Here is a 449,048-nt window from a genome sequence, read left to right as displayed (position 1 = left end):
GGCCTCCTGCGGGTGCGCAGCGACGATCCCCTCGACGTCGCAGCCGCGCGGGGCGGTCGCGATGAGCTCGCGGGTCAGCTCTTCGGTGTAGCGGCCGATGCCGCCGGGCACCGGTGCCAGGATCTGGTCGACCACGACGCGGAGGGTCAGCATGGCGAACTCCTCAGGACGCTCGACGGGATGGGCGAATCGACAGTATCAGCCCGCCGACCGCCAACCTGGGGGTTGCTGTGGCGCGGCGCTACCCGGTCGCGAGCCGGTCGAACGCACGGCCGAGGGCCGGCCCGAGAGTGCGCGCGTAGGTGGCCGTCAGGTGGTGCGTATCGCGGTAGACGACCACGCCGCCGATCGCCGTGAGACACGTGTCGCCGGGGCAGACCCGGTCGGTCAGATCGATGGCCTCGGCCCCGTCGGTCGACTCGACGGAGGCCAGCATGGCGTCCGGCGCGAGATACGCGTCCGCCTTCTTCAGAGAGCAGGAACCCGGGTCGGCCGCGTGCGTCTCGAGGCACGCCTGCGCGTCGGCCGGAGCCCGTGAGGTGTCGGCGATCGCGATCACCCGGGTTCCTCGGCTCAGCAGCGGCTGCCACGCCTCCGAGTAACCGCGGACCTCGGCCGCCGCCGCGGCAGCGGAATCGGGCACGTGCTGCGAGTGCGAGACGAACACGATGTCGAAGGGCTCGTCGTCGGCGAGCGTCGCCGCGAGCGTCGTGTTCCAGGTCGTGCACGCCGCGACGTAGTTCGGGTTCGGGTTCGACTCCGTGATGGTCGTGAACGGGCAGCCCGAGTGCAGGTAGGTGGTCAGCGACCAGCCGCGCGTCGCGCCGGCCGCGCGGATCGTCGGCTCCCAGCTCGCGGCGTGCGAGTCGCCGACGAGGGCGACCCGGACGGACCCGGAGCCCGAGGTGCATGCCACGACGGAGGTCGACGACTCGGGCGGCAGGCAGCGGCGTCCCTGCTCGTAGGCCGGCGGGAGGTCGTCGGCGGCCAGCGCCGGGTCGGGGCTGAGCGTCGCCGGGGGTGCACCGCACGATGCCCCGGGGTCGAGGGCCGCCGCTCCGAAGCAGGGCTTCCCGGCGCCCGCTTGCGCCTGCGCGGCTTCGACGGCATCCGTCGCCTGCCGCTGCAGCGCGGCGCCGCCGACGGCCACGGGGACGGCCACGACGGCGACGGCGACCGCGAGGGCGGCGAAGGTGCGCCGGGGTCGCGCAGTGGTCAGGAACCGCGCGCGGCGCGCCGGGTTCTCGACGAACCGGGCGCTCAGCCAGGCGAGGCCCAGCACTCCGACGAGGCAGATGAGCTTGAGCGGCCAGGTGAGGCCGTCGCCCAGCCGGAACCCCAGCACGACGAGGGCCGGCCAGTGCCAGAGGTACACCGAGTACGAGAGGTCGCCGAGCACGAGGACGGGTCGGCGAGCGAGGAGCGCGGACGGCGACCAGGGGGCGGAGCCAGCGGCGATGACGAGGAGCGTGCCGGCCACGGGCAGGGCGGCGGCGACGCCGGGGAACGGCGTCGCTCCGTCGATCAGCACGAGGGACGCCGCGAGGAGGGCCGCGCCCGCCCAGGCGGCGACGGTGCGGAGGGGGACGGCGGGGGCCGGAGTTCCTGGGACCGGTGGTTCGGCAGCTCGTGCTGCCGACACGGCGAGGAGGCCTCCGGCGGCGAACTCCCACGCCCGGGTCGTCGTTGCGAAGTAGGCGAGGCCGGGGGAGCTGCGGGTCAGGACGACCGAGCAGGCGAAGGACGCGACCGCGACGGCTCCGAGCACAACGCCTGTGCGCCACACGACGCGGTGCTCGCGGCCCGCCGCCCGCCGGCCCCGCCCCGCCCACACGGCGACGACCAGGAGGAGCGCCGGCCAGACGAGGTAGAACTGCTCTTCGACCGAGAGCGACCAGAAGTGCTGCACGGGGGAGGCCGCGTTCGAGCTGGCGAGGTAGTCGATCGAGTCGCCGGCGAGAACCCAGTTCTGCACGTAGAGCGCCGACCCGACGATCTCGCGGAACGTCTGCTGCCAGTAGGCGCGCGGCACTAGGGCGATCGTCGCCAGGGCCGTGACCGCGAGCACGAGCAGGGACGCCGGCAGGAGGCGCCGCGCCCGCCGCGCCCAGAACGACGCGAGCCGGACGTGACCGGTCGACGCGAGCTCACGAAGCAGATGCGACGTGATCAGGAAGCCCGAGATCACGAAGAACACGTCGACGCCGACGAAGCCGCCGGGAAGGCGCGCAGGCCAGAAGTGGTACATGACCACCGCCGCCACGGCGAACGCGCGGAGCACCTGGATCTCGGGCCGGAAGGCCGCCCGAGGGTGCTGCCGTGCGTCGACCACGGTCGTCAGGAGGCGAAGACGCCTTCGGCCGACGCCTGCGCCAGGGCCTCCTGCCAGGGCCGCATCGGCGTGAGGCCGGCGGCGGCCCAGGCGTCGTGGCCGAGCACGCTGAAGGCGGGGCGAGCGGCCGGGCGCACGAAGGCGGCGCTGTCGGTGGGCAGCACGCGCTCCGGATCGAGTCCGGCCTCGGAGAAGACGGCGCGGGCGAAGTCGAACCACGACGCGCGGCCCGAGTTGGTGCCGTGGTAGACCCCGGCCGGAGCATCGGCGTCGACCAGCGCGACCAGCTGAGCGGCCAGATCGGCCGTCCAGGTGGGCTGGCCGACCTGGTCGTCGACCACGGAGACCGTGTCGCGGCCGGCGGCGAGCTTCAGCATCGTGGCGGCGAAGTTCGGGCCGTGCTGGCCGTAGAGCCAGGCGGTCCGCACGATGTAGGTGCCCTCGGGGTTCGCGGCCAGGGCCGCGGTCTCGCCGACGGCCTTGGTGCGGCCGTAGGCGTTCAGCGGGTCGAGCGGGGTGTACTCGTCGTACGGCTCGGTCGCCGTGCCGTCGAACACGTAGTCGGTCGAGATGGTCACCAGCTTCGCGCCGTGCTCGGCGGTCGCCTCGGCGAGCAGCCGCACGCCGACGCCGTTGACCGCGAGAGCCTCGTACTCGTGCTCCTCCGCGTCGTCGACCTTGGTGTAGGCGGCGGCGTTGAAGACGACGTCATGGCCCTCGACAGCCGCGAAGACGGCGTCGCGGTCGGTCACGTCGAGGTCGGAGCGGCCGAGCACGGTCACGTCGCGGCCGAAGAGGGCCTCGACGAGATCGGTGCCGAGCATGCCTCGGGCGCCCGTGACGAGGTACTTCATCGGTCGAGCACTGAGGGGCCGGGTGCTCACGCGAGCGCCGCGCGCTCTTTGAGGGGCTCCCACCACGAGCGGTTGTCGCGGTACCACTGCACGACGTCTTTCAGGCCCTGCTCGAACGGCACCTGCGGCTCGTAGCCGAGCTCGCGCTGGATCTTCGAGATGTCGACCGAGTAGCGGAGGTCGTGGCCCAGTCTGTCTTGCACGCGGTCGACGTACGACCAGTCCTTGCCGGTGGCGTCGAGCAGCAGCTGCGTGAGCTCCTTGTTCGTCAGCTCGGTGCCGCCGCCGATGTTGTAGATCTCGCCGGCCTCGCCCGAGACGAGCACCATCGCGATGCCGCGCGTGTGGTCGTCGACGTGCAGCCAGTCGCGGATGTTGTCGCCCTCGCCGTAGAGCGGCACGTGCTTGTCGTCGATCAGGTTCGTGACGAAGAGCGGGATGACCTTCTCGGGGAAGTGGTAAGGCCCGTAGTTGTTCGAGCAGCGCGTGATCGACACGTTGAGGCCGTGCGTGCGGTGGTAGCTGCGCGCGAGCAGGTCGCTGCCGGCCTTCGATGCCGAGTAGGGCGAGTTCGGCTCGAGCGGGCGGTCTTCCGCCCACGAGCCCTCGGCGATCGAGCCGTAGACCTCGTCGGTCGACACGTGCACGAAGCGCTTGAGGTCGTTGCGGAGGGCCGCGTCGAGCAGCTGCTGGGTGCCGAGCACGTTGGTCTCGACGAAGATCGAGGCGTCGCGCACCGACCGGTCGACGTGCGACTCGGCGGCGAAGTGGACGACGGCGTCCACGGTCGGGAAGAGCGTGTCGAGCAGGGCGCCGTCGCGGATGTCGCCCTCGACGAAGGTGTAGCGGGGCGAGTCGGCCACGGGGGCGAGGTTCTCGAGGTTGCCCGAGTAGGTCAGTGCGTCGAGGACGACGACCTCGGCGCCCTCCAGGCCGGGGTAGGCGTCTTGCAGAGTGCGCCGGACGAAGTTGGAGCCGATGAAGCCGGCTCCGCCGGTGACGAGGATGCGCATGGTGAATACTTTCGGTTCGCGAGCGTCGATCCGTCCAATGATAGGGGGCAGGAACTGCGCCTTCCCCGAGCGGGGTGGGCCATGATGGCGACATGAAGACGACGACGTTTCCCGACCTGACCGCCCCCGCATCGAACATCATCCTCGGCCTGATGCGCATCACCGAGATGAGCGACGACGACATCCGCGCCCTCGTGGGCGCCGCGCGCGACTCCGGGATCACCTTCTTCGACCACGCCGACGTGTACGGCGGCGCCCCGCACGTCTGCGAGCAGCGTTTCGGCGACGCGATCACCCTGTCGCCGTCCGAGCGCGAGAGCGTCATCATCCAGTCGAAGGTGGGCATCCGCGACGGCTTCTGGGACTTCTCGCGCGAGCACATCGTCGAGTCGGCCGAGCAGTCGCTGACGGCGCTCGGCATCGAGACCCTCGACATCCTCCTGCTGCACCGCCCCGATGCCCTGGTCGAGCCCGACGAGGTCGCAGCCGCGTTCGACGAGCTCAAGGCCGCAGGGAAGGTGTCCGCGTTCGGCGTCTCGAACCACACGCCGATGCAGGTCGAGCTCTTGAAGAAGTCGGTGACGCAGCCCCTCCTCGTGAACCAGGTGCAGCTGAGCATCACGCATGCCAACCTGATTGCGGCCGGCGTCAGCGCCAACATGAACGGCCTCGACCAGTCGATCGACCGCGACAACGGCATCCTCGACTACTCGCGGGTCAACGACATCACCCTGCAGGCGTGGTCGCCCTTCCAGAAGGGCTTCTTCGACGGCGTCTTCCTCGGCGACCGCGAGCACTACGCCGAGCTCAACGACGTCATCGACGAGCTCGCCGCGGCCTACTCGGTCGCGCCCGAGGCGATCGCCGTCGCCTGGATCACGCGTCATCCTGCGAACATGCAGGTCGTGCTCGGCACCACGAACCCGCAGCGCGTCCGCGACTCGGCCGCCGGGAGCGACCTGCCCCTGACGCGTCAGGAGTGGTACCGCCTGTTCACCGCCGCGGGGCACCTCCTGCCCTAGCGGTGCGGTGCGGCGGCTGTGGATAACCGCGTTCAGGAGGCGCGTCGGGGTAGGCTTCCGGGGTGCAGATCCGCGAATTGACGATCCCAGACAGCTACGAGATCACCCCCAAGCAGTTCGGCGACGACCGCGGCGTGTTCCTCGAGTGGTACCGCTTCGACAAGCTCGCCGAGGTGGTCGGTCACCCCATCGACCTCCGGCAGGCCAACACGTCCGTGTCGAAGCGGGGCGTCGTGCGCGGCATCCACTTCGCCGACGTCCCGCTGGGCCAGGCCAAGTACGTGACCGCCACGCACGGTGCCGTGCTCGACTACGTCATCGACATCCGCGTCGGCTCGCCGACATTCGGCAAGTGGGACACCGTGCTCCTCGACGACAAGGACCGCAAGGCGATCTACATCTCCGAGGGCCTCGGCCACTGCTTCGTGGCGCTCACCGACGACGCCACGGTGAGCTACCTCGTGACCGACGTCTTCAACGCGCCTCGCGAGCACGGCATCAACCCGCTCGACGCCGACATCGCCCTGGTCTTCCCCGAGGAGGCCGGTGAGGCCCTGCTCTCGCCGAAAGACACCGACGCGCCGTCGCTTGCCGAGGCGGCGGCTTCCGGGCTCCTGCCGACGTGGGCTGACATGCGCGAGTACTACGCGTCGTTGAACACCGCCTTCACCACCCCGAAGGAGCAGAACCGATGAAGGGCATCATCCTCGCCGGGGGCACCGGCAGCCGGCTCTGGCCGATCACCAAGGGCGTCTCGAAGCAGCTGATGCCCATCTACGACAAGCCCATGGTCTACTACCCCCTCTCGACGCTGATGATGGCGGGCATCCGCGAGGTGCTGGTCATCACGACGCCCGAGTACGACGAGCAGTTCCGGTCGCTTCTCGGCGACGGCTCCAGCCTCGGCATGAGCATCGAGTACGCCGTGCAGCCCTCGCCCGACGGCCTCGCGCAGGCCTTCATCATCGGCGAGGACTTCATCGGCGACGACAGCGTCGCGCTGGTGCTCGGCGACAACATCTTCCACGGTGTCGGCCTCGGCACGAGCCTCACGAAGAACACCGACGTCTCGGGCGCCACGATCTTCGCGTACCACGTCTCCGACCCCACGGCGTACGGCGTGGTCGAGTTCGACGACGACTTCAAGGCCGTCTCGATCGAAGAGAAGCCGACCGCGCCGAAGAGCAACTACGCGGTGCCGGGCCTCTACTTCTACGACAACAAGATCGTGGAGATCGCGAAGACCATCGAGCCGAGCGCGCGTGGCGAGCTCGAGATCTCGACCGTCAACGAGCGCTACCTCGAGGCCGGCGAGCTGCAGGTGCAGGTTCTCGACCGCGGCACCGCCTGGCTCGACACCGGCACGTTCGAGTCGATGATGCAGGCGTCCGAGTACGTCCGCGTCATCGAGGACCGCCAGGGCCACAAGATCGGCTGCATCGAGGAGATCGCCTGGCGCAACGGCTGGATCGACGACGCGGCCCTCACCGCCCTCGCGACTCCGCTCGCCAAGAGCGGCTACGGCGTCTACCTGCAGAATCTCCTGCAGGCCTAGGTTTCAAGGAGACGAATGCTGAACAGACTGAAGAAGATCGCCAAGGATCTTCTGGCGATCCGCTCGATCCGCCGCATCTACGAGAACACCAACCGCGCGTTCCTCGAGACCTTCGGGTCGAGCCGCATCCTGACGCACTTCTTCTTCCTGGTGTCGTTCATCACCTTCAACCGCGAGCAGGCCGCGACCCTCCAGGGGCGTCGCGACTACTACCGCAACAAGAAGCGCGACCGCCTCACCCGCGTCGAGCTGCGCCGCAACGTCCACCGCATCGAGAAGGGCCTCATCATGCGGCCCCGCCGAGACGTGTTCGCTCGCGACTACATCGGCGAGACCATCGAGTTCTACGAGGCTGCGGCCAACCAGTGCAAGCTGTCGCCCGGCACCATGGAGATCGCCGAGATGGACTGGGCGCACAACGTGCTCGAAGAGTACTTCCGCGTCTCCGCCACCGGAAAAGACAAGGCCGTCGACGACGCCCGCGCCTCCTTCGAGGGCACCGACTACGTGCCCTCCACGACCGGCAACGTGCCGCGCCCGAAGCAGCTCTCGTCGAACGTCTCGTACGACGAGCTCGTCGACCTCGCGAACCAGCGCCGCTCGGTCCGGTTCTTCGACGACAAGCCGGTGCCCCGCGACCTCGTCGACAAGGCGCTCCTCGTCGCCCGCCAGGCGCCGACGGCGTGCAACCGCCTGCCCTACGAGTTCCGTGTCTTCGACGACCCGGCCATGGTCAAGAGGGTCTCGAACATCCCGTTCGGCACCGCGGGCTACGCCGACAACATCCAGACGGTCGTGGTCGTCGTCGGAAAGCTCGAGAGCTACTTCAGCCCGCGCGACCGCCACGCGATCTACGTCGACGCGTCGCTCGCGTCCATGTCGTTCATGTTCGGCCTCGAGACGCTCGGCCTCTCGTCGAGCGTCATCAACTGGCCCGACTTCGAGCCGCTCGAGCGCAAGATGCAGAAGACCCTCGGCCTGTCGGGCTCCGACCGCGTGATCATGCTGATCGCCGTGGGCTACGCGCACCCCGAGGGACTCGTCCCGTTCTCGCAGAAGAAAGAACTCGACACGTTCCGCAGCTACAACAACCTCGCGCGGTGACGGCCGACTCCACCGGCGCCGTCGTTCCCGAGATCGATCCGGCCAAGGCGGCCAAGAAGAAGCGGCGCAAGCTCCTCTCGCGGCTTCTGACGGTCGTGGTGGTCGCTGTGGTGGCCGTGCTGTTCGCGCGGTCGCTGTCGAAGAACTGGTCAGCTGTCCAAGCGGCCCACCTGCACCTGAGCTGGCTGCACGTCGCCGCGATCGTGCTCTTCGCCCTGGCGGTCCCGGTGTCGGGCGTGCTCTGGGGGTCCATCCTCAACCGGCTCTCCGACAAGGGCGCCCATGTCGGCCCCCTGCAGTCGATGGCCGTCCACGACCTGTCCTGGCTGCTTAAGTACGTGCCCGGGCAGATCGGCTCGGTGCTGAGCAAGGTCACGTGGGGGCAGCGCAACGGCTTCCCGCGCACGCTGATCCTGATCACGTTCATCTACGAGAACGTCTTCCTCCAGATCGCGTCGATCGTGCCGAGCGCGATCATCCTGATCCTGGCCATCGGGCCGACCCTCGTCGAGAACAACGCGCTCACGGTGGTCGGGGTCGTCGTGGTCCTGGTCCCGCTGATCGCGATCCTGGTGCCGCAGATCTTCCACCGCATCATGTCGATCGCGTCGAAGCGCTTCCTCAAGTCGCCGCTTCCCGAGCAGTATTTCCTGCGCCCCCTCCAGAGCCTCGGGTTCTCGGCGGCCTACATCGCACCGCGGGTCATCAACGGCATCGGGTTCATCCTGTGCGCCGCCAGCGTCACCGCCATCACGCCGGGACAGTGGCTTCCGCTCGCGGCGGCCTACGCCCTCGCCGGCGCCATCGGCATCCTGATCATCTTCGTGCCGTCGGGAATCGGCGTGCGCGAGGCCGTCCTCTACGTCTGCCTCGTCGGCCTGGGCATCGATGGCGGCCAGGCCGTCATCATCTCGGTGCTCAGCCGCCTCCTGTCGACGGTCGCCGACGCCGTCATCGCCCTCCAGTACGGCGCCCTGCGCCTCACGCTCCCGAAAGGCCCATCTGTCTCATGACCTCCACGACCCCTCACGTCACCGTCATCGGCTCCGCGCTCTCGGGCAACAAGGGCGCCGCCGCCATGCTCGAGTCGTCTATCGCGACCCTCGAGCAGCGCCTGCCCGGCGTGCAGTTCACCCTGCTGAGCATGTACCCGCGCGAAGACCGCGAGCAGAACACGTACCCGAACCTCGAGATCGTCGATGCGCGCCCGCGCACGCTCGGCGTCAACATCAACTCGGCCGCCCTCGCCTACCGCCTCCTGCCGCCGCTGCGCGGTCTCATCACGTCCCGCTCGAAGGCCGTCAAGGCCCTCGCCGAGTCGCAGGTGCTCCTCGACCAGGGCGGCATCACGTTCACCGACGGGCGCGAGAAGTTCTTGATCTACAACGTGGCGTCGATCCTGCCCGCCCTGAATGTCGGCACGCCGGTGTTCAAGTGCGCGCAGGCCGTCGGCCCCTTCCGCAACCGCATCAACCGGCTGGTCGCCCGGACGTTCCTGCCCAAGGCGGCGACCGTCGTGACCCGCGGCCGTATCACGCAGAGCTACGCCGACAAGCTGCGCCTGACCAACACCTTCGCCGGCGCCGACTACGCGTTCTCGCTCGAGCTCGACGGCTCGGAAGAGGCGGCCGCCGTCTCCGCGGGCATCGACCTGTCGATCTTCGACGAGGCCGTCGTGGGCCTCAGCCCCAGCGTAGTGCTGCAGAAGAAGGTCGACGCGCGCGAGGGCGACTACGTCGGCCAGATGGTGACGTTCATCGACCAGGTCACCGCGTCGGGCAAGAAGCTGCTGCTCGTGCCGCACTCGGTCCGCACCGGCACCGACGCGACCCACAACAACGACCTCCCGCTCTGCCGCGAGATCTACTCGAAGGTCGCCGACAAGGCGAACGTGGTCTTCATCGACCGCGAGCTGCCCTCGCAGGTGCTGCGCTACCTCATCGGCCGCTGCTCGTTCTTCGTCGCCAGCCGCTTCCACGCCATGGTGTCGTCGCTCGCCATGGCGGTGCCGACGCTCGTCATCGGCTGGGGCCACAAGTACGAGGAGGTGCTCGAGATGTTCGAGCTGCAGGAGTGGGCGTTCGGCCACGACAAGCTGACGCCGACGCACCTCTGGGAGCGCTACGAGGCGCTGCTCGTCTCGCGGGACGACGTCGCCGCGAAGCTGTCCACGCACCTGCCCGAGGTGAAGGCGCGCTCGCTCAAGCAGGCCGACCTCATCGCCGACGTGGTGCGGGCGGGCCTCTAGCCTCGGCGCGCGTCCGGCGGCTGGGAACCCCGTCGCGCAATCCCGGACCCACGATCGCGACATGGCACCACGATTCGAAGTGGTGTCATGTCGCGATCGTGGGCCGGACTGTCGCGATCGTGGGCCACTGGCGCGCCGACTTCTCCGCGCGCCGCGGGATGAGCGCGGACGGCAGGAAGACGACGCCGACGACCGCGACACCGACCCGCACCGCGGCAAGCGGAGCCGCTACGTCATGCCGCCGCCCATGATCGGGACTGGGCGCCACGATGTTCCTTGGCGCGGAGTCCCGATCGTGGTGCGGCGTCACGGCAGACTGGCGCGGAGTCCCGATCGTGGTGCGGCGTCACGGCAGACTGGCGCGGAGTCCCGATCGTGGTGCGGCGTCACGGCAGACTGGCGCGGAGTCCCGATCGTCGTGCGGCGTCACGGCAGACTGGCGCGGAGTCCCGATCGTGGTGCCGCGAGGGCGTTACGAGACGACTGAGGCGCGAACCGGCACGGCGGCCGGGTGCGGCGCGACGACGGACCGCCACAGCACGGCACCGACGCCCGAGATCGAGGCGGCGGCCAGGACGAGCAGCAGCGTCGGAAGCCAGCCGGGCAGGCCGTTCGCGAAGGCGGCTGCTCCGGCGTCGTGCAGGAAGCCGCGGCCGGTCGGAGCGACCTTATGGCCGCGCTCCTGCGCGTAGAGCACGAACGAGATGCAGCTCCCGGCCCACATCACCGCGACGAGCACGGGGACGACCACGGCCACGACGCGCCGCCCGAAGAGCGAGGCCCCGGTGCCGAGCAGCAGCGCGACCGAGAGCGACGACGGCAGGAAGTAGCGCCAGTTGTAGGCGCCATAGCCCACCGAGTGGCTCAGCTGGAGCAGATACGACCCGAGCAGGTGTCCCGCGAACATGATGATGAGCAGGAACTGGGCCGCCCCGAGTTCCGGCACCCTCTTTCTGCGCGCCACGACCGCCGCCACGGTCAGCCCCGCCCCCACGGCGAATACCGCCAGGGAGGCCGCGTCGGCGATGTCGCCGAAGGCCGCGGTGCCGTGTCCGATGAGCCCGCGCGGGATGATCTGGTAGTAGTCGGGGTCGGTCAGCACGTCGACGAGGCCCCGGCGGGTGCGGCCGCTCACCTGGCTCACCTCGGTGGAGCGGTACCAGGCGCCGCTGAGCCCGGCGTTGCGGACGTAGAACCAGCCGAATGCGACTGCGGGGACGCCGCCCAGCACGAGGAGGCGCATGACGGCCGCGCGGGCCGTGAGGAGTGGGCTGCGCCGGTCGGCGTGCACGATGCAGGCCGCGACGAGGGCGACGGCGACAACCCCGACGGTCAGGACGGCCGTCGCCTTCGTGCCCAGCGCCAGCGCGGCGGCGACCGCGAGCAGCACGGTGAATTGCCAGGACGGCCCCGCGACGACCAGCCGCACGGCGATCGCTAGAGCCGCCATCGACAGGGCCGCGACGAGGGTGTCGTTGTACACGTCGCTCGAGTAGCGGAGGTAGGCGAAGGGGGCCCCGGCCAGGGCTGGGAGCGCGATCGCGAGGTGCACCCGATGGCGGCGGCCGACCATCCAGCCGACCCAGGCGGCCGCGAGGAGGCCGCCGAGGCCGAAGAGCGTGTTGGCGCCGCGGATGATGGCCACGGCGACGTGCCAGTGGCTCGACTCGAGCAACGGGCCGACGAGCACGGCCATGACCGCGTAGTAGACGGGCGGGTGCGCTGAGGCGAGCTGGCGGCCGTCGTTGCCCTCGCTCGCGTAGGCGCCCGGTGTCCACTCGTGGCCGAGCGGGCCGGGGAGGTGGCCGTGGAGGACCTGCCAAACGTAGTCGAGGTGCTCGTAGCTGTCCACGGTGCCGGTCCAGGCCAGGGTGGCGCTGGCGAAGCCGGTGATCGCGAGGTAGCCGATCGAGACCAGTGCCACGCCGACGAGGACCGCGCGGTGCTGCCGCCGTCGGTCGCGCGCGGCGCGCGGACGCATCGCGGCGGCGGTCGGAGCGGCTGTGGTCACCGGGCTGCGGTCAGTCGGCCCGGGCTGCGGCCGGAGCGTCGGCGACGGCCTCGTCGGTCGGCAGGGGAGCCTCGCGGTAGCGCCAGAGGACAACTCCGACGCCGAGGATTCCGATCGCGGCGACGGCGAGGAGGGCCGCGGGGGTCCAGCCCGGGAATCCGTTCGCGAATGCGAGCGCGCCGGCGTCCTTCACCAGGCCCTGACCGGTCTTGGGCACGTCGCCGCGCACGAGCGAGTAGGTGACGAACGAGATGCAGTTCGTCACCCAGAGCGCGATGACGAGGGCGGGTGCGGCGATCGCGCCGCTGCGGCGGCCGATCGCGATGACGCCGATGCCGAGCACGAGGCCGATCGAGATCGTCGACGGCAGGAAGTAGCGCCAGTTGTAGGCGCCGTAGCCGATCGAGTGGCTGAGCTGCAGGAGGTACGAGCCGGCGAGGTGGCCGAGCAGCATGATCACGATCAGCACGCGCACGGTGCTCCAGCGGAATGAGCGGCGCACCAGGGCGACGACCGTCACGATCAGGGTCACGGCGAAGGCGGCGAAGAAGATGACCATCGACCACGCCTGCGCCGTCTCGACGAACGCGGCCGGCCCACGGCCGACGAGGCCCTGCGGCACGATCAGGTAGAAGCTCGGGTCGGTGAGGTTGTCCATCAGCGTGCGGTTGGAGCGCTCGCCGATCGCGGTCTGCACGCTCGAGCGGTACCAGTCGCCGGAGCGCAGGTAGTTGGCGACGAAGTACCAGCCGAACGCGGCGATCGGAGCGGCGCCGATCACGGCGAGGTGGCCGATCATGCGGCCGATCGACCGACCGATGCTGCGGCCGGCGGGGTGGACGAGCGCCGCGGCGACGATGGCCACGGCGACGACGCCGAGCGTGAGGACATAGGTCGCCTTCGTGCCGATGGCCAGCGCGCCGACCACGGCCAGGAAGGGAGTGACCCGCCACGACGGCCCGCGCATCAGAGTGCGCGTGGCGAGCGTGAGCGCGATGAGCGAGAGCGCCGTGACGAGCAGGTCGTTGTAGACGTCGGACGAGAAACGCAGGTACGAGAAGGTCGCAGTGGCGACGGCGGGCAGGCCGATCGCCAGGCGGACGCGGAGACGGCCGCCGATCATCCAGCCGAAGAAGGCGGTCGTGACCAGGCCGACGAGGCCGAAGAAGGCGTTCGCGAGGCGGATCATCTCGACCGCGACGTGCCAGTGGCCGTCGACCAGCTGCTGGCCGGCAAGGAGCGACATCAGGAAGTAGTAGAAGGGCGGGTGCGCCGAGGCGTACTGGCGGCCGATCGCACCCTCGCCCGGGTAGTTGCCGGGCGTCCACTGGTGGCCGTTGGGCTGGGGGAGGTGGCCGAGCGTCACCTGGTAGACGTAGTCGAGGTGGTCGTAGCTGTCGCCGGTGCCGATCCACGGGATGGTGATCGTCGCGAAGCCGGTGATCGCGAGGTAGCCGAGGGCGACGAAGGCGACGCCCAGAATAGCGACCCGGCGGTCGTGGCGGAGCAGTCGCAGGGCCAGGCGGCTGGTGGTGGGTCGGGTGTCGGTCAGGTCAGACAACAGCGGGCCGGGCCTCTCTCGGGAGATCGGGGCGCGGTCGTTCGAGTGCGGCGCGCGTCGTGCGGATGATGGTCAGGACGAGGGCGACGGCGACGAGGGCGAGCACGAGGACGATGCCCTCGGGGCCGACGGGGGTCGAGTAGGCCCACGTGTAGAGGCCGTCGTAGTCGACGGCGAGGTACGACTTCTCGAAAGCGCCGCGGTACTCGACCGACAGGCCGTAGAGGGTGAGGGCCGGGGCGCCGATGGTCACGACCCGCGCGGCGAGGCGCCGCATGCGCTCGCTCGTCACGGCCGCCGACCAGGCGATCACGCTCAGGGCGAGCAGCGCGACGATCGCGACGTAGAAGTAGCGGCCCTGGGTGCCGTAGATGCGCGCCGTGCGGTCGAAGATCCGCCAGATGTTGAACAGCAGGAGCGCGAGCGTGACGGTCGGCATGACGGCCAGGGCCAGCGCCGTCCGCCGGTTCACTCCCCGTCGGAACGCGAACGCTATGACGATGCCGACCGCCAGGACGGTGAGCGTATCGGTGACCACGTTCAGCATCGGGTACCGGAGCAGCCCGAACTTGCCCCAGAACGAGGCCGGCACTCCGTTCCAGACGTTGGTGAGGAAGACGCCCGGGTCGGGACCCTTGCCGGGAGGCCAGACGGCTGTCGGGTGCACGTCGGCCAGGCCCGAGGGCTGGAAGTCGTGGTACAGGTACAGGTTGCGGAGCCACCACCAGCCGCCCAGGACGAGGGCGACGGCCAGGGCGACGAAGGCGTGCAGGATCCTGCGTCCCCACCGGTCGACGATCGGAGCCGCGATCAGCATCCCCACTGCGACGAACGGGACGGCGGGCAGGCCCGTGCCCTTGGTGAGAAGCATCACGCCGAGGACGACGCCGATCGCGACGACGTCGCGCCAGCGCTGGGCGCCTGTCAGGTAGCGCGCGACGAGCCAGGTCAGGCCGCCTCCGAGGAGCATCATCGGCGCGTCGTTCGTCACCGAGGCGGCGATCTGCTGCAGCTGCGGAACGGCGAACAGGCCCATGGCGCCGAGGACGGCCAGCTTCGGCGACCGGGTCAGGCGGCGGACCGTGGCCCAGACGAGCAGCGGGAGGGGGAGCACGAGGAGCACGTCGAACAGGCGGAGCGCGGTGACGACGAGGTCCCAGCGCAGGCTCTCGAAGTGGATCGCCTTGAGCACCAGACCGGCCACCGCGTAGTACAGCGGCGGGTGCTGGGTCATCTGGTCGACGACCTTGCTGTAGCCGGGGTTCGCGGTGAGAAGCTCGCCGAACGTCGACCGGTCGGCCGCCGGCAGGGCGATCTCGTCGTTGATCGAGTGGCGCACTCCGGAGAGGTAGTGGGCGGAGCCGGGGGCCGGCCACGTGTGCTCGCCCTGGAGACGGATGGCCGAGTCGACGTGGGCGGGTTCGTCGGGAGCCCCGTACATCGGGGTGAGCACGGCCCACAGCACGAGCACGAGGCCCCAGCAGACGGTGATCACGGCGAGGGTGGAGCGGCGTTCGGCCAGCGTCCCCCCGGCGCGCGCGGCCCCCCTCCGCGCGCTCATGCGGCCGCGGCCGCCGCCCGGGCGAGGGGTGTGACGGCGCAGGTGCGCCAGACGCGGACGAGGGCGAGCACGCCGGCGACGAACAGCAGGACCAGGATCGCGGCGAGGCCGACCCGGCCGACCGGTGTCACGTAGAAGAGGTGCTTCAGACCGGTGGGCGTCACACCCAGGTTGGTCTGCTGATAGAAGGCGCGATACGCCACCGACAGGCCGTACAGTCCGATCGCCACGGAGCCCACGCTGACGATGCGCCCGAAACGGTGGAGCGAGCGGGGTTCGGTGACCAGCGTCCGCCAGGCGATGGCGCTGAGAGCGATGCCGGCGACGATCGCGGGGAACAGGTAGCGGCCCTGCACGCCGTAGATGCCCTGGGTGTGGCCGTAGGTCCCCCACGACTTGGCGACGAGGGAGACGAGGTAGATGCCGGGCATCAGGGCGAGGAGGGTCGAGGTGAGCCAGTTCCTGCGCCGGAATCCGTAGGCCACGATGCCGAAGAGCACGAGCACGGTGAGGATGTCGACGAGGATCGGCGTCATCGGGTAGCGCGCCTTGCCGAACTGGCCCCAGAACGTGCCCGAGAGGCCGTTCCAGAGGATGTTGAAGAAGGCGCCGAAGTTGCGTGTCTGGCCCTCGGGGAACGGCGAGCCGGGGCGCACCGCATCGAGCCCGGACGGCTGGAGCGAGTGGTAGACGAGCAGGTTGCGGAGCCACCACCAGGCGCCGATCAGCGCCGTGACCCCGCCGGTGACGACGACGCGCAGGAGGCGGCGGCCCCAGGTCAGCTCGGTGCGGCCCCCGAGCAGCACGACGAGGGCGGCGAAGGGGATGAGCGGCAGGGCGGTGCCCTTGACCAGGGCGGCGGCCCCGAGCACGACGCCCAGCCAGACGACGGTGCGCCAGCGCAGGTCGCCGGTGAGGATGCGCGAGCCGAGCCAGGCGACGACCGCGCCGGCGAGGATCAGCACGGAGTCGTTCGTGATCGACGAGCCGATGGAGGCCAGCTCGGGCACGGCGAACAGGGCCATCGCCGAGACCAGCGCCATCTTCGGCGACTTCGTCAGGCGGCGGACGGTGGCCCAGATGAGCAGGGGGAGAGGCGCGACCAGGAGGCAGTCCATCAGGCGCAGCGCGATCACGCTGATGTCCCACCGCAGGTCGCCGAAGTGGATGACCTTGAGCAGCACGGCGCCGACCGCGTAGTAGGTCGGCGGGTGCTGCGTCATCTGGTCGACGGTCTTGGTGAGGCCGGGGTGCTGGTCTTGCAGCTCGCTGAACGTCGGGCGGTCGGCGGGCGCGACGCTCGGCGCGGTCTGCTCCATGGCGCGGACGACCTGGGTGACGCGGGCGTCGCCGGGGGCCGGCCAGCCCTCGCCGAGAGCCAGGCGGACGACCGAGTTGTAGTGCGTCGACTCGTCAGGAGCCTGGAACATCGGCGTCAGGGCGGCCCAGAGGGCGAGCAGGAGCGCGAAGGAGGCGGTGATGACCGCGATGGTGAGGCGTTCGGAGCGGGGCGACCTGTCAGTCGCCATAGCGCTGCAGCTTCTGGTAGTCGAGGCTCTCCTCGGCGAGGGTCCGGTTGATCCTCGTCAGATCGGCCACCACGCCTATGACGAGAGAGAGCAGGGCGCTCACTATGAGCAGGAGGCCGAGGAGCAGCGACTGGATGTTCTGGCCGGCGTCGTGCGTCGCGAGGAGCACGAGGTAGCGGATGAACGGGATGAGGCCGCAGACGGCCAGCACGGCGCTGATCCACATGAAGAGGGCGACCGGGCGGTACATGAGGTAGGCGCGGACGATCGCCGAGCCCGACTGGAACATGTGCTGGAAGATGTTGGAGAACAGCCGCGACTCTCGCGTCTTGGCGTTCGTCGTGATCGGGATGCTCGTGATCGCGAGGCGCTTGTAGCCCGCCTGCACGATCGTCTCCATGCAGTAGCTGAACTGCGTGACGATGTTGAGGCGGATCAGCGAGTACTTCGAGTACGCGCGGAAGCCGGAAGCGGCGTCCGGCAGGTCGAGGCCCGCCGCACGGCTGACGACCCAGCTGCCGAGCTGCTGCATCGCCTTCTTGAAGCCCGAGAAGTGCTCGATGGTCCTCGTCTGGCGGTCGCCGACGACGATCTCGGCCTCTTTGCGGAGGATCGGCTGAACCAGCTCGGGGATCATCGACTGCGGGTACTGGTTGTCGCCGTCGGTGTTGACGACGATGTCGGCCCCGTGCAGCAGGGCGTAGTCGACCCCGTCGCGGAAGGAGCGCGCGAGACCCATGTTGCGCGTGTGCGTCACGAAGTGGGTCACCCCGTACGACTTGGCGACCTCGACGGTGCGGTCGGTGCTGCCGTCGTCGATGATGAGGATCTCGATCTCGTCGATGCCGGGGATCTCGGTGGGCATCGACTCGAGGACGGCGGGAAGCGTCGTCTCCTCGTTGAGGCAGGGGATCTGAATGAAGAGTTTCACGCGGGTATGAGTCCTGATTCGGTGCGAGCCGGCGGCGCGGCCTCGATCGCGGGGCCGTGGACGGCCGATCGCTGCGGGGTAAACCTCAAGGAGTTTACATGGGGGTCAGCGACGGATGCGCCTCGCGGCATCCCCGAGCTGGTCGACGATGCGCACGACCTTTCTCGCGCGCTGGGCGGCGAGCTCGGCTCGGACCACCTCGAGCTCGTGCTCGAGGCCCCTGGCGTGCGCATCGAGCTCGGCGATCCGGGCCGACGACGTCTCGTAGGCGTGCTGCGCGCGGTCGCGATCGCGCGCGGCTGCGGCGTCGCGTGCCGTGAGGAGCACGCCCACGGCGCTCGCCCGGCCGGTCCGCTCATCGGAGGCCCCGACGTCGGCCGGGTAGGCGCTCCGATCGACGTCCAGCCCGGCGAGGAACTCGCCGAGGCTCTCGTCGCGGGTGAACGGACCCGTCACGGCCTCGGCCTCGGTGACCATTCGCGCGGCGTAGTAGTAGAAGAGCGAGCCCTCCTGGTAGCGGCGGTAGTCGAGCATCCCGTGGTGGTTCGGGCTGGGCATCAGCGTCGGGTTGGCCTCGTAGGCGCGGCCCGAGATCTCGACCTTGTTGCTCAGCTGCTTCCACGAGCGCCAGGGCAGGTGGACGACCTCGACGGCGAGCTCGGCCGGCGGCTGACCGCCCGAGGCGATGCTGACGAAGTGGTTGCCCTGCACGACCGTGATGTCGGGGGCGCCGACGTGGATGGCGTTGTGCGTCGGCTGGGCGAGCACGCCGCGCTCCTTGAGCTCGTCGTTGGAGCGCTCGTCGCGCCAGACGAGTCGGTCGATGCCAGCGCCCGACTCCGCGATGGAGCCGACCATGTTCACGACGGGCGCGGTGAACGATCCGAGCCCGGTGTCGATGCGCTCGAACACGTCTCGGAGGGTCAGCGAGCGATCGACCGGGCGCAGGAACTCGTCGGCGTCGGCGTTCACGACCCAGTCCGCGGAGTGCTGCGTGTACGCGTCCCTCGCCATCTGCGTCACGATGGTGCCCTGCTGCTTGCGCTGCACCGGGTCGTGGCGGAGGTCGACGAGCCCCCTGTCGGCGTAGCCCTGGAGGATCTCGGCCGTGCCGTCGATCGAGCCGTTGTCGGTGACGATGATCGCGTCGGCCCCCTGGGCGACGTGGTAGTCGACCCACTGGCGGATTATGTCGGCCTCGTCGCGGACCATGGCGGTGACGACCAGTTTCATCGGAGCTCCCTGTATTCGCTCTAGGGCCTGTGCTGGCGTGAAGGCGTGCTGCCTTGACGGCGTGTCGCCGCAGCGCGTGCTGCATGCGCCGCCGGCGCCGGCGGCATGCGAGACGCAGGCTCAGGCGCTGGGGCGTCCGTGCATCCTGGCACGGATTCCGAGCCCGGCCCGGAGGGCCAGCCGGAGTGGCAGGAGATACCAGCCACGGTACTTCGACGCGAGGAAGCGGTATGCGCTCCGGTGGTGGGCTCGTCGCATCATGTCGGACGACTCGCGCGTCGAGTGGGCGCCGACGTGGGTGACGCGCGCGCGGGGCTCGTAGACGTTCGAGAACCCGGCGCGGCCGATGCGGTAGCCGAGGTCGACGTCTTCGAAGTACATGAAGAAGCCCTCGTCGAATCCTCCCAGGCGGTCGAAGAGCGGACGCCGGACCAGCAGGCAGGCGCCGGACAGCCAGCCGGTCGTGCGGCGCGACTCGTGGTCGCCGTCGCTGCGGTAGGAGCGGCTCCACGGGTTCGAGGTCCAGATGTTGGCGAAGAGCGCGTGGCCGAGGCCGGTGCGGAGCGATGGCACGCGCCGGGCCGACGGGTAGAACTCGCCGTCGGTCTCGAGGATTCCGGGGCCGACGGCTCCGATCTCGCCGTCGGCCGTCGCGACCTCGAGGAGCGCGTCGACGACGCCCTCCGACAGGATCACGTCGGGGTTCGAGACGAGCACCCACTCGATGTCGGCGGGCAGCGCCTCGACGGCGCGGTTGACGGCGGAGCCGTAGCCGTCGTTGCTTCCGAGCTCGAGGAAGGTGCCGCCGACGGCCTCGGTCGATCGGCGCGCCTCGTCGGGGTCGCGGGAGTCGTTGTCGGCGACGACGATCGGGCAGGGCGTCCCGGTCGCGCGGGTCGCGGAGGCGAGGAAGTCGTCGAGGTACCGGCCCGAGTTGTAGCTCACGGTGACGATGGCGACGGAGGCGGTGTTCATCGCGCGACTCGCCGAGGGGTGGTCGTCAGATGAGGGTCTGCTCCGTAGGCCCGCACGTGAACCTCGGCGCATGCCTTCCATGTGAACAGTCTGGCACGCTCGGCTCCGGCGGCCGACAGGCTGCGCCGGAGGCCCGGGTCGCCCGCGAGGCGGAGGATGCCCGCCTCGATGCCGTCGCGGGTCGGCTCTGCGTACGCGACGGCTTCGCCGCCGACCTCGGGGATCGCCAGGCGGGGAGCGGTCAGGACGGCCGCGCCCGTCGACATGGCCTCGAGCACTGGGAGGCCGAAGCCCTCGGCGCTGGACGGGTAGACGACGAAGCTGGAGCCGCCGAGGAACGCCGCGAGGTCGTCCAGGTCGAGGTAGCCGACGTAGCGGACCGGCGCGGCGGCCTGGTTGCCTGCGGCGGTGAGGAGGGCCGCCGCGTCTTCGTCCCAGCCGAGGCCCCCGGCGACCAGCAGCGGCGGCACGCCGGGGTCGGCCTGCCGTGCGGCCTCGTGGGCGCGGATGAGCGCACCGACGTTCTTTCGCGGCTCGACGGTCCCGAGGAAGGCGATCCAGCCCTTGGCCGTGTCGAGCGAGAGCCCGCGCGCGAAGCGCGTGACCTCCTCGCGCGTCGGCGCGTGGAACACCTCGGGGTCGACGCCGTGCAGGGCGACCTCGACGCGGCGGGCCCTGCCGGCGAAGCGCTGCATCTCGTCGGCGGTCGCGCGGCTCGGCGTCACGACCACGTCGGCGAGGCGGCGGGCCAGCCGGATCCAGGTCGTGAAGAACACGCGCTTGAGGCGGCCGTGGTCGTCGGGACGGCTGAAGAAGGTCGCGTCGTGGATCGTCACCACTCGGCGCCCCCGGGCCGCGATCGGGAACGTGTAATGGGGGGAGTGGATCGTCGTCGCGCCCAGGCGGGCCGCGAGCCGCGGGAGGCCGGCCTGCTCCCAGGCCAGGCGGACCGGCCGAGCGCTCACGATGCCGGGCACCTCGACGTAGTGGTGCTCCGGCGCCTGCGGACGCAGCCACGCGACGTCCTCGCGCTTCACCGCCACGTGGATTCGCACGCCGGCGTCGGTGAGGCCCGAGAGCAGCCCGGCTAGGTAGCGCGCGACGCCGCCCTTGTTGGGCGGGATGGACGTGGCGTCGAGCAGGACCGGTGCCGTGTCGAGCGAAGGGTCGGGCGGCGTCACCGGATCAGCCGGCGATCTGCCGCATCGACGAACTCACGCGCACGGTGCCCTCGCCGTCGGGGTCGTCGGCCATCACGAATCGCGCGGCCTCGCGCTTGATGGCGATGTGCGGACCCGCGGGCTCGGCGAAGAACGCGTGCAGGAAGAAGGCGCCCCCGCCGAACTGCACGTTCTCGAGGCGGAACTCGACCGTGGCCGTGCCGCGCATCGGCGGCATGGTGATCCCGAGGAACTTGCTCGACGTGCCGTAGACCGGCTGGCCGAGATTGTTCTCGATCTTGAAGCCGGCGTTCCAGCGGTCGAGCGGCGTCTCGTGGCTGTACTCCATCGTGACGATGAGGTTGTCGCCCGGGCGGAAGTCCTCGCCCTCGGCGCGGCCCTCGGCGCGGACGGTGCCCGAGAGCACCTTGCCCGGCGTGATCTCGGCCTTGGCCTCGCCCTGGGCCGTGGCCTCGGCGACGCGGCGGTCTTCGAGGATGTCGCGGAAGTTCTTGACGGCTTCGCGCGCGCTGCCCTCGAACTGCACCTCGCCCTTCGCGAGGACGACGGCGCGGTCGCACAGCTCCTGCACCTGGCCGAGCGAGTGGCTCACCAGGATGATCGTGCGGCCCTGCTCCTGGAACTCGTGGATCTTGTCCATGCACTTGCGCTGGAACGCCTCGTCGCCGACCGCGAGGACCTCGTCGACGAGGAGCACGTCGGGGTCGGTGTGGATGGCGACGGCGAAGGCGAGCCGCACGTACATGCCGGACGAGTAGAACTTCACCTGCGTCTCGATGAAGTCGCCGATGCCGGCGAAGTTCAGGATGTCGTCGAACTTCGCCTCGGTCTCCTCGCGCGACATGCCGAGGATCGCCGAGTTGAGAAAGACGTTCTCGCGACCGGTGAGGTCGGGGTGGAAGCCCGCGCCGAGCTCGAGCAGCGCCGCGAGGCGGCCACGGCGCTTGATCGAGCCGGTCGTCGGCTCGATGATGCCGCCGATCGCCTTGAGCAGCGTCGACTTGCCGGAGCCGTTCGGGCCGAGGAGGCCGATCGTCGAGCCGGCGGGGATCGTCAGGTTGACGTTCTTAAGGGCCCAGAACTCCTCGGAGTTGCGACGGCCGGTGCGGCCGAGCGTGACGATGCGCTCCTTGAGCGAGTTGTCCTTGCGGATCACGAACTTCTTGGAGACGTTCTCGATCGTGACGACGGTGGGGTGGTCGGCCGAGGCCGGGGTGCGCGAGGCCTGGCGGCTCGAAGTGGTGTCGATGCTCATGGGGTGCCTACAGTTCCTGCGCGAAGTTGCCCTGGAGCCGCGAGAAGACGCGGTGGAAGACGTACACGAGCACGAGCCCGATGACGCCCGCGACGCCCATCTTCAGGAGCATGTCGGCCGGGTAGTCGTTCTCGGCGCCGCCGAGCCAGAAGGCGCGGTGGAAGCCGAGCACGGCCAGGGTGATGGGGTTGTCGGTGTAGATGTGGAGGAGCCACTCGCGCGACCCGGTGAGGCGGGTGGCGACCGTCGACCACGCGTAGACGATGGGGGAGGCCCACATGAGCAGCATGAGCACGATCTCGACGAGGTAGCCCATGTCGCGGAGGAAGACGTTGGCAGCCGAGAGCAGGAGGCCGAGGGCGAGGCCGTAGATCAGGATCAGCAGCGCCGACGGGAAGAAGTAGAGCAGGTCGAGGTGCGCCGGGAACTCGCCGAATACGACGGTCGCGATCAGCAGCACGACGAGCTGGATGCCGAAGTTGAACAGCGCTGATCCGACGCTCGCCAGCGGGTAGATCTCGCGCGGGACGTACACCTTCTTGATCAGGCCGGCATTGGCGACGATCGACCCGGTGGAGCCCGCGACGATGTCGCTGAACAGGTTGTAGACCGTCAGGCCGCAGAAGACGTAGACGGCGAAGTTGTCGATGCCGCGAGCGGCGCCGAGGATGTTGCCGAGGATCACGTAGTAGATCGCGAGCTGCGTGATCGGGCGGATCAGGGTCCAGAGGAATCCGAGCGCGGAGTCTTTGTACCGCGACTTGAGGTCGCGGCGGATCAGAAGGTCGAGCAGGCGCCCGTGCGCGATCACGTCGCGGATCGTGCCGAAGAAGCCGGTGAAGGCTCCCGTCGGCTGCCCGGCGACCTCCATCGGCTCGGCCTTGAGCTTCTCGTAGCGGCTGGCCGCCTGGGCAGCCGCCGAGAGGGTCACCTCGGACACCCTCGGGGGGCGGGGCGTGATGGTGGTCATGGGTCGTACCTCATCCTTGGAAAACCTGGAAACTCTACCCCGGCCCCCTGTGCCGGGGAACCGGGAGCGCCTCAGGCGGTCGCAGCTACTTTCCGTACTTGCTGGCCCGGGTCGTGGCGAGCCGGGTCTGGACCTTCGTCCGCAGGCCGCTGATGCCGCCGTCGGTGAGGTAGAAGCGAGCGAGCGCGATGTCGCGGCCGAGGCCGTGGCGCCCGTTGGCGATGCGGTGGAACTTCTCTTCGCTGGTCATCGGCGAGCGGCCCTTGACCGGCCGGACCACGCTGCCTCGCGACGGGGCCGACAGCGGCTCGCCCACGAGGGCGGCGCGGTCGGGCGCGACGTGCGGGTCGCGGCAGAACTCGACGAGGGGCGCGAGGGCGCGCTCCCAGGTGAACTCCTCGCGGATGCGGCTGACGTTCTTGCGCGCCTCGGCGATCGCCGCGTCGTCGTACAGCATCGACTCGAGGGCCGCGGCCAGGGCGTCGACGTCGCGCTCGGGCACGGAGACTCCCATGCCCTCGGAGCCGACGAGGTCGCCGAAGCTGTCGCCGCGCGTCGTGACGATGGGCAGGTTGGCCCACATGTAGTCGAGGATGCGCGTGCGGAACGAGAAGGTCGTCTCGATGTGGTCGTAGTGCGTCGAGACGCCGGCGTCGGCCTCGAGCAGGTAGTTCTGGCGGTCGTCGAGGGCGACCCACTGCTCGTTGAAGAACACGTTCTTGCCGCTCACTCCGAGCTGCGAGGCCAGCTCGCGGGTCTTCGAGACGATCGCCATCTCGGGCACGTCGGGGTTCGGGTGCGCGACGCCGAGGAAGAACAGCTTGACGTTCGGTCGGCGCTCGGCGAGCTGGGCGATGGCGCGGACGAGCGTCATCGTGTCGAACCAGTTGTAGATGCCGCCGCCCCAGATGACGACCTTGTCGTCTTCGCCGATGCCGGGCACGACGCCGCGGATCGCCTTGCGGGTCTTCTGCGGGGGAGTGGAGTCCATGCCGAAGGGCGCGATCGCGATGAGATTCTCGAGGTTCTCGTCGGCCGCGTAGTTCTCGGGGTTGATTCGGCCCAGGCCGGCGAGCTGGCCGAGCCAGAACAGGCGCTGGCGCTCACTGGCGCAGAGGAAGAAGTCGCCGCGGAGGAGCTGCTCGTTGAGCACGTCGGTCGACGACTGCACCTGGTTCTTCCACTGGGCGAGACCCCACTCGCGACCCTGCTCGAGCTGCTCGAGGTGCATCGGGTCGTAGAGGTCGGCGATCATGATCTTGTTCGAGTGCTTGAGCGTCGTGAAGTGGTGCAGCGCGTGGCCCTGGAAGAAGATCACGTCGGCCCACTCCTCGTGGACCTTCATCTCGCGCTCGTTCTGCAGGCGGACGCGCTCGACCTCGAACTTGTCGGACTGCCGGTTCGCGACGTTCCAGGTCAGCAGGCGCACATCGCTGTGCTGCGACAGCGCCTCGGAGATCTTCCACGCGCGCATGGCCGGGCCGGCCATCTTCTCGCCGATCGCGTCGCCGGTGATGACGAGGATGTGGCGGCGCTGGGTGTGCTCGACGATGCCGAACGCGTCGACGATCGAGTGCAGGCCGTCGAGGAAGTAGTTGTCGGCGAACAGCGGCCGGAAGATGTCGCCGAAGAGGCGGAACAGGTCGCCGTCGGTGCGCTGGCGCTGCGACTGGAGCTCGTCGCGCGTCTCCTGCAGCGACGGGAGCTCGGTCACGAACTGGTCGAGGGCGAACAGGCCCGCGACAGTGTCCTTGTTGACCGGGGTGTCGCGCTCGAACTCGTCGGCCGCGCCGGTGAAGCGGCGGATGTCGAACATCTCGGAGTCGAGACCGCTCTTGGCGACGGCGCGGCGCGCGAGCAGCGCCAGGGCGCCGGGCAGGAACTTCGCGAGGCTGTTGTCGTCGAGGTTCTTGAACAGAAGGATCAGGGCGTTGCGCTCGAGCAGGTACATCTCGCGGTACTCGCCGAACGACTTCATCGAGCCGTGGTGCTTGTGGTAGACGACCGACTCGGGGGCGAAGCGCACGCGGTAGCCGAGCAGGTTCAGGCGCCAGCCGAGGTCGACGTCGTCGTAGAACATGAAGAGGCGCTCGTCGAAGCCGCCGACCTCGAGGAAGATCGCCTTGCGGACGAACAGCGCACTGCCGGTGCCGAAGAGGATGTCGCGCGGGGTGTCGTACTCGCCGGTGTCGACCTCGGTGACCTTGTCTTTGTAGCCCATGCCGAACCAGGTGAGGCTGCCCTGGACGAAGTCGATGGCCTTGCCCTCCCAGTCGAGCACCTTCGAGCCGACGGCGGCGACCTTGGGGCTGACGCCGAACTGGCCGAGGGCCGCGCGGATCCAGTCGACGCTGGGCTTGGCGTCGTTGTTGAGGAAGGCGACGAACTCGCCGCGCGCCTTCTGGGCGCCGAGGTTCGAGCCGCCGGTGAAGCCGAGGTTCTCCTTCGAGACGATCAGCGTGACGTTTTTCTGCGCCCCCAGAGCGGCGCGGAGTCGCTCCTCGCTGTCGTCGCCCGACCCGTTCTCGACGATGACGATCTCGAGCTGCGACTCGGGCCAGTCGACCTCGTTGAGGCGCGCGACGCACTCCAGCGTGTCGTCGGTGCCGCGGAAGTTGATGATGACGACGGAGACGACACTCGAAGTGGATACTGACAAGGAGATGCCCCAAACACGTTGACAACAAGACGGATCGGCCCCGAGAGGCGGTCTCACTATAGTCAAGCGCCCCCGTGAGTCGTCCGCCCGCCGCACGGGGCTCGGGCACACTGGGGGGATGCGAGCCTCCATCGTCGTCGTCAACTGGAAGCAGCCGGAGCTCACCCTGCGGGCGCTCGACGCCCTCGCGGCGCAAGAGATCGACGAGCCGTACGAGGTGGTCCTCGTCGAGAACGAGGCGGTGCCGGGTGCCGTCGACGTCTTCCGCGCGGCGCACCCCGATGTCGTGCTCGTCGAGGAGGCCTCCAACTCGGGCTTCGCCGGCGGCGTCACGCGCGGGATCGCCGCCGCCTCGGGTGAGGTCGTCGTGCTGGTCAACAACGACGCCGTGCCCGACCCCGCCTTCCTGCGCGAGGGGCTGGCGGCGCTCGATGCGGGCGGGCCCGAGGTCGCCGCCGTCAGCGCCGCCGTCGTGCTCGAGGGCCTCTTCGTCCGCACCTCCGGCCGCGGCGACGACGTGCTGGTCGGCCTCGACGGCACCGCCTGGAGACGGGCCGGGGCGCAGGAACTGCCCTCCGGCCTCAGCCTCATGAACGGCACCGGCGTCGAGCTCACCCGCGATGGCAACGGCTACGACCGCGACTGGCTCCGCCCCGTGGCCGACGTCTCCGCCGCCGACGGCTCTCCGGACGCCGACCCGTTCGGGTTCAGCGGGGGTGCCGCCTTCATCCGCCGGGCCGCCCTCGCCGAGGTCGGCGGCTTCGACGAGACCCTGTTCATGTATTACGAAGACCTGGATCTTTCGTGGCGCCTGCGGCTCGCCGGATACCGCATCGGCTTCGCCCCGAAGGCTCGGATCGTGCACCTCCACGCCGGCTCGTCGTCGAGCGGCTCGGAGCTGATCCGCCGGCAGAGCATGCGCAACCGGCTGGCCGTCGTGCTGCGCAACGGGAGCCCCGGGATGGTGGGACGGGTCGCGGCGCGCACTCTCGTCCGGATGCTGAAAGACCTGGTCGTGCCGGGGGGCGCCTATCTGCCGCGGGCTTCGTGGGGGCGGATCGCGCGGGAGGTGCCCTCCCTCGTGGCGAGGTCGGTGCGGGGGCGTGAGCGCCCCGAGTTCCTGCGAGCTTCCCGTCGAGAGGTGGAGAGCCGACTGCGCTGAGCCTTGGCGCGAGCTGGACGTTCGTCCCCCGATTCGCCCCCTATCGGGGGACGCCGCGGCCCTGGCGGTTGTGACTGATGTGACTTACGGTGGAGAAGTCAAGTGCTCGGAAGAGCCCCTCGCAGGTCGACGTTCGGGCGTCGAACACTGGGATCACCAGGGGTTCTTCCGGGCCTGACCCATATGCCAGATGCCATTCGGGAGGCACCACCGTGTTCACGTACCCCACCGCCACGCCCATCGGGGCGCCGACGCTCGGGCACCGCCGGTGAGGTCGACGCTCCGCCCCGCGCTCGGCATCGTCGCCGCGCTGACCGTGGCCGCGTCGACCCTCGTCGGGTTCGACGTCGCGCTCGCCGACACTCCGACGCCGACCAGCGCGGCCACCGCGACGGCCGCGCCCGCCGCCACCGCGTCGCCCTCGGCCACGCCGACCGACACCGCCTCGGCGCCGGCGAGCGACTCGCCGTCGGCGGCGCCGTCCGCGTCGGCCTCGGCCGAGCCGACGGATGACGCGTCGGCCACCGCGGACGCCCCGGCCGACTCCTCGCTCGCGGCCGACCCGTCGCTCTCGGTCCAGGACGCCGAGGGCAACCACACCATGGGCTCGACGATCGCCGAGAACGAGCCGAGCGAGCCGAACGCACCGGGCGCGTCGACGTCGCCGACCTCGTCGCTGCGGGTGCAGTCGAAGGCGGTCACCACGTCGTCCGTCTCGGGCGCGTCGAAGACGAGCATCATGGGCCTCGACGTGAGCGCGTACCAGCCGACCGTCAACTTCGCGACGCAGTACAAGAACGGCGCGCGCTTCGCGTACATCAAGGCGACCGAGAACACGACCTACAAGAGCGACACCTTCGCCAAGCAGTACGCCGGCGCGGCCACCGCTGGCCTGCTCCGCGGTGCCTACCACTTCGCCCACCCCGACGCCTCGGCAGCGGCGCAGGCCAGGTACTTCGTCGCCAACGGCGGCGGCTGGTCGGCCGACGGCAAGACGCTCCCGCCCCTGCTCGACATCGAGTACGGCGGCGCGAAGGGCGAGTGCTGGGGCCTCAGCCAGGCGGCGATGGTCTCGTGGATCTCGACCTTCTCGTCGACCATGAAGTCGCTCACGGGCCGCGCGCCCGCGATCTACGCCGGCTACTACTGGTGGAAGGACTGCACCGGCAACAGCAAGGCCTTCGGCGCCAACGCCCTGATGGTTCCGAGCTACGACCGCGACCTCTCGCAGGGCCCCGTCGGCATCGGTGCGAGCTGGTCGGACTGGACCATCTGGCAGTACTCCTCGACCGGCCCGTTCGCCGGCGACTCGGACGTCTTCAACGGCACCATGAACGAGCTCAAGGGCCTGGCGCTCCCGTCGTCCCTGGCCACGCTGCTGTCGTCGCCGAACGGCTATGTCGACTCGGTCACCACGGTGCCCGGCGGCATCCGGGTCCGCGGCTGGGCGATCGACCCCGACACCTACAAGTCGATCAAGGTGCACGTCTACACCGGGTCGAAGGTCACCGTCGTGACCGCGAACAAGTCGCGGCCCGACGTCGCCACGCAGATGCCCAAGTGGGGCGCCGCGCACGGCTACGACGTGACGATCGGCACCGCAAAGGGCTCGTACAAGACCTGCGTCTACGGCATCAACGCCGGCGCGAAGGGCGCCAACGCGCTCCTCACCTCCTGCACCACCGCGAAGTCGCTCGGCACCAACCCGGTCGGCTCGTTCGACAAGGCCGTGGCCACGACGACGACCAGCGTCACTGCCAGCGGCTGGGCCATCGACGGCTCCACCGCCGCCTCGATCAAGGTCGCCGTGTACGTCGACGGCGCGCACAAGACCGCCGTCGCAGCCACCACCCGCACCGATGTGGGCACGACATACGGCGCCTACGGCTCGGCCCACGGCTATTCCGTGACCGTGCCCGCCGCGCAGGGCACGCACAAGGTCTGCGTCTACGGCATCAACGTCGGCACCGGGCCCAACTCGCGCATCGGCTCGTGCAAGACCGTCGTCGTGAACTACAAGCCCGTCGGCGTCGTCGACAGGATCACGCCGTCGAAAGGCGCCGTGACGGTCTCGGGCTGGGCGTACGACCCCGACGTCAAGACCAAGTCGATCCCGGTCGCGGTCTACCTCGACGGCCATGGCGTCCGCACCACGGCGAGCACGTCGCGCGCCGATGTCGCCAAGGCGCATCCCGGCATCGGCACGAAGCACGGCTTCACGAAGAAGCTCTCGGCGTCGAAGGGCTCGCACAAGGTCTGCGTGTACGCGATCGACCCGTCGGGCCACGGCTCCAACCCGACGTTGAAGTGCTCCACCGTCACCGTGCCGTAGTGAGGCCGCCGAACCGCCTGATCGCGCTCGCCGTCGCAGCGAGCGCGGTGGCCGCCCTGCTCACCGGGCAGCTCCTGACCGCGCAGCCCGCGACGGCCGACATCCCGGTGGCCTCGCGGTTCGACGCGGGCAACATCATCAGCGACCAGGTGTTCTTCGACTCCGACGCCATGACGGCGGCGCAGATCCAGAGCTTCCTGACCGGCAAGACCGGCACCTGCGCCAACTCGCGCTGCCTGACCGTGCTGACGGCGACGACCACGTCGCGCGCCGCCGACGCGATGTGCTCGGCCTACAAGGGGGCCCCGAACGAGAAGGTCTCGACGATCATCGCGAAGGTGTCGATCGCCTGCGGCATCAACCCCGAGGTGCTGCTGGTGAGCCTGCAGAAGGAGCAGGGCCTCGTCGGAGCGACGGCGCCCTCGTCGTACGCGATCGAGCGGGCGATGGGCTACGCGTGCCCCGACACGGGCAACGGCTGCGACCCGACCTACGCCGGCATCTACAACCAGATCTACCGGGCAGCCTGGCAGTTCAAGCGCTACGCCAACCCGGCGGGCACCTCGGCGGCCTTCACGACCTACACGCCCGGCAAGACGGTCGCCGTCCGCTACAGCCCGTCGTCGCCGTGCGGCACCAAGCAGGTCAGGATCGCCAACCAGGCGACGGCCAACCTGTACTACTACACGCCGTACACGCCCAACGCGGCCGCCCTCGCGAACCTGTACGGCACCGGCGACAGCTGCTCGGCCTACGGCAACCGCAACTTCTGGACCTACTTCACGAAGTGGTTCGGCTCGCCGACCGCGACCGGCCCCGTCGCCACGACAGCCGGCCACCTCGACTCGGCCGCCGGCGGCCTCGGCACGGTGAGCGTTCGCGGCTGGGCGCTCGACACCTCGACCACCGCCCCCATCAAGGTCGCCCTCTCGTTCGGCACCGCTGCGAAGACCCTCACCGCCGGCGCCACCCGCGCCGACGTGGCATCCGCCTATCCGGGCTCGGGCTCGAAGCACGGCTTCTCGGCCACCCTCGACGCGGATCCCGGCACCTACGACCTGTGCGCCACGGCGATCGGGGCCAACGCCGCCACCAGCCTCATCTCGTGCTCCCCGGTGACTGTCGCCGACCCCTCGCCCTTGGGCTCTGTCGACTCCGTCCGGGCCGCCCCGGGCGGCATCGCCGTGCGCGGCTGGGCCGCCGACCCCGAGATCTCCGGGGCGATCCCTGTCCGAGTGACCATCGACGGCACGGCAGCGAAGACGCTCACCGCGTCGGCCGCCCGACCCGACGTCGCCAAGGCGTTCCCGGCCGTCGGCTCCGACCACGGCTTCTCGGCCACCCTCGCCGCCGCCGCCGGGACGCACACGGTCTGCCTCACTGCCGTGAACACCGGCCGGGGAGCCGACCGGCAGCTCGGCGCCTGCACCACGGTCACCGTGCTGTCGTCCGTCCCGACCGGGCGCCTGGACAGCGTCTCCTTCACGCCGAGGAGCCTGACGGTCAGCGGCTGGGCCGCGGACGGCGACACGATCGACCCGGTCCGAGTCGCCGTCTACGTCGACAAGAAGCGCGTCACCGCCGCCGTCGCCGACCGCACCCGAGCCGACATCGGCCGCGCCTACCCGGCCTACGGGGCGTCGCACGGCTACTCGGTGACTGTCCCGACGACGCAGGGCACCCACTCGGTCTGCGTCTACGCGCTCAACGCCCCCGGCTCGACGGGCAAGAACGCCCTGATCCGGTGCGCCACCGTCACGACCGACAAGAAGCCCGTCGGGCGATTCGACTCCGCCACCGCGGTGAAGGGCGGCATCCGCGTCTCCGGCTGGGCGTTCGACCCCGACGACACCGCGGCGTCGATCCAGGTCGCGGTCTACGTCGACGGCACGTCCCGGCCGCGCCTCACGGCCTCCGGCTCCCGCCCCGACGTCAAGCGCACGCACTCGCTCCCCACCTCCCTCCACGGCTTCGCAGGAACTCTCACGGCCGCCGCCGGCAAGCACTCCGTGTGCGCCTACGCCATCGACACCACCGGCGGCACCAACCCGCGGCTCGGCGTGTGCCGCGCTGTCACCGTCCGCTAGGCGCGGCCCACCCGCATCGGCGGCAGAAGATCCCCGCCGCGGCGGCCATCACCCGCCGCCGATGCGGGTCGGCGGCGTCGGCGCCGGCTACGACGGGGTGAGGTGCCGTCGCCACGAGCGCTTGCGCGCCGAGATCGTGGCGATGGCGACGAACAGCAGCAGAGTGCCCTCGAACAGCGGGTAGCTCTCGGCGGAGGCGGTCACGGCGATGAGCAGCAGGACGAGCGCCGGCCACGTGTAGGCGACGATCGGGTGCGTCGAGGCGGTCAGCCACGAGCGGGTGAACGCGAGGGCGCCGGCGGCGAGCAGCATGACGACGCCGACGAGCCCCACCTGCAGCCAGGTGTCGAAGAAGGCGCCGAGCCCGGTCTCGGATACCCGGCCGGTCGGCCCGGTGAGCAGGAAGAACGGGAACACGTCGGTCGGCCACTGCCCCGCGAAGCCCCAGCCGACGAGGCTGTGGAAGGGGATGAGCTCGCGGATCCTCGTCCACAGGGCCAGCCGCACCTCGAGGTCGCTGGTGGCGCCGAGCGCCGCGATGAGCCGGTGCCGCCCCACGTAGGCCAGCACCACGCCGAGCACCACCAGGAAGGCGAGGATGCCCTGCATCAGGGCGCGCCGCTCGGGCGGGCTCTGCCGGAGGAAGCGCAGCGCGATCGCGGCGACGACGAGCACGAGCACGGCGATCGACGTCACGGGCGAGCTCGCGAAGAACAGGGTGAGCAGCGCCAGGACCCCGGATGCCACGCCGACGCCGAGCGTGATCGAGCGGGTGAACCACTCCACCGCGAAGGTGATGAGCGCCAGAGCGGCGAGGAAGCCGAGGTAGTTGCGAGTTCCGGCGACGCCCTGGATCGGCCCGCCGTTCGCGAGGTTGCCCTGGATGCCGAGGAACGAGATCGGCTGGTCGATCAGGATGCCCGACAGCACCTCGAGCGACAGCGACACGGTCAGCAGGATCCGCAGCGTGTCGCCGGTGGCGCGGATCACCTGCACCAGGTCGCGGCCGAGCGCCAGGTACATGCCGAGGCTGCCGAACGCGAGCGCGTAGAAGACGCCGCCGATCGAGACCCAGGTGTACTGGCTCCAGAAGATGGAGACGACGAAGTAGGCGAACAGCGCGAGCACCGACACCGGCAGGATGCCGTGCCACTCGATCCGGTTGCGCGCCCCGAAGAGCGAGAGCCCCGCCAGAACGACGAGCGTCGCGAGCACGGCGATCGATCCCGGCCAGCCGATCAGCGCGCGGACAGTGTGGATGCCGAGCGCATAGAGCAGGATCGCGACGGTCAGCGCCTGGCTGAACGTGCCGCCGGCCGAGAAGCCGATCCACGCTGACAGGTAGCGGCGCAGCGGGTCGCGGACGGGTGCGGCCTGGCTCATCGAGCGTCGGGGGCGGGAGTCGACCACCAGCGGTAGTTGTCGCGGCGCGTGGCGAAGCAGACGACGACGAGCAGGGCCCAGCCCCACTCGACGTTGAGGCGCGACTCGGCGAGGCCGTGCACGAGCATGATCGACATCAGCAGCATCGGCAGCAGGTCGAGCGTGTTCCACGGGGCGGGGCGGCCCGGGCCGAGCATCCGCCGGTCGGTGGCCCACCACCACGAACGGGCCGTCGTCGTGACGATGACGGCGAGGAAGAGCGCGAGCCCGATCCAGCCGATCTGAAACCACACGTCGAGGTAGGCGTTGTGCGCCTGCAGGTAGACGACCCCGTTGCGCACGGCGAGCCCCTTGAACGGCTCGAGGTACGGCTGCCACCAGCCGGTCCAGCCCCAGCCGACGACCGGCCGCTGGATCGCGAGCTCGTAGACCGACTTCCAGATCGTGCCGCGGCCGGTGAGGTCGGGGCTCTTCTCCAGCACGCGCAGGATCAGCCCCCAGCCGACCGACACGGCCGCCGCGAGCGCTCCCGCCACCAGCGCCGCCAGCACCGCGACCATCCACCGCCGGCCGAGCCGCACCCGGCGCGCCAGCACCGCGAAGCCGAACACGAGCGCGGCGACGGCGAGGCACGCGAACACCGTCGACGAGCGGGTCAGGCCGAGCGCGAGCACCGATGCGGCGATGCCGACCCAGGCCTGGCGCCGCTCGATGGAGCGAGCGTGCCACTGCACGGCCGTGACGGCCAGGGCGAGCAGGGCGTAGATCGCGAGGAGGTTGCTGTTGCCGGGCAGCCCCTGGATCTGGCCGCCGGTGAAGAGGGCGTCGCGGGTCCAGTAGAACGCGGCCGGGTGCGAGCCCGAGCAGTCGACGTAGATCGGGCAGAACGGCTGCCGGACGAAGAGCGCGACGACGAGCTCGAAGAGAAGGGAGAGCACGACGATCGCGCGGAGCGCGCGGCCGAGCGCCTTCACGATGCCCTCCCACGACACGGTGACCGCGACCGCCACGGCGCCAGCGGTCGTCATCAGCTGCGTGCCGATGCCGAGCAGGGACCCCGCCCGGTAGTCGGACCAGATCAGCGACGCGATCATCCACAGCAGCAGCAGGCCGAGCAGGGCGGGGGAGCGGCTGGGACGCGGGGGGTTGCGGACCAGGAGGGCGACCGCCCAGACGACCACGGCCAGGCAGACGACCGCCCACCCGGCCCAGTTGACCGAGTTGCGCAGCGCGTCGCCGAAGAACAGCACGCCGAAGACGACGGTGGCGAAGCCGGTGTGCTCGGCCGAGGGCCCGCGGGGCGCGACGTCGGCGCGCGGCAGGGGCTGGGTGACGGCCATGCGCCTCAGGTTACCGGGTCGGCCCATGGCGCCGACGCCCTGCGAGCCGAGCCGGCTAGACGAAGGCCGCCTGGCCGGTGATGCTGCGCCCGACGATGAGCGTGTTCATCTCGCGGGTGCCCTCGTAGCTGTACAGGGCCTCGGCATCGGCGAAGTAGCGGGCGACGTCGTAGTCGAGCACGATGCCGTTGCCTCCGAGGATCTCGCGCGCGTAGCCGACCGTCTCGCGCATGCGCGACGTCGTGAACGACTTCGCGAGCGAGGCGTGCTCGTCGCGCTGCGTGCCCTCGTCGAGAAGCTGCGAGACGCGCACGACCATGCCGAGCGAGGCCGTGATGTTGCCGAGCGACTTGACGAGCAGGTCTTGCACGAGCTGGTGGCTCGCGATCGTCTTGCCGAACTGGACGCGCTCGGACGCGTACTTCAGGGCGGCCTCGTAGGCGCCGATCGAGTTGCCGACGGCCGCCCAGGCGACCTCGGCGCGAGTGAGGCGCAGGACCTTGGCCGTGTCGCGGAACGAGTTGCCGTTCTGGAGGCGGTTCGACTCGGGCACGCGCACGTTCTCGAGGGTGATGTCGGCGTTCTGCACGATCCTGAGCGCCTGCTTGTTCTCGATCTTCGCCGCGGTGTAGCCCGGCGTCGAGGTCGGGACGACGAAGCCCTTGACCTGGCCGTCTTCGGTGCTCTTGGCCCAGATGACGGTGATGTCGCTGAACGTGGCGTTGCCGATCCAGCGCTTCGAGCCGTTGAGGATCCAGTCGTCGCCGTCACGGGTCGCGACGGTGCGGAGGCCCTGCGCCGAGTCGGAGCCCGAGAGGGGCTCGGTGAGGCCGAACGCGCCGATCAGCTCGCCGCTCGCGAGCCGCGGCAGCCACTCGGCCCGCTGCTCGGGGGAGCCGCAGACGGCGATCGAGCCCATCGTCAGGCCGTTCTGCACGCCGACGAACGTCGCGACGCTCGCATCCACGCGAGCGAGCTCGAGGGCGACCCAGCCGCGGAAGACGGCCGAGTTCTCGAACGGCTTCGTCTCGTCCCACGGCATGCCGAACAGCTTCAGGTCGGTGAGCTTCTGGATGATCTGCGTCGGGAACTCCGCGCGAGCCCAGTAGTCGTTCACCAGCGGCCGCACCTCGGCCTCGAGGTACTGGCGCAGCTCGGCCAGCACAGACTTCTCCTGGTCGCTGAGGAGGCTCTCGTAGCCGTAGAAATCGCTGGCGAGCGGCGCCAGCTGGGTCAGGGTCGTGTCGGACATCCGTGCTCCGTTGCTCTCGTGTCGGCGGCCGGCCCTCGTCGGCCGATCCGGAGGCGACGATAGGCCGATGCAGGACGACTGCCAACGGCCTTGGTAGTTTTGACCAACGCCCAGGTGGGCGCGGTCGCGCCCGTTTGTAGAGGGGGGCCAAGCGATGGCCCACCACCCCGTCTCGATGAGGTCAGACATGTTCCTAGCCATCACCAACGTCCCGCGCGACTACGCGTGGGGCTCGACGACGGCGATCTCCGACCTGCTCGGCCGCAAGCCGACGGGCAAGCCCGAGGCCGAGCTCTGGCTCGGCGCCCACCCCGGGTCGCCGAGCATCGTCGTGAACCCCGCGGTGGTCGACGGCGCTGACACTCTGGCCGACTGGATCGCGGCACAGCCCGAGCGGGCGCTCGGCGCCGGTGGCCGCCACCTGCCCTTCCTGATGAAGATCCTGGCGGCCGCCAAGCCGCTGTCGATTCAGGCCCACCCGACTCCGCAGCAGGCGCGCGAGGGCTTCGACCGAGAGAACCGCGCCGGCGTGCCCCTGATCGCGACGGAGCGCAACTACAAGGACCCGTTTCCGAAGCCCGAGATCATCTACGCGCTCAGCGACGAGTTCGACGCGCTCTGCGGGTTCCGCACCGTCGCCGAGACCCTCGTCGACGTCGACGCCCTCGACGACTCGTCCGGAGCGTTCGAGCCGCTCCGCGCCCACCTCGCCGACTCGCTCGAGGCCACCGTGGCGTGGCTGTTCGAAGGCGACGACGCCCCGGCCCTGATCGAGGCCGTCAGCGCCGCGGCGACGGCGGCCGTCTCGAACGCCGGCGCGCACGCCGCCATCTCGCCCACCGTGGCGACCCTGGCCGACCTCGCAGCCGACTACCCGGGCGACCCCGGCATCGTCGTGGCGCTCCTGCTCAACCGGGTCACGCTGAAGCGCGGCCAGGCGCTCTTCCTGCCCGCGGGCAACATCCACGCCTACCTCGGCGGCCTCGGCGTCGAGCTGATGGCGCCCTCCGACAACGTCCTCCGCGGCGGACTCACGCCCAAGCACGTCGACGTTCCCGAGCTGATGCGCGTGCTCGACTTCGAGCCGCTCCCGGCGCCCTCCCTCGAGCCCGTCGAGGTCGGCCCCGGCGTCGAGCGCTTCGACCCCACCGAGGTCGGCTTCGCCCTGCTGCACGTGACCCCCGGCGACGCCGGAGCGGTCGTGCAGCTCGGCGGCCCCTCGATCGTCTTCGTCACGAGCGGCGAGCTGCACCTCAAGGGCCAGGACGGCAACATCAAGCTCGGCGCGGGCGAGTCGGTGTACGTCACCCCCGACGAGTGGCGGCTCGCCGTCACGGGCACGGGCGAGGCGTTCGTGGCGACGGCGGCGTAGCCGCAGTTCCTGCGCCCGCACCCCTAACGGGGACCTGCGGCGACGTCACCGCCCCGGCACGATGGGGTGGTGACGGGAGTCGATCAGAGGGCTGCGGCGCGGTTCGACTACCGCGAGCTCGATCGGCGACCCACCCGGCGCGAGGTGCGGGAGTTCCGACGGCGCACCAGGCACGTCCGGCCCGATACGGTCGTACCGCTCCGGACGATGATCGCCACGGTGCCGGCCCTCCTCGTGGCGTCCGTCGTCATCGCCTGTGTCGCCGGGCTCGCGCTGGCGCTCGTGGATGTCGCGGTGTTCGGCGACCCCGGCATCCGGTGGGTCGGGCGCAGCCTCGGAGACGCCGTCCTCGGCCTGGCGGGCATCCTGATCGTCGAAGCGCTGTGCGCTGCGCTCATCGTCGCGCTGGTCGGAATGATCCGGCGCGACACCCGGCTCAGCAACCACTGGCGACGGAGGGTCCGCTTCGCGCGGTTCGCCGAGGCGAACGGGGGCGCGCATGCCTTCGGGGCGCCGGTCCCGCGCCTCACCGGCACGCTCGTGCACGAGGGGGCGACCGCCCACACCCGCGACGTGTTCGACTTCGAGCGGGCGCACGGATTCCAGTTCGGCAACATCGTCCTGAGTCCCGAGAGCATCACGATCCGGCGGGAGGGGCGCGCCTGGGGCTTCATCCGCGTGCGGCTCGACCGGAGGGTGCCCCACGTCGTGCTCGAGTCCGTCCGGGCCGGCCGGACCCACCCGCGCCGCTTCGGCCGGGCGGGCTACCAGGCAGGCCAGCGCATCGAGCTCGAGGGAGACTTCGGGCGGTACTTCACCGTCTACGCACCCGACGGATACGGCCCCGACCTGCTGTACGTGCTCACGCCCGACCTCATGGCGCTCCTCGTCGACGAGGCGGCCGGCTTCGACGTCGAGCTCATCGACGATTCGCTGCTCCTGTCGGCGCCGACGGCGTTCCGGGTCGGAGACCGGGCGACGCTGCTCGCCATCGAGGACCTCGTATCGCGCGTCGGCGGCGCGACCCGCCGCCGCACCGAGCGCTACGCGGACACCCGGCCGGGAGCCGTGCCGCGCGTCGTCGTCGCACCGGAGGGCCGTCGGCTGAGGCGGAAGTGGCTGCTCCGGGCCACGCTGCCGGGAGCGCTGCTCGTGCTGCTGATGGTCCGGCACGTGCTCGTCGACGTGCTGCGGCTGGCGGGCTGAGCCGGGCGGGCGGCGCGCGGGCGCGAGCGGTCAGGCGAGCTGGCGCTCTCCGAAGGCCCGCCGGTAGGCCGTGGGCGTCGTCTGCAGCACCCGCGCGAAGTGGTGCCGCAGCACGGCCGCCGAGCCGAAGCCGGTAGCGCCGGCGATCGCCTCGAGGGTGTCGTCGGTGGCCTCCAGCAGGTGCTGGGCGCGCAGCAGCCGCTGCCGGTTGAGCCAGGCGCCGGGCGTGGTGCCGACGTCGGCGCGGAACCGCCGGGCGAAGGTGCGGGGCGACATCAGCGCGCGGCGGGCGAGCTCGTCGACGGTGAGCTCGCGGTCGAGGTTCTCGAGCATCCAGTCCATGACGGCGGCGAGTGAGTCGGAGCAGCGCTCGGCGATCGGCGCGCCGATGAACTGCGCCTGCCCGCCGTCGCGCTGAGCGGGGATCACCATGCGCCGCGCGATCGCGTTGGCGGCGCCGACGCCGAGCTCGCGCCGCACGATGTGCAGGCACGCATCGATGCCCGCCGAGGTGCCGGCGCTCGTGACGATCGACCCCTCGTCGACGTAGAGCACGTCGGGGTCGACGCTGACGAGCGGATAGCGCTCGTGCAGGGTGTCGGCGTGCATCCAGTGGGTGGCGGCCCGGCGGCCGTCGAGCAGGCCGGTCGCCGCGAGCGTGAAGGCGCCGCTGCAGATGCTGAGGATGATCGCGCCTTCGGCGTGCACCCGGCGCAGGAACTCGAGGTACTCCGGCTCCACAGCGTCCACCCCGTGCGCCGGTACGACCACGAGGTCCATTCCGCGCGCCTCGTCGAGCCCGCGCTCGATCACCATCTCGAACCCGAGGCTGGTCTTCACACGACCGGGCCGCGCCGTGACGACGCGGAAGTCGAACGCGGGCCCGCCGGTGTCGCGCCGGTCGATGCCGAACACCTCGCAGGCGACGCCGAACTCGAACGGCGGAAGACCCTCGACGGCGAGGACGGCGACGGAGCGGAGCACGGGGCCTCCAGGGGAACGTGGCGGATGTTCGTCGGGAGTTCACATCCTGCCACACGCATCGAGCGCGGCGGTACCGATAGGTTTGGCCCATGGCTTGGTTGGTTACCGGGGGATCCGGATACATCGGTTCGCATGTCGTTCGAGCGCTCGCGAAGGAGGGGCTGTCGCCCGTCGTCGTCGACGACCTGTCGAGCGGCATCGAGTCGTTCGTGCCGGAGGGCGTCCCGTTCGTCCGGGGCACGATCCTCGACCAGTCGCTGGTCGAGCGCACCATCGACGAGCACGGCGTCACCGGCGTGGTGCACGTGGCCGGCTACAAGTACGCCGGGGTGTCGGTGCAGCGCCCGCTCCACACCTACGAGCAGAACGTGACGGGCACGGCCGTCCTGCTGGCCGCCATGGCGGCCAAGGGCGTCGACCGGATCGTCTTCTCGTCGAGCGCGGCCGTCTACGGCGTGCCGCCGACCGACGTGGTGACCGAGGGCACGCCCAAGTCGCCGGAGTCGCCGTACGGCGAGTCGAAGCTGATCGGCGAGTGGCTGCTGCGCGACCAGGGCGTCGCGACGGGCCTCCGCCACACCAGCCTCCGCTACTTCAACGTCGTCGGCTCGGGCGAGCCCGACCTGTATGACGCGAGCCCGCACAACCTCTTCCCGCTGGTGTTCCAGGCGCTGCTCGAGGGCCGCGCGCCGAAGATCTTCGGCGACGACTACGGCACTCCCGACGGCACCTGCGTGCGCGACTACGTGCACGTGGCCGACCTCGCCGTGTCGCACGCGGCGGCGGCGCGGAGGCTCGATGCCGGCGAGACTCTCGAGGCGGCGTACAACCTCGGCTCGGGCGACGGCTCGAGCGTGAAGCAGATCATGGACGCCATGGCGGAGGGCACGGGCATCGCCTTCACCCCGGAGATCGCGGCGCGCCGTCCGGGCGATCCCGACCGCATCGTGGCCGAGGGCGTGCTCGCCGGGCGCGACCTCGACTGGAAGATGCGGCACACCCTTCTCGAGATGGTGCAGAGCGCGTGGGCGGCGAGGCAGGCGGCGGCCTGAGCCGACGGCGCGGGCAGTTCCTGCGATCGAATCGCGCGCCGCGCCCGGAACAGGCTGTACCCCGTTCGACACGCCCGAGGTTCGCGACTCGCGACACGCCCGGGAGTCAAATCACCCTCATTCGGGGGTCGAGGGTTTTATGATGCTCGACTTGACGTACCCCTAGTTACACGAGTGTAATTACAGGTGTCACCCCAGCGGGGGAGTGGCAGCACGAGGGGAGATGAGCAATGGCCATCCACGACCACAGGGCAGACAGCCAGGGCTCAGACGACCAGGGCTTGCACGACCAGGGCTTGCATGACCAGGGTGCTCGTCTCTCGGCCGTCCCGTCGCTCGAGGCTCAGGCCGACGCCCTCCTCTCAGGTGGTCGCACTACCGGCTCGACGGTTCCCGACAACTGGCACGTCGATCCGGTCTCGCTCGGCGTCCCCGGCGTCCGTCGCACCTCAGTCGTCGACGAAGAGGCCAACCCGCTCGGCTGGCAGGCCGACTCGCTCTGCGCACAGACCGACCCCGAGGCGTTCTTCCCCGAGAAGGGCGGCTCGACGCGCGACGCCAAGAAGATCTGCACGTCGTGCGACGTCAAGGCCCAGTGCCTCGAGTACGCCCTGCAGAACGACGAGCGCTTCGGAATCTGGGGCGGGCTGTCGGAGCGCGAGCGCAGGAAGCTTCGTCGGCGCGCCTAGGTCGTCCGGCACTCGGCTGACCGGGCTGATCCCCACCTATGAATCGCTGCGGCGCGCCCACCGGGTGCGCCGTCCGGCGTTGCGGGGCACCTAGAGTCTCACCGTCATGCAGCCGAGAGTCACAGCGATCCTCGTCGCGCCGAGCGGTGCGGCCTCCCTCGACAGAACCCTCGATGGGCTGTCGCAACAGACGCGACCGCCCGAGGCGCTCGTCGTGGTCGATGCATCGCCCGCTGACTCCGACGCCGGCCGCCTCGCTCTGAGCGGCGCCGCCCAGATGGTCTCCGCGCCGGGCGTCACCTCGATCGGCGCCGCCGTGGCCCACGCCGTCCGCGTGCTCGGTCCGGCTCCCGAGAGCGACGACGAGTGGCTCTGGATCCTCGGCGACGACAACGCTCCCGAGGCCGTGGCGCTCGCCGAGCTGCTCGCCACCGTCGAGGTCGCGCCGTCCGTCGCCGTGGCAGGCCCGAAGCTCATGCGGCAGTCCGAGCCGGGCGTCATCTCGGAGTTCGGCGAGACCGTCACCGTGCTCGGCCGCTCGATGCCGCTCGTCGCGGGCGAGCTCGACCAGGGGCAGCACGACTCGCACGCCGACGTGCTGGGCGTCGCCGCGGGCGGCATGCTCGTGCGCCGGAGCGTCTGGACTGCCCTGGGCGGCTTCGATCCCGGCCTCCCGCACATCGACGCCTCGCTCGACTTCTCGACGCGCGCCCGCCTCGCCGGGCACCGCGTCGTGCTCGTGCCGTCCGCCCGCGTCGAGTCGGCCGGGCCACCGGAGGACTTCGGTCGCGAACCCGGCGGCCACGCCCGACAGGCGCGACTGACCCGCGCCGCTCAGCTGCACCGCCGCCTCGTCTACGCGCCGCTCGCCGCTCTGCCGCTCCACTGGCTGAGCCTGGTGCCGCTGGCCTTCGTCCGCTCGCTCTGGCACCTCCTGGTGAAGAACCCTGGTGCTGCGATCGGGGAGTTCCGCACCGCGTTCGCGACGGCGTTCGGCGGGTCGCACATCACCCGTGCGCGCGCGAACCTCCGGCGCACGAAGACCGCCTCCTGGGGGGCGATCCGGCCGCTCCGGGCAACCGTCACGCAGGTACGCGAGCGACGCGTCAACGAGCGCGACGCGCAGCTCGCCGGCATCGAGGACTCCGCGACGCCCCGCGCCAGCTTCGTCGGCTCGGGCGGCCTCTGGATCACGCTGCTGGCCGCCGTCGTCGGCATCGTCGCCTTCTTCCCCTTCCTGAGCGCGCAGGCGATCACCGGAGGCGGGCTGCTCCCGGTCAGCACCACGGTCGCATCGCTGTGGAACTCGGTCGGCTACGGCTGGCACGAGATCGGCACCGGCTACGTGGGCCCCTCCGACCCGTTCGCCGGGCTCGTGGCGATCCTCGGAACGATCACGTTCTGGGCGCCGTCGTTCGGCATCGTGCTGTTCTACTTCGTCGCGCTGCCCCTCTCGGCACTCGGCGCCTGGTTCGCCGCCCGTCTGATCACGCGCCGCAGCTGGGTGCCGACCATCGCCGCGCTCGTCTACTCGATGTCGCCGCCCGTGCTCTCGGCCATGCAGACCGGCCACCTCGGAGCCCTCGTCGCGCACGCGCTCCTGCCGTTCCTGGTGGTCACGATGGTGGCGTCACACCGCTCGTGGTCGGCGGGCGCGGCGGCGTCGATCCTGTTCGCCCTGATCGCGGCAGGATCCCCCTCTCTGCTGCCCGCCCTCGTCATCGGGTGGCTCGGCGCCATCGCGACCCGCCCCCGCGGCACGCACCGCATGCTCGGGATCCCGCTGCCGGCCCTCGCCCTGTTCGTGCCGCTGGCCATCGCGCAGGTCTCGCGCGGAACCTGGTGGGCGCTCTTCGCCGACCCCGGCGCGCCGTCGCGGGCCGATGCCGCGTCGCCGCTGCAGCTCCTGCTCGGCTCGCCCGAGACCGGCCTCAACGGCTGGACGGCTCTCGTCGCCGGCGCTGGCATCAGCGGTGCGACGATGGCCTTCCTCGTCGCGCTCGCGCTCCTGCCTCTGGGCATCCTCGCCGTCGTCTCGGTCTTCCTGCCCACCCGCGGCCGTGCCATCGCGTGCCTCGCCGTCGCGCTCCTCGGCTACGCCACCGCGGTCGCCGCGACGCACCTCGAGATCACCGGTGTCGGCAGCTCGACGACCGGCGTCCGGGCCGGCAGCGGCCTCAGCCTGTACTTCCTCGGCATGATCGGCGCCGCCGTTGTCAGCCTCGACCGCATCCCGCGGTTCACGCCGCCGCTCGGCTTCCTGTTCGCCGTGCTCGGAGTCGCCGCCTCGGTGCCGGTCCTGATCGCGACGCTCGGCGGCACGGCCCTGATCCATCCCTCGGACGGCAGGATCCTCTCGGCCTACGTGACAGCCGAGGCCGTGGCGAAGCCCGACGTCGGCACGCTCGTGCTCACCCCGCAGCCCGACGGCACGCTCGCCGTGTCGCTCGAGCGCGGACAGGGCGAGACCCTCGACCAGCAGTCGACGCTCGACTCGACGCAGCAGCAGCTCTCGTCGACCAGTCGCGACCTGACCATCCTCGCCGGCAACCTGGTCAGCCGCAGCGGCTACGACCCGGCCCCGGTGCTGAAGGAGCTCGGCGTCGGCTTCGTCCTGCTCGACGACACCAACGAGCAGGATCCAGCCGCCGCACTGAACCAGCGCGCAGCCCAGGTGCTCGGCAGCAACGCCCTGCTGCTGAAGGCCGCCGACACGTCGTCCGGCCAGCTCTGGCGGTACGTGGATGCGACCGAGCGGACGACCCGGCACCCGACCAGCGGGCCGCTGCGCCCGATCGTGCTCGCGTCGTGGGCGCTGATCTTCGGCTCGGCGCTGCTGCTGGCCATCCCGACCGCGCCGCGCCGCCGGCGGGTGCGCCCCGGCGCCCCCGAGGCCGAGCAGCCGGCGACCACCTTCGACGAGGAGCGAGATGAGTAGGCGAACCGCCAAGTCGACCGGACTCCGCCTGGGCCTCGGCGTCGTGGCGCTCGCCGTCGGCGGCGCCGTCGTCGCGGCGGCGGTCCTGGTGCCGCTGCCGACGCTGAGCGAGACCCCCGCCGGGCGCATCGTGACGCCGGTCGCGCTCGACCAGCAGCGGGTGTGCGGAGGGTCGCTCCTGCGTCTCTCGGGCGACTCCGGCGCGTCGGCGACGTCCGTGTCGGCCGTGGGCACCGCGGCGACCGTGACGGCGGCCGGCAGCGGCGACGCCCCGACCACGAAGACGCTCGCGGGCGCCGACGGCACCGGCTCCGACCCTCTGCTCGTCACGGCCGCGTCCGGCGGCTCCACGACGGTGCCCCTGGTCGCCGCCGCTCAGAGCGCGTCGTCCGCGACCTCCGACCTCACCGGCTTCGCGGCCTCGTCGTGCGCCGAGCCCACCAGCTCGACCTGGCTCGTCGGCGGTTCGACGGACACCGGCCGCACGACCCTGATCTCGCTGGTCAATCCCACCGACGTGAACTCCACCGTCGACCTGTCGGTCTTCGGCGAGTCGGGCACGGTCGACGGTCCGGGCCTCACCGGCATCGTCGTCGCCCCCAACAGCCAGAAGGTGGTGCCGCTCTCGGGCTTCGCGACCGGGCTCACCTCCCCCGTCGTCCACGTGACCTCGACCGGCGGCCAGATCGTCGCCGACCTCCAGGTCAGCGTCGTCCGCACCCTGCGGGCCGGCGGCCTCGACACCGTCAGCGCCTCGGCGCCTCCTGCGTCGACCGTGACGGTGCCCGGCATCGTCGTGCGCGGTGGCGACGCCCTCCAGGCCAAGGCGGCCGAGGACGGCTACGGCGACCTCGTCACCGCCCTGCGCGTCTTCGTGCCCGGCGACGCGAACGCCGACCTCTCGATCCAGCTCCGCACGGCCGATGGCACGGGCGCGACCTTCACCGAGACGGCCGAGGCCGGCCAGGTCGACGACATCCCGCTCGACGGTCTGAAGACCGGCACCTACACGGCCACGGTCCAGTCGTCGCAGCCGATCGTGGCCGGAGTCCGCTCGTCGACCATCGGCGCCGGGGGAGTCACCGACCTCTCGTGGGCGGCGGCAGCCCCGGCCATCGACGGCGAGACGCTGTTCACCGTTCCGGCGGGCCCGGCGGCCACGCTGACGCTCGCCAACCCCACCTCGCGGGCCGTGACGACGTCGCTGGCAGTGCGGGGCAAGGCGACCGTGACGGTCTCAGTGCCGGCCGGAGGATCGGTGACCCGCGCCGTGAACGCGCGAGCCGTCGGCTCGATCCGCGACGGAGACGGGCTCCGGGCGTCGATCAGCTTCAACTCGTCGACGCAGATCGCGTCGTACGCGCTCGAGTCGCCGACGGCGGTGTCGCGGCCGGTCACGGTCTACCCCTGATCGGATCGGCTGGTTCCTGCGCTGCCTGCGCCCGCTGCCTGCGATCGCAGCGACAGGCTCAGCGGTCGCGGTAGCGGTCGGGCGCGAGGTCCCAGGGGTCTCTGCCGATCAGCTCGCCGACGGCGCGGAAGACGTAGCCCTCGATCGTCATGCGGTGGTCCCATGCGGCGTCCTGCGTGCCCCGCGGCTCGCGCGGCTTGGCGAGGCGCTCGATCGGCAGGCGGTACAGCACGATGCTTCGGCGGCGGGCATCGACGCGGTAGCGCACGAGGCCGTCGGACCCCTCGCCCGGCAGGCCCGCGACCTCGAAGGTCACGTCGGCGAGGTCGTCGGGCCAGAGCTCCCGGAGGTACTGCGCGGCCGCGCCGACGATGTCGTCGAAGAGGTCGATGCGCGTCTGCAGGAAGGGCAGGTGCGGACCCGCCGCAGATGACCGCAGGCCCCGCCCGTGGCGGTCGCGGAACGTGGAGCGTCCCGTGACGCGGACGCTTCGGGATCGAGCCATTCGCTCATGGTAGTCGCCGCCTTCGTCGCGAGACATCCGTCGGCGAGTGTCGGCGGCGGCAAGTACCCTGGATCTCGATGAACGGGCGACCCTGCAGCAAGGTCACGTGCCAGACCGAGGCCGTGGCCACCCTGACCTACGACTACGCCGACTCCATGGCGGTGGTGGGCCCCTTGTCGGGCACCGTCGAGCCGCACGGCTACGACCTGTGCGCCGTGCACGCCGAGAGATTGTCGGCCCCGCAAGGGTGGCAGGTCGTGCGGCATGTAGTTTTGGGGCATGACATCTGACGCCTCCGTAGACCTCTCCGCCTTCGTGAAGACGTACGACGTGAGAGGGCTCGTCGGCAGCCAGCTCACGCCCGAGATCGTCGAGGCGTTCGGTGCCGCATTCGCCGACGAGATCGGCCCGTCGACGCTCGGCGACGCCGGCATCGTGGTCGGCCACGACATGCGCGACTCGTCGCCCGAGTTCGCCGCCGCCTTCGCCCGCGGCGCCACCGCCCGCGGGGCGAACGTGACCCTGCTCGGCCTCTGCTCGACCGACGAGACGTACTTCGCGTCGGGCTCGATGAACGCCCCCGCCGCCATGTTCACGGCGAGCCACAACCCGGCCACCTACAACGGCATCAAGTTCTCGCGGGCGGGCGCCCAGGGCATCAGCCTCGACACCGGCCTGGCCTCGATCCGCGATCGAGCATCGGCCTACCTGGGCGCGGGAGCGATCGAGCCAGTCGCCGAGCCCGGCTCCGTCACCCCCTTCGACGCCCTCGAGTCGTACGCCGCCTACCTCCGCTCGCTGGTCGACCTGTCGACGATCCGCCCGATCACGATCGTCGTCGACGCCGGCAACGGCATGGGCGGCCTCACCGTCCCGGCCGTGCTCGAGACCGCCGCCGGCCTCCGCGCGCTGCCGATCACGATCGTGCCGCTCTACTTCGAGCTCGACGGGACCTTCCCGAACCATGAGGCGAACCCCCTCGAGCCGAAGAACCTCGTCGACCTGCAGAAGGCCGTCGTCGAGCACGGCGCCGACCTCGGCCTCGCCTTCGACGGCGATGCCGACCGCTGCTTCGTCGTCGACGAGAACGGCGACGCCGTCACCCCGTCGGCCGTCGCAGCCATCGTGGCCGTCCGCGAGATCGCGCGCGTCCGCGCGGCGTCGCCGACCGAGAGCATCAACGTCATCCACAACCTGATCACCTCGCGCGCCGTGCCGGAGGCCATCGAGGCCGCCGGGGCCACGCCCGTGCGCACCCGCGTCGGCCACTCGCTCATTAAAGACGAGATGAAGTCGACCGGCGCCATCTTCGGCGGCGAGCACTCGGCGCACTACTACTTCCGCGACTTCTGGGGCGCCGACAACGGAATGCTGGCGGCGCTGCACGTGCTCGCCGAGTTCGGCGGCGGCGACGCCCCCCTCTCCGAGCTGACGAACCGGTACACGCCCTACGCCGCGTCGGGCGAGATCAACTCGGTCGTCGACGACGTACCCGCGGCCTACGCGCGCATCGTCGATGCCTACACCGGTGTCGGCGACTTCGACGAGCTCGACGGGCTGACCGTCTCAGGCTCGTTCGACGACGGCGAGTTCTGGTGGTTCAACGTGCGCCCGTCGAACACGGAGCCTCTGCTGCGCCTGAACGCCGAGGCGGCGACGCCGGCGAGCATGGAGCGCGTGCGCGACGCAGTGCTGGCGCTCATCCGGGCGTAGGCGCGGTCCGCGTCGCTCCGAAGCCCCCGCCGTCGGCGGGGGCTTCGTCGTCGGGCCCGCGTCTCCGCCGAAATTCAAGGAGATATGTGCGGCGGAGGCCGCCGATCCGTCTCGCATCAACGCCGCGCGCACATTTCTCCTTGAATTTCGGAGGGCGGGCGGTGGCAGGTACCCCCGGGGGGTACCGTTCGACGGTGCGGAGTCGTAGGGTGGCGGTACCCCTAGGGGGTATGGAGGAACGACATGGACAGCACCACGCACGACAGCACCGCTCACGACCACAGCGCGCATGTCGGCTACAGCGGCGACAAGCAGCTCATCATCAAGCGCCTCAAACGCGCCGAGGGGCAGGTCCGCGGCCTGCAGCGAATGGTCGAGGAAGACACCTACTGCATCGACGTCCTGACCCAGGTGTCGGCGGCGACCAGGGCCCTCGAGACCGTCGCGCTCCAGCTGCTCGACGACCACCTCGCCCACTGCGTCGCCGAGGCCGCGCGCCAGGGCGGTGACATCGCCGACCAGAAGGTCAAGGAGGCGTCCGCCGCCATCGCCCGCCTCGTGCGCTCGTGACGCGCGACCCCATCACTTCGGAGGAGACCCGAATGACCACCACCACCACGTACCTCGTCGACGGCATGACCTGCGCCCACTGCGTGCACTCCGTCTCGTCCGAGCTCGGCGCCCTCGACGGCGTCGCCTCGGTCGACGTCGACCTGAAGCCCGGCGCTTCGAGCGCCGTGACCGTGACCAGCGCCGCCCCTCTCCCGGGTGACGACGTCCGCGCCGCCCTCGACGAGGCCGGCTACTCCCTGGCGGCCCGGTCGTGACGCCCGGAGTCGACGGCACCACGCCGAGCACCCCTGACCTCGACCGCCGCCACGTCGACCTGAGCATCGAGGGGATGACCTGCGCCAGCTGCGCGGCTCGCGTCGAGAAGAAGCTCAACCGCATCCCGGGAGCCACCGCATCCGTGAACCTCGCGACCGAGCGCGCCCGCGTCGAGCTCCCGTCCGAGGCGCCAGATGATGTCGCACTCGCCGCTGTCGCCGCCGCCGGCTACGGCGCGCTCGTGCTGCGGGCTCCGTCGCGGCCGACCCGAGACGGCCGGGCGCAGGATCGCGGGGCCACCGCGACCCACGGTGACCGCGGCGCCTCGACGCCCGTCGAGCCCGGCCGCGCCGCGTCCGGCGACCGAGCGCCCGCCGCGCCTGAGCACGCTGCGCCCGAACACACCGCGCCCGAACACACCGCGCCCGAACACGCCGCGTCTGAGCACGCCTCCGGCGAGCACGACCACGGCTCCGCCGACGACCTGCGGCAGCGCGTCGTGGTGTCGGCGATCCTGGCCCTGCCCGTCCTGGTGCTGTCGATGGTCCCGCCGCTCCAGTTCGCCGACTGGCAGTGGCTCGCGTTCGCACTCGCGAGCCCGGTCGCGATCTGGGGCGCCTGGCCGTTCCACTCGATGGCCGTCCGCCAGGCTCGGCACGGCGGCGTCGGAATGGACACCCTCATCTCGCTCGGCGTCACGGCGGCCTACGGCTGGTCGGTCTACGCCCTGTTCTTCGGCGACGCGGGGATGACCGGCATGCACATGGAGCTGCGCCTGTTCGGGCGGTCCGGGTCGGCCAGCGGAGACGTCTACCTCGAGGTCGCCTCGGTCGTGACGGTCTTCCTGCTCGCCGGACGCTACTTCGAGGCCAAGGCGCGTGTCACCAGCGGCCGCGCTCTGCACGCCCTGCTCGACCTCGCCCCGCGCACGGCGACTCTCGTGCGCGATGAAGTCGAGACCACGGTCGACGCCGCGGCCCTGCAGGTCGGCGACGTGGTCGCCGTCCGCCCGGGGGAGAGGATCCCGGTCGACGGCGTGGTCGTCTCAGGAACCTCGGCGGTCGACGTGAGCATGCTCACCGGAGAATCCGTTCCTGTCGAAGTGGCCCCCGGCGCTGTGGTGGCGGGCGGAACCCTCAACGCCGGCGGCCACCTCACGGTCCGCGCCGAGCGCGTCGGCAGCGACACGCAGCTCGCCCGCATCGCGAGCCTCGTCGAGAGCGCCCAGACCGGCAAGGCGCAGGTGCAGCGCCTCGCCGACCGCATCTCAGGAGTCTTCGTCCCCGTCGTCATCGGGCTCTCCCTCCTGACGCTGGTGCTCTGGCTGCTCACCGGCTCCGCGCCGTCCGTCGCCGTGGCCGCGGCGGTCGCGACGATCATCATCGCCTGCCCGTGCGCGCTCGGACTGGCGACTCCGACCGCCCTGCTCGTCGGCACCGGTCTCGGCGCCACGCGCGGCATCCTGATCCGCGGACCCGAGGTCATCGAGCGCGCCGGTGCGGTCGACACCGTCCTGATCGACAAGACCGGGACCCTGACGACGGGACTGATGAGCGTCAGCAACGAGGTCGACCCCGAGGTGCTCGCTCGCGCGGCGGCGGTCGAGCGGTTCTCGGAGCACCCGGTGGCGCGCGCGATCGTGGAGGCCGGCGAGGGCGGGCGGTTCCTGCGTCCACAATCAGGGGAGTTCCGGTCGACGCCGGGCCAGGGAGCCCACGCTCTGGTCGACGGCACCCTCGTGGCGGTCGGCCGGCCCGGCTGGATCGCCGACGCGTGGAGCGTCACACTCGACGCGTCGATTCAGGATGCCGTCGACACCGCCGAGCAGAGCGGCGCGACCGCGGTCGTCGTCGCCTGGGACGGCCTCGCCCGCGGCGTGATCGTGGTGTCGGACACCGTGCGCCCCACCAGCGGCCAGGCGATCGCCGACCTCCGCGCACTCGGCCTGACTCCGGTGCTGGTCACCGGCGACAACGAGGGCGCTGCGCGGCGAGTGGCGCAGGAACTCGGGATCGAGCGCGTCGTCGCCGGGGTCCTGCCCGGCGGAAAGCTCGACACCGTGCGGTCCTTCCAGTCGAAGGGCCACGTGGTGGCCATGGTCGGCGACGGCGTCAACGACTCGGCCGCTCTGGCCGGGGCCGACGTCGGGATCGCGCTCGGGGGCGGCTCGGACGCCGCGATCGAGGCCGGCGACATCACGCTCATGCGCGACGACCCGCGCCTGATCGCGGAGTCGCTCGTCGTCGCGCGCACGACGCTGCGGACGATCAAGGTCAACCTGTTCTGGGCGTTCGCGTACAACGTCGCGGCGCTGCCGATCGCGATGCTCGGCCTGCTCAATCCCGTCGTCTCCGGGCTGGCGATGGCGCTGTCGTCGCTCGTCGTCGTCGGGAACAGCCTGCGGCTGCGGCGCGCTCTCTAGCCGCGCGGCGGCGTCGATGGGCCCGGCCCCCTGGCACCACACCACGATCGGGACTCCACACCACTGCATTGCGTGGTGCCGAGTCCTGATCGTGGTGTTGCAGGCTGGTGGAATGGTGCCGAGTCCTGATCGTGGTGTTGCAGGCTGGCGGAATGGTGCCGAGTCCTGATCGTGGTGTCGCGGGCGGACGGGCAAGGCCGGGATCAGCGCCTCGGAAACCCCGCCGGCAGCCCCGTCAGCGCCGGCGACAGCCGCTCGAGGTTCGCGGCCTCGGCCGCCAGCGCCCGCGACTCGCGCTCGCGGCGCACGGCCGACACGGCCACGACGAACAGCTCGGGCGCGACCTCCGGCAGCGGCGACACGAACGCCGAGGCCTCTGCGGCAAGACCCGACGCGACGCGGATTCGGCTGTCGGGCGTCATCGCGCCGGACTGCTGCAGAAACGACGACATGCGCCGAGCCAGCGAATCAGGAAGCCTCGCCACGTCGGCGAGCCGCGACCACGCCTCGAGCTCGGGCGGGACGGCGTAGACCACGCGCCCGGCCTTCGGAGGCCGCTCGTTGAGGGCGTACGTTCCTGCGAGCAGATCGCCCAGGCGGCGGGACCTCGAATTCAGGAGCCCCACCACGACGGCCACTCCGCCGGTGGTCGCGACGATCTCGAGGATGCCGACGAGGGCGCGGATGAACGCGTGGCGCAGCCCGATGGCGCCACCATCGAGTCGGACGACCCGGGCGCCCACCGCGAGCTTGCCGAGCGACTTGCCCTGCGTGGCCGTCTCGACGACCGTCGGCGCGACGATGAGGGCCAGCACGAGCGACACGATCACGAGCGCCTGGGCGGTCGAGTCGTCGACGAGGCTGTTCTCGGCGGCGAGCGACAGCAGGATCAGGAGTCCGATGAGCCCCAGGAAGTACACGGCGTAGTCGATGGCCACACCCGCCAGCCGCAGCACGAACGACGCCGGTCGCACGTCGAGCCCGACGGCCTCGCCCGTGACCAGCTCGTCGTCGTCGGGCGCGAATGCGTCGAACGCGACGGGGGAGTCCTTGCGGACGCGACGACCAGCCATGCCTAGTATCTAATCAGAATGGATCTCGACGCCTACGCAAGCGCCCACTCCGCCGACTGGGCGGAGCTCGACGCGCTGTCCCGCCGCCGCCGTTTCGAGGGCGACGACGCCGACCGGCTCATCGAGCTGTACCAGTCGGGCGCCGCCCAGCTCTCGGCCATGAAATCGAGCGCAGGAACGTCAGGCACCGCCGACCGCCTCTCGTTGACCCTGAGCCGCTCCCGCCTCCGCTTCACGGGGGCCGGCCGCAACCTCGCCGCCCAGATCCCCGCGTTCTTCGTCGCCCAGCTGCCCGCCGCGCTCTACCGGGTACGCTGGCTGTCGCTCGTGACCGCCGGGGTCACCGTCGTCGTCGCCGTGCTGTTCGCGACCTGGGCCGCGTCGAACCCGGCCGTGCTCGCGACCTTCGGCACACCGGAGTTCCGCAGGCAGTTCGCGACCGGCGATTTCGTGGACTACTACTCCGACAACCCGCCATCGTCGTTCACGGGTCAGGTGTGGACCAACAACGCGTTCATCGCCGCCCAGAGCATCGCGTTCGGCATCACCGGCCTGTTCGTGCCGTACATCCTCCTGACCAATGCGCAGAACGTCGGGCTGACCGCTGGCATCATGGCCGACCAGGGGCGTCTCGACTACTTCTTCCTGTACATCGCCCCGCACGGCCAGCTCGAGCTGTACAGCCTGTTCGTGTCGATGGCCGCCGGGCTCATGATCTTCTGGTCGTGGATCGCGCCCGGCGCCCGGACCCGCGGGCAGGCGCTCGCCGAAGACGGCCGCGCCCTGTTCACCATCGCGATCGGCCTGATGCTGTCGCTGCTGGTCTCCGGCGTGATCGAGGGGTTCGTCACCCGCCAGCCGTGGCCGTGGGCCATCAAGATCGGGATCGGGACCGTCGCGCTCGCGGCCTTCGTCGTCTACCAGTGGGTCGTCGGCGGGCGCGCCCACCGTGCCGGCCAGACCGGCGACCTGGACGAGTTCGAGGCGGGGGCGCGGCGGCTGGTCTCCGGCTGACGTCGGGGCGCCGTCCGTCCCTCCTGCCGTGAGGCGTGCCATCTCGGCGGCGGCGGCGGGCGCGGCGGCGCGGCGCGACGCGCGGCGGCGAGGTGGCCCTGGGCGTCGGGTGGGTCAGGCGCGGGCGACGGCGCCGGCCATCTCGGCGGCGGCGGCGCGGTGCCGATCGGCGCGGTGGGTGCGCGTGAGTTGCCCCGAGTGGGGGTTCTCGGGGATCGAGTCGCCCAGATCGGGGTTTCTCGGCGGCGGCGGCGGCGGCGCGGCGCCCGGCGCGAGGTGGCCCTGGGCGTCGGGTGGGTCAGGCGCGGGCGACGGCGCCGGCCATCTCGGCGGCGCGGCTGCGGCGGCCGCGCCGTGGCGCGGCGGCGGCGGCGGGCGCGGCAGCAGCGGCGCGGCGGCGCGGCGCGGCTAGAGCCGGCCCGCCGCCTTGAGGGCGAGGTAGCGGTCGGCGAGGGCGGGCGGCAGGTCGGCGGGGGTCCCGGTGACGACGTCGGCCCCGAGCTGCCGCAGGGCGGCCGAGACGCGGGCGACGTCGAGCAGCGCGCGCTCGGCGGCGGCGGCCCGGTACACGTCGTCGCGGGTGTCGCGCGCCGTCGTCAGCGCGGTCAGCGCCGGGTCGGTGACGCTCGCGACGACGACCAGGTGCCGACTGGCGAGCTGCGGCACGGCGGCGAGGAGCGAGCGCGCGGCGCCGGGGGTGTCGAGCGTCGTGCAGAGGACCACGAGCGACCGCTGCGTCGTGATCGAGCGGACGAGCGCGGGCACAGCGGCCCAGTCGGTCTCGACGAGCTCGGGGTCGACCGGCGCCATGGCCGAGACCATCTGCGAGAGGAGGTCGGCCCCGCTCGCGCCCTGCACTCTCGCGCGGACGCGGCGGTCGGCGATCGCGAGGTCGACCCGGTCGCCGGCGCGCGTCGCCAGGGCGCCGAGCAGAAGCGCCGCCTCGAAGGCCGTGTCGAGGCGGGGCTCGTCGCCGACGCGGGCGGCGCTGGTGCGCCCGGAGTCGACGACCATCACGACCCGGCGATCGCGCTCGGGCCGCCAGGTGCGCACCATGAGGTCGCTCCGGCGGGCGGTCGCGCGCCAGTCGATGGAGCGCACGTCGTCGCCGCGGACGTACTCGCGCAGGCTGTCGAACTCGGTGCCCTGCCCACGGACCATGACGCTGGTGCGGCCGTCGAGCTCGCGCAGGCGGGCGAGCCGCGACGGCAGGTGCTTGCGCGACGAGAACCGGGGGAGCACGGTCACGGCTCCGGCGAGGGGGTGGGTGGCCTGGCGCCCGGCGAGCCGGAGGGGACCGAGGGTGCGGACGGTTACGGCCGACGCGCGGCGCTCACCCCGCCGGAACGGCGTGAGGCCCGTCGTCAGCACGACTCGGCGCTCGGGGTCGATGCCCGCACGGAAGCGCGACGGCGAGGCGCCGGCCGATGGCTGCCACGCGTCGCGGATGGTTCCGCGGATCCTGCGCCGGTTCTCGTTGAAGACCGAGAGCGTCGACGTGGCGCTCTCGCCGAGGCGGATCGAGCCCGGCAGGTCGCGCGTGAGCCGAACCTTCTTCGGCGACGCCGCCAGCAGCACGTCGACGACGAGCAGCACGACGCAGAGCACGATCCACGCCAGCAGCACCCAGGGGCTGGGCGCGACGAGGATCGGCACGACGCCGAGGGCGACGAGCAGCACGAACCATCCGGTCACGACCATGGCTAGAGCGGCACCCGCACCTGCTGCAGGACGGAGCCGAGGATCGAGTCGGCGTCGACTCCCTCGAGCTCGGCCTCGGGGCGCAGCTGCAGGCGGTGGCGCAGCACGGGCATGGCCATGGCCTGCACGTGGTCGGGGGTGATGTGGTCGAACCCGGTGAGCCACGCCCACGCCTTCGACGCCGCGAGCAGGGCCGTCGATCCGCGCGGGCTGACGCCGATCCGCACCGACGGGCTCTCGCGGGTCGCCCGGGCCAGGTCAACCATGTAGGCGAGCACGTCGGGCCGCACGCCGACCTGGCGGACCGCGGCCTGCGCCGCCAGGATGTCGGCCTCGCCGATCACCGGCGTGACGCCGGCGGCGGTGAGGTCGCGGGGCGAGAAGCCCGCCGCGTGGCGCGCGAGCACCTCGACCTCGGCGTCGCGGGCGGGCAGGCCGAGCGTCAGCTTCATCAAGAACCGGTCGAGCTGCGCCTCGGGCAGCGTGTAGGTGCCCTCGTACTCGACCGGGTTCATCGTCGCCGCGACCAGGAAGGGCACTGGCAGAGGCCGCGAGACCCCGTCGACCGAGACCTGGCGCTCCTCCATGGCCTCGAGCAGCGCCGACTGGGTCTTCGGCGGCGTGCGGTTGATCTCGTCGGCCAGCAGGATGTTCGTGAAGACCGGCCCCTGCCGGAACTCGAACTCGCCGGCCTTCGAGTCGTAGACGAGCGAGCCCGTGATGTCGCCGGGCATGAGGTCGGGCGTGAACTGCACGCGCGACGTCTCCAGGCTGAGGCTGTGGCTGAGAGCGCGCACCAGCAGCGTCTTCGCCACGCCGGGAACGCCCTCGAGCAGCGCGTGGCCCGACGCGAGCAGAGTGACGATGAGGCCCGAGACGGCGCCGTCCTGGCCGACGACGGCCTTGCCTACCTCTTCGCGGACTCGCGCGAACGACTGCTGCAGGTCGGAGTTCGTGGGGGTCGTTGTCATGCCGATGAGTCTTTCCGTCGAAGGGGCGGGGTGCTGGTTCGGATCGGGCGATGCCGGGTCGGGCGCGTCATGGTCTCGCCCCGGGCCGCACGGCTCGCGCGACGGCGGCTTCGAGGTCGCGCAGGCTGTCGCTGAGGGCCATCAGGTGGGCGTCGTCTCCGGGCACGGCATCCACGAGCACGTGGCGCACCTGCTTGGGGTCGACGCGCAGGAACTGGGCCACCCGCCGCACCACCTGGTCGACGTCGGCCCCCCGCCCGAGCCCGACCGCGAGGGCGAGCCGCGACAGGGCGCCGACGCGGATCTGGTCGAGGGCGTGCACCCGGGAGGTGCCGCGCTGGTAGAGCCGCGCCCGGCCCTCGGTCGTCTCCGTCGACCGCACGACGACGGGCAGGTTCTCGACGACGAGGGGCCCGAGTCGGCGGCCGCGCCAGAACGCGCCCGCGATCCCGGCGGCGAAGATCAGTGCGATGCTCGGCGTGACCCAGCCGGGTGTGAGCGAGGCGAGGGTACCGGTGCCTTTCGGCAGATCGTCGACGGAGGGGAGGTACCAGACGAGCGTGGGGGAGTCGCCGAGGAGCGCGAGCGCGAAGGCGGAGTCGTCGAGGTCGGCGACCTTCTCGTTGCTGAGCGCCGAGGTCGTGCCGACGACAGTGACGGTCGAGCCCTCGAACGGCTGCTGGACGAGGCCGTAGCCGCCGCCGCTCGTGGCGGGGAGGCAGCGGTCGGCGTCGGAGCCGGCGGCCACGGTGTAGCGGCTGCCGTCTCCGGTGACACGGCTCGACTGCGCGAGTGCCGGAAGGTCGCAGCTCGGCGCGAGCGTGCCGGTCAGCTCCTTCGTCGACGCGGTGACGCCGGGTGCGACGGCGTCGAGGGCCGTCTGCGCCGGGGCCGCGACGACGAGGTGCGACGAGGCGCTGGCGAGGCGCCGCCACTGGTCGGCGTCGAGGTACCCGTTCGAGTCGTAGGCGAAGATCGTCGTCTTGGCGGGGTCGTCCGCCGCGGCAGCCGCAGTCGACGAGAGCGTCGTCGTCACTGTCACGTCGATGCCCTGACCCCGGAGCACGCTGACCAGCGCCTTGGCGCCGCTCGGCTGCGTGCTGGCTGCGTCGAGGGCGCTGCCGGTCGTGCCGGCGAGACCGCCGACGACGAGCAGGGCGAGGACGGCGACGACGACGGCGGCGCCGAGCCCGAGCAGGATCCGCGTGCGGACGTTGACCGGCACCCGCGGGCCGGGGGCCTCCGTACGGCGCGGCCGGGTCGCGGTGTCGGTCATGCGAGCACGCCGATCGGCCGGGCCGGGCTGGCCGTCTCGAGAGCCCCGTCGAGTTCCCGCACCCGCTCGTACTCGGCTGCGGTGCCGGAGCGCTCGAGGTAGCGGACGCCGTCGAACGAGCCGGACGCGTCGAGGATCCGCCCAGCGAGGTCGGGGAACGCCTCGCCCGCGCTCACGGCGAACGCCTGCGCGGTCGTGCCCGGGCTGGTCGAGACGACGTCGCGCTCGTCGAGCGCCCGGGCCAGCGCGCGGAAGGCCTCGACGACCGCGAGATCGTGGTCGCCGGCCGAGGCAGCGCGGGCGGCCGCGGCTCGGAGGTCGGCGGCCGAGCGGTCGTCGTTCTCGCCGAAGAGCGTCGACGCGGCCGACGCCTTGCGGTTCAGTCGCGGCGCCCCGTACACGCGGAACACCACGAGGAGCACGACGGCGACGATCGCGAGCACGACGAGGATGCCCAGCACCGGCACGCCCTTGACCGAGCCGAACTCGAGCGAGTTGACCCAGTCCCAGAACGACTGGGCGACACGGTCGAGCAGGCCCGGCTTGGCGTTCTGGTACTCGGCCTTGGCGAGCTCCTGTTGGAGGAGCCTGCGGGCCTCGTCGGCACCAGGCGAGAGCGGGGCGCTCACGCGACTCCGGGGGGAGCGGTCGGGGCCCCGGGTGGCCGGTACGGGTCGGGCAGCGGCGTCACGCCGTGCCGGCGCAGCTCCACGTAGCGGACGAGGTCGAGGTCGAGCCCCTCGCGGCGGATCCGGAGGTCGACGTAGATCAGGGCCACGGTCGCCGACTGGATCACGGAGCCGATGGCGCCCACCACCAGCGCGACGAGACCCGACGCGACCTGGATGAGGACGTACGAGACGACGGCGCCGCTGGAGTCGTCGCTGCCGTTCGGGGCGAGGAGCCCGCCCGCCAGGCCGCCGATGAACGACACCGGCGCGCTCGCGACATTCGACGCGACCGAGACGATGACGGCGACGAGCGCGATGATGCCGAACGTCTTCCAGAAGCTGCCGCGGGTGAGTCGCCACGACCGGGCGATCGCTGCGCGGAAGGCCAAGCGCTCGAGCAGCAGCACGCTCGGCACGAGCACCGTCTTGGTGCCCACCCAGACGGCGAGCACGACGATTCCGAGGCTGCCGAAGACGCCGACCAGCACGCCCGCGGTGATGCCGGCGGCCTGGCCGACCCCCACGACCAGCAGCACGACGACGCCCGCCAGAATGCCGATCCCGACGAGCAGAGCGCCGCTGATGGCCGCGGCCCAGCCGATCAGCGCCCAGATCCGGCCCCGGGCCTGGCGCAGGAGCCCGCGAAGACGCATCTTCTCGCCGACGATCTGGTGGCTGGTCTCGAGCACGAGCACGCCCTGCAGGATCGCCTGCACCCCGACCTGGAAGAAGACGGGCACGAGCAGCGCCAGCGCGCCGCCGGCGATGGTGCCGGGAAGGATCGAGTCGCGGTCCTGGGGGAGGGCGCTCTGGTAGCGGCCGACCGCGCCGACCACGATGAGCGCGCCCACGCCGGCGACGATGACGGTGGAGCCGAGAGAGAAGAGCAGGGCGGTGCCGAACGTGGTCAGCGGATTCCGCCGGAACACCCGGAACGCGGCGCCCAGCATGTCGCCGAGCGTGAGCGGCCGCAGCGGCACGAGGCCCGGCTTCGGCGGCGGCGCCCACCCGGGCGGCGGCCCCTGAGGCGGACCCTGCCGTGGATAGGCGGGCGGCATGCCGCCAGGCTGAGGGTAGACGGAAGGCGCGACTCCGGCGGGCGGTGCGGGCTGGCCGTAGCCCGGAGGCGGCGCGGGCGGGGCGGCGGGCGCAGGAACGGGCGGAACCGCCGGCACGCCCCCCGGCCGCGGCGACGCACCACCCGGCGCCGCCCAGGGCGAGCCCTCGTCGGCGTTGCGTGGTGCGTCCGTGCTCATGGATCCCCCGTGGTGCGTGCGTCCGTGCTTTGAACCATGAAACCACAGGCCGCCGACACCGGAGCTGAAGGCTGAGCGCCTCCGATGGCCTTGCCTGTGGCGATCCCAGCGCCGTTCGCTACTGTGGAGCGACCCGCATCGCGCGGCGCTTCTTACCCGTGGAGACCATGACCCCCCGCATCCTGGTGGTTGACGACGACCCAGCCCTGGCCGAGATGATCGGCATCGTGCTCCGTGCCGATGGGTTCGAGGCGTCGTTCTGCGCCGATGGCAGCGGGGCTCTCGAGGCGTTCGCTGAGACGACGCCGGATCTCGTGCTGCTCGACCTGATGCTCCCGGGCATCGACGGCATCGAGGTCTGCCGCCTCCTGCGCGCCGAGAGCGGCGTGCCCATCATCATGCTGACGGCGAAGGGCGACACGAGCGACGTCGTGAGGGGCCTCGAGTCGGGCGCCGACGACTACGTCGTGAAGCCGTTCAACCCGAAGGAGCTCGTCGCACGCATCCGCACGCGGCTTCGCCCCATCGCCGAGCCGTCGAGCGACACCCTCGCCGTCGGCGACCTCACGGTCGACGTCGCAGCGCACGAGGTGCGCCGCGGAGACGCGGTCATCAACCTGACCCCGCTGGAGTTCGAGCTGCTGCTCGCCCTCGCGTCGAAGCCGCAGCAGGTCTTCACGCGCGAGATGCTGCTCGAGCAGGTCTGGGGCTACCACTACAAGGCCGACACCCGCCTGGTGAACGTGCACGTGCAGCGCCTCCGCGCCAAGGTCGAGCACGATCCCGACAACCCGCGGATCGTGAGCACGGTGCGCGGCGTCGGGTACCGCGCCGGCGCCAGTGTCTAGCGCTTCCGTCATGCCGGCTGCGCCGTGGCGGACCTTCTCGGACTGGCGGTCCTGGCCGGGCCGGGTGCTCGGCCTGTGGCGCAAGTCGCTCGAGTTCCGCACCATCCTGATCACGGTGCTGCTGTCGGGGATCGCCGTCACGGTCATCGGCGCCTCCATCTCGATCTCGATCGGCACGAACGTCTACGACCAGCGCCGCACGCAGATCGAGTCGGAGTCGCAGCGGGCGACCCAGCTCGCGCAGAACATCTTCGACACGGCGACCTCGACCGACAGCGGCAACCAGGTCGAGCTCGACGGGCTGCAGAACCAGGCGCAGAGCGCGATCCTCTCGGCGACCTCGAGCCCCGGCGGCACGAGCATCGCCATCCTGCGGACCCCGGGCCAGTCGACGTCGCAGACGATCCAGAACATCGCCAGCCCCGACTTCCCGAGCGCGTCGATCACGAAGGCGCTGCGGAACGCCGTCGCCGAGGACACCGACCGCATCCACCTGCAGCCGGTCTCGCTCACGACGAGCACCGGCCGTCAGCCGGGACTCGCGGTCGGGTCGACCCTGCAGGTGCCGACGGCCGGCCAGTACGAGCTGTACCTGGTCTACGACCTGAGCGACGCGCAGAAGACGCTCGACTTCATGAAGCAGACGCTGGCCATCGGCTCGATCGCGCTGGTGCTGCTGATCGCCGTGATCACCTACGTCGTCGTCCGGATCGTCGTCGGCCCCATCCGCCTCGCCGCCGAGACGAGCCAGAAGATCGCCGCGGGGCAGCTCGAGGAGCGCATCCCGGAGGCCGGCCAGGACGTCATCGCGACCCTCGGCCGGTCGTTCAACGGCATGGCCGACGCCATGCAGCGGCAGATCGAGCAGCTGGCGAACCTGTCGCGCATGCAGCAGCTGTTCGTCTCGGACGTCTCGCACGAGCTGCGCACGCCGCTCACCACCATCCGCCTCGCCGGCGACGTGCTCTACGAGAACCGCGACTCGTTCGACCCGGCCTCGGCGCGCACGGCCGAGCTGCTCCACACCCAGGTCGACCGGTTCGAGCTGCTGCTCGCCGACCTGCTCGAGATCTCGCGGTTCGATGCGGGTGCGGTCGAGCTCGAGACCGAGCCGGTCGCCATCGTGCGGCTCGTGCGCGAGACCGTCGACGAGTTCGTGCCCCTGGCCGAGGGGGCCGGCAGCGTGCTGTCGGTGGATGCCCGGGGCGGGTACTTCGAGGCCGACGTCGACCCCCGCAGACTTCGGCGGATCCTGCGCAATCTCGTCGGAAACGCCATCGAGCACGGCGAGGGCCGGCCGATCGAGATCACCGTCGACAGCGACTCCGACGCCGTGGCGATCGCGGTCGACGACCACGGCGCCGGCATGCTGCCCGAGCACGCCGAGCGCGTCTTCGACCGGTTCTGGCGAGCCGACCCATCTCGCCGCCGCACCATCGGCGGCACCGGACTCGGCCTGTCGATCAGCCGCGAGGACGCCGCGCTGCACGGCGGCCGGCTCGAGGTGCGCTCGGCGGTCGCCGTCGGCACGCGCTTCGTGGTCACGCTGCCGCGGCGCTCCGGTGTGGGCATCGCTGCGGCGGCGCCGATCCCGTTGACGCTCCCGGGCGGGGAGGAGGCCGGATGATGCGGATGGTCCGGGCAGCGCTCGTGGCGGCGGCCTCGGTCGTCGTGCTCGTCGGCTGCGCCACGATCCCGTCGACCGGCGGGGTCGAGACCGGCGACCCGATCAGCAACAAGATCGAGAGCGACATCGAGTACCTGCCGTCGGGGCCGATCGCCGGCAGCGACCAGGAGCGGATCCTTCGCGGCTTCATCGAGGCCGGCACCGGCTCGCAGGGCGACTACAAGGTGGCGCGGCAGTACCTCACGAGCGCCGAGGCGAAGAAGTGGGATCCCCGTGCGGGCGTCGTCGTCCGCCAGGGCTCGGGCACGTTCGCCGCCGGAACAGACGGCGCCGCGACCTACACCGTGCAGAGCGTCGCGTCGGTCGACGCCGAGGGGCACTACGCCGAGGCGCAGCCGTCTGACACGGTCAGCCTGCAGTTCGCCTTCCAGAAGGTCGGGGGCGAGTGGCGAATCAGCCGGGCGCCGTCGGGCATCGTGCTGTCGACGGCGAACTTCGACCTCGTCTTCCGGCCGCACGCCATCTACTTCTACGATCCGACGTTCACCTACCTGGTGCCCGACGAGCGGTGGTTCCTGGCGCGCACGTCGCCGACGACGCACATCGTCGAGGCGCTTCTCGGCGGCCCGTCACCGTGGCTCAACGGAGCCGTCGAGTCGGCGTTCCCGGCCAAGGCCAAGCTCGGTCCGGGGGCCGTGACCGTGTCGTCGGGCACCGCCCGGGTCGACCTGTCGAGCGGGGTGGAGGGCCTCGACGCGAGCGAGCGCTCGCGGATGCGCGCCCAGCTCGTGGCGAGCTTCTCGACGGTCACGACGGTGAGCGCGGTCGAGATCTCGGCCGGCGGCGCGAACCTCTCGATCCCCAACGACACCGGCGGCGCCGCCCTCACCGACCCGCAGGTCGACGCCCGGCCGCTGGTGCTGTCGAAGGGCGCGTTCGGCTGGGCCAGTGCGTCGTCGGTCTCTCCCGTCGCGGGCCTGTCGAAGGCCGTCGTCGCCCTCAAGCCGACGTCGGTCGAGCTCTCGACCGACCAGAAGACGGCCGCGGTCGGCACCGCCGACGGCACGTTCGTCGTGACCGACCAGGGTGTCTCGCGCCGCGTCGACTCGAGGTCGGGCCTCGCCGCGCCCACGCTCGACGGCCAGGGACTCGTCTGGAGCGCGCAGACAGACGACCCGCGCTCGATGATCGCGTACGACGCCGAGGGCGTGGCCCACCCGGTCTCGACCGACCTGCCGAGCGACCAGCAGCTCGTCGGCTTCACGGTGTCGCGCGACGGCACCCGAGTGGCGATCCTGCTCGACAACGCCGGAACGACCCGCCTCCTGGTGGCGTCGATCCAGCGCGACGCCAAGCACATGCCCACCGCGCTCGGCAACCCGCTTGAGCTGACGCCGCCGGCGGGCAGCCCGGTCTCGGTCACGTGGGTCGACGAGCTCACGATCGGCACGCTGTCGACGAGCGGCACCGGATCGTCTCTGGTCTCGGAGCACGATGTCGGCGGCGAGAGCACCGACCTCGGGACCCCGAGCGGCACCGCTGTCAACCTCGTCGGGGGCAACGGCGCCGACGGCGTCCGCGTGCTGACCGCGTCGGGCACCCTGCTCGAGCCGCGCGGCAACGGCTGGGAAGACACGGGCATCAGCGCCGACCTCCTGGCGACGCAGCGCTAGCCGGGCTCTGTCCACAGGCTCTCGTCTGTCCACAGGCAGGCCCTTTCTCGGGGCGCAGGAACTCGGGGCCGGCACCATCGAGACATGCCCCTCCTGCCCCTGCTCCTCGCCCTCTGGGTCCGCGCCGCGCCCTCCCTCCGTGGCGCGCTCGCCCTGGTGGCCCCCGTCGACTGCGCCGGCTGCGGTGCGCCCGACATCGACCTGTGCGGCCGCTGCCGCGCGCGCTTCGCCGCCGCCCTGCCCCGCCTCGACGCCCTGGCCGACGCGACCCCGTGCGCCACCGGGCTCGTCTACGCCGGCTCCGCCCGCGACGCCGTGCTCGCCTTCAAGGACGGCGGGCGCCTCCGCCTGGCCCGGCCTCTGGCTCCGCCGCTCGGTCGCGCGCTGGCCCTTCTCGCGGCCGAGGCACCCGACGACGCGCACCCCCTCGTGGCGCTCGCGGTGCCCCCGTCGCGCTCGGGCCGTCGACGGCGCGGGTACGACCCCGTCGAGCTGCTGCTTCGAGCAGCGGGGGCTGTGCCCGGGCGGCGGGGCCTCGAGTTCCTGCGCCATGGGAACTCCGCTCAGCAGAAGGGACGCGGGCGGGCCGAGCGCCACCGATCGAGGAGGCTCGTCTGCTCGACGCGCTGGGCGGGCCGGAGCGTCGTGATCGTCGACGACGTGATGACGACCGGGGCCACGCTGACCGAGGCCTGCCGGGCCGCCCGGGAGGCCGGGGCTCGTGTCGTCGGGGTGTGCGCGCTGGCAGCCGTGCCCCTGAGCGGGCGATCGTGAGTGGGCGATCGTGACCACGACGTTTCGAGCGGCGGATCGTGAAGGGAGATCATCTGGCGGAATCGACGCGCGGACCCCGAGCGTATTGGTGCCGCCTGCGTGGCAGGTGCGAATTCGAGGAGCGTGCGAAGAATGGGTGAACAGGTCGTGACATCGCGGTGCCGACGTCACTACGGTGGCCCTACGAGGCGTGAAAGCACTACCGCCTACACGAACGGCGGCACGCTGAAGTGGCTGGAGGAACGTCATGGACATTTCCGTAACGGGTCGAAACGTGGGTATCACCGATCGATTCCGCGAGTACGCCACCGAGAAAGCCGAGAAGGTCGGCTCCCTCGCCACCCGAGCACTGGCGCTCGAGATCAAGGTGTCGAGGCACAACGAGAAATCCGGTTCGACGTCGGGAGACGACCGCGTCGAGCTCACCCTGATCGGCCCCGGCCCGCTGGTCCGCGCGGAGTCGAGCGGATCCGACAAGTACGTCGCATTCGACCTGGCCATCGCCCGGCTGCTCGAGCGCGTCCGCCGAGCGAAGGACCGGAGCAAGGTGCATCGCGGCCAGCACCGGCCCACCTCGCTGCACGAGGCCGCCGCCGCCGACTTCAGCCGCGCGGGCATCGTCCCGGCGTCGGCCGAGACGCTGGAGCAGGTGCGCACCGGCGCGATCGCCACCGTCGACGAGGCCGTCGAGCCCGCCGAAGACGAGTACTGCCCCGTCGTGATCCGCGAGAAGACGTTCGCGTCGACGCCCATGACCGTCGACGACGCGCTCTACTACATGGAGCTCGTCGGCCACGACTTCTACCTGTTCACCGACTCGGCCAACGACGGCCGGCCGAGCGTCGTCTACCGGCGCAAGGGCTGGGACTACGGCGTGATCGCGCTCGACGACTCCGCCCCCACGCACCAGGAGACCGAGATGGCCATCCGCGGCGGCCTCGTCGGCTGACGCTCGACCGCTCGACCCGAACCCCTGGGACGCCGCCCGCGTGGCGGCCTCCCAGGGGTTCGGCTATTAGGCTTGCTACCATCACGGGCTGGTAACGCCAAGCGTTCCGCTCATCACCAACCGGGAGTATCCGTGGCCAACGTTCTCGAGAAAGTCCTTCGCGTCGGCGAGGGTCGTACCCTTCGACGCCTGAAGGCCTATGCGAAGGCGGTGAACGACCTCGAAGACGACTTCAAGACGCTCACCGACGAAGAGCTCCACAACGAGACCGCCGAGCTGCGCGAGCGCTACGCTGCCGGCGAGTCGCTCGACGACCTCCTGCCCGAGGCGTTCGCCGCGGTGCGCGAGGCCTCGAGCCGCACCCTGGGCATGCGCCACTTCGACGTCCAGCTCATGGGCGGTGCGGCCCTTCACCTCGGCAACATCGCCGAGATGAAGACCGGTGAGGGCAAGACCCTCGTCGCGACCACCGCCGCCTATCTGAACGCGATCGCCTCGCGCGGCGTCCACGTCATCACGGTCAACGACTTCCTCGCGAGCTACCAGTCCGAGCTCATGGGCCGCGTGTTCCGCGCCCTCGGCATGACGACCGGCTGCATCCTCGCGGGCCAGACCCCGCAGGAGCGCCGCGAGATGTACGCGGCCGACATCACCTACGGCACGAACAACGAGTTCGGCTTCGACTACCTGCGCGACAACATGGCCTGGCAGGCACAGGACATGGTGCAGCGCGGCCACTACTTCGCCATCGTCGACGAGGTCGACTCGATCCTCATCGACGAGGCCCGCACGCCGCTCATCATCTCGGGCCCGTCGTCCGGCGAGGCCAACCGCTGGTTCGCCGAGTTCGCGACGCTCGCCCGGCGCCTTCAGCCCGAGATCGACTACGAGGTCGACGAGAAGAAGCGCACCGTCGGCGTGCTCGAGCCCGGCATCGAGAAGGTCGAGGACTACCTCGGCATCGACAACCTCTACGAGTCGGCCAACACGCCGCTCATCTCGTTCCTCAACAACGCCATCAAGGCCGACGCCCTGTTCAAGCGCGACAAAGACTATGTGGTCATCAACGGCGAGGTGCTGATCGTCGACGAGCACACCGGCCGCATCCTGTCGGGTCGCCGCTACAACGAGGGCATCCACCAGGCGATCGAGGCCAAGGAGGGCGTCGAGGTCAAGGCCGAGAACCAGACTCTCGCGACCGTCACGCTGCAGAACTACTTCCGCCTCTACAAGAAGCTCTCGGGCATGACCGGTACCGCCGAGACCGAGGCCGCCGAGTTCATGTCGACCTACAAGCTCGGTGTCGTCGCCATCCCGACCAACCGCCCGATGCAGCGCCAGGATCAGACCGACCTGGTCTACAAGAACGAGCAGGCCAAGTTCGAGCAGGTCGCCGAAGACATCGCCGAGCGCCATGAGGCCGGCCAGCCCGTGCTCGTCGGCACGACGAGCGTCGAGAAGAGCGAGTACCTCTCGAAGCTGCTCGCGAAGAAGGGCATCAAGCACGAGGTGCTCAACGCGAAGAACCACGCGCGCGAAGCCGCCATCGTCGCTCAGGCCGGTCGCCTCGGGGCCGTCACGGTGGCCACCAACATGGCCGGCCGCGGGACGGACATCATGCTGGGCGGCAACGCCGAGTTCCTGGCGGTTGCCGAGATGAACTCGCGGGGCCTCAGCCCGGTCGAGACTCCCGACGAGTACGAGGCCGCCTGGGACGACGTGTTCGTCGCCCAGAAGGCGTCCGTCGAGGAGGAGGGCGACAAGGTCCGCGAGGCCGGCGGGCTCTATGTGCTCGGCACCGAGCGCCACGAGTCGCGCCGTATCGACAACCAGCTGCGCGGCCGCTCCGGCCGTCAGGGCGACCCGGGCGAGAGCCGCTTCTACCTGTCGCTCACCGACGACCTCATGCGCCTCTTCAACTCGGGTGCCGCCGAGAGTCTCATGGGTCGCGGCAACGTGCCCGACGACCTCGCCATCGAGAACAAGATCGTCGGCCGCGCCATCCGCTCGGCGCAGTCGCAGGTCGAGAGCCGCAACGCCGAGATCCGCAAGAACGTGCTCAAGTACGACGACGTGCTGAACCGCCAGCGCGAGGCGATCTACTCCGACCGCCGCCACATCCTCGAGGGCGACGACCTGAAGGACCGCACCGAGGCGTTCCTCGACGACGTCGTCAACGAGGTCATCGAGACCCACACCGGCGAGGGCAACCCCGACGACTGGAACCTCGACGCCATGTGGACCGAGCTGGGCACGCTCTACCCGGTCTCCATCACCATCGACGAGGTCATCACCGAGGCGGGCTCCAAGGCCAAGGCGACGCGCGAGTTCCTGGCGAAGGAGATCCTCTCAGACGCCAAGGTCGCGTACGAAGGCCGTGAGGAGTCGTTGGGCGACGGTGCCATGCGCGAGCTCGAGCGCAAGGTCGTCCTCTCGGTGATCGACCGCCGCTGGCGTGACCACCTCTATGAAATGGACTACCTGAAAGACGGCATCGGCCTCCGTGCCATGGCCCAGCGCGACCCGCTCGTCGAGTACCAGCGCGAGGGCTTCGCCCTGTTCCAGAACATGATGGGCGCAATTCGCGAGGAGTCCATCGGCTTCCTGTTCAACCTCGAGGTCGAGGTGCAGTCGCAGGTCGGCCACGAGGGTCACGACCACGGTCCGATCATCGCGGCCAAGGGCCTGGGCGAGGGCGAGAACAAGGACGCCGTCCTGAACTTCTCGGCCCCCAACACCGAGGGCGAGGTCGAGGTCCGCGACCAGCGCGGCCGCATCGAGAAGGCCGAGACGGCTCGCGCGCAGCGCCAGCAGCAGCTCGTCGAGGAGAACGCCGACCCCGAGATTGCCGCCGCGCGCGCGACCTCCGGCTCGCCCGAGGCCTCGGGCGGCGACGGCAAGCCCGCCGGTCGCGGCGCCTTCGGGCAGTCGACGACGGACACGCTTCCGCCGGCGAACCGCTCGGAGCGTCGCTCGCAGGCCAAGCGCAAGTAGTCGCAGGGCGACATCGCGTCGCTCGCACGTTCGGCCCCGTCTCCGCGTTCGCGTGGGGCGGGGCCGCTGTGCGTGTGCGCGGCGGGCGGGGCGCCTTGCGTGTCTGCGGCGAGGACGGGGTTGGACCCCGCGATGCGGCGTGCGCGCAACGCCGCGACCTAGGGCGGGTGCCGGAACGCGGGGTGTGCGGGCCCGAGGCGCCGGCCCGTGCCGAGGGGTTCAGCCCGCGGGATCGGCTCGAACCCGTCGGATGAGCGGCGGGGGTCTGCCGTTTCGGCGGGTGCGGGCGCGTGGGCGAAGCCTCCGTCCGGCTGGGCCCGCCAGATTGGCGCGAACCCGCCGGACGGACGGCGGGGGTCTGCCGATTTGGCGGGTGCGGGTGCGTGGGGGAGCGGCCGTGAGGCTGAGCCCGCGGAATCGGCACGAACCCGCCGGACCGGCGGCGCGCCCGCGCCCGCCCTACAGCACGTGCACGGCCGTCGCGCGCCAGCGCCGGTCGAGGCCCTCGAGCCGCAGCGCGACGGCGCGGCTGCGCGCCCGACCGTGGATCACGACGACGGCCTCGACGACCCCGTCGGACGGCTCGTCGAGCCGCACGCTCCCGACACGGAACGCCGGCCGATGCGGTACCTCGCCGCGGGCGCTCCGGGCCCGGGCCGCCAGCACGACTCGCTTGAGCACGTGCGAGTACACGTCGTCGGTCACCCAGCGGGCGATCTGCTCGATCTCGCGCGCGCCGGCCAGGATCTCGACGACGCACCGCGCCAGGTTCTCGGCGAGCGGGGCCGGATCAGGCAACGACTCGCGACGTGTCGGCTGAGGTGCGAAGAACGGGTCGGCGTCGATCGGGGCGGCTGAGGTGCGCCGGGGCGCGGCGGCGGCTTGGGGCATGTCGTTGCTCTCGCTCGTGAACGGTGTGAGCGCCGCTTGCGAGCGGGCATAGCATCAACATATGACATTCGTATGGCGCGACACGCCCGCCTGTCGAAACCTGTGGACAAACAGTTCCGACCGGGAGGCGCGACCGCCGGTCGCAGCAAGCGGGCTCAGCGCGACGGCGGATCGATCTCGCTGACGCTCCCGAAATCGAACCCGTCGAAGACGGCCGCTCGCCGAGCCTCCTCGTACCGGCCGGCGATGTACGCGTCGAGCACGCTGACCTCGATGCGCCAGAAGCCGGGGGAGCCCACCCGGATGGCAGGAAGCTCGCCGGTGCCGACCAGGGCCTCGACGTCGTCCAGGCCCACGCTGAGGATCTCGGCCACGCGCTCGACCGTCAGGAACTGCCTGTAGGGCTGGTCGGCGTGGTCGTCCATGAGTCGATTATCGGTCACGAACGCAGGAACTCGAGTTCCTGCGCCCCTGAATCGGGGTCACCCGGGCCCCTGGTCGGCCCTGTCAGAGGGGCCGGATAGGCTGATCCCGTGTCAACGCTCAGTGAACTCGTTCTCGCCCAGGGCCGCTCCAGTGAGGCGGACGTCGAGTGGCTGCACCTGCTCGTCGGCGACTGGCAGCTGCTCGCCGATCTCGCGTTCGCCGACATGGTGCTGTGGGTGCCGACCGAGAATGACAGCTTCGTGGCGGTCGCGCACGCGCGTCCGTCGAGTTCGGCGACGCTGTTCTACCGCGACTTCGTCGGGCAGGAGGTGCGCCCCGAGTGGCGCTCTCAGGTGCAGCAGGCCTTCGACTCGTCGCAGATCGTCGACTCGGCTGCGCCCGACTGGTACGAGGAGACGCCGACGCGCGTCCGCGCCGTGCCCGTGCTGCGCCGCCTCGGGGCGTCGCGCCCCGACGTGAGCGAGCGCCCCGTCGCCGTCATCACGCGGCACACCAACCTGAGCGAGGCGCGCACCCCCAGTCGCCAGGAGCTCACCTTCAACCAGTGCGCCAACGACCTGTTCGCGATGATCGCGGCGGGCGACTTCCCCGACCTCGGGGCGCCGACGGGTCCGCGTCGCGGGGCTCCCCGGGCATCCGACGGCCTCCTGCGGCTCGACGTCGACGGCGTCGTCGTGTTCGCCAGCCCGAACGGCCTGTCGGCGTTCAACCGCATGGGTTTCCTGGGCGAGCTCGAGGGCGAGTCGCTCGCCGAGGTCACCACGGGCCTGCTCGCCGGCAAGATCGTGATCGACGAGTCGCTGCCTCTGGTCGTCACCGGCCGTGCCCCGTGGCGCACCGACATCGAGGCGCGCGGAGTGACCGTGTCGCTGCGGGCGATCCCGCTCCGTGACCGCGGTGAGCGCGTCGGCGCCGTCGTGCTGTGCCGCGACGTGACCGAGATGCGCCACCAGGAACGCGAGCTCATCACCAAGGACGCCACGATCCGCGAGATCCACCACCGCGTCAAGAACAACCTGCAGACCGTGGCCTCGCTGCTGCGCATCCAGGCACGCCGCACTCACACCGACGTCGCCCGCGACGCCCTCAACCAGGCCATGCGTCGCGTCGCGTCGATCGCGGTCGTGCACGACACGCTGTCAGAGGGGCTCAACCAGAACGTCGACTTCGACACCGTCTTCGACCGGGTGCTGCTGCTCATCGCCGAAGTCGCGTCGAGTCACAACACCACCGTTCGGCCGAAGTTCACCGGCAGCTTCGGTGCGCTGCCGAGCGAGTACGCGACGCCACTGGCCCTCGCTCTCACCGAGCTCGTGACGAACGCCGTCGAGCACGGCCTCGACGGGCGCGACGGCGACGTCGAGATCAACGCCGAGCGCACCGACGGGCAGCTCACGGTCAAGGTGCGCGACAACGGCGTGGGTCTGCCCGAGGGCAAGGTCGGCTCGGGGCTGGGTACGCAGATCGTTCGCACCCTCATCCAGGGCGAGTTGAGCGGCACCATCGACTGGCACACGCTCGTCGGGTCGGGCACCGAGGTCACGATCGACGTGCCGCTGCGCTGGGTCGAGCAGCCGGCGTAGCCCGGCGACGGGCGGCGAGTTCCTGCGCCCGGAGCAGAACGCCGGGTGCAACGACGAAGGGCGCGCCCCCGACCGAAGTCAGGAACGCGCCCCTGCGCGACTATCTGAGGTCAGGAAGCCCGACGAGCGCGAGCAGCGCGGCGCTTGAGAGCGCGGCGCTCGTCTTCGCTGAGCCCGCCCCAGACGCCGGAGTCTTGCGACGTCTCGAGCGCGTACTGGAGGCAGGTCTCGGTGACGGAGCAGCGACCGCACACCGCCTTCGCCTTGTCGATCTGGTCGACGGCGGGCCCGGTGTTCCCGACGGGGAAGAAGAGCTCTGGGTCCGCGGTCAGGCAGGCGGCCTTGTCACGCCAATCCATCTATGGGTACTCCTTTTGTGGTTCAGCAATCACGGCATGCCGAGGGCACGACAATAAAGCCGGGATTCCGGGGGTGAGAAGAAAAAAGATTCTGGGAGGCGCGCACAGCAATGTACGCGTCACATCAACCTCGAATATGCTCCCATACTGGTGTGACCAAATCAAGGGGTTAAGCGGAGGCTCTCAGCGTGACGGAACCAGTCGAAACTCAGCAGACCGACGCTCGTGGACGCCTCGTTCTGCGGCACAGACCGCCTCTTCTGTGGGCGCTGATTGTGCTCTTGACGGCCGAGTTCGTCGCGATGCTGATCGTGACGATCGTCATCGCCTTCGCCAGCGCGACCGGGCAGGCCGACACCCTCGCGGGAGGCATCGCCTTCCTCGTGCTGGCCCTCGTCGCGACCATCTGGCTGGCCTTCATCGTGACGGCCGCATACCGCGGCCACGCGTGGATGCGGGGCGCCGCCATCGTGTTCCAGGTGCTCGTCTTCTCGGTCGGCGTCGGCTGCTTCCGCGGGCTCACGGCGGTGCCCGCGATCGGGCTCGCGCTGGTCGTGCCCGCCGTCGTCATCGTGGCGCTGCTGGTGTCGCCACCCGTCGTGAAGGTGACGTCGACGCGCTAGGCGTCGAGCCCGAGCTTCTTCCGCAGCGACTTCACGTGACCCGTCGCCTTCACGTTGTAGAGCGGGAGCTCGACCGAGCCGTCTTCGCTGACGACGATCGTCGAGCGGATCACGCCGGTGACCGTCTTGCCGTAGAGCGACTTCTCGCCGTAGGCGGCGTACTCCTGGTGGACGGCGAGGTCGGGGTCGCTGAGGAGCGGGAAGTTGAGGCCCTGCTCGCTCCTGAACTTCTGGAGCGCCGGCGCCTCGTCTTTCGACACGCCGAGCACCTGATAGCCGGCCGACTTGAGCGAGTTGATGTTATCGCGGAAGTCGCACGCCTCGGTGGTGCATCCCGGCGTCGACGCGGCGGGGTAGAAGTACACGATCACTTTCTCGCCACGGAAATCGGCCAGGGAGACGGGCTTGCCCGTCTCGTCGGGAAGGGTGAACGAGGGCGCTTCCGCGCCCTTCTCGAGGCGATCCGACATGAGGCTCCTTGGGTTCTCGGACGTGTTCGAACGACGTCAGATCTCATGCTAATGTTGTTCCTCGGCGCCGGAAGCCAGTCTTCCTCAGCCAACGCCCAGCGCAAGCCGGGCAGTGCCCAGTGCAAGCCGGGCAACGCACCTCTAGCTCAATCGGCAGAGCAACTGACTCTTAATCAGTGGGTTCTCGGTTCAAGTCCGAGGGGGTGCACGAGCAATCTGATCCCCGGTGTTCGCGACAGTGTCGCTTCCCGGGGATTGTTCGTCTGTGCCGGTTGGGTCGCCTCCAGCGACGCGCCGCGGAACGGGCGCCGCAGAGAAGACTCCCGCCACCCGAGGAGGTGGCGGGAGTCTTCTCGGATGAGCGCCGACTACTTGTTGTCGCCGTCCTTGGCGTGCTCGGTGGCCAGACGGTCTTCGCTCTTGGCCTGGTCGAACTGACCCTGCTCGGTGAGCTCCTGGTCGTCCGTCTTCTTGCCGACGAACTCCTCGGCCTTTCCGGCGACCTTCTGGGTGACGTCCTTGGCCTTGTCTCCTAGCGACATGGTCGCTCCTTCCATCGATGAGTGCTGTGCGGGGAATTCCTCGCGATGAGGCTCACGGTAGGCGCGTGCGACCGTGTCCACGCCCAGGAAAGCAAAGCGCTCGGCTAATCGACTCCACCTTTGGGAGCCTTCTCGCGTCGGCGTGCCGCGACTGTCATCGCGAGGAGGGCGCCCCCGTCGATGCGCGGATGACGAGTGAGGGTTCGACGAGGCCGGCGTCGTCGGTCCGTTCGTCGTCCAGCACTGCGACCACCGCGCGTGCAACGAGTCGACCGACGTCGCGGCTGTCGTCTTCGATCGTCGTCAATCGGAGGGTCTGCGAGCTGGCGAGGGGCGAGTTGTCGTAGCCGATCAACGAGACGTCCTCGGGCACTCGACGCCCGATGTCGTGAATTGCGGCGAGAGCGCCGAGGGCCATCGTGTCGTTCGCGGCGAAGACGGCCGTGGTGGCGGGCTCGTCGGCGAGAAGCCGCTGCGCCGCCGCGAACCCGTCGGGCTCGTTGGTCCGGCCGCCAGCCACCTGTTCTGGCAGCAGATGGACCCGGTCGCCGTCGTCCGCCACCTCGGCCCGCTCGTCTTCCACGCCGCCGCCAAGGATGTTCGTGTGAACCCGGCGGCCGACATCAACGGCGTGCTCGACAACTCGTTCCGGAAACTGCGGGAGGACGAGCCCCGCACCAACCTCGGCGGCGACGAATGGGCGAACGAGTGGCCGAAGGAGTCCGCGTGGGACTTCGTCGCACTCGGCAAGGGGCATGACACGGCGTATTGGACCGAGTTCCTGCGCGCGCTCCACGAGGTCGACCCCGACATGGCGGTGAACATCGAGCACGAGGATGTCTCGCTCGGGCGGATCGAGGGTATCCAGGTCGCCGCGGCGGTCCTGACCGAGGCTGACGAAGCGCTCGCGGCCTCACTCGCGACGGCCTGACTCGCCACCGTGCCGCACGCGCGGATCTCCGCCTCGAGGCCCGGTCGTACCGGTCGCGCGGGGGAGGTGCGGCGCGTGGCGGCTTCGTAGCGTCGAGGTATGAAGACGAAGAGATCGCGCCGCCGTGTCGCCGCCGCCGCCGTCACGGCGACTGCCGTCGTCGCGGCCGGGCTCGCGAGCGGACTCCTCAAGAACCCCTTCGATCCTGCCGACGCCTCGGCGATCCCCTCGGTCAGGCCCGGATGCAGCGTCACCCAGCTCACGCGCAGCTGGAGCGCCGGAACACTCCACCTGGCCGTCCGAGACGTCGACACCGACCGGTCGCTGGCGGGAATCCGCGCCGACGAGCCGGCCGCCACGGGCAGCACGATGAAGGTGCTCACGATGGCCGCCGCCGTCACGACGCTCGGAGCCGACACGCGCCTGACCACCCGGGTGCTGCAGGGCGCCGACCCCGGCACGGTCATCCTCGTCGGGGGCGGCGACCCGACCCTCTCGCGCCTGCCCAGCGGGCAGTCGTCGGTCTACCCGCAGGCGCCGCACCTCGACGCGCTCGCGGCGGAGACCCTCGCGGCTCGCCAGGCCGATCCGCGGCTCGCCGACGTGCCGATCACGACGCTCGAAGTGGACTCGAGCCTGTTCGGCGGGCCGGCGTGGCTTCCGACCTGGAGCGACTCGGCGCGGACGACCGGCTCGGTGTCCAACATCACGGCGCTCATGGTCGACGGCGACCGGGACGACCCGACGAACGAGTACTCGAAGCGGGGCGACGCCGCCGTGATGCGAGCGGCGGACGCGTTCGCGCCGCTGCTCGGCGGCTCCGTCCGGGTCGATCCTGCGCTGGTCACGGCCCCGGCCGGTGCGACGAAGCTGGCGTCCGTCGAGTCGGCTCCGGTGGCGGAGCTCGCGCGCTACACGCTGACGCACTCCGACGACACTCTGGCCGAGACTCTGGGGCGCCTCGTGGCCGTGACCGCGGGGACGGGATCGACGTTCGACGGCATCCAGGGCGGCACGGGAGGCTCGCTCGACCTGCTGGGCGTCTCGGCCGACGGGCTCCGGCTGGCAGACGCGTCCGGGCTGAGCTCGGACGACGCAGTGACCGCGACGGCCATGACGCGCCTGATGGTGCAGGTCGCCCGGCGCGACCACGGGCTCGGACCCGTGGACGACGGGCTGTCGGTCGCTGGCCGAACGGGAACCCTCGCCGAGAACGGCCGCTTCCAGACGTCGAACCGGGAAGCGGCGGGCAGGATCCGAGGCAAGACCGGCACGCTCGACGACATGTACGGCCTGACCGCGATCGCCGACCCCCGCGCCGGCCACCGCGTCGCCTTCACCATCTGGGCCGAACGAGTGCCCGCGGGAACCGACCCCGCGACCGCGCGCAAGGCCGTCGACGGCCTCGCGACCGCCCTCTACCGCTGCGGGGCGGGTCTGACCCCCTGACACGTGAGTGCACTTCTTGTTCCGCAGGCGTAGAGTCGGGGCATGACGACGACGGAGCAGTACGCTGCTGCGCATGGCATCAGTGCCCGACGCGTGCGAACGCTCGCCAGCCAGGGTGCGATCCCAGCCCACCGGCGCGGCAAGACCTGGGTCATCGACTCAGAAGACCGGCCCGCCCGCCCAGCCGCCCCGCGGTCGATGGGAACCGCGATGCGTGCTCATATGATCCGCGCGCTCAGAGCGCAGAGCCTCGACGGACTCACCGGACCCGATCGCGTTCGCGTGGCGAAGCACCTCGGCCAGCTGCGCCGGGCGGACAACCCCGCCGATCTGCTCCGCGCCTGGTTTCGCGACCAGGTGCCCGCCGGGTTCACCCCCGGAGAAGTCATCGTCCGCCAGGCTCACGAACGGCGAGATGACCGGGTGGTCGCCCTCGTCCGCAAACCCCGCCGGAAGTTCGCCATCACCGGCGACCGGCTCGCGCGCGTTATCGCTGACGAACGAGCGATCCACCAGTGGACCGTCGGAGACCTCGCCGCGCTCGCCGATGTGGAAGCCCGCGACATCATCGATTTGGAGAAGGGAAAGCCCGGCGTCCGCATCGGCTCGACCCGTGCCGCCCTCCGCGCCCTCGGCGTGCAGCCGCTCGCGCTGCCGCCGGTGACCGTTCGGCCGACACCGTGACCCGCCGCCTGTCTGCGTGGCTGGAGGGCGTCTACGCCGGAGAGTTCATCGAGGACGAGCGGGCCGGGAGCATCACGTTCCTCTACGATGACAATGCACCGCAGACTCCCATATCGCTGTCGCTGCCTCGTGACGGGGCCGCGACCAGGAAGGCGGCAGGAAGGTTCCTCGGCAACCTTCTCCCGGACCGCCGAGCCGCCCGCGAATGGATGAAGAGCGTCACCCACGCCGCGTCCACCGGCACGTTCGATCTGCTCGCCGCAGTCGGAGGCGACCTCGCCGGCGGCCTCGTGCTTCTGCCGGGCGACGAGACGCCGGAGGCCGCGATCGGCGACCTCGACCCGGCCGAAGACGATGCGATCGCCTTCCGCATCCGTACCCTCCACCTCGATACCGACCGCTGGTACGACAGCGCAGAGCCGGCCCGGTTCTCCCTCGCCGGCTCGCAGCCGAAGTTCGCCCTCGCCGACATCGACGGCGACTGGTATTGGTCGAACGCCGCGATCCCGTCAACGCACATCGTCAAGCCCGCTGCGAACGTCAACGTCGGTGCGGAAGAGGCCGAAGTCGCAGCGATCGCTCTCGCAGGCCTTGTCGGCATCGCCGCCCCGAGGGCGTCCATCCTCACCATCGCGGGGGAGCAGGCGTACATCGTCGAGCGCTTCGATCGGGTGACCGGCGCTGACTCCATCGCGCGTCGCGTCCACGTCGAAGACATGGCACAGGCCCTCGGCAAGGACACCTCCGAAAAGGACGACGTGACGGCGAGACAGGTCATCGAACTGCTCGCCGCCCATGACGCCGACCTGCGCTCCGGGTACGACTTCGTCCGCCAGATGGCGTTCAACACCGCCATCGGCAATGCCGACGCGCACGCCAAGAACTACTCGGTGCTGCTGCGCCCCGGGAGCATCAGCCTCGCCCCGATCTACGACTCCCTGCCGACACGGCTGTGGCCCTCCTACGACCAGACCCTCGCCATGAGGGTCAGCGGCGCCGACTTCCCGCAGGAGGTCAGCATCGACCACTGGGCGAAACTCGCCCGCACGAGCGGCCTCGATCAGGATCGCGTCGTCGAAGAGGTACGGGTCATCTACCAGGCGGTCGCCGACCGGGCCGACACCGCGTGGGCAGACCTGCCCGACGATCAGCCGGCTCGGATGCGCGACCTCATCCGGGAGCAGACCGGCAAGATCGCCCGCTGAGAGCGGGCCGCTCGCCCCCGACCCGCATCCACCGATCGGTTGACGCCGGGTCTGGCCGATCGGCTGGTCCGGCAGGCGACGGCGTCGGCCAGTGTGGTCTCATGAGCGAAACCGAGCACGTCAGCGTGCGAGACCTGCGCAAGACCTACGGCGCCTTCGACGCCGTCGACGGCATCTCCTTCGACATCGGGCGGGGCGAGACGTTCGCCCTGCTCGGGCCCAACGGCGCCGGCAAGAGCACCACCATCGAGATCCTCGAGGGGTATCGCGACCGCACCTCCGGCGACGTGTCCGTGCTCGGACAGGACCCGGGCCGGGCGGGCCGCGACTGGCGGGCGCGCATCGGCATGGTGCTGCAGTCGAGCGGCGAGAGCGGCAACGTCGGCGTGCGCGAGCTGATCGCGCACTTCGCCACCTTCTACCCGAACCCGCGCGACGTCGACGAGACGATCGCCGCGGTCGGCCTCACCGAGAAGGCGGGAACGCGGATCAGGGCCCTCTCGGGCGGCCAGCGCCGCCGTGTCGACGTGGCCCTCGGCGTGATCGGCCGGCCCGAGCTGCTCTTCCTCGACGAGCCGACGACGGGGTTCGACCCCGAGGCGCGGCACGAGTTCTGGAGCCTCATCCGCCTCCTCAAGCGCGAGGGCACGACCATCCTGCTCACGACGCACTACCTCGACGAGGCGGCGCAGCTCGGCGACCGGGCCGGGGTGGTCGTCGGCGGCAGGCTGGTGGCCCTCGGGCCCGTCGACGAGATCGGGGGGCAGGATTCGCGGATCCCCGTCGTCCGATGGGTCGACGCCGCGGGCCCGCGTGAGCAGCGCACGACCGAGCCGACGGCCCTGGTCGCCGAGCTGCACCGGTCGACGGGCGGCGAGGTCCGGTCGCTCGAGGTCATCCGCCCGAGCCTCGAAGACGTCTACCTCGACCTCGTCGCGAAGCACGACAGCACGGCGACGTCGACGGGAGTGCTCGCGTGAACGCCCTCGCTCTCGGCCTCCGCCGCGCCCGCTTCGAGACGGCCGTCTACTTCCGGCAGGGCGACACCGTCTTCTTCACCTTCCTCTTCCCGGTCGTCATGCTCACGATCTTCTCGGTCGCGTTCAGCTCGGCCGGCAACTTCGGCACGAAGCCGGACGGCTCCGGCGGGATCACCGCGGCGGCGTTCTACCTGCCGGGGATGATCGCCGCGGGGATCCTGCTGTCGGGGGTCCAGAACCTCGCAGTCGACATCGCGGTCGAGCGCGGCGACGGGACGCTCAAGCGCCTGGCCGGGACCCCGCTCCCGGTGCTGTCGTACTTCGTGGGGAAGTTCCTGCAGGTGCTTGCGACCTCGGCCCTGCAGATCGTGCTGCTACTCCTGGTCGCGCGGATCGCCTTCCAGGTGGCTCTGCCTGCGGACGCCTCGAAGTGGCTCACGTTCGTCTGGGTCTACCTGCTCGGCATCACCACGTCGGCGGTGCTCGGCATCGCGCTCTCGCGGGTGCCGCGGACCGGCAAGAGCGCCACCGCGGTGATCGTGCCCATGGTGCTCGTGCTGCAGTTCATCAGCGGCGTCTACCTCTCGTTCAGCCAGCTGCCCTCATGGCTCCAGAGCTTCGCATCGGTGTTCCCGCTCAAGTGGCTGGCGCAGGGGATGCGGAGCGTGTTCCTCCCCTCCACGTTCGAGACGCTCGAGCCCGGGGGATCCTGGGATGCCGCAGGAACTGCCGCCGTGCTCGGCGTCTGGCTCGTGGCCGGCGTCGTGGCCGCCCGCCTCACGTTCCGGTGGATCCGCAAGGACTCGTGACCGCGTCGCGTGAGAGGCTGAGCACCATGACCGGAGCACGGTGGTGGGACCTCTTCTTCGGGGCGACGATGGCCCTGATCGCCTCCATCTGCGTCATCAACCTCGTCGCGGGGGACGCCGACCGGATCGTCGCCGTGATCGTCATCGCGCTGCTGTCGCTCGCCTGGTGCGCGTTCGGCCGCCGCGGCTTCACCCGGCCGACAGCGGCGGCGGCCTTCCTGGCGATCCTCGTCGTGGCATCCGGCGTCATGGTGTTCGTCGACCCGAGCACGGCGTTCGTCCAGGCCATCGCCTGCCCTCTGATCTGGGTGATGGTCGATCGGGTCCGCGTCGCTGTCGCGGTGAACGCGCTGCTGACCGTCGTCATCGCGGTGGCCATGGCGACGGGCCTCGGGTCCGCGCCCGACGACTGGACCCAGGCCGTGCTCATCGAGGGCATCAGCCTCGTCGGCAGCATCGCGCTCGGGGTCTGGATCACCCGGCTCGCCGAGCTCAGCGAGGAGCGCCAGAAGCTTCTCGACGAGCTGACGCTCGCGCAGGTGCGGCTGGCCACGCTCAGCCGCGAGTCGGGTGCCTCCGGCGAGCGGGAGCGCCTCGCCCGGGAGATCCACGACACGATCGCGCAGAGCCTGACGGGCGTCGTGCTTTTGACGCAGCGGCTCAAGCGGGAGCTGGCCGCCGACACGCTCGACGTGGCCGGCGACACCGCGGCCCTCCTCGAGGAGAACGCCCGGGAGGCCCTCACGGAGGCCCGGTCGCTCGTCGCCTCGACCTCGGCGGTCGACCTCGGAGGAGGCGTCGAGCCCGCGCTTCGGCGGCTTGCCGGTCGATTCGAGCGGGAGACCGGGATCCACGTCGACGTCGACGTCGATCGGGTCGAGGGTCTCGACCGCGACGTCGAGGTGGTGCTGCTCCGCTGTGCTCAGGAGGGGCTCGCCAACGTCAGGAAGCACTCGGGGGCGGCGTCGGCCCGTCTCGGGCTGATCCGGGCGGGCGCCGAAGTGCGCCTGACGGTCGGGGACGACGGGGCGGGGTTCGATCCTGCGCGCCCCTCCGACGGCTACGGCCTGGCCGGGATGCGCGCGCGCCTCGACCTCGCCGACGGCCGGCTCGAGGTGCGGAGCGCGCCGGGGAGCGGATCGACTCTCGTGGCCTCGCTGCCGCTCGGGAGCGCCTCGTGATCCGTGTCATCGTCGCCGACGACCATCCGATCGTGCGAAGCGGCATCGTCGCGCTGCTCGCTGCGACCGACGACGTGGATGTCGTCGGAGTGGCGGGTGACGGGCGGGAGGCGGTGGACCTCGCAGCCGCGCTCCAGCCGGACCTGGTGCTGATGGACCTCCGCATGCCGGTGCTCTCCGGCGACCGGGCGACGGCGGAGATCATCGCCCGCGACCCCGCCGTGCGCGTCGTCGTGCTCACGACCTACGAGACCGACGAGCAGATCCTGACCGCCATCGAGGCAGGCGCCGTCGGCTACCTGCTCAAGGCGTCTCCGGAAGACGAGCTGCTGGCCGGCGTCCGCTCGGCCGCGCGGGGAGAGGTCGCGCTGGCGCCCGCGATCGCTGCCATGCTCGTGCGTCGTGTCGCCGCGCCGGCCGGAGCGCAGGCCGCGACGCCGGCGCTCACCGCGCGCGAGCGGCAGGTGCTCGCGCTGGTCGCCTCGGGCCACAGCAACCGGTCCATCGCCGGCGAGCTGTTCGTCAGCGAGGCCACCGTGAAGACGCACCTGATCCACGTCTTCGAGAAGCTCGGAGTGAGCGACCGGACCCGTGCTGTGACGCTGGCGATGGAGCTCGGGCTGCTCTGACGCTCTCTCGAGCAGGTGCGTGACGCCCCGGATCTTGATAGCGTGTGCGTGGCCGTGAACGTTCACGGTCGCTCACTTCAAAGAGGAAGAAGACCGATGACCTCTCCTACGACGGCCCGCTGGGCAGTGCTCGGCGCCGGATCGATCGCGCGCCGCTTCGTCTCGCAGCTCCCCTCGTCGGGCGGCGTGCTGGCCGCGGTCGGCAGCACGGACGAGGGGCGCGCGGCCGGCCTCGCGGCGTTCGCCGTCGAGCAGGGCGCCGGGCCCGGCGGCTCCGGTGGCCCTGACGGCTCCGGCGGCGACGCCGTGCGGACAGGGACCTACGCCGAGATCCTCGCCGACCCGAGCATCGACGCCGTCTACGTGGCCACGGTCCACACCGGTCACGCGCGCCTGGTGCTCGACGCGATCGCGGCCGGCAAGGCGGTGCTCTGCGAGAAGCCCCTCACGCCCAACGCGGGAACGACGATGGTCGTCGCCGACGAGGCCAGGCAGGCCGGGGCGACCCTCGTCGAGGCGTACATGTACCGCTTCCACCCGCAGACCCGCGCCCTCCTCGACCTCGTGCGCGAGGGGGCGATCGGCGAGCTCGTGCACATCGACGCCGCGTTCTCGTTCGCAGTGGCCGTGCGCGAGGGCCGCCTGTTCGACGTCGAGACCGCCGGCGGCGGGATCCTCGACGTGGGCGGGTATCCCGTCTCCATGGCCCGCGCGGTCGTGGGCGCCGCGCGGGGCCGTGCGTTCGCCGAGCCGCTCGCCGTCACAGCCAAGGGCACGCTCGGGCCGACCGGCGTCGACGAGTGGACGGTCGCTCAGCTCGACTTCGGCGACGGCGTCACGGCGACGGTGCGCTGCGGCGTCCGCGTCGACGACGCCAACGCGGTCACGATCACCGGGTCGCTCGGAAGCATCGTGCTCACCGACCCGTGGACGCTCGGCGAGCAGCCCGAGATGACCGTGCGCACGGTCGACGGCGAGACCCGGTCGCTCTCGTTCTCCGGCGCGCAGCCGTACGGGCTGGAAGCCGCCGCCACCATCGCCGCGCTGCGGGACGGCAGCGGCGAGACCCTCGAGAGCGGCCTCGACGACAGCGTCGGCACGGCCCGCGTCCTCGACCAGTGGCGGGAGGCGATCTCGCTCCGCTACCCGTTCGAGCGGGAAGACGTGTCCATCCCTCCCGTCACCGGGGCGCCGCTCGCGGTGTCGCCCGACGCGCCGATGGTCTACGGCGAGATCGACGGCGTCGGCAAGAGGGTGTCGCGGCTGATCATGGGCGTCGACAACCAGGAGAACCTGGCGCACGCGTCGGCGATCTTCGACCACTTCGTCAGCCAGGGCGGCAACACCTTCGACACCGGCTGGCTCTACGGCCACGGCGAGATGGAGGAGCGGCTCGGGCGGTGGATCGCGAACCGCGGGATCCGCGAGGACCTCGTGGTCATCACCAAGGGCGCCCACACGCCCTACTGCGATCCGGAGTCGCTGAGCCGGCAGCTCCTCGAGAGCCTGGAGCGTCAGGGCACCGGGTACGCCGACATCTACATGATGCACAGGGACAACATCGAGGTGCCCGTGGGCGAGTTCGTCGACGTGCTCGACGAGCACCGCGCGGCCGGGCGGATCCACGTCTACGGCGGCTCGAACTGGACGCCGGCTCGCGTGGACGAGGCCAACGCCTACGCCCGGGCCAACGGCCGCGCCGAGTTCTCGGTGCTCTCGAACCACTTCGGGCTCGCCGAGGCATACGACGTCCCGTGGGCCGGGTGCGAGCACGTCACCGATCCGGAGTCGAAGCGGTGGCTCGAAGAGCGCCAGATCCCGCTGCTGCCCTGGTCGTCGCAGGCCCGCGGCTTCTTCACCGGCCGCGCGCGCCCCGACGACCTCACCGACGCCGAGCTCGTCCGCTGCTACTACAGCGACGACAACTTCGAGCGCCTGCGCCGGGCCGAGCAGCTCGGCGCCGAGCACGGAGTGGCGGCGACCGCGATCGCCCTCGCCTTCGTGCTGCACCAGCCGTTCCCGACGTTCCCGCTCTTCGGGCCGCGCACCATCGCCGAGGCGCGCTCGTCGATGCGCGGTCTCGGCGTCGAGCTGACCCCGGAGCAGGTCGCCTGGCTGGACCTCCGGTGACGGGGAAGTAGCGGCCCGCGCATGAGCTCCGTGCCCCCACGGGCCACGATCATCGACGTGGCCGAGCTCGCCGGGGTGTCCCGGCAGACGGTCACCCGCGCCCTGAACGGTCTCGCCGACATCTCGCCGGCGACCCGCGAGCGCGTCGTCGCGGCGGCGCGCAGCCTCAACTACCGTCCCAATCGGGCGGCCCAGGGGCTGGTCCAGGGGCGCCTGACGACGGTCGGCTTCGTGGTCGACGACCTCAGCAACCCGTACTTCGCCGAGCTGGCCTCGGCCCTGTCGAGGCAGGCTGCCGAGCGCGACTGGAGCCTGCTCCTGTGCGACGTGGGGAGCGACCCGGTCAAGGGACGCGCGCAGCTGGCGTCGATGACCCAGAGCGTCGACGCGGTCGTCCTGACCGGATGCCGGAACGACACGATGTCGCTGCTGCCCGACGACGTCCTCAGCGGCACCGGGCTCCGGATGCCGCTGGTCATGCTCGACGGGCCGGCGCACCCGCGCCTGGACGCGCGGGTCGTGCTCGACCTCGCGACGGCCATCGGCCAGGGTGTCGACCACCTGGCGGTGTCGGGGCGCACGCGCATCGCGTTCGTCGACTCGACCGAGGGCTCCGGCGACCGACTCGAGCTGTACCGTCGGCACGTCGCGTCGAGGGGACTCGAGGGGGAGAGCCGGCCCTCCTACGCCGGCGACGAGTCGATGGACGGCGGGCTGCGGGCGGCGCGCGAGATCCTGGCCGCCTGGCCCGACGTCGACGCGCTCGTGGCGTACAACGACATCATGGCGATCGGCGCGTTGAAGGCGCTCGCCGAAGCCGGGCGTGCCGTTCCCGGCGACGTCGCCGTCATCGGCATCGACGGCCTCGCCGTGGGCCGAGCGGTCACGCCCGAGCTCACGACGCTGGCGATCGACACGACCCGCCTGGCGCGCGAGGCTCTGGGCCTCCTGCACGACGCGCTCGGCGACCACACCCATCGCGACGACCCGTCGCACGACATCAGCGTGCCGCTGACGCTCACGCTCCGGGAGTCCGCATGACGAACCGCTCAGCCCGTCTCGCCCCGGCGTCGACCACGACGTCGTGGCGCAACGCCGTCATGGTGCTCTTCGCCCTGGGCGGGATCGCGCTGTCGACCTGGGGTCCCCGACTGCCGAGCATCCGCGACTCTCTCGGCATCGGCGACGGCCTGATCGGGATCGCCCTGGCCGGCGTCACCGTCGGCTCCGTCACGGGGCTGTCGCTCGCGGCGCACGCACTCGCCCGCTTCGGTCCGCGCCGCGCCATCGGCGGGGCCGCGGTGCTCATCGGCGTCGGCATCGCCCTCGTGGGGCTGGGCGCAGGGGTCGCCGCGTCCGTGCCGGCCACGGTGGTCGGCTTCGTGGTCGTCGGGCTGGCGGTCGGCTCCTTCGACGTGCTGATCAACGTTCAGGGTGCCGCCGTCGAGAAGGCCGCCGGCCGGACGCTGATGCCCCTGCTCCACGCCGCCTGGTCGGCGGGGGCCGTGATCGGGTCCGGGATCGGCGCCGGGGCAGCCGCGCTCGGCGTCGGGTTCGCGTGGCAGTTCCTGGCCGAAGCCGCCCTGATCGCCGTCGTCGGCCTCGGGGCGACGGCGTACCTGCGGCTGTCGCCCGCCGAGGAGGGCGAGGCAGCCGAGGTCGGGGGAGTGGACGGCGTGCCGTGGCGGGTGCGTCTGGGGCAGTCTGCCCGTCGGCTGCTCGACCCGCGACTCCTGCTGATCGGCGTCGTCATGCTCGGTGCGGAGCTCGGAGAGGGCACGGCGAACAGCTGGCTGTCGCTCTCCGCCCGCGACGGACACGGGCAGACCGAGACCGTCGCCGCACTGTTCTTCACCGTGTTCGCAATCTCCGAGACGGCGGCGCGCGTGGCGGGAGGGCCCGTCGTGGATCGGATCGGCCGCGTCCGCACGATCCGCCTGACGACGGCGATCGGCGTCGTCGGGTTGGCGGTCTTCATCCTCGGCGGGCCGGTCTGGGTCGTGCTCGTCGGGGTGGTGCTGTGGGGCTTCGGCGTGTCGATGGGCTTCCCGCTCGGCATGTCGGCCGCGGCCGAGAGCGGGCCCAACGCCGCCGCGCGGGTCAGCGCCGTCGCCTCGGTCGGCTACCTCGCCAACCTCGCGGGGCCGCCCGTCATCGGCGGGCTGTCCGAGGCCATCGGCCTGCTCGACTCGTTCTGGCTCGTCGCCGTGCTGCTGGCTGTGGCCTTCGCCGCCGCGGGATCGCTCCGCAGCCGCCGCTGAACCGGATGAAACCTTTTGCCCGCCGCGGACATCACTGACTAGGACCACACTCGACGAAGGGGGATTCCATGAACGACACCACTCATCACAGCAGGCGCAGGATCGCGGCGGCCATGGTCGCGGCAGCCGTCGCGGCCGCGCTCCTCACCGCCTGCTCCACCGGCCCCAGCGCCGCCGGGCCGAGCACCGCGACGCCGACCGCCGAGGCGCCGAGCGCCACCGAGGCTCCGGCCCCGACAGCCGCCCCGACCGAGGCGAGCACGCCGACGCCGACGAGCTCGTTCACCGCCGACGACACGTCCACATGGCCCATCACGTTCACCCGCGTCGGACCACTCACGATCGGCGGAAACCAGAAGGCCGAAGCGACGGTCATGACGGGCCTCGGGTACACCGGGTCCGAGAATCAGGAGCTCGGGCAGGGCGGCACGTGTCCCGCCGACTTCTTCTACGGCAAGGGCACCCCCCAGTTCGCCACCACGTTCGTGCCGGCGAATCCCGACGTCACGACCCTGGTGGCGGTCTCGGGCGACAACTCGCAGCCGATTAGCTCGACGGTCATCGCCGCATCGCCGAAGACGGAGGCCGGCATCGGCATCGGGTCGACGGTCGCGGCACTGAAGGCGGCCTATCCGGGCATCCCGAAGACGGGCGCCTACGGCGACATCACCACGTACTACGGGCTCAGCGGAGAGAACGGCCGCTGGATCGACTTCAGCGTCGGCGAGCGCGACGAGGTGATCGGGATCACCCTCGCCGACAGCGGCATCCCGCCGTCCGAGTACTGCGGCTGATCGAGTACTGCGGCTGATCGAAGGCGGGGTTGATGGGGTGCCACGACCCGAAGCGTGTCACCCCCATCACGATGCGGCACTCCGACCCGAATCGTGTGCCCTGCACCTCATGTCGCAGGTCTTACCCCGACCCAGCCAGGCGGCCCCACCCAGAGGCTGCCTGCCGACATGCGCCAAGTACACGCCTCTTTGAGCGGTTCTCCCCGGAGCCGGGCGAATTGCCAGGTTGATTGAAATCGTGAGACACCGGAAGGCCGGTTTGCGACGTCTTAATTGAATCTGTGAACTAGAAGGCCCGTTTCGACCAATCTTCAGGTATAACTCGGGTACCGGGGATCACGGGGGCGTCGTCGACGCTTACACATGTGCCTCTCCCACTCAGGCAGGGGCCACCATGGCCAGCACGCCCATCTTCCGTCCGCTTCTCGTCGTGGCCACCGGCATCGGTCTCGCTGCGGCCCTCACTCTCGGGGCCGCGTCGACGGCCTCCGCGGCGACCGTCCTCGACGGCCCCGTGAACCTCGGCACCGCGAAGACCTTCGGGGTCCTCGGCGCCAGCACCGTCACCAATACCGGCACGACCCTCGTCAACGGCGACCTGGGCGTCTCGCCCGGCACCGCCATCACCGGATTCGACGGCGGCCCCGGCATCGTCAACGGCACCATCCACACGACCGACGCCGAGGCGACGCAGGCGCAGGCGGACACCACCACGGCCTACAACGTCGCCGCATCCCTGACCCCCACCCGCAAGGGGATCAGCGAGCTGAGCGGCCTGAGCCTCACCCCGGGCGTGTACACGGGCGATGACCTCATCCTCTCCAACAACGGCGCACTCACCCTGGCCGGCAGTGCGAAGTCGGTCTGGGTGTTCCAGGCCGCCTCGACGCTCACGATCGGATCGGCGACCCGCATCACGATCACGGGCGGTGCGACCGCCTGCAACGTGTTCTGGCAGGTCGGGAGCTCGGCGACGATCGGCTCGGCAGCTCAGTTCCAGGGCACGGTCCTGGCCCAGGAGTCGGTGACCGCGACCACGAGAGCCACCATCGTCGGCCGTCTCCTCGCCCGCACCGGTGCGGTGACCCTGGACACGAACACCATCACGGCGCCGACCGGCTGCCCGAACCCGGGTACCACGTCCGAGACCACCGCGCCCACGATCACGTCGGGCGCTCCGACGACCGCGACGGCGGGAACGCCGTACACGTACACGGTGACAGCAACAGGCTCGCCGAAGCCGACGTTCACCTCGACCACGCTGCCCGCCGGCCTCGTCCTCAACGGCACGACGGGCGTCATCTCGGGCACTCCGACGACTCCGGGCAAGACGACCTTTACCGTCACCGCTAGCAACGGCACCACCCCGACCGATTCCGCGACCTACACCGTGACCGTCCGGATCCCAGCGGGTACCGGTGCTGGCACAGGCACAGGCACAGGCACAGGCACAGGCACAGGCACTGGCACAGGCATAGGCACTGGGACTGGGACGGGCACGGGCACGGGCACCGGCACAGGCTCCGGTGCCGAGCTCGCGTACACCGGCACCGACACGATCGGCGCGGGTGCGGCCGCCGGCCTGCTCCTCGTCGGCGGGGCGGTCCTGGTCACGGCCAGCCGTCGCCGTCGCCGCGCCGCTGCCGCACACCGGGCCTAGGGGCGTGTCGAACGACACAGCTTCCGCCCGGTGCCTCGCCGCCCGCGCAGGCCGCACGACGGAGGCGGATGCGAGGGAGTCGACGGGAGTGTGCTTCGATGGCCTCCCGCGGATGTTCATCGGACGATGGCGCATGCTTGCGGACCCCCTACGGAAGGTCCATCGTGAGCAGCATCGTGACATCCCTCGACAGCGAGGGTGACGGCGACAGCCGGCGCGAAGAAGACGGCCCGATGCCGGTGACGCCGATCGCGCTCCTCGAGGCGATGTCCGCCCTCCAGACGGCCGACGCTCACCTCCGCTGGCGCCTCCGTGACCGCCTCCAGCTTCGAGCGAACGAGATCTCGGCGCTCGAGTTCGTGGCTCGGCTCGGTCGTCTCGGCCAACCCGTCCGGGCGCTCGACATCGCCCGGGCTCTCGGCGTCACCAGCGGGGCCAGCACGATCATCGTGTCTCGCATGATGGATCGCGGACTCCTGAGCCGCACCGACAATCCTCGAGACGGGAGAGGGCATCTCCTGTACCTCACACCGGCCGCGAAGGCCGAGTTCTCCGCGGCGCTCGGCGACTCGCGTGACGACGTCCGCGCGCTCCTGGCCGGCCTGTCCCCCCGCGAGTCGAAGCGCATCATCACCCTCCTCTCCGCCATGACGGCCTCGCTCGACCTCGGCGGCATCCTGCCCGCCGCATGACGACGGTCACCCGACCGAGTGCCCGGTCGGACGCGCGGGTGACGGTGGGGCACAGCACTGAGGAGCCACCCGGTACGGTGAGCGCATGACGACCCCTCCCTCCGCCCCTGCCCGTCAGGCCGCGGTCGTGTACAACCCGATCAAGATCGACGTCGAGGCCGTTCGGCAGGCCGTCGCCGTCGCCGAGAAGGAAGCCGGCTGGCCGAGCACGCTCTGGTTCGAGACCTCTGAGGAGGACGCCGGCCAGGGCCCTGCAGCCGAGGCGCTCGCCGCAGGAGCCACGATGATCATCGCGGCCGGAGGAGACGGGACGGTGCGCGCCGTGGCCGAGGGCATGCACGACTCGTCGGCCTCGCTGGCGCTTCTGCCGTCCGGCACCGGCAACCTCCTGGCCCGCAACCTCAAGCTGACCCTCGAAGATCTCGACAACGCCCTCCACACGGCATTCGCCGGCGACGACCGCGCCATCGACCTGGGCCTGATCGACATCCGGCGCGACGACGACAGCGTCACCAAGCACGTCTATGTGGTGATGGCGGGTCTCGGCGTCGACGCGCGGATGCTCGCCAACACCGACGCCGACCTCAAGAAGAGGGTGGGGTGGCTCGCGTACGCCAAGGCCCTCGTCACCACTCTGCGAGAGAAGAACCACCTCGAGTTCCGCTACAGCTTCGACGGCAAGCCCGCCCGCACCATGCGCGCGAACACGATCATCATCGGCAACTGCGGAGCCCTCCCCGCGAACATCCTCCTGCTGCCGGACGCCGCCATCGACGACGGGGTGTTCGACATCCTGCTCTTGCGGCCGGAGAGCTTCCTCGGGTGGCTGCAGATCCTGTACAAGGTGTTCTGGGAGAACGGCGTAGTCCGGCGACTGCCGTTCGCCGACAAGCTCAAGGGCCGGGAAGACGACGCGCTCCGCTACGTCAAGGCCAAGTCGGTCACGGTGAAGCTCCGCGGGCCCGAAGACATCGAGATCGACGGCGACGAGTTCGGCAAGGCGGTCGGCTTCCGGACGACGGTCAAGCCGGGCGGCCTGACGGTGCGCGTGCCGCGCGACTGAAAGCGGCCTCGCGCGGGCGCCAGCGGTGCTCTGCCGCTACGCTTCACAAGCCACACACACGGACGACGAAAGGACTGACCATGAGTATCGGCGGAGGCATCTTCCTGCTCGTCATCGGCGCCATCCTGGCGTTCGCCCTCAACTTCCAGGTCGCGGGCATCGACATCCACCTGATCGGCTACATCCTCATGGCCGCCGGTGCGTTCGGAGTGATCCTCGGCGTCGTCCTGGCGACCCGCCGCCGTCGCGTCGTCTCGACCTCGCGAACGGGCGTCGACTCCGTCTCGGGCGAGCGGGTCACGCGGCGCAGCACGGAGGACGACGGCCCGCTCGTCTGAGCTCCCGCCAGCGTGGCCGGTACGTCTCAGCTCGAAGTCCGGTTGAGCCGCGCCGACTGAACGGACAGCCAGATGGCGAGCCCGTAGACCACGAAGGCCAGAGCGACATGGAAGGGCGTCATCCAGTCCATGCCCAGCCCAGAGATGGCATGACCAGAGAGCCACTGTGCGAGGGTGGCGGCGAACAGCACGACGGCGGCGATCCTGAGTCGACCCGCCGACGCGAGGCGCACTGTCGCGACGATGGCTGCGATGAGCGCGGACACCATTATCGGGTAGGCCATGACGCCGTGGACGTCGACCCAGGTCTGCTTGGTCGACTCGGGGAGTCCGTCCTCGATGAAACTGCCTGCGGTCACCGACTGCGCGAAGATGAACAGCACGGCGACGCCCGTGGCAATGGCGTAGGCGCGGCGAGCTGACGGAGTGGCGGGCGGGCGGGCGGGGACTGGGCGGCTCGAAGAGGTCGACATGCCTTGACCGTAGGTGTGGCCGGACCGTGCAGGGGCCGGTAAAGCACGACCGAATGTTCGAATGCTCACATGGTGGGCTCACGTTGCCCGGGTTCACGGGGGTAGGAAAGCCTACCCAGGCTGGAAGTCCGGCGTGGAGAGGGTCACTCTGAGCGCATGACCGGACTGGATGCGACACAGGGCCCGCCACCTCACGACGGCGAGCAGCACACGGGCAACCTCGCGCAACGGCTGAACTGGCTGCGCGCAGGCGTCCTCGGGGCCAACGACGGCATCGTCTCGGTCGCGGCGATCGTCGTCGGCGTCGCAGGCGCTTCGACCTCGACGGGCGCCATCGCCACGGCCGGAGTCGCGGGACTCGTCGGCGGGGCGATCTCGATGGCGCTGGGGGAGTACGTCTCGGTCAGCAGTCAGCGTGACAGCCAGCAGACTCTCATCGCCAAGGAGCGGGAAGAGCTCCACGCAGACCCGGACGCTGAGCTCGAGGAGCTCACAGCGCTCTACGAAGTCCGAGGGCTGTCACGGGAGACCGCCGAGACGGTCGCGAAGGAGCTCACGGCTAAGGACGCCCTCGCGGCCCACCTCGCCATGGAGCTGAACATCGACGAGGACGACGTCGTCAGCGCCTGGCATGCGGCAGCCGCCTCCGCGCTCGCGTTCACGATCGGGGCCATCCTGCCGCTCGCGGCGATCCTGCTGCCTCCGTCGTCGATCCGCGTGCCCGTGACGTTCGGGGCGGTGCTGATCGCACTCGCGCTCACCGGAGCGGTGGGGGCGCACATCGGTGCAAGCTCGAAGGCCCGTGCCACGATCCGAGTCGTCGTGGGCGGCGCCGTCGCCCTCGCGGCCACATTCGTCATGGGTATGCTCCTGCACACCGGTGGGATCGCCTAGCGGCGTCGAGCGGAGGAGCGGCCGTGGCACGGATCCTGGTCGTCGAGGACGACGTCGAGATGCGCGGGCTGGTGAGCGAGAGCCTCGCGGGGGAGGGGTACGAGGTCACGGCCGTCGGCGACGGAGTGGCAGCCCTGATCGCAGCGAGCACCGCGGAGTTCGATGCGGCGGCCATCGACGTGATGCTGCCCGAGATGACCGGGTTCGAGATCTGCCGACGGCTCCGCGAGGCCGGTCGACGGTTTCCCGTCATCCTCGTCACCGCACGGGATGCCGTGGACGACCGCATCTTCGGGCTCGACGCCGGCGCGGACGACTATCTGACGAAGCCGTTCGCGCTGGCGGAGCTGAACGCTCGGCTGCGCGCTCAGCTGCGAGGGCGGGCAGATGCCCGGATGCTCCGGGAGGCGCCGCTACGGGCAGCACCGCTGCTGAGCGCGGGTACCCTGGAGCTCGATCCGATGGCGCTCCGGGCCCGCATCGGCGGCCGCGTCGTGCCCTTCAGCGTCAAGGAGTTCTCGCTCCTGCGGGTCCTGGTGCAGTCGACCCCCGAGGCCTGCTCGCGGGCTGCGATCCTCGACGAGGTCTGGGGGTCGTCGGAGCACTTCGATCCCACCATCGTCGACCAGTACGTGAGCTACGTGCGCAAGAAGCTGGCGGCGGCGGGAGCGGACGTGTCGATCTCGACGGTCCGCGGCGTCGGCTACCGCCTCGACGCACCGGCCGAGCCGTGAGACGACTCGGCTCGCTGCCGATCCGGGTTCGGATCACCCTCGGCAGCTTCCTCGCCGCCGCCGTTGTCCTGGCGGCGGTGGCCGGGCTGATGGCACACGAGGTCCGAGCGACGACCGCATCCAGCGAGGCGACCCTCGCCAGCAGCGACATCGCCCCCTACGTCGCCGATCTGCAGGCCAATCCGGACGAGACGCCCGACACGCCCTCGACGGGAGTCCTCGTCGCGATCCGCGCCGAGTCCGGCGCCTTCCTGGTCGACTCCCTGCCCGCGGGCCTCAAGCGGAACCTCGACGACCGCGACCTCCACGACTCCCGGTTCGCGCGGGCGCCCCACGGGGAGGAGGACGCTGAGGCTCCCGTCCGGCGCGTGACGAGCGGGACGACGACCTACGTCGTCGTCGAGCGCCATCTCACGACGAGCGAGGGCCGGTTCACCCTGTGGGGCGCTCGGAGCACGTCGTCAGGAGACCTGACCATCGCCGCGCTCGATCGCTCCCTCCTCGCGGGGTTGGTCGTCGCGCTCCTGGCGTTCGCAGCGGCATCGTGGCTGCTGAGCAGCCTGTCGCTGCGGCCGATCCGCCGCCTCATCGAATCCGCCGAGCAGCTGAGCCACGCCGACACCGGTGAGGCGCTCCCCGTCTCACCCGCCGGCGACGAGCTGACCCGGCTCGCCGCCACCCTCAACGTCTTCGTCGCGAGGCTCCGCGCCAGCGCCGACCACGAGCGCCAGATGGTCTCCGACGCCAGCCACGAGCTCCGAACCCCGCTCGCGTCGCTCACGGCGCGGCTGGAGCTCGCGCACCGGTCGAGCGGCGACGCCGAGGCCCTCGAGGCCGAGATCACCGCGGCCCAGGCGAGCGTCGATCGACTGACCACCCTGACCACCACCCTGCTCGAGCTCTCCCGACTCGATCAGTCCGCGGAGCCTGGGCGATCCCAGCCGTCGACGGGGGCGCAGGAACTGGTCGCCGAGCTCCTCGCCTCCGTCGACCGCGCCCGGGTGGCCCCGTCGGCTTCGACCATAACGATCGACTACGACGTCGGCGGGGTCGCCGCCCTGGCTGCGGACTACGCCCTCTCGTCGGAGGCTTTCGGCCGCGTCGCCGACAACCTCGTCGCCAACGCCGTCACGTTCAGCCCCGACGGCGGCGTCGTCACGATCGTCCTGAGTCAGCGAAATGTGCTCGGGAAGGAGGTCCTGCACCTTGCCGTCTCCGACGACGGGCCGGGGGTGCCGGACGACTTCCTCGACGCCGCATTCGACCGCTTCACTCGTGCCGACGACTCCCGCCGTCGCATCCGCGGGGGTACCGGCCTCGGCCTCGCGCTCGTCCGGGGCCTCGTCGAACGAGCCGGGGGTCGCGCCGAGCTCCTGAATCGACCTCACGGGGGAGCCTCGGCCGTCGTGCAGCTGCCGGCCGTCTGAGCTCGCTGCCGGCACGAGCCCAGATGTGAGATCTCGAAGAAAACCGGCCCGACTTCCGGGGTCTGCGCATAGGTCGCGATCCGACTATGGATTCACCGACGGCATCCAGACCGTCCCAAGGAGATCCCATGACGTCGACCGCCACCCGCCAGGCGCCGCCCTCCGCGTTCGCTCGGCCGCCCGCCCAGTCGTTCGTCGCCGACGCCCGCCGACGTCGCCGTGACCGCCGACGTCGCAGCGTCGTCGTCGACCTGCTCACCATCCTCGTCTGGGCGTCCGCGGCGATCGCCGTCGCCCTGTACCTCGCCTCGCCCGGCGCCCATGACATCGCCGGCCCGGCGGGCGTCGTGACCGCCGCGGGGATCGCCGCGGGCCTCGTCGCGACCGACCTGGTCCTCGTGATGATCCTGCTGGCAGCTCGCGTACCCGTCGTCGACCGCTTCTTCGGTCACGACCGTGCCATCGCGGTCCACGGCTCGCTCGGCAAGCCCGTCCTCTACCTCCTCCTCGCGCACGGCCTGCTCCTGACCGTCGGCTACGGCCTGTCGGATCGCATGAACCCGGTCGGCGAGACCCTCTCGCTGTTCACGACGGTGGAGGACATGCCGCTGGCCTACCTGTCGCTCGGCCTGTTCGTCACGGTGGTCGTGACGTCGCTCGTCGCCGTGCGTCGAAAGCTGCCGTACGAGGTCTGGCACGGCATCCACCTGCTCACCTACGCCGCCGTCGCCGTGGCGCTTCCGCACCAGCTGAGCGTCGGCAGCGTCCTGGTCTCGGGCACCTGGCAGCGCGTCTACTGGATCACCCTCTACGTCGTCGTGCTCGCGGCCGTGGTCGTCTACCGGTTCGCGATGCCCTTGATCGCGACCTTCCGACACCGCATCCGCGTCACCGGGGTCGAGCCGATCGCGCCGGGCGTGTACTCCATCCACCTCGCCGGGCGCGACCTCGACCGGCTCGGTGTCGAGGGCGGCCAGTTCGGCATCTGGCGGTTCTGGACCGCCCGCACCTGGTTTCACGCCCACCCCGTCTCGTTCTCGGCGCTGCCCGGTCGCGACACCGCCCGGATCACTGTCCGCGACCTGGGCGCAGGATCACGGCGACTCGGCCGGATCCGCCCCGGCGCGTTCGTCTCGCTCGAGGGTCCCTACGGCCTCTTCACCTCCCGTGCGCGCACCGCCCCGTATCTGTCCCTGGTGGCGTCGGGCATCGGCATCACGCCGGTGCGGGCCCTGCTCGAAGACTCCGACCTCCGCCCAGGAGAGGCCACGATCCTGCTTCGAGGCTCCGACGCCGATCAGCGCTACCTCTGGGACGAGGTCGCAGACCTGGCCGCACGCACCCGCAGCGAGCTGTTCGCGATGATGGGGGCCCGGCCGGCCGGTGCCGCTGCGTGGCAGTCCGCCGACGACTTCCGTCGCGGGGTCACCCTCGTCTCGACCTTCCCGCACCTGCTGGAGTCGGACGTCTACATCTGCGGCCCACAGGCCTGGGCCGACCTCGTCGCCCGCGACGCACGTCTCGCCGGAGTCCCCGAGCACCAGATCCACCAGGAGAGGTTCGCATCATGAGAGCACGCGCACTCGCCGGCGGCGTCATCGCCTCGGCCGCCATCGTCAGCGTCGGCTGGCAGATCGGTGCCCAGCAGCTCGCGGCCACGTCGGCGTCGTCGGCCGGCTCGGCTGCTCCTGGCGCAGGATCCGGCTCGTCGACGCCGTCGACGCCGTCATCGAGCCCGTCGGCGTCGTCCGGCAGCTCGGCCTCCGGGAGCAGCACGTCCGGCGGCACGAGCTCCTCGAAGACGTCGGTCTCGGGCACGTTCGCCGGCACGACGGTCCAGACGCAGTTCGGGCCGATGCAGGTCGAGATCGTCGTCGCGGCGGGAAAGATCACCGACGTCAGGGCGCTGCAGCTGACCGACCAAGGGGGGCGCTCCGTGCAGATCAGCAACTACGCCGCCCCGATCCTGCGGACCGAGGCGCTGAGCGCCCAGTCGGCGAGCATCCAGTCGGTCAGCGGCGCGACGTACACCAGCCAGGGCTACATCACGTCGCTCCAGGCCGCGATCGACAAGGCGGGGCTGTGACCGTCCACGTCTTCGGCACCATGGGCACGGTGGTCAGCCTCCGCGACCCCGACTCTGCGCTCGCGCCGACCGACTACGACGCCGTGGAGGGCGTCTTCCGTCGGTACGACGAGAGATTCAGCCTCTACGACGAGGCGTCCCCCCTGAGCCGGATCGCTCGGGGCGAGCTGGCCCTGGTGGCCGCCGGGCCCGCGGTCCTCGACGCCTACGCCCTCGCGATCGACTGGCGCAACCGGACCGGCGGCGCTTTCACGCCGCATCGTCCAGACGGCGTCATCGACCTGTCGGGCGTCGTCAAGGCGCTGGCGATGGACGAGGCCGGGCTCCTGCTGGACGAGCGCGCCGACGACTGGATGCTCGCCGTGGGCGGCGACGTGCTCGCGCGGGGAGAGCACGAGCAGATGGCCTGGAGCGTGGGAGTGGTCGATCCTGCGGCTCGAGACCGCCTCGCGGGCCTCATCGACCTGACAGGCACCCGACGGGCGGTCGCGACCTCGGGGACCGCCGAGCGGGGCGAGCACATCTGGCGGCGCGGCGCCGAGGAGTTCACGCAGGTCACCGTCGTCGCGGACGACATCGTGACCGCCGATGTCCTGGCCACGGCGATCGCGGCGGGCTCGGCGGCCGACCTCGACGCGCTGACGGCCGCGCACCCGGTCGACGTCATCGCGTTCGATCGCACCGGGTCGGCACGCGCCACTCCCCGGGCTCGGGCCTGGGTGGTGTGAAGCGCGCCCGCGCGTGCCTGGCCGCTTCTGGCGCGGGGAACTAGGCGAAGTCGCCCGCCGCGATCATCTCGGCGAACTTGCGCACGTCGGGGCCCGGCTCGTAGTCGATGAAGCGTGTCTTGAGACGCTCGTTGAGCGACTGGAATGCGGCCTCCCAGCCGTCTCCGTCATAGTCGCGCGCGACGTCGGCTACGGCATCGCGAAGAACGCCATCGGCATCCGCGAGGATCTTGCCGCGAGCTTCGTCGTTCCAGCGGACCGAGTCCAGGTCGGCCATCGCCTACTCCGCCCCGAGCGCCGGATCGTCGGTGCTCTCGGGGTCGACCTTCGTCTCGTCCATCCGGTCGCGCAGGTGGTCTGCCATGGCCCCGGCGCCCTCGTCGCCGTGGTCGTTGTCGACCTGCTCGATCAGCCCGGCGAGCTTCTCGTCGTTCGTCGCGTCATCGCTGCCGTCCATGAGGGGCGTGGTCTGGTCGTCGGTGCTCATAGACGGGACGCTACGCGCCGCCCGGCCGTCGCGCCGGAACTCCCAGCCGCTCGGCCGCGAGCTCCGGCGCCCCGAGTCTCAGACGGCGAGACGCCCGCCGTCGACGGGCAGGATCACGCCGTGGATGTTCGATGCCGCCGCCGAGGCGAGGAAGACGATGCCCGCGGCCACCTCGGCGGGCGTGCTCGGCCGGCCGGCGGGCGTGGTCGCGGCGAGCGCGTCGAGGCTCTCACCCATGACCTCGGTCCCCTCGGTGCGCGTCGGGCCGGGGCTGACGGCGTTGACGCGGACGCCCGAGGCCCCGAACTCGGCCGCCCACGCCTTCGTCAGCAGCTGGAGCGCCGCCTTCGACGAGCCGTAGAGAGACATGCCGCTCATGCCGAACGCGGCCACCATCGTCGTCACGTTGACGATCGCGCCGTGACCTCGCTCGGCCATCCCGGGGGCGAGCGCCCCGACCAGCGCGAAGGGCGCTCGGACGTTGACCGCCATGACGGAGTCGAACGTCTCGGTGTCGACGTCGGCCGTGGCGCCGAAGGGGAAGAGGCCGGCGTTGTTGACGAGGACGTCGACGCGACCGCCCCCGATGCGGAGCGCCTCCGCGGCGAGGTGCGTCACCGCGGCGGCGTCGGCCAGATCGACAGCCACGAAGTCGGCAGCGCCACCGGCTGCGACGATCGCATCGACGGTCGCGGCGCCTCGCTCGGCGCTGCGGCCGGTCACGACGACGTGGGCCCCGCCTGCGCCGAGCTGGAGCGCGACATCGCGGCCGATCCCGCTGGTGCCGCCGGTCACGAGGGCAGTGAGCCCGGAGAAGTCGATGTTCGTCATGAGGAGCCTTTCGATTGGAGTGATTGCTCCAAGAATCAGACCCAAAAAATGGAATGTCAACTCTAAAAGCGGTAGTCTCCGACCATGTCCCTCACGGTCGATGCTCCGCTCGCCTCCGTCGGCGGCCGCCCGCTCACGGCGAAAGGGCGAGCCACTCGGCAGCGCATCGTCGAGACCGCGTCGCGGCTGATGCTCGAGGTCGGCGTCGAGCGCGCGACGATCGACGACATCCAGCGGGTGGCGGGCGTCAACGCATCGCAGCTCTACCACTACTTCGTCGACAAGAACGCGCTGATCCTGGCGGTCATCGATCACCAGACCGAGACGGTGCTCGACATCCATCGCTCTCGCTTGACCCGGGTCGAGAGCTTCGACGGTCTCGTCGCCTGGCGCGACATGATCGTCGACGTGCTCCAGGCGCAGCAGTGCGTCGGCGGCTGCCCCATCGGCAGCCTGGCAAGCGACCTCGTCGAGACGAACCTCGACGCGCGCACCGCCCTCCAGGCGTCGTTCGCCGCCTGGGAGGAGCTGCTCCGCGCAGGGCTGGCGACTATGCGCGACCGGGGCCTCCTCCCGGCCGACCTCGATCTCGACCGAGCGGCGCTCGCTCTGCTGGCCGCGGTCCAGGGCGGACTCCTCCTGAGTCAGACGCGCCGCGACACCATCGCCCTCGAGGCGGCTCTGGATGCTGCCATCGACCACCTGCGGTTGCTCTCGCCGGCCCGGTGACTTCGGCCCGTCGATCAGCTCCCGCCGCGGAGGTTCTACGCAGGGGAGGCACCCGTGGCAAGCCCCCGCCCTCAGTCGCCCCGGCCGCGTAGGCAGGGCAGAGAGCGGCGGCACCTCGCCTCCGGTCGAGAAGGGGTCGACCATGTACTTCCACGCCCAGACCTGGATCAACGAGATCGCCGACGGCGAGCCGGATCCTGCCGCCGCCAATGCACTTCAAGAGGGGCTCGGCGGTCAGTTCGGCGAGATGCGCACGATGATGCAGTACCTCTTCCAGGCCATGAACTTCCGGGGTGCGGCGGCCAAGCCGTATCGCGACCTGATCCAGGGTGTCGGCACGGAGGAGATCAGCCACGTCGAGCTGATCGGCACCACGATCTCTCACCTGCTCGACGGATCGCCCGAGTACACGGGGAAGATCACCGACCCGCTCGACGAGCCGGGTGCCGGCGGCGCGACGCCGCTGAGCATGGCTCTCGACACCGGCAACATCCACCACTACCTCGTCGGCGCGCAGGGCGCCCTGCCGGTGGACTCGGCGGGCAACCCCTGGTCGGGCAGCTACGTCTACAACTCCGGCAACCTCCCCCTCGACCTCCTCTACAACGTGATGCTCGAGTCGACCGGCCGTCTGCAGAAGTGCCGCATCTACGAGATGACCGACAACCCGACGGCCAGAGGGACGCTCGCCTATCTGATCGTCCGCGACCAGGCGCACGAGAACGCCTACGCCAAGGCCCTCGAGACCCTCGGGGTCGACTGGAAGACCCTGCTGCCGATTCCGAAGACGAACGCGGAGCGGTTCCCGGAGGTCAAGAAGCTCGTCGGTCTAGGTCTTCAGAGCAAGCAGTACAGCTTCGATCTCGACGGGAAGTCGGAGGCCGGACGCATCTTCCAGGGCACCTCGCCGTCGAAGGACGGCACGGACCTGACGGCCACGGAGCAGGCCCCGACCGGCGTGCCGTCCGTCATCTCGCCGGAGCGCCTCGAGGAGTTCTCGCCGGGCCTCGACAAGGACCTCCTCGCGCTCATTCAGGAGACCGCCGAGCGCGAGCTCGCCGAGGTCGAGGCGTTCTACGGTCCGGTGAAGTAATCGCGCGTCCTCTCGGGAGGATCGGCGTGCTCGGGGTCGGAGCGATGGGGCTTCCCCTCGCCCGATCCCTGGCGGCCGGCGGTGCCGACGTGCGTGTGCTCGACATCGACGAAGCTCGACGCCACGCGGCCATGGAGCAGGGACTGGCAGTCGCGACGTTGCTCGAGGACCTCGTCCATCACAGCGACACGCTCCTGACCGTCCTGCCCGGATCAGCGGAGGCAGCCTCTCTGATCGACGAGGGCGCGTTCGCAGCGCTCCTCCGTCCCGGCATGCTCTGGATCGAGCTCACGACCGCTGCGCCGGATGTCGTGAGCCGCGAGGCCGAGACATCTCGCAGGCGGGGCGTGGAGTTCGCGGCGGCAGCCCTGCGCGGATCGCCCGCCGACGCGCGCTCGGGTCGTATCGCTTTCTGGGCGGCAGGATCCGCAACCGCCATCGCCCTCGCCACGCCGGTTCTCACGGCGCTCGGCGGATCCTGCGCCGTGACCGTCGTGGGTCACGACCCCGCGCATGCGCTCGTCGTGAAGCTGCTCGGCAACCTGCTGTGGTTCGGGCAGGTCGTGGCCACCACCGAAGTGCTGCTGCTAGGTAGGTCGCTCGGGCTGGAGCCGCAGCGTCTCGTCCCCATCCTCCGCGACGGCCCGGGGGCGAGTGCGTATCTCGCGGAGCACGTCGACCCGCTCCTCGAAGGCGACCACCTCGACTCGTTCCGTGTCGACCGGGTCGTCGAGGAGCTCGAGATCCTCCGCGACAGTGCGTCGGCGGCCGCCACGCCGTTCGAGTTGTCCGCGCTCGTGCTCGCGATCCACGAAGAGGCACGCCGGCGGCTCGGCGCGGGGTTCGGCGAGCTGGCCGCCGCTCGACTCCTCGAAGACGAGTCGGGAGCGACGCTGGCGTCCGGCGGGCGTGCTACGAGTCGATCTCCCGGCGCAGCTCCGTCAGGCGGTCGGCCGCCGTCGACGACGTGATGTCGCCTCGGTCGAGAGCCTCGACGATCCCGAAGACGCGGAGTCGGAACCGCGCGCGCTCCATGAACGAGACCTCGGGGGAGGAGTCGAGCTTCGCGAGGATGTCGAGTCGCGCCGAGATGACATCGGCCTTGAGCGTGGTCTGCACGGGGTAGCCTCCTTGAACGTCAGGACGCTTGCGAGGCTGCCGGGCCGCCTGCAACGGTGCAGTCGGGGCGATCGTTCGTCAGAGAACGAGGCTGACTCGGCAAGGTCAGGGCCGAATACCTGGAGGATACGCCGCCTTCCTGGGGAGGGATCGGGGCAGGGCAGAAGTGCCCCCAGTGCCCGAGCAGGCGGGCTCGGAGGCCGGCCGGGTGACGGACCCAGCAGGATCGGTCACGCGGCGATCAGCAGCAGCACGGCGTCGGCGAGAACGAGAACGGCCGTCGACACGTGGATGCCGAAGGCGGTGGCTCGCGTGCCGCCGTTCCGCAGGACGATCACGGCGTCGGCGACGGGGATCAGCGTGAAGACGAGCATGAAGAGGCCGAGAGCGTGCGTCTGGCCGGTGAGCACGAGCACGAGGCCGAGGATCCCGATGCACGTGTCGCGATCGCCCTTGACGCTGAAGTACGCGGGATCGCCCGCCTGGCGCGCGGCCATCCCCTGGTGAGGCGCGGCTACTGTGGGCGCATGACGAACCCCGGCGCGCCCAGCCCCGTGAACACCGCCGCCGTCGCGGTCCGCCTTCTTCTCGCGGCCGCGTCGGTCGCCGGCGTCATCACGCAGCTGGTGATCGCGGTGAGGAGCGACTTCGGCCTCGTCAACTTCTTCAGCTACTTCACCACGCTCGGCAATCTGTTCGCGAGCGTCGTCTTCGTCGTCGGGGCCGTGCGGATCCTGCGCCCGATTCCGAGCACCCCGACGTGGGAGACCGTGCGCGGAGCCTCGGTCGTCTACATGGCCTTCGTCGGAATCGTCTTCAACACGCTGCTCCGCGACGCCGACCTCGGCGACCTGACGCCGTGGGTCAACGTGGTGCACCACATGCTCATGCCGCTGGTCGTCGTGCTCGACTGGCTGCTGCTGCCGCCGCGGCACCCCGTCGCGCTCCGCACGGCCCTGTCGTGGGTCGCCGTGCCGGTCGTCTACACGGCCTACTCGGTCGTGCGCGGCGCCATCGTCGGCTTCTACTGCTACCCGTTCTTCAACCCGGGCGCGGTCGGCGGCTACGGCGGCGTCGCCCTCTACTGCGTCGTGCTGCTGATCGCGTTCGTCGCTCTCGCCCTCGTGGTGCGGGCGATCGGCAATGCCCTCCACAGGCGCGCCTCGGCGGCGACCGCCACGGCCTAGGGCGAACCGGGTGCAGGAACTGCCCACCCCCGTCGACAGCGCCTCGCCGGGGCAGTATGTTGGCGTCGGCAACATACCCCGCCGACCGATGCCGACTGACGCAGGACCCCATGCACGAACTCGAGCCCACGCTCCCCGACCTCCGCGAAGGCGGCCCGCGTCGCTTCGCCGCGCTCCGCAACCGCGACTCGCGCCCGTACCTCTTCACGTCGGGCCTGTCGATGATGGCCGACAACACCGAGCACGTCATCACGTACTGGGTGCTGTGGCAGACGTTCCACTCGCCGGCGCTGGTGGGGTTCCAGATCATCAGCCACTGGCTGCCGTTCCTGCTGCTGTCGGTGTGGTCGGGCTCGCTCGCCGAGAAGTACGACTGCCGCAGGATCATCCAGGCCGGGCAGGTGCTGTTCATGCTGGTGTCGATCGGCTGGGGCACGCTCTTCGTGACGCACAGCCTGACGGTGTGGGCCGCCTGCATCCTGCTCGTGCTGCACGGCGTCGCCGGAACCCTCTGGGCCCCCGCCGAGCAGCTCCTGCTGCACGACTTCGTCGAGCGGCGTGACCTCCCGAGCGCCGTCCGCATGAACGCGACCTTCCAGAGCGTCGGGCTCCTGCTCGGCCCGGTGGTCGGCTCGGCGCTCCTGCTCTGGCTGGGGCCGATCGGCGGCATCTACGCCAACGTCCTGATCTACCTGCCGATGACGATCCTGATGATCCGGACGAAGTTCACCGGGCATATCCGCGACGCGGCCGACCTCGAGAAGGCCCCGCGGGTCACGCTGCGCGACACTCTGCTCGTGCTGGGGCGGATCCGCTCGAACCACCTGATCATCGCGATGATCGTCATCTCCGGGCTGATGGCCGTCACCATCGGCAACGCGCTGCCCTCGTCGATGCCGGTCTTCGCCGAGCGGCTCGGCGCCGGATCGTCGGGCGACCTCACCTACGGCTCGCTGCTGTTCGCGATGGGCATCGGCGGTGTGGTGGGCGGGTTCCTGCTCGAGGCCACCGGCGTCGCCAAGCCGAACCTCCGCACCGCGGTCGTGGCGACGATCGTCTTCGGCGGGGCCATCGCGGCGTTCGCGCTCACCGGCAGCTTCGTGCTGGCTCTGATCGCCCTCGTCGTGGCCGGCGTCGGCGAGATCGCGTCGATGTCGACGGCGCAGAGCGTCGTGCAGCTGGAGGCCCCGTCCGCCGAGCGCGGCCGCACCCTCGGCGTCTACGGGATGTTCGCGTCGGGCCTCCGCACCGGCGGCGGGGTCACTCTCGGCGTGGCCGGAGCCACCGTCGGGGTCGTGCCCGCGATCGGGATCCTCGCCGGCATCCTCGTCGTCGGCGCCGTCGTGGCCGCCGTCTACGCGGCGCGCCAGCGCCAGCGCCGCGTCCTCCCCACCTGACGCGCCGCCCCCGCCCCCCTCCCGCCCGCCCCCGCCCCCTCCCGCGTCCCCCCTTCACGCCGGTGAGGAGTCGCTGGTTGCTCGGCACGGGCGTCAGCGCCAACAACGAGCGACCCCTCAGCGGCTGATTGCGGCGTCAGAGTCAGGGGTTGGCGAGGGCGCGTGCCACCGAGTCCCACCACGCGACGGAGGCGGCGCGGACGGACTCGATCCGCGCGGCCCAGGCGGCGCGGATGGAGTCGCGGGTCTGCCAGACCTCGACGGCCCGATCGGCGGCGCTGCCGTCGATGACATCGGACGCCCGGACGACGCCGGTCTGGCCGAAGTTGCCGAGGGCCCCGGTGAGCTTGACGGTCGTGTAGTCGTCGACGGCGATGCCGATCGTGGGGACGCCGGCGGCGACCGCGAAGACGGCCGGGTGGTACCGGCTGGAGACGCTGAGGGAGGCTCCGCGGGCGAAGCGGGCGGCGGCTGCGCTGTCGGTGGTCCGCTCGATCCTGCTGGGGCGGGTCATCCGGTCGATGACCCGCCGGTGCGCGAGCGAGTCTCCCCGCTCGTCGCCGCCGCCGAGGGCGCTGAAGTGCGCGAAGAACACGATCTCGAGCCCGGTCTCGTCGGCGATGCGGTCGAGCAGGCGGGCCATCCCGGCGGCGAAGGCGTCCCGGTCGGAGTCGCCGACGTGCGCTGCGAGGGTGACCGAGCAGTACGGAGGTGCCGCGACGGCGTCGTCGCCGTCGGCGGCGACGGCGAGGAAGCTGGCGTCGTCGATGGTCGCCACGACGCCCGGGCCGCTCACGCCCAGGTCGTGGACGAGTGCGAGGGAGGCCCGCTCGCGCAGCCCGACGAGTCGAGCGGAGCCGAGCAGCTCGGCGACGAGCCGCCGGTCGTCTCCGACCAGCTCCGGGCCGATCGTCTGCCCGCTGACGACGAAGGGCTTGGCGAAGACGCGGGCCAGAGCGGCCAGCGTGGCCCGCTCGAAGATGTGCATCGGCCAGATCGACGCCATGTTGCCGCCACCCGAGACGGCGACGGCATCGGCGGAGCGCACGGCGTCGATGACCTCCCACGCCGGGTCGCCGTCCGAGAGCGCCGCGGCGTCGCCGGAGGCCGCCTCGATCACCCGCCGCATCCGCTCCTCCTGCAGGGGGCGGACGTCCGCGCCGCTCGCCGCGAACGACGCCGGGTGGAAGCCGATCGACGGCACCGCCGAGACGCCGTAGCGGCTAGCGGTCTCAGTGGGGTTCGACGAGAGGGAGACGATGTCGGTCGCGCCGCGGCGCCGGAGCTGGCTCGCGAACTCCTCGAACATGGCCTCGTCGCCGATGTGGATCATGTCGTCGAGGATTCCGACGTCGCCGAGAAGGACAATGTGCACGAGCGTCTCCGGAAGGGTTGAGCGAAGGGGGCCGTCCGATGCTACTGACTCGACGAGAGGCGGAATGCATCTCGACGGCCTAGAGTTCCGTCGCAGGCTTCGTCATGAGGCGTGTACCCCTGTACCCCGATCCCTTCGAAAGCCGACGCACCATGGGAATCCAGACCTCGCTCGACGCCGTCCGAGAAGCCGACCGCCTGATCGATGCGATGCGGCTCGCCGACGACCTCGCCTTCGAGGCCGGACGCACCGGCGGCGTCCGCACGATCCGCCTCCTGGCCGACGCGATCGGGGGCGACGACCAGCTCACCGCGATCGCCGCGACCCATGCTCTGGCCGAGGTCGTCGACGAGCAGGCCGACGCCCTCCTGTCCGCCCTCCTGTCGAGCGAGCGGGGATTCCTGCGCGAGCACGCCGCGGGTGCCCTGGGCTCGCGTCTCCCGAGGGCGGACACCATCGGGCGCCTCGTCGGGCTCGTGGTCGGCGGCGGATTCGGCGGCATGGTCGCGCAGCGCACCCTCGAGCAGTGGTCGCCGCAGGTGCCCGACCTCGTGGCCGTCGGCCTCGAAGGGGCGCTCCTGGGCGTCCGCGACGTCGCAGCCCGCTACCGGGTGGTCGAGACGCTCGGACTCGTCCGCGGGGCGGTCGCCACCCGGCCTCTCCTCTCCCTTGCCGAAGACGCCCGCGAGGACGAGCGGGTCCGCGTCGCCGCCGTCGCCGCCCTCGGGCAGCGGCGCGGCGACCGTCGCGCGGCGAGGGCCGTCGAGGGACTCTGCGCCGGCGACGGGTTCCTGGCCCAGGTCGCTCGCATGGCGCTGGTCGACCTCGCCGCCGGCGGAGACGACACCGAGCGGAGCGCCGACGGCACGGGTTCTCCGGCATCGGGCCTCACCGTGGCCCAGCTCTTCCTGCACGCCGACATCGACGCCGACCTCACCCAGGCGGGCAGCGGCGACAACGGCGGCATCGCGACCCTGCTCGTCCGCCTGGGCGACGAGCTGGCGCGGACCGAGTCGGTCGACCGCGTGCTCACCCTCTCCCGCGGATCGGTGGCGGGAGCGATCGAGAGCGTCTCCGAGATCGCGGCCTCCGAGTCGGGCCACCACTACGGCCGGATCCCGCTCCTCAGCGAGCCCGTGGCGTCGGCCGACGCGTGGCCCCTGCGCGTCGCGGCCCGACGGGGGATCCGCCGGATCCTGCGCGCCAGCGGCGGGGTCGACGTGCTGCACCTTCGGATGGCCGACGTGGGCAGCCTGGCGGCGGCCGACGTGGCCCGCGAGCTCGACGTGCCCGTCGTCTTCACGGTCGCGCCCGATCCGCACGCGGTCATCCAGTCGCTCGACCTGTCGGGCTCGGTGACGAGAGAGAACTTCGGCGAGGTCGACGAGCGCGAGCACTACTGGTTCCGAAGCCGGCTGGTGCAGGAACTCGCGGCCGACGCCGCCCACACCGTGCTCTTTCCCCGCCCCTCGCTCGAGCGCGACATGCGGGAGCTCGTCGGCATCGACATCACGGCGCACCCCGAGCGCCACACCGTCGTGCCCGAGGGCATCGACCTGGTCGTCGTCGACCGGGCCGTGGCCGAGGCCCGGGCTCACGCCGACGGCGCCGAGGCCAGCGTGCCCCTGGCCGAGCTCCGCGAGCTCGTCGGGGAGCTCCCCGAGGCGCGCCGCTCGCTGCCGCTGATCGTGAGCGTCGGACGTCTGCACCGGGTCAAGGGGATGGCCACCATCGTGTCGGCCTGGGCCGAGAGCGACCTGCGTGATCGCGCCAACCTCCTCGTGATCGGCGGCAACCTCGAGGCGCCGAGCGGCGACGAGCGCGAGCAGCTCGCGCTGATGGACGCCGTCGTGCCCGCCGACCGACGCCGTGACGCCGGCCTGATCCTGCCCGGGCACCGCCCCAACGACACCGTCGCCCGCTGGGTCGCCGCCGCGCGCTTCGGCCTGCCCGGTCTCAGCTCCGGCCGCGGTGTCTACGTGTGCGGAAGCCTGAAGGAGGAGTTCGGCATCGCGCTGCTCGAGGCGATGGGGTCGGGCCTGCTCGTCGTGGCTCCCGACGGCGGCGGCCCCGCGACCTACGTCGAGCGCGGCGTCACCGGCTTCCTCACCCAGACGTGGGACCAGGCGCAGCTCGGCGCGGCCGTCGACGGCGCACTGCGCGCCAGCGGCTCCGAGCCCTCGGAGGATCGTGCCGCCCGGTCGCGCCGCACCGTCGAGAAGGACTTCACCATCCAGGCGATGGCGGCGGCACTCGGCTCGGTCTACGGGGGCGTCCACGACGACGAGGCCGCCCTGCGCGACTGGAGCTTCGCGGCACGATGACACTGCTGATCATCAGTCCCGACTACGCGTCGCACCTGCTCCCGCTGGCCACCCTCGGCACGGCCTGGCTCGAGCGGGGCGAGCGCGTCGTCGTCGCCACCGGCAGCGCCACGGCGTCGATCGTCGAGTCGTTCGGGTTCGAGCGGGTCGACCTCGCCCTGGCGCGCGGGTCGAACCCCGGGATCATCCGCGCCGAGGACCAGCCTGAGGGCGAGGACGACTCGCTCCGCGGCTTCTTCGACGCCACCCGCGAGGGAATGGTCGAGACGCTCGCCTACCAGGCGGCCGAGCGGCTGACCGACCTCATGTGGCAGCCGGTCGAGACCGCGCGCGCGGTGCTGCGCGTCATCGAGGAGGTGCAGCCCGACCACATCGTCGTCGATCACCTCGCCTACAGCGCCCGACTCGCACTGACCGCGGGCAGGATCCCGTACGCCGACGTCGTTCTCGGCCATCCGAGCGCGCTGCCCGTCGCCGGCGAGGTCTACGGCTACCCGCCGTCGTGGCCGCGGGCTTTCAGCCCGGACGCCGACGCCCTCCGCGAGCTGCGCGACCTGTGCGAGCGGGTCAGCGAGTCGTTCACGGCCGAGTGGAACACGGCGCTCGCCGAGCTCGACCCGCAGGCCCCGCCCAGCGAGTCGGCGTTCTCCGAGCACGGGGAGCTGCTCCTGCTCAACTACCCCGCCGAGCTGCATGACCCGGCGCGCCCGCTTCCGCCCCACGCGTTCCTCGGGTCGTCCGTGCGCGTCGAGCCGCCCGACGCCGAGGTCGAGGAGTGGCTGGCGTCGTCAGACGAGCCGTTCGTGTACGTGAGCTTCGGATCGTTCCTGTCGGTGCGGGCCGACGTGGTCGCGCGCGTCGTCACGGCGTTGAGCTCGCTGGGGCTGCGGGGGGCCGTGGCGCTCGGATCGGCTGACCGGGGCGAGCTCGGGGCAGTTCCTGCGACCTGGCTCGTGAGGGAGTTCTTACCGCAGGTGACCCTGCTCGGAAAGGCGGCCGCGGCCGTGACCCACGGCGGCAACAACAGCGTGACCGAAGCGATGACGGCGGGCGTGCCGCTGCTCGTGCTGCCGTTCTCGACCGACCAGTTCGCCGGTGCAGAGGCCATCGAGCGGGCCGGGTTCGGGGTCGCGCTCGCTCCCAACACGGCGACGGCGGGCGAGCTGGAAGACGCGCTGCGCACAGTGCTCGCACTGCCCGCGGACGGGCTGGTGCGGCTGGCGCAGGATCTGCGTCAGAGCCCGGGGCGGACCCGCGCGTTCGACGCGGTCACGTCGAACACGAAGCGGGCCATGGCCTCGGGGTCGCCCGACACGTCGCGGTAGCGCTGCATGCGGGCCGCGTTCGCGTCGTAGTCGGGACCCTCGCGGACCTCGGCGGTGTGGTGCAGGGCGAAGACGCGGCCGACCTGGCGCCGCGGGGGCTCGCCGAGGAGCGTCTCGTGCGCGATGTACCAGGCGGCGTCCTCGAAGCCCCAGCCGCGGAATCGCTCGTCCTGGCCGCCGTGGCTCCGCCACGTCTCGGGGGTCGTCACGTAGACGCCCGAGCAGGCCCCGCGGACGAGCTCGAAGTCGCAGTCGGCGAGAGGCGTGCCCTCACGGAATGAGGCGGTGCCCTCGCGCCCCAGCCAGCGGTACTCGTCGTAGGGGAGATGGACCACACCCGAGGTCGGGGCGGCCGCGATCGCCTCATGCAGAGGTGCGAGCTCCGGGATCGTGTCGGCGTCGCCGATGACGACGACGTCGCCGTCTGCAACGCCCGCGACACCCAGGTTGCGGCAGCGGGCGAGCACGAAGACGTCGTCGTCGCTGTCGATGGTGACGACCTCGGCGTCGGGCAGGTTCGCCGCGTACCAGGCGCGGACATCGTCGAACGCGGGGAGACGGGAGGGCTGAGGGCGCCAGGGGAGCACGACGGTGACCATCCGCCGAGCCTACCTGCGCGCAGGCGCGCGCCTGCGCCTGTGCCTGCGCGCCCGCCCACCCGCCGGCCGGTGAGGAGTCGCTGGTTGCTCGGCGCGAGCCTCGCCGCCAGCAACCAGCGACCCCTCACCGGCCGGGAAGGGGGGGGGGGGGGGAGGAGGGGCGAGGGAGGAGGGGCGGGGGAGGGAGGGGCGCGCGTGCGACGCCGCGTGACGCGCGGGTCGCTATCGCGGCGGCGGGGGAGGACGATTGTTTCATGGCCGACCGCATCGACGAGCTGGACCCGACGCACGACATCCGTGCCGCCCGCACCAGCATCAAGTGGACCCGCTTCGCCCCCGACGTGCTCCCGCTGTTCGTCGCCGAGATGGACTACGGAATCGCTCCGGCCATCGAGGAGGCGCTGATCGCGCGCGTCCGGTCGTCCGACCTCGGCTACCTCGACGGCCCCGGGCCGCTCGCGCCCGCCTTCGCCCGCTTCGCCGCCGACCGGTGGGGCTGGGCCGTCGCCCCCGAGCGCGTCCACATCGCCACCGACGTCAGCGTCGGCATCGTCGAGACCCTCCGCGTCGCGCTCCCGGAAGGTGGCCGCGTCGCGATCGCGCCTCCCGTCTACCCGCCCTTCTTCGAGCTCGTCGAGGAGGCCCGATGTCAGGTCGAGACCATCCCGCTGCTCGAGAAGTGGGGCGTGTGGAGCCTCGACCTCGCCGGGCTCGAGCAGGCCTTCGCGCAGGGAGTGCGCGTCTTCCTGCTCTGCAACCCGCACAACCCGGTCGGCCTCGTGCACGAGCCCGCGACCCTGAGGGCGCTCGCCGGCCTCGCTGCGAAGTACGACGTGCTCGTGATCAGCGACGAGATCCACGGCCCCCTGACCCACCCCGGCGTCGTCTTCTCGCCGTTCGCGCCGATCGCGGCCTCGGCCGGCGCCCGCTCGGTCGTCGTGACGTCGGCCAGCAAGGGCTGGAACCTCGCCGGCGTGAAGTGCTCCGTCGTCGTCGCCGGTGACGACCGCTCGGCAGCCCTGCTCGACACGTTCAACGACGAGGTGGCCTGCCGCACGAGCATCCTCGGGCTGCACGCCAACATCGCCGCCTTCTCGACGGCGGTCGACTGGCTCGACGAGGCGATCGCCCGCGTCGTAGCCAACGACCGGCTCCTGAACGCCCTGCTCGCCGAGCAGCTGCCGGGCGTCGTCTACCACCGCCCGCGGGCCGGGTACCTGGCGTGGCTCGACTTCCGCGGCCTCGGCCTGGGCGACGACCCCGCCGTGCCCCTCCGTGAGAACGCCTACGTCGCGCTCAACTCGGGTCTCGGATTCGGCGCCGAGGGCCGGGGCTTCGCCCGCCTCAACCTGGCCTGCTCGCCCGACACCCTGCGCGAGGCCGTGGCGCGCATCGCGTCGGCCTACCCGTCGAGCACGCAGGCGGGGCCGGTCTGGCACGTCGCCTGACGGGGCTGCTGCTGCCGCCTGCCCCGCCATCGGCACGCACTGCTTCGGCGGGGGCTGGTCGGATTCGGCGTGTCTCCGGAGACCCGCCCGATCCGACCCGGACCCGCCCACACCGCCGCCTTGACCCACGCCTGCGGCCGCTTCTCACGTCCGGCGCCTGCGGCCGGTTCTAACGACTGGCGCCTGCGGCCGGTTCTAACGACTGGCGCCTGCGGCCGCTTCTAACGCCTCAGCGCCCGACGCGCCAACGCGTTGCCCCCGAACTGGCCGAGCTGCACCAGCACGATGATCGTCGCGACGGTGATGTAGACGACCGGCCAGTTGTAGCGCTGACTGCCGTAGGTGACCGCGAAGTCGCCGAGGCCGCCGCCGCCGATCAGTCCGGCCTGGGCCGACATGTCGACGATGCCGACGAAGATGAAGGTGTAGCCGAGGATGAGCGGGCCGAGCCCCTCGGGGATCAGCACGGTGAAGATGATGCGGATCGGGCCGGCGCCCACGGCCCGGGCCGCCTCGATCACGCCGGGCTCGATGCCGACGAGGCTCTGCTCGACGATGCGCGACACCGCGAAGGCGGCCGCGAGCGACAGCGCGAAGGTGGCCGCGTTCGGGCCGATCGTCGTGCCGACGACCGCCGACGTGAGGGGCGATACAGCGGCGATGAAGATGACGAACGGGATCGGGCGCACGATGTTGACGACGACGTTGAGTACCGTGAAGGTGACCCGGTTGCCGAGCAGGTTGCCCGGCCGCGTCACGTAGAGGCCGATCCCGAGCGCAAGGCCCAGGATCCCGGCGATCAGGATCGAGATGACCACCATGTAGAGCGTCTGCCCGATGGCCGTCACGAACACGTCGATGTTGCTGAGGAAGAAGTCCATCAGCGCTCCTCGTTCCAGTCGATACCGCGGGCGGAAAGCCCGTCGAGGGCGGCGTCGATCGCCGCGTCGTCGCCGGCGAGCTTGTACGTCAGGGCGCCGACGGGCCGCTGCTGCAGCTCGCTGATGCCGCCGAAGATGAGGTCGGCCGTGACGCCGTGCTCCGCGAACGCGGAGGTCACCACCCCGATGAAGCCGGGGATCTCGGCGACCTGCACGGTGGCGATCCGCCCGGGGTGGCTCTGCCGCAGGCGCTCGAGCGTCTCGGGAGAGGGGCGATCCTGCAGGACCGACCGGACGAAGCGCGCCGCGGCCGGCGTGGTCGGCTTCGCGAAGACGTCGTAGACCGGGCCGCTCTCGACGATCCGGCCGCCGTCCATGACGGCCACGCGGTCGGCGATGGCGCGGATGGCGTCCATCTCGTGCGTGATGACGATGATCGTGACGCCGAGGTCGCGGTTGACCCGCTTGAGGAGCGCCAGGACGTCGGCGGTGGTCTCGGGGTCGAGCGCGCTCGTCGCCTCGTCGGCCAGGAGCAGCCGCGGGTTCGTCGCGAGCGCCCGGGCGATGCCGACACGCTGCTTCTGGCCGCCCGAGAGCTGCTCCGGGTAGCTGTGCGCGCGGTCGAGCAGCCCGACGAAGTCGAGAAGCTCGGCGGTGCGGGCGTCGCGCTCCGCCTTGCCGAGGCCGGCGACGCGCAGCGGGTAGGCGACGTTTCCGGCGACGGTGCGCGAGCGGAACAGGTTGAACTGCTGGAAGATCATGCCGATGCCCTGGCGGACCCCACGGCGGTCGCGCTCGGAGAGGGCGGTGAGCTCCTGCGCCCCGATGAACACCCGGCCGGAGGTCGGGAGCTCGAGCGCGTTCACGAGGCGGACCAGCGTCGACTTGCCGGCTCCGGAGTAGCCGATGACGCCGAGGATCTCGCCGGCCTGGACTTCGAGCGAGACGTCGTCGACCGCGGTGCGCCGCCCGGCGGGGGTGTCGTAGACCTTGCTGACGCCCTCGAGCCGGACGAGCGCTTCGCCAGTCACTACTTCGACGCAGCCTTGGCGTCGGACTCGACGGTGGCGAGCTCCTTCTGCAGGTCGGCGGCGCTCGTCTGGCGGAACACGGCCGTGTCGTTGTTGGCCTCCTGCACGCCCTTCTCGACGCTGGCCGTGTGGTAGAGCTTCGCCAGGTTCAGGTAGAGCTCGTTGTCGGCATCCTTCTTGGCGGCGACGAACACGTTGACGTAGGGCGCGGCGCTCGACGACGAGGGGTCGTCTTTGAAGATCGCCTGCTTCGCGGTGAGGCCGGCCTGGGTGGCGAAGTTCTGGTTGACGATCGCCGCGGCGACCGAGCCGCTCTTGAGGGCGCCCGCCGTCTGGTCGGCCGAGAGGGCGGTGACGTCGACGTTGTGGGTCTCGATGTCGGTGACAGTCGAGAAGGCGGTGCCGCCGTCTTTCAGGGTGAGGAGGCCGGCAGCCTGGAGCACGAGCAGGCCGCGCGCCTCGTTGACGGCGTCGTTCGGAACGGCGACCTTGGCGTCGGCGGGCAGGTCGGACGCGTCGGTGTACTTGGTCGAGTAGAGCGGCAGCGGGTAGACGGCGGTGGCGCCGATCGGCTGGAGGTCGTCGCCGGTCGTCACGTTGTAGTTGGCCAGGTACTGGATGTGCTGGAACTCGTTGAGGTCGAGCTGCCCCTGCGAGAGCGCGGGATTCGGCTGCGTGTAGTTCGAGAAGTTCACGAGCTTGATCGTGACGTTGTACTTCTCTTTCGCGAGCTTCGAGTAGGTCTTCCAGTACGGCTCGGACCCGTCGGCGACGCCGATCGACACGGTCTTCGCCTCGCCGGTCGTCGACGACGACGGGCGGTTGACGACGATGATGACGACGACGATCGCGATGACGACGATCGCGGCGATGATGCCGATGATCAGCGGGCGGCGGTTGCGCTCGCGGGCCGGGAGCTGCGGGGGCGAGCCGTTCGGGGTGGTGGGGACGGACATGGCGGGCCTCTTTCCGGTGCGGTGAGAATTCGCCGAGCGTCTCGTGGTGACTCGGCGACGTCTCAGGGTGCCCGGGTTCGACACGGCCTGGCCAATCGGGCTGCAACCCGGCGTAACCTGCGCGAAACATCCGTGCTGGAGCGCAGGAACTGGCCACCCGCCGCCGGCTAGCTGAACAGACCGGGCGTGTTGCGCTCGTACGCCTCGAGCAGCGAGCCGGCGAGTCGGGTCGACGGGACGAGCGGGTGCAGCGCCAGCGCCGTGAAGGCCAGGCGGCGGTCGCGCTCCAGGGCGGCGCGAATCGTCAGCTGCTCGACGCCCTTCATCTGGAGTATCAGGCCGACCTCGGTGGGGCCGGGCGCTGTCGTGGCGAGCGGGTGCGCTCCGGCCGCGTCGACCAGGCACGGCACCTCGATCACCGCGTCGGGCGGCAGGGCCGGCAGGACGGTGCCGTTGCGCACGTTCACGATCATCGTCGCCCGCTCGTCGAAGGCGATGGCCCGCATGACGTCGAGCGCGACCCGCTCGTAGCCGCCTCCTTCGAGGCTCGGGCGCTGCTCGTCGTCGGCGCGCGCCTCCTGCATGTAGGTCGCCTCGCGGTCGAGCCGGGTGCGGTGCCAGGCGTCCAGCGCGACGAGGGGGTCGGCGGCGACGGCCTCGTAGAACCGGTGCTGCTGCTCGTGCAGGTAGTCGCCGCGGGTCGCGGGCTGCGCGGTGATCGCGGCCACAGCGTCGCGATCGTCGTAGTAGTAGTGCAGGTACTCGTTCGGCAGGGAGCCGAGTGTGCGCAGCCAGTCGATGCCGAAGACGCCGGCCTCCTCGAGGCCGCCCAGGAGCGCCCCGTCGGCGAGGGTCTCGGCGACGAGGTCGCGGCCGTCGACCGTCGCGTGGCGCAGCCAGCCCAGGTGGTTGAGGCCCACGTAGTCGAGGTGGACGCGGGCGGGCTCGACGCCGTGGAGCTCGGCGAGGCGACGGCCCAGGCCGCTCGGGGTGTCGCAGATGCCGATGACGCGGTCGCCGAGAACGGTCTGCATCGCCTCGGTGATCATGCCCGCCGGGTTCGTGAAGTTGATGACGTACGCGGTCGGGCACACCGCGGCCACCCGCTCGGCGACGTTCATGGCGACGGGGATGGTGCGGAGCGCGTAGGCGATTCCGCCGGGGCCGGTGGTCTCCTGGCCGAGCACGCCGAGGTCGAGTGCCGCGTGCTCGTCGGCCGCGCGCCCCGCCGTGCCGCCGACCCGGACGGCCGAGAACACGAAGGACGCCCCCGCGAGCGCCTCGTCGAGCACGGTCGTCGGCTCGATCCGGATCGGGTGACCGGCCGGGCGGATCTGCTCGAGCACGTGGACGATGACCGCCAGGCGCTGGGCCGAGGTGTCGTACAGCGAGACGGTGTCGATGGTCGCGTCGTCGCCGACGAGGGCCGAGAAGACGAGCGGCACGCGGAACCCGCCGCCGCCGAGGATCGCGAGCTTCATGGACGCAGGCTACAGGCGGCGGGCGCGATGCTCGTCGAGCTCCTCGACGCTAAGCGCCCGGCGCCGCCGACTTCGGCCCCGCGCGGCGCTCCGCCTCGAGGCGCTCGGCCTCCTCGCCCGAGATGGCCTCCCCGCGCGCGACCATGCCCGAGACGTCTGACAGCGGGATCTCCTTCAGGAACAGCGACAGCACGAACGCGATCGCGACGAGGGGGATCAGGTACCAGAACACCGGGGCGAGCGAGTCGGCGTACGCGGCCACGACGAGGTCGTGGATCGCGGTCGGCAGCTTGTTCAGGGCGGCGGGGTCGAGCGTCGAGGTCGACGACGCCGCGTCGGACGCCGAGGCGCCGGCGCTCGTGAACACGTCGGTGAGCTTCTCGGTCAGTCGGCTCGTGAAGATCGCGCCGAAGACGGCGACGCCCAGGGCCGAGCCGACCTCCCGGAAGTAGTTGTTCGTGCTGGTTGCGGTGCCGACGTCTTTCGCGGGGACCGAGTTCTGCACCACGAGCACGACCACCTGCATGATCGAGCCGAGGCCGGCACCGAAGATGAACAGGAACACGCAGATCAGCCAGATCGGGGTGTCGGCGGTCAGGGTCGTCATCAGGAACATGGCGACGCCGACGAGCACGGTGCCGATGATCGGGAACGCCTTGTAGCGGTTGGTCTTGGCGATGACCTGGCCCGACAGGATCGACATGCCGATGAGGCCGACCATCATGGGCAGCAGGAGCAGGCCCGAAGCCGCGGCCGATGCGCCGGACGCCATCTGCAGGAAGGTCGGAACGAAGGCGAGCGCTGCGAACATGGCGATTCCGAGCACGAAGCCGATGGCCGTCGCGATGACGAAGATGCGGTTCGTGAAGAACGACAGCGGGATGATCGGGTCGTCGGCACGGTTCTCGACGAGCACGAACAGGGTGCCGGCGACGAGCAGGCCCGCGCCGAAGAGCCAGGTCTCGGGAGCACCCCAGCCGTGCTTGGCGTTGCCGCCGAACTCGGTGAAGAAGATGAGGCAGGCGGTCGTGATCGAGAGCAGCGCGACCCCGCCGACGTCGATCCTGCGGGTCGCCTTCTTGTTCGGCAGCGTCAGGGTGAACCAGGCGATGGCGAACGCGGCGATGCCGACGGGGATGTTGATGTAGAAGGCCCAGTGCCAGGTGAGGTGGTCGACGAAGAAGCCGCCGAGCAGGGGTCCGCCGACCGCGGCGAGGCCGAAGATGCCGCCGAGCGGACCGAGGTACTTGCCGCGCTCGGACGCCGGCACGATGTCGGCGATGATCGCCTGCGACAGGATCATCAGGCCGCCGCCGCCCAGGCCCTGGATGGCGCGGAAGACGACGAACATCCAGAAGTCGGTCGAGAAGGCGCAGGCTGCCGATGCGATCGTGAAGATGGCGATGGCGATCAGGAAGAGGTTGCGCCGCCCGAGCACGTCGCCGAACTTGCCGTAGATCGGCATGACGATGGTCGTCGCGAGCAGGTAGGCCGTGGTGATCCAGGCCTGGTTCTCGACGCCGCCGAGCTGGCCGACGATCGTCGGCATGGCCGTCGACACGATCGTCTGGTCGAGGCTCGACAGGAGCATGCCCGCGATGAGCGCGGCGAAGATGATCCAGATGCGGCGCTGCGTGAGCAGCAGCGGCCCGTCGCCGGTCGTGGGAGGGGCGGTCTTCTCGGTCGTCATGCGGTGTGCACCAGGCTTCTCGTGGGGGTGATCGTCGGAGCGGTCGTCGGAGGGGGAGGGGGAGCGAACAGGGCCCGGGCCGACTCGACCCGCGCGTGCAGGAGGTCGGCGAAGGCGACGTCGTCGTCCCCTCGGAGGACGGCCTCGAAGGCGAGGCGCACGAGAGCCTGGAAGGCGACCAGCGCGACCTCGACCTCGACGCGGTCGGGGTGGCCCCGGCGGGCGGTGATGCGGTCGATCAGCAGTTCCTGCTCGGCTCGACCCGACTGGATCATCGCCGTGATCAGCTTCGGCTCGCGCTGCAGGGCGCCGACGAGGTCGTCGAGGTCGGACGCCGTCGGGCCCATCGCGGCGAAGTGCTCGACGGCCAGGTCGGTCAGGTCGTCGACGAGCGGTCGCCGTGAGCTCGCATCACGGTCGCGGGCCTCGAGGAAGGCGCCGAGCAGGTCGTCGTCGAAGCTGTTCTCGACGCCGAGCACCGCGGACTCCTTCGTCGGGAAGTAGTTGAAGAAGGTGCGGCGCGAGATGCCGACGCCGTCGCAGAGCTCCTGGACGGTGAAGCCGCTCAGGCCCGACTCGGCGGTGCGGCGACGCGCCTGCGAGACCAGGGCGGAGCGGACGCGGAGCTGGCGCGCGTCGGGGTCGGAGGTCACCGATGAATGATTGCACTATTTCGCGGAGAGTGCACGTGCCACTCTCTCGAAGGGGCCTCCGGTGCCGAATGCCCGGTCGGCGAACCGCTCGCCGATGCGGCGGTGGGCCTCGGGGCCGGGGTGGAGGCCGTCGGGCAGAGGGAGCTCTGCTGCGTCGGCGGCTGCGAACAGGTCGAGCCCGTCGAGGAAGTGGAGGTCCGGGTCGTCGGAGCGACTCGCGGCGACGGCCTCGAGCTCGCGCCGGATCACCTCGAGCGTCAGGCGCCCGGCGGCGACCTCGGCCGGGTCGCCGGTGGCGATGAAGCGGATCTGGTCTGTTCCGATCGATGCCGGGTCGAAGGCTCCGGGCCCGGGCGTCGACTCGTGGGTGCCGCAGAAGAGAGGCGACACGAGCAGCAGGGGCGTGTCGGGGTGGCCGTCGCGGATCGTGTCCAGGAACCCGTGCACCGCCGGGGCGAACGCCCGCAGGCGCATCACATCGGCGTTCACGACGTTGATGCCGAGCTTCACGCTGATCACGTCGGCCGGGGTGTCGCGCATGACCCGGGCCATGAACGGGTCGACGAGGGCGCTGCCGCCGAAGCCGAGGCTCTGCAGATCGACGCCGGCGCGCCGGGCGGCGATCGCGGGCCAGATCTCGCTGGGGAAGGCGGCGTTCGAGCCGTGGCTGATCGAGCTGCCGTGGTGGAGCCAGACGGGAGAGCGCGTCTCGTCGGGCCGCACGGGCGCATCGGCGGCCACGGTCACGAGCTCGACGGTCTCGTTGTGCGGCAGCCAGAGCTCGACGAGCTTGTCGTCGGCGGGCAGCCCTTCGAAGCGCGCGACGTGCGGCTCGCCCTGGCGGAACCCGCTCTGGCCGGTCGTCAGATCGACCTCGACGGCGTCTCCGCCGGCGATCGTGTCGCGAGCGACGAGCGCGCCGTCGACGAGGAGGTCGACGACCCCGCGCGGGCGGTCGGCGCCCCGGTAGGCGACGCGGGTCGGATGGAGGGTGAGCTCGACGGCGGTGGCTGTGGTCCGGAAGGCCACGCGGACGCCCGACGGCTGCGACTCGACCAGGGTGAGCTGGCCGTCGGCGTGGCGGGTGCGCACCCACTCGGGCAGGCGGTGCAGGCGGAACCCGCGGTCGCTCGGCTCGATGGTGGCGCTGCCGCGGAGAAGAGCGGGTGTGATGTCGACGGGGATCATGAGGCGCCCTCCTCGACGCTCGGGGTCCAGCTGGTGAAGACGACGTCGAGGGCGTCGATGGAGCGGCGCCACGACTCGTCGACGCTCTGGTCGCGGTGATCGAAGGCGCCGGTGCGCTCGAGCGCGACGAACCCGGCGACGGTCGCGCCCGACATGCGGGCGGCGTGCACGATGTCGTCGTCGGCGAGGCGGTAGCCGCGCAGCACGGCGACGGTCTGCCCTGACACGCGGGCTGCGGCCTCGGATCGCACGACCCCCGTGTCGGCGCGCCGCTGCAGCGACTCCCACCGGCCGGGGTGGGCGCGGGCGAAGTCGCGCTGCGCGTCGCCCATCGCGACGAGGGCGTCACGGCGGCTGCGGCCGGCGATCGCGGCGCCGACGGCGTCGGCCAGTTCGGCGAGGGCGAGTTCCTGCACCCCCGACAGGATCGCCTCGCGGTCGCGCACGTGCCCGTAGAGGCTGGCCGTCTGCACGCCGAGCTGACGGGCGACGGCCGAGACGACGATGGCGTCGAATCCGTCGCGGTCGGCCAGGTCGGCGGCCGCGGCGACGATCGTCTGCGGGGTGAGCGGGGTGCGGGGCATGCCGTCACCCTAACACCGTTAGGTTCAGACCTAAAACACTTAGGGCAGCCACTGCCGTCCCGGGCGACCAGGGGCTCCCGCCGGATGCGCCGGAGCGGGCCGGGCGCCGTGCGGCGCCGGAGTCGGCGCCGCGGGGACGCTCAGCGCCGGTCGAGGACCGCGGAGGTGGCGACGTCGCCGCCGGGCGTGACCGTCAGGGTCACGACGTCGACGCGCGGGTGGCGGGTGCGGGGGATCCAGTAGGCGAGCCAGAGCAGCCCGGTCACGGCGGTGAGGGCGGCGTTGACGCAGAATCCCAGCAGGCGGCGGCGCTCGAGCACGACCTCGCCGGCGTCGGAGCGGACGACCGCGTACCCGAGGTCGGTCCAGTGGGTGACCTCGGCGTGGAGCGAGCTGCTGGTCGACGGGCTGAGCATCACCGTCTGGCCCTGGACCTTGGTGAACACGCACGAGCAGCTCGACGCGAGGGGGCAGGCGCTGCGCATCGCGGCGGCCCTCGTGGTGGGCGCGCTGCTGGTCGACGTGGCGCCCGTCGACTCCGACCCTGCTCGAGTCGGGGTCATCGAGAAAAGGGTGCGCGTCATGCAACGATCTTATGCCCGCCCCGTGAGCCACAAGACCGTGCCGAACGTCCAGCACCCGGCTCTCGGCCTGCACTCGGCCCGGCACGGTGGAATGGCCGCATGAGAACCCGAGCCCGAGCCGCTCTGTCCGCCGCCCTCGTCGCAGGAGTCGTCGCCGTCGCCGGCTGCGCGGCTGACGACACGACGTCCGACGACACGACGTCCGAGCGCACGGCGTCCACCGCCCCGACCGACCTGGCCACGGGCGAGGTCGCCCCGGTCGGCGCGCCCGCCGATGTCGCGACCGGCCTCGACGCGCCGTGGTCGGTCGTCCTGCTCGGCGACACGCCGCTCATCAGCGAGCGCGACTCCGGGCGGATCCTCGAGCTCGCCGACGACGGGACCACCCGCTCGATCGGCACCGTGCCGGGCGTGGCCTCGGGCGGCGAGGCCGGCCTGCTGGGCCTGGCCGTCGACGACGGCGAGCGCCTGTACGTCTACTCGACCGCCGACGACGGCAACCGGATCCAGCGCTTCGCCGTGAGCGGGTCGGCCGGCGGCTACGCGCTGGGCTCCGCGACCACGATCCTCGACGGGCTGCCGTCGAACTCGTTCCACGACGGCGGCCGCATCGCGTTCGGGCCCGACGGGATGCTCTACGCGAGTGTCGGAGACGCGGGCGCCAGCGCCGATGCGCAGGACAGGTCGAAGCTCGCCGGCAAGATCCTGCGCATGACCGGCGAGGGCGAGGTTCCGGGCGACAACCCGTTCGCGGGGTCGCTCGTGTACAGCCTCGGACACCGCAACGTGCAGGGTCTCGGCTGGGCGGCCGACGGCACGATGTTCGCGGCGGAGTTCGGCGAGAACACCTGGGATGAGCTGAACGTCATCGAAGCGGGATCGAACTACGGCTGGCCCGAGGTGGAGGGCGCCGGCGGCGAGGCGCAGGGCTTCGTCGACCCCGTGCAGCAGCGGGCGACCGACGACGCGAGCCCGAGCGGCCTGGCGGTCGTCGGCGAGACCGTCTTCGTCGCCAACCTGCGCGGCGAGGTGCTGCGGGGCATCCCGGTCTCCGACCCGGCGACCTCGCACGACTACCTGTCGGGGGAGCTCGGCCGGCTGCGCACGGTGCTGGAGTCGCTCGACGGCGACCTCTGGGTGCTGACGAACAACACCGACGGCCGGGGCTCGCCGCGTGACGACGACGACCGGCTGGTGCGGTTGCGGCTGGCCGCGTGAACCACGGCATCGAGCAGTAGCGCGAGGGCTGCTCCGGCGGCGACGAGCAGGGGGCGGGAGCGGCGGCGCGACGTCATGCCTCCAGCCTGCCGGGCCGGGTCGGGGCTGGAGTCGCCCGGGCGGGGGATCCGCCTCCGTCGGGGGTCTCGTGCTGTGGGCCCCAGCCGGATCGGCTCAGCCCCTCCGAAGGTGCGGCGGGTTGGTGCCGATCCGGCGGGTTCGACACCCACCCCTCGCGGGTACGACGGGTGGGAGCGCGCTCACCCGCGGGTGCGACCCGGCTTGGGGGTCGCGGCCAGGCCTGGTGGAGGACGATCCTGAGAGACACGTTGCGAGCCGTGCGGGACCGGCTCCGAGTCGAGAACACCGAACACCGGGGGTAGTCGTGCCGTTGAAAGCAGCCGAGGCCATGAGGGATTCCTACGCGAACGAGATCGCCCGGGCGGTCCACGCAGGCATTCGTCCCGACCCGTTCGCCGTCGAGGCCTGGGAGCGCTACGACTCGGAGGCGAAGGCCCGCGAGGAGGCCGCTGCGCGCGCCAGCTGACGCCCCGCGGCTAGAGAGGAGCTGGGCCGCTCGTCCGCCTCGCAACCACTGACGACGGGACCCGGTGCAGCCGCCCTGTTCCGTCGAACCCGCCGATCCGCTCCAGAGCGAATGTCGCCGCCATGGCGCCGATGTCGAATGTGCCGTTCCGGACCGACGACAGAGACAGCCGCCCGATGCCGGCGATGTACGTGTCGTCATAGCCCACCACCGACACGTCATCCGGGCATGAGAGTCCGAGGTCCTGCGCGGCCGAGAGAGCGCCGATCGCCGTGAGGTCGTTGTACGCGACGATACCGGTCGGCCGGACGATGGCCTCGAGCACTCGTCTGGCGCTCGCATAGCCGGACTCCTCCATCGCGCCTGCCTCGTCGGCGACGATCATGTCGACGAGACCGGCGTCCGTGATCGCCTCGCGGTACCCCTGCTCGCGCAGTTCGCCGACCAGCTCCGGGCCGCGCAGGTAGGCGATGCGGCGGTGGCCGAGAGCGATCAGATGCTCCGTCGCGAGCCGGGCCCCTGCGACATCGTCGCCCACGACGACGTCCGCGTCGATGCTCGCAGGGTCGTACGTGCCCGCGAGGACGACCGGAGTGCGCGCGGAGAGCGTCGTCAGGCCGGCCTCCTCGCCCGAGGTACCGAGGGCGATGATCGCGTCGACGCGCTGTCGCATGAGAATCTGGATCGACGAGCGACCGACCCGCTGGTTGGTCGCCGAGTCGACGATGAGGGGTGCGACACCGGCAGGCTCGAAGGCTGTGCTGATCCCGTCGAGGAGCTCGACGTACCACGGGTTGCGCAGGTCGTTGATTAGGATCCCGACCGCCCCGGTGCCGTTTCCTGCCAGCGCGCGAGCGAGGCGGTTCGGCTCGTAGCCGAGCTGTGAAACGGCCTGCAGGACAGCCGTCCTGCGTTCGGGGCTGACACCCGGTTCGGAACGGAGGACCATCGAGACGAGCGACTTCGAGACGCCCGCCCGCTGGGCCACATCGCGGATCGTCGGCGCTCGCCGAGACCCCGGTGAGGATCTGTCGACGGTCATTCGTCCAGCGTAGGGGTTGCGATCTGTCGACCGGGCTGTATTCTGGACCGGTCCAGACATGTCAGGACAAAATGACAACAGCCTGGCATAATCGGACTGAGCCTCACGACGAAGTGGACAGCATGCCCCCCAAGATCTCGATGAACGTGACGACGACCTTCCACGGAAACGTCGCGACCGACATCCAGCACGCGAAGGCCGCCGGGTACGCGGGGATCGAGCTGCAGAGTCCGAAGCTCTACCGGTATCTCGATGCCGGCTACGCGGTCGAGACCCTGCCGGAGATGCTGGAGGGCATCGAGGTGACCGGCCTCGGCGCTGTGCTCGACATCGAGCGCCAGGGCTCCGCCCGCGACGAGTACCTCGCCGAGGTCCGTCGCATGTGCGAGATCGCCGTCGTCGTGGGTGCCCCCATCGTCCAGCTGTGCACGGGGCCCGTCGACTGGAACGTCGTGAAGGACTTCCGGGCGGGGCATCTCGCTGCCGAAGACGGCCGCTACCGGGCCACTCTCGGTCTCGGCGAGGTCGACGCCATCCGCCTGGCGGGCTCCAACGTCCGTGACGCCGCCGATATCGCCGCGGGCCTCGGCCTCGAGCTCTACCTCGAGCCGCTCGCCTGGGCGCACCTCAACCGGTGCCGACACGCTCTGCAGCTCATCGACGAGGCCGGCCGCGACAACGTCGGCATCGCCCTGGACACCTGGCACTTCTGGACCACCGGCGACACCCTCGACGAGGTGCGCGCGCTGCCGAAGGAGCTCATCAAGGCGGTCCACCTGTCAGACGGCCTCGACCTCGATCGCGAGAACGACGTCCCCGACCAGAGCCACCACCGCGACGTCGTCATCGGCGGCGGCGCGATCCCGCTGCAGCAGTGGGTCGATGCGGTCAAGTCGACCGGCTACGACGGCTGGTGGGTGTCGGAGATGTTCTCGACGCGCGCCGACGAGCAGGATCCCCAGGCCATCGCATCGGCGATGCGCACCCTCATCGCGACGATGGTCGGCTGATGCAGCGCTTCGCCCTGATCGGGGCAGGCTTCATCGGCGCGGTCCACGCTCGCAGCCTCACAACGAATCCCGCCGTCGACTTCGTGCTCGTGTACGACATCGACGGCGAGCGCTCGGCGGCCCTCGCCGGCAAGCACGGCGCCCGCGCCACCGACGACCTCGCCGAGGTCTTCGACCCGTCCCTCGTCGACGCCGTGTTCATCGCCTCATCGACCGACACCCACGCGCAGCACCTGCGGAGTGCGGCCGACGCCGGACTCGCCGTGATGTGCGAGAAGCCGGTCGGGTCGACCCTGGCCGAGGCGGTCGCGGTGGTGGAGCACGTGGAGGCATCCGGAGTTCCTGCGATGGTCGATTTCAACCGCCGATACGACCGTGACCACGCGGCTCTGAAGCGCGTGGTCGACGAGGGCGGCGTCGGCTCGGTCGAACTCGTCCAGATGAGCTCCCGCGGACCCTCACTGCCGCCGATCGAGTACCTGCGTAGCTCGGGAGGGCAGATGCGCGACCAGACCGTGCACTTCTTCGACCTCTGCCGATGGATTACCGGGGAAGACCCCGTCTCGGTCTCCGTGGCCGGATCTGCGCTCGTCGATCCGGCGATAGCCGAGTTCGGCGACGTCGACACCTCAGTCGCGACCCTGACACTCCCGTCGGGCGCACTCGTGCAGATCGACAGCGTCCGGCGCACCGGCTACGGCTACGACGAGCGCATCGAGGTGATGGGCTCGACGGGGCTCGTCGAGTCGAGGCGCCAGTCGAGCGGCAATGTCGCGGTCTACGGTGGCTCGGGTATCGTGCTCGACGCACTCCACGACGGCTGGTTCGCGCGAGTCGAGCCGACCTATTCAGCCGCGCTCGGCGCATTCGTCGGCGCCCTAGAAGCAGGGCTGCCGGCTCCGGCACCGCTCCGCGACGGGCTCAAGGCCCAGGCGATCGCCGAGGCCGCGACGGCGGCCCTCATGAGTGGAAGGACCGAGACCGTCTCGTACTGACCCTCTGCTCCGTCTCCGCTCACAGAACCGACCTTCACAGAACCGCCCTTCACAGAACCGCCTTTCACCAGAACAAAGGAGTTCCCATGACCTCGACCACCCGCCCCACCGACTCAGCGTCGGGCAGCGCCGCCTCGGCTCTGCCCCCGCTCACGACCGGACCGCACTCGAGGCGCCTCGGCCAGGTCGCCCTGATCGCCACCTTCGGCGGCCTCCTCTTCGGTTACGACACCTCAGTCATCAACGGCGCACTCAGCCCGATGGTCAAGGAGCTCGGCCTCACCAACCTCACCGAGGGCGCTGTGACGTCGGGCCTCCTCTTCGGCGCCGCGATCGGCGCCATCACGGGTGGCCGTCTCTCGGACGCCTGGGGCCGTCGCAAGTCGATCATCCTCATGAGCGTGCTGTTCTTCATCGGCGCCATGGTCTGCGTGGTCGCACCGACGTTCGGCGTGATGCTCGTCGGCCGTGTGATCCTCGGCCTCGCCGTCGGTGCGGCCTCGACGGTCGTCCCCGTCTTCCTCGCCGAGCTCGCGCCGTTCGAGATCCGCGGCTCGCTCGCCGGCCGCAACGAGCTCATGATCGTCTCGGGCCAGCTCGCCGCCTTCATCATCAACGCGATCATCGGCAACATCTGGGGCGAGGGCAACGGCGTCTGGCGCATCATGCTGTCCATCGAGGCGCTGCCCGCCATCGCGCTGTTCATCGGAATGCTGCGCATGCCCGAGTCGCCGCGCTGGCTCGTCAGCAAGGGCCGCGACGAAGAGGCTCTCACGGTCCTGTCGACGCTTCGCACCAAGGAGCGCGCCGTCGCCGAGCTGAAGGAGATCGACGAGGTCACCTCCGAGGAGTCGAAGCGCCAGACCCTGTCGATCGGCGAGATCCTGCGCAACAAGTGGTTCGTCCGCATCATCCTGGTCGGCATCGGCCTGGGTGTCGCCCAGCAGCTCACCGGCATCAACGCGGTCATGTACTACGGCCAGAGCGTGCTCCGCGAGGCCGGCTTCGGCGCTCAGACGGCGCTGATCGTGAACATCGGCCCCGGCATCGTCGCGGTCATCGGCGCCGTCATCGCCCTGCGCATGATGGACCACTTCCCGCGTCGCCTCACGTTCATCATCGGCTTCACCCTGACCACGATCTGCCACCTGCTCATCGGCATCGGCTCGGTCGCCCTGCCCGTCGGCAACGCTGCTCGCCCGTGGGTGCTGCTCGTGCTGATCATCCTGTTCGTCGGATCGATGCAGACCTTCCTGAACGTCGCCGTCTGGGTCACCCTGTCCGAGATCTTCCCGCTCAAGATGCGCGGCTTCGGAATCGGCGTCTCGGTGTTCTGCCTCTGGATCGCCAACGCGTTCCTGGGCCTGTACTTCCCGACGATCATCGCGGCGTTCGGCATCACCGGCACGTTCTTCGGGTTCGCGGTGGTCAACGCCCTCGCACTGCTCTTCGTGTGGCGGGCCGTCCCCGAGACGCGCGGCCGCACCCTCGAGAAGCTCGAAGAGGACGTCTCCACCGGCGCGATCTACATCAAGCCGCTGGTGCGCAACAAGTAACAACCAGGAGACCCCGCGTTCCGGCGCAGGCGCACTGCCGCGGCAGTGCGTCCACGCCGGAACGAGGGGTCTCTCGCGCCTAACGGACGCGGGGTCTCTCGCGTGCCACGACCGCGGGGTCGAGGCGGGCGGCGACGGCGCCGAAGCGCGGCGCGCCGCCTCAGTCGATGAGCGCCGCGCGCCGGCTCAGTCGACGAACGACACCCGGTCGGCGCGGAAGTGATCGAACACGACCTCGATCGGCACGTCGTCGAGGTCGAACACGAGCTGCTCGCGCACCAGCACCGCGGCGCCCTCCTCGGCGCCGAGCAGCTTGCTGGTGCGGGAGTCGGCGACCGTCGCCCCGATCTCGGTCTCGATCTCGCCGAGCTCGGTGCCAAAGTACTCCTCCGTGACGCGCCGCATGTCGCCGCCGTCCATGGGCTCGAAGGTCGAGCGGCCCACCTGGTAGTAGGTGGTGCGCACCCCGATGGGCTCGCCCCGGTACAGGAACAGCAGCTCGTCCATCATGACCGTCGGCTCCAGGACGCGGAGGCGGCGCTGCAGCATGGGCACGTTCGTCACCTCGGCCCGGTCGATGATGCGGAATCCGTAGTCGGCGGCGCGCTCCGGGTCGTCCCCGACGATGTCGTTCATGCGCAGGAGCACCTTGCTGCTCGCGACCGTGGTGCCGCTCCGGGTGTGCCGCTCGAGGATGCCGTCGCGGGCCAGGCTCTGCAGTGCCTCGCGGACGGCGTTGCGCGAAGCGCCGAGCGACTCGACCAGCACCTCTTCGATGAGCTTCTCGTTGAGCGGGTAGACCTCGTCTTTGACGGCGGCGGCCACCATGTCGCGCACGCGCCGCGAAAGCGTGTGGCGGCCCTTCGCGGAGCCGCCGAACGATCGCGGATGCCTGCCGTCGTCGTGCACGCGTCCATTCTGCCGGGCCCCGGGAGGCGGAGGGGACCCCAGTGGGCGGGGTGGGCCGCCGGGCTCCCGCCGGCCTCGACGTGGAGCGGCCCGGCCCCGAGCCGCCGAACCGGCACGAACCCGCCGCCGCGGCGGCGGGTTTCTGCCGGTGCGGCGGGTGCGGCGGGCTGCGGCGGTCGCAGCGGGCGCGGCGGCCCGGCGCCGGGTGCGACGGGGCGAGGGCGGGCGGGAGCCCGGCGCTGGGTGGGCCGTCCTCCGACCCTCAGCCCGCGAAGAAGCCGGTGGCGGCGAGCCCCACCCGTCGCCGGGCCGTCGGCTCGTCGTCGCCGAAGCGGTCGACGCCCCACGCCAGCGCCGTCGCGAGCTCGACGACCTCCTCGGCGGTGACCTCGGCTCGCACAGAGCCGTCGGCCTGCGCCGCCGCGACCAGCGCTGCCGTGCGGTCGTGCAACGGCTGCCAGACGGCGGCGAGCGGAGAGGTCGGCTCGTCGCGCGCGGTCGCCACGCACGACGGGAGCCCTTGCCAGACGCGGAGCTGCCAGGTCATGCGCTTCATCCACTCGGCTAGGGCGTCGCGCGGCGGCATCGACCGGGTGAAATCGTCGGCCTCGGCGAGGGCGGTGTCGACGCTGGTGCCGATCGCGGCGGCGAGCAGGTCGTCGCGCGTGGGGAAGTTGCGGTAGAGGGTGGCGTTGCCGACTCCGGCGCGGAGGGCGATGCCGTCGAGCGAGGCATAGGCGCCGTCGGACTCGAACGTCACGAGCGCAGCGGCGAGGATTGCGTCGCGGTTGCGCCGCGCGTCGGCGCGGAGAGGGCGCGGGTCGGTCTCGGGCATGGCGTTCCGGTCGTCGAGTGCTGAACTTGATTAACTGGGGATAGTCCCCGCATACTGAGTCGGGGACGTTCCCCACTTATCGAAGGAGTCTAGATGAACCAGCCACTCGACGGTCGGGTCGTACTCGTGACGGGCGCCAACGGCGGCCTCGGCCGACACTTCGTCCAGCAGGCGCTCGACCTCGGAGCGGCCCGCGTCTACGCCGCCGCGCGGTCGCCGAAGGAGTGGGGCGACCCCCGCATCGTGCCGCTCGCCCTCGACCTGACGGACGCCGCGAGCGTCGGCGCTGCAGCAGCCACAGCCGCCGACGTCGACCTGCTCGTCAACAACGCCGCAATCGCACCCGTCGGAGACTCCCTCTTGTCGGGCACCGAGGAGCAGCTCCGCGGCATCTTCGACACGAACTTCTTCGGCACCGTCCGCGTCGCGCAGGCGTTCGCGCCAGTGCTCGCCGCGAACGGCGGCGGCGCGCTGCTCAACGTGCTGTCGTCGGCGGCGTGGATCCCGGTGCCGACCGGCTATGCGGCGTCGAAGGCGGCCACGTGGTCGGCGACGAACGCTCTGCGCGTGGAGCTCCGCGGGCAGGGGACCCTCGTCACCGGGCTGCTGGTCGGCATGATCGACACCGAGATGTCACAGCGGTGGGACATCCCGAAGGTCAGCCCCGAGAGCGTCGTGGCCCAGGCCTACGCGGGAGTCGTCGACGGTGCCCTCGAGGTCATCGCCGATGAGCCCACGCGCGAGCTCAAGTCGCAGCTGAACGTGCCGGCCGAGCAGCTCTATCCCGCGTTCGACGAGCTCCTCGCGGGGTTCACGGCCTGACGGCCGCCGCGGCTGGACGGCGCTGAACCGCCTTCCCGCGCGAACCCGCCCAACCGGCACGAACCCGCCGCCGCGGCGGCGGGTTTCTGCCGGTACGGCGGGTGCGGCGGGTGCGACGCCCGGCGCCGGACGCCGGACCTGTACCCCGAGCGCGTCCCCTCAGCGGCATCGCAGGCCCCGGCGGATACCGTCGCCCTCGAGGCGCCTCCCGACCTCGGGCGCCGTGAATCGAGCAGAGGAAACACGCCGCGATGAGCAACAACCACAGCAGCAGCGACCACAGCAGCCCCGACCAGTACAGCTTCGAAGATCCCCGCACCCGCTACCCGAACATCTCGCCCGAGGTGCAGCAGCAGCCGGAGCCGGGCCTCCAGTCGCAGATGACGCCCGTTCCCGACCTCGGCGAGGAGTCCTATCGCGGCACTGGCCGACTGACGGGACGCCGCGCGCTCATCACCGGAGCCGACTCCGGCATCGGCGCCGCGGTCGCCATCGCGTTCGCGCGCGAAGGCGCCGACGTCGCCCTCTCGTACCTGCCGGAGGAGCAGGAGGACGCCCAGCACGTCATCGACCTGATCGAGGCGGCAGGCCGCGTGGCCGTGCCGATTCCGGGCGATATCACCGACGCCGCGTTCTGCAGCGAGCTCGTGCAGCGCGCGGTCGACGGCCTCGGCGGCCTCGACGCCGTCGTGAACGTGGCGGGCAAGCAGGTGTGGAAGGAGACGATCGAGGAGATCTCCGACGAGCAGTTCGACACGACGTTCAAGACGAACGTGTACGCGCCGTTCCGCATAGTCAAGGCGGCGCTCCCGCACCTCCAGCCCGGGTCGACGATCGTGAACACGGCTTCGCTCGAGGCCTACGTGCCCGCGCCCGACCGCCTCGACTACGCCACCACCAAGGGGGCGATCAACAACTTCTCGAAGGGGCTGGCGCAGCAGCTCGTGAAGCGCGGCATCCGAGTCAACGTCGTGGCGCCCGGCCCGACCTGGAGCGTGCTGCAGGTGACCGGGGGAGTCGACCCCGAGACGCTGCCCGAGTTCGGGTCGAGCGAGTCGCCGATGGGGCGGGCCGGGCAGCCTGCCGAGATCGCACCCGCGTACGTCTTCCTGACATCGGGCGAGTCGAGCTTCGTCGCCGGAGAGACCCTGAACGTGAACGGCGGGATGGTGACTCCGTAGTTCCGGCGCTCCCGATTGAAGGCCCCCGGTCAGACGACCGGGGGCCTTCGGCGTGCGCTGTGCGCTGAAGCGCTGCGCCCTAGGGCTTGAGGACGACCTTGATGCAGCCGTCCTCTTTCTTCTTGAACACCTCGTACATCTCGGCGGCGCGGTCGAGCGGCACCGGGTGGGTCACGAGGTCTTCGGTGCCGAGCGGGTCGGATGCGTCTTCGACGAGAGGCATCAGCGTGTCGATCCAGTGGTGCACGTTGCACTGGCCCATGCGGATCGCGATCTGCTTGTCGAAGAGCGACAGGAACGGCGTGGGGTCGGCGGTGCCCCCGTAGACGCCGCTCAGAGACACCGTGCCGCCGCGGCGCACGATCTCGAAGGCCAGGTGCATCGCCGACAGCGAGTCGATGCCGGCCTTCTGGATGAGCGGCTGAGAGATGGCGTCCGGCAGGGCGGCTGCGAACTTCTGAACGAGGCTGACTCCGCCATGGTCGTGCGCCTCCATGCCGACGGCGTCCACGACGGAGTCCGGCCCACGGCCGTCCGTCATCCGCTTGATCTCGTCGGCGACGCCCTTCGTGAGGTCGAGGGTCTCGACCCCGTGCCGCTTCGCCATGTCGCGTCGCTCGGGCACCGGGTCGACCGCGATGACGCGGTAGCCCTTGTGCACGCCGATGCGCGAGGCGAACTGGCCGACCGGGCCGAGGCCGAGCACGACGAGGGTGCCGCCATCGGGCACGTTCGCGTACTCGACGCCCTGCCACGCGGTAGGCAGGATGTCGCTGAGGAAGAGGTAGCGCTCGTCGGGAAGCTCGTCGCCGACGACGATCAGGTTCGCGTCGGCGCGCTTGATGCCCAGGTACTCGGCCTGGCCGCCGGGCACCTGGCCGTAGAGCTTCGTGTAGCCGTAGAGCGTCGCACCGGAGTCGTACTCGGTGACCTGCGTGGTCTCGCACTGCGAGAACAGGCCGCGGTCGCACATGAAGCAGTCTCCGCACGCGATGACGAACGGCACGACGACGCGGTCGCCGACCTTGATGCGCTCGACGCCGGGTCCGACCTCGGTGACGACGCCCATGGTCTCGTGACCGAGCACGTCGCCCTTGTCGAGGTAGGGGTCGAAGACGTCGTAGAGGTGGAGGTCGCTGCCGCAGATCGCCGCTGAGGTGACCTTGATGATCGCATCACCGGGCTCGCGGATCTCGGGATTGGGGACGTCTTCGACGCTGACGTTCGTGATCGACTGGTAGGTGAGTGCCTTCATACGTCCCTCGTACCCCGATCGGTCTCCGGCGTCGATCAGTCGGGGTACAGGGAGTCGTCGTCAGCGGCCGGCCGACGGCTTGGGGTGGCCGGGAATCGAGTCGCCCGAGAGGTTCAGCTCCGATTCGTCGACCTCGATGTCGCCGCCGTCGTCTGGTCCGCCGGTTCCGGGCAGAGCCACGATGTCGTCCGTGTCGATGTCGTCGTCGACGGCTGCGGACTCCTCGACGTCGCTGTCCTGCAGGTCGCGCGTGACCGCCTCGGACCGCGGGCTGTCGACGGTGGGGTCGTCGCTGTCGCGGCGATCGGGCGCGGTCTCGATTCCTGGATTCGGGTCGGTCGCGTCGGTCGGGAGGTCGGAATCGGTTGCTGCTGAGTTGCTCATGTCGTGAGTCCTTGTCGATGCGGGTCGGCCTTGGGGCTTCGGATCCGGGGGAAAGCCGCTGCTTCGCCAGGTCCGTGGTGACAGTCGGTCGTCACCCGCGCGACAGTACGCCGCGCAGTCTGGACGCCGCGCCGTCTCGGAGCCGCACTGTCTCGACGCCGCGCCGTCTCGAAGCCGAGCTGTCTCGAAGCCACGGTCGCGACGGCGTCAGAGGCCGGGGAACGCCTCGGTGAGGTCGCCGAGAACGGCGTCCGCGCCGGCGGCTGCGAGTTCCTGCGCCGTGAAGTGCCCGGTGGCGACGCCGATGCCCAGGGCGCCTGCGGCATGTGCCGACGCGATATCGCGCGGGGTGTCGCCGACGACGAAGACCTCGTCGGGCTCCAGGTCGTGGCCGACGATGAGCGACGCCTTGCGGATCGCGGCGCGGGTCGCCTCGTCGCGATCCGGGGAGTCGGAGCCGTAGCCGCCGAACACGAAGTAGCGGCCGAGGTCGCCGGGCTCCATCTTGGCGCGGGCGGCCCCCTCCATCGCGCCGGAGATGACGCCCAGCACGACGCCCTCGGCCGCCAGGCGGTGGAGCAAATCGTCAGCTCCGGCCTCGACCCGGTAGCCGGGCGACGTGCGGATGTCGGCGGCGAGGTGCCAGAGGTAGCGCGCGTAGAGGCGGGCGAGCTCGTCCGGGGTCGGCTCGCGATGGAGGACGCCCTGGAAGGTCTCGCGACCGACTGCGGGGTCGGTCTCGCCCGACGAGGTGTGCTCGCCGATGTCGGCGGGGACGCCGTGCAGGTCGAGGAACGCGGCCTTCCAGCTGCGACCGCCCGCTCCGCCGGTGTGGACGAGGGTCTCGTCGATGTCGAACAGGACGGCGACAGGCTTCTTCACGAGCGGCCGCCATATTCGTGGGAGGTGAGTTGAGAAGTGATGGTCACTCGCCCGAGTGTGCCCCCGGTCGCCACGCTTTGTCCCCCGTCAGGCAGCCTGGCCTACGGTGTCGTCCATGAGCGACTCCATTGAGAAGGGCGACCGCGTGTCGTGGAACACCCCGCAGGGCCGGACGACCGGCGTCGTCAAGGAACGACGCGTCAAGGACTTCGAGTTCGACGGGCAGAAGTTCACGGCGTCGGACGACGAGCCGACCTACATCGTCGAGTCCGAGAAGTCGTCCGCGGAGGCCGCCCACAAGGGCTCGGCGCTCCGGAAGCTGAAGAGCGACTGACCCGGAAAAACGACCGGCCCCGAAGAGCGACCGGCCCCCAGGGCTCAGGACGCGATCAGGCCGGCGGCGTCGACGAAGAAGTCGGCGTAGCAGACGTCGGGAGCCGTCGGCTCGTCGCGCCTGGTCGGGGTCGCCGCGAAGGCGTCCACCACGAGGGTGCGACGACGCTTCGGGTAGACCTCGATGCGGGCGGGCATCGCCGAGGCGTGCCGCACGTACAGGCTCACTGACCGAGGCCGAGCATGAGGGCGATCGCGGCGGCCGACGTGCCGGCGAGGGCCATGACGCTGCCGGCTGTGCCGATGGTGCTCGTCGTCTTCGCGTGGCGGTGCCCCGGAATGGCCTTGAGCGTCTCCCGGCCCTTGGGGCGGTAGGAGGAGCGTCCGCGCGGCACGAGCCGCGATGAGGCCGTGGTCGCCGAGCGGCCCTGCTTGAGGTCGGTGGTGATGTCCATGCTGGTTGCTCCTCCTCGGGGTGTGTGCCCCGGTCCTTCTTCGGTCGGCCGTGCGGCTCGATGGCATGAATCTAGATCGCCGTGACGGCCTGGAGACCGGCTGAGTCGTTCATCCCCACGGAGCGTGCGCAAATCGGATAGCCGCACTCGGTCCGCGTGCGGAAACGGGACAGCCGGGGTGCAGCCGTGCCCGCGCAGACCTATCGTGAGTGTCACCCGATCAGAAACGGTTCATGGCCTCCTCTCTCTCCCTGACGTCCGTCGTCATCGACACTGACGCCGAGCGCGCGATCCTCCGAGCCGCGGACTCCCTCTTCACCGAGCACAGCATCGACTGGGTGACCCTCGATGCCATCGCCGACAGGGCGGAGTCGTCGGTCGGCGAGATCACGCGCCGCTACGCGACCAAGCGCGAGATCCTCGTCGCCGTCCTCGCCTACAAGCACCAGGGCTGGGTGGCTCGGCTCGAGAAGAACGGCACGCGTGTCGACGACCCCCGCGACGAGATCCTCGAGGTCTTCTCGTACATGGAGGAGTGCTTCGCCGACACCACGTGGCGCGGCTGCTGCTTCGTCAACGCGTACGCCGAGGTCGGCCGCGAAGACGAGGGGATCGCCGCACTGGCCGTGCAGCACTTCGAGGAGGTCGAGCGCCACATGTCGGTGCTCTGCGCTCGCGCGGGGCTGCCCGACTACGTGTCGGACGCCCTCACGATTCTGATCCAGGGCGCTCGCGCCGAGGCCGGGATCCACCACACGGCCAAGCCCGCGCGCTCCGCCCGTCTCGCTGCCGCGATGCTGATGTCGGTCTACCAGAACGGCGAGACGGTCGACGACCGGTTCTGACTCCGACGTATTCCGGATAGGCCAGCCTCGTCGAGGTACCGCCGTGCGACTGTTCTCACGGTGAACAGTTGAGAGAGAATCCGGACCGTCTCGAGGTCGACACGAGCGGCACCGACATCGTCGAAGCCCGCGAGATGCTTGCGAGCGCCTACAACGGCGTCGAGTGGCGAGCCGGAGAGTGCGACGCGCCCTTCTCCTTCCGGTACGCGGCGGCCGGCGATTCGTCGATGACCGTCCGGGCGCTGCGCTTCGAGGGGCACATGGAGGGCGAGATGCCCGCCGGCGACGATTTCGTCGTCACCTCGCTCAGTCGCGGAACGGGTCGATTCGACGACGGGCGTCGCGAGGTCGTGGCCGAGCCGGGTGTCCCGCAGCTGTGGCCGACCGACCCGTTCACCTTCGGCTTCGAGCAGTGGGATCAGCGCCTCGTCCAGGTCAACCGCACCACCGTCGAGACGATCCTCGGCGAGCGGGGCATGTACACCGGCCACCTCGCCTTCGACCACACCGCGCGGCCCACCGACCAGGCGCTCCAGCGCTGGCGGCAGACGGTCTCGCTCATCTCGGCGACCGTGCTCGACCGGCACGCCAGCCCACTTCTCCAGGCCGAGATGGGGCGGATCGCCGCGGTGTCGCTCATCGAGCTGTATCCGCTGACCGCGGCCGAGCTGCCCGCCGAGCTGCTGCTTCCGCGGTACGCCCACGTGCGCCGTGCCGTCGAGTACGCCCACGAGCACGCGCACCTGCCGATCACGACGGCCGACCTCGCCCGCATCGCCAACGTCAGCCTCCGCACTCTGCAGCAGGCCTTCGTCCGCCACTTCGACATGAGCCCCAACAGCTACCTCAGGCAGATCCGCCTCGACCGCATCCACGAGGAGCTCCTCCTGTCGGATCCTTCCACGGCGACCGTCGCCGGCATCGCCCAGAAATGGGGCATGGCCCACGCTGGCCGCTTCGCCGCGGCCTACGCCCAGCGCCACGGCCAGTACCCGAGCGAGACGCTGGCGAGCCACCGCCGCTAGAAGCGGGTGGGCCCGACGGGCTGCAGGTGCAGCAGGATCCTGCGAAGGTGCATCGCGCAGAGCACCCCGGGCCCCATCGACGAGCCGTCGGCCAGCGTGCGGGCGTCCACGATCGTCACCAGCTGACGCACCGAGCGCGCCGCTCGGCCCACCGCCCGGTGCCGCTCGGCCTCGGTCGCGTCGCCCCGGTCGACGGCGTCGGCGACCCCGTGGCACGCCTCGGCGAGGGGCGCGGCGAGCACGGGGTCGAACGTGAGCGCCCCGTGACGGCCCCAGATGGTGTCGGTGAGAGCGCCGGTGATGTCGCGCACGTGGAACAGCACCGTGTCGAGCACCTCGAGCCGCTCTGCCCCGTCGCTCGGGTCGTGCTTCCGCCAGAGCGCCCGCGGGTTGCCCTTGCGGCTCTCGGCCCCGTCGGCCAGGGCCCGACGCACCGACGCCGACGTGGCCGCCAGGCGGTCAGAGCCGCGCGACCACGCCTCGTGCTCGGGCGGCCAGGGCTCCGACAGCGCCTGCCCGACGTCGTGCAGGTGCTCGGCGATCTCGCGCTCGAGCTCGCCGACGCGCGCCTCGGCGGCCCGGCTCGTCACGGCCGGCGCGACTGCGAAGTTGACGGCCAGGCCGATGGCGACCCCCACGCCCATCTGCGCGAGGTAGCCGAGCGAGAAGCTCTCGGCCCGGCTCCCGCCGATGATCAGCACGAACAGGGCGGCCATCGGCACGTACTCGCGTCCGGCGCCGAACCACCCCGTGCCCGAGAGGAGCACGCCGATCCCGACGACGAGCGGGATGCTCCACCAGGTCGGGCCCACCGTCAGCATCGCGACGGCGGCGAGGCCGATCCCGGCGACGAGCCCGAGGAGCGTCTGCAGGCCCGTGCGCGCCGAGCCCATCAGCGTCGGATACATGCTGATCAGGGCGCCGAGGGGCGCGTAGTACGGATAGTCGTCGGTGGTGCCGGGCATGTGCGGGCCGACGGCCCAGGCGATCCCGACGGCGACCGCGGTCTTGGCGGCGAGCAGAAGGCGCGGCCGGGCGGTGGCCGTGCGCCAGGCCGGCGCGAGGGCGGAACGGGACATCCGGACGAGCGTACGGGGTTCCTGCTGGGCGCCGGGCGAGCCGGTCACACCACGAACGTCTCGAACGTGCGGGCGAAGTTCTCGAGGAATCGCTCGTGCAGCTGCGGCGGCTCATCGCCCCGCGGTGTCGTCTGCGATCCGTAGGCGTCGAGCGCGTCCCGTTTCGCGGCCTGCGCCGCCGGCGGGAGCGGCAGCCGCCCCAGACGGTCCCACGGCACATCGGGGTGGGCGGGCGACCCCCAGTGCCACAGCCAGATCGGGTACTCCCAGAGCACGTCGCCCCGGGCATCGGCCAGCTCCGCTGCGACCTCGCCGAGCACGCGGTGGTCGCGGTGGCCGTCGCCGCGCCACGGGGCGACGAGCTGAGCCCGGGGCAGGGGGCGCAGGATCGCGGCGACGTCGGCGAGCACCGCGTCGCGGGCCTCGCGGACCGTGCCGTCGGGGTACCCGAGCGAGTGCGAGCCGACCACTCCCAGCGCGGCCAGGGCGGCGTCGAACTCGGCCGCCCGGACGGCGGCGATCGAGTCGGACGCGTGCGACGCGCGGCCGTCGGTGACCAGCACCACCGTCACCGGCCGACCCGCGGCTGCCGCACCGTGGAGGAGCCCGCCGGCGCCGAGCGTCTCGTCGTCGGGATGCGCGGCGAGCACGACGAGGGGGAGGTCGGCGGGCGGGGTCAGGGGAGGGGCGGCGGTGAGGCGGAGTTCCTGCGCCCAGTCGCTGTTTGCGGTGCCCGGGTCGCTCGAGTCGAAGCTCACCACGACGTCGTCGTCACCATTGCGTCGTCGTCACCACTGCGCCGTCTTCACCATCGCGCCTCGGAGTCGCGGACCGCCCGACCCTCCGAGACGGCATCGCGCTCGCCGTGGTGCTGGCGCAGGTAGAGCTCGAGGTCGGCGACCCGCTTGGCGTGGGCCGGATCGTTGACCAGGGGTGCGGGTCCGAGCGCGTGGCCGACCGATCGCAGCACGGCTTCGGCGGCGTCGGCGATCGTGGTGCGCACGCGCTTGGCCAGCAGGGATGCCGCGGTTCCGGTCGAGCCGGGCCCACCCGTGTCGATCTGCGCTGCGGCGGTGACGAGGGCGGCACGGCCTTCGGCGAGGCGGGCGTCGACCTGGCCGAGGTGCATCAGCAGGATGGCGTCGTCGGCCCGGGCGGGTTCGCGGGCGGCGGCGAGCAGGGTCCGCGCGACGCCGGTGGCCCCGCCGAGCCAGCAGGCGGCGACGCTGATGCCGCCCCATGCGAATCCGGGGCGGTGCAGGTACCAGCCGGGGTCGCCGATGGGCAGAGCGGGCGAGGCGGCGAACGAGACCGGGCCGCTCGGGATCTCCTGGAGGCCGCGCGCCGCCCACGCGGGCTCGACGGTCGTGCGCGGGTCGGCCAGCTCGACGGCGAAGAGCCCGCGGCGGGCGTCGTCGACCCAGGCGGTGACGAGGGCGTGCGAGACGGTCCCGGCGAGGGAGCACCAGGGCTTGGTGCCCGTGAGCGTCCATCCGGTCGGGGTCGATTCGGCCTCCAGCCTCACGCCCGGACCCTCGGCGGCGAACACGCCCCAGGTCGAGCCGTCGCGCACGGCCCGCTCGGCCTGGTGCAGGATCGTGACCGCGTCGAGATGGGGCTCGACGGCACGCGCGAGGGCGACGTCGGCGGCTCCCAGGGTGGCGAGCGCCTCCCACACGTCGAGGGTCGTGCTGCCGGCGGCCGTCGGGAAGACGTCGGGGGTCGTGCCCTCGCCGACGTAGGGTGCGAGTTCGCCGAGGGCGACAGCAGTTCGGAGGGCCTCGTCGACCGTCGCGGGGGAGTCGTCCAGAACCCGTGCGGTCACGGGACCGACGACGTCCCCGAGGGCCACGCGCCTCACAGGGTCTCCGCCAGGTAGCCGGCGTACCCGCCCGGCGTGCGGCCGACTCGGCGGCCCGAGGTGACGACCTGGCAGACGTCGGAGGCCGCGATGACCCACGGACCGCGCCGCAGACGGTCGACGAGCCGGTTGTCCTCGTGCTCGTCGACCGGGTCGAAGCCGCCGGCCGCGAGGTAGGCGGAGGCGCGCAGCCCGAGGTTCGCACCGTGCACGTGTCCGTTGGGCCGCCCCAGCACGTGGGTCTCGAGCCACGCGGCGTTCTGCTCGTCGGTCAGGTCGTCGGGGTCGGGCCGGACGGTGCCGACCATCACGTCGACGCCGCGATCCGCCATCGACACCTGGTCGGCGAGCCATCGCTCGGGGACCACCGAGTCGGCGTCGGTGTTGGCGATCCAGATCGATTCGGGCGCAGGAACGGGCCCCACGCCGCCCAGCAGCACCCGGATTCCGTGCGCGCGCGCCGCTCCCACGCGCCCGGCCGTCGACTCGAGCACGCGGACCCCCTCGAATCCCGCCGCCGTCGCCGCGGTCGCGTCCGTCGAGGCATCCGCCACAACGACCACGTCGACCGCGACGTCGGGGCAGGCGCCCCGGAGAGCCGCGCGGGCGCGGCCGACGGCCTCGAGCGCCCGGCCGATCAGCGCCTCCTCGTCGCGGGCGGGGATCACGACGAGCACCCGTCCGATATAGCCTGTGCCTTCGACCTGGATCCCGTTCGCCGTCGGGTCCGCGGTCACCGGAGCCCCGTCCGGGCCGCGATCGACCGGCCGTCGGGCGAGAGCACGTCGAGCACGAAGTCGTCTTCGGCGTGGTGCGCCAGCAGGTACCAGCCGGGCCGCCGTCGGAACACCGCGTTCACGGTGTCGCCGGGCTGCGCGAAGTCGCCCTCGGGGTGTCGCCAGTGGCAGGCGACGACGGTGCCCTGCGGCGTGAGCGATCCGGCGATCAGGTCGAGCAGGCGGCCCAGGCGGTCCGGTTCGAGGTAGTAGCCGACCTCCGACACGACGACCAGGTCGTGATGGCCTGTCGGAAAGCCGTCGACGGCGTCGCCCTCGAGCACGGCGACGTTGCCGTGGCCGGCCGTGCGGCGGCGTGCCAGGCGCACCGCCTCGGCGGAGAAGTCGACGGCGGTGACCCGATCGCAGCGCTCGGCGAGCTCGGCTGTGAGGACGCCGTTGGAGCAGCCCACCTCGAGTGCGCTGCCGAACCGCTCGCGGGGGAGCGCGGCGAGCAGGATGGCGCGCTTGCGCACCTCGTACCAGCGCGTCGCGACGCCCCACGGGTCGTCGTCACGTGCGTGCGCTTCGTCGAAGTGGCGCTGGACGTTCTCGGCCCTCACGCCGAGACGTTCTGCGAGGCCGAAGCCGGCGTGGGTGCCGAGGCGGTCACGACGGTCCGGACCGCGACGCTGCTCAGCGGCATCGAGTCGAGCGCGCGACGGATGGCGATCGACCGGTCGTGGCTCGTCGCCGACACCGGGACGATCGCGCCGTTGGCCAGCCGGGCCTGCACTTCGACCAGATACATGCATCAATCCTGGCGGGTGGCGCGGCTGAGTGCCAGGGGGTAGCGGGCGCTGGCGGAGTGTGCTCAGTCGAATCGCGGCGTCCAGCACGTGCTCTCGAAATGATTATTGTGCAATGTGCACAGTTAGTTGTATGGTCGGGGTATGGCAATCACATTCGCTACCCGGATCGGACCGGGCTTCGTCACCACGCCGACATTCGAGAGCATGCGCTTCCCGGCCGGCGAAGGCCACGTCAAGGTCGCGCACGACAACACCGGCAAGGGCGACCTCACCGAGGTCGCGACCCTCACCGGCGCCGACGCCAACGACCTCGTGCTCCTGGGCATGTGGGCCGACGCCGCCAAGCAGCGCGCCGCCCGCACCGTCGCCCTCATCCCATACCTGCCCGGTGCCCGCCAAGACCGCGGACTCCCGTTCGGGGCCAACGTCTACGCGACGATCATCAACGGCTTCGGCATCGACCAGATCGTGTGCCTCGACCCGCACTCGCCGGTTATGCCGTCGCTGATCGAGCGGCTCACCATCGTCGACCCGGCGCACCTCGTCCGCCAGCACGTGGTCGGCCGAGCCGACCGCGACACGGCCCCGCAGCGCTACGCCGGCATCATTGCCCCCGACAAGGGCGCGATCGCCCGGGCCACCGAGGTCGCGACGATCTGCCACCTCCCCGTCTTCCGGGCCGAGAAGCACCGCAACCCCGACACCGGCAAGCTCGACGGCTTCACCTGCGAAGAGCTCCCCGAGACCGGGAGGTTCCTCGTGGTCGACGACATCTGCGACGGCGGCGGCACCTTCATGGGCCTCGCCGAGTCGACCGGCCTCCCCAGGGAGCGCCTCGGCCTCTTCGTCAGCCACGGCGTCTTCTCGGGGCGTGCGCCCGCCCTCGCCGACCACTTCGGCGAGATCGTCACCACCGACAGCTACCCCGCCCAGACCGAGATCCCCGGCCTGCGCGTCATCGACCTCCACCCCGCCCTGACAGGAGCAATCCAGTGACTTCCGCACATCCAGCGACCTCTGCGCACACAGCGACCGCCGCACACCCCGTGACCACCATCGCCCCGCGCCTCACCACGGCCAGCCCGATCCAGGCGCTCCTCACGACCGACGGCTACAAGCAGTCGCACCGCCAGCTCTACCCCGCCGGCACCACGCGGATCCTGATCAACTGGACCAACCGCAGCAACCGCCTCCTGCCGGGCTCGAGCCACGCCGTCGTGTTCGGCCTCCAGGCATTCGCACAGGAGTACCTCACCGAGGCGTGGGCTCCCTTCTTCGCCGCTTCCGAAGACGAGGTCGCAGAGCTGTTCGAGCAGGAACTGCGCGACTACTTCGGGCCGAACGCGATCGGCAGCGAGCACGTCCGCGCGCTCCACCGCCTCGGCTACCTGCCGCTCGACATCAAGGCCCTGCCCGAGGGCACCCTCGCCCCCATCGGCGTCGCGACCCTCACGATCGAGAACACCGTCGACGAGTTCTACTGGCTGCCGAACTACATCGAGACCGCCCTGTCGGCCAGCATCTGGCACCCCGGCACAGTCGCGACCATCGCCCTCGAGTACCGCGACCTCATCGAGAAGTGGGCCGCGGCCACCGGGGGCGCCCTGGCCGGAATCGACTTCCAGGCGCACGACTTCTCGATGCGCGGTCAGTCGTCGCTCGGATCGGCCACCGCGTCGGGCGCCGGGCACCTGCTGTCGTTCCTCGGCACCGACTCGATGCCGACGTTCGACTGGATCCGCCGCTACTACCCCGGCGAGAACGGACTGCTCGGGGCGTCGGTCCCGGCGACGGAGCACTCGGTCATGTGCATCCGCGGCGAGCAGGGCGAGCTCGAGACGTTCAACGCGATCCTGGACGAGTTCCCGACCGGCATCGTGTCGGCGGTCAGCGACGGCTACGACCTGTTCAAGGTGCTCACCGACGTGCTGACCGAGCCGGCGCTCAGAGCACGGATCCTGGGACGCGACGGCAAGCTCGTCATCCGCCCCGACTCGGGCGACCCCGTCGACATCGTCACCGGCAGCCTCTTCGGCGACGAGCTCGCGGCCGCGGGCGACCGCGACCGCAGCCCGGAGGAGAAGGGCGTCGTCGAGCTGCTCGACGAGGAGTTCGGCCACACCGTCAACGAGGCCGGCTTCAAGGTCCTCGACAGCCACGTCGGAGTCATCTACGGCGACAGCATCACGATCGACCGCGCGACCCGCATCTTCGAGCGCCTTGCGGCGAAGGGCTACTCGAGCGACAACATCGTGCTCGGCGTCGGGTCGTTCACCTACCAGTACCTCACCCGCGACAACCTCGGCTCGGCCGTCAAGGCCACCTGGGCGCTCGTCGACGGAGAGCCGGTCGACATCCAGAAGGACCCGAAGACCGGCGGCGGCAAGAAGAGCGCCAAGGGCCGCATCGCCCTCCACCGCGACGCGAGCGGCGAGATCGTCCAGACCGACCAGGCGACGCCGGAGCAGGAGGCCGACAGCCTGCTGCAGACGGTGTGGATCGACGGGGCGTTCACGACGCTCCAGTCGTTCGCCGACGTCCGGGCCACGCTGGCCGCCGAGCGCACGGCTCGGGCGGCCCGCGCCGGGGCATGACGATGGGTGCAGCCGCAGGAGGGGCCGGGGTCGGTGCGCCCGGCCCCGGCGGCCGGCCGCGACAGCCGCTGATCGCGGTCGACGTGGTGCCGGCGTTCTTCGACGCGGCGACGGGGCTCCACTTCGGCACGGCCGTGCGCGCGGCGGACCCCGCGAAGGGCCAGCTCGCGCTGCCGGGCGTCCTGCTCGGCGAGGGCGAGCGCCTGCGCGAGGCGGCCCACCGAGCACTGGAGGTCAAAGCGGGGATCGCCGCCGACGCCGTGCGCACGCTCGCGCAGCTCCACACGTTCGACGAGCCCGGCCGGGAGTCGCGCGAGCACTCGGTGAGCGTCGCGTACCTGGCGGTCGTCGCACCCGGGCCGGCCCTGGCGTCGCCCGCCGACTGGAAGCTCGCGAGTGTCCGGAACCTCAACCTGCCGTTCGACCACGAGGCGATCATCGACTTCGCGCGCGAGTGGATGGCCGCCCGGCTCTGGCACGATCACGGCGTGACGCGGGCGCTGACCGGCGACACCTTCACGCTCGCCGGGGCCAGCGACCTCTCGGCGGCGCTCACCGGCTCGGCCCCGCACACGGCCAGCCTGCGGCGGCAGCTGCTCGCGCCGGCGAGCGGCGTGGTCCAGACCGACGAGACGGTGCCGGCGCGGGGCACCCCGTCGCGCGTCTGGGCCTGGCGCTGAGCCGTCGCGGGTGCGGCGGTTCGGGCTCGGATCGGCCCCGCCGGATCGGCCCCGCCGGATCGGCTCGGCCCAGCTGGCTCGGCCCAGCCGGATCGGCTCGGCCCCGCCGGATCGGCTCGGCCCCGCCGCAGTTCGGGCGGGATCCTGCCGAATCAGCGGGTCGGGCGAACGTCGGCGGCGAGCGGCTCCTGCGCCGCCCCCAGCTCGGCCCCGCGCCCGCACAGCGACTGGTCGATCGCGTGGAGGTGGCGCGCGATGCCGATGAGCGAGCGGTGGCGGCGCGATCCGGTGAGGTCGGGGTGGTTCTCGAGCTGGTCGATCACGTCGCCGGCCGGGTGGAACACGATGTCGGCGATCCCGCCGTCGAGGGCACCGCGGAAGGTCTCGATGTCAGCCTGCACCGCCCGCATGGCCCGGTCGAGCGCTTCGCGGAGCCCCGCGGTGTCGGCGGCGCCGAGGGCTCCGTCGGCGCGTCTCATGAGGGCGCGGCCGTGGTACTCGCAGGCGCCGAGGATCACGAGCGTCCGCCGCGACCCCGACCGGTTCGAGACGCCGGCCCAGCCCTGCGTGATCGGCTTGCTCGTCGTCGTCAGCGCCACGTAGGCGTCGCGGAGGGCGCGGGCGTCGTCGGGTGCGGCGGCTGCGGCCCCGGCACGGGGAGTGGGGATCGCGAGCCGCTGCTCGGCGGTCCGGAGCGTCGCAGCCAGCTCGCCGAGGAACACCCGCGTCGCCGACCGCATCGCGTCGCGAGTGCTGTTGGGGAACACCACGTACGAGACCAGGATGCCGATCGCGGCCCCGGCCGCCGTCTCTTCGAGGCGGACCAGCAGGAGGTCGACGCTGAACTCGCCGAGCAGCCCGTACAGGAGCGCAAGCATCGTCGTGATGCCGAAGATCATCCACGCCGACGACACCTGCATGAAGTAGAAGCCGAGGAACAGCGACAGCAGGATCAGGATCAGGGAGACGACGAGGTTGCCGCCGACAAGCCCGGCGATCAGGACGCCGAGGACCACGCCGCCGAGCGTGCCCACCACGCGCTGCCAGCCCTTCGTGAGGATCTCGCCGCGCGTCGAGGTGCCGACGTAGACGACGAACGCCGCGATGACGGCCCAGAACCAGCGCGTCGACGAGAGCGCCGTGCCCGCCGCGATCGACAGTGCCGCCGCCAGGCCCACCTGCACGGCGGTCCGCGCCAGCTGGGGGAGCGCGGAGCGTCCTGTGGGCGGCCCAGCCGGAACCGCCGCGTCGTCGGGCCCGGGCGGGAGATCGCCGGCGGGATCGACGTCGGCCGGGTCGGCGTGGCTCGGCGCCGCGTCGCCGCCGCGCGCGACGATGCCCTGCCACGACGTGAAGCCGAAGCGCACGACGCGCGCGAGGGCCTCGAGCCGGTCGTCGCTGTCGGAGACCCCGCCGGGCGACACGTGCGCGCCGTGACCGCTGACGATCGGCGTCGCCGTCGTGTCGAGCGCGACGGCCGCGTCGGCGTCGGGAGCGGCTTCAGCGGGATGCGGCGGCGCGCTCTCGCGGCTGAGCTCCACGGGCGCGTGGACCGCCCGGCGCAGCTCGCGGAGCCGCCCCGAGAGCTGCTCGCGCTGCTCGTCGGTCATGCTCCCGTCGAGCAGCACGCGCCGCACGATGCTGTGCAGGCGCTCGAGCGTCAGCTGGAAGTCGAAGATGCGCACGCTGAGCTCGTCGTTCGCGAGCCCCTCGACGAGCGGGTGGTCGGCACTCGCCAGGGCCTGCTCGGCTCCGACGGCGGTCGAGCTCGAGGCCGCCAGGCGCGACGTCGCCGTGCGGTGCAGGCGCTCGTCGATGACGCCCTCGCGCACCCCGTCGTCGACGACGTCGAGCACTCGCCCCGCCCGGACTCCCAGCGCGCGGATCAGCCGTCGCAGGTCGCGGTCCGGGTGCTTCGGCCGCAGCAGCCAGCGGAGCGCGATCACGACGATGGCGGCGATGCTCACGGCGACCGCGACGACCGGGATCTCGGCCGGGGTCACGCGCGTGAAGATCGCGATGAAGTACGACATGAACGCGACCATGCCGATCGGCACGCCCCGCTGGCCGATGACGCGGGCGAACACCGCCGCCATCGCCACGGCGACGAACACGATGTCGGCCACCAGCGTGACGTCGTTCGTGAGCGCCGCCAGGGTCACGGCGACCAGCGACGACGGGATCATCAGCAGGATCGACACCGCGCGCGGCTTCGGCCGGGTGTCGCGCACTGCGTTGCAGGCGAGCATCGTCAGGATCAGCCCGGGGATCGCCCCCGCGGCCGACAGCCCGGTCAGCGCCGCGAGCCCGAACAGGATGATCGCGACCACGATGAGGCAGGTGATCGTCGTGCCGGCGTGCCGCAGCCTCGACAGGTCGGGGTCGGACGTCGCGACTAACCGCACCGCCCGGCGCAGCGGACGCGTCACCGCGCGGCGCACCCTCGCCGACGACGACTCGCCGACCGGGATCGCCGTCGTCGCCGTGTCGACTGCCATGCGGACCTCCTGCCCCCAGGCTATTGCTCGACGGCGTCGCGCGCCGTGCCGGACGGCCTCCGGAGCAGGCGGGAGCCCGGCGCCGGGTGCGCCGGCGGTTTGGCCCCCCTGTCACGAGATGGCCCGCGTCGTCGCCCCCGCCCTCGTACGCCGACCGGCACGGCCATCTCGCGGTCTCGGCCGGTGCCGATCACGGTCCGGCGACGGGGCGGGCTCAGCCGTTGCGCCCGACCGGATGAGTCCGGGGCGCGGTCGACGACGAGCGGACCACGAGCGCCGGGATCGTCCGCTCGCGCTCCGAGGCCGGACCTCCCGCCAGGATCCCGACGAGGTCGTCCATCAGCTGACGCCCGAGCGCGTCGAAGTCCTGCCGCATCGTCGTGAGGGGAGGCGTGTAGTGGGCGGCCTCGGGGATGTCGTCGAAGCCGACCAGGGAGATGTCCTCGGGCACGCTGATGCCGGCGTCCTCGAACGCGTGGAGGAGGCCGAGCGCCATCTGATCGTTGGCGACGAACACCGCGGTGACGTCGCGGATGAGGGGGACGACGATCTTCCCCGCCTCGAACCCGCTCTGCGGAGTCCAGGCTCCGCAGACCACGTCGCGTGCGGTGAGGCCGTGGGCGGCGAGCTCGTCCCGCCAGCCGCGCGCGCGCTCGGTCGCGTCGAGGGAGTCCGGCGGTCCGCTGACGTGCAGGATCTCGCGATGGCCGAGCGCCACCAGATGGCCGACGGCGCGTCGAGCACCGTGGTACTGGTCGAGGGAGAGGCTGTGGAAGCCGGAGTGCCCGACCGGGTCGATCGAGACGAGGGGAACCGCGAGGTCGACTCCGGCGATGGCCTCGTAGGCGCTGGTGCGGACGGCGATCAGCACGATCGCCTCGACGTTCTGCCGCATCAGGAGGGCGAAGGCGGCCCGGACGGCCTCGGCGCTGGCGTCCGCGACGGAGGCGAGGGTCACGGCGTAGTTCGCGGCGTCGGCCGCGACGCTGAAGCCGTTGGCGATGCTCGCCGGCCCGAAGTCCGTCGCCCCGGTGTTGATTACGCCGATGGTGCGCGAACGGCGGGTCACGAGGGCCCGGGCGGCGACCGAGGGGGTGTACTGGAGCTCCTCGATGGCCTTCTCGACCTTCTCCCGCGTCTTGTCCGCGACGTTGGGCATGTCGTTCAGGACCCGCGAGACGGTCTGGTACGAGACGCCCGCGAGTCGCGCGACGTCGAGGATCGTCGCTGCTCGGGTGCTGCTGCCCGTGACCATGGCGTGCCCGTTCGATGAGGTGGATGGCGGCGGGGTGGGGGAGGCGCCGTGGCTCATTATCGCGCCAGCCGCTGGGGCGCCGAGCCGAGTCGGGGAGCCGTCGGGTTCTGACGACGGAGGCCCGCGGGAATGATCCCGCGGGCCCCGCCGTCTGCTCGACGCTGCGTGTCGAGTGCTACTTGATCGAGCTGGCCGCGCGACGCTTGTTGAAGACGTCGAAGGCGACAGCCGCGAGCAGGACCAGGCCCTTGATGAGCGACTGGTACTCCGTGCCCACACCCAGGATCGACATTCCGTTGTTCAGGATGCCGATGATGAGACCGCCGACGATCGCCCCGGGGACGGTTCCGATGCCGCCGGTGACGGCGGCGCCGCCGATGAAGACGGCCGCGATGGCGTCGAGCTCGAACCCGGTGCCAGCGCTGGGGCTGGCGAGGTTGAGCTGGCCGGTGAAGACCAGGCCGGCCAGAGCCGAGATGACGCCCATGTTGACGAACAGCAGGAAGGTCACGCGCTTGGTCTTGACGCCCGACAGGGACGCCGCCTGCAGGTTGCCGCCGATGGCGTAGGTGTGGCGGCCGAAGACCGAGTTGCGCATGACGGACGCGTAGATCACGACGAGCGCACCGAGGACCACCAGGACGATGGGCGTGCCGCTGTAGCTCGCGAGAAGGAAGGCCACGTAGACGACGAGCGCCACGGTGAAGGCCATCTTGACGATGAACCACGCGAAGGGCTCGTCCTCGAGCTCGTACTTGCGGCGGACCGCGCGCCCGCGGAACCCGCTGAGCACGATGGCGATAGCGGCCACGGCTCCGATGATCAGGGTCAGCGGCTCGTAGCCCGACGTGCCGAACGCCGGCAGGAATCCGGAGCCGAGGGCGCGGAACTGCGACGGGAACGGCGAGATCTGCTGGTTCTGGAGCGCGATCTGAGCCGCTCCACGGAATGCCAGCATTCCGGCCAGCGTCACGATGAACGCCGGTATCCCGAAGTAGGCCACCCAGAAGCCCTGCCAGGCTCCGACCAGAGCACCCAGGATCAGGCACAGGATGATCGCCACCCACCAGGGGAGGCCCCACTGCGTGATCATCACACCGGACATCGCGCCGATGAAGGCAACCACCGATCCGACCGACAGGTCGATGTGGCCGGCGATGATGATCATGACCATGCCGATGGCCAGGATGAGGATGTAGCTGTTCTGGATGACCAGGTTCGACACGTTGATCGGACGCAGCGTGATGCCGTTCGTCGCGATCTGGAAGAAGATCACGATCACCAGGAGGGCTATGAACAGGCCGATCTGGCGGAGCTGGCCCGCGAGATAGGTCGCTGCGGACCCGAGGGGTCCGGGCTGCTTGCCGGGCACGAGGTCCTGGCGGGGGTTCTTGAGGTCAGATGTCGCGCTCATTGACGGGGGCCTCTCGTTCTTGAGTCATGTATTTGAGCAGGTACTCGGGGGTCGCCTGGTCACGGGGGACGTCCGCCGTGATGCGCCCTTCCGAGAGCGTGTAGATGCGGTCGCAGATGCCGAGGAGCTCGGGCAGCTCGGAGGAGATGACGATGACGCCCTTCCCCTGGTCGGCGAGCGCATTGATGATCGTGTAGATCTCGTACTTCGCACCGACGTCGATGCCGCGGGTCGGCTCGTCGAGGATGAGGACCTCCGGGTCGGAGTACATCCACTTCGACAGGACGACCTTCTGCTGGTTGCCGCCGGAGAGCTTTCCCGTGAGCACCGAGACGTTCGGAGCCTTGATGTTCATGCTCTTGCGGTAGCCCTCGGCGACGGTCGTCTCTTTCGACGCGTCGACGAATCCGAGGTGCTCGAGCTTGCCGAGCGCGGCGCCGGAGACGTTGCGCTTGATGTCGTCGATGAGGTTGAGGCCGTAGCGCTTGCGGTCCTCGGTCGCGTAGGCGAGGCCGTTCTTGATCGCGTTCGAGACGGTGTTGGTCTGAATCGGCACGCCGCGCTTGTAGACGGTTCCGGAGATCCGCGTCCCGTAGCTGTGACCGAAGACGCTCATCGCCAGCTCGGTGCGCCCGGCGCCCATGAGCCCGGCGATGCCCACGATCTCGCCGGCCTTCACGCTGAGATTGGCCTGGTGGACGATCTCGCGGGAGGCGTCGAGGGGGTGGTGGACGGTCCAGTCCTCGATCCGGAGGAGCTCCTCGCCGATCGTGGACTCGTGCTCGGGGTAGCGGCTCTCGAGGTCGCGCCCCACCATCGCCTTGATGATCCGGTCTTCCGACACCTCGTCGGCGTGCATGTCGAGCGTCTCGATGGTCTTGCCGTCGCGGATGATCGTGACCTTGTCGGCGATCGCCTTGATCTCGTTCAGCTTGTGGCTGATGATGATCGACGTGATGCCCTGGCTCTGCAGGCTCTTGATGAGGTCGAGCAGGTGCGCCGAGTCGTCGTCGTTCAGAGCGGCGGTCGGCTCATCCAGGATCAGGATCTTGACCTTCTTGGAGAGGGCCTTGGCGATCTCGACGAGCTGCTGCTTGCCGACCCCGATGTCCACGATCTTGGTGACCGGGTTGTCGCGGAGACCGACCCGGGCGAGCAGCTTCGCGGCCTCGAGGTTGGTGTCGTTCCAGTTGATGAAGCCGCGCTTCGAGCGCTCGTTGCCCAGGAAGATGTTCTCGGCGATCGACAGGAACGGGCTGAGCGCCAGCTCCTGGTGGATGATCACGACGCCGGCCGCCTCGGAGTCGTTGATGTTCTTGAACTCGACCGGCTGGCCGTCGAGAAGGATCTGCCCGTCGAACGTGCTCGCGGGGTAGACGCCGGAGAGCACCTTCATGAGCGTCGACTTGCCGGCGCCGTTCTCGCCGCAGATCGCGTGGACCTGCCCGCGCTCGACTTCCAGCGTGACGTCTTGCAGGGCCTTCACCCCGGGGAACGTCTTGGTGATGTCACGCATCTCGAGGATGGTGTTGGACACAGTGGGTCCTTACTTCCGTGGATGGTCGGGAAAAGGGGGCGGCGGCCCGCTGGGGCCGCCGCCGCGATGGTGCCGGTGCTACTTGAGGTCGGCTGCCGTGTAGTAGCCGCTGTCGATCAGGACCTTCTTGTAGTTGTCCTTGGTGACGACGGTCGGCTGGAACAGGTAGGTCGGGACGACCTTGACCTTGTTGTTGTAGCTCTTCGTGTCGTTGACCTCGGGCTTCTTGCCGTTGAGCAGGTCGTCGGCCATCGTGACGGACTCGGTCGCCAGCTGGCGGGTGTCCTTGTAGATGGTGGAGTACTGCTCACCCGCGATGATCGACTTGACCGACGCCGCTTCGGCGTCCTGTCCGGTGATGGTCGGGAGCGGCTTCGACGAGGTGCCGTAGCCGGCACCCTGGAGAGCGGAGATGATGCCGATCGACATGCCGTCGTAGGGCGAGAGGACGCCGTCGACGTTCTTGCCGGCCGAGTACGACTTGGCGATCAGGTTCTGCATGCGGGCCTTGGCGGTAGCCGGGTCCCACTGCAGCGTCGCGGCCTGCGTGAAGCCGGTCTGTCCCGAGCCCACGACGAGCGTGCCGTCGGCGATGTAGGGCTTGAGGGTCGCCATGGCGCCGTTGAAGAAGAAGGTGGCGTTGTTGTCGTCGGGGCTTCCGGCGAAGAGCTCGATGTTGAGGCCCTTCTTCGATCCCGTCTTCTTGCCGTCGGCGTCGAGGACGCCGAGGCCCGTCAGCAGGCTGGTGGCCTGGTCGACGCCGACCTTGTAGTTGTCGAACGACACGTAGTAGTCGACGTTCTTCGAGCCGGTGAGGAGGCGGTCGTACGAGATGACCTTGATGCCGGCCTTGGCGGCGGCGTCGAGCTGGTCGCTGAGCGACCCGCCGTCGATCGAGGCGACGATGAGGACCTTCGCGCCCTTGGTGATCATGTTGCTGACCTGCTGGGCCTGCGTCGGGATCTTGTTGTCGGCGTACTCGAGGTCGACCTTGTAGCCCTTCTTCTCGAGGTCGCTCTTGACGGCGTTGCCGTCCTTGATCCAGCGCTCCGACACCTTGGTCGGCATCGCGACGCCGACGAGGGCGCCCTTGTTGCTGCCGGCGTCGTCGCTCGAGCCGCCAGCGCGGCCTCCCGAGCAGGCCGCGAGGCTGAAGGCGAGGCCGATGGCTGCTGCGCCGACGAAGAACTTCTTTGTCTTCATGGTGTTCCTTTTTCGTGTGGTGATCGTGAGGTGCAAAGGCTCGGAGCGTCGATGTGGACTCCGATGTCTTCTGGCGTTTCGAGAGTGTGAACGTTCACAATCCGGGGTCAATACTAGGCATCGCTCAGCGAATCGCAAGCTAGGACTGTCTCGTTTCGGTAACGGGCCTTCTCGGCGAGGCGCTGAGGCGGGCTACGCGGGGTGGCGGGCGGCCCGGATGGCTGATCCCAGGGCGTCGAGGAAGACCCGCCAGTCTGCGGCGCTGGTCTTGGAGCTGCGCCGCAGGCTCGTCTCCGAGAAGAAGCTCGGCCGTGACCTCGGGCGCGCTCCGGCCAGGGTCACGTCGAACGCGTCGCCGTTCCGCGAGACCACGAGGCCGTCGACCTCGCGCAGATCGATCTCCTGAAGGGCCGGCCGATCCGGCTTCTGCCGGTAGCGCAGGATCCACCCGTCGAGCTCGGCCACGCCCGTCGTCCCGCGCACGGCGAGGGGCCCCGTCGGTGCCGGCGGCTCGTCGCCGGTGCGCGTCCGCTCGGTCCAGGCGTCGCCGTCCCACCAGCGGAGCCGGCCGGGATCCTCGTCGGGGTACCAGCCCGCGGGCGTCTTCGGAGCGGGACGATCGAGTCCGGACGAATTCGCGCTCATGCCCGGAGAGTCCTCATGCCCGGAGAGTCTAGGGCGGGAGTGCCGGTGGTGCACCCGCTGCGGGCCGGTCGCGGCCCGCCGCGAGGTGGCCCGCGCCGTCGCTGCCGCCCCGGCGTGCCGACCGGCACGGCCATCTCGCGGCGGGGGCGCCCCGCTCGGGCGGGGGCGCCCCGCTCGGGCGGGGCGCCCCGCTCGCGCGGGGCCGAGCGGGCTCAGCCCTCGCCGGCGATCTCCCGGAGCGCGTCGAGGTGCCCCCGCCAGGCCGCGCGGCCGGCACGCGTCAGCGAGAGCGTCGTGCGCGGCGTCTTGCCGACGAACCCCTTGCCGACGGCGAGGAACCCCGCCGCCTCGAGCAGCGACACCTGCTTGCTCAGTGCGGAGTCGGTGATCTCGACGGCGTCGCGCACCTCGCCGAAGCTGAGCTTCTCGGCCCGGTCGAGGGCCGCGACGATCGAGAAGCGCACGGGATTCAGGAGGGGGTCGGCCAGGCGGTGGCGGGGATGCTCGGTCATGGTCATCGCCGGGCCTCGACGGCGGCGCACACGAGCGTCACGAGAAGGACCAGCCCCGATGTCGTGCCGGCCCACGCGACCGATCCGTGCGCGAGGGCGACGGCGGCGATCGCGCCCGCGTAGGCGGTCGACCAGCACGCCATGTAGACGGTCCAGCGCCGGCTCCACGCGAAGGCGCGGCGGCCCTGCGTCGTCACGAGGAAGAACAGCAGCAGCGCGAAGGTCGCGGCGAGCGTCCCGACGTAGACGAGGCCGAACGCACGACCCTCGGTGAGGGTCATGGCGGCTGTGCCGAACGACGTGGTCGAGCCGAGCCCGAGCAGGAAGGCGATGTAGGGCCAGCGCACGGCGTCATGCGTGCGCCGGCTCAGCGAGTCGGCGTGGCTGAGCAGGCGGCGAGCCGCGGCGGGGGTGATGTCGGTTCGGTCGGTCATGGTGTCCCCTTTCGTCGACTCGAGCCTCTCACGGACTTGCCAATCCGGCAATTACTTTCCGTCAGCTTCAGCGAGGTGCGTGCCGAGCGCAGGGCCGCGCGGGAGCGCCCGGCCTGCCACGCCGCAGCCGCGCCCCGGGATCACGGCCGGGACGCGCCGCCCGTCAGCTTCGACAGGAGTTCGAGCAACACGGCGCGCTCCGTCTCGGCGAGGGGCGCGAACAGCTCGGGCAGGACGCGGGCGGTGACGGCGTGCCCGTCGGCGAGCATGCGGCGGCCGACGTCGGTGAGACGGTGCTCGAGGCGACGCCCGACGCCGGGGGAGCGCTCGACCCAGCCGGCCGCGACGAGCCGGGTGCCGAGGGTGCCGAACGCCTGGTCGCTCTGGAACGTCGTCACCGCCAGGTCGTGCGCGGATGCCGCCGGGGCGGCGTCGATGGCGCGGAGGGCGTCCCACTGCACGAGGGTGACGCCGATGGCGCGGAGGGCGGAGTCCATGGCGCGGTGGTCGCGGTCCTGGGCGCGCTTGATGGCGAGTCCGAGGAGATCGAGCTTGACAGGCATGGCGTCAGCGTATCAGGATGTTGATATCAACATGTTTAGAACCAGCATCCGGCGTCAGGAGACCCCATGAGCAGCACCCGCACCGCCCTCGTCCTTCACGGCGGCGGAGGCCCCGCCACGATGACCCCGATCGTCGCCTCCCTCGGCGAGGGGTTCTCCGTCGACGCGCCGGTGCACCCGGGGTGGGAGGGCACGCCGAGCGTCCCGGGAGACACGATCGCCGCACTCGCCGGCCGCTACCTCGCCGAGCTGCGGGATCGCGGCGTGCGCGACGCCGTCGTGGTCGGCTCGTCGATCGGCGGCTGGATCGCGGCCGAGGTCGCCGTGCAGGACGGAGCCGTGCCCGAGGCCGAGCGGGTCGTCGGCCGGCTCGTGCTGATCGACTCGGTGGGCGTCGACGTCGCGGGGGAGCCCGCGCGTGACGTCTCGGGCCTCGACGCCCGCGGGCTCGCCGAGCTCGCCTGGGCCGACCCCGATCGCGGCTACGTCGATCCGGCGACGCGAACGCCCGAGCAGCTCGCCGCGACCCGCGGCAACATGGCCTCGCTGCAGGCGTACTCCGGCGGCCCGGAGATGCGCGACCCGACGCTGCTCATGCGGCTCGGCGGCGTCGCGGCCGACACCCTCGTCCTTTGGGGCGAGGCCGACCGCATCGTCACGCCGGCCTACGGGCGAGCGCTGGCGAGTGCGATCCCCGGCGCCCGGTTCGAGGTCGTCGCAGACGCGGGGCACCTGCCGCACCTGGAGCAGCCGGCCGCGACGCTCGGCCTGGTGCGCGGCTTCGTCGGCTGAGGCCGGGCTCTGCCGGTCTGCGAGATGGCCGTGCCCGTCCGGTGGACCCCGCGAGATGGCCGTGCCCGTCGGCGCGACGCGACGCGGCCGACGACGAGGGCCACCTCGCGGAGGCGGAGTCGGACGCGGACGCGGACGCGGACGCGGAGTCGGAGGCCGAGGCGGAGCCGCGTGCGGGCCGCTCGCGGCCGCCGTCGCTACGGTGAACCCATGACGTCCCAGCCCTCCTCCGTGATCATCGTCGGAGGCGGCGCCTCGGCCGTCTTCGCCACCGTCGCCTTGCGCGAGCGGGCCGTCGCGGACGGCGTGGAGCCGCCCCGCATCACGGTCGTCGGCCGCGAGGAGGTCGTGGGGCGCGGCCTCGCCTACGGGCGCGCCGACGCGCACCACCGGCTGAACAGCCCGGCCGGCAAGATGAGCCTCACGGCGTCCGATGCCGACGGCTTCCTCCGCCACCTCGACGAGACCGGATGGCGCGACGTCGACGGGTCGTCCGCGACTCCGGGCGCGTTCGTGCCCCGGCAGGTCTTCGGCGACTACGTCGTGGCGGCCTTCCGCGCGCTGGTCGACGACCCGGCCTCGGGCGTGGCCTTCGAGCCGGGTGAAGTCGCCGACGTCGACGACTCGGGCACGGGCCCCGTCGTGACGCTCGCCGACGGCACGGCGCTCGCCGCGGACGCCGTCGTGCTCGCACTCGGCAATCCCGCGCCCGGGCGCGTCCCGACCGGTGCAGCCCGTGCGATCGACGACCCGTGGGCCGTCGGGGCGCTCGACGGCATCGACGCCTCCGACCATGTGCTGCTGATCGGCACAGGCCTCACCATGATCGACGTCGCGACCTCGCTGGCTCGGCGCCTGCCGGGCATCCGGATGACCGCGACGAGCCGGCACCTGCTCCTCCCGGCGGTGCACCCGAGCGTCCCGGCCGCTCCCGGCCCGGGCCTCGGCGACGGCCTCTCGACCCTCGGCGGCATGATGTCGGCCTTCTCGGCGCGGCTGCACCGGGCCGAGGCGGAGGGGACCCCGTGGCAGGCCGTCGTCGACGGCATGCGCCCGCAGACCCAGGCGCTGTGGCTGGCGCTCGACCAGGCCGACCGCGAGCGGTTCCTCGCCCACGGGGCGCGGCGCTGGGACGTCCACCGCCACCGCATGGCGCAGGCCGTGTGGGCCGAGCTGTCGGGCCTGCTCGACGCCCAGACCCTGACCATCGCCGCCGACGTCGACACGTCCGGATTCGACGTGGCCGTCAACTGCACCGGCCCCGCCTCCGTCGCATCACGCGGCTGGAGCCCCCTCGTCGACCGCCTGCTCGACCGCGGCCTGGTGGCCGGCGACCCCACCGGCCTCGGCTTCGACGCCGACCCCGACGGTGCCCTGCTCGGCGCCGACGGCCTGGCCGCAGGGAGGCTGTTCGGCATCGGCGCCTCGCTCAAGGGCGCGCTGTGGGAGACCGTGGCGATCGGCGAGGTGCGGCTGATGGCGTCGAAGATCGCCGCGCGGCTGGGAGTTCCTGCGACCGCCGTCGCCTAACGGAACTGCAGGGCAGGAACCAGCGGGAACACGTCGCGCGCGATCCGCTCGAGCTCCTCGTGAAGCGGCGACGACTGGATCAGCAGGAGCGTGAGCCCGGCGTCCTGGTACTCGCGGATGCGCCCGGCGACCTGCTCGGGCGTGCCCACCAGATTCGGACGGAGCCCTCGGGTGCCGACGGAGTACTCGCGCTTCGAGAGCTCGACGTCGAGGTTCGAGTGGGCGCGGAACTCCTCGAACGACGCGTACCCGGGGGAGTCGGGGTCGACCGTCGTGATCCTCTCCAGCTCGAGCTGCGCCTCGGCCTCGGTGTCGCGGACGATGACGTAGGCGGCCATGCCGAACTCGCGGAACGGCTCGCCGTGCAGGCGGAGGCGGCGCTCGTTCATGTCGGCGACCTTGGCGCGCACCTCGTCGACGGTGCCGCCGTGGAGAACGTACGAGTCGGCGAACCCGGCGATGGCCTCGCGGCCGGCGTCGCTCTCGCCGCCGGCGAAGATCGCGGGGAGCGCCTCGGGCTTGGGCGACAGGATGGCGTCGGCCACGCTGTAGAAGTCGCCTGCCCGCGTGAAGCGCTCCTCGGTCCACATCCCGCGGAGGATCTCGACGAACTCCGTCGCCTGGTCGTAGCGGCGGTCATGCGTGGTGAAGACCCCGCCGTACTGCTTCGCCTCCTCCGCCCACCAGGCGGCGACGACGTTGAGGGCGAACCGGGAGGCGGCGTCCGGGCCGAGCCCGGCGATGTCAGTGATCGTCGCGGTCGCCTTCGCGATGACGCCCGGGTAGTGGAAACCGGGCCTCACGGCGGTCATCACCCGGAGCCGCTCGGTGACGGCGAGGATCGCCGTGGACAGCGACCAGGCTTCGAGCGACGGGGCGTCGATGCCCTTGCGGTCGTTGAGGTACAGCTCGGGCACGAGCGTCGTGTGGAAGCCGAGGCGGTCGGCCTGGGTAGAGATCCGCTTGATGTAGTCCCAGGCGGCGGGCATGCCCTCGTCGCCGACGTTGCGGAGGAAGCCGCCGTAGACCGGTGTCCAGTAGCCGAAGTGCACGGTCAGATCGCCTCCGTCGCGAGCGCGTCCGCGGGGATGACGGCGGTGAGCGAGCTGTTGAGATCGGCGATCAGGTCGCGGACGTCCTCGAGGCCGATCGAGAGGCGGATCGTGGCCCGCGAGAATCCGGCCTCCTCGAGCTGCTGCGGCTTCAGGTGGCTGTGCGTCGTGGTCGCCGGCTGGATGACGAGGCTCCGGACGTCGCCGATGTTGGCGACGAGCGAGAAGACCTCGAGCGAGTCGATCACCTGGGCGACCGCGCTCTCGCCCGCAGCGAGGTCGAACGAGAAGACGGCGCCGGCGCCGTCGGGAAGGTACCGCCGGGCGAGCTCGTGGTACGGGCTCGAGGCGAGGCCCGGGTGGTTGACCCTCGACACCGCGGGATGCGCGCTCAGGAACTCTGCGACCGCCAGCGCGCTCTGCGTCTGCCGGGCGACCCGCAGCTCGAGCGTCTCGACCCCCTGCAAGATCTGGAAGCTGTTGAACGGCGACAGCGACGGCCCCAGGTCGTGCACCCACTTCGTCTTCGCGTAGACCAGGAAGGCGCTGCCCTCACGGCCGAAGCGCTCCCACAGCACGACTCCGCCGACCCGCTTGTACGGCCGGGTGAACTGCGGCCACTTCTCGGGCTCGGCGCCGAAGTCGAAGGTGCCGAGGTCGACGATGACGCCCGCGAGAGACGAGCCGTGACCGCCCAGGAACTTCGTGGCCGAGTGCACCACGAAGTCCGCCCCGAACTCCTTCGGCCGCTGCAGCACCGGGGTCGCCAGCGTCGAGTCGATGACGAGAGGCACCCCGGCCTCGTGCGCGATCGCCGCCACCTCGGCCATCGGGAGCACCGTGGCGGTCGGGTTGCCGATCCCCTCGGCGAAGAACGCGCGCGTCGTCGGGCGCACGGCGGCGCGCCAGGCGCCGAGGTCGTCTTGATCGACGAGAGTGACCTCGATGCCGAAGTCGGCGAAGGCGTCGGTGAGGAGGTCGATCGTGCCGCCGTAGAGCTGGGCTGGCGCGACGACGTGCTGCCCGGTGCGGACCAGCGACAGGAGCGTGATGGCGACCGCCGCCTGCCCGGACGCGGTCCCGAGCGCCGCGACGCCGCCCTCGAGGGCGGCGAGCCGACGCTCGAAGACCGACTGCGTCGGGTTGCCGTTGCGGCTGTACAGGTTGCCCGTCTTCTCGAGGGCGAAGATCGCCTGAGCGCTCGCCAGGTCGTCGAACTCGTAGGCCGCCGTCTGGTAGATCGGCGTCGCGACGGTGTTCTGCGCCACCGGCGGCAGAACGCCTCCGTGGATCTGCGTCGTGGCGGTGCGGGGCTTGGGGGACTCGGCTGATGAACTCACCTTTCGAGTCTGCCGAAGAGGCCTGACTCGCGACGTAACACACTGTCGAACGACGTCACGAACTGGTTCGTTCGGCTGATCCGCACGAGCATCGGACCATGCCCACATCAACCACCACCGCCCGAATCGAAGCCCTGCCAGTGGCAGCGGCCCGAGGAACCGCGGTCGTCTTCGGCGGCCGCGGCGAGACCCCCGAGGTCTATCGCCGGCTCGCCGACCGGCTCGCCGCCGACGGCTACCGGGTGGTCGCGTTCGGCGCTGTCGAGCCCGGGACCGTCGAGGCCGCAGGAGCCGAGCTCGACCGCACCGAGGCCGGGCCGCGCATCGTCGTCGCCTCCGACTCGGGCGTGGCCGCCGCTTGGCGTGCCGTGGCCGACGGCGACCTGGTCGTCGACGGTCTCGTCGTCGCCGGAGCGCTGACCGCCTCGGGCTCGCACGACGTCGGGGGCGACGCCGAGATCGCGGAGCGGACCGCATGCCCGGTGCACCGCGGCCGCCTCGGCACCGACGGCGTCCTCGAGAGGGGTGCCCTGGCGAGCCACGGCGCCGCCGACGAGGTGGATGCGGCGCTGGCCGGGCGAGTTCCTGCGCCCGTGCTCGCCTTCCACGGAGAGGTCGACGGCGTGAGCGACATCGATGCGGCCGTGGCGGTCTACCGGGCCCTGCCCGACGTGCGCGCGTTCGGCCTTGAGGGCGGATTGCACGACGTCTTGAACGACCTCTCTCACCGGTCGGTGGCTGCGCAGATCGTGCAGTTCGCCGAGCGGCTGCGCACCCCCGACCACGGACTCAGGAGCATCTGATGACCGATTCGACGAAGCTTCACCTCGGCGTCATCCTCACCGGCGCCGGCGGCCCCGGTCACCCCAAGACGTGGCTCGACGACGATCTGCCGCTCGACTCCAGCGTCGACGTCGACTGGTACATCGAGTACGCGCGTCTGGCCGAGCGGGCGAAGTTCGACCTGGTCTTCATCGTCGACAGCCAGTTCATCACGCCCGACTCGCCGCCCCACTACCTCAACCGACTGGAGCCGCTGACACTGCTCTCGGCGCTCGCCGTCACGACGTCGCACATCGGACTCGTCGGCACCGCGACGACCTCCTACAACGACCCGTACAACCTCGCCCGTCGCTTCGCGTCGCTCGACCTTATCAGCCGAGGTCGTGCCGGATGGAACGTCGTCACCTCGGGCGACGCGGGCACCGCCGGCAACTACGGTCGCGACGAGCACTACGACTACGACACGCGCTACGGGCGGGCGCGGGAGTCCGTCGAGGTGATCCGCGGGCTCTGGGACTCGTACGAAGACGACGCCTTCCCGCGCGACCGAGCCTCGGGCGTCTTCCTCGACCCCTCGAAGCAGCACCGGCTCGACCACCGTGGCGAGCACTTCTCCGTCGTCGGGCCGTTGAACATCGAGCGCAGCCCGCAGGGTCAGCCCGTCGTCTTCCAGGCCGGCGACTCGGAGCAGGGCCGCGATCTGGGCGCGACGATCGGCGAGGGCATCTTCACCCACGCCTCCTCGCTCGAGCAGGCCAGGGCCTTCCGCGACGACATCCGGAGCCGGGCCGTCGAGAAGGGCCGCGACCCCGATTCGGTGAAGATCCTGCCCGGCATCAGCGTCTACCTCGGCGACACCGACGCGGACGCCCGGCGCATCGAGCGCGAGTACCAGGCCATCGAGTACGACTTCGACCGGGCGGTGAAAGAACTGGGTCGGCCGTTCGGCTGGCACGACTTCTCGCAGTACGACGCCGACGCGGCGTTCCCGGACGTCCGCGCCGTCGCCGCGCTCAGCTTCAAGACGCAGGCGGACCGAATCACCGAGACGGCCCTCTCGGAGGGCCTCACGCTGCGTCAGGTCGTCGAGCGCGTCTCGGCGCCCAGGCCCGGGGTGTTCGTCGGATCCTCCGAGACCGTCGCCGATCTGCTCGTCGAGTGGTTCGAGGGCGGCGGCACCGACGGCTACAACCTCCACGTCGACCACCCCTCGCAGTTCCGGCGCTTCGTCGCCGAGGTGGTGCCGCTGCTGCAGGAGCGAGGCGTGTTCCGCCGCGACTACGAGTCGACCACGCTCCGCGGCAACCTCGGCATCCCGGTGCCCCGGAACCGCTACTCCGGAGCTCTCGTCGACGCCTGACCCGCCGCTTCCCGACCTCACCTCGCTTCTCGCTCCTTCACGACCGAACCCCCAGGAGAACACCCGTGACACCACCGATTCTCGACCACGTCGTCGGCCGCAGGACCCTTCTGACGACGGGAGCCGCCTCACTCGCCCTGGTGCTGGCCGGCTGCTCGACGACGTCGACCGGAACCGGCGCGTCGACTGCCGCCGGAGCGGCGACCGGCACGCTCAGCTGGGCCTCGTCGTACGCCCCGTCGAGCTGGGACCCGGTGGTCAACGGCAGCGGGGCGGCGTTCCGCATCACCGCGCTCGCCTACGCGTCGCTCACCAACACCGACGAGGACGGCAAGGCGGCGCCCGGGCTCGCCGAGAGCTGGACCTACAACGACGCGGGCACGAAGGTCACCTTCCACCTGCGTCCGGGACTCACGTTCGCCGACGGGACCGCCCTCGACTCGACCGCAGTGAAGAAGTACATCGAGCGTGCCCAGACGCAGGAGAACTCGTCGCTGGTCGGCGAGGGCATCTCGGTGATCGAGTCGGTGGAGACGCCGAGCGCCACCGACGTCAGGCTGAACCTGAGCCAGCCCGACTTCCAGCTGCCGCTCGTGCTCGCCCAGCGGGTGGGGCAGATCACCAACCCGAGCAGGTCGGCGGCCGAGCTCAACGAGAAGCCCGACGGGGCGGGGCCGTTCACCCCTGTCACGATCGTCGCAGGATCGAAGGCGACGTTCGTCAAGAACCCGGACTACTGGGACGCCGACAACATCCATATCGCGAACGTCACGGTGTCGTTCGGCGCCGACGCGTCCAGCATCGTCTCCGGCCTGCAGAGCGGGGTCTACAACTTCTCCGACCTGACGCCGAGCCAGGTCAAGGCGGCGAAGGCCGCCGATCTCGACGTGGTGCTGCAGCCGGGCTTCAACGCCAACAACCTCAGCGTCAACACGACGATCGCCCCGTTCGACAAGCCGGAGGTGCTTCAGGCGCTCAACTACGCCATCGACCGCGAGGCGATCGTCAAGCAGATCGACTTCGGCTACGGGACGGCTGCCACGGAGCCCTTCCCGAAGGAGTACATCGCCTACGACCCGTCGTCGGCGGCGCGCTACGCGTACGACCCGACGAAGGCCAGGCAGCTGCTCGCCGACGCGGGCTACGCCGACGGCCTCGAGGTCGAGTTCGTCGTCTCGGCCGACACCCCGACGAACGAGCTCATCCAGGCGCAGCTGAAGAAGGTGGGCATCACGGCCGCCCTCAAGGTCGACACGAACTGGGCCACCTCGTTCTTCGCCAAGAAGCTCGCCCTGACCACCTACGGGACGACCGGCCGCGACTCGCCGATCCAGACCCTGCAGGCCCACTTCGGACCAGCAGGCGCGCTCAACTCCGCCGGCACCGAGCCCGGCAGCGCCTTCGACGAGGCCGTCGCCACCGCCCTCGCCACGCCGCTCGACTCGGACGACTACGAGAAGAACATCCAGGCCGCGACCGCGGCCGGTCTCGCCACGACCGGGCTGATCTTCACGGACAGTCTGCCGAACATCCTCGTCAAGACGAAGGCGGTCTCGGACCTCCCGAGGATACCGGCGTACATCACCTGGACCGGCGTCACCATCACCGGACGCTGACGGCATGGCCACCGCAACCGAGATCGAGGTCGGACGCACCCGCGTGGCGCGTCCGACCGAGGCGCGGACGGCCGGGTCGCTCCGCTGGAAGCGGATCGGACTCGCGATCCTGCGCCCCTTCGCCGTATTCGTTCCGGTGTTCCTGCTCGGCACGTTCATCACCTTCCTGCTCGGGACGCTGACGGGGCTCAACCCCGCGTACGTGCAGCTCGGCGAGGCCGCGACACCGGATGCCGTGGCCCGTCTGAACCACCAGTACGGGCTCGACCAGCCCTTCCTGGTTCAGTACTGGACCTGGTTCAGCGCGCTCCTCCACGGCTCGCTCGGATCGAGCTGGATCGACGGGATCTCGATCTCGACCCTCATCGGCCAGCGGATCGTCATCAGCCTGTCGGTCGCCGCGCTCGCCCTCGTGATCGGCATCGTCGTCGGCGCCGCTCTCGGCGGCGTGGCCGCGATCCTGCAGACCACCTGGGTCGACCGCGCCATCACGGGATTCACCTCGCTGATGTCGGTCATGCCGCCGTTCACGGTCGGGATCATCCTCGTGGCGATCTTCGCGGTGCAGCTCAAGGTGCTGCCGTCGGCCGGGTACATCTCGCTCAGCCAGGGGCTCTGGCCCTGGTTCAGTCACGTGATCCTCCCCGCCATCGCCCTCAGCTTCGACATGGTCGCGGGCGTCGCGCGCCAGCTGCGGGCCGGCCTCGTCTCGGCCTACGGCCAGAACTACGTGCTCGGAGCCACCGTGCACGGCCTGAGCCCGAGGCGCATCTTCTTCGTCCACGTGCTGCGCAACGGCGGCGGTCCGGCGCTGGCCCTCGTGGGCCTGAGCCTGCCGAACCTGCTCGGCGGCGCCGTCGTCACGGAGACCGTGTTCGGCCTCGCGGGCTACGGCGTGTTCGCCAGCTCGTCGGCCCTCCACGGCGACGTCCCCGCGGTCCAGGGCGTGCTGGTCGTGTCGATCGTCCTCGTCGTCGCCTTCAACCTGATCGTCAACATCGCGCTCAACCGCATCGAGCCGAGCGCGAAGAGAGGCGTCTGACATGTACTCGCGACTGCGCCGGCTGCCGTCCTTCTGGATCGCGTCCGTGCTCCTGGTGCTCGTCCTCCTGCTCGGGGTCCTCGGCTCGGCCCTCGCGCCGGACGACCCGCTCGCGGGCGGCTCCGCGCTCCTCCAGGCACCCTCGGCGACGCACCTTCTGGGAACCGACTACCTCGGTCGGGACGTCTACAGCCGACTCCTCGCCGGCTCCCGCGTCTCGATCCTCGGAGCCTTCGAGGTCGCCGCCATCGCGCTGGTCGTCGGGACCATCCCCGGCCTGCTGTCCGTCTACCTCGGCCGGGTCTTCGAGTGGCTCACCCTCCGCATCATGGACACGCTGATCGCTCTGCCCTTTCTCGTCTTCGCGGTGGCGCTGACCGCTCTTCTCGGCAACGGCCTCACCCAGGCCATGCTGAGCGTCGGCATCCTGCTGTCGCCCATGTTCTACCGGGTGTCGCGCGCCGCCGCACTCACGGTGTCGAGCTCGCAGTACGTCGAAGCGGCGGTCCTCAGCGGCGGCTCGACGGGGTGGGTCCTGCGCCGCCACATCGGGCCCAAGGTGCTTGCCCCGATCGGCATCGCCTTCGCCAACGCCGCGGGAGTGGGCCTCGTCATCGTCGCCAGCCTGACGTTCCTCGGCATCGGCGTGCAGCCCCCGGCTCCCACCTGGGGAGGCATGCTCGCCTCCGACCTCGGCTACCTGGCCTATCAGCCGTACGCGCCGGCCTACCCGATCGTCCTCATCATGCTCACCGTGTGGGCGCTCAACCTGCTCGCCGACGTGCTCCGCGACACCTCCGGAGAGGCGGGTCGGATCCTGCTGAAGAAGCGCGCGCTCGCCAAGGCCCGGCGCCGTGGGCGCCGACTTCAGCCGCAGCTCGCCGGGAGGGTCGAATGACCGCGGATCGTACCGTCATCGCCGTCAACGGCCTCAGCATCTACAACCACCTGCACGACGACGTCGCCGTCGAGAGCGTCTCGTTCTCGCTGCGACCCGGGCAGGCGCTCGGCATCGTCGGCGAGTCGGGAAGCGGCAAGACCATCACGTGCCGCGCCCTCCTGGGGGTCCTGCCCGAGCTGTTCGAGGTCACGGCCGGACGCATCGAGATCGACGGCCGCGACACGGCGGCGCTCAGCCGCAGGCAGTGGACGGCCCTCCGGGGCACCACCATCTCGGCGGTCTTCCAGGACCCCGCGACCTACCTCAACCCGTCCATCCCGGTCGGGCGGCAGATCGAGGAGATCCTGCGCGTCAAGAAGGGGCTGCCGCGCCGCGAGGCGAGAGCGGCCGCCGTCTCGCTTCTCGAGACGGTGCGGATCCGCGATGCCGAGTACGTCTTCTTCCAGTACCCGTTCGAACTCTCCGGCGGCATGCTGCAGCGTGTCCTGATCGCGGCCGCCGTCGCGTGCGAGCCGGCGGTGCTCATCGCCGACGAGGCGACCACGGCGCTCGACGTGACGGTCCAGGCCGAGATCCTCGACCTGCTCACCGACCTGAAGGACCGCCTCGGCCTGGCCCTCATCGTCGTCTCGCACGACCTGGCCGTCGTCGCGCAGATCTGCGACGACGTTCTCGTGATGCGCTCCGGCGCCGTGGTCGAGCAGGGGCCGACCGAGCGCGTGCTCCACGACCCCGAGCACGAGTACACGCGCCTGCTCCTCGACGAGCACCACCGCTTCGGACTGGAGCGGTTCCTCCGACCGGCAGGAGCCGCCGAATGACCGCCGAGACGATCCTCACCGTCGAGAAGCTGCAGGTCGCGTACGGCCGCGGCGCACGGCAGAAGCAGGTGCTCTTCGACGCGGATCTCAGGATCCGAGCCGGCGAGGTCGTCGGGCTCATCGGCGAGACCGGATCGGGCAAGTCCACCCTCGCTCGCGCGATCCTCGGACTCGTGGAGCCCTCCGACGGCAGCGTCCGGTTCGGCGGTACCGAGCTGACGACCCTGAAGCCGGCTCAGCTGCGGGCGTTTCGGCGGACGGGCCAGGTGCAGTACGTCTTCCAGGACCCGATGCGGAGCCTCGATCCGGAGTTCACGATCGAGCAGTCGATCGCCGAGCCGCTCGTCACCGGGGGAGGGCTGGCCGCCGACGAGATCGCCCGCCGAGTGCGCACGTACCTCGCCAGGGTGCACCTCGACGAGGGGCTCCTGTCACGGCTTCCGGGCCAGGTCTCGGGAGGCCAGCGTCAGCGGGCCGCCATCGCGCGTGCGCTGATCACGGAGCCCCGGCTGCTGATCCTCGACGAGCCCGTGAGCGCGCTCGACTCCGCGAACCGCGTGCAGATCCTCGAGCTGATGCAGGAACTCGCGGGCCCGGCCGTCTCGCTCCTGTTCATCTCGCACGACCTGGGCTCCGTGGCCGGCATCACAGACCGCGTCGTCGTGCTCTACCGCGGGCGCATCGTCGAGGAGGGCTCCACCGACTCGATCATCAACACGCCGCAGCACGCCTACACCCGCCTGCTCGTCGGCTCGGCGCCGACGCTGACCGGCGGAGCGACGTCGAGGGCCGAGCGCGACGAGCTCCGGGCGCGGGTCGAGCCGTAGCCCCGGAGGTCGGCGGCGTGCTCGCGGAGTCCGGGGTGCGCGGGAGCGCCCGGCGGGCTCGTCGCAGCTGCGACCCAGTGCCCTGCCGGGGTTCGGTCGCGTGCGCGCCGGGCCTTCTGGCGCGGGTCTACGCCTCGACGTTCACGAGCGTGATGACCTGCGAGTCGGTCCACCCGTCGATGCCCTCGAAGGCCTCGGCGCGCTCGGGCGAGCCCACGTACGCGGCCTCGATCTGCGCGAACGCGGCGGCGTCGCCGGGAGCGCTGACGGCCCAGACGAACTCGTTGCTCTCGGGGATCGCGTAGGCGAACTCGATGGCGAACCCGGCCTTCTCTCGGACGGGCACGAGCTTGGAGTGCCACCACGGCAGGAACTCCGCCATCACTCCGGCGCGCAGGGCGTAGCGGCGGAGCTGGACGGTGCGGATCTCGACGTCGGTCATGGGGCCAGCGTACCGGCGGGGCTCGCGCGGCGCGGGCGGCCCTCCGCTTCGGCTCGGCCCCGCCGACCCGGGCCCGGCCCCCGCCGTTTCGGCTCGGACCCGCCGACGCGACGGCAGGGCCGAGCCGATTCGGCGGGCCCAGCCGCAGACCTCGCCGGCGCCGAAGAGGGGAACCCTTGGGTTCGGCGCAGTCCCTCCGGTTCGGGCCAGCCCTCCGGTCGCCCGGGGCGGGCGTCCGCGGCGCCGGGATAAGCGGGCCGGCGCGCTAGGGGACGTAGCGGTAGCCCATGCCCTGCTCGGTGACGAGGTAGCGCGGGGCGCCGGGCACGGGCTCGAGCTTCTTGCGGAGCTGCGCCAGGTAGAGGCGGAGGTAGCCGGTGTCGCGGGCGTGCGCGGGGCCCCACACCTGGGTCAGCATCGCCTCGCGCGTGATGAGCCGGCCGGGGTTGGCGAGGAGGAGCTCGAGGAGGCGCCACTCCGTCGGGGTCAGCCGCACAGGACCGCCGGGGCCGGTGACGACGCGCGCGGCCAGGTCGACGGTCACGTCGCCGAGGCGGACGGCGGGCGACTCGGCCGCCGGGGCGGTGCGACGGGTGAGGGCGCGGATGCGGGCGAGCAGCTCGTCCATCGCGAAGGGCTTGGTGACGTAGTCGTCGGCGCCGGCGTCGAGGGCGTCGACCTTGTCGGCGGCTCCGGTGCGGCCCGACACGACGAGGATCGGCACCTGCGACCAGCCGCGCAGGGCCTGCACCACCTGAACCCCGTCGAGGTGGGGCATGCCGAGGTCGAGCATCACGACGTCGGGGTGCTGCGAGATGGCCTGGGCGAGGGCGGCGGCTCCGTCCGCGGCCGTCACGACCTCATAGCCTGCCGCACCCAGGGTGATGCGCAGGGCGCGGACGATCTGCGGGTCGTCGTCGGCCACCAGGATCTTCACGAGGCGGCCCCCTCGGGCGACGCAGGATCAGGCGAAGCCGCCACTGGCGCCCCCGCCACCGAAACCCCCGCCACCGAAACCCCCGCCACCGGCAGCGACACCACCATGGTCAGCCCGCCGCCCGGGGTGTCCTCGGCGTCGAGCGTGCCGCCCATTCCCTCGGTGAAGCCGCGCGACAGAGCGAGGCCGAGCCCGAGACCCGTCGTGTTGTCGGTGTCGCCGAGCCGCTGGAACGGCACGAACACCTCGTCGCGGCGGTCGGCGGCGATCCCGGGGCCGTGGTCGGCGACGCGGAGCTCGACACGCCCGTCGAAGTGGCTGGCCGCGACGCGGACCCGCACGTCGGCGGGGGAGTGCCGCACCGCGTTGTCGAGCAGGTTCACGACGACGCGCTGCAGCAGCACGCCGTCGGCGAGGGCGGCGGGCAGCGCGTCGGCGAGGCCGAGCTCGACCTCGTCGGGCCCGAGGCCGAGCTCGTCGAGCGAGCCGAGGATGACGTCGTCGACGTCGACGGCGGCGAGCGAGACGGCGAGCACGCCGGCCTGCACGCGCGACACGTCGAGGAGGTTCGTGACGAGGGTCGCGAGCGACTCGAGGCTCTCGCTGGCGGTGGCCAGCAGCTCGTCTCGGTCGGCGGGGGTCCACTCGACGCCGGGGGAGCGCAGGCCGGTCACGGCGGCGGTGGCCGCGGCGAGCGGTCGGCGGAGGTCGTGGCCGACGGCCGCGAGCAGCGCTGTGCGCATCTGGTCGGCCTGCGCGAGCGGCTCGACCTCGTCGGCGGCCTGCCGCAGGGCGGAGCGCTCGAGCGCCGCGTCGACCTGGGCGGCGATGACGGCGAGCAGCCGCTGCTCGGCGGCCGCGAGGTCGGGGCCGCGCAGCTCGAGCGTTCCGTGCGTGCCCGTCGGCAGGGTGGTCACCCGGTCGTCGCGGTCGGCCTGGCCCGCCTCGGTGACGACTCGCCCCTCGGCGAGCACGCGCACGCTCGTCAGGCCGAAGACCTCGCGGGTGCGCGACACCAGCGCCGCCAGGGCGTCCTGCCCGCGGAGAACGCTGCCGGCGACGGTCGCCAGCAGCTCCGACTCGGCCAGGGCGCGGGCCGCCGACCGCGACCGGCGTGCGGCCTGGTCGACGACGTACGACACCAGCAGGCCGTTGACCACGTACAGGGCCAGGGCGAGCAGGTGCAGCGGCCGGTCGATCGTGACGCTGTGGATCGGCTGCACGAAGAAGAAGTCGAGGGTGAGCCCCGAGAGGACGGCCGCGATGAGCGCCGGCCAGATTCCGCCGACGAGGGCGACGATCACGACCAGCAGCTGGTAGACGAGCACGTCGCTGGTGAGGGTGTCGTCCGAGCGGACGGCCGTCAGCAGCAGCGTGACGAGCGGGCCGAGCACGAGCGCGAGCACCAGGCCGACGATTCGCCGGCGGAGCGTGAGGGCTCCGCCGGGGCGAGGCAGGGTGAAGCGGCCGCCGGCGCGCGAGTGCGACACGATGTGCACGTCGATGGAGCCCGACTCGCGGATCACCGTCGCCCCGATGCCCGGCCCGGTCAGCAGGGCGGCGAGCCGCGAGCGGCGGCTGACGCCGATGACGAGCTGCGTGGCGTTCATCGACTTGGCGAACGCGACGAGCGAGCGCGGCACGTCGTCGCCGACGACCTGGTGGTAGCTGCCGCCGAGCTTCTCGACGAGCGCGCGCTGGGCGGCGAGGGCGCCGGGGTGGGAGTCGGCGAGGCCGTCCTGTCGGCTGACGTGCACGGCGATCAGGTCGCCGCCGGCCGAGCGGGCCGCGATCCGGGCACCGCGCTTGATGAGCGTCTCGCCCTCGGGGCCGCCGGTCAGGGCGACGACGACGCGCTCGCGGGCCTCCCACGTCGAGTCGATGCCCTTCTCGGCCCGATAGGCCTTGAGCGCCGACTCGACCTCGTCAGCCAGCCACAGCAGCGCCAGCTCGCGGAGCGCGGTCAGGTTGCCCAGGCGGAAGTAGTTCGAGAGCGCGGCGTCGACGCGGGCGGCGGGGTAGACGTTGCCCTCGGCCAGCCGGTCGCGGAGGGCCTGCGGGGCGAGGTCGACGACCTCGATCTGGTCGGCCGACCGGAGGATCGCGTCGGGGATCGTCTCGCGCTGGGGAGCGCCGGTGATCTGCTCGACGACATCGCTCAGCGACTCGATGTGCTGCACGTTGACCGTCGATATCACGTCGACCCCGGCCTCGAGCAGGTCGAGCACGTCTTGCCAGCGCTTCTCGTTGCGGCTGCCGGGCGCGTTGGTGTGGGCGAGCTCGTCGACGAGGGCGATGTCGGGTCGCCGGGCGACGACCCCGTCGGCGTCCATCTCGGTGAGCTCGACGCCCCGGTGCTGCGAGGCCAGCCGCGGCAGCACCTCGAGGCCGCCCACGAGGGCCGCCGTGGCCGCGCGCCCGTGGGTCTCGACGACGGCCACGACGACATCGCGCCCCTCGGCCTTCAGTCGCGCGCCCTCTTCGAGCATCGTGTACGTCTTGCCCACCCCGGGCGCGGCGCCGAGCAGCACGCGGAGCCGCCCTCGAACCATTGCGTCAGTCTTTCGTCAGTGCGGCCAGAGCGACGTTGAGCTCCAGCACGTTTACCGTGGGCTCCCCAAGGTATCCGGCCTCGCGGCCGCTGATCCTCGATTCGACCAGCCTGTGGACAACCGCGTCGGAGAGTCCGGTGGCGGCCGCGACCCGCTTCACCTGGAGCAGCGCGTACGCCGGGCTGATCGCCGGGTCGAGTCCGGAGCCCGACGCGGTGAGCGCGTCGTCGGGGACAGCGGCCGGCGCGACCCCCTCGAAGGCGGCGATCGCCGCGCGACGATCCTTGATCGACGACGCGAGGTCGGCGTTCGACGGCCCCAGGTTGCTGGCGCTCGACGCCGACGCGTCGTACCCGTCGCCGGCGGCGGAGGGCCGCGACTGGAACCACCGGGCCAGCGGCTTGCCGTCCTCGTCGGCGAACGACTGCCCGATGAGCGACGACCCGACGACCGGGCCGCCCGAGCTCACGGTCGACCCGTTCGCCTGGTGCGGCAGCACGAGCTGCCCCACTCCGGTGAGGAGGACCGTGTAGGCGACGCCGAGCACGACGGTGAAGACGAGCATGGCGCGGAGTGCGACCCACCAGGGGCGCGCGGAGGTGCGAACAGACATGAGACGGGTCCTTAGAAACCGGGGAGGAGGGAGACGACGAGGTCGATGAGCTTGATCCCGACGAACGGGGCGACGATGCCGCCGAGCCCGTAGATCAGGAGGTTGCGCGACAGGATCGACGATGCCGACGCCGCGCGGTACTTCACGCCGCGCAGCGCCAGCGGGATCAGCGCGACGATGACGAGCGCGTTGAACACGATCGCCGAGAGGATCGCCGACGCGGGCGAGTGCAGCTGCATGATGTTGAGCAGCCCGAGCCCGGGGAAGATGCCGGCGAACATGGCCGGGATGATGGCGAAGTACTTGGCCACGTCGTTCGCGATCGAGAACGTGGTCAGGGCGCCGCGCGTGATGAGCAGCTGCTTGCCGATCCGGACGATGTCGATGAGCTTGGTCGGATCGGAGTCGAGGTCGACCATGTTGCCGGCCTCCTTCGCCGCCGACGTGCCGGTGTTCATGGCGACGCCGACGTCGGCCTGGGCGAGAGCGGGAGCGTCGTTGGTGCCGTCGCCGGTCATCGCCACGAGGTTGCCGCCCTCCTGCTCCTTCCTGATCAGAGCGAGCTTGTCCTCGGGCGTGGCCTCGGCGAGGAAGTCGTCGACCCCGGCCTCGGCCGCGATGGCTCGGGCCGTCAGCGGGTTGTCGCCGGTGATCATCACCGTGCGGATGCCCATGAGGCGCAGCTCGGCGAAGCGCTCGGCGAGGCCGTCCTTCACGACGTCCTTCAGGTGCACGACGCCGAGGATGCGGGTGGCCCCGTCGACGGAGCGCGTGGCCACGACGAGCGGGGTCCCGCCCGCGTTCGAGACGCCGGTGACCAGCCGGTCGAGGGCGTCGCGCTCGGCGGCGGTCCCCGCGAGGGAGGCGGCGGACTGCTCGCGGGCGGCCGCGACCCAGGCGGCGAGGGCGGTTCCTGCGCCTTTCCTCACGGCGGAGCCGTCGGCGAAGTCGACGCCGCTCATGCGCGTCTGGGCGGTGAACGGCACGACGGCGCCTGCCGGGGCCGACGGCACGGCGAACCCGTTCTCGACGGCGAGGTCGACGATCGAGCGTCCCTCGGGCGTCGGGTCGGCCAGCGACGACGTGGCCGCGGCCTCCGTCAGCTCAGCCTCGGTCGCTGAGCCCAGGGGCAGGAACTCGCTGGCGCGGCGGTTGCCGTAGGTGATGGTGCCCGTCTTGTCGAGCAGCAGCGTCGTCACGTCGCCCGCGGCCTCCACGGCACGCCCCGACATGGCGAGCACGTTCCGCTGCACGAGGCGGTCCATCCCGGCGATGCCGATGGCCGAGAGCAGGGCGCCGATCGTCGTCGGGATCAGGCAGACGAGCAGGGCGATCAGCACCGGGATCGACGCTGCGGCATCGCTGAGCGAGGCGATCGGGTTGAGCGTGAGCACCACGACGACGAACACGATCGAGAGAGACGCGAGCAGGATGTTCAGCGCGATCTCGTTCGGGGTCTTCTGCCGGGCGGCCCCCTCGACCAGCGAGATCATCCGGTCGACGAAGGTCTCGCCGGGCTTCGACGTGATGCGGACGACGATCCTGTCGGACAGCACCCGCGTGCCGCCGGTGACGGCCGAGCGGTCGCCTCCCGACTCGCGGATGACCGGGGCCGACTCGCCCGTGATGGCCGACTCGTCGACGCTGGCAATGCCCCAGACGATGTCGCCGTCGCCGGGGACCAGCTCGCCGGCCACCACGACGACCGTGTCGCCGAGGGTGAGGTCGGCCGACGAGATCTCGTCGGTGGCCGACGTCGACGCGTCCGGGTCGCCCGACGCGTCGTAGTCGAGCACCCGGACGGCGCTCGTCGAGGTCCTGGTCTTGCGGAGCGTCTCGGCCTGCGCCTTGCCGCGGCCCTCCGCCACCGACTCGGCGAGGTTGGCGAAGACGACGGTCAGCCACAGCCACGCCGCGATCGCCCAGGTGAACGAGCCGGGGACGACCGAGCCGCCGGACTCGCCGGGCCCGCCGGTGAACGGCTCGGCGACGGCGAGGACGGTCGTGTACGCGGCGCCGACCTCGACGAGGAACATGACCGGGTTGCGCCACATCAGGCGGGGATCGAGCTTGCGGAGGGCGCCGGGGAGGGCCTCGACGAGCTGGGCGGCGGAGAAGGCGGTCTTCTTCGACGGGGTGGGCGCGAGTTCCTGCGCCCGATCGGGGGTCTCGAGGGTGGTCATGTCAGTTGAGTCCTTCGGCGAGGGGTCCCAGTGCGAGCACGGGGAAGTAGGTGAGGGCGGTCACGACGATCGACACGCCGAGGAGGAGGCCGACGAACTGCGGCCGGTGGGTGGGGAGCGTGCCGGCCGTGGCGGGCACCTTGTCTTGAGCCGCGAACGACGACGCGAGCGCCAGGACGAACGCGATGGGCACGAAGCGGCCGAGCAGCATGACCACGGCGAGCGAGATGTTCATCCAGTCGGTGTTCGCAGTCAGGCCGGTGAACGCCGAGCCGTTGTTGTTGGCGGCGGAGGTGTACGCGTAGAGCACCTCGCTGACCCCGTGCAGGCCCGGGTTGAAGATCGACGTCGAGATGACGCTGTCGCGGACTCCCGGCAGCGCGAAGCTCAGGGCCGTGCCGGCCAGGGCGAGCGTCGGCGTGACCAGGATGTAGAGGGAGGCGAGCGTGATCTGGCGCGGGCCGATCTTCTTGCCGAGGTACTCGGGCGTGCGGCCGACGAGCAGGCCCGCGATGAACACGGTGATGATCGCGAGCACGAGCATGCCGTAGAGGCCCGAGCCGACGCCGCCCGGCGAGATCTCGCCGAACATCATGTCGAGCAGCGCCATCATGCCGCCGAGCGCGGAGTACGAGTCGTGCGCCGAGTTCACCGCGCCGGTCGAGGTGGAGGTCGTCGCGGTCGCGAACAGGGTCGACGACCAGACGCCGAAGCGGGTCTCCTTGCCCTCCATCGCGCCCGTCGCGCCGTGCGTCTCGAAGATGGTCATCGCGGTGAGGGAGGCGGCGAAGATCGTCGCCATGACGGCCGCGATCGCCGTGCCCTGGCGGGTGTCGCCGACCAGGCGGCCGAACAGGCGCGGCATCGAGAACGGGATGATCAGCATCAGGACGATCTCGAACAGGTTGGTGAAGGCGTTCGGGTTCTCGAACGGGTGGGCGGAGTTCGCGTTGAAGAAGCCGCCGCCGTTCGTACCGAGCATCTTGATGGCCTCCTGGGACGCCACCGGTCCGCCCGGGATCACGGCGCTGCCGCCGGTGAGGGTCGTGACGTGCTCGAAGCCGCCGAAGTTCTGGATCACGCCACCCGCGAGGAGCACCACCGCCGCGACGACGGCCATTGGCACCAGCACGCGGGCGAGGCCGCGGGTCAGGTCGACCCAGAAGTTGCCGAGCGTGCCCGAGCGGACCCGCGCGAGGCCCCGGATCAGCGCGACCGCGACGGCCATGCCGACGGCGGCCGACACGAAGTTCTGCACGACCAGCCCGCCGAGCTGCACGGCGTAGCCCATGGTGACGTCGGGGGAGTACGACTGCCAGTTCGTGTTCGTCACGAACGACACCGCCGTGTTGAAGCTGAGCGCGTTCGGGATCGAGCCGAAGCCGAGCGAGTAGGGGAGGAGCGCCTGCAGCTTCTGCAACGCGAACACGAAGGCGATGCCGACGGTCGAGAAGACGAGGATGCCGCGCAGGTAGGCGCCGCTCGACTGCTCGCGCGACGGGTCGACTCCGATAACGCGGTAGAAGCCGCGCTCGAGGCGCCAGTCGCGACGGGCGCTGTAGACCCAGGCGAGGTAGGCGCCCATCGGACGGTGGAGGGCGACCAGAACGACCAGGACGGTCATGATCTGGAGCAGGCCGGCGACGGAGTCGGGCATCGTCATCAGAACCGCTCGGGTTTCACGAGCGCGACGACGAGATAGACGAGGGCGGCGACCCCGAGGGCGGCCGCGATGAGGCTGAAGACGATCACGGATCCGATCAGACACCCGCGGCGGGGCTGCGACGGCGGTCCTAACAGGACCCGTGCGGGCGCTCGCAAGATCCTGACGGTTTCCTAACGCGGGGCCGAGCGTGGCGGGAGCCCCCGGTGGGGCCCGGCGGCGGGTGGCCGCCGATCAGCCCAGCTGGGCCACCGCGGCGCGAAGCCGACCGAGAGCCGTCTGCAGCAGGTCGGCGAGGGGCGGGGCGTCGGCGTCGGCGATCCACTCCGAGAACGCGTCGTGGAAGGCGAGCACGCCGAGCTCGGCCGCGGTGGCCGCGACGGGGTCGACGACTCCGCGGGCGCGGAGGGCGTCGGCCATCGCGGCGGCCATGCCCACCTGCTTGAGGAGGGCCCGGTCGCGCAGCTCGGCGCTGGTCGCGATGACGGCCTCGAGCCGCGGGCCGAGCTCGCGGTTGAACGGGGTCATCGACGCGGCGGCGGTGGCGAGCCCTGAGGCGACGGCCTCGAGGGGCGTCGCCTCGGCGGGGGCTGACGCGATGCCCTCCGCGAAGAGGCGCGACAGGGTGGCCTGGCCTGCGGCGAGCACCTCGCGCTTGTCGGAGAAGTGGCGGAAGAACGTGCTGCGCGTCAACCCTGCCCGGTCGGCGATCTGGGCGACCGTGGTCTCGTCGTAGCCCTGGTCGGTGAAGAGCTCGAGGGCTGCCGTCACAAAGCGCTCGCGTGCGTCTGGTTCCCATCGAGGCATGGGTTCATCCTAGCGATGCGACACGAGTCCCATCACGGTGCTACGGTGATGGGACATCAGTCGCATCATCATCGACCCAGGGAGCATGCAATGCGCGTATTCATCACCGGAGCATCCGGCCACATCGGTTCCGTCGTCACGGAGGAGCTCGTCGCCCACGGCCACGAGGTGCTCGGCCTCGCCCGTTCGGAGTCGTCGGCGCAGAAGGTCGTCGCCGCCGGGGGCACGCCCGTGCTCGGCGGTCTCGGCGACCTCGACGTGCTGACGAACGCGGCCACGGAGGCCGACGGCGCGATCCACCTCGCGTTCAGCAACGACTTCGGCGACCTCGAGGCCAGCATCGCCGAGGAGGGCCTTGCCATGGACGCCATCGGCGCCGGCCTCGTAGGCACGGGCAAGCCGTTCACCATCGTCTCGGGCACGACCTGGGTCGAAGGCCGGCTCGCGACGGAGCACGACCCTCTGCCGCATGACGGCCCCGTCGGCGGCCGCGGCATCAACGTCGACCGCATCCTGGCGCTCTCCGATCGGGGAGTCCGCACGTCGGCCGTCCGCCTGCCGCGCTCCGTCCACGAGCGGTACGCGGCCTACGGGTTCGCGGGCATCCTGATCGGTGCGGCACGCCAGTCGGGGTTCTCGGCGTACGTCGGCGACGGCAGCCAGCGCTGGCCCGCGGTGCACCGCCGCGACGCCGCCTCGCTGTTCCGCCTCGCGCTCGAGACCGCGGAGGCTGGGACCGCGGTGAACGCCGTCAGCTCCGAGGGCGACACCATGCTCGAGATCGCCACGGTCATCGGCGAGCAGCTCGGCGTTCCCGTGCAGCAGGTCCCGGCCGAGAGCTTCGGTCCTCTCGGCATCATCTTCGGCATCGACCAGCCCGCGTCGAGCGCCTGGACGCGCGACACCTTCGGCTGGGCGCCGTCGCACCCCGTGCTGCTCGACGACCTGCGGGCGGGCGACTACCCGGCGTAGCCCGCAGCGAGACGTCCGTCCCCGAGGCCGACTTCCGCGTCATCGCCTCCGCCCTGGGCGCAGCGTCTCCCGACGAGTGAGCGCTCCCTATGACGCGACCTCGTAAATGCGCTGCTGCACCTTCGACGCCAGCGTGCGGAGGGCCGCTGCGTCGTCGGGGGTGAAGCGCCGCGGCTTCGAGTCCATGACGCAGAGGGCGCCGATTCGCTGGCCCGTCGGCGACTCGAGCGGGTAGCCGGCGTAGAAGCGGATGCCCGGCTCCCCGGCGATCATGGAGTACCAGGCGTAGCGGGAGTCCCGGCTGGCGTCCTCCACGGCGAAGTGGCTGCTTCGCCGCACGGTCAGGTCGCACAGCGACTGCCCGCGCGGCACGGTCGCCAGGTCGATGCCGCTGCTGGCCATCGTGCTCTGCGTGTCGCGCCCGACGAGGGTGACGGCGGCGAACTCGGTGCCCAGCGCGCGCCGGGTGTCGGCGGCGAGGCCGTCGAGGACGGGATCGGGGTCGGCGGCCTGCAGCGCGGCCTCGACCTCCTCGAACGCGTGCTGGCGTTCCTGCTCGTCGGCCTCCGAGGTGTCGGCAGCGGCGGGGCGGCTCGGATCGAGGTTCTCGTGGATGCGCTCGGCGATCGAGTCGGCCCAGCGCTCGTAGACGCGGGCCTCGGCCGTCTCGTAGACGTGCCCCTTCGACTCGGGCACGAAGACGATGCCCGACCGCGGGGTGGCCAGGTCTTCGGTGATGGTGTTCATCAGTCCGACGTGGAAGTCGACGATGTCGGCCAGTCGTCTGGGGAAGTGCGGGTTCACGCCGAACTGGGGCACCGCCAGCACGAAGACGAGCGAGGCGCTCGGTGTCCGCTGCCGCACGAAGCCGACGAGGGCCGCGACCGACGCCTCCCACTCGGCGGGCGCCAGAAGTGTGAGCGCCTCGTGGGCGCCGATCGAGAGCAGCACGATGTCGTACCGGGAGAGGTCGACTTCGGCCAATGCGTCGACACAGGCGACGGTGTCCATCTCGTCGTCGACGAGGACGTCGACGTCGGTGGCGCGGCCGGTCCGCTCCGTCAGGCTGCGGGCCAGGAAGCCGGGAAGACCGAGATCGTGAGTCAGGACGCCGCGCCCCGCGGCGGCGCCGTCGCCCACGATCAGGACTCGATCGGGGTTCGTGCCCGGTGCGCGCACGTGCGGCGAGTCATGGGGGAGGACGCGGCGTCGCCAGGAGTGGCGGCTGAAGGCGAGCCAGAGCGCGACGAGGGGGCGCGCGAGGAGTCGGCGGAGGGAGTCGAGCATGCGTGGTCCTGATCCGGTCGGCGCCGCCCTCGGGCGGCGATGCTGCGCACGGCCTGGTGAGGCGCCGGGCGGAGTATCGATGACTTCCGCGACAGTAGCGGCAAATCGTCGGATTCGCACGGAAGAGCCGGTGCACGGCGTAGCCTCGCGCGCATGAGCCCCCTCGTCGTGCAGACCTTCCTCACCCTCGATGGCGTCGCGCAGGGGCCGGGCGGCCCGGACGAGGACACCGAGGGCGGCTTCAGCCATGGCGGCTGGCAGGACGACGCCGACCTGGGAGACGTCGTCACCGACTGGGAGGCCAAGACAGCGGCCCTGCTGCTCGGGCGCAAGACGTACGACATCTGGGCGGGCGCGTGGGGCGTCTGGCCTGAGGACGCCCCCGGGTTCATGGGCGAGTTCACGCGCCGCTACAACCGCGTGCCGAAGTACGTCGCTTCGACGACCCTCACCGAGCTGGGCTGGACCAACTCTCACCTTCTCGGCGCCGACCTGCCCGCCGAGGTGCGCCGGGTCCGCGACGAGACCGACGGAGAGCTGCGTGTGTGGGGCAGCACCCGCCTCATCCGCACCCTGGCCGAGCACGACCTGGTCGACGAGTACCGCCTCGTGACCTACCCCGTCGTGCTGGGCACCGGCAAGCGGCTCTTCTCCGACGGCTTCCCCGTCACCAGGCTGGCCCAGGGCGAGGTGCGCGTGCTGCCCTCGGGCGTGACCGTGACGAGCTACACCCGCCGGCCCTAGCCGACGAGTCCGAGCTCGACCAGGCTCTCGACGGTCTCGACCAGAGTCGCCTCGACGGGCCGCGGGTGGAAGCCCAGCTCGGCCTTGGCGCGCTCGTTGTGGATCACGAGCGGCGGGAGGTCGTCGCCCGGGGCCTCCTCGGTCGGCGCCTTCTCGGCGAGCACCGGGAAGTGCTCGCGGAGCACGGTCGCAACCTCGAGGAACGTCGTCGTCGGGCCGTCGGCCAGGGCGAGGTAGCGGCGGCCCGCAGCGGCCGCGGTCGTCATCGCGGCGATGTGCAGCTGCGACACGTCGCGCACGTCGGCGATCCCGAACAGCTGACGGGGCGTCACGGGCATGTGTCCGCCGATCATCGCCGTGAACACCTGGAGCGACGAGCGGGCGGTGCGGGTGAGGGTGGGTCCGGCGATCCAGGTGGGGTTGACGGTGACCAGCTCAGTTCCTGCACCTTCTGCCTCGATGAAGTCCCAGGCCGCACGCTCGGCCACCGCCTTCGACAGCGGGTACGCCGGGAGCCCGGGGGTCGAGGGGTCGGTCCAGTCGTCTTCGGTGTAGTCGCGGACGCGCTTGGGCGAGTAGCCGACAGCGGCGAACGACGACGTCAGGACGACCCGGGGCACGCCGGCGTCGCGGGCGGCGCGGAGCACCCGCAGGCTGCCGTCGCGCGCTGGGATCACGACCTCGTCGGGCTCGGTCGCGAGGATCATCGGCGAGGCGACGTGGTAGACGCCGTCCATGCCGGTGGCGGCCGCGGCCCAGCCGTCGTCTTCGGTGAGCGTCGCGGTCACGACCTCCAGCCCCGAGTCGTCGGCCCCGCCGCGGCGCACGGCCTCGCGCAGCTCGGGTCCGCTGTCGAGCGAGCGGACCGTGGTGCGGACCTCGACCCCCGCGAGCAGCAGGTCGGCGACGAGCCGGCTGCCGAGGTAGCCCGAGCCGCCGGTCACCAGGACCCGCGTCATCGGAGCGCCCCTTCGAGCTGCGGCAGGATCGCGTCGACGCGGGTCTTGGCCTCGGCCTCGAGCGCGACGTCGCCCTTGTCGCGGGCATCCCACAGGGCCGCCTTCGCGCTCAGGTACTCGAGGTGGATATGCAGGGTCGCGATCTCGCCCTCGATCCGCGTGGCGTGCTTCGTCAAGATGTCGCGCTGCTCGCCGGCCGCGGCATTTCCGAGGGCTCGGTTGGCCTGGTACGTGCGCATCTCGTCGATGCCCATGCCCATGGCGCGCAGGCAGGCGAGAATCTGCAGGTCGTCGACGTCGGTCTCTCGGTAGCGGCGGTGCCCGCTGCGGTCGTCGCGGAGGATCGGGCCGACGAGCCCGACCTCCTCGTAGTAGCGCAGGGTCGGCTCGCTGAGCCTGGTCCGGCGCGATGCGTCCTGAATGGTCATCGTGGTCATGTCGTCACAGAACCACACCTCAAGCGCTTGAGGTCAACTGCTCCGGCCGGGATGATGAGAAGTCGCTCGTTGTCCCGGCCAGCGAGCTGGGCGACAACGAGCGACTCCTCACCGGACCCGACCGCGAACGTGACTGCCGCCGACGCACTACGACCCCGACTCGTTCACGCCGGAGCGGGCCGGACGCGCCCTGCGGGCCGGGGTGGCGGCTCTCGTGAACGAGCTCAACGGCACGGTCGTCTGGGTCGACTGAGGCGGCCGCCAGGAGTTCCTGCGCACCGACCGATACGATCGGCCTCGTGGAGTCCAAGCCCGCGTCCGTCCTCCGAGCCCTTCGTGCCGAGATCATCGCCGGCACGCTGCCCCGGGGCACGCGCCTGAAGGAAGACCAGCTCGCGGAGCGCTTCGGCGTCTCGCGGGTGCCGGTGCGCGAGGCCCTGCGCCAGCTGGAAACAGAGGGCTTCGTCGTCGCCGAGAAGTTCAAGGGCGTCAGCGTCGCCGACTCGTCGCCGGAGGCCGTCGTGGAGCTGATGCAGATCCGCCGCGGTCTCGAGGTGCTCGCGGCTCAGCTCGCCGCCGGGCGTCGCGGCGGCGAGAGCGCCGACCTGCTGCGCGCAGTGGTGAACGAGGAGCGCTCCGACCAGGAGGTCGAGGTGCAGTCGCCGCGGTTCACCTTCCACCGGCTCGTGGCGACTGCGTCCGGCAACGCCCGGCTCGATCAGATGATCGAGCGCCTCGTGCACCAGACATCGTGGGCATTCGAGCGGGTGACGCAGGACGAGGTGGCGTCCAGCGGCGGCGACCATGCGGCCGTCGCCAACGCGATCCTGCGCGGCTCAGTGGTTCAGGCCGGGCTCCTGATGGAGGAGCACCTGCGGCGCGACGAGGCGATCTTCGCTGCCCTCGAGCCTGCATTTCGCGACTGAACGTATACGAAAGGTAGATTTTTTGGGCGTGTCGGGCGCTTAGATCGTTGAATTGTCGGGCCAGCCAGGCGCCCGTAATCAAGCGTTTCTTCCCCGAAACCAGCCGGAAACACGTTTTCGTATACAAAAGAGTGTCCGCACGGTGCAGAATGAATCTGGCGCCGCCACCTCTTTTCCCGCTGGAGTCTCGAATGACTGCTGTAACCCGCTCCACAGCTTCCACCGGCACCACGACCCCTCCCACGAAGTCCGCCACCGGCAACGGCGTCGCCTCCGCCCTCGACTCGATCGGCTTCACCCGCGCCCAGTTCTGGGTGCTCATGCTGATCCTCGCTGGCGAGTTCTTCGACACGCTCGAGCAGAACTCGGTCGGCGCCATGGCCACCAACATCAAGGCGTCGCTCCAGATCGGCGACGTGCAGCTGACCACGATCAACACCGCCACCGTGCTGGGCGGCCTCGTCGGCCGCCTCCTCGCCGGCTTCCTCGCCGACCGGTACGGCCGCCGCTTCTCGCTCGGCCTCAACCTCCTCATCTACACGCTCGGCGGCCTGCTGTCGGCGATCTCGTTCAACTACGACATGCTCCTCGTCAGCCGCTTCATCGTCGGCATCGGCGTCGGCGGCGAGTTCATGATCGGCATCGCGATGCTCTCCGAGATGGTCGCGACCCGCTTCCGGGGCGGGCTCATCGCCACGATCAACGTGGGCGCCGGAGGCATCGGCAACTTCATCTCGTACGGCCTCTTCCTGCTGCTCCTCGGCCCCCTGGCCATCCCGCTGGGTGGCGACGACCACGTGTGGCGCTGGACCTTCGTGATCCTCGCCCTCCCGGCCCTGCTGGTCGTGCTCTACCGCCGCCGTCTGCCCGAGACCCCGCGCTGGCTGCTCTCCAAGGGCCGCATCGACGAGGCGAACCGCTCGCTGGCCATCCTCGCCTCGAACTCGCTCCGCCCCTCGGCCGACGTCAAGCCGCCCCTCACGCTGACCGCCGCCGACCTGCCCCCGGTCGCGCTGCACTCGTCGCCGGCCGCGGTCTTCCACCCGCTCGTGCTCCGACGCACCATCTCGATCGGCATCGCCTCGTGGATGGCCTTCGGCTCGCAGGTCACGCTGAACTTCCTCATGCCGACCCTGCTCGTCGAGCGCGGCTACACCGTCTCGCAGAGCCTCCTGTACACGATGATCATGAACGTGGGCTCGCTCCTCGGCTGCACCGCGGCCGCGCTGCTCGCCAACCGCGTCGGCCGCCGACCCCTGGTCACGACGGCCGGGATCCTCGGCTGCCTCACCGCCCTCGCCTTCGCCGGCTTCGGCAACGCGACCGGCGCGATCCTGGTGCTCGGCGCCCTGTTCCAGTTCTTCACCATGGTGACCAACACCACGCTCGCCGCCTGGACCGCCGAGGTCTACCCGACCGCGATCCGCGCCTCCGGCGCCTCGATCGTCAACGGCATCGGCAACATCGCCGGAGCGGTCATGCCGTTCCTCGCGATCGCCCTCTACGGCCACTTCGCCTTCGCCGGCGTCTTCGGCCTCGCCGCAGTCATGTACGCCATCCTCGTCATCGCCTCGCGCTTCGCCCCGGAGTCCCGCGGCCGCTCGCTCGAAGACGTCAACGAGAACGTGCTCGCTTCCTGACCACCCGGCGGGGCCGGTGACCACCGGCCCCGCCTCCGCCCCACCGCAACCGATTCCCTGGAGGAACACATGGACACCCTGAAGATCACCGCGACCGCCAACGGCCTCAACTACCTGCCCGAGTACGTCGCGGCGCAGGGCGGCATCTTCGCCGCGAACGACCTCCAGGTCACCGCCGTGGCCCGCGACCCGTGGACGGGCGTCCTCGACGACATCGAGTCGGGCGCGGCCGACGTGGCCCTCGGAGGACTCTGGGTCCCGGCCATGTACGCCGGCATGGACCGCAGTTTGTCGGTCGTGGGCCAGCTCAACCACAAGTTCCCGATGACGATCGTGTCGCGCACCGAGACCGCTCCGATCAGCCTCGGCCAGCTCGCCGGCAAGGTCGTCCTGGCACCCGGGGCCGGCGGCAGCGCCCCCTACGAGTTCACCGCGGGCCTGATCCGCGAGGCCGGCTTCGACGTCTCGGCCACCCGCTTCGTCCGCGACCTCTCGACCGCCATGCTGATCGAGCTCTACAAGGGCGGCCTCGGCGACGCGATCATCCTCGACCTGGTCTCGGCCAAGGAGGTCGTCGCCGACGGCTTCGGCACCATCGTCTTCCAGCACCTCGAGGCCGGCGGCATCATGCCGAACAGCGTCTACTACTGCCTCTCCGAGCGCGTCGACGAGCTCGGCGACCGCCTCGGCCGCTTCATGGACGGCATCGCGACCGCCATGGAGAAGATCACCTCGAAGCAAGCCGACGCCGAGATCGACGCGGTCCTGGCCGCCCGCTGGCCCGACAAGGACCACACGCTGCTCCGCTCCGCCGCGACCGAGATGGCCGAGGGCGGCGTCTGGGACTCCGCCGTCATCGACCGCGACGCGTCGGACCGCTGGATGCGCATCCTCGACGAGGGCGGCCTGCTCGCGCACGTGCCCACCCTCGAGGAGCTCCAGGGCGCCGCGGCTCCGGTCGGCGCCGCCTCGTGACGGTCGTCCTCGGTGCGAGCGAGATCGGCTCGCTGATCACCTCGGTCGACGCCGTCGACGCCGTCGAGGCCATCCACCGCGACCTCGGCTCGGGTGCCATGACGCAGCTCGCGCCGGGCGCCCTGACCGGGGCCGACGAGGCCGTCTTCCTTCCGATGGCCTCGCGCTCCGACCGCCTCGGCCTCGTCGCCGTGAAGCTGATGGCCGACATCCCCGCCAACGCCGAGCGCGGCCTGCCGACGCAGCGCTCGACCATCGTCGTGTCGTCGGCGGTCACGGGGGAGTGCGTCGCGATCCTCGACGGCGCCTCCATCACCCGCGTCCGCACGGCCGCGACCTCGGTCGTCGCCACGAGGCACCTGGCCGCACCCGGGGGCCGCACCCTGGGCCTCATCGGCGCGGGCAACCTCGCGATCGAGCACGCCAGGGCGTTTGCCGAGACCATGCCCTTCGAGCGCATCGTCGTCTGGTCGCGGTCGCGGTCCACGGTCGACGCCTTCCTGGAGGGCGTCCGCTTCGACCTCCCCGGCGGCTGCGTCATCGCGTCGAGCCCCCGCGAGGTCGTCGAGCAGGCCGACGTGCTCTGCACGCTGACCCCGTCGATCGACCCCGTCGTCCTGGGCGCCTGGCTGCACGAGGGCCAGCACGTCAACGCGGTCGGCGCCCGGCCCCGTCCGACGCACCGCGAGCTCGACGGCGAGGCCATGGCCCGCGGCACGGTGATCGTCGACAGCCGTGCCACCGCCTTCTCGAAGTCCGGCGACCTGCTCGAGGCGATCGCCGAGGGGGCGCTGTCGGCCGACACGCGATTCAGCGAGCTGGGCGAGGTCATCGCAGGAACTGCGGCCGGCCGCACCGCACCCGACGACATCACGGTCTTCGACTCCGTCGGGCTCGCCGCCCAGGACCTCGCCGTCGCCGCCCGAGTGATCGACCTCGCCGCCGAGCGCGGAGTCGGCCAGGCCGTCGCCCTCGCCCGCGTTCCGGGGGCGGTGCCCGCATGATCCGCATCGCCGTCGTCAACTGCAACACCACCGAGTCGATGACCGAGACGGCCGCCGCGCGCGCCCGCCTGGCGGTCGGGCCCGGCGTCGAGATCGTCGCGGTCACCCCGAGCTGGGGAGTCGCGTCGGCCGAGGGCTGGTACGACAGCTTCATCAGCGCGGCCGCCGTGCTGCAGGCGCTCGAGACGCTGCCCGCCGACATCGACGGCGTGGTCATGGCCGGCTTCGGCGAGCACGGCCGGGAGGGTGCGCGCGAGCTGCTGTCCATACCCGTGGTCGACATCACCGAGGCCGCCGCGCATCTGGCCATGCCGCTCGGCCGCCGTTTCGGCGTCGTCACGACCGTGCGGCGTGCCGTCGGGCAGATCGAGGACAGCCTGACGAACGCCGGCCTCATCGCCAAGTGCGCAGCCATCGAAGACACGGGGCTCGGCGTGCTCGAGCTCGAGGAGGACGCCTTCGCCACAGCCGAGGCGTTCGTCGAGGCCGGTCAGCGCGCTATCGCCAAGGGCGCCGAGGTCATCTGCCTCGGCTGCGCGGGCATGGCCGGTCTCGAGGAGCACGTCCGCGACCGTCTGCCGGTCCCGGTCATCGACGGGGTCGCCGCCGCGGCCGCCATGGTCGAGACCCTCGTTCGGCAGGGACTGACGACGAGCAAGATCGAGTCGTTCGCCGCGCCGCTCGCCAAGGCGAGGAGCTGGCCCGGGGTCTGAGGCCGATCGAGGTTCCAGCGCCGCTCGAGGTTCTAGGCTGAGCGAGTTGGCTCGTGCACAGCAGCCGTGACTAGGCTGATCGAGAAACCTACCACCGTTCGGCAACTCAAAGGACCCTCAATGACGACCCCTTCCGTCCAGCTGTACACCCTGCGCGACGCCGTCGCTGCCGACCTCGACTCGGCACTGGCGCGGGTCCGCGAGATCGGCTTCGAGCTCGTCGAGCCGTACTCCTTCCCCGAGCGCGTCGCCGACTACGAGCGCGCGTTCGCCGCGACCGGCCTCGCCGCGCCGTCCGGCCACGCTCCGGTCATCGACGTCGACGACCCTTCCGTGGTCTTCGACGCCGCGGCCCGCCTCGGCATCGAGACGGTGATCGACCCGTTCATCCCGACCGACCGCTGGCAGACCGCCGACGACGTGGCCCGCCTCTCGGCGCGCGTCAACGAGCTCGCCGAGGCCGCCAAGTCGTTCGGCCTGCGCTTCGGCTACCACAACCACCAGTGGGAGTTCACGAACAAGGTCGACGGCCAGACCGTCTACGAGCTCTTCGTCTCGCAGCTCTCCGACGCGGTCGTCCTCGAGCTCGACACGTTCTGGGCGACCGTCGGCGGCGCCGACACCCCGGCCGTGCTGAAGGCCCTCGGCGACCGAGTCGTCGCCATCCACGTGAAAGACGGCAAGATCTCGGGCGACATCCGCGACGCGCTGCCCAGCAGCGAGTCGGCTCTCGTCGTTCCCGAGGCGCTGAAGGCCGCCTTCGAGAACCAGACGCCCGCCGGCCAGGGCGACGTCGACGTCGCAGGCATCCTCGCGGCGGCCCCGCAGGCCCTCCGCGTCGTCGAGTTCGACGGCTACAGCGGAGACGTCTTCGAGGGAATCGCCTCGTCGCTCGCCTGGCTGAAGCAGAACGACTCCGCCGTCTAGGCGCCCTCAGCCTCTTCATCGGCAACGTGACGCCGCGACTGCCCCGGAACGCCGGGGGAATCGCGGCGTCGTCGTAGGCGCAATGAACTCGTAACACTGCGTACGAATAGGCGCAATACGCCGCGCGTTGACTAGCGTCAGGAGAACGACGCCGGGGTCGTTCGAACAGACAGCTATTCGACTGACAGGACGCGTAATGGGAGCACTGCCCGCGAACACCGCAACCGCCTTCCTCGGCGAGCCCCTCGTCGACTCCCCGGAGGCGGCGCGGCTCGCTCTGTACCCGACGGTCACCGGTCGGGTCGTGCACGGCGAGATGCGCGGCCGCGAGCTCGGGTTCCCGACCGCGAACCTCGACCCGAAGGCCGAGGGCGTGACGCCCGCCGACGGCGTCTACGCCGCCTGGGTCGTCATCGACGGCCGCGTCTTCGGAGGCGCCGTCTCGGTCGGCAACAACCCGACGTTCGAAGGCGTCCCCGAGCGGCAGATCGAGGCGCACATCCTCGACGCCTCGCTCGACCTGTACGACCGTGAGATCTCGGTGCACTTCGTGAGGCGCGTCCGCGGCAACGTCCGCTTCGAGGGGCTCGACGCGCTCGTCGCGCAGATCGCCGCCGACGTCGCCAACATCCGGGGCATCCTCGCCGAGCGCCACCTCCAGGCCCTCTAGCCCCCCTGTCCCTCCTCCCCTCTCTCCCTCCCCAGCCCCCCCCCAGAGCCCGGTGAGGAGTCGCTGGTTGTCGGTGACCCCGCCCGCCCCGAGCAACGAGCGACTCCTCACCGGGCTCGCCGGGCGACTACCCGTTCAGGAACCAGTCGCGCGGGTGCTGATCGGCCGTCAGGTCGCGGCGCGGCGCGGTCGGCGCGGCCCATTCGGCAGCGTTGGCCAGCACCCGGCGGATGTCGGGGTGGTGGTAGACGGGGTACTCCTGATCGCCGGGCGAGAAGTAGAACACCTTCCCGAGACCGCGGCGATACGCGACGCCCGAGCGGAAGACCTCGCCGCCGTCGAACGTCGACAGGAACACCTCCTCGTCGGGCCGGGGGATGTCGAACTGCTCGCCGTACATCTCCTGGCGGTCGATGACGATCGGGTGCGGCACGCCCTGGGCGATGGGGTGGTCGGGCGCGATCGTCCAGACGAGCTCGCGCTCGCCGTCGTTGCGCCACTTGAGCGAGCAGGTCGTGCCCATCAGCCGGGTGAACGGCTTCGAGTAGTGCCCGGAGTGCAGCACCACGAGCCCCATGCCGGCGTGCACGTGGCGCACCACGCGGTCGACGACCTCGTCCGAGACCTGGTCGTGCGCGATGTGCCCCCACCAGAACAGCACGTCGGTGGCGGCGAGGCGCTCCTCGGTGAGGCCGTGCTCGGGCTCCTGCAGGGTCGCCGTCGTGACGTCGGCGTCGGCGCCGAGCAGCTCGCGGAGCCCGTCGGCGACGACCGCGTGGATGCCGTCGGGGTAGTTGCCGAGCACCACCTCGTCGCCGCGTGTCTCGTGGACGTACTCGTTCCACACCACGATCCGGGTCATCGGGCCACCACCTCGGTGCTCTCGACCGGCACTTCGCGACCGGCGGCCGCCGACTCGTACACGGCGTCGACCACCCGCGAGCGGTGCAGCGCGTACTCGCCGTGGTGGCCGGCGTACCGGGGAGCCGCGCCGTCCGCACCCTCGCGGATGGTCGCCAGGAACTCCTCGATCACGCTCTGGTGGTGGCCCGCAGGAACGTGCACGTCGGGCCGCGACACCGTCGGAGCGCCCGCGACGTCCCAGTACAGCGTCACCGTCCCGTCGGTGCTGTAGTCGTCGACGTGCAGCCGCACGCCTCCCTCCGCGCCGAGCAGCTCGACCTCGATGTCTTCGTGGGCCTTCGAGTACGACGCCCACGACGCCTGCAGCTGCAGGCTCGATCCGTCGGCGAAGCGGAGCAGCGCGTTCGCGAAGTCCTCGACGTCGAACGCGTGTCCTCCGCGCGCCGAGACGGGCCCGCCGCGCGTGCTGCCGCCCCGGCCGGCGCGGCCGAGCTCGTTGTAGGCCACGGCCGAGACCGCGGTGACCGTCGGCTCGCCCATCAGGTAGAGCGCGATGTCGAGCACGTGCGACCCGAGGTCGATCAGGGGCCCGCCGCCTGCCGCGGCCTTGCTGGTGAACCACGAGTCGATGCCGGGCACCCCCGACCGCCGCAGCCAGCTGGCCCGCGCGTGGTAGACGCGTCCGATGGGGTTCTCGTCGAGCTCGCGGCGCAGGAACTGCACGTCGGCGCGCCTCCGGTGGTTGTACGCCACCTCCAGCACGCGGTCGGCCGCCCGGGCCGCCGCCACCATCTCGGCGGCGAGGTCGCCCGTCGTGGCCAGCGGCTTCTCGCAGAAGACGTGCTTGCCCGATTCGAGCGCGGCCATGGCGATCGGGTGGTGGAGGTCGTTGGGCACGCCGATCGACACGATGTCGAGGTCGTCGCGCGCCACGAGGTCCTGCCAGTCGGCGTACGTCGCCTCCACGCCGCGGGTCTCGGCGAGCTCGGCCAGGCGGCCGGCCTCCTGCCCGGCGAGGGCGACTACGCGCGCTCCCGGCAGGGCCGTATAGGCGTCGAGGTGGGTGGTGCCCGCGAAGCCGAGCCCCACCACCCCCACTCGGAGCTCCGTCGTGTCGGTCGGGGTGGGCAGCGTCGTCATATCGTCCTCGATTCGGTGTGGCTGTCCGTCAACCCTGCCACGTCGAGGGCCGATGGTCACGAACGGGTAACGGAGGGCACCCGGACCAAACCCTCCCGGGGAGGGTCGCGAATACATGACATCGGGCAAACGCCCAACGAACACCGATCGAGTGTTCACCCCTCATCCATCAAAGGATAAGCAAATGCGTAAGTTCTCCAAAGCAACCGTGGCTCTCAGTGCCGCCGGCCTCCTGATCCTCGGAGGCGTCGGAGCCGGCGCCGCCGCCAACGCGGCCCCCTCCATCCACACCGTCTCGTCGTCGTCGACGAAGATCCCCGCCCCCGTCGCGGCAGTCCCCGAGGTCTTCGGCGGCAACACCTCCGTCGCCCTCGACAGCGACTTCCTCGCCGCCCTGAAGTCTCTCGGACTCACCCCCTCCACCGAGGGCTCCGCCAAGCTCAGCGGCTCCGACATCTCCTTCCCGATCACCGGCGGCTCCGTCGTCTACTGGTCGCCCGACGGCAACTACCGCCCCTACGTCCAGGGCATCCTCGAGCACGACGGATCCGGCCTGAACCTCAAGGCCGGCTCGACCACCGTCACACTCGAGAACTTCACCATCAACCCCGGCAACTCCAAGCTCTACGGCGACGTCCTCGTCAACGGCAAGGTCGCCGTCACCCAGGCCAACATCTTCAGCCTCTGGGGCGGAACCCTCAAGCCCCTCTCGGTCGACGGCAACGTCGGCACCCTCACCGGCACCACCGTCCACATCTCCACCGACGCCGCCAAGCTCCTGAACTCCACGTTCAAGACCGACGCCGTCAAGCCCGGACTCCTCGTCGGCACCGCCACCATCGCCGCCCAGATCGCCGAGTAGCACCCACCATCACTGAAGAGCCCGCCGCCATCGCGGCGGGCTCTTCCGTGTCTCCGACTGCGCCGCGCCCGAGGGTCGACGGCGGGAGGAAGTCTTCACCGGGCTCGCCCGGGGGAGATCAGTCCGGGGATTGGATGCTCCGGACGACCCGATGGGGCCCGTCACGTCGAGAGGCGCGGCGGGCTTCGGTGCGTCCGCCGCCGTACTGGTAGCGGCGCACCCACCCGGAGTCGGGCGCGATCGGCCTACCGTGGAGCATGACCGAAGAGCCGAACCCCCTCGGCGAGTTCCTGCGTGCGCGTCGCGAGCTCGTCACCCCCGAGCAGGCGGGACTCCCCGTCGTCGGCACCCGCCGGGTCGCGGGGCTGCGCCGCGAGGAGGTCGCGATGCTGTCGGGCATCAGCGCGGAGTACTACCTGCGGCTGGAGCAGGGCCGCTACCGAAACCCGTCGCTGCAGGTGCTGGAGTCGATCGCTCGCGTGCTCCTCCTCGACGACGAGAGCTCCGCGTACCTGCTCGCGCTCGGCGCCGAGAAGCCGCGCGTCGCCCGCCGTCGGCCCCAGCGCGAGACGGTGCCCCCGGGTGTCCGGCGGCTGCTCGCGCAGCTCCCGCAGCCCGCGTTCGTCGAGGGACGCTACCTCGACGTGCTCGCCGCGAACCCGATGGCCACGGCGCTGTCGCCTCGCCTGGCCTCAGGGCGCAACCGGCTGCTCGACGTCTTTCTCGACGCCGACGAGCGCGCGCTGTTCGTCGACTGGGAGCCCGCCACCGAGCAGCTGATCGGGCACTTCCGGCAGGCGGCAGGCATGGACACCGACGACCCGAGGTTCGTCGAGCTGGTCGGGACGCTCTCGATCGCGAGCCCGCGCTTCCGGCGGCTCTGGGATCGTCACGACGTCGGCGGGCGGCGGGGTGCGATCCTGCGCCTCGACCATCCCCAGGTCGGCGAGCTCGAGCTCGGCCGCGAGAAGCTGGTCGTCGGCGAGGCCCCGAACCTCACGGTCGCGATCTACCACGCCGAGCCCGGCAGCGAGTCGGCCGAGAAGCTCGCGCTGCTGCAGGCTGTCGCCGTCGCCCCCTGAGCCGCCGACCCCTGAGCCGCGGCCGGTGCCAAGCGCGCACCGCCCGCTGCTCGCGAGATGGCCGTGGCCGTCGGGTCGCGTTGCCGCCCCCGACGCCCACGGCCACCTCGGCGGCGGCATCCGCCGTCGGGTCAGGCGCTGGCGATGCCCAGGACCCGGTGGCCGACGGCGATCTGCTCGCCCGACGTCGACGAGAGCGGCGACGCGAGGAAGGCGATCAGGTCGGCGATCTGCTGCGGGCTCGACTGGCCGGCTCCCGCGCGCGAGACCTCGGCTCGGGGCTCGTCGGCCACGACGCCCGGGTTGACCGTGTTGACGGTGATGCCCGAGCCGGCGAGCTCGTCGGCGAGGTTCTTCGCGACGATGTTCAGCCCCGCGTTGCGGATCGACGCCGTGATGTTGCCGGTGAAGTACGCGTTCTGCCCCGAGACGCCGATGATCCGGCCGAAGCCGCGCTGCCGGAGGTGGGGGATCACCTCGTTCGCGGTGCGCAGGAAGGTCATCGCCTTGCCGTCGAACGCGCTGAGCACCTGCTCCGGGTCGGAGAGCCGCTCCGCGTCGAGCGTCGACGCGCTCGGGGCGGCCGTCACGATCAGGCCGTCGAGGTGGCCGTGCTGGGCCACGGCGGCGTCGACCCCCGCTTTCACGGACGCAGGATCAGCACCGTCGATCGCGATGCCGTCGACGGCGTGGCGCGACGCCGAGATGGCGATGGCCCCCTCGGCGCGGAGCCGGTCGACGATGGCGGAGCCGATGTAGCCGGCGCCGCCGAGAACGAGGTAGACGCGGTCGGAGATCTGAAGGTCCATGGCTCGACGCTACCCCCGGGGCCCGTCGTCACGATTTTGATAACGTTTTCAGGGGCACCCCTTGCGCCGCCCGAGTTCTCTGATAACGTTTTCAAAAATCGACGGACCGGCACCCTCCGCCCCACCTGACGAAGCCGTCGGGCACTGCGGCCGGCGGCTCCGTCGACCCCGTCTCGCTGCCCACCCGGCGGCGATCTCGGCGACCCCGCACCACTAACCCCTCGCTACGAACTCAGGACACTCAATGAAGAAATCGTCCCTCGCGACCGGCCTGGCGCTGGTCGCCTCGGCCGCCCTCCTCCTCACGGGCTGCGCTTCCGGCGGCAGCCTCTCGGGCTCGGGCGGCGACGACTCGGGCAAGGTCGTCTGGAACGACCCGGGCAAAGACCTCTCCGGCGTGACGCTCACCTACGGCGGCGGCGTGGCCGGCGGGCCCATCGACCAGGTCATCAAGGCCTTCGAGAAGAAGACGAACGTGAAGTTCAAGAAGGTCGCCTACCCCGACCCCTACGAGCAGAGCCTGCTGACGAAGGTCGCGACCGGCGACAAGCCCGACCTCGCCAGCTGGCAGCCGACGACGAGCGAGCTGACGGCCCTGCAGGCGCCGACCAACCTGCTCAGTCTCGACGGGGCGCCGTGGCTCGAGAAGATCGACCCGTCGGTCCGCGACATCACCGGCTTCGTCGGCAAGACCCGCTACGCCGCGCTCGTCACCTCGCCGAGCGTCATGGGCATGTACTACAACAAGCAGGTCTTCGAGGACGCCGGCATCACCGACGAGCCCACCACCTGGGACGAGATGCTCGCCGACGCCAAGAAGATCAAGGCGGACGGCGGCACCGCCTTCTACGAGGCCGGCGCTACTCAGTGGCCGACCCAGTGGTGGCCGCAGGCCCAGCTCGGGTCGAAGGCCCCGACCTTCTGGAAGGACGTCAACGAGAACAAGCAGCAGTTCACCTCGCCGACGATGCTCACCGCGATCCAGAACTACAAAGACCTGATCGACCAGGGCTACTTCAACTCCGACATCAAGACGGGCACCTTCGAGAAGCAGGCGACCTCGCTCCTGTCGGGCAAGGTCGGAATGGTGCTGCAGGTGAACTCGTACCTCAACCAGATCCAGACCACTGCGTCGACGTCCGAGATCGACAAGAAGCTCGGCTGGTTCCCGATCTCGGGGGACGGCGCCATCGGCACCAACATCCCCGACAACAGCAACGCGGTCGTGGCCTTCAAGACCGGCGACGCGAAGCGCGAGGCGGCCAGCCGTCAGTTCCTGAACTTCTGGATGACCACCGACTACGCCTCGTTCATCAAGGCCGCCGGCACCCCGTCGATCGAGACGGGCGTCGACAGCCCCGCCGGAGTGCCGAAGATCGCCGACACCATCGCGGCGTCGCTCGGCACGTCGGTCGGCTCCATGCAGTCGCTCGCCATCGCCAACCCCGACCTCTACATCAACCTCGCCAACATGATCCAGGGCACGCAGACCCCGGAGCAGGTCGCCGAGACCACGCAGAAGCAGTTCGCCCAGCTGGCGAAGGCCCAGGGCGCGAAGGGATTCTGATGACATCCGCCACCGAAGCGCCGAACTCCGACGTGCTCCGTCGAGACGCCGGCCCTGCCGAGAGGCCGGGCCGGGCTCCCGGAGGGCCGTCGAAGACCGAACGGCACAACACGAAGAAGCTCCGCTCGCTCGCGCGGGCTCAGGCGAGGTCGTACCCGGCCTGGTTCCTGATCCCGGCGTTCGCGATCCTCGCGGTCTTCTTCTTCGTGCCGACGATCCTCAACTTCGTCTACGCGTTCACCAACTGGTCGGCCTTCCACCCGGGCGTCGCGTTCATCGGCTGGGACAACTTCGTCTCGCTGTTCAGCGACGGCCAGGTGCTGGTGTCCCTGCGGACGACGCTGATCTACGCGCTTCTGGTGGCGGTGTTCCAGAACCTCTTCGGGTTCGTCCTCGCGCTCTTCCTGGAGAAGGACACGCGGCTCAACCGCACGGCCCGCGTGTTCTTCTTCATCCCCGTCCTGATGTCGTCGCTCGCGGTCGGCTACATCTTCCAGGCGATCCTGCAGCCCGACGGCGCCCTCAACGGCTTCCTCGGCCTGTTCGCCGGCCACTCGGTCTCGATCCCCTGGCTCGGCTCGACGACCTGGACCATCGTGGTCGTCGCCCTCGTCCAGTCGTGGAAGTTCATGGGCTTGAGCATGCTGATCTACCTGGCCGGCTTCAAGACGATGTCGGAGGACGTCCTGGAGGCGGCGAAGATCGACGGCGCCTCCTGGCTCCGCACGCTCCGCAGCATCAGGTTTCCGCTGCTCGCCCCGGCCCTCACCTTCAACGTCGCCACGGCGCTGCTCGGCTCCATGAACGGCTTCGACGTCGTCCAGGGCACCACGAAGGGCGGGCCCGCCCAGACCACCGAGGTGCTCAACATCTTCATCTACCGCACGTTCGGCCAGGGCCTCTACGCCCAGGCGACGACCATGAGCCTCATCCTGTTCCTCGTGGTGATCATCATCGCGTTCCCCGTCATCAAGTTCCTGCGCAAGAGGGAGGAAGTCCTGTGACCGCCATCGGAAGAACCGCTCCCGTCCGGACGTCGCGCCGCCACGCCCGCGACTACGTCCGGCCCATCGGGGTCGTCATCGTCACGCTCGTCGTGGTCGGCATCCCGATGTGGATGGTGCTCGTCAACTCGTTCAAGACCACGGGGGAGTCGCAGTCGCCGAACCTGGCCCTGCCGAAGGTCTGGAACATCGCCGAGAACTACGCCCAGGTCTTCACGCAGGGCGACATCGTCGGCGGCTTCCTCGGCAGCCTCCTGGTCACGGTGCCGAGCGTCGTCGGCGTGCTCGTCGTCGGCTCGGCCGCGTCGTGGGTGCTCGCCCGCCGTACCACCCGCGTCATGTCGTTCCTCTACTCGGTCGGCATCTCGGGCATCGTGCTCCCGCCCGCCGTGATCACGATCGTGCTCACGCTCAAGAACCTCGGCCTCGCCGGTACCGTCCTGGGCATGGTCGGCGTCTACATGGGCATGTTCATGGCGACGGTCATCTTCTTCGTGACCGGATTCGTCCGCAGCATCCCGGTCGAGCTGGAAGAGGCCGCCCGCATCGACGGCGCCCGCCCGACCCAGGTCTACCTGCGGATCATCCTGCCGCTGCTCGGCCCGGTCATCGCGACCGCGACGATCCTCGTCACCCTCAGCGTCTGGAACGAGGTCTTCTACGCGTTCTTCGTGCTCGGCGGCGGCTCGACCTCGACCCTCCCGCTCAACCTGTTCCAGGTCGCGTCGCAGACGCAATACACCCAGAACTGGAACCTCATCTTCGCGTACGTGGTGATCATGAGCCTTCCGATGCTCATCGTCTTCATCGTTGCCCAGCGCCGGATCGTCTCCGGCATCACCGCAGGAGCAGTCAAGTGACCCTCGCCCCCGAGCGCACGTCGGGCCGCCTCGACAGCGTGACCATCGAGTTCGGCAACGACGACCTCGAGATCGTCCTGAGGCAGGATCCGGGCGAAGCCCTGCGCGTCCTCCGCCTGGGGCGCCGCGGGTCCGCCGCCGATGCGCCGTCCGGCCAGCCTGCCGTCGAGGTCGTCACCGTCGACTCGGGGCACGCTCCGTCGACGTCGCGGCTGACGCTGGGCGACGTGAGTGCGCGGCTGCGCTACGCCTCCCACGTCGAGGAGGTCGACGAGCGGGGGTGGCGGTCGCTGGTGGTGACCCTCGAGGAGGACGGCCTCGCCGGCGGGCTGTCGGCGTTCCTGCGCCTCTCGCTCCCGTCGACGGGCCTCGCCATCCGCTCGACCGTGCGACTGGAGAATGCCGCGGGCGCAGGAACTCGGGTCGTGCGCTCGGTCGCGAGCCTCGCGCTCCGGATCGGGCTCGGCGACGCCGCGGTCTCGAGCCCCGACGGCCTCCTTCTCGCCAGCGCCGCCAGCGACTGGATCGGCGAGGCGCGCTGGTCGCGGAAGCCGCTCCGCGAGGCGGGTCTCGCCGACCTCCGTCTCGCCGAGCACCGGACCGGCAGCCGCGGCGCGATCGTCGCCGCCTCCGAGGGCACCTGGTCGACCTCGCGGGCACTGCCCACCGGCGTGCTCGAGGCCGTGTCGGGCGGAGCACTTGCCTGGCAGATCGAGCACAACGGCGGCTGGCGCTGGGACATCGGCGAAGACGAGCAGGGCACCTCGCTCGCCCTCTCGGGCCCCACCGACGCCGACCACCAGTGGCTGGGCGTGCTCGCGGCCGGCGAGTCGCTCGAGACCGTCCCCGCGACCGTGGCCGCCGGCGACGACCTCGAGGGCGCCATCGCGGCCCTCACCGACTTCCGGCGTGCGGCCCGGCGCCCGCACCCCGACGACGCGGCGCTCGGCGTGGTCTTCAACGACTACATGAACACGCTCATGGGCGACCCGACGACCGAGAAGCTGCTGCCGCTCATCGACGCGGCCGCCGAGACCGGCGTCGAGTACTTCGTGATCGACTGCGGCTGGTACGACGACGACTCGGGCTGGTGGTACTCGGTGGGCGACTGGCAGCCGTCGACCGTGCGGTTCCCCGGCGGTCTCGACCGCGTCATCGCGCACATCCGCGACCGCGGCATGATCCCGGGACTCTGGTTGGAGCCCGAGGTCGTGGGCGTCACGAGCCGAGCCGCCGACTCGCTGCCGGCCGACGCCTTCCTGCAGCGGCACGGGGTGCGCATCGTCGAGCACGGCCGCTACCACCTGGACTTCCGGCACCCGGCCGTCGTCGCCCACCTCGACGAGGCCGTCGACAGGCTGGTGACCGAGTTCGGCGTCGGCTACTTCAAGCTCGACTACAACATCAACCCGGGCGCCGGCACCGACGTGGCCGCCACGAGTCCCGGGGCGGCCCTGCTCGACCACAACAGGGCGCACCTCGCGTGGCTCGAGTCGGTGCTCGATCGCCACCCCGGGCTCGTGCTCGAGAACTGCGGGTCGGGCGCCATGCGCATGGACCAGGCGATGCTCCAGCGCCTGCAGCTGCAGTCCACGAGCGACCAGCAGGAGCCCGAGACGTACCCGCCCATCGCGGCGGCGGCTCCGCTCATGATGCTCCCGGAGCAGGCCGCCAACTGGGCCTACCCGCAGCCGGGCATGGGCGACGAGGAGCTGGCCTTCACCCTCTGCACCGCCCTTCTCGGGCGCTTCTACCTCTCGGGCCACGTCGACACGATGTCGATCGCGCAGACCACCCTCGTCGCCGAGGCCGTTGCCGCGCACAAGCGCATCCGCGCCGATCTCGCGGTCGGGCACGCGTCGTGGCCGCTCGGCATCGACCAGTGGGACGCCCCCTGGGTCGCACTCGCCATCGGCTCCGCCGACGCGCGCTACCTGACGCTCTGGCGCCGCGCGGGCTCCGTCGCGACGATCGAGGTGCCGCTGCCCGACCTCCGCGGTCGCGAGCTGTTCGTCGACACGGTCTTCCCCGCGCGACTCGACCCGTGGCAGACCGAGTGGGACGCCGCCGCAGGGATCCTGCGCGTGCGCGCCACCGGCGGCGAGGTCGCCGCGCGCACCTTCCGGCTGACGACCGAGCGGCCCGCTGTCACCGTCGTCGTCGACGCGACCCAGACAGGCAGCGACGTCCACGGCGGAGCGGCCGGCATGCTCTACGGCCTCGGCGAGCCCGGCGTGCCGTCGCGCGCGCTCGTCGAGGGAGTGAAGCCGCGCACCATGGCTCAGAAGGCGCCGGGCGGAGCCCAGCACCCCGGCGGCGACGCGGCGGTGCTCGCCGACGGCTACTTCGCCGCCGGCGGCGAGGAGATGGTCGTCTACCTCCAGGACGCCCTCCGCGAGTGGCCGTACGAGCAGCTCGGCATCGACGCCTACGCCGACCTCGTGCGCGACCTCGTCGGCCGGGTGGCCGATCGCCGCCGCTTCACCTGGGTGCCCTTCAACGAGGGCGACTGGATCTGGTACTCCGACTGGTCGGAGGCGGGCCGCGCCCGGTTCCTCGCCGACTGGGCGACCGTCTACCGCGCGATCCGCGAGGTCGATCCCGGCGCACGCATCGCCGGCCCCAACGAGTCGCAGTACTTCCCGGCGCGCGTGACGGACTTCCTGGAGTTCGCCCGCGACGAGGGCGTCCTGCCCGACGTGATGAGCTGGCACGAGCTCTCGCCGTCGTCGCTCGAGCGCTACCCGGCGCACTTCGCCCACTACCGCGCCCTGGAGCGCCGGCTCGGCGTCGGCCCGCTGCCGATCAACATCGACGAGTACGGCAACAAGCGCGACATGTCGAACCCCGGCCAGCTGATCCAGTGGCTGGCGCTGTTCGAGGGCACCGGGGTCGACGCCGACCTGGCCTACTGGACCATGGCGGGCAACCTCGACGACCACGCGGTCGGCACCAACCAGGCCAACGGCGGCTGGTGGCTCCTGCACTGGTACGCCTCGCTCCGAGGCCGCACCGTCGGCGTGACCCTCCCGCACGCCGGCGTCCGCGACAGCGTGAGCGCGCTCGCCGCAGTCGACGCCGACTCGCTCGTGCTCCGCGTGATCGTGGGCGGCACGGCAGACGAGGTCGACCTCGAGCTGCGAGGCGTCGACTGGGCGGGGGAGTCCGCGCGCGTCACCGTCTCGCGCACGACGTGGACGGGCTACGAAGGCGACGCAGGAACTCCTCCGATCATCCTCTCCGCCGAGACGCCGGTGACCTCGGGTCGGGCCTCCGTGCGCCTGCCGGGTGGCGACCCGCAGGCCGCGTACCTCGTCGTCCTGACCCCCGCAGGCCCCGGCGCCGACCCCGATCCCGCGCCGTGGTCGACCGCCGTCGGCGTCGAGTCGGCGCGCATCGTCCAGGCGCCCCTGCGTCGCCACGGCGACGACCCGCAGGAGTACACGGGAGCCGGCCGCTATGCCGTGGCGGGCCTCCCGCACGCGGCGAGCTCGGTCGAGTTTGACGTCGCCGTGCCGGAGGCGGGCGAGTACCTGCTGGGGCTCGTCTACGGCACCGACGCGCGCCCCGGCCTGGTCGAGCTGCTCGTCGACGGCGTCTCGCTCGGCGGCATCGAGCTGCCGGCGACGCTGTCGCGGTTCTACTTCGGCCGGGCCGACGTGCCGGTCGAGCTCGCCGAGGGGTCGCACCGGGTCATGGCCCGCCGTCGCGCCGACGACGAGTCGGGAGCCGGCGATGTGGCGATCGACGGCCTGCGGCTCGCCCGCGCGACGACGGGCGGCACGCAGCGCCACGGGGCGCTCGACGCCTGGCTCGACGAGGGGGCGGAGCTGGTGCACGAGCGCGAGGGCGCCCTCACCGGGCCGGTCGCGGTTCGGGTGGGGCCGAGTTCCTGCGCCCGGTTCTTCGTGGCGGTCGCGCACCGGGGTGCGCACTGGATCTCGGTGGCGACGAGCGCAGGAACTCCCCGCCTCGCCGTCGACGGCAGGTTCGTGCCGCTGGACTCCCACGGCTCGGCCACCGTGGCCCTGCCCCTCGGGCTCTCCGTCGTGACGGTCGGCGCCGCCGATGCCGCCGTGGTGGAGCACGTCGACGTCACGGCGTCGTCGACCCCGCCCGTCGCCGTCTGGGATCTCGGTGCGGGCGCCGAGCACTCCCTGCCGCTCGACGCCTCCGTCTCGCCGGCGGGCGGGGGTCGTGCAGGCGAATACCTGCTCACGATCGAGTTCGCGAACGCCGACCGCGCGACCGGTCACCTCTACAACGCCGACGTGATCACGCGGTTCCTCGAGCTGAGCGCCGGCGACGCCGTGCAGAGGGTGCCGTTCCGGTTCACGTCGTCGTGGGAGAGCCCCCGCGAGATCAGCGTGCCCGTCACCATCGGCGTCGGCGTGACCGAGCTGCGACTCGGCGCCGTCGACGGCGCACCCGGTCCGCGGCTCGTCCGGGCGACCCTCGACGCGTTCACCACCGGGGTCGCGGTCGTCGGATCGTGACGGAGGTCAGCCAGTACAGTGGGCACACCATGTCGCGTGCCACTGCAAAGCCGGCCAGCATCGCCGACGTCGCCCGTGTCGCCGGCGTCTCCGTGCCGACCGTCTCGCGCGTGCTGACCGGCGCGGCGAAGGTGTCGCCCGACAAGCGCGACCGGGTGCTGCTCGCCATCGACGAGCTCGGCTACCGGCCGAACGGCGCCGCGCGCGCCCTCGTCAGCGGCAAGCAGCGGATCATCGCCGTCATGACCAGCGAGACGGCCATCTTCGGCTACTCCGCGACGATCCAGGGGATCGAGACCGCCGCTCGCGCCGAGGGGTACTTCGTCGTGATCTCCGTCGTCGAGAACCCCACGGAAGACGAGGCGCAGAGGGCCGTCGAGCTCGTGCTCGGCCAGCCGCTCGCCGGCATCATCGTGCTCAAGTTCGACCCGGTCGGCGTGCGGGTGCTCGAGGCGCTGCCGCCCGACATCCCGCGGGTCGCGGTGTCGGGAGAAGTGTCTGACGAGGTCTCCCAGGCCTCCATCGAGGAGGTCGCCGCCGGCGAGGAGATCGTGCGGTACCTGCTGTCGCTCGGGCATCCGACCGTGCACCACGTCACCGTGCCGGCCTCGCGCGACGAAGACCACCGCACGACCGGCTGGCGCAACGCGCTCGTGGAGGCCGGGGCCGAGGTACCCGAGATCATTCCGGCGACGTGGGACGCCTCCTCGGGCGTCTGCATCGGCCGCCGCCTCGCCGCCGACGACTCGGTCACCGCGATCTTCTGCGGCAACGACGAGATCGCCATGGGCGTCATCACGGGGCTCAGCGACGCCGGCAGGAACGTGCCCGCAGACGTCAGCGTCGTCGGGTTCGACGATCACCCCCTGGCGCGGATCTGGCGGCCGGGAATCACCACGATCGCCCAGGACTTCCCGGGGCTCGGGCGCCGGGCGTTCGAGCTGCTCCAGGCGCAGCTCGACGGCGATGCCGCGGTCGCGCGGTCGACGTCGCGGCCGCCGCTCGTCGTGCGCGAGAGCGCCGGGCCGCCGCGCGTCCGCTGACGCGCCGCCCGGACGCCGCCGTCGAACCCGCCGGATCGGCACACGCCCGCCGTCGCGACGGCGGGTCTGCGCCGATCCGGCGGGTTCGAGGCAGACCCCGCGAAGCGGCACCCGTGCCGGCGGCAAAGGACCCGCAGCCGCGGCGGGTGCCTACACCGCGCGCCGCGCCGGCAGTGCGAACCGCGTCGACACGCCCCGTGAGTACAGCACCGAGTCGGGCGGCCGCGCCGCGACGCCGGCGAACCCCGTGGCGGCGAGCAGCTCGTCGTCGAGCTCGACGAGGTCGGCCGCCGTCAGGCTCCACGACGCGTGGTGGTTCGGCCAGAACCGGGTGCGGCCGCCGCGCGCGACGTGCATTCCCCAGCGGGCGGTGAGGAAGTCGGCGAGGGGGTCGTCGACGACGGCGCCGGGCCGCGGGCGCACGACGACGCGGGTGCGGGGGCGGGGCACGGGGCCGTCGGCGGCGGGCCAGTTCCTGCGGCTGGAGTAGGCGATGAGCCCGCCGCCGCGCACGATCGACATGTCGGCCCAGGTGTACGGCAGTCCGAGCCCGACGCGGGCCGTGACGACGGGGAGGAGCTTCGACGCCTCGAGGGTGCGGAAGACGACGCTGCGGCGTCCGTCGGGGCCGACGCCGTAGAGCCGCACGTTGGTCTCGGCGAAGCGGCCGAGCCACGGCACCGGCGGAAACGGCCCGAATGCGGAACGCGACAGCTCGAAGGGGATGAGGCCGACCCAGCTGGACCCGTCGAAGACGTCCGGCTCGACGCCGGGTGGCAGGTGCGGCGCCACCAGGGCGGGGTCGACGCGCCAGTGCAGAAAAGCGAGGTCGCCCCAGTGCTGCGAGATGACGGCGCGACCGGGCAGCGCCGGGGCGAGACGGCTGAGGGGTTCGGGGGCGGGCACCGGTCGAGCGTACGCGCCGCACATCCGACCGGGCATTTGCGTTGACGGCACTTATGCATGGTGTGTAATCTTGCAACCCTGCAAAACGTCGCCCGCCTCCCGTGCGCGCACTCACCGCAGCGACTTCCGACACCGCACCCCAGCACGCCCCGAAGGACCCCATGTCGACAGCTACCGCACCGCGCCCGGTGCAGACCACGGACGGCTCCAGCCGCCCGATCATGTCTCACCGCCAGATCCTCCTGGTCATCTACGGCCTCATGGCCGGGATGTTCCTCTCCGCTCTCGACCAGACCGTCGTCGGAACAGCGATCCGCACCATCGGCGACGACCTCCACGGTCTCAACCAGCAGGCCTGGGTCACCACGGCCTACCTGATCGTCTCGACGATCTCGACGCCGATCTACGGCAAGCTGTCGGACATCTTCGGCCGACGCCCGCTCTACATCTTCGGCATCTGCATGTTCATCCTCGGCTCGCTGCTGTCGTCGTTCTCGACGACGATGCTGATGCTCGCCGGGTTCCGCGCTGTCCAGGGCATCGGCGCCGGCGCGCTGATGTCGCTGCCGCTGGCCATCATGGGCGACATCCTCGCGCCGCGCGAGCGCGCCAAGTACCAGGGCTACTTCCTCGCCGTCTTCGGCATCTCGTCCGTCATCGGGCCGTTGATCGGCGGCCTGTTCTCGGGCGCAAACGAGATCCTCTTCATCTCCGGCTGGCGCTGGGTGTTCCTCATCAACGTGCCGATCGGAATCGCCGCGCTCCTCATGGTGATCGCCTTCCTGCACCTCCCGAAGGTCGGCGAGAAGCGCAGCCCGCGCATCGACTGGCTCGGCGCCACGTCGGTGATCCTCACCCTCGCTCCGCTCCTCCTCGTCGCCGAGCAGGGCCGCACCTGGGGCTGGGGCTCCGGCCAGGCGATCGCCTGCTACGTGATCGGCCTCGTAGGCCTGGTCGCCTTCCTCGTCATCGAGACGAAGATGAAAGACGACGCGATCATCCCGCTCAAGCTCTTCCGGTCGAGCACCTTCTCGATGGCCACGCTGCTCGGCTTCCTGGTCGGCTTCGCCATGTTCGGCGCGATGCTGACTATTCCCCTCTACCTCCAGATCGTCACCGGCCTCACGCCCACCGAGTCGGGCTTCGCTACCCTGCCGATGATCGGCGGCCTCATGATCGCCTCGATCGTCTCGGGCCAAATCGTCTCGCGTACCGGCCGCTACCGGATCTTCCCGATCATCGGCACCGCGTTCACCGCCATCGGCTTCGCCGTCCTGACCTTCATGACGATCGATCGACCGCTCTGGTTCCTCATGATCGGCATGTTCTTCATCGGACTCGGTCTCGGCCAGCTGATGCAGACGATCACCCTCGCCTCGCAGAACTCCGTCGCCCCACGCGACATGGGCGTGGCGACCTCGTCGGCCACGTTCTTCCGCCAGATCGGCGGCACGCTGGGCACTGCCGTGCTGCTCTCGGTGCTGTTCTCGCTCCTGCCGACCAACATCGTCCACGCGACCGCCGACAGAGACAACCTCACCGCCGCCCTCGACGCCGCCACGAACCCGACGGTCGCGACCGCGAGCGAGAACGCCGGCGTCATGAAGCAGATCTGGACCCCGATCGTCACTCCGATCCAGAAGCAGATCCAGGCGGGCCTCGACAAGGGCACCGCCGCCGCGAAGCAGGCCGCCGACGACGCCGTCACCCAGCAGGTGACCGCCGCCGTCGAGAAGCAGGTGGCCGCAGGAACGGTCCCCGCCGCCGCCCAGCAGACCGTGATCGACCAGCAGGTCGCCGCCGCGACCCCCGCCGCGGAGGCCGCCGCCCTGAAGGCCGCTGCGACGAAGGCCGACGCCACCGTGCAGAACGGCGCCCTGACGGTCGACTGGTCGAACGCCTCGCAGCGCGAGCACTACGTGGACCAGGTCGTCCCGGCGCTCGTCACGCAGCTCGGCGAGGGCACGTCGTCGAACAGCTCCTCGGCAAGCGAGACCAGCGACACGTCGTACCTCAACGGCGCCGACAAGCGCCTCACCCGCCCGTTCATGACCGGCTTCAACGCCTCGGCCGTGAGTATCTACTGGGTCGGGCTCGGCGTCGTGCTCCTCGCGTTCGTCCTCTCGCTGTTCTTCCGCGTCCCGCCGCTGCGCCAGCACTCGGCGCTGCAGGAGCAGTCGAACTCCGCCGCCGCGGCCGCCTGATCGACCGCATCGTGACGACCAGCACGGCGCCCGCCCCCGAGTGGCTCGCCTCGTCCGACCCGGACGAGGCCGCCTCCCTCCGGGCGCGCAAGAAGCAGCGCACCTGGCAGGCCCTCCACGAGGCCGCGACGACGCTCGTGCTCGAGCGCGGCCTCGCCGGAGTGACAGTCGAGGAGATCTGCGCCGAGGTCGACGTGTCGACCCGCACGTTCTTCAACTACTTTCCGTCGAAGGCCGCCGCCGCTGTCGGGCTCACCCCTCCGGTGGTGCGCGACGACGTGCTGGAGCGGTTCCGGCAGGGGAGGGGCCAGGCCGACCTCATCGGCGACCTGTGCGAGCTCGTCGCCCACACCATCGACCTCCCGGCCGACCGGGTCCGCATGAAGCGGCTCATCGACCAGCACCCCGAGCTCGTGCCGACCGTGCACGCGTGGATGGAGGAGCTTCGCGGGGCGATCGTGTCGGCCGTCGCCGAGCGCACCGGAACGGCCGAGCCCGCCGGAGACCACGTGGCGTACGTCGCCGTGGCGTTCGTCATGAGCGCGTTCATGGTGGCCGTGCACGGCGAACCGGTCGTGTCGCGGACGGCGCTGGCCGCCGCGCTGCGCGGGACCGTCGCCGAGATGGTGGCGCTGGCGGGCGGCTGAGTTCCTGCGCTCCTGCGCTCCCAGAAATGCAAGGAGATTCTCACCCTGGGGGCCGCGGCACGGCGATCGACCCGGGGCCGACGTCACAATCTCCTTGCATTTCTCCGCGGCGTCTGCCGGGAGCGGACGGGCCAGCCGCGCCCGAGGCCGGCGTGGTTGCGTGGGGGCATGAGACGCGTGCTGATCCTCGGCGGCACGGCCTGGCTGGGGCGCGAGATCGCCCGCCGGGCCGTCGACAGCGGCGCGGAGGTGGTGTGCCTCGCGCGCGGCGACTCCGGCGACGTGCCCGTCGGGGCCCGCCTGGTGCGCGCCGACCGCCGGCAGCCGGGCGCCTACGACGCGCTGACCGGCGACTGGGACGCCGTCGTCGAGATCTCGTACGACGCCGAGCTCGTGCGCTCCGCCCTCGAAGCGCTCGCCGCTCGGGCCGCGCACTGGACGCTCGTGTCGACGATCTCGGTCTACGCCCGCGACGACGAGCCCGGCGCCGACGAGTCGGCCCGGCTTCTCGAGCCCGGGCCCGACGGGTACGGCGAGCAGAAGGTCGCCGCAGAACGCGACACGGCGGCCGCGGTGGGAGACCGCCTGCTGATCGCCCGGGCCGGCCTCATCGTCGGCCCCGGCGACCCGACCGACCGCTTCGGCTACTGGCCGGCTCGCCTCAGCCGAGGCGGCGCGGTCGTCGTGCCCGAGACGGACGACCGGTTCGTCCAGGCGATCGACGTCGGCGACCTCGCCTCCTGGATCACAAGCGCAGGAACGCGCCGCCGCACCGGCATCGTCAACGCCGTCGGCGAGCCCGTGCCGTTCGGCACGTACCTCGCCGAGGTCGCCGACGTCGTGGGCTTCGACGGCGCACTCCGCCCCCTCGACGACGCCGCGCTGATCGCCGCCGGAGTCGACTACTGGGCGGGCCCCCGCTCGCTGCCGCTGTGGCTTCCCGCTGACGCGACGGGTTTCGCCCGGCGCTGCAACAGGGAGTTCGTGGCGTCGCGCGGCGTGCTCCGGCCGTTGCGCGAGACGATCGCTCGGACTCTCGTCGACGAGGTCGAGCGCGGTGTCGGCCGGGTGCGGCGGGCGGGGCTGAGCGTCGCTGCGGAGGCCGAGCTGCTGGCGGGCGGCTAGCGGGGCGACGGCACGCGCGCGGGGTGGCGCGATGGGCGCCGGCCCCGGAACACTGCGGTGACGACGAGCACGCCAGCCACGACGACCAGGGCGGCGACCGCCGTCGGCGTCGACTGCGGCGCACCCGAGAGTCGGGCGATGGCGATCCAGACCAGCCCCCACGAGAGCGAGATCGCGGGCGTGAGGCGCCCGTTCCCGACGACCGCCAGCAGGACGCCGACCAGCCCCGCGACGATGACGACGGCGGCCGACCAGGCCTCGGGGGCGATGCCGAGGCCGTCGAAGCCGAGGTCGACGAGCCACGCCGTGACGTTGGCGACCGTCGCGACGCAGACCCAGCCGAGGTAGAGGCCGATCGTGCCGTCGGTGAACACCGCGTCGAGGGGGTTCGTCGAGACGGTCGAGTACGCGATGCGGAACGTGATGCCGAGCACGACGAGAAGCACGACGATGACCGGCACGCTCAGCCACAGCTGGTCGAACTGGATGCTGAGGATCCACGCCGCGTTCAGCAGCAGCGATGCGGCGACCCACCAGCCCAGCCGGCGGTGGCGCTCGGCCGTCGCCTGCGCGGGCACGAACTGCCACACGGCGTAGGCGAGGAGGCCGACGTAGATGATGCCCCAGATCTGGAACGCGCCGGTGCCGGGTGCGACGAGAGTGGCGTCGGCGGCGAGCGCCCCGCCGGCGGCCTCGGCGATCGGCGTGCCGCCGGCCGCGCCGGAGCCGATGAACGACCCGACGATGGCGAGAACGGCGCACACGGCGACGGTGATCTGGCGGATGCGGTCGAGCGTCGTCATGGGGCCATCTTGCCCGGCTCCGCGGCGTTCGGTGCGCGCACTCCTCCCTGTACCCCTCCACAGCGGCGAGTGAGCAGACTGGAGAGCCGACCCAAGGAGTTCCATGCCCGCCAAGATCGCAGTAGTCACCGGAGGAACCGCAGGCCTCGGCCGCGCCATCGTGCGAGAGCTCGCCGAGCGGGGCTGGGACGTCGCGATCCTGGCCCGGGGCGAGGACGGCCTGCAGGGCGCCGCGGCCGACGTGATGCGCGCTGGCCGGCGGGCACTGCCCCTCTCGGTCGATGTGGCCGACAACGACGCCGTCGAGGCCGCGGCCGAGCAGATCGAACGCGATCTGGGCGAGATCGACCTCTGGGTCAACGACGCGATGGCCGGCGTGTTCGGCGAGTTCGTCACCACCGAGCCGCGCGACTTCGAGCGCGCTGTTCAGGTCAACTTCTTCGGCTTCGTCAACGGCACCCGCGCAGCCCTGACGCGCATGAAACCGCGCAACCGCGGCCACATCATCCAGATCGGCTCGGCGCTGGCGCACCGCGGCATCCCGCTCCAGGCGGCCTACTGCGCGTCGAAGCACGCGATCACCGGCTTCACCGAGTCGGTTCTGACCGAGCTGATCCACGACAAGAGCGCCGTGCGCATCTCGCAGGTCGACATGCCGGCGATGAACACCGTCCAGTTCAACTGGGTGAAGTCGCAGCTGCCGCATCACCCGCAGCCGGTGCCCACGATCTTCGAGCCCGAGACGTGCGCCCGCGCCGTCGCCGACGTCGCCGACAGCCCGCGCCGCCGCAGCTGGATCGGCGAGCCGACCGTCATGACCGTGCTGGGCAACCGCTTCGTCGCTCCGTTCCTCGACGTGTACCTGGCGAAGACGGGCTACTCCGGCCAGCAGGCTCCTGATAAGAAGGACCCCATGCTGCCGTCCAACCTCTACGAGCCTGTCGCCGGCGACCACGGGTCGCGCGGCATCTTCAGCGACAAGGCGAAATCGACCAGCCCGCAGATCTGGTACACCCAGCACCGCACCGTGTCGTACGTCGCCGCCATCGGCGCTGCGGCGGCCGGCGTCGGCGCCCTCGTGGCCGGTCTCAAGAAGCGCGCGTGACCGACGACGCGATCGTGGTCGGCGCCGGGCCCAACGGCCTGGCGGCTGCGGTCGTGCTCGCGCGCGCCGGCGTGAAGGTCACCGTCCTCGAGCGGAACGACACGATCGGCGGGGGAGCGCGCACAGCCGAGCTGACCCTGCCCGGGTTCCGGCACGACGTCTGCTCGGCGGTGCACCCGATGGGCGCCGTGTCGGGGTTCTTCCGCCGGTTCGAGCTCGACAAGCGCATCCGGATGATCACGCCGGACGTCAGCTATGCGCACCCCCTCGACGGCGGCCGAGCCGGCATCGCCTATCGCGACCTCGAGCAGACGGTGGCCGGCCTCGGCGTCGACGGCCCCTCGTACCGCCGTCTGCTCGCCGACCTCGTCGACAGGGACGATGCTCTGGCCGAGTTCTCCCTGTCCGCCCTGCTCCAGGTTCCCCGACACCCGGTAACCATCGCCCTGTTCGGACTGTCGATGCTCGATCAAGGCATGCCGTGGTGGAACGAGCGCTGGCGCAGCGACCTGGCACCGTCCATGCTCGCGGGCGTCATGGCGCACGCGATCCGGCCCATGCCCAGCCTCTCGGCGTCGGCGGCAGGCCTCGCGCTGGCTGTGCACGCTCACGCTCGCGGCTGGCCTCTCCCCGAAGGCGGCAGCCAGAGCATCGTCGACGCGATGGCCGCCGACGTCGTCGCCCACGGCGGCACGATCGAGACCGGCGTCGAGGTCGCCTCGCTCGACGAGGTCGGCCACGCCCAGGCGGTCGTGCTCGACGTCAGCGCCCGCTCGCTCGCCGACATCGGCGGCGAACGCCTCCCGGGCTGGTACTCCCGTGCGCTCCGCCGCTTCCGCTACGGCAACGCCGCCTCCAAGGTCGACTTCGCGCTGTCGGAGCCCGTCCCGTGGCTGAACGAGACCGTCCGCCGCTCGCCCACCGTCCACCTCGGCGGAGACCGGGCCGGCGTCGCGCTCTCGGAGCGCCAGGTGGCGCAGGGCCGCCACGCCGACGTGCCGTTCGTCCTGGCCGTCCAACCCGGCACCGTCGACCCGACGCGCGCGCCCGAGGGCAAGGCCGTGCTCTGGACCTACAGCCACGTGCCCCGCGACTCCGACGTCGACCAGACCGAGACGATCACCCGGCAGATCGAGAAGTACGCCCCGGGCTTCCGCGACACGATCCTCGCGTCGGCATCGAAGACGGCGCAGGAACTCGGCAACTACAACCCCAACTACGTCGGCGGCGACATCGCCACCGGCGCACCCAGCGTCCGGCAGCTCATCGCCCGACCGGTCGTCGACGTCGATCCGTGGCGCACGCCCGTCCCCGGCGTCTACCTCGGCTCGTCGTCCGCGCCGCCCGGGCCGAGCGTCCATGGCCTCGGCGGAGCCTACGCGGCGCGGAGCGCTCTCCGCCACGAGTTCGGCATCCACACCCTTCCCGATCTGTCCGTCGGGGCCTGAGAGGAGCACCGTGTCCGTCCGCCACCGCTTCATCGCCGCACCGCCCGAGGCCGTCTTCGAAGTGCTGGCCGACGGCTGGCTCTTCCCGAGCTGGGTCGTCGGGGCCTCGCGGATCCGCGGGGTCGACGACGCCTGGCCCGCCGTGGGCGCCGAGATCCACCACTCCTTCGGCGTGTGGCCGGCCGTCATCGACGACACGACGCACGTGGTCGCGTGGGACGCCCCGCGTCACGCGCACTTCGTCGCTCAGGGCTGGCCGATCGGCGAGGCGACGGTCATCATCGACGCGAAGTCGCGGCCCGGCGGGTGCGTCGTGCGCATGGAGGAGTACGCCTCGAAGGGCCCGGGCCGGCTCGTGCCGGCGCCGCTGATGGCGGCCGCCCTGAACGTCCGGAACGTCGAGGCCCTCCGGCGCCTCGCCTGGCTCGCCGAGGGCCGCGCGGGCGTCTAGACGGGGCAGTTCAGCTGCGACGGACGCGACGCGGTGCCGCGCTGGATGTCGTGCAGGCGAAGCGGAGTGCCGCAGACCGGGCACGACGGATCCGCAGGCGCCCGGTACGGCTCCTCCGGGTGCCCGGCGCCGAGCGAGGCCGGGCCGGCGATCGGGTACAGGAAGCGGTTGAGCCGCCCGATGAGGCCGCGGGAGTGCTCGTACGGGTTCGGTGCCTTCTGCTTGTCCACGAATAGTTAGTGTACGCGCTAATCTAGGTGCATGTCGAAGACCGATCTCGCCGACCCGCTAGCCGACCCGCTCGCCCTCGATCGCCAGGTGTGCTTCGCCCTCGCCGCCACCAGCCGCAGCGTGATCGCGCTCTACCGGCCTGTGCTCGAGCCGCTCGGGCTGACGCACCCGCAGTACCTCGTCATGCTCGCCCTGTGGGAGCGCAGCCCGCTCCGCGTCCGCGACCTGGGCGACGAGCTGTTCCTCGAGCCGGCCACGCTGAGCCCCCTGCTCAAGCGGCTCGAGTCGGCCGGGCTGCTCACGCGCGAGCGCAACCCCGGCGACGAGCGGTCGCTCGATGTCGCACTGACACCCGCCGGGCACGCGCTCCGCGAGAAGGCGCTGGCCGTGCCCGGCCAGATCGTCGAGCGGCTCGGCGTGCCGCTGGCGCAGCTCGAGCGGGTGCGAGACGAGCTGACGGCGCTGCTCGCCGCCACCCGTTGACCGCCGCCTAGGGCGTCGCCTCGTGGTGCGGCGCCCCGTGGGTGCGCCGGTTCTCTTTCATCTCGGCCTCGAAGAGGTGCCGCCTGCCGTCGGCGAGCTCGTCGCGCGCTCGTGCTTCGAACGCCTTGGCGGTGGCGTAGTAGCCGTCGTCGTAGTCCTCGACGATCTGGAAGGTCCAGCGGCCGCGGATGGCGTTGCGGCCGATGACGTCGTGCTCGAGGGCGTCGGCGAGTTCCTGCGCCCCGGCTTCTCTCAGCAGCTCGGCGGCCTCGCCCAGCGCCAGGTCGCCCATGCCGGTCAGGCGGTGGAAGCCGTAGAGGAGGCCGCGGGCGTGCTCGATCACCTCGAGGCCCTCCGAGAGCTTGCCCAGGGCGGTGACCACTTCGTCGCTGACTCCGTCGGGGCGGGTGTGCTGGGGGTCGGGGCCGTCGTGGGAGGGCGCAGGGCCGTCGGAGGAGGGCGCGGGGCCGTCGTGGGTAGTCGCAGTGTCGTCGCTCATGAGTGCAGTGTGCCCGCGGCCCGGGGTGACCGACCGCTCCCTGCGGAAAGCACGGTGCGGATCAGGATCCCGCCGGACGTGCAGCCCGGGTCGCCGTGCCCAGGGGGCGCTCGGGGAGCCCCACCGGCGTCGTGGCGTCGGCGTCGATCGTGACGTCCACGGAGTCGGTCGGCTCGTCGACGACGTACAGGCCGCGTCCCGAGCCGGCGGCTTCGTAGAGCACCTGCAGCCAGGCTGCACTGATCTCGGGCATGCGGCTGCCGGCGAACTTGAAGTGGAGGCCGCTCGCGGGCGTCACCCAGATGGTCGACCGCCCGTCGCCCGACTCGCGGGAGTCCATCCACGAGAACGCGAAGCTCTCGTTCTTGCGGAGCTTGTTGATGATGACTATCTGGAGGTGGGCCAGGGTGCGGTCCTCGATCTGGAGGTCGAGGCGCTCGCTGTTGTAGACCAGGTAGCCCATGGGTGTCTCCTTCGGAGTGTGCGCCCGACCGGACACTCCGAAGGAGCTGTCGAGCGAAGCCCGTGAGACCCCGCTCGTCTCGCACGCCTGATCCATCTAATCGCGCGAGTGAGAATAATCCTCACTCATCGAGATAAACCGGCATAGGGATGGACATAATCGAGCCTGTCTGTTATGCACCTGTCGAACAGTCGCAGGCGCTCACGCGAGTCGAGTCGCACCCGTTCTCCTCCGTCGATCACGTTGGGGGAGTCGGGCAACTAGTGTCGTCTGCATGCGCATCCTGACCGCCGACCACCTCGTCACCATGAACGCCGCCCTCGACGTGATCGTCGGGGGAGCGGTCGCGATCGACGGCGACGCCATCTCCGCGGTCGGCACGATCGACGACGTCGTGGCGGCGCATCCCGGCGCTGCGCGCGACGACCTGGGCGCCGTCGTGCTGATGCCCGGCCTGGTCAACGCGCACCATCACTCGGGCATGCTGCGCGGCACGGCCGAGCACCTGCCGGTGTGGGAGTGGCTGCGGCTGCACATCGACCCGATGCACCGAGTGCTCCGGCCGGAGGAGGCCGAGGCCGCCGCGTGGCTCTGCTACGCCGAGGGCATCCTGTCGGGCACGACGACGGTCGTCGACATGTGGCGCTACCTCGACGGCGCGGCGCGGGCTGCCGAGACGCTCGGCAACCGGCTGGTGACTGTCAACTACACCGGCGCGCACCCCGACTACGACTACTTCGACACGCTCGACGACAACGAGCGCATGCTCCGCGACTGGAGCGGGGCGGCGAACGGCCGCATCGTGCCGTGGGTCGGCCTCGAGCACCCGTTCTACGCCGACGACGCCGGCCGCGAGCGGGTGATCGCGATGGCCCGCCACTACGACACCGGCCTCTACACGCACCTCAGCGAGTCCGAGATCGAGCTGGCCGAGTTCGACGAGCGGTACGGCGCGCGCCCGATCCAGGCTCTCGAGAAGCTCGGCTGGTTCGATGCGCCGCGGGCGTTCTTCGCCCACGCCGTGTGGCTCGACCAGTCCGAGATCGAGGTGCTCGCAGGCCGGGCCGTCGGCATCTCGCACAACCCCGTCAGCAACATGAAGCTCGCGAGCGGCATGGCGCCCGTCGCCGAGTTCCTGGCTGCCGGGATTCCCGTGGGCCTCGGCACCGACGGCGAGAAGGAGAACAACAACCTCGACATGTTCGAGGAGCTCAAGACGGCGTCCCTCCTCGGCAAGCTCCGCACGATGGACGCTGCCGCCATGGACTCGTGGGAGGTCCTCACCATGGCGACGGTCGGCGGTGCGAAGGCACTGGGGCAGGAACTGCGGCTCGGCTCTCTGGAGGTCGGCAAGCAGGCCGACCTCATCGCCGTGCGCTCGGACACGCCCCGCATGACACCGCTGATCGGCGAGGGCCCGTACGCGAACGTGCACCACAACCTCGTGCACGCCGTCCAGGGCTCCGACGTGTCGCTGACCATGGTCGCGGGCGCGGTCGTCGCTCGCGACGGCGTCCTCGTGAACGCCGACCTCGCCGAGCTGATCGCCCGCGTGCGCTCGCTCGTGCCCGGACTCTTCGCCCGGCGCTCGGCGTACCTCGCGTCGGTGGGCGACCCCGACGGGCTCTTCCCCGCCTAGGCGCCCCGCCGTCGGCGGCCCTACTGCGCCGCCACGAACTCCCGCACCTCGGCGACGTAGGCCGCCACGCGCTCGGCGGGCAGCCAGCTCGCCTCGAACGAGTTGATCGCCAGCTGCGCGAGCGTGTCGCGGCCGAGCGCGTACTGCTCGGCGAGGCGCACGTAGTTGTCGGCGACGTAGCCGCCGAAGTACGCGGGGTCGTCGGAGTTCAGCGTCACCCTCGCGCCTCGCGCCAGCAGGTCGACCATCTCGGCTCCCTTCATCGAGGCGGTGACGAACGAGTTCGAGACGGGGCAGCAGGTCAGGCCGATGCCGGAGCCCACCAGGGCCTCGACGAGCGCCGGGTCCTCGACGATGTTGGTGCCGTGGTCGATTCGGTCGACGCGCAGCTCTTCCAGCACCCAGCGGATGCTGTCGATCGAGCCGACCTGGTCGATGTCGCAGTGCATCGTGAGCCGAAGCCCCTCGGCGCGCGCGCGGCTGAAGACGGCCTCGAACCTCGTCGGCGGGTTGTCGCGCTCGTCGGAGTCGAGACCGACGCCGACGATCCAGTCGCGGTAGGGGAGCGCCTCCTCGAGCGTGGCCATCGCGGAGTCGGCCGGCAGGTCACGGAGGAAGCACAGCACGAGCGCGGCGTCGATCCCGAGCTCCGCCTCGGCGCGGACGACGGCCCGCCGCAGGCCCTGGATCACGGTGTCGAAGGCCACGCCGCGGCTGGTGTGCGCCTGCGGATCGAAGAACATCTCGACGTGCCGCACCCCGTTGGCCCGGGCGCGCTCGAGGTAGGCCCAGGCGAGGTCGTCGAAGTCGTCGGCCGTCACCAGGACCGCCATCGCGGGGTAGTAGACGGCGAGGAACGACGTGAGGTCGTCGAACACGTACGTCGCCCGCATCTCGTCGACGGTCTTCTCGGCCAGCTCGATGCCGTTTCGCTCGGCCAGGGCGAACCGCAGCTCGGGCTCGAGAGTCCCTTCGAGGTGCACGTGGAGCTCGGCCTTGGGCAGGCCGTACGCGAAGGCGGCCAGGTCGTCGGAGGTCATGCGCTCAGGCTAGCGACTGCCCGCCACGAGCTCGGCCACCAGCGCCGCGCACGCCTCCGGCGCCTCCGCCACCTGCATGTGCCCAGTCCCGGCCACGACGGCGAGCCAGGCGCCGGCGATGGCGGCGTGGATGCTCAGCGTGTGGGCGCGCTCGATCGAGTCGCGCTCCCCGCAGGCCACGAGCACGGGGCAGGTGATGCGCGCCAGGTCGTCGGGGGTGAGGCTCGGCTCGGAGTACCAGAGGGCGACGGCCTTGTCGACGACCACGGCGAGGTGCCCGACGCCGTCGGGCGAGACGGCGGCGTAGTCGGGAGCGACGGCCTCGACGAGGGCCTCGGCGAGCTCCGCGCGGGAGAGGGTGCTCGGCGCCATGCCCGACGGGTCGAGGTTGCCCGAGAAGGCCGCGACCGACGACACGAGCTCGGGCCGCCGGGTGGCCAGCATCAGGCCGAGCGACGCGCCGTCGCTGTGCCCGACGACGTGCACGGGTCCGCCGATCGGCCCCTCGATCATGGCCACGGCCTCGGCGAGCATCTGCTCGAACCCCAGGGGGCCGTCGGTGTCGGGCGTCCGGCCGTGCGCGCGCCGATCGTAGGCCCAGAGGTCGTGGTCGACGGCCAGTCTGCGCGCCAGCGGTTTGAAGACCCGCGAGTCGGAGAGCCCGCCGTGCAGCAGCAGGACCTTCGGCGACCCGGCCGGGGCCTCCCTCAGCCGGCGGAACCAGACCGGGAGGCCGGCGACGTCGTGCGTGCTGCCGCGCAGGCTCAGCGGATCGGGGCTCAGCTCGTCACGACCTTCGACTCGGCGAGGTAGCCGGCGAGCTCGGTCATGTAGCCCGCCTGGCCGACGTAGTCGAGGCCGGCCGAGAGCCACGGGTAGACCTGGTCGGAGGTGATGGCCGCCGTCTTCGCCAGCGTCGGCTGCGCGGCGAGCTCCTTCTTCTGGTACCCCGACTGGTTGAGCAGGATCACGTCGCCGCCCGCCTTGCCCGCGTTCTCCCACGAGTAGATGCCCCAGTAGTAGCCCTTGGGCGTCGGCTTCACGAAGTCGACGCCGAGGTCGGCGTAGAGATCGAGTGCGGGGTCCTCCGCCGCCTTGACGACGTAGTAGCCGTCGGCGTCGGCGTAGACCGTCGCGACCTTTACCTTCGACTCCTCCGCCGCGGCCTGGAGCTTCGCGCTCGCCGTGTCGAACGCCTTCTTGGCGGTCGCGATCGTTCCGGACTCGGCGCCGAGCGCCGACGACAGCTTCACGATGCTCGAGATGACGTCGGCGCCGTCGCCGCCCATGACGATCGTCACGATGGGCGCGATCGCCTCGACCTGCTTCATCTGCGCGAGGTCAGAGAAGCCGAAGTCGGGCTGAGCCTTGTCGATCGTGCCCTTCGCATCGACCGGGTAGACGTCGGCGACGATGAGGTCGGGCTGGAGCGCCGCGAGCTTCTCGAGGTCGAACGAGCCGTACTCGGTGCCGACCTGCGTGATGCCCTTCGTGTCGAGCTTCTCGTAGCGGGCGTCCTTCGTGATGTCGAACGAGCCGAACGTGCCGACCGGCGTGATGCCGTAGTTCATCAGCGAGACCACCGTCTCGCCCTGGCCGACGATCTTCGTCGGCCGGTGGTCGAGCGTGACGGTCTTGCCGAGGTCGTCGGTGAACGACCACGTCGCGGTCGTGGCCGTGCCGGTGCTGTCTCCCGACGTGGCGGAGCAGCCCGACAGGGCGAGGGCGGCCGCGGCGACGACGGCCAGGGCGGTGGCGATTCTCTTCATTCAGGATTCCTTCGGTGGTGGCAGGGGGTCAGTCGTCTTCGGGGACGACCAGGGGCGTCCCGGTGACGGGGTCGGGGATGACGCGGGCGCGCAGGCCGAACGCGAGCTCGAGCGTGGCCGGCGTGATGACCTCGGCGGGCGGGCCGTCGGCCACGACGCCGCCTCCGTGCAGGACGACGAGGCGGTCGGAGTAGCGCGCCGCCAGCGACAGGTCGTGCAGCACCATGACCACAGTGGAGCCGCTCTCGCGGTTGATGCGGCGGACCAGGCGGAGCACGTCGAGCTGGTGGGTCAGGTCGAGGAAGGTCGTCGGCTCGTCGAGCAGGAGGGTCGCGGCCTCCTGGGCCACGACGAGGGCGATCCAGACGCGCTGGCGCTGTCCTCCCGACAAGGCCGCGACATCGCGGTCGGCGACGTCGGTCAGGCCGGTCGCCTCGAGTGCGCGGTCGACGACGGCCGCGTCGTCGGGCGACCAGGGGCGCGCCCAGGTCTGGTGCGGGTTGCGGCCGCGGAGCACGAGGTCGCGCACGCTCATGCCCGGGGGAGCGCTCGGGCTCTGCGGCAGGAGAGCCAGGCGGCGCGCGACCTCCTTGGTGGCGAGGCGCGCGATCGGCTCGCCCTCGAGCAGCACCTCGCCCGCGGAGGGCTTCAGGATGCGCCCGAGCGCCTTCAGCAGCGTCGACTTGCCGCTGCCGTTCGCGCCGACCAGGGTCGTGACCGAACCCGGCTCGATGCGGAGGTCGAGGCCGGCGAAGACGGTGCGCCCGTCGTAGGCCAGGCGGAGGCCGCGGGCCTCGAGGGCGGGAAGCGTGGTCGTCGTCACGACACGAGCTCCTTTCGGTGGCGGACCAGCAGCCAGATCAGGTACGGAGCACCGACGACCGTGGTGACGAGGCCGACGGGCACCTCGCCCGGGAAGACTGTCCGCCCCGCCAGGTCGGCGGCCAGGACGAGCGCGGTGCCTACCAGGCCGGAGAGGACGATCGGGGGGCGGGAGGTTCCTGCGACCCGGAGAGCGACCTGGGGCACGACGAACGCGACGAAGCCCACGGGGCCGGCAGCCGCCACGGCCGCGGCCGTCAGCACGACGGCGAGGGCGATCACCGTCAGGCGGTGGCGCTGGATCGACAGGCCGACGCCCACCGCCGTCTCGTCGCCGAGCTGCGACAGCCCCAGCGCCGTGCTCGTCGCGATCGACAGCGGCACGGCCACCGAGGCGACCGCCAGCAGGGGCCAGAGGCTCGGCCACGACGCGCCGCTCAGCGAGCCGACGAGCCACACCGTTGCCTGCTGGGCCTCTGAGATCTGGGCGCGGACGAGCAGGTAGCTGGTGATCGCGGTCAGGACGGAGCCGACGCCGATGCCGACCAGGATGAGGCGGTAGCTCTCGACGCCGCCGCGCCAGCCGAGTCCGTAGACCAGTGCCGCCGCGATGAGGGCGCCGAGGGTCGCTGCGACCGGGATGCCGCCGCCCAGCAGGAGGGTGCTCACCGAGTAGGTTCCGCCGCCCAGCACGATCGCCGCGACGGCGCCCGCCGAAGCGCCCGAGGTGACGCCGATCACGTCGGGCGTCGCCAGCGGGTTGCGCGTGAACGTCTGCGTGAGGGCTCCGGCGATCCCGAGCACGAGGCCGACCAGGGCGCCGGTGAGGGCGCGGGGCAGACGCAGCTGCAGCACGATCAGGCGCTGGAGGTCGGTGCCGCCGCCGGTGAGCGCGCGGACAACGTCGACCGGAGTCAGCGCGACGCTGCCGACGCCGATGCTGACGACGAGCAGCACCAGGGCCGCGGCGAGAGCCACGACCGTCACGGCGATCAGGCGAGGCCGCCAGGCGAGGCCGATCGGGCCGACGACGACGCCTGCTCGCGGGTTCCTGTCCGGCCCGCGCACAGCAACGGGCGACGTCGACACGCGCCCGCTCACAGCGCCACCAGCGACCGGCGCCGCGCCACCGCGACGAAGAACGGCCCGCCGAGCACCGCAAGCACGATGCCGACCTGCACCTCGCCCGAACCGCCGATCAGCCGCCCGACCACGTCGGCCCCGAGCACGAGCGCGATGCCGATGAGCATTGACGCGGGGATCAGGTACCGGTGGCTCCCGCCGACGATCGCCCGCGCGAGGTGCGGCACGACGAGTCCGACGAAGCCCACCGGCCCGGCGGCGGCGGTGGCCGCCGCCGTCAGGAGCGTGATCGACGCGAGGCCGGTGATCCGGGCGACGAGCACGTTCTGGCCGAGGCTGCGGGCCATGTCCGAGCCGAGCCCCAGGTTGTCGAGGGCGCGCGAGTTCAGGAACGCCAGCACCAGGCCGGCCAGCGCGAACGGCACAACCGACGAGATCACGCCGGCATCGCGCCCCGACAGCGATCCGACGACCCAGAGGCGGTACGCGTTCAGGGCGTCCTTGTCGGCGAGAACGATGAACGAGGTGAAGGCGTCGAGCAGCGCCGAGACCGCGGCTCCGGCCAGTGCCAGCGGGACGGGGCTGGCCGTGCCGCTGCCGGCGGCCGTGATCGAGAACACGGCGACGCTCGCGACGAGGGCTCCGGCCAGGGCGAACCAGACGTCGAGCCCGGTGTCGGCGACCCCGAACACGAAGACGCCGATGACGACCGCGAGACCTGCGCCGGCCGAGACGCCGAACAGCCCGGGGTCGGCGAGCGGGTTGCGCGTCTGCCCCTGCATGACCGCGCCGGCCACGCCGAGGCAGGCGCCCACGACGATGCCGAGAATCGTCCGGGGGATCCGCACGCCCTGGACGATCGTCGTCGCCTCGTCGTCGCCGGGGTGGAGAAGGGCCTCGAACACGCGCAGGAACTGCACGTGGTTGCTCCCGAACGCCACACTCGCCGCCGCCGTGACTGCGACGGCCACGACCAGGCCGAGCAGAATGCCCACGCGCCTGCCCCCGGGGCCGCGCCGCCGGTCCGCGACTGCGGCGCCGTGCGCGGGCGTGGGGGCAGGCGCGGCGGTCTGGGTCACGAGAGGTTAGCTTAGGCTATCCTCACCTACCGCGCGTCGACGTTGCTCGGCGTCGAGTGTCGCTCAACGAAGAGACTCCAGCACCTGTCGATCGCGGCTGCGCCGGACCACCAGGTGCTGGAGTCTCTAGTGATCGGTTCTACTTCGAGCGGACGCCGAACGGGTCGCTCAGGATCGAGGCGTCGTCGTAGCCCGTGTTCGAGGCGCGGACGCCGACGGTCAGGCGCTTGCCCACGTCGCCCGAGGTCGACTTGTACGTCTTCTTCGTGGCGCCGATGATCGGCGTGCCGTTGCGGTACCAGCGGTACGTCAGCTTCGCCGTCGACGGGGTGAGCGAGTACGCCTTGGCCGTGAGGGTCGAGCCGGCCTTCGACTTGCCCGAGATCTCCGGGTAGAAGTCGATGGTGCCGTTCAGCGGCTTGGCGGTCTCGGCGCTGGTCTGCGTCGCCGGGGTGAACCCGGGGCCGGAGCCCGTGACTCGCACGCTGATCGCGTGGCCGTAGTCGCCGACCGTCACGCGGTGGCGGGCCTTGGTAGCGCCCTTCACGGCCTTGCCGTCGCTCAGCCACTGGTACGAGAGCTTCGCGGTGGCAGTCCAGTCGCCGCCGAGGGCGGTGAGCACCTTGCCGACCGTCGGGGTGCCCGTGATCGTCGGCACGGAGGACTCGACGACGGTCGCGGGATCGCTCGTGGTCGCCTTCGGGTCGTAGATCCAGGTGTCCGTGCCGTCCCATCCGTCCGCGGCGTAGAAGAGCTTCGAGTCGAACTCCTGGAAGACGGCGGAGTCGTAGTCGGTGGTCCCGATCGGGCCGGCGCTCGCCGTGGTCGTCCCGTCGAAGGTGTAGAGCGTCGGCGTCTTGTCGCGCTTCTGGCCGGTGAAGGCCAGGTCGCCGTCGAACGTGCCGACATCGGGCAGGTTGTACGCGCCGGCGAACGAGACGCCGGTCTTCACGAGAGTCGGCGTGGCGGTGCCGTCGAAGCGGTAGATGCCCTCGACCCCCTTGGCCGAGACGCCGCCGTAGTAGAACGCGCCGTCCCACTCGACTCCGGAGTAGCCGAAGGGTGCGGTGCTGATGCGCGTGAGGCTGCTGCCGTCGAGGCGGTAGATGGCCGAGTTCACCGTCGATGAGGTGATCGAGATCGCCATGAAGTACTGCGTGTCGCCGATCGCGATGGGCGCATAGAGCACCTTCTTGCTCTCGAACGGCGTCGTGAAGGTAGTGCCGTCGTACTGGGAGACCGTGGCGGTCGGCAGGTTGAACTCGAAGAAGGAGTCTTCCTCGTCGTCGGCGTTGGTGTACTGGAGCAGCGTCAGCTTCGAGCCCGCGGCTGCGAGACCGACCTCTCCGTCGAACTTCTTCAGCGCGCTGAACGTCGTGCCGTCGTAGCTCCAGAGGGTGGCGCTCGCGTTGTAGTTCTTCGAGTAGGTCGTCACCGTGAAGTAGACGGCGTCGCCGACCTTGACGACCTGCGAGTCGATCTCGTGCGGCGAGCCCGCAACCGGCTTCCAGCCGACGTTCGTCCAGTGCTCGAGGTCGGAGGCGTCGGCGTTGTAGCCCTCGCCCGCTCCGTACAGCTCGTCTCCGAGAACGGCCTGGCCGACGACCGCGTCGCGGTTCGCGTTCGGGTCGACCTCGGCCGCGGGACGCACCCCGGCGGGAGCGGGTGTGACGGCCGACGGCGCGACGGTGCGCGACTGCGAAGCCGACGAGGTGATGCCGGAGTCGCTGAGGGCGCGCGCGACGGCTGAGCGGCTGCCCAGGGTTCCGAGGCCCTTCTCGTGCAGAGCCTCGACGATGCGGCTCGACACAGCGGAGCTCGTGGTGCTCGTGGACGGCGTGGCGGCGGTCGCCGGACCGACGCCGGCGAGCGCGAGCCCGACGGTGCCGGCGAGAGCGGCGGTGATCGTGAGCGCGCGACGGCGCAGACGTGGTGCTGACATGTGGTGTGTTCCCCCGTGCTGTGGTGATGCGAACGATGTGATCACGGCTCGCTTTTTGAGAATCATAGGGGAGCGGGGTGTCGCATCTCGCCAGGCGTCCGACCCCAGTCCGGGGCGGCGGTCAGCGCTTGGAGCCGGTGCCGTCGACGGCGAGCGGCTCGATGGCGGCGAGCTCGTCGTCGGTGAGGTCGGCGCCGTGCAGCGCGTCGAGGCTGTCGTCGAGCTGGGCGACGCTGGAGGCGCCGATCAGCGCCGAGGTCACGGCCTGCTGGCGCAGCACCCAGAGCAGCGACAGCTGGGCGAGCGACTGCCCTCGGGCCTCGGCGATGGCGTTGAGGCCGCGGGCGCGGGTCAGGTAGTCGTCGTCGAAGGCGTCGGAGGTGAACCAGCGCCCCTCGGCGGCGCGCGATCCGGCCGGCGCGATGCCGTCGAGGTAGCGGCCGGTCAGGAGTCCGCCGGAGAGCGGCGAGAAGACGATTGAGCCGATGCCGTTGGCGAGGAGGGTGTCGAAGAGCCCGCCCTCGGGCCTGCGGTCGAACATGTTGTAGCGGGGCTGGTGGATCAGCAGCGGCACGCCCTCGGCTGCGAGCGCATCGACGGCCGCCTGCGTCTGGGCGGGGTCGTAGTTCGAGATCCCGACGTAGAGCGCCTTGCCCTGGCGGACGGCCGTGGCGAGCGCCCCCATGGTCTCCTCGATCGGCGTCGTCGGGTCGGGTCGGTGCGAGTAGAAGATGTCGACGTAGTCGAGGCCGAGGCGGCCGAGCGACTGGTCGAGCGACGACAGCAGGTACTTGCGCGATCCGCCGTCGCCGTAGGGGCCGGGCCACATGTCGTAGCCGGCCTTCGTCGAGATCAGGATCTCGTCGCGGTACGGGCGCAGGTTCGCATGGAAGACGCGGCCGAACTGCTCCTCGGCCGAGCCGTAGGGCGGGCCGTAGTTGTTGGCGAGGTCGAAGTGCGTGACGCCGCGGTCGAACGCCCGCAGCAGGATGTCGCGCTGCGTCTCGAGCGGACGGTCGGAGCCGAAGTTGTTCCAGAGCCCGAGCGAGATCCGGGGCAGGCGCAGACCGCTGCGGCCGATCCGGTCGTAGGGCAGCTTGGCGTAGCGCTCGTCGTCGGCGACGTACGGCGTGAGGGGCGATCGCACTGGTCAGGCTCCTTGTACTGAGAGGGTGTCGCGGACGACGGGTCCGAGGTCGGCCCGCGGCGCGAACGAGGGCAGGAACTCCGGCCCGGCCAGATCGAGGATCACGAGCTCGTTGGCGCCCGCCCGCGTCGCCGGCCCCGGCACGTACAGCGTGTGCTGCGGGCCGACGCTCCAGTATCGACCGAGCGCGAAGCCGTTGACGAACGCCGCGCCCTTGCCGAGGCCCGACGTGTCGAGCTGGAGGTCGGCCGCTTCGTCGAGGTCGAACTCGAACCGGTGCACGCCGGCGGCGGCGGGGTCGGCATCCGCTATCACGGGAAGGTCGCCGAGGTGCGCGACGTCGAGGGCGAGCGCCTTCCACTCGGCGTCGTGGCCGTCGAGCTCGACCGGCCCGATCAGGCCCTTGGGCTCGCCGATCCGCCGCTCGTAGTTGACGCGGCCCTGGTCTTCCACGACGACGGTGAGGACGCGACCGGCCGGGAGTTCCTGCGCCCGATCGCCGCTGGCCCGGTCGAGGACGCCGACGAGGACGCCGTCGACGAACAGGGTGGCGCGGTCGCGCACCTCGCCGACCCGCAGCGTCGTGGCGTTGCCAGGGAGGGCGGTGCGAAGCGCCATCAGGCCGCGGAAGTGACCGATCTCGTCGAAGGTGGCCGGCGTCGTGCCGGTGCCGCGCCAGGAGCCGAGGTGCTCGAGCGCCTCGAGGAGGCCGATGGCGCCGATCGAGCGGACGGCCGGGGTCGGCAGGTCGGACTCGCCGCGGTCGAGGCGTCCGGAGGGGACGTCGGTGTACTTCGCCAGGACCTCGCGGAAGGCGAAGTACTTCGGCGTCGGGTTGCCGGCCTCGTCGAGCGGGGCGTCGTAGTCGTAGCTGGTGACGGTCGGCTCGTAGACGCCCTTGTCGTTCGCGCCGTTCGTGAAGCCGAAGTTCGTGCCGCCGTGGAACATGTACAGGTTGACCGAGGCACCGGTCGCGAGGAGCGCATCGAGGTCGCGCGCCTGCGCTTCGGCCGACGTGACATGGTGCTCGCCGCCCCAGAAGTCGAACCAGCCGTTCCAGTACTCCGACGACATGAGGGGGCCGGTCGGCTGATGGGCGCGGAGGGTCGCGAGGCGCTCAGGGCTGCGCGATCCGAACGAGCCGGTCTTCAGGAGGTCGGGGAGGCTGCCGTTCTCGAGCATCTCGGGCTCTGGCTGGTCGACGGTGGTCAGGGGCACGGTGATCCCGGCGTCGCGGGTGATGTCGACGAGAGCGCGGAGATACTGCCTGTCGGAGCCGTAGGCCCCGTACTCGTTCTCGATCTGCACCAGGATCACGGCGCCGCCGGCGTCGATCTGCCGGGGCGCGACGATGTCGTAGACGCGGCGGAGGTAGCTCTCGACCGCGGCCATGAAGCGCGGCTCGAACCGGCGGATGCCGACCTCGGGGTCGGTGAAGAGCCAGGCGGGGAGTCCGCCGTTGTCGTACTCGGCGCAGATGTAGGGGCCGGGTCGGACGATCGCGTGCATCCCGGCGGCCTGGACGAGGTCGAGGAAGCGCGCGAGGTCGAGGGCGCCGTCGGCCGTCCAGGCGCCGGGGACGGGCTCGTGGTCGTTCCAGGGCACGTACGTCTCGATGGTGTTGAGGCCGAGCAGGCGGGCCTTCTCGATGCGGTCGGCCCAGTGGTCGGGGTGGACGCGGAAGTAGTGGAGGGCGCCGGAGAGGATCCGGTGCGGTGCGCCGTCGAGCAGGAAGTCGGTCGCGCCGAGCGCGAAGCGGCTGCTGGTCATGGTGGGTCTCGTTCCTGGTGTGATCGACAGAACGGGCGCGGCCCTGCGAGGGCGCCGCGCCCGTTCTGCTGAGGAGTGCTGGTGGTGCTGTGCTGCTACTTGGCGGAGACCGTGAAGCCCTGCTCGTTGCCGTACTTCACGAGTGCCGACTGCCAGGCCTTGAGGCCCGTGTTGATGTCGGAGAAGTTCGCGTACGACTGCCCGACGGTGTCGGCGTAGATGCTGTTCGCGTACACCTGGAAGGGCAGGTACTGCCATCCGGAGGCGACCGAGTCGGAGGCGCCCTTCAGCACCTCGTTGATCGGCTGCTTCGAGAAGTAGTCCGGCTTGGTGGCGAGGAAGTCGCTCGACGTGAGCGTGGCGGTCGTCGAGGGGAAGCCGCCCGAGGCCAGGAACGTGTTGACGCTGCCGTCCGACGAGTTCAGCCACTTGACGAAGCCGGCCGCCAGAGCCTGGTTCTTCGACTGCTTCATGACGACCTGTGCGCCACCGCCGTTCTCGGCCGTGACGGCGGTCTTGCCGTCGTAGGTCGGGATCGGAGCCACGGCCCAGTCGCCCGAGCCGCCCTTGGCGCCCGACTCGATGACGCCGGGGAACCAGGCGCCCGAGATCTGCGTGGCGATCTCACCGCCGGCGAGCTGCTTGTACCAGTCGTCGGTGAAGCCGGGAGTCTGAGCGAGGAGCTTGTTCTCGACGAGCTCGTTCCAGGTGTCGGCCCACTTCTTGGTGCCCTCGTCCTGGAGGTTGACGGTCACCTTGGTGCCGTCGACCTTGAACGGACGGCCGCCGGCCTGCCAGATCATGCTCGTCGTGAAGCCAGCGTCGCCGGTGTCGGAGTTGATGTAGGCGCTCGGGTCGGCCTTGTGCAGCTTCTTCGCGGCGGCGATGTACTCGTCCCACGTCTTCGGCACGGCGATGCTGTACTTGTCGAACAGCGTCTTGTTGTAGAACATCGCCATGGGGCCGGAATCCTGCGGGAGGCCGTAGAGCTTGCCGTCGAGGTCGACGGAGCCCCAGGTGCCGGACGTGTACTTGCTCTTCAGGTCGTCGAAGCCGTACTGCGACAGGTCGGTGAGCGAGTCGGCCAGGGCGAACTGCGGAAGCGCGAAGTACTCGACCTGGGCGACGTCGGGCGCGCCCGATCCGGCCTTCACGGCGTTCTGCAGCTTCGTGTACTCGTCGTTGCCGGTTCCGGCGTTGACGAGCTTGACCTTGACCTTCGGGTAGGCCTTCTCGAACGCGGCGACCTGCGCGGCGCCGGACGGCGTCCACGACCAGTAGGTCAGCGTTCCGCCGGCCTTCAGAGCGGCGTCGACCTGGTCGGCGTTTCCGCCGCCTCCGCCGGTGCCGCCCGTGCTGCTGGAGCAGCCGGCGAGGGCTGCGGTGACTGCGACCGTCGTCAGCGCTGCGCCGACGATCGTCCTCAAGCGCTTGTGCATGAGGGTCCTTTCACTTCGTTGTGTGTGTGGTGTTCAGGAGGGTGGTGCGGGAGGAGAGGAAAAGGGGCTACATCTTGACGCCGCCTGCGCCGAGGCCGGACTGCCAGTAGCGCTGCAGGAGCAGGAAGACCACGACGATCGGCACGATGGTGATGAGCGAGCCGGTGACGACGAGGTTGTAGATCGGGTCGGCGGCCACGCCGTTCGCCTGCTGCGACCACTGGTTGAGGCCGACGGTCAGCGGGTACCACTTCGGGTCGCTCAGCATGATGAGCGGCAGGAAGTAGTTGTTCCAGGTGGCGACCACCGAGAACAGCAGGACGGTCACGATGCCCGGGGTGAGCAGTCGGATCGCGATCGTGAAGAAGATGCGGATCTCGCCGGCCCCGTCGATGCGCGCGGCCTCGAGGAGCTCCTCGGGGATGGCGTCGACCGCGTACGTCCAGACCAGGTAGAGGCCGAACGGGCTGATCAGCGACGGCAGGATGATCGCCCATGGGGTGTTGGTGAGGCCCAGGTGCGAGAACAGCAGGAACGTCGGCACGGCCAGTGCAGTCCCGGGGATCGCGATGGACCCGAGCACGACGGCGAAGACGGCGCGGCGCCCGGTGAAGCGGAACTTCGCGAGCCCGTAGCCCGCCAGCGTGGCGAGCAGGGTGGCGCCGCCGGCGCCGACCACGACGTACAGCAGCGTGTTCCGGAACCAGGTCAGGAAGATGCCGCCGTTGTAGGTGAAGACGTCGTGGATGTTCTGGAACAGGTGGAACCCGTCGCCGAACCAGAGGCCGAAGGACGCCAGCAGGGAGTCCTGCGACTTCGTCGAGTTGACGAGCAGGTAGAACAGCGGGACCAGCGAGTAGACCAGGAAGATCACCATGACGGCGGTCAGCCCGAGCGACTTCTTGTCGCGGTAGCCGCTGGGCCCGGGGCGGCGGGCGGCCTTGCGGAGGCTGCGCGATCCTGCGCGCCTCTCTTCGGGGATGACCTCGGGGGTGGTGAGCGCGCTCATCGGTTCTCCTGCCTCGTGCCGCGGACCTGGACGACGTACGCGATCACGGCGGTGATGACGCCCATGACGATCGCGACTGTCGCGGAGTAGTTGAACTGCTGGCCGGCGAACGAGAGGTTGTAGGCGTACATGTTCGGGGTGAAGAAGGTGCCGATGACGTTCGGCGCCAGGGTCTTGAGCAGGTTCGGCTCGTTGAAGAGCTGGAAGCTGCCGATGATCGAGAAGATCGTGGCGATGACGATCGCGCCGCGGAGAGCCGGGAGCTTGATCGAGATGATCGTGCGGAGGCTGCCGGCGCCGTCGAGCGATGCGGCCTCGTAGAGCTCGGTGGGGACGACGCGGAGGGCCGCGAAGAAGATGATCATGTTGTAGCCCAGGAACTCCCAGGTCACGATGTTGCCGATCGACGTCAGGATCCAGGTCGAGGTGAACGGCTTGAGCAGGTCGCTGCCGAGCAGGTCGTTGAACGAGCCGGTCAGGCCGAACTGCGGGCCGTAGATGAAGCCCCAGATCAGGGCCGCCACGACGCCGGGGACGGCGTAGGGCAGGAAGATCGCGATGCGGAAGAAGCCCGCGGCGTGCAGCCTGGCGCTGTCGAGGGCGAGGGCCGCCACCAGGGCGAGGATCAGCATGACCGGCACCTGGATGACCAGGAAGATCAGCACCCGCAGGAAGCTGGACCAGAACTTGCTGTCCTGCAGCAGCTGGATGTAGTTGGCGAGCCCCACGAAGTGGTTGCCGCCGATCAGCTGGTCGCGGAACAGGCTGAGGTACAGCGCGTAGCCGATCGGGACGATCAGCATGGCGACCAGGACCACCATGAACGGCGCCACGAACAGCCAGCCGGTCTGCTTCCCGCGGCGCGTGCGCCCGGAGCGCGTGGCCTGGATTGCTCTCGAACTCATCGAAACTTCCTTGTCTCACTCGCAGATGTTTACGTCAACATCTCGGAGGGGACCGTATCATGTCAACGTCGCCATCGCCACATCGAAAGGGAAGTCGTGATCACTGAGCCCAGCGCGCGCAAGGCTTCCGCCGCCGACGTCGCGCGCGCCGCCGGCGTGTCGATGCAGACCGTCTCGCGCGTGGCGCGGGGTCTCGACAACGTGCAGCCCGCGACGGCGACCCGCGTCCGCGAGGCGATGGCCGAGCTCGGCTACAGCCCCAATCGCGCCGCCCGCGCGCTCCGCTCCGGCCGGTTCCACACGATCGGCGTGATCATGTTCACGCTGTCCTCGTACGGCAACGCGAAGTTTCTCGAGGCGATCGCCGAGGCGGCCTCCGACGCCGGCTACACGATCACCCTCCTGCCCGTCTCGCACCGCACCCAGGGCGACGTCACCGGAGCGTTCGCACGGCTCTCCGAGCAGGCCGTCGACGGGATCGTCATCGTCATCGAGGCCGACCTGCTCTCGGAGAGCAACGTCGAGCTGCCGGCCGACCTCCCCGTCGTCATCATCGACTCCAGCCGCCAGAGCGAGCGGCCGTTCATCGACACCGACCAGGCGCTCGGCGCCCGGCTCGCGACCGAGCACCTGCTCGATCTCGGCCACGAGACGGTGTGGCACGTCGCCGGGCCGAGCGGCTACTACGCGGCCCGCCGCCGCGAGGCCGCCTGGCGCGAGACGCTCGAGGCGCACGGGCGGGTCGTGCCCGAGCCGTTCCGCGGCGACTGGAGCACGGAGTCCGGGTACGCGGCGGGGCGCGAGATCGCGCGCCGAGCCGACATCACCGCCGTGTTCGCCGGCAACGACGGCATGGCGCTCGGACTCCTGAGGGCGGCGCACGAGGCCGGGCGGGCAGTTCCTGCGTCGCTGAGCGTGGTCGGGTTCGACGACATGACCGAGGCCGAGTCGTTCTGGCCGCCGCTCACGACCATCCGGCAGAGCTTCGACAGCGTCGGCCGGAGCGCGATCGCCCTGCTGCTCGGCGAGATCGCCCACGCGGCCCGGCCGGAGGACGTCATCGTGCCGACCGAGCTGGTCGTGCGGGGGAGCACGGCGGAGGCGCCGGAGCGGTGACTGGGGCGGGCGCTGTCGAATCGGGCCCTGCCGGGTACCGGCCACCGGGGTACTGACCCGCCCTCTCAGCCGCACCGCTCCCGGGCATAGCGTCGAGGCATGACAGAGATCCTCACCCTCAACAACGGCGTCACGATGCCCGCACTCGGCCTCGGCGTCTTCCAGAGCGCGCCCGCCGAGACCGTCGACGCGGTCGACGCCGCGCTCCGCGCCGGCTACCGCCACATCGACACCGCCGCCGCCTACCGCAACGAGCGCCAGGTCGGCGAGGGCATTCGCCGGTCGGGCGTGCCCCGCGACGAGGTGTTCATCGAGACGAAGGTCTGGATCAGCCAGTACGGCTACGACGAGACCCTGCACGCCTTCGACATCGCCACGGCGAAGATGGGCGTCAAGCAGATCGACCTGTACATCCTCCACCAGCCGGCGCCGTGGCTGTTCGACAAGACCCTCGAGGCGTACCGTGCGCTCGAGACCCTGCTGGCCGACGGCAGGGTCCGGTCGATCGGCGTCAGCAACTTCACCGGCGAGCACCTCGATCGGCTGATGCAGGATCGCACGGTCGTCCCGGCGGTCAACCAGATCGAGCTGCACCCCTACTTCGCGCAGCACGAGAACGAGGACGCCGACGCCGCGCTCGGCATCGTCACCCAGGCCTGGTCGCCGATCGGCGGCATCACGTTCTACCCGGGCTTCAACCAGGCCGGCAACAAGAACCCGCTGAGCGACCCGGTGCTCACCGGCATCGGCGAGGCGCACGGCAAGTCGGCCGCCCAGGTCATGCTGCGCTGGCACCTCCAGCAGGGCCGCAGCGCCATCCCGAAGTCGGTGAACCCCGGCCGGATCGCCGAGAACTTCGCGGTGTTTGACTTCGAGCTGACGGCCGCCGAGCTCGCCGCGATCGACGCGCTCGACCTCGGCGTGCGCAGCGGGCCCGACCCCGACGCGGTGCGGCCCGACTCGGCGATCTTCGCGATCGACGACGAGTAGGAGGCCCTAGCGCGGCGGCGTCACGTCGACGACCTTCGAGGTGCGCCGCACGACGAAGCCCATCGCCTCGTACAGGCCCTGCGCGGGGTTGCCGGCTGCCACGTGCAGGAACGCGCGATCCCCGTCAGCCCGGACGCCCCGCGCGACCTCGGTGATGAGCCGCCGGGCCAGCCCCCGGCCGCGTGCCTCCGGGTCGGTGCACACGGCGCTGATCTCGACCCACCCGGGCATGCTGAGGCGCCGCCCGGCCATCGCGACGAGCCGGCCGCCGTCGACGACCCCGACGTATCCGCCGAACGCGATCGTGCGCGGCAGGAACGGGCCCGGCCGGGTCAGCGCCGTGAGCCGCAGCATCTCGGGCACGTCGGCGTCGGCGAGGTCGACGATGTCGTCGCCGCGCGTGCCCGACGTGTCGACGTCGTCGTCCGTGAGCTGCACCAGGCCGAGCTCGAGGTGCGTGCTCCACCCGTCGGCCACGACGAACTCGGTCGGCACGAACATCGCGACGGCGTCGTCGGTCGCGATCTCGGCCAGCGACGCCCAGTCGGCGGGGGTCGGCGAGAGCGGCATCGAGCCGAACGGCGCGACGTCGCCGGGGTAGCGCGCGGCCGTGCCCGAGGTGATCGCCATCGGGGCGTGGCGGCCGGTGAGGGCTGAGCGGATGGGGTCGTCGAGAGGGTGCTGCTGCATGGTCCGACAACCGTATCGCGGGGCGGGCGGCGGCCGGGGCGAGGGGCACAGGTGGTACCCGTCAGGACGTTCCTGCGCTCCGTACGGTCGGAGAGACGGCAATCACGACGAAGGAGACACCGATGGACTACCGCTATCTCGGCCGCACGGGAGTGCAGGTCAGCCCCCTGTGCCTGGGCACCATGATGTTCGGCGCCTGGGGCAACAGCGACCACGACGACTCGGTGCGGGTGATCCACCGCGCGCTCGACGCCGGCATCAACTTCGTCGACACCGCCGACGTCTACTCGGCCGGCGAGTCGGAGCAGATCGTCGGCAAGGCGCTGAAGGGGCGCCGCGACGACGTCGTGCTCGCGACCAAGTTCTTCATGCCCATGGGCGAGGGCCCGAACACGAGCGGGGGGTCGCGCCGCTACATCATGACGGCCGTCGAAGACAGTCTGCGCCGCCTCGGAACCGACTACATCGATCTGTATCAGGTGCACCGCCCGAGCCCGGTCATGGACGTCGACGAGACCCTCGGGGCGCTCACCGACCTCGTCTCGGCCGGCAAGATCCGATACATCGGCTCGTCCTCGTACTCGGGGAGCGAGATCGTCGAGGCGCAGGTCGTGTCGCGCGACCGCAACCTCGCGCGCTTCGTGACCGAGCAGCCGCCGTACTCCATTCTCGTGCGCGGCATCGAGGAGGACGTGCTTCCGACGACGCTCCGCTACGGGATGGGGACCCTGGTGTACTCGCCGCTCGGCGGCGGCTGGCTGACCGGCCGCTACCGCAAGGACGGCGGCGACGCGCCCTCGTCGAAGAACCGGCCGCCGATGCGGTTCGACCTCTCGACGCCGGCGAACAAGGCGAAGCTCTCGGCCGTGGAGGAGCTGGCTGTGCTGGCGGCTTCACTGGACATCACGCTGATCGACCTCGCTGTGGCGTTCGTGCTGCGGCACCCCGGGGTGACCTCGGCGATCGTCGGGCCGCGGACGCTCTCGCAGCTGGAGTCGCAGCTCGGCGGAGCGTCGGTCGTGCTCTCCGACGAGACGCTCGACCGGATCGACGCCATCGTGGCGCCCGGCGTGACCATCAACCCGGTCGACAACTCGTACGGGCAGCACTCGTTGGAGGCCATGGCGCGGCGTCGCCCCTAGCGCTGCACCCGGGCGGCGAGCTGCAGTTCACGGCCGAGCCGATGCTGCTGGACTGTGACGACACCAGACGGGGTGTCGACGAGGCCGCACTCGACCTGCCCGCGGGTCTGACGACCGGGTCCGGCACGCTGTCCGTCGGCGAGGCGACGAGCACGATGGGCGCCGTGACGACGCCCGCCGTGGTGGTCGCCGGCTGAGCCGGTGCGGCGTCACCAGACCGATTCTGCGGGACGTCCTCCGCGCTTCCCGCAGTCGCCCGAAAGCGACTACGGACGCCAGCGACTACGGACGCGAGCGGCCCCGCGGCTCGGAGTCGAGCTGCCGCTGGAACGAGCGGAGCAGCGATTGCAGCACGTCGATACGGTAAGCGCTGGCGCCGGTCGCCCGGCCGAGGTCGGCGCGCGGGACCAGGACGAGATGCGGCCGGGTGCCGAGGATGCGCACGCCGTAGTCCATCCGCTGCCCGGACACGGGCTCGCGATCATTGGTCGCCAGCTCGAAGGCCTCGATGTCGGCCCACGGCACGATGAGCACGGGCTTCTCGCGCGAGGGGGCCCACCCCTGCAGTCCGGTCTCGTCGACCGTCCAGATGGAGGGTCGAGGAGACGGCAGATCCTCACTCGTGAACGGGCCCTTGGGCAGCACAGGGACGAACAGCACGGGTGAGGTCGACCTGCGGATCCGCGCGATCAGAGCACGATCCGCCCGCTGCTGGATCCGGGTGCCGACGCCGAGCACGATCCCGCCGATCGCGAGCGCCGGCGGGCCGATGATGTACGTGAACCCTCGCCGGCCCTCGACGGCGCGAGCCAACCACCCGGGGTGCGTCCATTCCGCGATGGTCAGCACGGCGCCGCCCACGACGAGCAGCACCACCGCTATCAGCACTCCGCGCACGCCCGGGAACTGCCCGGCCCTCAGGCGCTTGACCCACGTTTCCCCCGCGTACTCCATGCCCTCACCCTAGGCCGGACTCCAGCAGCCGCGAGTTCGGCGGCGCGGGATACGCAGATGCTGGAGGCGACTGTCAGACGGAGCCGGAGCGAGAGCCGCGGGCAGCGCTGCGGACGGGACCGCGCGCGCCACGACGCGAAGCCGCCACGAGCGCCGCGCCCCCGGCCAGGACGAGGAGGAGCCCGGCGCCGCCGAGCGCCCCCACGGTGGTCGTGTCGGTGCCGGTGGCGGCGAGTTCCTGCGCCTCGTCTGCAACGGCGACACCGGGGTCGCCGGAACCGGCCGGAGCACCGGCACCGGGAGCAGGGTCGGGCGAAGGAACGGGCACGGGAACGGGCGCCGCCGACGCCGGCCACGCTGGCTTCGCCGCGGTGGACAGCCACGAGTCGAAGAACCCGTCGAGGTCGTCCCCCGACACTCTCGAGGCGAGGGCGATGAAGTCGGCGGTCGATACCGTTCCGCCGCGGTTCTCGGCGATCCACTCGCGCAGGATGCGGTCGAACGTCGCTGTGCCGACGAGGGCCCGCAACGCCGCCAGCGTGATGGCGCCGCGGTCATACACCTGGGCGCCGAAGAGCTCCTCGGGGCTGGTCATCCCGGCGGGCGGCACTGTCCAGAGGTCATCGCTCGCGGGAACGGATGCCCAGTGGTCCTCCCACGTCGTCACGGCCGACTCGCCGCCGTGCTTCTCGGCGTACAGCGTCGGCACGTACGTCGCCGGGCCTTCGTTCAGCCAGATGTCGCCCCAGTCCGCGGGTGTCGCCGAGTCGCCGAACCACTGGTGCGTGAGCTCGTGGATCAGCGTCTCCTCGTCGATGCTCCGCTCGAAGAACGGGCGGTCCTGCGTCTCGAGCGCGTAGCCGAGGTCGGTGTCGTCGACGATCACGCCGGTCGCGTCGCCCGGGTAGGGACCGTAGCGCTTTTCTAAGAAGCCGAGGATCTCGGGCAGCTTCGCCCTCAACCGCGCGATCTCGGCCTGGTCGGACGCCGACGTGGTCGGGTCGACGAAGCTCGTCTCGGGGATGGTCCGGCCGCTCGGCAGGGTGATAGTCGAGTCGGAGCGCAGGAACTGCCCCACCGACACCACCGCCAGCTCGGTCGCCATCGGCTGCCCCTCGTGCCACACCCAGGTGGTGGTGCCGTCGCCGTTCGGCGTCGAGGACACGAGCACGCCGTTGCCCACGCCGGCCGCGTCGACCCCGTCGATCTGCGTCGGGACGGTCAGCGTCAGGTCGAGCGTCGCCTTGTCGGACGGCGTGTTGTCGCTCGGCAGCCACGTCATCGTGCCGACCGGCTGGCCGACGGCGGTCGCACCGTCGCGCGTGGGCACCCAGCCCTCGCTCGATCCGTCGGCGTCGGTGTGCGTGACCGGGGTCCCGGAGTACCGGACGACGGTCTCGAACGTGCCCGAGACGGGAGCGGCCGGCGTGATCCGGAGCTTGTAGGAGTCGATGGACGGATCGCTGGTGCGCGTGACGCTCGCGGCTGCGCCGTCCACATCGACACCGGTGATTGTCAGCCCCTCGAAGTCGAGGGAGAACGACGACAGCGGGGCCGGCGCGGTGGCGTCGATCGTGGTGACGGCGGTGATCGAGCCGTCCGGGAGGTACGTGAGATCGATGTCGTAGTGGGTCACGTCGTAGCCGGTGTTGCCGATGCCGGGGAAGAGGGAGTCGCCCGCGGTGTCGCCGCCGGCGACCGGTGCGGCCGCGGCGGCAGCGCTCGCGCCGGCGAAGCCGGTGGCGCCGAGCCCCAGGCTGACGACGAGGACGAGGGAGGCGCCCCGCAGGGCTCGGCGTGTGCTCACTTGGAGAATCCTATGAGGCCGGTGTTTCGCCCCCGTTTCGCGCTCGGCGAGAATGCGCAATCGGCTCGCGAATCGCGAGCAGTGTGCGCACTCTAGCGGTCGTCAGGCGGCGGCGGCGCGGCCGCCGATGAGCACAGCCGCCCGCTCCGCGATCGCCAGGGTCGGCCACTGCGTGTTGCTGGTCGGGATGACCGGGATCACGCTGGCGTCCGCCACCCATAGGCCTGCGAGGCCGTGCACCCGCATCGTCGCCGGATCGACGACCGCCAGCGTGTCGGTGCCCATCCGCGCCGTCCCGCACGAGTGGAAGAACGTGTCGACGCCGTGCCGCACGAACGAGACGATGGCGTCCCGGTCACCCGCCCGGAAGTCGACCAGCGGCCGAGCCCCGAGGGCCCGGAACGGCGTCGTGTCGAGCAACGACAGCACCCCTTCGACGGCTTCGACCAGGCGGTCGAGGTCGGTTCCGTCGCGCAGGAAGTTCGGCTGGATGACCGGCGCGACGTCGTGCGATGCCGACCGCACGCGCACGTGCCCGCGCGACGCCGATCGCATCAGCCCGGGCGACACCGCGAAGATGTCGCCGCTGAGGTCTTGGGCGACTCCGGCCGCGGGCCGGGACTCCTGTACGACGAACGCGTGGAGATCGGGGCCAGTTCCTTGGGCCGAGGCGACCGACGACCGCCAGTTCATCATGCTGCCGCCGCCGTTGTCGCGCATCGGCCCCAGCGGCGCCGATGCGTGGACGTTCATCCCGGAGACGAGCGGGTGGTCCTGGTAGTTCTCGCCGACTCCGGGCAGGTCGTGTACGGGGTCGATTCCGACGGAGCGCAGGAACGTCGCCCCGCCGATCCCCGACCGCTGCATCAGCGCGGGCGTGTCGATCGCCCCCGCCGTCAGCGCGACGCCCTGGTCGGCCCGCGCCACGAGGCGAGTCCCGTGGCCCGAGCCGCCGCCGACCACCACCTCCACCCCGACGCACCGCGCCCTCTCGAGCACCAGCCGCGTCGCCGTCGCCCCGGTCAGCACCGTGAGGTTCGGGCGAGACCGCACCGGGTCGAGGTACCCGCGGACGCTGCTCCACCGCCGCATCGACCCGTCCGGCCGCGTCGTCGCATTGAGGTTGGCGAGCCCGGCCCCGAGGTTCGACGCGCCGTTCGGGTCGTCGACCCGCGGCACGCCCATCTCGGGTGCCCCCTCGATCATGGCGAGCGCGATGGGGTGCGGGTCGCGGGAGGTCTCGATCCGCATCGGGCCGCCGGCTCCGCGGAGCGACGTCGAACCGCCCTCCCAGTCCTCGACCGCCCGGAAGTGCGGCAGCAGAGTCGACCAGTTCCAGTCGGTCGCGCCGACGGCCTCCCACTCGTCGTAGTCGTCGGGGTGCCCGCGGTACCAGAGCATCGCGTTGATGCTGGACGAGCCACCGAGCACGCGACCGCGCGGGATGGCGATCGTGCGGCCCTCGACGAGCGGCGTCGGCTCGTAGGTGTAGCCCCAGTCGTACTCGCCGCCGAGGAGGGGCACCCAGCGGTCGGCGTCGTCGATGGCGGCCACCCCGGCGTCGGTCGGTCCGGCCTCGAGCAGCAGCACGGTCGCGGCCGGGTCGGCGGAGAGCCGGTTGGCGAGCACGCACCCGGCCGCGCCGCCGCCGACGATGACGTAGTCGTAGGCCCGTGCGAGCGCGGCGGCCGGGTCGGCGTCGGGCGGGGCCGAGTGCGGTCCGCTCACTAGTTGTGCTCGCTCGGGCCCATGATGACGATGCCCTCGGTCTCCTCGACGTGGCGGACGAAGATGTACTTGTCTTCCCGGCCGTCGGAGTGCTTGCGCTTGATACCGGGCTCGAGGATGCCGTCGGTCTTGGCGACCAGCAGGTACGGCTCCGTCGCGGCGAGGCCGGCGGCGCAGTGGGCGTCGAACTCGTCCAGGGTGTCGACGGTGAAGGCGTTGGCGATGCCGCAGCCGCGGGCGATCGCCGCGAGGTCGACGCGGCCCGAAGCGGTGTGCGTCTTGGGCCCGCCGATGGACTGGTACTGCTCGTTGTCCCAGACGACGATGAAAAGGTTCGCCGGCTGCTCGTTGGCGACGGTGGCCATGATGCCGAGATTGAACAGCAGGCCGCCGTCGGTGTCGAGCGACACGATGCGGCGGTGCGGCAGCCCGACGGCCAGGCCGAGGGCCTCGCCGGTGACGCAGCCGAGCTGCTGCTGGAACAGGCTGGCGGCACGCATGTGCGGGGCGGCGTTGTACCACTCGTCGACGGCGCCCCCGAGCGAGAGGATCACGAGGGCGTCGTCGAGGCGCCGGCCCAGGGCCTCCATGGCCGCGTAGCGGCTCATGGTGCCGTGCTCGGGCTTCACGAACGGTGTGGCTTCGGTCATCGGACGATCTCCCCGCTCAGCGCGACTGCGGAATGGTAGTAGGCGGTGTGCGACCAGGTCGACGCGTCGACGATGGCCTGCTCGATCTCGTCGGCGTGGCGGATCACCTGGTAGGGCGTGCGGAGCGCGTCGAGGATCGGCTCCATCGTGATGCCGTGAGGGATGGCCCACCAGTTGTTCTCGCCGAGGTCGCCCCGGTAGCTCATGAGCATGACGACGGGGATGCCGGCGCCGAGGCCCATCCGGGCCAGGTGCTCGACGGCGGCGCGCAGGCCCGAGTTCTCCATGATGAGCACGGCGCGCTTGCCCGACAGGAAGACCCCGCCGGCGATCGCCGCGCCCTCGCCCTCGTTGGTCACCTGGATCGTGCGGATGTCGGGATCGGCGTCGAGCGCCGGGTACAGCTCTTTGAAGAGCGAGTCGGGCAGGTAGCAGACCACGCTGATCCCGGCTCGTTTGAGCCCGCGGATCACCGCGTCGACGGCTTCGGCTTGCATGGGGTGCCTTTCTGGCAGGGGGCGAAGGGGCGGTCAGACGGTGCGGAAGCGCGCGCCCGGGTGGGCGGACGGGAGGTGCGGCGTTCCTGCGCCCGTGACCCTCTCGCGGAGGGTGGGCTCCGAGGCCGAGCGGGCCGCCGGCAGCAGGCCGCGATCGCGCAGGATCGGCTGCACGAGATCGATGAAGGCCTCGAACGCCTCGGGCCCGCCGAACGTCGGCTCGAGCATGATGCCGTCGATGCCGGTGCCCTCGACGATGGCCTGGAGCTCGTCGGCCACCTCGGCGGGGTCGCCGGTGATCTGGAAGCCGCGGTTGGCGCGCAGGCGGAAGTCGCCGAGCACGTCGCCGACGGTGGGGACGGGCTGGCCGGGCCGCACGAAGCGGTCGACGAGGGTCTGGCCCTGGTCGGAGGCGATCGCCGTCAGCGGCTCGGACGGGTCGAACGCCGAGAGGTCGACGCCGGTGAAGCCCGCGAAGATCACGGCTGCGTCTTCGACGGCGTAGAGGCCCTCGAGCTCTGTGCGCAGGGCGACGGCCTCGTCGTGCGTCGGCGCGACGGTGATCGTGACGCCGGTGACGACCTTCACGTCGTCGGGGGATCGGCCGTGGGCGACGGCCTGGGCTCGGATGTCGTCGACGTGCTCCCGCGCCTTCGGGATGGACTGCCCCTGGATCAGGACGGCCTCGGCGTTGCGGGCGGCGAAGGCGCGGCCGCGGGCGGAAGTGCCGGCCTGGAACAGCACCGGGGAGCACTGCGGCCCCGGCGGGATCGCGAACACGCCGCTGGATGCGAAGTGCGTGCCGCGGTGCGCGATCGGGTGGAGCTTGGCCGGGTCGACGAACAGGTTGCGCGACGGGTCGCGGACGAGCGCGTCGTCTTCCCAGACGCCTTCCCACAGCTCGAGGCAGACATCGACGAACTCGTCGGCGACGTCGTACCGGGAGTCGTGCGTCCCGCTGTCGGCGACGCCGAACAGGTCGTCGGTGGTGGCTTGCGAGCTGCCGGTGACGACGTTCCAGCCGATGCGGCCGGCGGTGTAGTGATCGAGCGTCGCGAACCGGCGCGCGGTGGCGTATGGCCGCTCGACGGTGGTCGGCGAGGTCAGCACGAAGCCGAGACGGTCGGTCTCGCGGGCGAGCGCCGAGATCAGCAGCATCGGGTCGAAGCCCGGAAACTGGATGCCGTGCGCGGCGACCAGGTCGGGCATGGCGCCGTCGATCGTCGCGTAGCCGTAGGTATCGGCGAAGAACAGGAAGTCGACGTCGGCGGCGTCGAGCATCCGCGCGACCTCGACCCAGTACTCGACGCTGTCGTAGCGGTCGCCCTTGCCGAGCGGGTGCGTCCACGTCGGCATGCCGTTGTTCGGGTTCATCATCTCGAAGACCCCGAGGCTGATCTGCTTCGGCATCAGTAGACCGTGACGACGGTCTTGGTCTCGAGGTAGTTCTCGAGGCCGTTGGCGCCGTTCTCGTAGCCCCAGCCGGACTCCTTGTGGCCGCCCTTCGGCAGCTCGGGGCCGAAGTACGAGTGGCAGTTGATCCACACGGTTCCCGAGTCGATGCCCTCCGAGATCCGGTGCGCGTTCGACAGCCCCTCGGTCCAGACGCTCGCGGCGAGGCCGTACGAGCTGTCGTTCGCCCAGGCGAGCACCTCCTCGGGTTCGTCGAACGGGGTCACCGTGACGACCGGTCCGAAGACCTCCTCGCGCATGATCCGCATGCTCTGCGTCACGCCCGTGAGCACCGTCGGCCGGTAGAACGTGCCGAGGTCGCCCTCCTGCTCTCCGCCCGAGACGACGTCGACGCCGTCGCCCGCGGCCTCGCGCACGAACTGCTCGACGCGGTCGGACTGCGCCCGGCTGACCAGCGGGCCGAGGTCGGTGCCCTCGGCGAGTCCGTGCCCGAGCGTGAGGGTGCGGCTGTGCGCGGCGAGGCGGTCGACGAGCTCCGCGTACACGTCGCGGTGCGCGTAGACGCGGCTGCCGGCGACGCAGACCTGACCGCCGTTGTCGAAGATGCCCGCGGCGACCCCCGGCACGGTGCGGTCGAGGTCGGCGTCGCCCATGACGATGACCGGGCTCTTGCCGCCGAGCTCGAGGGTGAGCCGCTTCAGGTTGCCGCTGGCCGCGGTGACGAGGCGCTTTCCGACGGCGGTCGAGCCGGTGAAGGCGACCTTGTCGACGTCGGGGTGGTCGGCCAGGGCCTGGCCCGCCTCCGGACCGTAGCCGGTGACGACGTTGACGACGCCGTCGGGCACGCCCGCCTCGACCAGCAGCTCGCCGAGGCGGATCGCCGTCAGCGACGTGTTCTCGGCCGGCTTCAGCACGACGGTGCAGCCTGCGGCCAGCGCCGGGGCGACCTTCATCGCGGCCATCAGCAGCGGCGAGTTCCACGGCACGATCGCGGCGACCACTCCGACCGGCTCGCGGGTCGTGTAGGCGAACACCTGCCTGTCGGGGCCCTGCCTGCGCAGCGACGACGGGATCGTGGTGCCCAGGATCTTGGTCGGGTAGCCCGCGTAGTAGCGGAACTGCGCGATCGCCGCGGGGATCTCGCCGAACCGCGCGGTACCCCAGGCCTTGCCCTGGTCGAGGGTCTCGAGCTGCGCCAGCTGGTCGAGGTTCGCCTCGAGCAGGTCGGCGACGCGCCAGAGCAGCGCGCCGCGGTCGGCGGGCGTCATGCCCTTCCACGCGGGCGACGTGAGGGCCGTGCGCGCGGCGGAGACCGCGGCGTCGACGTCGGCCGAGTCGGCGCGGGCGCAGTCGGCGAGGTGCTCGCCGGTCGCGGGATCGTGGCTGGCGAAGGTGTCGCCGGATGCGGCGGCGACCCAGGTGCCGCCGATGAGCAGCCGCTGGGGCGACGCCGCCAGGAAGGCGTCGATGCGGGAGTCGCGCCGCGTCTGCGGGCCGAGGGAGAGGGTCATGAGCCGGTTCCTGTCGAAGACGGGGTGGAGTCGAGGGCGCCGCGGAGCGCTCGCAGCTGGCGGCGGAAGTCGGCGCGGAGGGCGCGCTTGCGCTCCTCGGGCAGCCAGGTGGCCTCGATCGAGTCGAGCACGATGCCGTCGATCACGTCGGGCCCGAAGCCCATGCCGAGGCCGACGTGCTCGAACTCCTCGCGCAGGGTCGTGCGGAAGAAGACCTGGTCGTCGGTGGCGAGCGTCACCCGGAGGCCGGCGCGGATCATCGCGGCGATGGGGTGCTCGGCGTCGAGCGCCCACCCCGACAGGAACTGCGTCGACCGCGGCGTGCAGGTGAACGGGATCCCGCGCTCGCGGGCCTCGGCGACGCGGGCCCCGTCGTCGGCGACGTGGTAGCCGTGGTCGACGCGGTCGAGCCCCAGGGCGTCCCACGACTCGACGACCGAGGCGGCGTTCGACGACGGGAGCTCCCCGACGTGAGCGGTGAGGCGGACCCCGAGTTCCTGCGCCCGCCGGAACGGCTCGGCCCAGTCGAGCGGCGACTCCTGCCCGTCAGCGCGGAGGTCGTCCTGGCCGAGGCCCAGCACCTCGGGCCGGGGGTTGGCCGCCATCGACTCGACGAGGGCCATCGCGACGTCGATCCCCATCGAGCGGTTGATCGCAGGAACGAGCCCGAAGCCGACCCCGAACTCGTCTTCGGCGCGGCGCAGCCCGTCGATCAGCCCGTCGACGACGTCGGTGTAGCCGAGGCCGAGATGGCGGAAGTTGTCGGGGTTCACGAAGTACTCGCGATAGCAGAGGTTGCCGTCGGCGACCGCGTCGGCCACGCCCTCGTAGGCGAGCGTCGCGAAGTCCTCCCGGGTGCGGAACACCTCGTGCGCGGCGTTGAACACCGCCAGGAAGTCGACGATGTCGTCGTAGTCGAACAGCGCCTCGGCGGTGTCGGCCGGCAGCGCGACGCCCCGCTCGGCGGCCCAGCCGAGCAGCCGCTCGGGCCGGATCGTCGAGACGATGTGGCAGTGCAGCTCGATCTTGGGCACGAGGCGGAGGTAGTCGCGGTACTCCATCGACGGGCCTAGCGGCCGACGCGCAGCGCGTGACCGGGGTGGCTCGGCGGCAGGTGCGCGGATCCTGCGGGGAACAGCCTCTCGCGGAGGGTCGTCGCCTGGGCGGGGCCCTCCATCAGGCCGCGCCGCTTCAGCTCGGGCACGACGAGCTCGAAGAACGACGCCGAGTCGCCGGTCGGGCCGGGCTGCACGAGCACGCCGTCGGCGCCGGTGTGCTCCATCAGCGCGACCGTCTGGTCGACGGCCTCCGCGGGCGTGCCGAGGAACGGACGGCTCATCACGCCGTTCACGCGGAACTCCTCGAGGATCTCGCCGACGGTCGGGGCGTCCTCGCCGGTGAAGCGCTCGATGTTGGTGCGGCCCTGCTCGCTGGCCGTCGACTGCAGGGGCTTCGACGGGTCCATCTTCGTGAGGTCGAGGCCGGTGAAGAACGCGTACTGCACGGCGGCATCGGCGGTCGTGACGAACGCGGTCACGGTCTCGCGGAGGGCGAGGGCCTCGTCGTGCGTGGGCGCCACGACGTAGGTGCCGGCGATCAGGAACTTGATGGCGTCGGGCTCCCGGCCGGCCGCCACTGCTCGGGCCCGGATGTCGGCGATCTGCTCGCGGACCGCGTCGGGCTCGGCGGCCAGGAAGACCGCCTCGGCGTAGCGGGCGGCGACGTCGCGGCCCTTCGTCGAGGCGCCGGCCTGGAAGAGCAGCGGCGTGCGCTGGGGCGAAGGCGGCACGGTGAACACGCCGTCCGAGCGGAAGTGCGTGCCGTCGTAGTGGATCTCGTGGACCATCGCAGCGTCGGCGTAGACCCCGGCTGCGCGGTCGACCTTCAGGGCGCCGTCCTCCCACGACCCCTCCCACAGCGTCATCGCGAGCTTCAGGTAGTCCTCCGCGGCCGCGTAGCGGTCGTCGTGCGCCTTCATCGGCTCGCCGAACAGGCGCGCCGACGCGTTCTGGCCGGCGCCGGTCACGACGTTCCAGCCGATGCGGCCGTTCGTCACGTGGTCGAGCGTCGCCATGCGGCGCGCCAGTGCCGGCGGGCGGTCGACGCTCGTCGACATCGTGACGACGAGGCCGAGCTTCTCGGTCGCCGCGGCCATCGCCGACATGACCATCGACGGGTCGCCGCGCGGGAAGAGCAGGGCGTGCTCGACGGCGGTCGGAGACACCTCGCCGTCGATCAGCGGGTAGCCGAAGTCGTCGGCGATGAACAGGAAGTCGACGCCGGCCTCCTCGCTGCGCTTGGCGAGCGTCGTCCAGTAGTCGAGGGTCAGGAAGCCCGGCGTCGTGTTGTCGGGCAGACGCCACGAGCCCGAGAGCCCCATCGTCTGGAACATTCCGAAGGTGAGGGGGGCTGTCATGGCGTCTCCGAGGTCAGTGAACCGATGGGTTCACTCTGCCGCACGGATGTGTCGGCTGTGTTACGCCGGTGATACGGGGAGCGACCCGCGCCGGCGGCAGGAACGGCCCGCCGCGGCGGCGACTTCTGCCGCACGCGCGGGTGGCTACGCCCCAGGGACCAGCAGCCCGTTCTCGTACGCGAAGACGACGATCTGCGCCCGGTCGTGCGCGCCGATCTTGGCCATGATCCGGTGCGCGTGCGTCTTCACGGTGTGGGGCGAGAGGTAGAGGTCGGCGGCGATCTCGGCGTTGGTGCGGCCTCGCGCGATCCGCTCGAGCACGTCCGCCTCGCGCTCGGTCAGGTCGTCGAGCTCGCGCGGCCGAGGCCGCACGGGCGGCTCGGCGGGCACGAGCCACCGGTCGATGAGCGCCTTCGTCGCCTTCGGCGAGAGCAGGGCGTCGCCGTCGTGCACCGTCCGGATCGCGGCGACGAGGGCCTCGGGGTCGGTTCCCTTGCCGACGAAGCCGCTCGCGCCGGCGCGGAGGGCGTCGAGCACGTTCTGGTCGTTCTCGAAGGTGGTGAGCACGATCACGCGGGTGCCGACGAGCGCGGGGTCTCCGCAGATGGTCGAGGTGGCGGCGATGCCGTCGGTGCCGGGCATCCGGATGTCCATCAGGATCACGTCGGGCCGCAGCTCGCGGGCCGTCCGGATCGCCTCCGCGCCGTCGGCCGCCTGCGCCACCACCTCGATGTCGTCCTCCTGCGACACGAGGTCGGCGACGGCCTGGCGGATCAGCGTCTGGTCGTCGGCCAGCATGACGGTGATCGGGCTCACGGGGCGCTCCTTCGAGAGGCGGGGGTCTGCAGCGGCAGCCGCAGCCGGAAGACGAAGCTCCGGCCGATCGTCTCGGCGAGCTCGAGGGTGCCGCCGACGCTGGCCACCCGCTCGCGGACCCCGGCGAGACCGTAGCGGTGCCGGTCGGCGGCGTCGGGCAGCGGTGGGGCATCGGGCGCAGGAGCCGCGCTGCCGTTCTCGACCTCGACCTCGACGGCGCCCTCGCCCCAGTCGAGCCGCAGCACGGCCGTGCCGCCCGCCCCGTGCTTGTGCGCGTTCGTCAGCCCCTCCTGGATGCACCGGTAGGCGACGATGTCGACGGGCTGATCGAGGGCGACACGGGCGCCGGTCTCGACGAGCTCCACGCGGAGTCCGTCGGCGGCGAACACCCGCAGCAGCGCCGGGACCTCCTCGAGGCCGGCGATGGGCGCCTGGCCTCCGCCCTGGGCGTCGCCCTGCCGCAGCACGTACAGCATGTTGCCCATGTCGGCCAGCACGGTGCGCGCGGCGTCGGTCACGGTGTCGAGCGATCGCGCCGATGCGTCGGCGCCCTCGGGGAGGGCACGCCGCGCGGCCGCCGCCTGGAGGTTGATCACGGCGATGTGGTGCGCCACCGCGTCATGCAGGTCGCGCGCCAGGCGGAGTCGCTCCTCGACGACGCGGCGCTGCGCCTCCGCCTCGAGATTCGACTCGGCTCGGCGCGCGCGTTCCTGCACCCCTTCGATGTAGGCCGCCCTCGACCGGGCCGCGTCTCCGGTCATGGCCGCGAGCACCGTCAGGACGACCCAGAGGATCACGACGCGCGAGTCGCGGAAGAAGTGGGGGAGCACGCCGGTCGCGACCTCGCCGGCCACGCTCGACGCGATCACCACGGCGACGGCGGTCGTGATGCGGTCGGTGAGCACGGCGGTGGTGAACACGGTCAGGAGCACGGCGGGCAGGAAGGCGAACGTCGGGCCGCCGGTAGCGATGCCGAGCGCCGCCGACACGATGGCGACCACGGTGGCGGTGCGGCAGAAGCGCTCGCGGAAGACGATGGCCGCGAGGGCGGCCCCGACCATGATCGCCGCGACCGGGTGCGCCGGGATGCCGCTGCCGCCCACGTCGGTCGGCGTGACCGCGAACGCGAGCGTCATCAGGCCGAAGACGACGGTCGTCGGCCAGCCGAGACCGCGCGGTCGGATGTAGCGCGGGGTCGGCGACGCGCGACGGACGACACTCATCGCGGGCTCCTCCCAGCGCCGACGGTCGCAGCGCGGCGCCATCCCATCCTGCCCAACGCGCATGTGCGTCGCATCACCCGCCCGGGTCGCGGCCGTGAGGGTCTCGTACTCCGATCGCAGTACGCGGATCGATTCGCCCGGGGGACGCGCCCGCGGCGCCGGCTGGCGAGAGTGGACGTACCGAATCCGAAGCACCGACCGAAGGGAACGCATCATGGTCACGACCGCAACCGGCGTCGCTCCACAGCAGGGCGACACTCCGACCCGCGAGCCGCAGGGGCCCATCGGCGTCCTGCGGGTCTTCGTGGTCGACGAGGAGGACCCGATCACCCGCCTCCTGTCGATCGCCCTCGGCATGGAGGGGTGGCAGGTCACCCGCTTCCCCGACGGCCTCAGCGTGCTCGAGGCGGCCACGATCGACGCCCCCGACGCGATGCTGCTCGACATGATGCTGCCCGACGTGCTCGGCACCGAGGTGGTGTCGCGGCTGCGGGAGCGCGGCGTCGACACGCCCGTGCTCTTCCTCACCGGCCGGTCGTCGATCGACGACCGGCTCGCCGCCTACGCCGCCGGTGCCGACGACTACATCACCAAGCCGTTCGCGCTCGAGGAGGTCGTCGCCACGCTCGCCGCGCTGTTCCGCAAGCAGGGCAAGCTGCCGACCAGCGTCGTGCGGGGCGACCTCGTGCTCGACACGGCGACGGGCCAGGCCTGGATGGGCGGGCGCCCCCTCCTGCTCGCCCCCCTCGATTTCGCAGTGGTGCAGGAACTCGCGCAGTGGCCGTCGGGCCGGCAGTCGCGGCGCGCCCTCGCCGACCGCCTCACCGACCGGGGGTTCGACTTCGTCGCGCCGAACGCGCTGACGACCATCCCCGCCGTGACGGGGGCCGGCCCCGGCGGCGAGCTCTCGGCCGTCCTCCGCGTGTCGGGCGCCGACCTCGTTCTCGTGGACGTGCTCTGATGGCCGCCGTGAGCACCGCCTCCGCGGCCTCGCAGGTCGTCCAGATCGACGCCGCGGGCGCCGTGTCGCACGGACCGGCCGACCTGCCCGCCGAGACGCTGCCCGACGGGTGGCACTGGGTCGAGATCCCGCTCGACTAGGCAGGGCTGGCGGGGAGGGGAGGGCGCGGCGGGGCGAGGTCAGCCGGCGAGGGCCCCGAGTTCTTCCGCTCGGATCGCGGCCCACACCTCGTCGAGCGAGAGCCCCAGCACGTCGGCCAGCGCGGCGATGGTCGGGAACGACGGCGTCGCCACGCGGCCGGTCTCGATCTTGCGGAGCGTCTCGGGCGACAGCCCGGCGGCGAGGGCGACGTCGAGCATGGAGCGGTCGGCGCGCGCTCGCCGCAGAAGGGCCCCGAGGCGGCGGCCGCGCTCGACATCGGCGGGAGAGAGCGGGAGGCGGACCATGCGCCCAATACTAGTACCGGTATAGTTATTGGAATGATCGAGATCCTCACCCCCTCCGAGCTGGCCAAGGCGCGGGTCACCGGCGCGCTGGTCGGCACGATCCTTCAGACGCTGAAGAGCCGCACGACCGTCGGCACCAACCTGCTCGAGATCGACCGCTGGACCCACGAGATGATCGTCGAGGCCGGCGCCGAGTCGTGCTACGTCGACTACGCGCCGTCGTTCGGGCGCGGTCCGTTCGGCCACTACGTCTGCACCGCGGTGAACGACGCCGTGCTGCACGGCCTGCCGCACGACTACGCGCTCCTCGATGGCGACCTCCTCACCCTCGACCTCGCGGTCCTCACGGACGGAATCGCCGCCGACGCGGCCATCAGCTTCGTGGTCGGGCCGACGCAGCCCGCGTCGAGCCTCGCCCTGATCGAGACGACCGAGCGCGCCCTCGCCGCCGGGATCGCCGCGGCCCGCCCCGGTGCCCGCATCGGCGACCTGTCGTCGGCGATCGGCACCGTGCTCGACGACGCCGGCTACCCGGTCAACGTCGAGTTCGGCGGCCACGGCATCGGCTCGACGATGCACCAGGACCCGCACGTCGCGAACACCGGGCGGCCCGGGCGCGGCTACACGCTGCGGCCGGGCCTCCTGCTGGCGCTCGAGCCGTGGATCATGGCCGACACCGACGTGCTCGTGACCGACCCCGACGGGTGGACGCTCCGCAGCGCGACCGGGTGCCGCACGGCCCACACCGAGCACACGATCGCGATCACCGCCGACGGGGCCGAGATCCTGACGCTGGCGCGGTAGCGCCGAAGGGTGTACTCGCAGGAACTCCCACGCGCCGCCCGTGTGCGCTTGGCTGGGGGCATGAACCGCCGCCTCACCCTCCTCTTCGCCATCGCCGGTGGCGCCGCCGTCGGCAACCTCTACTGGTCGCAGCCCCTCCTCGACTTCATCGCCGACGACCTGAAGACCGACACCTCGTCGGCGGGCCTGCTCGTCACGGCCACCCAGATCGGCTACGCGCTCGGCGTGCTGCTGTTCGTTCCACTCGGCGACGTCGTGAACCGGCGGATCCTCGTGCCGATCGCGCTGCTGTGCGCGACGGCGGCCCTGCTCGCCAGCGCGCTCGCTCCCACGTTCGCCGTGCTGCTCGTCACGCTGGCGCTCGTCGGGCTCACGACGGTGTCGGGGCAGATCCTGGTGCCGCTGGCCGGCGACCTCGCCGACGACTCGAGCCGCGGCCGGGTGGTCGGTGCCGTCGTATCGGGGATCCTGATCGGCATCCTGGTCTCGCGCACCGTCTCGGGGCTCATCGCCGGGGCGGCCGGATGGCGCGCGATCTACGTGGTGGCGGCGGCGCTCGCCCTCGTGCTCGCCGTGCTGCTGTACTTCGCGATCCCGCGCCTCGAGCCGCGCACGGCGATGCGGTACCCGGCCCTGATCGCCTCGGTGTTCTCGATCGTGCGGCGGGAGCGCGCCGTGCGGTGGCACCTCGTGCTCGGCGGCGTCTCGTTCGCCGTCTTCACGATGTTCTGGACGTCGCTGACCTTCTTGCTGAGCGCGCCGCCGTTCTCGTTCGGGGTGACGGCGATCGGGCTGTTCGGCCTCGTCGGGCTCGCCGGAGCCGCCGCCGCCCAGCGCGCCGGACGCCTCAGCGACCGCGGACTCGCGATGCCCACGATCGGCGTGACCTGGGCGCTCGTGCTCGTCTCGTTCGTGGTGGCCGGGCTCGCCGCGGACAGCGTCGTCGGGATCGTCGTCGCGATCGTGGTGCTCGACGTCGCCATCCAGGGGCACAACATCACCGTGCAGTCGCGGATGTTCCTGATCGACCCCGCCGCACGGAGCCGCCTCAACACGGCGTTCGTGACGAACAACTTCATCTGCGGGGCGATCGGCTCGGGGCTGGCGACGCTGCTCTGGGCCCACGGCGGCTGGACGGCGGTCACCCTCGGAGGGGCCGTGCTGTGCGGGGTCGCGCTCACGGTGTGGGCCGTCGGGCGCCGGGGCGGGCTGCTGCTGCGGCACGAGGGGGCGGGCGGAGTTCCTGCGCCCGTGGCCTCGGCCTAGGCCGCGCCGGCGCCACGCCCGCGCAGAGGCGTAAACCACCCGTAACGCGCGCGGACCCGCCCGGAAATACGCCGCCCCCACTCTGAGAACGTCGGGGAGCCCGGCGCGAACGGAGCACCGCCATGACCACGATCGACATCGCCGCCGACACCGCGACCCGTTCCCGGGCGGGGCTGGTGCGGCGGATCGTCGTGGTGGCCGTCTTCCTGACCTGGCTCGGCCCGTTCACCATGGACGCCTACAGCCCCGGCTTCCCATCGATCGCCCGCGAGTTCGGGGTCGGCGACTGGGCCGTGCAGCTCACCCTCACCGCCAGCCTCGCCGGGCTGGTGCTCGGCCAGCTGCTCGGCGCGCCGCTCGCCGACCGGTTCGGCCGGCGGGGTCCGCTCATCGGCAGCCTCGTCGTCTTCCTGATCGCGACGCTCGCCTGCGCGCTCGCCCCGCACATCGCCTTCCTGATCGTCGCGCGGCTGTTCCAGGGCGTCGCCGCGGCGATCGGGGTGTCGACGTCGCGCACGCTCGGCCGCGACGTGCTCGAGCGCAGGCGCCTGGCCCCGTTCTTCTCGCAGCTCGCCGCCATCACGAGCATCGCGCCGGTCGTCGGCCCGCTCGTCGGCTCGGCCCTCATGAACGCCGGCGGATCGTGGCGCTGGATCTTCGCCATGATCGGCGCCCTCGGCTTCGTCGTGCTCGTCGTCGTCGTGCCCGCCCTGCCCGAGACGCACCCCGACCGCATCGACCGGTCGCTCGCGCCCGCCGAGCGCGAGGTGCCCTCCGACGTGTCGACGGGCGGCCACGGGAAGGTCCGCACCCTGCTCGGCCAGCGCGCCGTGCTCGCATCGGCCCTCGCGATCGGCCTGTCGTCGGGCGCCCTGCTGTCGTATCTGGCAGGCACGAGCATCCTGCTTCAGGATCGCTACGGACTCTCGGCCACCCAGTACGCCGTCGTCTTCGCCCTCAACGCCGTGGGCCTCCTGATCGCCGCGCAGGTCAACGCCCGTCTCGTGCGCAGGATCCGCCCCGGCGTCGTCGCCACGGCCGCCGCCGGCGCGCTCGCCGCCGACGGCCTCGCCCTCGTCGTCGCCTTCGCCGCCGCCGCGCCCCTCGGCGTGATCCTCGGGATGCTGGCCGTCGTCGTGATGTGCGCCGGCTTCCTGGGCTCGAACGTCATCGCGATCGGCATGAGCGTCGACCGGCACGCCGGGAGCACGGCGTCGGCGATCCTCGGGGTGGCGCAGTACAGCTTCGGCGCGCTCTCGGCCCCGCTCGTCGGGCTCGGGGCGGCGGCGGTGGTTCCGAGTCAGGCGTGGCTGGTCGCCGGGTACGGTGCCGCCACCGTGGTCGCCGTCGTCGTGGTCGGCGGGCGGGCGTTCCGCGATCGACTGGCACCGTCGGGCCGGTAGGCCCCGTGCAGCGTCACTCACGCCACGCCGCGGCCCAGGGCGGGTGCCGGAACGCGGACTCCATCGGCCCGCCGCCGCATACCGACCGGCGGTAGGCTCGCCCCGTTGCCAAAGGAGGCCGCCATGACTCTCGTTCAGTCCACCGTCGTCACCACCGCGTCGGGCCGGGTCCAGGGCGTCGTGCAGACGCCGCACTCGGTCGCGTTCCTGGGGATCCCGTTCGCGGAGGCCCCCGTCGGCGAGCTGCGGTTCACGGCCCCGCGTCGCCGCGCCGCCTGGGACGGCGTCCGTCCCGCCGTGGAGTACGGCGCCACGGCCCAGCGCGAGCCGTTCGGCCCCTTCGTCACCATCCCCGAGCCGTCGATCCCCGGCGCCGACACGCTGAACGTCAACGTCTTCACGCCCGCACCCGGCGACACCGAGGCGAACCTGCCGGTGTTCGTGTGGATCCACGGCGGCGGCTACTTCGCCGGATCGCCCGCGAGCCCCTGGTACGACGGCCGCTCGTTCAACGGCGACGGCGTCGTCACTGTGTCCGTGTCGTACCGCCTGGGCTTCCAGGGCTTCGGCTGGGTCGACGGCGGCGGGTTCAACCGCGGCCTTCTCGACCAGCTGGCAGCACTGGAGTGGGTGCGAGAGAACATCCGCCAGTTCGGCGGCGACCCGGCCAAGGTCACCATCGGCGGTCAGTCGGCGGGCGGCGGCAGTGTCCTCGCCCTGCTGGCGTCGCCGCTGCGGGGCGACCTGTTCCGCGCCGTCATCTCGCACTCGGGCGCCGCCGGAGACCTCTCCGCCGACGCGGCCGAGCCGATCGCCCGGGCCTACGCCGACTCGCTCGGCATCGCGCCGACCCTCGAGGCGTGGAGCACCATCCCCGAGGAGCGCATCACCGCCACCGAGCGCGACTTCAACCACGTCGGAGACACCGTCCTCGAAGCCGACGCACCGCCGGTCTCGGCGGCCGACCTCGTCGCCGGGCTTGCCGACGGCAGCACCTCGGGTCGCACCGGCCTGGCCTGGGCACCGGTGATCGACGGCGAGGTCCTCGCCGGGCCCATGGACGCGGGACTCGCGCAGAACGCCGCCGTGCCTCTGCTGCTCGGCGCCACCCGCAACGAGTTCTCGGCCCCGGGCGGGCGCGTCGACGTCGCCGACGTACGCCGCGACCTCGAGGCCGCCGGGGTCTCCGACGGGGCGATCCGCGCCTTCGAGGCCGAGGTCGCGCGCGTCGGGTTCGACCGCGCCGAGAGCCAGCTCGTGACATCGGCGCTGTTCCGCACGGCCGTGCCGCGCATCGCCACCGCCCGCCAGACCGCCGACCCCGCCGCGCGCACCTGGGCCTACGACTTCGCCGGCCGCCGCTTCGAGGCCGACCCCAGCGGCCACTGCTCCGACATCCCCTTCGCCTGGGACCTCCTCGACGCCGAGGGCGTGCCCGTCGTGCTCGGCGACACGCCCTCGCAGGCGCTCGCCGACCGCATGCACGCCGACTGGATCGGGTTCATCGCCGACGGCGCCGCGCCGTGGCACCCCGCCACCGCCGACCGCCTGCCGACGCGCAGCTACGTCAACGAGGGGCACGTCGACTCCGACGAGGTGTACGCCTTCGAGCAGGGGCTGTTCGCCGCCGCGCGTCGGGCCTGAGGCCGCCCACGCTCGTCCCCGCCCCGGCCCCGCACCACGATCGGGACTCCGCACCACGACTTCTCGCGGTGCAGAGTCCCGATCGTGGTGCGGCCCCGACCGCCTAGGCGCGCGGGTAGCTCACGTACGCGAACGCCGAGCCGTCGGGCGCCCAGCTGTTGACGTTGATGGTGCCCTGGCCGCCGTTGAACGTCTCGACGACTCGGCCGGCCGCCCAGTCGCCGTCCGTGACGAGCACGAGCCGCACCTCCTTGTCGGCGGGGTGCCCCTCGGTGCCGCCCGGGAACGAGATGTACACCGCGTCCTCGCCGACCGGAGCCACGTGCGGAAACCAGTTGACCCGCTCGTCGAACGTGAGCTGCGTGAGCTCCCTGCCGTCGGGGCGGATCCGCGCGATCTGCGCCTGACCGCGCGAGAACTGTTCGGTGTTCAGGTAGATCCACTCCCCGTCGGGGCTGTACTCGGAGCCGTCGGCGGGCCCCGGGTCGGTGGTGACGGCCCGGTCGCCCGATCCGTCGAGCCCGACCTCGTGCACGCGCACGTCGCCCCAGCCGTCGAGGCTCACGCGCACGTAGGCGAGGGTCTGCCCGTCGGGCGAGACCCCGTGCAAGAAGTGCAGGGCATCCGTGTCGAGGGTGACCCGCCGAGCCGGGCCGCCGGCGAGCGGGGCCTGGTAGATGTGGAAGTCGTTCGCCGACACGAACACCGAGTCGTCGACGGGCGAGAGCACGTGGTCGTTGTTGAGGCCGGGCACCCCGGTGATCTCGATGGGCGCAGGAACGGACGACCCGTCGGCGGGAAGCTCGTACAGGCCGCCCTCCGCGTTCACGATCAGCCGGCCGTCGCGTGTCCAGTTCGGTGCCTCGTACAGGGTGTCGGCGCTCTCGTGCACGAGCCGCGACGTTCCGGCCGCGACATCGAACACCCGGATCTCGCAGCGCTGGCCGGGCAGCAGCCGGCGGGGCTCGAGGGCGGCGGGGTCGATGTCGCCGATCACGGCGTCGTGGCCGACCACCGTGTCGTCATCGGTCACAGTGCGACCGCCGCGACGTCGACGGGCTCGAAGTCGAGCTCCTGGAACGCCGCCACCTCGGTCACCCAGCGCGTCTGCACGAAGTTCTGGTGATCGGGGTGCGAGTCGTAGGCGGCGTAGGCGGCCTGGTCGGCGAACCACATCGTGAAGTGCCAAGTCAGGTCGCTCTTGGCGCTCACCTGGCGGGAGATGCCGAAGTCGGTCACCCCGGCGATGGTCGGCAGGATCGACGCGGCGGTGGCGAGGAAGTCCTTCTCCTCGGCGCTGCCGGCCGGGTGGACGAGGGCGAACGAGACGGTGTGCTGGATCATGACGCGCTTTCTGTAGGGGAGGACGAAGCCGAGGCGAGGTACGCGGCGATGGAGGAGGTGACCAGGTCATGGTCCTCCTCGGAGGTGAGTCCTGAGGCGGTGACGGCGCCGACGACTCCGCTGCCACGCAGCCGGATCGGAAAGGATCCGCCGGTGAGCGCGTAGTCGTACGGATCGAGCCAGCCGAACGCGGCGAGGTCGTCGGCGATCGCTCGCTCGGTGATCAGCGTGCCGAGGCACCACGCGTCGACGAGGTCGAAGGTGTCGAAGACGAGCTCTTCCTCCTGAAGCTGCAGATGATCGGTCATGGGTGCCTTTCGGGTGGTGGGGCGTCTGTCAGAGGACTTCGAAGGGTGGGGGTCATGGAACACTGAGGACCATGCCCAATCCGCTGCCCACGATGCGCGACGTCGCCGACCACGTCGGGGTGTCGCGCCAGCTCGTGTCGCTCGTGCTCCGCGGTGTGCCCGGCCCGAGCGCCGAGTCGCGTGAGCGCATCCTGGCCGCCGCCGACGAGCTCGGCTACCGTCCGAACGCCTCGGCGCGCCTGCTGCGGCAGAGCCGCACGGGCCTGATCGGCGTGCTGTTCCAGATGCGGAACGCCTTCGAGGTGCGCTTCGTCGAGCGCCTGTTCGTGCGCGCCGCCGAGCAGGGCTTCGGCCTCGTGCTCGGCCCGGAGACCGCGGAGCGCGGCACCGAAGACGTGGTCGCCGAGCTGATGAGCCAGCGCGTCGAGGCGCTCGTCGCCTTCAACCCCGACCCGGCGTCGCCGGCGCTGCAGGACGCCGCGGTGCGCGTGCCGGTCGTCTGGCTGGGTGAGAGCGCCCGGCTCGACGGCGTCGACAACGTGCGGGCCGACGAGGAGCGCGGGCTCGAGCTGATCGTGGAGCACCTGGTGTCGCTCGGCCACCGCGACATCGTCTACGCGGGCGGGCTCGGCGGCTTCGTCGGCGAGCAGCGCGCCGCGGCCTACCGGGCGGCGATGGCCGAGGCGGGGCTCTCCGGGCAGGCGGAGGTGCTCCCGGCGGGCTTCGACGAAGAGAGCGGTGCGGCGGCGGCCCGCGAGTTCCTGCGCCGCGAGACTCGGCCGACAGCCCTGGTCTGCTGCAGCGACCACTGCGCTGCGGGAGCGCTGGCGGTCCTGGCTCTGGCCGGCGTGGATGTTCCCGGCGAGGTCTCGGTGACGGGTTTCGACGACAGCTACGTCTCGGCGCTCAGCTACCACGACATGACCAGCCTGCGGCAGGACATCGAGGCGACGGTCGAGGCGACCGTGGCCGCGGTCGTGGCTCGGCTCGAGGCGGACGACGCCGCGGAGGGTCTCGCCGGCCCGGTCCGGACTCCGGCGGCGCTGGTCGTCAGGGGCTCGACGGGGCCGGTCTCAGTCACGCGCCCACTTTAGCGCGTGCCAACGCTCGTGCGGCCGTTCGCATGGTCGATACTTGGCTCGTGCTAAAAACGTTGCTACGGTGTGAGCCGCGGCGCCGTCCTGAGCGCCGGCCCCGTTACCGAGAGGTCTTGCATGCTGCCCTCGTCGTTCCCCGACGCCGACGTCTTCGCCCCGGGTCGAGGTGAGCCGGCCCTTCGCTGGGGGCTGATCGGCCCAGGGTGGATCGCCGGCGAGTTCGTCGGGGCCGTGCACCGCCACACGCCGCAGCGCTTCACCGCCGTCGCCTCGCGGTCGGCTGAGCGGGCCGCCGCATTCGCCGCCGCGCACGGCATCGACGCCCCGCTCGACTCGGCTGAGGCTCTCGTCGCCCGCGACGACGTCGACGTCGTCTACATCGCGTCGCCGCAGAGCGAGCACCTCGCGCAGGGCCTTCTGGCGATCGTGGCGGGCAAGCACGTGCTGATCGAGAAGCCGCTGGCGACGACGGCCGAAGACGCCGCGCAGCTCGCCGACGCCGCCCGTCGCGCCGGCGTGATGCTGATGGAGGCAATGTGGACGCGCTATCTGCCGCAGACCTCGGTGCTGCAGAGGCTCGTCGCCGACGGCGTGCTCGGCGATCTGCGCTCGGTCGCGGCCGACCACGGCCAGGCGATCCCCGTCGACCCGAACCTCCGCCTCTACCGGCCCGAGCTGGGCGGGGGAGCGTTGCTCGATCTCGGCATCTACCCCGTGCAGTTCGCATCGATGCTCCTGGGCATGCCGACGGGCGTCACCGCGGTCGGCGGAATGACGTCGACGGGAGTGGATGCGTACTCGTCGCTCATCCTCACCTACCCGGGCATCGCGCAGGCCACCCTGACGACGTCGATGCTCACCCGCACCCCGACCACCGCGATGGTCGCCGGCTCCGACGCGCGAGTCGAGTTCGACTCGTTCTTCTACACGCCGCAGGCCTTCCGCCTCTCGGGCAACGAGCCGTTCGCGCCCGCCCTCGAGTGGACCGACCCGACGGGCCTCACGCTCTTCGACGCCCTCTCGTACGAGGCGACGGCGCTCGCCCGCTACGTCGGCGAGGGGCGCACCGAGTCGCCGCTGCACACGCTCGACGAGACGGTCGCGATCCTCGCCACGATCGACGACGCGGTGCGCCAGCTCCGAGCCGGGTAATCGTGTCGGCCCGGCGGCGGGATCCGCGGCTCCACGGCACCGGGCATCCGGAGACGTCGGGCGTCGACATCTCGAGCGTGCGCTTCTGGTCGCAGGGCTTCGACGAGCGCGACGCCGCCTTCGAACAGCTGCGCAGCACCGCTCCGGTGTCGTGGCACCCGCCGCTCGAGACGCCGGGCTACCCGCGGTCGAAGCACGGCGAGGCAGGGTTCTGGGCGGTCACGACCGCGGCCGACATCGTGCGCGTCAGCCGCGACCACGAGACCTTCAGCTCGGCGATAGGACAGGTGTCGGTGCGTCCGGCGCCCTTCCGCATCGCCGACAACATGCTCGTGATGGATCCGCCCGACCACTCCGCCTACCGCCGCATCGTGAGCCCGTTCTTCACCCCGCGAGCTGTCGAGGGCCTGCGCGGCCAGATCGACCGGCGGGCCAAGCAGATCGTGGCCCGCGCCGCCGTCCACGACGAGTTCGACTTCGTACGAGAGGTGTCGTCGCAGCTGCCGCTCCTGACGATCGCCGACCTGCTGGGGGTGCCGCCGAGCGAGACGGCGGCGTTCGTGCGGGCCGCCGACACCTACGTCGGATCATCCCTGGCGCAGGAACTCCCTCCCGGCCTCACCCTCGAGCAGTTCTTCCGCCGCGAGGTCGACTACCTTCGTGCCCTGGTCGCCGCCCTGGCCGCCCATCGCCGGGTGAACCCCGCCGACGACCTCCTGACGGCCCTCGTGTCGGCGGAGGTCGACGACCGTCCTCTCTCCGACGACCAGATCCTGTCGACGGCGCTCCTGCTGGTGGTGGCCGGCGACGACACGACGAAGCAGGCCACGTCTCTCGCCGTGATCGCGCTCGACGAGCACCCCGTCGAGCGCGCGTGGCTGCACGCCGACTTCGCGCCGCGGATCGACGGCGCCCTCGACGAGCTGCTGCGCTACGCCTCTCCGGTCATCTCGTTCGCGCGCACGGCGACGCGCGACGTCCGCCTCGGCGGGGGTGGCGACGATCTCGGCCAGGCGGGCGATGCCGAGGCCGGCGGCGTCACCGTCGCTGCCGGCGACAAGGTAGCGCTGTTCTACTGCTCCGGCAACCGCGACGCCACCGTCTTCGGCGATCCGGGGCGCCTCGACCTCGCCCGCGACGCCCGCCAGCACGTCGCGTTCGGCGGAGGGGGCGTGCACTTCTGTCTCGGCAGCGTCGTGGCCCGCGCACAGCTTGCGGCGGTGCTCCGCGAGGTGCACCAGCGGATGCCTGGGCTCAGCGTCGGGCCGGCGACCTACGCGCCGGGCGAGTTCGTGCACGCCGTCGAGGCGCTGCCCGTGCGCGTCCGCTGAGCGCGGCCGTCGGCGGGCCCCGCCCGCCCCGCCCGCCCCGCCCGACCCACCCGCCGACCCGGCGGTGAGGGGTCGCTCGTTGCTCGGGCGGCGGGGGCGCGACGACAACGAGCGACCCCTCACCGGCCGGATTGAGCGCCAGCGCGGAGGCAGGGCGGCGTGCGGTTGGATGAGTGCGTGAGCGACGACGACGAGATGACCTTCACGGCGAGCGGCATGAGCGAAGGTGTCGAGTTGGGTGGGCTGCAGGACCCGACGCGCGTCAGCGTCCACCTGACCGGCTTCACCTACGGGGCCGAGAAGGGCTGGGAGTGGTTCGAAGCCGCGACCGAGCGACACATCGCGGTGGTCCGGGCCTACGCGAGGATTCTTCGGGAGGCCGGCGGCGACGTGACGCAGAAGCGCGTGCAGCTCGCGGCCAACGCGCTGCACCAGTCCATCGGGGCCTTGCCGATCGGTCACACGGCCTACGCCGGAGTCGGCTTCCCGAGCGCGAGCAACGACGAGGTGGACGACGTCGACATCGTCGACATCGAGGCCATGCCGGCGTCGCCGGTCACGGAGGCTCGCGCGCCGCACCCCTACCTGGCGACGGCGGTGTCGGGCACCCGAATGCAGCGGCTGGAACTGGCCGGCGCCGACGACCTTCCCCTCGAGGTCGAGCTCGTCCTCGCGAAAGACCCGGACGAGTCGGTCCGCGACTCCTTCCTGGGGCGGACGCGCAGTCGCACCGCCCTGGAGCTGATGGAGCGCGACGAGCCGAGCGAGGACGTCCGGCGGCAGTTCCCGGATCAGCCGAACGCGAGTGTCGATCTCAAGCTCGACGCCAAGCTCGGCGAGCTGGCGCCGCGGATCATCGACAGCACGGCCGCGGGCGTGGGTGCGCCCGAGTCGGCACGCGCCTTCGCCCTCGCCGAGTGGAACGAGTTCCGCGACGAGGCCGATCAGATGACGCTGCGCGAGGCGTTCGCCAGGGGCGGCTGGGTCGTCTGACGCGTGCCTTGCCGGCGGGGTCGGTGCCGGCGTGGGTGGCGCAGTTCCTGCGCCCGGGGGGTCGCGAGATGGCCCTCGCCGTCGCTTCGCGCCCGCCGACCCGACGCGGAGGGCCATCTCGAGGCCGGACCGGCTGGCGTCAGGAGCCGTCGCGGAAGTCGGACGGCGGCGTCGACGAGTAGGCGATCTCGTCGAACGTCGCCACGCACGTCGGGCCCATCGGCGCCTGCGACATGAAGCCGACCGACACCGGGCCGTCGAAGTCGAGGCGGAAGACGCGGACGAAGTGCCACTGCACGCCGTCGGGCGACGAGTGGAACGCCCACCCCGGGCCGGAACGCGTGACGCGCAGGTAGACGTGGTCGGCGTCGACGAGGGTGGAGTTGCAGTCGTCCGAGTAGAGGTTGGTGACGACGGAGACGACCATCGGCTGCCCCTGCGGAGAGAACTCGAAGCAGAGCTTGGCCCAGTGGTCGGCGTCTCCCCAGATCGCGAGGACGCCTGCGTCGAACGTGGTGCGCGGAGGCTCGACGCGCACGCGGGCGCTGAGCGAGAAGTCCTCGGTCGGGGTGAAGCCGAGGGAGGAGGACGCGTGCTGCTGCGGGCCGCCGAACGCGTCGTTGGTCCAGTCGGTGCCGGCTGCGGCGGTGAGCACGAGCGTGCCCGGGGTCGGCTGCTCGGCGCCGACCGGGGCGCCGCTCCAGTGCAGCGGGGGGAGGGGGGCGATGACGACGGTGTCCATGGCTCCAGCCTAGGGCGCGGGTTCATCGGCGCGCAGGTCTCGCGCCGCGACGGTGAGGGGTCGCTCGTTGCTCGCGTGGTGGGGGCGCGATGACAACTAGCGACTCCTCACCGGCCGGGTCGGGGTTGGGCGGGGGCTGCGCCGGGCGCAGGGGCGCCGGGGGCGAGACGGTGCTGGCCCTGCCGCAGGAGGTCGCGCAGCGCGGGGACCCTACGGAACCAGGCGTAGAGGCTCCAGGCCAGGTTGGCGGCGAAGTAGGCGAACGCGACGCCGAAGACGACGACGTCGGTGCGATCCTGCGCCGGGTCAGCCAGGTGGAACGCGAACTGTGCGGCCCAGAGCGCGAACAGCACGCCCGATGACCAGAGCGCCGACTTCGCCGAGTCGATGCGTCCGGCGATTCCAGACAGGGTGGCGCCGAGCGGCACGTCGGACGGAAGCCGCCCCGACCTGGCCCACCGGTCGATCTGCTCGACCGATTCGCGGCCGCCCGCCCGCCGCCACGAGACCAGGGTCGATATCACGACGACAGCCCCGACGACGACTGCGGCGCCGACCGCGATGGCGGCGGGGTGCGGCCACGACAGGTGAACTCCGTACGCAGCCGCCGACGCCCCGACCAGGACGCCCAGCAGCATCGTCAGGGCGGCAAGCCGCACCCGCGCGTCGAGAAGGAGATCGCGCTTCGGCGTCGGCGGCGGGTTCACCGTCTCAGGCTAGGCGCGCGAGCCCGCGGAGGCCACCTACCGCCGGTCGACGACGGTGAGGCGGAACTCCGACGAGTCGTTCTCGATGGGCGCCGAGGTCCAGGGGTCTTCGAGGTGGCCGTCGTCGTCGTCATCGAAGCCGCAGAGAGCCGTGCCACTCGGAAGGCGCAGGATCGGGCTCTCGGACCCGTCCGCGTGCACGATGCTGATCGCCGTGACGCGTCCGCGCACCTTCGTCGTGGTCCGCGTGATGTGGTGCGACTCGACGAGCTGCGCGATGTCGCCCGCGCCCTGCGACCGGATGCAGTCGAGCTCGACCCTGTCGCCGCGCTCGTACGCGCGGCCGCAGCACTCGTGCTCCCACCCGCCGACCTCGACAACGCGCTCCATCACCCCACCCTAGAGCCCCCGCACCAGGGCGGTGAGGAGTCGCTCGTTGCTCGCCGGCGGCACCTGCGCCGACAACGAGCGACCCCTCAGCGGCCGGATGTGAGGGCTTGCTCGTAGACCGACACCACGGCGGCGATGGGCTGGGCGACGGTTGCGCGCGCCGCCGCCATCGCGGCGCTCGCGTCCGCGAGGAGCGCGGGCGTCGTACGCAGACGCCGCACCACGTCTGCCAGCCCGGCCGCGTCGGGCGTGGGCGCCGGGAACCCGCCGCCGCCGGGCACGACCTCGGCCAGGTCGGGGTCGCAGAAGAGCACCGGCAGCCCGGTCGCGATCGCCTCGAGCATCACCATCGGCTGATTGTCGAAGTCGACGGAGCTGGAGACGAGCAGGTGCGCCGAGCGCATGGCGCTCAGGACCTCGGAGTGGGCGACCGCGCCATGGAGCGTGACCGGCGCGCCCACCGCTGCGCGCGCGACGGCGCTGCGGGCGACTCCATCGCCGTACACGTCGACGACGACTCCGTCAGGAAAGCCGCGCGCCGCCTCGACCATCACCTCAGGACGTTTCTCGGGCGACAGCCGCCCCACCCAGACGATCCTGAGATCCTGACCGGGGGTGAGCGTCCTGACGACCGGCGTGCCGACCTGAGCCAGTACCGACTCCTCGAGCCCGTTCGACAGGACGGTGATCGGCGTCTCGACGCCCTGATCGACGAGCTTCCGGGCGAAGTGCGCCGACGGCACGATGACGTGGGCGGCGGCACGCGACTGCGCGAGCATCAGCTTCCACATGCGCCGAGCGACGGCGGTGGCGGTGTAGGCGGCGTCGCCCGACACGCGGAGTCCGGCGTGACTGACCTGACGGGCGTGGAGGGCGGCGAGCAGCACCGTCGTGACGGCGGGCACCGGCAGGACGTTGGCCGTGTAGACGTCGATGCGGCCGTGCATGGTGTGGACGACGGGGAGGGCGAGTTCCTGCGCCGCCCGAATCGCACCGAGCGCAGCGAACATCTCGCTGTGCGTATGCACGACCTCGATACCGCGCCGCAGGAACTCCTGACGGAGCCTCTCGCGCACCTGACGCGGCGACCACGCGAAGGGGTAGCCGTCGGGGCGGAACACGCGCGACACCGGCAGGCCGACGACCGCGGGCGCGCGCGACGGGGCGACGGGTGCCGCCGAGTCGACCGCTGCAGCCCCCGGCGCGAGCGGGCAGAACACCGTGACCTCGTGTCCGGCCGACGACAGTGCCTCGGCCAGAGCCTTCACGGCGGTCTGAACGCCCCCGAGAGTCGGCGGGTAGTAGTCGGTGACGAGGGCGATCCGCACAGAACGGAGTCTAGGCACAGCCCGCCTAGGATCGTCACATGGGGGAGAGGGTGCTTGTCACCGGCGCGAGCGGATTTCTGGGCGGGCATGTGGTGCAGGAACTCCGGGCGCACGGCTACGACGTCACAGCCGCCGGCCGGCGTGCGCCCGCGCTGCCCGCCGGCGGGCCGACGTTCGTGGGCGACCTCGACGATCTCGCGACGGCATCGATTCCGTGCGACGTCGTCGTGCACTGCGCCGCCCTGTCGTCGCCGTGGGGCCGATGGTCGGAGTTCTTCCACGCCAATGTCGTCGGCACCGAGCGCGTCCTGAGCTTCGCGCAGCGGATGGGTGCTCGCCGCATCGTGCACATCTCGTCGCCCGGGATCTACGCCGCACCGCACGACCTCGTGAACCTGCGCGAGAGCGAGGTCGACGCCCGCCACCCGATGAACCACTACATCCGGTCGAAGCTGCAGGCCGAGGCGCTGCTTCAGGATTCCGTCGCGCGATCAGGCGGACCCGAGGTCGTGATCCTGAGACCGCGCGGCATCATCGGCCCGGGCGACCCGAGCCTGGTGCCGCGACTCCTGAGAGTGCACGAGCGCCTGGGCGTGCCGGTGATGCGCGGCGGACGCGGGCTCATCGACCTGACCGCGGTCGAAAACGTCGCGCTCGCGGTGCGGCTCGCCGCCCAGGCGCCGGGAATCGACGGCGAGGTGTTCAACATCACCAACGGTGATCCGCGCCCGTTCATCGAGCTGCTCGACCAGCTGCTCGGGGGCCTCGGCCTGCCGCAGAAGCACCGGGCGCTGCCTGCGCGGGGCGTGTATGCCCTGGCCGGAATCCTCGAGGCCGTCTGCGGCATGCTCCCGGGGCGTCCTGAACCGCCGGTCACGCGCTACACGGTCACGACGATCGCCCACTCGCAGACGCTCGACATCTCGAAGGCGCGCAAGCTGCTCGGGTATGCGCCGGCGGTGACGCTCGACCAGAGCCTGGCGAGCTATGCCAGCGCAGGAGCCGCCCGTGGGTAGCCTCGAGTACTTCGCGTGCGGCGAGACGACGCACGGCATGCACCAGCTGCTCCGCGGTGCGCCGCGCGAGCGCCGCGTGTTCCCGGCCGGAGCATTCCTCTACACGTCGGGCGACCGCCGCGTGCTCTTCGACACCGGATACGCGCCCGAGCCGTGGCGTGCCGGCCTCGCGGGCTCGATCTACCGGCGGCTGCTCCCGCCGAGCGTACCCGCGGGCGCGACCATCGGCGAGCAGCTCGATCCGTCGACGGTGACGCACGTCGTGCTCTCGCACCTGCATCCCGACCACGTGGGCGGGATTCAGGCATTCCCCGAAGCACATGTGATCCTCACCGAAGGACTCCGCGACACGCTCAGATCATCGCACCACGGGTTGTCAGAGCTGCGTGCGGGCCTGCTGCGCGGACTCCTGCCCTCCTGGCTCGACGAGAGGGTGACGGTGGTCGGGAGTTCCTGCTTCGAGCCCTGGGCGCAGGAACTCCGCGCCGCCGACCTCTTCGGCGACGGGAGCTACCGCCTCGTCGACCTCCCCGGCCACTCGCGTGGCCACGTCGGGGCTCTCGTCGAAGGCAGGGTGCTGCTCGCGGCCGACGCTGCCTGGGGCCGCGAGATGCTCGGCCAGGAGCACCGCATCAAGCCGGTGCCGCGAGCCGTCGCCCACTCCTTCGCCATCCAGACCGCCACCGCCCGGTCGCTGCTCGCCGTCGAGCGCACCGGCATCCGTCTGCTGTTCAGCCACGATCGGCACCCGAGCGGCGTCGACCTGCTGGCGCACGCCTGAGAACGAGATCCGAGGGGATCATGAGGAACTGCACTATCAGCGGGTGGGGGACGTTCCGCCCGACCCAGAGCGTCACGTTCGGCACGCAGACGCGGTATCGGATTCCCGACGACATGTCGCAGCTCGACATGCTCGCGTCGGCGGCGGGGGACGCCATCAGGATGGCCGGCTTCGAGCCCGACGACATCGACTGCGTGATCGCGGCCTGCGCCGCGGGCATCCAGCCGATCCCGTGCACGGCGGCGCTCGTCATGGAGCGTGTCGCGCCGGGCGCCCGCGCCGCGGCGTTCGACGTCAACTCGACCTGCACGAGCTTCATCACGGCTGTCGACATCGCGTCGCGGTACCTGGTGGACGGCGAGTACGAGAGGATCCTGATCGTCTCGGGCGACGTCGGCTCGCGGTTCCTCGACCCGGCGCAGACCGAGAGCTACGAGCTGTTCTCGGACGCCGCCGCGGCTGTCGTGCTGACGCGGTCGGACGACTCGGCCGACGGACCCGGCGTCATCGCGAGCCTCCAGCAGACCTGGCCTGAGCACGCGCACGACACCGAGCTGCGTGGCGGCCTCTCGCTGCACCCGGCTCAGGACTACGCCGACGGCGACCCGGCCGACTACGTCTTCACGATGCACGGACGCCGCGCGCTCATGGGGATGCTGACGGTGCTGCCCGGCTTCTTCGAGCGGTTCTTCGTCAAGGCCGGCCTCGGTCTCGACGACATCGACCTCGTCGTGCCGCACCAGGCCAGCGGCGCTATCGGCCTGGCCATGCGCCGCCTCGGGATGCCCGTCGGCTCGTACGTCGACAATGTGACCGAGTACGGGAACATGGTGTCGGCGTCGGTGCCCTACACGCTCGCGCGGTGCCTCGACGAGGGGCGGCTCGGGCGGGGCGATACGGTGCTGCTGTGCGGGACGGCGGCGGGGTTGACGGCGAACGCGCTGGTGCTGCGGTTGTGACGCGCGTGGGCCTCGCGCCTCGCGCCTCGCGTCCTTAGGTTAGGACTCTGGGGGAGCGCGTCCTTAGGAAAGGACGATCTGGCCCCGCCTTTCCTTGTCAGCGCTGCACAAAGCAGCGCCGATCCTCGCGAACACACAGCCGATCCTTGCCTAAGGCCGCGCCCTCACGGCCGGACGAACAGCAAAAAAGCCCACACGACAGCCGTCCCCGCCCCGACCAACGCAGCCGACACCACGACGGCCGACACCACTGCGAGCACCGACATCGCGCCCGCGAGACCCGCGGCCTGTCGGGCGTCGTCCGGTGGGACGACGTCGGTAGTTCCTGCGCTGAACAGCTCGCGCATGGGGTCGTCGGCGGTCATGGGCGCGGCTGCTTTCTGCGCCAGAAAGGGTGACGGGCCGGCTTGGCCGACGCTGGTCGGATGATCTCGTCGCCGTCGCTCACGAGGGCCACCGCAACGCCGTGCCTGGCGGCGAGCTGGAGGAAGAGCGCGCGGGCGGCGTCGGCCCGGCTCCACGAGAAGCTGGCGGAGACGAGGCTGCGGCCGATTGAGTAGTCGGTGGCGCGGTGCAGGAGGTCTTCGTCAGCGTCGAGCTCGTCGCTGCTCGGCGAGCCGGGGCCGGTGAGGGGCGGGTAGGTCTGGGTGAGCTCGGCCAGGAACGCCTGGAGGGCCGGCGTCGTGACGCTGGCGTCGTCGTACGAGCGCCCGTCGTCCGACTCGGACTCCTGCTCCCACCACGCGCCGAAGGCCGCGTCGGTGGTGGCGTCGGGGTCGAACGCCAGGATGTCGTAGCTCATCGTGCGCCCTCTCTTCCGGTCGTGGCGTGCTGCCTCCACGCTAGGGGACCGAGCCGAGCGCGGAAGTCCCCGTTCGGGTCGGGCGCGGCGGGCCTCAGTCGAACTCGACAGGCCTCGGTGTCGTGGCGTGGTCGAGGAAGTCGGCGATGTCGAGCACTTCCTGCATCTCATCCCGGGCCTGGGCTGTCGCGATGGAGGTGAGCGCGCCGTCGGAGTAGTCGACGACGCTCTCGTGCTCGGCATTCGACAGCGCCGCACGCAGATGCATTGCCGTCGTGTAGTCGAGGCGGACATCGAACGAGCGGTGCGGGTCGACCATGCAGAAATCGCCGAGGCGCAGGATCCGCAGCACCCGTGCAGCCCACCGGGCCCGGCGCTCACTCAGCCGCGAGGCGGAGATCTGCCAGTCGTGCCGACCCCACTCGTCGTCTCGAGCGGCGTTCCATTCACCTGTGATGCGCTCGGTGTCGACAGGCGAGACAGCGTCGCCGGCTGCGAAGGCGGTGACGGCTGCGGTCATCTGAGCGACGAGCTCTCGCGGCACGAGCGGGAGGCTCCACTCCACGCGGCGGTTCTGCTCGAGCACCTCGATGAGGCCGGGGGCGTGCGCACGCTGGATGGTGAGAATGTGAGAAGTGTCGTCGTCGTGATCGAGCATGCCCGTGATCTGGGCGATGACATCGTCCCGCCCCGGTGCCCCGGCACCCCGCCACCGACCGAACTGATGCTTCGGTTCCCGCGGGTGACGCGGATCGTTCGTGCGCACGACCGGGATCTGGAGCGCCGTCCACTCGAGTCCCGCGACCGTGATCGCGATCCGGCTGCCGTCGACGGCTTCGAGCTTCATGCCTCGATGATGGCGCATCGCCGGCTGTCCGCGTGGTTTTCTCACCCCGGCAGCTTGCGCTGCGGCGACCGGATGAGGCGGATCGTGTCCTGATCGGGCAGCCCCGTCCTCTCTCGTGAGTCCGAGATCCTGAGAAGCGGGCGCTTCTCCTAGAGTGGTGCTCCAAGCGGAGGGGCGCACCATGACGACATCGAGACGGCTCGGGGTAGCCGCGACGATCATCCTGATCGTCGGCATCGCCCTCGCTGCCACCGGTCTCATCGCCAACGCCCAGGACGCCGGCGACGGCGCGAACATCGGCGCCGGCCTGCTGGTTGTCGCGGGTGCCGTGCTCGGGGTGGTCGGCCTGCTCGGTCTTCTCGTCCGGCTCGTCCTCCCGCTGCGCCGGCCCGCTTCGCGCTAGGGCGCAGGAACTGCCCCACCGCCGTCCCCTACCCTGAACCCATGCGCCTCCGCCCCGCCCTCCTCGCCCTCGCAGCCGGTGCCCTCCTCGCCCTCGGCCTCACGGCGTGCTCCTCGAGCGCCGTCACGCAGCAGCCGGCCATCGCGAAGACGAAGCAGGTCACGGAGTACCCCGACGGTCGGCGCGGCACCCCCGTCGACTTCACCACCGACCTCGTCTCAGGAACGACGAAGACCGCGGCCGACTACCGGGGCAAGGTGCTCGTCGTGAACTTCTGGTACGCCTCGTGCCCGCCCTGCCGCGCCGAGGCGAAAGACCTTCAGTCCGTCAGTCAGGACACGAAGGCGAAGGCGACCTTCCTGGGCGTCAACGTCCGCGACGAGGTCGACACGATCACGGCCTACGACCGCACGTTCGGCGTCACCTACGACACGACGTCCGACGTCAGCCGCGCGGCCGTCCAGCTCGCCTTCGCCGGAACCCGCGGCCCCAACGCCACGCCCACCACGCTCGTCGTCGATCCGACCGGCCGGGTCAGCGCACGGATCCTCGGTCAGGCCGACCCGTCGACCCTGCGCGCGCTCATCAGGACGGCCGCCGAGTAGTCGTAGCCGACTCGTCATCAGGATCGCCTGCGGCGGCGGACCACTGGGCTCAGCCAAGGCGTTCCACGGATCTAATCTGTGGCACAACGGCGGTACAGTTAGTCATGCCGCCGATCCACTTTTCTCGCTCGTCTGAGAAGCACGGCATTCCTGAGGCCGACCAACGCCACGCGATCGCCAACCCGACAGTCGTCCAACTGGTCGAGCTCGACGTCCTTCTCGTCATCGGTCACCCGCACGGGTAGACCGACCGATTGATTGAGATCCTCGTCCGGGCGCTTCCCTCGGGAGACAAGAACGTGTTCCATGCAATGGAGTTGGGGCCGAAGTTCCGGCCATTCCTAGAGGAGACGCAAGCATGATCGACAAGAACAGCGACGAAGACCGGGCCGACCCAACGATCCCGATCCCGACCTGGGAGAGCCGTCCGGGGCCGGTCACTGGTGACGAAGCCAAGGCGCTAGGACGAATGCTGCTCGACGACGCGGTTCCTGCCGACGACGTCATCACGCGCGCTCGCCGAGGCCCCGCCGCCCTTGGTGGATCGGGCGCTCAATCACCCGTCCTGCGCTTCCGGGTCGCAGAAGAAGAGCAGGCGGAGTTGCAAGAGCTAGCGCGAGTGACGCACCTCAATCAGAGCGCGCTCCTTCGCGAGGGGCTCCGCATGGTGCTCGCTCATTATCGCGACCCAGGCCTGGACTCGGGGAGCCCGGCCGTCCGGCTCGAGGCGACCGTCACGGTGCAGCTGTCGACGGCTGAGGTGAACGCGCTTCGCGCAGTCACGCAACGTGCCGACAATCTCGCCTCGTAAGGAGCAGTCGTAGCCGACTTGTTATCAGGACCGCCTGCCCGGCCACCTAGTCTCGGGGCATGGCGAAGCGACGTTTGCTCAGGCTGGGCGTCGGTCTCGCCGTAGCGGCCGCGGTCGTCGGGCTCCTGGTCTACGCCAACACGCGGCCACAGCAGGTGGCGCGGCTCGAGAGCGGGCAGAGGCAGATGCTGGCGGCGGTTCCCGAAGTTCCTGCGGCCGGAACCCGAGGGAGGACCAACCTCGAGATCCACGTGGTCGAGAAGGGTGGCAGGATCCCGGCCGACCTCGTGCCCGCGACTCTCGAGGCCACCGCGACGACGCCGAGCTCCATGGCGATCGGCGTGCGCTGGAGCTACGGCAACTGCGGCGTGCCGAACCGCGAGACCGACGTCTACCTCGACGAGACCCCCACGGAGGTGGTCGTCGACGTCTGGGACGACGTGCGACACGACCCGAGCATCCGCGCCTGCGGCGGGGTCGGCCTCGAGGGGAGCTGGACGCTCCACCTGAAATCGCCGCTCGGCTCGCGGCTCCTGAGGTATCACGAGGTGGTGCCGCCTCCGGCCTGATCTCCGACCCCGCGTCAGCCTCGCACCGCCGCCACGGCCTCGATCTCGACGAGCTGGTCGTCGTAGCCGAGCACCGTGACGCCGAGCAGCGTGCTGGGCACGTCGTGATCGCCGAAGGTCGTCCTGACGACCTCCCACGCGGTCCTGAGATCGGCGCGATCGGACGACGCGACCAGCACCCGCGTGCTGATGACGTCGTCGATCCCCGCGCCGGCCTCGCGGAGCGCGACGACCATGTTCTCCAGGCACTTCGCTGCCTGCCCGGCGAAGTCGCCGACACTCGCGGTCGAGCCGTCTGCGTTCAGCGGGCACGACCCGGCGAGGAAGACGAGCCGCGCGTCGGCCGGCGCGGTCGCGGCATACGCGTACTGCGCGACGCTCGACAGCTCGGCGGATCGGATCAGAGTGACGATCTTCGGCATGGCGCTCCCTTGCGAGGTCGGTGTGATGGGGGTGCAGTGAGGGGCCGTGCTGGTTGGCTCGCGACTCAGCTCGACCGCAGCGAGCGGATCACGGCGCCGGCGGCCACGCGGACGGCGATGACGACCACACCTGTGCACGCGAGCACCACCGCGACGACGACCGTGGTCCCAGCGAGTGACTGCAGCGGCGCGTAGCCGGCCTCGGTCGCGTGCGGCGTCTGGAACGGGACCGTCACGAGCACGACCGCCGCGACGATCAACGCGGCGCCGAGCCAGCTCAAGGCCCTCAGCGCAGGAACTGGCCCCAGCCCGTCATCAGCCCGAGCCTCGCGCGCTCGTGCCCCCTGCGCCTCGTACCCCTGGATCTGCTCCATCGTCGCTCCCTCCTCCGGTGAGAGTAGCGCCCTCCGTGCCGGGCGGGTGGGAGGCGCTCGGCGACCGAGTGGCCGGAGAGGGCGCCGGCGTGCAGTCCGCGCACGTTCTCAGCGATCCACTTCGGAGGACTGGAAGCCTGAGGGCATGACGGAGGCGAACGAGAACACCGCTCCCATCCACAGCGCGCGATCGCTGGTCGTCGACTGGCTCGACCGGCCGAAGCTTCGAGCGGCGCATCTCGCGGACGAGCTGGAGTTCTCGATCGCCTGGTCGGAGCAGTCCCTTCCGCCGGGCGATCAGGAGCTGCGGGCCTCCGCGGCGGCCGGCGAAGGCGGTCTGTCGTGGCTGGGCGGTCCGGCGCTGGGACTCGCCGCCGAGGAGTGGCCCAGACGCCCTGATGGTATTCCGCTCGCCCACGTGGCCACGGTCAACCTGTGGGCCGTGGACCAGTGCCTCGGCGTCGAGACACAAGCGGACTGGCCGAACGCGATCGGCGGACTCCCCGATCACGGGGTGCTGCAGGTGTTCCACGACCTGACTCAGACGCACGGCACGGACGCCGACGATCGGGATTCAGGAGGGTGGAAGGTGCAGTGGATTCCCGACCCCGATTTCACCGTGCTTGCGAATGGCCCCGCTGACCTCGAACTGCCCAGCGACGCGTGTCAGGCGTTTCACCTCTTCGCAACGTGGTCGATCCCAGCTGAGAGTGCCGCGGCCCGCGAATCGACGAAGGCGTTCACGGCCAACCAGAGGGCCCTGCAGGCATATCAGTGGATGTGGTCATGGCAGCGGACCATGATTCGCGGGAGCAGGCCCCTTCCGATCACTCACCTCTACGGCCACAGTCAGGCGGGCGACCTCGAGGCGGTCGAGGCGATCCTGCCAGCGTGCCTGCCGCTGACCGAGCCTGGTGACCGGTACCGGCTCGTGCTCGACATGGAGAGCTGGACGACCCTCGAGGGCTGGTTCGGTGACGCGTGTCCGCTCGAGGTGTGGATGCGGCAGTCCGATCTCGATGCCCGTGATTTCGACTTCGCCTGGTGCATCGTTGGCGCGGATTGATGTCTGGCTCCCGCTCGCAGCCGGGGCGCATGGATCGGTCCGGTACTGCACCTACGACTTAGTGTCGACATGCCCGATCGGATCGGTGGTGTCCCGGAATGCGGAGCGGGCAGCGGACCAGCTGCTCTTGTCGACTCGCAGAGCCGTCCGAAGGTATGCGGTGCTCATTCGCTGGATGACGGCGACCCGCTGCGGGTTCTCGTCGGTGGTCTCGGCCACTTCGTAGCCGACGATCCCACCGAGGGCGTGCTCAGCGCCGTGGAAGGTGAGGAGGTCGGTGGCGCCGGGGCTGTATGTGTAGGCGTCGGTGAACCAGTCGGGCCCGCGGCTGGACATCCTGGACTGGTCGTGATCGCCGGCGACGACGAGCGTGGGGCCGGTGAGCTCCTGGAACGAGGGTCGCATGAACGGGAAGTTCGCCTGAGCGAACGGATGCAGGTCATCGCCGCCGAGACCGGTTGCTGCGAACAGGATGCCCGCGGTGACGCGGCTGTCGGACATGTCCTCGCCGACTTGGCCGGCGTCGTCGACGATCCGTGCGCCGAGGAGCGACTGCGCTGTCTGCCCGCCCCAGGAGTGTCCGGTGGCGGCGACGCGGCTGCGGTCGATGCGACCGGCAAGCCCGGGGACGGCCGCCTCGAGGGTGTCGAGCTGGTCGAGGGTGCGGGTGAGATCCGCGATCCTCTCTCTCCAGATCGTCGGGAACACCGGGGAGTCGAACCCGAACCCGTTTCGACGCGAGTCGAGGTGGGTGGGCTGGATCACGACGAACCCCTGCGATGCCCAGAACGCTGTGAGCGGTGCGTAGCCATCGAGGTTCCACCCATTGCCGTGCGAGAACACCACCACGGGGAGGTCTGTCCCGGTAGTCGGCGCCGACACGCGCACCTCCAACGGGACCGGTCGTCCGGGGGCAAGCAGCCTGACGGGAGCGACGGAGACTACGGGAGTGCCGGTTCCGATAACGCCGTCCAGCGCTTCGACGAGACTCGAGGTCATGGCTATTCCTCTCTACGGGTGCGCTCTGCGATACTGCTTATCGGAGCGTTGTTCCGCAACATTACGGAACAACGCTCCGAAATACAAGGACGTGCGATCGACGTTGTGAAAGGGGCATATGGCTGAGACTGAGAGCGACCGGTCGCACCCTGCGCAGCCGCAAGTGGGCCGTCCGCGTCGAAGTGAGCAGGCACTTCTCGATGCGGCGGCAGCGGTCTTCGTGATCTCCGGTGTCGACGCGCCGGTGCGGGAGATAGCAGCGAGGGCCGGCGTTGGTGTGGGGACGATCTACCGTCACTTTCCGACGCGTCCGGAACTCGTCGTGGCGGTGTACCGGCACCAGGTCGAGGCGTGTGCCGAGGCCGGTCCACGGCTACTCGCGGAGAGCGCGACGCCTGAGGCGGCCCTGCGGGCATGGGTGGCTCTGTTCGTGGAATTCCTTGTCACGAAACACGGCCTCGCCGATGCACTCCACGGGGACAGCGCCGGATCGGACGCGCTGCATACCTATTTCGTCAGCCGTCTCGTGCCGGTATGCGGTGACCTCCTCGAGGCAGCGCTCACGTCGGTTGACTTAGCTCCCTCGATCGATGCGTACAACGTGCTCAAAGGCATCGGCAACCTCTGCATCGGTGCCGCAAGCGACGCCCAGTACAAGGCCGGCGCCCTCGTGCAGCTACTCATCTCGGGCGTGCTCAGCCCATCTCGTGCCGCGACTGACATCTAAGGGCTGTCGCCCGGGTCGCGCTTATCGACGACTGGATCGAAACGGGGAGCTAGGCAATAGCGACACACGGGCTAGTTCGAGAGTGCGGCGCGCAGCTTCTAGCTATGGCTCCCGTCGACCGGTCGAGAATGGGCATGTCCCGATTTCCGGACGCGCACGAATACGACCATCCCGAGAACGTCGCAACCGAGAAGAGCGGCGAATGCCACGTGCGCGGCGACCCACATGAGTCCACCATGCGGTAGCAACTGCGTAGGGTCGAAGCCACCTCGTGCCTCTGATCTGTCAACGGCCCACTCGTCAGCGTGCGACCAGAGAACGAAGAAGAGCAGGAAGGTCGCGTTCAGGGTGGCTATAGCTGCTCCCAGAGCAATTGCGGTGGCCTTCGACGCTCGCGTCGGAACGGCCGAGGTAGGCGAGGCGATGATCGGCGCAGTCATGGTCACACCGTAAGGGCCAGGCAACCTGGGCGGCGTCCGTCGGGAGAACGAAGAGAGCGGGCTCGCCGTGGCCGACCTCGGGTGGTCTTCATTGGCCCCAGGGTCGCGAATCGCCGGGCCCGGGAGGGTTCATGACGAACGATTCGGCGTCAGCTCGGTCCAGTGTGTAGGGATGGTTGTACCTGCCAAAGGTGCCGTTCTTGTCATAGGGGTCACGGGGCCGGACGATCGACGACCCACGTATGACAGCCAGGAGCACGTCGCGGTGATACGCGTCCAGTACTGGTCCGTCGTGATTTCTCAAGAGCAGCGTCGCCCAGGGCCCATGTCCGGCTCGCAAGCGAATCGCCAACTCGACCCCATCACCCGACATCACCATGACGCCTGCCGCTGTCACGTCAGCAACCCTGCTCGTCTTACCGCGGATCTGCACTTCGGAGGTCTTCTCGTTGGCAGCGAAAGGCCGGTACGTGTAAGCGAATCCGGCCCGCACGAGCAAACTGATCAGGAATCCCAGGAGCATTCCCGCTGGAAGGATGATCCACCACGGTGCATAGGGCGGGAGTGGGCCCGTCCTGGTGACGAAGCCGCACGCGGGCGTAGTGATGATCAGAATGGGCGTCAGCAATTCGAGCCGTTTCGCGTTTGCGGTGCGAAGGGCGTCATCGTCGAAGACGACCCAGTCTTCGGTGTTGACGCCATCGCGTTCCGATTTCATGGTCGGAAGATACCGCCGCAGTAGGAGGACGACTCAATCCTTATCTCGCCGCCGACGAAGAATGAATCTCACGAATAGGGCAATTGCCAAAGCTGGAAGGACAACGATCAGGAAGAATCTGATCGTTTCCAGGACGTACTGGTTGTAGAGATAGTCGCCAGAGACGGACGCCAGCACCATTGCGACTCGCATGCGGCATTCTACCGCCGCCGAGGCTATGACTCCGAGTTACCGTGTCTCGGCACGGCTGCAGACGACTGCGACTCCCTGTCGTCGAGTCGTCACGCTTTCTTGAGCCACTCGACGAACGTGGGACCGACCGTCTCGACGTCACCGGCCGGGAGCAAAGCTCCGTCGCTGATCGCTCTCCACGTCGCACCCGGTAATGCCAGGGGAAGCCGCAGGGATTTGGTCGGCCGGACCCGTCTCACCATCTCACTCAAAGTCATCGACTCCGGGCCCGCGAGGTTGATGACGTCGCCGTGGCGGTGACCCACGGCGACGTCGGCAATGACCTGCGCGACGCCACTCAACGCAACGGGCTGGATGAGCATTCGTGGAACGAGCGCAACGGGCCCCGCGCCCATACGTTCGAGGGTCTGCTGCGCGAATTCAAACCACTGCGTCGTTCGAACAGTTGTGAGGTCCGCGCTCAATTCGTGCGCCAAATGCTCCTGGGCGGCCTTGCCGGCGAGGTACCCGTATCCCTGAACCTCAGGCAGCTCGCAGTTCACGATCGACAAGAGCACGTGCTTAGCACCGACCAGTCGTGTGGCTTCCGAGATGGCGCGCGTGGACTTCGTGAAGAACTCGGTCGCCCTCTTCCGGCTCGTGGTGAACCGTCCGATGGCCTCCACGACGGCATCCGCGCCGTTGAGTCGGGAGGCTGCGTCGTCTCGGAGAACATCGAATCCTGTTGATCGCGACAGCAGCTCGACGGTCGCACCGCGCTCTACCAGTGCCCCCTGAATTGCCCTGCCCGAGATTCCTCCACCGATGACGATCGCTTTCACAGCATGCCTCCACAGTAACCAAAGCTCTACAGACGTAGAGACTCTAAGATTGTAGAGGGTGGGAGACGAGGAGCGATATGACGCGGTTAGACGACATCGGGGACGCCGGGGTGCGCCTGATCGCCCGCGGAGGTATCCGCGCGCTCACGCATCGTGCCGTCGACACAGAGGCAGAACTCCCTCCCGGTTCTACGACCTATTACGCCAAGACCCGCCGCGATCTCACGGCCCTCGTCGTCGACCGGCTCGCCGACTACACGCAGCAGGACCTCGATGGTCTCGTGGTGCCGCCGAGCCTCACGCCGGCGCAAGCGGCCGCAGTGGCCGTCGGCTTCCTCGAGCACCTGTCGTTGCGGGAAGATGCTCAGGCCGCGAGGTTCGCGCTCTTGTTCGAGCTGCGACACGACGATGAAATGCGTGCCGCTCTCACCGAGCAGGCCCCGGTGCGGCAGCTTCTGCTTCAAGCGGCAGAGGGCGTACTGCGAGCGTTGCACGTCCTTGACCCGTCTACTCATGCACGAGATCTCGTCGCCGTCGTCGATGCGCTTCTCATGTACGGCGCGGCGCGAGCAGCGACCTTTGACGCCACACGGATTCTCACTCTCTATCTCTCCGGGCTCCCTCGCCAGGCTCAGGACTTCGAGGGCAGTCGGGTACTTCTTTGACCGACCAAGGTTGGCGTTGGCCCAGAGCGCACACTAGGGGGTCGGCTAACGAGACTCCGAACTATGAGAGGCAAGTAGTACCGGTGTTCCCGGTGTACTGAAGCGCGTCAGAGTCGTCTAGCTTTAGCGGTTGCGGTGGAGCCTTCGAGACCGGTGAGCAGCATCAGGAGGCCTGCCTCGAAGGCTTGTTTGTGTGTTGGGGCAACGGGCTGCTCGACTGCGTCTGGCGAGGCCCCGTCCGCGTCGGGGTCTGCCTGTTGCTCGAGGGCGCTGCCAACAGTGAACCTGCTCGCAGCGAGCATCCCCGTGATTGCATCCTGCTCGGCCACGCCGGCCTCGATGAGGAACGCGAACTTCCGCAGGAGCCGTTCCCGGGAGGCGCCGTCGGGGACGGAGCCAGCGTGGAGGCGTGCCCCGTCGCGATGCGCCAGGAGGGCACCGCGGAAACTCCGGTAGTTCTCCAGGAACCACGACTTCCAGTCGTCGCCGACCTGCGGTAGCGGAAGCTCCTCGTGCCGCTCAAGCGCGGCCGCGGCCATGGCTGCCAGTAATTCCTGCTTGTTCTTGAAGTGCCAATACAGAGACGGCTGCTCCACCCCGAGTCGCCGAGCAACAGCACGGGTACTGACCCCATCCAGGCCCACGTCATCGAGCAGCGCCAACGCTTCCCGGACCACTGCCCCTCTATCGATCTTCGCCATGCTTGACAATCTATCACCGATAGGCGCATGCTTCGGGCACAGCAACTATCACCGATAGATTAATGGGAGCAATGTCATGGTCGCGGAGAAGAAGAAGTCATTGAGGGTCCTCATTGCAGGCGGTGGAGTCGCCGGTCCTGCACTGGCGTTCTGGTTGGCGCGAGCCGGTCATCGGGTCACGGTGGCGGAGCGGTACCCAGCGCTCCGGGCAACAGGAGCGCAGGTCGACCTGCGCGGGCAGGGCATCGAGGCGATCGTCGCGATGGGCCTGTTGGACGAGGTCCGGGCGCATCTCGTCACCGAGCCCGGTGTCGCATTCGTGAACGGAGCCGGACGACAGCTCGGAGCCATCATGGCGAACACCTCCGGTGAGGGAAAGCAGACCTTCACCTCCGAGTTCGAGATCATGCGCGGCGACCTCGTCCGTATCCTCCACGACGCCACGAAAGAGGACGTCGACTATCGCTTCGGGCTGACCGTCGACGGGTTCGACCTGGCACAGGACCAGGTCACCGCCCACTTCTCCAACGGCTCCGAGGAGACCTTCGATCTGCTCGTGGGAGCTGACGGTCAGGGATCCCGAATCCGACGAGCCATCCTTCCTGAGGGAGCGGACGTCTACTGGCGGACCGGTTTGCACATGGCGTATTGGTTCGTGCCTCGAGTCGCCTCCGACAGCGACATGCGAGAGACCTACGCCGCGCCGGGTGGCCGGCAGATCATGCGGCGCAGCCACAACGCGGCCGAGACGCAGGCGTACTTCATCGTCCGCGACTCGTCGGCTCAGGCCTCGGCAATCCACCGCGCTCCGATCGCGGACCAGCAACGGTTCTGGAGTGACCGGTTCCGGAATGCCGGTTGGCAGACGCAGCGGTTCACCGACGGTATGGAAGAGGCACCGTTCTTTTACTCGCAGGAAGTGTTGCAGGTCCGCACCGGCACCTGGTCGAAGGGCCGCGTCGTCCTGCTCGGAGATGCCGCGCACTGCGCCTCGCCTTATAGCGGGATGGGCATCTCGGGCGGGCTTGTCGGGGCGTACGTCCTCGCTGGTGAGATCAACGCCACGCCCGACGACCTGGAGGGCGCCCTACGCCGGTATGACTTGACCCTTCGCCCCTTCGTTGATGAGATCCAGGCCGTGGTGAAACCTCGTCTGCTGGCGTTCGGGTTCCCGCGGCGGAGACTTGCTGTCGCTGCGCTCCAGGCGGCGTTCTCCGTGGCCTGCGCCCTCCGCATCCCCGAACGCGTCGCAGCACGAGCTACGACGGATCGAGGTGGCGCGTGGGCTCTTCCCCACTATGAGCAAGCATCGGCTGAATCATCGGCGCAACGGATTTCTGCAGACCGCGCCCGGTAGCTGATCGGCTACTGAGACGGTTAATTTTCGTCAACCTGCGTGGTTTGGCATTCCAGGTCCTGAAGTCGGACCGGCTGGGGTGTGCCGAGTAGCCGTCGGGTCCAGTCCCCGAGGCCTGCGATGGCGGTCCTGGAGATGGCGGCGTCGGGCATCATGCTGGTGAACCCGTGGAAGGCTCCTGGCCAGACGTGGAGTTCCGCGTCGACCCCGGCAGCCCAGAGGCGGCTGGCGAAGGTGACGTCTTCGTCGCGGAAAACCTCTGCGCTGCCGCAGTCGATGTAGGTTCGCGGCAATCCAGACAAATCCGTGGCGCGGGCTGGTGCGGCGTATGCGGAGACGTTTTCGGTAGCGCGGCGTGATCCGAGGTAGGCGTTCCAGCCGAAGATGGTCATCTGGCGGTCCGCGACCCCGACACCATCCATCTGCATGGTCGACACCGTGTCGTCACGATCGTCAAGCATGGGAGAGACGAGGATCTGGGCCATCAGCTCGGGTCCCTTCCGGTCTCGCGAAAGGAGCGCTGTGCCGGCGGCGAGCCCACCGCCGGCGCTTTGTCCTGCGATCACGATCCGACCCGGATCGATGCCGAGTTTGGGGGCGTTCTCTGCGACCCAGACGAGGCCGGCGTAGCAGTCCTCGACAGGGTAAGGGTCGGGGTGCTCGGGGGCGAGGCGGTAGTCGACGCTGATAAGCACGATGTCGTGGTCGAGCAGCCAGTCGTCGTACGAGTCGAGGTTGCCCAGGTAGTGGCCGAACATCATGCCTCCACCGTGGATGGTATAGACGCCCGTGGTGGTCCCGGCGCGCTCGATGCGGTCGATGATCGCGAGGCTGATGCGACCACCGAGGTGCCCGGGGACGGAGACGGTTCGCCGTTGATATCCGCGGTTCCGCAGGCGTTCGTCGAGGAGGTCCTCGGTGACGTCGAGCTGCCGCATGCGGGGCAGCATCTCGGGCGTAAGCGCGAAGGAGCCGCGAGATTCGAGCGCGGTGAGGAAGGGCGCGAGCTCGGGGTCGAACGGCGGCCGGGCGGTTCGTTCAGACATGGGCACTCCTTTGATGAAGAAGTGACGACTCCAATGAGACGTGTGCGCGGTTCCACTTGCCGGGGCAAAGCAGAGTTTTTTCCCTCTGCAGGAGACTGTAGCGCAACGAAAACCCCAAAAGCGTGCAGAGCATGAATGCTCGGCAGGATCCAGGGGCAACAGGGCGTCACTCGTCCGGTCCCGATCCGCTATCGGACACGTCCCGCGATAGCGATCGTTTCTGGAGGTCGTTGCAGCGCGCTTGGCGAACCGCGAACACTGGGGGCTCTCGATCCGGCGAAACTCTTCGTCAAAACCGAAAGCGTCAGAACGCTAAGGTGACCGTTTCTGACGGTTCTCGGCGTCGCGGAAATCGCCCCGATTTGACGGAGTCGTCTGCAGAGCTTGCTTTCGCTCTGGTCTTGGCGCTGTGGTTGCAGTTACCGCCCCGCCACCGTGCACTTCATCGTGCGGGTTATACGCACATCGCGGACGCCGTCTCGTGTTGAAGCGCAAACCTAGAGGGAGAAGAGTGGTGGTCGTCCGGCTCTCGCGCTCGTATAGTCCTCCGTTTCGCCAACAGTCCGAAGAGCGGACCTAGGTAGATCGGGACGTCAGCGTCGCGGCGCTCGAAAGGCAATCACGGTTCCGGCTGCTGCCAGAACGAGAACAGAAAGTCCGCCAAAGAACAGAACGGCCGCATCGTGGTGCGTCGACTGAAGGAGCCACCCGAGCGCAAGCATGATCACTCCCAGCCCCCCAAGCACCACGGCGGAGGTCAAGAATTGCCCACGAGTCCGGTTCATGACCCGACCATACAGACAGATAACCGGACCTGCGTAGCGTTCCTCAATCCGAGGGGGTCGAACCGGGGCATTGCTGAAATGCATGCGCCAGACTGACGCTTGCTCCGCGAACGCCGTTGCCGACGAACGGCGAGCGTCCGGCTTGCGCGCGCGATTGGTCAACTGATTTGACAGCAGTCCCGGCCGCTCAATGTGGCGCTGGCCCGCCCCGTTCTGGGGTAAATACGTGCACCAAGAAGGCTATGTAATCTCTGGTCGAAGACTTGAAACGCGCGAAGCCGACGAAGGACTGGGGCTGTGACTGCTGCTGATGCGACGGGTGAACCCGAGGTCAGACGTCGAGGCTTCAGCGTGCTTCGATGGCTTGGGGTTACTGGACTCTTTGCCCTGCAATTCATCGTTTTTTACGCAGCCGTCTTCGAGTCGTTCCGTTCAACTTGGCTCTACACGCAGTCCGGTGCGTGCGCAGACGTCGGAACAGGCGCGGACAACTGCGACTGGACCTTCGGAAACGTCACTGTGCCGTTTGCGTTCCTCTTCGGTTTAGCGACGTTCGTCGGTGCGGCCATCTGGGTCGGGACGCGAAAACGGCGAAGCCACCAGCTGCTTTTCGCGGGCCCGGCCGCTGGCATGCTCCTCATGGTCTTGAACGGCATCGTCTGGCACGTCCTCAATCGCGCAATGGCCTTTTAGAGCGCAAGGAGTCCGATCTAAGGCCAGCAAGTGTCCCTTACGGTGTCGCCGTGGGACGGGGCTACGGACTTTAGTCGTCAGGGACTGTCACGATCGCCCCGGCAACTTTGCCGAGGAAACAGCCGTCAAAGGGCCGCTCGACATCTGCACCTACCGAAGGTACCGCCAGCCTACGAGGACATGGCTTTCTCCCGCGGCGACGAGATTTCCCGCAGGGTTGAGTTTGAAGAACGGCCCGTCCACATCGAAGCGGAGGTACAAAGCGAGGGCGCCATGGTCCGCACCGCAGTGAGAGTGGTGAGCAAATTGGCGGCATCGCGCTGAAGGTCCGTCTTTCGCTCCTATCCGAAAGAGGTCTCGAGGATCATCTGATCGTGGCGATTTCGGAGGAGAGCGATGGCATGGAAAGCGATTTGAAGGTGTCGAGTTCGCGGGCGCGAAGCTCGGCCACCTTCCCTCTTGAGACACCTCGCGAGTCACTGCCCGCATTGATCTCCGAGGTGGTCCGCACATCGAGGCGCTTCAAATTCAAGGAAGCGACCACCGCCGGGGCCATTCTCACCGTGGGGTTCACCTGGCGAGTGTGGGCTGGCGTAATCGAGCTCAGCTTCACACCCGGACAAGGAAGTTGAACCCAAGTTGAAGCAGGTTGGAGACCTACCGTCGCTACGACGGTTATCGACTACGGCCAAGGCGCCAAAGATCGCCGGCGGCTCTACAAGGAAATCCTGGCCGTGAGCGAACGCTAGAGATCCCCGTCACGGTATGGGTGACTTACCGGCTCGAGCTCGCCAGAATCGGTGCCACCGAACGCGAAGACGCACATTCGGTTCCACGAGTTGATGCTCCGTGGGGATTCCCATCGCCTGCTGGTTGGCGCGAATCGTCACCCGCTCCGCGGGCGTCGGCCCCGCGTTCTCCGGGTCGTCATGCACATGCTCAATCGGCTCCGAGCGGTGCCTTCGCCACCACTGTCCGCTCGCGTCGCGGAAGATTACCGTCGTCGCCAGCGCGGGCATTCCGGGATAAACGTCGTTCTCCCACGTGAAGTTGACGACGTAGTCAGTCTCTGGGTCGATGGCGCCGACGCTGATGGAGAAGTCGTCCCAGGTGCGGACCGTGCCGCCGTTGACCATCTGCACGCGAGCGGGCCCGATCAACTCCTTACTGCCGTTGTGAATGATGACGGTCGTCTGATTCAGCGGCAGGAGCGCCACCCCGAGCATCTTCTCTTCAGAGTCGGGGTCCGGGTTGTTAATGAGTCCCAGGGCGGCGCAGGCGTTGCCGACGCGTGCTCCGTTCGGGAGTAGAGGGACAGTCGAGCCGGGATTGTGATTCTCGACATGTGTGAACTTCGAGAACACCAGGCGAGCCTGTTCTTCCCTCTTGATGCGTCCGTTCCGGAGGTACGTGCTCGTTGCGACGAGCAACGCCAACAGGCCGCCGAGCGTGGTCAGCCAACCTCTCCAGGCGTCCCATTGAGTGGGTGTCAGAAGCCCAAAGAACCAGTCGACCATGACGCGAGCGTACGGTCTGGCTCCATATGGCGGGGCCAACGACACCGGTCAGGTGGGTCAGATGCGCGCCTCTTGAGGCGGAAAGGGTTCCCATGTGAACGCAGGCACGGCCGCACGGGGGCCGTCCCTCTGGACAGGGTATTGGTCAGGTGGAGCTGCCAGAGCCATAATCAGCAGATGACGCGTGGATCGTGGTTGTTTCTTGCCGCCGTAGGGATAGTCCTGCTCGTGACCGGCGGTTCACTGGCGGGTCACGGTCATGGAATCATTGGAACAGCAATTGTGATGCTCGGAGCGGCAACAACGGGCATCGCCATCGGACGCTACCGCTCGATTAAGTCGCCCCTCAAGTGAGCTAGGCCGCACGTAGATGGTCCGGCTTCCGTCCATGGAATGCGACCGCCTTTGGCATCCCCTCTTGAATGATGAAAAGCTAACGCTATGACGAGCAACGTCGCCAACCTGTCCTTTCGATCAGCCGCCGAGAGTGCACAGAAGGCCATCGACTTGTACGCAAAGCCCATCGGTCTCGGAGCCTTGCACTCGACTGAGCATCAAGGAATTCAGGCCCTCGCCGAGGCAATTCGAGATCTGGCGGATGGCTTAGCCGCGATGACGGCGAGGGATGAGCGCTGAGGGTTCGGCTTACGCGCTGAATTGGTCAGCCGATTCGTCAGCAACCTCTTCCGCCGGAATGAGCCCCTTTGGCAAACCCTTTCGTAGATTAAAGCAATCAAGTTTTTCCGCCTTGCAGGAAGTCAGGAATTGTTCATGAAAGCATTGCCTTGGCTGATGTCGTTGGCTGGACTCGCCATTGTGGTCCTGACCTATATCGACGGCGCTCAGCTCGGCATCTGGGCCGACGAACACATGACCGTTTCCGAAAGCCTGCCAAATCTAGTAGGTCCGTTTGTTGTCGCGGCCATTGGCTTCGTCTTACTAGCCGGCGGTATAGCCGTCGGCCTCACCAGTCGCCGAACGAAGTCCGATCGGTAGGCCTTCTTCGCTGAACACGCCAACTCGCGTGATGAAGGTTGGCCCACGCTCGGCTACTCCGGTTCTGGCCACGGCACGCTGTGTGCGTTGGGGAGGCGCACGCGGAGCGCCTCCAACTCCTCCGAATTGCTGTAGAGAACAACGTCGACGATGAATCCGCCGAAACCACTCCACTCCCTTCCCCACTGCACCAAGAGGGCCTGCCGATCCTGCCGCCCGCGCCCCATCAGCTCCTTCGTCGAGTAAATGGACCGCGCCGTCGGCGATGAATGTTCGGCCGCACGAGAGACATCCAAGGCCGCTGGGACAGGAAAATCCAGCCACCGAATTCGGGCTACGGTGCCCGTGAGGGCTGTTCGAGCTAAGCCCATGGCTTCGGCGTAGCGATCGAGTTCGAAGTCGACCAACGGTTCTCCGGGCAGTGCCCCGTCGAGAAAGCCCTCATTGAGGGCCGAGACCTGCCAATCGACTTCATCGTGGACGGAGATCGACTCGTCATATTCATCGAGCTGTAGGACTCCGACCCACACGGAGCGGGTGAGTTTCAAGGGAAAGGTCACAAGACCGAAGCTAGGGGCTGCCGGCCATGACCGGAAGTGCCGCTGGTCGTTCCCTCGTGAAGGCGGGCCGAGCCGCACGGTATTTCTTTCGCGGCGCTCGGCCAATCTCGCGAACGGTGGAGGTTCCTGAATCGGAGGACCTCGGCACACCCAGGGTCGATTTATAGAGGTGAATTCGCAGATCGAGTCCTAGCCGACTCAAATCCGCCAGGAGGTTCCCCGGGATGAGAACTTCTTGGCCGAGTCGTTGATTGAACGCGCGAAACTCGAAGTCAATGTCGTAGCGCGCAGATAGCGCTGCAAAATCGCGTTCTTTATTGGCGAGCTGAGAGAGGATCCAGCGAAGTGGGCCCCAAAAGTCATCTCCAAATCGGAGGCGTACGTCGTCCCCGTGATTGAACGACGCGCGATCATGAGCCCAGGTTCCACCGCGGTACTTCGAATGCTTCAATCGCTGCGATTGGCCGGCTGGTTCGACGACGCGAACGGCATCGTGATCGGCCGAACCTCCGGCGGAAGTCTGGCTGGTCTCACGCAAGAAGAAGCAGGCCGACGCGCGCTGAGTGGTCTCGGGGTCCGGTGATCCTCGACTTCGATACAGGGCACCAGTCACCTCAGATGCCGCTGGTCAACGGCGCACTGGCCGAGATCACGCTTGCCGACGGCTCGGGCACGATCGCGCAGCACCTGATCCCGTGACCGCAGGGTGGAGCCCGGGGAGTGGCCTCTGGTGCGACGACGTTGACTCCGGCAGGGTTGAACGATGAACCCTCTGCCTCCGCTCGCGCTCGTCGTGATCGCCGGACCTCAAGCGTCGGGCAAGAGCACGCTGGCAGCCGCGCTGAGCCATGAGCTCAGGCAGGCCGGCGAACGCGTCGCCTTGGTCGAACTCGATCAGATAGCGGCGATGGCTCTGCCCACCCTGCCGGACTGGGAGACCGCGCATCGCATCTTCGAGTCCGTCACGGGCCAGTGGCTGCGCTCTTCACTCACGTGCGTCATAGCTGAGGGATCAGGCAGCTATGAAGAAGTCCTCCGAATCATCAACCAAGCGCCGGCTGGTGCCCCCGTCGTCACGGTTGCGCTTACCGCGCCCTTCAGTGTGGCGCTCGAGCGCGCACAGCGAGACCCATCGAGGGGCGTCTCGCGGGAGCGAGTCTTCTTAGAGGGGATCTACCAGCAGTGGCCCGACGAGCTCGCTCGATTCCAGTCGCGCGTGCTCCTGGACACCAACGAACTGGGGCTGCAGCGCAGCGTCGAACTCACCCGGACCGCGATCGCCACCGTCCGACAAGAACACTCCACGACGAATTCACTCCCCAGGTGATCTGAGAGCAGCCGCGTGACCAGAGAGGCGATGGAGGCTCTCCGAGGCACCTGCCGGTCATGTCGCGGAGCCCTGACCAGCCGCGCCAGTGCTCCTGGAGTTCTTCGAACCAGGCGGCGGTCGACGACGGTCATCCCTCCGTCGCCTCGAATGCGTCTTCTGGTCGAGGAATGCGCCGAGATCTTTCCGTAGCTTGGGGGTATGGCGGATGCTCGATCGCGTGCTCGGGTCGGATCAGGCCGAATATTCTCAACTGCCGCGCTGACGTTCACGGCCGTCACGGTCGCCCTGGTGTGCCTGGGTGCGTTCGCTCACGTCGATCTCTTCTTTCACGGCGCAGCGGGCTGGGACGTCGGAGCGCTCTCGCTGGTGATCGCTGAGGTCGCTGCGTCGGCCCGTGCGTTCCTCTGGCTGCGCTCCAGACTCGACCTGTCCGTTCGCCGGGCTCTTGCTTCGGCAGGAATCCTCGTGACTGTCGAATCGGGGGCGACGGGTGTCACCGCCTACATCGGCCACAGAGCGACTTACACCGACGTCGCCGATTCCTGTCATGGAGACCCCGGAGTCATGGCTCGCGAGACAGACACGCTCCTTCGCGCGCGTGGGGTCCTCTACGTGCGGCACGGCATCGTCTTGGTCCGGGCTCCGCAGTCCGAGTACAAGCCACCACTGGGGACCAAGCCGGCGGCCAGCGGCTCCTTCATGTCGGTGTGCAACCCTGACGGTTCCATCACCATCGGGTTTCCCACGTACGGATATGCGACTCCGATCCCCCCGATCACGATCCGCGAGAAGTAGGTCGGGCGGGACGCCCGGGCCAGGAGCCGCACCCGGCTCACCCCACCGGCACCGAGAACAGGTTCACCACGTTCCCGTCCGGGTCGCGGAACAGCGCCGACCGGTTGCCCCACGGCATCGTCGTCGGCTCGAGCACGATGTCGTCGAGGTGGTCGCGCAGGCGCGCGAACTCGGCATCGGCATCGGCCACGCGGAACTCGATGATCACCGACCTGCTCGACGCAGGAACGGGGGCGGCGTCGCCGAGCATCGCGACGGTGGCCGTGCTGCCGATGGCGAGGGTGGCCGTCGGGGTGCGGATCTCGGCGAAGACGGGGGCGGGGCGGGTGGCCGGAGTTCCTGCGACCCTCTCGTAGAAGGCGGTGAGCCGGTCGACGTCGTGCGTGATGATGCGGATGGAGGCGAAGTCCATGGTGGCCTTTCCGGCGGGCCCCGGTGGCCCGACCTGACCAGTCTCGGCGGCGCCGGCGACAGCGCCCTGTCGGTGTTTACGAGGCGCGCCGGGAAAGCGTGCCGTTCACGACCCGGCCGCAGTGATGTGGCCGTACACCGCATCGAGGTCGGCGGCGCTGAACGGACGCCTCGGGGGCTTCTCGCCCGTCGGCTCGGCCGCCGCGATCCGGTCGCCGCGGAACGCCCGCACCCCGTCGCGCAGCCGACACCACCCGACCAGGTACCAGCTGCCCTCGCGCCCCACGTAGCCGAGCGGCTCCACATCGCGCCGCGTGGCGACGCCCGCTCTGTCGCGGTACTCGAGGCGCAGGATCTCGCCGCTCCGAAACGCCTCCACCAGCCCGGCGGGTGCTCCGGTCGGGGCCTCGTCGCGCACGAAGAGCACCCGGGAGGCGAGCTCGCCCGTCACCCCCGTCGTCGTGTCGTCCAAGACGGCGACCACCTTCCGCAGGGCCGAGGCTGCGGGCCCCGAGAACGGGCTCGCGCCCAGCATGCCGAGTGCGACGGTCATCGCCAGGGCCTCGTCGACGGTGAAGCCGAGCGGAGCCAGCGTGTGCGACGCGTCGAGGCAGTAGCCTCCGGTGCGGCCGGGCTCCGCCCAGATCGGCACGCCGGATTGCTGCAGCGCCGACAGATCACGCTCGATCGTGCGGCCGCTCACCTCGAAGCGCTCGGCGAGCCAGCGGGCGCTCCGGGGGCGGGGCGACACGGCGCGCAGCTCTTCGACGAGGGCGTACAGGCGGTCGGTGCGATTCACACGTCGACCCTAGTTCGCCGCGGCCGGGCCGCCGCCGGGCCGCCGCCGGGCCGCCGCCGGGCCGCCGCCGGGCCGCCGCCGGGCCGCCGCCGGGCCGCCGCCGGGCCGCCGCCGGGCCGCCGCCGGGCCGCCCGCGGGGCGCAGAGCCAGCGCGCGGCGGGCGCCCCGCAGGCGCGGAGCTACGCGTCCAGGAAGACCCGCGCCGGCGGGGTCAGCTCTTCGGCGCGCTCCCAGAACGCGTCCGGCAGCTCGGCGGCGGACGACGCGAGCAGCCCGTCCAAGCGCGCAGGCTTGCTGATGCCGACGACCGTCGTGTGCACGAGCGGATCGCGCAGAGACCACTGCAGCGCCGCGGTGCCGAGGTCGGTCTCGTACTCGTCGCACAGGTCGGCCAGGGCGGCGACGGCAGCGAGGGTCTCGGGAGCCGCGGGCCGGTAGCCGTAGTTCGTGTTGCCGGAGCGGGGTGCGGCGAGGATCCCGCCGCCGTAGACGGCCGCGTTGATGATGCCGAGTCCGGCGTCGGCGCAGTGCTGCAGGAGGGCGGCCGCGCTGCGGTCGACGATCGTGTACCGGTTGTGCACGAGGATCGCCTCGAAGACGCCGAGGTCGATGTAGCGTCGCATCTCGCCGCTGGGCCCGCCGGCCAGCCCGATGTGGCCGATCTCGCCCTCGTCGCGCAGGGCCACCAGCGTCTCGACCGCGCCGCCGGGGGCCGACATGAACTCGAAGGCCTGGTTCTCGGGGTCGTGCAGGTGCACGAGCGGCAGTGTGTCGAGGCCGAGCCGCGCCTTGCTCTCGGCGACGGAGGCGCGCACCCGCTCGCCCGAGTAGTCGCCGTCGATCGAGTCGACCTTCGTCACGACCAGGAAGTCGTCGGGCCGCCCGCCGTGCGCCGCCAGCCCCAGGCCGATGCGCGTCTCGCTGTCGCCGCCCGAGTACTGGTTCGACGTGTCGATCGAGCGGATCGGGCTGTCGAGAACGGCCTCGACGAGCTCCACCGCCTGGGCCTCGGGGGTGTCGTAGCCGAACAGCAGCGGCTGGCTGCCGAGAGGGCCTCCGCCGATGGTGACGGCGGTGGTGGTGAGGCCGGTCGAGCCGAGTGTGCGGGTCCAGTCGGGCCTGAGTTCGTGCACGGGGTTCTCCTTCGAAACGTGTCGTGGGGTGAGCTTATCTCGTGCCAACGGGCGGGGGCGCGGATGCAGGAACTGCCCCGCCACCGTCGAGTCGACGGTGGGCGGGGCAGTTCCTGCGCGTGCCCGAAAGGCAGCGACCTAGGGGCGGACCATCACCTTGAGCGCCGTTCGGTCGGCCATCTGCTGGTAGCCCGCGGGCACCTCGTCGACGCCGATCGTGACGTCGAAGACCTTGCCGGGCTCGATCGAGCCGTCGAGCACGAGCGGCAGCAGGGTCGGGATGTAGTGGCGGGCCGGGGCCACGCCGCCCGTCATCGTGAGGTTGCGCATGAACTCGCTGCGCCCGAAGGGGAGCGACTGCTCCTGCGGCACGCCCACGCGGCTGATCACGCCGCCGTCGCGGACGACGGCGATCGCGGTCTCGACGGCGGCGCCGAGGCCGACGGCCTCGAGCACGACCTGCGTGCCGTCGCCGTTCGTGATCTCTTTCACTGCGGCGATGCCGTCGTCGCCGCGCTCGGCGACGACGTGGGTCGCGTCGAACTCGCGACCGAGGTCGGTGCGCGCCGTGTGGCGACCCATCAGGATGATGGTCTCGGCTCCGAGGAGCTTCGCCGACAGGACGGCGCTGAGGCCGACCGCGCCGTCGCCGATCACGGTGACGCTCTGGCCGGGCTGAACGCGGGCCATGACGGCGGCGTGGTACCCCGTCGACATGACGTCCGACAGAGAGAGCAGCGAGGGGATCAGCTTCTCGTCGAATCCGGCCGGCACGACCACGAGGGTGCCGTCGGCGAGCGGCACGCGGACGATCTCGCCCTGCCCGCCGTCGTGCGACGTTCCGCCCCAGGCCTCACCGTGCCTGCAGGAGGTCTCGAGCCCCTCCTGGCAGAAGTCGCAGGTGCCGTCCGAGATGACGAACGGCGCGATGACGAAGTCGCCGACCTTGACGTGCGTGACGTCGTCGCCGACCTGCTCGACGACGCCGACGAACTCGTGACCCATGCGCGAGCCCGTGTCGCTGTCTTTCTTCGACGCGAACGGCCACAGGTCGGAGCCGCAGATGCAGCCGGCCGTGACGCGCACGATCGCGTCGGCGGGGTCGACGAGCGTCGGGTCGTCCACGGTCTCGACGCGGACGTCGCCCGCGCCGTACATCAGAGCCGCCTTCATCAGGCGCCCGCGCCGGTCAGGGTGGCCGTGTCGATGACGAAGCGGTAGCGGACGTCGCTCTTCAGCACGCGCTCCCACGCCTCGTTGATCTGGTCGGCGCCGATCAGCTCGGTCTCGGGGACGATGCCGTGCTCGGCGCAGAAGTCGAGCATCTCCTGGGTCTCGCGGATTCCGCCGATGGACGAGCCTGCGAAGGTGCGGCGGTTGCCGAACAGCGTGAAGACCTGGACGCCGAGCGGCTCGGCCGGAGCGCCGACTGCCACGAGGGCGCCGTCGAGCGTGAGGAGGCTGAGGTAGGCGTTGATGTCGATCGACGCCGACACCGTGTTGATGATGAGGTCGAACTCGTTGGCGAGGTTCTCGAAGGTGGCGGGGTCGCTGGTCGCGTAGTAGTGCGAGGCGCCGAGACGGAGGCCGTCGTCCTGCTTCGAGAGGCTCTGCGAGAGCACGGTGACCTCGGCGCCCATGGCGGCGGCGAGCTTGACGGCCATGTGGCCGAGACCGCCGAGGCCGACGACGGCGACCTTCTTGCCGGGGCCCGCGTTCCAGTGACGGAGCGGCGAGTAGGTGGTGATTCCGGCGCACAGCAGCGGGGCGACGGCGGCGTAGTCGAGCGACTCGGGGACGTTCAGCACGAAGTCCTGGTCGACGACGACGTGGGTGGAGTAGCCGCCCTGGGTGACGTTGCCGTCTTTCGGGTCGATGCCGCCGAAGGTCTGGATGTTGCCCTTGAGGCAGTACTGCTCTTCGCCGGCCAGGCAGTTGGCGCACTCGCGGCACGAGTTGACCATGCAGCCGACGCCGACGCGGTCGCCGACGGAGAACTTGGTGACATTGGCGCCGGCCTCGACGACCTCGCCGACGATCTCGTGGCCCACGACCTGCGGGTAGCTGATGGGACCCCACTCGCCGCGGGCGAAGTGGATGTCGGAGTGGCAGATGCCGGCGTAGGCGATCTTGATCAGGACGTCTTCGGCGCCGACGGGACGACGCTCGATGGTGAGGGGGACAAGGGGCTCGGTGGCGGAGGGGGCTCCGAAAGCATTCACTGTAAGCACGCTTCAAGCGTATCTGCGTCACCTGAGGTCTTAGGGGCACTGCCAGGGCACCCCTCGGAGGGAATACCGCGCACCCCTCGGAGGGAGTGCGCGCCCGTCAGCCCGTGACGCTGATTCCGACCGAGCTGCCCGTCCAGGTGGCAGTCAACGACGACATGGTGAGCGTCATGCCGTTGGCGGCGAACGAGCCCGGAGAGGCACACGTCGACGAGCCGGCGAGGCCGTTCGACGAGTCGGCTCTCGACGTGATCAGGAGGCAGTAGCCGCCCCCGTCGCCTGCTCGCTCGGCCACCCAGACGCGCATGCCCTGCGCGCTCGTCAGGACGAGGCGGGTGGTCGACGCGGTGAAGTCGGTGTCGCTCCCGGCGTCGGGCGGGAAGGGGTACTTGTCGAGCGTCGTCTGGTCGCCCACGAACAGCGAGTCGGCCTGCGCCTGGGCCGTCGACACGTCGCTCGTGGGCGACGCCGCGGGGGAGTTGAGGGTGTCGTCGTTCGTGAGCGTCGAGTCCATGGCGGGGTCCGATGCGCTCGTCGCGGGATCGCCGGCGGCGAGGCGCGACGTCAGAGCCGAGTCGGGTGTCGCCTCGGCGGTGGGGGCTGTCGCCGTGCGGATCCCGAAGCCTGCCGCGCCGCCCACGACGAGCACGCCGGCGAGCAGGGCCGCCGTCGCGACGATGCGCGACCGCGATCGCGGAGTCGGAGCCGACGTCTCGGGTTCTGCGTGGCCGGGATCCTCCATAGCCTCCGTCGACGACTCGGGCGCAGGAACTGGCCCGGCCTTCACCGGCTTCACGCCGAGGGCCCGCAGGGCGTCGGCGCGCTCCGCCGCCGTCGTGCCCTCGCCGAACGCGATGGCCTCGAGTTCGTGCCGCCGTTCGTCCGCGTTGGTCCCCACGCATCGATGCTAACCCCGTGCTCGCGCCCGGTCTGGCTCCCCGCCCAGGATCAGGACTCCGCACCACGACCGGGCTCGGTTCCGAGTCCCGATCGTGGTGCCGCGGGTCACCGTGCGGCGGGGCTACGCCTTCTGGCGGCGTCGCACCACGATCGCGCCGGCACCCGCGACCAGCAGGGCCAGGGCCACCGCCAGCGTGCCGATGACGTCCGTGCCGGTGTACGCCAGGGACGGGTCGGCCGCGGCGACGTCGCCGCGGTTCGCGGCGGTGAGCTGGTCGGGGCTGAGGACGCCCGCGGGATCGGTTCCGCTGTCGCCGCCGCCCGTTCCTGCGCCCGGGGTCGTCGTCGCGGGCTCGCACGGGTAGCTGCCCTCGCGGAACGAGAAGCCGTCGGTGTCGTTGTCGTCGGCATAGAACGTCTCGCGCTCGCCGTCGGTCGTGCACGTGGCGGCCGGAGCGATCGCGAAGCCCTCGTTGGCGAGGGCCGGGTCGGCGTTCGACGGGGCGTCGTAGAGCGAGCTCTGAGTGAACGCACCGGAGTCGTCGATCGAGAACAGTGCCGTCTGGCCCTCGCAGGCGTCGTCGCAGACGACCCAGAGCCGGCCGAGGTCGGCGTCGAACTGCACGTCGGCGACGACCGGGAAGGACGTAGCGATCGTGGCGACGCGGTGGAAGCCGCCGTCGCTGAGGAGCGCGTAGGCGTAGACGCTGGCGGTGCCCTCGACTCCGACGAAGAAGAGGCCGTCGCCGTGGCCCGCGTAGTCGGCGGGCTCGTAGGCGGCGTTCGTCGAACCGTCGACGAAGCCGCTCCCGGTCAGGAACGCGTCGGGGATCCAGGTGACGCCCTCGAGGCCCGAGTTCGCGCCGAGGCCGGGGAAGTCGGCCGCGAGGTTCCACTCCTGCTCGGCGTTCAGGACGGTCGCCGGCGACGTGGCGTCGTACTTCAGGACGGCCGGGCGGCTGACCGACGAGACGTCGTTGTCGCGCTCGGACGAGACGTAGATGCCGCCTTCGGAGGAGTCGTCGGCGACCGTCACGCCCTCGGCGTCGACCGTGCCGGTGCCGTCGGCGTAGTGGAGCACCTTGCCGTCGGCCCAGCCGCCGGTGGTGGCCGGCGCCCAGCCGCCGGAGGCGTCGGACACGATCCTGTAGAGCTTGCCGTTGCCGTTCTCGACGCCCCACAGGGTGCCGTCCTTCGACGTGCCGGAGGGCTCGTAGTCGAGGCCCGAGAGGTCGCCGGTGTACGTGACCTCGGCGTCGAGCGCCGTCTCGTCGGGCCTGCCGGGCCAGGTCTCGGCGACGGCTGTGCCCTCGAAGCGGTTCGCGGCGCCCTTGGTGGCCTCCGAGGTCTGCTCGAAGTCGCCGGTGCCGTCGGGGTTGCGGCCGTAGGTGGTTCCTGCGTGCGACGTCCAGCTGGACGAGTCGACGAGGGTGCTGCCGTCAGCCAGGAACAGCCGCGCGCTGTCGGCGCCGCCGAGGCCGAAGTCGAAGCCGTCAGGCGTCGAGGCGGTCGTCGTGTCGAGCACGGTGAAGCCGCCTGCGGCCACGGTGGTGCCGGCGGGGATCACGTACGAGTGGGTGTCGTCGCTGTCCTTGAACACGTAGCCCGAGATGTCGACGGTCGACGCGCCGATGTTCGTGAGCTCCACCCAGTCGTCGGGCGAGCCGCCGTTCGACTCGACTTCGTTGATGCGGACCGGCGAGGAGCAGTCGTTCGCCTCGCCCTTGGTCGAGACGGTCGTGGTCGTCCAGTCGCCGGTGCCGTCGGGGCAGCGGCCGTAGGTCACCGCGCTGTGGGTGGTCCAGCTGTAGCTGACAGCGAGGGCGCCACCGGTGTCGAACAGGCGGACGGCGTCGTCGGCGCCCAGGCCGAAGTCGAAGCCGTCGTCGGTCGTGGTCTTCTGGTCGATGACGGCGAACGCGCCGGGCTCGACGATCGAGCCCCGGGGCAGCACGTACGAGTGGGTGTCGTCGCTGTCCTTGAAGGTGTAGCCCGAGATGTCGACGGCCTCGGTCGAGGTGTTCGTCACCTCGGCCCAGTCGGTGTCGTCGGCGTTCGACTCGACCTCGTTGAAGGCCAGTCCCGCAGGGGACCCGCCCCCGGGCGTGGGCGTGGCGGTCGGAGTGGGCGTCGGGGTCGGTGTGGGCTCGGGGAACTCGTTGGCGGCGTTCCTGGTCGCCCCGGAGGTCGTCCGGAACGAGCCGTCTGCGGTGCGGCCGTATGTCGTGGTCGCGTGGGCGGTCCAGGTGTACGCGTCGACGAGCGTCGTGCCGTCCGCGTCGTAGAGGCGGACGGAGTCGGCACCGCCGAGGCCGAAGTCGAAGCCCGTCGTCACGCCGGAGCCGCCGAGCTGATCGACCGTGAAGAACGCACCCGGAGCGATCGTCGTGCCGTCGGGAATCACGTACGAGTCGGTGTCGACGTCGTCTCTGACGACCATGCCCGACACGTCCACGGCCGTCGGCGAGAGGTTGGCGAACTCGATCCAGTCGCCCGGGGTCCCGCCCTGCGACTCGATCTCGTTGATGACGATCCCGGAGTCGGGAGCGGCCTGGGCGGTGGTGGTGGCGACGAGGATGCCGGCGAAGGCGAGCGAGCCGGTGAGCGTGATGGCTCCCAGCTTCACGAGGGGCGGGCGCATGCGTGTCCGTTCAGATCGGTGGGCGGGCCCGGCAAGCCTCGCTGACCGGACGAAACGGTTCGTGGCCGGGCGGTGAACGCGAGGTGGGCTTCGCTCGGGGCGTACGGAAAAACCCCCGCTCCGGCGTGGCACGTGAGCCGCGACTGTGCGCGGGTGCCGGAGGCGGGGGTCTCTCGAGATGCGCTACTTGGTGACGCGGATCTTCGCGACGGCGTCATGGCCGGTCTGCACGCCGCTCAGCGTGATCGCCACGTCGCCGAGCTTCACGGGAGCCGTGAGCTTCACCGACACCGAGCCGTCGATCAGGTCGAACGTGCCGAGATCGGCCGAGCCGACCGTGACGCTCACCTGGCGGTCGCCGGCGAACTTCGTGCCGGTGATCGTCACCTTCTCCGAGGGGCGCGGACGCGAGTCGCTCGCCGAGGCGCGGCCCTTGTCGCTGAGCGACGCCGTGTCGGTGTCGAGCTTCAGAGCGCGGGCCATGGTGAAGAAGGTGTCGGTCTGATCGGTCAGGCCGACGACGTTCGCCGCTCCCGGGCCGTAGGCCGCGATGCGAACCTGAGTTCCGGTGTGCTGCTGCGATCCGCCGGCCGCAGCGGTGCCGTAGGCGACCTTCATCGTGGTGCCGTCGACCGTCGTCAGCGCGGTGCTGAGGGTCGCCGGGGGCGTCGAGTCGACGATCTGGCTCGTGTGGGCGTGATCGGCGGTCGCGATGACGAGCGTGTTGCCCTCTTTCTTCGCGAAGGCGAGCGCGGACTGGATGGCCTCATCGAAGTCGATCGTCTCGCCGATCTGGCCGCACGCGTTGGCGGCATGATCCTGCTTGTCGATGGATGCGCCCTCGACCTGCAGGAAGAAGCCCTTGCCGTCCTTCGGCTTGTTCAGGAGCGAGATCGCCTTGCTGGTCAGCGTCTTGAGGCTGAGATCGGAGCCGAGGCGCTCCGGGTTCGGCTGGCAGGTGACGGGGGCGAGGCTGGCTCCGCCGACGGTCGCCGTGCTGGGGGCGAATCGGGTGGGGAAGTTGCCCGGGGTGAAGAGGCCGAGGACGGGGTTCTTCTGGTCGGCCTTCTTGACGGCGGCGAGCTCGGCCCCGGTCGAGACGACGTTGTAGCCGCGCTCCTCGGCCTGGTCGAAGAGGGTCTGGCCCTGGTACTTGCCGGCCTTCGCGGTCTGCGTGAAGCTGGTCGAGCCGCCGCCGAGCGTGAGGTCGGGGCGCGTGCCGATCAGCTGTTCGCTGATCGAGCCGAGGCCGCCGTTGACGAGCGAGTCGTCTCCGCACGAGGTCGAGTCGGGGCCGTAGCAGCTGCGCGCGTCGACGTGGGCGACCTGGACGGCCGGGGTGGCGTCCTGGATCTCGGCGGTGGAGACATCGCCGGTCCGGTAGCCGTTCGCTTTGGCGATCTCGGTGATGGTCGCCTGCGGGGCGCCGTCGATGTCGACGGAGATGGCGCCGTCGTAGGTCTTGGTGCCGGTGGCCCAGCCGCTGCCCGAAGCGGCGGAGTCGGTCACGTAGTCGGGCTTGCCCCTGTCCGGGCCGGAGTTGTAGAGGGAGTAGGTCGTGTACGAGCCGGTCAGCGGCAGCGCGTCGAGGCCGGGGAAGCGACCGGCGGCGCCGTACGCGTAGTTGCGCGCGACGGTGATCTCGGAATCGCCCATGCCGTCGCCGATGAGCAGGATGACGTTCTTCGCCTTGGAGCCCTTGATGGCGGCCTTGACGGCCGCGGTCTGGTCGCCGGCCAGGCGCGTGGCGCCGCCGTTCTGCGACAGAGCGGCCTCAGCGCCGGCGAATGCCGCGCTGGGAAGCAGGACAGCGGCGGCGACGACGCCGGCTACGATCGCGACTCTTCTGTGACGGGTGCTGGCTGTTTTTCGCATTGCAGTCTCCTCGTTGACGCCCCCCGAGCGGGGGACTTCCTCTAGGTTGCCTATGAATCTGCAATGAAATGTGAACGGCCGGTGACCGTTGCGCGAACGGCCCTGGGTGTCGGCGGCTGACGCTACGGTCGGAGCATGCGCACCTTCACCGCAGCCGATCGCCGGGCGCTCCTCGTGCGGCGGCACCACCTCACGGGCGACGCCGCGACTCCCGAGCAGGCGACCCGGTCGGTGCTCGCGCTCCACGCCACCGACCCCGCCTCGGTGTATCTGCAGGTGCTCGCGCGCGCCCGCGACCTGACCATCGCCGACGTCCAGGCCGCCATGTATGACCGCCGCGCGCTCGTCCGCTGGATGGCCATGCGCCGCACGCTCTTCGTCTTCCCCCGCGAGATCGTCCCCGTCGTGCAGGCCGCGGCCAGCACGCCCCTCGCCGTGACGCTCCGCAGGCGCCTCGTGCGCATGCTCGAGCTGAACGGCACCGAGCCGCCGATCACAGGCGATATCGGGGCCTGGGTGTCCGAGGTCGAGCAGGGTGCTCACGCAGGCCTCCTCGCCCGCGGCACGGCCACCGGCGCGCAGCTCAGCACAGACGAGCCGCGGCTCCGCACGGCGATCGTCCCTCGCGTGAAGTCCGACCTCGCTCAGAACGTGACGAGCATCCTGCTGACGCTGATGAGCGCCGAGGGCAGCATCGTCCGCGGCACGGCGGCGGGGGAGTGGACGACCCGCCTGCACCGCTGGGAGCCGCTCGAGCACTGGTGGCCCGACGGGCTGCCGGTCGTCGAGAAGGCCGAGGCGCAGGCGTCGCTCGTCGAGGAGTGGCTGCGCGTGTTCGGACCGGCGCCCGTCTCGGACATCGAGTGGTGGACCGGCTGGACCAAGACCGCCGTGCGAGCCGCCCTCGGGCGCCTGGCGATCGACGAGGTCGACCTTGACGGCGAGCCCGGCGTCGCCCTCGCGGGCGCGGAGTTCGATGTCGAGCCCGCGCCGCCGGCCATCACGCTGCTGCCCGCCCTCGACCCGACGCCGATGGGCTACAAGCAGCGGGGGTGGTTCTTCGGCGTCGACCCCGCCCCGCACTTCGACACCAACGGCAACCTCGGGCCGACCGTGTGGTGGGGTGGGGAGATCGTCGGCGGGTGGGCCGTGGCGGCCGACGGAGAGGTTCGGGTGAAGGTCGTGGCCGATCGGGGCACCGACGTTCCTGCGCTGGCTGCCGCTGCGGGGGCCTCGCTGCAGGAGCGTCTCGGCGGGGCGCTGGTCAAGCCGGTGTTCCGCACCCCGTTCGAACGGGCGCTGACCGCCTAGGCCGTGGCGCTGTCGCCCGCCATGCCGAGGTAGTCGCCGAGGCGCACCAGGAAGTCGTCGGTGGGGCGGTACGCCGGGTCGGCGCTGGCCTTCTCGTACTCGGCCTGCAGCTCGTCGATGACGCCGTCGAGCTCGATGACGGCCAGGGCGTCTTTCTCGCTGTCGTCCAGCCCGACGAAGTAGCCGATGGCTCGGTCGATGTCGGCGGGGCCCTGGTACGTGAAGTCGCTCATGCCTGCACGCTACCCCCGCCCCGCCTCCGAATTTCACGGAGAAACCGGCGTCGGGCGGCGGCCTCAGTGCGATCCGAGGCCGCCGCGATACAAATCTCCTTGAATTTTCAGAGGCGGGGTCAGTCGCGCAGGCGCAGGTTCTGCATCCCGCCGTCGACGGCGATCGAGGTGCCGGTGGTCGACGATGCCGCGGGGCTGACGAGGTACGCGACGGCGGCGGCCACCTCGGCGGCCGAGACCAGCCGGCCGTGCGGCTGTCGCGCCTCGAGGGCGGCGCGCTCGGCGGCCGGGTCGTCGGCCGAGTCGAGCAGGCGCCCGACCCAGGGCGTGTCGGCGGTGCCGGGGTTGACGCAGTTCACGCGGATCCCCTCGCGGAGGTGGTCGGCCGCCATGGCGCGCGTCAGCGCCAGCACGGCTCCCTTCGTCGCCGAGTAGAGCGCCCGCTGGGGGAGCCCCGCGGTGGCCGCGATCGAGCAGGTGTTCACGATCGACGCGGCCCCGGCGGCGCGCAGGTGGGGGAGCGCGGCGCGCGAGACTCGGACGAGCCCGACGACGTTGACGTCGTAGACGCGGTGCCACTCCTCGTCGTCGTTCGTCTCGACCGTGCCCTGAGCGCCGATGCCCGCGTTGTTCACGAGGGTGTCGATGCCGCCGAGCTCGGCCGCGATGGCGTCGATCGCCGCGCGCACGGAGGCGTCGTCGCCGATGTCGGCCTGCACGGCGAAGGCATCGGGGTGGCTCCCGTCGGTGGCGCGGTCGATGACGGCCACTCGGGCGCCGCCGGCGAGCAGAGCGTCGACGATCGCGGCCCCGATACCCGAGGCGCCGCCGGTGACGACGGCGCGGAGGCCGTCCAGCTGCCCGGTCATGCGCGGGCCGCCCGAGAAGACGCAGCCGACGACGCGACGGCGCCTGCGGTCGCGCGCCGGAACGTCGACCTCTGGGCACCCAGCCCCTCGATCGCGAGCTCGACGACGTCGCCCTCGCGGAGGTACGGGTGGTCGGGCAGACCGAGCGCGACGCCCGCCGGGGTGCCCGTGTTGACGAGGTCGCCGGGGCGCAGCACCATGAACTGGCTGAGGTACCAGACGACGTAGGGCACGTCGAAGATGAGGTTGGCGGTCGTGCCGTCCTGGCGCGAGACGCCGTTCACGCTGAGCGTCAGCCGGAGGTTCGACGGGTCGACCTCGTCGGCGGTGACGAGCTCCGGGCCGAGCGGGTTGAACGTCTCGCACGACTTGCCCTTGTCCCACTGTCCGCCGCGCTCGAGCTGGTACTCGCGCTCCGAGACGTCGTGCGACACGACGTAGCCGGCGATGCAGGAACTCGCCTCGTCGGGCGAGGCCAGATACCGCGCCTCGGCCCCGATCACGATGCCGAGCTCGACCTCCCAGTCGGTCTTCGTGCTGGTCGGCGGGATGAGCACGTCGTCGTTCGGACCGACGATCGTCGACGGGTCCTTCATGAAGACGATCGGCTCGTCGGGGATCGCCGCGTTCGTCTCGGCGGCGTGGTCTCGGTAGTTGAGGCCGATGCAGACGATCTTGCCGGGGGCCGCGATCGGCGAGCCGATGCGCTCGGCCGGCGTCGTGGCGGGGAGCGAGCCGAGAGCGTTGCGGACGGCGTCGATCCCACCCGCCGTGAAGAACTCCGGCCCGATGTCTCTCACCCCGAGGGAGTCGAGCACCGACGAGATGTCGAACGTGCCGTCGTCGTTCGCCACGGCGGGTCGCTCCGACCCGAGCGGGCCGGTCCTGAGAAATCGCATTGCGCTCCTAATCGTCGAAATCGGCGCAATTCATCAAGTGTCTGCACCTTTGCACTGCCTAAAGTAGTCCCTCGAGCAGAGAAAATCTCCTCTTGACTCACCAGACATCGGATGTTTAGAGTTACGGCACATCACGGCACCGCATGCCGTGCCCCACCTCGCGGTGCTCGTCACCGCGGTGTGCCCCCACCTCGTCAAAGGAGTCCAGGTGAGCCGCATCACTTCGCTCGAGAGCCGCGACGTCCGCTTCCCGACATCGCGCGACCTCGACGGATCCGACGCCATGAACGCCGACCCCGACTACTCGGCCGCCTACGTCGTCATCCACACCGACGACGCCGACGGCCTCAGCGGCTCCGGCTTCGTCTTCACCATCGGCCGCGGCAACGACGTCGAGGTCGCCGCCTACAAGGCGCTCGCCCCGTTCCTCGTCGGCCGCGACGTCGACGCGCTCCTCGCCGACATGGGCGGGGTCTGGCGCGAGCTCGTCCACGACTCGCAGCTCCGCTGGCTCGGCCCGGAGAAGGGCGTGATGCACATGGCGGTCGGCGCCGTCGTCAACGCCCTCTGGGACTTGAAGGCCAAGCGCGCGGGCCTGCCACTCTGGCAGCTGCTCGCCCGGCTGACCCCCGAGCAGATCGTCGACCTCGTCGACTTCCGCTACCTGTCCGACGCGCTGACCCGCGACGAGGCCCTGGCGATCCTGAACGCCTCGAGAGACGGGCGGCGGGAACGCGAGTCCCTCCTCCTCGAGTCCGGGTACCCCGGGTACACCACGACTCCCGGGTGGCTCGGGTACTCCGACGAGAAGCTCGTCCGCCTCAGCAAGGAGGCCGTCCGCGACGGCTTCACCCAGATCAAGCTGAAGGTCGGTGCGAGCGTCGACGAGGACATCAGACGTCTGGGGCTCGCCCGCGAGGCCGTCGGCCCCGACATCCGCATCGCGATCGACGCGAACCAGCGCTGGGACGTCGACGAGGCCGTCGAGTGGATCGGCGCGCTCGCTCAGTTCGACCTGGCCTGGGTCGAAGAGCCGACCAGCCCCGACGACATCCTCGGCCACGCCGAGATCGCCCGCCGGATCGCCCCCGTGCCGGTGGCCACGGGCGAGCACATCGCCAACCGCGTCGTCTTCAAGCAGCTCCTGCAGGCGAAGGCGCTCTCGTACCTCCAGATCGACGCGACCCGCGTGGCCGGGGTGAACGAGAACGTCGCGATCCTGCTGCTGGCCGCCAAGTTCGGCATCCCGGTCTGCCCGCACGCCGGCGGCGTCGGGCTGTGCGAGGCCGTGCAGCACCTCTCGATGTTCGACTTCGTCGCCGTCTCGGGCTCGCTCGACGACCGCCGGATCGAGTTCGTCGACCACCTGCACGAGCACTTCGCGACGCCGGTCGTGATGCACGACGGCAACTACGTCGCTCCGACGGCTCCCGGCGCGGGCGCCGACATGCTGCCCGAGTCGGCTCAGGCCTACTCGTATCCGCACGGCTCGGTGTGGCTGGAGATCGGCGAGCCGGTCGCCGTCGCCTCCCCCTGAGCCTTCGATGACGCTGACCTCAACTCGGCAACACCCCTGAACTGAACACAGCACCGACACCCTCACAACGAAGTGGAGCCAGTCATGAAACGCCGCCCTCTCCTCGCCGGAGCCGCCATCGCGATGACATTCGCGCTGGCCGCCTGCTCCGGCTCCACATCCGCCGGCGGACAGTCCGCCGACGCCCTCACCTGGGGCATGTGGATCTCCGGCAACGCCGACCAGGCCGCCTGGCAGAAGGTCGCCGACGCGGCCGACGCCGACCAGGACGGCCTCAAGGTCACCATCCAGGGCGCCCCGTTCGCCGACTACTGGACCAAGCTCCAGACGCAGCTGTCGTCGTCGAGCGCACCGTGCATCGTCACGCTGCAGAGCCTCCGCGCCGCCAACTACACCTCGCAGCTCGTCGACCTCGACTCGCTCGTGAAGAAGAACAGCACCGACCTGTCGGAGTTCGACCAGACGGCCCTCACCGGCATGAAGGTCGACGGTAAGCTCTACGCCCTGCCGTACGACACCGGCCCCTTCCTGATGTTCTACAACCGCGACATGTTCAAGGCGGCCGGAGTCGCCGAGCCGAAGCCGGGTTGGACCACCGCCGACTTCGAGGCGGCGGGCGCCGCTCTCAAGGCCAAGGGCAAGACGCTCTTCGCACCGAACGTCGGCGACATCCCGCTCGAGTCGCTGATCCTCGCCTACAACGGCGGCCGCGTCGTCACGAGCGACGGCACCCTCGACCCGACGAACGCCAAGTTCGCGGCCGGCCTCGACTGGATGGCCACCCTCGTGAAGAAGGGCTACTCGACCGAGGCGTCCAGCGACGCGTCCGCCGACGGCAACGCGTTCGTCAACGGCCAGGTCGCCGCGTACACCGACGGCCCGTGGTCGCTGATCACGCAGAAGGAGAAGGCGAAGTTCGACCTCGGCGTCACGACGCTCCCCGTCGGCGACACGACCGAGACGACGTACTCGGCCGGATCCGGCTTCGGCATCTCGAAGGAGTGCAAGTACCCCGACCAGGCCTACAAGGCGATCGTCTCCATGACGAGCGCCAAGGTGCTCGGCGGGCTCGCCGCCGAGGGCCGCGCGTTCCCCGGCCGGACCTCGGTGCAGCAGGACTGGTTCGACAACGCCAAGATCGAGGGCGCCGACGAGACGTTCGCCGTAGCGCTCAAGGGCGCCGTGCCTCTGCCGGGCAACAAGAACAGCGACCAGCTGAGCCAGCTCTTCACGCAGTACGCCATCCAGGCCGTCAACGGCCAGGAGAGCGGCGCGAAGGTGCTGTCGGACATCGCCGGGCAGCTGCCCCAGTAGTGCATCGGGCGGGCCGCACACCGCGGCCCGCCCATCGAGGTCCGCAACTGCGCCCATCGAGGTCCGCAACAGGGAGGCACCCACACCCATGACAACGACATCCGTCGCACCTCCGACCACGCCGGCCATCGCGTCCGTCACGGCCGAGGATCCCCGCGAGACCCCCGGAGCTGCACGGGGGAGGAGATCCTGGTGGGGTCTCGCCTTCGCCAGCCCGCACGTGATCGGCCTCGCGGTCTTCACCCTGGTGCCGATCGTGGCGTCGATGGTGATCAGCCTGAACAACTGGCCGCTCCTCGGCGACAAGCAGTTCATCGGCTTCGACAACTACTCGAAGCTGCTGGGCGACCCGATCTTCCGGACGGCCCTGCTCAACACGCTCCTGTTCACGGTGCTGTACATCCCGCTGAACCTGATCGTGTCGCTCGGCCTCGCTGCGTGGCTGACGCCCAAGATCCGCAACCGCCACGTCTTCCGGGTGCTGTTCTTCATCCCGACCGTGACGCCGATCGTCGCCAACGTCGTCGTCTGGCGCATGCTCTACCAGCCCGGCGGGGCCATCGACGCGTCAGTGCAGACGCTGTTCGGGTTCCACGCGCCGAACTTCCTGGCCAGCACCAGCTGGGCGATGATCGCCGTCGTCATGATGAGCGTCTGGCAGGGCTTCGGCTACAACATGCTGATCTTCTCGGCCGCCCTCGACTCCGTGCCCGAGAACCTCGTCGAAGCGGCCGAGCTCGACGGCGCGGGCGCCTGGCGCACCTTCTGGAGCGTCAAGTTCCCGATGATCTCGCCGTCGGTGTTCTTCGCCACGATGATGACCCTCATCACGTCGTTCCAGGTCTTCATCCAGCCGTTCATCCTGACGAAGGGCGGGCCGGGTTCTTCGACCCTGACACTCGTCCAGTTCATCTACAACCAGGGCTTCCAGTACCAGCAGCTCGGCCTCGCGTCGGCCGGCGCCTGGGTGCTCTTCATCATCATCCTCGGCGTCACCGCCGTGCAGTTCATCGGCCAGAAGAAGTGGGTGCACTATGAGTAGCGGAACGATCGGCCGGGTCCGCCCGGCACCGAAGCGGGTCGTGCATCGCTCGACGCGCGACCGGGTCAGGAGCGGCATCGGGTACGCGATCCTGTGCCTGATCGCCCTGGCCTTCATCTCGCCGCTCATCTACATGGTGGCGACCTCGCTCAAGCCGGCCTCCGAGACGTTCACGACTCCGCCGACCCTGTGGGGCTCCGAGCTGCGCTGGCAGAACTACGTCGAGGCGTTCACCTACCTGCCGTTCGCCCGCTTCCTGATCAACGGGATCCTCGTCGCCGCGGCCGGCACCATCATCAACATGGCCGTCTCGGTGCTGAGCGGCTACGCGTTCTCGCGGCTCCGCTGGCGCGGGCGCAGCACCGTGTTCATCCTGTTCCTCGCCACGCTGATGATCCCGCAGGATGTCCTGGTCATCCCGATGTACGTCATGATGCAGGGCTTCGGGTGGGTCGACACCTTCCAGGCGCTCATCATCCCGTGGGCGTTCACGGCGCTGGGCGCGTTCCTGCTCAGGCAGTTCTTCCTGACCGTGCCGCAGGAGCTCGACGACGCCGCCCGCGTCGACGGTGCCGGCACGATCCGCACGTTCTTCTTCGTGATGCTGCCGCTGGCCCGCCCCACCCTCGCGGTGCTCGCCGTCTTCTCGTTCATCTCGTACTGGAACTCGTTCCTCTGGCCGCTGATCGTCGTCAACGACGTCAACGCGCACGGCACGATCCCGCTCGGCCTCCAGCAGTTCTTCGGCCAGCAGGGCAGCCAGTGGAACCTCGTCATGGCGGCCAGCGTGATCTCGATGATCCCGACCGTCGCCCTCCTGATCGTCCTCCAGCGCCACCTCGTCAAGGGCATCGTCACCAGCGGCCTCGGCGGCCGCTGACCCCCAATTGGAAAGGCTTCGCATGACCACCACGCTCACACCGACCGACACCGACGTCGACACGGCACCCGAGGGCATCGCGCCCTGGTTCGTCCACGACCGCTTCGGCATGTTCGTGCACTGGGGCCTCTACGCCCTGCCCGCCCGCCACGAGTGGGTGATGAACTACGAGAAGATCCCGACCGAGCAGTACGAGAAGTACGCCAAGTACTTCGATCCCGACCTCTACGACCCGCGTGCCTGGGCCCGCGCCGCCAAGGCCGCCGGCATGAAGTACGTGGTCCTGACGACGAAGCACCACGAGGGCTTCTGCCTCTGGGACACCCGTCTCACCGACTACAAGGCCACCAACACCCCGGCCGGCCGCGACCTGGTCCGCGAATTCGTCGACGCCGTCCGCGCCGAGGGCCTCCGCGTCGGCTTCTACCACTCGCTTCTCGACTGGCACCACCCCGACTTCACCATCGACGGCCGCCACCCGCGCCGCGACGACTCGCCCGACGAGATCGCCCGCCTGCAGGAGGGGCGCGACATGGCGAAGTACCGCGAGTACCTCCACGGCCAGGTGCGCGAGCTCCTCACGGACTACGGCCGCATCGACTACCTCTTCTACGACTTCTCGTACGAGGTCGAGCACCACCACCCGGTGTGGGGCGGCAAGGGCAAAGACGACTGGGGATCACAGGAGCTCCTCGCGCTGACGCGCGAGCTCCAGCCCGGCATCGTGGTCAACGACCGCCTGGCGATCCCCGGCGACATCGTCACGCCCGAGCAGTACCAGCCCTCGGAGCCGATGACGGTCGACGGCGTCGAGGTTCCGTGGGAGGCCTGCCAGACGATCAACGGCAGCTGGGGCTACTTCCGCGACAACCACAACCACAAGGCGCCCGAGCTGATGATCCGCATGCTCATCGACGGCGTCTCCAAGAACGGCAACATGCTGCTGAACGTCGGCCCGACCGCTCGCGGCGAGCTCGACGCCGTCGCCACGCACGCGCTCGACGCCTTCGCCGAGTGGATGCGCCGCCATGACCGCTCGATCCACGGCGCCGGCGCCTCGGCCTTCGAGGCCCCGGTCGACGCCCGCTACACGCAGCGCGGCGACCGCCTCTACCTGCACCTCTTCTCCTGGCCGTTCGAGCACATCCACCTGCCCGGCCTCGCCGGCAAGGTCGAGTACGCGCAGCTCCTGAACGACGCATCCGAGCTGAGCTTCCGCGAGATCGACCCGAGCACGCCGGCCCTGACGACCGGCATGGGCGGCCAGCCCGCCGGGACTCTCACCCTGCAGCTGCCGGTCGTCCGGCCCGACGTGGCGATCCCGGTGGTCGAGATCTTCCTCAGGGAGGGCGCCCGGTGACGGAGCGGATCGCCCTCCATACCCGGCTGAAGCCGGGCCGGGAGCCCGACTACGACCGCATCCACGCGGCAATCCCCGACGCGCTCGATCCGAGACTGCGCGCCGCCGGCGTCACGGCCTGGAGCATCTGGCGGAGCGGCCGCGAGCTGTTCCACCTCGTCGAGGTCGACGACTACCGCGCCATGCGGCTCGCACTCGCCGACGACCCCGTCAACGCCGAGTGGCAGGCCCAGATGGCCGAGCTGCTCGAGGTGGAGGACGACTACACGGGCGACGACTCCGGGATCCCGCTGGTCTGGACTCTGCCCGAGACGGTGCCGATCGAGGTCGGCCAGTGACAGCGGTTGCGCCGGCCGTGCTCGGCGTCGGCCGATCGCGGCTCGGCCTCCCACGGCTCGGCTTCGGTGCCGCCGCCCAGGGCAACTTGTTCACCGAGCTCGATCCCGCCGACGCCCGGGCGGCGGTCGACGCAGCCTGGGACGCCGGAGTGCGGCTCTTCGACACGGCGCCGCACTACGGCCTCGGGCTGTCGGAGCGCCGCTTGGGCGCCGCCCTCGCCGGGCGGCCGCGCGACGAGTACTTCCTGTCGACGAAGGTCGGGAGGCTGCTGCGGCCCTCGCCGTCCACCGCGCACCGGCAGGACGACAGGGGCTTCGCCGTCGCCGCCGATGTGGCCCGGGTCTGGGACTCCTCCGACGCCGGGATCCGCACCTCGCTCGCCGAGAGCCTCGAGCGGCTCGGCCACGACCGTGTCGACGCGCTCTACCTCCACGATCCCGAGGAGCACGGGCTCGAGTCGTCGCTTGAGACGGCGCTGCCGGCGATGGCCGCGCTCCGGGCCGAAGGCGTCGTGCGGGCGGTCGGCGTCGGCTCCAAGTCGGTCGATGCCCTCCGGGCGGCCGTCGCGACCGGGCTCGTCGACGTCGTCATGCTCGCCGGCCGGTACACGCTGCTCGAGCAGCCCGCGCTCCGTGATCTCCTGCCGGAGTGCGTTGCCGCCGGCGTCGAGGTGGTGGCCGTGGGCGTCTACAACTCCGGCGCGCTGTCGTCGCCGGTGCCGCGCGGCGACCTGCCCTACGAGTACGGCGAGATGCCCGAGGCCGTTCTCGACCGCCTGCGCACCCTCGCCGAGGTCTGCTGGGGCCACGGGGTCGAGCTGCCCGCGGCGGCCCTGCAGTACCCGCTGCGGCACGAGGCCGTGACAAGCGTCGTGATCGGCGCGCGCACGGCGGAGCAGATCGCCGAGAACGTCGCACGCTTCACGACCGAGGTGCCCGACGCGCTCTGGAGCGACCTGCAGGATCGCGGCCTCATTCCGTGATGATGATCGATGCGCACCTGCACCTGTGGAGCCTCGCCTCGGGCGACTACGCGTGGAACACCCCCGCTCTCGGGCCCGTCCACGCGTCGTTCGGGCCGGACGACGCGTCGGCCGCTCTCGCTTCGGGCGACATGACCGGCGCGGTCCTCGTGCAGGCGGCCGACACCGACCGCGACACGCGGGAGCTGCTGCGGGTGGCACGATCCTCCGCCGCGGCCGACGCCTGGGCGCTGGGAGTGGTGGCCTGGGTTCCGCTGGAGTCGCCGGGCGAGGCAGAGCGGCGGCTCGACGGCTGGAGGCTCCTCGGCGAGCCGATCGTCGGCATTCGCCAGCTGATCCACGACGATCCCCGAGACGACGTGCTCGACCGGGCGCCGGTGCGCGAGACGCTCCGGCTGCTCGCGGCGCACCGGCTGCCCCTCGACGTGCCCGACGCCTGGCCGCGCCTGTGGCCGGCGCTGACACGCCTCGCCGACGCCATGCCGTCGCTTCGGATCGTGGTGGACCACCTGGGCAAGCCGCAGTCGCCTACTGCGGCGTGGCGCGCGGCGGTGGCAGACCTCGCGCGACGGCCGAACGTCTTCGCCAAGATCTCCGGCCTGGGGCAGCACACGCGGGAGGCCGCCGACGTGGCCCTGGAGGCCTTCGGCGCCGACCGCCTGATGTGGGGCGGCGACTGGCCGGTGTCGCTGACGGCCGGGACGTACGCCGACACGGCGGCACGGGGGAGGGCCGTGCTGGCGGCGCTGGCGGCCGACGAGCGCGAGGCGCTCGAGTCGGGCACGGCGTCGCGCGTCTATCACGTCGGCGTGCCCGCCTGACGGCGTCGGGCCGGGCTCGGGCGGTGGCCTCTGACGGTCCGGCCAGTTCCTGCGCCCGGTGGTCGAGGGCGGCCGGACTACTCGAGCGAGCGGCGGAGCCAGTTCTCGACGCCGCTGACGTGCACGGTCACGAGCGCGCGCACGAGGTCGGCGTCGTGGCGGGCCAGGGCGTCGACGATGGCGTGGTGCTCGTCGAGGGTGCGGCTGACGGAGCGCTCTTCGGTGAGGCCGCGCCAGATGCGCGCGCGGACGGTGCGGCTGCTGAGGGCTTCGAGCATGCTCGACAGGTAGGCGTTGCCGGCAGCCTGGATGATCCGGGCGTGGAAGTCGAGGTCGTGCGCCACCAGGTCTTCGACGGTGGTGGTCTCGTCGACCTCGTCGACCAGGGTGCGGAGCTCGTCGATCGCGTCGGCGTCGAGCCTCGTCGCCGCCAGCGCCGCGGCGGCCGGCTCGAGGATGCGCCGCACCTCGAACAGCTCGACGAGGGAGTGGTCCTGGTGCATGTCGACGACGAACGAGACCGCCTCGAGCAGCAGGCCGGGGTCGAGCGTGGTCACGTAGGTGCCGTCGCCGCGGCGGACGTCGAGCACCCGGATGAGCTCGAGCGCCTTGACCGCCTCGCGGAGGGAGCTGCGCGACAGGCCGAGGCTCTCGCTGAGCTCCTTCTCGGGAGGGAGGCGCTGGCCGGGCTTGAGGTCGCCCGCGACGATCATCGCCTGGATCTTCGAGATCGCCTCGTCTGTCACTGCCATGGAGTCACCATACATCCGACCTTTGCTGCGGGGTGGGTGGCGCCGTTCAGCCGTCCGGCCGTGCGGGCCCGTGCCGGTTGCGCGGGGGCTGAGGCGGTGCTGGCGTGTGGCCCCGCCGTTTCGGTTCGTGCCCGCCGAACCTTCGGCGGGTTCGTGCCGGTTCGGCGGGGTGGGCGGCCCGGTTCGGCGGGGCCGAGCCGCTTCGGTGGGGCCGTGCCGGTCTGGGAGGTGCGGCGCCGGTCCAGGGGGCCCGTGCCGATCGGGCGGGAGTGCGCCGGATGCGCGGGGGCTGAGGCGGTGCTGGCGTGTGGCACCGCCGTTTCGGCTCGTACCCGCCGAACCTTCGGCGGGTTCGAGCCGGTTTGGCGGTGTGGCCGGGCCGGTCTGGCGGGGCCGAGCCGTTCCCGCGGGGCCGGGCCGGTCTAGCGGGGGTGTGCCGGGTGCGCGGCGGACGGTGTCGCGGTTACGCGTGGCCCCGCCGTTTCGGCTCGTACCCGCCGATCTTCCGGCGGGTTCGTGCCGATCCGGCGGGGTGGAGCCGTGTGGGCGGGGCGGCACCGATTCGGCGGGTTCGTGCCGATCCGGCGGGGCGCGCGGCCCGGGTCGGCGGGCCCGAGCCGGTCCCGCGGGGCGTGGCCACCCGGCGCTCAGGCAGGGAGGGGGAGTGCCACGACCGCGGGGCCGACCTCGTCGCGCTCCGGCAGCGTCACCTCGCGGGTCGCGCCGTTCACCTCGAGCGTCACGACCGTGCCGGCCGGCGCATCGACGATCGCGTAGGCGGTGGTGCCGTCGGCGGAGGCCGTCCAGCGCGTCCACGGCGACTCCGACGGCGCGGCGACCGACTCGGGCAGCGCGCGCGAGCCGAAGATCGCGTCGCCGTGGGCGGAGTTCCAGGCGCCGAGCTCGGTCAGCACCCGGCGCTGCAGCGGTGTGACCTCACCCGAGGCGGTGAGCCCGATGTTCAGCAGGAGGTTGCCGCCGCGCGAGACGACGTCGACGAAGTACCTGATGGCTCCGGGGCCGTCCAGCGAGTTCGACTCGTCTTCGAGCCGGTTGTGGCCGAACGAGAAGCCGACGCCGCGGTTGTTCTCCCAGGTGCCGTGCTCGGACGAGGCGCCCAGCTCGTACTCCGAGGTGCGGTAGTCCCAGTGCGTCTCGCCCCAGCGGTCGTTGGCCACGCCCTCGGGCCGCGAGGCGTAGAAGCGCCGGAACAGCTCGGCCATGCTCTTCGGCCCGTCGGGCTTCCCGGCGTCGGGCCACTCGATGTCGCCCCAGAGCACCTCGGGGTCGTACTTCTCGATGAGGTCGGCGACGTGGTCGAACGCGTAGTCGGCGTAGTCCTTGCCGACGGGGCGGCTCACCATGATGTCGTCGTCCTTGCCGGTGATGGGCGGCAGGTCGCTGAAATGCCAGTCGAGGCCGCCCGAGTAGTAGACGCCGAACCGGACGCCGGCGCGCTCGGCCGCGTCGTGGAACTCGCCGACCAGGTCGCGCTTAGGCCCGCGGGCCACGGTGTTGCGGCCGTCGGTGCCCGGGGCGTCCCACAGGGTCACGCCGTCGTGGTGCTTGGTCGTCGGCACGAAGTAGCCCGCCCCGGTCTGCTTCACGAGGGCCATGACGGCGTCGGCGTCGAAGTTCTCGGCCTTCCACAGGTCGATGAACTCGTCGTAGTCGGCGCCGCCGAACGCCTCCTGCTGGTGCTGATGGGCCGGGCTGCCCTCGATCCGGACGGTGTTGTAGTACCACTCCGCGTACGGGTTGTGGATGTTCCAGTACTCGGGGTCGATCGTGCCGAGGGCGCCGATCGGCTCAGCCCAGGCCGGGACCGAGTACGGCCCCCAGTGCACGAAGATGCCGAGCTTCGCGTCTTCGAACCAGGCCGGCGTCGGCTTCTCGAAACCGGCGTAGGCGGGCGGGCGGACAGGGTCGGTCTTGAACATCGCCACGGTGCGAGGTCCTTTCGGTGGAGGTCGTACGACCATCCAATCATCCGATGTCTGTACGCGTCAACGGCTCGAAGAATCCCGAAAACGCCGATGGCTGACGAAGACGTCAGACGTCAAGCGCGACGCGCACAGCCTCGACGATCCCCTGATCGGTCACGAAGTGCGTGTCGGCGCCTTCCCCCGAGACTCCGGCCCCGAGCGGGATCCACGCGCCGCCGCGGCGCGGTGCGGCCAGCTTGGCCGACACGTGCACGGCCGTGATTCCCGCGCGCAGGAACTCGGCCACGTCGCCCACCCGCACGCCGCCCCCGGCCATCACCGTCGGCGCGCCCGGCTCCGCCGCCATCCGCCGCAGCACGGCCACGCCGTCGCCCGCCCGGGCCGCGCCTCCGGAGCTCAGGATCCGGTCGATCCCGCGCCCGGCGAGCGAAGCCGCCGCGGCCACCGGGTCGGCGGACTGGTCGATCGCCCGGTGCACCGTGACCTCCACGTCGTCGCGCGCGTGGCGCGCCGCGCGCGCGAGCCGGTTGACCACGTCGAGATCGAGCGCTCCGGCCTCGGTCAGCGCTCCGATCACGACGCCGGCCGCGCCGGACGACACCGCGGCGCGCAGCTCGCGCTCCATCAGCCGCACGTCGTCGTCGCCGAAGACGAAGTCGCCGGGCCGCGACCGGATCAGCACCTGCACCGGCAGCCCGACCTCGACGACGGCCTCGACCAGGCCCTGCGACGGCGTCAGGCCGCCGAGCTCGAGCGCGGAGCAGAGCTCGACGCGGTCGGCGCCGCCGGCGCGGGCCGCACGAGCGCCCGCCGGCGTCGAGACGGCGACCTCCAGGGCGGGTCGGGCGGTCTCTCGTGGAGCCCCGGCGCTCATTCGTCGATCCCGTCGAGCGGCTCGGTCGAGGCGGGGATGAAGCGCGCCGAGAGGTCGGGCTCGCCGCCGTCGGCGTCGAACGGGAACATCGGCCGGCGGATGCGCCGGTGGCCGAGCCGCGCCAGGTCTTGATCGACGCCGCCGGGCGTGAGCGCGAGGATCCAGTCGGCGGCCAGATCGAACAGCTCCGGCTCGAGGTAGCCGATCTTGACGATGACGATGGCAGCGTCGCGAGGCGCCAGGTCGAGGGCGGTGAAGTCGCGCTCGTGGTGGTAGGGCTTTCTCCTGCGGGTCAGGATCGCGAACACCGAGCCGACCCGCACGACGACCTCGGTCTCGGCGTCGCGGTCGCCGTGGCGGATGCTGTGGACGACGCCGGTGAGCGTGACCGGCCCGGCGTGCGCGAAGTCGACCTCGGCACCCGCCGTTACCGTGACGGTGGCTCCCACCCCGGCCTCGACGGCCGTCGCCACGGCCGCGGCGCCCGGCACCGACGCGTAGATCACGACGGGGGAGTCGTCGGAGCGGAACTCGGGTCGCGCGAGCAGCCGGGTCAGGCCCCAGCTCATGTCGCCCGACCCGCCCGCGGTCGGGTTGTCGCCGGAGTCGCTGATGACGAAGGGGCGGGCGGCCGAGGCCAGCGCCCGGTCGAGCGCGCCGTCGAGGGTGTCGGCGGGGGCGACGAAGGCGAAGCGGTCGCGGGCGGCCCAGAACCCGGCGGCGAGTTCCTGCGCCGCCTGGGCCACCGCTGCCTCGTCGGTGCCCGTGACCATCGCGACGGCCCGGTTGCGCGGCTCGTCGGCCCACGCGTAGCCGACCCAGATTGCGGCGTCGAGCACACCCGGGCGCGCCTCGACCTCGGCCACGCGCGCATAGACGGAGGCAGCCGGCTCGAGGCGCGTCGACGTCTTCTCGCCCGGCAGCAGCACCGGGATCGGCACCCAGGCCTTGAACGGGCGCGGTCGTCGTGAGGCGAGATGCTCGATGAGATTGCGGACGGCCCGCTTGCGCGTCTCCTCGGCGTCTTCGTGCGGGGCCAGGCGGTAGCAGGTGATCAGGTCGGTCTGGTGGGCGAGCTCTCGCGAGACGTTGCCGTGGAGGTCCATCGACGTCGAGACGATCGGGCGCGCGCCGATGACGGCCCGGATGCGGCGCAGCAGGTCGGCCTCCACGTCGTCGAGCCCCTCGACGCTCATCGCGCCGTGGATGTCGAAGTAGAGGCCGTCGAGCGGCGGCAGCTCGGCGAGCCGGGCGGTGAGCTCGTCGGCGAGACGCTCGTAGTCGGCGCGCGGCACGGCACCGCCGGGGAGGGCCTTGCCGCGCAGGGCGCCGTACCACTCGGCCGCCTCGCGCAGGGGCTGCCCCGCGGCGAGGAACCCGCACGAGTCGACGACCTCCTGGCCGCGCTGCGCGTGGAAGTCCTCGGCCGTGGTGCGGCCCGGCGAGAACGTCGACGACTCGGTCGCGAGGCCGGCGATGGCGATGACGGGGCGTGAGCTCACGCGTCCGACCCTAGCGGGGGCGCGAGAGGGCTACGCGATCGTGAAGGTCGAGAACGAGTCGGCCGGCAGCAGGGCCTCGAACACCTGGCCGTCGAGGCCGACCTTGTAGGGCAGGGGGTCGCCGAGGTCGTTCTGCACGACGACCACGACGCTGCCGTCGGGGTTCTGGAAGGCCAGCTGGTTCTCGTAGCCCGACCAGCTGAACGCCTCGATGCGCACGGCGCCGGGCTTCACGAACCCGCTGAGGTGCTTCATCAGCCAGTACTCGTGGGTGTACCGGAACGTGCTGGTCGCGGGATCGACGACGACGAGCGAGTTCTGCGCCCAGCCCCAGCGGCTGACGCCGCCCTCGTCGAGCGCGAGGTTCCAGTAAGTGTAGGCGCTTGCGCCGTTGCTCAGGAAGTGCTTCATCAGCGACCAGGTGTGGCGGGCGAAGCGCCAGTCGTTGAGGCCGTCGCCGCACTCCTGCTCGGTCTGGTAGAGGGCGAGCTCCGGATGGGTGCGGTGGATCTCGGCGATGGCGCCCTTGCCCGCCCACTGGAACCCCGCACCCCTGACCCAGCGCGACGCCTCGGGGTCGGCCAGGACATCGGTGAGCAGGTGGGTGGCCGCGCGTTCCTGCGTCCCGAAGAAGACGTCGACCCCGAGCTCGGCCATCGCCGGCCCGAGCACGCGGATGAACCGCGTGAGGCCGTCGGGGGTCCACGTGCAGCTCGGGAACACCTGCGCGGAGTTGAACTCGTTCTGCGGCATCACCATCTCGATCGCGATGCCCTCGGCGGCGTAGGCCGTGACGAACCGGGCGAAGTAGCGGGCGTACGCGTCGAGGTACTCCGGCTCGAGGCGGAACATGTCGGTGCCCTCGGCGCCCACCTGCTCGTCGCCGATGCCGTTCTCGACGCCCGAGCCGGAGAACGGCTTCGCGCCGGCGTAGTGGCCCGTCGACTTCATCCAGGTCGGCGGACTCCACGGCGACGCCCACAGCCGGAGCGCCGGCTGCTCGACCTGGGCGGCCTGGATGAACGGCACGAGCGTCGACCGGTCGTGGTCGATGCTGAAGTCCGCGAGCTCGAGGTCGCCGGGGGTCTCGTCGTACGAGTACCAGTCGGTCGAGAAGTCGTTCGCGCCGATGGGCATGCGGCAGATCGTGAATCCGGCGGAGTCGCTGTCGGCGTCGCCGGAGAACATCTGGCGCAGGATCCCGCCGCGCTCCTCGGGGGTCAGCCGCGCGAGGGCGGTCCACCCCAGCTCGTTGAAGCAGACGCCGAAGCCCTCCATCGTCTGGTCGGTGTGCTCCCGGTTCAGGATCACGTTCGGGAAGTCGGTCATCGCCGTGATCACCATCGGCGTCGATGCCGGGGCCGGCTGGGTCTGCCACGGGAGATCCTGCGTCGTGACGGTCCAGGTGATGTCGGGCATGGGGCTCCTGCGGGTCGTGCTGGCCGCCTGGTGCTGCCCGGGGCCGAGCATTTGCTGTCGTTCGCAACAAACCTACCGGTGTTCGGTGTTCGGCGCGACCGGCACCGCGCCGAGTCTGGTGCGCCTCAGCGGCTGGTACCGTCGTCGCAGATCGCACCATCACACCGGGGGAACCATGAACAACGCACGCCCGCGCGCAGCCGCCGCGCTCCTTCTCGCTGCCGTCGTGACCGGGGGCCTCGTCGGCTGCTCGCCGGTCGCCGCGGTCAAGGCCGTCTCGAAGGGGGCGGAGTGCCAGTCGATCAAGCGGCACGTGCAGGCATCCGAGGTCGAGGTGAAGGCGCACACCGCCGACACGAAGACCGATCCCGCAGCCTACGAGACGGCCATGAAGCACCTCAGCGTCGACATCGCCGATGCGGCGAAGTCGGTCGGCGACGCCGAGGTGAAGTCGTCGGCTCAGGATGTCGCAGAGTCGCTCGATGTGCTGGTGACCGACTACACGACGTTCTCCGACAGCGGGTTCACCGAGGGCGCGGCCCAGGTCGTCGCCGACAGCAAAGACGTCAAGACCGCCGACGCCGCCTTCGAGAAGGTGTGCGGCTACCAGCTCTGACCGGCGGATCGGCCGCTTTCGGGGCCGGGCGTGCGACGATAACCGGGTGCTCGTTCTCGCCTGCGTCGTCGTCGCGCTCGTCATCGCCGTAATGATCCGGCGCTGGTGGGCGATGTCGCGGGCGCCGAAGCCGGCGCGGCAGGAGGCTCCGACGGCGGGGGCGGGAGTTCCTGCGCCCGGAGCCGAGGTCGTTCTCGGCGCGCCCAACGCCACCGACGTGGCGGGCGCCGACGCGGCCTGGTCAGAGGCCAGGAGGCTGCGGGCCGCGTTGCTCGATCAGGAGGTTCCGCCGACGATCTCCGCGTGGGAGATCGTGCCGGAGGCCGGCGAGGTCTTCTTCTACGACCTGAAAGCCGTGCACGAGCGCTTCTACGGGCAGGACGCCGGCTACCAGCCGACAGGGAGCTTCCTGCTCGGCAGCCCCGCGTTCATCCTCGCGGGCCTCGTCGTCACCGGCGCGGTCAACGCCTCGCGCCAGCGCGCCGCCCAGGCTCTGGCTGCGACGCAGTGGCGCGACCGCGAGGGCATCCGGGTGCTCGTCACCAACCACCGTCTGCTCTGCCTGGTGCGGGGGCAGTGGCTGAGCTTCCACTACGGCGCGATGACGGCCGTCTACCCCGAGGTCGCCGAGCGCACTCTGGTCTGCGGTTTCGAGAGCATCCCGCCGCTGCGCCTGTCGGGCATCGACGCGCCGATCCTGGCGGTCATGACGCTGTTCATGACGCACGGCGCCGACGCGCTCGCCCAGCACCCGGCGCTGCGCCCCCTCGACTAGCGGCTGCCCGGCTCGGCGCGACACCACAATCGGGACTCCCCACCGCGACCACACCGCCCGACACCACGATCGGGACTGCGCACCACGAGATTTCGTGGTGCCCAGTCCCGATCGTGGGTTGAAGCGGGGGATCAGGCGCAGGAACCGCACCCACCCCCGCCGGGCCTACTGCGCGGGGTGCGAGCGCTCGAGCTTCGCGCCCTCCACGTCGACGTCGGGCACGATCCGGTCGAGCCACTTCGGGAACCACCAGGCCGTCTTGCCGAGCAGGTGCATCGCGGCCGGGATCAGCAGCATGCGCACCACGAACGCGTCGAGCAGCACGCCGAACGCCAAGCCGAAGCCGATGGGGCGGATGGTCGACGACTCCGAGAAGATGAAGCCCGAGAACACCGAGATCATGATGATCGCGGCTGCCGTGACAACCGCTCGCCCGGCGGAGAGGCCGCGCTGGACGGCGATCTTCGCGGGTGCCCCGTGGGCGTACGCCTCGCGCATGCCGGAGACCAGGAAGAGCTGGTAGTCCATCGCGAGACCGAACAGCACTCCGACCTCGATGACCGGCAGGAAGCTCAGGATCGGGGCGGGGTCGTGCACGCCGAACAGGGCGCTGGCCCAGCCGAACTGGTACACCGCCGTCAGGGCGCCGAAGGTCGCGAGCAGCGACAGCACGAAGCCGGCGGTCGCGGTCAGCGGCACGAGGATCGACCGGAACACCAGGATCAGGATCAGCAGCGACAGCCCGACGACCAGCACGAGGTAGATCGGCAGCGCGTTGGCGAGCTTCTCCGACACGTCGATGTTGGCGCTGGCGTTGCCGGCGACGCCGAGGGTGATGTCTCCGGCGTCCGACGTGAGCGGCGAGAGGTCGCGCAGCGAGTGCACGAGCGTCTCGGTCGACTCGCTCGACGGGCCGCCCTCGGGGACGACCTGGAACGCCACGACGGTTCCGTCTGACGAGGCGCCGATGGGGGCGACGGCCGCCACGTCGGAGTTCGAGGTCAGGGCCTTGCCAATCGTGATCTCCTGCTTCAGGAGGTCGTCGTCGGTCGCCTTGGCGGGCAGGTCGGCCACGACGACGAGCGGGCTGTTCTGCCCCGCGCCGAACTCGCGCTCGAGGGTCTTGTAGGCCTTGTACTGGCTGGAGTCGGTGGCCTCCGACGAGCCGTCGGGCAGCCCGAGGCGCATCTGCATGGCGGGCAGGGCGATGACGCCGAGGATCACGACGCCGAGCACGAGGGTGGCGACGGCGCGCCAGCTCTTCATCGGCGCGTTCGGCACCCGGGTGGAGGCCGTGTTGCCGATGGCGGCACGCTCCTTCTTGCGGAGGATGCGCATGCCGACGAGCGACAGCATCGCCGGAGTGAACGAGATCGCGACGAGGATCGCGACGGCGACCGCGACGGCTCCGACGGTGCCCATCAGGCCGAGGAAGGGGATGCCGGTGACGTTCAGAGCCAGGAGGGCGACGATGACGGTCGAGCCGGCGAAGACGACGGCGTTGCCGGAGGTGCCGTTCGCGAGTCCGATCGACTCGTGGACGTCCATGCCCTGCTTCAGCTGCTTTCGATGCCGGTTCAGGATGAACAGCGAGTAGTCGATGCCGACCGCGAGGCCCAGCATGATGCCGAGGACGGTGGTGACCGAGTTGAACTCGACCAGGCCGGAGAAGGCCATGGCACCGAGAACAGAGGCGGCCAGGCCGACGATGGCGCTGAGCAGGGGCAGCACCGCGCCGATGATGGTCGACAGCATGATCAGCAGGACGATGGCGGCGACGATCACGCCGACGACCTCGCCCGGCCCGACGATGCTCGGCACGCCCTGGGCGATGTCGCTCGTCGGGTAGATGCGGACCCCGTCGATGCCCTTGGCCGATTTGTCGACGATCGCGGTCTTCAGGTCGGGGTCGACCTCGTACGTGCCGGTGGTGAACTGGATGGAGCCGACGGCGCTGGTCCCGTCTTTCGAGACGAAGCGGATGTTCGACGAGAGGTCGAGCAGCTGCGAGTTGAGCTCGAGCGTGGTGCTCTGGGCCTCGAGCTTCTTCTTGCTGGCGTCGAGCTTCGCCTGGTTCGCGTCGATCGTCTTCTGCTGGCCGTCCAGGATCGCCTGCTGGCCGTCGAGCTGGGCCTTGGCGACGGAGTAGCTGCCGCTCGCCTTCGCCGCGGCGACCGCGCCGTCGAGCTGCTTCTGAGCGGCTTCGAGCTGCGGCTCGGCCGCGTCGATCTGGTCCTGCGCGTCGGCGAGCTGCGTCCGCCCGTCGTCGATGGCCGTGCGCCCGTCGACGATCTTCTGCTTGCCGTCCTCGAGCTGCGCCTGCGTCGTGAAGGGGCTCGTCGCCGACTTCACGCCCTTCATGTCGGCGACCTCGCCGAGCCACGACTTGATGTCGGACTTCTCGGCCGAGGTGAAGGCCTTGCCCGATGTCGTCTCGAAGACGATGCTGCCGCTGCCGCCCGAGGCCTTCGGGAACTTGTCCGAGAGCTCGTTCTGCACCTGCTCGGTGGCCGTGCCGGGAATGCTGATCGCCGACGAGATCGTGCCCTTGAACAGCGAGAAGCCGACGCCGGCCAGCGCGATGATCACCACCCAGGCGACGATGACGGTCCAGTGGCGGCGGGCGGAGAAGCGCCCGAGACGGTAGAGGAGTCCGGCCATGCTGCTGATCTCGGCTTTCTGCGTTGATGTGGTGGAGGTGTGCGGGTGGGGTGCGCCGGTGAACCCCGGGTGAGACGTCTAGTGGTGGTAGCCCGTGCGGACCGTGTCGATGAGGCGGCCGAGCAGCTCGCTCCACTGTGCTCGCGTGCCGGCGTCGAGGCGCACGTCGGTCATGACGACCCAGTGCTTGGCGATGACGATGACGCCGCCCATCAGCGAGCTCACGAGCAGCTCGGCGTCGAGCGAGTCGGCGCCCGGGTTGCGGCGGGCCACCTCGGGCAGCAGCCGCTCGGCAGCGCGCGCGAAGGCGGCGTCGCTGAGGGCGCGGCCTCGGGAGTCGATCGGGTCGAGGGGGCCCAGGATCCGCCCGATCGACGCGATGGCCGACGGCAGGTCGGCGGTGCGCAGCATCTGCGCCACCTCGTCGAACATGGCGGAGCGGCTGCCGTCGCCGACCGGGGTGGCCCGGGCGACCGCGAGGAAGTCCTCGATGATGACCTCGAGCGCATCGTCGCAGAGGGTGAGCAGGATCTCGTCGAGCGAGGCGAAGTGGTTGAACACCGTGCGACGGGCGACGTCGGCGCGCTCGGCCAGCTCGTCGACGCTGAACCGCGGGCCGCCCTTCTCGTCGACCAGCTCGCGCGCGGCGCCGAGGATCGCGGCGCGGTGGCGCGCCTTCAGAGCGGCGCGACGGTCGGGTACCTCGGTGATCACGAGATCACACTAGGTGCATCCATGCACTCGGTGCATGCACGCACACGCGATTCGCAGGCATTGGCTTCGAGCAACGCGCTCGTCCATAGCGTTCCCTTACGTTCTCTTGGCGGCTCCTGTGGAGGCTGAGGGCGGGCCGGCAGGGCGCCTTCCTAGCGTGAGCGAGTCCGACAGTCAGGACCCCCGACCACAGGAGCCCGCATGTTCTTCACCTACCTCCGCCGAGAGCTCGGCAACCGCAAGAAGCAGAGCATCATCATCGCGATGGGCATGGCCCTGGCCATCGCGCTCGTCATCATCGTCAACGGCGTCTCGGCCGGGGTGAAGAGCGCGCAGTCGACGGCTCTCTCGTCGGTCTACGGCGTCGGCACCGACATCACCGTGACGAAGACCGCCACGGCCGGGGGCGCGGGAGCGGGTGGCCAGCAGTTCGCCTTCGGCTCCGGCGACTCCGCCAGCGGCTCGTCGAGCAGCAAGACCAAGCTGTCGCAGTCGACCCTGCAGCTCGCGATGGGCACGTCGAGCCTCAAGGAGTCGTCGCTCGCCACGGTCGAGGCCGTCGAGGGAGTGAAGTCGGCCACCGCGACCCTGAGCCTCACGAACAGCTCGTTCTCGGGCTCGATCGGGGCGGCGCCGTCGAGCGGCGGCACGAGCGGCTCCGGCACCACCGGCGAGGCTCCGACCACCGGAAGCGGCACGGACTCGAGCAGCAGCACGAGCACCGGCACGGGCCCCAGCAGCTTCAGCGTCGACTCGTTCACCGTCACCGGCATCTCGACGACCGACACGAGCGTGGGGCCGATGTCGGCGACGGCGCTCGACTCCGGCCGCTACCTGAAGGCCAGCGACGACGGCACGAAGAACGTCGTGCTCGACAGCACCTACGCGACCACCGAGAAGAAGACCGTCGGCGACACCCTCACCATCGGCGGCAAGAAGTTCACCGTCGTCGGGATCGTCTCGTCGTCGTCGTCGAGCTCGGCCACCGCCTCTGACACGTACATCCCGCTCGACACCGCGCAGTCGCTCGCCGACCTCGACGGCAAGGTCACCGACATCTCCGTCTCGGCCGACTCGGCGTCCGACGTCACGAGCATCCAGACCGCCATCGAGAAGGCCCTCCCCAGCGCGACGGTCTCGACCGAGGCCGATCTGGCCTCGAGCATCTCAGGCTCGCTCTCGACCGTCTCGAACCTGGTGTCGAACCTCGGCAAGTGGCTGTCGCTGATCGTCCTGGCCGCCGCCTTCGCCATCGCCGTGCTGTTCACGGTCTCCGGCGTCAGCCGCCGCACCCGCGAGTTCGGCACTCTCAAGGCGATCGGCTGGTCGAACGGCCGGATCGTGCGCCAGGTCGCCGGGGAGTCTGTGGTCAACGGCCTCATCGGCGGGGCCATCGGCGCCGCGGTCGGCATCGCCGGGATCATCATCGTCAACGTCATCGCCCCGACCCTGTCGACCGCCGCCGCGGCGTCGACCTCCGGCCCCGGCGCCGGCGGCCCCGGCGGAGCGTCCACCGCGAGCACGACGACCGACATCGCGCTCCAGATCCCGCTGACGGCGGGCATCATCCTCATCGCGGCAGGCTTGGCCGTGCTCGGCGGACTCCTCGCCGGCGCCTTCGGCGGATGGCGGGCCTCGCGCCTGCGACCGGCCGAGGCGCTGCGGAGCGTCGCGTGAGACGCACGTCGCGCCGGGCCGGGCCCGCTCCGGCCGAGGGCCGCGGGAGCGTCTCGCCCAGCCCGACCACGATGGCCCGCCCCGCCTTCGCACCCCGATTCGCCGCAGCCCGTTGCGCCGCACCCCGTACCGCCGCACCCCGTTGCGCCGCACCCCTTGCCGCCGCACCCCAGGAGACCCCATGACCACGACCATCCCGACCCCGCTCGCCACGACCATCGGCGGCCGCGATGCCGCGTTCACGCTCACCGGCGTGACCAAGACGTACCGGCAGAAGAAGCGCACCGTCGAGGCGCTGCGCGGCGTCGACCTGGTGATCCCGCGCGGGCAGCTCGTCGCCGTGCAGGGCCCGACCGGCGGCGGCAAGTCGACGCTGCTGCAGATGCTGGGCGCGCTCGACCGGCCGACCTCGGGCTCGGTGAAGCTGGGGGCGCAGGAACTCGCGACGGCCTCCGACGGGGCCCTCGCCCGGGCGCGCGCCACCGAGATCGGATTTATCTTCCAGGGGTTCAACCTGATCCCGACGCTGTCGGCGGCCGAGAACGTCGAGACCGCGTTCGCCGACAGCTCCCTGCCGCGAGACGAGCGCCGCAACCGGGTGGCCGCCGCGCTCGAGTCGGTCGGCCTGGCGGAGCGGGCCGAGCACCTGCCGTCGGAGCTCTCCGGCGGCCAGCAGCAGCGTGTCGCGATCGCCCGAGCCCTCGTGAAGGAGCCGCGCGTGCTCCTCGCCGACGAGCCGACGGGAGCCCTCGACGAGGTGACCCGCGACGAGATCATGGCGCTGCTGGAGGGGGTGTGGCGGGAGCGCGGCCTGACGCTGGTGATCGTGACGCACGACTCGGCGGTGGCTCGCCGCGCCGAGCGCCGCCTCTACATCAAGGCCGGCCAGGTCTCCGAGCGCTAGACGCCGGCGGTCGGGCTAGCGAAGCGATGCCCCTTCGGCACGAGGCGGACATCGGCCTTCGATCGCGCGAAACGCGCCCCCCACTCCGTGTGGTAGACGCGGAGATCCTCAGAAGATCTGCCCGACGGGCTCGCGCTTCTCGGCCTGGAAGCGGTCTTCCGCGCGGCCGAGCGCCCAGTACGCCGAGAGCGACAGGTGGGCCCGGTCGAGGCCCCAGCCGTCGGTGAGCACCCGGCGCACCTGCTTGATGGCCGTGCGCTCGCCGTGCACGAACGCCTGCACCACGCCCTCGGGCCGCGCGAGCTCTTCGGCGGCGGCGACGAGCAGGCTGCCGGGGGCGGCGCCAGCGCGGTGCAGCCAGCGGAGCTCGACGCCGGTCGGCGCCGTGAGCGGCAGCTGATCGGCGGCCGACTCGACCTCGAGCAGCGCGACGCCGCGGGCGTCGGTGCTGAGCGCTTCGATGGCCGCGGCGAGGGCGGGCAGCGCGGCGTCGTCGCCGACGAGCAGATGGAAGACCGCGGGGTCGGCCGACGGCGCATAGCCGCCGCCAGGCCCCGACAGCGCGAGCAGGTCGCCCGGCTGGGCCGCGGCGGCCCACGGCCCTGCGAGGCCCTCGTCGCCGTGCACCACGAAGTCGACGGCGATGGTCTTCGCGGCCTCGTCGACCGAGCGGACCGTGTAGGTGCGGCGCACCGGGACGTCCTCCGGCGCGAGGGTCTCGCGCAGCGCGTCGAGGTCGTACGGCGGCACGAGCCCGAGGTACGGCTTCGCCAGCAGCAGCTTGACGTACTTGTCGGTCGCAGCGAGGCGCTCGGGGTCGGCCCCGGCGAGGAACGCGTCGAACGCGTCGCCGCCGAGGTGGACGCGCACTAGGTGGGGCGTGAGCCGCTCCACGCGGTCGACGACGAAGACGGACTGGGGGCGGGCGGGGCGATCTCCGGGCATCCAGCCATTCTGCCCGGGGACGACGCGTCGAACCGCCCCGTTCGGGGGATCCATAGAGTGCACACTCTGCAGATACTGTGAATTCACCAAGACTTTTGTGGTCCAGGGGGACCCCACGATGCAGGAGACGCTGTGACCATCTCGACCGCCCGCCCGCCACTCCGATTCCAGACGCCGCAGGGGTGGCCGCAGCCGCCCGCCGACTGGGTCGTCCGCAACCAGGGCTGGCAGCCGCCCGCGGGCTGGACCCCGCCGACCAGCGGACAGTACCCGCTCGCCCCGGCTCCGCAGGGCTGGCGGTTCTGGGCTCCGAACGGCGCCGCCTGGGACGACTACCGTCAGCCCTTCGCCAAGCACGCGCACCGCGCCATCCTGGTCGGCGGCATCATGCTCGGTGTCGCGATCGCGATCACCCTCGCCGGCATGCTGGGCGAGTTCGGCCGCTCGTACTACCTCCTCTACGGAACCCTGATCTTCGGCGCGATCCGCCTGATCACCGGTCTGGCGGCGCTCCGCAAGGTCGACCCCGCGGCCCGCGCCGCCATCGGCCCCGACTCGATCGAGGTGCGCCGTCAGCTCGACTCCGAGGGCTACCGCGCCTACCTCGACCGGACGGCTCGCGAGCGTGCCGAGACAGGTGCCCCGGCGCAGACGTTCGACGAGTTCGGCTTCGGCCGCGACGCGCAGCCGTGGGACGGAGCCGCAGTTCCTGCGCCCCAGCTGCCCGAGGGTGCGCCGTCGCCGACCATGGCCCTCTGGGCGTCAGCCGCACCCGCCGCCTCCGCCGCCGCGGCGTTCACCGACGCCGACACGGGCCGACGCTCGCGACGCGGCCTCTGGATGGGGCTCGGCGCCGCGGCCGCGATCGTGATCGGCATCGCGATCCCGCTGGCGATTCCGCACGGCTCCACCTCGACGGCTCTCTCGTCGCTGTCGAACTCGAACCCCGCTGCCGACTCGACGGTCTACGTGCCCACCGACGGCTGGACGGTGCTCGACACGAACACCTGCACGACCGGCACCGACTGCCTGAACATCGACGTGCAGCCGGTCGCGAGCTGCCCGGCGGCGACGATCGACTGGGGCTTCGCCGACTCGAAGACCGGCAGCGACAAGGCGACCCGGACGACCCCGGTGGCGCTCGTCGCCGGCCAGACCGCCCACGTGTCGATGCCGATCGGCGACGACATGTCCGGTGCGAAGTACATCTTCCTCGAGGCCGTGCACTGCTAGCGGCGCAGGATCCGCGACGACGCCGATGACGTACACCCCCGACCGCCCGCCGCTCCGCTTCGTGCCCCCGCCCGGCTGGCCGACGCCGACACCCGAGTGGGTCGCCCGCAACCAGGGCTGGCAGCCACCCGCGGGGTGGACGCCGCCGCTGCGGCGTCCCGTGTACGCCGCCCCGCCGGAGTGGCAGTTCTGGGCGCCCGAGCCGACTCATTGGACGCCGTTCCGGGCCACCTTCACCTCGGGAATCACCAGCGCGCTCACGTGGGGCTCGATCATCCTGGCGATCGGCGTGCTCTTCGGGGTGACGGCGATCGCGTCGGGCGACCACAGCTTCCTCGGCATGACGGCGCTGTTCTTCGTCTTCGGCGGCATCCGCCTGGCGACCGGACTCAGCGCGCGGGCGACCGTCGAGCGGCGCGTGCGCGAAGCGATCCGCACGGCGGCGCCCGTGGTGCGCCACGACGTCGACTCGTGGGCGTACCGCGCCTACCTCGATGCCACGGCGGGCGCGCGCGCGCAGACCGGCCGGCCGCCCATGCACTTCGACGAGTTCGGCTTCGCGCGCGACGCCGCCGGATGGGGTGCCGGGGCCGAGTCGGCCATCCTGGCGCCGATGCGCTGGACGGCGCCGGTCGTCACGCCGAAGCCGCCGATGATCCGCAAGAGCCTGCGGATCGCGCTGCTCGTGATGATCGGGCTGATCCTGCTCGTCGCCCTCCCCGGCCTCGTCCAGTCGGCGCTCGGCGGCTGACCCGCTCCCTCGCTAGTAGCGCAGGCCGTGCCCGAATCGGAACAGCGGATCGGCGGTGTCGAACGCGACGTCCTCGCGCGACGCCTCGACGGCGGCCATCGAGCGGGGCAGGTCGAACGGCAGCGCCCCCTGCGGAGACTCGTCGCCGAACAGCACGGCCACGAGGTTCTCGTCCGAGCACCCGTAATCGGCCACCAGCGCGCCGACCTCGCCCGCGAAGGGCGTGAGGATCGCCGGGCGGTCGAGGTAGACGTCGAGCACCGTGGGCACGGTCGCCGCGATCGCGGTGATGCGGTCGATCTCGGCCTGGGCGAAGTCCAGCGACCCGGCGTGGAAGTGCGCCTCGAAGCCCTCGCCCCGGGCCTCGAACGGAGCCTTGACGCGCAGGATCGCGACGTCGGCCTCGGCCGGGTCGTCGACGGCCGTGCCGTGCCCCTCGAGCGCCGTGGCGGGGAGACCGTAGACCTTGGCGCCCGCGGCGAGCGGCAGGAGGCCGTCGTTCACCAGCAGCGTCAGCGACGCGCGCTGCGCCGCCGCACCGGCCGCGACGAACTCGTCGTTGCCGACGACGACGGCGGCGCGCTCCTCGTCGACGAACGGGTTCTCGAAGAGGCCGAGCCGGAACTTCTCGCGCAGCAGGCGCCGCACCGAGACGTCGAGGCGGGCTTCGGCCAGGCGTCCGCTCGTGGCGAGGCCGAGCACCACGTCGGTGCAGAGCTCGCCGCCGAACTGGTCGACGCCCGCCTCGAGCGCCTTGAGCGCCCGCTCCTCGCGGCTGAGGTCTTCGACGCCCCAGGCCCGGGCCGGGTACATCGTGCCCATGATGTCGGCGTCGGTGAGGAGGCCCCAGTCGGTGCAGACCACGCCGTCGAAGCCGTAGCGCTCCCGGAGCAGGCCCGTGATGACCTGCTTGTTGAACGAGAAGCCGACCTCCTCGTACTGGGTGCCGACCGGCATGCCGTAGTAGGGCATGATCTGCGATCCGCCGGCGGCGAAGGCCGCCTCGAACGGCTTGAGGTGCTGCTCGAACATGCCGCCCGGGTAGACCTGTTCGCGGCCGTAGGCGAAATGCGGGTCTTCACCGTCTTTCTGAGGCCCGCCGCCGGGAAAGTGCTTGGTCATCGTCGACACCGACTCGGGCCCGACCGACTCGCCCTGGAAGCCCCGGATGTAGGCGACCACCAGCTCCGAGGTGAGGTCGGCGTCCTCGCCGAAGGTGCCGTTCGCCCGCGACCATCGCGGCTCGGTCGCCAGGTCGATCTGCGGATGCAGGGCGACGCGCAGGCCGACCGCGAGGTACTCCCGGCGCGCCATGTCGGCGAACCGCTCGACCAGCTCGGGGGAGCGGATCGCCGCGAGGCCCAGCGTCTCGGGCCACTGCGAGAACGGGCCCGCCATCATGGCCGTGCCCGGGTTGTCGGTGAACGCGTGCCGCGGGTCGGTCGAGAACGAGATCGGGATTCCCAGCGGAGTCGAGACCGCGAGCCGCTGGGCGACGTTCAGCCACTGGGCGAACTCGCGCCCCGACCCGGGCGCGCCCAGCAGGTTGAAGTGGTTCATCCGCTGGTCGACGACCATCGTCTGAAGCGACGGGAGGCCGAACGCCGGGTTCGCCACCGTCGGGTCGCCGAGCGCCGCCATGCTGTGGAACAGCAGGCCCACCTTGTCGGCTGTGTCGAGCCGACAGAGCAGATCGTCGACGCGCTGGTCGATGTCGAGCGAGGCGTCCTGATACGGGTGGGCGATGGCGGCGTCGGTCATGGGGTGATCAGCTCCGGTCTTGGGCGAAGGCCGCGTCGAACGCCGACGACGGCTGCGGGAACGACAGGCCGCGCACGAACTGCAGCGCCTCGGGGGCGCCGACGAGGCGGTCCATCCCGGCATCCTCCCACTCGACCGAGAGCGGGCCCTCGTAGCCGATGGCGTTGAGCATGCGCACGGCGTCCTCCCACGGCACGTCGCCGCGCCCGGTGGAGATGAAGTCCCAGCCGCGTCGGGGGTCGGCCCAGGGCAGGTGCGACGAGAGACGCCCGTTCCTGCCGTTGAGCCGCTTCTTCGTGTCTTTGCAGTGCACATTGAAGATGTGCTCCTGGAAGTCCCAGAGGAAGCCAACGGCGTCGAGGTCTTGCCAGACCATGTGCGAAGGGTCCCAGTTGATGCCGAACGAGGCGCGGTGGCCGATCGCCTCGAGCGTCTTCTTCGTGGTCCAGTAGTCGTAGGCGATCTCGGACGGGTGCGGCTCGAGGGCGAAGCGGACGCCGACCTCCTCGAAGACGTCGAGGATGGGGTTCCAGCGATCGGCGAAGTCCTGGTAGCCGGCCTCGACGAGCTCGTCGCGCACCGGCGGGAACATGGCGACGTACTTCCAGATCGACGAGCCCGTGAACCCCGTGACCGTCTTCGCGCCCAGGCGGGCGGCCGTGCGGGCGGTGTTCTTCATCTCGGCGGCGGCGCGCTGGCGGACGCCCTCGGGGTCGCCGTCGCCCCAGACCGAGTCGGGGAGCATGTCGCGGTGGCGCTGGTCGATCGGGTCGTCGCACACGGCCTGGCCCTTGAGGTGGTTCGAGATCGCGAAGACCTGGAGGCCGTTCTTCTCGAGGATCGCCTTGCGATCGGCGATGTAGGCGTCGTCGGTGGCGCCGCGGTCGGGGTCGAGGTGGTCGCCCCAGCAGGCGATCTCGAGGCCGTCGTAGCCCCACTCGCCGGCGAGGCGGCAGACCTCCTCGAAGGGCAGGTCGGCCCACTGGCCGGTGAACAGGGTGATCGGTCGCTGGATGCTCATCGGGTCTCTCCGTTCGCGGTGGCGGTGGCTCGGGTGGTCGTCCACGCGCTCCCGGCCTCGCTCGACCGGTCGACGGCGTCGAGGACGCGCTGCACCTGCAGGCCGTCCTCGAATGACGGGGTGGGCTGGGTTCGTGCGTCGATGGAGGTCAGGAGGTCGACGAGCTGGTGCGAGAACGCGTGCTCGTAGCCGATGGTGTGCCCGGTCGGCCACCAGGCGGCGAAGTAGGGGTGCTCGGGCTCGGTGACGAGGATCCTCTTGAAGCCGAGCTCGGTGGCCGGCGCCGTCGCGTCGTAGAACTCCAGCTCGTTCTCGCGCTCGAGGTCGAACGAGAGGGCGCCCAGGCTGCCGGCGATCTCGATGCGGAAGGCGTTCTTGCGGCCCGTCGCGAAGCGCGTCGCCTCGAACGAGCCGATGGCGCCGCCCGAGAGCTTGGCGGTGAAGAGCGCGAGGTCGTCGACGGTGACCTGGCCGCGCTCGGTCGACGCGGCGCCGCCGAGGCTGGTCTGCGCGACGCTCTCGTCGAGCAGCGGTCGCTCGGTGACGAACGTGTGCAGCAGGCCCGAGACGTCGTCGAGCGTCTGCCCCGTGATGAACTGCACGGCGTCGATGGCGTGCGCTCCGATGTCGCCGAGAGCGCCGGAGCCGGCCTTGGCCTTGTCGAGGCGCCAGGTCATCGGGCCGTCCTCGTCGACGAGCCAGTCCTGGAGGTACTGCGCCCGGACCTGCCGGATCGTGCCGAGCCGCCCCTCGGCGACCAGCTGCTTGGCGAAGGTGAGCGCAGGAACTCGGCGGTAGCTGAACCCGACCATCGCGTACACGCCGCGCTCGGCCGCCGCCTTCGCTGCCGCCGCCATCGTCTCGGCCTCCTCGACCGTGTTGGCCAGCGGCTTCTCGCACAGCACGTGCTTGCCGGCCTCGAGCGCGGCCACGGCGATCTCGACGTGGGTCGAGCCGGGGGAGGAGATGTCGATGAGGCCGATGTCGGGGTCGTTCACGACGTCGTGCCAGTCGTTGGCCGTCTTCTCCCAGCCCCACTTCTCGGCCGCGGCGGTGGTCGCCGACGCGTTGCGGCCGACCAGCGTCGACATGACCGGGGTGAGCGGCAGGTCGAAGAAGCGCGGCGCGACGCGGAAGGCCTGCGAGTGCGCGGCTCCCATGAAGCCGTGGCCGACCATGGCGACGTTGATGTGTTCGGGCATTCGGCGACTCCTTTGTCGTGCACTTTGTTTCGGTACGCTACAAACTACCCGGTCGGTGCGCTGACTCGCCAGCGTCTTTCGTATGACGTATTGCGCAACCGGTTGACCACTTCTAGAGTGAGCGCGGGCCACCGCATCCCGGGGATGGCGGTTATGCGACCACGGTCCCGTTTCGAAGGAGAGACATGCTGGAACACGTCCGGCCCCGCGCCCGCGTCATCGTCGACAACGACTTCTCGGGCGACCCCGACGACCTCTGGCAGCTCGCTCACCACGTGCTCTCGCCCTCCGTCGAGATCCCCTTCGTCATCGGCTCGCACCTGGCGCCGAACGACGGCTTCGACTCGAGCGATCACCAGGCCGCCAACGCGGTGACGGTCGCGACCGACCTGCTCGAGCGCGTCGGCCGCGCCGACATCCCCGTGGTCCAGGGCGCCGAGCTGGCGCTGGTCTCGCCGACCGAGCCGCGCGACTCGGCCGCCGCCCGCGCGATCATCGCCGAGGCCCTCCGCGACGACACCGACCTGCCGCTCTACTTCGCGGCCGGCGCCGGAATGACCGACCTCGCCAGCGCGCTGCTGCTCGAGCCGTCGATCGCGGCGAGGATCACGCTGGTCTGGATCGGCGGCAACGAGCACCCGGGCATCGGCACCCCGCCTCCCGGCGCCTCGGCCGTCGAGTACAACCTCAACATCGACGTGCAGGGTGCCCGGACCGTCTTCGCGGCACCCGACCTCGCCATCTGGCAGGTGCCCCGCGACGCGTACCGCCGGGTGCTGATGTCGTTCGCCGAGATCGACGCGCGCGTGCGCCCGCTGGGCCCGCTGGGGGAGTACCTCGCGTCGTCGCTCGACGCCGTGGCCTCGCGGGTGCTGGAGTTCGGCCTCAACATCGGCGAGACGTATGTGCTCGGCGACAGCCCGCTGGTCTTGCTCACCGCTCTTCAGTCGTCGTTCGAGGCCGACCCGTCGTCGAGCGACTACGTGCTCGTGCCGCGCCCGCAGCTCGGCGACGACGGGCAGTACCGGCCGCCGCTCGAGGGTGCCGGCACGATCCGCGTCTACACGCACCTCGACCTCCGCCTCCTGATCGACGACCTCGTCGCGAAGCTCGCCCTCCACTCCCGTAAGGCCCTCTCATGACCGACCGCCTCCAGAACAAGACCGCCCTGGTGACCGGCGCCGCCTCGGGCATCGGCCGGGCGATCGCCGACGCCTTCGCCGCCGAGGGCGCGACCGTGGTCTTCGCCGACCTCGACGGGGCCGCTGCCACCGCGGCCGCGGCGTCGGTGCCCGACGACCGCGGCGTCGCCGTCTCGATGGACATCGCCGACGAGGGGGCCGTCGAGGCCGGCTTCGCGGCTCTCGCCGCGGACGGCATCGTGCCGGACGTCGTCGTCGCCAACGCGGGCGTGCAGCTCTTCGGCCACGACGCCAAGGTCGCCGACGTCTCGCTCGAGACCTGGAACCGCACCGTCGGGATCAACCTCACCGGCACGTTCCTGACCGTCAAGCACGCGGTCCGCTCCATGCTCGCCAACGCCGGCGGCTCCATCATCGCGACCGGCAGCCCGACGGGCGTGAACGGCGAGGGCTCCGAGTTCGCGGCCTACTCGTCGACCAAGGGCGGCATCCACTCGCTCGTGCGCGCGACGGCCATGGCGTACGCCCGCGACGGCATCCGCGTGAACACGGTCGTGCCGGGCTACACCGAGACGCCGCTCGTCTCGGCCATCTCGGGCGATGCCGAGTCGCGCGCCGCCATCACCTCGCGCGTCCCGCTCGGCCGACCCGGCACCCCCGCCGACGTCACCGGCATCATGGTCTACCTCGCCAGCGACGAGTCGTCGTACGCGACCGGCGCGATCTTCACGGTCGACGGCGGGATGACGTCGCTGTAGGCGTCGCGGTCGCGGTCGCCGTCGCTGGCTCCGCCCGCCGGATCGGCAGGCCCCCGTCGGGTCGGTCGGCCGGCCCGCCGAAACGGCACGTCCCCGACGATGCCACGGCGGGAGCGAGCCGATCTGGCGGGGGCGGCCGCCCGATACGGATCCCGCTTCGTGGCGTCCAGCGACCGGAACGACGAAACCCTCCGAATCGGCCTGCACACGTGTCCACGGACAGGCGCGGGGGCCGAATCGGAGGGTCTGCGCCGGTTCGGAGGTTCTGAGCCGTCACCGGCGGCGCTAGACCAGGTACGCCCCCGCCGCCGCGTCGTACTGCTCGCGGATCGCCGGCTGCGCGTCGCCCGGCACGACGACGGCGTCGCCGCCGGCCCACGCAGCAGCCGACCCGGTCACGAGCCGAGCGGCCTGCGCCGCCGCCCCGAGCGCGACGTACTCGCCGGGCGTCGGCACGGTCACGTCGCGCCCGAACACCTGCGCGGCGATGGCCTGCACGGCGGCATTCTGCGCCGCCCCGCCGATGAGCAGCAGGCGCTCCACCGTCACGCCCGACGCGACGACCGCGTCGACGCCGGCCGCGAGCGAGCAGAGCATGCCCTCGATGGCGGCGCGCGCGAGGTGCGCGGGGGTCATCGTGGCGGAGGTCAGCCCTGTCAGCGTCCCGGTGGCGTCGGGCAGGTTGGGGGTGCGCTCGCCCGCGAGGTAGGGCACGAAGACGAGCCCGCCCGTTCCTGCGCCCACGGTCAGGGCAGCCTCGCCGAACGCCTCGTAGTCGAGACCGAGCAACGCGCTCGTCGCATCGAGCACGCGGGCGGCGTTGAGCGTGGTGACGATCGGCAGCCGCTGGTCGGTGGCGTCGGCGAATCCGGCGACTGTTCCCGACTCGTCGGACGTGACGCTGGGCGCCACGCCGAAGACCGTGCCGCTGGTGCCGAGCGAGATCACGACGTCGCCCGCCCCGGCCCCGAGGCCGAGCGCGGCCGAGGCGTTGTCGCCCGCACCCGCCCCGATTCTCAGGCCCGCAGGAACGCGCGCCCCCGCCGGCAGCTCCACCGCGCCGTCGACGGCGCCCATCACCTCGTCGTGCGCGACCACGCGCGGGACGACGACGCCGTCGGCGTCGCCCTCCGCCCCGGCCACGCGCAGCGGGCGCTCGAACGCACGCGCGAACAGCTCGTCGTCGTAGGCGTCGCGGGCCGGGTCGTAGTAGGCGGTGCCGCTGGCGTCGGAGCGATCCGTCGCCAGAGCGTCGAGGTCGGGGCCCAGCGGCGAGTCGTCGGCCGGGCCGTAGCCGCGGAGCCGCCACGACAGCCAGTCGTGGGGGAGCGCCACCGCCGCGACGCGGGCGGCGTTCTCTGGCTCCGCGTCACGGAGCCAGCGCAGCTTCGTCGCGGTGAACGAGGCGACGGGGACGAGCCCGGTGCGCGCCGCGTAGGCGGCGGCACCGAGCTCGTCGGTCAGGTCGCGGGCGGCCTGGGCGCTGCGGGTGTCGTTCCAGAGGAGGGCGTCGCGGACGACGCGCCCCTCCGAGTCCAGCGCCACGAGACCGTGCTGCTGGCCGCCGACCGACAGGGCCGACACGTCGTCGAGCCCGCCCGCCGCGGTGATCGCCTCGCCGAGGGCGCGCCACCACTCCGACGGGTTCACCGAGGTGCCGTCGGGGTGGGAGGCGCGACCCTCGCGGACGATCGCCCCGGTGGCGGCGTCGACGATGACGACCTTACAGCTCTGCGTCGAGGAGTCGACGCCGGCTACGAGTTCTGCCATGGTCTAGCGCGCGCCCATGAGGTGCTCGAGCGCCAGCTGCTGCAGGCGCACGAAGCCGAAGCCCTTGGCGCCGAAGTAGGAGTCGGCGTCGAAGTCCTCGTAGGCGGAGGTGTCGGCCAGGATCTGGTCGTAGGTCTCGCCGTCGTTCAGGGTCGGCGTACGCAGCTCGTCGACCTTCGATGCGGCGAGGGCCGCCTGCACCTCGGGGTCGGCGCGGAACGCCGCGGCGCGCTCCTTGAGCAGCAGGTACATGCGCATGTTGGCTGCGGCCGAGTCCCAGACGCCCGAGATGTCTTCGGTGCGGCTCGGCTTGTAGTCGAAGTGGCGCGGGCCGGTGTAGGCCGGGACGCCGCCCGGGCCGCCGTTCTCGAGCAGGTCGACGAGCGAGAACGCGTTCTGCAGGTCGCCGTGGCCGAAGACGAGGTCCTGGTCGTACTTGATGCCGCGCTGGCCATTGAGGTCGATGTGGAAGAGCTTGCCGCAGTACAGCGCCTGGGCGATGCCGGCGGTGAAGTTCAGGCCCGCCATCTGCTCGTGGCCGACCTCGGGGTTGACGCCGAAGAGCTCGGGCTTCTCGAGGGTGTCGATGAAGGCGATCGCGTGGCCGAGGGTCGGCAGCAGGATGTCGCCGCGAGGTTCGTTCGGCTTGGGCTCGATGGCGAACTTGATGCCGTAGCCCTTGTCCTCGGTGTACTGGGCGAGCATGTTGACGGCCTCGCGGTAGCGCTCGAGAGCAGCCTGCACGTCTTTGGCGGCGTCGTACTCGGCGCCCTCGCGGCCGCCCCACATGACGAAGGTCTCGGCGCCGAGCTCGGCGGCGAGGTCGACGTTGCGCATCACCTTGCGGAGGGCGAAGCGGCGCACCTGGCGGTCGTTCGACGTGAAGCCGCCGTCCTTGAAGACGGGGGCCGAGAACAGGTTCGTCGTGATCATCGGGACCTTCACGCCCGTGGCCGAGAGAGCGCCCTTGAGACGGTCGATCTGGGTCTGGCGCTCGGCGTCGGTCGAGCCGAACGCGAAGAGGTCGTCGTCGTGGAAGGTGAGGCCGTAGGCGCCGAGCTCGTCGAGCTTCTCGACGGCCTCCACGACGTCGAGCGGCGGGCGCGTGGGGCCGCCGAACGGGTCGGACCCGTTGTAGCCGATGGTCCAGAGACCGAAGGAGAACTTGTCGTCGCGCGTGGGCTTCGTTGCCATGAGGGGTCACCGTTCTGAGAGGTAGACGGCACGGGGATTGTTGTGCCAAACACCAAACTAGGTGCGCGCTGGCGTCAGGTCAAGGAGCGCCGCGCCGGAACCTGTCTCGGACGGCCGAGGCGGCCCGGATCCACAGCGGCTTCGCCCGCAGCGCCCGGAGCTCGATCTCACGGCGACGCGCGGCGGCCTCGCGCTCCCGCTCGAGGCGCAGCTCCTCCTGCAGCCGCTCGACGCGCGCCTTCTCGGCGACGGGGTCGGCCAGCACTCCGTCTCTCGCCATCATCAGCGCTATCCACGACGCCACGATCAGCAGCACCTGGCAGACCAGGTTCAGGAAGATGAGCAGACCGACGATGACGGCGAACGACGCGAGGAGCGGATTGGTCGTGCCGCGCCCGAGCAGCGATCCTGCGACCGTCTTCAGCACGCCGAGCGCCAGCGCGCCGAGCAGTGCGCCCTGGAGGAGGCGCCGCCGGGGGATGTGCAGGCCGGCGAGCACGATGAAGAGCCCCATCAGCACGGCCGTGTCGAAGACGAAGACCACGGCGAGGCCGACCAGCCGCAGCAGCAGGGTCGCGGCCGGGTTCGACTGCGAGATGTCGAGCATGCCGAGCAGGAACCGCACCGACGAGGTGCTCACCAGCGACAGCACGCTCGAGGCCAGCACCGCCACGCCGAACAGCAGCCCGATCAGGAGGTCTTTCGCCTTGAGCAGCAGGAAGGGCTCCGTCGGCTGCGGCACGTCGAAGATCGTGCGCACCGATCCGCGCGCCGAGCCGAGGAACCCGATGGCCGTGAACACCAGCACGACGACGGCGATCGCGCCGGTGAGGCTGAACACGCTGGCGTGCAGCAGCGAGGTCGGGTCGATCGCGCCCTTGCCGCCTCCGCCGGGCGACGAGATGAGGCCCGGGACCGACGCGTCGATGATGTCGAACAGGGAGTCCTGCAGCGACGGGCTCTGTGACAGCACGATTCCGGCGACCGCGAAGCCCGACCACAGCGCCGCGAACAGGGCGAACAGCGCCTGGTAGGCCAGGCCGGCGGCGAGCACGAACCCGTTCTTGCCGCCGAACAGCAGCATCACGCGGATCGGGAAGAATGCGAACACGCGGTCGAAGAGGCGGTCGACGGCGTTCTTCTCGGGCGCGGTCGTCATGCTCCGACCGTATCGTGCCTGCCCCGCGCCGGTATCGGCGGGGGCCGCCGCTGCGGGCGGGTCTCTCGTCACTGGGCCGAAGCCGACGGAGACCCGCCTTGTCGATCAGGCGACGCGGGAGCCGACGGCGGCGAGAGCGGAGCGGACCGAGCCCCACGACGTCAGGCGCTCGCGCACGTCGTCGCGCGTCTCGGCGGCGATCGCCTCGGTCAGCGCGCCCTCGAGTACCTCGTCGATCAGGATGCGGCGGCGCTGGTTCTTGGATGCGATCGCGGCCTCCACCATCGCCAGGCTCATGATGTTTCCGTGCACCTCGCCGTCGGGGGCCTCGCCCGTCCGGAGCGCGCGGGTGAAAGCCGTCAGCGAGCCGGCGATCCCGTCGCCGAGCGAGGCAGCGGGCGCAGGAACTCCGAGCCCGCCGTCGACCTCGCTCGTGGGGGAGTCGTCGCCGTTCCACAGCGCCGAGCCGTGCTCGCCGCTGACCCGCCACGATCCGTTCCACGACGTCTCGAACCCGGGGCTGCACCACGAGCCGTCGTACTCGTAGCGGACGCCGCCCTCGAACTCGAACAGCGCGGTCGCCGCCGAGTCGCCGGAGTACCACGACCACGACGGGTTGTACGACTCGCAGTAGACCGAGACCGGCTCGGTGCCGAGGAGGTAGCGCACCGAGTCGAACGGGTGGATGGCCATGTCGAGAAGGAGGACGTCGTCCATCTCCTCGCGGAACCCGCCGAAGTGCGGCGCCTTGTAGAACTCGGTCGTGACGATGCCGACGTCGCCGAGCAGGGCGGCGTGCTGTCTCAGGTCGACGAGCTGGTCGTTGCGGCGCCGCGACTGCGACACCATGAACAGCTCGCCCGAGACCTCCGCCGCGGCCGCCAGCGACAGCGACTGCGCGATCGTCGGCGCCACCGGCTTCTCGCCGAGCACGGGAAGGCCGAGGAAGAGCGCCTGGGTCGTCACCGGGTGGTGGGCCACGGGGACCGTGATGTCGAGGATGGCATCCGGGCGGGTCTGCTCGACGAGTGCCGCGAGGTCGGTGCCGACGGCCAGTTCCTGCGCCCCGGGTGTGCCTGAACCCAGCGCCTGCGCCGAGGCCTTCGCCGCGTCGAGGTTGAGGTCGACGATCCCGACGAGCTCGACGTCGGGATCGGCCGCGACGGTGCCGAGCCAGGCCTGGCCCATGCCGCCCGCGCCGACCTGGATCACCCGGAGCGGACGATCCGACGGCGCCTCGGCGCGGAACCCGGTCATGCGCCGACCGATTCGGCCGGGGCCTCCAGCGGGTGGTCGAACGGACCGGCGTAGTGCTGGCCGTCGAAGTACTCGCCGAGGTCGTAGCGGTTGAGCGTCGGAATGGCGCGCTCGCGCTCGGGACGCGCCCACTCGACGCCGTTCGCGATCACGCGTCGAACGTCTTTGTGGTGGTAGACGGGGAAGTCCTGGTCGCCGGGCGAGAAGAAGAAGATCTTGCCGAGCCCGCGACGGTAGGTCATGCCCGAGCGGAAGACCTCGCCGCCGGTGAACCCCGAGATGAAGACGAGCTCGTCGGGGGTGGGCACGTCGAAGTACTCGCCGTACATCTCCTGTTCGGGGATGACGATCGGGTTCGGCACGCCGCGGGTGATCGGGTGCTGCGGGTTGACGGTCCAGACGAGCTCCTGGTCGTGCTCGCTGCGCCAGCGGAGGGTGCAGGTCGTGCCCATGAGCTTGCCGAAGATCTTCGACCAGTGGCCGGAGTGCAGCACGAGCAGGCCCATGCCGCTCAGGACGTGGCGGTGGACGCGGTCGACGATGAGGTCGTCGACGTCGCCGTGTGCGGCGTGGCCCCACCAGGTGAGCACGTCGGTGTCGGCGAGGAGCTCGTCGGTGAGGCCGTGCTCGGGCATGTCCATGGTGACGACGGTGATCACGGCGTCGGGGAGGTTCTCCTGGATGCCGGCGGCGATCGCGCCGTGCATGCCGTCGGGATAGCGCTCGGCGACGTGGCGCTCGACCTTCTCGTGGACGTTCTCGCCCCAGACGGTGACGCGGAGAGGTGTTGACATGGTGAGCCCTTCTGTACTGGCTTGTCGGTGTGTGGCTTGTCGGTGTTCGGCTGGTCGGCGGAGCTGCGGGTCAGGCGTCGACGGGGTGAGAGAGGTGGAGGCCGGCCGACGCGGAGCCCCAGGCGAGGAGCGCGTCGTGGACGGCGGGGGGAGCGGGGAGGTCGAGGGCGGTCGCGTAGGCGTCGTCGAGCACGTCCGCGATGCGCACGCGGACCCCGGTGTCGGCCGACCTCACGGCGGCCTCGACCATGGCGAGGCTCAGGACATTCGCGTGGACCTCGCTCTCGGGCGTGCGCCCCGTGCGGACGGCGTCGACGAAGTCGGCCAGCGCCCCGGCGACCTCCTCGGGTGCGTCGTCGCGGATCGGCTCCGAGAGACCTGAGCTCGTGACGACGCTCGCTCCGGTGCCGGGCACGGATGCCGAGGGGTCGGCGCGCTCGATGTCGACGCCGCGCTCGCCGTCCCAGGTCGCCGTGCCGTGCGAGCCGCCGGCCCGCCAGACGCCGTTCCAGGAGGTGTCCATGCCGCGGGTCGTCCACGAGCCCGTGTAGCGGTAGCGGGTACCGCCCTCGAACTCGAAGGTCGCGGTCGCGACCGAGTCGCCGTCGAACCAGCTCCACGCCGGGTTGTACGTCTCGCACCACACCGACACCGGGTTCGACCGGAGCAGGTACCGCGCGACGTCGAAGGCGTGGATCGCCATGTCGACGAGGAGCGGGTGCGCCATCGTCTCCCGGAAGCCCGGAAAATGGGCCTCCTTGGCGTACTCGGTGGTGAGCAGGGCCGTCTCGCCGATCTCGTCGATCGCGCCCCGGAAGGCGGCGAGCGCGTTGTAGTAGCGGCGGTTCTGGCTCGTCATGACCAGCCGGCCCGACGCCTCGGCGGCGGCTGCCGTGAGCAGCGCCTCCGCCACCGTGGGAGCGATCGGCTTCTCGCAGAGCACCGGGAGCCCGGCGTCGAGAGCCTCGGTGGTGACCGGCAGGTGGGCCCGGGGCACCGTGACGTTGATCACGGCCTCGGCGCTCGCCGCGGCGGCGACGTCGGCGACGCTCGTCCCGACGACGTCGACGCCGTACTCGCCGGCCGCCGATCGCGCGAGGTCGAGGTCGAGGTCGACGATCCCGACGACACGGGCATCTGCCGAGTGCCGGAGCGCCTCGAGCCAGTTGCGGCCCATGAGGCCCGCGCCCACGAGGACGACCCGGAGCGGGGTGCCGCGATCGACGGCCACCCCTTCCGAGGCCGTGGTCACTTCACGGCCCCGCCGAGCGCGCCGGCCGCGATGTACTTCTGCGCGAAGAGGAGGAGCACCGCGGCAGGCAGCGACGCGAGCACCGAGGTGGCCATGACGGGACCCCAGTCGGTCACGTTCGACCCGATGTAGTTGTAGATGCCGAGGGTGATCGGCCTCACCGCGTCGGTCGACGTCAGCGTCAGCGCGATCAGGAAGTCGCCCCAGGCCCCGAGGAAGGTGAACAGGGCCGCCGTCACGATGGCGTTGCGGCTGATCGGGATGACGATCGACACGAATGCGCGGAAATCGCCCGCGCCGTCGACCAGCGCCGCCTCGACCAGGCTCGGCGGCAGCGATTCCATGAACGCCCGCATCAGCAGGATCGCGAACGGCACCTGCACCGCGCTGTCGGCGAGGATCAGGCCGACGTACGAGTTGAGCAGCCCGACGTCGTTGAACAGCGTGTAGAGCGCGTTCGCCACGACGATCGTCGGCACCATCTGCGTGATCAGGAGGATCAGCAGAAGCGGCCGGGTGCCCCGCATCTTGAACCGCGCCAGGCCGTAGGCCGCCGGGGTCGCGATCGCCAGCGTGACGACGACCGTGCTGAGCGCGATGATCATGCTCGACAGGAAGTTCTGGCCCTGCTGCGAGAACGCGGCCTGATAGCCGGCGAACGTCGGCGAGAACGGGAACCAGGTGGCCGTGGCCGCCCCCGCAGTCGCCTGCAGGCTCGTGTTGACCATCCAGTAGACCGGGAAGACCATGATCGCCAGGATGATGATCCCGACGATGGTCAGCGGGATCGAGCGGGCCTTGCTCTTCGGCTTGCGGGGGTTCGTCGTCGTCGCGGCACGGACTCGCGCCTGCGCACGGGGGAGGCTGACGGTCATTCGTCGACCGCCTTCCGCGAGATGGCCAGGTAGATCATGGCGAACACGAACGACACGACGATGAGGACGTTGCTCACGGCGGCTCCGATTCCGAACTGGAAGTTGATGAACGACTGGTGGTACGCGTTCGTCGCAAGGGTCTGCGTCGAGTTCGCGGGACCGCCGCCGGTGAGGCCGAGGATCAGATCGACCACCTTCAGCGTGTAGACCACCCCGAGGATGATCACGACGCTCACGACCGAGCGGATGCTGGGCCAGGTGATGTGCCAGAAGGCCTTCCACCCGGTTGCGCCGTCGAGCGAGGCCGCCTCGTAGAGCTCGGTCGGGACGGCCTGCAGGCCGCTGTAGAGGATGGTCGTGTTGAACGGGATGCCGAGCCAGATGTTCACGCCGATGACGGCGATCAGAGCGAGGTTCGGGCTGACGAGCCAGGGGACGGCAGGAACTCCGAAGATGCCGAGGAACTGGTTGAGCGCCCCGCTGTCCTGGTCGAGCAGCCACTTCCACACCGCGCTGGACGCGATCAGAGGCAGCAGCCACGGGAGCAGGAGGAGTCCGCGGAGGAAGGCCGACAGCGGGAAGTTGCGCTTGAAGAACAGCGCCAGGCCCAGGCCGATCACGAACTGCATCACGATCGACCCGATGGTGAACAGGCCGGTGTTGATGAGGCTGGTCGTGAAGACCGAGCTGGTGAAGATGCTGACGTAGTTCGCGAAGCCCACCCACGGGGCCTCGCCCGTGAAGAAGGTCTTCGTCGTGTAGTCCTGGAACGACATGATGACGTTCTTCACGACGGGGTACCCGAAGAACACGGCCACGAAGATCGCGGCCGGCGTGACGAACAGCCACCGCGTCGCTCCGCTGAGCATCTGCGCTCGCCGTCGTCCCGGGCGGACCGGCGGCGTCGTGACGACGTCGCGGCCCAATCTCACTTGCGTTGACACGCTCATATCTGCCTTCCCTGTGCTCTGTAAAGGAAGGGGAGCCGGCCCGGCCGGGCCGGCTCCCCGACGACCTACTGGTTCTGCGTCTGCGCCTGCTTGAGCGCGTCTGCGGGGGTCGCCTTTCCGGTCAGGGCCAGCTGGACGGCGGTGTAGATCTTCGTGGCGGCCTTGGGCCAGTCCTCGCCGAGCTCGCCGGTGCGGGCGCGAGCGGTCTTCACCGTGGTGACGAACGAGGCGACCTGCGGGTGGTCCTTCGCCCAGGCGTCGGCCGCGTCGATGTTCGTCGGGACGTTGCCGGTGATGCCGGCGATGGTCGCCTGCATCTTGGCCTCGTTGAGGCAGCCGACGAACTTGCCGGCGAGCTTCATCTTCGCGGAGTCCTTCGTCACGGGGACGGTGAACGCCTCGCCGCCGAGCGGGGCCACCGTGGCGGCGCCGTCCTTCGTCGGGATCGGCACGCTGTCGAAGGAGAGGCCCTTCGCGGCGTTGAGGGCGGGCAGCTGCCAGGGGCCGTTGATCATCATGGCGGCCTTGCCGGCGATGAACTGGTTGTTCACGTCGGCCTGGGCCCAGTTGATCGAGCTCTTCGACATCGAGCCGTCGCTCTGGAGGGCGAGGTCGAACTGCAGGGCCTCGGTGGCCGCGGTGGTGTCGATGTTCTTCTCGTCGCCGCCGTTCGACCAGAAGAAGGGCAGGAACTGCCAGGTGCCCTCGTACGTGTTGATGTTGCTCATCGCGAAGCCGTAGGTCTTGCCCGTGGTCAGCTTCTTCGCTGCCGCACGGAGCTCGTCCCAGGTCTTCGGCGGGGTGACGCCGGCGGCCTTGAGGAGCTTGGTGTTGTAGTAGAGCGCGATCGAGTTGGTGACCGGCTGGAGGCCGTACAGCTTGCCCTTGTAGGTGTTGGCCTTCTCGACGGCCGGCACGAGGCCGTCGGCGCTGAGGCCGTAGTCGTCGAGCGGCGAGAGGGCGCCCGAGGCGGCGATCTGCTGCACGTCGGGGTTGTCGAGCATGAGGACGTCGGGCAGGGTGCGCGACGACGCCTGCTGCAGCACCTTCGCGATCAGGCCGGCGCCGGCGACGTGGTTGATCTTGACCTTGGCGCCGACCGTCTTGGCGCACTGGTTGTAGATGGGGTTGAAGCTCGCCGCGTAGTAGTCCTCGATGGTGAGGGTCTTCGAGTCGGCCGACGACGAGCCGCCGCCTCCGGCCGAGCAGCCGGTCAGGACCAGCGGCACAGTGGCCGCCATGGCGACGGCGCCGATGATAGTTCGACGGAGCCTCGTGGCACGGCGCAGTTCGGGGAATCTAGGCTTCATTGCTTAGCTCTTCTCGTGGTGTGTGCATCTCGTGGGGTGGGGGTGCGGCGGTGATCGCCGCGCTCGGGGGTGCACGAGGCAGGGAGCGCTTCGTTGCGTTCTCGAGTGGCATGAACGTAGCAGTAAAGCGCTTAGCTAGTAAAGCGCTTAACGCAACAAATTCCTCTGGTCGGTTTCCCGCTACAGTGAATCCACCCGATTCAGGCAGGAGGCCCGATGGCGACAATGCAAGATGTCGCGACTCGCGCGGGGGTCTCGATCGCCACGGTCTCGTTCGTCGTCAACGGCACCAAGAACGTCTCGCCATCGACCCGCGACCGCGTCACCTCGGCCATGGCCGAGCTGGGCTTCCGCAACAACGTCGTCGCCCGGGCGCTGGCCAGCCGCCGCACGCGGATCATGGCTCTGCTCTTCCCGTCGGTCGAGCACCGGATGGGCCCGACGGCGACCAGCTTCTTCACCAGCGCCGCGGGTCGCGCCTCCGACCTCGGGTACCACCTCGTGCTCTGGCCGAGCGAGGCGAACGGCGAAGACGTCGACGACCTCATCTCGGGCGGGCTCATCGACGGCGTCATCGTCATGGAGATCAAGATGGAGGATCACCGCATCGACCTCCTCCTCGAGCGCGGTGTCCCGTTCACGGCGATCGGCCGCACCCGGCACCCCGAGGCCCTCTCGTACGTCGACATCGACTTCGAGACGACGATCGAGGACAGCCTCGACTACCTCCAGAGCCTCGGGCACGAGCGGGTCGGCCTGGTGACCGAAGACATGGAGGGCAGCCCGATGGCCGGGTACGCCCCCCACATCCGCACCGAGTCGACATTCCTCGGCTCGGCCGAGCGCCGCGGGATGCACGCGATCGTCGTGCACTGCGGCGAGTCGACGGCCGGAGGCAACGCCGCGGCTCACGACCTCATCGCGGCCGATCCCGAGGTGACGGCGGTGCTCATCATGAAAGACGACTCGACCTTCGGCCTCATGCGCGGCCTCGCCGAGCAGGGGCTGGACGTGCCCGGCGACGTCTCGGTCATGTCGATCGCGTCGTCGACTGCGGCGGGCGCCCTGCACGAGCCGCCTCTCACGACGATGGACTCGCCCGGACGGCAGCTGGGCCGCATCGCTGCCGAGTCGCTCGTGAACCAGCTCGACGGCCCGGCGGCCGAGCCCCTGCACCTGCTGCTGCCGTGCACGCTGCACGTCGCCGGCTCGACGGCCGTCGCGCGCCCCCGCCCTCGCCCCCGCTAGCAGCCCCTCGAGAAGCCCCGATCCGGGCAGACGGCCGGGAGCTCTAGAGGCCCGCGATCAGCGCCTCGATCGGCAGCTGCGCGGCCCCGATCGTCAGGAGGTCCGAGCCGAGCTGCGACCGGCGGATGTCGACGCCGTCCCAGAGCGGATCGAGCGAGTGGGCGGCGACGCCGTCGCGGATCCTGCGCAGGTCGACCGCTGCAAGCGACCCCAGGAACCCGCCCAGCACGATCCGCGACGGGTTGAGCAGGTTGACCGCGGTAGCGAGGGCGACGACGAGGCTGTCGATCTGGCGGTGCACCTCGCTCGTCACGGCCCCCGCTTTCGAGGCGAGCAGGATCCGCTCGAACTCGTCGGGGCTCGCCGTCGGAAGGCCCAGGGCCCTGAGCAGCCCCGCCCGGTGCACCTCCGATTCGAGGGTGCCCTGCTGGCCGGCGCTGTCGAGCGAGCCGCCGCGCCGCACCGACACGTGGCCGATCTCGCCGGCGTGGCCGCTGGCCCCGCGGAGGGGCGCGCCGCCCGAGACGATGCCGCCGCCGATGCCGCTGGCGCCGCCGTTGACGTAGAGGAGGTCGTCCGACCCGCGGCCGGCGCCGAAGATCCACTCGGCCTGGGCGCCGAGGATCGCGTCGTTCGCGGCCTGGACCGGGAGGCCGGTGGCGGCCTGCAGCTGCTCGCCGAACGCCACGTCGCGCCAGCCGAGGTGGGGTGCGATCCGGACGAAGCCGTCGGGCATCCGCACGATGCCGGGCACGGCCGCGCCGAGCCCGACGACGTCGTGGTCACCCGCCAGGTCGGCGCTGATCCGCGCGACGGCCTCGGCGGTGACCGCGACGGCCTCGGCCACCGACGGCCGGTGCGACACCTCGATGCGGTCCTTCCGCAGCACGCGGCCGCCGAGCTGCACGACGCCGACGGTGATGGCGTCGATCTCGGGGTTGACGGTCATCGCGACGGGTCTGTCGCTCGGGCGCACCAGGGGGCTGGGGCGGCCGATCTGCCCGGCGGAGCTCGCGTCGTCCTCGATGGCGAGGCCGCGCTCGGTCAGATCGGCGACGAGCGTGCCGATGGTGGAGCGGTTGAGGCCGGTGAGCCGCGTCAGGTCGCTGCGGGTCGCGGGCGCGACGTGGATGCGGCGCAGGATGCGCGACAGATTGCGCTGTCGTGAGGCGTCGGGTCGGCGAGGGATCGGATCGGCCACGCACCCAGTATGTCGTGCCGCGCAACGAAGGCGCGGCAGAGCGGAGTTCCTGCGCCCGAAGTCGGCTAGTTCTGGTCGTGCAGAGCGATGAACGACGCGACCGTCATGCCGCCCCCGAGCACGACGACGGCCCCAATGAAGATCCAGAAGAATTCGACCACGGTGTCCTCCTCGCGGGCCGCGACGTCGCGACCTCTGGCACCTGACTACACCGCCGGGCACCCGTGTGTCCACCCGTTAGCCTGATCGCATGGCGCACCCCAGGACAGACCGCGGCCTCGACCGGCTCGTGAACTTCTCCGACGCCACGGTCGCGATCGCGATCACCCTGCTGATCCTGCCGCTGGTCGACATCGCGGGGGAGTCCTCGGGGCGCGACCTCGGCGGGCTGCTCGCCGACAACATCGGCGCCGTCGTCAGCTTCGCGATCACGTTCGCCGTCATCGGCCGCTTCTGGTCGGTGCACCACACTGTCTTCGAGTACGCCGTCTCGTACAACCGCCGACTCGTCAACGCGAACCTCGTCTGGCTCGCGTCGATCGTGTTCCTGCCCTTCGCGGCGAACGTCATCAGCCGCTCCAGCGGAGAGCGCGCCAACTCGGCCCTCTACATCGGCACGATGGTGGTCACCAGCGGATCCGCCGCGGTCATCGACTGGCTGCTCACCCGCGAACCCGGCCTCGGCGATCCCGCCACGATCGGCCGCCTCCGGGTGACGCCCGCCGTGATCTCGACGGCCCTGTTCGCGCTCGCGCTCGTGGTGGCCGTCGTGTTCCCCGTCGTGAACCTCTACGCGCTCCTGCTCCTCCTGCTCGGCCGTCCCATCGGGGCGCTCGTCTCGAATCGAAAGAAAGCCTCCGAATGAGCACCGCCACCACTGCCACGACCGCCCTCGTCTTCGTCGCCATGGAAGAGGAGGCGGCACCGTACCTTGCCCACGCCACGTCGGTCGGCGCGCCGGTCGCCATCGGCCGCTCGGTACAGCGCGACCTCACCGTGCCCGGCGGCGGCGCCCTCACCCTGGTGCTGACCGGCATCGGCCTGGTCAACGCCGCAGCCGCCGCCACAGCGGCCATCGTCTCGGTGCACGCGCGCGGTGCCACGGTGCGGGGGGCGGTGTCGGCCGGCTCCGCCGGTGCCCTGTCGCAGGAACTCCGCGTCGGCGACGTCGTGGTCGGCGCCGAGTGCGCGAACCTCGACGCCGATGCCCGCGCCTTCGGCTACGCCCTCGGCCAGACCCCCGGCATGCCCGCCCGCTACGCCGGCGACCCCGCCCTGCTGGCCGCCGCGCTCGACCAGCACGAGGCCGACTGGGCCGTGCACTCCGGCCTCGTCGCCTCGAGCGACCGCTTCATGACGGCCGAGACGCTCGGCACGGTCGCCGTCGACTTCCCGGGGCTGGCCGCCGTCGACATGGAGACGCTCGCCCTGGCGCAGACGTGCTTCGCGTTCGACGTGCCGTTCCTCGCCGTCCGCGGCATCTCGGACTTCGCCGACGAGGACGCCGCCGCCCACAACGACGCCAACGCGACGTCGTCGTCGGCGCGGTCGCTGACCGTGACCCTCCGCGCGCTCGGCCTCTAGCGCCGCCCCGCACTCGTCGTCGAGACTCCAGCGTTGGCCCCTCAATCGCCGCCGTAAGGGTCTAACGCTGGAGTTTCGCGCGGCTCGGGGACGCCGGCGCGCGAAGCGCGCCCTGCGGCGGCGCATGCCGCCGTGGCGAACGCCGGGCACAGCGTCAGGTACCGGCCCCCATCCTCGGATCGTATTGCGCTTGCGCGGCGCAATCATCGCGAAACCGGAGGGGTGGGCCGTCCGAAACACCCGTTGTCCATCCTGGAGTGACCCATCCACGATCGCACGGGAGATTCACGATGTTCCACATGGCCTGGTTCCTCACCACCGGCTTCGGCGCCTACGGCTGGAACGGCCAGTGGTCGGGCAACGTCCCGAAAGACGTCGGCAACCCGCAGCTCTTCGTCGACCTGGCGACCAGCCTCGAGCGCGCCGGCTTCGACTACATGATGCTCGAAGACTCGTCCGTCCTGCCCGACGTCTTCGAGGGCACTCCGCGCCAGGCCCTCGAGACCGGCGTCATCCGCTTCGACCCGATGCCGCTCGTGCCGCTCCTCGCCGGCGCCACCAAGAAGCTCGGCATCGTCGCGACCGCCTCGACGAGCTTCTACCCGCCCTTCCTCGCCGCCCGCCTGATGACGACGCTCGATCACCTGACGCAGGGGCGGGTCGGCATCAACCTGGTGACGTCGAGCCCGCATGCGGCCGCCCAGAACTACGGCTACGACGAGCACTTCGAGCACGATCTCCGCTACCAGATGGCCGACGAGTGGGTCGACGCCGTCACGGCGCTCTGGGACGGCTGGGAGGAGGGCGCGCTCACGTTCGACGAGCAGGCCGGTGTCTTCGCCGACCACACCAAGGTGCACCGCGCCGACTTCGACGGCGAGTTCTACAAGACGCGCGGGCCGCTCAACGTGCCGCCGGGGCCGCAGCGCCACCCGGTCATCTGCCAGGCCGGCGGCAGCCCCGCCGGCATGGAGTTCGGCGCCCGCCACGCCGACACCATCATCGCCCAGGTGCGCACGACGGAGGCCGCCAAGGCGTACCGCGACGACATCTCGGCGCGCATGATCGCGAACGGCCGCGACCCGAGAGACGTGAAGGTGCTGTTCCTGTACCAGCCGGTCCTCGCAGACACCGACGCCGAGGCTCAGGCCAAGGCCGACCGCATGGACGCGGCCGCCGCAGCCAACCTCGACGGAGCCCTCGCCGGCATGTCGTACGTCTCGGGCATCGACTTCTCGAAGTACGACCTCGATGCGCCCATCGAGGACCTCACGGGCAAGAGCAACGGCCACCAGTCGTCGGTCGACGAGTTCGCCCGCACCTCGAAGGGCAAGACACTCCGCGAGACGCTCGCCCTCCGCACCACGGTCGGGACCCGCCATATCGGCTCGCCCGACAGCGTCGCCTCGCAGATGGAGGAGATGATGCAGGAGTGCGGCGGCGACGGCTTCCTGGTCGCCCTGCCGGTCACCCGCAAGAACATCACCGAGGTGTGCGACGGGCTCGCGCCGGCCCTCCGTCGCCGCGGCCTGATCCGCGACTCGTACGACGGTGCCACCTTCCGCGAGAACCTCCTGGCCTTCTGAGTGACATCGTGAGGGGATGACTGCCATCTCCTTCGGGGGCCGAGCGCCCCGAGTTCCTGCGTCCGCCTTCATCGCACCCGGTGCCGTGCTCGTCGGCGGGGCGAGTCTCGGCGAGAACGCGAGCGTGTTCTACGGCGCCGTCGTACGGGCCGACGTCGACGACATCAGCGTCGGCGCCGGCTCGAACCTGCAAGACAACGTGTCGGTCCACTGCGACGCAGGAACTCCCACCGTCATCGGATCGGGCGTCAGCGTGGGGCACGGCGCCGTCGTCCACGGCTGCACCATCGAGGACGACTGCCTCATCGGCATGAACGCCACCGTCCTCAACCGCTCGGTCATCGGCGCGGGGTCGCTCGTCGCGGCCGGCTCCGTCGTGCTCGAGGGGACCGTCGTGCCGCCGCGGTCGCTCGTCGCCGGGGTGCCGGCCAAGGTGCGCCGCCCGCTGAGCGACGACGAGGTCGCCGGCCTGCGCGACAACGCCGCCCGCTATGTCGAGCTGGCGCGGCTGCACGCCGCCGCCCTCGCCTGACGGAAGACCGGGCCCGCTGAAACCACGATCGGGACTGTCCACCACACAATGCCGTGGTGGGCAGTCCCGATCGTGGGTTGCACCGGGTGCGGTGCGATGCAGCTCTACTTGTCGTCGCGGGGCACCTGCTGGTCGGCGTCTCGACCGGTGACGGGGAACGGACCCGTGACGCCCTCGCGGATGGCCGCGATCTGCAGGATCCGGTCGCGCTGCAGGAACCAGCCCAGGATCAGCAGCGGGATGATGATGATCAGCGACGCCACGGTGAAGGTGCCGATCGGCGAGTCGAAGGCCATCAGGACGAGGACCGCGACCAGGAACGCCAGGGTGGCCCACGAGGTGACGGGGGCACCGGGCATGCGGAACGTCGGCGCCTTCGCCTTGCCCTCCTTGACGAACTTCCGGAACCTCATCTGGCACAGGATGATCGTCGCCCACGCTGTGACGATGCCGAGCGCCGAGATGTTGAGCACGATCTCGAACGCCTGGTCGGGCACGACCGCGTTGAGTGCGACGCCGAGGAGGGTGATGCCGGCGGTCAGCAGGATCCCGCCGAACGGGACGCCGCCCTTCGACATGACCGTGGTGAACTTCGGCGCCGAGCCGTTCATGCCCATCGAGTGGAGCACCCGGCCGGTCGAGTACAGGCCGGCGTTGAGGCTCGAGAGGGCCGCCGTCAGGACGACGAAGTTCATGATCGACCCCGCGATCTGACCGACCTGGGGGTTGCCGATGCTCGAGAAGAACGTGACGAACGGACTCTCGCCGGCCTTGTACGCCGTATAGGGGAGCAGGAGGGCGAGGAGCACGAGCGAGCCGACGTAGAAGACGGCGATGCGGATGATGACGGTGTTGATCGCGCGGGGCACGACCTTCTCGGGGTTCTGCGTCTCGCCCGACGCCGTTCCGACGAGCTCGATGGCCGCGTAGGCGAAGACGACGCCCTGCACGATGAGGACGGCCGGGAGCAGACCCTGCGGCAGAATGCCGCCGTTGTCGCGGAGGACCGCCAGCCCCGTGTCGATCGACGACCCGTCGTGCGTCACCGGGAAGGCCGCCGCCAGCCAGATCACGCCGATCACGAGGAAGATCACGAGCGCCGTCACCTTGATGAGCGCGAACCAGAACTCCATCTCGCCGAAGACCTTGACGGCCACGAGGTTGAGGCTGAGCACGACGGCGAGAGCGATGAGGGCGAGGAGCCACTGCGGGGCCGAGGTGAACGCCTTCCAGTACTGCAGGTAGAGCGCAACGGCCGTGGTGTCGACGATCGCGGTCATCGCCCAGTTCAGGAAGTACATCCAGCCGGCCGCGTACGCGAACTTCTCGCCGAAGAACTCCCGAGCGTACGAGATGAACGAGCCCGACGACGGACGGTGGAGCACGAGCTCGCCGAGAGCGCGGAGGATGAAGAACGCGAACAGGCCGCAGATGGCGAAGACGATGGCGAGCGCAGGCCCGGCGGTGGCGAGACGCCCGCCCGCGCCGAGGAACAGGCCCGTTCCGATTGCCCCGCCGATCGCTATCATCTGCAGCTGGCGAGGCTTCAGCCCCTGATGGAATCCCTCTTGCTCGTGCGAGAAGTCCTGTGCGACGAACTCGTCAGCGGGCTTGCCTTCGGGGGCGCTCGGCCCCCCCTTTATGGGGGTACTCATTGCGGCACGGTACTGGCGCATTCACCGGCGGGCCAGTCGGCGTTAAGGAGGACTGCGGGGTACAAACAGCGAAACGACAGCGAAGTCCCAGGGCTCCGCGAGGGCCGCCCGGATAACTTGGGCGTCGTGACACTTGAACGACTAGATTTCGCTCGCCGCCCGGTCCGGGTGACGACTCGCGCACTCACCGACCACCTGGTGCAGGTCTCCAGCGACGACGCCATCCTGGGCTTCGTCCGCAGCGACTGGAACGGCTACTCCGCCCTCCGCGGATCGCACCTCGCGTCGGCGACGCTGCTCGGCACCTACGCGACCCGGGGTCTCGCACAGGAGGCGCTGCGCCAGCGCCCCCGCAGCATCTGAATCGACGCGCTTCCGCCCTGGCAATGAACTGGCCATCCCGAGTTCCTGCGCCCTGAATCGCGCGACAGGCGTCGTTCGCTGACAGGCTTGGACGATGACCTGGTTGCAACCCGTTCTGGCCGTCGCTGCGGCCGTCCTCATCGCCTTCATCGTCTCGGCGGTGGTGTCGCTGATCTTCCGGCTGATCGCCAAGCGGGAGGCGTGGGCGTCACGCCTCGTGATCCGCGTGCGGCGGCCGTTCCGGACGACACTGCTGATCGCGCTCGTCTGGATCGCGTTCTCGTCGTCGATGCAGAACGTGCTGCCGAAGGGATACACGGGCGACTCGCTCGTCGGGCAGGTGTTCCGCTGTGCCCTGATCGTCGCGATGGCGTGGCTCATCGCGTCGCTCGCGATCTACTTCGAAGACCTGGGCCTCGCTCGGTACCGCCTCGACCAGCCCGACAACCGGGTGGCGCGGCGGCTTCGCACGCAGGTGCTGCTGATCCGGCGCCTCACCGTGGCGGCGATCGTGATCATCGCGGCCGGCGCGATCCTGCTGGGGTTCCCGGGTGTGGAGGCCGTCGGCGCGAGCGTGCTGGCCAGCGCCGGGCTCGTCTCGGTCATCGCCGGTCTCGCCGCGCAGTCGACGCTGTCGAACGTGTTCGCCGGGATCCAGCTCGCCTTCAGCGACGCGCTCCGCGTCGACGACGTCGTGATCGTCGAGACGCAGTGGGGTCGCATCGAGGAGATCACCCTCACCTACGTCGTGGTGCACATCTGGGACGACCGGCGCATGGTCTTGCCGTCGACCTACTTCACGACGACGCCGTTCGAGAGCTGGACACGGCGCAACTCGGAGCTGCTCGGCCAGGTCGACTTCGACCTCGACTGGCGCATCGCCCCGGGGGCCATGCGCGAGGAGCTCGACCGGATCCTGGCCGCAACCGACCTGTGGGACAAACGGGTCAAGGTGCTTCAGGTCACCGACGCGGTCGGCGGATTCGTGCACGTGCGCATCCTGGTGTCGGCCGTCGATGCGGCCGTTCTCTTCGACCTCCGCTGCCTGGTGCGCGAGGAGCTCGTCACGTGGATGCACGAGAAGAGCCCCCAGTCGATGCCGCGCACGCGGGTCGAGCAGGTGGCCGCGGAGGTCCCGTCGCGGCGCGCGACGAAGTCGACGGCGGCCGAGGGCGGGCTGTTCACCGGCGAGCACGCCGACACCGAGCGGGCGGCGCTGTTCACGTCGGCCATCCCTATCGTCGAGCGGAGTGCGATCGTCGAGCGGGACGCCCCGGGGAACGACTAGGCGTCGTCGTCGGCGTGGTTCGCCGCGTCGACCACGTTGCCGATGGCGATGGCGGTTGACGCGGCCCAGCTCACCCAGAGGAGCAGGAGGCGCCAATCGCGGGGGCCGCTCGCCGTGGCCTTGAGGGCGCTGAAGCCCGAGAAGGCCGCACTGATGATGGCACCGTTGAAGAGGAACTTGCGCAACTTTGACTCCTAGACGTCGTTGACGTCAAACCTACCCGGACACACCCCGGTAACGACCGCTCGCTACTGTGTCCGGATGCGACCACGAGCCAGGGCTCTTGTCGGACTCGCCGCGGCCGCAGCCGTCGTCGGCGGGTTCGTCTCAGCCGGGAGCCCCGACCAGACCGCCGGTGCCGCGACGGCCTCCACCGCCATGCCCACCGGCCCGGTCGTGTCGAACGGCACGACGTGGACCCCGTCGTACTCCCAGAACTTCACCACGGACGCCGCGCGCGGCCGGGTCGCCGGGTACAAGCTCGCCTTCCTGCTCTGGCCGACCTCCGACGACTGGAGCGACGGCGAGATCGACTGGCCCGACGGCAACCTGGCGGGCGCCATCTACCCGGCCTCCAAGGTCGTGGGCTCGTCGACGAACGCCTTCGACGGTCCCTCGCACGACGTCACCTCCAGGTCGAGACGAACACCGACGGCAAGGCCGTGTCGGCGTCCGCTCAGGGGCACGTCCAGGTCGCCTGGGTCGTCCAATACAGATGACGACCTCTGGGCATGGCACACTGACGCAGTGAAAACTGCCCTCATCGGTGCGGGCCTCGCTGTGATCGGCGCCGTCGCCGCCCTCACCGGTGTGCTCTCGCCCGACGCCCTCCTCGCCCTCCTCGACCGGGTCGCCCCCGTCCTCGGCTTCGTCATCGGCCTCACGATCGTCGCCGACCTCGCAGCCGAAGCCGGCCTGTTCGCCGGCCTCGCCGACGTCGCTGCCCGAGTGGCCGGCGGCCGCGTCTGGGTGCTCTGGCTCCTGGTCGTGCTGCTCGCCGTGCTGTGCACCGTCTTCCTGTCGCTCGACACGACAGCCGTGCTGCTCACGCCGGTCGTGGTCCTCGTGGCCCGGAAGGTCGGCGCCTCTCCGCTGCCGTTCGCCTTCACCACCGTCTGGATCGCGAACTGCGGCTCGCTCCTGCTGCCGGTGTCGAACCTGACCAACCTGCTCGCCGTGCACGCGCTCGGCAACCCCGCCCCGCTCGCATACGCGGCGCTGGTCGCCCCGGCGGCGGCCGTCGGGATCCTGGTGCCGGTCGTCGCCGTGGGCGTGCGCTACCGCCGCGAGCTCGGCGCACGGTTCGAGAGGGTCGCAGGAACTCCGGCTCCCGACCGCGGGCTCTTCGTCATCGCCGCGGTGGTGGTCGTGCTGCTCGTCCCCGCGCTCGTCTCCGGTGTCGCCGTCTGGATCCCCGCGGCGGCGGCCGCCCTCGTGCTCGTGGTGGCCTTCGCCGTGCGGAAGCCCTCCGCCCTGCGCCTCACCCTCGTGCCGTGGGGCACCCTCCTGTTCGCGTCGGGGCTCTTCGTCGTCGTCGCCGCGGCGCAGGCGCTCGGCCTCGCCACCCTGCTCGGCGACATCGTCGGCACCGGCACGTCGTTCCCCGACCTGCTCCGTCTCGCCGGGGGCGCGGCTCTGTCGGCGAACACAGCCAACAACCTGCCGGCCTACCTCGCGCTCGAGCCGGTCGGCGGCAGCGAGCTCCGCCTCGTCGCGATCCTGATCGGCGTGAACCTGGGGTGCATCGTGACGCCGTGGGCGTCCTTGGCGACCCTGCTGTGGCACGGGCGCCTGGTCTCGCTCGGCGTGGAGGTGCCGTGGAAGCGGTTCCTGCTCGCGGGGCTCGGCCTGACGGTCGTGATGCTGCCGCTCTCGGTGCTCGCGCTCGTGCTGCTTTAGGCGCCGGCGACCGCGGTCGCGATCGCTGCCCCGAGGTCGTCGGGTCGAGTGAACTGCGGCCAGTGGCCGGTCGGCAGGTCGACGAACGTGCGGCGGTGGATCCGGCCGAGCTCGGAGACGAACGGCTGGCCGCTCTCGACCCACTCGCGGATCAGGGCGGAGCCGAACTCGCAGGCGATGACCGTGATCGGCACGTCGTAGCGGCGCACGTCGCCGAGCTCGAGCGCGTCGTATGCCGGGCCCCTCGGCTCGGGGACGGCCCGCGCCCGGAACTCGGCGCGCAGCCCCTCGTCCAGGCCGACGAGGTCGGGCTCGTCGAAGGCCGACCACGCCGGCAGCGGGATCTCGCCGCCCACGACGGGCAGGTCGCGGTTCACCGCCGCGCCGTGCCCGATCGGCACGCAGTCCACGTAGACGGCGCGCACCACCGCCTCGGGACGGGCGTCGACGGCGCCGTGCACGGGTGCCGCGCCGCCGGAGTGCGCGACGAGCACCACGGGCCCGTCGGCCGCGTCGACCGCAGCGACCACGGCTGCGACGTGATCGGCCAGCGAGACCTCGGAGCGGTCGGCGTCGACCGACTCGAGCCCGGGCAGGGTCAGGGCGTTCACGCGGTGGCCGGCTGCCGTCAGCGCCGGGGTCACGGCGTCCCACGAGGCGCCGTCGAGCCAGAATCCGGGTACGAGCACGATGTCCATTGCCGCGACCCTACCGCCGGTGCCACGCGCAGGCCCACGATCGGGACTGGGCACCACGGGCTTCAGTGGTGCCCAGTCCCGATCGTGGTGCGGAGCGACGGGGCCGGGGCCGACGGCGCGACGCGGGGCACGGCGAGAGCGGAGCGCGCGAAGTCGACTGTCTCCTGCAGCATGGCGAGGCGGAGTTCCTGCGACCCGGCCTTCTTGGTGTTGACCTCGGCGATGACCGAGCCCGACCAGTCGCGCGAGGCGAGCTCGCGCAGCACGGCCGCCACCGGCTCGACGCCGCGGCCAGGCACGAGGTGCTCGTCGAAGATGCCCCCGTCGTCCGAGGCCCGCGACCCGTCGCACAGGTGCACGTGACGGAGGCGCGAGTCGAGGGCGCGCGCCAGCTCGAGCGAGTCGCGACCCGAGAGCGAGGCGTGCGAGAAGTCGAGGGTCGCGGCGTCGACGTCCATGGTGCTCGGGTCCCAGCCCGGGGCGTAGGCCTTCATCGAGCGGCCCGCGATCTTCCACGGGAACATGTTCTCGACGGCGACCGTGACCTCGTAGGCGGCCGAGACCTCTCGCACGATATCGAGGAACTGCTCGGCATAGCCCTGCTGCCAGCGGAACGGCGGGTGCGCGACGACGGTGCCCGCGCCGACCTCGCGGGCCAGCTCGGCGCTTCGCTCGAGCTTCGTGCGCTGGTCGCGGCCCCAGACGAAGTGCGTGAGCAGCAGCACGGGGGAGTGCACCGACAGGATGGGCTGGCCGTGCTCGCGCGCCAGCTCGATCAGGCGCGGCGCCCGGTGCGTGGCCGGGTCGTTGGTCACCATGATCTCGACTCCGTCGAAGCCGACCTCGGCTGAGATCGCGAAGGCCTGCTCGAGGCCGAGCGGATAGACGCAGGAGGTGCTCATGCCGACCGTGATCATGCGGCTCACGCTAGGCGCCGACTGTGGCCGCCCCGTGAACACGGTGTTAAGAAGTGCGGTATTTCAGGATCGCAGGAGGTGGTGCGTCACAGCCAGTCGCGCTTCTTGAACGACGCGTACAGCACCACCGAGATCGCCACGATCGACACCGACGACAGGGCGAAGCCCCACTCGTGCGAGTAGCCGGGAAACGGCACGTTCTGCCCGAAGAACCCGGTGATCGCCGTCGGCACGGCGATGATTCCAGCCCACGACGTGACCTTCTTCATGACGAGGTTCATCCGGTTGCTCTGGATGCTGAGGTTCGTGTCGAGGATCGTCGACACCAGGTCGCGGAGGCTGTCGGTCTGCTCGATCACCCGCAGCACGTGGTCGTAGACGTCTTGGAAGTACGGCCCCATGTCGGGCGCGAACTGGGTGTCGTCGCGCCGGAGCAGCGTGTTCAGGATCTCGCGCATCGGGTTCACGACGCGCCGCAGCGTGACGAGGCTCTTGCGGAGCGCGAACGAGCGGCGCTGGATCTCCATCGTCTGCTGCTTCAGGTCGAACAGGTTCTCCTCCAAGCCGTCGATCGCGTCGTCGAGGGCGTCGGCGGTGTCGTAGTGCCGGTCGACGATGCGGTCGAGGAGGCCCCAGACGAGAAAGGCGACGCCCTTCTGGGCGAGGTCGCGGTTGTCGTCCCACGTCTTCGTGACGAGCGAGATGTCGAACGACTCGTCGTGGATCGTCACCATCGCGCGCCGAGTGATGAACGCCTTGACCTCGCGGGTGGCCAGGTCGCCCGACTCCGGGTCGAAGTCGACGTCGTACATCACGGCGAACAGGAACTTCTCGTACCGGTCGAGCTTCGGCCGCTGCCCGTGCTCGAGGGCGTCCTCGATGGCGAGCTCGTGCAGGTTCATCTCCTCGCCGACCTTGTCGAGGTCGGCCTGGGTGGGCGAGACGAAGTCGACCCAGATCATGCAGTCGTCGGATTCGAGGTAGTCGCTGACGTCGTCGAGAGCGAAGTCCTCGCCGACGAGCGATCCGTCGCGGTAGGCGCGGGTGCGGTGCATGCTCGCGATTTTAGGCGGCGGCGCCCGGCGACGGATGCGGGGTACGCGTGTGTCCGCCGAGATGCCGACTCGCGTCGCTGAAGTATTACCGAGACATTTCATGTGTATGTTCGTCCAGAAAGGAAACGCGTGAAGAAAGTCAATCGTGTCTCAGTCGCTGCAGGCATCGTGCTCGGGAGCCTCTCGATCGGTCTCGGAGCGACGCCAGTCGTTGCGGCGCCTGCTCCCAGCACCACCACGGCGGTTGTCTCGACCGCAAGCTCCGTCACGCCAATCGGATCCCCGTCGGGCATCGGTGCCGACCTTCGAATCCCGGCAGATACTCCGGAGCCGTCGAAGTCGTCGAGGGGCAGGATCCCGATCGGTCCGATCATCTCGTTCATCAAAAAAGCCGGCGTCGCAATCTGGAAGGCCTGCGTCAAAGCGGCCAAGGCCGGTTGGAGCAAGACGGTGGCTTGGTGGAACAGTCTGGCCTCGTGGGTCCGCTCGGGTATCAAGTTCCTCGCCAACGCTTCTGCGACTGAGATTCTCAGCCGGATCGTCGACTGGGTTCTCACCCACTAACCCGTGCGGCGGGCGAAATCTTCGCATTTCGCCCGCCGCGACCATTCTCGAAGGAGTCCTATGGTGCATCTCGTGTGCAGAGACGTCACTAGGCGGTACGGAAAACGAGACGCTCTCAGCGGTATCTCTTTCGATGTGCGGGCCGGGACCGTGGTGGGACTTGCCGGGCCCAACGGTTCGGGGAAGACCACGCTTTTCCGGCTCCTGTCGGGCCTTGGTCAGCCGTCGAGCGGGACGATCACGATTGATGGTGGATCTCCGGAGCTGACCCGAATTGGCGACTCCGGTACTGGCGTGTTCTTGGGAGTGGACAACCTCCATCCTGGTCGAACGGTCCGAGAGACCCTGCGGTTGGTGGCCTTTCTTTCTGGACAGAGTCGGTCCAGAGCTGATGATCGATTGGAGTGGTCCGGTCTTTCCGCGGTTGGTAGTCGTCTTGTCAAGACTCTGTCTCTCGGGATGAGGGTACGACTGGGGTTGGCACTCGCCACTCTTCGGCCGACAGCGATTCTCCTTCTCGACGAGCCGATGAACGGCCTCGACGCCGAGGCGATCACCTGGGTGAAGTCGGTCATGCGGCAGTTCGCCGAATCCGGCGGGATCGTAGTCGTCTCAAGTCACCTCTTGAACGAGCTCGAAGCGGTGGCGGATCGCGTCTTGATCCTGAGCCGCGGGATGCTTGTGCATGATGTGAGTTGTGGCTCAGCCGTCGAGCACACGCGAACTCTCCTTCGAGTCGACGATGATGCGCGACTCGCTGATGCCCTCTCGGAGACCGGCTGGGCGCATCGATACTCGGCGGGAAGCTGGGCGATCGATGGTCCGCTTGAGGCGGTTGGCCTCTGTGCATTCCGGGCTGGCATCGCCGTACTCGAACTCCGCGACGATCAAGGCGAATCACTCGAGAAGACGTTCGCTGCTGTCGCCTCAGGTGAATATCGACCTCCCCTACGCGGAGGTGCCAAATGAGCCGCCTCATTGCCTTTGAGCTAAGGAAGCTTTTTGACACGCGATCGTCCATCGTCACGATGCTCGTCTGCATCGTCGCTGCCGTAGGGCTCGGCGCTCTCGGGCTGCTTGTCCAAGAAGGGGGAGTCCTCGACCTGAGTCAGACGGCGGCGGCTGCTGTTTTGCCGTTCGCAATTATCGCGCCCGTCCTGTCGGCCATCGCCGCTGCATCAGACTGGCGCACGCAGGCGATACAGCAGACGCTTTTCGTGGAGTCGCGGCGTGATCGCATCTTTCGAGCGAAGATCGCCGCATCCCTCATCGGAGTCCTCGGAATCAGCGGTGTTGCCATCGTGCTAGCCGTTGCTGCGGGACTAACCGTGGGACTCAGCCGCGAACAACCGATGGTCCTCGGTGGGTTCTGGGCGATGGTGTGGGGTGTCGTAGCTCTTGTGGTGCCGGGATGTCTGTTCGGGTTCGCAATCGGCGCGGTTGCGTTGTCTCCACCAGTGGCGGTCGCAGTGGTCCTCTTCGTCGAGCTTGTTTTCGATCTCGCGCTCGCGGTCGTTCCTGACGGCGGCGGCAGGTATTTCGCATCCGCGAGTTTCCCGAACTGGATGGCATCAGGAGCTGATCCCTTGGCCGCGGTGACATCCGCCGCTCTCTGGATTGTTGTCCCTGGTGCCGTCGGGTTCCTTCGATATCTTCGAAAGGAGGCGTCTTGACCAACGAACCACACCCTGTCGTGGAGAAGCGCGTCTACGAGACGCGCTGGTGGCTCTGGTGTGTCGCCGTGGCAACGTTCGTCGGGACGGCAGACGTTCGCCGGAGACTTGATCGAGATTGGGATGGCGTCCTCCTTCTCGAGGCATTCGCCACCCTGGTGGCTCTTGTTGTCACATGCTCCCTGTGGCGAGGCAAAGTCGTTTCCGGATTTCTGGTCATTGCCGTCGGTCTTTGTTTCTACAAAGCCCTTCAGGTGGTCCTCGATCACTGGTGACGGGCAGGATTCAGGGGTGACCTCGCATGTGAAGACCCGGCCCGATGCTCCCGCAGGCTTCTTCCAGGCCGAAGCCCGCGGCCTCCGCTGGCTGGCCGAAGCCCAGGCGGCGGGCGGCGCCCGGGTCGCCGAGGTGATCGCCGTGGCGGCCGGCCGCATCGAGCTGGAGGCCGTCTCCGAGGTCCGCCCTTCGACCGACGCGGCCCGCGCCTTCGGCAGCGCGCTCGCCGTCACCCACGGCGCCGGCGCCGCCGACTTCGGGGCCCCGCCCGACGGCTGGACCGGCCCCACGTTCATCGGCAGCCGCGAGCAGGCGTGTCGCCCCCGCGACTCGTGGGGCGTCTTCTACGCCGAGCAGCGCGTGCGGCCATTCGCCGACATCGCCGTAGCGGCGGGCAGCCTCGCGCCAGACGAGGCGGCCGTCGTCGGGCGCGCCTGCGATGCCATCGCGGCGGGGGAGTTCGACGACGATGCGGCGCCCGCGCGCCTCCACGGGGACCTCTGGAACGGCAACGTGCTCTTCGGCGCCGACGGCGTCGTGCTGATCGACCCGGCGGCGCACGGCGGGCACCCCGAGACCGACCTTGCCATGCTCGCGCTCTTCGGCTGCCCGTACCTCGACGACGTGCTGGCCGCGTACGACGCGGCAGCGCCGCTGCGCCCGGGCTGGGAGGCGCGGGTGCCCCTGCACCAGCTGCACCCGCTTGCGGTGCACGCGGCAGGGCACGGCCGGAGCTACGGCGTCGCCCTGGCCCGTGCGGCGGAGGCGACCCTGCGCCTGCTGGACTGATCTGCCGGGGCCGGCCCCCCCGGGTTCCTGCGCCCGGGCCTCTGAACCGCCCGGTTCGGCGCGCTGGTAGCCTCGGATCCCCGGGGGAATGCGTCCCGGGTCAGCGAGCGGAGCACCTACACCCGATGTCCGAACACCCCGATCACACCCCTCCCGCCACCGAGCACGAGACCTACGGCTTCGTCGTGGTCTCGAACCGCCTGCCGGTCGACCACACCGTCGACGAGAACGGCGACGTCAAGTGGGAGCACTCGCCCGGCGGCCTCGTCACGGCCCTCGAGCCCGTGATGCGCGCGAACGACGGCGCCTGGGTGGGCTGGGCCGGCAAGCCCGACCTCGAGTTCGAGCCGTTCGAGAACGACGGCATCAACGTCGTGCCCGTGCCGCTCAGCGAAGAAGAGGTGCAGCGCTACTACGAGGGCTTCAGCAACGACACGCTCTGGCCGCTGTACCACGACGTCATCTCGGCCCCGACCTACCACCGCGTGTGGTGGGACAGCTACGTGCTGGTGAACCGCCGGTTCGCCCAGCGCGCCGCCGAGGTCGCCGAGCAGGACGGCGTCGTGTGGGTGCAGGACTACCAGATGCAGCTGGTGCCGCAGTTCCTCCGCGAGCTCCGCCCCGACCTGACCATCGGGTTCTTCAACCACATCCCGTTCCCGCCGCTCGGCATCTTCTCGCAGCTGCCGTGGCGCGAGAAGATCCTCGAGGGTCTGCTCGGCGCCGACGTCATCGGGTTCCAGCGCGCCGACGACGCCTCCAACTTCTCGCGCTCGGTGCGCCATCTGCTCGGCTACGCCACGACGCGCCCCTACATCGACGTGCCGGTCGACGACGAGTCGGCCCCGCTGTCGCGCCGCGGTCGCAAGGTGCGCCGCGTCGTCGCGAAGCACTTCCCGATCTCCATCGACTCCGCCGGCTTCGAGGCCTTGGCCCGCAAGCCCGAGATCCAGGCCCGCGCCCGCGAGATCCGCGAGGGGCTCGGCAACCCGAAGACGGTGATCCTCGGCGTCGACCGCCTCGACTACACGAAGGGCATCCGCCACCGCATGAAGGCGTTCGGCGAGCTGCTCTCCGACGGCCGTCTCAGCGTCGAGGACGCGACTCTCGTGCAGGTCGCGTCGCCGAGCCGCGAGCGCGTCGAGGCGTACATGGCCCTGCGCGACGAGATCGAGCTGACGGTCGGCCGCATCAACGGCGACTACGCCACCATGAGCCACACCGCGATCAGCTACCACCACCACGGCTACCCGCGCGAGGAGATGGTCGCGCTCTACCTCGCCGCCGACATCATGCTCGTGACGGCCCTGCGCGACGGCATGAACCTCGTCGCCAAGGAGTACATCGCCGTCCGCTTCGACAGCGACGGCGTGCTCATCCTGAGCGAGTTCGCCGGTGCCGCGGACGAGCTCCGCAGCGCCCTCCTCGTCAACCCGCACGACATCGGCGGCCTCAAGAACACCATCATGCGCGCGATCGAGATGCCGCGCCGCGACCGCGTCACGCGCATGCGCGCCCTGCGCCGACGCGTGCTCGACAACGACGTGGCGAAGTGGTCGGCGTCGTTCCTGGCCGCGCTCTCCGACGTCCGGCCGGGCCACCGAATCGCGGCACCGCCGAAGAAGACCGTCGAGGAGGCGCTGGCCGAGTCGTCGGGATCCGAGCCCGCAGACGACAGCGCAGGAACCCCGGAGACCGCCGCATGACCGCCCCCGCCCCCGTGCCCGGCGCCGCCGAGGCACCCGACGCCGCAGCCGAGACCGCCATGGCCGACGCGCTCGGCCGCCTCGCGACCACCGCCGTGCTGCTCGTCGCGCTCGACTTCGACGGCACCCTTTCGCCGACCGTCGACCAGCCGATGGGCGCGCGCATGCTCCCCGAGGCGCGCGAGGCCCTGCTCCGTCTCGTCGAGCTCCCCGACACCACGGTGGCCCTCGTCTCGGGCCGCGCCATCGCCAGCCTGGCGGAGGTGTCCGAGATGCCCGACGACGTGCTGCTCGTGGGGTCGCACGGTGTCGAGTACCGGATCGACGGCTCGGCCGATGTCGGCCTCACGCCCGAGGAGTCGGCGCTGCGGACCACGATCCACACCGTCCTCGACGAGGTCGCGGCCGGCTACGAGAACGTCATCGTCGAGGAGAAGCCGGCCGGCTTCGCCCTCCACACGCGCAATGCGACCGACGCCGATACCGAGGCGGCCGATGCGGAGGCCGCTCGCCGCATCGAGGCCGAGGCGCCCGGCGCCTTCTCGCGCATCGGCAAGGACGTCCTGGAGTTCGCTGTCCGCAGCGCATCGAAGGGCGACGGGCTGGAACGCCTGCGTGCCATGACCGGTGCGACCGCCGTTCTCTTCGCCGGCGACGACGTGACCGACGAGGACGGCTTCGCCGTGCTCGGCCCTGACGACTTCGGCCTCAAGTGCGGCTCGGGCGCCACCGCGGCGGCCTACCGCGTCGCCGATCCCGCCGCGGTCGCGCACCTGCTGGCTGATCTGGCCGACCTCCGCGCCCACCTCGGCCAGAGCTAGGGCGAGTCGCTCGGGGGCGCACCCTCCGGCGTTGTCGCACCGGCGACATGGCTCCGCCATAGTCGCCGGTGCTCCGCCTTGGAGTGCACGCCTCCGAGCGACTCGCTGGGGTCGGCCGGGGGCGCACCCTCCGGCGTTGTCGCTTCGGCGACATGGCTCCGCCATAGTCGCCGGTGCTCCGCCTTGGAGTGCACGCCTCCGAGCGACTCGCTGGGGTCGGCCGGGGGCGCACCCTTCGGCGTTGTCGCTTCGGCGACATGGCTCCGCCATAGTCGTCGGTGCTCCGCCTTGGAGTGCACGCCTCCGAGCGACTCGCTGGGGTCGGCCGGGGGCGCACCCTTCGGCGTTGTCGCTTCGGCGACATGGCTCCGCCATAGTCGTCGGTGCTCCGCCTTGGAGTGCACGCCTCCGAGCGACTCGCTGGGGTCAGCCGGGGGCGCACCCTCCGGCGTTGTCGCACCGGCGATATGGCTCCGCCATAGTCGTCGGTGCTCCGCCTTGGAGCGCACGCCTCCGAGCGACTCGCTGGAGCTAGCGGTCACCGGCCTCGCGGGCGGCGGCCTCGATCCTCGCCCGGAAGGCCGCCCACTCGTCGGGCGACTTGCCGGGCACGTTCGCGTCGGCCGGGCCGTTGCCGATCGACCCGTCGATCGTCTCGCGCAGGATGTCGGCGTGCCCCGCATGCCGCGCCGTCTCGGACAGCATGTGCACGAGGATCCACTGCAGCGTCACGGCCTTGCGGTCGTCCGGCCACCACGGCACGACGCCGGCCGCATCGAGGGGGAGCGCCTCGACGGTCGCGTCGGCGTGCGCGGCCGAGTAGTGGTGGAACTCCACGACGTCGGCGATCGTCTCACCGGCCGGCGACCACATGTCGTCGTCTTCGGCCGCACCGGGCAGCTCGAACGCCACCCGCCGCTCGGCGGGCCGCCCGAACACCTCGCCCAGGTAGCCGAGCTGCACGCTGGCGGTGTGCTTGACGAGCCCGATCAGGTTCGTGCCCGTCGGCGTCATCGGCCGGTGCGCGTCGTACTCGCCGAGCCCCTCGAGCTTGTGCAGCAGGTCGTCGCGCCGCTGCCTGAGGTAGAGGTGGAGTCGCTCTTTCTCATCCATGCGCCCACCCTGCCCGCCCCCACCGACATTCGGCCGACCGACCGCGACCCGGGCGAACTACCATCGAGCCATGAGCCCCGAGGAGCGCCGAAGCGAACTCGAAGCCCGGGTCTACGGCACCGAGGCGCCCGACCCGCGCGACGTGGCCGAGCTGCGAGCCCTCCTGCATCCGCTCGTGCACGGCAGGCAGGGCCATGAGTCGCAGGAACTGCCCGCCGCAGCCCCCGCCGCCGCCGACGCCACCCCGCCGCCGAGGTCCCGTCCGGCCCGCAGCTGGGTCGCGGTCGCGGGCGTCGCCGTCCTCGTCGCCGGCCTGGCGGGAGCCGGCGTCGCCCAGGCGCTCCACGCCGACCCGCCGGGCGACGCCCCCGGGGCAGCTCCGGCCGCCGTCGCCACCTACGGGCTCAGCGCCGTCGACCCGGGAGCCGCCGTCGCCCAGGGCCTCGGCTCGGAGTACTTCGACCAGAAGCAGGTGGCCGCCGACATCCCGGCGGTCGTCCCGACGCGCGTCGACCCGGCGACCACCCGGCGCGTCCTCGCCCAGTTCACCGACGGTCGCGTGAAGGGCGGCATCTGGGTGGCGCGGGGGATCGACGACTCGTTCTGCCTGATCATGGCGGCGGGCTCGGACCGGGCGGCGAGTTCCTGCACCCCGGAGAAAGACGCCGCGGCGGCGGGCGTGCGCCTCGATCTGGTGGTGTCGGCGACGCGCTCGTACTCGGCCCGGTGGAACATCTCGGCCGGAATCCTGGAGGTGTCGCCGATGGACCTCACGGTCAGCCGGACGGCGCGGCCGACGCCGACCGGGCAGCCGGGGCTCCACCCGTCCGACACGGCCACTCCGACGCCCTAAACTGAGCGGCATGCCTGAGAAATTGAACGAGCACGGCGTCGACTGGAAGCCTCGGAGCAGAGACGTCACCGACGGAGTCGAAGCCACCACCTCGCGAGGAATGCTCCGCGCCGTCGGAATGGGCGACGCCGACTGGGAGAAGCCGCAGATCGGCATCGCCTCGTCGTGGAACGAGATCACCCCCTGCAACCTGTCGCTGAACCGACTCGCCCAGGGCGCCAAAGAGGGCGTCCACTCGGGTGGCGGCTACCCGCTGCAGTTCGGCACCGTCTCGGTGTCCGACGGCATCGCGATGGGCCACGAGGGCATGCACTTCTCGCTCGTCTCGCGCGAGGTCATCGCCGACAGCGTCGAGACCGTCATGATGGCCGAGCGCCTGGACGGCTCCGTGCTGCTCGCCGGCTGCGACAAGTCGCTGCCGGGCATGCTGATGGCCGCCGCGCGCCTCGACCTGGCCAGCGTCTTCCTCTACGCCGGATCGATCGCTCCCGGCTGGGTCAAGCTGTCGGACGGCACCGAGAAGGACGTCACGATCATCGACTCGTTCGAGGCCGTCGGTGCCGCCAAGGCCGGCACGATCTCGGACGAAGACCTGTACGCCATCGAGTGCGCCATCGCCCCGGGCGAGGGCGCCTGCGGCGGCATGTACACCGCCAACACGATGGCCTCGGTCGCCGAGGCGCTCGGCATGAGCCTCCCCGGCTCGGCCTCGCCGCCCTCGGCCGACCGTCGCCGCGACTACTTCGCCCACCGCTCGGGCGAGGCCGTCGTGAACATGCTGAGGCTCGGCATCACTGCGCGCGACATCCTGACCAAGGAGGCGTTCGAGAACGCCATCGCCGTCGCCATGGCCTTCGGCGGCTCGACGAACGTCGTGCTGCACCTGCTCGCCATCGCCTACGAGGCCGAGGTCGACCTGACCATCGACGACTTCAACCGCATCGGCGACAAGGTGCCTCACATCGGCGACCTCAAGCCGTTCGGCAAGTACGTCATGAACGACGTCGACCGACACGGCGGCGTGCCCGTCGTCATGAAGGCCCTGCTCGATGCCGGATTGATCCACGGCGAGTGCCTCACCGTCACCGGCAAGACCGTCGCCGAGAACCTCGCCGACATCAAGCCGAAGCCGCTCGACGGCGAGGTGCTGCGCACGCTCGACAACCCGATCCACCCGACCGGCGGGCTCACCGTCCTCAGCGGCTCGTTCGCACCCGAGGGCGCCGTCGTCAAGACCGCCGGCTTCGACGCGGACGTGTTCGAGGGTCCTGCCCGGGTGTTCGAGCGCGAACGTGCCGCCATGGACGCCCTCACGGAGGGGCGCATCGACAAGGGCGACGTCGTCATCATCCGCTACGAGGGCCCGAAGGGCGGCCCGGGCATGCGCGAGATGCTCGCCATCACGGCGGCCATCAAGGGCGCGGGCCTCGGCAAGGATGTACTACTGTTGACGGACGGACGATTCTCAGGCGGCACAACCGGCCTGTGCATCGGCCACATAGCACCCGAAGCGGTCGACGCAGGTCCGATCGCATTCGTGCGCGATGGTGATCTGATTCGGGTCGATATCGCTGCTCGCTCGCTCGACCTACTCGTCGATCCGGCTGAGCTTGACGCCCGCCGTGACGGCTGGGCACCTCTGCCTCCCGTGTACACGCGCGGAGTCCTGGCCAAGTACGCCCGCCAGGTGAAGTCCGCCGCAGAGGGCGCTGTCACCTACTAGGGCTTTCACCCATTCGCCACCACCCCCAGAGGGAATCGTCACCGATGACTCCAGATGCAAGTCCCCTGCCCACCGCACCCGCCCGCCCACGCCAGGCCAGCCCCGAGATCCTGACGGGTTCCGGTGCCATCCTCCGGTCGCTCGAGAAGCTCGGCGTCACCGACGTCTTCGGCCTTCCCGGCGGCGCGATCATCCCGTTCTACGACGAGCTCATGTCGTCGACGGCGATCCGCCACATCCTGGTCCGCCACGAGCAGGGTGCCGGTCACGCCGCCGAGGGGTACGCCGCCGCCTCCGGGCGGGTCGGCGTCGCCATCGCGACGTCCGGTCCCGGCGCCACGAACCTCGTGACCGCGATCGCCGACGCCTACATGGACTCCGTGCCGCTCCTGGCCATCACCGGCCAGGTGTTCTCGACCCTCATGGGAACCGACGCGTTCCAGGAGGCCGACATCGTGGGCATCACGATGCCGATCACGAAGCATTCGTTCCTCGTGACGAAGCCGGAGGACATCCCGGCGACCCTCGCGGCGGCGTACCAGATCGCCTCGACCGGCCGCCCCGGCCCCGTGCTCGTCGACATCACCAAAGACGCGCAGCAGATGTCCGCGCCCTTCGTCTGGCCCGAGACGGTCGACCTGCCCGGCTACCGTCCGATCACCAAGGCGCACGGGAAGCAGATCACTGCCGCGGCCCAGCTCATCGCCGAGTCGCGCAAGCCGGTCTTCTACGTCGGCGGCGGCGTGATCCGCTCCGGTGCGTCGGCCGAGCTGCTCGAGCTCGTCGAGGCCACGGGGGCACCCGTGGTGACCACGCTGATGGCTCGGGGCGCGTTCCCCGACTCGCACCGGCAGCACCTCGGGATGCCGGGCATGCACGGCACCGTCCCGGCCGTCCTCGGCCTGCAGGAGAGCGATCTCATCATCGCCCTCGGCGCCCGCTTCGACGACCGGGTGACCGGCAAGGCGGAGCTCTTCGCCCCGAACGCCAAAGTCGTGCACGTCGACATCGACCCCGCCGAGATCTCGAAGATCCGCCTGGCGGACGTGCCGATCGTGGGCGACGCGCGAGAGGTCATCATTGACCTCACGGCCGCCTACGCCGACATCACTGGCGGTTCGCAGCCCGACCTGTCGGCGTGGTGGGAGCGTCTGAACGGTCTCCGCGAGCAGTTCCCGCTCGGCTTCACCGAGCCCGACGACGGCCTGCTGTCACCGCAGAAGGTCATCCAGCGCATCGGCCAGCTCTCCGGGCCGGAGGCCGTCTACGCCTCGGGTGTCGGCCAGCACCAGATGTGGTCGGCCCAGTTCATCCAGTACGAGCGTCCTCACGCCTGGCTGAACTCCGGCGGAGCCGGCACCATGGGCTACTCGGTCCCCGCCGCCATGGGCGCCAAGGTCGGCCAGCCCGACCGCGTCGTCTGGGCGATCGACGGAGACGGCTGCTTCCAGATGACCAACCAGGAGCTCGCCACCTGCGTCATCAACGACATCCCGATCAAGGTCGCGATCATCAACAACTCGTCGCTCGGCATGGTGCGTCAGTGGCAGACCCTGTTCTACGAGGGCCGCCACTCGTTCACCGACCTGAACACCGGCCACACCGGCGGCGGCACCGTCACTCGCATGGTCCCCGACTTCGTCAAGCTCGCCGACGCCTACGGCGCCCTGGGCATCCGGGTCACCCGCGAAGACGAGATCGACGCCGCGATCCAGCTGGCCCTCGCGACCAACGACCGCCCCGTCGTCATCGACTTCGTGGTCAGCCGCGACGCGATGGTGTGGCCCATGGTGCCGCAGGGCGTATCGAACTCCGAGATCCAGCACGCTCGCGCCCTCGCCCCCGAGTGGGACGACGAGGCGCCCGGCACGAGCGCGACCGACACCACCCGCGACGGCGACATGACCGGAGAACACGCATGAGCCACGTCCTCTCCCTCCTCGTCGAAGACAAACCCGGTCTGCTGACCCGCGTCGCCGGCCTCTTCGCCCGCCGCGGCTTCAACATCGAGAGCCTCGCCGTCGGCAAGAGCGAGATCCCCGGCCTCAGCCGCATCACCGTCGTCGTCGACGTCGAGGAGCTCCCGCTCGAGCAGGTGACGAAGCAGCTCAACAAGCTGATCAACGTCATCAAGATCGTCGAGCTCGACTACTCGCAGTCGGTCCAGCGCGAGCACATGCTCATCAAGGTCCGCGTCGACAACACGTCCCGGTCGCAGGTGCTCGAGGCCGTCAACCTCTTCCGCGCCAGCGTGGTCGACGTGTCGACCGATGCGCTCGTGATCGAGGTCACGGGCGACACCGGCAAGACGACGGCTCTTCTGAGGGTGCTCGAGCCCTATGGCATCAAGGAGATCTCGCAATCCGGGCTCCTCGCGATCGGCCGCGGTGCCAAGAGCATCACCGACCGCGTCTTCAAGAACTGACCCGCACCACCAACAAGGAGAACCACCACTGTGACTGAAATCTTCTACGACAAAGACGCCGACCTGTCGCTCATCCAGGGCAAGAAGGTCGCCGTCATCGGCTACGGCTCGCAGGGTCACGCCCACGCGCTGAACCTCCGCGACTCCGGAGTCGAGGTCGTCGTCGGCCTCAAGGAGGGCTCCAAGAGCCGCCCGAAGGCCGAGGAGGCCGGCTTCAAGGTGCTCACGCCGGCCGAGGCCGCGAAGTGGGGCGACGTCATCGTGATCCTCGCGCCCGACCAGGTACAGCGCCACGTCTACAAAGACGACATCGCCCCGAACATCGAGGCCGGCAACGCCCTCGTCTTCGGACACGGCTTCAACATCCGCTTCGGCTACATCGAGGCCCCCGAGGGCATCGACGTCGTCCTCGTCGCGCCCAAGGGCCCGGGCCACACCGTGCGCCGCGAGTTCGAGGCCGGCCGAGGCGTCCCCGTCATCGTGGCCGTCGAGGTCGACGCCACGGGCTCGGCGTGGGACCTCGCCTGGTCGTACTCCAAGGGCATCGGCGGCCTCCGCGCCGGCGGCATCAAGACGACCTTCACCGAAGAGACCGAGACCGACCTGTTCGGCGAGCAGGCCGTCCTCTGCGGCGGCACCTCGCAGCTGATCCAGTACGGCTTCGAGACCCTCACCGAGGCGGGCTACCAGCCGCAGATCGCCTACTTCGAGGTGCTCCACGAGCTCAAGCTGATCGTCGACCTCATCTGGGAGGGCGGCCTCGCCAAGCAGCGCTGGTCGGTCTCCGACACCGCCGAGTACGGCGACTACGTCTCCGGCCCGCGCGTCATCTCGCCCGACGTCAAGGAGAACATGAAGGCCGTCCTCGCGGACATCCAGTCGGGTGCCTTCGCCGAGCGCTTCATCAACGACCAGGACGCCGGCGCTCCGGAGTTCCTGGCCCTCCGCAAGAAGGGCGAGGAGCACCCCATCGAGGCCACCGGCCACGAGCTCCGCGCGCTCTTCGCCTGGAAGCAGCAGGACGCCGACTACGTAGACGGCAACGCCGCCCGCTAGCCGTTTCGTGACCTTTTCGACACCGCTTTCGCCCGGAAGCACCGGTCATCTCCGGTATCTTCGGGCGGAAGCGGTGTTGTCGTCCTGCACGGAACGACGTGCGATGATCGAAGGATGGTTGTGATCAAGAAGGCCGTCCATTTCGGCGCCGGAAACATCGGGCGAGGCTTCGTCGGTCAGTACCTCCACGCCTCGGGCTACGAGGTCGTGTTCTGCGATGTGAACTCCGAACTGGTCCGTGAGCTCGAAGCCGCCGAGTCGTACGAGGTCCACGAGGTCGGCGGCGATGGCCGCACCACCTCGGTCGACGGCTTCCGCGCCGTCGACAGCCGACTCGACGAGGCGCGCGCCGTCTACGAGATCTCCACCGCCGACATCGTCACCACCTCCGTCGGCCCGCGCGTCCTCCCATCGCTCGCACCCCTCATCGCCCGCGGCCTGATCGAGCGCGACGCCGACCTGGCTCCGCTCGTCGTCATCGCCTGCGAGACCGCCATCGGCGCGTCCACGACGCTCGCCGCCTCCGTCGCCCGCTCCGTCGAGTCGCTGGGCGGCGTCGCGCCGGTCGCCGCCGACTCCGCCGTCTTCGCCAACTGCGAGATCGACCGCATCGTGCCGGAGCAGACGCCCGGCCTCGACGTGATCATCGAGTCGTTCGCCGAGTGGGCCATCGAGATCGGTCCGTTCGCGGGCCGCGTCGACGCACCCGGCATCGACGGCGTCACCTGGGTCGACGACCTGGCGCCGTTCATCGAGCGCAAGCTCTTCACCGTCAACACCGCGCACGCCGCCGCCGCCTACTACGGCTGGGCCCGGGGGATCGGCAGCGTCCGCGAGGCCCTCGAGGTTCCCGAGATCCACGCCCAGGTGCTCGAGGTTCTGCTCGAGACGAAGGCCCTCCTGATCGAGAAGCACGGATTCGACGCCGCCGAGCAGCAGGTCTACATCGACCGCAACCTCGAGCGCATCTCGAACCCGCACCTCCCCGACACCACCGGCCGCGTCGGCCGCAACCCGCTCAGCAAGCTGAGCCGGCACGAACGCCTCGTCGGACCGGCCGCGCAGCTCGCCGAGCGAGGTCTGGCCTTCGACGGCCTCGTCCGCGTCGTCCGCGCCGCTCTCGACTTCGACGTGCCCGACGACGTCGAGAGTCGCGAGCTGCAGTCTCTGCTGCGCACGAGCGCCGGCTCCGGCGTGAGTCCCGAGCTGCTCGCCGAGACGCTCACGGGAGTGTTTCCCGGCCACCCCCTGTTTCCGTCGCTGGCGGCCGTGGTCGCTGACAAGATCTCGTCGCGGGTCGCCGCGTGAGCCCCGAGAAGAATCCCGTCGACCACGAGCTCGACGACGATGAGGCCCTGAGCTGGGGCGAGTCGGCCGACAGCAGCTACGTCGAGGGCCCGGCCCGCGGGCACCGGGGCGACGAGACCGCCGACGACGCGGACGGCGACGAAGACGAGCTGCCCGAGGGCGTGCTCAGTTCGGGCATGCTCGTCGCCCACGGCGTCTTCGCCGCGATCCTCCTGCTCTACACGGTCGCCTGGCTCTTGGCCGTCACCCGTGCGACGGCACCGGGGCTCGCCGGCGCCTCATTGACCCTGTGGCATCTCGGGCAGTGGCTGGCCGTCTTCGCCCCGGCACTGTGGTTCGCCGCGACTCTCTCCCTGACGCCTGCCTCGTCGGCACGTCGTCGTGTCGTCTGGCTGCTGGTGGGAGTCATCGTGCTGATCCCGTGGCAGTTCGTCTATGGAGGAGCCTCGTGAGCGACCTGGCGTCGGCAGAATCGACGAGCGGTGACGAAGCCGGTGAGAACGGCATCATGTCGGACCGCTCGTCCACCTTCGTCGGATGGATCACGGCGCTGGCTGTCTTCGGCTTGCTCGCGGCGTACTTCACCTGGATCGGGTTGCAGAACGTGATCACCGTTCCTCCCCTCATCAGCAAGAACTATTCCTTCTACAGGGCAAACGGCCTCGACGGACTCGTCAAGCCGCTTCCCTGGGTTCAGCTGATCGTCGCCCTCGTCGCGCCGGCCGTCGCCTATCTGGGCGCGGTGCTCATCGGTCGGCGCCGCTCGTTGGGGCGTCGAATTGTCCTGCTCCTGGCGGCCGCCTGCGCTGCGTCGGCCATCTCGGCGTCGGTCTCGGCGTACGTGACGAGTACCTACCAGCTCTGACCCCGCCACACGATCCGTCCGCAAGGAACGCTTTCGTGCTGTCGAGGATTCGGGCACCGTCGCGCATCGCCAGCGCGGATTTCTGCGCGCGAATGCCAGTGCCGCAAGGACCGCCTTTCGGGTTGTCCTTGCCAGAGGAACGCGGGCCGCGCAATTAGGTCCGGGTCGCCTGGGCATGCTCTGCGGATTCTCAGGTTCGACCCGCGAGGGCAGTTCGTGCGCCCGGAAAGGGCCGAGGGCCTGGCTACTGTGGACGAGTCCCCGCGCACGAACCATCGTTAGGAATCCCGTGGCCAAGCCCATCGTGTTGATCGCCGAAGAACTCTCGCCCGCGACCGTCGACGCCCTCGGGCCCGACTTCGACGTCCGCACCGTCGACGGCACCGACCGCCCCGCCCTCCTCTCCGCCCTGGCAGACGCGAACGCGATCCTGGTGCGCTCGGCCACGAAGGTCGACGCCGAGGCGATCGCCGCGGCTCCCCACCTGCAGGTCATCGCCCGCGCGGGCGTCGGCCTCGACAACGTCGACATCAAGGCCGCGACCAACGCCGGCGTCATGGTCGTGAACGCCCCGACCTCCAACATCATCTCGGCGGCCGAGCTGACCGTCGGCCACATCCTGAGCCTCGCCCGGCACATCCCCGCCGCCCACGCGGCACTCGCGCAGGGTCAGTGGAAGCGCTCGAAGTACACCGGCGTCGAGCTCTTCGAGAAGACCGTCGGCATCATCGGACTCGGCCGAATCGGCGCACTCATCACCGCCCGCCTCCAGGCGTTCGGCATGAACATCGTCGCGTTCGACCCCTACGTCACCCCGGCTCGCGCTCAGCAGCTCGGCGTCACCCTGCTCACGCTCGACGAGCTGCTCGAGCAGAGCGACTTCATCACCATCCACATGCCGAAGACGCCCGAGACCACGGGGATGATCTCGACGGCTCAGCTCGCGAAGATGAAGCCGACCGCCTTCATCGTCAACGTGGCCCGCGGCGGACTCATCGACGAGGAGGCGCTGTTCGAGGCCCTCCGCAGCGACACCATCGCCGGCGCCGGCCTCGACGTGTTCGTCTCCGAGCCGCCCGCGAACACCGACCTCCTCGCCCTCGAGAACGTCGTCGTCACCCCGCACCTCGGCGCGTCGACCGACGAGGCGCAGGAGAAGGCCGGCGTCTCGGTCGCGAAGTCGGTGCGCCTGGCGCTCGGCGGCGAGCTCGTTCCCGATGCCGTGAACGTCGCCGGCGGTGTCATCGACGAGTACGTCCGCCCCGGCATCCCGCTGGTCGAGAAGCTCGGCCAGGTCTTCTCCGGCCTCGCCGACAGCCCGCTCACGTCGATCGACGTCGAGGTGCACGGCGACCTCACCGAGTACGACGTCAGCGTCTACAAGCTCGCGGCGCTCAAGGGCGTGTTCTCGGACGCCGTGCAAGAGACGGTCAGCTACGTCAACGCGCCTCTGCTCGCTGAGCAGCGAGGAGTCACCGTGCGCCTGCTCACCGACGCCGTGTCGGAGGAGTACCGCAACATCATCACCCTGCGCGGCGCCCTCGCCGACGGTCGTCAGATCTCGGTCTCGGGAACGCTGACCGGCACGAAGCAGGTCGAGAAGATCGTCGAGATCAACGGATACGACGTCGAGGTCCCGCTCGCGAAGCACCACATCGTGATGCTCTACACCGACCGCCCCGGCATCGTCGCGGTCTACGGCAAGGAGTTCGGCGAGGCCGGGATCAACATCGCCGGAATGCAGATCGCGCGCACCACGGCGGGCGGCACTGCTCTGTCGGTCCTGACCATCGACTCCCCGGCTCCCGAGGGGCTGCTCGAGAAGGTGCGCCGCGCGATCGACGCCGACGTGCTGCAGGAGATCGACGTCACGCTGTAGGCCTTCTTCCGAGGGGCGCAGGAACTCCTTCGCGCCCCCGCCCCCTCGGTAAGCTTGACGCAGCAGCCCCGAAGCGAGGAGAACGCATGAGCCGCACCGTCCGACTGGCCAGCATCCCGGGCGACGGGATCGGACCCGAGGTGGTTGCCGAGGCCGTCAAGGTGCTTCGCGCGGTCACCGACGGCAGCGACACCGCGTTCGACGTCACCGAGTTCTCACTCGGTGCCGCCCGCTTCAAGGCCACCGGCGAAATCCTCACCGACGCCGACCTCGACGCCATCAGGCAGCACGATGCGATCCTGCTGGGCGCCGTCGGGGGCGACCCGCGCGACCCGGACCTGCGCGGCGGCATCATCGAGCGTGGTCTGCTGCTCAAGCTCCGCTTCGCGCTCGACCACTACGTGAACCTTCGCCCGACGAAGGTCTATCCTGGCGTCCCGTCGCCGCTGTCCAGCCCCGGAGACGTCGACTTCGTCGTCGTCCGCGAGGGCACCGAGGGTCCGTACGTCGGCAACGGCGGCTCGCTGCGCACCGGCACGCCGCACGAGATCGCCAACGAGGTCAGCGTCAACACGGCCTACGGTGTCGAGCGCGTCGTCCGGTACGCCTTCGAGCTCGCGCAGAAGCGCCCCGCACACCGCCTGACGCTGGTGCACAAGACCAACGTGCTCGTCTTCTCGGGCTCTCTCTGGCAGCGCACCGTCGACGCGGTCGCAGCCGAGTACCCCGACGTCGCCGTCGACTACCAGCACGTCGACGCGGCCACGATCCACCTGGTCGCCGACCCTGCTAGATTCGACGTCATCGTCACGGACAACCTCTTCGGCGACATCCTCACCGATCTGGCTGGCGCAATCAGCGGCGGCATCGGCCTGGCAGCCTCGGGCAACATCAACCCCGAGGGCGCCTTCCCCAGCATGTTCGAACCGGTGCACGGCTCCGCTCCCGACATCGCCGGCCAGCAGAAGGCCGACCCCACGGCCGCCATCCTCTCGACGGCTCTTCTCCTCGACCACCTCGGTCTGGCCGAAGAGTCCGCCCGGGTGACGGCGGCCGTCGAGGCCGACATCGCCGGCCGCACCGCTGGGTCCTCCCGAACCACGGCCCAGATCGGCGACGCGATCGCCGCCGCCGTGGCACTCGTCCCCACTTCCCGATAGGCGCGCTCATGACCACGACCCACGACACCTACCCCCTGAACTTCCAGCTGACTCCGTCGCCGGCTGCCCGCGCCGACGCCGAGCGCGAGGCCATGCTCGCCGACCCCGGCTTCGGCAAGTACTTCACCGACCACATGGTCGCCATCGAGTGGACGGCCGACGACGGCTGGCACGACGCCACCGTCAGCCCGTACGGTCCGCTGATGCTCGACCCCTCCGCAGCCGTCCTCCACTACGGGCAGGAGATCTTCGAGGGCATCAAGGCCTACCGCCATGCCGACGGCTCGGTCTGGACGTTCCGGCCCGACGCCAACGGCCGTCGCCTGCAGCGGTCCGCGAAGCGCCTCGCCCTCCCCGAGCTGGCGGTCGACGACTTCGTCGAGTCGCTCAAGCAGCTCGTCCAGGTCGACGAGAAGTGGGTGCCGTCGGCCGACGAGACCAGCCTCTACCTGCGTCCGTTCATGATCGCGACCGAGAGCTTCCTCGGCGTGCGGGCGGCGCACAAGGTCGGCTACTACGTGATCGCGAGCCCGGCCGGCGCGTACTTCACCGGCGGCGTCGCCCCGGTGTCGATCTGGCTGTCGACGAACTTCTCCCGTGCGGGCAAGGGCGGCACCGGCGCGGCGAAGACCGGCGGCAACTACGCCGCATCGCTCCTCCCGCAAGAGGAGGCGTACGCCAACGGCTGCTCGCAGGTGCTGTTCCTCGACTCCGTCGACACGACCTACATCGAAGAGCTCGGCGGCATGAACGTGGTGCTCGTCTACAGAGACGGAACCCTCGTCACCCCCGACTCCGACTCGATCCTCGAGGGCATCACGCGCGACTCGATCCTGCAGCTCGCCGAAGACCGCGGCCACACGGTCGAGCGTCGCCGCGTGTCGCTCGACGAGTGGCGCGACGGCGTCGCCTCGGGCGACATCGTCGAGGTGTTCGCCTGCGGAACCGCCGCGGTGGTCGTGCCGATCGGCGAGCTGAAAGGCGAGGGCGTGTCGATCGTGTCGCCCGTCGCCGGCCCCGACTCGCTCACGCGGTCCCTCCGCGCCGAGCTCACCGACATCCAGTACGGCCGTCGCGAAGACCGCCACGGCTGGCTGACGCGCCTCGACGCGTAGCTTTCGGCCCTGGAACGCCCCGCCGCCTCGTGCGACGGGGCGTTTCGCGTCACGGCGTTGCGCGAGATGGCCCCCGTCGTCGCACCGCTGGAGGCGCGGCGACGACGGGGGCCACCTCGCGAGCCCGGGGGCGCAGGAACTAGAGCTCGAGCGACTCTCCGGGCGCCAGCACGACGACGTCGCCTCCGGCTGCCTCGACGACCGCGCGGATCCGGTCGACGTGCATCCCCAGCCCCGTCTCCGAGAGCGTCTTCTCGTGGATCGGGAAGGCCCGCCCCGGCTTCACGGCGGCCGCGTAGTCCATCGCCTCGCCGATCTTAAGCCACGGGGCGCCGATCGGAGCAGCGAGCACAGGAACGTCGAACGGGGGGACGGTGTACGAGTCGCCGGGGTGGAAGAGCGTGTCGTTGACCAGCACGCCGGTGTTGTCGACGCGGGGGAGGCTCTCGTGGATCACAGCGTGGTCGGTCCCGGCGAAGCGGAGGGTGAACGGGCCGACCTCGACGACGTCGCCGTCGCTGACCGTCTCCACGGCGAACCCCACCTCGCCGAGAGCGTGCGCGACACCTTCGGGGCCGAGGATGCGCGCGCCGGGGTTGGCCTCGAGCAGGCCCTCGATCTGGCCGGGGGTCCAGTGGTCGGGGTGCTGGTGGGTGATGACGATGCCCTCGACGTCGGTCACATCCGTGAGCGGGCGCGTGAATCCGCCCGGATCGATGACGAGCCGCTGCCCGTCCACTTCGACGACAAGGGCTGCGTGCTCGTACTTGGTAACCAACATGACCCCAACGCTACTGCGCACGAGGCTCAAGCTCCCGGCCGACAGCCCCGGAAGGAAAGGGAGCGAAGCGACCCTTCAGCTGTTCTGACAAGCACATCTGTTTTGACAAGCACATCTGTTCTGACAGGCACAGATGCAAAATGCCCTCCCGCAGGGGAGGGCATTTTGCATCGTGACCCCAACCGGATTCGAACCGGTGTTACCGCCGTGAGAGGGCAGCGTACTAGGCCGCTATACGATGGGGCCGTATTTGCAACTCGTCGAGTATGCCATACGGCTCGGCGCGGAAACAAATTGAGCGAAGCTCACTGTGTTGGCGCGCCCGCCGACCCCCTCACAGCCGCGGATCCACCGCCTCCGACTCCATCGCCAGCACCGCGAACACGGCCTCGTGGATCCGCCACAGCGGCTCCCGCGCGACGACCCGGTCCAGCGCCTCCACTCCGAGGGCGTACTCGCGCAGCGCGAGCGATCGCTTGAGCCCGAGCCCGCGGTCTTTGAGACGTCGGAGGTTCTCCGGCCTCGTGTAGTCGGGGCCGTAGATGATCCGCAGGTACTCGCGCCCGCGCACCTTGATGCCGGGCTGCACGAGCCCGTTCTTCGTGCGGCGCAGGCCCTCGGCGGGCTTGACGACCATGCCCTCGCCGCCCGCCTCGGTCAGGTCGACCCACCAGGCGGTGGCGGCGGCGACCGAGTCGTCGGAGCCGAGGTCGACCATCGTGCGACGGGTGCGGCGGAAGAGCACCGGGTCGGCATCGGCCAGCCGGTCGGCGAGGTCGAGGTGCCACTCGTGCGGGCGATCGACGTGGGTGCGACCCTCGGTCGCGAGCACCTGGAACGGCGCGAGCTGCACGCCGTCGAGTCCCGACGACTGCGCGGCGTAGCGGCGGTAGGCGGCGACGTACTTCACGGCGTCGTCCGATCGGAGCCGGGTGCGCTCGGCGAGCTCGCCGACGTCCACCCCGGAGGCGGCTGCCGCCTCGAGTGCGGCGACCGCCGCGGGCAGCGCCGTGGTCGCCGCGGCGCCCACCGACGCGTACTGGTCTCGGATGAGGTCGCCCGCCTTGAACGACCACGGCAGCAGCTCGGCGTCGAGGAGGAGCCAGTCGGTGTCGAGCTCACCCCACAGGCCCGCGCCGTCGACGGCCGTGTCGATCCTGCGCAGGAACTCGGCACCGGTCGCCTCGTCGAAGAACGGTCGCCCGGTGCGGGTGTGCACGACGCCGCGCCACCCGGGCTTCGCTCCGAATCGCGCGGGGTCGCGCGTGAGCAGCACGACGGCGCGGGACCCCATGTGCTTCTCTTCGGCGATGACGCTCTCGACGCCGTCTCGGCGGAAGGCGGCGAAGGCCTCGGCGGGGTGCTCGAGGTAGTCGTCGAGCTTCGAGGTCGCGGGCGGGCTCATGGTCGGCGGCAGGTAGAGCAGGTGGTTCGGGTCGAGGGCGAACCGGCTCATGACCTCAAGGGCGCCGGCGGCGTTCTCCTCGCGGACGCCGATGCGGCCGTGGTGCCTGGTCTCGATGATGTGCCGGCCGAGGACGTCCTGGACGGAGAGCACCCCCGGAGGGCGTTCCTGCGACAGGGCCGCCTGCTCGGGCGTCTGCAGGGGCTTGACCGGCGCGTACCACTCGCGCTCGGCGGGCACCGAGACGATCTCGCGCTCGGGGTAGCGCAACGCCGTCAGGGCGCCGCCGAAGACGCACCCGGTGTCGAGGCACAGCGTGTTGTTGACCCACTCGGCGACCGGGGTCGGCGTGTGGCCGTAGAGCACGACGGCGTCGCCGCGGTAGTCGTCCGCCCACGGGTAGCGGACGGGCAGGCCGAACTCGTCGGTCTCGCCCGTGGTGTCGCCGTAGAGCGCGAACGAGCGGACGCGCCCGGACGCCCGGCCGTGGTACGCCTCGGGGAGTCCCGCGTGGCAGACGACCAGCTTTCCGTCGTCGAGGACGAGGTGCGAGACGAGGTCGTGGCAGAAGCGCTCGACATCGCGGCGGAACTCGGGCGTCTCGCCGGCGAGCTGCGTCAGCGTCTCGGCGAGCCCGTGCGAGGTCTGGACGTTCTTGCCCTGAAGCGCCCGCACCAGCTTGTGCTCGTGGTTGCCGGGGACGGCGAGGGCGTTGCCGGAGGCCACCATGCCCATCGCCAGCCGCAGCACTCCGACCACGTCGGGCCCGCGGTCGACCAGGTCGCCGAGGAAGACCGCGCGCCGCCCCTCGGGGTGGGCGGCGTCGACGGGGCGACCCTGCTCGTCGCGGGTCAGCTCGTAGCCGAGCTCGCCGAGCAGCGACTCGAGCTCGGAGCGGCAGCCGTGCACGTCGCCGATGGAGTCGAACGGGCCGTGCTCGGTGCGCAGGTCGTTCAGGAGCGGCTCGCGGCGGATGGTCGCCTGGTCGATCTCGTCGACGCTCGACAGCACGTGCACGCGCCGGAAGCCCTCCTTGCCGAGGAACTTCAGCGACCGTCGCAGCTGGTCGTGCTGCCGGCGGATGACGGAGGCGGGGAAGTCGCGGTCGGTGCGCTCGGCGTTGCGGGCGACGGCCACGGACTCCGCCACGTCGAGGACGATCGCCACCGGCAGGACGTCGTTCGAGCGGGCGAGCTCGACGAACGACGCCCGGGCGTCCTTCTGGACGTTCGTCGCGTCGACGACGGTGAGGAGGCCGCGACGCAGCCGCTGGCCCGCGACGTGGCGCAGCGCCTCGAACGCGGCGGCCGTGGCCGACTGGTCGTTCTCGTCGTTCGAGACCAGGCCGCGGAACACGTCGCTCGAGAGCGTCTCGAACGGCTCGAAGGCGCGCGCGGCGAAGGTCGACTTGCCGGAGCCGCTCGTGCCGACGAGCACGACCAGCGACATGGCGGGAACAGTGATCTCAGCCATGGTCAGGCCTTCCGGAAGAGCGCGAGCTGGGTGGGGGAGCCGTGAGTCTCGTCGGCGTCGCCGACGGGCCGGTACTCCACGGTGTAGCCGTAGGAGACCGCGACGCGGTCGGCCCAGGCGGCGAACTCGGCGCGCGACCACTCGAAGCGGTGGTCGGGGTGCCGGAACCGGCCGGCCGGCAAGGACGGGTACAGGGCGTTGTAGTCGGAGTTCGGCGTGGTCACGATCACCGCGCCCGGAGCCGCGCTGCCGAAGATCGACGACTCGAGCGCGTCGAGGCGCTCCAGCTCGATGTGCTCGACGACCTCCATCAGGACGATCGCATCGAGATGCGCCAGCCGGTCGTCCTGGTAGGTGACCGACGACTGGAGCAGCCGGATGCGGTCGCGCTGCCGGTCGCTCAGGTCGCGGATGTGCAGGCGGCGCTCGGCGACGTCGAGAGCGCGGTGCGAGACGTCGGTGCCGATGATGTCGGTGAACGCGGAGTCGGCGAGCAGGTGCGTGAGCAGCGCGCCCGGACCGCAGCCCACGTCGGCCACCCGGTGGGCGCCCACGTCTCGGAGCGCGGTCAGGACGGCCTCGGCGCGGTGCACGCGCAGCGGCGTCGCGATCTCGGCGTCGTCGAGCCCCTCGCGCACCGGCGATCCGTCGAGGACCTCCAGCTGCGCCGTCGCGTCGCGGACCAGGCCGCGCTGGTGCGCCAGGTACCGCCGGGTGATGAGCTCCCGCTCGGGGTGCGCCGGCAGCCAGCCCTCGCCTGCGCGGAGCAGCTTGCCGATCTCGTCGTCGCCCACCCAGTAGTGCTTCGAGTCGTCGAGAACCGGGAGCATCACGTAGAGCTGGTGCAGCGCGTCGGCGAGACGGAGGGTGCCCGTCAGCGTCAGGTCGGAGTACCGGGAGTCGCCCCACTCCGGGAACTCCGGGTCGAGCGGAACCGCGGCGTCGACGACGGTCCAGCTGAGCGGCTCGAACAGGCGGCTCGCCAGACCCGGCTCGCCGCGCGACGGCACGGCCGCCAGGGTGATGGTCAGGGGGAGGGGGCTCGCCGCGAGCTCAGGGCGCGCGTCGCAGCGGCCGGTCATCGCCGTGCGGAACACCTGAGCGAGCGCGACGGCGAGCATCGACGATGACGCGTAGGGGCGGTCGTTGACGTAGTGGCCGAGCTCGGAGGAGTCGCCTCCGGAGAAGCGCTTGCTGCGGACCAGGTCGATCGCGTCGACCTCGAGCATGAGCGCCGCAGTGCAGGTCTCGTCGGTCTGCTCCGGGTAGAACACGTGGGCGCGGCCGACTGCGAGATCGAACGACTGCAGGCGGCCGGGGTGCTTGTGGAGGAGGAAGCCGAGATCGGTGGCATCGGGGCCGGTGTACGTAATCGTTGCGAGCACCCGGCTCACCCTACGCGAGGCGCGGGGCACGATCGGGGCCGTCCGCTACCCCAGTCGACGTGCCAGTCCGTCGAGCCCGACGTCGATGACGTGCCCTCCCCAGACCCCCAGCTGCAGCTGCGAGGTGTGCACCCACAGCCTCCGGCCGCTCGACAGGTCGAACGCCACGACGGTCGTCCTCGCTCCGGTAGCCCCGTAGGTGAGGGCGTAGCCGACCGTGTGGCCGGCGGCGACCACGTACGACCCGGCGGGCACGTCGGCGTGGAACCGGACGCGTCCGGTGCCTCCGTCGAGCGCGACCACCTGCGGGTCGTCGTTCGTCGACACCGTGTAGACGTCGTCCGTCCGCTGGCCGACGGCGCTGCCGGCGTAGCTGTACGACTCGGTGTCGCGACTCCAGCGGACCGCGCCCGTGCGGTAGTCGAGGCAGGTCAGCCGATCGCCGCGCAGGTTGGTGACGACGAGGCAGTCGCGGCCGACCGAGAAGCTGCCGCGCAGGTCGAGGTCAGACGACCAGAGCACCCTGCCGGTCTTGTCGACGGCCGAGAAGCCGCCCGCGGCGCTCGTCGTCACGCCGGAGCCGCGGGTACGGGCGGCGAAGACCACGTCGCCCCGCAGCGCGTAGCCGAGCGCCGTGTTCACCGGTCCGCTCCACGGGCGGGGCGTGCCGGTGGCCAGCGGGATCTGCAGTGTCCCCCGGTCGCCCAGCAGCATCCGGTCGTCGAGGGCGATCAGGGTCGCCGTCTCGTTCGCGGTGCCCTGCCACACCACCCTCGACAGCGCACGCGAATCACGGAGCTCGTAGATGTACTCGAGGCCGTCGCCCGTGCGGCGGCCCATGGCCACGACATCGCCGTTCGCCGTGAACCGGTCGTCGCCGCTCCACGACTGCGTGCCGGTCGAGCCGAGCACCTGGCCCGTGGTCGTCGACAGCGTCTCGACGACGGAGGTGGTGTCCGTGCCCGAGCGCACCAGGAGGCGCGTGCCGGAGCCCGTCGTGGAGACCCACGAGATGGCCACGCCCGACCGCGCGTCCACGTCGTTGGCGGTGTCGTGCACCCACCGGACCGCGCCGGTCGCCGTGTCGAGGAGCGCCACGCGCGACTTGTAGCCCGAAGGGACGATGGAGCACGAGGCGTCGTCTGAGAAGCCGGAGTTCCACGCCGAGTCGGCGCGCACCGCGGCGAGGTCCTGGCCGACGTCGACGGCCGTGAACCGGAGGCACTCGGCGGGCGCACCGGGAGCGAGCGTCGAGGCGAGGTCGACGGCCCAGGCGCGCGGGGTCGGCGAGGCGCGGACGTCGTCGACGCGCACGCCCGACCACGGCGAGAGGGTGCCGTACGACGGCTGGACCACGACGCCCACGCCGACGACCGCGGCGATGACGGCGGCCAGAGCGACATAGGAGAGCAGGATCCGCCGCGGCAGCGACGTTCGGGACCACAGACCGGCGATCCGCCCGCGGCGCGGTGCTCGCCGACCCGGGCGGCGCGGGGGCGCCGACGGCGGGGTGGCGAGGCGGGGTGCGGGCAGTTCCTGCGCCCCGGTGCTCGGCTGCGCGGTCGGGAGGGGCGGGGTCCACGGCGAGGCGGGCCCCGGAGGACGCGGCGGAGTCCAGGGGCGGTGGTCGATCTGCGACATGACGACGCTTCCTCGCGCGACGCTGCGCGATCGTGTTGCGGCCGGAATCACCGACCGCCCCGGAGCCTAGTCTTCGCGCCTACGTTCCGAGCACCGTGCCCGGAGGATTCGTCAGCTCTCTCACGATGCCGTCGCTGGAGAGCTCGACCAGCCTCCCGCCCCACATCTCGGTGTCGCCGTCGTCGAGCACGTTCCGCTGCCACAGGATCCGCCCCGACTCGGTATCGAACGCGATCAGGCCGATCGGCGTGCCGCTGAGGCTCGACGACACCAGGTAGCCGGTCGTGCGCGAGACGGCGGCGATCGTCGTCGTCGGCAGGAGGTCGACCGAGAACTTCGGCCTGCCGCTGCCGCCGTCGAGCATCACGAGCTCGGAGTGGTTGCCGAAGCTCCGGAAGACCGCGACGTCGTCGGTCGTCTGCCCGATCATGCCGGTGGGCGAGCCCTGCGAGGCCAGGTCGCGAGTCCAGCGGCTCGCGCCGGTCGCTCGATCGACGCACCGCAGCGACGTGGTTCCGGGCAGGGAGGTCAGCAGGCAGCTGCGGCTGAGCCCCGCGAAGTCGCCGAGGCCGCCGCGCGTCCACAGGCGCCTGCCCTCCGGGCTCCACGCCGTGATCGCGACGCCGCTCGCCAGCGTGTCGCTCGTGAACAGGTCGACGCCGTCCTCCTCGACCGAGCCGAAGCCCACGGTGCCGTCGCCGACCTGGTTCGCCTCGCCGGTGGCGCCGTCGATGCGGACCGACCGGCCGTCGACCTCGGTGAAGAGGCCGCTCCGCAGCAGCACGACCGGGGTCGAGTCGGGCAGGAGATCGGTCCAGACCGGGTCGCCGAGGGTGCGGATGTCCGTGAGGGTCCACAGGCTCGAGCCCTCGCGCGACGTGCTGACGCTGTAGGCGACCAGGCTGCCCTCGACCAGCGGGCCCGAGCCGATGTCGCCGCGCGGCACCTGGATGCTGCTCAGCAGCGTCCCGTCGCCGAGCGAGAGCACCGCGAGAGTGAACCGGCCGTCGGTCGTGAACGCCACGAGCACGCGCCCCACGTCGGCGCGAATCCACGTCTGCTGCACCGTGAACGTCCCGGTCGTCGCCGGGAACTCGCGGCTCAGGTCGTGACGCCATCGCACATCGCCGGTCACGGGGTCGAAGAGGGCGACGGTGGCGTCGACCTGCTGGATCGTCGACACCGAGCAGTTCGCCGTCGATCCGAGCGAGGGCGAGTCGGCCGTGATCATCACGAGCGGGTCGGTGGCCGACGAGGCCCGGAACTCCGCACACCGCGACGGCACGCCGGGCAGCATCGCGCGCGACAGGTTCGTCGTCCACCCGGTGGGCTCGGGGCTCTGGCGCACGTCGGCGATCGCCGCGTCACGCCACGGAGCGAGATCGCCGTACGACGGCGTGAGGGCCGTGCCCACGCCCGTGACCGCCCCGATCACGAGGGCCAGCAGCGCGAAGCCGGCGATCAGCCTCTTGGCGGGCGAGAGCGGCAGCCGTCGTCGACGGCGCCGGGAGGCGACGGGCGCAGGAACTCGGCGCTCGCCGACGGGCGCGACCGGCAGGCCCGCGATCGCCGTCGGCGTGCCGAGCGCGGCGCCGTGCGGTGCGGCGGGGGCGGGGCGCTCGGGGCGCGCCGGGGTCCAGCCCGTCATCCCAGCACCGCCTTCGCTCGGCCCCCTCGTCAGCCGCACTCTATCCGTCCGGGAAGAACGCGGCGCGGGGGCGCGTTGGCTTCCGCGCTGTTGCCCCTGGTTCCCCTCCGGGGAAACACAGCCGTAACACGGCTAGACTCGTCCGATCCGAAGCCAACCGATGGAGGGCACACCCTTGGGTAGAACGCTCGCAGAAAAAGTGTGGGACGACCACGTCGTCGTCAAAGGCGCCGACGGCGCTCCCGACCTTCTCTACATCGACCTCCACCTTGTGCACGAGGTCACGAGCCCCCAGGCGTTCGACGGCCTCCGCCAGGCCGACCGCCCGGTCCGCCGCCTCGACCTCACGATCGCGACCGAGGACCACAACACGCCGACGCTCGCCATCGACCGTCCCATCGCCGACCTGACGAGCCGCACCCAGATCGACACGCTGCGCAGCAACGCCGCCGAGTTCGGCGTCCGCCTGCACTCCCTGGGCGACGCCGAGCAGGGCATCGTGCACGTCGTCGGCCCGCAGCTCGGCCTCACCATGCCGGGTGTCACGGTCGTCTGCGGCGACTCGCACACGTCGACGCACGGCGCCTTCGGCGCCATGGCGTTCGGCATCGGCACCAGCGAGGTCGAGCACGTCCTCGCCACGCAGACGCTGCCGCTCAAGCCGTTCAAGACAATGGCCATCACGGTCGAGGGCGAGCTGCGCCCCGGCGTCACGGCGAAAGACATCATCCTGGCCGTCATCGCCAAGATCGGCACCGGCGGCGGCCAGGGCTACGTGCTCGAGTACCGCGGCAGCGCCATCCGCTCCCTCTCGATGGAGGGGCGCATGACCATCTGCAACATGTCGATCGAGGCCGGCGCCCGCGCCGGCATGGTCGCGCCCGACCAGATCACCTACGACTACCTGCAGGGCCGTCCGCACGCCCCGGAGGGCGACGACTGGCGCGACGCGGTCGCCTACTGGAACACTCTGCCCACCGACGACGACGCCGTGTTCGACGCCGAGGTCTTCCTCGACGCGGGCGAGCTCGAGCCGTTCGTGACGTGGGGCACCAACCCGGGCCAGGGCGTGTCGCTCTCGGAGTCCGTCCCCGATCCTGCCGCCATCAGCGACCCGAACGAGAAGGCCGCCGCGTCGCGCGCCCTCGAGTACATGGACCTCGCCGCCGGCACTCCGATGAAGGAGATCGCCGTCGACGCGGTCTTCATGGGCTCCTGCACCAACAGCCGCATCGAAGACCTGCGGGCCTTCGCGTCGATCGTCCGGGGCCAGAAGAAGGCCGAGGGCGTCCGGGTCATGGTCGTCCCGGGCTCGGCGCGCGTCCGCATCGAAGCCGAGGCCGAGGGCCTCGACAAGGTGTTCACCGACTTCGGCGCCGAGTGGCGCTTCGCCGGCTGCTCGATGTGCCTCGGCATGAACCCCGACCAGCTCGCACCGGGCGAGCGCTGCGCCTCCACGTCGAACCGCAACTTCGAGGGCCGCCAGGGCAAGGGCGGGCGCACGCACCTCGTGTCGCCGCTCGTCGCAGCCGCCACGGCCATCCGCGGCACGCTCTCGAGCCCGTGGGACCTCGCGGCCGACTCGACGACCGCCAACGCCTCCGAGCTGGAAGGGGCCCTGTAATGCACAAGACCACCGTGGTCACGGGCACGCCGGCGCCCCTCAAGCGATCGAACGTCGACACCGACCAGATCATCCCGGCCGTCTTCCTCAAGCGCGTCACCAAGACCGGCTTCGAGGACGCCCTGTTCTACTCGTGGCGCCAGGACCCCGAGTTCGTGATCAACCGCCCCGAGTTCCAGGGCGCAAAGGTGCTCGTCGCCGGGCCCGACTTCGGCACCGGATCGAGCCGCGAGCACGCCGTCTGGGCGCTTCGCGACTTCGGCTTCGAGGTCGTCCTCAGCCCGCGCTTCGCCGACATCTTCCGCGGCAACTCGGGCAAGCAGGGCCTGCTCGCCGCCGTCGTGGCCGAGCCCGAGATCGAGAAGATCTGGGCCATCATCGACGCGGCCGTGGAGGCCGGCGAGCCGGTCCCCGAGATCACTGTCGACCTGGCCGAGCAAACCGCCACGATCGCGGGCTACACGGTTTCGTTCGAGGTCGATGCTTACACTAAGTGGCGTCTCCTCGAGGGGCTGGACGACATCGCCCTGACTCTCCGCGACGAGGCGGCAATCACAGAATTCGAATCACGCCGCGCCACCTGGCGGCCCAAGACATTGCCGGTGAAGTAGTGAACTCCCTTGTTCAGGATGCAGCAGCAGCAGGCGCCCGCGTGGGCCTGAAGTCCGACGAGATCGTCATCCGCGGCGGCAAGCCGCTGATCGGACGCATCGAGGTCCGCGGCGCCAAGAACCTGGCGACGAAGGCCATGGTCGCCTCGCTCCTCGGCGACACGCCCTCGATCCTGAAGGACGTGCCCGACATCAGCGACGTCAACGTCGTCCGCGGGCTCCTCTCGATCCACGGCGTCCGCATCACCGACCCGGCTCGCGGCGAGATGATCCTCGACCCGTCGAACGTCGAGGGCGCGCACTTCGCCGAGATCGACGCGCACGCGGGCTCCTCGCGCATCCCGATCCTGTTCTGCGGCCCGCTCCTGCACCGGCTGGGCGAGGCGTTCATCCCCGACCTCGGCGGCTGCCGCATCGGCGACCGACCGATCGACTTCCACATGGACGCCCTCCGCGCGTTCGGCGCCGTCGTCGACAAGTCGTACAACGGCATCCACCTGACTGCCCCGAACGGCCTCAAGGGCGCCAACATCGAGCTCCCGTACCCGAGCGTCGGCGCGACCGAGCAGGTGCTGCTGACGGCGGTCCTCGCCGAGGGCGTGACGGAGCTGCGCAACGCCGCCATCGAGCCCGAGATCATGGACCTCATCGCGATCCTGCAGAAGATGGGCGCGATCGTGAACGTCGAGCCGAACCGCGTCATCTTCATCGAGGGCCAGAAGTCGCTCCGCGGCTACACCCACCGCGCCATCAACGACCGCAACGAGGCCGCCTCCTGGGCCGCCGCGGCTCTGGCCACCAAGGGCGACATCTTCGTCGAGGGCGCCAAGCAGCAAGACCTCATGACTTTCCTCAACGTCTTCCGCAAGGTCGGCGGCGAGTTCGACGTCCACGAGGACGGCATCCGCTTCTACCACCCGGGTGGCGAGCTCAAGCCCGTCGTCATCGAGACCGACGTGCACCCCGGCTTCATGACGGACTGGCAGCAGCCGCTCGTCGTAGCCCTCACTCAGGCTCACGGCGTCTCCGTCGTCCACGAGACCGTCTACGAGAACCGCTTCCAGTTCACCGAGGCGCTCAACGACATGGGTGCGCAGATCGTCGTTCACAAGGACGGCCTCAAGCACGCCGACCGCCGCGTCGCCCGTCGCGACTTCGAGCAGGCCGCCGTCATCACCGGCCCGACTCCGCTCCACGGTGCCGACATCCGCGTGCCCGACCTGCGCGGCGGCTTCAGCCACCTGATCGCGGCGCTGACCGCGGAGGGCGAGTCGAAGATCACGAACGTCGGCATCATCGCGCGCGGCTACGAGCACTTCGTGGCGAAGCTGCGGAAGCTCGGTGCGGACTTCGACTTCGCGGGGTAGAAGGCCATCGTCGCAATGAACCCCGACGCGCCCCTGCCCCCGCAGAAGCGCAGGCGCGAACCCAACGCCGTCTTCGCCGTGGCAGGACGCATCGCCTACGTGCCGCTGCTGGCCCTCGCGAGCTACCGGCTGAAGAACCCCGAGAAGCTCCCGGCCGACGGCGCTTTCGTGCTCACGCCCAACCACTACAGCAACTTCGACCCGCTCGCCGTGGCGTTCGCCCTGTGGCGGCGGGGGCGGATCACGCGGTTCCTCGCGAAGGAGTCGCTCTTCCGGGTGCCCGTGCTCGGGTGGATCCTGCGCCAGACGAAGATGGTGCCGGTGGATCGCTCCGGGCGCACCCGGGGGTCCGACCCCGTCGCGGCCGGCGTCGCCTCGCTCGCCACGGGGGCCTGCGTGGTCGTCTACCCCGAGGGCTCGCTCACGCGTCAGCCCGACCTCTGGCCGATGCGGGGCAAGGGCGGCGCCGTCCGCATGGCGATCGACGCCGGCGTGCCGCTGATCCCGATGGCCAGCTGGGGCGTGCAGGAGCTCCTGCCGCCGTCGAACAAGCTCCGCCTCTTCCCGCGCAAGCGGTTCACCTTCGTCATCGGCGACCCGGTCGACCTCTCGGCCTACCGGGGGCGCCACCTCGACCAGCACGAGGTCGCCGAGGCCACCGAGCTCGTCATGAGCCGCATCGACGCGCTCGTCGCCGAGCTCCGGGGCGGGCAGCCGCCGGCCGTCCGGTACGACCCCGCGCACCACAACCAATCCGAGATCGGGCGTTTCGACCGTGGCACCTCCTAGCTCCTCCGGCCCTCAGGAGGGCCTCGACCGACTCAGCAAGGGATTCGTGACGACCGAGGCGATCTCGATAGTCCGGGCCGCGTCGATGGAGCGCCGCGTGGCCGTGCTCGGCGCCGGCAGCTGGGGTACGACGTTCGCGAAGGTGCTCGCCGAGGGCGGCGCCGAGGTGCAGATGTGGGCCCGCCGGCCCGAGATCGCCCGCGAGGTCACCGAGACCCACCGCAACAGCGACTACCTGCCCGGCATCAACCTGCCGATCACCCTGACGGCGTCGCCGAGCATCCCCGCGGTGCTCGACCGGGCCGAGCAGATCTACGTGTCGGTGCCCTCGCAGACGCTCCGCCAGAACCTCGCCGAGATCCGCGACCTGATCCCCGCCGGCGTACCGGTCATCAGCCTGATGAAGGGTGTCGAGAAGTCGACGGGCCTGCGAATGAGCGAGGTCATCGTCCAGGCCCTCGGCATCGACCCGTCGCTGGTCGCCGTCGCCTCCGGGCCGAACCTCGCCCTCGAGATCGCCAAGCGCCAGCCGACCGCGGCCGTCATCTCGTCCCAGAGCCTCGAGACCGCGACGCTGGTAGCCGCGACCGCCACGAACCCGTACTTCCGCTCGTTCGTCAACACCGACGTGATCGGCACGGAATTCGGCGGCGTCCTGAAGAATCTCATCGCCGTCGCGATCGGGATCGTCGACGGAGTCGGCTACGGCGAGAACACGAAGGCGTCGATCATCACGCGCGGCCTCGCCGAGATGACCAGCTTCGCCGTCTCGTTCGGCGCCAAGCCGGAGACGCTCGCCGGTCTCGCGGGCCTCGGCGACCTGATCGCCACCTGCCAGTCGCCGCTCTCGCGCAACAACACGGCGGGGCGCCTGCTCGGCCAGGGCTACCGGTACGACGACGTGATCCGCCAGATGAACCAGACGGCCGAGGGCCTCGCGTCGGTCGCCCCCATCCTCGAGCTGGCCCGGTCGCGCGGCGTCGACATGCCCATCGTCCAGCAGGTCGCCGAGGTCCTCGCCGGTACTCTGGACCCGCGCAACATCGCGCCGCACCTCACCGAGACCGACGAGCCGCAGGGCGAGTAGGGCTCGCACCGCATCGTCGAAAGGCGCCCCGTGACCGACACCACTCCTGCCTCCCGTCTTCGCGTGGTCCTCCTGTTCGGCGGGCGCTCCAGCGAGCACTCGATCAGCTGCGCCACAGCGGGCGGAGTGCTCGCGGCGCTCGACCGCGACCGCTACGACGTGATCCCGGTGGGCATCACCCGTGACGGCGCCTTCACGCTCCAACCCGACGACGCGGCGCACTTCGCCCTCGACGCCGAGAAGCTTCCCTCCGTCGAGGCCAACGGCACGCAGGTGCGCTGGCCCGAGTCGTCGGCGACGCGCGAGATGACCGTCGTCGAAGACGGGGTCGAGCGATCGCTGGGCGAGATCGACGTCGTGTTCCCCATCCTGCACGGCCCCTTCGGGGAGGACGGCTCCGTCCAGGGCATGCTCGAGCTGCTCGGCCTGCCCTACGTCGGCGCGGGAATCCTCGCCTCGGCCGTCGGCATGGACAAGCACTTCGCCAAGACGGTGCTCCAGGCCGCCGGCATCGACGTCGCGCCGTGGATCACGGTCCCCGCCCGCGACTGGGCCGACCGTCGCGCGGTCGTCGAGGAGCACGTCGAAGAGCTCGGCTGGCCCGTCTTCGTCAAGCCGGCCCGCGCCGGCTCCAGCGTCGGCGTCTCGAAGGCGACCTCGCTCGCCTCGCTCGCCACCGCCATGGAGATCGCGTTGGCCGAAGACTCGAAGGTGCTCGTCGAGGCGGCCGTCGTCGGCCGCGAGCTCGAGATGGCCGTGCTCGGCGGCCGCGGCGGCGGAGCGCCCCGCACATCCGTCGCGGGCGAGATCGTGCTCGCTGACGACAAGTTCTACGACTTCGAGTCGAAGTACCTCGGCGCCCCCGGGGCCGACCTGGTCTGCCCGGCCGCTCTGTCGGGCGCCGAGTTCGAGCAGTTCTCCGAACTCGCCGCCCGCGCCTTCGACGCCATCGGCGGGGCCGGCCTCGCCCGCGTCGACGCGTTCCTCACCGACGAGGGGTTCATCGTCAACGAGCTGAACACGATGCCGGGCTTCACCCCGATCTCGATGTTCCCGGCGTGCTGGCTGGCCTCCGGCCTCAGCTACCCGGCGCTGCTCGACGAGCTGATCGCCCTCGGCCTCGAGACGATCCGCTAGGGCGAGTTCCTGCGCCTGCCCGTCTGTGCCCGCCCGTCTGCGCCTGCCCGTCTGCGCATGCCCGCCTGTGCCTGCCCGTCTGCGCCTGCCCGCCTGGGCGGGCTACGGGGCGGGGGTCGCGTCGGACGGCGACTGGCACGCCCGGTTCTGCGGCAGCGTGCCGACGGCGCTCGACACGTCGTGCAGGACGTTCGTTGGGGCCTCGACGGCCTTCGTGTCGACGACGACCTGCACGCCGGGGCTGCGGCCGTACGTGGTGAAGACTGCCTTCGACGGGGTGAACTCCGCGAGCCAGTCGACGCCCTCGACCGTGTTGCACGGCAGGTCCGACACGGCTGGCGTCGTGATGCCGCACGTCAGCACGATCGACGTCGGTGAGCCCCACGCGCTCGTGCCCTGCGCGTTCGTCTCGCGGACGGTCTCGGACTCCACCGAGGTCGGCAGGTGCACGACGACGTCGGCGCACGCGACGGTGTCGGCCCGCGCCGCGGGCTGCAGATGCACGCTCGTGACCTGCACGGCGGCACACCCGGCGAGCACGGGCACGGCGGCCAGGGCGGCGGCGAGGGCGAGGGCCGCGCGGCGGCGGCGACGGGGAGGCATCGACGTCCACGCTACCGTGAGTGCATGAGTGAGAGTGCCGCGACCAGCGCGCCCGAGACCGTCGAGAGCCTCGGCGAGGTCGCCACCCTCGGCCGCATCCTGCCGCGCCTGCCGAAGGGCGACCGCACGCTGCTCGGGCCCGGCGACGACGCGGCGGTGGTGGCCGCGGCCGACGGGCGCTTCGTGGTCACGACCGACCTGATGGTGCACGGCCCCGACTTCCGGCTCGCCTGGTCGACGCCCTACGACCTGGGCTGGAAGGCCGCCGCCTCCAACTTCACCGACGTGGCCGCGATGGGGGCGGCTCCGACGGCGCTGGTCGTCGCGCTGGCGGTGCCGGGCGATACCGAGGCGGCCTTCCTCGAGCGGTTCGCCGACGGCCTCGCCGACGGCTGCGCGGTGATGGCGCCGGGCTGCGGCGTGGTCGGCGGCGACATGTCGGTCTCGCGCACGATGACCATCGCCGTCACCGCGTTCGGCGACCTCGACGGGCGTGCTCCGGTGCGGCGCGACGGCGCTCGTCCGGGCGACGTCGTAGCCGTGTCGGGGGTTCTCGGCGACTCGGGGTCGGGCCTCGAGCGGCTCTTCGCCGAGGCGGTCGACGGCGCAGGAACTCCCGATCGCCGAGCCGCCGACGCTCTCCGCCTGAGCGACCCCCGTGTCGCGTGGCACCTCGCGCCGACGCCGCCGGTCGCCGACGGTGTGCTGGCCGCCGTCGCCGGGGCCACCGCCATGCTCGATCTCTCTGACGGACTCGCCCTCGACGCGGGCCGCGTCGCCCGGGCCTCCGGCGTCACGCTCGACCTCGTCGGGTCGGCGCTCGGGCCCGACCCGCTCGCGGCCCTCCGCGGGGGAGAGGACCACTCGCTCCTGGCGACGTTCCCCGCCGACGCCGTCCTGCCCGGCGGCTTCCGCCCGGTGGGCGTCGTGCGCGCGGGGGAGCCCGTCGTGCTCCTCGACGGAGCGCCCCTCGCGGATGCGACGGGGTGGGACCCGTACGCGCGGTGGTCGGGCGGGGTGGGCTGAGTTCCTGCGCCCGATGCTCTCGGGAGGCCGCTAGGCGCGAGCCCACCAGAGCACGGTGTCGCCGTACGACTTCTTGGTCTCGAGGGCGAGGCCGTCCGGCCAGATCGGCTCGCCGCTGCGGGCGCGGCGCTCGACGACGACGAGCGCGTCGGCCTCGAGGGCCGGCACGAGGGCCACGAGGTCGAGGCGGAGGTCGTCGTCGCCGAGCTCGTAGGGCGGGTCGATGAGTACCAGGTCGAACGCCTTCTGCGGGGCGTGCTGCAGGTAGGCGCGCACAGTCTGGGTCGCGACGTCGATCGAGGGAGCCGACCCGCGGGGCGCGCGGCCGGCCACGAGCGTGCCGTTGGCGCGGCAGAGGCGGGCGGCCTGCGGGCCCTTCTCGACGAGGGTGACCGTCGCGGCGCCGCGGGAGGCGGCCTCGAGGCCGAGGGCCCCCGTGCCCGCATAGAGGTCGAGCACGCGGAGGCCGCGGACCTCGTCGCGCGCCTCGAGCGCCGAGAACAGCGCCTCGCGGACGCGGTCGCTGGTGGGCCGGGTGCCGGTCTTCGGGACGCGGAGGGCGGTGGAGCCGGCGAAGCCGCTGATGATGCGAGTCACGGCACCATCATCGCAGGCGGTGTCGGCGGCGCCGGGTAGCGTTGAGCCGTGCCCACCTCTCCGCTCGACACGACGCTGTCCAACGCGCTCGGCGGGCGCACGGCCGGTGCCCTCAAGCGCGCGTTCGGGTACGAGACGGTCGGCGACCTGCTCAGCCACTATCCGCGGCGCTATGCGCGGCGCGGCGAGCTCACCGCCCTCAGCGAGCTGGCCATCGGCGAGAGCGTCACGATCGTGGCCGAGGTGCTCGACGTGCGCGAGCGCACGATGCGCGCGCGACGCGGGTCGATCCTCGAGGTGCGGATCGGCGACGGCCAGGGGATCCTGACCCTGACCTTCTTCAACCAGGCCTGGCGGGCGAAAGACCTGGTCCCGGGCATCCGCGGCATCTTCGCGGGCAAGGTCGGCGACTACCGGGGCAACCGCCAGCTGGCGCATCCCGACTACGAGCTGTTCGAGCAGGGCGACGAGCGGAACGCCGAGGCCGGCGATGCCACGGCGCAGAGATGGGCGAAGCAGCCCATCCCGATCTACCCGGCCAGCGCGTCGGTGGCCTCGTGGCAGGTGCAGAAGTCGATCGAGGTCGCCCTCGACACCCTGCCGCCGCTGCCCGACTCCGTGCCCGAGACGGTGCGTGCCGAGCTGCAGCTGATGCCGCTGCGCGAAGCGCTCGAGAACGTGCACCGGCCCGAGCGCGACCGCGACTGGAAGGCCGCGCGCGAGACGCTGAAGTTCGACGAGGCGTTCGTGCTGCAGGCGGCGCTGCTGCAGCAGCGCGCCGAGCTGAGGGTGTCGGCGGCGGTGGCGCGAGTTCCTGCGCCCGCTGGTCTTCTGGCCCGGTTCGACGAGGCCCTGCCCTTCGACCTGACCGGCGACCAGTCGCTCGTCGGTGCCGAGATCGCACGCGACCTGGCGGCCGACGTGCCGATGAACCGTCTCGTGCAGGGCGAGGTCGGCTCGGGCAAGACGCTGGTCGCCCTGCGCGCGATGCTCGCGGTCGCCGAGTCGGGCGGGCAGTCGGCGCTGCTCGCGCCCACCGAGGTGCTCGCGGCGCAGCACCTCCGATCCATCGTGAAGACGCTCGGTCCTGATCTCGCGGCCACGCTGCGGCCGGTCCTCCTGACCGGGCAGATGCCGGTCGCCGAGCGCCGCAAGGCCACGCTCGCCATCGTGAGCGGACAGGCGCAGATCGTCGTCGGCACGCACGCCCTCATCTCGGACCGCGTCGAGTTCTACGACCTCGGGCTCGTGGTCGTCGACGAGCAGCACCGGTTCGGCGTCGAGCAGCGGGAGGCGCTGCGGCGCAAGGGGCAGACCCCTCCGCATGTGCTCGTGCTGACGGCGACGCCGATCCCGCGCACGGTGGCCATGACGGTGTTCGGCGACCTCGACGTGTCGACCATCGCCGAGCTGCCGAAGGGACGGCAGCCGATCGAGTCGTTCGTCGTGCCGCTCGTCGACCACCCGGGTTGGATCTCGCGGGTGTGGGAGCGGTCGTCCGAGGAGATCGCGCGAGGCCGCCAGGTGTTCGTGGTGTGTCCGGCCATCGACGCCGCGACGCCCGAGGTCGCCGACGAGCTCGCCGAAGACGCGGAGGCCGCCGAGGCGCCGGTGGCCATAGCCAGCGTCGACGGCGTCCTGGCCGCCCTGCGCGACGCGCCCGCTCTCGCCGGCCGGCGCATCGAGCCGCTTCACGGCCGGATGAGCGCCGTCGAGAAAGACGCCATGATGCAGGAGTACGCCGCCGGACGCATCGACGTGCTCGTCGCGACCACCGTGATCGAGGTGGGCGTCGACGTGCCGAACGCCTCGACGATGGTGGTGCTCGATGCCGAGCGGTTCGGCGTCTCGCAGCTCCACCAGCTCCGTGGCCGGGTCGGCCGGGGCGGGCACCCGGGGCTCTGCCTGCTCGTCACGAACGCGGAGGAGGGGACGACCGCGCGAGAGCGGGTCGCCGCCGTGGCCTCCACGACCGACGGCTTCGAGCTCGCCCAGATCGACCTCGACCTGCGGAGGGAGGGCGATGTGCTCGGCAGCCTGCAGTCGGGCGGACGCTCGTCGCTGCGGCTGCTGCGGGTCGCGCACGACGGCGACGTGATCGCGCTGGCTCGCGAGCACGCCGCCGAGGTGGTCGAGGCCGACCCGACGCTCGCCGGGCACCCGGCCCTCGCCGCGGCGCTGGCCCGCCGACTCGACGACGCCAGCCGCGACGCGCTGGCCAAGAACTGACACCCGTGCGCGTCACCGCGAGTTCACCGAGACCGTCAGTGACGCGTCACGGAAGTGTTCAGCCAGGTGTCGCCTTCGACTACTAGGGTGGCCGAATGAGCACGATTGCCGTCGTCCCGGGGTCCTTCGATCCGGTGACGCTCGGGCACCTCGACGTGATCGTCCGGGCCGCGGGCCTGTTCGACGAGCTCCACGTCCTGGTCGTGCACAACCCCGACAAGGCGGCCTTGATCCCCATCGAGAAGCGCGTCGAGCTCATCAGCGATGCGGTCGCTGCCGCAGGCGCGCCCGACACGGTGACGATCACCAGCTGGAGCGAGGGGCTGCTCGTCGACTACTGCGTGCGCGTCGGAGCGAAGGTGCTGGTCAAGGGCATCCGCTCGCAGGTCGACGTCGCCTACGAGACGCCGATGGCGATCATGAACCGCAGCCTCGCCGGCGTCGAGACGGTGTTCCTGCTTCCCGACCCGGCGCACGCGCTCGTGTCGTCGTCGCTCGTGCGTCAGGTGGCCGCGCTGGGCGGCGACATCTCGCCCTACGTCCCCGCCGACGTGGCCGCCTACCTCGCGACCGGGCCCGGCGCGCCCGCCGCAGCCGGCACGACCCCGCCCGAGCTCCCCTCGGCTCCGAACAACGGATCAGCATGACGACGACGACGCAGAACGCCCAGAACCCCTCCCTCTCATCCGGCGGCGAGGCCCCGATGGAGCTCGACGAGGTGCAGTACCTCGCGCGCACCATCCTCGAGGCAGTCGGCACCGTCATCGACGGCAAGGCCGGCGCGATCTCGACCGCCCTGACCGTCATGCTCGCCGAGGGCCACCTCCTGATCGAAGACGTTCCGGGTGTGGGCAAGACCCAGCTCGCACGCGCCCTCGCCAAGGCCGTCGACGCGTCGGTCAGCCGCATCCAGTTCACGCCCGATCTGCTGCCGAGCGACATCACCGGCGTCTCGATCTTCGACCGCCAGGCCAACGCGTTCGAGTTCAAGCCCGGCCCGGTCTTCGCCAACATCGTCATCGGCGACGAGATCAACCGGGCCTCGCCCAAGACGCAGTCCGCCCTCCTCGAGAGCCTCGAGGAGCGCCAGGTGACCGTCGACGGCTTCTCGCACCCGCTGCCCGACCCGTTCCTCGTGGTCGCGACTCAGAACCCGGTCGAGATGGAGGGGACGTACTCGCTCCCCGAGGCCCAGCGCGACCGCTTCATGGCCCGGATCTCGCTCGGCTACCCCGACGCCACCAGCGAGCTGCGCATGCTCAGCCAGCGCGAGACGGCGAGCCCCCTCGACGCGCTCCGGCCCCTCGTCACGCTCGCGCAGCTGCGCCGGATGATCGCCGCCGTGCGCCGCGTGTACGCCGCCCGCACTGTCGAGCGCTACACCGTCGACATCGTGCAGGCCACGCGCGTGCACCCCGACCTCCGCCTCGGGGCGAGCCCGCGTGCCACCCTGCAGCTCATGCGCGCCGCCAAGGCGTGGGCCGCGCTCAACGGCCGCCGCTTCGTCATCCCCGACGACGTCGACGCCCTGAGCGGGCCAGTGCTCGGCCACCGGCTGATCCTCGCCGGCCGCTCCGGCGCCGGCGCGGTGTCGGCCGCCTACGACATCGTCGAGCAGGTGGTGCGCACGACGCCCGTGCCGCTCGACGAGCCCGCCGTCTGAGCGTGCGGCGCGCACTCGCCGAGCGAGCGAGGGGCTGGCCGAGGCCGACCCCGCGCGGCCTCGGCGCGGCCGTCGCGGGCCTGGCAGTAGCCGTCGTCGGCTATCTGCTGAGCTCCATGCCGCTCGTCTTCGCGGGCGTCGCCCTCATCGCCGTGGTCGTCGCCGCTCTGGTCTCCGTCGGGATCACGATGCCCGAGCTCGTCATCGCTCGCCGCTTCTCGCCCGACCGGGCCGTCGCCGGCTGGTCGGTCGTCGAGACGCTGAGCGTGTCGTCGCCGTCGTCGACCGGGCACGTGGCGCTGCGGGTGCGCGAGAGCGTTCCGTGGCGCAGCATGCACGCCGACGAGGCGATGCTGGCCGAGATCGAGCCCGGTCGGGTGGTCCGCCTGACGTTCGAGCACGACGACCTGCCCCGAGGCCGGCACCGCGTCGGTCCTGCCCGCATCGACGTCATCGAGTCGTTCGGCCTTGCTCGGCGCCACGTCGAGATCGTCGGCCGCGGCGAGCTGGTCGTGCTCCCCGAGATCGTCGGCACCGGTGGCGGCCGCGAGTCGGGTGCCCTCGGCGAGGGGGCGCGCCAGCGCCGCGACCACAGCCTCGCCGGCGGGCAGGACGATCCCATCACACGCGAGTACCGCCGCGGCGACCCCATGCGCCGCGTGCACTGGCGCGCGACCGCCCGGCAGGGCGAGCTCATGGTGCGGCAAGAGGAGCAGCACGCGCTTCCCAGCGTCCGCGTCGTCCTGCCCGTCGCCAAGGAGAACTGGCGCGACTGGCATCCGGCCCTCGGCTCGGGCGATCCGGTCAGCGACGGCTTCGAGTGGGCGGTGTCTCTGACGGCATCGCTCGCGCTCGAGTACGGCATGGCCGGCTCGCAGACCCGCGTCGTGTCGCTCGAGGGCAGCACGGTGGGCGTCCACGACCCCTCCACGACGCCGCTCTTCTTGGAGCGCCTCGCCGACATCGCCCTCGACGACCCGGTCGATGACCGCAGCCCGGACGCCGCACCGCGCGAGCCCGTCATCGCCATCGTCTCGAGCCTCACGCCCGGCGACCTGGTGCGCCTCGGCCACGCGCGCGGCCCCGGCGTCGGGGGAGTGGCGATCGTCGTTCATCTCGACGGCGACCCGCTGACGCCCGACGACACCGACCGCGATGCGCCGCGCCACGTGGCCGCGACCCTCCGCCAGACCGGCTGGCGGGTCGTCGAGACCGACTCGGCGGGCGACCGCGAGGCCGTCCTGCATGCACCGGGGGTGCTCGGTGGCTGAGCGCGCGCCCGACCGGTTCGCGCCCGGGAATGCTCGCTGGGGGCTGACCCTCGTGCTCTGGCTGACCCTTCTCACGTCGCTGGCGAGCCTGCACCCGCTCTTCCAGGGCTCCTCCTGGTGGTTCGTCCCGGCAGTGGTGTCGGGCCTCGTCTTCGCCGCGTCGGCTGCCGCCCGCGCGGCCCACTGGCCGTCGGCGGTCGCCTCGCTGGCCGGCCTGGTCGTGGGGCTCGTCGCGTCGACGGTGATCGTCCAGGGCGGCACGGCGATCGCCGGCATCATCCCGACCAGCGACACCGTGGACCGCATCCGGCTGCTCGTTCAGCAGGCGGAGGACGCCATCGTCAGCGACCAGGCGCCCGTGGTCGTCGGCGACGCTCTGCTCGCCGTGATCGTGGTGTCGGTCGCCGCGGCGTCCGTGCTGCTCGACGTGCTAGCGCGGGTGAGCCGCATCCCGGGGCTGACCGGCGTCGTGTTCGCCGTCGTCATCCTCGTCCCGGCGCTGATCCCGAACATCGACCCGGCGTGGGTGTGGGTCGTCGCGACCGTCCTCGGCTACATCGCGATCCTGCTGATCTCGACCGGCCGGAGGCCGTCGAAGGCCAGCTTCGTCACCGGTCTCGCAGGCATCGTGGTCGCGGGCATCGTCACCGCTCTCCTCCCGGCGTCGCTGGCGTCGCCGCTGACCGGCATCGGCACCGGGACAGGCATCTCGACGGGTGTCAACCCGGTCATCAACCTCGGCAAGGACCTCCGGCGCGGCGACCCGGTCACCGTCCTCACCTACAGCACGTCGGCCTCGACTGGGCAGTACCTCAAGCTCGTCGACCTCGTGGACTTCTCGGGCACCCGCTGGAGTCCCTCGGATGTGACGCTCGACTCCGCCGACAGCGTCGACAAGCTCCCGGCTCCCTCCGGCGTCTCGGCGGGCACGACGAGAGACACCGTCGACACCGACGTCTCGGTCACTCTGCTCCGCAGCCCGTATCTGCCGATCCCCGTACCGGCCACCAAGATCAGCGGGATCGGCGACGCCTGGAAGTACGTGAACGAGTCGGGCGTCACCATCCGCAGCGCGACGCAGGGCTCCCAGGGCCTCGACTACTCGGTGACGTCCAAGCCGGTCGACCCGACGACGCAGCAGATCATCGACGCGCTCGGCGAGCAGTCCGCCGACATGTCGAAGTACCTCGACGTCGACGGAGTTCCTGCGTCCATCACCCGCCTGGCGAAGCGCGAGACCTCGGGCGCGGCGAACAAGTTCGATGCCGCCGTCGCCCTGCAGGACTACTTCCGCAACGGCGACTTCACGTACTCCGAAGACACGCCGGTGCGCGAGGGCTACGACGGGTCGGGCCTCGACATGGTCGAGACGTTCCTGCAGCGCAAGAGCGGCTACTGCGTGCACTTCGCCTCGGCGATGGCCGTCATGGCGCGCACCCTCGGCATCCCGTCGCGCATCGCGGTCGGCTTCCTGCCCGGCACGCAGGTCGGCGGCAGCGACGACTGGACCGTCACGAGCAACGATCTGCACACCTGGCCCGAGCTGTACTTCCAAGGCCTCGGCTGGATCCCCTTCGAGCCGACGGTCGGCCAGGGCACGACCGCCAGCTACCTGACGCAGACGGGCACCGACACCAGCCCGTCGGCGTCCGCATCGGCGACGACCGAGCCCAGCGACACCGCCTCGGCCGAGGCCACGCCCACCAGCACGGCCGCGAGCAATGCCGCCACGGCGACCTCGACGAGCTCTGCCGACGCGCAGTCGGCCGGCAGCGGCACGACCGTCGGGGGAGTGCCGCTGACCGTCGGAGCCATCGCGATCGTGATCCTGCTCGGGATGCTGCCGTGGTGGCTGCGGACGTCACGCCGACGCCGCCGCCTCACCCAGAGACCACCCGACTCCGCCCTCGCCGCCTGGCGCGAGATCGTCGACACGGCTCGCGACCTCGGGCTGCCCGTCGATCCGGCGGCGACCCCGCAGCAGACCTCTGCCACCCTCGCGAAGGCCGTCGCGCCTGACGACCTCGCACTGGCGGCGGTCGACGCGGTGCGGCGCGCCGTCGAGGAGGAGCGGTTCGGCTTCGCCGATCAGCGCGCCGGAACTGAGGCGCAGGACGCCGCCCGCGAGGCTATCCGGGGCCTGCACCGCACCAGCGCGCCGCTCGCCCGGGTGCGCGCCACGGTGATTCCCATCAGTCTCTTCGTCGAGGCTCGCCCGAGGACGGCGCGGGGAGCGTAAACTCGATCTTCGTGCCTCATTCCACTTCCTCCCCGTACGACGTCACCGTCTACGACCTCATGCGCAGCCCCGGCTCCATGCGCGAGGCCGATGTCGAGGTGACCGTGCCCTCCAAGCTCGGCGAGGGCGTCATCGCCGTCGCCGAAGGGGCGACGATCGATCTGAGCCTCCGTCTCGAGAGCCTGCACGACGGCATCCTGGTCACCGGGCACGTGTCCGGAGACGCTGACGGCGAGTGCAGCCGGTGCCTGAAACCGATCACCAAGAGTGTCGAGGTCGATTTCGCCGAGCTTTTCGCGTATTCTGACGACGAAGCCTTTGACTATCGGGTTCAAGACGATCACGTGGATCTTGAACCAGTCGTCAGAGACGCAGTGGTCCTGTCACTGCCCTTCCAACCGGTTTGCCGGCCTGATTGCCCAGGTCTCGACCCCGAAACGGGCGAGCGGGTAGAAGACCTGGTCGACTACCAGCCCCGCGAAGTGCTCGACCCCCGGTGGTCAGCTCTCAATCAGCTCGTCGCTGACGCGGACTCCAAGCCCACCGAATAGCGTGCGCCCGGCACAATCCTGTGCCACGGCGAACCACATCCGATCAACACAGATCCGATCCACATAGATCTGACCAACACAGAGAAGAGACAGTCATGGCAGTTCCCAAGAGGAAGCAGTCGCGCGCCAACACGCACGCCCGCCGTTCGCAGTGGAAGGCCACGCCCGCCACTCTCGTGAAGACCATCGAAGGCGGCAAGACCGTCTACAGCCTCCCGCACCGCGCGAAGGTTGTCGAAGACTCCGCCGGCACCGCCCTGTACATGGAGTACAAGGGCCGCAAGGTCGCCGACATCTGAGTTCTTCTCAGACAATTCGAGTCGACTAAGCTTGGCTTCCATGAGTCAGCCCGATCACGCACCAGTGCCTGATCGGGCTGATCTGGTTAACTTCCTCGACGTCGCCGTCACCCCCGAGCTGCTCGAGCTCGCGCTGACCCACCGCTCGTACGCGTACGAACACGGCGGGATCGGCAACAACGAGCGCCTCGAGTTCCTCGGCGACTCGATCCTCGGGCAGGCCGTCACGGTGATGCTGTTCCGCGAGAACCCCCACCTCGACGAGGGCGACCTCGCTAAGCGCCGCGCGAGCCTGGTCTCGACGGTGGCGCTGGCCGAGGTGGCTGCGCACATCGGCCTCGGCCGGTACCTCCTGCTCGGCCGCGGCGAAGAGATGACCGGCGGGCGCGAGAAGCACTCGATCCTTGCCGACACCGTCGAGGCCATCATCGGCGCCACCTACCTCGACGCCGGGGCCGCCGCCGCGACCGGCCTCGTGATGCGCCTCATCGCCCCGCTGCTGGCCGACCCCGACCGCTTCGGCGCCGCGATGGACCCGAAGACGAGCCTGCAAGAGCTCGCCTCCGCCCAGGGTCGCGGCATGCCCAACTACGTGATCACCGACTCCGGCCCCGACCACGACAAGCGGTTCCATGCGATCGTTCGCCTCGGCAAAGACGAGATCGCCGCCGGTACCGGGAGCAGCAAGAAGATGGCCGAGATGGCAGCGGCTCTCGAGGCGTGGACTCAGCTCAGCGTCCCGCCGGTCGCGCCCGACCAGATCTGACCCGCGTGCCCGAGCTCCCCGAGGTCGAGGTCGTCCGTGCCGGCCTCCAGCCCGCCGTCGCGGGTGCGGTCGTCGAGCGCGTCGAGGTGCTCGAGCCGCGCAGCCTGCGCCGCCACGAGGGCCCCGCCGACGACTTCGTCGCACGGCTCGTGGGGGCCGAGCTGCGGGGTGCGGTGCGGCGCGGCAAGTTCCTGTGGCTCCCGTTCGAGTCGGCCGCGGGCGACGACAGCCACGCGCTCGTCGCCCACCTCGGAATGAGCGGGCAGGTCCTGCTCCGCGACCGCTCTGCGCCCGACGACCGGCTGCTGCGGATCCGCCTCGACCTCGATCACCCGTCGCTCGGGCCGCAGCGCCTGGCGTTCGTCGACCAGAGGATCTTCGGCTCCATGGCGCTCGACGAGCTCGTCCCGACCGCCGACGGGCGGGCTTCCGGGTTCGCGGGGGCGTCCCTGCTGGGGTCCTCCGCCTCGGAGTCACCGGCGCAGGAGCCGCCCTGGCTCTCCGTCATCCCGCGCCAGGTGGCCCACATCGCCCGCGACCCCCTCGACCCGGCGTTCGACGAGGCCCTCTTCTTCACGCGGCTCGCCGCCCGCGCCTCGGGGATCAAGCGCGCCCTGCTCGACCAGACCCTGGTCTCCGGCATCGGCAACATCTATGCCGACGAGTCGCTGTGGGCCGCCAAGCTCCACTTCGATCAGCCGGCGTCGTCGCTGTCGCGCGGCAAGGCGAAGCTGCTGCTCGTCGAGATCCGCGCCGTGCTGTTCAAGGCCCTCGCCGAGGGAGGCACGAGCTTCGACGCCCAGTACGTCAACGTCAACGGGCAGTCGGGCTACTTCTCGCACAGCCTCAACGCCTACGGGCAGCAGGGCAAGCCGTGCCCCCGCTGCGGCACCCCCATCCAACGCGTCTCCTTCATGAACCGCGGCAGCCACTTCTGCCCGCGCTGTCAGCGCCGGCGGCACTAGCCCGCGGCGGCGGTAGAGAATCCCCGCCGGAGCTGCAGGTTCCCGCCGCCGCGGCGGGTCAGCAAGCAGGACGAACCGCGCCACGCCGCTACCCTAGGGGGATCGCACGGCGCAGGGCCGCGCGGGCGCCGACCAGAGGGGAGCCCCGGTGTACCTCAAGAGCCTCACCCTCAAGGGCTTCAAGTCGTTCGCCCAGCCGACCACCTTCGCGTTCGAGCCCGGGGTCACCTGCGTCGTGGGGCCGAACGGCTCGGGCAAGAGCAACGTCGTCGATGCCCTCGCCTGGGTGATGGGGGAGCAGGGCGTCAAGACCCTCCGCGGCGGCAAGATGGAGGACGTCATCTTCGCCGGCACCTCCACCCGCGGGCCGTTGGGCCGCGCGCAGGTGATCCTGACCATCGACAACAGCGACGGCGCGCTCCCCATCGACTACACCGAGGTGACGATCAGCCGCACGCTCTTCCGCAACGGCGGCAGCGAGTACGCGATCAACGGCGACAACTGTCGACTGCTCGATGTGCAGGAACTCCTGAGCGACTCCGGCCTGGGTCGCGAGATGCACGTCATCGTCGGGCAGGGCCAGCTCGACGCCGTGCTGCGCGCCACCCCCGAGGAGCGCCGCGGCTTCATCGAGGAGGCCGCCGGCATCCTGAAGCACCGTCGCCGCAAAGAGAAGACGATCCGCAAGCTCGAGGCGATGCAGACCAACCTCACGCGTCTGAGCGACCTCGCCGGCGAGATCCGGCGCCAGCTGAAGCCGTTGGGTCGCCAGGCCGAGATCGCCCGCGAGGCGCAGGGGATCGCCTCGATCGTCCGCGACGCCCGCGCCCGTCTGCTGGCCGACGAGGTCGTCGGCCTCCGCACCGTCCTGACGACGCAGTCGGCGAGCGAGAACGAGCGCAAGAGCGAGCGCATCGTGCTGCAGGAGCAGCTCGACCAGAACAAGATCCGCGAGCAGCGCCTCGAGCAGGCGATGGTGGGCGACGCGGTCGACGAGGCCCGCCGGGTGGCGTTCGGCCTCGAGTCGGTGCAGGAGCGCCTCCGCAGCCTGTCGAGCCTCGCCAACCAGAAGCTGACGATGCTCGCCCAGCAGGCCGACTCTCCGGGTGTGGCCACGACGGTGTCCGCCGGCATGGTCGCCGACGCGCGCGATGAGTCGGAGCACCTGCAGGCGGGTGTCGCGGAGGCCGAGCTCGCCGTGGCGAGGGCCGCGGCGGATGTCGCGACGACGCGGGCCTCGCTCGACTCGCTCGACGACGAGATCGCCGCCCAGAGCGCTCTGGTGTCCGAGCACGACCTCGAGGTCTCTCGCCTCGGTGCGGCCGTCGAGGTCGCGCGCTCGAAGCTGGCCGCCGTGCGCGGCGAGCAGCTCCGCCAGTCGAACGCGCTCGAGGCGTCCGAGGCCCGCCGCGAGACCTCCCGCGCCGAGTTCGCCGCTCTCGAGAAGGAGTCGCCCGAGGCCAGCGGCGACGACGTCGACCATGCCGCGCTCCAGGCCGTAGCCGACGAGCGGGTGTCCACCGCGCAATCCCTGGTCGACGAGCTCCGCGAGGTCCTCCACGGCGCGGAGCGCAAGCGCGACTCCCTCGCCGCCCGCACCAGCGCCCTGTCTCTGGCGCTCGATCAGAACGACGCGTCCAGCGCTCTCGTGGCGGCGGCCCGCCCCGGCGTGACCGGTCTGGTCGCCGAGCACGTGCAGGTCGAGCCCGGCTTCGAGGTCGCCGTGGCCGCGGCCCTCGGGTCGGTCGCCGACGCGGTGCTGGCCGAGACGCTCGACGACGCCGTGGCGGCCGTCCGCCACGTCGCGGACGAAGAGCTGGGCCGGGTCGAGGTCGTCATCGCGACGCCGTCGCGGGAGACCCACGGTCTCCACCTCGACCTGCCGTCCGGCGCGGTCGCCGCCACCTCCGTCGTGGCCGGTCCGGCCGGTATCGCGGCGATCCTGGCGACCACGGTGATCGCCGACGACCTCGCAGTCGCGGCCGCCGTGCTCGCACTCGGCGGCGACGCGCCGTCGACCGTCATCACCCGCGCCGGCGAGGTGCTCACCGACTTCGTGGTCCGCGGCGGGTCGGCAGGAGGACGCTCGCGACTGGAGCTCATCGCCGACCGCGACGCCGCAGCCGAGGCGCTCACCGGCGTGAGCGTGACGATCGAGAAGTCGGCCGCGCAGCTCGACGACGCCCGCCGCGAGCTCGCCGAGGCCCGGACCGCCGCCAAGGAGACCCAGGCGGTCGCTCGCGAGCACGAGAGCCGTCTCGCGGCCCACGGCCAGCGCGCCGGGCGTCTCCGCGCTCGACTCGAGGCGGCCGAGGCCGAGGCCGAGCGTCTCTCGGCGGCGCTTGCGACGTCGGCCGAGGCGGTGCACCAGGCCGAGCGCGTCGTGGCCCAGGCGACGAGCGCGCTCGAGGAGTACGGCTCGAGGCCGCGCCCGATCCTCGACGTCTCGGCGCGCGACGGGGTCCTCGCCGAGGTCGAGAACGCGCGCGGCGTCGAGATCGAGAAGCGGATCCAGCTCGAGACCATCCGCGAGCGTGTCCGTGCCGAGGTGTCACGCGCGAACGAGCTGCAGCGCCAGCTCGAAGAGCAGCGGGCCGCCGCCGAGGAGCACGCCCGCCAGACGGTGGTGCGCCAGCGTCAGATGGCCGCGACGACGGCCGTGCTCGACGCGCTGCCCGCCGTGCTCGACGCCGTCGACCGCTCCGTTGCCGAGGCTCGTCGGGTGCTGGCGCTGCGCGAGGCCGAGCGGTCGGGGCAGAACGACGAGCTCGCGGCCCTACGCCGCGACGAGCGCGCCCTCCGTGACCGCCTCCACACTGTCACCGAGAGCGTGCACGGGCTCGAGATGGAGATCTACGAGAAGAAGCTGCACCTGTCGAGCCTGCTCGAGCGCGCCGGCTCCGAGCTCGGCCTCGTGGAGTCGGTCCTGATCGACGAGTATGGCCCCGAGGTGCCGGTGCCGGGCACGACCGAGGGCGACGAGCCGGTCGCGTACGTCCGCGACGAGCAGAAGAAGCGCCTGGCGGCGGCCGAGCGGACCCTGGCTCAGCTCGGACGCGTCAACCCCTTGGCGCTCGAGGAGTTCGCCGCTCTCGAGCAGCGCCACAAGTTTCTGACGGATCAGCTCACCGACCTCACCTCGACCAGGAAGGACCTCCTGACGATCATCGACGAGATCGACGAGAAGATGCAGGTGATCTTCGGCAGCGCCTTCGACGACACGCGCGAGGCGTTCAACCGGGTGTTCCCGATCCTCTTCCCGGGCGGCAGCGGCTCGATCCACCTCACCGACCCCGAGAACCTCCTCGAGACCGGCATCGAGGTCACGGTCAAGCCCGCCGGCAAGAAGATCGAGCGGCTCTCGCTGCTCTCGGGCGGCGAGCGGTCGCTTGCCGCGGTCGCGCTGCTCATCGCCATCTTCAAGGCGCGCCCGTCGCCGTTCTACATCATGGACGAGGTCGAGGCGGCGCTCGACGACGCCAACCTCGGCCGTCTGCTCACCATCTTCCGCGACCTGCGCGAATCGTCGCAGCTCATCGTGATCACGCACCAGAAGCGCACGATGGAGATTGCCGACGCCCTCTACGGCGTCTCGATGCGCCAGGACGGCGTCTCGGCGGTGATCGGCCAGCGCGTGGTCGATCCTCATGAGCGCGGCGCCGAGGCCGAAGCCCAGACCGCCTAGCCCCGAACCGGGTCAGGGCGCCCAGCCCCGAACTGGGTCAGGCCTGCCCGACGAGCCCCGCGTAGCCTCGGAGGATGCGCGCGAACTGGCCCCCGCCCCTCTGGCTTCAGTCGGAGGTCCCGGCGAAGAAGTGGCTCGGCCGCTGGGGAGGCCTGTGGATCGCCGCGGGCGGCACCGTGTTCTTCCTCTTCCTGATCCTGGTCGGCGGCCTCCTGCTCGAGAACGGCGCCGCGATCACGGTCGGCCTCCTGGTCGGCTCTGTCACCGTCGCGGCCGCGTTCATCTACACGATGGCGTACCGCTTCGTGCCGCGCGACACCATCGGGATGCCGCGCCTGCTGCTCGCCTTCGGCCTCGGCGGCCTCATCGCCGTCGCCCTCGGATCCTCGTTCGACTCGCTCCTGAACAAGGCCACCGGCGGGGGAGCGCACCCCGGCCTCACCGTCCTCTGGCTCGCCGGCATCTCCGAGGAGCTCGCGAAGATCCTCGCCGTCATGGCGGTGTCGTGGAAGCTCCGCGACAAGAGCATGCGCAACGGCCTCTTCCTCGGCGGCGCGGTCGGCCTCGGCTTCGCCGCGCTCGAAGACCTCGCCTACGCCGTGAGCTTCTACCAGAGCCCGCCCGCGCAGCTGCACCTCACCCCGATCCTGGCAGCACTGGTGCTCGTGCCGACCCGCGGCATCCTGACGCCCTTCCTGCACCCGCTCTACACGGCGCTGTTCGCAGCGGCCCTCTTCTCAGCGTCGAAGGGCGGGAGGTTCCGCTTCCGCCCGATCGTGCTGGTCGCCTACCTCGGCGTCTCGCTCGCCCACGGCCTCTGGGACGGCGCCGCCGGCACCCTCCAGGTCGTCACCGGCCCGGCCCAGTACCTCCTGGCGATCGTCGTCGTCCTGCTGGTGTATCCCGGCGTTATCGTCGGCACGGGCCTCGTCTGGATCAAGGTGGCTCGCCGGGCTCGTCACGCGTTCCACCTCCGCGTCGTCTGGTGGCTCGCGCCGCCGCCCTCCGGCGGCTCGCCCCTGCCGCCCGGTCCGCCTCCGGGCCGCCACGCGGGCCCGCCGACCGCTCCGCCGCTTCCGGTATCGGCCCCGTCGGCGGTCCCGGCAGCCTGGGCGCCGCCCGCCCCGCACACGCGCGCGTAGACGCGGAAGCGCCCCCGACTCGTCAGAATCGAGGGCGCAGGAACTCGCCGACCTCTACGCGGCCACCCCGACCGGCTCGCCGTTCACCGTCAGCACGCGCCACTCGCCGTCGGCCCACTCGACCGTGTTCGCCGCGGCGTTGTGGATGTGGCCGACCTCATAGCCGAGGATCGCCGACAGGGTGAACCGGATGATCGTTCCGTGGCACACGACGACGATGTTGCTGTCGTCGCCGTCGAGGGGGAGGCGCGTGTCGCGGATGTCCTCGAGGGCGCCGAGGCCGCGCCGCGCGACCGACTCGCGCGGCTCGATGTCGGGGAAGTCGGCGTTGGGCTCGTCCGGGATCTTCGTCTCGGTGATGGTGCCCTCGCGCGAGGCGTAGTCGCGCTCGATCAGCTCCGGGTAGGCGTCGCCGAGCTCGATGCCGAGGTCGCCGGCGATGATCCGCGCGGTCTCCCGGGCGCGCCCGAGGGGCGATGACACGATGGCGGCCCAGTCGTAGGGGGCCAGGAGCTCGGCCGCGGCGTGCGCCTGGGCGCGACCCGTCTCGTTCAGGGGGATGTCGCTGGAGCCCTGCAGCTGGTCGTTGAGGTTCCAGTCGGTCTGTCCGTGGCGGATCAGTTCGAGGCGCATGTCTTCTTCAGTCTTCTTCTCGTCGATGCGCGCGGAGCGCGCGGGGGACGAGGGCCGGGCCGGCCCTCGACACCATCGCTGGTACTCCAACGCTGGATGCGGGGCCGGCCCTCAGGGTGCGTCGACTAGGACGCAGCGACCTCGTCTTTCTTCTTCGCGTCCGCAGCCGACTTGCGCAGGCTGAGGACGGTAGCGACGAGGATCGTGAGCAGGATGAACCCGAGCGAGAACCAGATGGGGATCTCGGGGGCCCATTCGACGGACCGACCGCCATTGATAAAGGGTACTTCGTTCACGTGCAGAGCGTGCAGGAGGAGCTTCACGCCGATGAAGGCGAGGATCACGCCGAGACCCTGGGCCAGGTAGACGAGCTTCTCGAGCAGGCCCGAGATGAGGAAGTACAGCTGGCGCAGGCCCAGCAGCGAGAACGCGTTCGCGGTGAACACGATGTACGGGTCCTGCGTCAGGCCGAAGATCGCGGGGATCGAGTCGAGCGCGAACAGCACGTCGGTGAGGCCGATCGCGACCATGACCAGGAAGAGCGGGGTGAAGAGGCGCTTTCCGTCCACCTTCGTGGTGAGGCGGTCCTCGACGTAGTCCTTGCTGGTCGGGATGATGCGGCGGAGGGTGCGGATCAGGCGGCTGTCGGCGTCACCGGAGTGGTCTTCCTCGCCGGGCTTGACCTGGCTCCAGGCCAGCCAGAACAGCAGGATGCCGAACAGGTAGAAGACCCACGAGAAGTTCTCGATGATGACGACGCCCAGCGCGATGAACACGCCGCGCGAGAGCAGGGCGATCGCGATGCCGACGAGCAGCACCTTCTGCTGGTAGATCCGCGGGACCGCGAACGCGGTCATGATGATCAGGAAGACGAACAGGTTGTCGACGCTGAGCGCCTTCTCGGTGATCCAGCCGGCGAAGTACTCGCCGCCCGGCTCCCAGCCGGCGAAGATGCCGATGCCGACGCCGAACAGGATCGCGATCGAGATGTAGACGACCGACCAGAACGCCGACTCCTTGATGGTCGGCTCGTGCGGCGTCTTGACGTGACTGTAGAAGTCGAAGACCAGGAGGCCGAGGATGCCGGCGATGGTGATCGCCCAGACGAGGAATGAGGTTTCCACGATGTTCCTTCAGTGTTGGGCCCTGCACGCCGTTTCACCGGTCGCTTTATGGCAGGGCTGTTCACTGAAGGTCTCTAACGCCCCTACACAAGTGCCAGGACCAGCGGTACGGAACCAGGTCTTTCTGGAACGTATTGACGACACCGCTGCGTTGGGAATACTCCCCTTCAATGACGACAACGCTACGCGACGGCGAAAGCCGTTCGCAAGCTCCCGGCTAATGTTGCAGGCATGGCAAATCCCTGGTCCCTCTCCGGTGCCCTCCGCGGCGTCTTCAGTCGCAAGACGATCGACGACACGACGTGGGACGACCTCGAGACCTCCCTCATCGGCGCCGACTTCGGCCCCGACGTCACCGAGCAGATCACCGAGCACCTCCGCGAGCAGGTGGCCCGGTACAACACGACCGACCCCGCCGACCTCCGGCGCATGCTGCGCGAGAACCTCGAGGAGCGCCTGTCGAAGCTCGACTCCACGCTGAAGCTCTCGAACCGCCCGGCGGTGGTGCTGGTGGTCGGCGTCAACGGCGTCGGCAAGACCACCACGATCGGCAAGTTCGCCAAGTTCCTGCGCAATTTCGACCGCACCGTCGTGGTCGGGGCGGCCGACACCTTCCGCGCGGCGGCGGTCGAGCAGCTCGGCACCTGGGCCGAGCGCGCCGGCGTGCAGATCGTGAAGCCCCAGCAGCAGGGGCAGGATCCCGCGTCCGTCGCGTTCCAGACGGTCGAGAAGGCCATGCGCGAGAGCATCGAGATCGTCATCATCGACACGGCCGGTCGCCTCCAGACCAAGGCGGGGCTCATGGACGAGCTCGGCAAGATCAAGCGCGTCGTCGAGAAGCAGACCGAGATCGCCGAGGTGCTGCTCGTGCTCGACGCGACGACCGGGCAGAACGGCCTGGCGCAGGCCGAGGCGTTCATCCAGCACGCCGGCGTGACCGGGCTCGTGCTCACCAAGCTCGACGGCTCGGCGCGCGGCGGGTTCGTGCTGGCGGTGCAGGAGCAGACGGGCATCCCGATCAAGCTCGTCGGGCAGGGGGAGGGGATCAACGACCTGACCGGTTTCACGCCCCACGTGTTCGTCCAGAACCTCATCGGCTGAGTCTGAGTTAAGATCGATCCACAATGGCAACCTTTGGATCACTCTCCGACCGCCTCGCGGAAACCCTCAAGAACCTCCGCGGCAAGGGCAAGCTCAGCCCCGCCGACGTCGACGGGACCGTCCGCGAGATCCGCCGCGCCCTGCTCGACGCCGACGTCGCGCTCGACGTCGTCAAATCGTTCACGGCCGCGATCCGCGAGCGCGCCCTCGGCGACGAGGTCAACAAGGCGCTGAACCCGGCGCAGCAGGTCGTCCAGATCGTCAACGAGGAGCTCGTCGAGATCCTCGGCGGCCAGCAGCGACGCCTCGAGTTCGCGAAGAAGCCGCCGACGGTCATCATGCTCGCCGGCCTCCAGGGCGCGGGCAAGACGACCCTCGCGGGCAAGCTGGCGAAGTGGCTGAAGAAGGAGGGCCACACGCCCGTCCTCGTCGCCTCCGACCTCCAGCGCCCCAACGCCGTCACGCAGCTCCAGGTCGTGGGCGAGCAGGCTGGCGTCCCGGTCTTCGCCCCCGAGCCCGGCAACGGCGTCGGCGACCCGGTCAAGGTCGCGAAGAACGGTGTGAGGTTCGCCGCCGACAAGCTCTACGACGTGGTCATCGTCGACACCGCCGGCCGTCTCGGCGTCGACGCCGACATGATGAAGCAGGCCGCCAACATCCGGAAGGCCGTCGACCCCGACGAGGTGCTGTTCGTCATCGACGCGATGATCGGCCAGGACGCCGTCGTCACGGCGAAGGCGTTCCAGGACGGCGTCGACTTCACCGGCGTCGTGCTGACCAAGCTCGACGGCGACGCGCGCGGCGGTGCCGCGCTCAGCGTCGCCCACGTCACGGGTCGCCCGATCATGTTCGCGTCGACCGGCGAGGGCCTCGACGACTTCGAGCCGTTCCACCCCGACCGCATGGCGTCGCGGATCCTCGACCTCGGTGACATCCTCACCCTCATCGAGCAGGCGCAGGGCGCCTTCGACGAGGCCGAGGCGCTCGAGATGGCGGAGAAGTTCGCCACCGACAGCTTCACGCTCGACGACTTCCTCAAGCAGATGCAGCAGCTGCGCAACATGGGCTCGATCAAGGGCATGCTGAGCATGCTCCCCGGCGCCAAGGGCATGCGGGAGCAGCTCGACAACTTCGACGAGCGCGAGATCGTGCGCACCGAGGCGATCATCCAGTCGATGACCAAGGCCGAGCGGGCCAACTCCAAGCTGCTCAACGGGTCTCGCCGCCTGCGCATCGCCCGCGGTGCCGGATCGACGGTCACCGAGGTGAACCAGCTCGTCAATCGCTTCGAGCAGGCCGCGAAGATGATGAAGACCGTGGCCAAGGGCGGGGTGCCGCAGGTTCCGGGCATGGGCCCGATCCCCGGCGCCGGCTTCGGCGGCGGCCGCAAGCAGGTCGCGAAGAAGAAGGGCTCGAAGGCGGGCAACCCCGCCAAGCGGGCCGCCGAGAACGCCCGACTCGCCAGCGGCGAGAAGGCGGCTCCGGCTGCTCCGACCGGCGGGGGCTTCGGCCTCGGCGGCAAGAAGGGCGACAAGGCCCCGACGCAGGACGAGCTCGCCAGCCTGCAGAAGTTCCTCGGCCGCTAGGCCGGGGCTCCGGGCGGCGCTAGGCGCCCGGCAGGCCGTCGCGGAGCTCGGCGACGAGCGAGGCCACCACCTCGCGCAGGGAGCCGTCGTGCCGGGAGGCGACCTGGAGCTGGCGCTGGTACGACGCGCCGTTCTCGATGATCGCTCGGACGCCGGCGAGTTCCTGCGCGCAGTCGAGCTTCTCGGCCGTCGGCGCCAGTCGCTCCAGCACGTCGAGGGTGTCGTCGGTGACCAGCCGCTCGTCGCCGTCGGCGTTCTGGATGATGATCGCCTCCATGCCGTAGCGGGCCGCGCGCCACTTGTTCTCGCGCACGAACCACGGCTGCAGGCGCGGGAGCTCCTCGCCGCGGTCGAGCCGGGCCGCGAAGTCGTCGACCAGGCACTGGGCCAGGGCTGCCACGGCGCCGACCTCGGCCACCGTCGAGATGCCGTCGAAGACGCGGATCTCGAGGGTCCCCCACTTCGGCGAGGGGCGGAGGTCCCAGCGCAGCTCGGAGTTGTCGTCGATCACGCCGGTGTGCACCAGATCGCCGACCATCGCCTCGTACTCGGCCCAGGTCTCGAACTGCGGCGGGAGGCCCGCCGTCGGCAGTTGCTGGAACATCATCGCCCGGTTCGAGGCGTACCCGGTCGCGTCGCCGGCCCAGAACGGGCTCGACGCCGTCAGCACCTGGAAGTGCGGCAGGTAGGCCAGCAGCGCGTTCATGATCGGCAGCACCTTGCGCTGGTCGGCGATCCCGACGTGCGCGTGCACGCCCCAGATCATCATCTGGCGTCCCCACCAGCGCGTGCGGTCGATGAGGGTCTCGTACCGCTCGCTGTCGGGGGTGATCTGCTGCTGGTACCACTGGCTGTAGGGGTGCGTCCCGGCGCACATCAGGTCGGCGCCGAGGATCGCGGCCCGCTCGCGCACGAGGTCGATGGTGGCCGACAGGTCGGCGAGTGCGTCGGCGACGCGGTGGTGCACGCCGGTGACCACCTCGACCGTGTTCGTCAAGAGCTCCTTGGTGACCCTGTCGCCGTCGGCGTTCAGGTACTCGAGCGACGGCAGGATCGCCGGAGCGTGCGGCGCCAGCTCGCCCGTCGCGGAGTCGACCAGCGCCAGCTCCCACTCGAGGCCCAGCGTCGACAGCTCGCTCGACGCGAACGGGATGGGCTGCGGTCCATTCATGCGCCAATCCTGCCAGCCGGAGCGCGGGCGCGGCGTCGGCAAGTGGGCATCCTCCGAAGTTCACGCCCAAATCTTGCAGGGTGTGTAACGACTTTCGACGACGCGTGCGGTGAGGGCCGCCGGTGACCCTCTGCTGGCGCGTGGAAGGTCTAACGTTGTGGGTTGGGACCGACACTGGGTAGAGGTTCTCTCCAACGACGCGTCCCGACTCACGCAGCAGAAGGAGTACAGCGATGCAGTTGGTCGTGCGCGGAACCACCACACGTCTCGAAGGGGAACTCGAGGTGCCCGTGTCGAAGTACCACGCGCACCGCGCGCTCGTGCTCGCCTCGCTCGCCCCGGGCCGCAGCGTCATCACCGGCGTGTCGACCACCCGCCAGGTCGAGTGGACCGTCGGCACGCTGCGTGCCCTCGGCACGACGATCACGATCACGGGCAACACCTACGTCGTCGAGGGCGGCCCGTACCGGGCCACCGACGTGGTCGACCACGGCTCCAAGGGCGCCGAGGGCCTGCTCAACATGGGCTCCTCGGGCACGACGCTCTACTTCATGGTCGGCCTCGCGTCGCTCGCCGACCAGCCGATGACCCTCACGGGAATGAAGTACTTCCGGCGCCGCCCGATCAAGGCGCTTCTCGACTCGCTCCAGCAGATGGGGGTGCGGCTCGAGGCCGACCAGGACCGCCCGCCGGTCCACGTGGAGCCCGTGCGCCCCCGCGGCGGCGAGGTCTCGATCGCCGGCACGCTGAGCCAGTGGATCTCGGGGCTCCTGCTCCTCGCGCCGTTCGCCGAGGACGACACCGTCATCCACGTCACCGGCGGCACGCTCAACGAGCAGCCCTACGTCGACCTGACCATCCGCATGATGCGGCTCTGGGGCTTGGAGGTCGAGCACGACGACGACTGGCTGACCTTCCGCATCAGGGGCAACCAGACGGCGACGCCGCACGACTACACGATCCCCGCCGACATCGGCTCGGCCGCCTTCGGCATCGCCGCCGCAGCGATCCACCCCTCCGACGTCCTGTTCCGCGGTCTTACCGCGACGACCACGGCCGAGACCGACCACCCCGAGTCGGAGTTCTTGGACATCGCCGCCTCGATGGGCGTGCCGTTCACGATCGACGAGGCCACCGGGTTCGTGCGGATCACCAGCGACGGCTCGCCGCTGAAGGCCATCGACATCGACTGTCAGCCGATCCCCGACCTGCTGCCGATCCTGTCGACGATGGCCACCTTCGCCGACGGCACCTCGACGTTCCGCAACGTGGGTCACATCCGCCTCAAGGAGAGCGACCGCGTCTCGGCCATGCTGCAGCTGAACACGCTGGGCGGCACCGCCGACCAGACGCACGACGAGCTGCGCGTCACTGGGGCGACCAAGCCGCTCGTCGGCGCTCCGCTCTCGTCGTTCAACGACCACCGCGTGCTCATGTCGCTGGCGATCGCAGCGACCCGCGCCGCCGGTCCGTCGACCCTCACCTATCCCCGCGCCTACCGCATCTCGTATCCGACCTTCCTCGAGGCCATGACGTCGATCGGCCTCGACCTCGACATGGGCGACCCGAAGAGCCTCGAGACCAGCGAGAACGTCGATTTCGAGCGCGACAGCCTGACCGAGGAGGCCGCGCTCCAGGAGGCCCCGCTCGAGCTGCAGGGCGTCGACGCCGACCCGCTGGTGCTCAGCGAGAAGGTCCGCCGTCTTGCCGAGACGCACCCGGACGAGGCCGCGGTGATCGAGGTCGGCGGCGTCGCCCCGGTCACGACCACCTGGCGCGAGCTGCAAGACGAGGCCGACAAGGTCTCGCAGCTGCTGATCGAGCTGGGCGTCGAGAAGGGCGAGTCGGTCGCGATGCAGCTGCCGAACTGGAAGGAGTTCGTCGCGATCACGCTGGGCACGGTGCAGATCGGCGCCGTCGCCACGCCGATCATGCCGGTCTTCGGCCCGCGTGAGACCACGATGACCCTGGCCCGCTCCAGGGCCCGCGTCGTCTTCCTGCCGAATCTGTTCCGTCGTCGTCGCCCGGCCATCGAGCTGCTCGAGGTCGTCGACGAGGCCCGCGCTCAGAAGCGCCGCCTGTCGGTCGAGCACGTCGTCGTGATCCGCTCCGAGTTCCGGGGCCACGGCGGCGGGCGCAGCGAGTTCACGCCCATCCCCGCGGCGGCGGCCGCCGCGGTGCAGGCCTCCGAGTGGAACTGGCGCTACTACGACATCGCCCTCGGCGCCGTCACCGCCGACGTCGACCGCATCCGCCAGCTCGCACCGAGCCCCGACGACACCTGCCAGCTCCTGTTCACCTCCGGCACGACCGGCGAGCCGAAGGGCGTGCAGCACCCGCACCGCACTCTGGGCCTCGCGACCGCGATGGAGGTCGCGCACCTCGGGCTGAACGAGAGCGACCGCATCTACATCCCGTCGCCGCTCGCTCACCAGACCGGCTTCCTGTACGGCATGCTGCTCTCCTGGCGCCTCGGAGTCGCGAGCGTCATCCAGCCCGTCTGGGACGCCCAGGTCGCCCTCGACCAGGCCTTCCACGCGTCGAGGGCCTCCTTCGTGCAGTGCGCCACGCCGTTCCTCACCGACCTCGTGGCCGCCGTCGAGGGCGGGGTCGCCCAGCCCGAGAGCCTGCGCATCTTCGTGGCGACCGGCGCCGCAGTGCCTCGCGCCCTCGCCGAGAAGGCCACGACCGTCCTCGAGACGAGCGTGCTCGGCGCCTTCGGAACCTCCGAGACCTGCCTGGGCGCGCTGTCGACGCCGTTCGACGCGCCGGCCGACGCGTGGGGGAGCGACGGCAAGCCGCTGCCCGGCATCCGCCTCCGCATCGTCGACGACGAGGGCGTCGAGCTCCCGACCGGCTCGGAGGGCAACTACGAGCTGCACTCGCCGACGATGTTCGGCGGCTACCTCGACCGCCCCGACCTCACCGACGACGTCTTCACGTCCGACGGCTGGTACCGCACCGGCGATCTCGCGAAGATCGACGACAAGGGCTTCCTCCACATCACCGGCCGCGTGAAAGACGTGATCAACCGCGGTGGCGAGAAGATCCCGGTCGTCGAGATCGAGAATCTGCTGTACCAGCACCCGATGGTGTCCGACGCCGCGATCGTGGCCATGCCCGACCCGCGTCTCGGCGAGCGCGCGTGCGCCTTCGTGGTCCCCGCCAGATCGGGGCAGGAACTCCCGTTCGACACGATGCAGAAGTACCTCGGCGACGCCGGCGTCTCGAAGTACTACTGGCCGGAGCGCCTCGAGTTCATCGACGAGATCCCTCGCAACGCCGTCGGCAAGGTTCAGAAGAACATCCTCCGCGAGCGGGCAGCCGACCTGGTCGCCGCGGAAACGCCCGTCAAGGAGAACAGCTAATGACCATGACCATCACGACGCCTGCCGCCTTCGACGAGGCCGAGTTCCAGGCGATCAAAGCCGACATCACCGCCTGGGTGGAGGGGCCGGGCGAGGACTTCGCCGACGAGATCGAGGCCACCGGCCAGGTGCCGGACCGCCTGCTGCCCGAGCTCCGCGACCGCGGGTACCTCAGCCTCGCGGCGCCGGTCGAGCTGGGCGGACGCGGCATCCCGTTCTCGCGCTACCTCGAGCTGATGGAGATCGTGTCGCGGTCGCACGCGTCGATCCGCATGCTCGTCCACGTCATCAACGGCACCTGGCGCGCCATGGTCCCGTTCGCGACCCCGGAGCAGATGGAGGAGGTCGTCAAGCCCTCGATCGCCGGCACCAAGCTCGTCGCGTTCACGCTGACCGAGGCCACCGCCGGCACCGGCCAGGATCTTCGCACCACGGCCCGCCTCGAGGGCGACACCTGGTACCTCAACGGCGAGAAGCACCTCATCACCTTCGGCGTGAAATGCGACTACTGGCTCATCGCCGCGCGCATCGAGGGGTCGTCCGAGAAAGACGGCTTCGTCGCCTTCCTCATGCCCAACACGGGTCTCGCCGGCGCCGAGGTCATCGACGACTCCGAGACCATGGGCATCCGCGGCACCGACCACGCGATCCTCCGCTTCACCGAGACGCCGGTCCCGGCCGGAGCGCTCCTCGGCGAGCAGGGCGACGGCCTCAAGGTCGCCCTCGGCGGCTTCCTCCTGCCCAGCCGCGTGTCCGTGGCGATGAGCGCAGTCGGCCTCGCCGAGCGCGCCCAGCAGCTCGCCGTCGAGTACGCCGACCGGCGAGAGACGTTCGGCAAGAAGCTGTCGAGCCGCCAGGCGATCCAGTTCTACCTCGCCGAGAACTACGCCGACATCGCCGCCGCCCGCGCCCTCGTCATCGAGGCGGCGAAGGCCTACGAAGACGGCCGTCCCGACGCCGGAGTCCTGTCGAGCGCATCGAAGATGGTCGCGGTCGACATGCTCGCGCGCGTCACCGACAAGGCGCTGCAGGTCCACGGCGGGCAGGGCTACTGGAAGCGCAACAAGATCGAGCGCGTGTACCGCGACGCTCGCGCGCAGCGCTTCGAGGAGGGCACCAACGAGATCCAGAAGCTCATCGTGGGGCGCGCCGTCGTGACCGGCGCCGTCTCGTACTGATCACCATCCCGAGTTCCTACGAAAGGCCGAAGTTGGCTTCCGAAACCCCCACCCGTCCTGTCGCTCTGATCACCGGGGCCTCGCGCGGCATCGGCAAGGTGCTCGCCCTCAAGCTGGCGAGCCGCGGCGTCGACGTCGTCGTGACCTACAAGAAGAACGCCGAGATGGCCGAGGGCACGCTCGCGGAGATCCGCGCGCTCGGTGCCGACGGCATCACGGCGCAGCTGGACGTCGAGCAGCCCGAGTCGATCGAGGCGGTCTTCGAGCTCGTCGAGACGACCTACGGCAAGCTCGACATGTTCATCGCCAGCGCGGCGGCGTCGGCCTTCAAGCCGGTCTCCGAGCTGAAGCTGCACCACCTCGACCGCAACTACGCGACGAACATCCGCTCGTTCGTCCTGGGTGCGCAGGCGGCCGAGGCCCTGATGCCGAACGGCGGCCGCATCGTGGCCATCACGAGCTACGGATCGCTCCGCGCGTTCCCGACCTACGCGTCCCTCGGCGCTGCCAAGGCCGCGGTCGAGGCGTACGTGAAGTTCATGGCGACAGAGTTCGGCCCTCGCGGCATCACGGTCAACGCCGTCAACGGCGGGCTCATCGACACCGACTCGCTCGACTACTTCTACAACTCGGTGCCCGGCATGGCGCCGATCGAGAGCGTGGTCGAGAAGATCCCGCTGCAGCGCAAGGGCACCGCCGACGATGTCGCCGACGCGGTCGACTTCCTGCTCTCCGAGAAGGCCGGCTACATCACGGGCCAGACCCTGTCGGTCGACGGCGGGCTGACCGTGATCGCCCCGCCGTTCTGGGTCGACACGACGAGTCCGCTGCGGGACGCGGTGCTGGGTGCCTCCGACGCCTCCTAGCGCGCAGACGCTCCCGCTGACCATGCGGCCGTGGCGCCTCGGACCGCTCGAGGTGCCGCACCGCGTCGTCATGGGCAGCATGCACACCGGCCTCGAGGTCCGCGACGACGGGGGAGCGGCGCTTGCGCAGTTCTACCGGGAGCGCGTCGAAGGCGGTGCGGGCCTCATCATCACCGGCGGCCTGGCCGTCGATCATGCGGGCCGCGGGGGCGACGACTACGCGATGCTCGGCGACCCGGCCGCCGACGAGCGGCTCCGCACCGCGGTGGCCGCCGTCCACGACGCCGGCGGACTCGTCGCCGCGCAGCTGTTCCACGCCGGCCGCTACGCGCTCACGCATGGCCTCCTCGACGAGTCTGGCCGCCCCCAGCAGGCCGTCGCGCCCTCGGCCGTAGCGTGGCGCGGCGCCCGCGGAGCCGTTCCGCTCGAGCTCGACGAGGCCGGCGTCCTCGCGACCATCGCCTCGTTCGGCCGTGCCGCGTCCTCCGCCGCCGCCGCCGGATTCGACGCCGTCGAGATCATGGCCTCCGAGGGCTACCTGATCAACCAGTTCTGCTCGCCGCTCACCAACCTGCGCGACGACGCGTGGGGCGGAGACTCCCAGCGCCGGCGTCGATTCGCCGTCGAGGTTCTGCGCGCCGTCCGCCAGGCGGGGATCCCCGTCAGCGTCCGCGTCTCAGGCGACGACCTGATGCCCGGCTCGTCGACTCCCGGCGACGTCGACGCCCTGGTCCGCGACCTCGTCGAGTCCGGTGCCGACGCGATCAGCATCGGCGTCGGCTGGCACGAGTCGCGCGTCCCCACCGTCCAGTCCGCCGTGCCGCACGGCGTCTGGGTGCCCTTCGCCCGGCGCATCGCCGGCGTCGTCCGCGCCTCGAGCCGCCCCGACGTAGCCGTCATCGCGAGCAACCGCCTCACCGACCTCCGCGACGCCGAAGACGTCCTCGCCGGCGGGCTCATCGACGCCGTCGCGATGGCCCGCCCGTTCCTGGCCGACCCCGACATCGTCGCCAAGAGCACGGCGGGAGACTTCGCGGCGGTCACGACCTGCATCGGCTGCAACCAGGCCTGCATCGACCGCTCCCTCTTCGGCAGGCCGGTCTCCTGCCTCGTCAACCCGCGCGCCGCCCGCGAGCTCGAGTTCCCGACCGTGCTCTCGGCAGTCCGCCGCAGCGTCGCCGTCGTCGGAGCCGGCCCCGCCGGCCTCGCCGCCGCCGTAGACCTGGCCAAGCGCGGCAATCCGGTCACCGTCTTCGAGGCCCGCGACGCGCTCGGCGGTCAGTTCGACCTCGCCGCGACCATCCCCGGCAAGGAGGACTACGCCGGCCCCGTCCAGGCCTGGCACTCCGCCCTCCTGGCCCTCGGCGCGGCTGTCCACGTCGGACGCCGCGTCACCGCCGCCGATCTTGCGGGCTTCGACCATGTCGTCGTCGCCACCGGCGTCGAGCCGCGCCGCATCGACGTGCCCGGAGTCGACCTGCCGCACGTCCTCACCTACGAGCAGGCGCTCCGCCACGGCGTGCCGGGCGGCACCGTCGCGCTCATCGGCTCCGGAGGCATCGGCGTCGACACAGCCGCCTTCCTCGTCGAGTCCGGCCGCGAGGCCGACCGCGCGGCGTCGTTCGTGGCCGACCACGGCCTACCCCGCGCAGGATCCGCGGAGTCCGACCGCCCGCAGCGCCGCCCCGCGCTCCGCCCGCACCCGCCCCGCCCCGGCGCCGACGTGACCCTCGTGTCGCGCTCCGGCAGATTCGGCAGCGGCATCGGCGTCACCTCCCGCTGGGTCGCCGTCGGCCGCCTCCGCTCCGCCGGCGTGCGCTTCGTCGACCACGTCGACTACCGCGAGATCCGCCCGGGCTTCCTCGACGTCGTCGACGACGCCGGCCGGGTCACCGCCATCCCGGCCGACACGGTGATCGTCTGCGCCGGCCAAGAATCCGTCTCGTCCCTGGCGCAGGAACTCGCGGCGGCCGCCATCGAGCACACCGTCATCGGCGGCGCCCTCGACGCCCGCGCCGTCGACGCCGTCCGGGCGACCTCCGAGGGGCTGTCCGCGTCGCGCGCCATCGCCCCCTGACGCGGGCTCCCCACCCGCCCGCCTGCCCCCCGGGGTTTCCTTTTCGGCCGCTTTCCCTGGGCGTGAATTCACGCGCGGGGAAAGTCTTCCGGAGGGGAACCGACAGGGCCGGGCGATGCGTGTGCGATCGGCGACGGTTCTCCACAGGGGCTTCGGGGGGCTGGATTCGTGTGGACAGCCGTCGGGCAGAGTCACCTCGAGGAAGAATCGACGCATGCCGCTCACTCCTGCGACTCCTGAGGCGCCGCCCGCGCCGTGGCTCGTCGATGCCGCGAACGCATTCGACGTCATGGGGCACCCGGTTCGCCGGTATCTGCTCGCTGTCCTGGCATCGGAGGAGTGCGCGTCGTTGTACCTCGCCGAGAGGGTGCAGCACATTTTCGGATTCGGGTGGCCCGCGGTCAGCAAGCACCTCAAGATCTTGCACGGAGCCGGATTCGTTCGAGTCCGCGACGCCTGGCCGCAGCGCCTCTACCGTCTGGACGACGACGCCATCGGCCGCCTCGAGGCGGCCGTGGCCGGTCTCCGCGCCGCGTGGGCGAGACGAGAGGGCGGAGGCTACACGGGAGCGTTCGAACCGGCGGAGGCGCTGTGGCCACGGCGGCGTGCGAGCCGGAGGCCGGCGGACGCAGCGGACGCGATCGACCGGATCTTGAGGGACGAGGGCATCGATCCCGACACGGGCCAGCGGATGATTGGCTGAATGGGCACCAGTCTGCAACAATGAGAGGTCGAGTCAGCGGCCACCCGACCCTCTAATCAGGTGGCACGCATGACCCCTTAGAGCTTTCGAGCCGAGTGTGCCCCCACGCTCACGGCTAGCAACTCGCCTCAAATCACTGCCACAGGAGAATTGTGTCCGTCAAGATCCGCCTCAAGCGTCTCGGTAAGATTCGCGCCCCGTACTACCGCATCGTCGTCGCCGACTCGCGCACCAAGCGCGACGGCCGCGTGATCGAAGAGATCGGCAAGTACCACCCCACCGAAGAGCCCTCGGTCATCGAGGTCGACTCGGCTCGCGCCCAGTACTGGCTCGGCGTCGGCGCTCAGCCGACCGAGCAGGTCGCCGCCCTCCTGAAGCTGACCGGCGACTGGGGTCAGTTCAAGGGCGACAAGGACGCCGTCTCGACCGTCAAGACCAAGGCCCCCAAGGAGGCCTTCGTCGCCGACGAGAAAAAGAAGCCCGTCCTCAAGCCCAAGACGGAGAAGGTCGCCGAGGCGCCCGCCGCCGAGGCTCCCGCTGCCGACGACGCCGCTGCCGACGAGTCGACCGAGGCGTAGTCAGTGCTCGCACCTGCACTCGAACACCTCGTCCGGGGGATCGTCGATCACCCGGACGAGGTGCAGGTGGTCTCGAAGACCTCGCAGCGCGGCGACGTGCTCGAGGTCCGGGTCCACCCTGAAGACCTCGGACGCGTCATCGGACGCTCCGGGCGCACCGCCAAGGCGCTGCGCACCCTTGTCACGGCGATCGCCGACGGCAAGCGTGTCCGCGTCGATGTCGTCGACACCGATTTCTGATTCGGTGTCCGACAGCTCCACTCCTGGCGACGGCCAGACGCGGCTCCGCGTCGGCCGTCTGACCAAGGCTCACGGCCTCAAAGGCGCTCTCAAGGTCGAGCTCTACACCGACGCTCCCAAGAAGCGATTCGTCCCCGGGGCCGTCTTCGCCCTGCAGGTGCCGAACGATTCACCCTGGCACGGCAAGACCCTCGAGCTCGTTGAACTCCGCTGGTACAACTCGCACCCTGTCGGCTTCTTCGTCGGCGTCGACGACCGCACCGCGGCCGAGACGCTCGTGAAGGCGATCCTCTGGGTCGAGCACGAGGGCGTCGAGGTCAGCGACGAGCCCGATGCGTGGTTCGACCACCAGCTGATCGGCCTCTCCGTCGTCCGCGACGGATCCGAGGTCGGCACCATCGCCCGCGTCGACCACCTCCCGGCCCAGGACCTCCTGGCCGTCGACACACCTTCGGGCGAGGTGCTCGTGCCGTTCGTCTCCGCGATCGTCCCGAGCGTCGATCTCGCGGCGGGCACGGTCACTGTGACGCCTCCGCTCGGCCTGTTCGAAAGCCTCGACGACGACGAGCCTGCCGATGCAGAGGTGCCCGCGACGGCAGTTCCTGCGCCCGCGGCTCGTGACCCGAAGCCTGACGAGACGTCCGAGTAGGCCCTCGGTGCGCATCGACATCGTCTCGATCTTCCCCGAGTTCTTCGGCGTGCTCGACGTCTCGCTGCTCGGTAGGGCCCGGCAGCAGAGGCTCCTCGACGTGCAGGTCCACGATCTGCGCGACCACACTCACGACCGGCATCGCACCGTCGACGACACGCCCTACGGCGGCGGTGCCGGCATGGTGATGAAGCCGGAGCCCTGGGGCGAGGCGCTCGACGCGATCCTCGACGGAACGCCCGAGGGCACCGTGGTGGTCGTGCCGTCGCCGGCGGGCACGCCGTTCACGCAGGCGCAGGCCCGCGAGCTCGCGCTCGCGCCTCGTCTCGTCTTCACGTGCGGGCGCTACGAGGGCATCGACCAGCGCGTCATCGACCACGCGGCGACCAGGCCGGGTGTGACGGTCCGCGAGGTCAGCCTCGGCGACTACGTTCTGAACGGCGGCGAGGTCGCGGCCATGGCAATGATCGAGGCCATCGGGCGACTCGTGCCGGGTGTCGTCGGCAACCCGGAGAGCCTCACGGAGGAGAGCCACGAGGGCGGCCTGCTCGAGTACCCGAGCTACACCAAGCCGGCCGTCTGGCGGGGGCACGAGGTTCCGCTGATCCTGCTCAGCGGGAATCACGGGGCTATCGCGACGTGGCGCCACGAGCAGCAGGTGGAGCGCACGCGCCGGGTGCGGCCCGACCTGCTTCCCGACGCCGAGGCGTGACCTCGGAGCGACGGATTCGCCGGTCGCCTGGCGGCGCCGCCTCCTAGCGGGCAGTCAGCACCAGGGGACCGTCGGCGGTGATGACCACGGTGTGCTCGACGTGCGCCGTGCGCGAGCCGTCGACGCTGCGGAGCGTCCAGCCGTCGGCGTCGGTGTAGATCTCGTCGGTCGACTGCATCAGCCACGGCTCGATCGCGATGACCAGGCCCGGGCGGAGCGGGAAGCCACGGCCGGCTCGACCGTCGTTGGGCACGTGCGGGTCTCCGTGCATCTCGGTCCCGACTCCGTGGCCGCCGAACTGCAGGTTGACCGAGTAACCCGCGGCGTGGGCGACCTCGCCGATCGCGGCGCTGATGTCGCCGAGCCGGCCGCCGGGCTGGGCGGCGGCGACCCCTCGGACCAGCGCCTCCTCGACCGTCGCGATGAGCGCGACATCCTCGGGTGAACCCTCACCGCCCACCACGAGGCTCACGGCGCTGTCCGAGACCCAGCCGTCGACTCTGGCGGCGAAGTCGAGGCTGAGGAGGTCGCCCGTCTGCAGGGCGTAGTCATGGGGGAGCCCGTGCAGCACGGCGTCGTTGACGGAGGTGCAGATGACCTTGCCGAACGGGCTGGCGCCGAACGACGGGTGATAGTCGACATAGCAGCTCTCCGCCCCGGCGTCCCGGATCATGCGGTGCGCGAGAGCGTCGATCTCGAGGAGATTGGCTCCGGGGACAGCTGCCGCCCGGGTGGCCTCCAGAACGGACGCGACGAACCGCCCGGCGGGCCTCATCGCTTCGATTTCTCCCGGGGTGCGTAGATCGATCATGCAGTCATTCTTCACCGTCGGTGCCTAGGCTCCACTGCATGAGGCTTCGCAGAGTGCTGTATCGCGTGTCGTGGATCGCGGCTTTCGCGTTGCCGCTGTGGGTGCTGTTCGGGCGCGGCTTCTTCGGGGCGCCCCTCGGCTTCCAGTTCTTCGCCCAGCTCCTGTTCGTGCCCGTCCTGTTCGTCGGCCAGGCCGTCGCGACGGCTCTGGTCACCCTCCGCGGCACCAATCGCCGCACCCGCTCGGTCTCCTGGAGCGATTCCGGGCTGCTCGCCGTAGCCTGGATCGGTCAGCTCGCCGCCGGTTTCTTCCTCGTCGACTCCGCGGCCGGGCGCACCGCCGCTTCGGCGTTCACCGTCTTCGCCGGCGCCGGGGCGTCGACGCTGTCGAGCGTGCTGGCGGCCGCGGCGATCATGCTCACCGTGGTCGCCCTCGCCGTCCTGATCGCCGTCAGCGTGCGTCGCTCCGTGCGCGCGCTCCGTCAGGGGTTCGTGTCGACCACCGCAGCGCTCGACCCCGACCGCACGGTGACGGTCGGCCCGCACTCCTGAGGCATCGGCGTCCCTGGGGCGGCGGCGACCTCGAGGCCACGGTGTCACCTGGCGCCAGGACCGCGGTCTGTGGCACAATAGGCGTTTGTGCCCGCGCACGACTCTGCCACAGGGGAGTCGGCCATCACGAGGCACGATCTTCCACGAAGCGTTCCCGCACGATCACCGTGCGCCGGGACCCGAAACCGCGGTCGACCTGTGGCGGCCCGAGAGAGCGAACCATCATGAGCCACATCCTCCAGAGTCTGGATGCAGCGTCGCTTCGCAGCGATGTCCCCGACTTCCGTGCCGGCGACACCGTCAAGGTCCACGTGAACATCATCGAGGGCACGCGCTCGCGCGTCCAGGTGTTCCAGGGCGTCGTCATCGGCCGCCAGGGCGACAGCGTCCGCGAGACCTTCACGGTCCGCAAGGTCAGCTTCCAGGTCGGCGTCGAGCGCACCTTCCCCGTGCACTCCCCAGTCATCGACCACATCGAGCTCGTCAGCCGCGGCGCCGTGCGCCGCGCGAAGCTCTATTACCTGCGCGAGCTGCGCGGCAAGAAGGCCAAGATCAAGGAGAAGCGCGACAACTAGTCGTTCAGCGCTTTGCCGAACTTCGAGCTCCCCGTCCAGTACATTTGGGCGGGGAGTTCGGTGATTTATGACAGATAACAGCACGTTCATGCGCAGCCTGCGGCGGGGGCTGCAGATGCAGACCGCCGACGGATCGTCGCCCGTCCGCGGGCGACGCCGTGCTCCCGACGGCGAGGGCGGCGAGACCGTCAGGCGTCCGGGCGGCATGGGCCGCTTCCTTCGCGACATCGTCATCATCTTTCTCGCGGCCCTCCTGATCTCGTTCCTGATCAAGACCTTCCTGGTCCGCTCGTTCTACATCCCGTCGGCGTCCATGGAGAACACGCTCCAGATCAACGACCGCATCATCGTCAACGAGCTCGTCCCGAACGTCGTCCCGCTGAAGCGCGGCGACATCATCGTCTTCAAAGACCCGGGCGGGTGGCTCTCGACGAGCGACCAGGTCTCGTCGACGACCGGCAACCCCGTGGTCGACGGCTTCCAGTGGTTCCTGACCCAGGTCGGCCTCGGCACGCAGGACAGCGACGACCACCTCGTCAAGCGCGTCATCGGCCTGCCCGGCGACAAGGTGGCCTGCTGCAACGACTTCGGTCAGATGACCGTCAACGGCGTGCCCCTCGACGCGCCGTACACGAAGCTCCCCGCCGGCATCTCCCGCGAGTCCGAGAAGGACTTCTCGGTGACCGTCCCCGCCGGCTCGCTCTGGGTCGAGGGCGACAACCGCTACAACTCGGCCGACAGCCGCCTTCAGACGAACACGCCGTCCAAGGGCTTCGTGCCGGAGTCCGACGTCGTCGGCCGCGCCTTCATCATCACGTGGCCCCTCAGCCGCTGGACCTGGCTCGACGACTACCCCGACGTGTTCCGCGGAACGGACTCGAGCACCAAGTGACCCCGGTCGCCGATCCGACGCTCGACTTCGAGCGCGAGCTGCACGACGACGGCGCCGTCTGGGTGCTCGGCTGCGACGAGGTGGGTCGCGGGGCCATCGCCGGTCCGGTCGCCGTCGGCATCAGCGCTGTGCGCATCACCTGCGGGCCGCACCCCGAGGGCCTGCGCGACAGCAAGATGCTCAGCGAGAAGCGCCGGGAGGCGATGGCGCCCCTCGCCGCCCAGTGGTGCGAGGCGTCGGCGGTCGGCCTGGCCGAGGCGGCCGAGGTCGACTCCGTCGGCATCATCGCCGCCCTCGGTCTGGCGGGCAGGCGGGCTCTGGCGCAGCTCCACGGGCTCGGCGTCGGGATCCTCGACTCGGTCGTCGTGCTGGACGGGAGCCACGACTACCTCACGCCGGCGCTCCTGACGCCGCCGCGCATCGTCACTCGCATCAAAGCCGACCGCGACTGCGCGTCCGTCGCCGCCGCGTCGGTGATCGCCAAGGTGCACCGCGACCGGCTCATGATCGGCTACGACGACGTCCACCCGGGCTACTCGTGGACGGCGAACAAGGGCTACGGCTCGGCGGCCCACTACGCCGGTCTCGAGGCGCACGGCCCCTCGCCGCTGCACCGCCTCTCCTGGCTGCATTGACGTAAGATAGCCGCTCGATGGACGACGACGATTTCGACGACTACGACCGCGAGGTCGAGCTTGCCCTCTACCGCGAGTACCGCGACGTCGTGTCGCAGTTCCGCTACGTGATCGAGACCGAGCGACGCTTCTACCTGGCCAACGAGGTCGACCTCGTCCGCCGCGACACCGAGCACGACTTCTACTTCGAGCTCACGATGACCGACGTCTGGGTGTGGGACGTCTACCGGTCCGACCGCTTCGTCAAATCGGTGCGCGTGCTCACCTTCAAAGACGTCAACGTCGAAGAGCTGACCACGCGCGACCTGGAGCTTCCGAAAGAGCTCGCGCTCGACGAGTAGGGCGACCACCTGCGGGGTGTTCTCCACAGGCGGGCCCTGGCCGATGGTCTGTCCACAGATGTGACCGGCGGCCGCGGGGAGTTCCTGCGATTCACGATCCTCGTACGAGGAGGTCGTGATGACAGAAGACAGAACACACAGCAGTCCCGACAGGGGCAGCAGGCTCGAACTGGGCGCTGCCGGCGAGGAGATCGCCGCCGAGTACCTGCGCGAGTGCGGCTACCGGGTGCTGGCGCGCAACTGGCGGTGCCCCGAGGGCGAGATCGACATCGTCGTCGCCGACGACGACTGGGTGGTCGTCGTCGAGGTGAAGACGCGGTCGAGCCATGCGGCTGGGCATCCGTTCGAGTCGGTGACGCCGACGAAGCTGGCGCGGCTGCGACGCCTCGCGGGGGCCTGGGCGCGCGAGAACCCGCGCGAGGGCTCGCGTCTGCGCGTGGACGCGGTGGCAGTGACGGTCGCCGCAGGAACTGCCCCGCCCACCGTCGAGCACCTCGAGAACGTCGCATGAGCGTGGCACGCACCCAGGCCATCGCCCTCCAGGGGCTCCACGGTGCGATCGTCGAGGTCGAGGCCGACATCAGCGACGGCCTGCCGGGGTTCCTGCTGATCGGGCTGCCGGACGCATCGCTCGGCGAGGCCCGCGACCGGGTCCGGGCGGCCGCTGCCAACTCGGGATGCCCGCTGCCGTCGCGCAAGCTGACCGTGAACATGTCGCCCGCGTCGCTCCGCAAGCACGGATCGTCGTTCGACCTGTCGATCGCCGTGGCAGCCCTCGCGGCCGGCGACCTCGTGGGCGCCGCGTCGATCCGGTCGGTGGTCCACATCGGCGAGCTCGGCCTCGACGGACGGCTTCGGCCGGTCGACGGCATCCTGCCGAGCGTGCTCGGCGCCGCCCGGGCCGGGGCGACGACCGTCATGGTGCCGTCCGCGAACGTCGACGAGGCGTCACTGGTGCCCGACGTCCGCGTGGTCGGGGTCGCGAGCCTCCGCGACGCCGCGATCTGGCATGGCGGCGACTTCGAGCCTGAAGCCGTCGAGGCGCTGACCCGGCCCGCGCCCGAGGCCGTCGACGAGGCCGACCTCGACCTGGCCGACGTGATCGGCAACCGGGCGGCCGTCGAGGGCATGATCGTGGCGGCATCGGGCGGCCACCACATGCTCATGGTCGGGCCGCCGGGCGCGGGCAAGACGATGCTCGCGGCACGGCTGCCGGGACTCCTGCCCGACCTCGACATCGATCAGGCCCTCGAGGTCTCGTCGGTACGATCGCTGAGCGGGCTCCCGGTGCAGGCGCTCCTGTCGCGGCGCCCGCCGTTCGAGAGCCCGCACCACTCGTGCTCGGCCGCGGCCCTCGTCGGCGGCGGGCACGCCATCATGCGGCCCGGCGCCGTGACGCGTGCTTCCGGCGGGGTGCTCTTCCTCGACGAGGCGCCGGAGTTCGCGGCCGCCGTGCTCGACGGGCTGCGCCAGCCCCTCGAGAGCGGGTCGATCGTGATCCAACGGACCCACGGCTCGGCCACGTGGCCGGCCCGGTGCCAGCTGGTGCTCGCCGCCAACCCGTGCCCGTGCGGCGAGTACGGGTCGCGCGACGTCGCCTGCTCCTGCTCGCCGTTTCAGCGACGGCGCTACCTCGGCAAGCTGTCGGGGCCGCTCATCGACCGGATCGACATCCAGCTGCGGGTGTCGCGGATCGACTCGGCGCAGTTCCGGCAGGCGACCGAGCCGCTCGGCGGGCAGATCACGACCGCCGAGGCGCGATCACGGGTGGTCGCCGCCCGCGATCGGCAGAGACGCCGGTGGGAGGGCACGCCGTGGCGGCTCAACTCCGAGGTGCCGGGCAGCCGGCTCCGGTCGGGCGACCTGCGCCTCGCGACCGCCGACACCGAGGTGCTCGACCGGGCGCTCGAGGGCGGGGCGCTGACGATGCGCGGCTACGACCGCGTGCTTCGGCTCGCATGGACGGTCGCCGACCTCGATGCCGCCGAGCGGCCGACCCGCGAGCACGTGGGAGCCGCCCTGGCCCTCCGGAGGGCATTGTGAATGCGGCGGAGGGCGCTGTGAGCGCAGCAGAGGGCACTGCAGGTTCGGCGCGGGACACCCTCGGTGCCGGCTTGCTCAGTGCAGGCACGATCAGCGGCATCCTGTCGCCGGGCGATGCGCAAGCCGCTGCCCGGGTGCTCGGTCGCGTCGACGGCTGCGCGGTCGAGCCGACCGCGGCGATATCCGGAGCGATCTGGTCGTGCCTGGCCGAACCGGGCGACGGCGTCGCGGGGCTGTTCCGCACGGTGTTCGGCGCCGAAGGAGCGCTGGCGCTCCTGACGCTCTCGGCCGATCAGATCCGGTCCCGGCTGCGTGACGCTCACGTGGCCGAGGCCGCGAGCGTCGACGTCGACGCGGCGCTGCGACGCTGGGTCGGGCGCTTGACCGAGGCGCGCGTCCGGGCCGCGATCCGAGCGGCGCGCTCGGTCGGGGCGCAGCTGCTCGTGCCGGGCGACGAGTCGTGGCCCGCCGGGTACGCCGATCTCGGCCTGCACGCGCCGGCGGCGCTCTGGGTGCGGGGTGACCCGGCGCGGCTGACCGCGGAGCCCGGGGTGGCCATCGTCGGCTCGCGGGCCTCGTCGGGCTACGGCGAGCAGGTGGCGCTGGAGCTGGGCGACGGGCTGGCCTCGCGCGGCATCGCCGTCCACTCGGGCGGCGCCTACGGGATCGACGGGAGCGCGCATCGCGCTGCCCTCGCCGCCGAGGGGTCGACCGTCGCGGTGATGGCCGGCGGGGTCGACCGCTTCTACCCGGCCGGGCACTCCGAGCTGCTGGCCCGTGTCGTCGACCGCGGAGCCGTGGTGGCGGAGGTGCCGTGCGGCACGAGTCCGTCGCGCTGGCGGTTCCTGCAGCGAAACAGGCTTCTGGCGGCAGGAACGGGCGCCACGGTCGTCGTCGAGGCCGGCGAGCGGTCGGGCGCGTTGAACACGGCGACCCACGCTCGCGGGCTGGGGCGTCCGCTCGGCGCGGTGCCGGGGCCCATCACGTCGCCGTCGTCGGCGGGGTGCCACCGTCTGCTGGGCGAGCCCGAGGTCCGGCTGATCGGGGGAGTGCACGACGTCGTCGGGCTCCTGCGCCCGGCCCTCGACACCGGCGGGGCCGACCACCTGGGCACCGGCGAGGGGCGACCGCACCCCGTCGAGGTGCGGGTGCTCGACGCGCTGAGTCCGCGACGGCCGCGCACCGAGGCCGAAGTGGCCCTGTCGGCGGGTCTCGGCGAGAGCGAGGCCCGCGCCACCCTGGCGGTCCTCGAGCTGACGGGCCGCGCCCGCGAGCGCGATCGGGGGTGGGTCGCCGTCGTGTGAGTCGACGGCGCGCCGGGACCGCCCCGGTGCGCCCGCGGCCGTGGCGCGCCGCGCCGCGCCCGGCCGCCGCCGTGCCTACCCTTGACCGTGCCCGCCACCCTCGTCCGCGACATCGACGCCTTCCTCGCCTGGCTTCGCCACGGCCGCGGGCTGAGCGAGCACACCGTCCGCGCGTACGGCTCCGACCTCGAGTCGCTCCTGGCCTTCGTCCGCGGCCGCGTCGACGGCGAGCCCGAGACGTCCGGGCTCGACCTCGACACGCTCCGCGACTGGCTGTGGCAGTCGACGCAGCAGGGGCTGGCGCGGGCGACGATCTCCCGCCGGTCGGCGTCGGCGCGCGCGTTCACGCGGCGGCTGCACGAGTCGGGTGCGACCCCGACCGATGTCGGAGTGCGGCTTCGCGCTCCCAAGGCCGAGAGCCACCTGCCGCGCGTCCTCACCCGCGAGCAGATGGACGGCATCCTGACCTCGCTGGCGACTCTCGCCGACACCGGAGACCCGGGCGCTGTGCGCGACCTCGCCGTCATCGAGCTGCTGTACGGCGCAGGGCTGCGCGTGGCCGAGCTGGTCGGCACCGACCTCGGCGACATCGACCTCGAACGGCTCACGGTGCGGGTCGTCGGCAAGGGGTCGAAGCAGCGGGTGGTCCCGTTCGGAGTGCCGGCAGCGGCGGCGCTGGGGGAGTACGTCGACCGCGCCCGGCCGAAGCTGGTGGGCGGCGGCGGCGGAGTTCCTGCGCCCTTCTTCGTCGGGAGGTCGGGTCGACGGCTCGGCACGCGGGCGGTCTACTCGCTGGTGGCCCGGCTGCTCGAGCCGCTGCCGGGGTCGGGCCCCGCGGGTCCGCACGCGCTCCGGCACACCGCCGCGACCCACCTGCTCGACGGGGGAGCCGACCTGAGGGCGGTGCAGGAACTCCTCGGCCACGCCAGCCTGGGCACCACGCAGATCTACACGCACGTCTCCACGGAGCGGCTGCGCGAGAGCTACCGGACGGCTCACCCGCGCGCCTGACCGCATGCCCGAGCTTCGCAAGGACAGTCAGCCCGGGCGTCCTCGTGGCGCTCGCAGCTCGAGCCCGAGATCCTTCTTGGGCTTGCGCGTCGCGGCGGATCTCCTTGCGGGGCGCCCGGGCGTCCTCGCCAGAGGACCCGCAGCCACACCGGCCAGCGGCCGCGTCGGCAGCAGCACGGCGCGCGGCACCCCGCCGAAGAAGACCAGCGGCGACACGTACGCCCCGTCGACCCGTGCGCCCACGTGCACGCACGGGATCGCGTCGGCGCAGTGCCCGGCCTCGACCACGCCCACCGGCTGACCTCGTTGCACGGAGTCGCCGCGGGCCACGGTCGCGACGACCGGCTCGAAGCTCGACAGCACGCCGCCCGGATGCTCGATCGACAGCACCGGACGGTCGACGACCACCCCGGCGTAGTGCACGACGCCCGACTCGGGTGCGAGCACGACGGCGCCGATCGCGGCCCCGACGTCGATGCCGCGGTGCCCGGGCGACCAGACCTCGGTCGGCGCCTCGAACCCCGTCAGGACCGGATGGGGCGCAGGAACGGGCCACGACCACGGCGACCCCGCCTCCTCGCGCGCCGCGGCGGCGCCCGGCGCCCCCACGAGCAGCACTCCGGCCAGTAACGCCCCCTCCGGCAGCGCGGCGGCCCGCAGCGCGGCGGCCCGCAGCGCTGCGGCCCGCAGCGCGGCGACGAGCAGCGCCGCAGCACGCGGCACGACGAGGATCGGTCTCACACGCCCAGGATCGCGTGGCGATGCACTCTGCAACGGGCGTAGGGTCGATCTGTGCACAACGACTCGTGCATGCCGCACCTGGGGAGGCGGCGATCATGAGTCGCTGCCTTCCTCACAGAGGGTCGACGACAAAGCATGCCGTCGCCGATGGAAAGTAGAAGAACAGTGTCAGACAAGACGACAGAACCGAAGACCGACGAAGCCAGACGGCTCGACCGGAGGGTCACCGCTCTCGCGGTCGTAGCGGCCATCGGCGGATTCCTGTTCGGATTCGACTCGTCGGTCATCAACGGCGCGGTCAACTCCATCACCAAGGAGTTCGACATCCCCGAGGCCGCCTCGGGCATCACGGTCGCGTCAGCGCTGATCGGCTGCGCGGTCGGCGCCTACCTGGGCGGCCGCTTCGCCGACCGCTGGGGCCGCATCCGCGTCATGCTCATCGCCTCGGGCCTCTTCCTGATCAGCTCGATCTTCGCCGGACTCGCCTTCGCCACGTGGGACTTCATCATCTGGCGCCTGGTCGGCGGTCTCGGCATCGGCATCGCGTCGGTCATCGCGCCGGCATACATCTCGGAGGTCTCGCCCAAGAGCATCCGCGGCCGCCTGGGCTCGTTCCAGCAGCTCGCCATCACGCTCGGCATCTTCGCCGCTCTGCTCTCCGACCAGCTCTTCGCCGTCACCGCCGGCTCAGCCGACGCCATGATCGGCCCGTTCCCCGCCTGGCGCTGGATGTTCCTCGTCGGCGTCGTCCCGTCGGTGGTCTACGGCATTCTCGCACTCCGCCTGCCCGAGTCGCCGCGCTACCTCGCGGGCGAGGGCCGTCGCGACGAGGCGCGCGACGTGCTGAAGCAGATCGTCCCGACCGAGACGATCGAGACGAACCTCCACGACATCGAGGACGCCATCAAGAAGGAGGCCCAGCTCACCAAGAAGTCGAGCGTGCGCGGACCGGTCTTCGGCCTGCAGGGCATCGTCTGGGTCGGCATCATCCTGGCGATCCTGCAGCAGTTCGTCGGCATCAACGTGATCTTCTACTACTCGACCACGCTCTGGCAGGCCGTTGGCTTTAAGGAAGACCAGTCGTTCCTCATCTCGACGATCACCGCCGTGGTCAACGTGGCCGTCACCTTCATCGCGATCGCGCTCGTCGACAAGGTCGGCCGCCGCCCCATGCTCCTGGTCGGATCGATCGGCATGACGGTGAGCCTGGCGTTCATGGCCATCTCGTTCAGCCAGTCCAACGTCGTCGACGGCAACCCGCAGCTGCCCGGCGCCTGGGGCCCTATCGCCCTCGTCGCGGCGAACCTCTTCGTCATCTCGTTCGGCGCCACCTGGGGCCCGCTCATGTGGGTCCTGCTCGGCGAGATGTTCCCGTCGAACATCCGCGCGGCCGCCCTCGGCATCGGCTCCAGCTTCAACTGGATCGCGAACTTCGTCGTGACCGTCGCGTTCCCGGCGCTGGCCGCACTGAGCCTCACGCTCTCGTACGGGATCTTCGCCTTCTTCGCCTTCCTGTCGATCCTCTTCGTGTTCTTCAAGATCAAGGAGACGAAGGGCCGCTCGCTCGAGGAGATGGGCTCCGAGGCGGTGGGTGCTTCCGCCTAGCGAGTGCTATTGTTGGCACGCACTCCGTTCGCGGGGTGACTTCGCATGCCCTAGCGGTCCTCGACCGCGGTGACTCCACCCATTCGGTCCTTGCCACGCAAGGCGGGTACGAGCCCGGGCATCAGGCAGAGGCGACCGACCGGTCGTCCATCCAACCGAGAAGACGTGCGCGTTCGCGTGCGTAGAACAGGAGAACGGCCATGGCCGTCGTCACCATTCGCCAGCTGCTCGACAGCGGCGTCCACTTCGGACACCAGACCCGTCGCTGGAATCCGAAGGTCAAGCGCTTCATCCTCGCCGAGCGCTCCGGCATCCACATCATCGACCTGCAGCAGTCGCTCGGCTACATCGACCAGGCCTACGACTTCGTCAAGGAGACCGTCGCCCACGGCGGCACCATCCTCTTCGTCGGCACCAAGAAGCAGGCTCAGGGCTCGATCTCCGAGCAGGCCATCCGCGTCGGCCAGCCGTTCGTCAACCAGCGCTGGCTCGGCGGCCTCCTCACCAACTTCCAGACCGTCTCCAAGCGACTCGCTCGCATGAAGGAGCTGGAAGAGATCGACTTCGACGACACGACTCAGGGCTTCACCAAGAAAGAGCTCCTGATCAAGAAGCGCGAGCTCGACAAGCTGCACAAGACGCTCGGCGGTATCCGCAACCTCACGAAGACCCCTTCGGCTCTCTGGGTTGTCGACACCAAGAAGGAGCACCTCGCGATCGACGAGGCCAAGAAGCTGGGCATCCCGGTCATTGGCATCCTCGACACGAACTGCGACCCCGACGAGATCCAGTTCCCGATCCCGGGCAACGACGACGCGATCCGCTCCGTCGGCCTGCTGACGCGCATCGTCGCCGACGCCGCCGCGGAGGGCCTCATCCAGCGCCACCAGAAGCCCGAAGAGGGCGCTGCGCCCGTCGAGCCGCTGGCCGAGTGGGAGGCCGAGCTTCTCGCTCAGTCGACCGAGGCTCCCGCTGCTGAGACCCCTGCTGCTGAGACTCCGGCGGCTGAGACCCCCGCGGCCGAGCCCGCCGCTGCCGAGGCGCCCGCCGCCGAGGCCGCTCCCGAGCCGACCGAGGAGAACGACGCCGACGCTCAGGTCGCCGACAAGGCACTGGGCGAGCCCGTCGCCAACCCGGTCGCCGAGGCCGACCCCGAGGTCGCCAACGCCGTTGACGCCGACGCTGCCGCTGTCGACGCCGCCGCCGCCAAGAAGTAACCTCTCCACCTTCTCAGCACGCCTGATTCACGAAAGGGCACATCAATGGCCAACTACTCACTCGCCGACGTCAAGGTCCTCCGCGACCGTCTCGGCGCGGGCATGCTCGACTCCAAGAACGCGCTCGTCGAAGCCGAGGGCGACCTCGAGAAGGCGATCGAGATCCTGCGCGTCAAGGGTCTGAAGGGCGTCGCCAAGCGCGAGGGTCGCACGACCACCGCCGGCCTCGTCACCGCGAAGGTCGGCGCGGACACCGCGACGATCATCGAGCTCGCCAGCGAGACCGACTTCGTCGCGAAGAACGACAAGTTCGTGGCGCTGGCCGAGACCGTCCTCGACACCGTCGCCGCCTCGGGCGCCGACGACGCCGAGACCGGCAACGCCGCGATCGTCTCGGGCGACCAGACGGTCGCCGCGTTCGTCGACCAGGAGGCCGCTCTTCTCGGCGAGAAGGTCGAGCTCCGCACGGTCGCCACGGTCCCGGGCTCCGAGTTCGCCGTCTACCTGCACAAGACCTCGAAAGACCTGCCCCCGCAGGTCGGCGTGGTCGTGGGCTACACCGGCGGCGACGCCGAGACGGCTCGCTCGATCGCTCAGCACATCGCGTTCGCCGACCCGAAGTACCTGAGCCGCGACGAGGTCCCGGCCGAGGAGGTCGCTCGCGAGCGCGCCATCGTCGAGGAGACCGCGAAGAACGAGGGCAAGCCCGAAGCGGCTCTGCCCAAGATCATCGAGGGACGCCTCACGGGCTTCTTCAAAGAAATCGCCCTGCTCGACCAGGCCTACGCGAAGGACAGCAAGCTGTCCGTCGAGAAGGTCCTCGCCGAGGCCGGCATGACCGTCCAGGGCTTCGCCCGGATCAAGGTCGGCGCGTAGCACCACCCGATGGGGCCCGAGACGAGCGATCGTCTCGGGCCCCATCTGCGCGCGCGCAGACGATTCGACGCACGGCGACGGGCGCTTCGTTCCTGCGCCCGCCCGCACTCTGATTTCTGGCTACGCTGACATGAGCCATCACCGAGGGAGAACACGATGAAGACACCGAAGACCGCCCGCCGCCGAGTTCTCCTGAAGCTGTCGGGCGAAGCGTTCGGGGGCGGATCCCTGGGTGTCAACCCCGACGTCGTCAGCGCGCTGGCCAACGAGATCGCCGAGGCCTCGGCCGACGTCGAGGTCGCGATCGTGGTCGGCGGCGGCAACTTCTTCCGCGGCGCGGAGCTCAGCCAGCGCGGCATGGACCGAGGCCGCGCCGACTACATGGGCATGCTGGGCACCGTCATGAACGCCCTCGCCCTGCAGGACTTCCTCGAGCAGACCGGCGCCTCCACCCGCGTGCAGTCGGCCATCGCGATGACCCAGGTCGCCGAGCCGTACATTCCGCGCCGCGCCGGCCGCCACCTCGAGAAGGGCCGCATCGTCATCTTCGGCGCCGGCGCGGGCCTGCCCTACTTCTCGACCGACACGGTCTCCGCGCAGCGGGCGCTCGAGATCGGTGCCACCGAGGTGCTCGTCGCGAAGAACGGCGTCGACGGCGTCTACTCGGCCGACCCGCGCACCGATCCGACGGCCACGAAGTACGACACCCTCACCTACCAGGACGCCCTCGTGAAGGGCCTCAAGGTCGTCGACTCGACCGCCTTCAGCCTCTGCATGGACAACGGCATGCCCATGCGCGTGTTCGGCATGGAGGGCGACAACAACGTGGCCCGCGCCATCCGCGGCGAGGCCATCGGCACCCTCGTCAGCAACTGAGTGGCGACGGGGCGCGAACTCCCGACCGGCGGCGGGGCGCAGGTCGAGCATCGGCCCCCCGAGTAAGCTGACGACGAACTAAGGAGCAATGTGGCGATCGCAGATGTACTGACCGAGACCAAAGACAAGATGGGCAAGGCCGTCGAGGTCGCGAAAGACGACTTCAACACGGTGCGCACGGGCCGTATCAACCCGGCGCTGTTCCAGAAGATCCCGGTCGACTACTACGGCACCCCGACCCCGCTCGCGCAGCTGGCGTCGCTTCAGGCGCCCGAGGCGCGCACGCTGATCGTGACGCCCTACGACAAGACGGCGCTCAAAGAGATCGAGAAGGCCATCGCGACCTTCCCCAATCTCGGTGCCAGCCCGACGAACGACGGCACGATCGTGCGCGTGACGATCCCCGAGCTGACGCAGGACCGCCGCAAGGAGTTTGTCAAGATCGTCAAGACCAAGGGCGAAGACGCCAAGGTCGCGATCCGCAACATCCGCCGCAAGGCGAAAGACGACCTCGACTCGCAGCCCGAGGTCGGCGAAGACGAGATCTCGCGCGCCGAGAAGGAGCTCGAGTCGATCACGAAGGGCTTCGTCGACCAGATCGACGACGCACTGAAGAAAAAAGAGGCGGAGCTCCTCGAGGTCTGATGGGAACCGTTCCTGACGATCCGGAGCGCGGCACCACTCCGACCAGACCCGACGTCGACGCGCGGGCCCACTCGGCGCGCCACGAGATCGAAGACCAGCTCCGCGCCCAGCGTGCACGCCTCGAGGCCAGCAACGCGAAGCTGACCGAGCGCACCGGCCGCAACCTGCCGGCGGCGATCGGCATCGGCGTCGGCCTCGGGGGCTCCGTGCTGGTCAGCCTGATCCTCGTCAAGGCCCTGTTCATGGTCGTCGCGGCCGTGCTGATCCTTTTCATGGTGATCGAGCTGACCAACGCGGTGCGAGTCGCGGGGCGCAACGTGCCTCGCGTTCCCAGCGTCCTGACGGCGCTGGCCGTGGTCCCAGCCGCCTACTACTGGCGCGCCGAGGGCCAGTGGCTCGTGCTGCTGGGCGGAATCCTCTTCATCTCGCTGTGGCGCCTGGCCGAGATCGCTGTGCCCTCGCGAAAGGCCACGGGCGCCGACCTGGTCCGAGACCTCGGCACGGGCGCGTTCGTGCAGATCTACACGACCTTCCTCGGCTCGTTCCTGGTACTCCTCACGGCCCAGGACGGCGGTCAGTGGTGGGCGCTCGGCACGCTGATCATCGTGATCTCGGTCGACACCGGCGCGTACGCTGCCGGCCTCAACTTCGGCAAGCACAAGATGGCGCCGCGCATCAGCCCCAAGAAGACCTGGGAGGGGTTCGCAGGATCAGCGGCGGCCGCCATGATTGCGGGCGTCCTGATCGCGCTGTTCATGATCCACGAGGCCTGGTGGCTGGGCGTGCTGATGGGCGCCGTGCTGACGCTGACCGCCACGGTCGGCGACCTGACGGAGTCGCTCATCAAGCGCGATCTCGGCATCAAGGACATCTCGACGTGGCTCCCCGGGCACGGCGGCTTCCTCGACCGGCTCGACTCGACGCTGCCGTCAGCGGTCGTCGCGTACGCCCTCTACCTCATCTTCGCGTAGGCCCACGGCACCCCCGCGGCGGCGGAGAAACCCCGCGCGGCGGCGGAGAAGCCCGCCGCGGTGGCGAGTTCCTGCCGCTGGTGCGGGTCGCGCGACCGCTTCCACGGGATCGTGCGGCACAATGTCACCGTGAGCGCGACATTCCCCAAGGTGACCGGCTCGACCCGCGGCTACGACATCGAGCAGGTCGAAGACTTTCTCAAGGACGCCCGTGCGGCCTACTCGGGCGACGCGGAGTCCCCGGAGGTGTCGGCGGAGTCCATTCGCCGCACGGCCTTCTCGATGGTCAAGCACGGCTACGTGCCCGACCACGTCGACTCGGCCCTCGAGCGCCTTGAAGACGCCTTCGCCATGCGCGAGCGCGAGCGGTACCTCCGCTCGACGGGCGACGAGACCTGGTTCGCCGAGGCGAAGGCGACTGCCGAGGCTGTCGTCGCGCGCCTGGAGCGACCAGAGGGTCACCGATTCGACCGGGTCAGCGTGTTGTCGGCCGGATACCACCCGAAAGACGTCGACCGCCTCGCGACGCGTCTTCGCGGCTACTTCTCCGAGGGGCGGGCGCTCAGCATCGAAGAGGTGCGCACGAGCGTGTTCCGCTCGAAGCGCGGCGGCTACCGCGAGGCCCAGGTCGACCTCGTGCTCGATTCCGTGGTCGACGTCATGCTGGCCGTTCGCTGACGATTCACTCCGCACATGCTCCGGGATACATCTCACGGATGATGACGCGCCGCCATCGAAGGCTGTACGGCTCGTGATCCATCCGTTATAGTTGACGGACTTATGGGTAGGCACTCCGCAGTACACGCATCCGGTCCGTCGCGATCCGTGGTCTCACGACCGCGCGCCAGCGCACCGGCAGTCCGTCAGACCGCTCTGGTCCTCGCCCCGGCAGCCGCTTCGTCGGGTTTCCGCGCTCCCAAGAAGCGCGTCGTCCTTCCGCTCGTCGGGTTCGCGGCCACGTTCGCCTTCGTCTCCGCCTCGCTCGTGAACCCGCTCTCCGGTGCCTATGCGTCGACGACGACGCCCAGCACCGACACGGCCATCTCGACGGGATACACCGTGGGCGGCCAGAGCTATACCGTGGCCGACGGGGCGTCCATCTCGACGAGCCGCGACGCCTACACCGTCAACTACACGGCCCCTGTGGTCGTCGAGAAGGCCAAGACCACGGCCACCGCCGAGTCCACGGCGACCGACACGGCCACGACCGACACGACGGCTGCCGATGCTGCCCCGACGACGACCACCACGACGGTCACGGCGGCACCGGCCGCCGCAGCCGCTACCCCGGGCAGCGCCCAGGCCATCGGCGCGCAGCTCGTCGCCGCTCGGGGCTGGGACACCTCGCAGTACAACTGCCTCGTCTCGCTCTGGAACAAAGAGTCGGGCTGGAACGTCTACGCAGCCAACCCGTCGGGCGCCTACGGCATCCCGCAGGCACTGCCCGGCAGCAAGATGGCCTCCGTCGGTGCCGACTGGCAGACCAGCGCGTCCACTCAGATAACCTGGGGCCTCAACTACATCCAGGGCCGCTACGGCAACCCCTGCGGTGCCTGGGCCCACTCGGTCGCCAACAACTGGTACTAGGCCTCATCTCCGCCGCAGCCGACGCATCGGCGGCGGCGCGGTTGACGATGCATTCTCTGTGCCGTCACGGGAGCCAGGGGCAAACGAGCAGAAACTCCGGCGCCCCGCCGGTTCGACCACCGCCCCGGCACCCCCTTCGCTAGGCTGGAGGGCATGCCGCGCAGCAACCGACCTCGACGCGCCCCCGGCGGCCGTCCGGGCCAGGTGCCCGCGCACGACGACGGCGGCGACCTCAGTCGCATGCTCTACGGCGGCCAGCGAACAGAGACCCGACGAGGGCGCGAGTGGGTCGTTCAGGCCATCTCGGGTGCGTCGTCGACGAAGCCCTACGTCTGCCCCGGTTGCACACTCCCCGTCGAGCCCGGAACGCCGCACGTCGTCGCATGGCGCGCCGACGGCCTGTTCGGCGAAGACTCCGACCTGGCGGCTCGCCGCCATTGGCACACCCACTGCTGGAAGATCTCATGACTGATGCGCACGCCGATGAAGCCGCACGCGAGCCCCTCCAGGTGCGAGGGGGCGTCGAGCTCCCGGCGCGGCGGAGCGACATCGAGCTGCACACCGCCGACGGGCTGACACTGGTCGGCGAGTGGGCAGTTCCTGCGTCCCGGCCCCCGGCTGCGACCCTGCTGACGCTGCACCCGCTGCCGACCGCAGGCGGCTTCATGGACTCGCACGTGATCCGCAAGGCGGCGGCGCGGCTTCCGGCACAGGCCGACCTGTCCGTGCTGCGGTTCAACTTCCGGAGTGCCTCGTCGCCCCGCGGGACGTCCGAGGGAGAGTTCGGCGACGGCGTCACCGAGCGCTTCGACCTCGCGGCCGCCATCGAGTTCGTTGCGGCCCAGGGGCTGCCGGCGCCGTGGCTGGTCGGCTGGTCGTTCGGCACCGAGGTCGTGCTGAAGCACGGCCTCGAGCACGACATCGCGGGGGCGATCCTGCTGTCGCCGCCCCTGTCGCGCACGAGTGATGCCGAACTGGCTCGCTGGGCCGGGTCGGGCAGGCCCCTGGTGGCGATCGTGCCGGAGTTCGACGACTTCCTCCGACCCGCCGAGGCGCGCGAGCGATTCGCTGTCGTGCCCGAGACCGAGCTGGTCGAGGTCGAGGGCGGCAAGCACCTGTGGGTCGGCGAGAATCAGACCCGTCGGGTGCTGAGCGAGATCGTCCGGGTGGTCAATCCGGGGGCGCTGCCGCTGTCTGATTCCTGGCCCGAGCCGGCGCGGGTGTAACGATCGCGCGTGGCGACTGTGCCTGCTGGCGATGGGCCGCGGTCCCCGCAAGCGGAGGCGGCTCAGCCCATCGCGTCGAGCTCGGCTCGACGCCGCCACCGCTCACCCGATCGCGTCGAGTTCGGCCACCGCGTCGGCGGGCAGCTCGAGCTCGGCCGCGGCGACGTTCTCGCGCAGGTGCGCCTCTTTCGAGGTCCCGGGAATCAGGAGGACGTTCGGCGACCGCTGCAGCAGCCAGGTGAGCGCCACCGCGTTGGGAGTCTGACCGAGTCGAGCCGCCACCGCGTCGAGTACCCCCGACTGCAGCGGGCTGAAGCCGCCCAGGGGCCAGAACGGCACGTACGAGATACCCTGCTCGGCCAGCGACGCGATCAGCTCCTCGTCGCCGCGGTGGGCGACGTTGTACCAGTTCTGCACTGTCACGATGGGGGCGATGGCCCGCGCCTCTGCGACCTGCTCGGCGTCGACGACGCTGACGCCAAGATGCCGAATCAGCCCCTCGGCCCGCATCTCGGCCAGCGCGCCCAACGGCTCGGCGATCGAGCCGGGCACCGTCGAGTGCCCGTCGGCCCCGCCGCCCACGCGGAGGTTGACGACGTCGAGAGCATCGACGCCGAGCGTCCGCAGGTTCGAGTGCACCTGGTCGCGCAGCTGCTCGGGGGAGCGCGCGTGCGGCCAGCCGCCGTTCTCGTCGCGCACCGAGCCCACCTTCGTGACGATCGTCAGGTCGCCTGAGAAGGGTGCGAGGGCTTCGCGCAGGATCTCGTTCACGACGTGCGGCCCGTAGAAATCGGCGGTGTCGATGTGGTCGACGCCCAGCTCGACGGCCGTCCGGAGCACCGCGATCGCCTCGCCGCGGTCGGCCGGCGGGCCCCAGACCCGCGGGCCTGCCAGCTGCATCGCGCCGTAGCCCATCCGCGCGACCGTGGGGCCGCCTGTCATCGTGTACGTGGAGTTCGTCATGCCCCGAGTCTGCATCGGGCGCAGGAACTGCGGCAGTGCCGCCCCGCTCCTGGTAGCGCCGCGCCCAGCCTCGTGCCCCGGCGGGCCTCCGCCTCAGGTCGGCTCAGCGCTCGTTCTGCCGCGGGATCACGACCTCGCGCACCACGAGCAGCACGGCCGCTGCCACGGGCACCGCGATGAGGGCGCCGAGCACGCCGAGCAGCGTGCCGCCGACCAGAGCGGAGATGATCACGATGACGCCCGGGACCTTGACCGCCTGGCGCATGACGCGCGGGGCGAGGATGTACGCCTCGACCTGCATGTAGACGAGGTAGTAGATGCCGAGGAAGATCCAGGTCGCGGGGGAGAGGGGCAGCAGTGCCACCTGCGCCAGCACGACCACCGCGGCCGCGCTCACCGTGCCCACGAGCGGGATCAGCGCGCCGATGAAGGCGATGAAGGCGAAGAAGGCCGGCAGCTGGGCGCCCGCGATCGACAGCACGATGAAGCTCAGGATGCCGTTGAGCAGCGCCAGCGACACCTGGCCGATCACGTAGCGCCCGACGGACGAGCTGATCCCCTCGGTGAGGCGCAGGAACTCGGGGCGACTCGACTTCGGCACGAGCTGCGACAGGCCGCCCTTGATGCTGTCGAGCGACGCCATGAAGTAGAGAGTGAGGATCAGCACGATCAGCACCCCGGCGAGGCCGTTCGAGATCGCGACACCGACGGCCAGGACGCCGCCGCCGATCGTGACGACGTTCTTCGGGTCGGTCAGGAAGTCGATCACGGTGTTCAGGGCGTCTTGCACGTCGAAGACGTCTTTCGGCACTAGAGACTGCAGATTGTCGGTGAACTGCTTGGCCGTGACGCTCTGCAGGTACGTGCTGAGGTTGTTCACGAGCACCGAGGTCTGCTGCACGATCGTCGGCACGATGGCGAAGACGACGCCGACGAATGCGGCGAGCACGGCGACCATGACGATGACGATCGCCAGCCAGCGCGGCACCCGGCGCTTCTCGAGGAAGCGGACGACGGGGTCGAGGCCGAGGGCCAGGAAGATGGCGACGCCGACGTAGGTCAGGATCGTCGAGAGCTCGCCGAGCGCGGTGCCGATCAGGACGGCGGTCAGGACGCCCAGGCCGCCGAAGAGGCCGAGGCGGTAGGGGTTGGCTATTCTCACGGGGCGGTCACTCGGCCGCGACCTGCTCGACCTGCTCGCCGTCGCCGATCATGCCGCGGAGGTTGCCGAAGTACGCGGCCACCTCGTCGCGGCGAGCGTTGATCTCGGAGAGGCGCTCCTCGGCGTCGCCGATGATGTCGCGCGCCTGGCGCTCGGCGTCGGAGACCAGGAAGCCGGCGCGCGACTGCGCGTTGCTCAGCGTCTCGGACGCCACGCGCTCGGACTCGGACCGCACCTTGCGGGCTGTCGAGTACGCCGTCTCCTCCGCCTTGCGCGACTCCCGGCGCTTGGCCTCGGCGCGGGCCGTGACCTCGGCGAGCTGGGCGTTGGCGTCGTCGAGGAAGGTCTGCGTCTGCGTGACCGCGTCGTGGTGGCGCTCGACGTACTCCTTCTCTGCCTCGTCGCGGCGCGTGGCCAGCTCGGCGTCGAGGTCGACGCGGGCCTGCTCGGCCTCCTTGTCGAGGGCCTCCTGCACCTCCTGGGCGCGAGCCTTCGTCTGCGCCTCGAAGTTCTCGAGCTCGTTCTTCAGACGGGCGCGCTGCGCCTCGTCGTCGTGGGCCAGGCGCGCACGAGTCTCGGCGAGGTCGGCGTCGAGCTCGGAGCGGGCGCGGGCGGCCTCGTCGGCGATGCGGGCATCGTGCTCGGCCAGCTCGCGGGCGATCCGCTCGCGGGTCTGCTCGAGGTCGCGTTCGATCTGCTCGGCGGTCTCGCGGGTGCTGCGCGCGATGGCCTCGGTGCTGGCGGCGCGGGCGGCCTCGATGTCGGCGTGGGCCTCGCCGACCTCGCGGTCGAGCTCGGCGCGCGTGACCTCGGCCTCGCGGGCGAGCGCCTGCCGCGTCGTCGACGCCTCGTTCTCGAGGGCGGCGCGGGCGGCGGTCGTCTCGCGGTCGAGCTCGGCGCGGCCGTTGGCGACCTCGTCAGCCAGCTCGGCGCGGCCGCCCATGACCTCGCGGTCGAGAGCGTCGCGGCGGGTGACGACCTCGTGCTCGAGGTCGGTGCGCGTAGTCTCGCTGAGACGCAGGAGCTCGTCGCGGACGGTCATGCCCTCGAGCTCGAGCTCGGCGCGCTGACGCTCGGAGTCGCTCTCGAACGCGGCGCGGCCCTCTTCGGTGTCGCGGGCGAGCGTCGCGGCGGCGTCGCGCGCGGCAGACACCTCGGCGGCGACGGTCTGGCGCAGCTCGGCGGCCTCCCGCTCGGCCTCGGCGCGAAGCGCAGCGGCCTCGCGGTGGGCGGTGGTCAGCGCCTCGGCGGCCTCGGTCGCGGCCGCGGTGCGGGTGGCGGACGCGTCGCGCTCGGCATCGGCGATCATGGCGCTCGCGTCGTCGCGGGCGCGAGCCACGAGGCGGTCGGCCTCGCCGGTCGACTCCTCGATCTGGGCGGCGGCGCGGCCTCGGGCGTCGTCGAGGATGTCGGCGGCGCGCTCTCGGGATTCGTCGGTGACGCGCCCGGCCTCCTCGGCCGCTGACGACCGGAGCTCCGACGCCTCGCGCTCCGTCTTCGAGATGAGGTCGTTCGACTGCTCCTCCGCCAGGCGGAGGGTGCTCTCGAGCTTCGCACCCAGGCCCTTGTAGGTCGGCTCGCCGACCTCCTGCAGGTCGTCCTCGAGCGACTCGACGCGCTGGTTCAGGGCCTTGACGGACTCGGCCTGCTCGGCGCGGTCGCTGTTGGCCTTGATCAGCTCTCGCCGGAGGTCGCCGAGAGCCTTCTCGACCTCCTCCTTCTTGTAGCCGCGGAGCTCGGTTCCGAATTCAGCCTCATCAGTGGCCACGAATGTCTCCCTGTGGTTGGGGTGCCCGAAAGGAAGGGGCGCGAGAACGATGAACACGTTGGAACCCGCTGCGACGGCCAACCTCCGTATTTTAGCGGGATACCGAGGATGTGATGCGGGCTAGGTCTCTCCCAGAGAGGTCGGCTATCCTGAACCGTCTTAAATTCGCTGCCGCCAGAAAGTCGGATGGTGGCACGAAGGGAGAAAAACTCGTGCGTTTCGTCTTGGCCGTCGTCACCCTGGTGATCGCGGCTCTGCTGGTCCTTCTCGGTCTGGCCCAACGGACGGTGTTCGCACCGGCCGACTCCGTCACCGCGACGTCCCAGTCGTCGTCGTCGGCACCGCTCACGCTGCTGCCCGCTTCGGCGCTCAAGGCGTACGAGGGGCGCGAGAGCATCCACATCGCCGGCGCGAAGGACTCCTTCGCCGCCTACGGCCGCACCGCCGACATCGTCGGCTGGATCGGCGACACGACCTACAACCGCGTGTCGTACGACAAGGCCACCGGCGACTTCACGACCAGGACGGTCGACGGCACCAGCACCACCGCGCCCGACCCGCGCGACTCCGACCTCTGGACGGCCGAGTACTCCGGGTCCGACCTCCGGTTCTCGCTCGTCGGCGACACCGACATCTCGGTGCTCGTGGCCACCGACGGCAGCGCGGCCGTCCCCAAGACGGTGTCCGTGACCTGGCCGCTCTCGACGGCGACCCCGTTGGTCGGCCCTCTGATCAGCGCCGGTCTGCTCGTCTTCGTGATCGGCGTCCTGCTCTTCGCGTGGGCCGTCGCCCACCACCGTCGCACGCGCGGCCCGCGACGGTCGGGCGGCGGCAAGCCCCCGCGCCTCAAGCGCTCCGAGCGCCGCGGCTCCGTCCGATCCTCCCGCAAGGCCGCCCTCGGCCTCACCTCAGGCCGCGGCCCGCGCGGCCGCCGCATGGTCGCCGTCGTGCCGGTCGTGCTCGTGACGGCGCTCGGCCTGTCTGCGTGCTCCTCGGACTACTGGCCGCAGCCCGCGACCGGCGACTCCACGAGCGCCGCGACGCCGTCGGCGACGGCGACCGCCGCGCCGGGCGACGACCTCCAGCCCCCGGCGGTGACCGTGCCTCAGGCGAAGCGCATCATCGCCCGGATCACGGCCGTCCAGACCAGCGCCGACAAAGACCTCGACCCGAAGCTGGCGGCGACGCGCTTCACTGGTCCGGCTCTCCAGCAGCGCACGGCGAGCTACACCATCCGCAAGGCCGACAAGACGGCCGCCCTGCCGGTGTCGATCCCGAGCGGCTCCGTCAGCCTCACGCTCCCGCAGCAGACCGACTCGTGGCCGCGCACCGTCTTCGCGCTCGTCCAGAGCACCACGTCGACGAAGGTCGCGCCCGTCGGCGTGATGCTCGTGCAGGAGAGCGCCCGCGACCCCTACAAGGTCGACTACCTCGTCGGCCTCGAGGCGGGCGCGCAGATTCCGAAGGTGGCGCCGGCGACGATCGGCGCCGCGCGACTCGCTCCCGACGTGAAGCTCCTCGCGCTGGAGCCCGACAAGGTCGCCGCGGCCTACGCCGCAATCCTCAAGAACGGCGACACGGCCTCGTCGGCCTCGGCCTTCCAGGCCGACGGCGACACGCTCCGCGACAAGATCGGCAAGCCCTACAAAGACGCCAAGGCGAAGAAGCTCCCGTCGACGGCGTCCATCGCCTACTCGAGCAAGGTGGGCACCGAGCCGAGCATCGCCTTCGCGACCAACGACGCCGGCGCGATCGTCTCGGTGTCGCTCGACGAGATCGAGACCGTCAAGCCCACGAAAGACGGCGCCGAGGTCAACACCGAGGGCGAGGTGAAGTCGCTCAGCGGCGTCTCCAAGTCCACCAAGGGCATCGTCGCCACGTACGGCGTCCAGCTCCTGTTCTCCGTCCCCCCGGTCGGCAGCTCCGACAAGATCGTGCTGCTCGGCTTCAGTCAGGCCCTGATCTCCGCGAAAGAGGCGTCATGAGCAATGTCCCCCCGAGCGCCGCGAGTCTTCGCGGCGCGGTCGACCTGTCGTCCCTCGTCAACCGTCCCGATCCCGCCGCGCCGGCACCGGCCGTGCAGCAGGCGGGCCCCGGTCCGGGCGGCGTCTCGTCGCTCGTGGTCGACATCACCGACGAGACGTTCTCGGCCGTCCTCGAGCTGAGCAACACCGTTCCGGTCATCGTCGACATCTGGGCCGAGTGGTGCGGGCCGTGCAAGCAGCTCTCGCCGATCCTCGAGAAGATCACGAACGAGTACGCCGGCCGCGTGGTCCTCGCCAAGGTCGACGCCGACACGAACCCGCAGCTCACTCAGGCCTTCCAGGCGCAGTCCATCCCGACCGTCGCCGCCGTGATCGGCGGGCGTCCGATGGGGCTGTTCGTCGGCGCGCTGCCCGAGGCCCAGGTGCGCGACGTGTTCGAGCAGGTGCTGGAGTTCGCCGCGCAGAACGGCGTCACGGGGTCGGTGCCCGTCGAGGGCGCCGCGGATCCTGCGGTCGAACCCGAGCCGGAGCCGCTGCCGCCGCACCACCAGGACGCCTATGACGCCATCGAACGCGGTGACTACGAGGCGGCGAAGCAGGCCTACACGACCGCGATCGCCCAGGACCCTCGCGACCAGCTCGCTGTCGCCGGCCTCGCGCAGGTCTCGCTGCTCGCCCGCCTGCAGGGCGTGTCGATGGCCGAGGTCCGGGACGCCGCGGCCGCGGCTCCCGGCGACGTCGACGCGCAGCTCGCCGTCGCCGACCTCGACGTCAGCGGCGGGCACGTCGTCGACGCGTTCGACCGCGTGCTCACGCTCTTTCCGTCACTCGACCAGGAGGGCAGAGACGCCGTGCGCACCCGTCTGCTCGAGTACTTCGAGATCGCCGGACTGGACGCACCCGAGGTCGTCGCGGCCCGCCGTCGTCTGACGATGCTCCTGTACTAGCCGCTCGCAGAGACGCCGGCCCCGACCAGTCCTTGCGGATCGGTCGGGGCCGGCGTGTCTCTACCAGGCTTCCGGCAAAGCGGCGCAGGATCAGCGCGCGAGCTTGAGCCAGATCACGCCGAGCGGCGGCAGCACGACCTCGGCCGATGCCGGTCGACCGGACCACGGGTCGGAGGTCGCCGTGACGCTGCCGAAGTTGCCCACGCCGGATCCGCCGTACTCGCCGGCGTCGGTGTTGAGGATCTCGTGCCAGACGCCGGCCTCGGGGAGCCCCATGCGCATGGTGACGGGCTGCCCCGAGAAGTTGGCGAAGACGGCGACGCGGTCGCCGTCGGGGGACTTCCGCAGGAACGCCACGACGCTGTCGGACGCCGCTCCGCCGTCGATCCACTCGAAGCCGTCGGTGTCGAAGTCGTGCTCCCACATCGACTTCTCGCCCTGGTACACGAGATTGAGCGTCCGGACGAGCGAGTGCAGGCCCTCGTGCATGGGCTGATCGAGCACCCACCAGTCGAGGCCGCGCTCCTCGCTCCACTCGGACGGCTGGCCGAACTCGGACCCCATGAACAGCAGCTGCTTGCCGGGGTGAGCCCACATGAAGGCGAGGTAGGCGCGCAGGTTGGCGAGCTTCTGCCACTCGTCGCCGGGCATCTTGCCGTACAGAGAGCCCTTGCCGTGCACGACCTCGTCGTGGCTGATCGGCAGCATGAAGTTCTCGCTGAACGCGTAGACGAACGAGAACGTGATCTCGCCGTGGTGGTAGCTGCGGTACATCGGGTCGCGCTCGATGTACTCGAGCGAGTCGTGCATCCAGCCCATGTTCCACTTCAGGCCGAAGCCGAGGCCGCCGTCGCTGGTCGGGCGCGTCACCCCGGGCCACGACGTGCTCTCCTCGGCGATCATGACGATGCCCGGGTTGCGCTTGTAGGCGGTCGCGTTGACCTCCTGCAGGAAGGCGATCGCCTCGAGGTTCTCGCGCCCGCCAAACTTGTTCGGCACCCACTCGCCGTCGTTGCGGCTGTAGTCGAGGTACAGCATCGAGGCCACGGCGTCGACGCGGAGGCCGTCGATGTGGAACTCCTCGAGCCAGTAGAGGGCGTTGGCGACCAGGAAGTTCCTGACCTGCGAATCACCGAAGTTGAAGACGTGAGTGCCCCAGTCGGGCTGGTCGCCGAGCCGCGGATCGGAGTGCTCGTAGACGGAGACTCCGTCGAACTTCGCCAGCGCCCACTCGTCTTTGGGGAAGTGGCCGGGCACCCAGTCCATGATCACGCCGATGTCGGCCTGGTGGAGGCGGTCGATGAGGTACTTGAGATCGTCGGGTGTTCCGAAGCGCGAGGTGGGCGCGTAGTAGCCCGTGACCTGGTAGCCCCACGAGCCGCCGAACGGGTGCTCGGAGAGGGGCAGGAACTCGACGTGGGTGAACCCCAGGTCGGTCACGTACCCGATGAGGTGGTCGGCGACCTCGCGATAGGAGAGTCCGGGGCGCCAGGAGCCCAGGTGCAGCTCGTAGACGCTCATCGGGCGCCTGGAGTGGTCGGCGCGATCGCGCGACTCGAGCCAGTCGGAGTCGGCCCACTCGTGGCTGCTCTGAGTGATGACGGAGCCCGTCGCGGGCGGCACCTCGGAGTACCGGGCCATGGGGTCTGCGCGGTCGACCCAGCGGCCGTCGGGCGTCAGGATCTCGAACTTGTAGGTGCCGGAGGTGACGCCCGGCACGAAGAGCTCCCAGATGCCGTTGCCGTCGAGGCGGCGCATGGCATGCGCGACGCCGTACCAGCCGTTGAAGTCGGCCTTGACCCGGACGGCCTGCGCGTGCGGCGCCCAGACCGAGAAGGCGGTGCCGAGCGTGCCCTGGTGCTCGCGCACGTGCGACCCGAGCACGTTCCAGAGCTCTTCGTGGCGACCCTCGCCGAAGAGGTAGAGGTCGACCTCGCCGACCGTCGGCCAGAAGCGGTACGGGTCGTCGGCGAGCCAGGGCGCGTCGGCACCGTCGTAGGTGGCCTCGATCCGGTAGGCGCCGGGCTCGATGATGGCGAGGGCCTCCCACACCCCGTCGGAGACGTGGCTCATGGAGAGGCGGGCACCGGTCTCGATCACCAGCGACACCGAGGTCGCCAGAGGCCGGAGGGCGCGGACCAGGACACCGGCGTCGACGTGGTGCGGCCCGAGGACACGGTGAGGGTGCGGGTGCGACCCGACGGAGACGAGATGGGCCTCGTTCGGGTCGAGTGCGGGGATAACGAGGTTCTGAGTGGTCATGGTGCCTCCTACGGGGCGCGGGTGTAGTCGACGGCCAGGATGTGGGCGGGTTCGACGAAGGCGTCGAGGCGGACGTAGTTGTCGTCGCCCCAGGTCCAGATCTGGCCGGTGATGAGGTCGCGCACGGTGAACTGCGTTCCGGGCTCGACGCCGAAGGCGCTCGGATCGAGCCGCACGATCGTCTCTCGGGCGGAGTGCGGATCGGTGTTCGCGACGACGATGATGCCGTCGGTGCGGCCGGACCGCGTGTGGCGGCCGTCGAGGTACTTCGAGAAGACGAGGATCGCGTCGTCGTCGCACGAGTGCACGTGCACGTTGCGGAGCTGCCGGAGCGCCGGGTGCTGCGAGCGGATCCGGTTCAGCAGCGTCAGGTACGGCGCGATCGAGGCGCCGGCAGCCTCTTCGGCGGCCCAGTCGCGCGGTTTGAACTCGTACTTCTCGTTGTCGATGTTCTCTTCAGAGCCCGGACGCGCCACGTTCTCGATGAGCTCGTAGCCGGAGTAGACGCCCCACGTCGGGGAGCTGGTCGCGGCGATCGCCGCCCTCACCTTGTAGGCGGGCACGCCGCCGTACTGGAGGTACGGCGTGAGGATGTCGTGGGTGTTGACGAAGAAGTTCGGGCGGAACCAGGGGCTGGTCTCGTGAGAGACCTCGTTCAGGTACTCCTCGAGCTCCCACTTCTCGTTGCGCCAGGTGAAGTAGGTGTACGACTGCTGGAACCCGACCTGGGCGAGCGCCTGCATCATCGCCGGCTTGGTGAACGCCTCGGCCAGGAACACGACCTCGGGGTGGTCCTCGCGGATGTCGGCGAGCAGCCATTCCCAGAAGTGGACCGGCTTGGTGTGCGGGTTGTCGACCCGGAAGATCGTGACGCCCCGGTCGATCCAGAGGCGGACGATTCGCAGGATCTCGGCGCTCAGACCCTCGTAGTCGACGTCGAAGTTGAGCGGGTAGATGTCCTGGTACTTCTTCGGCGGGTTCTCCGCATAGGCGATGGTGCCGTCGGGCAGCTTCGTGAACCACTCCGGGTGCTCCTCGACCCACGGGTGGTCGGGCGAGCACTGCAGCGCCAGGTCGAGCGCGAGCTCGAGGCCCACGTTCTTCGCGGCGCCGACGAACCACTCGAAGTCGGCGACGGTGCCGAGCTCGGGATGGACGGCGTCGTGGCCGCCGTCGGGGGAGCCGATGGCGTACGGCGAGCCGGGGTCGTCCGGGCCGGCCTCGAGGGTGTTGTTCGGCCCCTTGCGGAAGGTCGTGCCGATCGGGTGCACCGGCGGGATGTAGACGACGTCGAAGCCCATGCGCGCGATCGCCGGCAGTCGCCGGGCGGCCGTGCGGAAGGTGCCGCTCTGCCACGAGCCGTCTTCGCGTCGCTTGGCGCCCTCGCTCCGCGGGAAGAACTCGTACCAGCTGCCGACACCCGCACGGGTGCGCTCGACGCGCACGTGCTTGCGGTCGCTCTGCGTCACCAGGCTCGCAAGCGGCTGGGCGGCGAGTGCGGCGGCGATGCGGGAGTCCGTCGCCACGCGCAGGCGGGCCGCAGGTGAGAGGTTCGTGTTGCCGATCGCCTTGGCGCCGTCGCGGAAGAGGGCGGATGCGGGGTCGCGCTCGGCGGCCTTGCGGAGGAGGTCGGTGCCCTGGGCGAGCACGTTCTCGACATCCTGCTCAGCGGGCACCTTGATCTCGGCGACGTGAAGCCAGGTCGCCCAGTCGTCGTTCCACGACTCGACCCACCAGGTGTGCAGGCCCTCGGCCTCGAACAGCCACTCGGCGCTCCAGCGGTCGGTGCCCGGGATTCCCGGGGTCATCCGGCTGCGGCCGACGCTGCCGTCCGGGCCCAGCACGACGAGCGCTGCGTCGATGATGTCGTGCCCCTCGCGGAACACGATGGCACTGAAGGGCACCACCTCGCCGACGAAGGCCTTGGTATCGAACACGTCGTCCGGCGTCCGTGGCTGCAACCCCATGACGGGGATGCGGCCGACTCGGGTTCCGACTCTGGATTCTGTAGGGATCGCCACGCTTCGACCGTACCCGGTCAGGGTGACGCCGCGTCCATGCCGTACCCGGCCGAGCACGTTCGGGGTACAGGTGAGTGTCCACGCTGCGGGGGATAGACCGAATGCCCCCCGTACTGGGTGCACGACACGTGTCCACGCGTGTTGTCCGCACTATGGGGGACCAGTAATGTCGTCATCACACCGCAGGCCAGGGTCCCGAAAGCCCGGGCCGGCGGAGGACGAACCGTCGATGTCGACCGGCCGGCGATCGAGGCATTCCCGCCCCGATCTCTCAGGACCCCACCCGAATGGGCCCTGCACCGGCCGACGACTGCACTCGCATGCCCGAATCATGCGAGCCGCGCCCGAAACGCGGACGACGAGTCGTTCTCCCCGGTGCACGACACGAAGTGCCGCTCCGGACTACCCGCCGGGGCGGCACTCGTCGTCTGGCGGCAGGTTCGGCTACGCGCCGCGTCCGGTCTTCTGCTGGAGCCGGTCGATGTGCTCGCTCGCCTCGGCCTTCGTCAGGTCGGCCGACAGCTCCTCGCCGGCCTGGCGAGCGAGCGTGTCGAGGTAGCTGCGCTGAGCGGGTGTCATGGGCTCGTCGCCGGTCACCCACTCCTCCGGGTCTTTCGATGCGGGATTGGACGGGTCGGGCCGGGTGCCGCCGAGAGTGTCTCCCTGGTCGGCCGCCTGGTCGCCCAGAGGGTCGTCACCGAGCCCGGCGGTGGCCATGGGCTCGACATCGTCGTCGTTCGTCGGCTGGTTGTTCGCGGAAGAGGGTGCTGTCTGGTCGGTCATGGCCGAAACGGTACGCCGAGCCGCCGACATCGCCGCGACGGGATGTACCCCGAACTCCGAGGCCGGAAGCGCAGGGGGCGCAGGAACTCCGCCGCGCGCCACCGGGGCGAACGCCGCCCCGGTCACGCGCGCCAGGTCGGCGGGCGCGAGCTCGATGTCGAAGCCCCGGCGCCCGCCCGACACGAACACCGTGTCGTACAGCTCGGCGGTCTCGTCGATCACCGTGCGCAGCCGGGCCTTCTGCCCCACGGGGCTGATGCCGCCGACGACGTAGCCCGTCCGCCTCGACGCCAGAGCGGGATCGGCCATGGCCGCCTTCTTCGCGCCGACTGCCGCCGCGAGCTTCTTGAGGTCGAGCGTGCCCGAGACCGGCACGACCGCGACGACGAGCGCGTCGTCGGCCTGGACGACCAGCGTCTTGAACACCTGGCCCTCGTCGAGGCCGAGCAGTGCTGCGGCCTCTTCGCCGAAGCTGGAGGCCGTGTCGGCGTGGACGTAGGTGTGCGGGGTGAAGGGGACCCCGGCGGCGTCGAGGGCGACGGTGGCGGGAGTTCCTGGTGCCGAGCTCATCCGAGGTGGCCCCTCACGAGTCAGGACACCCGCCAGAGCGTCACCGTCGGCCCCACGATCTCGTGAGCGTCGCCCGGCTTCCGGGGCTGGGGGTCGAAGGCATCGCCGCTGGTCCAGAGCACCTCGTACGAGGCGACGCCCTCGTGCGACGGCAGCGTGACCGTGATCGGGCTCTCCGAGCCGTGGACGACCACGAGCACGCGGTTGAACTCCTCGACCTCGGGGGTGGAGGCCGCGAGGTACTGCAGAGTGCGGCAGCCGGGGTCGTTCCACGCCTCCGGGAGCACCTCCCGGCCGTCGGGGCCGTACCAGCTCATGTCGGTGGCCGAGAGCGTGACCTTGCCGGTCTCGCCGAACCGCACCGGCCGCAGCGCGGGGTTCTCGCGGCGGTGCCGGATCAGGGCCTTGGCGTCGGCGAGCAGCGCTTCGCGCTCGTCGTCGAGCTGCCAGTCGACCCACGAGATCTCGTCGTCGCTGCAGTACCCGTTGTTGTTGCCGCGCTGCGTGCGGCCGATCTCGTCTCCCGCGGTGAGCAGGGGGATGCCCGCCGACAGGAAGAGCGTCGCCAGCAGGTTGCGCGACGCCCGCCGACGCGCGTCGAGCACCCACGGGTTCTCGGTCGGGCCCTCGGCGCCGTGGTTGAACGACTTGTTGTCGTCCGTGCCGTCGCGGTTGCCCTCGCCGTTCCGGAGGTTGTGCTTGGAGTCGTAGGCGACGACGTCCGCCAGGGTGAAGCCGTCGTGAGCCGTGATGAAGTTGACGCCGGCGAGCGGGCCGCGGTCGTGCGCGTAGATGTTGCTCGACCCCGACAGCTTGGAGGCGAACGACCCGAGGCCGTTCGAGGCGATGCCGTGCACGCGGGCGTCGGCGATGTCGCGCAGCCAGAAGTCGCGGGCCCGATTGCGGAAGCGGTCGTTCCACTCGCTCCAGCCGTCCGGGAAGTTGCCGGTCTGCCACCCGCCCAGCCCGACGTCCCACGGCTCGGCGACGAGCTTCACGCCTTCGAGCGCCGGGTCGGAGGCGATGGCCTCCAGCAGCGGGGCGTTGCGCGAGTAGACGGCGTCGGCGCCGCGGCCGAGCGTGGCCGCCAGGTCGAACCGGAAGCCGTCGATCTGCAGGTCGTTCGCCCAGTACCGCAGGCTGTCGAGCACCAGGCGCGCCGCCGCGGGGAGGCTCGTGTCGAGGGTGTTGCCGCAGCCGGTGACGTCGATGGGACGGGCGTCCTCGTCGTGACGGTAGTAGTGGTTGTCGAGGCCGCGCAGGCTCGTCACCGGGCCGCCCTCGCCCTCCTCGGCGGTGTGGTTGTAGACGACGTCGAGCCAGACCTCGATGCCGGCGGCATGCAGCAGCCGCACCATGCCCTTGAACTCGCGCAGCACCGCCGACGGCCCGCCGAGCTGGGCGTCGCGCGACGCGTAGGCCGGATGCGGTGCGAAGTACGACAGCGTGTTGTAGCCCCAGTAGTTCTGGAAGCCCTGCGCGACGAGGCGCTGCTCGTCGACGTGGTGGTGCACCGGGAGGAGCTCGACGGCGGTGACGCCCAGCTCTCTCAGGTAGGCGATGGTGTTCTCGTGGGCGAGGCCCGCGTAGGTGCCGCGGAGGTCTTCGGGAACGAACGGCGCCAGGCGGGTGAACCCGCGCACGTGCGCTTCGTAGACGACGGTGTGATCCAGCGGCGTGCGGGGCTTGCCCACCCCGCCCCAGTCGAACGACTCGTCGACCACGACTCCGCGCCAGTCTCCGCGACCCGTGCGGGCGAGGCCGCGCGCGTACGGGTCGAGCAGGTTGACCGTCGGGTCGAACGGCGTCACGACGTCGTCGACCCCGGTCGCTTCTCCGTCGGCGCGCAGCCAGTAGCGCCGCCCGGGAACGAGCCGCGGGTCGGAGCCGGTCCACACGCCGGACGCATCGCGCATCAGGGGCACGACCCGCTCGGACGGCGCGTCGTCGATCACCAGGTCGATGCTCGACGCCGCTCCCGACCAGACGCGCAGCGTCGGCCCGTCGGGGCCCGGCCTCACGCCGAGATCGCGCAGGGAATCGACGAGAGCGGGATCGCCCTGGAGGAGCTCGATGTCAGACACGCGTCTTAGAGTACTTAAGAGGGCCCACCGGCACAGAACGGGCGAACACGCCCTGAGAGGAGCACCCATGGCCGTCTACCTCGACCACGCGGCGACCACGCCGATGCTCCCCGCGGCCATCGACGCGTACACCGACGCGCTCCATGCCGTCGGCAACCCCTCGTCCATCCACAGCGCCGGCCAGAACGCCAAGCGCGTGCTCGAAGAGGCCCGCGAGCGCGTCGCCGACTCGCTCGGCTGCGACCCCATCGAAGTCGTCTTCACGTCCGGTGGCACCGAGTCGGTGAACCTCGCCGTCAAGGGCCTGTGGTGGGCGCGGCAGGCCGACCGCCCCCGCCCCCGGATCCTCGTGCCCGGCGGCGAGCACCACGCCACGGTCGACACTGTCGAATGGCTCGAGCGGTACCAGGGCGCCGTGATCGAGTGGATACCGCTCGATGCGCTGGGTCGCGTGAGCCTCGAGTTCCTGCGCCGCGCCCTCGCCGAGCACGACGACGTCGCTCTCGTGACGCTGCTGTGGGCCAACAACGAGGTCGGCACCCTGCAGCCCGTCGACCAGGTGGTCGCGCTCGCGGCCGAGTACGGCGTGCCCGTGCACTCCGACGCCGTGGCCGCCTACGGGCAGGTGCCCATCGACTTCCGGGCCTCGGGCCTCGATGCTCTCAGCGTCTCGGCGCACAAGATCGGCGGGCCGATCGGCATCGGCGCGCTCGTGCTGTCGCGCACGGCGACGGTCGTGCCCCTGATCCA

General features: G+C 70.7%; 424 protein-coding genes, 2 tRNA genes and 3 pseudogenes (2 of these 429 only partly in view). 232 read left to right on the top strand and 197 right to left on the bottom strand.

Going from position 1 to position 449,048, the window contains the following annotated elements:
• The 4 genes from AC3CBB_RS09360 to rfbB all read right to left on the bottom strand — a co-directional run.
• Positions 1 to 153, bottom strand: partial view of a glycosyltransferase family 4 protein gene (locus AC3CBB_RS09360; RefSeq protein ID WP_488624371.1) — the 5' end (the start) only. The gene continues 987 nt to the left of window position 1, outside the view; 153 of the gene's 1,140 nt are visible here — the first part of the coding sequence; the start codon lies at positions 151 to 153; the stop codon falls past the left edge of the window.
• Positions 154 to 241: 88 nt separating this feature from the next.
• A complete protein-coding gene (locus tag AC3CBB_RS09355; RefSeq protein ID WP_488624370.1) occupies positions 242 to 2,332 on the bottom strand; it encodes an acyltransferase family protein in 2,091 nt (696 codons plus the stop codon).
• Between the two features lie 5 nt (positions 2,333 to 2,337).
• Complete coding sequence (rfbD, locus tag AC3CBB_RS09350; RefSeq protein ID WP_123507280.1) at positions 2,338 to 3,186, bottom strand: dTDP-4-dehydrorhamnose reductase; 849 nt, start codon at positions 3,184 to 3,186, stop codon at positions 2,338 to 2,340.
• A 26-nt stretch (positions 3,187 to 3,212) separates the two neighbouring features.
• Positions 3,213 to 4,199, bottom strand: a complete 987-nt coding sequence (rfbB, locus tag AC3CBB_RS09345; protein ID WP_488624369.1) for a dTDP-glucose 4,6-dehydratase — start codon at positions 4,197 to 4,199, stop codon at positions 3,213 to 3,215.
• Positions 4,200 to 4,291: 92 nt separating this feature from the next.
• Here rfbB and AC3CBB_RS09340 point away from each other — a divergent pair, with 92 nt between their 5' ends.
• From AC3CBB_RS09340 to AC3CBB_RS09315, 6 genes are all read left to right on the top strand, one after another.
• Positions 4,292 to 5,221, top strand: coding sequence for an aldo/keto reductase (locus AC3CBB_RS09340; RefSeq protein ID WP_488624368.1), 930 nt, complete (start codon positions 4,292 to 4,294; stop codon positions 5,219 to 5,221).
• 62 nt (positions 5,222 to 5,283) lie between these two features.
• On the top strand, positions 5,284 to 5,916 hold the full coding sequence (locus AC3CBB_RS09335) for a dTDP-4-dehydrorhamnose 3,5-epimerase family protein (protein ID WP_488624367.1): 633 nt from the start codon (positions 5,284 to 5,286) through the stop codon (positions 5,914 to 5,916).
• Positions 5,913 to 6,776, top strand: coding sequence for a glucose-1-phosphate thymidylyltransferase RfbA (rfbA, locus tag AC3CBB_RS09330; RefSeq protein ID WP_123507276.1), 864 nt, complete (start codon positions 5,913 to 5,915; stop codon positions 6,774 to 6,776). The genes AC3CBB_RS09335 and rfbA overlap by 4 nt, the downstream gene beginning before the upstream one ends.
• A 15-nt stretch (positions 6,777 to 6,791) precedes the next feature.
• Positions 6,792 to 7,880, top strand: coding sequence for a nitroreductase family protein (locus AC3CBB_RS09325; RefSeq protein WP_123507275.1), 1,089 nt, complete (start codon positions 6,792 to 6,794; stop codon positions 7,878 to 7,880).
• Positions 7,877 to 8,893 carry a lysylphosphatidylglycerol synthase domain-containing protein gene (locus tag AC3CBB_RS09320; protein WP_123507274.1) on the top strand — a complete coding sequence of 339 codons (1,017 nt, stop codon included), beginning with the start codon at positions 7,877 to 7,879 and terminating at the stop codon, positions 8,891 to 8,893. Before AC3CBB_RS09325 ends, AC3CBB_RS09320 begins: the two co-directional genes overlap by 4 nt.
• Positions 8,890 to 10,128, top strand: a complete 1,239-nt coding sequence (locus AC3CBB_RS09315; RefSeq protein ID WP_488624366.1) for a polysaccharide pyruvyl transferase family protein — start codon at positions 8,890 to 8,892, stop codon at positions 10,126 to 10,128. The genes AC3CBB_RS09320 and AC3CBB_RS09315 overlap by 4 nt, the downstream gene beginning before the upstream one ends.
• 472 nt (positions 10,129 to 10,600) lie before the next feature.
• Here AC3CBB_RS09315 and AC3CBB_RS09310 read toward each other — a convergent pair whose 3' ends face one another.
• The 11 genes from AC3CBB_RS09310 to AC3CBB_RS09260 form a co-directional block, all read right to left on the bottom strand.
• The gene (locus tag AC3CBB_RS09310; protein ID WP_488624365.1) at positions 10,601 to 12,139 is read right to left on the bottom strand and encodes a hypothetical protein; all 1,539 of its coding nucleotides are present in this window, start codon (positions 12,137 to 12,139) and stop codon (positions 10,601 to 10,603) included.
• 10 nt (positions 12,140 to 12,149) lie between these two features.
• Positions 12,150 to 13,700 carry a hypothetical protein gene (locus AC3CBB_RS09305; protein ID WP_123507271.1) on the bottom strand — a complete coding sequence of 517 codons (1,551 nt, stop codon included), beginning with the start codon at positions 13,698 to 13,700 and terminating at the stop codon, positions 12,150 to 12,152.
• Positions 13,693 to 15,261: a glycosyltransferase family 39 protein gene (locus AC3CBB_RS09300; protein WP_123507270.1), complete on the bottom strand. Its 1,569-nt coding sequence runs from the start codon at positions 15,259 to 15,261 to the stop codon at positions 13,693 to 13,695. The genes AC3CBB_RS09305 and AC3CBB_RS09300 overlap by 8 nt, the downstream gene beginning before the upstream one ends.
• The gene (locus tag AC3CBB_RS09295; protein WP_488624364.1) at positions 15,258 to 16,790 is read right to left on the bottom strand and encodes a DUF2142 domain-containing protein; all 1,533 of its coding nucleotides are present in this window, start codon (positions 16,788 to 16,790) and stop codon (positions 15,258 to 15,260) included. Before AC3CBB_RS09295 ends, AC3CBB_RS09300 begins: the two co-directional genes overlap by 4 nt.
• A complete protein-coding gene (locus tag AC3CBB_RS09290; protein WP_488624363.1) occupies positions 16,780 to 17,721 on the bottom strand; it encodes a glycosyltransferase family 2 protein in 942 nt (313 codons plus the stop codon). Before AC3CBB_RS09290 ends, AC3CBB_RS09295 begins: the two co-directional genes overlap by 11 nt.
• A 105-nt stretch (positions 17,722 to 17,826) precedes the next feature.
• On the bottom strand, positions 17,827 to 18,954 hold the full coding sequence (locus AC3CBB_RS09285) for a glycosyltransferase family 2 protein (protein WP_488624362.1): 1,128 nt from the start codon (positions 18,952 to 18,954) through the stop codon (positions 17,827 to 17,829).
• 120 nt (positions 18,955 to 19,074) lie between these two features.
• Positions 19,075 to 19,929 carry a glycosyltransferase family 2 protein gene (locus AC3CBB_RS09280; RefSeq protein ID WP_488624361.1) on the bottom strand — a complete coding sequence of 285 codons (855 nt, stop codon included), beginning with the start codon at positions 19,927 to 19,929 and terminating at the stop codon, positions 19,075 to 19,077.
• Entirely contained in the window at positions 19,926 to 21,110 is a 1,185-nt protein-coding gene (locus AC3CBB_RS09275) for a glycosyltransferase family 4 protein (protein ID WP_488624360.1), read from the bottom strand. Before AC3CBB_RS09275 ends, AC3CBB_RS09280 begins: the two co-directional genes overlap by 4 nt.
• Positions 21,111 to 21,114: 4 nt before the next feature.
• Entirely contained in the window at positions 21,115 to 22,365 is a 1,251-nt protein-coding gene (locus tag AC3CBB_RS09270; RefSeq protein WP_488624359.1) for an ABC transporter ATP-binding protein, read from the bottom strand.
• A 7-nt stretch (positions 22,366 to 22,372) separates the two neighbouring features.
• On the bottom strand, positions 22,373 to 23,335 hold the full coding sequence (locus AC3CBB_RS09265; RefSeq protein ID WP_233580070.1) for an ABC transporter permease: 963 nt from the start codon (positions 23,333 to 23,335) through the stop codon (positions 22,373 to 22,375).
• 85 nt (positions 23,336 to 23,420) lie between these two features.
• Positions 23,421 to 25,994 carry a glycosyltransferase gene (locus AC3CBB_RS09260; protein ID WP_123507264.1) on the bottom strand — a complete coding sequence of 858 codons (2,574 nt, stop codon included), beginning with the start codon at positions 25,992 to 25,994 and terminating at the stop codon, positions 23,421 to 23,423.
• A 118-nt stretch (positions 25,995 to 26,112) separates the two neighbouring features.
• On the opposite strand from AC3CBB_RS09260, the gene AC3CBB_RS09255 reads away from it, so the two are divergent.
• The 3 genes from AC3CBB_RS09255 to AC3CBB_RS09245 all read left to right on the top strand — a co-directional run bounded on the left by AC3CBB_RS09255 (position 26,113) and on the right by AC3CBB_RS09245 (position 31,575).
• A complete protein-coding gene (locus tag AC3CBB_RS09255) occupies positions 26,113 to 27,156 on the top strand; it encodes a glycosyltransferase family 2 protein (protein ID WP_488624358.1) in 1,044 nt (347 codons plus the stop codon).
• Positions 27,157 to 27,424: 268 nt separating this feature from the next.
• Positions 27,425 to 29,488 (top strand): GH25 family lysozyme, encoded by a 2,064-nt coding sequence (locus tag AC3CBB_RS09250; protein ID WP_488624357.1) that lies wholly within the window; start codon positions 27,425 to 27,427, stop codon positions 29,486 to 29,488.
• The gene (locus AC3CBB_RS09245; protein ID WP_488624356.1) at positions 29,488 to 31,575 is read left to right on the top strand and encodes a hypothetical protein; all 2,088 of its coding nucleotides are present in this window, start codon (positions 29,488 to 29,490) and stop codon (positions 31,573 to 31,575) included. Before AC3CBB_RS09250 ends, AC3CBB_RS09245 begins: the two co-directional genes overlap by 1 nt.
• A gap of 87 nt (positions 31,576 to 31,662) precedes the next feature.
• On the opposite strand, the gene AC3CBB_RS09240 is transcribed toward AC3CBB_RS09245, so the two are convergent.
• From AC3CBB_RS09240 to AC3CBB_RS09230, 3 genes are read right to left on the bottom strand one after another with little or no spacing between them, the layout of a single operon-like run.
• Complete coding sequence (locus AC3CBB_RS09240; protein WP_488624355.1) at positions 31,663 to 32,958, bottom strand: exopolysaccharide production protein; 1,296 nt, start codon at positions 32,956 to 32,958, stop codon at positions 31,663 to 31,665.
• The gene (locus AC3CBB_RS09235) at positions 32,955 to 34,298 is read right to left on the bottom strand and encodes an O-antigen ligase family protein (RefSeq protein ID WP_123507259.1); all 1,344 of its coding nucleotides are present in this window, start codon (positions 34,296 to 34,298) and stop codon (positions 32,955 to 32,957) included. The genes AC3CBB_RS09240 and AC3CBB_RS09235 overlap by 4 nt, the downstream gene beginning before the upstream one ends.
• A gap of 55 nt (positions 34,299 to 34,353) precedes the next feature.
• On the bottom strand, positions 34,354 to 35,550 hold the full coding sequence (locus AC3CBB_RS09230) for an acyl-CoA dehydrogenase family protein (RefSeq protein WP_488624354.1): 1,197 nt from the start codon (positions 35,548 to 35,550) through the stop codon (positions 34,354 to 34,356).
• Positions 35,551 to 35,737: 187 nt separating this feature from the next.
• Here AC3CBB_RS09230 and manA point away from each other — a divergent pair, with 187 nt between their 5' ends.
• Both manA and AC3CBB_RS09220 read left to right on the top strand, forming a co-directional pair.
• On the top strand, positions 35,738 to 36,922 hold the full coding sequence (manA, locus tag AC3CBB_RS09225; RefSeq protein WP_488624353.1) for a mannose-6-phosphate isomerase, class I: 1,185 nt from the start codon (positions 35,738 to 35,740) through the stop codon (positions 36,920 to 36,922).
• A 69-nt stretch (positions 36,923 to 36,991) separates the two neighbouring features.
• Positions 36,992 to 38,128, top strand: a complete 1,137-nt coding sequence (locus tag AC3CBB_RS09220; RefSeq protein ID WP_488624352.1) for a hypothetical protein — start codon at positions 36,992 to 36,994, stop codon at positions 38,126 to 38,128.
• Between the two features lie 30 nt (positions 38,129 to 38,158).
• Here AC3CBB_RS09220 and AC3CBB_RS09215 read toward each other — a convergent pair whose 3' ends face one another.
• On the bottom strand, positions 38,159 to 39,112 hold the full coding sequence (locus tag AC3CBB_RS09215; protein WP_488624351.1) for a helix-turn-helix domain-containing protein: 954 nt from the start codon (positions 39,110 to 39,112) through the stop codon (positions 38,159 to 38,161).
• An 89-nt stretch (positions 39,113 to 39,201) separates the two neighbouring features.
• Here AC3CBB_RS09215 and galE point away from each other — a divergent pair, with 89 nt between their 5' ends.
• From galE to AC3CBB_RS09195, 4 genes and pseudogenes are all read left to right on the top strand, one after another.
• The gene (galE, locus tag AC3CBB_RS09210) at positions 39,202 to 40,164 is read left to right on the top strand and encodes a UDP-glucose 4-epimerase GalE (protein WP_488624350.1); all 963 of its coding nucleotides are present in this window, start codon (positions 39,202 to 39,204) and stop codon (positions 40,162 to 40,164) included.
• A gap of 383 nt (positions 40,165 to 40,547) precedes the next feature.
• Positions 40,548 to 40,853 (top strand): annotated as a pseudogene (locus tag AC3CBB_RS09205) (WhiB family transcriptional regulator); the annotation flags it as partial.
• 106 nt (positions 40,854 to 40,959) lie between these two features.
• Positions 40,960 to 43,791, top strand: coding sequence for a glycosyltransferase (locus AC3CBB_RS09200; protein WP_488624349.1), 2,832 nt, complete (start codon positions 40,960 to 40,962; stop codon positions 43,789 to 43,791).
• Positions 43,784 to 45,202, top strand: coding sequence for a DUF5719 family protein (locus tag AC3CBB_RS09195; RefSeq protein WP_488624348.1), 1,419 nt, complete (start codon positions 43,784 to 43,786; stop codon positions 45,200 to 45,202). The genes AC3CBB_RS09200 and AC3CBB_RS09195 overlap by 8 nt, the downstream gene beginning before the upstream one ends.
• A 58-nt stretch (positions 45,203 to 45,260) precedes the next feature.
• Here AC3CBB_RS09195 and AC3CBB_RS09190 read toward each other — a convergent pair whose 3' ends face one another.
• The gene (locus tag AC3CBB_RS09190; RefSeq protein ID WP_123507251.1) at positions 45,261 to 45,707 is read right to left on the bottom strand and encodes a metallopeptidase family protein; all 447 of its coding nucleotides are present in this window, start codon (positions 45,705 to 45,707) and stop codon (positions 45,261 to 45,263) included.
• Between the two features lie 77 nt (positions 45,708 to 45,784).
• Here AC3CBB_RS09190 and AC3CBB_RS09185 point away from each other — a divergent pair, with 77 nt between their 5' ends.
• From AC3CBB_RS09185 to AC3CBB_RS09165, 5 genes are all read left to right on the top strand, one after another.
• Positions 45,785 to 45,997, top strand: coding sequence for a DUF3499 family protein (locus tag AC3CBB_RS09185; protein ID WP_488624347.1), 213 nt, complete (start codon positions 45,785 to 45,787; stop codon positions 45,995 to 45,997).
• A complete protein-coding gene (locus tag AC3CBB_RS09180; RefSeq protein WP_488624346.1) occupies positions 45,987 to 47,420 on the top strand; it encodes a phosphomannomutase/phosphoglucomutase in 1,434 nt (477 codons plus the stop codon). The genes AC3CBB_RS09185 and AC3CBB_RS09180 overlap by 11 nt, the downstream gene beginning before the upstream one ends.
• Positions 47,421 to 47,663: 243 nt before the next feature.
• Positions 47,664 to 47,990, top strand: coding sequence for a metal-sensitive transcriptional regulator (locus AC3CBB_RS09175; RefSeq protein WP_488624345.1), 327 nt, complete (start codon positions 47,664 to 47,666; stop codon positions 47,988 to 47,990).
• A 32-nt stretch (positions 47,991 to 48,022) separates the two neighbouring features.
• Positions 48,023 to 48,247 (top strand): heavy-metal-associated domain-containing protein, encoded by a 225-nt coding sequence (locus AC3CBB_RS09170; RefSeq protein ID WP_488624344.1) that lies wholly within the window; start codon positions 48,023 to 48,025, stop codon positions 48,245 to 48,247.
• Complete coding sequence (locus AC3CBB_RS09165) at positions 48,244 to 50,670, top strand: heavy metal translocating P-type ATPase (protein ID WP_488624343.1); 2,427 nt, start codon at positions 48,244 to 48,246, stop codon at positions 50,668 to 50,670. The genes AC3CBB_RS09170 and AC3CBB_RS09165 overlap by 4 nt, the downstream gene beginning before the upstream one ends.
• Before the next feature lie 203 nt (positions 50,671 to 50,873).
• On the opposite strand, the gene AC3CBB_RS09160 is transcribed toward AC3CBB_RS09165, so the two are convergent.
• Entirely contained in the window at positions 50,874 to 51,743 is an 870-nt protein-coding gene (locus AC3CBB_RS09160; RefSeq protein WP_488624342.1) for an RDD family protein, read from the bottom strand.
• An 18-nt stretch (positions 51,744 to 51,761) separates the two neighbouring features.
• Between AC3CBB_RS09160 and AC3CBB_RS09155 the strand changes: the two genes are divergently transcribed.
• Complete coding sequence (locus AC3CBB_RS09155; protein ID WP_488624341.1) at positions 51,762 to 52,757, top strand: stage II sporulation protein M; 996 nt, start codon at positions 51,762 to 51,764, stop codon at positions 52,755 to 52,757.
• Between the two features lie 408 nt (positions 52,758 to 53,165).
• On the opposite strand, the gene AC3CBB_RS09150 is transcribed toward AC3CBB_RS09155, so the two are convergent.
• From AC3CBB_RS09150 to AC3CBB_RS09130, 5 genes are all read right to left on the bottom strand, one after another.
• Positions 53,166 to 54,458 carry a DUF58 domain-containing protein gene (locus AC3CBB_RS09150; RefSeq protein WP_123507245.1) on the bottom strand — a complete coding sequence of 431 codons (1,293 nt, stop codon included), beginning with the start codon at positions 54,456 to 54,458 and terminating at the stop codon, positions 53,166 to 53,168.
• Between the two features lie 2 nt (positions 54,459 to 54,460).
• Positions 54,461 to 55,429: an AAA family ATPase gene (locus AC3CBB_RS09145; protein ID WP_488624340.1), complete on the bottom strand. Its 969-nt coding sequence runs from the start codon at positions 55,427 to 55,429 to the stop codon at positions 54,461 to 54,463.
• Between the two features lie 67 nt (positions 55,430 to 55,496).
• Positions 55,497 to 56,705 (bottom strand): DUF4350 domain-containing protein, encoded by a 1,209-nt coding sequence (locus AC3CBB_RS09140; RefSeq protein WP_488624339.1) that lies wholly within the window; start codon positions 56,703 to 56,705, stop codon positions 55,497 to 55,499.
• Entirely contained in the window at positions 56,702 to 57,334 is a 633-nt protein-coding gene (locus AC3CBB_RS09135) for a DUF4129 domain-containing protein (RefSeq protein WP_488624338.1), read from the bottom strand. The genes AC3CBB_RS09140 and AC3CBB_RS09135 overlap by 4 nt, the downstream gene beginning before the upstream one ends.
• Positions 57,331 to 58,632 (bottom strand): hypothetical protein, encoded by a 1,302-nt coding sequence (locus AC3CBB_RS09130; protein ID WP_488624337.1) that lies wholly within the window; start codon positions 58,630 to 58,632, stop codon positions 57,331 to 57,333. The genes AC3CBB_RS09135 and AC3CBB_RS09130 overlap by 4 nt, the downstream gene beginning before the upstream one ends.
• A gap of 167 nt (positions 58,633 to 58,799) precedes the next feature.
• Between AC3CBB_RS09130 and mtrA the strand changes: the two genes are divergently transcribed.
• The 6 genes from mtrA (at position 58,800) to secA (ending at position 67,497) form a co-directional block, all read left to right on the top strand.
• Entirely contained in the window at positions 58,800 to 59,480 is a 681-nt protein-coding gene (mtrA, locus tag AC3CBB_RS09125) for an MtrAB system response regulator MtrA (RefSeq protein WP_123507536.1), read from the top strand.
• A gap of 10 nt (positions 59,481 to 59,490) precedes the next feature.
• Positions 59,491 to 61,107, top strand: a complete 1,617-nt coding sequence (gene mtrB, locus AC3CBB_RS09120) for an MtrAB system histidine kinase MtrB (protein ID WP_488624336.1) — start codon at positions 59,491 to 59,493, stop codon at positions 61,105 to 61,107.
• Positions 61,108 to 61,112: 5 nt separating this feature from the next.
• The gene (locus tag AC3CBB_RS09115) at positions 61,113 to 62,780 is read left to right on the top strand and encodes an LpqB family beta-propeller domain-containing protein (RefSeq protein WP_488624335.1); all 1,668 of its coding nucleotides are present in this window, start codon (positions 61,113 to 61,115) and stop codon (positions 62,778 to 62,780) included.
• A gap of 84 nt (positions 62,781 to 62,864) precedes the next feature.
• A complete protein-coding gene (locus AC3CBB_RS09110; RefSeq protein ID WP_488624334.1) occupies positions 62,865 to 63,554 on the top strand; it encodes a ComF family protein in 690 nt (229 codons plus the stop codon).
• A 247-nt stretch (positions 63,555 to 63,801) separates the two neighbouring features.
• On the top strand, positions 63,802 to 64,503 hold the full coding sequence (hpf, locus tag AC3CBB_RS09105) for a ribosome hibernation-promoting factor, HPF/YfiA family (protein WP_488624333.1): 702 nt from the start codon (positions 63,802 to 63,804) through the stop codon (positions 64,501 to 64,503).
• A 132-nt stretch (positions 64,504 to 64,635) separates the two neighbouring features.
• A complete protein-coding gene (gene secA, locus AC3CBB_RS09100; RefSeq protein WP_488624332.1) occupies positions 64,636 to 67,497 on the top strand; it encodes a preprotein translocase subunit SecA in 2,862 nt (953 codons plus the stop codon).
• A gap of 459 nt (positions 67,498 to 67,956) precedes the next feature.
• On the opposite strand, the gene AC3CBB_RS09095 is transcribed toward secA, so the two are convergent.
• Together AC3CBB_RS09095 and AC3CBB_RS09090 are read right to left on the bottom strand one after the other, a co-directional pair.
• Complete coding sequence (locus tag AC3CBB_RS09095; RefSeq protein WP_488624331.1) at positions 67,957 to 68,388, bottom strand: Rv3235 family protein; 432 nt, start codon at positions 68,386 to 68,388, stop codon at positions 67,957 to 67,959.
• 155 nt (positions 68,389 to 68,543) lie between these two features.
• A complete protein-coding gene (locus AC3CBB_RS09090) occupies positions 68,544 to 68,813 on the bottom strand; it encodes a helix-turn-helix domain-containing protein (RefSeq protein WP_123507234.1) in 270 nt (89 codons plus the stop codon).
• 108 nt (positions 68,814 to 68,921) lie between these two features.
• Here AC3CBB_RS09090 and AC3CBB_RS09085 point away from each other — a divergent pair, with 108 nt between their 5' ends.
• Positions 68,922 to 70,418 (top strand): sensor histidine kinase, encoded by a 1,497-nt coding sequence (locus tag AC3CBB_RS09085; RefSeq protein ID WP_123507233.1) that lies wholly within the window; start codon positions 68,922 to 68,924, stop codon positions 70,416 to 70,418.
• Positions 70,419 to 70,528: 110 nt separating this feature from the next.
• Here AC3CBB_RS09085 and AC3CBB_RS09080 read toward each other — a convergent pair whose 3' ends face one another.
• Positions 70,529 to 70,777, bottom strand: coding sequence for a WhiB family transcriptional regulator (locus AC3CBB_RS09080; RefSeq protein WP_055959328.1), 249 nt, complete (start codon positions 70,775 to 70,777; stop codon positions 70,529 to 70,531).
• Between the two features lie 275 nt (positions 70,778 to 71,052).
• Here AC3CBB_RS09080 and AC3CBB_RS09075 point away from each other — a divergent pair, with 275 nt between their 5' ends.
• Positions 71,053 to 71,400: a hypothetical protein gene (locus AC3CBB_RS09075; RefSeq protein ID WP_488624330.1), complete on the top strand. Its 348-nt coding sequence runs from the start codon at positions 71,053 to 71,055 to the stop codon at positions 71,398 to 71,400.
• Here the strand turns inward: AC3CBB_RS09075 and bcp are convergent.
• Positions 71,397 to 71,870: a thioredoxin-dependent thiol peroxidase gene (bcp, locus tag AC3CBB_RS09070; protein ID WP_488624329.1), complete on the bottom strand. Its 474-nt coding sequence runs from the start codon at positions 71,868 to 71,870 to the stop codon at positions 71,397 to 71,399. The genes AC3CBB_RS09075 and bcp overlap by 4 nt on opposite strands.
• A gap of 135 nt (positions 71,871 to 72,005) precedes the next feature.
• Here bcp and AC3CBB_RS09065 point away from each other — a divergent pair.
• Positions 72,006 to 72,078, top strand: a tRNA-Lys gene (locus tag AC3CBB_RS09065).
• A 160-nt stretch (positions 72,079 to 72,238) separates the two neighbouring features.
• Here AC3CBB_RS09065 and AC3CBB_RS09060 read toward each other — a convergent pair.
• The gene (locus tag AC3CBB_RS09060; RefSeq protein ID WP_488624328.1) at positions 72,239 to 72,412 is read right to left on the bottom strand and encodes a CsbD family protein; all 174 of its coding nucleotides are present in this window, start codon (positions 72,410 to 72,412) and stop codon (positions 72,239 to 72,241) included.
• A gap of 154 nt (positions 72,413 to 72,566) precedes the next feature.
• Entirely contained in the window at positions 72,567 to 72,932 is a 366-nt protein-coding gene (locus AC3CBB_RS09055; RefSeq protein ID WP_488624327.1) for a substrate-binding domain-containing protein, read from the bottom strand.
• Between AC3CBB_RS09055 and AC3CBB_RS09050 the strand changes: the two are divergent.
• The 16 genes and pseudogenes from AC3CBB_RS09050 to AC3CBB_RS08975 all read left to right on the top strand — a co-directional run.
• A pseudogene (locus AC3CBB_RS09050) lies at positions 72,924 to 73,343 on the top strand (sugar phosphate isomerase/epimerase); the annotation flags it as partial. The gene AC3CBB_RS09055 and the pseudogene AC3CBB_RS09050 overlap by 9 nt on opposite strands.
• 99 nt (positions 73,344 to 73,442) lie before the next feature.
• Positions 73,443 to 74,792, top strand: a complete 1,350-nt coding sequence (locus tag AC3CBB_RS09045) for a D-alanyl-D-alanine carboxypeptidase/D-alanyl-D-alanine-endopeptidase (protein ID WP_488624326.1) — start codon at positions 73,443 to 73,445, stop codon at positions 74,790 to 74,792.
• 42 nt (positions 74,793 to 74,834) lie between these two features.
• Entirely contained in the window at positions 74,835 to 75,476 is a 642-nt protein-coding gene (locus AC3CBB_RS09040; protein ID WP_488624325.1) for a hypothetical protein, read from the top strand.
• A complete protein-coding gene (locus AC3CBB_RS09035) occupies positions 75,473 to 76,681 on the top strand; it encodes a HipA domain-containing protein (RefSeq protein WP_488624324.1) in 1,209 nt (402 codons plus the stop codon). Before AC3CBB_RS09040 ends, AC3CBB_RS09035 begins: the two co-directional genes overlap by 4 nt.
• Before the next feature lie 101 nt (positions 76,682 to 76,782).
• Complete coding sequence (locus AC3CBB_RS09030; protein ID WP_488624323.1) at positions 76,783 to 77,661, top strand: ABC transporter ATP-binding protein; 879 nt, start codon at positions 76,783 to 76,785, stop codon at positions 77,659 to 77,661.
• The gene (locus AC3CBB_RS09025) at positions 77,658 to 78,470 is read left to right on the top strand and encodes an ABC transporter permease (protein WP_488624322.1); all 813 of its coding nucleotides are present in this window, start codon (positions 77,658 to 77,660) and stop codon (positions 78,468 to 78,470) included. The genes AC3CBB_RS09030 and AC3CBB_RS09025 overlap by 4 nt, the downstream gene beginning before the upstream one ends.
• Before the next feature lie 26 nt (positions 78,471 to 78,496).
• Positions 78,497 to 79,651, top strand: a complete 1,155-nt coding sequence (locus AC3CBB_RS09020; protein ID WP_488624321.1) for a sensor histidine kinase — start codon at positions 78,497 to 78,499, stop codon at positions 79,649 to 79,651.
• Positions 79,648 to 80,280: a response regulator gene (locus AC3CBB_RS09015; protein WP_488624320.1), complete on the top strand. Its 633-nt coding sequence runs from the start codon at positions 79,648 to 79,650 to the stop codon at positions 80,278 to 80,280. Before AC3CBB_RS09020 ends, AC3CBB_RS09015 begins: the two co-directional genes overlap by 4 nt.
• Positions 80,281 to 80,376: 96 nt before the next feature.
• A complete protein-coding gene (locus AC3CBB_RS09010; RefSeq protein ID WP_488624319.1) occupies positions 80,377 to 82,410 on the top strand; it encodes an aldo/keto reductase in 2,034 nt (677 codons plus the stop codon).
• Positions 82,411 to 82,431: 21 nt separating this feature from the next.
• Positions 82,432 to 83,451, top strand: coding sequence for a LacI family DNA-binding transcriptional regulator (locus tag AC3CBB_RS09005; RefSeq protein WP_488624318.1), 1,020 nt, complete (start codon positions 82,432 to 82,434; stop codon positions 83,449 to 83,451).
• The gene (locus AC3CBB_RS09000; RefSeq protein ID WP_488624317.1) at positions 83,448 to 84,671 is read left to right on the top strand and encodes an MFS transporter; all 1,224 of its coding nucleotides are present in this window, start codon (positions 83,448 to 83,450) and stop codon (positions 84,669 to 84,671) included. The genes AC3CBB_RS09005 and AC3CBB_RS09000 overlap by 4 nt, the downstream gene beginning before the upstream one ends.
• 68 nt (positions 84,672 to 84,739) lie before the next feature.
• Positions 84,740 to 85,465 carry a hypothetical protein gene (locus AC3CBB_RS08995; RefSeq protein ID WP_488624316.1) on the top strand — a complete coding sequence of 242 codons (726 nt, stop codon included), beginning with the start codon at positions 84,740 to 84,742 and terminating at the stop codon, positions 85,463 to 85,465.
• Between the two features lie 394 nt (positions 85,466 to 85,859).
• Complete coding sequence (locus AC3CBB_RS08990) at positions 85,860 to 87,125, top strand: ice-binding family protein (RefSeq protein WP_488624315.1); 1,266 nt, start codon at positions 85,860 to 85,862, stop codon at positions 87,123 to 87,125.
• Positions 87,126 to 87,289: 164 nt separating this feature from the next.
• Positions 87,290 to 87,817 (top strand): MarR family winged helix-turn-helix transcriptional regulator, encoded by a 528-nt coding sequence (locus AC3CBB_RS08985; protein WP_488624314.1) that lies wholly within the window; start codon positions 87,290 to 87,292, stop codon positions 87,815 to 87,817.
• Between the two features lie 85 nt (positions 87,818 to 87,902).
• A complete protein-coding gene (locus tag AC3CBB_RS08980; protein WP_488624313.1) occupies positions 87,903 to 88,880 on the top strand; it encodes a diacylglycerol/lipid kinase family protein in 978 nt (325 codons plus the stop codon).
• An 80-nt stretch (positions 88,881 to 88,960) separates the two neighbouring features.
• Positions 88,961 to 89,218 (top strand): DUF6458 family protein, encoded by a 258-nt coding sequence (locus AC3CBB_RS08975; RefSeq protein WP_488624312.1) that lies wholly within the window; start codon positions 88,961 to 88,963, stop codon positions 89,216 to 89,218.
• Positions 89,219 to 89,244: 26 nt separating this feature from the next.
• Here the strand turns inward: AC3CBB_RS08975 and AC3CBB_RS08970 are convergent, their stop codons facing one another.
• Positions 89,245 to 89,691 (bottom strand): hypothetical protein, encoded by a 447-nt coding sequence (locus tag AC3CBB_RS08970; protein ID WP_488624311.1) that lies wholly within the window; start codon positions 89,689 to 89,691, stop codon positions 89,245 to 89,247.
• 156 nt (positions 89,692 to 89,847) lie between these two features.
• On the opposite strand from AC3CBB_RS08970, the gene AC3CBB_RS08965 reads away from it, so the two are divergent.
• The 6 genes from AC3CBB_RS08965 to AC3CBB_RS08940 all read left to right on the top strand — a co-directional run bounded on the left by AC3CBB_RS08965 (position 89,848) and on the right by AC3CBB_RS08940 (position 95,560).
• On the top strand, positions 89,848 to 90,585 hold the full coding sequence (locus AC3CBB_RS08965; RefSeq protein WP_488624310.1) for a VIT1/CCC1 transporter family protein: 738 nt from the start codon (positions 89,848 to 89,850) through the stop codon (positions 90,583 to 90,585).
• 23 nt (positions 90,586 to 90,608) lie between these two features.
• On the top strand, positions 90,609 to 91,319 hold the full coding sequence (locus AC3CBB_RS08960) for a response regulator transcription factor (protein ID WP_488624309.1): 711 nt from the start codon (positions 90,609 to 90,611) through the stop codon (positions 91,317 to 91,319).
• Positions 91,316 to 92,746: a HAMP domain-containing sensor histidine kinase gene (locus AC3CBB_RS08955; RefSeq protein WP_488624308.1), complete on the top strand. Its 1,431-nt coding sequence runs from the start codon at positions 91,316 to 91,318 to the stop codon at positions 92,744 to 92,746. The genes AC3CBB_RS08960 and AC3CBB_RS08955 overlap by 4 nt, the downstream gene beginning before the upstream one ends.
• 128 nt (positions 92,747 to 92,874) lie before the next feature.
• Positions 92,875 to 94,317, top strand: coding sequence for a ferredoxin reductase family protein (locus tag AC3CBB_RS08950; RefSeq protein ID WP_488624307.1), 1,443 nt, complete (start codon positions 92,875 to 92,877; stop codon positions 94,315 to 94,317).
• Positions 94,314 to 94,832 carry an FMN-binding protein gene (locus AC3CBB_RS08945; RefSeq protein WP_488624306.1) on the top strand — a complete coding sequence of 173 codons (519 nt, stop codon included), beginning with the start codon at positions 94,314 to 94,316 and terminating at the stop codon, positions 94,830 to 94,832. Before AC3CBB_RS08950 ends, AC3CBB_RS08945 begins: the two co-directional genes overlap by 4 nt.
• A complete protein-coding gene (locus tag AC3CBB_RS08940) occupies positions 94,829 to 95,560 on the top strand; it encodes an FAD:protein FMN transferase (protein WP_488624305.1) in 732 nt (243 codons plus the stop codon). Before AC3CBB_RS08945 ends, AC3CBB_RS08940 begins: the two co-directional genes overlap by 4 nt.
• 40 nt (positions 95,561 to 95,600) lie before the next feature.
• Here the strand turns inward: AC3CBB_RS08940 and AC3CBB_RS08935 are convergent, their stop codons facing one another.
• The 3 genes from AC3CBB_RS08935 to AC3CBB_RS08925 form a co-directional block, all read right to left on the bottom strand.
• Complete coding sequence (locus AC3CBB_RS08935) at positions 95,601 to 95,837, bottom strand: hypothetical protein (RefSeq protein WP_488624304.1); 237 nt, start codon at positions 95,835 to 95,837, stop codon at positions 95,601 to 95,603.
• A 3-nt stretch (positions 95,838 to 95,840) separates the two neighbouring features.
• Complete coding sequence (locus AC3CBB_RS08930) at positions 95,841 to 96,047, bottom strand: hypothetical protein (RefSeq protein WP_488624303.1); 207 nt, start codon at positions 96,045 to 96,047, stop codon at positions 95,841 to 95,843.
• A gap of 78 nt (positions 96,048 to 96,125) precedes the next feature.
• A complete protein-coding gene (locus AC3CBB_RS08925) occupies positions 96,126 to 96,878 on the bottom strand; it encodes an SDR family NAD(P)-dependent oxidoreductase (RefSeq protein ID WP_488624302.1) in 753 nt (250 codons plus the stop codon).
• Between the two features lie 84 nt (positions 96,879 to 96,962).
• Between AC3CBB_RS08925 and AC3CBB_RS08920 the strand changes: the two genes are divergently transcribed.
• The 3 genes from AC3CBB_RS08920 to AC3CBB_RS08910 all read left to right on the top strand — a co-directional run bounded on the left by AC3CBB_RS08920 (position 96,963) and on the right by AC3CBB_RS08910 (position 99,671).
• Positions 96,963 to 97,607: a TetR/AcrR family transcriptional regulator gene (locus tag AC3CBB_RS08920; protein WP_488624301.1), complete on the top strand. Its 645-nt coding sequence runs from the start codon at positions 96,963 to 96,965 to the stop codon at positions 97,605 to 97,607.
• Positions 97,608 to 97,749: 142 nt separating this feature from the next.
• Positions 97,750 to 98,700 carry a manganese catalase family protein gene (locus AC3CBB_RS08915; protein WP_488624300.1) on the top strand — a complete coding sequence of 317 codons (951 nt, stop codon included), beginning with the start codon at positions 97,750 to 97,752 and terminating at the stop codon, positions 98,698 to 98,700.
• Between the two features lie 26 nt (positions 98,701 to 98,726).
• Positions 98,727 to 99,671, top strand: coding sequence for an NAD(P)-dependent oxidoreductase (locus tag AC3CBB_RS08910; RefSeq protein ID WP_488624299.1), 945 nt, complete (start codon positions 98,727 to 98,729; stop codon positions 99,669 to 99,671).
• Here the strand turns inward: AC3CBB_RS08910 and AC3CBB_RS08905 are convergent.
• Positions 99,613 to 99,819 (bottom strand): hypothetical protein, encoded by a 207-nt coding sequence (locus AC3CBB_RS08905; protein WP_488624298.1) that lies wholly within the window; start codon positions 99,817 to 99,819, stop codon positions 99,613 to 99,615. The genes AC3CBB_RS08910 and AC3CBB_RS08905 overlap by 59 nt on opposite strands.
• A 230-nt stretch (positions 99,820 to 100,049) precedes the next feature.
• Positions 100,050 to 100,442 (bottom strand): DUF4267 domain-containing protein, encoded by a 393-nt coding sequence (locus tag AC3CBB_RS08900; RefSeq protein ID WP_488626731.1) that lies wholly within the window; start codon positions 100,440 to 100,442, stop codon positions 100,050 to 100,052.
• On the opposite strand from AC3CBB_RS08900, the gene AC3CBB_RS08895 reads away from it, so the two are divergent.
• Both AC3CBB_RS08895 and AC3CBB_RS08890 read left to right on the top strand, forming a co-directional pair.
• Entirely contained in the window at positions 100,347 to 101,006 is a 660-nt protein-coding gene (locus AC3CBB_RS08895) for a Pr6Pr family membrane protein (RefSeq protein ID WP_488624297.1), read from the top strand. The genes AC3CBB_RS08900 and AC3CBB_RS08895 overlap by 96 nt on opposite strands.
• 110 nt (positions 101,007 to 101,116) lie before the next feature.
• Entirely contained in the window at positions 101,117 to 102,403 is a 1,287-nt protein-coding gene (locus AC3CBB_RS08890; protein WP_488624296.1) for an MFS transporter, read from the top strand.
• 142 nt (positions 102,404 to 102,545) lie between these two features.
• On the opposite strand, the gene AC3CBB_RS08885 is transcribed toward AC3CBB_RS08890, so the two are convergent.
• Positions 102,546 to 103,778: a polysaccharide pyruvyl transferase family protein gene (locus AC3CBB_RS08885; protein ID WP_488624295.1), complete on the bottom strand. Its 1,233-nt coding sequence runs from the start codon at positions 103,776 to 103,778 to the stop codon at positions 102,546 to 102,548.
• Between the two features lie 152 nt (positions 103,779 to 103,930).
• On the opposite strand from AC3CBB_RS08885, the gene AC3CBB_RS08880 reads away from it, so the two are divergent.
• Both AC3CBB_RS08880 and AC3CBB_RS08875 read left to right on the top strand, forming a co-directional pair.
• A complete protein-coding gene (locus AC3CBB_RS08880) occupies positions 103,931 to 106,102 on the top strand; it encodes a glycosyltransferase (protein WP_488624294.1) in 2,172 nt (723 codons plus the stop codon).
• Entirely contained in the window at positions 106,099 to 107,427 is a 1,329-nt protein-coding gene (locus AC3CBB_RS08875; RefSeq protein WP_488624293.1) for a nucleotide disphospho-sugar-binding domain-containing protein, read from the top strand. The genes AC3CBB_RS08880 and AC3CBB_RS08875 overlap by 4 nt, the downstream gene beginning before the upstream one ends.
• Here AC3CBB_RS08875 and AC3CBB_RS08870 read toward each other — a convergent pair.
• Positions 107,337 to 108,026, bottom strand: a complete 690-nt coding sequence (locus tag AC3CBB_RS08870) for a hypothetical protein (protein ID WP_488624292.1) — start codon at positions 108,024 to 108,026, stop codon at positions 107,337 to 107,339. The genes AC3CBB_RS08875 and AC3CBB_RS08870 overlap by 91 nt on opposite strands.
• Positions 108,027 to 108,280: 254 nt before the next feature.
• Here AC3CBB_RS08870 and AC3CBB_RS08865 point away from each other — a divergent pair, with 254 nt between their 5' ends.
• On the top strand, positions 108,281 to 109,474 hold the full coding sequence (locus AC3CBB_RS08865) for a MalY/PatB family protein (protein WP_488624291.1): 1,194 nt from the start codon (positions 108,281 to 108,283) through the stop codon (positions 109,472 to 109,474).
• A gap of 221 nt (positions 109,475 to 109,695) precedes the next feature.
• Here AC3CBB_RS08865 and AC3CBB_RS08860 read toward each other — a convergent pair whose 3' ends face one another.
• The 9 genes from AC3CBB_RS08860 to AC3CBB_RS08820 form a co-directional block, all read right to left on the bottom strand.
• Entirely contained in the window at positions 109,696 to 110,355 is a 660-nt protein-coding gene (locus tag AC3CBB_RS08860) for a methionine ABC transporter permease (protein WP_123507198.1), read from the bottom strand.
• Positions 110,355 to 111,386, bottom strand: coding sequence for a methionine ABC transporter ATP-binding protein (locus AC3CBB_RS08855; protein WP_488624290.1), 1,032 nt, complete (start codon positions 111,384 to 111,386; stop codon positions 110,355 to 110,357). The genes AC3CBB_RS08860 and AC3CBB_RS08855 overlap by 1 nt, the downstream gene beginning before the upstream one ends.
• The gene (locus AC3CBB_RS08850; RefSeq protein ID WP_488624289.1) at positions 111,386 to 112,342 is read right to left on the bottom strand and encodes a MetQ/NlpA family ABC transporter substrate-binding protein; all 957 of its coding nucleotides are present in this window, start codon (positions 112,340 to 112,342) and stop codon (positions 111,386 to 111,388) included. Before AC3CBB_RS08850 ends, AC3CBB_RS08855 begins: the two co-directional genes overlap by 1 nt.
• Before the next feature lie 167 nt (positions 112,343 to 112,509).
• Complete coding sequence (locus AC3CBB_RS08845) at positions 112,510 to 113,823, bottom strand: 6-phospho-beta-glucosidase (RefSeq protein WP_488624288.1); 1,314 nt, start codon at positions 113,821 to 113,823, stop codon at positions 112,510 to 112,512.
• Between the two features lie 49 nt (positions 113,824 to 113,872).
• On the bottom strand, positions 113,873 to 115,513 hold the full coding sequence (locus AC3CBB_RS08840; protein WP_488624287.1) for an MDR family MFS transporter: 1,641 nt from the start codon (positions 115,511 to 115,513) through the stop codon (positions 113,873 to 113,875).
• Positions 115,510 to 116,166 (bottom strand): TetR/AcrR family transcriptional regulator, encoded by a 657-nt coding sequence (locus AC3CBB_RS08835; protein ID WP_488624286.1) that lies wholly within the window; start codon positions 116,164 to 116,166, stop codon positions 115,510 to 115,512. The genes AC3CBB_RS08840 and AC3CBB_RS08835 overlap by 4 nt, the downstream gene beginning before the upstream one ends.
• 15 nt (positions 116,167 to 116,181) lie before the next feature.
• Positions 116,182 to 117,354, bottom strand: a complete 1,173-nt coding sequence (locus tag AC3CBB_RS08830; RefSeq protein ID WP_488624285.1) for a GDSL-type esterase/lipase family protein — start codon at positions 117,352 to 117,354, stop codon at positions 116,182 to 116,184.
• Positions 117,351 to 117,938: a TetR/AcrR family transcriptional regulator gene (locus AC3CBB_RS08825; RefSeq protein WP_488624284.1), complete on the bottom strand. Its 588-nt coding sequence runs from the start codon at positions 117,936 to 117,938 to the stop codon at positions 117,351 to 117,353. The genes AC3CBB_RS08830 and AC3CBB_RS08825 overlap by 4 nt, the downstream gene beginning before the upstream one ends.
• Before the next feature lie 140 nt (positions 117,939 to 118,078).
• The gene (locus AC3CBB_RS08820; protein WP_488624283.1) at positions 118,079 to 118,522 is read right to left on the bottom strand and encodes a hypothetical protein; all 444 of its coding nucleotides are present in this window, start codon (positions 118,520 to 118,522) and stop codon (positions 118,079 to 118,081) included.
• Positions 118,523 to 118,621: 99 nt separating this feature from the next.
• Between AC3CBB_RS08820 and AC3CBB_RS08815 the strand changes: the two genes are divergently transcribed.
• Complete coding sequence (locus AC3CBB_RS08815; RefSeq protein ID WP_488624282.1) at positions 118,622 to 119,740, top strand: PQQ-dependent sugar dehydrogenase; 1,119 nt, start codon at positions 118,622 to 118,624, stop codon at positions 119,738 to 119,740.
• Positions 119,741 to 120,149: 409 nt separating this feature from the next.
• Entirely contained in the window at positions 120,150 to 120,287 is a 138-nt protein-coding gene (locus AC3CBB_RS08810) for a hypothetical protein (RefSeq protein ID WP_488624281.1), read from the top strand.
• 10 nt (positions 120,288 to 120,297) lie between these two features.
• On the opposite strand, the gene AC3CBB_RS08805 is transcribed toward AC3CBB_RS08810, so the two are convergent.
• Entirely contained in the window at positions 120,298 to 121,329 is a 1,032-nt protein-coding gene (locus AC3CBB_RS08805) for a LacI family DNA-binding transcriptional regulator (protein ID WP_123507186.1), read from the bottom strand.
• A 122-nt stretch (positions 121,330 to 121,451) separates the two neighbouring features.
• On the opposite strand from AC3CBB_RS08805, the gene AC3CBB_RS08800 reads away from it, so the two are divergent.
• The 3 genes from AC3CBB_RS08800 (at position 121,452) to AC3CBB_RS08790 (ending at position 124,890) form a co-directional block, all read left to right on the top strand.
• Complete coding sequence (locus tag AC3CBB_RS08800) at positions 121,452 to 122,339, top strand: sugar phosphate isomerase/epimerase family protein (RefSeq protein WP_123507185.1); 888 nt, start codon at positions 121,452 to 121,454, stop codon at positions 122,337 to 122,339.
• Positions 122,339 to 123,334, top strand: a complete 996-nt coding sequence (locus tag AC3CBB_RS08795) for a Gfo/Idh/MocA family oxidoreductase (RefSeq protein ID WP_488624280.1) — start codon at positions 122,339 to 122,341, stop codon at positions 123,332 to 123,334. The genes AC3CBB_RS08800 and AC3CBB_RS08795 overlap by 1 nt, the downstream gene beginning before the upstream one ends.
• An 86-nt stretch (positions 123,335 to 123,420) precedes the next feature.
• Positions 123,421 to 124,890, top strand: a complete 1,470-nt coding sequence (locus tag AC3CBB_RS08790) for a sugar porter family MFS transporter (protein ID WP_488624279.1) — start codon at positions 123,421 to 123,423, stop codon at positions 124,888 to 124,890.
• 186 nt (positions 124,891 to 125,076) lie between these two features.
• Here the strand turns inward: AC3CBB_RS08790 and AC3CBB_RS08785 are convergent, their stop codons facing one another.
• Together AC3CBB_RS08785 and AC3CBB_RS08780 are read right to left on the bottom strand one after the other, a co-directional pair.
• On the bottom strand, positions 125,077 to 125,799 hold the full coding sequence (locus AC3CBB_RS08785; protein ID WP_488624278.1) for a GntR family transcriptional regulator: 723 nt from the start codon (positions 125,797 to 125,799) through the stop codon (positions 125,077 to 125,079).
• Positions 125,800 to 126,061: 262 nt separating this feature from the next.
• Complete coding sequence (locus tag AC3CBB_RS08780) at positions 126,062 to 126,634, bottom strand: TetR/AcrR family transcriptional regulator (RefSeq protein WP_488624277.1); 573 nt, start codon at positions 126,632 to 126,634, stop codon at positions 126,062 to 126,064.
• A 93-nt stretch (positions 126,635 to 126,727) separates the two neighbouring features.
• Here AC3CBB_RS08780 and AC3CBB_RS08775 point away from each other — a divergent pair, with 93 nt between their 5' ends.
• Both AC3CBB_RS08775 and AC3CBB_RS08770 read left to right on the top strand, forming a co-directional pair.
• Positions 126,728 to 127,456, top strand: a complete 729-nt coding sequence (locus AC3CBB_RS08775) for an SDR family oxidoreductase (RefSeq protein WP_488624276.1) — start codon at positions 126,728 to 126,730, stop codon at positions 127,454 to 127,456.
• Positions 127,457 to 127,707: 251 nt separating this feature from the next.
• On the top strand, positions 127,708 to 128,637 hold the full coding sequence (locus AC3CBB_RS08770) for an SDR family oxidoreductase (RefSeq protein ID WP_488624275.1): 930 nt from the start codon (positions 127,708 to 127,710) through the stop codon (positions 128,635 to 128,637).
• Between the two features lie 79 nt (positions 128,638 to 128,716).
• On the opposite strand, the gene AC3CBB_RS08765 is transcribed toward AC3CBB_RS08770, so the two are convergent.
• The 3 genes from AC3CBB_RS08765 to AC3CBB_RS08755 form a co-directional block, all read right to left on the bottom strand.
• Positions 128,717 to 129,892, bottom strand: coding sequence for an alcohol dehydrogenase catalytic domain-containing protein (locus AC3CBB_RS08765; RefSeq protein ID WP_488624274.1), 1,176 nt, complete (start codon positions 129,890 to 129,892; stop codon positions 128,717 to 128,719).
• A 60-nt stretch (positions 129,893 to 129,952) separates the two neighbouring features.
• Entirely contained in the window at positions 129,953 to 130,276 is a 324-nt protein-coding gene (locus AC3CBB_RS08760; protein ID WP_488624273.1) for a hypothetical protein, read from the bottom strand.
• Positions 130,277 to 130,483: 207 nt separating this feature from the next.
• A complete protein-coding gene (locus AC3CBB_RS08755; RefSeq protein ID WP_488624272.1) occupies positions 130,484 to 131,158 on the bottom strand; it encodes an HAD family hydrolase in 675 nt (224 codons plus the stop codon).
• Between the two features lie 115 nt (positions 131,159 to 131,273).
• On the opposite strand from AC3CBB_RS08755, the gene AC3CBB_RS08750 reads away from it, so the two are divergent.
• Positions 131,274 to 131,492 (top strand): hypervirulence associated TUDOR domain-containing protein, encoded by a 219-nt coding sequence (locus tag AC3CBB_RS08750; RefSeq protein WP_123507178.1) that lies wholly within the window; start codon positions 131,274 to 131,276, stop codon positions 131,490 to 131,492.
• 44 nt (positions 131,493 to 131,536) lie between these two features.
• Here the strand turns inward: AC3CBB_RS08750 and AC3CBB_RS08745 are convergent, their stop codons facing one another.
• Both AC3CBB_RS08745 and AC3CBB_RS08740 read right to left on the bottom strand, forming a co-directional pair.
• Entirely contained in the window at positions 131,537 to 131,719 is a 183-nt protein-coding gene (locus AC3CBB_RS08745) for a hypothetical protein (protein ID WP_488624271.1), read from the bottom strand.
• Complete coding sequence (locus AC3CBB_RS08740; RefSeq protein ID WP_123507176.1) at positions 131,716 to 131,946, bottom strand: hypothetical protein; 231 nt, start codon at positions 131,944 to 131,946, stop codon at positions 131,716 to 131,718. The genes AC3CBB_RS08745 and AC3CBB_RS08740 overlap by 4 nt, the downstream gene beginning before the upstream one ends.
• A gap of 233 nt (positions 131,947 to 132,179) precedes the next feature.
• On the opposite strand from AC3CBB_RS08740, the gene AC3CBB_RS08735 reads away from it, so the two are divergent.
• Positions 132,180 to 132,791 carry a TetR/AcrR family transcriptional regulator gene (locus tag AC3CBB_RS08735; RefSeq protein ID WP_123507175.1) on the top strand — a complete coding sequence of 204 codons (612 nt, stop codon included), beginning with the start codon at positions 132,180 to 132,182 and terminating at the stop codon, positions 132,789 to 132,791.
• Positions 132,792 to 132,859: 68 nt separating this feature from the next.
• Complete coding sequence (locus AC3CBB_RS08730) at positions 132,860 to 133,816, top strand: AraC family transcriptional regulator (protein ID WP_488624270.1); 957 nt, start codon at positions 132,860 to 132,862, stop codon at positions 133,814 to 133,816.
• Here the strand turns inward: AC3CBB_RS08730 and AC3CBB_RS08725 are convergent.
• Genes AC3CBB_RS08725 through AC3CBB_RS08700 form a run of 6 tightly spaced genes read right to left on the bottom strand, consistent with a single transcriptional unit; the run spans position 133,813 to position 138,283 of the window.
• Positions 133,813 to 134,895 (bottom strand): FUSC family protein, encoded by a 1,083-nt coding sequence (locus AC3CBB_RS08725; RefSeq protein ID WP_488624269.1) that lies wholly within the window; start codon positions 134,893 to 134,895, stop codon positions 133,813 to 133,815. The two genes, AC3CBB_RS08730 and AC3CBB_RS08725, sit on opposite strands and share 4 nt — an antisense overlap.
• Positions 134,896 to 134,939: 44 nt before the next feature.
• Positions 134,940 to 135,656: a PIG-L deacetylase family protein gene (locus AC3CBB_RS08720; protein ID WP_488624268.1), complete on the bottom strand. Its 717-nt coding sequence runs from the start codon at positions 135,654 to 135,656 to the stop codon at positions 134,940 to 134,942.
• Between the two features lie 44 nt (positions 135,657 to 135,700).
• Complete coding sequence (locus AC3CBB_RS08715; protein WP_488624267.1) at positions 135,701 to 136,720, bottom strand: acyl-CoA dehydrogenase family protein; 1,020 nt, start codon at positions 136,718 to 136,720, stop codon at positions 135,701 to 135,703.
• A 32-nt stretch (positions 136,721 to 136,752) separates the two neighbouring features.
• Positions 136,753 to 137,433 (bottom strand): glycosyltransferase family 2 protein, encoded by a 681-nt coding sequence (locus AC3CBB_RS08710; protein ID WP_488624266.1) that lies wholly within the window; start codon positions 137,431 to 137,433, stop codon positions 136,753 to 136,755.
• Between the two features lie 56 nt (positions 137,434 to 137,489).
• The gene (locus tag AC3CBB_RS08705) at positions 137,490 to 138,095 is read right to left on the bottom strand and encodes a class I SAM-dependent DNA methyltransferase (RefSeq protein WP_488624265.1); all 606 of its coding nucleotides are present in this window, start codon (positions 138,093 to 138,095) and stop codon (positions 137,490 to 137,492) included.
• Positions 138,092 to 138,283 (bottom strand): hypothetical protein, encoded by a 192-nt coding sequence (locus tag AC3CBB_RS08700; RefSeq protein ID WP_488624264.1) that lies wholly within the window; start codon positions 138,281 to 138,283, stop codon positions 138,092 to 138,094. Before AC3CBB_RS08700 ends, AC3CBB_RS08705 begins: the two co-directional genes overlap by 4 nt.
• A gap of 142 nt (positions 138,284 to 138,425) precedes the next feature.
• On the opposite strand from AC3CBB_RS08700, the gene AC3CBB_RS08695 reads away from it, so the two are divergent.
• From AC3CBB_RS08695 to AC3CBB_RS08685, 3 genes are read left to right on the top strand one after another with little or no spacing between them, the layout of a single operon-like run.
• Entirely contained in the window at positions 138,426 to 139,280 is an 855-nt protein-coding gene (locus AC3CBB_RS08695) for a ribose-phosphate pyrophosphokinase (protein WP_488624263.1), read from the top strand.
• Positions 139,281 to 139,330: 50 nt separating this feature from the next.
• Positions 139,331 to 140,878 (top strand): nicotinate phosphoribosyltransferase, encoded by a 1,548-nt coding sequence (locus tag AC3CBB_RS08690; RefSeq protein ID WP_488624262.1) that lies wholly within the window; start codon positions 139,331 to 139,333, stop codon positions 140,876 to 140,878.
• 2 nt (positions 140,879 to 140,880) lie between these two features.
• On the top strand, positions 140,881 to 141,558 hold the full coding sequence (locus AC3CBB_RS08685; RefSeq protein WP_488624261.1) for an NUDIX domain-containing protein: 678 nt from the start codon (positions 140,881 to 140,883) through the stop codon (positions 141,556 to 141,558).
• Between the two features lie 152 nt (positions 141,559 to 141,710).
• Here AC3CBB_RS08685 and AC3CBB_RS08680 read toward each other — a convergent pair whose 3' ends face one another.
• The 9 genes from AC3CBB_RS08680 to AC3CBB_RS08640 form a co-directional block, all read right to left on the bottom strand.
• The gene (locus AC3CBB_RS08680) at positions 141,711 to 144,056 is read right to left on the bottom strand and encodes an FUSC family protein (protein ID WP_488624260.1); all 2,346 of its coding nucleotides are present in this window, start codon (positions 144,054 to 144,056) and stop codon (positions 141,711 to 141,713) included.
• 214 nt (positions 144,057 to 144,270) lie between these two features.
• Complete coding sequence (locus tag AC3CBB_RS08675; RefSeq protein ID WP_488624259.1) at positions 144,271 to 145,311, bottom strand: LacI family DNA-binding transcriptional regulator; 1,041 nt, start codon at positions 145,309 to 145,311, stop codon at positions 144,271 to 144,273.
• 175 nt (positions 145,312 to 145,486) lie between these two features.
• The gene (mmsB, locus tag AC3CBB_RS08670) at positions 145,487 to 146,725 is read right to left on the bottom strand and encodes a multiple monosaccharide ABC transporter permease (RefSeq protein ID WP_123507166.1); all 1,239 of its coding nucleotides are present in this window, start codon (positions 146,723 to 146,725) and stop codon (positions 145,487 to 145,489) included.
• Complete coding sequence (gene mmsA, locus AC3CBB_RS08665; protein WP_123507165.1) at positions 146,709 to 148,262, bottom strand: multiple monosaccharide ABC transporter ATP-binding protein; 1,554 nt, start codon at positions 148,260 to 148,262, stop codon at positions 146,709 to 146,711. The genes mmsB and mmsA overlap by 17 nt, the downstream gene beginning before the upstream one ends.
• 78 nt (positions 148,263 to 148,340) lie before the next feature.
• Positions 148,341 to 149,465 (bottom strand): multiple monosaccharide ABC transporter substrate-binding protein, encoded by a 1,125-nt coding sequence (gene chvE / locus AC3CBB_RS08660; protein WP_123507164.1) that lies wholly within the window; start codon positions 149,463 to 149,465, stop codon positions 148,341 to 148,343.
• Between the two features lie 192 nt (positions 149,466 to 149,657).
• Complete coding sequence (locus AC3CBB_RS08655; RefSeq protein ID WP_488624258.1) at positions 149,658 to 150,110, bottom strand: DUF2510 domain-containing protein; 453 nt, start codon at positions 150,108 to 150,110, stop codon at positions 149,658 to 149,660.
• Between the two features lie 212 nt (positions 150,111 to 150,322).
• A complete protein-coding gene (locus AC3CBB_RS08650; protein ID WP_488624257.1) occupies positions 150,323 to 150,628 on the bottom strand; it encodes a winged helix-turn-helix domain-containing protein in 306 nt (101 codons plus the stop codon).
• Positions 150,625 to 151,056, bottom strand: a complete 432-nt coding sequence (locus AC3CBB_RS08645) for a chemotaxis protein CheY (RefSeq protein ID WP_123507161.1) — start codon at positions 151,054 to 151,056, stop codon at positions 150,625 to 150,627. The genes AC3CBB_RS08650 and AC3CBB_RS08645 overlap by 4 nt, the downstream gene beginning before the upstream one ends.
• Before the next feature lie 140 nt (positions 151,057 to 151,196).
• Complete coding sequence (locus AC3CBB_RS08640; RefSeq protein WP_488624256.1) at positions 151,197 to 151,619, bottom strand: MarR family winged helix-turn-helix transcriptional regulator; 423 nt, start codon at positions 151,617 to 151,619, stop codon at positions 151,197 to 151,199.
• Between the two features lie 66 nt (positions 151,620 to 151,685).
• Here AC3CBB_RS08640 and AC3CBB_RS08635 point away from each other — a divergent pair, with 66 nt between their 5' ends.
• On the top strand, positions 151,686 to 152,411 hold the full coding sequence (locus AC3CBB_RS08635) for an alpha/beta fold hydrolase (RefSeq protein WP_488624255.1): 726 nt from the start codon (positions 151,686 to 151,688) through the stop codon (positions 152,409 to 152,411).
• A gap of 210 nt (positions 152,412 to 152,621) precedes the next feature.
• Positions 152,622 to 153,941, top strand: a complete 1,320-nt coding sequence (locus AC3CBB_RS08630; protein ID WP_488624254.1) for an FAD/NAD(P)-binding protein — start codon at positions 152,622 to 152,624, stop codon at positions 153,939 to 153,941.
• Here the strand turns inward: AC3CBB_RS08630 and AC3CBB_RS08625 are convergent.
• Both AC3CBB_RS08625 and AC3CBB_RS08620 read right to left on the bottom strand, forming a co-directional pair.
• Entirely contained in the window at positions 153,938 to 154,993 is a 1,056-nt protein-coding gene (locus AC3CBB_RS08625) for an LLM class flavin-dependent oxidoreductase (RefSeq protein WP_488624253.1), read from the bottom strand. The genes AC3CBB_RS08630 and AC3CBB_RS08625 overlap by 4 nt on opposite strands.
• A gap of 2 nt (positions 154,994 to 154,995) precedes the next feature.
• Positions 154,996 to 156,333 (bottom strand): O-acetylhomoserine aminocarboxypropyltransferase/cysteine synthase family protein, encoded by a 1,338-nt coding sequence (locus AC3CBB_RS08620; protein ID WP_488624252.1) that lies wholly within the window; start codon positions 156,331 to 156,333, stop codon positions 154,996 to 154,998.
• Between the two features lie 98 nt (positions 156,334 to 156,431).
• On the opposite strand from AC3CBB_RS08620, the gene AC3CBB_RS08615 reads away from it, so the two are divergent.
• From AC3CBB_RS08615 to AC3CBB_RS08585, 7 genes are all read left to right on the top strand, one after another.
• Positions 156,432 to 157,136 (top strand): alpha/beta hydrolase, encoded by a 705-nt coding sequence (locus tag AC3CBB_RS08615; RefSeq protein ID WP_488624251.1) that lies wholly within the window; start codon positions 156,432 to 156,434, stop codon positions 157,134 to 157,136.
• Positions 157,136 to 158,476: an LLM class flavin-dependent oxidoreductase gene (locus tag AC3CBB_RS08610; protein WP_123507154.1), complete on the top strand. Its 1,341-nt coding sequence runs from the start codon at positions 157,136 to 157,138 to the stop codon at positions 158,474 to 158,476. Before AC3CBB_RS08615 ends, AC3CBB_RS08610 begins: the two co-directional genes overlap by 1 nt.
• Before the next feature lie 65 nt (positions 158,477 to 158,541).
• Positions 158,542 to 160,092: an ABC transporter substrate-binding protein gene (locus AC3CBB_RS08605; protein WP_488624250.1), complete on the top strand. Its 1,551-nt coding sequence runs from the start codon at positions 158,542 to 158,544 to the stop codon at positions 160,090 to 160,092.
• A 4-nt stretch (positions 160,093 to 160,096) separates the two neighbouring features.
• On the top strand, positions 160,097 to 161,134 hold the full coding sequence (locus AC3CBB_RS08600) for an ABC transporter permease (RefSeq protein ID WP_488626696.1): 1,038 nt from the start codon (positions 160,097 to 160,099) through the stop codon (positions 161,132 to 161,134).
• Between the two features lies 1 nt (position 161,135).
• Complete coding sequence (locus AC3CBB_RS08595) at positions 161,136 to 162,032, top strand: ABC transporter permease (RefSeq protein ID WP_488626695.1); 897 nt, start codon at positions 161,136 to 161,138, stop codon at positions 162,030 to 162,032.
• Positions 162,029 to 162,856, top strand: coding sequence for an ABC transporter ATP-binding protein (locus tag AC3CBB_RS08590; RefSeq protein ID WP_488626694.1), 828 nt, complete (start codon positions 162,029 to 162,031; stop codon positions 162,854 to 162,856). Before AC3CBB_RS08595 ends, AC3CBB_RS08590 begins: the two co-directional genes overlap by 4 nt.
• Positions 162,853 to 163,683 carry an ABC transporter ATP-binding protein gene (locus AC3CBB_RS08585; protein WP_488626693.1) on the top strand — a complete coding sequence of 277 codons (831 nt, stop codon included), beginning with the start codon at positions 162,853 to 162,855 and terminating at the stop codon, positions 163,681 to 163,683. The genes AC3CBB_RS08590 and AC3CBB_RS08585 overlap by 4 nt, the downstream gene beginning before the upstream one ends.
• A 127-nt stretch (positions 163,684 to 163,810) precedes the next feature.
• Here AC3CBB_RS08585 and AC3CBB_RS08580 read toward each other — a convergent pair whose 3' ends face one another.
• The 8 genes from AC3CBB_RS08580 to AC3CBB_RS08545 all read right to left on the bottom strand — a co-directional run bounded on the left by AC3CBB_RS08580 (position 163,811) and on the right by AC3CBB_RS08545 (position 172,880).
• Positions 163,811 to 164,125 (bottom strand): hypothetical protein, encoded by a 315-nt coding sequence (locus tag AC3CBB_RS08580; protein ID WP_233580064.1) that lies wholly within the window; start codon positions 164,123 to 164,125, stop codon positions 163,811 to 163,813.
• A gap of 265 nt (positions 164,126 to 164,390) precedes the next feature.
• Entirely contained in the window at positions 164,391 to 165,062 is a 672-nt protein-coding gene (locus tag AC3CBB_RS08575; protein ID WP_123507149.1) for a response regulator, read from the bottom strand.
• Positions 165,059 to 167,614, bottom strand: coding sequence for a DUF4118 domain-containing protein (locus AC3CBB_RS08570; protein ID WP_488626692.1), 2,556 nt, complete (start codon positions 167,612 to 167,614; stop codon positions 165,059 to 165,061). The genes AC3CBB_RS08575 and AC3CBB_RS08570 overlap by 4 nt, the downstream gene beginning before the upstream one ends.
• 4 nt (positions 167,615 to 167,618) lie before the next feature.
• Positions 167,619 to 168,227: a potassium-transporting ATPase subunit KdpC gene (gene kdpC / locus AC3CBB_RS08565; protein WP_488626691.1), complete on the bottom strand. Its 609-nt coding sequence runs from the start codon at positions 168,225 to 168,227 to the stop codon at positions 167,619 to 167,621.
• Positions 168,228 to 168,238: 11 nt separating this feature from the next.
• Positions 168,239 to 170,410, bottom strand: coding sequence for a potassium-transporting ATPase subunit KdpB (kdpB, locus tag AC3CBB_RS08560; protein ID WP_488626690.1), 2,172 nt, complete (start codon positions 170,408 to 170,410; stop codon positions 168,239 to 168,241).
• Between the two features lies 1 nt (position 170,411).
• Positions 170,412 to 172,067 carry a potassium-transporting ATPase subunit KdpA gene (gene kdpA / locus AC3CBB_RS08555; RefSeq protein ID WP_488626730.1) on the bottom strand — a complete coding sequence of 552 codons (1,656 nt, stop codon included), beginning with the start codon at positions 172,065 to 172,067 and terminating at the stop codon, positions 170,412 to 170,414.
• Positions 172,068 to 172,072: 5 nt separating this feature from the next.
• A complete protein-coding gene (kdpF, locus tag AC3CBB_RS08550) occupies positions 172,073 to 172,162 on the bottom strand; it encodes a K(+)-transporting ATPase subunit F (protein WP_123507145.1) in 90 nt (29 codons plus the stop codon).
• 145 nt (positions 172,163 to 172,307) lie between these two features.
• Complete coding sequence (locus AC3CBB_RS08545) at positions 172,308 to 172,880, bottom strand: TetR/AcrR family transcriptional regulator (protein WP_123507144.1); 573 nt, start codon at positions 172,878 to 172,880, stop codon at positions 172,308 to 172,310.
• 90 nt (positions 172,881 to 172,970) lie between these two features.
• On the opposite strand from AC3CBB_RS08545, the gene AC3CBB_RS08540 reads away from it, so the two are divergent.
• Positions 172,971 to 173,852 (top strand): SDR family oxidoreductase, encoded by an 882-nt coding sequence (locus AC3CBB_RS08540; RefSeq protein ID WP_488626689.1) that lies wholly within the window; start codon positions 172,971 to 172,973, stop codon positions 173,850 to 173,852.
• A gap of 87 nt (positions 173,853 to 173,939) precedes the next feature.
• Here the strand turns inward: AC3CBB_RS08540 and AC3CBB_RS08535 are convergent, their stop codons facing one another.
• Entirely contained in the window at positions 173,940 to 175,139 is a 1,200-nt protein-coding gene (locus AC3CBB_RS08535) for a GAF domain-containing protein (protein ID WP_488626688.1), read from the bottom strand.
• A gap of 153 nt (positions 175,140 to 175,292) precedes the next feature.
• Between AC3CBB_RS08535 and AC3CBB_RS08530 the strand changes: the two genes are divergently transcribed.
• A complete protein-coding gene (locus AC3CBB_RS08530; RefSeq protein WP_488626687.1) occupies positions 175,293 to 175,883 on the top strand; it encodes a dihydrofolate reductase family protein in 591 nt (196 codons plus the stop codon).
• On the opposite strand, the gene AC3CBB_RS08525 is transcribed toward AC3CBB_RS08530, so the two are convergent.
• Together AC3CBB_RS08525 and AC3CBB_RS08520 are read right to left on the bottom strand one after the other, a co-directional pair.
• On the bottom strand, positions 175,880 to 176,842 hold the full coding sequence (locus tag AC3CBB_RS08525; RefSeq protein ID WP_488626686.1) for an NAD-dependent epimerase/dehydratase family protein: 963 nt from the start codon (positions 176,840 to 176,842) through the stop codon (positions 175,880 to 175,882). The two genes, AC3CBB_RS08530 and AC3CBB_RS08525, sit on opposite strands and share 4 nt — an antisense overlap.
• Positions 176,839 to 177,279, bottom strand: coding sequence for a MerR family transcriptional regulator (locus AC3CBB_RS08520; RefSeq protein WP_488626685.1), 441 nt, complete (start codon positions 177,277 to 177,279; stop codon positions 176,839 to 176,841). Before AC3CBB_RS08520 ends, AC3CBB_RS08525 begins: the two co-directional genes overlap by 4 nt.
• Before the next feature lie 299 nt (positions 177,280 to 177,578).
• Here AC3CBB_RS08520 and AC3CBB_RS08515 point away from each other — a divergent pair, with 299 nt between their 5' ends.
• From AC3CBB_RS08515 to AC3CBB_RS08485, 7 genes are all read left to right on the top strand, one after another.
• On the top strand, positions 177,579 to 178,205 hold the full coding sequence (locus AC3CBB_RS08515; RefSeq protein WP_488626684.1) for a GntR family transcriptional regulator: 627 nt from the start codon (positions 177,579 to 177,581) through the stop codon (positions 178,203 to 178,205).
• A 191-nt stretch (positions 178,206 to 178,396) separates the two neighbouring features.
• Positions 178,397 to 179,845: an MFS transporter gene (locus AC3CBB_RS08510; protein ID WP_233580063.1), complete on the top strand. Its 1,449-nt coding sequence runs from the start codon at positions 178,397 to 178,399 to the stop codon at positions 179,843 to 179,845.
• Between the two features lie 69 nt (positions 179,846 to 179,914).
• A complete protein-coding gene (locus AC3CBB_RS08505) occupies positions 179,915 to 180,820 on the top strand; it encodes an ABC transporter substrate-binding protein (protein ID WP_488626683.1) in 906 nt (301 codons plus the stop codon).
• Positions 180,817 to 181,824: an ornithine cyclodeaminase family protein gene (locus tag AC3CBB_RS08500; RefSeq protein ID WP_488626682.1), complete on the top strand. Its 1,008-nt coding sequence runs from the start codon at positions 180,817 to 180,819 to the stop codon at positions 181,822 to 181,824. The genes AC3CBB_RS08505 and AC3CBB_RS08500 overlap by 4 nt, the downstream gene beginning before the upstream one ends.
• On the top strand, positions 181,821 to 182,537 hold the full coding sequence (locus AC3CBB_RS08495) for an aspartate/glutamate racemase family protein (RefSeq protein ID WP_488626681.1): 717 nt from the start codon (positions 181,821 to 181,823) through the stop codon (positions 182,535 to 182,537). The genes AC3CBB_RS08500 and AC3CBB_RS08495 overlap by 4 nt, the downstream gene beginning before the upstream one ends.
• Positions 182,538 to 182,657: 120 nt before the next feature.
• Positions 182,658 to 183,464 (top strand): sugar phosphate isomerase/epimerase family protein, encoded by an 807-nt coding sequence (locus AC3CBB_RS08490; RefSeq protein WP_488626680.1) that lies wholly within the window; start codon positions 182,658 to 182,660, stop codon positions 183,462 to 183,464.
• A 196-nt stretch (positions 183,465 to 183,660) separates the two neighbouring features.
• Positions 183,661 to 184,134 (top strand): riboflavin kinase, encoded by a 474-nt coding sequence (locus tag AC3CBB_RS08485; RefSeq protein ID WP_123507134.1) that lies wholly within the window; start codon positions 183,661 to 183,663, stop codon positions 184,132 to 184,134.
• Between the two features lie 127 nt (positions 184,135 to 184,261).
• Here the strand turns inward: AC3CBB_RS08485 and AC3CBB_RS08480 are convergent, their stop codons facing one another.
• Positions 184,262 to 184,996, bottom strand: a complete 735-nt coding sequence (locus AC3CBB_RS08480; RefSeq protein WP_488626679.1) for a ThuA domain-containing protein — start codon at positions 184,994 to 184,996, stop codon at positions 184,262 to 184,264.
• On the bottom strand, positions 184,993 to 186,138 hold the full coding sequence (locus AC3CBB_RS08475) for a Gfo/Idh/MocA family protein (RefSeq protein ID WP_488626678.1): 1,146 nt from the start codon (positions 186,136 to 186,138) through the stop codon (positions 184,993 to 184,995). The genes AC3CBB_RS08480 and AC3CBB_RS08475 overlap by 4 nt, the downstream gene beginning before the upstream one ends.
• A gap of 184 nt (positions 186,139 to 186,322) precedes the next feature.
• On the opposite strand from AC3CBB_RS08475, the gene AC3CBB_RS08470 reads away from it, so the two are divergent.
• Both AC3CBB_RS08470 and AC3CBB_RS08465 read left to right on the top strand, forming a co-directional pair.
• Complete coding sequence (locus tag AC3CBB_RS08470) at positions 186,323 to 187,000, top strand: hypothetical protein (protein ID WP_488625113.1); 678 nt, start codon at positions 186,323 to 186,325, stop codon at positions 186,998 to 187,000.
• Between the two features lie 257 nt (positions 187,001 to 187,257).
• Positions 187,258 to 188,082 (top strand): helix-turn-helix domain-containing protein, encoded by an 825-nt coding sequence (locus tag AC3CBB_RS08465; RefSeq protein ID WP_488626677.1) that lies wholly within the window; start codon positions 187,258 to 187,260, stop codon positions 188,080 to 188,082.
• A gap of 131 nt (positions 188,083 to 188,213) precedes the next feature.
• Here the strand turns inward: AC3CBB_RS08465 and AC3CBB_RS08460 are convergent, their stop codons facing one another.
• Positions 188,214 to 188,891, bottom strand: coding sequence for an SDR family oxidoreductase (locus AC3CBB_RS08460; protein ID WP_123505117.1), 678 nt, complete (start codon positions 188,889 to 188,891; stop codon positions 188,214 to 188,216).
• Between the two features lie 244 nt (positions 188,892 to 189,135).
• Here AC3CBB_RS08460 and AC3CBB_RS08455 point away from each other — a divergent pair, with 244 nt between their 5' ends.
• From AC3CBB_RS08455 to AC3CBB_RS08435, 5 genes are read left to right on the top strand one after another with little or no spacing between them, the layout of a single operon-like run.
• On the top strand, positions 189,136 to 190,458 hold the full coding sequence (locus AC3CBB_RS08455; protein ID WP_123505116.1) for an ABC transporter substrate-binding protein: 1,323 nt from the start codon (positions 189,136 to 189,138) through the stop codon (positions 190,456 to 190,458).
• Positions 190,458 to 191,462, top strand: a complete 1,005-nt coding sequence (locus AC3CBB_RS08450; protein ID WP_488626676.1) for a carbohydrate ABC transporter permease — start codon at positions 190,458 to 190,460, stop codon at positions 191,460 to 191,462. The genes AC3CBB_RS08455 and AC3CBB_RS08450 overlap by 1 nt, the downstream gene beginning before the upstream one ends.
• Positions 191,459 to 192,322, top strand: a complete 864-nt coding sequence (locus AC3CBB_RS08445; protein WP_488626675.1) for a carbohydrate ABC transporter permease — start codon at positions 191,459 to 191,461, stop codon at positions 192,320 to 192,322. The genes AC3CBB_RS08450 and AC3CBB_RS08445 overlap by 4 nt, the downstream gene beginning before the upstream one ends.
• Positions 192,319 to 196,818, top strand: coding sequence for an alpha-galactosidase (locus AC3CBB_RS08440; RefSeq protein WP_488626674.1), 4,500 nt, complete (start codon positions 192,319 to 192,321; stop codon positions 196,816 to 196,818). The genes AC3CBB_RS08445 and AC3CBB_RS08440 overlap by 4 nt, the downstream gene beginning before the upstream one ends.
• Positions 196,819 to 196,847: 29 nt before the next feature.
• Entirely contained in the window at positions 196,848 to 197,861 is a 1,014-nt protein-coding gene (locus AC3CBB_RS08435; protein ID WP_488626673.1) for a LacI family DNA-binding transcriptional regulator, read from the top strand.
• 150 nt (positions 197,862 to 198,011) lie between these two features.
• On the opposite strand, the gene AC3CBB_RS08430 is transcribed toward AC3CBB_RS08435, so the two are convergent.
• Positions 198,012 to 198,767 (bottom strand): YqjF family protein, encoded by a 756-nt coding sequence (locus tag AC3CBB_RS08430; protein WP_488626672.1) that lies wholly within the window; start codon positions 198,765 to 198,767, stop codon positions 198,012 to 198,014.
• Between the two features lie 161 nt (positions 198,768 to 198,928).
• Here AC3CBB_RS08430 and AC3CBB_RS08425 point away from each other — a divergent pair, with 161 nt between their 5' ends.
• The 3 genes from AC3CBB_RS08425 (at position 198,929) to AC3CBB_RS08415 (ending at position 202,743) form a co-directional block, all read left to right on the top strand.
• Positions 198,929 to 200,971, top strand: a complete 2,043-nt coding sequence (locus AC3CBB_RS08425) for an MDR family MFS transporter (RefSeq protein ID WP_488626671.1) — start codon at positions 198,929 to 198,931, stop codon at positions 200,969 to 200,971.
• A gap of 11 nt (positions 200,972 to 200,982) precedes the next feature.
• Positions 200,983 to 201,618, top strand: a complete 636-nt coding sequence (locus tag AC3CBB_RS08420; protein WP_488626670.1) for a TetR/AcrR family transcriptional regulator — start codon at positions 200,983 to 200,985, stop codon at positions 201,616 to 201,618.
• 168 nt (positions 201,619 to 201,786) lie between these two features.
• A complete protein-coding gene (locus AC3CBB_RS08415; protein ID WP_488626669.1) occupies positions 201,787 to 202,743 on the top strand; it encodes an NAD-dependent epimerase/dehydratase family protein in 957 nt (318 codons plus the stop codon).
• Here the strand turns inward: AC3CBB_RS08415 and AC3CBB_RS08410 are convergent.
• Positions 202,740 to 203,546, bottom strand: a complete 807-nt coding sequence (locus AC3CBB_RS08410; protein WP_488626668.1) for a tryptophan-rich sensory protein — start codon at positions 203,544 to 203,546, stop codon at positions 202,740 to 202,742. The genes AC3CBB_RS08415 and AC3CBB_RS08410 overlap by 4 nt on opposite strands.
• A 103-nt stretch (positions 203,547 to 203,649) precedes the next feature.
• Between AC3CBB_RS08410 and AC3CBB_RS08405 the strand changes: the two genes are divergently transcribed.
• From AC3CBB_RS08405 to AC3CBB_RS08395, 3 genes are read left to right on the top strand one after another with little or no spacing between them, the layout of a single operon-like run.
• Positions 203,650 to 204,651, top strand: a complete 1,002-nt coding sequence (locus AC3CBB_RS08405) for an SDR family oxidoreductase (protein WP_123505110.1) — start codon at positions 203,650 to 203,652, stop codon at positions 204,649 to 204,651.
• Positions 204,648 to 206,099: a phytoene desaturase family protein gene (locus AC3CBB_RS08400; RefSeq protein WP_488626667.1), complete on the top strand. Its 1,452-nt coding sequence runs from the start codon at positions 204,648 to 204,650 to the stop codon at positions 206,097 to 206,099. The genes AC3CBB_RS08405 and AC3CBB_RS08400 overlap by 4 nt, the downstream gene beginning before the upstream one ends.
• 10 nt (positions 206,100 to 206,109) lie before the next feature.
• Entirely contained in the window at positions 206,110 to 206,550 is a 441-nt protein-coding gene (locus AC3CBB_RS08395) for an SRPBCC family protein (RefSeq protein WP_488626666.1), read from the top strand.
• Here AC3CBB_RS08395 and AC3CBB_RS08390 read toward each other — a convergent pair.
• On the bottom strand, positions 206,547 to 206,780 hold the full coding sequence (locus tag AC3CBB_RS08390) for a hypothetical protein (RefSeq protein WP_233579825.1): 234 nt from the start codon (positions 206,778 to 206,780) through the stop codon (positions 206,547 to 206,549). The two genes, AC3CBB_RS08395 and AC3CBB_RS08390, sit on opposite strands and share 4 nt — an antisense overlap.
• Positions 206,781 to 206,811: 31 nt before the next feature.
• On the opposite strand from AC3CBB_RS08390, the gene AC3CBB_RS08385 reads away from it, so the two are divergent.
• Positions 206,812 to 207,264 (top strand): MarR family winged helix-turn-helix transcriptional regulator, encoded by a 453-nt coding sequence (locus AC3CBB_RS08385; RefSeq protein WP_123505107.1) that lies wholly within the window; start codon positions 206,812 to 206,814, stop codon positions 207,262 to 207,264.
• Positions 207,265 to 207,271: 7 nt separating this feature from the next.
• Here AC3CBB_RS08385 and AC3CBB_RS08380 read toward each other — a convergent pair whose 3' ends face one another.
• Both AC3CBB_RS08380 and AC3CBB_RS08375 read right to left on the bottom strand, forming a co-directional pair.
• The gene (locus AC3CBB_RS08380) at positions 207,272 to 207,763 is read right to left on the bottom strand and encodes a hypothetical protein (protein WP_488626665.1); all 492 of its coding nucleotides are present in this window, start codon (positions 207,761 to 207,763) and stop codon (positions 207,272 to 207,274) included.
• Positions 207,764 to 207,824: 61 nt separating this feature from the next.
• Positions 207,825 to 208,226, bottom strand: a complete 402-nt coding sequence (locus AC3CBB_RS08375) for a DUF7882 family protein (RefSeq protein ID WP_488626664.1) — start codon at positions 208,224 to 208,226, stop codon at positions 207,825 to 207,827.
• Positions 208,227 to 208,500: 274 nt separating this feature from the next.
• Here AC3CBB_RS08375 and AC3CBB_RS08370 point away from each other — a divergent pair, with 274 nt between their 5' ends.
• Positions 208,501 to 209,865, top strand: coding sequence for an amidohydrolase family protein (locus AC3CBB_RS08370; protein ID WP_488626663.1), 1,365 nt, complete (start codon positions 208,501 to 208,503; stop codon positions 209,863 to 209,865).
• A 20-nt stretch (positions 209,866 to 209,885) separates the two neighbouring features.
• On the opposite strand, the gene add is transcribed toward AC3CBB_RS08370, so the two are convergent.
• From add to AC3CBB_RS08310, 12 genes are all read right to left on the bottom strand, one after another.
• Entirely contained in the window at positions 209,886 to 210,905 is a 1,020-nt protein-coding gene (add, locus tag AC3CBB_RS08365) for an adenosine deaminase (RefSeq protein WP_488626662.1), read from the bottom strand.
• 9 nt (positions 210,906 to 210,914) lie between these two features.
• Positions 210,915 to 211,778 (bottom strand): alpha/beta fold hydrolase, encoded by an 864-nt coding sequence (locus tag AC3CBB_RS08360; RefSeq protein WP_488626661.1) that lies wholly within the window; start codon positions 211,776 to 211,778, stop codon positions 210,915 to 210,917.
• On the bottom strand, positions 211,685 to 212,674 hold the full coding sequence (locus AC3CBB_RS08355) for an ABC transporter substrate-binding protein (RefSeq protein WP_488626660.1): 990 nt from the start codon (positions 212,672 to 212,674) through the stop codon (positions 211,685 to 211,687). The genes AC3CBB_RS08360 and AC3CBB_RS08355 overlap by 94 nt, the downstream gene beginning before the upstream one ends.
• A 28-nt stretch (positions 212,675 to 212,702) precedes the next feature.
• Positions 212,703 to 213,497, bottom strand: coding sequence for an ABC transporter ATP-binding protein (locus AC3CBB_RS08350; RefSeq protein WP_123505101.1), 795 nt, complete (start codon positions 213,495 to 213,497; stop codon positions 212,703 to 212,705).
• Positions 213,494 to 214,597 (bottom strand): FecCD family ABC transporter permease, encoded by a 1,104-nt coding sequence (locus AC3CBB_RS08345; protein WP_488626659.1) that lies wholly within the window; start codon positions 214,595 to 214,597, stop codon positions 213,494 to 213,496. Before AC3CBB_RS08345 ends, AC3CBB_RS08350 begins: the two co-directional genes overlap by 4 nt.
• Entirely contained in the window at positions 214,594 to 215,658 is a 1,065-nt protein-coding gene (locus AC3CBB_RS08340) for a FecCD family ABC transporter permease (protein ID WP_488626658.1), read from the bottom strand. Before AC3CBB_RS08340 ends, AC3CBB_RS08345 begins: the two co-directional genes overlap by 4 nt.
• A gap of 139 nt (positions 215,659 to 215,797) precedes the next feature.
• A complete protein-coding gene (locus AC3CBB_RS08335; RefSeq protein WP_488626657.1) occupies positions 215,798 to 217,600 on the bottom strand; it encodes a hypothetical protein in 1,803 nt (600 codons plus the stop codon).
• A gap of 121 nt (positions 217,601 to 217,721) precedes the next feature.
• Complete coding sequence (locus tag AC3CBB_RS08330; protein WP_488626656.1) at positions 217,722 to 218,747, bottom strand: aldo/keto reductase; 1,026 nt, start codon at positions 218,745 to 218,747, stop codon at positions 217,722 to 217,724.
• 3 nt (positions 218,748 to 218,750) lie between these two features.
• The gene (locus AC3CBB_RS08325; protein WP_488626655.1) at positions 218,751 to 220,517 is read right to left on the bottom strand and encodes a glycoside hydrolase family 35 protein; all 1,767 of its coding nucleotides are present in this window, start codon (positions 220,515 to 220,517) and stop codon (positions 218,751 to 218,753) included.
• 95 nt (positions 220,518 to 220,612) lie between these two features.
• Complete coding sequence (locus AC3CBB_RS08320; RefSeq protein WP_123505096.1) at positions 220,613 to 221,956, bottom strand: ABC transporter substrate-binding protein; 1,344 nt, start codon at positions 221,954 to 221,956, stop codon at positions 220,613 to 220,615.
• A 67-nt stretch (positions 221,957 to 222,023) separates the two neighbouring features.
• Positions 222,024 to 222,965 (bottom strand): carbohydrate ABC transporter permease, encoded by a 942-nt coding sequence (locus AC3CBB_RS08315; protein ID WP_488626654.1) that lies wholly within the window; start codon positions 222,963 to 222,965, stop codon positions 222,024 to 222,026.
• Positions 222,962 to 223,870, bottom strand: a complete 909-nt coding sequence (locus tag AC3CBB_RS08310; RefSeq protein WP_488626653.1) for a carbohydrate ABC transporter permease — start codon at positions 223,868 to 223,870, stop codon at positions 222,962 to 222,964. The genes AC3CBB_RS08315 and AC3CBB_RS08310 overlap by 4 nt, the downstream gene beginning before the upstream one ends.
• Positions 223,871 to 223,969: 99 nt before the next feature.
• On the opposite strand from AC3CBB_RS08310, the gene AC3CBB_RS08305 reads away from it, so the two are divergent.
• Both AC3CBB_RS08305 and AC3CBB_RS08300 read left to right on the top strand, forming a co-directional pair.
• Positions 223,970 to 224,986: a LacI family DNA-binding transcriptional regulator gene (locus AC3CBB_RS08305; protein ID WP_488626729.1), complete on the top strand. Its 1,017-nt coding sequence runs from the start codon at positions 223,970 to 223,972 to the stop codon at positions 224,984 to 224,986.
• A 99-nt stretch (positions 224,987 to 225,085) separates the two neighbouring features.
• A complete protein-coding gene (locus AC3CBB_RS08300; protein WP_488626652.1) occupies positions 225,086 to 225,976 on the top strand; it encodes an aldo/keto reductase in 891 nt (296 codons plus the stop codon).
• Between the two features lie 6 nt (positions 225,977 to 225,982).
• On the opposite strand, the gene AC3CBB_RS08295 is transcribed toward AC3CBB_RS08300, so the two are convergent.
• On the bottom strand, positions 225,983 to 226,666 hold the full coding sequence (locus AC3CBB_RS08295; protein ID WP_488626651.1) for a GNAT family N-acetyltransferase: 684 nt from the start codon (positions 226,664 to 226,666) through the stop codon (positions 225,983 to 225,985).
• 122 nt (positions 226,667 to 226,788) lie between these two features.
• Here AC3CBB_RS08295 and AC3CBB_RS08290 point away from each other — a divergent pair, with 122 nt between their 5' ends.
• Positions 226,789 to 227,808, top strand: coding sequence for an aldo/keto reductase (locus AC3CBB_RS08290; protein ID WP_488626650.1), 1,020 nt, complete (start codon positions 226,789 to 226,791; stop codon positions 227,806 to 227,808).
• A 41-nt stretch (positions 227,809 to 227,849) separates the two neighbouring features.
• On the top strand, positions 227,850 to 228,005 hold the full coding sequence (locus AC3CBB_RS08285) for a hypothetical protein (RefSeq protein WP_488626649.1): 156 nt from the start codon (positions 227,850 to 227,852) through the stop codon (positions 228,003 to 228,005).
• An 85-nt stretch (positions 228,006 to 228,090) separates the two neighbouring features.
• Here AC3CBB_RS08285 and AC3CBB_RS08280 read toward each other — a convergent pair whose 3' ends face one another.
• The 11 genes from AC3CBB_RS08280 to AC3CBB_RS08230 all read right to left on the bottom strand — a co-directional run bounded on the left by AC3CBB_RS08280 (position 228,091) and on the right by AC3CBB_RS08230 (position 240,823).
• Positions 228,091 to 228,762 (bottom strand): hypothetical protein, encoded by a 672-nt coding sequence (locus AC3CBB_RS08280; RefSeq protein WP_488626648.1) that lies wholly within the window; start codon positions 228,760 to 228,762, stop codon positions 228,091 to 228,093.
• Positions 228,763 to 228,835: 73 nt separating this feature from the next.
• Positions 228,836 to 230,569: a M1 family metallopeptidase gene (locus AC3CBB_RS08275; RefSeq protein ID WP_488626647.1), complete on the bottom strand. Its 1,734-nt coding sequence runs from the start codon at positions 230,567 to 230,569 to the stop codon at positions 228,836 to 228,838.
• Between the two features lie 102 nt (positions 230,570 to 230,671).
• Positions 230,672 to 232,297 (bottom strand): GMC family oxidoreductase, encoded by a 1,626-nt coding sequence (locus AC3CBB_RS08270; protein WP_488626646.1) that lies wholly within the window; start codon positions 232,295 to 232,297, stop codon positions 230,672 to 230,674.
• Positions 232,297 to 232,947, bottom strand: coding sequence for a thiamine pyrophosphate-dependent enzyme (locus AC3CBB_RS08265; RefSeq protein WP_488626645.1), 651 nt, complete (start codon positions 232,945 to 232,947; stop codon positions 232,297 to 232,299). Before AC3CBB_RS08265 ends, AC3CBB_RS08270 begins: the two co-directional genes overlap by 1 nt.
• On the bottom strand, positions 232,944 to 233,444 hold the full coding sequence (locus tag AC3CBB_RS08260; protein ID WP_123505089.1) for a thiamine pyrophosphate-binding protein: 501 nt from the start codon (positions 233,442 to 233,444) through the stop codon (positions 232,944 to 232,946). Before AC3CBB_RS08260 ends, AC3CBB_RS08265 begins: the two co-directional genes overlap by 4 nt.
• A 33-nt stretch (positions 233,445 to 233,477) precedes the next feature.
• On the bottom strand, positions 233,478 to 234,854 hold the full coding sequence (locus tag AC3CBB_RS08255) for an NtaA/DmoA family FMN-dependent monooxygenase (protein ID WP_488626644.1): 1,377 nt from the start codon (positions 234,852 to 234,854) through the stop codon (positions 233,478 to 233,480).
• Positions 234,854 to 236,368, bottom strand: a complete 1,515-nt coding sequence (locus AC3CBB_RS08250; RefSeq protein ID WP_488626643.1) for an aldehyde dehydrogenase family protein — start codon at positions 236,366 to 236,368, stop codon at positions 234,854 to 234,856. Before AC3CBB_RS08250 ends, AC3CBB_RS08255 begins: the two co-directional genes overlap by 1 nt.
• Positions 236,365 to 237,429 carry an adenosine deaminase family protein gene (locus AC3CBB_RS08245; protein ID WP_488626642.1) on the bottom strand — a complete coding sequence of 355 codons (1,065 nt, stop codon included), beginning with the start codon at positions 237,427 to 237,429 and terminating at the stop codon, positions 236,365 to 236,367. The genes AC3CBB_RS08250 and AC3CBB_RS08245 overlap by 4 nt, the downstream gene beginning before the upstream one ends.
• An 8-nt stretch (positions 237,430 to 237,437) precedes the next feature.
• A complete protein-coding gene (locus AC3CBB_RS08240; RefSeq protein WP_488626641.1) occupies positions 237,438 to 238,784 on the bottom strand; it encodes an NtaA/DmoA family FMN-dependent monooxygenase in 1,347 nt (448 codons plus the stop codon).
• 144 nt (positions 238,785 to 238,928) lie between these two features.
• Entirely contained in the window at positions 238,929 to 239,600 is a 672-nt protein-coding gene (locus tag AC3CBB_RS08235) for a response regulator (protein WP_488626640.1), read from the bottom strand.
• Entirely contained in the window at positions 239,597 to 240,823 is a 1,227-nt protein-coding gene (locus AC3CBB_RS08230) for a sensor histidine kinase (RefSeq protein WP_488626639.1), read from the bottom strand. The genes AC3CBB_RS08235 and AC3CBB_RS08230 overlap by 4 nt, the downstream gene beginning before the upstream one ends.
• A 214-nt stretch (positions 240,824 to 241,037) precedes the next feature.
• On the opposite strand from AC3CBB_RS08230, the gene AC3CBB_RS08225 reads away from it, so the two are divergent.
• Together AC3CBB_RS08225 and AC3CBB_RS08220 are read left to right on the top strand one after the other, a co-directional pair.
• Positions 241,038 to 241,784 (top strand): response regulator transcription factor, encoded by a 747-nt coding sequence (locus AC3CBB_RS08225; protein WP_488626638.1) that lies wholly within the window; start codon positions 241,038 to 241,040, stop codon positions 241,782 to 241,784.
• A gap of 8 nt (positions 241,785 to 241,792) precedes the next feature.
• Entirely contained in the window at positions 241,793 to 241,924 is a 132-nt protein-coding gene (locus tag AC3CBB_RS08220) for a hypothetical protein (protein ID WP_255410932.1), read from the top strand.
• Between the two features lie 39 nt (positions 241,925 to 241,963).
• Here the strand turns inward: AC3CBB_RS08220 and AC3CBB_RS08215 are convergent, their stop codons facing one another.
• Positions 241,964 to 242,230, bottom strand: a complete 267-nt coding sequence (locus AC3CBB_RS08215) for a helix-turn-helix transcriptional regulator (protein WP_123505082.1) — start codon at positions 242,228 to 242,230, stop codon at positions 241,964 to 241,966.
• Between the two features lie 33 nt (positions 242,231 to 242,263).
• On the opposite strand from AC3CBB_RS08215, the gene map (AC3CBB_RS08210) reads away from it, so the two are divergent.
• The 4 genes from map (AC3CBB_RS08210) to AC3CBB_RS08195 all read left to right on the top strand — a co-directional run bounded on the left by map (AC3CBB_RS08210) (position 242,264) and on the right by AC3CBB_RS08195 (position 247,347).
• On the top strand, positions 242,264 to 243,034 hold the full coding sequence (map, locus tag AC3CBB_RS08210; protein ID WP_488626637.1) for a type I methionyl aminopeptidase: 771 nt from the start codon (positions 242,264 to 242,266) through the stop codon (positions 243,032 to 243,034).
• A 60-nt stretch (positions 243,035 to 243,094) separates the two neighbouring features.
• Positions 243,095 to 244,300, top strand: a complete 1,206-nt coding sequence (locus tag AC3CBB_RS08205; protein WP_488626636.1) for an MFS transporter — start codon at positions 243,095 to 243,097, stop codon at positions 244,298 to 244,300.
• A gap of 122 nt (positions 244,301 to 244,422) precedes the next feature.
• Positions 244,423 to 245,703, top strand: a complete 1,281-nt coding sequence (locus AC3CBB_RS08200; RefSeq protein ID WP_488626635.1) for a multidrug effflux MFS transporter — start codon at positions 244,423 to 244,425, stop codon at positions 245,701 to 245,703.
• Between the two features lie 123 nt (positions 245,704 to 245,826).
• Entirely contained in the window at positions 245,827 to 247,347 is a 1,521-nt protein-coding gene (locus AC3CBB_RS08195; protein ID WP_488626634.1) for a carboxylesterase/lipase family protein, read from the top strand.
• A 103-nt stretch (positions 247,348 to 247,450) separates the two neighbouring features.
• On the opposite strand, the gene AC3CBB_RS08190 is transcribed toward AC3CBB_RS08195, so the two are convergent.
• From AC3CBB_RS08190 to AC3CBB_RS08180, 3 genes are read right to left on the bottom strand one after another with little or no spacing between them, the layout of a single operon-like run.
• Positions 247,451 to 248,380, bottom strand: coding sequence for a TolB family protein (locus AC3CBB_RS08190; protein ID WP_488626633.1), 930 nt, complete (start codon positions 248,378 to 248,380; stop codon positions 247,451 to 247,453).
• On the bottom strand, positions 248,377 to 248,691 hold the full coding sequence (locus AC3CBB_RS08185; RefSeq protein WP_123505077.1) for a Dabb family protein: 315 nt from the start codon (positions 248,689 to 248,691) through the stop codon (positions 248,377 to 248,379). The genes AC3CBB_RS08190 and AC3CBB_RS08185 overlap by 4 nt, the downstream gene beginning before the upstream one ends.
• Positions 248,688 to 248,999 (bottom strand): heme-binding protein, encoded by a 312-nt coding sequence (locus AC3CBB_RS08180; protein WP_488626632.1) that lies wholly within the window; start codon positions 248,997 to 248,999, stop codon positions 248,688 to 248,690. The genes AC3CBB_RS08185 and AC3CBB_RS08180 overlap by 4 nt, the downstream gene beginning before the upstream one ends.
• 71 nt (positions 249,000 to 249,070) lie before the next feature.
• Here AC3CBB_RS08180 and AC3CBB_RS08175 point away from each other — a divergent pair, with 71 nt between their 5' ends.
• The 4 genes from AC3CBB_RS08175 to AC3CBB_RS08160 all read left to right on the top strand — a co-directional run bounded on the left by AC3CBB_RS08175 (position 249,071) and on the right by AC3CBB_RS08160 (position 253,572).
• Positions 249,071 to 250,093, top strand: coding sequence for a LacI family DNA-binding transcriptional regulator (locus AC3CBB_RS08175; RefSeq protein ID WP_199738189.1), 1,023 nt, complete (start codon positions 249,071 to 249,073; stop codon positions 250,091 to 250,093).
• A gap of 120 nt (positions 250,094 to 250,213) precedes the next feature.
• A complete protein-coding gene (locus AC3CBB_RS08170) occupies positions 250,214 to 251,248 on the top strand; it encodes a Gfo/Idh/MocA family protein (RefSeq protein WP_488626631.1) in 1,035 nt (344 codons plus the stop codon).
• Positions 251,249 to 251,250: 2 nt separating this feature from the next.
• On the top strand, positions 251,251 to 252,579 hold the full coding sequence (locus AC3CBB_RS08165) for a cytochrome P450 family protein (RefSeq protein ID WP_488626630.1): 1,329 nt from the start codon (positions 251,251 to 251,253) through the stop codon (positions 252,577 to 252,579).
• Positions 252,580 to 252,756: 177 nt separating this feature from the next.
• On the top strand, positions 252,757 to 253,572 hold the full coding sequence (locus AC3CBB_RS08160; RefSeq protein WP_488626629.1) for a hypothetical protein: 816 nt from the start codon (positions 252,757 to 252,759) through the stop codon (positions 253,570 to 253,572).
• Positions 253,573 to 253,711: 139 nt separating this feature from the next.
• Here AC3CBB_RS08160 and AC3CBB_RS08155 read toward each other — a convergent pair whose 3' ends face one another.
• The 4 genes from AC3CBB_RS08155 to AC3CBB_RS08140 form a co-directional block, all read right to left on the bottom strand.
• On the bottom strand, positions 253,712 to 254,314 hold the full coding sequence (locus AC3CBB_RS08155; RefSeq protein ID WP_488626628.1) for a DUF1349 domain-containing protein: 603 nt from the start codon (positions 254,312 to 254,314) through the stop codon (positions 253,712 to 253,714).
• A gap of 107 nt (positions 254,315 to 254,421) precedes the next feature.
• On the bottom strand, positions 254,422 to 255,021 hold the full coding sequence (locus tag AC3CBB_RS08150) for a hypothetical protein (RefSeq protein ID WP_488626627.1): 600 nt from the start codon (positions 255,019 to 255,021) through the stop codon (positions 254,422 to 254,424).
• A 36-nt stretch (positions 255,022 to 255,057) separates the two neighbouring features.
• On the bottom strand, positions 255,058 to 255,411 hold the full coding sequence (locus AC3CBB_RS08145; protein ID WP_488626626.1) for a DUF6578 domain-containing protein: 354 nt from the start codon (positions 255,409 to 255,411) through the stop codon (positions 255,058 to 255,060).
• An 86-nt stretch (positions 255,412 to 255,497) separates the two neighbouring features.
• Positions 255,498 to 256,739 carry a glycosyltransferase gene (locus tag AC3CBB_RS08140; protein ID WP_488626625.1) on the bottom strand — a complete coding sequence of 414 codons (1,242 nt, stop codon included), beginning with the start codon at positions 256,737 to 256,739 and terminating at the stop codon, positions 255,498 to 255,500.
• A 38-nt stretch (positions 256,740 to 256,777) separates the two neighbouring features.
• Between AC3CBB_RS08140 and AC3CBB_RS08135 the strand changes: the two genes are divergently transcribed.
• The 3 genes from AC3CBB_RS08135 to AC3CBB_RS08125 are packed head-to-tail and all read left to right on the top strand — an operon-like array spanning position 256,778 to position 259,495.
• Positions 256,778 to 257,755: an NAD-dependent epimerase/dehydratase family protein gene (locus tag AC3CBB_RS08135; protein WP_488626624.1), complete on the top strand. Its 978-nt coding sequence runs from the start codon at positions 256,778 to 256,780 to the stop codon at positions 257,753 to 257,755.
• Complete coding sequence (locus tag AC3CBB_RS08130; protein ID WP_488626623.1) at positions 257,748 to 258,536, top strand: MBL fold metallo-hydrolase; 789 nt, start codon at positions 257,748 to 257,750, stop codon at positions 258,534 to 258,536. The genes AC3CBB_RS08135 and AC3CBB_RS08130 overlap by 8 nt, the downstream gene beginning before the upstream one ends.
• 20 nt (positions 258,537 to 258,556) lie before the next feature.
• Positions 258,557 to 259,495, top strand: coding sequence for a 3-oxoacyl-[acyl-carrier-protein] synthase III C-terminal domain-containing protein (locus AC3CBB_RS08125; protein ID WP_123505067.1), 939 nt, complete (start codon positions 258,557 to 258,559; stop codon positions 259,493 to 259,495).
• 164 nt (positions 259,496 to 259,659) lie between these two features.
• Here AC3CBB_RS08125 and AC3CBB_RS08120 read toward each other — a convergent pair whose 3' ends face one another.
• From AC3CBB_RS08120 to AC3CBB_RS08110, 3 genes are all read right to left on the bottom strand, one after another.
• Complete coding sequence (locus AC3CBB_RS08120; protein WP_488626622.1) at positions 259,660 to 259,860, bottom strand: hypothetical protein; 201 nt, start codon at positions 259,858 to 259,860, stop codon at positions 259,660 to 259,662.
• Positions 259,857 to 260,297: a hypothetical protein gene (locus AC3CBB_RS08115; protein WP_488626621.1), complete on the bottom strand. Its 441-nt coding sequence runs from the start codon at positions 260,295 to 260,297 to the stop codon at positions 259,857 to 259,859. Before AC3CBB_RS08115 ends, AC3CBB_RS08120 begins: the two co-directional genes overlap by 4 nt.
• Before the next feature lie 94 nt (positions 260,298 to 260,391).
• Positions 260,392 to 261,144 (bottom strand): hypothetical protein, encoded by a 753-nt coding sequence (locus AC3CBB_RS08110; protein ID WP_488626620.1) that lies wholly within the window; start codon positions 261,142 to 261,144, stop codon positions 260,392 to 260,394.
• Positions 261,145 to 261,325: 181 nt separating this feature from the next.
• Between AC3CBB_RS08110 and AC3CBB_RS08105 the strand changes: the two genes are divergently transcribed.
• From AC3CBB_RS08105 to AC3CBB_RS08085, 5 genes are all read left to right on the top strand, one after another.
• Entirely contained in the window at positions 261,326 to 261,547 is a 222-nt protein-coding gene (locus AC3CBB_RS08105) for a hypothetical protein (RefSeq protein ID WP_488626619.1), read from the top strand.
• A 41-nt stretch (positions 261,548 to 261,588) separates the two neighbouring features.
• Positions 261,589 to 262,152 (top strand): TlpA family protein disulfide reductase, encoded by a 564-nt coding sequence (locus tag AC3CBB_RS08100; RefSeq protein ID WP_488626618.1) that lies wholly within the window; start codon positions 261,589 to 261,591, stop codon positions 262,150 to 262,152.
• A gap of 104 nt (positions 262,153 to 262,256) precedes the next feature.
• A complete protein-coding gene (locus tag AC3CBB_RS08095; protein ID WP_488626617.1) occupies positions 262,257 to 262,397 on the top strand; it encodes a hypothetical protein in 141 nt (46 codons plus the stop codon).
• Between the two features lie 113 nt (positions 262,398 to 262,510).
• Positions 262,511 to 262,963, top strand: coding sequence for a ribbon-helix-helix domain-containing protein (locus tag AC3CBB_RS08090; RefSeq protein ID WP_488626616.1), 453 nt, complete (start codon positions 262,511 to 262,513; stop codon positions 262,961 to 262,963).
• Between the two features lie 59 nt (positions 262,964 to 263,022).
• Positions 263,023 to 263,532, top strand: coding sequence for a hypothetical protein (locus AC3CBB_RS08085; RefSeq protein WP_488626615.1), 510 nt, complete (start codon positions 263,023 to 263,025; stop codon positions 263,530 to 263,532).
• A gap of 14 nt (positions 263,533 to 263,546) precedes the next feature.
• Here the strand turns inward: AC3CBB_RS08085 and AC3CBB_RS08080 are convergent, their stop codons facing one another.
• Together AC3CBB_RS08080 and AC3CBB_RS08075 are read right to left on the bottom strand one after the other, a co-directional pair.
• Positions 263,547 to 263,954 carry a RidA family protein gene (locus AC3CBB_RS08080; protein ID WP_123505059.1) on the bottom strand — a complete coding sequence of 136 codons (408 nt, stop codon included), beginning with the start codon at positions 263,952 to 263,954 and terminating at the stop codon, positions 263,547 to 263,549.
• Between the two features lie 65 nt (positions 263,955 to 264,019).
• Positions 264,020 to 264,328, bottom strand: a complete 309-nt coding sequence (locus tag AC3CBB_RS08075; protein ID WP_148061142.1) for a hypothetical protein — start codon at positions 264,326 to 264,328, stop codon at positions 264,020 to 264,022.
• A 145-nt stretch (positions 264,329 to 264,473) separates the two neighbouring features.
• Here AC3CBB_RS08075 and AC3CBB_RS08070 point away from each other — a divergent pair, with 145 nt between their 5' ends.
• The gene (locus tag AC3CBB_RS08070) at positions 264,474 to 265,394 is read left to right on the top strand and encodes a DUF1963 domain-containing protein (protein ID WP_488626614.1); all 921 of its coding nucleotides are present in this window, start codon (positions 264,474 to 264,476) and stop codon (positions 265,392 to 265,394) included.
• 51 nt (positions 265,395 to 265,445) lie between these two features.
• Here AC3CBB_RS08070 and AC3CBB_RS08065 read toward each other — a convergent pair whose 3' ends face one another.
• A complete protein-coding gene (locus tag AC3CBB_RS08065) occupies positions 265,446 to 266,393 on the bottom strand; it encodes an alpha/beta hydrolase family protein (protein WP_488626613.1) in 948 nt (315 codons plus the stop codon).
• A 118-nt stretch (positions 266,394 to 266,511) separates the two neighbouring features.
• On the opposite strand from AC3CBB_RS08065, the gene AC3CBB_RS08060 reads away from it, so the two are divergent.
• Positions 266,512 to 267,120 carry a TetR/AcrR family transcriptional regulator gene (locus tag AC3CBB_RS08060; protein ID WP_123505055.1) on the top strand — a complete coding sequence of 203 codons (609 nt, stop codon included), beginning with the start codon at positions 266,512 to 266,514 and terminating at the stop codon, positions 267,118 to 267,120.
• A 528-nt stretch (positions 267,121 to 267,648) separates the two neighbouring features.
• On the opposite strand, the gene AC3CBB_RS08055 is transcribed toward AC3CBB_RS08060, so the two are convergent.
• Both AC3CBB_RS08055 and AC3CBB_RS08050 read right to left on the bottom strand, forming a co-directional pair.
• The gene (locus AC3CBB_RS08055; protein WP_488626612.1) at positions 267,649 to 268,278 is read right to left on the bottom strand and encodes a hypothetical protein; all 630 of its coding nucleotides are present in this window, start codon (positions 268,276 to 268,278) and stop codon (positions 267,649 to 267,651) included.
• Positions 268,279 to 268,559: 281 nt separating this feature from the next.
• On the bottom strand, positions 268,560 to 269,291 hold the full coding sequence (locus tag AC3CBB_RS08050; RefSeq protein ID WP_123505053.1) for an SDR family oxidoreductase: 732 nt from the start codon (positions 269,289 to 269,291) through the stop codon (positions 268,560 to 268,562).
• A gap of 110 nt (positions 269,292 to 269,401) precedes the next feature.
• On the opposite strand from AC3CBB_RS08050, the gene AC3CBB_RS08045 reads away from it, so the two are divergent.
• The gene (locus AC3CBB_RS08045) at positions 269,402 to 269,956 is read left to right on the top strand and encodes a TetR/AcrR family transcriptional regulator (protein ID WP_488626611.1); all 555 of its coding nucleotides are present in this window, start codon (positions 269,402 to 269,404) and stop codon (positions 269,954 to 269,956) included.
• Between the two features lie 107 nt (positions 269,957 to 270,063).
• Here the strand turns inward: AC3CBB_RS08045 and AC3CBB_RS08040 are convergent, their stop codons facing one another.
• Positions 270,064 to 270,657, bottom strand: a complete 594-nt coding sequence (locus AC3CBB_RS08040) for a TetR/AcrR family transcriptional regulator C-terminal domain-containing protein (RefSeq protein ID WP_123505051.1) — start codon at positions 270,655 to 270,657, stop codon at positions 270,064 to 270,066.
• 76 nt (positions 270,658 to 270,733) lie between these two features.
• On the opposite strand from AC3CBB_RS08040, the gene AC3CBB_RS08035 reads away from it, so the two are divergent.
• Positions 270,734 to 272,014 carry an FAD-dependent monooxygenase gene (locus AC3CBB_RS08035; RefSeq protein ID WP_488626610.1) on the top strand — a complete coding sequence of 427 codons (1,281 nt, stop codon included), beginning with the start codon at positions 270,734 to 270,736 and terminating at the stop codon, positions 272,012 to 272,014.
• A 20-nt stretch (positions 272,015 to 272,034) separates the two neighbouring features.
• Here AC3CBB_RS08035 and AC3CBB_RS08030 read toward each other — a convergent pair whose 3' ends face one another.
• A complete protein-coding gene (locus tag AC3CBB_RS08030) occupies positions 272,035 to 273,060 on the bottom strand; it encodes an alpha/beta hydrolase (protein ID WP_488626609.1) in 1,026 nt (341 codons plus the stop codon).
• A gap of 1,082 nt (positions 273,061 to 274,142) precedes the next feature.
• Here AC3CBB_RS08030 and AC3CBB_RS08025 point away from each other — a divergent pair.
• Positions 274,143 to 274,538, top strand: coding sequence for a hypothetical protein (locus tag AC3CBB_RS08025; protein WP_488626608.1), 396 nt, complete (start codon positions 274,143 to 274,145; stop codon positions 274,536 to 274,538).
• Between the two features lie 364 nt (positions 274,539 to 274,902).
• Here the strand turns inward: AC3CBB_RS08025 and AC3CBB_RS08020 are convergent, their stop codons facing one another.
• Positions 274,903 to 275,112, bottom strand: coding sequence for a hypothetical protein (locus AC3CBB_RS08020; RefSeq protein WP_148061140.1), 210 nt, complete (start codon positions 275,110 to 275,112; stop codon positions 274,903 to 274,905).
• Positions 275,113 to 275,296: 184 nt separating this feature from the next.
• Complete coding sequence (locus AC3CBB_RS08015) at positions 275,297 to 276,055, bottom strand: hypothetical protein (RefSeq protein WP_488626607.1); 759 nt, start codon at positions 276,053 to 276,055, stop codon at positions 275,297 to 275,299.
• 441 nt (positions 276,056 to 276,496) lie between these two features.
• Here AC3CBB_RS08015 and AC3CBB_RS08010 point away from each other — a divergent pair, with 441 nt between their 5' ends.
• A complete protein-coding gene (locus AC3CBB_RS08010) occupies positions 276,497 to 276,691 on the top strand; it encodes a hypothetical protein (RefSeq protein ID WP_488626606.1) in 195 nt (64 codons plus the stop codon).
• 135 nt (positions 276,692 to 276,826) lie between these two features.
• A complete protein-coding gene (locus AC3CBB_RS08005) occupies positions 276,827 to 277,051 on the top strand; it encodes a hypothetical protein (RefSeq protein WP_148061138.1) in 225 nt (74 codons plus the stop codon).
• Positions 277,052 to 277,104: 53 nt separating this feature from the next.
• On the opposite strand, the gene AC3CBB_RS08000 is transcribed toward AC3CBB_RS08005, so the two are convergent.
• Positions 277,105 to 277,611, bottom strand: a complete 507-nt coding sequence (locus AC3CBB_RS08000; RefSeq protein WP_148061137.1) for a hypothetical protein — start codon at positions 277,609 to 277,611, stop codon at positions 277,105 to 277,107.
• Positions 277,612 to 278,023: 412 nt separating this feature from the next.
• On the opposite strand from AC3CBB_RS08000, the gene AC3CBB_RS07995 reads away from it, so the two are divergent.
• The 3 genes from AC3CBB_RS07995 to AC3CBB_RS07985 all read left to right on the top strand — a co-directional run bounded on the left by AC3CBB_RS07995 (position 278,024) and on the right by AC3CBB_RS07985 (position 279,736).
• A complete protein-coding gene (locus AC3CBB_RS07995; protein ID WP_488626728.1) occupies positions 278,024 to 278,194 on the top strand; it encodes a hypothetical protein in 171 nt (56 codons plus the stop codon).
• 180 nt (positions 278,195 to 278,374) lie between these two features.
• Positions 278,375 to 278,938 carry an AAA family ATPase gene (locus AC3CBB_RS07990; RefSeq protein WP_488626605.1) on the top strand — a complete coding sequence of 188 codons (564 nt, stop codon included), beginning with the start codon at positions 278,375 to 278,377 and terminating at the stop codon, positions 278,936 to 278,938.
• A gap of 201 nt (positions 278,939 to 279,139) precedes the next feature.
• On the top strand, positions 279,140 to 279,736 hold the full coding sequence (locus AC3CBB_RS07985) for a hypothetical protein (RefSeq protein ID WP_488626604.1): 597 nt from the start codon (positions 279,140 to 279,142) through the stop codon (positions 279,734 to 279,736).
• A 37-nt stretch (positions 279,737 to 279,773) separates the two neighbouring features.
• Here AC3CBB_RS07985 and AC3CBB_RS07980 read toward each other — a convergent pair whose 3' ends face one another.
• The 8 genes from AC3CBB_RS07980 to phoA form a co-directional block, all read right to left on the bottom strand.
• Positions 279,774 to 280,148, bottom strand: coding sequence for a VOC family protein (locus tag AC3CBB_RS07980; RefSeq protein ID WP_488626603.1), 375 nt, complete (start codon positions 280,146 to 280,148; stop codon positions 279,774 to 279,776).
• A 105-nt stretch (positions 280,149 to 280,253) separates the two neighbouring features.
• The gene (locus AC3CBB_RS07975; RefSeq protein ID WP_488626602.1) at positions 280,254 to 280,946 is read right to left on the bottom strand and encodes a helix-turn-helix transcriptional regulator; all 693 of its coding nucleotides are present in this window, start codon (positions 280,944 to 280,946) and stop codon (positions 280,254 to 280,256) included.
• A 179-nt stretch (positions 280,947 to 281,125) separates the two neighbouring features.
• Entirely contained in the window at positions 281,126 to 282,079 is a 954-nt protein-coding gene (locus AC3CBB_RS07970) for an aldo/keto reductase (RefSeq protein WP_488626601.1), read from the bottom strand.
• Positions 282,080 to 282,217: 138 nt separating this feature from the next.
• Positions 282,218 to 283,252 (bottom strand): zinc-binding dehydrogenase, encoded by a 1,035-nt coding sequence (locus tag AC3CBB_RS07965; RefSeq protein ID WP_488626600.1) that lies wholly within the window; start codon positions 283,250 to 283,252, stop codon positions 282,218 to 282,220.
• Positions 283,252 to 284,310, bottom strand: coding sequence for an NAD(P)-dependent alcohol dehydrogenase (locus AC3CBB_RS07960; protein WP_488626599.1), 1,059 nt, complete (start codon positions 284,308 to 284,310; stop codon positions 283,252 to 283,254). The genes AC3CBB_RS07965 and AC3CBB_RS07960 overlap by 1 nt, the downstream gene beginning before the upstream one ends.
• Positions 284,311 to 284,407: 97 nt before the next feature.
• Positions 284,408 to 285,205 carry a hypothetical protein gene (locus tag AC3CBB_RS07955; RefSeq protein WP_488626598.1) on the bottom strand — a complete coding sequence of 266 codons (798 nt, stop codon included), beginning with the start codon at positions 285,203 to 285,205 and terminating at the stop codon, positions 284,408 to 284,410.
• 123 nt (positions 285,206 to 285,328) lie between these two features.
• Positions 285,329 to 287,848 (bottom strand): lamin tail domain-containing protein, encoded by a 2,520-nt coding sequence (locus AC3CBB_RS07950; RefSeq protein WP_488626597.1) that lies wholly within the window; start codon positions 287,846 to 287,848, stop codon positions 285,329 to 285,331.
• 183 nt (positions 287,849 to 288,031) lie between these two features.
• Positions 288,032 to 289,723 (bottom strand): alkaline phosphatase, encoded by a 1,692-nt coding sequence (gene phoA / locus AC3CBB_RS07945; RefSeq protein ID WP_488626596.1) that lies wholly within the window; start codon positions 289,721 to 289,723, stop codon positions 288,032 to 288,034.
• A 135-nt stretch (positions 289,724 to 289,858) separates the two neighbouring features.
• Here phoA and AC3CBB_RS07940 point away from each other — a divergent pair, with 135 nt between their 5' ends.
• The gene (locus tag AC3CBB_RS07940; RefSeq protein WP_488626595.1) at positions 289,859 to 291,034 is read left to right on the top strand and encodes a winged helix DNA-binding domain-containing protein; all 1,176 of its coding nucleotides are present in this window, start codon (positions 289,859 to 289,861) and stop codon (positions 291,032 to 291,034) included.
• On the opposite strand, the gene AC3CBB_RS07935 is transcribed toward AC3CBB_RS07940, so the two are convergent.
• The 3 genes from AC3CBB_RS07935 to AC3CBB_RS07925 all read right to left on the bottom strand — a co-directional run bounded on the left by AC3CBB_RS07935 (position 291,031) and on the right by AC3CBB_RS07925 (position 293,035).
• Positions 291,031 to 291,267: a hypothetical protein gene (locus AC3CBB_RS07935; RefSeq protein ID WP_488626594.1), complete on the bottom strand. Its 237-nt coding sequence runs from the start codon at positions 291,265 to 291,267 to the stop codon at positions 291,031 to 291,033. The two genes, AC3CBB_RS07940 and AC3CBB_RS07935, sit on opposite strands and share 4 nt — an antisense overlap.
• Before the next feature lie 119 nt (positions 291,268 to 291,386).
• A complete protein-coding gene (locus AC3CBB_RS07930) occupies positions 291,387 to 292,136 on the bottom strand; it encodes an SDR family NAD(P)-dependent oxidoreductase (RefSeq protein WP_488626593.1) in 750 nt (249 codons plus the stop codon).
• Positions 292,133 to 293,035 (bottom strand): fumarylacetoacetate hydrolase family protein, encoded by a 903-nt coding sequence (locus AC3CBB_RS07925; RefSeq protein WP_488626592.1) that lies wholly within the window; start codon positions 293,033 to 293,035, stop codon positions 292,133 to 292,135. The genes AC3CBB_RS07930 and AC3CBB_RS07925 overlap by 4 nt, the downstream gene beginning before the upstream one ends.
• Positions 293,036 to 293,243: 208 nt before the next feature.
• Here AC3CBB_RS07925 and AC3CBB_RS07920 point away from each other — a divergent pair, with 208 nt between their 5' ends.
• The 8 genes from AC3CBB_RS07920 to AC3CBB_RS07885 all read left to right on the top strand — a co-directional run bounded on the left by AC3CBB_RS07920 (position 293,244) and on the right by AC3CBB_RS07885 (position 301,310).
• Positions 293,244 to 294,572, top strand: coding sequence for an enolase C-terminal domain-like protein (locus AC3CBB_RS07920; RefSeq protein ID WP_488626591.1), 1,329 nt, complete (start codon positions 293,244 to 293,246; stop codon positions 294,570 to 294,572).
• A gap of 84 nt (positions 294,573 to 294,656) precedes the next feature.
• Complete coding sequence (locus AC3CBB_RS07915; RefSeq protein ID WP_488626590.1) at positions 294,657 to 295,886, top strand: ABC transporter substrate-binding protein; 1,230 nt, start codon at positions 294,657 to 294,659, stop codon at positions 295,884 to 295,886.
• An 88-nt stretch (positions 295,887 to 295,974) separates the two neighbouring features.
• Positions 295,975 to 296,928 (top strand): carbohydrate ABC transporter permease, encoded by a 954-nt coding sequence (locus AC3CBB_RS07910; RefSeq protein WP_488626589.1) that lies wholly within the window; start codon positions 295,975 to 295,977, stop codon positions 296,926 to 296,928.
• Entirely contained in the window at positions 296,921 to 297,808 is an 888-nt protein-coding gene (locus tag AC3CBB_RS07905; RefSeq protein ID WP_488626588.1) for a carbohydrate ABC transporter permease, read from the top strand. The genes AC3CBB_RS07910 and AC3CBB_RS07905 overlap by 8 nt, the downstream gene beginning before the upstream one ends.
• 22 nt (positions 297,809 to 297,830) lie before the next feature.
• Complete coding sequence (locus AC3CBB_RS07900; RefSeq protein WP_123505026.1) at positions 297,831 to 299,168, top strand: alpha-L-fucosidase; 1,338 nt, start codon at positions 297,831 to 297,833, stop codon at positions 299,166 to 299,168.
• Positions 299,165 to 299,506 carry an L-rhamnose mutarotase gene (locus AC3CBB_RS07895; protein WP_488626587.1) on the top strand — a complete coding sequence of 114 codons (342 nt, stop codon included), beginning with the start codon at positions 299,165 to 299,167 and terminating at the stop codon, positions 299,504 to 299,506. The genes AC3CBB_RS07900 and AC3CBB_RS07895 overlap by 4 nt, the downstream gene beginning before the upstream one ends.
• Positions 299,503 to 300,489: an aldo/keto reductase gene (locus AC3CBB_RS07890; RefSeq protein WP_488626586.1), complete on the top strand. Its 987-nt coding sequence runs from the start codon at positions 299,503 to 299,505 to the stop codon at positions 300,487 to 300,489. Before AC3CBB_RS07895 ends, AC3CBB_RS07890 begins: the two co-directional genes overlap by 4 nt.
• Positions 300,489 to 301,310, top strand: coding sequence for an amidohydrolase family protein (locus AC3CBB_RS07885; RefSeq protein WP_488626727.1), 822 nt, complete (start codon positions 300,489 to 300,491; stop codon positions 301,308 to 301,310). The genes AC3CBB_RS07890 and AC3CBB_RS07885 overlap by 1 nt, the downstream gene beginning before the upstream one ends.
• 77 nt (positions 301,311 to 301,387) lie before the next feature.
• Here AC3CBB_RS07885 and AC3CBB_RS07880 read toward each other — a convergent pair whose 3' ends face one another.
• The 5 genes from AC3CBB_RS07880 to AC3CBB_RS07860 form a co-directional block, all read right to left on the bottom strand.
• On the bottom strand, positions 301,388 to 302,062 hold the full coding sequence (locus tag AC3CBB_RS07880; RefSeq protein ID WP_123505022.1) for a FadR/GntR family transcriptional regulator: 675 nt from the start codon (positions 302,060 to 302,062) through the stop codon (positions 301,388 to 301,390).
• A gap of 647 nt (positions 302,063 to 302,709) precedes the next feature.
• Positions 302,710 to 304,002 carry an alpha-L-fucosidase gene (locus AC3CBB_RS07875; protein WP_488626726.1) on the bottom strand — a complete coding sequence of 431 codons (1,293 nt, stop codon included), beginning with the start codon at positions 304,000 to 304,002 and terminating at the stop codon, positions 302,710 to 302,712.
• Positions 304,003 to 304,114: 112 nt separating this feature from the next.
• Positions 304,115 to 304,882, bottom strand: coding sequence for a copper homeostasis protein CutC (locus AC3CBB_RS07870; RefSeq protein ID WP_488626585.1), 768 nt, complete (start codon positions 304,880 to 304,882; stop codon positions 304,115 to 304,117).
• Entirely contained in the window at positions 304,879 to 306,384 is a 1,506-nt protein-coding gene (locus tag AC3CBB_RS07865; protein ID WP_488626584.1) for a M81 family metallopeptidase, read from the bottom strand. The genes AC3CBB_RS07870 and AC3CBB_RS07865 overlap by 4 nt, the downstream gene beginning before the upstream one ends.
• Positions 306,385 to 306,414: 30 nt before the next feature.
• A complete protein-coding gene (locus tag AC3CBB_RS07860) occupies positions 306,415 to 307,803 on the bottom strand; it encodes a glycoside hydrolase family 30 protein (RefSeq protein ID WP_488626583.1) in 1,389 nt (462 codons plus the stop codon).
• Positions 307,804 to 307,978: 175 nt separating this feature from the next.
• On the opposite strand from AC3CBB_RS07860, the gene AC3CBB_RS07855 reads away from it, so the two are divergent.
• Together AC3CBB_RS07855 and AC3CBB_RS07850 are read left to right on the top strand one after the other, a co-directional pair.
• Entirely contained in the window at positions 307,979 to 308,419 is a 441-nt protein-coding gene (locus AC3CBB_RS07855) for a hypothetical protein (protein WP_148061134.1), read from the top strand.
• A 46-nt stretch (positions 308,420 to 308,465) separates the two neighbouring features.
• Positions 308,466 to 309,194, top strand: a complete 729-nt coding sequence (locus AC3CBB_RS07850; protein WP_123505017.1) for a hypothetical protein — start codon at positions 308,466 to 308,468, stop codon at positions 309,192 to 309,194.
• A 165-nt stretch (positions 309,195 to 309,359) separates the two neighbouring features.
• Here AC3CBB_RS07850 and AC3CBB_RS07845 read toward each other — a convergent pair whose 3' ends face one another.
• Both AC3CBB_RS07845 and AC3CBB_RS07840 read right to left on the bottom strand, forming a co-directional pair.
• Positions 309,360 to 311,855, bottom strand: coding sequence for an MMPL family transporter (locus AC3CBB_RS07845; RefSeq protein WP_488626582.1), 2,496 nt, complete (start codon positions 311,853 to 311,855; stop codon positions 309,360 to 309,362).
• A gap of 78 nt (positions 311,856 to 311,933) precedes the next feature.
• Entirely contained in the window at positions 311,934 to 312,569 is a 636-nt protein-coding gene (locus AC3CBB_RS07840) for a TetR/AcrR family transcriptional regulator (protein WP_488626581.1), read from the bottom strand.
• 201 nt (positions 312,570 to 312,770) lie between these two features.
• Here AC3CBB_RS07840 and AC3CBB_RS07835 point away from each other — a divergent pair, with 201 nt between their 5' ends.
• Both AC3CBB_RS07835 and AC3CBB_RS07830 read left to right on the top strand, forming a co-directional pair.
• Positions 312,771 to 314,246, top strand: coding sequence for an ABC transporter permease (locus AC3CBB_RS07835; protein WP_488626580.1), 1,476 nt, complete (start codon positions 312,771 to 312,773; stop codon positions 314,244 to 314,246).
• A gap of 181 nt (positions 314,247 to 314,427) precedes the next feature.
• Entirely contained in the window at positions 314,428 to 315,150 is a 723-nt protein-coding gene (locus AC3CBB_RS07830; protein ID WP_488626579.1) for an ABC transporter ATP-binding protein, read from the top strand.
• A 108-nt stretch (positions 315,151 to 315,258) separates the two neighbouring features.
• Here the strand turns inward: AC3CBB_RS07830 and AC3CBB_RS07825 are convergent, their stop codons facing one another.
• The gene (locus AC3CBB_RS07825; RefSeq protein ID WP_488626578.1) at positions 315,259 to 316,095 is read right to left on the bottom strand and encodes a siderophore-interacting protein; all 837 of its coding nucleotides are present in this window, start codon (positions 316,093 to 316,095) and stop codon (positions 315,259 to 315,261) included.
• A 132-nt stretch (positions 316,096 to 316,227) separates the two neighbouring features.
• Between AC3CBB_RS07825 and AC3CBB_RS07820 the strand changes: the two genes are divergently transcribed.
• Together AC3CBB_RS07820 and AC3CBB_RS07815 are read left to right on the top strand one after the other, a co-directional pair.
• Positions 316,228 to 317,328, top strand: a complete 1,101-nt coding sequence (locus AC3CBB_RS07820) for a hypothetical protein (RefSeq protein WP_488626577.1) — start codon at positions 316,228 to 316,230, stop codon at positions 317,326 to 317,328.
• A 25-nt stretch (positions 317,329 to 317,353) separates the two neighbouring features.
• A complete protein-coding gene (locus AC3CBB_RS07815; protein WP_488626576.1) occupies positions 317,354 to 318,079 on the top strand; it encodes a hypothetical protein in 726 nt (241 codons plus the stop codon).
• A gap of 12 nt (positions 318,080 to 318,091) precedes the next feature.
• On the opposite strand, the gene AC3CBB_RS07810 is transcribed toward AC3CBB_RS07815, so the two are convergent.
• Genes AC3CBB_RS07810 through AC3CBB_RS07800 form a run of 3 tightly spaced genes read right to left on the bottom strand, consistent with a single transcriptional unit; the run spans position 318,092 to position 322,063 of the window.
• On the bottom strand, positions 318,092 to 319,840 hold the full coding sequence (locus AC3CBB_RS07810; RefSeq protein WP_488626575.1) for a glycoside hydrolase family 3 protein: 1,749 nt from the start codon (positions 319,838 to 319,840) through the stop codon (positions 318,092 to 318,094).
• Between the two features lie 7 nt (positions 319,841 to 319,847).
• Positions 319,848 to 320,855, bottom strand: a complete 1,008-nt coding sequence (locus AC3CBB_RS07805) for a sugar phosphate isomerase/epimerase family protein (RefSeq protein WP_488626725.1) — start codon at positions 320,853 to 320,855, stop codon at positions 319,848 to 319,850.
• A 2-nt stretch (positions 320,856 to 320,857) separates the two neighbouring features.
• Positions 320,858 to 322,063, bottom strand: coding sequence for a Gfo/Idh/MocA family protein (locus AC3CBB_RS07800; RefSeq protein ID WP_488626574.1), 1,206 nt, complete (start codon positions 322,061 to 322,063; stop codon positions 320,858 to 320,860).
• A gap of 185 nt (positions 322,064 to 322,248) precedes the next feature.
• Here AC3CBB_RS07800 and AC3CBB_RS07795 point away from each other — a divergent pair, with 185 nt between their 5' ends.
• Both AC3CBB_RS07795 and AC3CBB_RS07790 read left to right on the top strand, forming a co-directional pair.
• A complete protein-coding gene (locus AC3CBB_RS07795; RefSeq protein ID WP_488626573.1) occupies positions 322,249 to 323,205 on the top strand; it encodes a nucleoside hydrolase in 957 nt (318 codons plus the stop codon).
• Positions 323,202 to 323,963, top strand: a complete 762-nt coding sequence (locus tag AC3CBB_RS07790; RefSeq protein WP_488626572.1) for an SDR family NAD(P)-dependent oxidoreductase — start codon at positions 323,202 to 323,204, stop codon at positions 323,961 to 323,963. Before AC3CBB_RS07795 ends, AC3CBB_RS07790 begins: the two co-directional genes overlap by 4 nt.
• A 285-nt stretch (positions 323,964 to 324,248) precedes the next feature.
• Here the strand turns inward: AC3CBB_RS07790 and xylB are convergent, their stop codons facing one another.
• The 9 genes from xylB to AC3CBB_RS07745 all read right to left on the bottom strand — a co-directional run bounded on the left by xylB (position 324,249) and on the right by AC3CBB_RS07745 (position 334,524).
• Positions 324,249 to 325,733: a xylulokinase gene (xylB, locus tag AC3CBB_RS07785; RefSeq protein WP_488626571.1), complete on the bottom strand. Its 1,485-nt coding sequence runs from the start codon at positions 325,731 to 325,733 to the stop codon at positions 324,249 to 324,251.
• A gap of 3 nt (positions 325,734 to 325,736) precedes the next feature.
• Complete coding sequence (gene xylA / locus AC3CBB_RS07780) at positions 325,737 to 326,927, bottom strand: xylose isomerase (protein ID WP_123505004.1); 1,191 nt, start codon at positions 326,925 to 326,927, stop codon at positions 325,737 to 325,739.
• Between the two features lie 79 nt (positions 326,928 to 327,006).
• Positions 327,007 to 328,086, bottom strand: coding sequence for a YihY/virulence factor BrkB family protein (locus tag AC3CBB_RS07775; protein ID WP_123505003.1), 1,080 nt, complete (start codon positions 328,084 to 328,086; stop codon positions 327,007 to 327,009).
• A 105-nt stretch (positions 328,087 to 328,191) separates the two neighbouring features.
• Positions 328,192 to 329,343, bottom strand: coding sequence for a Gfo/Idh/MocA family protein (locus AC3CBB_RS07770; RefSeq protein WP_488626570.1), 1,152 nt, complete (start codon positions 329,341 to 329,343; stop codon positions 328,192 to 328,194).
• Entirely contained in the window at positions 329,340 to 330,137 is a 798-nt protein-coding gene (locus AC3CBB_RS07765) for a ThuA domain-containing protein (protein WP_123505001.1), read from the bottom strand. Before AC3CBB_RS07765 ends, AC3CBB_RS07770 begins: the two co-directional genes overlap by 4 nt.
• Positions 330,138 to 330,207: 70 nt before the next feature.
• Complete coding sequence (locus tag AC3CBB_RS07760) at positions 330,208 to 331,389, bottom strand: Gfo/Idh/MocA family protein (RefSeq protein WP_488626569.1); 1,182 nt, start codon at positions 331,387 to 331,389, stop codon at positions 330,208 to 330,210.
• On the bottom strand, positions 331,386 to 332,264 hold the full coding sequence (locus tag AC3CBB_RS07755) for a carbohydrate ABC transporter permease (protein ID WP_488626568.1): 879 nt from the start codon (positions 332,262 to 332,264) through the stop codon (positions 331,386 to 331,388). Before AC3CBB_RS07755 ends, AC3CBB_RS07760 begins: the two co-directional genes overlap by 4 nt.
• Complete coding sequence (locus AC3CBB_RS07750) at positions 332,261 to 333,133, bottom strand: carbohydrate ABC transporter permease (protein ID WP_233579880.1); 873 nt, start codon at positions 333,131 to 333,133, stop codon at positions 332,261 to 332,263. The genes AC3CBB_RS07755 and AC3CBB_RS07750 overlap by 4 nt, the downstream gene beginning before the upstream one ends.
• Before the next feature lie 146 nt (positions 333,134 to 333,279).
• Positions 333,280 to 334,524, bottom strand: a complete 1,245-nt coding sequence (locus AC3CBB_RS07745) for a sugar ABC transporter substrate-binding protein (protein ID WP_233579817.1) — start codon at positions 334,522 to 334,524, stop codon at positions 333,280 to 333,282.
• A 216-nt stretch (positions 334,525 to 334,740) separates the two neighbouring features.
• Here AC3CBB_RS07745 and AC3CBB_RS07740 point away from each other — a divergent pair, with 216 nt between their 5' ends.
• Positions 334,741 to 335,772, top strand: coding sequence for a LacI family DNA-binding transcriptional regulator (locus AC3CBB_RS07740; protein WP_488626567.1), 1,032 nt, complete (start codon positions 334,741 to 334,743; stop codon positions 335,770 to 335,772).
• 43 nt (positions 335,773 to 335,815) lie between these two features.
• Here the strand turns inward: AC3CBB_RS07740 and AC3CBB_RS07735 are convergent, their stop codons facing one another.
• Complete coding sequence (locus AC3CBB_RS07735; protein WP_488626566.1) at positions 335,816 to 336,973, bottom strand: ROK family protein; 1,158 nt, start codon at positions 336,971 to 336,973, stop codon at positions 335,816 to 335,818.
• Between the two features lie 250 nt (positions 336,974 to 337,223).
• Between AC3CBB_RS07735 and AC3CBB_RS07730 the strand changes: the two genes are divergently transcribed.
• From AC3CBB_RS07730 to AC3CBB_RS07715, 4 genes are all read left to right on the top strand, one after another.
• Positions 337,224 to 337,838 carry a TMEM175 family protein gene (locus AC3CBB_RS07730; RefSeq protein ID WP_488626565.1) on the top strand — a complete coding sequence of 205 codons (615 nt, stop codon included), beginning with the start codon at positions 337,224 to 337,226 and terminating at the stop codon, positions 337,836 to 337,838.
• Complete coding sequence (gene mtnN / locus AC3CBB_RS07725) at positions 337,835 to 338,557, top strand: 5'-methylthioadenosine/S-adenosylhomocysteine nucleosidase (RefSeq protein WP_488626564.1); 723 nt, start codon at positions 337,835 to 337,837, stop codon at positions 338,555 to 338,557. Before AC3CBB_RS07730 ends, mtnN begins: the two co-directional genes overlap by 4 nt.
• Positions 338,558 to 338,856: 299 nt before the next feature.
• A complete protein-coding gene (locus AC3CBB_RS07720; RefSeq protein ID WP_488626563.1) occupies positions 338,857 to 340,143 on the top strand; it encodes an NtaA/DmoA family FMN-dependent monooxygenase in 1,287 nt (428 codons plus the stop codon).
• 16 nt (positions 340,144 to 340,159) lie between these two features.
• Positions 340,160 to 340,675 carry a gamma carbonic anhydrase family protein gene (locus AC3CBB_RS07715; RefSeq protein WP_488626562.1) on the top strand — a complete coding sequence of 172 codons (516 nt, stop codon included), beginning with the start codon at positions 340,160 to 340,162 and terminating at the stop codon, positions 340,673 to 340,675.
• A gap of 104 nt (positions 340,676 to 340,779) precedes the next feature.
• On the opposite strand, the gene AC3CBB_RS07710 is transcribed toward AC3CBB_RS07715, so the two are convergent.
• Positions 340,780 to 342,330 (bottom strand): amino acid permease, encoded by a 1,551-nt coding sequence (locus AC3CBB_RS07710; protein WP_488626561.1) that lies wholly within the window; start codon positions 342,328 to 342,330, stop codon positions 340,780 to 340,782.
• A gap of 168 nt (positions 342,331 to 342,498) precedes the next feature.
• Between AC3CBB_RS07710 and AC3CBB_RS07705 the strand changes: the two genes are divergently transcribed.
• Both AC3CBB_RS07705 and AC3CBB_RS07700 read left to right on the top strand, forming a co-directional pair.
• Entirely contained in the window at positions 342,499 to 342,693 is a 195-nt protein-coding gene (locus tag AC3CBB_RS07705) for a hypothetical protein (RefSeq protein WP_488626560.1), read from the top strand.
• A gap of 94 nt (positions 342,694 to 342,787) precedes the next feature.
• Entirely contained in the window at positions 342,788 to 343,981 is a 1,194-nt protein-coding gene (locus AC3CBB_RS07700) for a mechanosensitive ion channel family protein (protein WP_488626559.1), read from the top strand.
• On the opposite strand, the gene AC3CBB_RS07695 is transcribed toward AC3CBB_RS07700, so the two are convergent.
• A complete protein-coding gene (locus tag AC3CBB_RS07695; RefSeq protein WP_123504987.1) occupies positions 343,978 to 344,166 on the bottom strand; it encodes a hypothetical protein in 189 nt (62 codons plus the stop codon). The two genes, AC3CBB_RS07700 and AC3CBB_RS07695, sit on opposite strands and share 4 nt — an antisense overlap.
• A 76-nt stretch (positions 344,167 to 344,242) precedes the next feature.
• On the opposite strand from AC3CBB_RS07695, the gene AC3CBB_RS07690 reads away from it, so the two are divergent.
• Entirely contained in the window at positions 344,243 to 345,880 is a 1,638-nt protein-coding gene (locus tag AC3CBB_RS07690; RefSeq protein WP_488626558.1) for an SLC13 family permease, read from the top strand.
• Here AC3CBB_RS07690 and AC3CBB_RS07685 read toward each other — a convergent pair.
• The 3 genes from AC3CBB_RS07685 to AC3CBB_RS07675 form a co-directional block, all read right to left on the bottom strand.
• Positions 345,877 to 346,578 carry an alpha/beta fold hydrolase gene (locus AC3CBB_RS07685; RefSeq protein ID WP_488626557.1) on the bottom strand — a complete coding sequence of 234 codons (702 nt, stop codon included), beginning with the start codon at positions 346,576 to 346,578 and terminating at the stop codon, positions 345,877 to 345,879. The genes AC3CBB_RS07690 and AC3CBB_RS07685 overlap by 4 nt on opposite strands.
• 62 nt (positions 346,579 to 346,640) lie before the next feature.
• Positions 346,641 to 347,495 carry a sugar phosphate isomerase/epimerase family protein gene (locus tag AC3CBB_RS07680; protein WP_123504983.1) on the bottom strand — a complete coding sequence of 285 codons (855 nt, stop codon included), beginning with the start codon at positions 347,493 to 347,495 and terminating at the stop codon, positions 346,641 to 346,643.
• Positions 347,496 to 347,581: 86 nt separating this feature from the next.
• Entirely contained in the window at positions 347,582 to 348,550 is a 969-nt protein-coding gene (locus AC3CBB_RS07675; protein WP_123504982.1) for a magnesium transporter CorA family protein, read from the bottom strand.
• 129 nt (positions 348,551 to 348,679) lie between these two features.
• Between AC3CBB_RS07675 and AC3CBB_RS07670 the strand changes: the two genes are divergently transcribed.
• The 7 genes from AC3CBB_RS07670 (at position 348,680) to otsB (ending at position 354,379) form a co-directional block, all read left to right on the top strand.
• Entirely contained in the window at positions 348,680 to 349,114 is a 435-nt protein-coding gene (locus AC3CBB_RS07670; protein ID WP_488626556.1) for a hypothetical protein, read from the top strand.
• 60 nt (positions 349,115 to 349,174) lie between these two features.
• Positions 349,175 to 350,083, top strand: coding sequence for an ABC transporter ATP-binding protein (locus AC3CBB_RS07665; RefSeq protein WP_488626555.1), 909 nt, complete (start codon positions 349,175 to 349,177; stop codon positions 350,081 to 350,083).
• A complete protein-coding gene (locus AC3CBB_RS07660) occupies positions 350,080 to 350,787 on the top strand; it encodes a hypothetical protein (protein ID WP_488626554.1) in 708 nt (235 codons plus the stop codon). The genes AC3CBB_RS07665 and AC3CBB_RS07660 overlap by 4 nt, the downstream gene beginning before the upstream one ends.
• Entirely contained in the window at positions 350,784 to 351,062 is a 279-nt protein-coding gene (locus AC3CBB_RS07655) for a hypothetical protein (protein WP_233579813.1), read from the top strand. Before AC3CBB_RS07660 ends, AC3CBB_RS07655 begins: the two co-directional genes overlap by 4 nt.
• Positions 351,063 to 351,078: 16 nt before the next feature.
• Positions 351,079 to 351,852 carry a fructosamine kinase family protein gene (locus AC3CBB_RS07650; RefSeq protein ID WP_488626553.1) on the top strand — a complete coding sequence of 258 codons (774 nt, stop codon included), beginning with the start codon at positions 351,079 to 351,081 and terminating at the stop codon, positions 351,850 to 351,852.
• 125 nt (positions 351,853 to 351,977) lie between these two features.
• A complete protein-coding gene (locus AC3CBB_RS07645; protein WP_488626552.1) occupies positions 351,978 to 353,558 on the top strand; it encodes an alpha,alpha-trehalose-phosphate synthase (UDP-forming) in 1,581 nt (526 codons plus the stop codon).
• Complete coding sequence (gene otsB, locus AC3CBB_RS07640; RefSeq protein ID WP_488626551.1) at positions 353,555 to 354,379, top strand: trehalose-phosphatase; 825 nt, start codon at positions 353,555 to 353,557, stop codon at positions 354,377 to 354,379. Before AC3CBB_RS07645 ends, otsB begins: the two co-directional genes overlap by 4 nt.
• Positions 354,380 to 354,910: 531 nt before the next feature.
• Here the strand turns inward: otsB and AC3CBB_RS07635 are convergent.
• Complete coding sequence (locus tag AC3CBB_RS07635; RefSeq protein ID WP_488626550.1) at positions 354,911 to 355,492, bottom strand: DinB family protein; 582 nt, start codon at positions 355,490 to 355,492, stop codon at positions 354,911 to 354,913.
• A gap of 70 nt (positions 355,493 to 355,562) precedes the next feature.
• Here AC3CBB_RS07635 and AC3CBB_RS07630 point away from each other — a divergent pair, with 70 nt between their 5' ends.
• From AC3CBB_RS07630 to AC3CBB_RS07580, 11 genes are all read left to right on the top strand, one after another.
• Positions 355,563 to 356,345: a hypothetical protein gene (locus AC3CBB_RS07630; protein ID WP_488626549.1), complete on the top strand. Its 783-nt coding sequence runs from the start codon at positions 355,563 to 355,565 to the stop codon at positions 356,343 to 356,345.
• 10 nt (positions 356,346 to 356,355) lie between these two features.
• Positions 356,356 to 358,068, top strand: a complete 1,713-nt coding sequence (gene ilvD, locus AC3CBB_RS07625; protein ID WP_123504975.1) for a dihydroxy-acid dehydratase — start codon at positions 356,356 to 356,358, stop codon at positions 358,066 to 358,068.
• Positions 358,069 to 358,112: 44 nt separating this feature from the next.
• On the top strand, positions 358,113 to 359,990 hold the full coding sequence (locus tag AC3CBB_RS07620) for an acetolactate synthase large subunit (RefSeq protein ID WP_123504974.1): 1,878 nt from the start codon (positions 358,113 to 358,115) through the stop codon (positions 359,988 to 359,990).
• Positions 359,987 to 360,493 (top strand): acetolactate synthase small subunit, encoded by a 507-nt coding sequence (gene ilvN, locus AC3CBB_RS07615; protein ID WP_123504973.1) that lies wholly within the window; start codon positions 359,987 to 359,989, stop codon positions 360,491 to 360,493. Before AC3CBB_RS07620 ends, ilvN begins: the two co-directional genes overlap by 4 nt.
• A 30-nt stretch (positions 360,494 to 360,523) precedes the next feature.
• The gene (ilvC, locus tag AC3CBB_RS07610) at positions 360,524 to 361,549 is read left to right on the top strand and encodes a ketol-acid reductoisomerase (RefSeq protein WP_488626548.1); all 1,026 of its coding nucleotides are present in this window, start codon (positions 360,524 to 360,526) and stop codon (positions 361,547 to 361,549) included.
• Between the two features lie 114 nt (positions 361,550 to 361,663).
• Positions 361,664 to 362,857, top strand: a complete 1,194-nt coding sequence (locus AC3CBB_RS07605; protein ID WP_488626547.1) for a mannitol-1-phosphate 5-dehydrogenase — start codon at positions 361,664 to 361,666, stop codon at positions 362,855 to 362,857.
• On the top strand, positions 362,854 to 363,309 hold the full coding sequence (locus tag AC3CBB_RS07600; RefSeq protein ID WP_488626546.1) for a hypothetical protein: 456 nt from the start codon (positions 362,854 to 362,856) through the stop codon (positions 363,307 to 363,309). Before AC3CBB_RS07605 ends, AC3CBB_RS07600 begins: the two co-directional genes overlap by 4 nt.
• Positions 363,306 to 363,722: a hypothetical protein gene (locus AC3CBB_RS07595; protein WP_123504969.1), complete on the top strand. Its 417-nt coding sequence runs from the start codon at positions 363,306 to 363,308 to the stop codon at positions 363,720 to 363,722. The genes AC3CBB_RS07600 and AC3CBB_RS07595 overlap by 4 nt, the downstream gene beginning before the upstream one ends.
• Positions 363,723 to 364,011: 289 nt before the next feature.
• The gene (gene serA, locus AC3CBB_RS07590) at positions 364,012 to 365,601 is read left to right on the top strand and encodes a phosphoglycerate dehydrogenase (protein ID WP_488626545.1); all 1,590 of its coding nucleotides are present in this window, start codon (positions 364,012 to 364,014) and stop codon (positions 365,599 to 365,601) included.
• Positions 365,602 to 365,687: 86 nt separating this feature from the next.
• Positions 365,688 to 366,761 carry a 3-isopropylmalate dehydrogenase gene (locus tag AC3CBB_RS07585; protein WP_488626544.1) on the top strand — a complete coding sequence of 358 codons (1,074 nt, stop codon included), beginning with the start codon at positions 365,688 to 365,690 and terminating at the stop codon, positions 366,759 to 366,761.
• Between the two features lie 8 nt (positions 366,762 to 366,769).
• Positions 366,770 to 367,876, top strand: coding sequence for a branched-chain amino acid aminotransferase (locus AC3CBB_RS07580; RefSeq protein WP_488626543.1), 1,107 nt, complete (start codon positions 366,770 to 366,772; stop codon positions 367,874 to 367,876).
• Between the two features lie 139 nt (positions 367,877 to 368,015).
• Here the strand turns inward: AC3CBB_RS07580 and AC3CBB_RS07575 are convergent, their stop codons facing one another.
• From AC3CBB_RS07575 to AC3CBB_RS07550, 6 genes are all read right to left on the bottom strand, one after another.
• On the bottom strand, positions 368,016 to 368,657 hold the full coding sequence (locus tag AC3CBB_RS07575; RefSeq protein ID WP_488626542.1) for an MBL fold metallo-hydrolase: 642 nt from the start codon (positions 368,655 to 368,657) through the stop codon (positions 368,016 to 368,018).
• A gap of 173 nt (positions 368,658 to 368,830) precedes the next feature.
• Positions 368,831 to 368,903: transfer RNA gene (locus AC3CBB_RS07570), tRNA-Glu, on the bottom strand.
• An 88-nt stretch (positions 368,904 to 368,991) separates the two neighbouring features.
• Positions 368,992 to 371,535 carry a polynucleotide kinase-phosphatase gene (locus AC3CBB_RS07565; protein WP_488626541.1) on the bottom strand — a complete coding sequence of 848 codons (2,544 nt, stop codon included), beginning with the start codon at positions 371,533 to 371,535 and terminating at the stop codon, positions 368,992 to 368,994.
• A gap of 2 nt (positions 371,536 to 371,537) precedes the next feature.
• Positions 371,538 to 372,920, bottom strand: a complete 1,383-nt coding sequence (locus tag AC3CBB_RS07560; RefSeq protein ID WP_488626540.1) for a 3' terminal RNA ribose 2'-O-methyltransferase Hen1 — start codon at positions 372,918 to 372,920, stop codon at positions 371,538 to 371,540.
• Between the two features lie 45 nt (positions 372,921 to 372,965).
• Entirely contained in the window at positions 372,966 to 374,561 is a 1,596-nt protein-coding gene (locus AC3CBB_RS07555; protein ID WP_488626539.1) for an outer membrane protein assembly factor BamB family protein, read from the bottom strand.
• A gap of 79 nt (positions 374,562 to 374,640) precedes the next feature.
• Positions 374,641 to 376,209, bottom strand: a complete 1,569-nt coding sequence (locus AC3CBB_RS07550; protein ID WP_488626538.1) for an outer membrane protein assembly factor BamB family protein — start codon at positions 376,207 to 376,209, stop codon at positions 374,641 to 374,643.
• 160 nt (positions 376,210 to 376,369) lie between these two features.
• Here AC3CBB_RS07550 and leuC point away from each other — a divergent pair, with 160 nt between their 5' ends.
• From leuC to AC3CBB_RS07520, 6 genes are all read left to right on the top strand, one after another.
• Entirely contained in the window at positions 376,370 to 377,833 is a 1,464-nt protein-coding gene (leuC, locus tag AC3CBB_RS07545) for a 3-isopropylmalate dehydratase large subunit (protein WP_488626537.1), read from the top strand.
• A complete protein-coding gene (gene leuD, locus AC3CBB_RS07540) occupies positions 377,833 to 378,444 on the top strand; it encodes a 3-isopropylmalate dehydratase small subunit (protein WP_123504960.1) in 612 nt (203 codons plus the stop codon). Before leuC ends, leuD begins: the two co-directional genes overlap by 1 nt.
• Positions 378,444 to 379,811, top strand: coding sequence for a UDP-N-acetylglucosamine 1-carboxyvinyltransferase (gene murA, locus AC3CBB_RS07535; RefSeq protein WP_123504959.1), 1,368 nt, complete (start codon positions 378,444 to 378,446; stop codon positions 379,809 to 379,811). The genes leuD and murA overlap by 1 nt, the downstream gene beginning before the upstream one ends.
• A 15-nt stretch (positions 379,812 to 379,826) precedes the next feature.
• Positions 379,827 to 380,600, top strand: coding sequence for a lysophospholipid acyltransferase family protein (locus AC3CBB_RS07530; protein WP_488626536.1), 774 nt, complete (start codon positions 379,827 to 379,829; stop codon positions 380,598 to 380,600).
• 85 nt (positions 380,601 to 380,685) lie between these two features.
• A complete protein-coding gene (locus tag AC3CBB_RS07525; RefSeq protein ID WP_488626724.1) occupies positions 380,686 to 381,687 on the top strand; it encodes an NAD(P)H-dependent glycerol-3-phosphate dehydrogenase in 1,002 nt (333 codons plus the stop codon).
• 30 nt (positions 381,688 to 381,717) lie between these two features.
• A complete protein-coding gene (locus tag AC3CBB_RS07520; RefSeq protein WP_488626535.1) occupies positions 381,718 to 382,824 on the top strand; it encodes a D-alanine--D-alanine ligase family protein in 1,107 nt (368 codons plus the stop codon).
• 102 nt (positions 382,825 to 382,926) lie between these two features.
• Here AC3CBB_RS07520 and AC3CBB_RS07515 read toward each other — a convergent pair whose 3' ends face one another.
• Positions 382,927 to 383,427: a DUF3515 family protein gene (locus tag AC3CBB_RS07515; protein WP_488626534.1), complete on the bottom strand. Its 501-nt coding sequence runs from the start codon at positions 383,425 to 383,427 to the stop codon at positions 382,927 to 382,929.
• Between the two features lie 24 nt (positions 383,428 to 383,451).
• Between AC3CBB_RS07515 and thiL the strand changes: the two genes are divergently transcribed.
• Entirely contained in the window at positions 383,452 to 384,453 is a 1,002-nt protein-coding gene (gene thiL / locus AC3CBB_RS07510) for a thiamine-phosphate kinase (RefSeq protein WP_488626533.1), read from the top strand.
• Between the two features lie 30 nt (positions 384,454 to 384,483).
• Here the strand turns inward: thiL and AC3CBB_RS07505 are convergent, their stop codons facing one another.
• Positions 384,484 to 385,050, bottom strand: coding sequence for an RsmD family RNA methyltransferase (locus AC3CBB_RS07505; protein WP_123504955.1), 567 nt, complete (start codon positions 385,048 to 385,050; stop codon positions 384,484 to 384,486).
• A gap of 48 nt (positions 385,051 to 385,098) precedes the next feature.
• On the opposite strand from AC3CBB_RS07505, the gene AC3CBB_RS07500 reads away from it, so the two are divergent.
• The 11 genes from AC3CBB_RS07500 to AC3CBB_RS07450 all read left to right on the top strand — a co-directional run bounded on the left by AC3CBB_RS07500 (position 385,099) and on the right by AC3CBB_RS07450 (position 399,860).
• The gene (locus tag AC3CBB_RS07500) at positions 385,099 to 387,279 is read left to right on the top strand and encodes an ATP-dependent DNA helicase RecG (RefSeq protein ID WP_488626532.1); all 2,181 of its coding nucleotides are present in this window, start codon (positions 385,099 to 385,101) and stop codon (positions 387,277 to 387,279) included.
• Positions 387,280 to 387,374: 95 nt separating this feature from the next.
• Positions 387,375 to 387,926: a pantetheine-phosphate adenylyltransferase gene (gene coaD, locus AC3CBB_RS07495; protein ID WP_488626531.1), complete on the top strand. Its 552-nt coding sequence runs from the start codon at positions 387,375 to 387,377 to the stop codon at positions 387,924 to 387,926.
• Positions 387,923 to 388,942 carry an AAA family ATPase gene (locus AC3CBB_RS07490; protein WP_488626530.1) on the top strand — a complete coding sequence of 340 codons (1,020 nt, stop codon included), beginning with the start codon at positions 387,923 to 387,925 and terminating at the stop codon, positions 388,940 to 388,942. The genes coaD and AC3CBB_RS07490 overlap by 4 nt, the downstream gene beginning before the upstream one ends.
• A gap of 2 nt (positions 388,943 to 388,944) precedes the next feature.
• The gene (locus AC3CBB_RS07485) at positions 388,945 to 390,213 is read left to right on the top strand and encodes a DUF58 domain-containing protein (protein ID WP_488626529.1); all 1,269 of its coding nucleotides are present in this window, start codon (positions 388,945 to 388,947) and stop codon (positions 390,211 to 390,213) included.
• A complete protein-coding gene (locus tag AC3CBB_RS07480; RefSeq protein ID WP_488626528.1) occupies positions 390,206 to 392,452 on the top strand; it encodes a transglutaminase TgpA family protein in 2,247 nt (748 codons plus the stop codon). Before AC3CBB_RS07485 ends, AC3CBB_RS07480 begins: the two co-directional genes overlap by 8 nt.
• An 11-nt stretch (positions 392,453 to 392,463) precedes the next feature.
• Positions 392,464 to 393,003, top strand: a complete 540-nt coding sequence (locus AC3CBB_RS07475; RefSeq protein ID WP_488626527.1) for a YceD family protein — start codon at positions 392,464 to 392,466, stop codon at positions 393,001 to 393,003.
• 95 nt (positions 393,004 to 393,098) lie between these two features.
• Entirely contained in the window at positions 393,099 to 393,302 is a 204-nt protein-coding gene (gene rpmF / locus AC3CBB_RS07470; protein WP_055958861.1) for a 50S ribosomal protein L32, read from the top strand.
• 40 nt (positions 393,303 to 393,342) lie between these two features.
• Entirely contained in the window at positions 393,343 to 394,068 is a 726-nt protein-coding gene (gene rnc / locus AC3CBB_RS07465; RefSeq protein ID WP_488626526.1) for a ribonuclease III, read from the top strand.
• A 5-nt stretch (positions 394,069 to 394,073) separates the two neighbouring features.
• Positions 394,074 to 395,033, top strand: coding sequence for a bifunctional DNA-formamidopyrimidine glycosylase/DNA-(apurinic or apyrimidinic site) lyase (gene mutM, locus AC3CBB_RS07460; protein ID WP_488626525.1), 960 nt, complete (start codon positions 394,074 to 394,076; stop codon positions 395,031 to 395,033).
• A 148-nt stretch (positions 395,034 to 395,181) separates the two neighbouring features.
• Positions 395,182 to 398,718: a chromosome segregation protein SMC gene (gene smc, locus AC3CBB_RS07455; RefSeq protein ID WP_488626524.1), complete on the top strand. Its 3,537-nt coding sequence runs from the start codon at positions 395,182 to 395,184 to the stop codon at positions 398,716 to 398,718.
• A gap of 74 nt (positions 398,719 to 398,792) precedes the next feature.
• The gene (locus AC3CBB_RS07450) at positions 398,793 to 399,860 is read left to right on the top strand and encodes a PrsW family glutamic-type intramembrane protease (protein ID WP_488626523.1); all 1,068 of its coding nucleotides are present in this window, start codon (positions 398,793 to 398,795) and stop codon (positions 399,858 to 399,860) included.
• A gap of 54 nt (positions 399,861 to 399,914) precedes the next feature.
• Here AC3CBB_RS07450 and AC3CBB_RS07445 read toward each other — a convergent pair whose 3' ends face one another.
• Positions 399,915 to 400,493, bottom strand: a complete 579-nt coding sequence (locus tag AC3CBB_RS07445; protein ID WP_123504947.1) for a histidine phosphatase family protein — start codon at positions 400,491 to 400,493, stop codon at positions 399,915 to 399,917.
• A gap of 125 nt (positions 400,494 to 400,618) precedes the next feature.
• Positions 400,619 to 401,617, bottom strand: a complete 999-nt coding sequence (locus AC3CBB_RS07440) for a TerC family protein (RefSeq protein ID WP_488626522.1) — start codon at positions 401,615 to 401,617, stop codon at positions 400,619 to 400,621.
• A gap of 231 nt (positions 401,618 to 401,848) precedes the next feature.
• Between AC3CBB_RS07440 and ftsY the strand changes: the two genes are divergently transcribed.
• Both ftsY and ffh read left to right on the top strand, forming a co-directional pair.
• Positions 401,849 to 402,718, top strand: a complete 870-nt coding sequence (ftsY, locus tag AC3CBB_RS07435) for a signal recognition particle-docking protein FtsY (protein WP_123504945.1) — start codon at positions 401,849 to 401,851, stop codon at positions 402,716 to 402,718.
• Between the two features lie 23 nt (positions 402,719 to 402,741).
• A complete protein-coding gene (gene ffh, locus AC3CBB_RS07430) occupies positions 402,742 to 404,304 on the top strand; it encodes a signal recognition particle protein (protein ID WP_488626521.1) in 1,563 nt (520 codons plus the stop codon).
• A 19-nt stretch (positions 404,305 to 404,323) separates the two neighbouring features.
• On the opposite strand, the gene AC3CBB_RS07425 is transcribed toward ffh, so the two are convergent.
• Positions 404,324 to 405,475, bottom strand: a complete 1,152-nt coding sequence (locus AC3CBB_RS07425; protein WP_488626520.1) for a glutamate--cysteine ligase — start codon at positions 405,473 to 405,475, stop codon at positions 404,324 to 404,326.
• A 233-nt stretch (positions 405,476 to 405,708) separates the two neighbouring features.
• Between AC3CBB_RS07425 and aroA the strand changes: the two genes are divergently transcribed.
• The 9 genes from aroA (at position 405,709) to trmD (ending at position 415,846) form a co-directional block, all read left to right on the top strand.
• Positions 405,709 to 408,843 carry a 3-phosphoshikimate 1-carboxyvinyltransferase gene (aroA, locus tag AC3CBB_RS07420; protein ID WP_488626519.1) on the top strand — a complete coding sequence of 1,045 codons (3,135 nt, stop codon included), beginning with the start codon at positions 405,709 to 405,711 and terminating at the stop codon, positions 408,841 to 408,843.
• Positions 408,843 to 410,021 carry an acyl-CoA dehydrogenase family protein gene (locus tag AC3CBB_RS07415; RefSeq protein WP_199738183.1) on the top strand — a complete coding sequence of 393 codons (1,179 nt, stop codon included), beginning with the start codon at positions 408,843 to 408,845 and terminating at the stop codon, positions 410,019 to 410,021. Before aroA ends, AC3CBB_RS07415 begins: the two co-directional genes overlap by 1 nt.
• Positions 410,022 to 410,053: 32 nt before the next feature.
• Complete coding sequence (locus tag AC3CBB_RS07410; RefSeq protein ID WP_488626518.1) at positions 410,054 to 410,887, top strand: SDR family oxidoreductase; 834 nt, start codon at positions 410,054 to 410,056, stop codon at positions 410,885 to 410,887.
• Positions 410,868 to 412,964 carry an FAD-dependent oxidoreductase gene (locus AC3CBB_RS07405; protein WP_488626517.1) on the top strand — a complete coding sequence of 699 codons (2,097 nt, stop codon included), beginning with the start codon at positions 410,868 to 410,870 and terminating at the stop codon, positions 412,962 to 412,964. Before AC3CBB_RS07410 ends, AC3CBB_RS07405 begins: the two co-directional genes overlap by 20 nt.
• Before the next feature lie 214 nt (positions 412,965 to 413,178).
• Entirely contained in the window at positions 413,179 to 413,667 is a 489-nt protein-coding gene (locus AC3CBB_RS07400; protein WP_488626516.1) for an ArsR/SmtB family transcription factor, read from the top strand.
• Positions 413,668 to 413,819: 152 nt separating this feature from the next.
• Positions 413,820 to 414,245, top strand: coding sequence for a 30S ribosomal protein S16 (gene rpsP / locus AC3CBB_RS07395; protein ID WP_123504938.1), 426 nt, complete (start codon positions 413,820 to 413,822; stop codon positions 414,243 to 414,245).
• Positions 414,246 to 414,248: 3 nt separating this feature from the next.
• The gene (locus AC3CBB_RS07390) at positions 414,249 to 414,485 is read left to right on the top strand and encodes an RNA-binding protein (protein WP_123504937.1); all 237 of its coding nucleotides are present in this window, start codon (positions 414,249 to 414,251) and stop codon (positions 414,483 to 414,485) included.
• Positions 414,463 to 415,134 (top strand): ribosome maturation factor RimM, encoded by a 672-nt coding sequence (gene rimM / locus AC3CBB_RS07385; RefSeq protein ID WP_123505190.1) that lies wholly within the window; start codon positions 414,463 to 414,465, stop codon positions 415,132 to 415,134. Before AC3CBB_RS07390 ends, rimM begins: the two co-directional genes overlap by 23 nt.
• Before the next feature lie 7 nt (positions 415,135 to 415,141).
• Entirely contained in the window at positions 415,142 to 415,846 is a 705-nt protein-coding gene (trmD, locus tag AC3CBB_RS07380) for a tRNA (guanosine(37)-N1)-methyltransferase TrmD (RefSeq protein ID WP_123504936.1), read from the top strand.
• 43 nt (positions 415,847 to 415,889) lie between these two features.
• On the opposite strand, the gene map (AC3CBB_RS07375) is transcribed toward trmD, so the two are convergent.
• Entirely contained in the window at positions 415,890 to 416,657 is a 768-nt protein-coding gene (gene map / locus AC3CBB_RS07375) for a type I methionyl aminopeptidase (protein WP_488626515.1), read from the bottom strand.
• A 38-nt stretch (positions 416,658 to 416,695) separates the two neighbouring features.
• On the opposite strand from map (AC3CBB_RS07375), the gene AC3CBB_RS07370 reads away from it, so the two are divergent.
• The 9 genes from AC3CBB_RS07370 (at position 416,696) to AC3CBB_RS07330 (ending at position 424,009) form a co-directional block, all read left to right on the top strand.
• A complete protein-coding gene (locus AC3CBB_RS07370; protein WP_488626514.1) occupies positions 416,696 to 417,208 on the top strand; it encodes a hypothetical protein in 513 nt (170 codons plus the stop codon).
• Positions 417,209 to 417,432: 224 nt separating this feature from the next.
• Entirely contained in the window at positions 417,433 to 417,783 is a 351-nt protein-coding gene (gene rplS, locus AC3CBB_RS07365) for a 50S ribosomal protein L19 (protein WP_123504933.1), read from the top strand.
• A 67-nt stretch (positions 417,784 to 417,850) separates the two neighbouring features.
• Entirely contained in the window at positions 417,851 to 418,675 is an 825-nt protein-coding gene (gene lepB / locus AC3CBB_RS07360; protein WP_488626513.1) for a signal peptidase I, read from the top strand.
• On the top strand, positions 418,672 to 419,310 hold the full coding sequence (rnhB, locus tag AC3CBB_RS07355; protein ID WP_123504932.1) for a ribonuclease HII: 639 nt from the start codon (positions 418,672 to 418,674) through the stop codon (positions 419,308 to 419,310). Before lepB ends, rnhB begins: the two co-directional genes overlap by 4 nt.
• A gap of 17 nt (positions 419,311 to 419,327) precedes the next feature.
• On the top strand, positions 419,328 to 419,651 hold the full coding sequence (locus AC3CBB_RS07350; protein WP_123504931.1) for a DUF2469 family protein: 324 nt from the start codon (positions 419,328 to 419,330) through the stop codon (positions 419,649 to 419,651).
• A 118-nt stretch (positions 419,652 to 419,769) separates the two neighbouring features.
• Complete coding sequence (locus AC3CBB_RS07345) at positions 419,770 to 420,162, top strand: YraN family protein (protein WP_488626512.1); 393 nt, start codon at positions 419,770 to 419,772, stop codon at positions 420,160 to 420,162.
• A complete protein-coding gene (locus AC3CBB_RS07340) occupies positions 420,159 to 421,694 on the top strand; it encodes a YifB family Mg chelatase-like AAA ATPase (protein WP_488626511.1) in 1,536 nt (511 codons plus the stop codon). The genes AC3CBB_RS07345 and AC3CBB_RS07340 overlap by 4 nt, the downstream gene beginning before the upstream one ends.
• 17 nt (positions 421,695 to 421,711) lie before the next feature.
• Positions 421,712 to 422,998: a DNA-processing protein DprA gene (dprA, locus tag AC3CBB_RS07335; protein WP_488626510.1), complete on the top strand. Its 1,287-nt coding sequence runs from the start codon at positions 421,712 to 421,714 to the stop codon at positions 422,996 to 422,998.
• A gap of 87 nt (positions 422,999 to 423,085) precedes the next feature.
• Positions 423,086 to 424,009, top strand: a complete 924-nt coding sequence (locus AC3CBB_RS07330) for a tyrosine recombinase XerC (RefSeq protein WP_233579804.1) — start codon at positions 423,086 to 423,088, stop codon at positions 424,007 to 424,009.
• Positions 424,010 to 424,036: 27 nt separating this feature from the next.
• On the opposite strand, the gene AC3CBB_RS07325 is transcribed toward AC3CBB_RS07330, so the two are convergent.
• Positions 424,037 to 424,750, bottom strand: a complete 714-nt coding sequence (locus AC3CBB_RS07325; protein WP_488626509.1) for a M23 family metallopeptidase — start codon at positions 424,748 to 424,750, stop codon at positions 424,037 to 424,039.
• A 147-nt stretch (positions 424,751 to 424,897) separates the two neighbouring features.
• On the opposite strand from AC3CBB_RS07325, the gene AC3CBB_RS07320 reads away from it, so the two are divergent.
• The 10 genes from AC3CBB_RS07320 (at position 424,898) to AC3CBB_RS07275 (ending at position 433,753) form a co-directional block, all read left to right on the top strand.
• Positions 424,898 to 426,355, top strand: coding sequence for a sugar porter family MFS transporter (locus AC3CBB_RS07320; RefSeq protein ID WP_123505186.1), 1,458 nt, complete (start codon positions 424,898 to 424,900; stop codon positions 426,353 to 426,355).
• Positions 426,356 to 426,555: 200 nt separating this feature from the next.
• Positions 426,556 to 427,572, top strand: coding sequence for a 30S ribosomal protein S2 (gene rpsB, locus AC3CBB_RS07315; RefSeq protein WP_488626508.1), 1,017 nt, complete (start codon positions 426,556 to 426,558; stop codon positions 427,570 to 427,572).
• A 45-nt stretch (positions 427,573 to 427,617) separates the two neighbouring features.
• Complete coding sequence (gene tsf / locus AC3CBB_RS07310) at positions 427,618 to 428,448, top strand: translation elongation factor Ts (RefSeq protein WP_123504926.1); 831 nt, start codon at positions 427,618 to 427,620, stop codon at positions 428,446 to 428,448.
• A gap of 156 nt (positions 428,449 to 428,604) precedes the next feature.
• The gene (pyrH, locus tag AC3CBB_RS07305; RefSeq protein WP_488626507.1) at positions 428,605 to 429,324 is read left to right on the top strand and encodes a UMP kinase; all 720 of its coding nucleotides are present in this window, start codon (positions 428,605 to 428,607) and stop codon (positions 429,322 to 429,324) included.
• A 129-nt stretch (positions 429,325 to 429,453) separates the two neighbouring features.
• A complete protein-coding gene (gene frr, locus AC3CBB_RS07300; RefSeq protein WP_233579878.1) occupies positions 429,454 to 429,969 on the top strand; it encodes a ribosome recycling factor in 516 nt (171 codons plus the stop codon).
• Entirely contained in the window at positions 429,969 to 430,940 is a 972-nt protein-coding gene (locus AC3CBB_RS07295) for a phosphatidate cytidylyltransferase (protein ID WP_488626506.1), read from the top strand. The genes frr and AC3CBB_RS07295 overlap by 1 nt, the downstream gene beginning before the upstream one ends.
• 129 nt (positions 430,941 to 431,069) lie before the next feature.
• Positions 431,070 to 431,618: a DivIVA domain-containing protein gene (locus AC3CBB_RS07290; protein ID WP_488626505.1), complete on the top strand. Its 549-nt coding sequence runs from the start codon at positions 431,070 to 431,072 to the stop codon at positions 431,616 to 431,618.
• Between the two features lie 147 nt (positions 431,619 to 431,765).
• Entirely contained in the window at positions 431,766 to 432,527 is a 762-nt protein-coding gene (locus AC3CBB_RS07285) for an aggregation-promoting factor C-terminal-like domain-containing protein (protein ID WP_488626504.1), read from the top strand.
• Between the two features lie 153 nt (positions 432,528 to 432,680).
• Complete coding sequence (locus AC3CBB_RS07280) at positions 432,681 to 432,995, top strand: hypothetical protein (RefSeq protein WP_488626503.1); 315 nt, start codon at positions 432,681 to 432,683, stop codon at positions 432,993 to 432,995.
• Complete coding sequence (locus tag AC3CBB_RS07275) at positions 432,992 to 433,753, top strand: alpha/beta hydrolase (RefSeq protein ID WP_488626502.1); 762 nt, start codon at positions 432,992 to 432,994, stop codon at positions 433,751 to 433,753. Before AC3CBB_RS07280 ends, AC3CBB_RS07275 begins: the two co-directional genes overlap by 4 nt.
• A 102-nt stretch (positions 433,754 to 433,855) precedes the next feature.
• Here the strand turns inward: AC3CBB_RS07275 and AC3CBB_RS07270 are convergent, their stop codons facing one another.
• The 3 genes from AC3CBB_RS07270 to AC3CBB_RS07260 form a co-directional block, all read right to left on the bottom strand.
• Positions 433,856 to 434,716: an oxidoreductase gene (locus AC3CBB_RS07270; RefSeq protein WP_488626501.1), complete on the bottom strand. Its 861-nt coding sequence runs from the start codon at positions 434,714 to 434,716 to the stop codon at positions 433,856 to 433,858.
• 103 nt (positions 434,717 to 434,819) lie between these two features.
• Positions 434,820 to 435,878 (bottom strand): AI-2E family transporter, encoded by a 1,059-nt coding sequence (locus AC3CBB_RS07265; protein WP_488626500.1) that lies wholly within the window; start codon positions 435,876 to 435,878, stop codon positions 434,820 to 434,822.
• A gap of 7 nt (positions 435,879 to 435,885) precedes the next feature.
• Positions 435,886 to 437,646 (bottom strand): DivIVA domain-containing protein, encoded by a 1,761-nt coding sequence (locus tag AC3CBB_RS07260; protein ID WP_488626499.1) that lies wholly within the window; start codon positions 437,644 to 437,646, stop codon positions 435,886 to 435,888.
• Positions 437,647 to 437,858: 212 nt separating this feature from the next.
• Between AC3CBB_RS07260 and AC3CBB_RS07255 the strand changes: the two genes are divergently transcribed.
• A complete protein-coding gene (locus tag AC3CBB_RS07255; protein WP_488626498.1) occupies positions 437,859 to 439,631 on the top strand; it encodes a DUF8094 domain-containing protein in 1,773 nt (590 codons plus the stop codon).
• Positions 439,628 to 440,578, top strand: a complete 951-nt coding sequence (locus AC3CBB_RS07250) for a tetratricopeptide repeat protein (protein WP_488626497.1) — start codon at positions 439,628 to 439,630, stop codon at positions 440,576 to 440,578. The genes AC3CBB_RS07255 and AC3CBB_RS07250 overlap by 4 nt, the downstream gene beginning before the upstream one ends.
• A gap of 90 nt (positions 440,579 to 440,668) precedes the next feature.
• Here the strand turns inward: AC3CBB_RS07250 and glgB are convergent, their stop codons facing one another.
• The 5 genes and pseudogenes from glgB to glgX form a co-directional block, all read right to left on the bottom strand.
• A complete protein-coding gene (gene glgB, locus AC3CBB_RS07245; RefSeq protein ID WP_488626496.1) occupies positions 440,669 to 442,840 on the bottom strand; it encodes a 1,4-alpha-glucan branching protein GlgB in 2,172 nt (723 codons plus the stop codon).
• An 8-nt stretch (positions 442,841 to 442,848) separates the two neighbouring features.
• On the bottom strand, positions 442,849 to 444,816 hold the full coding sequence (locus AC3CBB_RS07240) for an alpha-1,4-glucan--maltose-1-phosphate maltosyltransferase (RefSeq protein WP_488626723.1): 1,968 nt from the start codon (positions 444,814 to 444,816) through the stop codon (positions 442,849 to 442,851).
• Between the two features lie 489 nt (positions 444,817 to 445,305).
• On the bottom strand, positions 445,306 to 445,578 hold the full coding sequence (locus AC3CBB_RS07235; protein ID WP_488626722.1) for a DUF3072 domain-containing protein: 273 nt from the start codon (positions 445,576 to 445,578) through the stop codon (positions 445,306 to 445,308).
• A 159-nt stretch (positions 445,579 to 445,737) separates the two neighbouring features.
• Positions 445,738 to 446,214: pseudogene (gene ybaK / locus AC3CBB_RS07230) on the bottom strand (Cys-tRNA(Pro) deacylase); the annotation flags it as partial.
• Positions 446,215 to 446,234: 20 nt separating this feature from the next.
• Complete coding sequence (gene glgX, locus AC3CBB_RS07225) at positions 446,235 to 448,298, bottom strand: glycogen debranching protein GlgX (RefSeq protein ID WP_488626495.1); 2,064 nt, start codon at positions 448,296 to 448,298, stop codon at positions 446,235 to 446,237.
• Between the two features lie 67 nt (positions 448,299 to 448,365).
• Between glgX and AC3CBB_RS07220 the strand changes: the two genes are divergently transcribed.
• Positions 448,366 to 449,048, top strand: the 5' portion of a protein-coding gene (locus tag AC3CBB_RS07220) for a cysteine desulfurase family protein (RefSeq protein WP_488626494.1). The gene runs 481 nt beyond the window's last position; the window shows 683 of its 1,164 coding nt (coding positions 1-683); its start codon is at positions 448,366 to 448,368; its stop codon lies beyond the right edge, outside the window.

The organism is Frondihabitans sp. OV104, assembly GCF_057787745.1.
This window is presented reverse-complemented; position numbering and strand designations above follow the sequence as displayed.

Bases quoted from the DNA above. Each gene is read 5' to 3' on its own strand.
- AC3CBB_RS09000 (WP_488624317.1), top strand. From the start codon at position 83,448: ATGACGAACCGCTCAGCCCGTCTCGCCCCGGCGTCGACCACGACGTCG.
- AC3CBB_RS07905 (WP_488626588.1), top strand. From the start codon at position 296,921: ATGAGTAGCGGAACGATCGGCCGGGTCCGCCCGGCACCGAAGCGGGTC.
- AC3CBB_RS08800 (WP_123507185.1), top strand. From the start codon at position 121,452: ATGCCCCCCAAGATCTCGATGAACGTGACGACGACCTTCCACGGAAAC.
- AC3CBB_RS08115 (WP_488626621.1), bottom strand. From the start codon at position 260,297: ATGAGCTACGACATCCTGGCGTTCGACCCCGACGCCACCACCGACGCG.
- AC3CBB_RS08450 (WP_488626676.1), top strand. From the start codon at position 190,458: ATGACATCCGCCACCGAAGCGCCGAACTCCGACGTGCTCCGTCGAGAC.
- AC3CBB_RS07370 (WP_488626514.1), top strand. From the start codon at position 416,696: ATGAGGCTTCGCAGAGTGCTGTATCGCGTGTCGTGGATCGCGGCTTTC.
- AC3CBB_RS08070 (WP_488626614.1), top strand. From the start codon at position 264,474: ATGACGGAGGCGAACGAGAACACCGCTCCCATCCACAGCGCGCGATCG.
- AC3CBB_RS08480 (WP_488626679.1), bottom strand. From the start codon at position 184,996: ATGACCCGGATCGTGGTGTGGAACGAGTACGTCCACGAGACACGCGGC.
- AC3CBB_RS08180 (WP_488626632.1), bottom strand. From the start codon at position 248,999: ATGACCGATCATCTGCAGCTTCAGGAGGAAGAGCTCGTCTTCGACACC.
- AC3CBB_RS07250 (WP_488626497.1), top strand. From the start codon at position 439,628: ATGAGCAATGTCCCCCCGAGCGCCGCGAGTCTTCGCGGCGCGGTCGAC.
- chvE (WP_123507164.1), bottom strand. From the start codon at position 149,465: ATGAAGACAAAGAAGTTCTTCGTCGGCGCAGCAGCCATCGGCCTCGCC.
- AC3CBB_RS07830 (WP_488626579.1), top strand. From the start codon at position 314,428: ATGACCACGACCATCCCGACCCCGCTCGCCACGACCATCGGCGGCCGC.
- AC3CBB_RS08355 (WP_488626660.1), bottom strand. From the start codon at position 212,674: ATGAAGAGAATCGCCACCGCCCTGGCCGTCGTCGCCGCGGCCGCCCTC.
- AC3CBB_RS07710 (WP_488626561.1), bottom strand. From the start codon at position 342,330: ATGAGTACCCCCATAAAGGGGGGGCCGAGCGCCCCCGAAGGCAAGCCC.
- AC3CBB_RS07665 (WP_488626555.1), top strand. From the start codon at position 349,175: ATGGTGCATCTCGTGTGCAGAGACGTCACTAGGCGGTACGGAAAACGA.
- AC3CBB_RS08530 (WP_488626687.1), top strand. From the start codon at position 175,293: ATGAGCCCCCTCGTCGTGCAGACCTTCCTCACCCTCGATGGCGTCGCG.
- thiL (WP_488626533.1), top strand. From the start codon at position 383,452: ATGAGTGAGAGTGCCGCGACCAGCGCGCCCGAGACCGTCGAGAGCCTC.
- mtnN (WP_488626564.1), top strand. From the start codon at position 337,835: ATGAGCACCGCCACCACTGCCACGACCGCCCTCGTCTTCGTCGCCATG.
- AC3CBB_RS08815 (WP_488624282.1), top strand. From the start codon at position 118,622: ATGAGAACCCGAGCCCGAGCCGCTCTGTCCGCCGCCCTCGTCGCAGGA.
- AC3CBB_RS07635 (WP_488626550.1), bottom strand. From the start codon at position 355,492: ATGGATGAGAAAGAGCGACTCCACCTCTACCTCAGGCAGCGGCGCGAC.
- AC3CBB_RS09185 (WP_488624347.1), top strand. From the start codon at position 45,785: ATGAACGGGCGACCCTGCAGCAAGGTCACGTGCCAGACCGAGGCCGTG.
- AC3CBB_RS07585 (WP_488626544.1), top strand. From the start codon at position 365,688: ATGAGCCGCACCGTCCGACTGGCCAGCATCCCGGGCGACGGGATCGGA.
- AC3CBB_RS08240 (WP_488626641.1), bottom strand. From the start codon at position 238,784: ATGACAGCCCCCCTCACCTTCGGAATGTTCCAGACGATGGGGCTCTCG.
- AC3CBB_RS08845 (WP_488624288.1), bottom strand. From the start codon at position 113,823: ATGAAGCTCGCGATCCTCGGCGGCGGCGGGTTCCGCGTGCCGCTCGTC.
- AC3CBB_RS08425 (WP_488626671.1), top strand. From the start codon at position 198,929: ATGTCGACAGCTACCGCACCGCGCCCGGTGCAGACCACGGACGGCTCC.
- AC3CBB_RS07795 (WP_488626573.1), top strand. From the start codon at position 322,249: ATGCTGGAACACGTCCGGCCCCGCGCCCGCGTCATCGTCGACAACGAC.
- AC3CBB_RS07790 (WP_488626572.1), top strand. From the start codon at position 323,202: ATGACCGACCGCCTCCAGAACAAGACCGCCCTGGTGACCGGCGCCGCC.
- AC3CBB_RS08285 (WP_488626649.1), top strand. From the start codon at position 227,850: ATGCTGCTGGACTGTGACGACACCAGACGGGGTGTCGACGAGGCCGCA.
- AC3CBB_RS08310 (WP_488626653.1), bottom strand. From the start codon at position 223,870: ATGAGTTCGAGAGCAATCCAGGCCACGCGCTCCGGGCGCACGCGCCGC.
- AC3CBB_RS08725 (WP_488624269.1), bottom strand. From the start codon at position 134,895: ATGTCCCGTTCCGCCCTCGCGCCGGCCTGGCGCACGGCCACCGCCCGG.
- AC3CBB_RS08750 (WP_123507178.1), top strand. From the start codon at position 131,274: ATGAGCGACTCCATTGAGAAGGGCGACCGCGTGTCGTGGAACACCCCG.
- AC3CBB_RS08295 (WP_488626651.1), bottom strand. From the start codon at position 226,666: ATGCAGCAGCACCCTCTCGACGACCCCATCCGCTCAGCCCTCACCGGC.
- AC3CBB_RS08975 (WP_488624312.1), top strand. From the start codon at position 88,961: ATGAGTATCGGCGGAGGCATCTTCCTGCTCGTCATCGGCGCCATCCTG.
- AC3CBB_RS09150 (WP_123507245.1), bottom strand. From the start codon at position 54,458: ATGGTCGTGACCGGATGGTTCGTGCTGCTCGTCGCCCTCGGCGTCGTG.
- AC3CBB_RS07690 (WP_488626558.1), top strand. From the start codon at position 344,243: ATGCGACCACGAGCCAGGGCTCTTGTCGGACTCGCCGCGGCCGCAGCC.
- AC3CBB_RS08085 (WP_488626615.1), top strand. From the start codon at position 263,023: ATGGCGAAGCGACGTTTGCTCAGGCTGGGCGTCGGTCTCGCCGTAGCG.
- AC3CBB_RS07320 (WP_123505186.1), top strand. From the start codon at position 424,898: ATGGAAAGTAGAAGAACAGTGTCAGACAAGACGACAGAACCGAAGACC.
- AC3CBB_RS09195 (WP_488624348.1), top strand. From the start codon at position 43,784: ATGAGTAGGCGAACCGCCAAGTCGACCGGACTCCGCCTGGGCCTCGGC.
- AC3CBB_RS08655 (WP_488624258.1), bottom strand. From the start codon at position 150,110: ATGAGCGCGAATTCGTCCGGACTCGATCGTCCCGCTCCGAAGACGCCC.
- AC3CBB_RS07900 (WP_123505026.1), top strand. From the start codon at position 297,831: ATGACCACCACGCTCACACCGACCGACACCGACGTCGACACGGCACCC.
- AC3CBB_RS09175 (WP_488624345.1), top strand. From the start codon at position 47,664: ATGGACAGCACCACGCACGACAGCACCGCTCACGACCACAGCGCGCAT.
- AC3CBB_RS08415 (WP_488626669.1), top strand. From the start codon at position 201,787: ATGAGACGCGTGCTGATCCTCGGCGGCACGGCCTGGCTGGGGCGCGAG.
- AC3CBB_RS08935 (WP_488624304.1), bottom strand. From the start codon at position 95,837: ATGGCCGACCTGGACTCGGTCCGCTGGAACGACGAAGCTCGCGGCAAG.
- AC3CBB_RS08095 (WP_488626617.1), top strand. From the start codon at position 262,257: ATGCCGCCGATCCACTTTTCTCGCTCGTCTGAGAAGCACGGCATTCCT.
- AC3CBB_RS07450 (WP_488626523.1), top strand. From the start codon at position 398,793: ATGCGCGCGAACTGGCCCCCGCCCCTCTGGCTTCAGTCGGAGGTCCCG.
- AC3CBB_RS07715 (WP_488626562.1), top strand. From the start codon at position 340,160: ATGACTGCCATCTCCTTCGGGGGCCGAGCGCCCCGAGTTCCTGCGTCC.
- mtrB (WP_488624336.1), top strand. From the start codon at position 59,491: ATGCCGGCTGCGCCGTGGCGGACCTTCTCGGACTGGCGGTCCTGGCCG.
- rplS (WP_123504933.1), top strand. From the start codon at position 417,433: ATGAGCCACATCCTCCAGAGTCTGGATGCAGCGTCGCTTCGCAGCGAT.
- AC3CBB_RS08320 (WP_123505096.1), bottom strand. From the start codon at position 221,956: ATGCACAAGCGCTTGAGGACGATCGTCGGCGCAGCGCTGACGACGGTC.
- AC3CBB_RS07765 (WP_123505001.1), bottom strand. From the start codon at position 330,137: ATGTCAACACCTCTCCGCGTCACCGTCTGGGGCGAGAACGTCCACGAG.
- AC3CBB_RS09145 (WP_488624340.1), bottom strand. From the start codon at position 55,429: ATGACAACGACCCCCACGAACTCCGACCTGCAGCAGTCGTTCGCGCGA.
- leuD (WP_123504960.1), top strand. From the start codon at position 377,833: ATGCACAAGACCACCGTGGTCACGGGCACGCCGGCGCCCCTCAAGCGA.
- AC3CBB_RS09280 (WP_488624361.1), bottom strand. From the start codon at position 19,929: ATGAACACCGCCTCCGTCGCCATCGTCACCGTGAGCTACAACTCGGGC.
- AC3CBB_RS08230 (WP_488626639.1), bottom strand. From the start codon at position 240,823: ATGAGTGTCGTCCGTCGCGCGTCGCCGACCCCGCGCTACATCCGACCG.
- xylB (WP_488626571.1), bottom strand. From the start codon at position 325,733: ATGGCAGAACTCGTAGCCGGCGTCGACTCCTCGACGCAGAGCTGTAAG.
- AC3CBB_RS08215 (WP_123505082.1), bottom strand. From the start codon at position 242,230: ATGGTCCGCCTCCCGCTCTCTCCCGCCGATGTCGAGCGCGGCCGCCGC.
- AC3CBB_RS07775 (WP_123505003.1), bottom strand. From the start codon at position 328,086: ATGACGACCGCGCCCGAGAAGAACGCCGTCGACCGCCTCTTCGACCGC.
- AC3CBB_RS08840 (WP_488624287.1), bottom strand. From the start codon at position 115,513: ATGACGACCGAGAAGACCGCCCCTCCCACGACCGGCGACGGGCCGCTG.
- AC3CBB_RS08680 (WP_488624260.1), bottom strand. From the start codon at position 144,056: ATGGCAGTCGACACGGCGACGACGGCGATCCCGGTCGGCGAGTCGTCG.
- AC3CBB_RS08185 (WP_123505077.1), bottom strand. From the start codon at position 248,691: ATGATCCAGCACACCGTCTCGTTCGCCCTCGTCCACCCGGCCGGCAGC.
- AC3CBB_RS07870 (WP_488626585.1), bottom strand. From the start codon at position 304,882: ATGAGCGCCGGGGCTCCACGAGAGACCGCCCGACCCGCCCTGGAGGTC.
- AC3CBB_RS07550 (WP_488626538.1), bottom strand. From the start codon at position 376,209: ATGACGGGCTGGACCCCGGCGCGCCCCGAGCGCCCCGCCCCCGCCGCA.
- AC3CBB_RS08055 (WP_488626612.1), bottom strand. From the start codon at position 268,278: ATGAAATCGGAACGCGATGGCGTCAACACCGAAGACTGGGTCGTCTTC.
- AC3CBB_RS08245 (WP_488626642.1), bottom strand. From the start codon at position 237,429: ATGGAGTACCGCGACTACCTCCGCCTCGTGCCCAAGATCGAGCTGCAC.
- AC3CBB_RS08510 (WP_233580063.1), top strand. From the start codon at position 178,397: ATGACTGCTGTAACCCGCTCCACAGCTTCCACCGGCACCACGACCCCT.
- ilvD (WP_123504975.1), top strand. From the start codon at position 356,356: ATGCCTGAGAAATTGAACGAGCACGGCGTCGACTGGAAGCCTCGGAGC.
- AC3CBB_RS09300 (WP_123507270.1), bottom strand. From the start codon at position 15,261: ATGAGCGCGCGGAGGGGGGCCGCGCGCGCCGGGGGGACGCTGGCCGAA.
- AC3CBB_RS07935 (WP_488626594.1), bottom strand. From the start codon at position 291,267: ATGAGCGACTTCACGTACCAGGGCCCCGCCGACATCGACCGAGCCATC.
- AC3CBB_RS08260 (WP_123505089.1), bottom strand. From the start codon at position 233,444: ATGCAAGCCGAAGCCGTCGACGCGGTGATCCGCGGGCTCAAACGAGCC.
- AC3CBB_RS08685 (WP_488624261.1), top strand. From the start codon at position 140,881: ATGGGTGCAGCCGCAGGAGGGGCCGGGGTCGGTGCGCCCGGCCCCGGC.
- rfbA (WP_123507276.1), top strand. From the start codon at position 5,913: ATGAAGGGCATCATCCTCGCCGGGGGCACCGGCAGCCGGCTCTGGCCG.
- rpmF (WP_055958861.1), top strand. From the start codon at position 393,099: ATGGCAGTTCCCAAGAGGAAGCAGTCGCGCGCCAACACGCACGCCCGC.
- AC3CBB_RS08470 (WP_488625113.1), top strand. From the start codon at position 186,323: ATGCGTAAGTTCTCCAAAGCAACCGTGGCTCTCAGTGCCGCCGGCCTC.
- AC3CBB_RS08520 (WP_488626685.1), bottom strand. From the start codon at position 177,279: ATGACCACGATGACCATTCAGGACGCATCGCGCCGGACCAGGCTCAGC.
- AC3CBB_RS09140 (WP_488624339.1), bottom strand. From the start codon at position 56,705: ATGACCGACACCGCGACCCGGCCGCGCCGTACGGAGGCCCCCGGCCCG.
- AC3CBB_RS09130 (WP_488624337.1), bottom strand. From the start codon at position 58,632: ATGAGCACGGACGCACCACGCAACGCCGACGAGGGCTCGCCCTGGGCG.
- AC3CBB_RS08255 (WP_488626644.1), bottom strand. From the start codon at position 234,854: ATGCCGAAGCAGATCAGCCTCGGGGTCTTCGAGATGATGAACCCGAAC.
- AC3CBB_RS07340 (WP_488626511.1), top strand. From the start codon at position 420,159: ATGAGCGTGGCACGCACCCAGGCCATCGCCCTCCAGGGGCTCCACGGT.
- rfbD (WP_123507280.1), bottom strand. From the start codon at position 3,186: ATGAAGTACCTCGTCACGGGCGCCCGAGGCATGCTCGGCACCGATCTC.
- AC3CBB_RS07835 (WP_488626580.1), top strand. From the start codon at position 312,771: ATGTTCTTCACCTACCTCCGCCGAGAGCTCGGCAACCGCAAGAAGCAG.
- AC3CBB_RS07825 (WP_488626578.1), bottom strand. From the start codon at position 316,095: ATGCCCGGAGATCGCCCCGCCCGCCCCCAGTCCGTCTTCGTCGTCGAC.
- AC3CBB_RS08040 (WP_123505051.1), bottom strand. From the start codon at position 270,657: ATGGCGAAGATCGATAGAGGGGCAGTGGTCCGGGAAGCGTTGGCGCTG.
- AC3CBB_RS08860 (WP_123507198.1), bottom strand. From the start codon at position 110,355: ATGGACTTCTTCCTCAGCAACATCGACGTGTTCGTGACGGCCATCGGG.
- AC3CBB_RS08780 (WP_488624277.1), bottom strand. From the start codon at position 126,634: ATGCCCGAGACCGACCCGCGCCCTCTCCGCGCCGACGCGCGGCGCAAC.
- mmsB (WP_123507166.1), bottom strand. From the start codon at position 146,725: ATGAGCGCGACATCTGACCTCAAGAACCCCCGCCAGGACCTCGTGCCC.
- glgB (WP_488626496.1), bottom strand. From the start codon at position 442,840: ATGACCACTCAGAACCTCGTTATCCCCGCACTCGACCCGAACGAGGCC.
- AC3CBB_RS08810 (WP_488624281.1), top strand. From the start codon at position 120,150: ATGAGGGATTCCTACGCGAACGAGATCGCCCGGGCGGTCCACGCAGGC.
- AC3CBB_RS08205 (WP_488626636.1), top strand. From the start codon at position 243,095: ATGAACCGCCGCCTCACCCTCCTCTTCGCCATCGCCGGTGGCGCCGCC.
- AC3CBB_RS07350 (WP_123504931.1), top strand. From the start codon at position 419,328: ATGGACGACGACGATTTCGACGACTACGACCGCGAGGTCGAGCTTGCC.
- AC3CBB_RS08545 (WP_123507144.1), bottom strand. From the start codon at position 172,880: ATGCCTCGATGGGAACCAGACGCACGCGAGCGCTTTGTGACGGCAGCC.
- AC3CBB_RS08465 (WP_488626677.1), top strand. From the start codon at position 187,258: ATGACCGAAGAGCCGAACCCCCTCGGCGAGTTCCTGCGTGCGCGTCGC.
- manA (WP_488624353.1), top strand. From the start codon at position 35,738: ATGTTCCTAGCCATCACCAACGTCCCGCGCGACTACGCGTGGGGCTCG.
- AC3CBB_RS08880 (WP_488624294.1), top strand. From the start codon at position 103,931: ATGGGAATCCAGACCTCGCTCGACGCCGTCCGAGAAGCCGACCGCCTG.
- AC3CBB_RS08610 (WP_123507154.1), top strand. From the start codon at position 157,136: ATGACCGATTCGACGAAGCTTCACCTCGGCGTCATCCTCACCGGCGCC.
- AC3CBB_RS08300 (WP_488626652.1), top strand. From the start codon at position 225,086: ATGACAGAGATCCTCACCCTCAACAACGGCGTCACGATGCCCGCACTC.
- AC3CBB_RS08060 (WP_123505055.1), top strand. From the start codon at position 266,512: ATGGCTGAGACTGAGAGCGACCGGTCGCACCCTGCGCAGCCGCAAGTG.
- AC3CBB_RS08410 (WP_488626668.1), bottom strand. From the start codon at position 203,546: ATGACGACGCTCGACCGCATCCGCCAGATCACCGTCGCCGTGTGCGCC.
- AC3CBB_RS07270 (WP_488626501.1), bottom strand. From the start codon at position 434,716: ATGACGAACTCCACGTACACGATGACAGGCGGCCCCACGGTCGCGCGG.
- AC3CBB_RS08600 (WP_488626696.1), top strand. From the start codon at position 160,097: ATGGCCACCGCAACCGAGATCGAGGTCGGACGCACCCGCGTGGCGCGT.
- AC3CBB_RS09200 (WP_488624349.1), top strand. From the start codon at position 40,960: ATGCAGCCGAGAGTCACAGCGATCCTCGTCGCGCCGAGCGGTGCGGCC.
- AC3CBB_RS08315 (WP_488626654.1), bottom strand. From the start codon at position 222,965: ATGAGCGCGCTCACCACCCCCGAGGTCATCCCCGAAGAGAGGCGCGCA.
- ilvN (WP_123504973.1), top strand. From the start codon at position 359,987: ATGAGCCACGTCCTCTCCCTCCTCGTCGAAGACAAACCCGGTCTGCTG.
- add (WP_488626662.1), bottom strand. From the start codon at position 210,905: ATGACCTCCGACGACCTGGCCGCCTTCGCGTACGGCCTGCCCAAGGCC.
- AC3CBB_RS08865 (WP_488624291.1), top strand. From the start codon at position 108,281: ATGGCCGACCGCATCGACGAGCTGGACCCGACGCACGACATCCGTGCC.
- AC3CBB_RS07675 (WP_123504982.1), bottom strand. From the start codon at position 348,550: ATGCACCGCACCCGCGCCTACCGCGACGGATCGCTCGTCGGCGAGGAC.
- AC3CBB_RS08475 (WP_488626678.1), bottom strand. From the start codon at position 186,138: ATGACGACGCTGCCCACCCCGACCGACACGACGGAGCTCCGAGTGGGG.
- AC3CBB_RS08775 (WP_488624276.1), top strand. From the start codon at position 126,728: ATGAACCAGCCACTCGACGGTCGGGTCGTACTCGTGACGGGCGCCAAC.
- AC3CBB_RS08035 (WP_488626610.1), top strand. From the start codon at position 270,734: ATGGTCGCGGAGAAGAAGAAGTCATTGAGGGTCCTCATTGCAGGCGGT.
- tsf (WP_123504926.1), top strand. From the start codon at position 427,618: ATGGCCAACTACTCACTCGCCGACGTCAAGGTCCTCCGCGACCGTCTC.
- AC3CBB_RS07845 (WP_488626582.1), bottom strand. From the start codon at position 311,855: ATGGCCGGACTCCTCTACCGTCTCGGGCGCTTCTCCGCCCGCCGCCAC.
- AC3CBB_RS08325 (WP_488626655.1), bottom strand. From the start codon at position 220,517: ATGACCAGCAGCCGCTTCGCGCTCGGCGCGACCGACTTCCTGCTCGAC.
- AC3CBB_RS07445 (WP_123504947.1), bottom strand. From the start codon at position 400,493: ATGCGCCTCGAACTGATCCGCCACGGACAGACCGACTGGAACCTCAAC.
- AC3CBB_RS08505 (WP_488626683.1), top strand. From the start codon at position 179,915: ATGGACACCCTGAAGATCACCGCGACCGCCAACGGCCTCAACTACCTG.
- leuC (WP_488626537.1), top strand. From the start codon at position 376,370: ATGGAGGGCACACCCTTGGGTAGAACGCTCGCAGAAAAAGTGTGGGAC.
- AC3CBB_RS08030 (WP_488626609.1), bottom strand. From the start codon at position 273,060: ATGTCTGAACGAACCGCCCGGCCGCCGTTCGACCCCGAGCTCGCGCCC.
- AC3CBB_RS07750 (WP_233579880.1), bottom strand. From the start codon at position 333,133: ATGCTCAGCGGAGCGACGCGGTGGCTGTTCGTCACGCCGGCCGCGATC.
- AC3CBB_RS08740 (WP_123507176.1), bottom strand. From the start codon at position 131,946: ATGGACATCACCACCGACCTCAAGCAGGGCCGCTCGGCGACCACGGCC.
- AC3CBB_RS09160 (WP_488624342.1), bottom strand. From the start codon at position 51,743: ATGGCTGGTCGTCGCGTCCGCAAGGACTCCCCCGTCGCGTTCGACGCA.
- aroA (WP_488626519.1), top strand. From the start codon at position 405,709: ATGCAGTTGGTCGTGCGCGGAACCACCACACGTCTCGAAGGGGAACTC.
- AC3CBB_RS07860 (WP_488626583.1), bottom strand. From the start codon at position 307,803: ATGCCCGACATCACCTGGACCGTCACGACGCAGGATCTCCCGTGGCAG.
- AC3CBB_RS09110 (WP_488624334.1), top strand. From the start codon at position 62,865: ATGCCCCTCCTGCCCCTGCTCCTCGCCCTCTGGGTCCGCGCCGCGCCC.
- AC3CBB_RS09240 (WP_488624355.1), bottom strand. From the start codon at position 32,958: ATGAGCCAGGCCGCACCCGTCCGCGACCCGCTGCGCCGCTACCTGTCA.
- AC3CBB_RS08280 (WP_488626648.1), bottom strand. From the start codon at position 228,762: ATGGAGTACGCGGGGGAAACGTGGGTCAAGCGCCTGAGGGCCGGGCAG.
- AC3CBB_RS07965 (WP_488626600.1), bottom strand. From the start codon at position 283,252: ATGAAGGCGGCTCTGATGTACGGCGCGGGCGACGTCCGCGTCGAGACC.
- AC3CBB_RS07515 (WP_488626534.1), bottom strand. From the start codon at position 383,427: ATGCCTCCCCGTCGCCGCCGCCGCGCGGCCCTCGCCCTCGCCGCCGCC.
- AC3CBB_RS09235 (WP_123507259.1), bottom strand. From the start codon at position 34,298: ATGGCCGTCACCCAGCCCCTGCCGCGCGCCGACGTCGCGCCCCGCGGG.
- AC3CBB_RS08435 (WP_488626673.1), top strand. From the start codon at position 196,848: ATGTCGCGTGCCACTGCAAAGCCGGCCAGCATCGCCGACGTCGCCCGT.
- AC3CBB_RS08195 (WP_488626634.1), top strand. From the start codon at position 245,827: ATGACTCTCGTTCAGTCCACCGTCGTCACCACCGCGTCGGGCCGGGTC.
- AC3CBB_RS07700 (WP_488626559.1), top strand. From the start codon at position 342,788: ATGACCTGGTTGCAACCCGTTCTGGCCGTCGCTGCGGCCGTCCTCATC.
- AC3CBB_RS07415 (WP_199738183.1), top strand. From the start codon at position 408,843: ATGACCATGACCATCACGACGCCTGCCGCCTTCGACGAGGCCGAGTTC.
- AC3CBB_RS08930 (WP_488624303.1), bottom strand. From the start codon at position 96,047: ATGAGCACCGACGACCAGACCACGCCCCTCATGGACGGCAGCGATGAC.
- AC3CBB_RS08790 (WP_488624279.1), top strand. From the start codon at position 123,421: ATGACCTCGACCACCCGCCCCACCGACTCAGCGTCGGGCAGCGCCGCC.
- AC3CBB_RS08540 (WP_488626689.1), top strand. From the start codon at position 172,971: ATGCGCGTATTCATCACCGGAGCATCCGGCCACATCGGTTCCGTCGTC.
- AC3CBB_RS08595 (WP_488626695.1), top strand. From the start codon at position 161,136: ATGTACTCGCGACTGCGCCGGCTGCCGTCCTTCTGGATCGCGTCCGTG.
- AC3CBB_RS07810 (WP_488626575.1), bottom strand. From the start codon at position 319,840: ATGACCGACGCCGCCATCGCCCACCCGTATCAGGACGCCTCGCTCGAC.
- AC3CBB_RS08265 (WP_488626645.1), bottom strand. From the start codon at position 232,947: ATGACCGAAGCCACACCGTTCGTGAAGCCCGAGCACGGCACCATGAGC.
- AC3CBB_RS09325 (WP_123507275.1), top strand. From the start codon at position 6,792: ATGCTGAACAGACTGAAGAAGATCGCCAAGGATCTTCTGGCGATCCGC.
- AC3CBB_RS07525 (WP_488626724.1), top strand. From the start codon at position 380,686: ATGGAGCGCCGCGTGGCCGTGCTCGGCGCCGGCAGCTGGGGTACGACG.
- AC3CBB_RS07815 (WP_488626576.1), top strand. From the start codon at position 317,354: ATGACGTACACCCCCGACCGCCCGCCGCTCCGCTTCGTGCCCCCGCCC.
- kdpA (WP_488626730.1), bottom strand. From the start codon at position 172,067: ATGCCCGACTCCGTCGCCGGCCTGCTCCAGATCATGACCGTCCTGGTC.
- AC3CBB_RS07680 (WP_123504983.1), bottom strand. From the start codon at position 347,495: ATGATCACGGTCGGCATGAGCACCTCCTGCGTCTATCCGCTCGGCCTC.
- AC3CBB_RS07980 (WP_488626603.1), bottom strand. From the start codon at position 280,148: ATGGACTTCGCCTCCATCCGCATCATCACGCACGACGTCGACCGGCTC.
- AC3CBB_RS08795 (WP_488624280.1), top strand. From the start codon at position 122,339: ATGCAGCGCTTCGCCCTGATCGGGGCAGGCTTCATCGGCGCGGTCCAC.
- mtrA (WP_123507536.1), top strand. From the start codon at position 58,800: ATGACCCCCCGCATCCTGGTGGTTGACGACGACCCAGCCCTGGCCGAG.
- AC3CBB_RS08485 (WP_123507134.1), top strand. From the start codon at position 183,661: ATGGGAGCACTGCCCGCGAACACCGCAACCGCCTTCCTCGGCGAGCCC.
- AC3CBB_RS09090 (WP_123507234.1), bottom strand. From the start codon at position 68,813: ATGGACGACCACGCCGACCAGCCCTACAGGCAGTTCCTGACGGTCGAG.
- AC3CBB_RS07295 (WP_488626506.1), top strand. From the start codon at position 429,969: ATGGGAACCGTTCCTGACGATCCGGAGCGCGGCACCACTCCGACCAGA.
- AC3CBB_RS07630 (WP_488626549.1), top strand. From the start codon at position 355,563: ATGAGCCCCGAGGAGCGCCGAAGCGAACTCGAAGCCCGGGTCTACGGC.
- AC3CBB_RS07720 (WP_488626563.1), top strand. From the start codon at position 338,857: ATGGCCTGGTTCCTCACCACCGGCTTCGGCGCCTACGGCTGGAACGGC.
- AC3CBB_RS07855 (WP_148061134.1), top strand. From the start codon at position 307,979: ATGAACAACGCACGCCCGCGCGCAGCCGCCGCGCTCCTTCTCGCTGCC.
- AC3CBB_RS07755 (WP_488626568.1), bottom strand. From the start codon at position 332,264: ATGACCGTCAGCCTCCCCCGTGCGCAGGCGCGAGTCCGTGCCGCGACG.
- AC3CBB_RS08490 (WP_488626680.1), top strand. From the start codon at position 182,658: ATGACGACCCCTTCCGTCCAGCTGTACACCCTGCGCGACGCCGTCGCT.
- AC3CBB_RS08980 (WP_488624313.1), top strand. From the start codon at position 87,903: ATGACGACCCCTCCCTCCGCCCCTGCCCGTCAGGCCGCGGTCGTGTAC.
- AC3CBB_RS08590 (WP_488626694.1), top strand. From the start codon at position 162,029: ATGACCGCGGATCGTACCGTCATCGCCGTCAACGGCCTCAGCATCTAC.
- AC3CBB_RS08075 (WP_148061142.1), bottom strand. From the start codon at position 264,328: ATGGAGCAGATCCAGGGGTACGAGGCGCAGGGGGCACGAGCGCGCGAG.
- AC3CBB_RS09030 (WP_488624323.1), top strand. From the start codon at position 76,783: ATGAGCGAAACCGAGCACGTCAGCGTGCGAGACCTGCGCAAGACCTAC.
- AC3CBB_RS08175 (WP_199738189.1), top strand. From the start codon at position 249,071: ATGCCCAATCCGCTGCCCACGATGCGCGACGTCGCCGACCACGTCGGG.
- AC3CBB_RS07565 (WP_488626541.1), bottom strand. From the start codon at position 371,535: ATGGCTGAGATCACTGTTCCCGCCATGTCGCTGGTCGTGCTCGTCGGC.
- AC3CBB_RS08805 (WP_123507186.1), bottom strand. From the start codon at position 121,329: ATGACCGTCGACAGATCCTCACCGGGGTCTCGGCGAGCGCCGACGATC.
- AC3CBB_RS07275 (WP_488626502.1), top strand. From the start codon at position 432,992: ATGACTGATGCGCACGCCGATGAAGCCGCACGCGAGCCCCTCCAGGTG.
- AC3CBB_RS08010 (WP_488626606.1), top strand. From the start codon at position 276,497: ATGACGAGCAACGTCGCCAACCTGTCCTTTCGATCAGCCGCCGAGAGT.
- AC3CBB_RS08760 (WP_488624273.1), bottom strand. From the start codon at position 130,276: ATGAGCAACTCAGCAGCAACCGATTCCGACCTCCCGACCGACGCGACC.
- AC3CBB_RS09190 (WP_123507251.1), bottom strand. From the start codon at position 45,707: ATGGCTCGATCCCGAAGCGTCCGCGTCACGGGACGCTCCACGTTCCGC.
- AC3CBB_RS08110 (WP_488626620.1), bottom strand. From the start codon at position 261,144: ATGAAGCTCGAAGCCGTCGACGGCAGCCGGATCGCGATCACGGTCGCG.
- AC3CBB_RS08385 (WP_123505107.1), top strand. From the start codon at position 206,812: ATGTCGAAGACCGATCTCGCCGACCCGCTAGCCGACCCGCTCGCCCTC.
- AC3CBB_RS08890 (WP_488624296.1), top strand. From the start codon at position 101,117: ATGCACGAACTCGAGCCCACGCTCCCCGACCTCCGCGAAGGCGGCCCG.
- AC3CBB_RS09255 (WP_488624358.1), top strand. From the start codon at position 26,113: ATGCGAGCCTCCATCGTCGTCGTCAACTGGAAGCAGCCGGAGCTCACC.
- AC3CBB_RS08700 (WP_488624264.1), bottom strand. From the start codon at position 138,283: ATGTATCTGGTCGAAGTGCAGGCCCGGCTGGCCAACGGCGCGATCGTC.
- phoA (WP_488626596.1), bottom strand. From the start codon at position 289,723: ATGCGAAAAACAGCCAGCACCCGTCACAGAAGAGTCGCGATCGTAGCC.
- rimM (WP_123505190.1), top strand. From the start codon at position 414,463: ATGTCGTCGACACCGATTTCTGATTCGGTGTCCGACAGCTCCACTCCT.
- AC3CBB_RS07345 (WP_488626512.1), top strand. From the start codon at position 419,770: ATGACAGAAGACAGAACACACAGCAGTCCCGACAGGGGCAGCAGGCTC.
- AC3CBB_RS08615 (WP_488624251.1), top strand. From the start codon at position 156,432: ATGCCCACATCAACCACCACCGCCCGAATCGAAGCCCTGCCAGTGGCA.
- kdpC (WP_488626691.1), bottom strand. From the start codon at position 168,227: ATGTCTGTTCGCACCTCCGCGCGCCCCTGGTGGGTCGCACTCCGCGCC.
- ftsY (WP_123504945.1), top strand. From the start codon at position 401,849: ATGGCAAATCCCTGGTCCCTCTCCGGTGCCCTCCGCGGCGTCTTCAGT.
- AC3CBB_RS09005 (WP_488624318.1), top strand. From the start codon at position 82,432: ATGAGCTCCGTGCCCCCACGGGCCACGATCATCGACGTGGCCGAGCTC.
- AC3CBB_RS07685 (WP_488626557.1), bottom strand. From the start codon at position 346,578: ATGGACATCGTGCTCGTACCCGGATTCTGGCTCGACGGCGCCTCGTGG.
- AC3CBB_RS07800 (WP_488626574.1), bottom strand. From the start codon at position 322,063: ATGCCCGAACACATCAACGTCGCCATGGTCGGCCACGGCTTCATGGGA.
- AC3CBB_RS08535 (WP_488626688.1), bottom strand. From the start codon at position 175,139: ATGCTCGACTCCCTCCGCCGACTCCTCGCGCGCCCCCTCGTCGCGCTC.
- AC3CBB_RS07280 (WP_488626503.1), top strand. From the start codon at position 432,681: ATGCCGCGCAGCAACCGACCTCGACGCGCCCCCGGCGGCCGTCCGGGC.
- AC3CBB_RS07950 (WP_488626597.1), bottom strand. From the start codon at position 287,848: ATGCGCCCGCCCCTCGTGAAGCTGGGAGCCATCACGCTCACCGGCTCG.
- AC3CBB_RS07925 (WP_488626592.1), bottom strand. From the start codon at position 293,035: ATGCGATTTCTCAGGACCGGCCCGCTCGGGTCGGAGCGACCCGCCGTG.
- AC3CBB_RS09115 (WP_488624335.1), top strand. From the start codon at position 61,113: ATGGTCCGGGCAGCGCTCGTGGCGGCGGCCTCGGTCGTCGTGCTCGTC.
- AC3CBB_RS09080 (WP_055959328.1), bottom strand. From the start codon at position 70,777: ATGGATTGGCGTGACAAGGCCGCCTGCCTGACCGCGGACCCAGAGCTC.
- AC3CBB_RS08105 (WP_488626619.1), top strand. From the start codon at position 261,326: ATGACGACATCGAGACGGCTCGGGGTAGCCGCGACGATCATCCTGATC.
- AC3CBB_RS08135 (WP_488626624.1), top strand. From the start codon at position 256,778: ATGGGGGAGAGGGTGCTTGTCACCGGCGCGAGCGGATTTCTGGGCGGG.
- AC3CBB_RS08735 (WP_123507175.1), top strand. From the start codon at position 132,180: ATGGCCTCCTCTCTCTCCCTGACGTCCGTCGTCATCGACACTGACGCC.
- AC3CBB_RS08645 (WP_123507161.1), bottom strand. From the start codon at position 151,056: ATGACCGACCGAACCGACATCACCCCCGCCGCGGCTCGCCGCCTGCTC.
- AC3CBB_RS09040 (WP_488624325.1), top strand. From the start codon at position 74,835: ATGACGACGACGGAGCAGTACGCTGCTGCGCATGGCATCAGTGCCCGA.
- AC3CBB_RS07580 (WP_488626543.1), top strand. From the start codon at position 366,770: ATGACCACGACCCACGACACCTACCCCCTGAACTTCCAGCTGACTCCG.
- AC3CBB_RS07400 (WP_488626516.1), top strand. From the start codon at position 413,179: ATGCCGCTCACTCCTGCGACTCCTGAGGCGCCGCCCGCGCCGTGGCTC.
- AC3CBB_RS08200 (WP_488626635.1), top strand. From the start codon at position 244,423: ATGACCACGATCGACATCGCCGCCGACACCGCGACCCGTTCCCGGGCG.
- AC3CBB_RS07575 (WP_488626542.1), bottom strand. From the start codon at position 368,657: ATGTTGGTTACCAAGTACGAGCACGCAGCCCTTGTCGTCGAAGTGGAC.
- AC3CBB_RS07875 (WP_488626726.1), bottom strand. From the start codon at position 304,002: ATGTTCAAGACCGACCCTGTCCGCCCGCCCGCCTACGCCGGTTTCGAG.
- AC3CBB_RS09295 (WP_488624364.1), bottom strand. From the start codon at position 16,790: ATGGCGACTGACAGGTCGCCCCGCTCCGAACGCCTCACCATCGCGGTC.
- galE (WP_488624350.1), top strand. From the start codon at position 39,202: ATGGCTTGGTTGGTTACCGGGGGATCCGGATACATCGGTTCGCATGTC.
- AC3CBB_RS08990 (WP_488624315.1), top strand. From the start codon at position 85,860: ATGGCCAGCACGCCCATCTTCCGTCCGCTTCTCGTCGTGGCCACCGGC.
- rpsB (WP_488626508.1), top strand. From the start codon at position 426,556: ATGGCCGTCGTCACCATTCGCCAGCTGCTCGACAGCGGCGTCCACTTC.
- AC3CBB_RS08765 (WP_488624274.1), bottom strand. From the start codon at position 129,892: ATGAAGGCACTCACCTACCAGTCGATCACGAACGTCAGCGTCGAAGAC.
- AC3CBB_RS07880 (WP_123505022.1), bottom strand. From the start codon at position 302,062: ATGGCAGTGACAGACGAGGCGATCTCGAAGATCCAGGCGATGATCGTC.
- xylA (WP_123505004.1), bottom strand. From the start codon at position 326,927: ATGGCAACGAAGCCCACGCGCGACGACAAGTTCTCCTTCGGTCTCTGG.
- AC3CBB_RS09060 (WP_488624328.1), bottom strand. From the start codon at position 72,412: ATGTCGCTAGGAGACAAGGCCAAGGACGTCACCCAGAAGGTCGCCGGA.
- AC3CBB_RS08100 (WP_488626618.1), top strand. From the start codon at position 261,589: ATGCGCCTCCGCCCCGCCCTCCTCGCCCTCGCAGCCGGTGCCCTCCTC.
- AC3CBB_RS09285 (WP_488624362.1), bottom strand. From the start codon at position 18,954: ATGAAACTGGTCGTCACCGCCATGGTCCGCGACGAGGCCGACATAATC.
- AC3CBB_RS08675 (WP_488624259.1), bottom strand. From the start codon at position 145,311: ATGGTCACGGGCAGCAGCACCCGAGCAGCGACGATCCTCGACGTCGCG.
- AC3CBB_RS08920 (WP_488624301.1), top strand. From the start codon at position 96,963: ATGTCCCTCACGGTCGATGCTCCGCTCGCCTCCGTCGGCGGCCGCCCG.
- AC3CBB_RS07740 (WP_488626567.1), top strand. From the start codon at position 334,741: ATGGCGACAATGCAAGATGTCGCGACTCGCGCGGGGGTCTCGATCGCC.
- AC3CBB_RS08635 (WP_488624255.1), top strand. From the start codon at position 151,686: ATGAGCAGCACCCGCACCGCCCTCGTCCTTCACGGCGGCGGAGGCCCC.
- AC3CBB_RS08370 (WP_488626663.1), top strand. From the start codon at position 208,501: ATGCGCATCCTGACCGCCGACCACCTCGTCACCATGAACGCCGCCCTC.
- AC3CBB_RS09265 (WP_233580070.1), bottom strand. From the start codon at position 23,335: ATGACCACCATCACGCCCCGCCCCCCGAGGGTGTCCGAGGTGACCCTC.
- AC3CBB_RS08145 (WP_488626626.1), bottom strand. From the start codon at position 255,411: ATGGAGCGCGTTGTCGAGGTCGGCGGGTGGGAGCACGAGTGCTGCGGC.
- AC3CBB_RS07620 (WP_123504974.1), top strand. From the start codon at position 358,113: ATGACTCCAGATGCAAGTCCCCTGCCCACCGCACCCGCCCGCCCACGC.
- AC3CBB_RS08065 (WP_488626613.1), bottom strand. From the start codon at position 266,393: ATGACCTCGAGTCTCGTCGAAGCGCTGGACGGCGTTATCGGAACCGGC.
- AC3CBB_RS08695 (WP_488624263.1), top strand. From the start codon at position 138,426: ATGGCAATCACATTCGCTACCCGGATCGGACCGGGCTTCGTCACCACG.
- AC3CBB_RS07940 (WP_488626595.1), top strand. From the start codon at position 289,859: ATGCGCACCTTCACCGCAGCCGATCGCCGGGCGCTCCTCGTGCGGCGG.
- ffh (WP_488626521.1), top strand. From the start codon at position 402,742: ATGGCAACCTTTGGATCACTCTCCGACCGCCTCGCGGAAACCCTCAAG.
- AC3CBB_RS07990 (WP_488626605.1), top strand. From the start codon at position 278,375: ATGAACCCTCTGCCTCCGCTCGCGCTCGTCGTGATCGCCGGACCTCAA.
- AC3CBB_RS08375 (WP_488626664.1), bottom strand. From the start codon at position 208,226: ATGGGCTACCTGGTCTACAACAGCGAGCGCCTCGACCTCCAGATCGAG.
- AC3CBB_RS07730 (WP_488626565.1), top strand. From the start codon at position 337,224: ATGGCGCACCCCAGGACAGACCGCGGCCTCGACCGGCTCGTGAACTTC.
- AC3CBB_RS08895 (WP_488624297.1), top strand. From the start codon at position 100,347: ATGACGAACCCCGGCGCGCCCAGCCCCGTGAACACCGCCGCCGTCGCG.
- AC3CBB_RS07910 (WP_488626589.1), top strand. From the start codon at position 295,975: ATGACAACGACATCCGTCGCACCTCCGACCACGCCGGCCATCGCGTCC.
- AC3CBB_RS09180 (WP_488624346.1), top strand. From the start codon at position 45,987: ATGACATCTGACGCCTCCGTAGACCTCTCCGCCTTCGTGAAGACGTAC.
- AC3CBB_RS08405 (WP_123505110.1), top strand. From the start codon at position 203,650: ATGCCCGCCAAGATCGCAGTAGTCACCGGAGGAACCGCAGGCCTCGGC.
- AC3CBB_RS08155 (WP_488626628.1), bottom strand. From the start codon at position 254,314: ATGGACACCGTCGTCATCGCCCCCCTCCCCCCGCTGCACTGGAGCGGC.
- rfbB (WP_488624369.1), bottom strand. From the start codon at position 4,199: ATGCGCATCCTCGTCACCGGCGGAGCCGGCTTCATCGGCTCCAACTTC.
- map (WP_488626637.1), top strand. From the start codon at position 242,264: ATGATCGAGATCCTCACCCCCTCCGAGCTGGCCAAGGCGCGGGTCACC.
- AC3CBB_RS08825 (WP_488624284.1), bottom strand. From the start codon at position 117,938: ATGCCCCGCACCCCGCTCACCCCGCAGACGATCGTCGCCGCGGCCGCC.
- bcp (WP_488624329.1), bottom strand. From the start codon at position 71,870: ATGTCGGATCGCCTCGAGAAGGGCGCGGAAGCGCCCTCGTTCACCCTT.
- AC3CBB_RS08965 (WP_488624310.1), top strand. From the start codon at position 89,848: ATGACCGGACTGGATGCGACACAGGGCCCGCCACCTCACGACGGCGAG.
- lepB (WP_488626513.1), top strand. From the start codon at position 417,851: ATGACAGATAACAGCACGTTCATGCGCAGCCTGCGGCGGGGGCTGCAG.
- AC3CBB_RS08460 (WP_123505117.1), bottom strand. From the start codon at position 188,891: ATGGACCTTCAGATCTCCGACCGCGTCTACCTCGTTCTCGGCGGCGCC.
- AC3CBB_RS08850 (WP_488624289.1), bottom strand. From the start codon at position 112,342: ATGTCCGTCCCCACCACCCCGAACGGCTCGCCCCCGCAGCTCCCGGCC.
- AC3CBB_RS09270 (WP_488624359.1), bottom strand. From the start codon at position 22,365: ATGAGCATCGACACCACTTCGAGCCGCCAGGCCTCGCGCACCCCGGCC.
- AC3CBB_RS08250 (WP_488626643.1), bottom strand. From the start codon at position 236,368: ATGACCCTCTCCCTCGGCCCGCAGACGCGGCGCGACTCCCGCATCGAC.
- AC3CBB_RS08630 (WP_488624254.1), top strand. From the start codon at position 152,622: ATGACGTCCCAGCCCTCCTCCGTGATCATCGTCGGAGGCGGCGCCTCG.
- pyrH (WP_488626507.1), top strand. From the start codon at position 428,605: ATGAAGACACCGAAGACCGCCCGCCGCCGAGTTCTCCTGAAGCTGTCG.
- AC3CBB_RS08225 (WP_488626638.1), top strand. From the start codon at position 241,038: ATGGTCACGACCGCAACCGGCGTCGCTCCACAGCAGGGCGACACTCCG.
- AC3CBB_RS07745 (WP_233579817.1), bottom strand. From the start codon at position 334,524: ATGAAGCCTAGATTCCCCGAACTGCGCCGTGCCACGAGGCTCCGTCGA.
- AC3CBB_RS08875 (WP_488624293.1), top strand. From the start codon at position 106,099: ATGACACTGCTGATCATCAGTCCCGACTACGCGTCGCACCTGCTCCCG.
- AC3CBB_RS08650 (WP_488624257.1), bottom strand. From the start codon at position 150,628: ATGACCATGACCGAGCATCCCCGCCACCGCCTGGCCGACCCCCTCCTG.
- frr (WP_233579878.1), top strand. From the start codon at position 429,454: ATGGGCAAGGCCGTCGAGGTCGCGAAAGACGACTTCAACACGGTGCGC.
- AC3CBB_RS09020 (WP_488624321.1), top strand. From the start codon at position 78,497: ATGACCGGAGCACGGTGGTGGGACCTCTTCTTCGGGGCGACGATGGCC.
- AC3CBB_RS07770 (WP_488626570.1), bottom strand. From the start codon at position 329,343: ATGACCGGGTTCCGCGCCGAGGCGCCGTCGGATCGTCCGCTCCGGGTG.
- AC3CBB_RS08770 (WP_488624275.1), top strand. From the start codon at position 127,708: ATGAGCAACAACCACAGCAGCAGCGACCACAGCAGCCCCGACCAGTAC.
- AC3CBB_RS07645 (WP_488626552.1), top strand. From the start codon at position 351,978: ATGTCCGAACACCCCGATCACACCCCTCCCGCCACCGAGCACGAGACC.
- otsB (WP_488626551.1), top strand. From the start codon at position 353,555: ATGACCGCCCCCGCCCCCGTGCCCGGCGCCGCCGAGGCACCCGACGCC.
- AC3CBB_RS08640 (WP_488624256.1), bottom strand. From the start codon at position 151,619: ATGCCTGTCAAGCTCGATCTCCTCGGACTCGCCATCAAGCGCGCCCAG.
- AC3CBB_RS07995 (WP_488626728.1), top strand. From the start codon at position 278,024: ATGAGCCCAGGTTCCACCGCGGTACTTCGAATGCTTCAATCGCTGCGA.
- AC3CBB_RS08125 (WP_123505067.1), top strand. From the start codon at position 258,557: ATGAGGAACTGCACTATCAGCGGGTGGGGGACGTTCCGCCCGACCCAG.
- AC3CBB_RS08005 (WP_148061138.1), top strand. From the start codon at position 276,827: ATGAAAGCATTGCCTTGGCTGATGTCGTTGGCTGGACTCGCCATTGTG.
- kdpB (WP_488626690.1), bottom strand. From the start codon at position 170,410: ATGACCACCCTCGAGACCCCCGATCGGGCGCAGGAACTCGCGCCCACC.
- AC3CBB_RS08915 (WP_488624300.1), top strand. From the start codon at position 97,750: ATGTACTTCCACGCCCAGACCTGGATCAACGAGATCGCCGACGGCGAG.
- AC3CBB_RS09340 (WP_488624368.1), top strand. From the start codon at position 4,292: ATGAAGACGACGACGTTTCCCGACCTGACCGCCCCCGCATCGAACATC.
- AC3CBB_RS09170 (WP_488624344.1), top strand. From the start codon at position 48,023: ATGACCACCACCACCACGTACCTCGTCGACGGCATGACCTGCGCCCAC.
- AC3CBB_RS08080 (WP_123505059.1), bottom strand. From the start codon at position 263,954: ATGCCGAAGATCGTCACTCTGATCCGATCCGCCGAGCTGTCGAGCGTC.
- AC3CBB_RS08290 (WP_488626650.1), top strand. From the start codon at position 226,789: ATGGACTACCGCTATCTCGGCCGCACGGGAGTGCAGGTCAGCCCCCTG.
- AC3CBB_RS07530 (WP_488626536.1), top strand. From the start codon at position 379,827: ATGAACCCCGACGCGCCCCTGCCCCCGCAGAAGCGCAGGCGCGAACCC.
- AC3CBB_RS07985 (WP_488626604.1), top strand. From the start codon at position 279,140: ATGGCGGATGCTCGATCGCGTGCTCGGGTCGGATCAGGCCGAATATTC.
- AC3CBB_RS09045 (WP_488624326.1), top strand. From the start codon at position 73,443: ATGAAGACGAAGAGATCGCGCCGCCGTGTCGCCGCCGCCGCCGTCACG.
- AC3CBB_RS07235 (WP_488626722.1), bottom strand. From the start codon at position 445,578: ATGGCCACCGCCGGGCTCGGTGACGACCCTCTGGGCGACCAGGCGGCC.
- AC3CBB_RS08820 (WP_488624283.1), bottom strand. From the start codon at position 118,522: ATGACGCGCACCCTTTTCTCGATGACCCCGACTCGAGCAGGGTCGGAG.
- AC3CBB_RS08945 (WP_488624306.1), top strand. From the start codon at position 94,314: ATGAGAGCACGCGCACTCGCCGGCGGCGTCATCGCCTCGGCCGCCATC.
- AC3CBB_RS09230 (WP_488624354.1), bottom strand. From the start codon at position 35,550: ATGTCCGACACGACCCTGACCCAGCTGGCGCCGCTCGCCAGCGATTTC.
- AC3CBB_RS07885 (WP_488626727.1), top strand. From the start codon at position 300,489: ATGATGATCGATGCGCACCTGCACCTGTGGAGCCTCGCCTCGGGCGAC.
- coaD (WP_488626531.1), top strand. From the start codon at position 387,375: ATGAGCACGATTGCCGTCGTCCCGGGGTCCTTCGATCCGGTGACGCTC.
- AC3CBB_RS08525 (WP_488626686.1), bottom strand. From the start codon at position 176,842: ATGACGCGGGTCCTGGTGACCGGCGGCTCGGGCTACCTCGGCAGCCGG.
- AC3CBB_RS08580 (WP_233580064.1), bottom strand. From the start codon at position 164,125: ATGACCGACGTCGAGATCCGCACCGTCCAGCTCCGCCGCTACGCCCTG.
- AC3CBB_RS09315 (WP_488624366.1), top strand. From the start codon at position 8,890: ATGACCTCCACGACCCCTCACGTCACCGTCATCGGCTCCGCGCTCTCG.
- AC3CBB_RS08970 (WP_488624311.1), bottom strand. From the start codon at position 89,691: ATGTCGACCTCTTCGAGCCGCCCAGTCCCCGCCCGCCCGCCCGCCACT.
- AC3CBB_RS07490 (WP_488626530.1), top strand. From the start codon at position 387,923: ATGACGACGACGACGCAGAACGCCCAGAACCCCTCCCTCTCATCCGGC.
- AC3CBB_RS08120 (WP_488626622.1), bottom strand. From the start codon at position 259,860: ATGACCGCCGACGACCCCATGCGCGAGCTGTTCAGCGCAGGAACTACC.
- AC3CBB_RS07915 (WP_488626590.1), top strand. From the start codon at position 294,657: ATGAAACGCCGCCCTCTCCTCGCCGGAGCCGCCATCGCGATGACATTC.
- AC3CBB_RS08830 (WP_488624285.1), bottom strand. From the start codon at position 117,354: ATGATCCCCGTCGACATCACACCCGCTCTTCTCCGCGGCAGCGCCACC.
- AC3CBB_RS08015 (WP_488626607.1), bottom strand. From the start codon at position 276,055: ATGGTCGACTGGTTCTTTGGGCTTCTGACACCCACTCAATGGGACGCC.
- AC3CBB_RS08870 (WP_488624292.1), bottom strand. From the start codon at position 108,026: ATGGTCACCGTCGTGCTCCCCTGGCGCCCTCAGCCCTCCCGTCTCCCC.
- AC3CBB_RS08570 (WP_488626692.1), bottom strand. From the start codon at position 167,614: ATGGTTCGAGGGCGGCTCCGCGTGCTGCTCGGCGCCGCGCCCGGGGTG.
- AC3CBB_RS09010 (WP_488624319.1), top strand. From the start codon at position 80,377: ATGACCTCTCCTACGACGGCCCGCTGGGCAGTGCTCGGCGCCGGATCG.
- AC3CBB_RS07425 (WP_488626520.1), bottom strand. From the start codon at position 405,475: ATGAATGGACCGCAGCCCATCCCGTTCGCGTCGAGCGAGCTGTCGACG.
- AC3CBB_RS07555 (WP_488626539.1), bottom strand. From the start codon at position 374,561: ATGTCGCAGATCGACCACCGCCCCTGGACTCCGCCGCGTCCTCCGGGG.
- AC3CBB_RS08495 (WP_488626681.1), top strand. From the start codon at position 181,821: ATGATCCGCATCGCCGTCGTCAACTGCAACACCACCGAGTCGATGACC.
- AC3CBB_RS08335 (WP_488626657.1), bottom strand. From the start codon at position 217,600: ATGTCAGCACCACGTCTGCGCCGTCGCGCGCTCACGATCACCGCCGCT.
- hpf (WP_488624333.1), top strand. From the start codon at position 63,802: ATGGACATTTCCGTAACGGGTCGAAACGTGGGTATCACCGATCGATTC.
- AC3CBB_RS08170 (WP_488626631.1), top strand. From the start codon at position 250,214: ATGCTGCCCTCGTCGTTCCCCGACGCCGACGTCTTCGCCCCGGGTCGA.
- AC3CBB_RS07605 (WP_488626547.1), top strand. From the start codon at position 361,664: ATGGTTGTGATCAAGAAGGCCGTCCATTTCGGCGCCGGAAACATCGGG.
- AC3CBB_RS09155 (WP_488624341.1), top strand. From the start codon at position 51,762: ATGGATCTCGACGCCTACGCAAGCGCCCACTCCGCCGACTGGGCGGAG.
- AC3CBB_RS08995 (WP_488624316.1), top strand. From the start codon at position 84,740: ATGAACGACACCACTCATCACAGCAGGCGCAGGATCGCGGCGGCCATG.
- AC3CBB_RS08585 (WP_488626693.1), top strand. From the start codon at position 162,853: ATGACCGCCGAGACGATCCTCACCGTCGAGAAGCTGCAGGTCGCGTAC.
- AC3CBB_RS08950 (WP_488624307.1), top strand. From the start codon at position 92,875: ATGACGTCGACCGCCACCCGCCAGGCGCCGCCCTCCGCGTTCGCTCGG.
- AC3CBB_RS07660 (WP_488626554.1), top strand. From the start codon at position 350,080: ATGAGCCGCCTCATTGCCTTTGAGCTAAGGAAGCTTTTTGACACGCGA.
- map (WP_488626515.1), bottom strand. From the start codon at position 416,657: ATGATCGATCTACGCACCCCGGGAGAAATCGAAGCGATGAGGCCCGCC.
- AC3CBB_RS08380 (WP_488626665.1), bottom strand. From the start codon at position 207,763: ATGAGCGACGACACTGCGACTACCCACGACGGCCCCGCGCCCTCCTCC.
- AC3CBB_RS08455 (WP_123505116.1), top strand. From the start codon at position 189,136: ATGAAGAAATCGTCCCTCGCGACCGGCCTGGCGCTGGTCGCCTCGGCC.
- rnc (WP_488626526.1), top strand. From the start codon at position 393,343: ATGAGTCAGCCCGATCACGCACCAGTGCCTGATCGGGCTGATCTGGTT.
- AC3CBB_RS07930 (WP_488626593.1), bottom strand. From the start codon at position 292,136: ATGACCGGGCAGCTGGACGGCCTCCGCGCCGTCGTCACCGGCGGCGCC.
- AC3CBB_RS09095 (WP_488624331.1), bottom strand. From the start codon at position 68,388: ATGCCCCAAGCCGCCGCCGCGCCCCGGCGCACCTCAGCCGCCCCGATC.
- AC3CBB_RS08925 (WP_488624302.1), bottom strand. From the start codon at position 96,878: ATGACGAACATCGACTTCTCCGGGCTCACTGCCCTCGTGACCGGCGGC.
- AC3CBB_RS08090 (WP_488626616.1), top strand. From the start codon at position 262,511: ATGATCGACAAGAACAGCGACGAAGACCGGGCCGACCCAACGATCCCG.